This is a genomic window from Lentzea sp. NPDC037011, from assembly GCF_055607425.1.
In genome coordinates, this window is record NZ_JBVJRT010000008.1 from 1 (window position 1) to 424255 (window position 424255).

The 424255-nt window shown below is 70.4% G+C and carries 414 protein-coding genes, 3 tRNA genes, 2 pseudogenes and 1 riboswitch; of the genes and pseudogenes, 245 read left to right on the forward strand and 174 right to left on the reverse strand.

Annotated elements, in window-relative coordinates:
* The 7 genes from ACZ7CH_RS24695 to ACZ7CH_RS24725 form a co-directional block, all read right to left on the reverse strand.
* Nucleotides 1-3921, reverse strand: a 3921-nt coding sequence (locus ACZ7CH_RS24695) for an NACHT and WD40 repeat domain-containing protein (protein ID WP_470375010.1), incomplete at its 3' end; no start/stop codon positions are given.
* A complete protein-coding gene (locus ACZ7CH_RS24700; protein ID WP_470375011.1) occupies nucleotides 3918-4382 on the reverse strand; it encodes a hypothetical protein in 465 nt (154 codons plus the stop codon). The genes ACZ7CH_RS24695 and ACZ7CH_RS24700, both read right to left, overlap by 4 nt.
* Nucleotides 4383-4521: 139 nt before the next feature.
* Nucleotides 4522-4875, reverse strand: coding sequence for a hypothetical protein (locus tag ACZ7CH_RS24705; protein ID WP_458430300.1), 354 nt, complete (start codon nucleotides 4873-4875; stop codon nucleotides 4522-4524).
* A 69-nt stretch (nucleotides 4876-4944) separates the two neighbouring features.
* On the reverse strand, nucleotides 4945-5535 hold the full coding sequence (locus ACZ7CH_RS24710; RefSeq protein ID WP_470375012.1) for a hypothetical protein: 591 nt from the start codon (nucleotides 5533-5535) through the stop codon (nucleotides 4945-4947).
* Nucleotides 5536-5600: 65 nt separating this feature from the next.
* Nucleotides 5601-6338 (reverse strand): GntR family transcriptional regulator, encoded by a 738-nt coding sequence (locus ACZ7CH_RS24715; protein WP_470375013.1) that lies wholly within the window; start codon nucleotides 6336-6338, stop codon nucleotides 5601-5603.
* A 23-nt stretch (nucleotides 6339-6361) separates the two neighbouring features.
* Nucleotides 6362-6838 carry an SRPBCC family protein gene (locus ACZ7CH_RS24720; RefSeq protein WP_470375014.1) on the reverse strand — a complete coding sequence of 159 codons (477 nt, stop codon included), beginning with the start codon at nucleotides 6836-6838 and terminating at the stop codon, nucleotides 6362-6364.
* Entirely contained in the window at nucleotides 6835-7161 is a 327-nt protein-coding gene (locus ACZ7CH_RS24725; protein ID WP_360394942.1) for an ArsR/SmtB family transcription factor, read from the reverse strand. The genes ACZ7CH_RS24720 and ACZ7CH_RS24725 overlap by 4 nt, the downstream gene beginning before the upstream one ends.
* A gap of 104 nt (nucleotides 7162-7265) precedes the next feature.
* On the opposite strand from ACZ7CH_RS24725, the gene ACZ7CH_RS24730 reads away from it, so the two are divergent.
* Together ACZ7CH_RS24730 and ACZ7CH_RS24735 are read left to right on the forward strand one after the other, a co-directional pair.
* The gene (locus ACZ7CH_RS24730; RefSeq protein WP_470375015.1) at nucleotides 7266-8003 is read left to right on the forward strand and encodes an META domain-containing protein; all 738 of its coding nucleotides are present in this window, start codon (nucleotides 7266-7268) and stop codon (nucleotides 8001-8003) included.
* A 97-nt stretch (nucleotides 8004-8100) separates the two neighbouring features.
* Entirely contained in the window at nucleotides 8101-8517 is a 417-nt protein-coding gene (locus ACZ7CH_RS24735) for a DoxX family protein (RefSeq protein ID WP_458430305.1), read from the forward strand.
* Here ACZ7CH_RS24735 and ACZ7CH_RS24740 read toward each other — a convergent pair.
* The 3 genes from ACZ7CH_RS24740 to ACZ7CH_RS24750 all read right to left on the reverse strand — a co-directional run bounded on the left by ACZ7CH_RS24740 (nucleotide 8498) and on the right by ACZ7CH_RS24750 (nucleotide 12039).
* Nucleotides 8498-9193 carry a TIGR03089 family protein gene (locus ACZ7CH_RS24740; RefSeq protein ID WP_470375016.1) on the reverse strand — a complete coding sequence of 232 codons (696 nt, stop codon included), beginning with the start codon at nucleotides 9191-9193 and terminating at the stop codon, nucleotides 8498-8500. The two genes, ACZ7CH_RS24735 and ACZ7CH_RS24740, sit on opposite strands and share 20 nt — an antisense overlap.
* Nucleotides 9194-9203: 10 nt before the next feature.
* Entirely contained in the window at nucleotides 9204-10421 is a 1218-nt protein-coding gene (locus ACZ7CH_RS24745; RefSeq protein ID WP_470375017.1) for an LCP family protein, read from the reverse strand.
* A gap of 70 nt (nucleotides 10422-10491) precedes the next feature.
* Nucleotides 10492-12039, reverse strand: a complete 1548-nt coding sequence (locus ACZ7CH_RS24750) for an LCP family protein (protein ID WP_360394955.1) — start codon at nucleotides 12037-12039, stop codon at nucleotides 10492-10494.
* A 128-nt stretch (nucleotides 12040-12167) separates the two neighbouring features.
* Between ACZ7CH_RS24750 and rfbB the strand changes: the two genes are divergently transcribed.
* Together rfbB and rfbD are read left to right on the forward strand one after the other, a co-directional pair.
* Complete coding sequence (rfbB, locus tag ACZ7CH_RS24755) at nucleotides 12168-13154, forward strand: dTDP-glucose 4,6-dehydratase (RefSeq protein WP_360394958.1); 987 nt, start codon at nucleotides 12168-12170, stop codon at nucleotides 13152-13154.
* 6 nt (nucleotides 13155-13160) lie between these two features.
* Entirely contained in the window at nucleotides 13161-13991 is an 831-nt protein-coding gene (gene rfbD, locus ACZ7CH_RS24760; RefSeq protein WP_458430309.1) for a dTDP-4-dehydrorhamnose reductase, read from the forward strand.
* Between the two features lie 270 nt (nucleotides 13992-14261).
* Here rfbD and ACZ7CH_RS24765 read toward each other — a convergent pair whose 3' ends face one another.
* From ACZ7CH_RS24765 to ACZ7CH_RS24785, 5 genes are read right to left on the reverse strand one after another with little or no spacing between them, the layout of a single operon-like run.
* Nucleotides 14262-15347 carry a glycosyltransferase family 4 protein gene (locus tag ACZ7CH_RS24765; protein WP_470370137.1) on the reverse strand — a complete coding sequence of 362 codons (1086 nt, stop codon included), beginning with the start codon at nucleotides 15345-15347 and terminating at the stop codon, nucleotides 14262-14264.
* Nucleotides 15347-17833 carry a glycosyltransferase gene (locus ACZ7CH_RS24770; RefSeq protein WP_360394967.1) on the reverse strand — a complete coding sequence of 829 codons (2487 nt, stop codon included), beginning with the start codon at nucleotides 17831-17833 and terminating at the stop codon, nucleotides 15347-15349. Before ACZ7CH_RS24770 ends, ACZ7CH_RS24765 begins: the two co-directional genes overlap by 1 nt.
* A gap of 3 nt (nucleotides 17834-17836) precedes the next feature.
* Complete coding sequence (locus tag ACZ7CH_RS24775; protein ID WP_360394970.1) at nucleotides 17837-18388, reverse strand: hypothetical protein; 552 nt, start codon at nucleotides 18386-18388, stop codon at nucleotides 17837-17839.
* Entirely contained in the window at nucleotides 18385-19017 is a 633-nt protein-coding gene (locus tag ACZ7CH_RS24780; protein ID WP_470375018.1) for a hypothetical protein, read from the reverse strand. Before ACZ7CH_RS24780 ends, ACZ7CH_RS24775 begins: the two co-directional genes overlap by 4 nt.
* Nucleotides 19017-19919 (reverse strand): glycosyltransferase family 2 protein, encoded by a 903-nt coding sequence (locus ACZ7CH_RS24785; protein WP_470375019.1) that lies wholly within the window; start codon nucleotides 19917-19919, stop codon nucleotides 19017-19019. The genes ACZ7CH_RS24780 and ACZ7CH_RS24785 overlap by 1 nt, the downstream gene beginning before the upstream one ends.
* A gap of 20 nt (nucleotides 19920-19939) precedes the next feature.
* On the opposite strand from ACZ7CH_RS24785, the gene ACZ7CH_RS24790 reads away from it, so the two are divergent.
* From ACZ7CH_RS24790 to ACZ7CH_RS24800, 3 genes are all read left to right on the forward strand, one after another.
* Entirely contained in the window at nucleotides 19940-20914 is a 975-nt protein-coding gene (locus ACZ7CH_RS24790; RefSeq protein ID WP_470375020.1) for a glycosyltransferase family 4 protein, read from the forward strand.
* A gap of 79 nt (nucleotides 20915-20993) precedes the next feature.
* Complete coding sequence (locus ACZ7CH_RS24795; protein WP_360395659.1) at nucleotides 20994-22121, forward strand: glycosyltransferase family 4 protein; 1128 nt, start codon at nucleotides 20994-20996, stop codon at nucleotides 22119-22121.
* A 46-nt stretch (nucleotides 22122-22167) separates the two neighbouring features.
* Nucleotides 22168-23013 (forward strand): glycosyltransferase family 2 protein, encoded by an 846-nt coding sequence (locus ACZ7CH_RS24800; RefSeq protein ID WP_360394981.1) that lies wholly within the window; start codon nucleotides 22168-22170, stop codon nucleotides 23011-23013.
* 66 nt (nucleotides 23014-23079) lie between these two features.
* Here the strand turns inward: ACZ7CH_RS24800 and ACZ7CH_RS24805 are convergent, their stop codons facing one another.
* Nucleotides 23080-23490: a hypothetical protein gene (locus tag ACZ7CH_RS24805; protein WP_360394983.1), complete on the reverse strand. Its 411-nt coding sequence runs from the start codon at nucleotides 23488-23490 to the stop codon at nucleotides 23080-23082.
* 118 nt (nucleotides 23491-23608) lie between these two features.
* Between ACZ7CH_RS24805 and manB the strand changes: the two genes are divergently transcribed.
* Both manB and ACZ7CH_RS24815 read left to right on the forward strand, forming a co-directional pair.
* Entirely contained in the window at nucleotides 23609-24676 is a 1068-nt protein-coding gene (gene manB / locus ACZ7CH_RS24810; protein WP_360394987.1) for a mannose-1-phosphate guanylyltransferase, read from the forward strand.
* Nucleotides 24669-25550, forward strand: a complete 882-nt coding sequence (locus ACZ7CH_RS24815) for a DNA-3-methyladenine glycosylase family protein (protein WP_360394989.1) — start codon at nucleotides 24669-24671, stop codon at nucleotides 25548-25550. Before manB ends, ACZ7CH_RS24815 begins: the two co-directional genes overlap by 8 nt.
* Here the strand turns inward: ACZ7CH_RS24815 and ACZ7CH_RS24820 are convergent.
* From ACZ7CH_RS24820 to ACZ7CH_RS24835, 4 genes are read right to left on the reverse strand one after another with little or no spacing between them, the layout of a single operon-like run.
* Nucleotides 25547-26074: an NUDIX hydrolase gene (locus ACZ7CH_RS24820; protein ID WP_470375021.1), complete on the reverse strand. Its 528-nt coding sequence runs from the start codon at nucleotides 26072-26074 to the stop codon at nucleotides 25547-25549. The two genes, ACZ7CH_RS24815 and ACZ7CH_RS24820, sit on opposite strands and share 4 nt — an antisense overlap.
* Nucleotides 26071-27393 carry a coenzyme F420-0:L-glutamate ligase gene (locus ACZ7CH_RS24825; RefSeq protein WP_470375022.1) on the reverse strand — a complete coding sequence of 441 codons (1323 nt, stop codon included), beginning with the start codon at nucleotides 27391-27393 and terminating at the stop codon, nucleotides 26071-26073. Before ACZ7CH_RS24825 ends, ACZ7CH_RS24820 begins: the two co-directional genes overlap by 4 nt.
* Nucleotides 27386-28339: a 2-phospho-L-lactate transferase gene (gene cofD / locus ACZ7CH_RS24830; RefSeq protein ID WP_458430316.1), complete on the reverse strand. Its 954-nt coding sequence runs from the start codon at nucleotides 28337-28339 to the stop codon at nucleotides 27386-27388. The genes ACZ7CH_RS24825 and cofD overlap by 8 nt, the downstream gene beginning before the upstream one ends.
* Before the next feature lie 39 nt (nucleotides 28340-28378).
* On the reverse strand, nucleotides 28379-29113 hold the full coding sequence (locus ACZ7CH_RS24835) for a site-2 protease family protein (RefSeq protein WP_360395661.1): 735 nt from the start codon (nucleotides 29111-29113) through the stop codon (nucleotides 28379-28381).
* 260 nt (nucleotides 29114-29373) lie between these two features.
* Here ACZ7CH_RS24835 and ACZ7CH_RS24840 point away from each other — a divergent pair, with 260 nt between their 5' ends.
* Both ACZ7CH_RS24840 and ACZ7CH_RS24845 read left to right on the forward strand, forming a co-directional pair.
* Nucleotides 29374-29670, forward strand: coding sequence for a WhiB family transcriptional regulator (locus tag ACZ7CH_RS24840; protein ID WP_045315329.1), 297 nt, complete (start codon nucleotides 29374-29376; stop codon nucleotides 29668-29670).
* Nucleotides 29671-29710: 40 nt separating this feature from the next.
* Entirely contained in the window at nucleotides 29711-32863 is a 3153-nt protein-coding gene (locus ACZ7CH_RS24845) for a glycosyltransferase (RefSeq protein ID WP_470375023.1), read from the forward strand.
* A gap of 233 nt (nucleotides 32864-33096) precedes the next feature.
* Here ACZ7CH_RS24845 and ACZ7CH_RS24850 read toward each other — a convergent pair whose 3' ends face one another.
* Entirely contained in the window at nucleotides 33097-33540 is a 444-nt protein-coding gene (locus tag ACZ7CH_RS24850) for a metallopeptidase family protein (protein WP_360395004.1), read from the reverse strand.
* Between the two features lie 93 nt (nucleotides 33541-33633).
* On the opposite strand from ACZ7CH_RS24850, the gene ACZ7CH_RS24855 reads away from it, so the two are divergent.
* The 8 genes from ACZ7CH_RS24855 (at nucleotide 33634) to ACZ7CH_RS24890 (ending at nucleotide 41561) form a co-directional block, all read left to right on the forward strand.
* On the forward strand, nucleotides 33634-33993 hold the full coding sequence (locus ACZ7CH_RS24855; protein WP_197288925.1) for a DUF3499 domain-containing protein: 360 nt from the start codon (nucleotides 33634-33636) through the stop codon (nucleotides 33991-33993).
* 94 nt (nucleotides 33994-34087) lie between these two features.
* Nucleotides 34088-35440 (forward strand): phosphomannomutase/phosphoglucomutase, encoded by a 1353-nt coding sequence (locus ACZ7CH_RS24860; RefSeq protein ID WP_360395007.1) that lies wholly within the window; start codon nucleotides 34088-34090, stop codon nucleotides 35438-35440.
* A gap of 13 nt (nucleotides 35441-35453) precedes the next feature.
* Entirely contained in the window at nucleotides 35454-35654 is a 201-nt protein-coding gene (locus tag ACZ7CH_RS24865; protein ID WP_360395010.1) for a Trm112 family protein, read from the forward strand.
* Between the two features lie 5 nt (nucleotides 35655-35659).
* Nucleotides 35660-36724, forward strand: coding sequence for a hypothetical protein (locus tag ACZ7CH_RS24870; RefSeq protein ID WP_360395013.1), 1065 nt, complete (start codon nucleotides 35660-35662; stop codon nucleotides 36722-36724).
* A gap of 21 nt (nucleotides 36725-36745) precedes the next feature.
* Complete coding sequence (manA, locus tag ACZ7CH_RS24875) at nucleotides 36746-37960, forward strand: mannose-6-phosphate isomerase, class I (protein WP_360395014.1); 1215 nt, start codon at nucleotides 36746-36748, stop codon at nucleotides 37958-37960.
* 58 nt (nucleotides 37961-38018) lie between these two features.
* Nucleotides 38019-38942, forward strand: coding sequence for a cation diffusion facilitator family transporter (locus ACZ7CH_RS24880; protein WP_360395017.1), 924 nt, complete (start codon nucleotides 38019-38021; stop codon nucleotides 38940-38942).
* A 653-nt stretch (nucleotides 38943-39595) separates the two neighbouring features.
* A complete protein-coding gene (locus ACZ7CH_RS24885; RefSeq protein WP_360395020.1) occupies nucleotides 39596-41095 on the forward strand; it encodes an amino acid permease in 1500 nt (499 codons plus the stop codon).
* A 10-nt stretch (nucleotides 41096-41105) separates the two neighbouring features.
* Complete coding sequence (locus ACZ7CH_RS24890; RefSeq protein ID WP_458430323.1) at nucleotides 41106-41561, forward strand: MarR family winged helix-turn-helix transcriptional regulator; 456 nt, start codon at nucleotides 41106-41108, stop codon at nucleotides 41559-41561.
* 90 nt (nucleotides 41562-41651) lie between these two features.
* Here the strand turns inward: ACZ7CH_RS24890 and ACZ7CH_RS24895 are convergent, their stop codons facing one another.
* Complete coding sequence (locus ACZ7CH_RS24895; protein ID WP_360395025.1) at nucleotides 41652-41777, reverse strand: hypothetical protein; 126 nt, start codon at nucleotides 41775-41777, stop codon at nucleotides 41652-41654.
* An 18-nt stretch (nucleotides 41778-41795) separates the two neighbouring features.
* Here ACZ7CH_RS24895 and ACZ7CH_RS24900 point away from each other — a divergent pair, with 18 nt between their 5' ends.
* A complete protein-coding gene (locus tag ACZ7CH_RS24900; protein WP_470375024.1) occupies nucleotides 41796-43031 on the forward strand; it encodes a glutamate mutase L in 1236 nt (411 codons plus the stop codon).
* Here the strand turns inward: ACZ7CH_RS24900 and ACZ7CH_RS24905 are convergent.
* Together ACZ7CH_RS24905 and ACZ7CH_RS24910 are read right to left on the reverse strand one after the other, a co-directional pair.
* Complete coding sequence (locus ACZ7CH_RS24905) at nucleotides 43024-43251, reverse strand: helix-turn-helix domain-containing protein (protein WP_065916239.1); 228 nt, start codon at nucleotides 43249-43251, stop codon at nucleotides 43024-43026. The two genes, ACZ7CH_RS24900 and ACZ7CH_RS24905, sit on opposite strands and share 8 nt — an antisense overlap.
* Nucleotides 43251-43730 carry a DUF2975 domain-containing protein gene (locus tag ACZ7CH_RS24910; RefSeq protein WP_360395030.1) on the reverse strand — a complete coding sequence of 160 codons (480 nt, stop codon included), beginning with the start codon at nucleotides 43728-43730 and terminating at the stop codon, nucleotides 43251-43253. The genes ACZ7CH_RS24905 and ACZ7CH_RS24910 overlap by 1 nt, the downstream gene beginning before the upstream one ends.
* A 98-nt stretch (nucleotides 43731-43828) precedes the next feature.
* Between ACZ7CH_RS24910 and ACZ7CH_RS24915 the strand changes: the two genes are divergently transcribed.
* Entirely contained in the window at nucleotides 43829-44407 is a 579-nt protein-coding gene (locus tag ACZ7CH_RS24915) for a TetR/AcrR family transcriptional regulator (RefSeq protein ID WP_470375025.1), read from the forward strand.
* On the opposite strand, the gene ACZ7CH_RS24920 is transcribed toward ACZ7CH_RS24915, so the two are convergent.
* Nucleotides 44400-44924 (reverse strand): GNAT family N-acetyltransferase, encoded by a 525-nt coding sequence (locus ACZ7CH_RS24920; protein WP_360395035.1) that lies wholly within the window; start codon nucleotides 44922-44924, stop codon nucleotides 44400-44402. The genes ACZ7CH_RS24915 and ACZ7CH_RS24920 overlap by 8 nt on opposite strands.
* 10 nt (nucleotides 44925-44934) lie before the next feature.
* The gene (locus ACZ7CH_RS24925; RefSeq protein ID WP_458430327.1) at nucleotides 44935-47340 is read right to left on the reverse strand and encodes a hypothetical protein; all 2406 of its coding nucleotides are present in this window, start codon (nucleotides 47338-47340) and stop codon (nucleotides 44935-44937) included.
* A gap of 98 nt (nucleotides 47341-47438) precedes the next feature.
* On the opposite strand from ACZ7CH_RS24925, the gene ahcY reads away from it, so the two are divergent.
* From ahcY to ACZ7CH_RS24945, 4 genes are read left to right on the forward strand one after another with little or no spacing between them, the layout of a single operon-like run.
* A complete protein-coding gene (ahcY, locus tag ACZ7CH_RS24930; RefSeq protein WP_458430328.1) occupies nucleotides 47439-48902 on the forward strand; it encodes an adenosylhomocysteinase in 1464 nt (487 codons plus the stop codon).
* A 51-nt stretch (nucleotides 48903-48953) separates the two neighbouring features.
* Entirely contained in the window at nucleotides 48954-49400 is a 447-nt protein-coding gene (locus tag ACZ7CH_RS24935; protein WP_470370156.1) for a hypothetical protein, read from the forward strand.
* A gap of 9 nt (nucleotides 49401-49409) precedes the next feature.
* Entirely contained in the window at nucleotides 49410-50096 is a 687-nt protein-coding gene (locus ACZ7CH_RS24940; RefSeq protein ID WP_470375026.1) for a DddA-like double-stranded DNA deaminase toxin, read from the forward strand.
* The gene (locus ACZ7CH_RS24945) at nucleotides 50093-50512 is read left to right on the forward strand and encodes an Imm1 family immunity protein (RefSeq protein ID WP_470375027.1); all 420 of its coding nucleotides are present in this window, start codon (nucleotides 50093-50095) and stop codon (nucleotides 50510-50512) included. Before ACZ7CH_RS24940 ends, ACZ7CH_RS24945 begins: the two co-directional genes overlap by 4 nt.
* On the opposite strand, the gene ACZ7CH_RS24950 is transcribed toward ACZ7CH_RS24945, so the two are convergent.
* Nucleotides 50509-50691: a DUF397 domain-containing protein gene (locus ACZ7CH_RS24950; RefSeq protein WP_470375028.1), complete on the reverse strand. Its 183-nt coding sequence runs from the start codon at nucleotides 50689-50691 to the stop codon at nucleotides 50509-50511. The two genes, ACZ7CH_RS24945 and ACZ7CH_RS24950, sit on opposite strands and share 4 nt — an antisense overlap.
* Entirely contained in the window at nucleotides 50666-51520 is an 855-nt protein-coding gene (locus ACZ7CH_RS24955) for a helix-turn-helix domain-containing protein (protein ID WP_470375029.1), read from the reverse strand. The genes ACZ7CH_RS24950 and ACZ7CH_RS24955 overlap by 26 nt, the downstream gene beginning before the upstream one ends.
* A 76-nt stretch (nucleotides 51521-51596) precedes the next feature.
* Here ACZ7CH_RS24955 and ACZ7CH_RS24960 point away from each other — a divergent pair, with 76 nt between their 5' ends.
* Nucleotides 51597-53684: a TerD family protein gene (locus ACZ7CH_RS24960; protein WP_470375030.1), complete on the forward strand. Its 2088-nt coding sequence runs from the start codon at nucleotides 51597-51599 to the stop codon at nucleotides 53682-53684.
* Nucleotides 53685-53744: 60 nt separating this feature from the next.
* Here ACZ7CH_RS24960 and ACZ7CH_RS24965 read toward each other — a convergent pair whose 3' ends face one another.
* Nucleotides 53745-54713, reverse strand: coding sequence for a helix-turn-helix domain-containing protein (locus ACZ7CH_RS24965; RefSeq protein WP_360395055.1), 969 nt, complete (start codon nucleotides 54711-54713; stop codon nucleotides 53745-53747).
* 143 nt (nucleotides 54714-54856) lie between these two features.
* Between ACZ7CH_RS24965 and ACZ7CH_RS24970 the strand changes: the two genes are divergently transcribed.
* From ACZ7CH_RS24970 to secA, 8 genes are all read left to right on the forward strand, one after another.
* Nucleotides 54857-55501 carry a dTMP kinase gene (locus ACZ7CH_RS24970; protein ID WP_470375031.1) on the forward strand — a complete coding sequence of 215 codons (645 nt, stop codon included), beginning with the start codon at nucleotides 54857-54859 and terminating at the stop codon, nucleotides 55499-55501.
* 75 nt (nucleotides 55502-55576) lie between these two features.
* Nucleotides 55577-56407, forward strand: coding sequence for an SAM-dependent methyltransferase (locus tag ACZ7CH_RS24975; RefSeq protein ID WP_360395061.1), 831 nt, complete (start codon nucleotides 55577-55579; stop codon nucleotides 56405-56407).
* A gap of 185 nt (nucleotides 56408-56592) precedes the next feature.
* Nucleotides 56593-57270: an MtrAB system response regulator MtrA gene (mtrA, locus tag ACZ7CH_RS24980; RefSeq protein WP_030471262.1), complete on the forward strand. Its 678-nt coding sequence runs from the start codon at nucleotides 56593-56595 to the stop codon at nucleotides 57268-57270.
* A 10-nt stretch (nucleotides 57271-57280) separates the two neighbouring features.
* On the forward strand, nucleotides 57281-59023 hold the full coding sequence (gene mtrB / locus ACZ7CH_RS24985; protein WP_360395064.1) for an MtrAB system histidine kinase MtrB: 1743 nt from the start codon (nucleotides 57281-57283) through the stop codon (nucleotides 59021-59023).
* On the forward strand, nucleotides 59020-60759 hold the full coding sequence (locus ACZ7CH_RS24990; protein WP_360395067.1) for an LpqB family beta-propeller domain-containing protein: 1740 nt from the start codon (nucleotides 59020-59022) through the stop codon (nucleotides 60757-60759). The genes mtrB and ACZ7CH_RS24990 overlap by 4 nt, the downstream gene beginning before the upstream one ends.
* A gap of 158 nt (nucleotides 60760-60917) precedes the next feature.
* The gene (locus ACZ7CH_RS24995; RefSeq protein ID WP_360395070.1) at nucleotides 60918-61523 is read left to right on the forward strand and encodes a ComF family protein; all 606 of its coding nucleotides are present in this window, start codon (nucleotides 60918-60920) and stop codon (nucleotides 61521-61523) included.
* A gap of 975 nt (nucleotides 61524-62498) precedes the next feature.
* Nucleotides 62499-63179 carry a ribosome hibernation-promoting factor, HPF/YfiA family gene (gene hpf, locus ACZ7CH_RS25000; protein WP_360395073.1) on the forward strand — a complete coding sequence of 227 codons (681 nt, stop codon included), beginning with the start codon at nucleotides 62499-62501 and terminating at the stop codon, nucleotides 63177-63179.
* 391 nt (nucleotides 63180-63570) lie between these two features.
* The gene (secA, locus tag ACZ7CH_RS25005) at nucleotides 63571-66438 is read left to right on the forward strand and encodes a preprotein translocase subunit SecA (protein ID WP_470370164.1); all 2868 of its coding nucleotides are present in this window, start codon (nucleotides 63571-63573) and stop codon (nucleotides 66436-66438) included.
* Between the two features lie 221 nt (nucleotides 66439-66659).
* Here the strand turns inward: secA and ACZ7CH_RS25010 are convergent, their stop codons facing one another.
* Nucleotides 66660-67064, reverse strand: coding sequence for an Rv3235 family protein (locus ACZ7CH_RS25010; protein ID WP_470375032.1), 405 nt, complete (start codon nucleotides 67062-67064; stop codon nucleotides 66660-66662).
* Between the two features lie 72 nt (nucleotides 67065-67136).
* On the opposite strand from ACZ7CH_RS25010, the gene ACZ7CH_RS25015 reads away from it, so the two are divergent.
* Together ACZ7CH_RS25015 and ACZ7CH_RS25020 are read left to right on the forward strand one after the other, a co-directional pair.
* Entirely contained in the window at nucleotides 67137-67547 is a 411-nt protein-coding gene (locus ACZ7CH_RS25015) for an HAD-IA family hydrolase (protein WP_360395081.1), read from the forward strand.
* 87 nt (nucleotides 67548-67634) lie between these two features.
* A complete protein-coding gene (locus ACZ7CH_RS25020) occupies nucleotides 67635-67937 on the forward strand; it encodes a hypothetical protein (protein WP_360395084.1) in 303 nt (100 codons plus the stop codon).
* 4 nt (nucleotides 67938-67941) lie between these two features.
* Here ACZ7CH_RS25020 and ACZ7CH_RS25025 read toward each other — a convergent pair whose 3' ends face one another.
* Nucleotides 67942-68691 (reverse strand): TrmH family RNA methyltransferase, encoded by a 750-nt coding sequence (locus ACZ7CH_RS25025; protein ID WP_360395087.1) that lies wholly within the window; start codon nucleotides 68689-68691, stop codon nucleotides 67942-67944.
* A 118-nt stretch (nucleotides 68692-68809) separates the two neighbouring features.
* Between ACZ7CH_RS25025 and ACZ7CH_RS25030 the strand changes: the two genes are divergently transcribed.
* The 4 genes from ACZ7CH_RS25030 to ACZ7CH_RS25045 all read left to right on the forward strand — a co-directional run bounded on the left by ACZ7CH_RS25030 (nucleotide 68810) and on the right by ACZ7CH_RS25045 (nucleotide 71945).
* Nucleotides 68810-69475, forward strand: coding sequence for a phosphotransferase (locus ACZ7CH_RS25030; protein WP_360395089.1), 666 nt, complete (start codon nucleotides 68810-68812; stop codon nucleotides 69473-69475).
* Between the two features lie 10 nt (nucleotides 69476-69485).
* Complete coding sequence (locus tag ACZ7CH_RS25035; protein ID WP_360395091.1) at nucleotides 69486-70877, forward strand: WS/DGAT/MGAT family O-acyltransferase; 1392 nt, start codon at nucleotides 69486-69488, stop codon at nucleotides 70875-70877.
* Nucleotides 70877-71368, forward strand: coding sequence for a DUF6912 family protein (locus ACZ7CH_RS25040; RefSeq protein ID WP_360395094.1), 492 nt, complete (start codon nucleotides 70877-70879; stop codon nucleotides 71366-71368). The genes ACZ7CH_RS25035 and ACZ7CH_RS25040 overlap by 1 nt, the downstream gene beginning before the upstream one ends.
* Nucleotides 71369-71450: 82 nt before the next feature.
* Nucleotides 71451-71945 (forward strand): pyridoxamine 5'-phosphate oxidase family protein, encoded by a 495-nt coding sequence (locus ACZ7CH_RS25045; RefSeq protein ID WP_458430340.1) that lies wholly within the window; start codon nucleotides 71451-71453, stop codon nucleotides 71943-71945.
* 19 nt (nucleotides 71946-71964) lie between these two features.
* On the opposite strand, the gene ACZ7CH_RS25050 is transcribed toward ACZ7CH_RS25045, so the two are convergent.
* Nucleotides 71965-72351, reverse strand: coding sequence for a VOC family protein (locus ACZ7CH_RS25050; RefSeq protein WP_360395099.1), 387 nt, complete (start codon nucleotides 72349-72351; stop codon nucleotides 71965-71967).
* A gap of 36 nt (nucleotides 72352-72387) precedes the next feature.
* Between ACZ7CH_RS25050 and pruA the strand changes: the two genes are divergently transcribed.
* Entirely contained in the window at nucleotides 72388-74016 is a 1629-nt protein-coding gene (gene pruA / locus ACZ7CH_RS25055; protein WP_470370166.1) for an L-glutamate gamma-semialdehyde dehydrogenase, read from the forward strand.
* On the opposite strand, the gene ACZ7CH_RS25060 is transcribed toward pruA, so the two are convergent.
* From ACZ7CH_RS25060 to aroA, 4 genes are all read right to left on the reverse strand, one after another.
* Nucleotides 74013-74744: an NAD-dependent epimerase/dehydratase family protein gene (locus ACZ7CH_RS25060; protein WP_470375033.1), complete on the reverse strand. Its 732-nt coding sequence runs from the start codon at nucleotides 74742-74744 to the stop codon at nucleotides 74013-74015. The two genes, pruA and ACZ7CH_RS25060, sit on opposite strands and share 4 nt — an antisense overlap.
* A gap of 67 nt (nucleotides 74745-74811) precedes the next feature.
* Nucleotides 74812-75246 (reverse strand): hypothetical protein, encoded by a 435-nt coding sequence (locus tag ACZ7CH_RS25065; RefSeq protein WP_360395108.1) that lies wholly within the window; start codon nucleotides 75244-75246, stop codon nucleotides 74812-74814.
* Between the two features lie 35 nt (nucleotides 75247-75281).
* Nucleotides 75282-76280 (reverse strand): ribosome small subunit-dependent GTPase A, encoded by a 999-nt coding sequence (rsgA, locus tag ACZ7CH_RS25070; protein WP_360395111.1) that lies wholly within the window; start codon nucleotides 76278-76280, stop codon nucleotides 75282-75284.
* Nucleotides 76281-76282: 2 nt separating this feature from the next.
* On the reverse strand, nucleotides 76283-77551 hold the full coding sequence (gene aroA, locus ACZ7CH_RS25075; protein ID WP_470370169.1) for a 3-phosphoshikimate 1-carboxyvinyltransferase: 1269 nt from the start codon (nucleotides 77549-77551) through the stop codon (nucleotides 76283-76285).
* Nucleotides 77552-77637: 86 nt separating this feature from the next.
* Here aroA and ACZ7CH_RS25080 point away from each other — a divergent pair, with 86 nt between their 5' ends.
* The 4 genes from ACZ7CH_RS25080 to ACZ7CH_RS25095 all read left to right on the forward strand — a co-directional run bounded on the left by ACZ7CH_RS25080 (nucleotide 77638) and on the right by ACZ7CH_RS25095 (nucleotide 80111).
* Nucleotides 77638-78366 carry an SOS response-associated peptidase gene (locus ACZ7CH_RS25080; RefSeq protein ID WP_470375034.1) on the forward strand — a complete coding sequence of 243 codons (729 nt, stop codon included), beginning with the start codon at nucleotides 77638-77640 and terminating at the stop codon, nucleotides 78364-78366.
* The gene (locus tag ACZ7CH_RS25085; RefSeq protein WP_470375035.1) at nucleotides 78363-78974 is read left to right on the forward strand and encodes an alpha/beta hydrolase family protein; all 612 of its coding nucleotides are present in this window, start codon (nucleotides 78363-78365) and stop codon (nucleotides 78972-78974) included. The genes ACZ7CH_RS25080 and ACZ7CH_RS25085 overlap by 4 nt, the downstream gene beginning before the upstream one ends.
* A 42-nt stretch (nucleotides 78975-79016) precedes the next feature.
* The gene (locus tag ACZ7CH_RS25090; RefSeq protein ID WP_360395123.1) at nucleotides 79017-79562 is read left to right on the forward strand and encodes a DinB family protein; all 546 of its coding nucleotides are present in this window, start codon (nucleotides 79017-79019) and stop codon (nucleotides 79560-79562) included.
* Between the two features lie 66 nt (nucleotides 79563-79628).
* Nucleotides 79629-80111: a hypothetical protein gene (locus tag ACZ7CH_RS25095; RefSeq protein ID WP_458430348.1), complete on the forward strand. Its 483-nt coding sequence runs from the start codon at nucleotides 79629-79631 to the stop codon at nucleotides 80109-80111.
* Between the two features lie 22 nt (nucleotides 80112-80133).
* Here the strand turns inward: ACZ7CH_RS25095 and ybaK are convergent, their stop codons facing one another.
* Nucleotides 80134-80610 carry a Cys-tRNA(Pro) deacylase gene (ybaK, locus tag ACZ7CH_RS25100; protein ID WP_470370172.1) on the reverse strand — a complete coding sequence of 159 codons (477 nt, stop codon included), beginning with the start codon at nucleotides 80608-80610 and terminating at the stop codon, nucleotides 80134-80136.
* Nucleotides 80611-80719: 109 nt separating this feature from the next.
* On the opposite strand from ybaK, the gene ACZ7CH_RS25105 reads away from it, so the two are divergent.
* Nucleotides 80720-81334, forward strand: coding sequence for a sigma-70 family RNA polymerase sigma factor (locus ACZ7CH_RS25105; protein ID WP_458430349.1), 615 nt, complete (start codon nucleotides 80720-80722; stop codon nucleotides 81332-81334).
* The gene (gene rsrA / locus ACZ7CH_RS25110; RefSeq protein WP_360395132.1) at nucleotides 81331-81591 is read left to right on the forward strand and encodes a mycothiol system anti-sigma-R factor; all 261 of its coding nucleotides are present in this window, start codon (nucleotides 81331-81333) and stop codon (nucleotides 81589-81591) included. Before ACZ7CH_RS25105 ends, rsrA begins: the two co-directional genes overlap by 4 nt.
* 73 nt (nucleotides 81592-81664) lie before the next feature.
* Here rsrA and ACZ7CH_RS25115 read toward each other — a convergent pair whose 3' ends face one another.
* Nucleotides 81665-81739 (reverse strand): 50S ribosomal protein bL37, encoded by a 75-nt coding sequence (locus ACZ7CH_RS25115; protein ID WP_369809028.1) that lies wholly within the window; start codon nucleotides 81737-81739, stop codon nucleotides 81665-81667.
* Between the two features lie 54 nt (nucleotides 81740-81793).
* Between ACZ7CH_RS25115 and ACZ7CH_RS25120 the strand changes: the two genes are divergently transcribed.
* The gene (locus ACZ7CH_RS25120) at nucleotides 81794-83272 is read left to right on the forward strand and encodes a sensor histidine kinase (protein WP_360395662.1); all 1479 of its coding nucleotides are present in this window, start codon (nucleotides 81794-81796) and stop codon (nucleotides 83270-83272) included.
* 141 nt (nucleotides 83273-83413) lie between these two features.
* Here ACZ7CH_RS25120 and ACZ7CH_RS25125 read toward each other — a convergent pair whose 3' ends face one another.
* Nucleotides 83414-83668, reverse strand: coding sequence for a WhiB family transcriptional regulator (locus ACZ7CH_RS25125; RefSeq protein WP_015104912.1), 255 nt, complete (start codon nucleotides 83666-83668; stop codon nucleotides 83414-83416).
* 252 nt (nucleotides 83669-83920) lie between these two features.
* Nucleotides 83921-84859 (reverse strand): diacylglycerol/lipid kinase family protein, encoded by a 939-nt coding sequence (locus ACZ7CH_RS25130; RefSeq protein WP_360395135.1) that lies wholly within the window; start codon nucleotides 84857-84859, stop codon nucleotides 83921-83923.
* Between the two features lie 251 nt (nucleotides 84860-85110).
* Between ACZ7CH_RS25130 and ACZ7CH_RS25135 the strand changes: the two genes are divergently transcribed.
* From ACZ7CH_RS25135 to ACZ7CH_RS25145, 3 genes are all read left to right on the forward strand, one after another.
* Entirely contained in the window at nucleotides 85111-85527 is a 417-nt protein-coding gene (locus ACZ7CH_RS25135; RefSeq protein ID WP_360395138.1) for a hypothetical protein, read from the forward strand.
* Nucleotides 85528-85609: 82 nt separating this feature from the next.
* A complete protein-coding gene (locus ACZ7CH_RS25140) occupies nucleotides 85610-86326 on the forward strand; it encodes a S1 family peptidase (protein ID WP_360395140.1) in 717 nt (238 codons plus the stop codon).
* A gap of 168 nt (nucleotides 86327-86494) precedes the next feature.
* A complete protein-coding gene (locus ACZ7CH_RS25145; protein ID WP_470375036.1) occupies nucleotides 86495-87313 on the forward strand; it encodes an SAM-dependent methyltransferase in 819 nt (272 codons plus the stop codon).
* Between the two features lie 113 nt (nucleotides 87314-87426).
* On the opposite strand, the gene ACZ7CH_RS25150 is transcribed toward ACZ7CH_RS25145, so the two are convergent.
* The 3 genes from ACZ7CH_RS25150 to ACZ7CH_RS25160 form a co-directional block, all read right to left on the reverse strand.
* A complete protein-coding gene (locus ACZ7CH_RS25150; RefSeq protein WP_360395144.1) occupies nucleotides 87427-87807 on the reverse strand; it encodes a DUF5684 domain-containing protein in 381 nt (126 codons plus the stop codon).
* 115 nt (nucleotides 87808-87922) lie between these two features.
* Nucleotides 87923-88396 (reverse strand): GNAT family N-acetyltransferase, encoded by a 474-nt coding sequence (locus ACZ7CH_RS25155; protein WP_470375037.1) that lies wholly within the window; start codon nucleotides 88394-88396, stop codon nucleotides 87923-87925.
* Nucleotides 88396-88992: a histidine phosphatase family protein gene (locus ACZ7CH_RS25160; protein ID WP_360395150.1), complete on the reverse strand. Its 597-nt coding sequence runs from the start codon at nucleotides 88990-88992 to the stop codon at nucleotides 88396-88398. Before ACZ7CH_RS25160 ends, ACZ7CH_RS25155 begins: the two co-directional genes overlap by 1 nt.
* 68 nt (nucleotides 88993-89060) lie before the next feature.
* Between ACZ7CH_RS25160 and ACZ7CH_RS25165 the strand changes: the two genes are divergently transcribed.
* Nucleotides 89061-89222 (forward strand): hypothetical protein, encoded by a 162-nt coding sequence (locus ACZ7CH_RS25165; protein ID WP_360395152.1) that lies wholly within the window; start codon nucleotides 89061-89063, stop codon nucleotides 89220-89222.
* Between the two features lie 113 nt (nucleotides 89223-89335).
* Here the strand turns inward: ACZ7CH_RS25165 and sodN are convergent, their stop codons facing one another.
* The gene (gene sodN / locus ACZ7CH_RS25170; RefSeq protein WP_065916284.1) at nucleotides 89336-89743 is read right to left on the reverse strand and encodes a superoxide dismutase, Ni; all 408 of its coding nucleotides are present in this window, start codon (nucleotides 89741-89743) and stop codon (nucleotides 89336-89338) included.
* A gap of 94 nt (nucleotides 89744-89837) precedes the next feature.
* Here sodN and ACZ7CH_RS25175 point away from each other — a divergent pair, with 94 nt between their 5' ends.
* Nucleotides 89838-90119 carry a S24 family peptidase gene (locus tag ACZ7CH_RS25175; RefSeq protein WP_470375191.1) on the forward strand — a complete coding sequence of 94 codons (282 nt, stop codon included), beginning with the start codon at nucleotides 89838-89840 and terminating at the stop codon, nucleotides 90117-90119.
* Here the strand turns inward: ACZ7CH_RS25175 and ACZ7CH_RS25180 are convergent.
* Nucleotides 90109-90708, reverse strand: a complete 600-nt coding sequence (locus ACZ7CH_RS25180) for a dTDP-4-dehydrorhamnose 3,5-epimerase family protein (RefSeq protein ID WP_360395155.1) — start codon at nucleotides 90706-90708, stop codon at nucleotides 90109-90111. The genes ACZ7CH_RS25175 and ACZ7CH_RS25180 overlap by 11 nt on opposite strands.
* Nucleotides 90709-91094: 386 nt before the next feature.
* Here ACZ7CH_RS25180 and ACZ7CH_RS25185 point away from each other — a divergent pair, with 386 nt between their 5' ends.
* The 4 genes from ACZ7CH_RS25185 to ACZ7CH_RS25200 all read left to right on the forward strand — a co-directional run bounded on the left by ACZ7CH_RS25185 (nucleotide 91095) and on the right by ACZ7CH_RS25200 (nucleotide 97230).
* Nucleotides 91095-92243 (forward strand): NAD(P)-dependent malic enzyme, encoded by a 1149-nt coding sequence (locus tag ACZ7CH_RS25185; protein ID WP_360395666.1) that lies wholly within the window; start codon nucleotides 91095-91097, stop codon nucleotides 92241-92243.
* 246 nt (nucleotides 92244-92489) lie between these two features.
* Nucleotides 92490-95666, forward strand: a complete 3177-nt coding sequence (locus tag ACZ7CH_RS25190) for a sensor domain-containing protein (protein WP_470375038.1) — start codon at nucleotides 92490-92492, stop codon at nucleotides 95664-95666.
* A gap of 73 nt (nucleotides 95667-95739) precedes the next feature.
* Nucleotides 95740-96441, forward strand: a complete 702-nt coding sequence (locus ACZ7CH_RS25195; protein ID WP_470375039.1) for a helix-turn-helix domain-containing protein — start codon at nucleotides 95740-95742, stop codon at nucleotides 96439-96441.
* 9 nt (nucleotides 96442-96450) lie between these two features.
* Nucleotides 96451-97230: a hypothetical protein gene (locus ACZ7CH_RS25200; protein ID WP_470375040.1), complete on the forward strand. Its 780-nt coding sequence runs from the start codon at nucleotides 96451-96453 to the stop codon at nucleotides 97228-97230.
* On the opposite strand, the gene ACZ7CH_RS25205 is transcribed toward ACZ7CH_RS25200, so the two are convergent.
* Nucleotides 97227-98777 carry a bis-aminopropyl spermidine synthase family protein gene (locus tag ACZ7CH_RS25205; protein WP_360395166.1) on the reverse strand — a complete coding sequence of 517 codons (1551 nt, stop codon included), beginning with the start codon at nucleotides 98775-98777 and terminating at the stop codon, nucleotides 97227-97229. The two genes, ACZ7CH_RS25200 and ACZ7CH_RS25205, sit on opposite strands and share 4 nt — an antisense overlap.
* 133 nt (nucleotides 98778-98910) lie before the next feature.
* Here ACZ7CH_RS25205 and ACZ7CH_RS25210 point away from each other — a divergent pair, with 133 nt between their 5' ends.
* Genes ACZ7CH_RS25210 through ACZ7CH_RS25225 form a run of 4 tightly spaced genes read left to right on the forward strand, consistent with a single transcriptional unit; the run spans nucleotide 98911 to nucleotide 102195 of the window.
* Nucleotides 98911-99993: an ABC transporter ATP-binding protein gene (locus tag ACZ7CH_RS25210; RefSeq protein ID WP_360395169.1), complete on the forward strand. Its 1083-nt coding sequence runs from the start codon at nucleotides 98911-98913 to the stop codon at nucleotides 99991-99993.
* Nucleotides 99990-100628, forward strand: a complete 639-nt coding sequence (locus ACZ7CH_RS25215) for an ABC transporter permease (RefSeq protein ID WP_360395171.1) — start codon at nucleotides 99990-99992, stop codon at nucleotides 100626-100628. Before ACZ7CH_RS25210 ends, ACZ7CH_RS25215 begins: the two co-directional genes overlap by 4 nt.
* 8 nt (nucleotides 100629-100636) lie before the next feature.
* The gene (locus ACZ7CH_RS25220; protein ID WP_360395174.1) at nucleotides 100637-101299 is read left to right on the forward strand and encodes an ABC transporter permease; all 663 of its coding nucleotides are present in this window, start codon (nucleotides 100637-100639) and stop codon (nucleotides 101297-101299) included.
* Nucleotides 101296-102195 carry an ABC transporter substrate-binding protein gene (locus ACZ7CH_RS25225; RefSeq protein WP_360395177.1) on the forward strand — a complete coding sequence of 300 codons (900 nt, stop codon included), beginning with the start codon at nucleotides 101296-101298 and terminating at the stop codon, nucleotides 102193-102195. The genes ACZ7CH_RS25220 and ACZ7CH_RS25225 overlap by 4 nt, the downstream gene beginning before the upstream one ends.
* A gap of 67 nt (nucleotides 102196-102262) precedes the next feature.
* On the opposite strand, the gene ACZ7CH_RS25230 is transcribed toward ACZ7CH_RS25225, so the two are convergent.
* Entirely contained in the window at nucleotides 102263-103048 is a 786-nt protein-coding gene (locus ACZ7CH_RS25230) for an IclR family transcriptional regulator (RefSeq protein WP_360395180.1), read from the reverse strand.
* A 113-nt stretch (nucleotides 103049-103161) separates the two neighbouring features.
* Between ACZ7CH_RS25230 and ACZ7CH_RS25235 the strand changes: the two genes are divergently transcribed.
* The 8 genes from ACZ7CH_RS25235 (at nucleotide 103162) to ACZ7CH_RS25270 (ending at nucleotide 112360) form a co-directional block, all read left to right on the forward strand.
* Nucleotides 103162-103689 (forward strand): SigE family RNA polymerase sigma factor, encoded by a 528-nt coding sequence (locus tag ACZ7CH_RS25235; protein ID WP_360395183.1) that lies wholly within the window; start codon nucleotides 103162-103164, stop codon nucleotides 103687-103689.
* Nucleotides 103686-104594 (forward strand): hypothetical protein, encoded by a 909-nt coding sequence (locus tag ACZ7CH_RS25240; RefSeq protein ID WP_360395186.1) that lies wholly within the window; start codon nucleotides 103686-103688, stop codon nucleotides 104592-104594. Before ACZ7CH_RS25235 ends, ACZ7CH_RS25240 begins: the two co-directional genes overlap by 4 nt.
* A gap of 72 nt (nucleotides 104595-104666) precedes the next feature.
* Entirely contained in the window at nucleotides 104667-106172 is a 1506-nt protein-coding gene (gene hutH, locus ACZ7CH_RS25245; protein WP_470375041.1) for a histidine ammonia-lyase, read from the forward strand.
* Nucleotides 106169-107830 (forward strand): urocanate hydratase, encoded by a 1662-nt coding sequence (gene hutU / locus ACZ7CH_RS25250; protein WP_360395191.1) that lies wholly within the window; start codon nucleotides 106169-106171, stop codon nucleotides 107828-107830. Before hutH ends, hutU begins: the two co-directional genes overlap by 4 nt.
* Nucleotides 107830-108999, forward strand: coding sequence for an allantoate amidohydrolase (locus tag ACZ7CH_RS25255; RefSeq protein WP_470375042.1), 1170 nt, complete (start codon nucleotides 107830-107832; stop codon nucleotides 108997-108999). The genes hutU and ACZ7CH_RS25255 overlap by 1 nt, the downstream gene beginning before the upstream one ends.
* On the forward strand, nucleotides 108996-110270 hold the full coding sequence (locus tag ACZ7CH_RS25260; protein ID WP_470375043.1) for a formimidoylglutamate deiminase: 1275 nt from the start codon (nucleotides 108996-108998) through the stop codon (nucleotides 110268-110270). The genes ACZ7CH_RS25255 and ACZ7CH_RS25260 overlap by 4 nt, the downstream gene beginning before the upstream one ends.
* Nucleotides 110267-111400 (forward strand): imidazolonepropionase, encoded by a 1134-nt coding sequence (gene hutI, locus ACZ7CH_RS25265; protein ID WP_470375044.1) that lies wholly within the window; start codon nucleotides 110267-110269, stop codon nucleotides 111398-111400. Before ACZ7CH_RS25260 ends, hutI begins: the two co-directional genes overlap by 4 nt.
* 78 nt (nucleotides 111401-111478) lie before the next feature.
* Nucleotides 111479-112360, forward strand: a complete 882-nt coding sequence (locus ACZ7CH_RS25270; RefSeq protein WP_360395203.1) for a hypothetical protein — start codon at nucleotides 111479-111481, stop codon at nucleotides 112358-112360.
* Between the two features lie 123 nt (nucleotides 112361-112483).
* Here the strand turns inward: ACZ7CH_RS25270 and ACZ7CH_RS25275 are convergent, their stop codons facing one another.
* Nucleotides 112484-113659, reverse strand: a complete 1176-nt coding sequence (locus tag ACZ7CH_RS25275) for a S8 family peptidase (protein ID WP_470375045.1) — start codon at nucleotides 113657-113659, stop codon at nucleotides 112484-112486.
* A 199-nt stretch (nucleotides 113660-113858) separates the two neighbouring features.
* On the opposite strand from ACZ7CH_RS25275, the gene ACZ7CH_RS25280 reads away from it, so the two are divergent.
* Nucleotides 113859-114851, forward strand: coding sequence for an aldo/keto reductase (locus ACZ7CH_RS25280; protein WP_360395209.1), 993 nt, complete (start codon nucleotides 113859-113861; stop codon nucleotides 114849-114851).
* 91 nt (nucleotides 114852-114942) lie between these two features.
* Here the strand turns inward: ACZ7CH_RS25280 and ACZ7CH_RS25285 are convergent, their stop codons facing one another.
* From ACZ7CH_RS25285 to ACZ7CH_RS25320, 8 genes are all read right to left on the reverse strand, one after another.
* On the reverse strand, nucleotides 114943-115122 hold the full coding sequence (locus tag ACZ7CH_RS25285) for a DUF6104 family protein (protein WP_030471325.1): 180 nt from the start codon (nucleotides 115120-115122) through the stop codon (nucleotides 114943-114945).
* Between the two features lie 80 nt (nucleotides 115123-115202).
* Nucleotides 115203-118934, reverse strand: a complete 3732-nt coding sequence (locus tag ACZ7CH_RS25290; RefSeq protein WP_470370184.1) for a multifunctional oxoglutarate decarboxylase/oxoglutarate dehydrogenase thiamine pyrophosphate-binding subunit/dihydrolipoyllysine-residue succinyltransferase subunit — start codon at nucleotides 118932-118934, stop codon at nucleotides 115203-115205.
* Nucleotides 118935-119234: 300 nt separating this feature from the next.
* Entirely contained in the window at nucleotides 119235-120059 is an 825-nt protein-coding gene (locus tag ACZ7CH_RS25295; RefSeq protein WP_470375046.1) for a hypothetical protein, read from the reverse strand.
* 699 nt (nucleotides 120060-120758) lie between these two features.
* On the reverse strand, nucleotides 120759-124457 hold the full coding sequence (locus ACZ7CH_RS25300) for an ABC transporter ATP-binding protein (protein ID WP_470375047.1): 3699 nt from the start codon (nucleotides 124455-124457) through the stop codon (nucleotides 120759-120761).
* Nucleotides 124458-124503: 46 nt separating this feature from the next.
* The gene (locus ACZ7CH_RS25305; RefSeq protein ID WP_360395221.1) at nucleotides 124504-125376 is read right to left on the reverse strand and encodes an ABC-2 transporter permease; all 873 of its coding nucleotides are present in this window, start codon (nucleotides 125374-125376) and stop codon (nucleotides 124504-124506) included.
* On the reverse strand, nucleotides 125376-126338 hold the full coding sequence (locus ACZ7CH_RS25310) for an ABC transporter ATP-binding protein (RefSeq protein WP_470375048.1): 963 nt from the start codon (nucleotides 126336-126338) through the stop codon (nucleotides 125376-125378). Before ACZ7CH_RS25310 ends, ACZ7CH_RS25305 begins: the two co-directional genes overlap by 1 nt.
* Before the next feature lie 21 nt (nucleotides 126339-126359).
* Nucleotides 126360-126803, reverse strand: a complete 444-nt coding sequence (locus tag ACZ7CH_RS25315) for a hypothetical protein (protein WP_360395227.1) — start codon at nucleotides 126801-126803, stop codon at nucleotides 126360-126362.
* Nucleotides 126803-126985 (reverse strand): hypothetical protein, encoded by a 183-nt coding sequence (locus ACZ7CH_RS25320; RefSeq protein ID WP_360395230.1) that lies wholly within the window; start codon nucleotides 126983-126985, stop codon nucleotides 126803-126805. Before ACZ7CH_RS25320 ends, ACZ7CH_RS25315 begins: the two co-directional genes overlap by 1 nt.
* Before the next feature lie 341 nt (nucleotides 126986-127326).
* Between ACZ7CH_RS25320 and ACZ7CH_RS25325 the strand changes: the two genes are divergently transcribed.
* Nucleotides 127327-128778, forward strand: a complete 1452-nt coding sequence (locus tag ACZ7CH_RS25325; protein WP_470375049.1) for an MFS transporter — start codon at nucleotides 127327-127329, stop codon at nucleotides 128776-128778.
* A gap of 9 nt (nucleotides 128779-128787) precedes the next feature.
* Nucleotides 128788-129468 (forward strand): TetR/AcrR family transcriptional regulator C-terminal domain-containing protein, encoded by a 681-nt coding sequence (locus ACZ7CH_RS25330; RefSeq protein WP_360395235.1) that lies wholly within the window; start codon nucleotides 128788-128790, stop codon nucleotides 129466-129468.
* Nucleotides 129469-129546: 78 nt separating this feature from the next.
* On the opposite strand, the gene ald is transcribed toward ACZ7CH_RS25330, so the two are convergent.
* A complete protein-coding gene (gene ald, locus ACZ7CH_RS25335; protein ID WP_360395237.1) occupies nucleotides 129547-130659 on the reverse strand; it encodes an alanine dehydrogenase in 1113 nt (370 codons plus the stop codon).
* 221 nt (nucleotides 130660-130880) lie between these two features.
* A riboswitch (glycine riboswitch) is annotated at nucleotides 130881-130973 on the forward strand.
* 61 nt (nucleotides 130974-131034) lie between these two features.
* Here ald and gcvH point away from each other — a divergent pair.
* Together gcvH and ACZ7CH_RS25345 are read left to right on the forward strand one after the other, a co-directional pair.
* On the forward strand, nucleotides 131035-131415 hold the full coding sequence (gene gcvH, locus ACZ7CH_RS25340) for a glycine cleavage system protein GcvH (protein ID WP_360395239.1): 381 nt from the start codon (nucleotides 131035-131037) through the stop codon (nucleotides 131413-131415).
* A gap of 31 nt (nucleotides 131416-131446) precedes the next feature.
* Nucleotides 131447-132811, forward strand: a complete 1365-nt coding sequence (locus tag ACZ7CH_RS25345) for an L-serine ammonia-lyase (RefSeq protein ID WP_360395241.1) — start codon at nucleotides 131447-131449, stop codon at nucleotides 132809-132811.
* Nucleotides 132812-132817: 6 nt separating this feature from the next.
* Here the strand turns inward: ACZ7CH_RS25345 and ACZ7CH_RS25350 are convergent, their stop codons facing one another.
* The 6 genes from ACZ7CH_RS25350 to ACZ7CH_RS25375 all read right to left on the reverse strand — a co-directional run bounded on the left by ACZ7CH_RS25350 (nucleotide 132818) and on the right by ACZ7CH_RS25375 (nucleotide 139277).
* Entirely contained in the window at nucleotides 132818-133174 is a 357-nt protein-coding gene (locus ACZ7CH_RS25350) for a winged helix-turn-helix transcriptional regulator (RefSeq protein WP_360395243.1), read from the reverse strand.
* Nucleotides 133175-133263: 89 nt separating this feature from the next.
* Nucleotides 133264-134847, reverse strand: coding sequence for a vWA domain-containing protein (locus ACZ7CH_RS25355; RefSeq protein WP_470375050.1), 1584 nt, complete (start codon nucleotides 134845-134847; stop codon nucleotides 133264-133266).
* A 328-nt stretch (nucleotides 134848-135175) separates the two neighbouring features.
* Nucleotides 135176-135823, reverse strand: a complete 648-nt coding sequence (locus ACZ7CH_RS25360) for a TVP38/TMEM64 family protein (protein WP_360395247.1) — start codon at nucleotides 135821-135823, stop codon at nucleotides 135176-135178.
* Between the two features lie 144 nt (nucleotides 135824-135967).
* On the reverse strand, nucleotides 135968-137848 hold the full coding sequence (locus ACZ7CH_RS25365) for an ABC1 kinase family protein (protein WP_470375051.1): 1881 nt from the start codon (nucleotides 137846-137848) through the stop codon (nucleotides 135968-135970).
* An 88-nt stretch (nucleotides 137849-137936) separates the two neighbouring features.
* A complete protein-coding gene (locus ACZ7CH_RS25370; protein WP_360395251.1) occupies nucleotides 137937-138320 on the reverse strand; it encodes an SSI family serine proteinase inhibitor in 384 nt (127 codons plus the stop codon).
* 87 nt (nucleotides 138321-138407) lie between these two features.
* Entirely contained in the window at nucleotides 138408-139277 is an 870-nt protein-coding gene (locus ACZ7CH_RS25375) for an SGNH/GDSL hydrolase family protein (protein WP_470370190.1), read from the reverse strand.
* Between the two features lie 179 nt (nucleotides 139278-139456).
* On the opposite strand from ACZ7CH_RS25375, the gene ACZ7CH_RS25380 reads away from it, so the two are divergent.
* On the forward strand, nucleotides 139457-141013 hold the full coding sequence (locus ACZ7CH_RS25380) for a recombinase family protein (protein WP_470375052.1): 1557 nt from the start codon (nucleotides 139457-139459) through the stop codon (nucleotides 141011-141013).
* A gap of 325 nt (nucleotides 141014-141338) precedes the next feature.
* On the opposite strand, the gene ACZ7CH_RS25385 is transcribed toward ACZ7CH_RS25380, so the two are convergent.
* Nucleotides 141339-141569: a hypothetical protein gene (locus tag ACZ7CH_RS25385; protein ID WP_470375053.1), complete on the reverse strand. Its 231-nt coding sequence runs from the start codon at nucleotides 141567-141569 to the stop codon at nucleotides 141339-141341.
* 210 nt (nucleotides 141570-141779) lie between these two features.
* Here ACZ7CH_RS25385 and ACZ7CH_RS25390 point away from each other — a divergent pair, with 210 nt between their 5' ends.
* From ACZ7CH_RS25390 to ACZ7CH_RS25645, 52 genes and pseudogenes are all read left to right on the forward strand, one after another.
* Nucleotides 141780-142109: an HNH endonuclease signature motif containing protein gene (locus ACZ7CH_RS25390; protein WP_470375054.1), complete on the forward strand. Its 330-nt coding sequence runs from the start codon at nucleotides 141780-141782 to the stop codon at nucleotides 142107-142109.
* 343 nt (nucleotides 142110-142452) lie between these two features.
* A complete protein-coding gene (locus tag ACZ7CH_RS25395) occupies nucleotides 142453-143622 on the forward strand; it encodes a hypothetical protein (RefSeq protein ID WP_470375055.1) in 1170 nt (389 codons plus the stop codon).
* 210 nt (nucleotides 143623-143832) lie between these two features.
* Nucleotides 143833-143904 (forward strand) — tRNA-Asn (locus tag ACZ7CH_RS25400).
* Between the two features lie 96 nt (nucleotides 143905-144000).
* Nucleotides 144001-144088, forward strand: a pseudogene (locus ACZ7CH_RS25405).
* A 58-nt stretch (nucleotides 144089-144146) separates the two neighbouring features.
* Nucleotides 144147-144602, forward strand: coding sequence for a phage terminase small subunit P27 family (locus tag ACZ7CH_RS25410; RefSeq protein ID WP_470375056.1), 456 nt, complete (start codon nucleotides 144147-144149; stop codon nucleotides 144600-144602).
* 117 nt (nucleotides 144603-144719) lie between these two features.
* Nucleotides 144720-146105, forward strand: a complete 1386-nt coding sequence (locus ACZ7CH_RS25415; protein WP_470375057.1) for a terminase large subunit domain-containing protein — start codon at nucleotides 144720-144722, stop codon at nucleotides 146103-146105.
* A gap of 19 nt (nucleotides 146106-146124) precedes the next feature.
* On the forward strand, nucleotides 146125-146370 hold the full coding sequence (locus tag ACZ7CH_RS25420) for a hypothetical protein (protein ID WP_470375058.1): 246 nt from the start codon (nucleotides 146125-146127) through the stop codon (nucleotides 146368-146370).
* Nucleotides 146370-147665, forward strand: coding sequence for a phage portal protein (locus ACZ7CH_RS25425; RefSeq protein WP_470375059.1), 1296 nt, complete (start codon nucleotides 146370-146372; stop codon nucleotides 147663-147665). Before ACZ7CH_RS25420 ends, ACZ7CH_RS25425 begins: the two co-directional genes overlap by 1 nt.
* A complete protein-coding gene (locus tag ACZ7CH_RS25430; RefSeq protein WP_470375060.1) occupies nucleotides 147655-149424 on the forward strand; it encodes a phage major capsid protein in 1770 nt (589 codons plus the stop codon). Before ACZ7CH_RS25425 ends, ACZ7CH_RS25430 begins: the two co-directional genes overlap by 11 nt.
* 81 nt (nucleotides 149425-149505) lie before the next feature.
* Nucleotides 149506-149865, forward strand: coding sequence for a hypothetical protein (locus tag ACZ7CH_RS25435; protein ID WP_470375061.1), 360 nt, complete (start codon nucleotides 149506-149508; stop codon nucleotides 149863-149865).
* Between the two features lie 18 nt (nucleotides 149866-149883).
* Nucleotides 149884-150336 (forward strand): hypothetical protein, encoded by a 453-nt coding sequence (locus tag ACZ7CH_RS25440; RefSeq protein ID WP_470375062.1) that lies wholly within the window; start codon nucleotides 149884-149886, stop codon nucleotides 150334-150336.
* 11 nt (nucleotides 150337-150347) lie between these two features.
* On the forward strand, nucleotides 150348-151346 hold the full coding sequence (locus ACZ7CH_RS25445) for a phage tail tube protein (RefSeq protein WP_470375063.1): 999 nt from the start codon (nucleotides 150348-150350) through the stop codon (nucleotides 151344-151346).
* A gap of 70 nt (nucleotides 151347-151416) precedes the next feature.
* Nucleotides 151417-151806, forward strand: a complete 390-nt coding sequence (locus ACZ7CH_RS25450; RefSeq protein ID WP_470375064.1) for a hypothetical protein — start codon at nucleotides 151417-151419, stop codon at nucleotides 151804-151806.
* Nucleotides 151807-151824: 18 nt separating this feature from the next.
* A complete protein-coding gene (locus ACZ7CH_RS25455) occupies nucleotides 151825-152154 on the forward strand; it encodes a hypothetical protein (protein ID WP_470375065.1) in 330 nt (109 codons plus the stop codon).
* A gap of 168 nt (nucleotides 152155-152322) precedes the next feature.
* A complete protein-coding gene (locus tag ACZ7CH_RS25460; RefSeq protein ID WP_470375066.1) occupies nucleotides 152323-154899 on the forward strand; it encodes a phage tail tape measure protein in 2577 nt (858 codons plus the stop codon).
* A 4-nt stretch (nucleotides 154900-154903) separates the two neighbouring features.
* The gene (locus ACZ7CH_RS25465; RefSeq protein ID WP_470375067.1) at nucleotides 154904-155824 is read left to right on the forward strand and encodes a phage tail family protein; all 921 of its coding nucleotides are present in this window, start codon (nucleotides 154904-154906) and stop codon (nucleotides 155822-155824) included.
* A gap of 36 nt (nucleotides 155825-155860) precedes the next feature.
* Nucleotides 155861-157036: a hypothetical protein gene (locus ACZ7CH_RS25470; RefSeq protein WP_470375068.1), complete on the forward strand. Its 1176-nt coding sequence runs from the start codon at nucleotides 155861-155863 to the stop codon at nucleotides 157034-157036.
* A 19-nt stretch (nucleotides 157037-157055) separates the two neighbouring features.
* Nucleotides 157056-158132, forward strand: a complete 1077-nt coding sequence (locus ACZ7CH_RS25475; protein WP_470375069.1) for a hypothetical protein — start codon at nucleotides 157056-157058, stop codon at nucleotides 158130-158132.
* 19 nt (nucleotides 158133-158151) lie between these two features.
* Nucleotides 158152-158904 (forward strand): hypothetical protein, encoded by a 753-nt coding sequence (locus tag ACZ7CH_RS25480; RefSeq protein WP_470375070.1) that lies wholly within the window; start codon nucleotides 158152-158154, stop codon nucleotides 158902-158904.
* Nucleotides 158905-158916: 12 nt separating this feature from the next.
* On the forward strand, nucleotides 158917-159237 hold the full coding sequence (locus ACZ7CH_RS25485) for a hypothetical protein (RefSeq protein WP_470375071.1): 321 nt from the start codon (nucleotides 158917-158919) through the stop codon (nucleotides 159235-159237).
* A 4-nt stretch (nucleotides 159238-159241) separates the two neighbouring features.
* Nucleotides 159242-160129, forward strand: coding sequence for a peptidoglycan recognition protein family protein (locus ACZ7CH_RS25490; protein WP_470375072.1), 888 nt, complete (start codon nucleotides 159242-159244; stop codon nucleotides 160127-160129).
* A gap of 42 nt (nucleotides 160130-160171) precedes the next feature.
* Entirely contained in the window at nucleotides 160172-160825 is a 654-nt protein-coding gene (locus ACZ7CH_RS25495) for a deoxynucleotide monophosphate kinase family protein (RefSeq protein WP_470375073.1), read from the forward strand.
* Nucleotides 160822-161061 carry a hypothetical protein gene (locus tag ACZ7CH_RS25500; RefSeq protein ID WP_470375074.1) on the forward strand — a complete coding sequence of 80 codons (240 nt, stop codon included), beginning with the start codon at nucleotides 160822-160824 and terminating at the stop codon, nucleotides 161059-161061. The genes ACZ7CH_RS25495 and ACZ7CH_RS25500 overlap by 4 nt, the downstream gene beginning before the upstream one ends.
* Before the next feature lie 117 nt (nucleotides 161062-161178).
* Nucleotides 161179-161823, forward strand: a complete 645-nt coding sequence (locus tag ACZ7CH_RS25505) for a hypothetical protein (RefSeq protein WP_470375075.1) — start codon at nucleotides 161179-161181, stop codon at nucleotides 161821-161823.
* A gap of 165 nt (nucleotides 161824-161988) precedes the next feature.
* Nucleotides 161989-162804 (forward strand): hypothetical protein, encoded by an 816-nt coding sequence (locus tag ACZ7CH_RS25510; RefSeq protein WP_470375076.1) that lies wholly within the window; start codon nucleotides 161989-161991, stop codon nucleotides 162802-162804.
* Nucleotides 162805-162828: 24 nt separating this feature from the next.
* Entirely contained in the window at nucleotides 162829-163296 is a 468-nt protein-coding gene (locus ACZ7CH_RS25515; RefSeq protein ID WP_470375077.1) for a hypothetical protein, read from the forward strand.
* Between the two features lie 60 nt (nucleotides 163297-163356).
* Nucleotides 163357-164028 (forward strand): recombination directionality factor, encoded by a 672-nt coding sequence (locus ACZ7CH_RS25520; protein ID WP_470375078.1) that lies wholly within the window; start codon nucleotides 163357-163359, stop codon nucleotides 164026-164028.
* 52 nt (nucleotides 164029-164080) lie between these two features.
* Nucleotides 164081-164149, forward strand: a tRNA-Phe gene (locus tag ACZ7CH_RS25525).
* A 40-nt stretch (nucleotides 164150-164189) separates the two neighbouring features.
* Nucleotides 164190-164444 (forward strand): hypothetical protein, encoded by a 255-nt coding sequence (locus ACZ7CH_RS25530; RefSeq protein WP_470375079.1) that lies wholly within the window; start codon nucleotides 164190-164192, stop codon nucleotides 164442-164444.
* A gap of 111 nt (nucleotides 164445-164555) precedes the next feature.
* Entirely contained in the window at nucleotides 164556-165524 is a 969-nt protein-coding gene (locus ACZ7CH_RS25535) for a DNA cytosine methyltransferase (protein WP_470375080.1), read from the forward strand.
* Between the two features lie 59 nt (nucleotides 165525-165583).
* Nucleotides 165584-166183: a DNA cytosine methyltransferase gene (locus ACZ7CH_RS25540; protein ID WP_470375081.1), complete on the forward strand. Its 600-nt coding sequence runs from the start codon at nucleotides 165584-165586 to the stop codon at nucleotides 166181-166183.
* A gap of 23 nt (nucleotides 166184-166206) precedes the next feature.
* Nucleotides 166207-168579, forward strand: coding sequence for a phage/plasmid primase, P4 family (locus tag ACZ7CH_RS25545; RefSeq protein WP_470375082.1), 2373 nt, complete (start codon nucleotides 166207-166209; stop codon nucleotides 168577-168579).
* Between the two features lie 75 nt (nucleotides 168580-168654).
* Nucleotides 168655-170532, forward strand: coding sequence for a DNA polymerase (locus tag ACZ7CH_RS25550; RefSeq protein WP_470375083.1), 1878 nt, complete (start codon nucleotides 168655-168657; stop codon nucleotides 170530-170532).
* 23 nt (nucleotides 170533-170555) lie between these two features.
* A complete protein-coding gene (locus ACZ7CH_RS25555) occupies nucleotides 170556-170882 on the forward strand; it encodes a hypothetical protein (RefSeq protein ID WP_470375084.1) in 327 nt (108 codons plus the stop codon).
* A complete protein-coding gene (locus tag ACZ7CH_RS25560) occupies nucleotides 170879-171592 on the forward strand; it encodes an HNH endonuclease (RefSeq protein WP_470375085.1) in 714 nt (237 codons plus the stop codon). Before ACZ7CH_RS25555 ends, ACZ7CH_RS25560 begins: the two co-directional genes overlap by 4 nt.
* Nucleotides 171576-172043, forward strand: a complete 468-nt coding sequence (locus ACZ7CH_RS25565) for an endonuclease VII domain-containing protein (protein ID WP_470375086.1) — start codon at nucleotides 171576-171578, stop codon at nucleotides 172041-172043. Before ACZ7CH_RS25560 ends, ACZ7CH_RS25565 begins: the two co-directional genes overlap by 17 nt.
* Nucleotides 172044-172055: 12 nt before the next feature.
* On the forward strand, nucleotides 172056-172349 hold the full coding sequence (locus ACZ7CH_RS25570; protein ID WP_470375087.1) for a hypothetical protein: 294 nt from the start codon (nucleotides 172056-172058) through the stop codon (nucleotides 172347-172349).
* A 382-nt stretch (nucleotides 172350-172731) separates the two neighbouring features.
* Nucleotides 172732-173529, forward strand: a complete 798-nt coding sequence (locus tag ACZ7CH_RS25575) for a sigma-70 family RNA polymerase sigma factor (protein WP_470375088.1) — start codon at nucleotides 172732-172734, stop codon at nucleotides 173527-173529.
* A gap of 44 nt (nucleotides 173530-173573) precedes the next feature.
* Nucleotides 173574-174107, forward strand: a complete 534-nt coding sequence (locus ACZ7CH_RS25580; protein WP_470375089.1) for a hypothetical protein — start codon at nucleotides 173574-173576, stop codon at nucleotides 174105-174107.
* Nucleotides 174108-174109: 2 nt separating this feature from the next.
* Nucleotides 174110-174502 carry a hypothetical protein gene (locus tag ACZ7CH_RS25585; RefSeq protein WP_470375090.1) on the forward strand — a complete coding sequence of 131 codons (393 nt, stop codon included), beginning with the start codon at nucleotides 174110-174112 and terminating at the stop codon, nucleotides 174500-174502.
* Nucleotides 174503-174611: 109 nt separating this feature from the next.
* On the forward strand, nucleotides 174612-174818 hold the full coding sequence (locus ACZ7CH_RS25590; RefSeq protein WP_470375091.1) for a hypothetical protein: 207 nt from the start codon (nucleotides 174612-174614) through the stop codon (nucleotides 174816-174818).
* A complete protein-coding gene (locus tag ACZ7CH_RS25595) occupies nucleotides 174815-175057 on the forward strand; it encodes a hypothetical protein (RefSeq protein ID WP_470375092.1) in 243 nt (80 codons plus the stop codon). Before ACZ7CH_RS25590 ends, ACZ7CH_RS25595 begins: the two co-directional genes overlap by 4 nt.
* Nucleotides 175057-175503 (forward strand): hypothetical protein, encoded by a 447-nt coding sequence (locus ACZ7CH_RS25600; RefSeq protein WP_470375093.1) that lies wholly within the window; start codon nucleotides 175057-175059, stop codon nucleotides 175501-175503. The genes ACZ7CH_RS25595 and ACZ7CH_RS25600 overlap by 1 nt, the downstream gene beginning before the upstream one ends.
* Nucleotides 175500-175697: a hypothetical protein gene (locus ACZ7CH_RS25605; RefSeq protein ID WP_470375094.1), complete on the forward strand. Its 198-nt coding sequence runs from the start codon at nucleotides 175500-175502 to the stop codon at nucleotides 175695-175697. The genes ACZ7CH_RS25600 and ACZ7CH_RS25605 overlap by 4 nt, the downstream gene beginning before the upstream one ends.
* A 6-nt stretch (nucleotides 175698-175703) precedes the next feature.
* Nucleotides 175704-176069: a hypothetical protein gene (locus tag ACZ7CH_RS25610; protein ID WP_470375095.1), complete on the forward strand. Its 366-nt coding sequence runs from the start codon at nucleotides 175704-175706 to the stop codon at nucleotides 176067-176069.
* Between the two features lie 163 nt (nucleotides 176070-176232).
* Nucleotides 176233-176562 carry a hypothetical protein gene (locus ACZ7CH_RS25615; protein WP_470375096.1) on the forward strand — a complete coding sequence of 110 codons (330 nt, stop codon included), beginning with the start codon at nucleotides 176233-176235 and terminating at the stop codon, nucleotides 176560-176562.
* Nucleotides 176563-176745: 183 nt separating this feature from the next.
* Nucleotides 176746-177219 carry a hypothetical protein gene (locus tag ACZ7CH_RS25620; protein WP_470375097.1) on the forward strand — a complete coding sequence of 158 codons (474 nt, stop codon included), beginning with the start codon at nucleotides 176746-176748 and terminating at the stop codon, nucleotides 177217-177219.
* Between the two features lie 31 nt (nucleotides 177220-177250).
* On the forward strand, nucleotides 177251-177385 hold the full coding sequence (locus tag ACZ7CH_RS25625; RefSeq protein ID WP_470375098.1) for a hypothetical protein: 135 nt from the start codon (nucleotides 177251-177253) through the stop codon (nucleotides 177383-177385).
* Between the two features lie 80 nt (nucleotides 177386-177465).
* On the forward strand, nucleotides 177466-178158 hold the full coding sequence (locus ACZ7CH_RS25630) for a hypothetical protein (RefSeq protein WP_470375099.1): 693 nt from the start codon (nucleotides 177466-177468) through the stop codon (nucleotides 178156-178158).
* 10 nt (nucleotides 178159-178168) lie between these two features.
* On the forward strand, nucleotides 178169-178366 hold the full coding sequence (locus tag ACZ7CH_RS25635; protein WP_470375100.1) for a hypothetical protein: 198 nt from the start codon (nucleotides 178169-178171) through the stop codon (nucleotides 178364-178366).
* A 258-nt stretch (nucleotides 178367-178624) separates the two neighbouring features.
* Nucleotides 178625-178876, forward strand: coding sequence for a hypothetical protein (locus ACZ7CH_RS25640; protein ID WP_470375101.1), 252 nt, complete (start codon nucleotides 178625-178627; stop codon nucleotides 178874-178876).
* Between the two features lie 167 nt (nucleotides 178877-179043).
* On the forward strand, nucleotides 179044-179391 hold the full coding sequence (locus ACZ7CH_RS25645) for a DUF732 domain-containing protein (protein ID WP_470375102.1): 348 nt from the start codon (nucleotides 179044-179046) through the stop codon (nucleotides 179389-179391).
* Between the two features lie 66 nt (nucleotides 179392-179457).
* Here ACZ7CH_RS25645 and ACZ7CH_RS25650 read toward each other — a convergent pair whose 3' ends face one another.
* Both ACZ7CH_RS25650 and ACZ7CH_RS25655 read right to left on the reverse strand, forming a co-directional pair.
* Nucleotides 179458-179829, reverse strand: coding sequence for a hypothetical protein (locus ACZ7CH_RS25650; RefSeq protein WP_470375103.1), 372 nt, complete (start codon nucleotides 179827-179829; stop codon nucleotides 179458-179460).
* Nucleotides 179826-180314 carry a hypothetical protein gene (locus ACZ7CH_RS25655; protein WP_470375104.1) on the reverse strand — a complete coding sequence of 163 codons (489 nt, stop codon included), beginning with the start codon at nucleotides 180312-180314 and terminating at the stop codon, nucleotides 179826-179828. The genes ACZ7CH_RS25650 and ACZ7CH_RS25655 overlap by 4 nt, the downstream gene beginning before the upstream one ends.
* A gap of 381 nt (nucleotides 180315-180695) precedes the next feature.
* Here ACZ7CH_RS25655 and ACZ7CH_RS25660 point away from each other — a divergent pair, with 381 nt between their 5' ends.
* The 3 genes from ACZ7CH_RS25660 (at nucleotide 180696) to ACZ7CH_RS25670 (ending at nucleotide 183102) form a co-directional block, all read left to right on the forward strand.
* The gene (locus ACZ7CH_RS25660) at nucleotides 180696-181532 is read left to right on the forward strand and encodes a DUF5753 domain-containing protein (RefSeq protein WP_470375105.1); all 837 of its coding nucleotides are present in this window, start codon (nucleotides 180696-180698) and stop codon (nucleotides 181530-181532) included.
* 12 nt (nucleotides 181533-181544) lie between these two features.
* A complete protein-coding gene (locus ACZ7CH_RS25665; protein WP_470375106.1) occupies nucleotides 181545-181763 on the forward strand; it encodes a DUF397 domain-containing protein in 219 nt (72 codons plus the stop codon).
* A 130-nt stretch (nucleotides 181764-181893) separates the two neighbouring features.
* A complete protein-coding gene (locus ACZ7CH_RS25670) occupies nucleotides 181894-183102 on the forward strand; it encodes an MFS transporter (RefSeq protein ID WP_470375107.1) in 1209 nt (402 codons plus the stop codon).
* Here the strand turns inward: ACZ7CH_RS25670 and ACZ7CH_RS25675 are convergent.
* Together ACZ7CH_RS25675 and ACZ7CH_RS25680 are read right to left on the reverse strand one after the other, a co-directional pair.
* A complete protein-coding gene (locus ACZ7CH_RS25675) occupies nucleotides 183034-183885 on the reverse strand; it encodes an NAD(+)/NADH kinase (RefSeq protein WP_470375108.1) in 852 nt (283 codons plus the stop codon). The genes ACZ7CH_RS25670 and ACZ7CH_RS25675 overlap by 69 nt on opposite strands.
* A complete protein-coding gene (locus tag ACZ7CH_RS25680; protein WP_470370192.1) occupies nucleotides 183882-184829 on the reverse strand; it encodes an SPFH domain-containing protein in 948 nt (315 codons plus the stop codon). The genes ACZ7CH_RS25675 and ACZ7CH_RS25680 overlap by 4 nt, the downstream gene beginning before the upstream one ends.
* A 37-nt stretch (nucleotides 184830-184866) precedes the next feature.
* Here ACZ7CH_RS25680 and ACZ7CH_RS25685 point away from each other — a divergent pair, with 37 nt between their 5' ends.
* On the forward strand, nucleotides 184867-185556 hold the full coding sequence (locus ACZ7CH_RS25685; protein WP_360395260.1) for an NUDIX hydrolase: 690 nt from the start codon (nucleotides 184867-184869) through the stop codon (nucleotides 185554-185556).
* A 44-nt stretch (nucleotides 185557-185600) separates the two neighbouring features.
* Here ACZ7CH_RS25685 and ACZ7CH_RS25690 read toward each other — a convergent pair whose 3' ends face one another.
* Nucleotides 185601-186608 (reverse strand): Gfo/Idh/MocA family protein, encoded by a 1008-nt coding sequence (locus ACZ7CH_RS25690; RefSeq protein WP_360395261.1) that lies wholly within the window; start codon nucleotides 186606-186608, stop codon nucleotides 185601-185603.
* Nucleotides 186609-186796: 188 nt separating this feature from the next.
* Between ACZ7CH_RS25690 and ACZ7CH_RS25695 the strand changes: the two genes are divergently transcribed.
* Together ACZ7CH_RS25695 and metX are read left to right on the forward strand one after the other, a co-directional pair.
* The gene (locus ACZ7CH_RS25695) at nucleotides 186797-188083 is read left to right on the forward strand and encodes a bifunctional o-acetylhomoserine/o-acetylserine sulfhydrylase (protein WP_360395262.1); all 1287 of its coding nucleotides are present in this window, start codon (nucleotides 186797-186799) and stop codon (nucleotides 188081-188083) included.
* Nucleotides 188083-189093, forward strand: a complete 1011-nt coding sequence (gene metX, locus ACZ7CH_RS25700; protein WP_360395264.1) for a homoserine O-acetyltransferase MetX — start codon at nucleotides 188083-188085, stop codon at nucleotides 189091-189093. The genes ACZ7CH_RS25695 and metX overlap by 1 nt, the downstream gene beginning before the upstream one ends.
* Here the strand turns inward: metX and ACZ7CH_RS25705 are convergent.
* Nucleotides 189056-189742, reverse strand: coding sequence for a TioE family transcriptional regulator (locus tag ACZ7CH_RS25705; protein WP_360395265.1), 687 nt, complete (start codon nucleotides 189740-189742; stop codon nucleotides 189056-189058). The two genes, metX and ACZ7CH_RS25705, sit on opposite strands and share 38 nt — an antisense overlap.
* 79 nt (nucleotides 189743-189821) lie before the next feature.
* Between ACZ7CH_RS25705 and ACZ7CH_RS25710 the strand changes: the two genes are divergently transcribed.
* A complete protein-coding gene (locus ACZ7CH_RS25710; protein WP_470375109.1) occupies nucleotides 189822-190928 on the forward strand; it encodes an erythromycin esterase family protein in 1107 nt (368 codons plus the stop codon).
* On the opposite strand, the gene ACZ7CH_RS25715 is transcribed toward ACZ7CH_RS25710, so the two are convergent.
* A complete protein-coding gene (locus tag ACZ7CH_RS25715) occupies nucleotides 190900-191406 on the reverse strand; it encodes a hypothetical protein (protein WP_360395269.1) in 507 nt (168 codons plus the stop codon). The genes ACZ7CH_RS25710 and ACZ7CH_RS25715 overlap by 29 nt on opposite strands.
* 119 nt (nucleotides 191407-191525) lie before the next feature.
* On the opposite strand from ACZ7CH_RS25715, the gene ACZ7CH_RS25720 reads away from it, so the two are divergent.
* The 3 genes from ACZ7CH_RS25720 to ACZ7CH_RS25730 all read left to right on the forward strand — a co-directional run bounded on the left by ACZ7CH_RS25720 (nucleotide 191526) and on the right by ACZ7CH_RS25730 (nucleotide 194061).
* On the forward strand, nucleotides 191526-192644 hold the full coding sequence (locus tag ACZ7CH_RS25720) for a sensor histidine kinase (protein ID WP_360395270.1): 1119 nt from the start codon (nucleotides 191526-191528) through the stop codon (nucleotides 192642-192644).
* The gene (locus ACZ7CH_RS25725) at nucleotides 192641-193294 is read left to right on the forward strand and encodes a response regulator transcription factor (RefSeq protein WP_360395272.1); all 654 of its coding nucleotides are present in this window, start codon (nucleotides 192641-192643) and stop codon (nucleotides 193292-193294) included. Before ACZ7CH_RS25720 ends, ACZ7CH_RS25725 begins: the two co-directional genes overlap by 4 nt.
* A 62-nt stretch (nucleotides 193295-193356) precedes the next feature.
* Nucleotides 193357-194061: an alpha/beta hydrolase gene (locus ACZ7CH_RS25730; protein ID WP_360395274.1), complete on the forward strand. Its 705-nt coding sequence runs from the start codon at nucleotides 193357-193359 to the stop codon at nucleotides 194059-194061.
* A 438-nt stretch (nucleotides 194062-194499) separates the two neighbouring features.
* On the opposite strand, the gene ACZ7CH_RS25735 is transcribed toward ACZ7CH_RS25730, so the two are convergent.
* Both ACZ7CH_RS25735 and ACZ7CH_RS25740 read right to left on the reverse strand, forming a co-directional pair.
* Nucleotides 194500-196506: a phospholipase A2 gene (locus ACZ7CH_RS25735; RefSeq protein ID WP_470375110.1), complete on the reverse strand. Its 2007-nt coding sequence runs from the start codon at nucleotides 196504-196506 to the stop codon at nucleotides 194500-194502.
* 190 nt (nucleotides 196507-196696) lie between these two features.
* Nucleotides 196697-197269: an SACE_7040 family transcriptional regulator gene (locus tag ACZ7CH_RS25740; RefSeq protein ID WP_360395277.1), complete on the reverse strand. Its 573-nt coding sequence runs from the start codon at nucleotides 197267-197269 to the stop codon at nucleotides 196697-196699.
* A 162-nt stretch (nucleotides 197270-197431) separates the two neighbouring features.
* Between ACZ7CH_RS25740 and ACZ7CH_RS25745 the strand changes: the two genes are divergently transcribed.
* The 4 genes from ACZ7CH_RS25745 to ACZ7CH_RS25760 all read left to right on the forward strand — a co-directional run bounded on the left by ACZ7CH_RS25745 (nucleotide 197432) and on the right by ACZ7CH_RS25760 (nucleotide 203022).
* Entirely contained in the window at nucleotides 197432-198217 is a 786-nt protein-coding gene (locus tag ACZ7CH_RS25745) for an SGNH/GDSL hydrolase family protein (RefSeq protein ID WP_360395279.1), read from the forward strand.
* A gap of 139 nt (nucleotides 198218-198356) precedes the next feature.
* On the forward strand, nucleotides 198357-199949 hold the full coding sequence (locus ACZ7CH_RS25750; RefSeq protein ID WP_458430405.1) for a carboxyl transferase domain-containing protein: 1593 nt from the start codon (nucleotides 198357-198359) through the stop codon (nucleotides 199947-199949).
* 2 nt (nucleotides 199950-199951) lie between these two features.
* The gene (locus ACZ7CH_RS25755) at nucleotides 199952-201865 is read left to right on the forward strand and encodes an acetyl/propionyl/methylcrotonyl-CoA carboxylase subunit alpha (protein WP_470375111.1); all 1914 of its coding nucleotides are present in this window, start codon (nucleotides 199952-199954) and stop codon (nucleotides 201863-201865) included.
* Nucleotides 201866-201870: 5 nt separating this feature from the next.
* Nucleotides 201871-203022, forward strand: coding sequence for an acyl-CoA dehydrogenase family protein (locus ACZ7CH_RS25760; protein WP_470375112.1), 1152 nt, complete (start codon nucleotides 201871-201873; stop codon nucleotides 203020-203022).
* 70 nt (nucleotides 203023-203092) lie between these two features.
* On the opposite strand, the gene ACZ7CH_RS25765 is transcribed toward ACZ7CH_RS25760, so the two are convergent.
* Nucleotides 203093-204628, reverse strand: a complete 1536-nt coding sequence (locus ACZ7CH_RS25765; protein WP_470370201.1) for an acyl-CoA dehydrogenase family protein — start codon at nucleotides 204626-204628, stop codon at nucleotides 203093-203095.
* Between the two features lie 169 nt (nucleotides 204629-204797).
* Between ACZ7CH_RS25765 and ACZ7CH_RS25770 the strand changes: the two genes are divergently transcribed.
* Both ACZ7CH_RS25770 and ACZ7CH_RS25775 read left to right on the forward strand, forming a co-directional pair.
* A complete protein-coding gene (locus ACZ7CH_RS25770; protein WP_360395667.1) occupies nucleotides 204798-206048 on the forward strand; it encodes an FAD-binding oxidoreductase in 1251 nt (416 codons plus the stop codon).
* The gene (locus ACZ7CH_RS25775) at nucleotides 206049-207281 is read left to right on the forward strand and encodes a class I SAM-dependent methyltransferase (RefSeq protein ID WP_470370202.1); all 1233 of its coding nucleotides are present in this window, start codon (nucleotides 206049-206051) and stop codon (nucleotides 207279-207281) included. It begins immediately after the preceding gene.
* A gap of 52 nt (nucleotides 207282-207333) precedes the next feature.
* On the opposite strand, the gene ACZ7CH_RS25780 is transcribed toward ACZ7CH_RS25775, so the two are convergent.
* The 5 genes from ACZ7CH_RS25780 to ACZ7CH_RS25800 form a co-directional block, all read right to left on the reverse strand.
* Nucleotides 207334-208167 (reverse strand): S1C family serine protease, encoded by an 834-nt coding sequence (locus ACZ7CH_RS25780; RefSeq protein ID WP_470375113.1) that lies wholly within the window; start codon nucleotides 208165-208167, stop codon nucleotides 207334-207336.
* A 66-nt stretch (nucleotides 208168-208233) separates the two neighbouring features.
* Nucleotides 208234-210270 (reverse strand): putative bifunctional diguanylate cyclase/phosphodiesterase, encoded by a 2037-nt coding sequence (locus tag ACZ7CH_RS25785; protein ID WP_470370204.1) that lies wholly within the window; start codon nucleotides 210268-210270, stop codon nucleotides 208234-208236.
* 384 nt (nucleotides 210271-210654) lie between these two features.
* The gene (locus tag ACZ7CH_RS25790) at nucleotides 210655-211536 is read right to left on the reverse strand and encodes an ABC transporter substrate-binding protein (protein WP_470375114.1); all 882 of its coding nucleotides are present in this window, start codon (nucleotides 211534-211536) and stop codon (nucleotides 210655-210657) included.
* Between the two features lie 2 nt (nucleotides 211537-211538).
* Complete coding sequence (locus tag ACZ7CH_RS25795) at nucleotides 211539-212006, reverse strand: GNAT family N-acetyltransferase (RefSeq protein WP_470375115.1); 468 nt, start codon at nucleotides 212004-212006, stop codon at nucleotides 211539-211541.
* Nucleotides 212003-213100, reverse strand: coding sequence for an LLM class flavin-dependent oxidoreductase (locus ACZ7CH_RS25800; protein ID WP_360395296.1), 1098 nt, complete (start codon nucleotides 213098-213100; stop codon nucleotides 212003-212005). The genes ACZ7CH_RS25795 and ACZ7CH_RS25800 overlap by 4 nt, the downstream gene beginning before the upstream one ends.
* Before the next feature lie 197 nt (nucleotides 213101-213297).
* On the opposite strand from ACZ7CH_RS25800, the gene ACZ7CH_RS25805 reads away from it, so the two are divergent.
* From ACZ7CH_RS25805 to ACZ7CH_RS25815, 3 genes are read left to right on the forward strand one after another with little or no spacing between them, the layout of a single operon-like run.
* A complete protein-coding gene (locus ACZ7CH_RS25805) occupies nucleotides 213298-214080 on the forward strand; it encodes an amino acid ABC transporter permease (protein WP_360395298.1) in 783 nt (260 codons plus the stop codon).
* Nucleotides 214077-214829: an amino acid ABC transporter ATP-binding protein gene (locus ACZ7CH_RS25810; protein ID WP_470375116.1), complete on the forward strand. Its 753-nt coding sequence runs from the start codon at nucleotides 214077-214079 to the stop codon at nucleotides 214827-214829. Before ACZ7CH_RS25805 ends, ACZ7CH_RS25810 begins: the two co-directional genes overlap by 4 nt.
* Nucleotides 214819-216534: an FAD/NAD(P)-binding protein gene (locus ACZ7CH_RS25815; protein ID WP_470375117.1), complete on the forward strand. Its 1716-nt coding sequence runs from the start codon at nucleotides 214819-214821 to the stop codon at nucleotides 216532-216534. The genes ACZ7CH_RS25810 and ACZ7CH_RS25815 overlap by 11 nt, the downstream gene beginning before the upstream one ends.
* Here the strand turns inward: ACZ7CH_RS25815 and ACZ7CH_RS25820 are convergent.
* From ACZ7CH_RS25820 to ACZ7CH_RS25830, 3 genes are all read right to left on the reverse strand, one after another.
* Entirely contained in the window at nucleotides 216523-216990 is a 468-nt protein-coding gene (locus ACZ7CH_RS25820) for a flavin reductase family protein (protein ID WP_360395304.1), read from the reverse strand. The genes ACZ7CH_RS25815 and ACZ7CH_RS25820 overlap by 12 nt on opposite strands.
* Nucleotides 216987-217475 carry an NADPH-dependent FMN reductase gene (locus ACZ7CH_RS25825; protein ID WP_360395306.1) on the reverse strand — a complete coding sequence of 163 codons (489 nt, stop codon included), beginning with the start codon at nucleotides 217473-217475 and terminating at the stop codon, nucleotides 216987-216989. The genes ACZ7CH_RS25820 and ACZ7CH_RS25825 overlap by 4 nt, the downstream gene beginning before the upstream one ends.
* A gap of 69 nt (nucleotides 217476-217544) precedes the next feature.
* Complete coding sequence (locus tag ACZ7CH_RS25830; protein WP_458430418.1) at nucleotides 217545-219200, reverse strand: FAD-binding dehydrogenase; 1656 nt, start codon at nucleotides 219198-219200, stop codon at nucleotides 217545-217547.
* A 413-nt stretch (nucleotides 219201-219613) separates the two neighbouring features.
* On the opposite strand from ACZ7CH_RS25830, the gene ACZ7CH_RS25835 reads away from it, so the two are divergent.
* Entirely contained in the window at nucleotides 219614-220102 is a 489-nt protein-coding gene (locus ACZ7CH_RS25835) for a DUF6098 family protein (protein WP_360395310.1), read from the forward strand.
* Here the strand turns inward: ACZ7CH_RS25835 and ACZ7CH_RS25840 are convergent.
* On the reverse strand, nucleotides 220041-220730 hold the full coding sequence (locus ACZ7CH_RS25840) for a hypothetical protein (RefSeq protein ID WP_470375118.1): 690 nt from the start codon (nucleotides 220728-220730) through the stop codon (nucleotides 220041-220043). The genes ACZ7CH_RS25835 and ACZ7CH_RS25840 overlap by 62 nt on opposite strands.
* A gap of 94 nt (nucleotides 220731-220824) precedes the next feature.
* Here ACZ7CH_RS25840 and ACZ7CH_RS25845 point away from each other — a divergent pair, with 94 nt between their 5' ends.
* Both ACZ7CH_RS25845 and ACZ7CH_RS25850 read left to right on the forward strand, forming a co-directional pair.
* Nucleotides 220825-221331, forward strand: coding sequence for a hypothetical protein (locus ACZ7CH_RS25845; RefSeq protein WP_470375119.1), 507 nt, complete (start codon nucleotides 220825-220827; stop codon nucleotides 221329-221331).
* Nucleotides 221332-221596: 265 nt separating this feature from the next.
* On the forward strand, nucleotides 221597-224833 hold the full coding sequence (locus tag ACZ7CH_RS25850) for a S8 family serine peptidase (RefSeq protein WP_458430419.1): 3237 nt from the start codon (nucleotides 221597-221599) through the stop codon (nucleotides 224831-224833).
* 60 nt (nucleotides 224834-224893) lie between these two features.
* Here ACZ7CH_RS25850 and ACZ7CH_RS25855 read toward each other — a convergent pair whose 3' ends face one another.
* The 3 genes from ACZ7CH_RS25855 to ACZ7CH_RS25865 all read right to left on the reverse strand — a co-directional run bounded on the left by ACZ7CH_RS25855 (nucleotide 224894) and on the right by ACZ7CH_RS25865 (nucleotide 227781).
* The gene (locus ACZ7CH_RS25855; RefSeq protein ID WP_470375120.1) at nucleotides 224894-225169 is read right to left on the reverse strand and encodes a hypothetical protein; all 276 of its coding nucleotides are present in this window, start codon (nucleotides 225167-225169) and stop codon (nucleotides 224894-224896) included.
* 118 nt (nucleotides 225170-225287) lie between these two features.
* Nucleotides 225288-226634: an MFS transporter gene (locus ACZ7CH_RS25860; protein WP_360395320.1), complete on the reverse strand. Its 1347-nt coding sequence runs from the start codon at nucleotides 226632-226634 to the stop codon at nucleotides 225288-225290.
* Nucleotides 226635-226701: 67 nt separating this feature from the next.
* The gene (locus ACZ7CH_RS25865; protein WP_360395322.1) at nucleotides 226702-227781 is read right to left on the reverse strand and encodes a mechanosensitive ion channel family protein; all 1080 of its coding nucleotides are present in this window, start codon (nucleotides 227779-227781) and stop codon (nucleotides 226702-226704) included.
* Nucleotides 227782-227929: 148 nt separating this feature from the next.
* On the opposite strand from ACZ7CH_RS25865, the gene ACZ7CH_RS25870 reads away from it, so the two are divergent.
* The 4 genes from ACZ7CH_RS25870 to ACZ7CH_RS25885 are packed head-to-tail and all read left to right on the forward strand — an operon-like array spanning nucleotide 227930 to nucleotide 231708.
* Nucleotides 227930-228937, forward strand: coding sequence for a protein kinase family protein (locus ACZ7CH_RS25870; protein ID WP_470375121.1), 1008 nt, complete (start codon nucleotides 227930-227932; stop codon nucleotides 228935-228937).
* Between the two features lie 2 nt (nucleotides 228938-228939).
* Nucleotides 228940-229920, forward strand: coding sequence for a hypothetical protein (locus ACZ7CH_RS25875; protein WP_458430422.1), 981 nt, complete (start codon nucleotides 228940-228942; stop codon nucleotides 229918-229920).
* Entirely contained in the window at nucleotides 229917-231191 is a 1275-nt protein-coding gene (locus ACZ7CH_RS25880; RefSeq protein ID WP_470375122.1) for an adenylosuccinate synthetase, read from the forward strand. The genes ACZ7CH_RS25875 and ACZ7CH_RS25880 overlap by 4 nt, the downstream gene beginning before the upstream one ends.
* Nucleotides 231079-231708, forward strand: a complete 630-nt coding sequence (locus tag ACZ7CH_RS25885; protein WP_458430424.1) for an NUDIX hydrolase — start codon at nucleotides 231079-231081, stop codon at nucleotides 231706-231708. Before ACZ7CH_RS25880 ends, ACZ7CH_RS25885 begins: the two co-directional genes overlap by 113 nt.
* An 84-nt stretch (nucleotides 231709-231792) precedes the next feature.
* Here ACZ7CH_RS25885 and ACZ7CH_RS25890 read toward each other — a convergent pair whose 3' ends face one another.
* The 5 genes from ACZ7CH_RS25890 to ACZ7CH_RS25910 all read right to left on the reverse strand — a co-directional run bounded on the left by ACZ7CH_RS25890 (nucleotide 231793) and on the right by ACZ7CH_RS25910 (nucleotide 240558).
* A complete protein-coding gene (locus tag ACZ7CH_RS25890) occupies nucleotides 231793-232992 on the reverse strand; it encodes a M1 family metallopeptidase (protein ID WP_458430425.1) in 1200 nt (399 codons plus the stop codon).
* Nucleotides 232989-236726 (reverse strand): Pls/PosA family non-ribosomal peptide synthetase, encoded by a 3738-nt coding sequence (locus tag ACZ7CH_RS25895; RefSeq protein WP_470375123.1) that lies wholly within the window; start codon nucleotides 236724-236726, stop codon nucleotides 232989-232991. The genes ACZ7CH_RS25890 and ACZ7CH_RS25895 overlap by 4 nt, the downstream gene beginning before the upstream one ends.
* Nucleotides 236727-236825: 99 nt before the next feature.
* On the reverse strand, nucleotides 236826-238196 hold the full coding sequence (locus ACZ7CH_RS25900) for a DUF4153 domain-containing protein (protein WP_470375124.1): 1371 nt from the start codon (nucleotides 238194-238196) through the stop codon (nucleotides 236826-236828).
* Between the two features lie 692 nt (nucleotides 238197-238888).
* A complete protein-coding gene (locus ACZ7CH_RS25905) occupies nucleotides 238889-239887 on the reverse strand; it encodes a HAMP domain-containing sensor histidine kinase (protein WP_470375125.1) in 999 nt (332 codons plus the stop codon).
* Nucleotides 239884-240558, reverse strand: coding sequence for a response regulator transcription factor (locus ACZ7CH_RS25910; protein ID WP_360395340.1), 675 nt, complete (start codon nucleotides 240556-240558; stop codon nucleotides 239884-239886). Before ACZ7CH_RS25910 ends, ACZ7CH_RS25905 begins: the two co-directional genes overlap by 4 nt.
* Before the next feature lie 81 nt (nucleotides 240559-240639).
* On the opposite strand from ACZ7CH_RS25910, the gene recD2 reads away from it, so the two are divergent.
* The gene (gene recD2 / locus ACZ7CH_RS25915; protein ID WP_458430428.1) at nucleotides 240640-242802 is read left to right on the forward strand and encodes an SF1B family DNA helicase RecD2; all 2163 of its coding nucleotides are present in this window, start codon (nucleotides 240640-240642) and stop codon (nucleotides 242800-242802) included.
* Between the two features lie 20 nt (nucleotides 242803-242822).
* Here the strand turns inward: recD2 and ACZ7CH_RS25920 are convergent, their stop codons facing one another.
* Nucleotides 242823-242963 carry a hypothetical protein gene (locus ACZ7CH_RS25920; protein WP_360395344.1) on the reverse strand — a complete coding sequence of 47 codons (141 nt, stop codon included), beginning with the start codon at nucleotides 242961-242963 and terminating at the stop codon, nucleotides 242823-242825.
* Between the two features lie 225 nt (nucleotides 242964-243188).
* Here ACZ7CH_RS25920 and ACZ7CH_RS25925 point away from each other — a divergent pair, with 225 nt between their 5' ends.
* Together ACZ7CH_RS25925 and ACZ7CH_RS25930 are read left to right on the forward strand one after the other, a co-directional pair.
* Entirely contained in the window at nucleotides 243189-244466 is a 1278-nt protein-coding gene (locus tag ACZ7CH_RS25925; RefSeq protein ID WP_470375126.1) for a M14 family zinc carboxypeptidase, read from the forward strand.
* A 205-nt stretch (nucleotides 244467-244671) separates the two neighbouring features.
* Entirely contained in the window at nucleotides 244672-245793 is a 1122-nt protein-coding gene (locus ACZ7CH_RS25930; protein ID WP_470375127.1) for a serine hydrolase domain-containing protein, read from the forward strand.
* Nucleotides 245794-245862: 69 nt separating this feature from the next.
* Here ACZ7CH_RS25930 and ACZ7CH_RS25935 read toward each other — a convergent pair whose 3' ends face one another.
* Complete coding sequence (locus ACZ7CH_RS25935; protein WP_470375128.1) at nucleotides 245863-247488, reverse strand: glycosyl hydrolase family 18 protein; 1626 nt, start codon at nucleotides 247486-247488, stop codon at nucleotides 245863-245865.
* A 178-nt stretch (nucleotides 247489-247666) separates the two neighbouring features.
* Nucleotides 247667-250072, reverse strand: coding sequence for an ATP-binding protein (locus ACZ7CH_RS25940; protein ID WP_470375129.1), 2406 nt, complete (start codon nucleotides 250070-250072; stop codon nucleotides 247667-247669).
* 204 nt (nucleotides 250073-250276) lie between these two features.
* On the opposite strand from ACZ7CH_RS25940, the gene ACZ7CH_RS25945 reads away from it, so the two are divergent.
* The gene (locus ACZ7CH_RS25945) at nucleotides 250277-250990 is read left to right on the forward strand and encodes a response regulator transcription factor (RefSeq protein WP_360395354.1); all 714 of its coding nucleotides are present in this window, start codon (nucleotides 250277-250279) and stop codon (nucleotides 250988-250990) included.
* Between the two features lie 141 nt (nucleotides 250991-251131).
* Complete coding sequence (locus tag ACZ7CH_RS25950) at nucleotides 251132-252211, forward strand: DNA-3-methyladenine glycosylase family protein (RefSeq protein WP_470375130.1); 1080 nt, start codon at nucleotides 251132-251134, stop codon at nucleotides 252209-252211.
* Nucleotides 252212-252451: 240 nt separating this feature from the next.
* On the opposite strand, the gene ACZ7CH_RS25955 is transcribed toward ACZ7CH_RS25950, so the two are convergent.
* Nucleotides 252452-253372, reverse strand: a complete 921-nt coding sequence (locus ACZ7CH_RS25955; protein ID WP_470375131.1) for a serine/threonine-protein kinase — start codon at nucleotides 253370-253372, stop codon at nucleotides 252452-252454.
* Nucleotides 253373-253535: 163 nt separating this feature from the next.
* The gene (locus ACZ7CH_RS25960) at nucleotides 253536-254948 is read right to left on the reverse strand and encodes an HsdM family class I SAM-dependent methyltransferase (protein WP_470375132.1); all 1413 of its coding nucleotides are present in this window, start codon (nucleotides 254946-254948) and stop codon (nucleotides 253536-253538) included.
* 52 nt (nucleotides 254949-255000) lie between these two features.
* On the opposite strand from ACZ7CH_RS25960, the gene ACZ7CH_RS25965 reads away from it, so the two are divergent.
* Nucleotides 255001-255696, forward strand: coding sequence for a PP2C family protein-serine/threonine phosphatase (locus tag ACZ7CH_RS25965; protein ID WP_360395362.1), 696 nt, complete (start codon nucleotides 255001-255003; stop codon nucleotides 255694-255696).
* Between the two features lie 85 nt (nucleotides 255697-255781).
* Here ACZ7CH_RS25965 and ACZ7CH_RS25970 read toward each other — a convergent pair whose 3' ends face one another.
* From ACZ7CH_RS25970 to ACZ7CH_RS25980, 3 genes are all read right to left on the reverse strand, one after another.
* Entirely contained in the window at nucleotides 255782-257542 is a 1761-nt protein-coding gene (locus tag ACZ7CH_RS25970; protein WP_360395364.1) for an alpha/beta hydrolase, read from the reverse strand.
* Between the two features lie 176 nt (nucleotides 257543-257718).
* Complete coding sequence (locus ACZ7CH_RS25975; protein ID WP_458430434.1) at nucleotides 257719-258609, reverse strand: helix-turn-helix transcriptional regulator; 891 nt, start codon at nucleotides 258607-258609, stop codon at nucleotides 257719-257721.
* Between the two features lie 39 nt (nucleotides 258610-258648).
* Nucleotides 258649-259467, reverse strand: a complete 819-nt coding sequence (locus ACZ7CH_RS25980; RefSeq protein ID WP_360395368.1) for an oxidoreductase — start codon at nucleotides 259465-259467, stop codon at nucleotides 258649-258651.
* Nucleotides 259468-259558: 91 nt separating this feature from the next.
* On the opposite strand from ACZ7CH_RS25980, the gene ACZ7CH_RS25985 reads away from it, so the two are divergent.
* Nucleotides 259559-260086 carry a TetR/AcrR family transcriptional regulator gene (locus ACZ7CH_RS25985; RefSeq protein ID WP_470375133.1) on the forward strand — a complete coding sequence of 176 codons (528 nt, stop codon included), beginning with the start codon at nucleotides 259559-259561 and terminating at the stop codon, nucleotides 260084-260086.
* On the opposite strand, the gene cobF is transcribed toward ACZ7CH_RS25985, so the two are convergent.
* The 3 genes from cobF to ACZ7CH_RS26000 form a co-directional block, all read right to left on the reverse strand.
* A complete protein-coding gene (cobF, locus tag ACZ7CH_RS25990; RefSeq protein WP_360395372.1) occupies nucleotides 260083-260826 on the reverse strand; it encodes a precorrin-6A synthase (deacetylating) in 744 nt (247 codons plus the stop codon). The genes ACZ7CH_RS25985 and cobF overlap by 4 nt on opposite strands.
* A gap of 26 nt (nucleotides 260827-260852) precedes the next feature.
* Nucleotides 260853-261197 carry a hypothetical protein gene (locus ACZ7CH_RS25995; protein WP_360395374.1) on the reverse strand — a complete coding sequence of 115 codons (345 nt, stop codon included), beginning with the start codon at nucleotides 261195-261197 and terminating at the stop codon, nucleotides 260853-260855.
* 172 nt (nucleotides 261198-261369) lie between these two features.
* A complete protein-coding gene (locus tag ACZ7CH_RS26000; protein ID WP_470375134.1) occupies nucleotides 261370-262002 on the reverse strand; it encodes a peptidylprolyl isomerase in 633 nt (210 codons plus the stop codon).
* A 695-nt stretch (nucleotides 262003-262697) separates the two neighbouring features.
* Here ACZ7CH_RS26000 and ACZ7CH_RS26005 point away from each other — a divergent pair.
* The gene (locus ACZ7CH_RS26005) at nucleotides 262698-264827 is read left to right on the forward strand and encodes a diguanylate cyclase (protein ID WP_360395378.1); all 2130 of its coding nucleotides are present in this window, start codon (nucleotides 262698-262700) and stop codon (nucleotides 264825-264827) included.
* A gap of 119 nt (nucleotides 264828-264946) precedes the next feature.
* The gene (locus tag ACZ7CH_RS26010; protein WP_470375135.1) at nucleotides 264947-266497 is read left to right on the forward strand and encodes a tannase/feruloyl esterase family alpha/beta hydrolase; all 1551 of its coding nucleotides are present in this window, start codon (nucleotides 264947-264949) and stop codon (nucleotides 266495-266497) included.
* Here the strand turns inward: ACZ7CH_RS26010 and pip (ACZ7CH_RS26015) are convergent.
* From pip (ACZ7CH_RS26015) to ACZ7CH_RS26030, 4 genes are all read right to left on the reverse strand, one after another.
* Entirely contained in the window at nucleotides 266470-267480 is a 1011-nt protein-coding gene (pip, locus tag ACZ7CH_RS26015; protein WP_470375136.1) for a prolyl aminopeptidase, read from the reverse strand. The genes ACZ7CH_RS26010 and pip (ACZ7CH_RS26015) overlap by 28 nt on opposite strands.
* Nucleotides 267477-268427 (reverse strand): prolyl aminopeptidase, encoded by a 951-nt coding sequence (gene pip / locus ACZ7CH_RS26020; RefSeq protein ID WP_470375137.1) that lies wholly within the window; start codon nucleotides 268425-268427, stop codon nucleotides 267477-267479. Before pip (ACZ7CH_RS26020) ends, pip (ACZ7CH_RS26015) begins: the two co-directional genes overlap by 4 nt.
* A gap of 116 nt (nucleotides 268428-268543) precedes the next feature.
* Complete coding sequence (locus tag ACZ7CH_RS26025) at nucleotides 268544-269086, reverse strand: DUF305 domain-containing protein (protein WP_360395386.1); 543 nt, start codon at nucleotides 269084-269086, stop codon at nucleotides 268544-268546.
* A 56-nt stretch (nucleotides 269087-269142) separates the two neighbouring features.
* Complete coding sequence (locus ACZ7CH_RS26030; RefSeq protein WP_360395387.1) at nucleotides 269143-269550, reverse strand: hypothetical protein; 408 nt, start codon at nucleotides 269548-269550, stop codon at nucleotides 269143-269145.
* A gap of 324 nt (nucleotides 269551-269874) precedes the next feature.
* Here ACZ7CH_RS26030 and ACZ7CH_RS26035 point away from each other — a divergent pair, with 324 nt between their 5' ends.
* The 3 genes from ACZ7CH_RS26035 to ACZ7CH_RS26045 are packed head-to-tail and all read left to right on the forward strand — an operon-like array spanning nucleotide 269875 to nucleotide 272309.
* Nucleotides 269875-270624, forward strand: a complete 750-nt coding sequence (locus ACZ7CH_RS26035; protein ID WP_470375138.1) for a lytic polysaccharide monooxygenase — start codon at nucleotides 269875-269877, stop codon at nucleotides 270622-270624.
* A gap of 4 nt (nucleotides 270625-270628) precedes the next feature.
* Entirely contained in the window at nucleotides 270629-271243 is a 615-nt protein-coding gene (locus tag ACZ7CH_RS26040; RefSeq protein ID WP_360395391.1) for a DUF305 domain-containing protein, read from the forward strand.
* Nucleotides 271244-271286: 43 nt separating this feature from the next.
* A complete protein-coding gene (locus ACZ7CH_RS26045) occupies nucleotides 271287-272309 on the forward strand; it encodes an FAD-dependent monooxygenase (RefSeq protein ID WP_470375139.1) in 1023 nt (340 codons plus the stop codon).
* On the opposite strand, the gene ACZ7CH_RS26050 is transcribed toward ACZ7CH_RS26045, so the two are convergent.
* Both ACZ7CH_RS26050 and ACZ7CH_RS26055 read right to left on the reverse strand, forming a co-directional pair.
* Nucleotides 272278-274878, reverse strand: coding sequence for an AfsR/SARP family transcriptional regulator (locus ACZ7CH_RS26050; RefSeq protein WP_470375140.1), 2601 nt, complete (start codon nucleotides 274876-274878; stop codon nucleotides 272278-272280). The genes ACZ7CH_RS26045 and ACZ7CH_RS26050 overlap by 32 nt on opposite strands.
* A 12-nt stretch (nucleotides 274879-274890) precedes the next feature.
* Nucleotides 274891-275652 (reverse strand): AraC family transcriptional regulator, encoded by a 762-nt coding sequence (locus ACZ7CH_RS26055; protein ID WP_470370228.1) that lies wholly within the window; start codon nucleotides 275650-275652, stop codon nucleotides 274891-274893.
* A gap of 50 nt (nucleotides 275653-275702) precedes the next feature.
* On the opposite strand from ACZ7CH_RS26055, the gene ACZ7CH_RS26060 reads away from it, so the two are divergent.
* Both ACZ7CH_RS26060 and ACZ7CH_RS26065 read left to right on the forward strand, forming a co-directional pair.
* Complete coding sequence (locus ACZ7CH_RS26060) at nucleotides 275703-276101, forward strand: DUF2000 family protein (RefSeq protein ID WP_470375141.1); 399 nt, start codon at nucleotides 275703-275705, stop codon at nucleotides 276099-276101.
* A gap of 76 nt (nucleotides 276102-276177) precedes the next feature.
* Nucleotides 276178-277383: an MFS transporter gene (locus ACZ7CH_RS26065; RefSeq protein WP_470375142.1), complete on the forward strand. Its 1206-nt coding sequence runs from the start codon at nucleotides 276178-276180 to the stop codon at nucleotides 277381-277383.
* Here ACZ7CH_RS26065 and ACZ7CH_RS26070 read toward each other — a convergent pair.
* The gene (locus tag ACZ7CH_RS26070; protein ID WP_470375143.1) at nucleotides 277293-278117 is read right to left on the reverse strand and encodes an alpha/beta fold hydrolase; all 825 of its coding nucleotides are present in this window, start codon (nucleotides 278115-278117) and stop codon (nucleotides 277293-277295) included. The genes ACZ7CH_RS26065 and ACZ7CH_RS26070 overlap by 91 nt on opposite strands.
* On the reverse strand, nucleotides 278114-278797 hold the full coding sequence (locus ACZ7CH_RS26075; RefSeq protein WP_470375144.1) for an SRPBCC family protein: 684 nt from the start codon (nucleotides 278795-278797) through the stop codon (nucleotides 278114-278116). Before ACZ7CH_RS26075 ends, ACZ7CH_RS26070 begins: the two co-directional genes overlap by 4 nt.
* A 108-nt stretch (nucleotides 278798-278905) precedes the next feature.
* On the opposite strand from ACZ7CH_RS26075, the gene ACZ7CH_RS26080 reads away from it, so the two are divergent.
* Nucleotides 278906-279085 carry a hypothetical protein gene (locus ACZ7CH_RS26080; protein WP_360395404.1) on the forward strand — a complete coding sequence of 60 codons (180 nt, stop codon included), beginning with the start codon at nucleotides 278906-278908 and terminating at the stop codon, nucleotides 279083-279085.
* Here the strand turns inward: ACZ7CH_RS26080 and ACZ7CH_RS26085 are convergent.
* Nucleotides 279064-279297, reverse strand: coding sequence for a zinc-ribbon domain-containing protein (locus tag ACZ7CH_RS26085; RefSeq protein WP_470370232.1), 234 nt, complete (start codon nucleotides 279295-279297; stop codon nucleotides 279064-279066). The genes ACZ7CH_RS26080 and ACZ7CH_RS26085 overlap by 22 nt on opposite strands.
* A 91-nt stretch (nucleotides 279298-279388) precedes the next feature.
* Here ACZ7CH_RS26085 and ACZ7CH_RS26090 point away from each other — a divergent pair, with 91 nt between their 5' ends.
* The 7 genes from ACZ7CH_RS26090 (at nucleotide 279389) to ACZ7CH_RS26120 (ending at nucleotide 284926) form a co-directional block, all read left to right on the forward strand.
* Entirely contained in the window at nucleotides 279389-279895 is a 507-nt protein-coding gene (locus ACZ7CH_RS26090) for a GNAT family N-acetyltransferase (protein WP_470375145.1), read from the forward strand.
* 35 nt (nucleotides 279896-279930) lie between these two features.
* Nucleotides 279931-280521: a nucleotidyltransferase family protein gene (locus ACZ7CH_RS26095; RefSeq protein WP_360395409.1), complete on the forward strand. Its 591-nt coding sequence runs from the start codon at nucleotides 279931-279933 to the stop codon at nucleotides 280519-280521.
* On the forward strand, nucleotides 280484-280732 hold the full coding sequence (locus tag ACZ7CH_RS26100) for a BON domain-containing protein (RefSeq protein WP_360395410.1): 249 nt from the start codon (nucleotides 280484-280486) through the stop codon (nucleotides 280730-280732). Before ACZ7CH_RS26095 ends, ACZ7CH_RS26100 begins: the two co-directional genes overlap by 38 nt.
* Nucleotides 280729-281451, forward strand: coding sequence for a metallophosphoesterase family protein (locus tag ACZ7CH_RS26105; RefSeq protein WP_470375146.1), 723 nt, complete (start codon nucleotides 280729-280731; stop codon nucleotides 281449-281451). The genes ACZ7CH_RS26100 and ACZ7CH_RS26105 overlap by 4 nt, the downstream gene beginning before the upstream one ends.
* A complete protein-coding gene (locus tag ACZ7CH_RS26110; protein WP_470375147.1) occupies nucleotides 281448-283205 on the forward strand; it encodes a thiamine pyrophosphate-requiring protein in 1758 nt (585 codons plus the stop codon). The genes ACZ7CH_RS26105 and ACZ7CH_RS26110 overlap by 4 nt, the downstream gene beginning before the upstream one ends.
* On the forward strand, nucleotides 283202-284152 hold the full coding sequence (locus ACZ7CH_RS26115) for a TIGR03557 family F420-dependent LLM class oxidoreductase (RefSeq protein WP_360395416.1): 951 nt from the start codon (nucleotides 283202-283204) through the stop codon (nucleotides 284150-284152). Before ACZ7CH_RS26110 ends, ACZ7CH_RS26115 begins: the two co-directional genes overlap by 4 nt.
* 108 nt (nucleotides 284153-284260) lie before the next feature.
* A complete protein-coding gene (locus tag ACZ7CH_RS26120) occupies nucleotides 284261-284926 on the forward strand; it encodes a DUF6766 family protein (protein ID WP_470375148.1) in 666 nt (221 codons plus the stop codon).
* A gap of 140 nt (nucleotides 284927-285066) precedes the next feature.
* Here the strand turns inward: ACZ7CH_RS26120 and tuf are convergent, their stop codons facing one another.
* Both tuf and ACZ7CH_RS26130 read right to left on the reverse strand, forming a co-directional pair.
* Nucleotides 285067-286248 (reverse strand): elongation factor Tu, encoded by a 1182-nt coding sequence (gene tuf, locus ACZ7CH_RS26125; RefSeq protein ID WP_470375149.1) that lies wholly within the window; start codon nucleotides 286246-286248, stop codon nucleotides 285067-285069.
* Between the two features lie 200 nt (nucleotides 286249-286448).
* Nucleotides 286449-287321 carry a LysR family transcriptional regulator gene (locus ACZ7CH_RS26130; RefSeq protein ID WP_360395421.1) on the reverse strand — a complete coding sequence of 291 codons (873 nt, stop codon included), beginning with the start codon at nucleotides 287319-287321 and terminating at the stop codon, nucleotides 286449-286451.
* A gap of 70 nt (nucleotides 287322-287391) precedes the next feature.
* Here ACZ7CH_RS26130 and ACZ7CH_RS26135 point away from each other — a divergent pair, with 70 nt between their 5' ends.
* The 4 genes and pseudogenes from ACZ7CH_RS26135 (at nucleotide 287392) to ACZ7CH_RS26150 (ending at nucleotide 289531) form a co-directional block, all read left to right on the forward strand.
* Nucleotides 287392-288429: an FAD-binding oxidoreductase gene (locus tag ACZ7CH_RS26135; protein ID WP_470375150.1), complete on the forward strand. Its 1038-nt coding sequence runs from the start codon at nucleotides 287392-287394 to the stop codon at nucleotides 288427-288429.
* A gap of 102 nt (nucleotides 288430-288531) precedes the next feature.
* Nucleotides 288532-288627: pseudogene (locus ACZ7CH_RS26140) on the forward strand (hypothetical protein); the annotation flags it as partial.
* Between the two features lie 154 nt (nucleotides 288628-288781).
* Nucleotides 288782-288982: a hypothetical protein gene (locus ACZ7CH_RS26145; RefSeq protein ID WP_470375195.1), complete on the forward strand. Its 201-nt coding sequence runs from the start codon at nucleotides 288782-288784 to the stop codon at nucleotides 288980-288982.
* Between the two features lie 165 nt (nucleotides 288983-289147).
* Nucleotides 289148-289531 (forward strand): STAS domain-containing protein, encoded by a 384-nt coding sequence (locus ACZ7CH_RS26150; protein WP_360395424.1) that lies wholly within the window; start codon nucleotides 289148-289150, stop codon nucleotides 289529-289531.
* 22 nt (nucleotides 289532-289553) lie between these two features.
* Here the strand turns inward: ACZ7CH_RS26150 and ACZ7CH_RS26155 are convergent, their stop codons facing one another.
* From ACZ7CH_RS26155 to ACZ7CH_RS26190, 8 genes are all read right to left on the reverse strand, one after another.
* Nucleotides 289554-290699, reverse strand: a complete 1146-nt coding sequence (locus tag ACZ7CH_RS26155; protein WP_470370239.1) for a glycosyltransferase — start codon at nucleotides 290697-290699, stop codon at nucleotides 289554-289556.
* 54 nt (nucleotides 290700-290753) lie between these two features.
* Nucleotides 290754-291827, reverse strand: a complete 1074-nt coding sequence (locus ACZ7CH_RS26160) for a nucleotide disphospho-sugar-binding domain-containing protein (protein ID WP_470375151.1) — start codon at nucleotides 291825-291827, stop codon at nucleotides 290754-290756.
* 91 nt (nucleotides 291828-291918) lie between these two features.
* Nucleotides 291919-292842 carry a hypothetical protein gene (locus ACZ7CH_RS26165; RefSeq protein ID WP_458430455.1) on the reverse strand — a complete coding sequence of 308 codons (924 nt, stop codon included), beginning with the start codon at nucleotides 292840-292842 and terminating at the stop codon, nucleotides 291919-291921.
* A 143-nt stretch (nucleotides 292843-292985) separates the two neighbouring features.
* Nucleotides 292986-295745 (reverse strand): helix-turn-helix transcriptional regulator, encoded by a 2760-nt coding sequence (locus ACZ7CH_RS26170; RefSeq protein ID WP_470375152.1) that lies wholly within the window; start codon nucleotides 295743-295745, stop codon nucleotides 292986-292988.
* Between the two features lie 253 nt (nucleotides 295746-295998).
* Nucleotides 295999-296427, reverse strand: a complete 429-nt coding sequence (locus ACZ7CH_RS26175) for a very short patch repair endonuclease (RefSeq protein ID WP_360395434.1) — start codon at nucleotides 296425-296427, stop codon at nucleotides 295999-296001.
* A gap of 16 nt (nucleotides 296428-296443) precedes the next feature.
* The gene (locus tag ACZ7CH_RS26180; protein ID WP_360395436.1) at nucleotides 296444-297247 is read right to left on the reverse strand and encodes an SAM-dependent methyltransferase; all 804 of its coding nucleotides are present in this window, start codon (nucleotides 297245-297247) and stop codon (nucleotides 296444-296446) included.
* Between the two features lie 57 nt (nucleotides 297248-297304).
* The gene (locus ACZ7CH_RS26185) at nucleotides 297305-298060 is read right to left on the reverse strand and encodes a toll/interleukin-1 receptor domain-containing protein (protein ID WP_360395437.1); all 756 of its coding nucleotides are present in this window, start codon (nucleotides 298058-298060) and stop codon (nucleotides 297305-297307) included.
* Nucleotides 298061-298153: 93 nt separating this feature from the next.
* Nucleotides 298154-299128: a helix-turn-helix transcriptional regulator gene (locus ACZ7CH_RS26190; protein ID WP_470375153.1), complete on the reverse strand. Its 975-nt coding sequence runs from the start codon at nucleotides 299126-299128 to the stop codon at nucleotides 298154-298156.
* Between the two features lie 61 nt (nucleotides 299129-299189).
* On the opposite strand from ACZ7CH_RS26190, the gene ACZ7CH_RS26195 reads away from it, so the two are divergent.
* The gene (locus ACZ7CH_RS26195; RefSeq protein ID WP_470375154.1) at nucleotides 299190-299663 is read left to right on the forward strand and encodes a VOC family protein; all 474 of its coding nucleotides are present in this window, start codon (nucleotides 299190-299192) and stop codon (nucleotides 299661-299663) included.
* Here ACZ7CH_RS26195 and ACZ7CH_RS26200 read toward each other — a convergent pair.
* Genes ACZ7CH_RS26200 through ACZ7CH_RS26215 form a run of 4 tightly spaced genes read right to left on the reverse strand, consistent with a single transcriptional unit; the run spans nucleotide 299647 to nucleotide 303537 of the window.
* Complete coding sequence (locus ACZ7CH_RS26200; protein ID WP_470375155.1) at nucleotides 299647-301020, reverse strand: NAD(P)/FAD-dependent oxidoreductase; 1374 nt, start codon at nucleotides 301018-301020, stop codon at nucleotides 299647-299649. The two genes, ACZ7CH_RS26195 and ACZ7CH_RS26200, sit on opposite strands and share 17 nt — an antisense overlap.
* On the reverse strand, nucleotides 301021-302238 hold the full coding sequence (locus ACZ7CH_RS26205; RefSeq protein ID WP_360395443.1) for an MAB_1171c family putative transporter: 1218 nt from the start codon (nucleotides 302236-302238) through the stop codon (nucleotides 301021-301023).
* Complete coding sequence (locus ACZ7CH_RS26210) at nucleotides 302225-302782, reverse strand: hypothetical protein (RefSeq protein ID WP_360395444.1); 558 nt, start codon at nucleotides 302780-302782, stop codon at nucleotides 302225-302227. Before ACZ7CH_RS26210 ends, ACZ7CH_RS26205 begins: the two co-directional genes overlap by 14 nt.
* A 47-nt stretch (nucleotides 302783-302829) precedes the next feature.
* Nucleotides 302830-303537, reverse strand: coding sequence for a hypothetical protein (locus tag ACZ7CH_RS26215; RefSeq protein ID WP_458430462.1), 708 nt, complete (start codon nucleotides 303535-303537; stop codon nucleotides 302830-302832).
* Nucleotides 303538-303767: 230 nt separating this feature from the next.
* Between ACZ7CH_RS26215 and ACZ7CH_RS26220 the strand changes: the two genes are divergently transcribed.
* Nucleotides 303768-304688 carry a GGDEF domain-containing protein gene (locus ACZ7CH_RS26220; RefSeq protein ID WP_470375156.1) on the forward strand — a complete coding sequence of 307 codons (921 nt, stop codon included), beginning with the start codon at nucleotides 303768-303770 and terminating at the stop codon, nucleotides 304686-304688.
* Between the two features lie 50 nt (nucleotides 304689-304738).
* Here the strand turns inward: ACZ7CH_RS26220 and ACZ7CH_RS26225 are convergent, their stop codons facing one another.
* Together ACZ7CH_RS26225 and ACZ7CH_RS26230 are read right to left on the reverse strand one after the other, a co-directional pair.
* A complete protein-coding gene (locus ACZ7CH_RS26225) occupies nucleotides 304739-305371 on the reverse strand; it encodes a DsbA family protein (protein ID WP_458430463.1) in 633 nt (210 codons plus the stop codon).
* Nucleotides 305372-305405: 34 nt separating this feature from the next.
* Nucleotides 305406-306659, reverse strand: coding sequence for a DUF2252 domain-containing protein (locus ACZ7CH_RS26230; protein ID WP_470375192.1), 1254 nt, complete (start codon nucleotides 306657-306659; stop codon nucleotides 305406-305408).
* Nucleotides 306660-306909: 250 nt separating this feature from the next.
* Here ACZ7CH_RS26230 and ACZ7CH_RS26235 point away from each other — a divergent pair, with 250 nt between their 5' ends.
* On the forward strand, nucleotides 306910-307062 hold the full coding sequence (locus ACZ7CH_RS26235) for a hypothetical protein (protein WP_458430464.1): 153 nt from the start codon (nucleotides 306910-306912) through the stop codon (nucleotides 307060-307062).
* Here ACZ7CH_RS26235 and ACZ7CH_RS26240 read toward each other — a convergent pair.
* Together ACZ7CH_RS26240 and ACZ7CH_RS26245 are read right to left on the reverse strand one after the other, a co-directional pair.
* On the reverse strand, nucleotides 307017-309068 hold the full coding sequence (locus ACZ7CH_RS26240; RefSeq protein WP_470375157.1) for an ArnT family glycosyltransferase: 2052 nt from the start codon (nucleotides 309066-309068) through the stop codon (nucleotides 307017-307019). The genes ACZ7CH_RS26235 and ACZ7CH_RS26240 overlap by 46 nt on opposite strands.
* Nucleotides 309065-310309 (reverse strand): glycosyltransferase, encoded by a 1245-nt coding sequence (locus tag ACZ7CH_RS26245; protein WP_360395459.1) that lies wholly within the window; start codon nucleotides 310307-310309, stop codon nucleotides 309065-309067. The genes ACZ7CH_RS26240 and ACZ7CH_RS26245 overlap by 4 nt, the downstream gene beginning before the upstream one ends.
* A gap of 152 nt (nucleotides 310310-310461) precedes the next feature.
* Here ACZ7CH_RS26245 and ACZ7CH_RS26250 point away from each other — a divergent pair, with 152 nt between their 5' ends.
* A complete protein-coding gene (locus tag ACZ7CH_RS26250; RefSeq protein WP_360395461.1) occupies nucleotides 310462-311127 on the forward strand; it encodes a response regulator transcription factor in 666 nt (221 codons plus the stop codon).
* Nucleotides 311128-311135: 8 nt separating this feature from the next.
* Nucleotides 311136-312470, forward strand: a complete 1335-nt coding sequence (locus ACZ7CH_RS26255; RefSeq protein ID WP_470375158.1) for a sensor histidine kinase — start codon at nucleotides 311136-311138, stop codon at nucleotides 312468-312470.
* Between the two features lie 614 nt (nucleotides 312471-313084).
* Here the strand turns inward: ACZ7CH_RS26255 and ACZ7CH_RS26260 are convergent.
* Complete coding sequence (locus ACZ7CH_RS26260; RefSeq protein ID WP_470375159.1) at nucleotides 313085-313339, reverse strand: hypothetical protein; 255 nt, start codon at nucleotides 313337-313339, stop codon at nucleotides 313085-313087.
* 484 nt (nucleotides 313340-313823) lie between these two features.
* Here ACZ7CH_RS26260 and ACZ7CH_RS26265 point away from each other — a divergent pair, with 484 nt between their 5' ends.
* Nucleotides 313824-315884, forward strand: coding sequence for a tetratricopeptide repeat protein (locus tag ACZ7CH_RS26265; protein ID WP_470375160.1), 2061 nt, complete (start codon nucleotides 313824-313826; stop codon nucleotides 315882-315884).
* On the opposite strand, the gene ACZ7CH_RS26270 is transcribed toward ACZ7CH_RS26265, so the two are convergent.
* Nucleotides 315861-316100 (reverse strand): hypothetical protein, encoded by a 240-nt coding sequence (locus ACZ7CH_RS26270; RefSeq protein ID WP_470375161.1) that lies wholly within the window; start codon nucleotides 316098-316100, stop codon nucleotides 315861-315863. The genes ACZ7CH_RS26265 and ACZ7CH_RS26270 overlap by 24 nt on opposite strands.
* The gene (locus ACZ7CH_RS26275) at nucleotides 316100-317290 is read right to left on the reverse strand and encodes a hypothetical protein (RefSeq protein ID WP_470375162.1); all 1191 of its coding nucleotides are present in this window, start codon (nucleotides 317288-317290) and stop codon (nucleotides 316100-316102) included. Before ACZ7CH_RS26275 ends, ACZ7CH_RS26270 begins: the two co-directional genes overlap by 1 nt.
* Before the next feature lie 215 nt (nucleotides 317291-317505).
* Here ACZ7CH_RS26275 and ACZ7CH_RS26280 point away from each other — a divergent pair, with 215 nt between their 5' ends.
* Both ACZ7CH_RS26280 and ACZ7CH_RS26285 read left to right on the forward strand, forming a co-directional pair.
* A complete protein-coding gene (locus ACZ7CH_RS26280) occupies nucleotides 317506-320487 on the forward strand; it encodes an AfsR/SARP family transcriptional regulator (protein ID WP_470375163.1) in 2982 nt (993 codons plus the stop codon).
* Between the two features lie 113 nt (nucleotides 320488-320600).
* The gene (locus ACZ7CH_RS26285; protein WP_470375164.1) at nucleotides 320601-320744 is read left to right on the forward strand and encodes a hypothetical protein; all 144 of its coding nucleotides are present in this window, start codon (nucleotides 320601-320603) and stop codon (nucleotides 320742-320744) included.
* A gap of 485 nt (nucleotides 320745-321229) precedes the next feature.
* Here ACZ7CH_RS26285 and ACZ7CH_RS26290 read toward each other — a convergent pair whose 3' ends face one another.
* The gene (locus ACZ7CH_RS26290) at nucleotides 321230-322021 is read right to left on the reverse strand and encodes a hypothetical protein (RefSeq protein ID WP_458430472.1); all 792 of its coding nucleotides are present in this window, start codon (nucleotides 322019-322021) and stop codon (nucleotides 321230-321232) included.
* A gap of 328 nt (nucleotides 322022-322349) precedes the next feature.
* Here ACZ7CH_RS26290 and ACZ7CH_RS26295 point away from each other — a divergent pair, with 328 nt between their 5' ends.
* A complete protein-coding gene (locus tag ACZ7CH_RS26295; RefSeq protein ID WP_360395483.1) occupies nucleotides 322350-322763 on the forward strand; it encodes a DUF6292 family protein in 414 nt (137 codons plus the stop codon).
* Nucleotides 322764-323040: 277 nt separating this feature from the next.
* Here ACZ7CH_RS26295 and ACZ7CH_RS26300 read toward each other — a convergent pair whose 3' ends face one another.
* Both ACZ7CH_RS26300 and ACZ7CH_RS26305 read right to left on the reverse strand, forming a co-directional pair.
* On the reverse strand, nucleotides 323041-323271 hold the full coding sequence (locus ACZ7CH_RS26300; protein ID WP_360395485.1) for a hypothetical protein: 231 nt from the start codon (nucleotides 323269-323271) through the stop codon (nucleotides 323041-323043).
* A gap of 160 nt (nucleotides 323272-323431) precedes the next feature.
* A tRNA-Arg gene (locus tag ACZ7CH_RS26305) sits at nucleotides 323432-323506 on the reverse strand.
* A gap of 150 nt (nucleotides 323507-323656) precedes the next feature.
* Between ACZ7CH_RS26305 and ACZ7CH_RS26310 the strand changes: the two genes are divergently transcribed.
* The gene (locus ACZ7CH_RS26310; RefSeq protein WP_360395487.1) at nucleotides 323657-324565 is read left to right on the forward strand and encodes a cation diffusion facilitator family transporter; all 909 of its coding nucleotides are present in this window, start codon (nucleotides 323657-323659) and stop codon (nucleotides 324563-324565) included.
* 251 nt (nucleotides 324566-324816) lie between these two features.
* On the opposite strand, the gene ACZ7CH_RS26315 is transcribed toward ACZ7CH_RS26310, so the two are convergent.
* The 5 genes from ACZ7CH_RS26315 to ACZ7CH_RS26335 form a co-directional block, all read right to left on the reverse strand.
* The gene (locus tag ACZ7CH_RS26315; protein WP_470375165.1) at nucleotides 324817-329049 is read right to left on the reverse strand and encodes a GH92 family glycosyl hydrolase; all 4233 of its coding nucleotides are present in this window, start codon (nucleotides 329047-329049) and stop codon (nucleotides 324817-324819) included.
* Nucleotides 329050-329546: 497 nt separating this feature from the next.
* A complete protein-coding gene (locus tag ACZ7CH_RS26320; RefSeq protein WP_470375166.1) occupies nucleotides 329547-331421 on the reverse strand; it encodes an acyl-CoA dehydrogenase family protein in 1875 nt (624 codons plus the stop codon).
* 81 nt (nucleotides 331422-331502) lie between these two features.
* Nucleotides 331503-331793 carry a hypothetical protein gene (locus ACZ7CH_RS26325; RefSeq protein WP_470375167.1) on the reverse strand — a complete coding sequence of 97 codons (291 nt, stop codon included), beginning with the start codon at nucleotides 331791-331793 and terminating at the stop codon, nucleotides 331503-331505.
* 191 nt (nucleotides 331794-331984) lie between these two features.
* Nucleotides 331985-332686, reverse strand: coding sequence for a DUF305 domain-containing protein (locus ACZ7CH_RS26330; RefSeq protein WP_360395493.1), 702 nt, complete (start codon nucleotides 332684-332686; stop codon nucleotides 331985-331987).
* Nucleotides 332686-333507: a DUF3105 domain-containing protein gene (locus tag ACZ7CH_RS26335; RefSeq protein ID WP_470370289.1), complete on the reverse strand. Its 822-nt coding sequence runs from the start codon at nucleotides 333505-333507 to the stop codon at nucleotides 332686-332688. Before ACZ7CH_RS26335 ends, ACZ7CH_RS26330 begins: the two co-directional genes overlap by 1 nt.
* A gap of 169 nt (nucleotides 333508-333676) precedes the next feature.
* Here ACZ7CH_RS26335 and argS point away from each other — a divergent pair, with 169 nt between their 5' ends.
* The 6 genes from argS (at nucleotide 333677) to rho (ending at nucleotide 342259) form a co-directional block, all read left to right on the forward strand.
* Nucleotides 333677-335305 carry an arginine--tRNA ligase gene (gene argS / locus ACZ7CH_RS26340; protein ID WP_458430475.1) on the forward strand — a complete coding sequence of 543 codons (1629 nt, stop codon included), beginning with the start codon at nucleotides 333677-333679 and terminating at the stop codon, nucleotides 335303-335305.
* Nucleotides 335305-336723 (forward strand): diaminopimelate decarboxylase, encoded by a 1419-nt coding sequence (gene lysA, locus ACZ7CH_RS26345; protein WP_470375168.1) that lies wholly within the window; start codon nucleotides 335305-335307, stop codon nucleotides 336721-336723. Before argS ends, lysA begins: the two co-directional genes overlap by 1 nt.
* Before the next feature lie 3 nt (nucleotides 336724-336726).
* Nucleotides 336727-338028 (forward strand): homoserine dehydrogenase, encoded by a 1302-nt coding sequence (locus ACZ7CH_RS26350; protein WP_360395498.1) that lies wholly within the window; start codon nucleotides 336727-336729, stop codon nucleotides 338026-338028.
* Nucleotides 338025-339074: a threonine synthase gene (gene thrC, locus ACZ7CH_RS26355; RefSeq protein ID WP_470375169.1), complete on the forward strand. Its 1050-nt coding sequence runs from the start codon at nucleotides 338025-338027 to the stop codon at nucleotides 339072-339074. The genes ACZ7CH_RS26350 and thrC overlap by 4 nt, the downstream gene beginning before the upstream one ends.
* Nucleotides 339071-339916: a homoserine kinase gene (thrB, locus tag ACZ7CH_RS26360; protein ID WP_360395502.1), complete on the forward strand. Its 846-nt coding sequence runs from the start codon at nucleotides 339071-339073 to the stop codon at nucleotides 339914-339916. Before thrC ends, thrB begins: the two co-directional genes overlap by 4 nt.
* Before the next feature lie 321 nt (nucleotides 339917-340237).
* Nucleotides 340238-342259 carry a transcription termination factor Rho gene (gene rho, locus ACZ7CH_RS26365; protein ID WP_470375170.1) on the forward strand — a complete coding sequence of 674 codons (2022 nt, stop codon included), beginning with the start codon at nucleotides 340238-340240 and terminating at the stop codon, nucleotides 342257-342259.
* A gap of 96 nt (nucleotides 342260-342355) precedes the next feature.
* On the opposite strand, the gene ACZ7CH_RS26370 is transcribed toward rho, so the two are convergent.
* Entirely contained in the window at nucleotides 342356-342742 is a 387-nt protein-coding gene (locus tag ACZ7CH_RS26370; RefSeq protein ID WP_458430478.1) for a hypothetical protein, read from the reverse strand.
* Between the two features lie 255 nt (nucleotides 342743-342997).
* Between ACZ7CH_RS26370 and rpmE the strand changes: the two genes are divergently transcribed.
* The 5 genes from rpmE to prmC all read left to right on the forward strand — a co-directional run bounded on the left by rpmE (nucleotide 342998) and on the right by prmC (nucleotide 347945).
* On the forward strand, nucleotides 342998-343210 hold the full coding sequence (gene rpmE, locus ACZ7CH_RS26375; RefSeq protein WP_065916458.1) for a 50S ribosomal protein L31: 213 nt from the start codon (nucleotides 342998-343000) through the stop codon (nucleotides 343208-343210).
* 87 nt (nucleotides 343211-343297) lie between these two features.
* A complete protein-coding gene (gene prfA / locus ACZ7CH_RS26380) occupies nucleotides 343298-344362 on the forward strand; it encodes a peptide chain release factor 1 (RefSeq protein ID WP_360395506.1) in 1065 nt (354 codons plus the stop codon).
* 22 nt (nucleotides 344363-344384) lie between these two features.
* The gene (locus ACZ7CH_RS26385) at nucleotides 344385-345593 is read left to right on the forward strand and encodes an acyl-CoA thioesterase/bile acid-CoA:amino acid N-acyltransferase family protein (protein ID WP_470375171.1); all 1209 of its coding nucleotides are present in this window, start codon (nucleotides 344385-344387) and stop codon (nucleotides 345591-345593) included.
* Between the two features lie 9 nt (nucleotides 345594-345602).
* Nucleotides 345603-346988 carry a dihydrolipoyl dehydrogenase gene (gene lpdA, locus ACZ7CH_RS26390; protein WP_236216559.1) on the forward strand — a complete coding sequence of 462 codons (1386 nt, stop codon included), beginning with the start codon at nucleotides 345603-345605 and terminating at the stop codon, nucleotides 346986-346988.
* Between the two features lie 27 nt (nucleotides 346989-347015).
* Nucleotides 347016-347945, forward strand: coding sequence for a peptide chain release factor N(5)-glutamine methyltransferase (gene prmC, locus ACZ7CH_RS26395; protein WP_470375193.1), 930 nt, complete (start codon nucleotides 347016-347018; stop codon nucleotides 347943-347945).
* A 97-nt stretch (nucleotides 347946-348042) separates the two neighbouring features.
* Here the strand turns inward: prmC and ACZ7CH_RS26400 are convergent, their stop codons facing one another.
* The 6 genes from ACZ7CH_RS26400 to ACZ7CH_RS26425 form a co-directional block, all read right to left on the reverse strand.
* Nucleotides 348043-348543, reverse strand: a complete 501-nt coding sequence (locus ACZ7CH_RS26400; RefSeq protein ID WP_470375172.1) for a hypothetical protein — start codon at nucleotides 348541-348543, stop codon at nucleotides 348043-348045.
* Nucleotides 348540-349106, reverse strand: coding sequence for a hypothetical protein (locus tag ACZ7CH_RS26405; protein WP_470375173.1), 567 nt, complete (start codon nucleotides 349104-349106; stop codon nucleotides 348540-348542). Before ACZ7CH_RS26405 ends, ACZ7CH_RS26400 begins: the two co-directional genes overlap by 4 nt.
* 25 nt (nucleotides 349107-349131) lie before the next feature.
* A complete protein-coding gene (locus ACZ7CH_RS26410; protein ID WP_360395521.1) occupies nucleotides 349132-349887 on the reverse strand; it encodes an ESX secretion-associated protein EspG in 756 nt (251 codons plus the stop codon).
* Nucleotides 349884-351077, reverse strand: a complete 1194-nt coding sequence (locus ACZ7CH_RS26415) for a WXG100 family type VII secretion target (RefSeq protein WP_470375174.1) — start codon at nucleotides 351075-351077, stop codon at nucleotides 349884-349886. Before ACZ7CH_RS26415 ends, ACZ7CH_RS26410 begins: the two co-directional genes overlap by 4 nt.
* Nucleotides 351078-351167: 90 nt before the next feature.
* Entirely contained in the window at nucleotides 351168-351701 is a 534-nt protein-coding gene (locus tag ACZ7CH_RS26420; protein ID WP_360395525.1) for a DUF3558 domain-containing protein, read from the reverse strand.
* A complete protein-coding gene (locus tag ACZ7CH_RS26425) occupies nucleotides 351698-352153 on the reverse strand; it encodes a hypothetical protein (protein WP_360395527.1) in 456 nt (151 codons plus the stop codon). The genes ACZ7CH_RS26420 and ACZ7CH_RS26425 overlap by 4 nt, the downstream gene beginning before the upstream one ends.
* 255 nt (nucleotides 352154-352408) lie before the next feature.
* Here ACZ7CH_RS26425 and ACZ7CH_RS26430 point away from each other — a divergent pair, with 255 nt between their 5' ends.
* The 13 genes from ACZ7CH_RS26430 (at nucleotide 352409) to ACZ7CH_RS26490 (ending at nucleotide 363866) form a co-directional block, all read left to right on the forward strand.
* Nucleotides 352409-353059: an L-threonylcarbamoyladenylate synthase gene (locus ACZ7CH_RS26430; RefSeq protein ID WP_360395529.1), complete on the forward strand. Its 651-nt coding sequence runs from the start codon at nucleotides 352409-352411 to the stop codon at nucleotides 353057-353059.
* Between the two features lie 96 nt (nucleotides 353060-353155).
* The gene (locus ACZ7CH_RS26435) at nucleotides 353156-354292 is read left to right on the forward strand and encodes a glycosyltransferase family 4 protein (RefSeq protein ID WP_360395531.1); all 1137 of its coding nucleotides are present in this window, start codon (nucleotides 353156-353158) and stop codon (nucleotides 354290-354292) included.
* A 58-nt stretch (nucleotides 354293-354350) separates the two neighbouring features.
* Entirely contained in the window at nucleotides 354351-354797 is a 447-nt protein-coding gene (locus tag ACZ7CH_RS26440; protein WP_458430488.1) for a hypothetical protein, read from the forward strand.
* A gap of 149 nt (nucleotides 354798-354946) precedes the next feature.
* Nucleotides 354947-355723, forward strand: a complete 777-nt coding sequence (gene atpB / locus ACZ7CH_RS26445; protein ID WP_360395535.1) for a F0F1 ATP synthase subunit A — start codon at nucleotides 354947-354949, stop codon at nucleotides 355721-355723.
* A gap of 64 nt (nucleotides 355724-355787) precedes the next feature.
* Nucleotides 355788-356039 (forward strand): ATP synthase subunit c family protein, encoded by a 252-nt coding sequence (locus tag ACZ7CH_RS26450; RefSeq protein ID WP_360395537.1) that lies wholly within the window; start codon nucleotides 355788-355790, stop codon nucleotides 356037-356039.
* A gap of 41 nt (nucleotides 356040-356080) precedes the next feature.
* A complete protein-coding gene (locus ACZ7CH_RS26455; RefSeq protein ID WP_360395675.1) occupies nucleotides 356081-356623 on the forward strand; it encodes a F0F1 ATP synthase subunit B in 543 nt (180 codons plus the stop codon).
* Between the two features lie 9 nt (nucleotides 356624-356632).
* Nucleotides 356633-357457 (forward strand): F0F1 ATP synthase subunit delta, encoded by an 825-nt coding sequence (locus tag ACZ7CH_RS26460; RefSeq protein WP_470370270.1) that lies wholly within the window; start codon nucleotides 356633-356635, stop codon nucleotides 357455-357457.
* A gap of 46 nt (nucleotides 357458-357503) precedes the next feature.
* Nucleotides 357504-359150, forward strand: coding sequence for a F0F1 ATP synthase subunit alpha (atpA, locus tag ACZ7CH_RS26465; protein WP_360395541.1), 1647 nt, complete (start codon nucleotides 357504-357506; stop codon nucleotides 359148-359150).
* An 8-nt stretch (nucleotides 359151-359158) separates the two neighbouring features.
* Nucleotides 359159-360073: a F0F1 ATP synthase subunit gamma gene (locus ACZ7CH_RS26470; RefSeq protein WP_360395542.1), complete on the forward strand. Its 915-nt coding sequence runs from the start codon at nucleotides 359159-359161 to the stop codon at nucleotides 360071-360073.
* Nucleotides 360066-361502, forward strand: coding sequence for a F0F1 ATP synthase subunit beta (gene atpD / locus ACZ7CH_RS26475; protein WP_090095970.1), 1437 nt, complete (start codon nucleotides 360066-360068; stop codon nucleotides 361500-361502). The genes ACZ7CH_RS26470 and atpD overlap by 8 nt, the downstream gene beginning before the upstream one ends.
* 165 nt (nucleotides 361503-361667) lie before the next feature.
* The gene (locus ACZ7CH_RS26480; protein ID WP_458430490.1) at nucleotides 361668-362834 is read left to right on the forward strand and encodes an MFS transporter; all 1167 of its coding nucleotides are present in this window, start codon (nucleotides 361668-361670) and stop codon (nucleotides 362832-362834) included.
* A gap of 212 nt (nucleotides 362835-363046) precedes the next feature.
* On the forward strand, nucleotides 363047-363412 hold the full coding sequence (locus ACZ7CH_RS26485) for a F0F1 ATP synthase subunit epsilon (RefSeq protein WP_360395547.1): 366 nt from the start codon (nucleotides 363047-363049) through the stop codon (nucleotides 363410-363412).
* A gap of 61 nt (nucleotides 363413-363473) precedes the next feature.
* Nucleotides 363474-363866 carry a DUF2550 domain-containing protein gene (locus ACZ7CH_RS26490; RefSeq protein WP_470370271.1) on the forward strand — a complete coding sequence of 131 codons (393 nt, stop codon included), beginning with the start codon at nucleotides 363474-363476 and terminating at the stop codon, nucleotides 363864-363866.
* 55 nt (nucleotides 363867-363921) lie between these two features.
* On the opposite strand, the gene ACZ7CH_RS26495 is transcribed toward ACZ7CH_RS26490, so the two are convergent.
* A complete protein-coding gene (locus tag ACZ7CH_RS26495) occupies nucleotides 363922-364494 on the reverse strand; it encodes a cob(I)yrinic acid a,c-diamide adenosyltransferase (protein ID WP_360395550.1) in 573 nt (190 codons plus the stop codon).
* 35 nt (nucleotides 364495-364529) lie between these two features.
* On the opposite strand from ACZ7CH_RS26495, the gene murA reads away from it, so the two are divergent.
* Complete coding sequence (murA, locus tag ACZ7CH_RS26500) at nucleotides 364530-365795, forward strand: UDP-N-acetylglucosamine 1-carboxyvinyltransferase (RefSeq protein ID WP_360395552.1); 1266 nt, start codon at nucleotides 364530-364532, stop codon at nucleotides 365793-365795.
* A 7-nt stretch (nucleotides 365796-365802) separates the two neighbouring features.
* On the opposite strand, the gene ACZ7CH_RS26505 is transcribed toward murA, so the two are convergent.
* Entirely contained in the window at nucleotides 365803-366090 is a 288-nt protein-coding gene (locus ACZ7CH_RS26505) for a hypothetical protein (RefSeq protein WP_360395553.1), read from the reverse strand.
* A gap of 102 nt (nucleotides 366091-366192) precedes the next feature.
* On the opposite strand from ACZ7CH_RS26505, the gene ACZ7CH_RS26510 reads away from it, so the two are divergent.
* Together ACZ7CH_RS26510 and ACZ7CH_RS26515 are read left to right on the forward strand one after the other, a co-directional pair.
* Nucleotides 366193-368187, forward strand: a complete 1995-nt coding sequence (locus ACZ7CH_RS26510) for a protein meaA (protein ID WP_360395555.1) — start codon at nucleotides 366193-366195, stop codon at nucleotides 368185-368187.
* Between the two features lie 17 nt (nucleotides 368188-368204).
* Nucleotides 368205-368963 (forward strand): enoyl-CoA hydratase-related protein, encoded by a 759-nt coding sequence (locus ACZ7CH_RS26515; RefSeq protein ID WP_360395557.1) that lies wholly within the window; start codon nucleotides 368205-368207, stop codon nucleotides 368961-368963.
* On the opposite strand, the gene ACZ7CH_RS26520 is transcribed toward ACZ7CH_RS26515, so the two are convergent.
* Nucleotides 368878-369732 (reverse strand): helix-turn-helix transcriptional regulator, encoded by an 855-nt coding sequence (locus tag ACZ7CH_RS26520; RefSeq protein WP_360395559.1) that lies wholly within the window; start codon nucleotides 369730-369732, stop codon nucleotides 368878-368880. The two genes, ACZ7CH_RS26515 and ACZ7CH_RS26520, sit on opposite strands and share 86 nt — an antisense overlap.
* Nucleotides 369733-369834: 102 nt before the next feature.
* Between ACZ7CH_RS26520 and ACZ7CH_RS26525 the strand changes: the two genes are divergently transcribed.
* Entirely contained in the window at nucleotides 369835-370533 is a 699-nt protein-coding gene (locus tag ACZ7CH_RS26525) for an SDR family oxidoreductase (protein WP_360395561.1), read from the forward strand.
* Here ACZ7CH_RS26525 and ACZ7CH_RS26530 read toward each other — a convergent pair.
* Entirely contained in the window at nucleotides 370530-370937 is a 408-nt protein-coding gene (locus tag ACZ7CH_RS26530) for a hypothetical protein (RefSeq protein WP_360395563.1), read from the reverse strand. The genes ACZ7CH_RS26525 and ACZ7CH_RS26530 overlap by 4 nt on opposite strands.
* Nucleotides 370934-371524 (reverse strand): DJ-1/PfpI family protein, encoded by a 591-nt coding sequence (locus tag ACZ7CH_RS26535; RefSeq protein ID WP_470370273.1) that lies wholly within the window; start codon nucleotides 371522-371524, stop codon nucleotides 370934-370936. Before ACZ7CH_RS26535 ends, ACZ7CH_RS26530 begins: the two co-directional genes overlap by 4 nt.
* Before the next feature lie 110 nt (nucleotides 371525-371634).
* On the opposite strand from ACZ7CH_RS26535, the gene ACZ7CH_RS26540 reads away from it, so the two are divergent.
* The gene (locus ACZ7CH_RS26540) at nucleotides 371635-372552 is read left to right on the forward strand and encodes a GlxA family transcriptional regulator (RefSeq protein ID WP_458430496.1); all 918 of its coding nucleotides are present in this window, start codon (nucleotides 371635-371637) and stop codon (nucleotides 372550-372552) included.
* Here ACZ7CH_RS26540 and ACZ7CH_RS26545 read toward each other — a convergent pair.
* Nucleotides 372543-373079, reverse strand: coding sequence for an NUDIX domain-containing protein (locus ACZ7CH_RS26545; protein ID WP_470375175.1), 537 nt, complete (start codon nucleotides 373077-373079; stop codon nucleotides 372543-372545). The two genes, ACZ7CH_RS26540 and ACZ7CH_RS26545, sit on opposite strands and share 10 nt — an antisense overlap.
* Before the next feature lie 54 nt (nucleotides 373080-373133).
* Between ACZ7CH_RS26545 and nucS the strand changes: the two genes are divergently transcribed.
* The 5 genes from nucS (at nucleotide 373134) to ACZ7CH_RS26570 (ending at nucleotide 378797) form a co-directional block, all read left to right on the forward strand.
* The gene (gene nucS / locus ACZ7CH_RS26550; protein ID WP_360395571.1) at nucleotides 373134-373793 is read left to right on the forward strand and encodes an endonuclease NucS; all 660 of its coding nucleotides are present in this window, start codon (nucleotides 373134-373136) and stop codon (nucleotides 373791-373793) included.
* Nucleotides 373794-373998: 205 nt separating this feature from the next.
* Nucleotides 373999-375690, forward strand: coding sequence for a sodium:solute symporter family protein (locus ACZ7CH_RS26555; protein ID WP_360395573.1), 1692 nt, complete (start codon nucleotides 373999-374001; stop codon nucleotides 375688-375690).
* Between the two features lie 11 nt (nucleotides 375691-375701).
* The gene (locus tag ACZ7CH_RS26560; protein WP_360395575.1) at nucleotides 375702-375938 is read left to right on the forward strand and encodes a hypothetical protein; all 237 of its coding nucleotides are present in this window, start codon (nucleotides 375702-375704) and stop codon (nucleotides 375936-375938) included.
* A 240-nt stretch (nucleotides 375939-376178) separates the two neighbouring features.
* Nucleotides 376179-377189, forward strand: coding sequence for a DUF3558 family protein (locus tag ACZ7CH_RS26565; protein ID WP_458430500.1), 1011 nt, complete (start codon nucleotides 376179-376181; stop codon nucleotides 377187-377189).
* A 102-nt stretch (nucleotides 377190-377291) separates the two neighbouring features.
* On the forward strand, nucleotides 377292-378797 hold the full coding sequence (locus ACZ7CH_RS26570; protein WP_470375176.1) for an aldehyde dehydrogenase family protein: 1506 nt from the start codon (nucleotides 377292-377294) through the stop codon (nucleotides 378795-378797).
* A 22-nt stretch (nucleotides 378798-378819) separates the two neighbouring features.
* Here the strand turns inward: ACZ7CH_RS26570 and ACZ7CH_RS26575 are convergent, their stop codons facing one another.
* Nucleotides 378820-379815 carry an ABC transporter substrate-binding protein gene (locus ACZ7CH_RS26575; RefSeq protein WP_458430502.1) on the reverse strand — a complete coding sequence of 332 codons (996 nt, stop codon included), beginning with the start codon at nucleotides 379813-379815 and terminating at the stop codon, nucleotides 378820-378822.
* 143 nt (nucleotides 379816-379958) lie between these two features.
* Between ACZ7CH_RS26575 and dhaK the strand changes: the two genes are divergently transcribed.
* The 5 genes from dhaK (at nucleotide 379959) to ACZ7CH_RS26600 (ending at nucleotide 384109) form a co-directional block, all read left to right on the forward strand.
* On the forward strand, nucleotides 379959-380951 hold the full coding sequence (gene dhaK / locus ACZ7CH_RS26580; RefSeq protein WP_470375177.1) for a dihydroxyacetone kinase subunit DhaK: 993 nt from the start codon (nucleotides 379959-379961) through the stop codon (nucleotides 380949-380951).
* Nucleotide 380952: 1 nt separating this feature from the next.
* Nucleotides 380953-381582 carry a dihydroxyacetone kinase subunit DhaL gene (gene dhaL, locus ACZ7CH_RS26585; protein WP_470375178.1) on the forward strand — a complete coding sequence of 210 codons (630 nt, stop codon included), beginning with the start codon at nucleotides 380953-380955 and terminating at the stop codon, nucleotides 381580-381582.
* Nucleotides 381583-381632: 50 nt separating this feature from the next.
* Nucleotides 381633-382283, forward strand: coding sequence for a dihydroxyacetone kinase phosphoryl donor subunit DhaM (dhaM, locus tag ACZ7CH_RS26590; protein ID WP_470375194.1), 651 nt, complete (start codon nucleotides 381633-381635; stop codon nucleotides 382281-382283).
* Nucleotides 382284-382881: 598 nt separating this feature from the next.
* Complete coding sequence (locus ACZ7CH_RS26595) at nucleotides 382882-383430, forward strand: GNAT family N-acetyltransferase (protein WP_360395589.1); 549 nt, start codon at nucleotides 382882-382884, stop codon at nucleotides 383428-383430.
* Complete coding sequence (locus ACZ7CH_RS26600; protein WP_360395591.1) at nucleotides 383423-384109, forward strand: alpha/beta fold hydrolase; 687 nt, start codon at nucleotides 383423-383425, stop codon at nucleotides 384107-384109. Before ACZ7CH_RS26595 ends, ACZ7CH_RS26600 begins: the two co-directional genes overlap by 8 nt.
* Here the strand turns inward: ACZ7CH_RS26600 and ACZ7CH_RS26605 are convergent.
* Nucleotides 384106-384402: a hypothetical protein gene (locus ACZ7CH_RS26605; protein ID WP_360395593.1), complete on the reverse strand. Its 297-nt coding sequence runs from the start codon at nucleotides 384400-384402 to the stop codon at nucleotides 384106-384108. The two genes, ACZ7CH_RS26600 and ACZ7CH_RS26605, sit on opposite strands and share 4 nt — an antisense overlap.
* Nucleotides 384403-384434: 32 nt before the next feature.
* On the opposite strand from ACZ7CH_RS26605, the gene ACZ7CH_RS26610 reads away from it, so the two are divergent.
* Nucleotides 384435-384638: an FmdB family zinc ribbon protein gene (locus ACZ7CH_RS26610; protein ID WP_458430506.1), complete on the forward strand. Its 204-nt coding sequence runs from the start codon at nucleotides 384435-384437 to the stop codon at nucleotides 384636-384638.
* Here the strand turns inward: ACZ7CH_RS26610 and ACZ7CH_RS26615 are convergent.
* The 5 genes from ACZ7CH_RS26615 to mce form a co-directional block, all read right to left on the reverse strand.
* The gene (locus ACZ7CH_RS26615; protein ID WP_360395597.1) at nucleotides 384635-385255 is read right to left on the reverse strand and encodes a DUF3558 family protein; all 621 of its coding nucleotides are present in this window, start codon (nucleotides 385253-385255) and stop codon (nucleotides 384635-384637) included. The two genes, ACZ7CH_RS26610 and ACZ7CH_RS26615, sit on opposite strands and share 4 nt — an antisense overlap.
* 50 nt (nucleotides 385256-385305) lie before the next feature.
* Nucleotides 385306-387081, reverse strand: coding sequence for a 3-hydroxyacyl-CoA dehydrogenase family protein (locus tag ACZ7CH_RS26620; protein ID WP_470375179.1), 1776 nt, complete (start codon nucleotides 387079-387081; stop codon nucleotides 385306-385308).
* Nucleotides 387082-387313: 232 nt separating this feature from the next.
* The gene (locus tag ACZ7CH_RS26625; RefSeq protein WP_470375180.1) at nucleotides 387314-388795 is read right to left on the reverse strand and encodes a chromosome segregation protein; all 1482 of its coding nucleotides are present in this window, start codon (nucleotides 388793-388795) and stop codon (nucleotides 387314-387316) included.
* Nucleotides 388796-388831: 36 nt separating this feature from the next.
* Nucleotides 388832-390145, reverse strand: a complete 1314-nt coding sequence (gene ccrA, locus ACZ7CH_RS26630) for a crotonyl-CoA carboxylase/reductase (protein ID WP_360395601.1) — start codon at nucleotides 390143-390145, stop codon at nucleotides 388832-388834.
* Between the two features lie 120 nt (nucleotides 390146-390265).
* Nucleotides 390266-390706, reverse strand: coding sequence for a methylmalonyl-CoA epimerase (mce, locus tag ACZ7CH_RS26635; protein ID WP_360395603.1), 441 nt, complete (start codon nucleotides 390704-390706; stop codon nucleotides 390266-390268).
* A gap of 124 nt (nucleotides 390707-390830) precedes the next feature.
* Here mce and ACZ7CH_RS26640 point away from each other — a divergent pair, with 124 nt between their 5' ends.
* The 5 genes from ACZ7CH_RS26640 (at nucleotide 390831) to ACZ7CH_RS26660 (ending at nucleotide 395888) form a co-directional block, all read left to right on the forward strand.
* The gene (locus ACZ7CH_RS26640; protein ID WP_458430512.1) at nucleotides 390831-392021 is read left to right on the forward strand and encodes an acetyl-CoA C-acetyltransferase; all 1191 of its coding nucleotides are present in this window, start codon (nucleotides 390831-390833) and stop codon (nucleotides 392019-392021) included.
* An 11-nt stretch (nucleotides 392022-392032) separates the two neighbouring features.
* A complete protein-coding gene (gene meaB, locus ACZ7CH_RS26645) occupies nucleotides 392033-392983 on the forward strand; it encodes a methylmalonyl Co-A mutase-associated GTPase MeaB (protein WP_470375181.1) in 951 nt (316 codons plus the stop codon).
* Nucleotides 392980-393588: a hypothetical protein gene (locus tag ACZ7CH_RS26650; protein ID WP_470375182.1), complete on the forward strand. Its 609-nt coding sequence runs from the start codon at nucleotides 392980-392982 to the stop codon at nucleotides 393586-393588. The genes meaB and ACZ7CH_RS26650 overlap by 4 nt, the downstream gene beginning before the upstream one ends.
* A 147-nt stretch (nucleotides 393589-393735) precedes the next feature.
* Entirely contained in the window at nucleotides 393736-395244 is a 1509-nt protein-coding gene (locus ACZ7CH_RS26655) for a GAF domain-containing sensor histidine kinase (RefSeq protein ID WP_470375183.1), read from the forward strand.
* Complete coding sequence (locus ACZ7CH_RS26660) at nucleotides 395235-395888, forward strand: response regulator (RefSeq protein ID WP_470375184.1); 654 nt, start codon at nucleotides 395235-395237, stop codon at nucleotides 395886-395888. The genes ACZ7CH_RS26655 and ACZ7CH_RS26660 overlap by 10 nt, the downstream gene beginning before the upstream one ends.
* Nucleotides 395889-396007: 119 nt before the next feature.
* Here the strand turns inward: ACZ7CH_RS26660 and ACZ7CH_RS26665 are convergent, their stop codons facing one another.
* The 6 genes from ACZ7CH_RS26665 to ACZ7CH_RS26690 all read right to left on the reverse strand — a co-directional run bounded on the left by ACZ7CH_RS26665 (nucleotide 396008) and on the right by ACZ7CH_RS26690 (nucleotide 402550).
* Nucleotides 396008-397534 (reverse strand): alpha/beta hydrolase, encoded by a 1527-nt coding sequence (locus tag ACZ7CH_RS26665; RefSeq protein ID WP_470375185.1) that lies wholly within the window; start codon nucleotides 397532-397534, stop codon nucleotides 396008-396010.
* 217 nt (nucleotides 397535-397751) lie between these two features.
* Nucleotides 397752-398726 (reverse strand): ABC transporter substrate-binding protein, encoded by a 975-nt coding sequence (locus tag ACZ7CH_RS26670; protein ID WP_360395615.1) that lies wholly within the window; start codon nucleotides 398724-398726, stop codon nucleotides 397752-397754.
* A gap of 17 nt (nucleotides 398727-398743) precedes the next feature.
* Nucleotides 398744-399778: an ABC transporter permease gene (locus ACZ7CH_RS26675; RefSeq protein WP_360395617.1), complete on the reverse strand. Its 1035-nt coding sequence runs from the start codon at nucleotides 399776-399778 to the stop codon at nucleotides 398744-398746.
* Nucleotides 399778-400542, reverse strand: a complete 765-nt coding sequence (locus ACZ7CH_RS26680) for an ATP-binding cassette domain-containing protein (protein ID WP_360395619.1) — start codon at nucleotides 400540-400542, stop codon at nucleotides 399778-399780. The genes ACZ7CH_RS26675 and ACZ7CH_RS26680 overlap by 1 nt, the downstream gene beginning before the upstream one ends.
* Nucleotides 400539-401570 (reverse strand): class I mannose-6-phosphate isomerase, encoded by a 1032-nt coding sequence (locus tag ACZ7CH_RS26685; RefSeq protein WP_470375186.1) that lies wholly within the window; start codon nucleotides 401568-401570, stop codon nucleotides 400539-400541. The genes ACZ7CH_RS26680 and ACZ7CH_RS26685 overlap by 4 nt, the downstream gene beginning before the upstream one ends.
* A complete protein-coding gene (locus tag ACZ7CH_RS26690; RefSeq protein ID WP_360395677.1) occupies nucleotides 401567-402550 on the reverse strand; it encodes a LacI family DNA-binding transcriptional regulator in 984 nt (327 codons plus the stop codon). The genes ACZ7CH_RS26685 and ACZ7CH_RS26690 overlap by 4 nt, the downstream gene beginning before the upstream one ends.
* A gap of 244 nt (nucleotides 402551-402794) precedes the next feature.
* On the opposite strand from ACZ7CH_RS26690, the gene ACZ7CH_RS26695 reads away from it, so the two are divergent.
* The 6 genes from ACZ7CH_RS26695 to ACZ7CH_RS26720 all read left to right on the forward strand — a co-directional run bounded on the left by ACZ7CH_RS26695 (nucleotide 402795) and on the right by ACZ7CH_RS26720 (nucleotide 410575).
* Entirely contained in the window at nucleotides 402795-405002 is a 2208-nt protein-coding gene (locus ACZ7CH_RS26695) for a GH92 family glycosyl hydrolase (RefSeq protein ID WP_360395623.1), read from the forward strand.
* Between the two features lie 28 nt (nucleotides 405003-405030).
* Nucleotides 405031-407286, forward strand: a complete 2256-nt coding sequence (locus ACZ7CH_RS26700; protein WP_470375187.1) for a helix-turn-helix transcriptional regulator — start codon at nucleotides 405031-405033, stop codon at nucleotides 407284-407286.
* A 54-nt stretch (nucleotides 407287-407340) separates the two neighbouring features.
* Nucleotides 407341-408159, forward strand: coding sequence for a hypothetical protein (locus ACZ7CH_RS26705; protein WP_360395625.1), 819 nt, complete (start codon nucleotides 407341-407343; stop codon nucleotides 408157-408159).
* A 77-nt stretch (nucleotides 408160-408236) separates the two neighbouring features.
* On the forward strand, nucleotides 408237-409148 hold the full coding sequence (locus ACZ7CH_RS26710) for an ABC transporter ATP-binding protein (RefSeq protein ID WP_360395627.1): 912 nt from the start codon (nucleotides 408237-408239) through the stop codon (nucleotides 409146-409148).
* Nucleotides 409145-410188: an ABC transporter permease gene (locus ACZ7CH_RS26715; RefSeq protein WP_360395629.1), complete on the forward strand. Its 1044-nt coding sequence runs from the start codon at nucleotides 409145-409147 to the stop codon at nucleotides 410186-410188. Before ACZ7CH_RS26710 ends, ACZ7CH_RS26715 begins: the two co-directional genes overlap by 4 nt.
* A 60-nt stretch (nucleotides 410189-410248) precedes the next feature.
* Nucleotides 410249-410575 (forward strand): DUF3817 domain-containing protein, encoded by a 327-nt coding sequence (locus ACZ7CH_RS26720; RefSeq protein WP_360395631.1) that lies wholly within the window; start codon nucleotides 410249-410251, stop codon nucleotides 410573-410575.
* Here ACZ7CH_RS26720 and ACZ7CH_RS26725 read toward each other — a convergent pair.
* Entirely contained in the window at nucleotides 410544-411599 is a 1056-nt protein-coding gene (locus ACZ7CH_RS26725) for a phosphotransferase family protein (RefSeq protein ID WP_470375188.1), read from the reverse strand. The genes ACZ7CH_RS26720 and ACZ7CH_RS26725 overlap by 32 nt on opposite strands.
* 40 nt (nucleotides 411600-411639) lie before the next feature.
* A complete protein-coding gene (locus ACZ7CH_RS26730) occupies nucleotides 411640-412137 on the reverse strand; it encodes a MarR family winged helix-turn-helix transcriptional regulator (protein WP_360395634.1) in 498 nt (165 codons plus the stop codon).
* A gap of 51 nt (nucleotides 412138-412188) precedes the next feature.
* Here ACZ7CH_RS26730 and ACZ7CH_RS26735 point away from each other — a divergent pair, with 51 nt between their 5' ends.
* From ACZ7CH_RS26735 to ACZ7CH_RS26745, 3 genes are all read left to right on the forward strand, one after another.
* The gene (locus ACZ7CH_RS26735; RefSeq protein ID WP_360395636.1) at nucleotides 412189-412494 is read left to right on the forward strand and encodes a thiamine-binding protein; all 306 of its coding nucleotides are present in this window, start codon (nucleotides 412189-412191) and stop codon (nucleotides 412492-412494) included.
* 98 nt (nucleotides 412495-412592) lie between these two features.
* Nucleotides 412593-413414 (forward strand): SCO6745 family protein, encoded by an 822-nt coding sequence (locus ACZ7CH_RS26740; protein ID WP_470375189.1) that lies wholly within the window; start codon nucleotides 412593-412595, stop codon nucleotides 413412-413414.
* On the forward strand, nucleotides 413411-414382 hold the full coding sequence (locus ACZ7CH_RS26745; protein ID WP_360395639.1) for a tetratricopeptide repeat protein: 972 nt from the start codon (nucleotides 413411-413413) through the stop codon (nucleotides 414380-414382). The genes ACZ7CH_RS26740 and ACZ7CH_RS26745 overlap by 4 nt, the downstream gene beginning before the upstream one ends.
* A gap of 153 nt (nucleotides 414383-414535) precedes the next feature.
* Here ACZ7CH_RS26745 and ACZ7CH_RS26750 read toward each other — a convergent pair whose 3' ends face one another.
* Nucleotides 414536-415330, reverse strand: coding sequence for a helix-turn-helix domain-containing GNAT family N-acetyltransferase (locus tag ACZ7CH_RS26750; RefSeq protein ID WP_360395641.1), 795 nt, complete (start codon nucleotides 415328-415330; stop codon nucleotides 414536-414538).
* 32 nt (nucleotides 415331-415362) lie between these two features.
* Nucleotides 415363-416805 carry a neutral zinc metallopeptidase gene (locus ACZ7CH_RS26755; RefSeq protein WP_360395643.1) on the reverse strand — a complete coding sequence of 481 codons (1443 nt, stop codon included), beginning with the start codon at nucleotides 416803-416805 and terminating at the stop codon, nucleotides 415363-415365.
* Nucleotides 416806-416985: 180 nt separating this feature from the next.
* Here ACZ7CH_RS26755 and ACZ7CH_RS26760 point away from each other — a divergent pair, with 180 nt between their 5' ends.
* Both ACZ7CH_RS26760 and ACZ7CH_RS26765 read left to right on the forward strand, forming a co-directional pair.
* Nucleotides 416986-417576: a DUF6230 family protein gene (locus ACZ7CH_RS26760; RefSeq protein WP_360395645.1), complete on the forward strand. Its 591-nt coding sequence runs from the start codon at nucleotides 416986-416988 to the stop codon at nucleotides 417574-417576.
* Nucleotides 417567-418709: a DUF6114 domain-containing protein gene (locus ACZ7CH_RS26765; RefSeq protein ID WP_470375190.1), complete on the forward strand. Its 1143-nt coding sequence runs from the start codon at nucleotides 417567-417569 to the stop codon at nucleotides 418707-418709. Before ACZ7CH_RS26760 ends, ACZ7CH_RS26765 begins: the two co-directional genes overlap by 10 nt.
* A gap of 68 nt (nucleotides 418710-418777) precedes the next feature.
* Here ACZ7CH_RS26765 and ACZ7CH_RS26770 read toward each other — a convergent pair whose 3' ends face one another.
* From ACZ7CH_RS26770 to ACZ7CH_RS26785, 4 genes are all read right to left on the reverse strand, one after another.
* A complete protein-coding gene (locus ACZ7CH_RS26770) occupies nucleotides 418778-420151 on the reverse strand; it encodes a neutral zinc metallopeptidase (protein WP_360395649.1) in 1374 nt (457 codons plus the stop codon).
* A gap of 156 nt (nucleotides 420152-420307) precedes the next feature.
* Nucleotides 420308-422470 carry a 1,4-alpha-glucan branching protein GlgB gene (gene glgB, locus ACZ7CH_RS26775; RefSeq protein WP_458430526.1) on the reverse strand — a complete coding sequence of 721 codons (2163 nt, stop codon included), beginning with the start codon at nucleotides 422468-422470 and terminating at the stop codon, nucleotides 420308-420310.
* Nucleotides 422471-422473: 3 nt separating this feature from the next.
* A complete protein-coding gene (locus tag ACZ7CH_RS26780; protein ID WP_360395653.1) occupies nucleotides 422474-423784 on the reverse strand; it encodes a maltokinase N-terminal cap-like domain-containing protein in 1311 nt (436 codons plus the stop codon).
* 7 nt (nucleotides 423785-423791) lie between these two features.
* On the reverse strand, nucleotides 423792-424255 hold a 464-nt coding region (locus ACZ7CH_RS26785), incomplete at its 5' end, for an alpha-glucosidase C-terminal domain-containing protein (RefSeq protein ID WP_360395655.1).

The window sequence follows — 424255 nt, forward strand, 5'->3', positions numbered from 1 at the left end:
GCTGCCGGTGAGGATGCGGGTGCTGTCGGGGGACCAGGCCACGGCCTGAATCCACTCGGTGTGTTTGGTGAGTGTGTGGAGTGTTTGTCCGGTGGTGAGGTCCCAGATGCGTGCGGTGTTGTCGTCGCTGCTGCCGGTGAGGACGCGGGTGCCGTCGGGGGACCAGGCCACGACACTTCCTGCAGGTGCGTCGAGATTAAGCCGTCTGAGAGGCTTCTTGGTTGTGGCATTCCAGAAGCGAGGGCCCTTATAGCTGGTGAGGATGCGGGTGCTGTCGGGGGACCAGGCCACGGCCTGAATCCACTCGGTGTGTTTGGCGAGTGTGTGGAGTGTTTGTCCGGTGGTGGCGTCCCAGATGCGTGCGGTGCGGTCGCTGCCGCTGGTGAGGATGCGGGTGCCGTCGGGGGACCAGGCCACAGCCCGGATCCACCCGGTGTGTTTGGTGATTTTGTGGAGTGTTTGTCCGGTGGTGGCGTCCCAGATGTATGCGGTGTTGTCGCTGCTGCTGGTGAGGATGCGGGTGCTGTCGGGGGACCAGGCCACGGCCCGGATTGCGTTGGTGTGTTTGGTGAGTGTGTGGAGTGTTTGTCCGGTGGTGGCGTCCCAGATGCGTGCGGTGCGGTCGCCACTGCCGGTGAGGATGCGGGTGCCGTCGGGGGACCAGGCCACGGAGTTGACCGGGCCGGTGTGTTTGGTGAGTGTGTGGAGTGTTTGTCCGGTGGTGGCGTCCCAGATGCGTGCGGTGTTGTCGTCGCTGCCGGTGAGGATGCGGGTGCCGTCGGGGGACCAGGCTGCGGAGTTAACGGGGCTGGTCTGTTTGGTGAGTGTGTGGAGTGTTTGTCCGGTGGTGGCGTCCCAGATGCGTGCGGTGTTGTCGTTGCTGCCGGTGAGGATGCGGGTGCTGTCGGGGGACCAGGCCACGGCCTGAATCCACTCGGTGTGTTTGGTGAGTGTATGGAGTGTTTGTCCGGTGGTGGCGTCCCAGATGCGTGCGGTGCGGTCGCCACTGCCGGTGAGGATGCGGGTGCCGTCGGGGGACCAGGCTACGGCCCGGATTGCGTTGGTGTGTTTGGTGAGTGTGTGGAGTGTTTGTCCGGTGGTGGCGTCCCAGATGTATGCGGTTCCGTCGTCGCTGCCGGTGAGGATGCGGGTGCCGTCGGGAGACCAGGCCACTGCAAAGACCAGGCCCATGTACTGGGCGAAATACCGTAGCTTTCGCCATTCAGGACTGGCGGCAACAGGCGCGGTGAGGAGACCGGGTGCTGGCTGGGCCGGCGGAGTGCAGAGCAGCAGTTGTGTTCGGTAGACCTTTGTATCGCTGAGATCAACATCGTGGATGGTGCAGCGGCGAAGCACCATGCCCACCGCGTTGGCGCCGCTCCACGACGACCCGGTGAGCACCGACTCATGGAACTCGGCAAGGCTGACGTCGGCTTCGACAAAGTCCGCTCCGGCGAGGTTCACGTTGTGGAACCTGGAACCGCGCAGGTTTGCCCCGGTGAAGGTCGCGCCGTTCATGGCGAGCAGACCTGCCTGGTCCTTCTGCCCGAAAGTCCACTCCGCCAGCGCTGCTCCAGCGAGATCGACTCCGACCAGCGACTGCGAGGGGTAGGCGTGCTGCTGAGCGTGGAGCGCATACGCCAGCGCAAGTTCTGATGCCTGCGGCTGGTAGCGGCGTCCGATCGCGTGCAGAGCAGCGACCACATCGTCCGGCTCAGCGGCGATCGACTGACCGAGGAAGTCCAGCGTCTCCGGGCTCGGCACCGGCATCGCGACCGCGTCGGCGCCACGACCGCCGTGGATCTCGCCCAGGGTGCGGAACAGGTACCGCGCCAGGAAGTACTCGAAGAGCGACCGGTGGGCGAACCGGAAGGCGTCCTCCTCGCGCTTGAGGAAGGTCGCCGTCCGGAAGTCCGCGGTCCAGAGGTCGGGGAGATACTCGCGGTAGTGGTGCAACAGGGTCGGTCGCTGGTTGAGCGCCCCCAAGAGCCAGTCGTCGACCTCGGCGGGGGTCCACTCGTTCTTGCCGGAACGCCACAGGCCGGCCGCGATCTCCTCCATCAGCAGGCGTTTGTGGTCGGGCCGCAGGGTGTGCTTGCCCTCGTCCCGTGCGATCCAGCGGTCCACGACCTCGGAGTAGATGTCGACGGACCGCAGCGTCCGGCCTTCCAGCTTGGCCTTCTCGATGAACTCGACCTGGTCGGCGATCAGTCGCAGGGTGATGGGGCGCTGGGAGAGCTCGGTCAGGTTGTGGACGGCGCCGATGGTTTCCAGGAACCGGTCCACCCACTCGTCGTCCCGGCCGAGGTTGCCCTTCAGGTACTCCCGCACCTGCTCCTCGCGGAACGGGAGCATCAGCAGCGCCAAGTAGTCGCTGCCACGCAACCCCTTCCGGGTCTCGCCGGTGAAGAAGTTGACCTCGTCGCGGATCGTGCGGAAGTACTGAGTCCGGCACGTCAGCATCATCTTGGCCGAAGAGCCGGCTGGCAGCGCCCGCCACAGCTGGCGGGTGAACAGCTGCCGGTCATGCGGGTTCAGGTGCACGAGTACTTCGTCCAAGCCATCGAACACGATCACCGCGTTCCCCTGGTCGAGCTGGTGTCGCACCACGGACGCGTTGAGCCGCTCGGGGGCCACGTCGCGGCGTCGGGTCGCGTCGAGCATGTTGTCCAGGATGTGGTCCAGCGTCAGTGCGTCGCTGAGCCCGGTGATGCGCACGTCGCGCAGGTCGAACAGGATCGGCATCGGCGAAGACGAGTTTTTTTGGTGCAGGTCGAGCAGTTTCTGCGTGAACAGCTTCGCGGTCGTGGTCTTGCCCATGCCGACGTCGCCCAGCAGCGCGCACAGCCTCGGCGAACCTTCGCGGTCGTCGGTGGCCCACTGGATCAGCCGGTTGACAGCTCGCAGCGGGATACCGCCGTCGCCCTGGTTGCGGTCTCCGAGCGACGAGTCCTGGAGTGAGGTCTCTTTCAGGTCCGCGTGCACCAGGTAGACGCTCTCCCCACGCGACTGCTTCTTGACGTGATCGACGAGCGCGGACACGTCCGGCTCCGAGCGTCGCTTGTCGGCGAACGCCGTCTGCTGGACGAGGCGCGTCAGTTCGTTGATGAAGTCGGTGCGTTGGGAGGAGGTCTTGAGCTGGTCCCAGGGCTTGCCCAGCGAAGAGATCTCGTGGTGCTTCAACGGTTCCAGCTTGACCGGGCTGCTGAGCGGCAGAGCGCTCAGGGTGGTCGCCACCAGCTTGTGCCGCAGGCCGAACACCCGCTGGCGTTCCGGGGAGTCGTTCAGGTAGTTCGGACTGATCAGGACAACGCAGACGTCCGCCTCGGTGCAGAGCCGTTCGTGGGCTTCGGCGACGTTCTCGCCCACGCCGACCGAACGGGAGTGCTTGACCTCCCACCCCGGCCCCTCAAGCGTGCGCAGCGCCGCGTCCAGCTTCTCGATCAGTGAGCCCGCGCTGCGGGCCGTGCCGCCGGTCGTCGGGTAGAAGCTGACGTACAGCCGCAGCCGCCGCGACTTCCCGAGTTCGGTGACCTCGGGTGCCACCGGGCTGACGATGCCGATGTCGTCCGCCGCGTCCTTGGAGAACGCGACAAGCCCCTTGTCGATCGGGTTGCCCGCGAACCACCCGTGCCGGTGGTCGGGCGAGGTCTTGTGCGAGTCGAGCTCCAGCACCAGGTCCACGCCGGCCTCGGCGGCCAGCTTGTTGACCTTGTTGCGGAAGTCGCGGAACGCGTCCTGCGCCTGGGTGTCGGTGCCGGTGAAGCCGCCCTCGTCGAGGGCGGCGCGGAACGGGAACCGGTTGTCCTCGCCCACCAGGTCGCGGATCGTCGTCAGGCGTGCCGTCTGCATCGTCGTGAGCGACGGCTTGAGAGCGTTGATCCGGTCGGTGATCTCGGCGGGCTGCAGGGGAGTCGTCACGCTGCGGTGTATCCGTTCTGGCCGAGGGCGCGCCGACGGATTTCCGTGGCGAGGGTGACGGCGAACTCCGCGCGCCGCGGACCGGTGACAGCGCTGTAGCTCTTGCCGTCGCGCGAGAAGATGTTCAGCTTGTCCAGGCCGCAGAAGTCGGCCCCGTCACCGAACGGCGGCAGGACGCCGAGCATCACCGGCAGCGCGCCCTTGTCGGCCTCCGGGCCCGCGAACCTCGGCAGCTCGTGCTCCAGGATGTATGGACTGACCAGGTAGTGCGTGGACATCAGGAGCAGCCCGAAGTCACACTCGTCGATCCGGTCGACGATCGCGGGCGTGAACTCCTCGCCGACCATCAGCCGGTCGTCGCCCCACCACTCGACGTCGAGGTCGGTGAAGAGCCGCAGCGCAGGGCGGAGGTCGTGCAGCAGGGCCTCCTTGGCCGCCTTGTCCCGCCTGCACCAACTCAAGAAGATCCGAACCTTCAAGGGCGTCATAAGACAACGATAGCTCCGGATCACTCCGGATCAAGCTCCGGATCAACCCAGGGCATCACCAAAGTGGATAAGGCCTGTTCAACAGCCCCTTTGTCATTCCAGGCCGGGTGGATCAGGCGGGCACGCACGTCCCCAGCGCGTCACCGATCGCCGCCTTCGCCCCCACCACGCACTCCGCATCGGCTGTCACCGACTTGTCCGATTCCTGCTGCGCGAGCGCGATGACGATGTTCATCAACCGCACCGCGTCGTTGCTCCCCGCTGCCTCCTGTACCGCCGCGTTGCGGGCGTCCTCCGTTGTGCAGCTGAGGTCCGTGCCGACCGTGTCCACGCGCGGCAGCCAGAGCGCCTTCTGGCCGGCGGGGCACGGCTCGACCTGCCAGTGGCCTGACGGCTCGGCGTCGGCGTGGGGAGTCAACAGTGCGGTGCTCGCCGAGAGGGCGAGCGCTACGAGGAAACGGCCCATGCGGCGAACGTAACGCGCCTGACCTGCCACGACAGGGGGAATCGAGGTCACGGTCGGGTGCCGCGGAAGCTACCCAGCGAGATCAATGGCGACCGTGCAGCCGCGCAGTTCGCGGATCAGTGCGGAGGCCAGCACGCGGTGCACGAAGGGGTCGTCGTAGGCGAAGTCACCGGCGCGGACGGCGACCGGGGCGAGGGTGCCGGGGCGGTACAACGAGCCGCGCACGCCGGCGATCGGGTGGTGGCGGACGCGCACGGCCACGACGCCCTTGCGCAGGGACGGGCACAGGCGGCGGGAGAGCGGGACGCACGGGCGGCACACCGGTGGTTCCGTCGACGCCATGCCCTCCGGCCAGTTCGGCCAGTCGCCGCGGAAGTCGCGCAGCAACCAGAGGACGCCGGTCTCGTCCTGGTCGGCGGGGTTGCCGCACACCTGGCACAGCAGCCGTTCCATCGCCCGCCGTTGCCGTTGCGGGTGGACGCGGGCGAACTCGGGGCGGCCGTCACCACGGCGCGAAACGGTCTGGGTCCACAGGACGCCGTGCCGGTCGCGGTCGGTGAGGAGTTCGGTCGCGTAGCCGAGGCGGTGGTCGGGGCGGTCCACCAGCACGCACGGGAGGTCGTGCTCGGAACTCCAAGCGGTGACGTATGGCGCGATCATCGAACTCGCGTTCTCTAGAGAACCACGCGACGTGGAGTCAACCGTAGTTCCCTAGAGAACGCAAGTCAGTCGTTCGAGGAGAAGCGGTATTCCAGCAGGTAGGAGGCGGAGTCGAGAGCCATCTCGTTGATCTCGACGGGGCGGCCGTCCGCAGTGCGGGCGGTGCGCGTGATCAGGATGATCGGCGTGCCCTGGGCGAGGTCGAGAGCTTCTCGCTCGGACTCGCGCGGCATGCGGACGCGGAGCTCTTCGGTGAAGCGCGTCGGCTCAGCGCCCAGTTCGGCCAGCCGGGCGTAGACGCCACCTGAGCCCGTGTCGATCCGCGTGATCGCGGTTCCCGCCACGAGCGACTCCGGGAAGTAGGACGTCGCCAGTTGGACGGGCTTGTCCTCGACCACGTACCGGCGCCGGCGGACCACCACGCGGTCACCGTCGCCGAGGTCCAGCGCCTCGGCGACCTTCGACGAAGGCTGCTCCACGTCTACGGTGACGTTCTCCGTGCGCGGCCTGGATCCCAGGTCTGCGTCCCAGATGGACTGACCTGCCCGCAGCCGGTTCGGGGAGACGCGCCTGATCGGCTTGAACTCGCGCACGAAGGTCCCCGAGCCGCGCCGAGCGACGATCAGGCCCTCGTTCTTCAGCACTTCGAGGGCCTGTCGTGCGGTCGGGCGTTCGACGTCGTAGCGCGACATCAGGTCGTTCTCGCCGGGGACCCGGCTGCCGGGTGCCAGCTCGCCCGAGTCGATGCGCTGCCGCAGTTCGTCGGCGATGTCGCGATATCCGACCCGTCCGTTCTCGGCCATGCGGCCAAGTTACCCGCCTGCCGTCAGAACGTCGGCAGCAGCTCGGACAGGCGCTCGTAGCTGCGTCCGGCCCCGTCCGCCATCCCCGTCGCCAGCACCGCGTCCCGCGCGTCCTGCGACCCCAGCTCCATCGTCGACACCATCGTCGTCCGCCCGTCCTCCTCGGTGAACGTCGTGGTCACGGTCGCCGGCGGGTTGTCCTCGAACTGCTCGGTGTGCACGATCCGGGTGTGCGGCTCCAGCTCCACGTACGAGCCGTGGATCTCGAACGCCTCGGAGCCGTCGGGCTGGGCCCAGCCGTAGCGCCACCTGCCGCCGACGGCCAGGTCGATCTCGCAGATCGGCATCTCCCAGCCGTCGGGGCCGAGGAGCCACTGGCGGACCAGCGCGGGGGTGGTGAACGCCTTCCACACCAGCGCGGCCGGCGCGTCGAACGAGCGGGTCATGGTGATGGTGCTGGCGGTCGGGGTGGTGACGGCGGTGCCGTAGGTGGTGGTCATTCCTCGTTCTCCTTCATCTCGGTCAACAGCGCGTCCAGGCGGGCGTAGCTCGCGTCCCAGAAGCGGCGGTAGTTCTCGGCCCACACGGCGACCTCCTGCAACGGTGTCGCGTCGAGCTGGCAGGGGCGCCACTGGGCCTCCCTGCCGCGGGTGATCAGGCCTGCCTTCTCCAGCACGCGCAGGTGCTTGGAGATCGCCGGGCCGCTGATGTCGAACGGCTCGGAGAGCTCCTTCACCGTCGCGGGGCCCTCGGTGAGCCGCGCGAGGATCGCGCGGCGCGTCGGGTCCGCCAGTGCGGCGAAGGTGGCGCTCAGCTGGTCCATCTCGTACCTAACCGATTGGTTATCTAACCTCTGGGTTAAGTACGCCAGATCGTCGTCCGGATGTCAAGGGCAACCGCGCCTGCACTCCGTTCCGTCCTGGGGGCATGAGACTTGTGCCGGTTGTCGTCGTCCTGCTCGCGGTCGCCGGGTGCGGTGGGGCGGCGGGGAATGCGGACTCGTTGCGCGGCAAGGTGTTCGTGTCGACGTCGGTCAGTGACCGGCAGCTCGTCGAGGGCACGTCGGTGGAGCTGCGGTTCACCGACGACGGGCGGTTGGTCGCGCGGGCGGGGTGCAACATGATGCAGGGCCCGGTGGACCTCGGCGGGGGCAAGCTGGAGGTCGCCGACCTCTCCAGCACGGCGATGGGGTGCCCGAAGCCCGAGCTGCACGAGCAGGACGAGTGGTTGTCGAAGCTGCTCGGCGCCACACCGGACTGGCGGCTCCAGAACGAGAACCTGGTGGTCACCGGCGCGGGCGGCGAGATCGTGCTCGCACCGGAGGCGCCGGCCCGGCTCGAAGGCGGGGAGTGGCGGGTCGACACGCTCGTCTCCGCCGACGCCGCCTCGTCGGTGCCGGGGGCGGTGCCGGCCACGCTCAAGTTCGAGAACGGCCGGGTCGAGGTGTTCACCGGCTGCAACTCAGGTTCGGCGTCCTACCGGGTGGACGGGAGGGCCATCACGTTCGAGGGGCTCGTGCACACCGACAAGGCGTGCGGCCCGGACGAGGCGCTGGTCGAGAAGGCTGTGGTGGGGGCGTTGCAGGGGGAGGTCAACTACGAGGTCGAGCGCAGCTCGCTCTCCCTGACGAACACGCAGGGTGACGGCATCCAACTTAAGAAGTAGCTGTTGGAATCCTGTCGAAATCGTGAGGTTGTTCAAACCTGCACTAGTTTTGGTTCGAAGTTGAACAGCTGAACGACAGGATCGGGGAGCACCAACCATGGTCAAGGACGTCACCGCGCTGATCGGCCGGATCGGCATCGGCACCGTCTTCATCGCGCACGGCTGGCAGAAGTTCACCCAGTACGGGCTGGACGGCACCGCCGCGAGCTTCGAGAAGATGGGGGTGCCGGCGCCCACCCTGTCGGCGTGGTTCGCCGCGATCGTCGAGCTCGTCGGTGGCGTCGCGCTCATCGCCGGTGTCGCGCTGCCGGTCGTCGGGGTCCTGCTGGCGCTCAACATGCTCGGCGCGTGGCTGATCGTCCACCTGCCCAACGGCCTCATCGGCGAGGGCGGTGCCGAGCTCGTGGTCGCCCTGGGTGCGGCGGCGCTCGCGCTCGGCTTCAACGGCGGCGCCTACGCGCTGGACCGCGTGCTGTTCAAGAACAACAGGGTGCTCAACCCAGCGGCAGCGTGACGCTGACCCTCTCGACGTCCCGGCGCGCGGCCAACTGGCCCGCGTCGGGGTTCGTCACCTGCACCAGCGAGCCACCGGCCGCGAGCACGGCGAGAAACCCTTCCAGCACATCGGAAGGCGAGCTCCACTCCAGAGTGGACAGCACGCGCGGCTGGTCGCCCAGCGCCTCGCCGAGCTCGCGCGCCCGCGCCACCAGCTCGTCCACAGTGGACTCATCGAGGGCCGGGGCGGAGCCGTCGACCGCGTCCCACGGCGCGAAGTCGTCGCCGTGCACGCGCACGTCGTCGTTGTAGTCGACCGCCGCGCCCGACCCCAGGCCCATGGGGTGCAACGAGGCCACGGCCACCACGTCGGCCTCGGCAGAACCACCCGGCGGCACCACGGCCACCTTCACGTCCGCGGCGTCCGCGCTCATCACCACGTGCGCCCCGCACCACCAGGCGCCCAGCAGCACGCCCGTGGTCTGCCAGTGCGCGGGCAGCAGCACCGCCACCCGGTCGCCCGGCTCGACGTCGTGCTCGTCGCGCAGCCAGTTCGCCGTCTTCGCCGCCCAGTTCGCCACCGTCGCGCGGGACAGCTCGACCCTGGTGCCCGCCGCGTCGTCGTAGTGCGTGATCAGCGGACGGCCGGAGTCGGCCTTCAGCAGCGGCGTGAAGAGGATCTCGGTCACGCTCACGGGCGCACTCCTAGTCGACGCAGGGCACAGACGGTTGCTGCGCTGTCACGGCACGGGCGCCGTCCAGCGACAGCAGCCTCTCACCGCCGAACCGCGACGGCGTGCTCGGGGTGGTGGACCCGGTGGGGGCGGCGGAGGTCGTCGACGGCACCGGTGCCGTCGTCTCACCGATCAGCTGGCGCACCCACGCCTTCACGGCCTCGCGGTCCACCGTCACGACGCTCTGGCCGCGTTCGTTGCGGAAGTCGATGTTCGTGACCGGGATCGTGGCGAACTCCACGTTGCCCGTCGCGAGGCCCTGCGCCTGCGTCGCCAGCGTCGCGATGTCGAGCTTCTGGTCCACGACCACGGACTTCGACACGGCGTCGAGCAGGCCGTTCAGCTTGGCCGGGTCGGTGAACGTGCCCGCGGACAGCAGCTGCTTCATCGCCTGCGACATGAACACCTGCTGGCGCGCGATGCGGCCCAGGTCACCGCCGGGCATGTTCCGCTGCCGCACGAACGACAGCGCGTCACCGCCGGAGACCGTCTGCTCGCCCGCGCGGAAGTTCGCACCGGAGTTGGGGTCCGACGTGCCGGCCTTCAGGCACACCCGGACGCCGCCGATGACTTCGGTCAGCAGGTAGAAGCCGTAGAGGTTGATCTCGGCGTAGTGGTCGACGCGCATGCCGGTCAGCTCCTGCACGGCCTGCACCAGCGCCTTGCGCCCCGCCTCGTCCGACCGGCGCTCGCGCTCGGCCTGGTCGCTCACGCCCTCGGCCTGCAATCGTTCCGCCGTCAGGTACTTCACCGCGCCGTACGCCGAGTTGATCTTGTCCTCGCGGTAGCCGGCGATCGGCACGTACGTGTCACGGGGAATCGAGATCGCGCTCGCCTTGCCGCCGTTGCGCGGCACCCGCAGCACGATGACGGTGTCGGTGTTCACGCCGTCGGTGCTCTCGGTGCGCAGCTTGCGCAGCACGTCCGCGGGCAACGGCCGGCCCTGCGCGTCCGTGCGGCTGTCGCTGCCCACGAGCAGGATGTCGACGGCGCCGTCTTCGACCGGCGGCGAGTTCGGGACGTCCTCCAGCACCTCGAGGATCTGCGTGGTGTTGGTGTTCTGCTTGACCAGCCGCAGTGCCGTCCAGAAGTACCCGGAGAACACCAGTGTTGCCACCGCGACCAACGCGACCACCGTGCGTCCGGTGACCAGGAACGCCTTCCTGGCGCGCGATGCAGCGCTCAACACGGGTTCCTTCCAGTACGGGTTTCGAATGCACAGCGTAACCGCCGAGAACCGGTACCGCAGGGATTTCCGGTCAGTTGACGCAGACGAGACCACCCGCGGTGATCGGTGGTGTGCTGCTCGTCGCGGTCGACGGGGTGCCGGAGGCGTTCTGCGCCTCGACGTCCTCGCCGTCCCCCTCGTCACCGTTCGAAGTCACGTAGTCGGTGCCGACGTGCACCTGCACCTGTCCTCTTCGGACCGACTTCTCCTCGGCGACGGTCACGTTCGGCCCGAGCTCGGCGGCGACCTTGCGCGCCGCCCCCTCCTCGCCGGCCGCGTAGTACACGACGGTGGAGTCGCTGGCCGGCCCCGAGAGCGCCTGCCCGCGGGCGAAGCCCTTGGCGACCAACGCGTTCAGCACCTCGCCCGCAAGACCCTGCCTGTTGGTCGCGTTGTACACCTGCACGGTGATCGCGGAGTTCGGCGGCGCTGGCAGCGTGGTCGTGGGCGTCGGCGGGGTGCTCGACGGCTTGTCGCCGGCCAGGCCGGTGATGAACTTCTTCACCTGGGCCGGGTTCACCGGCAGGACGTTGCCGTCACCGTAGGTGTCCATCGGGTCGCCGACCGGGATCGTGCGGAACTCGATGTTGCCGCCCACCAGGCCCTGCATCTGCTCGGCGAACGTGGTGATGTCCCAGCCGTCGCTGAGGATCACGGACTTCTGGATGGCGGCGATGAGCGCGGAGAGCTTGCCCGAGTCGGTCAGCGTGCCAGTCGAGAGGACCTTCTTCGCGAGCGCCCCGATGAACACCTGCTGGCGCACGATCCGGTCCAGGTCCCCGCCGGGCAGGTTCTGGCGCTGCCGCACGAACGACAGCGCCGAGCGGCCCTCGATGAGCTGCGGGCCCGCCGCGAAGTCGGCGCCGGAGTCGCGGTCGCTGGTCGGTTCCCTCAGGCACACCTCGACGCCGCCGATGGCCTTCGTGACCTCGTAGAAGCTCGCGAGGTTGACCTCGGCGTACCGGTCGATGCGCACCGAGCCGCCGGTCATGCCCTCGATGGTCTTGATCAACGTCTTGCGGCCGGCGGCCATCGACTCGTCGCGGATCAGCTTCTCGTCGGTGACGCCCTTGTTGCGCAGCTCCTGGTCGACGGTGTTGCGCTGGCGCGCGAACGCCGAGTTGAGCTTGTGCTTGCCGAACCCGTCGGCCATCTCCACGTAGGCGTCGCGCGGGAACGAGATCGCCACCGCACGCGTGCCGTCCACCGGGATGTGCACGAGGATCATGGTGTCGGTGTTCTGCTCGCCGTCCGGGATGCCGCCGTTGAGCAGGGCGAGCGCCTCCTGGGACAGCGGGTTGCCCTGCGCGTCCGTGCGGCTGTCCATGCCGACCAGCAGGATGTCGACGGCGCCGTCGAGCGGCTTGCGCCCGGCGTCCTTCGCGATCTCCTGGTCGATCACGTCCGTCTTGGTGATGCCGTCGTTGGCGCTCTTGTACTGCGCCCAGCCCACCGACGTGACGAGCAGCACACCCGCTGAGACGAGTGCGACGAAGATGCGCCCCGTGACCAGGAACGCGCGGAAAGCGGGCGACGGGCGGGTGACCGTGACCCGTACCGGCAGACCTCTGCCTTCCACTGCTGGTTCCTCCCCCACCACACGGAGTTTAGTCGTTTATAAGACAAACGACGTGACATTGCTGTGGGTTGCACCGATGGACCCCATGACAGACTGCAAGTGGTGGAACACCACGAGAGGAAATGAGCATGCGCGTACTGGTGACAGGTGGGGCCGGGTTCATCGGCTCGCACTACGTGCGGGAGTTGGTGAGCGGCTCGTACCCGGCCTTCGCGGGTGCCGACGTGGTGGTGCTCGACAAGCTCACCTACGCGGGCAGTGAGACCAACCTGGCCCCGGTCGCCGGCCGGTTCGAGTTCGTGCGCGGCGACATCTGCGACCCCGTCGTGGTCGCCGAGCAGATGCGCGGCGTCGACGTGGTCGTCCACTTCGCCGCTGAATCGCACGTGGACCGCTCCATCACCGGCTCGGCGGACTTCGTGCTGACGAACGTCCTCGGCACGCAGACCCTGTTGCAGGCCGCGCTCAACGCGGGCGTGGGCCGGTTCGTGCACGTGTCGACCGACGAGGTCTACGGCTCGATCGAGTCGGGTTCGTGGGACGAGGCGCACGCGCTGGAGCCGAACTCGCCGTACTCGGCCTCGAAGGCCTCCTCCGACCTGCTCGCGCGGGCGTTCCACCGCACCCACGGGCTGCCGGTCAGCATCACCCGGTGTTCGAACAACTACGGCCCGTACCAGTTCCCGGAGAAGGTGATCCCGCTCTTCGTCACCAACCTCATCGACGGCAAGAAGGTGCCGCTGTACGGCGACGGCCTCAACGTGCGCGACTGGCTGCACGTCGACGACCACTGCCGCGGCATCCAGCTCGTCGCCGAGGGCGGCCGGCCGGGCGAGGTCTACAACATCGGCGGCGGCACCGAGCTCACCAACCGCGAGCTCACCGAGCGCCTGCTCGCCGCCACGGGCCGTGACTGGTCGTCCGTCGAGCCGGTGGAGGACCGCAAGGGGCACGACCGGCGCTACTCGGTCGACATCTCGAAGATCGCCGCGGAGCTGGGGTACAAGCCGCAGGTCGACTTCACGACCGGTCTCGCGGAGACCGTCGAGTGGTACCGCGCGCACCGCGAGTGGTGGGAGCCGCTCAAGGAGCGCGCGGCGCTGGCGAAGGGCTGAGCCGGCGTGATCCTCGTTCCCGGAGGTCGTGGTCAGCTCGGCCACGACCTCGCCGCGCTCTCCGCCGACGTCCACGCGGCGTCGTCGGCGGAGCTCGACGTGACCGCGGTGACCGCCGACGACGTCCGCGGGTACTCGGCGGTGATCAACTGCGCCGCCTACACCGCGGTCGACGCGGCCGAGACCGACGAGGACCGCGCGTTCGCGGTGAACGCCGTCGGTCCCGGTCTGCTGGCGCGCGCGTGCGCCACGGCCGGCATCCCGTTGATCCACGTGTCGACGGACTACGTCTTCCCCGGCGACGGCACGCGCCCGTACGAGCCCACGGACGACGTCGGCCCGAAGAGCGCCTACGGCCGCACGAAGCTCGAAGGCGAACGCCGGGTGCTCGAAGAGGGCGGCTGGGTCGTGCGCACCTCGTGGGTGTACGGCGCGAACGGCTCCAACTTCGTGAAGACCATGGCGGCACTGGAGTCCTCGCGCCCGTCGGTGTCCGTTGTGGACGATCAACGCGGTGCGCCGACGTGGTCGCACGACCTCGCCGCCGGTCTCCTCGAACTGGCGGCCGTGCTGCCGTCCACGCGCTTGCTGCACGCGGCCGGCGGCGGCGAGACGACGTGGTTCGGCCTCGCCCAGGCCGTTTTCGAGGAACTGGGTGCCGACCCCGCGCGCGTCACGCCGTGCACCACCGCGGACTTCCCGCGGCCGGCGCCCAGGCCCGCCTACTCGGTGCTGTCGGGTGCGGCGTGGGCAGCAGCGGGACTGCGCCCGTTGCCGCACTGGCGCAGCGCCCTAACGGCTGCATTCCGGGCGGGTGTGGTCGCTCCGCGTGCCTGAGCTGGTCCATTGGGGTGACCGGTCTGGTCTGGCCGTGGGCGATGCGGGAGCCTGTTCGGCATGGTCGATTCCGGGCGCAAACCCCAGCGTCCCGCGACAACGGATTCCGACAGGCAGCGCTTCCTGCGCTGCGTTGCCGTGGTGACGGGCTCCCGACAGGCGTCGCAGAGCCAGCTCGACAGGTACGCACCGGGGCCGCATTCCCGGTGACGTGGACGACGTGGTGGGGCGTCAGGACTTCCTGACGCCCTCACGCAACAGCACAGGACGTCAGGCCTTGCTGCGCCGGTACGCGCCCAGCGTCAGCTCCGCGCACCGCCGCCACGTGAACCCCGCCGCGTGCGCCCGCCGTTCCGCCTGGGCCGCCGGGGTCGCCGGTGCCGCAACGGCTTGCGCCAGCCCGGCCGCCAGCGCCTCGACGTCACCGACCGGCACGTGCAACGCGTGTCCGCCGGCCACCTCGCGCAGCGCCGGCACGTCCGAGCACACCACGGGGACGTTGCACGCCAGCGCTTCCAGCACCGGCAGCCCGAAGCCCTCGTCGCGCGACGGCAGCACCAGCGCGGTCGCGCCCGCCACCACCGAACGCAGGTGCACGTCCGACAGGTACCCGGTCCGCAGCACCCGTCCGTCCACACCGGACCGGCCGGGGCCGACGATCACCAGCGGCGGCAGCGACGGATCGGACGCGTGCGCCTTCGCCAGGTGGTCGAGGCCCTTGCGCGGGCCGTCGGCGCCGACGAACAGCAGGTACTCCGACGGCAGCCCCAGCCGGCCGCGCAGCGTCGTGGTCGGGGGACGGGAGGCGAACCACGCCGGGTCGACGCCCAGCGGGGTCACGACGACCTTGTCCAGCGGCACCGAGAACCGGTCGGCGACGACGTCGGCGACGGCAGCGGTCGGCGTGCAGATCACGTCCGCGCGCTGGGCCGAGAGCCGCACGAGCTCCGGCAGCCGGGCGTCGGAGGCCGGCAGGTCGCCGGGGCTGTCCAGGAACGCGAGGTCGTGGATCGTGACGACCCCGCGGGCCCTGATCGTGGGCGGCAGCACGAAGTTCGTGGCGTGCATGACGTCGGAGAACCCGGCCAGCAGCTCCACCGGCGGGAACGGCGCGCGCAGCCACAGCTGCCGCAGCGCCCGCGCCGCGACGGGCAGGCCGCGGGCCGTGACGTCGTGCGGCAGCACCGTCCGCAACGCGCGCCAGCCGCGCAGGGTGAACGCCACCGCACGGACGTCGGCCTCGTCCGGCATCGACGCCAGCTCCTCGGCCAGCGCCGCCGTGTAGCGGCCGATGCCGGTCCGGTGTCCGAGCAGGGGAGTGCCGTCGAGCAGCACCGAAAGGGGTTTGCGAGCCATCAGCCACCGCCACGCGCGATCTTGCGCAGACGCCCCGTCGCCCGCTTGGCCAACTCCGTCGGGCCACCCGCGTCCAGGTACTCGCGCACCAGCCGCAGGTCCCGCTTCACCTTGTCCGCCTTGCTCAGCTCCGGCGTGCGCACCAGCGGCGCCGAGCCGGGCAGGCGGTCCGCGGCGGGCCTGGGGTTGCGGCAGAACTCGGCCAGCGGCGCGAGTGCCGTCTCCCAGGTGTACCGCTCGCGGACGACGGCGATGCGTTCACGGCACCCGGCCGCGAACTCCTCGTCGTAGAGCACCGTCTCCAACGCGTCGGCCAGCGCCTCCGGGTTCTCCGGCGGCACCACGACGCCCAGTCCCTCCCGCGCCACCAGGTCCGCGAACGAGTCGCCGGACGTGGTGACGATCGGCAGCCCCGACCACAGGTAGTCGAGCACGCGCGTGCGGAACGCGAACGTGGTCTCCACGTGCTCGTAGTGCGTGGTGACGCCGCAGTCCGCGTCGAGCAGCCAGTTCTGCCGCTCGGTGTAGGGCACCCACCCGTCGTTGAAGAACACGTGCTCGCCGGTCAGCCCCAGCGACGCGGCCAGGCCGCGCGTCTGTCCGGCGATGTCCATGTCCGGCACCTCGGGGTTCGGGTGCTTCATGCCGAGGAAGTACAGCTTGGCGTTCGACCGCCGCTTGCGCAGGTGGTCCATGGCCTCGACGAGCGTCAGCGGGTCGAACCAGCTGTAGACGCCGCCCGCCCAGATCACGACCTTGTCCGCGTCGGTCACGCCCGGCACGACGCCCTTGATCGCCGGTGCGGTGCGCTGCGGCGGCTTGCCCGACAGTCCGAACGGGACGATGCCGAGCAGCGACTGGGTCGTGGGGTCGTTGTCGTACAACGTGGGCGTGAGCCGGCCCAGCGACGCCAGGTGACCCAGCCAGAAGTGCCGCTGGCGTTCCGACGCGCACAGGAAGAAGTCGCCGCGTTCGAGCTGGGTGTTCAGCACGCGCGTGACCGTCTTCAGGTCCAGCGCGCGCTTCTCGTCCGTGTCGTCCTTGCCCTGTTCCAGCAGTTCCAGGTGCATCGGGTCGTACATGTCGCAGACCACGATCTTGGTCGACGACTTGCGCTTGAGCTCCTGCACCATCTCCAGCGCGTGGCCCTGCAACACGACCACGTCCGCCCACGCCACGTGCGGCGGCAGCTCCTTCGGCCGTGCCCGCTCGACGGCGAACGGTGCGTCCGGCGGCGCGCACAGCGGGTTCGTGGTGACCAGCCGCACCTGGTGCTCGCCGGACAGCACGTCCGCCATGTGCCACGCGCGGATCGCCGGGCCCGCCATCCGGTCCGAGATCGCGTCACCGGTGATCACCAGGACCTTGCGCGGCTTGCCGAACACGTCGTCCAGGCCCAGTACCTCGACGAGCACGTCGTGTGCCGCCAGGTAGCGCGGCAACGGGTACGCGGGCTCCAGCGCCTTGCGCATCAACGGCACCAGGTCGGTGTCGGAGAGCCGGCGCTTGGCCTGCTCCACCTTCCGCGACTCGGCCAGCGACGGCATCAGCTCGACGAACTGGTCGATTGCGAGGAACCCGGCGAGCGCCTGCCGCGACACCCCGACCGGTTCCCGGTCGAGCGCCGGGTCCGCCGGCCTGCGGGTGATCTCCAGCTGGGTGGGGTCGATCTCGCCGCGCGCGGTCGCCCTGCGCACGCACAGCGCGAGCGCCGCGGGCAGCACCTTCGCGAGCGTCTCGTCGGAGAAGTTCTTGTAGAGCGCCGCCAGGGCGTTGCGCTCCAGCAGGTACAGCTCGCGGCTGTGGTCGATCGAGCTCATCGACGCGTGGTGGCGGTGGAACGTGAGCGACGCGGGCTCGTAGCGCACCCGCCAGCCGCGCAGGTTCATCCGCCAGCCGAGGTCGACGTCCTCGTAGAACATGAAGAACCGCTCGTCGAACCCGCCGAGCTCGCGGTAGACCTCGGCCCGCACGAACAGCGCGGACCCGGTGCCGAACAGCACGTCCCGCGGGCCGTCGTGGCTGCCGTCGTCGGGCTGGCCCGCGTGCCGCTTGTAGCCCATGCCGAACCAGGTCAGCCCGCCGTCGACGAAGTCGATGTTCGCGCCGTCCCAGTCGAGCACCTTGCTCGCGACCGCGCCGACCGCCGGTTCGGAGTGGAAGACCCTGATCGCGGCCTTCACCCAGTTCCTGTCGGCACGCGCGTCGTTGTTCAGGAACGCCAGCACGCTGCCCGTGGCGTGTTCGACGCCGAGGTTGCACCCGCCGGCGAACCCGAGGTTCTGCTGCGAGGTGACGATCCGCGCGCCCGGCAGCTCCCGCGTGAGCCGCTCGGTGTCGTGCGCCTCGTTGTCGACGACGACCACCTGCAGCAACTCGGCCGGGTAGTCGAGCTCGGCGAGACCGCGGACGCAGGTGATGGTGTCGTCCGCGCCCCGGTAGTTGACGACGACCACCGAGACGACGGGCAGAGAGGCTCGATCCACGCGCTAAGCCTGCCTCATCACTCTGCGCGCCCGCAGGCTGGTCGCACAGATCAGCAGGAGCAGGACCGCGACCGGCACGCCGGCCACCCAGCCCACCGACCAGTCGTTGCGGTCGGCGAGCAGCGGCCGCATCCACTCGTGCCGCAGCACGGTCGCCGGTCCCGGCGGCAGCCGCTTGTCGGCGTCGCCCTGCACGACGATCGTGAGCCGCGCCCCGTCCGGGCACAGGACCCGGTGCGCGTGGGCGGGGTTGTCCTGGCCGGCGACCTCGTCGACCCGTTCGACGACGCACGTGTCGCGGTGCGCGAACACGTCCATCAACGCGCGGTGACCGTCACCGGCCAGCACCGCCGTGCCCGGCACCAGCACCATCAACGCGGGCAGCACCAGCCACGGGTCGCTCAGCTCGCCGATCCCCCACGCGAACGCGCACGCGAGCAGGCAGCCGGGGACCATCACCGCGAGCCGGTGTTCGTCGGGCACGACGGCACCCAGGACGGCGGCCGCGGCGATGCCGAGCACGCCGGCCACGATCAGCGGGACGGGCCGGCTCATGGCCGTTTCCTGAGGGCCCTGGCCAGTGGCACTAATGCGATCATCACCAGGGGGACGCCCGTGACCACCCAGAGGTTCCACCCGCCCGGCCCCGCGAACACCGGCCGCGCCGGCGGACCGATCCTGACCTGGGCCTCGTGCCCGCGGAGGCGGTCGGGCCAGTCGCGGCTCAGCTCGACCTCGCCGCTGGGACAGGTCAGCACGTAGTCGACCGACGGGTACTTGGTCCGTGGGTGCTCGACGGCCTCGGTGACCGCGCATTGCTCCGTGTGGCCGATCTCGTCCATCACCACGCTGTGCCCGCCGAACGTGAGGACGAACGGCGCCGCGAGCCCGACGGCGAACGCGGGCAGCGCGACGGCCTTGCGCTCGCCCAGGGCGCTGACGCCGAGCGCGAAGGCGAGCCCGCCGAGCAGGCCGACGAGCAGGAAGCCGACGTCGACGGTGATGCCGAGAGCGGACCCGGCCAGGACGGCCGCGCCGCCACCCGCGACCAGCCACCGGGCGAGGCGCTGCTGCACCGCGTCGAGCGCGCGCCGGTGCGCCGGTTCCTCGGGGTCGTGGACGGCGCGTGGCTCGCGGCTCGGGCCGTTCCTCGTGCGGACCGGTCTGCGCTTGCGCCGGGACATCACCGGCCGGCCCATTCCCGCCAGACGCGCCGGCGGCCGGCCGTCGTCGTGATCCGCGCCCGCTGCCACAGCGACGCCGGCAGCCGCACCACCACCTCCGCGAGCACCCGGACGCGCAACCCGACCCGGAAGTTGGCCGCGTCCGGCACGTTCTCCCGCAACGGCAGCAGCGCCGTGAGCGCGGCGAACCGCCCGAGCTGGGAGAGCGCGACCGGCAGGGGTGCGCAGCGCAGCAGCATCAGCAGGCGGTTGCGCTCGTTCCAGCGGTGGAACAGCACCGAGCCTGGCCTGGTCGACGCGCCGTGCCGGTGCCGCACCCGCGCCGGCCCGACCGAGATCACCCGGTGCCCGGCCAGCCGCAGCCGCCAGGCCGTGTCGGTGTCCTCGTAGTAGCAGAAGAAGCTCGCCGGCACCCCGCCCACGGCCCGCAGCACGCCGGTCCGCAACAGCGCCGCCCCGCCGCAGAACCCGAACACCTCGCGCCCGGCCAGCACCACGTCCCGGCCGTACCCGTCGGCGGTCAGCGCGACGCCCACCGACTGCGTCGAGCCGTCGGTCAGCTGGATCGACGAGGTGGCCGCGGCGGCGCCGGGATCACCCTCCAGCGCCCGCTCCAGCTCGGCCAGCCACGACGGGTCGGGCACGGCGTCGTCGTTCAGCCAGGCGACGTACGGCGTCTCGACCATGGCCAGCACCGCGGCGAGACCACCGGCGTAGCCGCGGTTCGACGGCAGGCGCACGACCTCGTGCCCGCTGATCAGCGCTGCCGTGCCGTCGTCGGAGGCGTTGTCGACGACGATCGTCCTGTGTGGACTCTTCTGGGCGGAGAGGGCGTCCAGGCAGGCCGTGACGTGGTCACGGCCGCGCCACGTCACGACCACCACGGTGCTGAGCGGCGACACGGCGTGAGACGGTACGCGACGTGCCCGAGCTGGTAGTGCTGACCGAGCAACTCAACGCGCCCGTCCCCGGCGGGACCGGCCGGTACACCGCGGAGCTGCTCCGCGCCCTCCGCGCGACCGCGCCCGGCGGGTGGGGCGTGACCACCGCCGCCACGGCCGGCGCCGACCGGAACCTGCGGGTGCCGCGGCGGGTGCTGGTGGCGCTGTGGGAGCGCGGTCTTCCCCCGCACCTCGGGCCGCACGTGCACGCGCCGACACCGCTCGCACCGCGCGCGGGGGCCGTCGTGACGGTGCACGACGTCGTGCCGTGGACGCACCCCGAGACGCTCACGCCGCGCGGGGTCGCCTGGCACCGCAAGGTGATCACGCGCGCGGCCAGGGAGGCCAAGGCGCTGGTCGTGCCGACGAGGGCGGTCGCCGACCAGCTCGCCGAGCACGTCCCGGTCGAGGTCCCGGTCCACGTCGTCCCGAACGGCGTCACGAACCTCCAGGCGACCGGCAGGCCGGCGGACCTCCCCGACACCTACGTGCTCGCGATCGGCACGATCGAGCCGCGCAAGGGGTTCGACCTCCTCGTGCGGGCCACCGAACGGCTGCGCGTGCCGCTCGTGGTCGTCGGGCCGCAGGGCTGGGGCGGTGTCGACCTGCGCGCGCCGCACGTCCGGCTGCTCGGCGGCGTCAGCGACGAACGGCTGGCATCGGTGCTGGCCGGGGCCACCGCGCTGGCCGCGCCGAGCCTCGCGGAGGGGTTCGGACTGCCGGTGCTGGAGGCCATGGCGGCGGGCGTGCCGGTGGTCCACTCCGACGACCCGGCGCTCGTAGAGGTGGCGGGCGGAGCGGGCACCGCGGTGCGGCGCGGCGACCTCGCGTCGCTGACGGAGGGACTGCGGGCGGTGCTGGCCGACCCGGACCACACCAAAGAGGCCGGGATCACTCGCGCGAGTGAGTTCACCTGGGAAAAGACTGCGCGCGGTGTCTGGGCAACCCACATGTAACCACGTAGTTGATGCATTCGGTGTAAGTGGGTTTCGCGATGACCGTACGCTGCTGACCGTGCCGATCGTCGAACCCAGCGTGCTGATCGACGCCACCGCCGTGCCCGCGGACCGAGGTGGCGTCGGGCGTTACGTGGATTCGCTCGTCGCGGCGCTCGACGCGGACGGCGCCAAGCTCTCCGTCGTCTGCCAGCCGCGTGACGAGGACCTCTTCACCAAGATCGCCCCGAACGCCCGCGTGCTCCGCGCCGCCGACGCCGTCGCGACCAGGACAGCCCGCCTGACCTGGGAACAGACGACGCTGCCGCGGCTGGTGCGCACACTGGGGGTCGACGTGCTGCACTCGCCGCACTACACGCTGCCGATCGCGAGCAAGGCCGCGTCGGTCGTGACGCTGCACGACGCGACGTTCTTCACCGACCCCGTGCTGCACTCGTCGGTCAAAGCGCGCTTCTTCCGCGCGTGGACGCGTGCGTCGCTCAAGCGCGCCGACCTGTGCGTGGTGCCCTCGCAGGCCACCGCGGACGAGCTGGTGCGCGTCGCCGGCGCCGACCGCAGGGCGTTGCACATCGCCCAGCACGGCGTCGACACCGAGCGCTTCCACCCGCCGTCGCCCGACGAGGTCCTGAACGTGCGGACCGCGCTGTCGCTGGGGGAGACGCCCTACGTGGCGTTCCTCGGCGCACTCGAACCCCGCAAGAACGTGCCGGCGCTGATCCGCGGCTTCGCCCAGGCCGTCGCCGGCCGCCCGAACCCGCCCGCGCTGGTGCTCGCCGGCCAGCCCGGCTGGGACAGCCAGGTCGAACGCGCGCTCGACTCGGTCCCGCACCGCATCCGCGTGATCCGCGCCGGCTACCTGCCGTTCGAACAGCTCGCCGGCTTCCTCGGCGGCGCGCAGCTCGTCGCCTACCCGTCGCTCGGCGAGGGCTTCGGCCTGCCGGTGCTCGAAGCGATGGCGTGCGGCGCCTGCGTGCTCACCACCCGAAGACTGTCGCTCCCGGAGGTGGGTGGCGAGGCGGTCGCGTACTGCGGTGTCGGAGCGGGTGACATCGCGGCGGCGATCGCCGAGTTGTTGGACGACCCGGCCCGCCGATCGTCGCTGGCCACGTCCGGTCAGCAACGCGCGAAGGACTTCTCGTGGGCCGTCAGCGCCGAACGCCACCGGCTCGCCTACGAGCGCGCATCGCTCATCCGCCACCGCCGCTGACGGTGCACGCGTTTTCGCGCAACACCGAACCACTATCGTGTCGCGCGTGAACTACGGCGACGGACTAGGTGTCGTGACGGTCACGTACTCGCCGGGCGAGACGCTGGCACCGTTCGTGGACACCCTCGCGAAGGCGACAACGCGCGACATCAGGGTGATCCTCGCCGACAACGGCTCCACCGACGGCGTGCCCCAGCAGGTGGCCGCCGAACGCGAGCACGTCACCTTCGTGCCCACCGGGGGCAACCTCGGCTACGGCGGCGGAGCGAACCGCGGCGTCGCGGCACTGCCCGCCGACGTCGGCTGGATCCTGATCTCCAACCCCGACATCGAGTTCTCCCCCGGCAGCGTCGACACGCTGATCGACGCGGCGGCCCGCTGGCCCCGCGGCGGCATGTTCGGCCCCCTGATCCGCGAACCCAGCGGTGAGGTCTACCCGTCCGCGCGGCTCCTGCCGTCCGTCGGGCGGGGCATCGGCCACGCCCTGTTCGCGGTGGTGTGGCCGGGCAACCCGTGGACGCGCGCCTACCGGCAGGAGCAGGAACCCGTCGAACGCGTCGCCGAATGGCTGTCCGGGTCGTGCTTCCTGATGCGCCGGGAGGCGTTCGACGCGGTCGGCGGGTTCGACGAGAGGTACTTCATGTACTTCGAGGACGTCGACCTCGGCGACCGGGTGGCGCGGGCCGGGTGGGTCAACGTGTACGTGCCCGACGCGGAGGTCGTGCACATCGGCGGCCACTCGACGGCGCGGGCGTCGGACCGGATGCTGGCCGAGCACCACCGGTCTGCCTACCGGTACCTGGCGGACCGGCACCGCGGGGTGCTGTGGGCGCCGTTCCGGTGGGCGGTGCGGGCGGGGCTGGGGGTGCGGGTCCGGATGCTCACCCGGTGACGTTCGCGGACTGACCGCGGGTGATCCCGCTCACCCAGGAACCGGGCTCACGCGCGGGCGCGCAGGTCACATGTCGCCGCTCAACCGCTGCGAGAGCGAGGAGCGGGTCGTCTGGTGGTGGGAGACGGTCGGGATCATGCCCGGTTGCACGACCTGCGTGATCTCCGCGTCGTCGGCCGCGGCGGCGGGGGACGGCAGCGGCTGGGCCGGCACCGGGTGCTGCTGCGGGCGGTGCTGCTGCGGGCGGTGGGCCTGACCGGGGCGGGGCACGGCCGCCTGGCCCGCTGCCTGGGCGGCCGAGAGGACCATCGTCGAGTCCGGGTCGAGGCGCGGGTCCACCGCGTTGACCAGGCTGCGCGGGATCTGCAGGGTGGCCGAGGAGTCCATGGGGGACGTCATGTTGTCCGGCGTCACGATGTTCCGCCCACGTGCGCGGGCGCGGGCGAGCAAGGCGTCGGCCCGGTCGCGGGGGTCCATGTCGGATTCAGCTCCTTGCCGGGACCAGATCCCTGGCGGGACCAGACTCCATCTGACGATCTGCTTCGTGTCAGAGTATTCCGTCGAACGGCTTGCTGTAACGCGGAGGAGGAAAAAGGTGCACGGCGTTGAAGCTGTGGTGCTGGTCGGGGGTAAAGGCACCCGTCTTCGCCCGCTTACCCTGTCCGCTCCCAAGCCCATGCTCCCGACCGCGGGGGTGCCGTTCCTGACGCACCTGCTGTCGCGGATCAAGGAGGTCGGGATCACCCACGTGGTGCTCGGCACCTCCTACAAGGCCGAGGTCTTCGAGGAGTACTTCGGGGACGGGTCGAGGCTCGGGCTGGAACTGGAGTACGTGGTCGAGGAGGTGCCGCTGGACACGGCGGGCGCCATCAGGAACGTGGCCGACAAGCTGCGCGAGCCGGACGTGATGGTCTTCAACGGCGACATCCTGTCCGGCGTCGACCTGGCCGGGATCGTGGACACGCACCGGCAGCACGCGGCGGACGTCACGCTGCACCTGGTGAAGGTGGCTGACCCGCGGGCGTTCGGGTGCGTGCCCACCGACGAGCAGGGGCGCGTCCAGGCGTTCCTGGAGAAGACCGAGAACCCGCCGACCGACCAGATCAACGCGGGTTGCTACGTGTTCAAGCGCGAGGTCATCGACGCCATCCCGGCGGGCCGGCCGGTGTCGGTGGAGCGGGAGACGTTCCCGGGGCTGCTGGAGGCCGGCCGGCGGCTGCAGGGGCACGTGGACGCCACCTACTGGCTGGACCTGGGCAAGCCGGAGGCGTTCGTGCAGGGGTCGGCCGACCTCGTGCGCGGTGTCGCGCCGTCGGCCGCGGTCGCCCAGGCCGGTGACTTCCTCGTGCTCGACGGGGCGAACGTGCACGGGGGTGCGACGGTCCGCGGCGGCAGCACGGTCGGTGCGAACTGCACGGTGGCCGAGGGCGCGGTGCTCGACGGCGCGATCCTGTTCGACGGGGCCGTGGTCGGCGAGGGCGCGGTGGTCGAGCGGTCGATCGTCGGCGCCGGTGCGCTGGTGCAGGCCGGTGCGGTGCTGCGGGACGCGGTCGTGGGCGACTCGGCGGTGATCGGGGCGCGGTGCGAGCTGATCGGTGGGGCGCGCGTGTGGCCCGGCGTGGTGTTGCCGGAGGCCGGTGTGCGCTTTTCGACGGATGCCTGAGAGGAGCTGGACACCACCGTTCCCACTGGACCTGGGAGCGGTGCTCGGGCCGTTGCGCCGCGGGCCGGGTGACCCGTCCTTCAGCACGGAGGGCGGCATCTGGTTCGCGGCGAACACCCCGTGCGGGCCCGGCACCCTGCACGTCACCAGGGTCGGCGACGAGGTGCGCGCGCGGGCGTGGGGTGATGGCGGGCTGTGGCTGCTCGACGGCCTGCCCGCCCTGCTCGGCGCGGACGACCCGGTGGACGAGTTCGTCGCGCACCACGACGTCGTCGCCGAGGCGCGCCGGCGGCGGCCGGGACTGCGGCTGGGCAGCACGGGCCGGGTGTGGGACCTGCTGTTCGCCTCGATCCTGGAGCAGAAGGTCACGGGCACGGAGGCGTTCCGGACGTGGCGCGAGCTCGGCCGCCGGTTCGGCGAACCCGCGCCGGGACCGTTGCCGCTCAAGGTCCCGCCGACGCCGCAGCGGTTGCTGGGCCTGCGGGACTGGGAGTGGCACCAGTGCGGCCTCGACGGCGCGCGGCGGCGCACGCTGGTCAACGCCGCCCAGGTCGCGCACCGGCTGGAGAAGGCGGCGGAGATGCGCAGCCGTGAGCTGCTGGAGAAGGTGCCCGGCATCGGCGTGTGGACCTCCGCCGAGGTGGCGCAGCGGTCCTGGGGCGACCCGGACGCCGTGAGCGTCGGCGACTTCCACGTCGCCAAGAACGTCACGTGGGCGTTGACCGGCACGCCGGGCGACGACGACGGAATGATGGAACTCCTCGCGCCCTACACGCCACAACGGCACCGCGCGGTCTGCTACCTCCAGGCCGCGGGCCTGCACCGCCCACGGCGAGCCCCGCGGTTCTCGCCGCGCGACTACCGCAAGTTCTAGCGCAGGCGGGCCAGCGCCGACTCGATCAACGGGTGCAGGTCGTCCACGTCGGCCGGCAGCGAGTCCAGCGGCCACCACTGCAGGTCCACCGACTCGGCCGAGCGCACCGGCTGCGCGCCGACCGGGGCGCGCACCAGGAACCGCACGTCGAAGTGCCGGGTCGGCACGCCCAGCGAGCACGTGATCGGGTGCACGTCGAGGTGGATCGGGGTCGGTTCGATCCGCAGCCCGCGCATGCCGGACTCCTCGGTGGCCTCGCGCAACGCGGCCGCGGCCAGCGAGACGTCCTCCGGCTCGCAGTGACCGCCGAGCTGCAGCCACCGGCCGACGCGCGGGTGCAGCGTCAGCAGCACGTGCTCGGCCGTCGCGTCCAGCACCAGTGCCGAGGCCGTGAGGTGCCCCGGCTCGCACGACCGCTGACAGGCGTCCTCGCGTGCGGCCAGGAAGCCCAGGTAGGCCTCCTTCAACGCGTCCTGCCCCGAGAACGCCTGCAGGGTCGCGACGGCGTCGGCGTGCAGTGTCACAGCTCGATCAGTCCTTCCAGCGGTGCGCGGGGGACCAGCGGCTCCAGCGGGTGGCCCACGGCCACCGCGCCCAGCGGCTCCCAGTCCCGCGGCACGTCCAGCACGGAACGCACGACGTCCGCGCAGAAGATCGTCGACGACACCCAGCACGAACCGAGGCCCTCGGCGGCCAGCGCCACCAGCAGCCCCTGCACGGCGGCGCCGCCGGCGATCGTGAACATCGTCTTCTCGGCGTCGGCCCGCCGCGCGTCGGGGTAGGTGTGCGCGCCTTCGCGGACGAGGAACGACACCACCACCTCCGGCGCCTCCACCAGCAGGTCGCCCCGGCGCACCCGGCGCGCGACCTGCTCGTCGGTGAACCCGTCGCCGCGCAGGTCGCGTTCCCACTGCTCGCGCATCGCCGCCAGCAGCGCGGCCCGCTTCTCCCGCACCAGCACGAACCGCACCGGCCCCGTGTGGTGCGGAGCGGGTGCGGTCAGCGCCGCCCCGACCGCGCGCCGCAGCACCGCGAGGTCCACCGGCTCGTCCGAGTAGAACCGCACGGACCTGCGCAGCAGCACGGCCTCCGCGCGGCCCTGGGCCAGCGCCTCCTCCGTGCCGAGGCGGAACAGGTCGAACTCGGTCGGCCGGGTCAGCTCCCGCGCGCTCGACCCGTCGTCGACCACCTCGTACCCGCGCAGCACCGCCACCGGCACCGCGCCGAGCTTGCCCTTGACCAGGTCGGCCGCCGCCGCGATCTCGTCGGCCACCGCGACCTGCGTGACGAACAGCTCGTTGCCGTGCCGGTCGACCGAGCCCGCGTAGTCGTGCAGCACGCGCAGACCGGACGCGCCGATCGCGGCATCGGTCTGACCGACTCGCCACGCACGGCCCATCGTGTCGGTGACGACCACGGCCACGTCCACGCCGAGCAGGGACTTCACCGCGGCGCGCAACGCCGCCGCCGACCCGTCCGGGTCCAGCGGCAGCAGCGCGATCTCGTCACCGGCGACGTTCGAGGCGTCGACACCGGACGCGGCCTGCACGATGCCCAGCCGGTTCTCGGTGATCAGCGTCCTGCCCTTGCGGGCCAGCACCCGCACCGACTCCGCGGTCACGTGCTCGCGGCGGACGCGGTCGCGCTCCTCGGGGTCGGCGGGCACGGTGACCAGCCTGCCCTCCACTTTGGACAGCACCTTGGAGGTCACGACGAGCACGTCGCCGTCGCGCAGCCAGGGCGCGGCGGTCGTGATCGCACGGGCCAGGTCGTCGCCCGGCCGGAACTCCGGCAGGCCGGGCACCGGCAGCAGCTCCAGCGCGGCCGCGGCGTGGTCAGCCAACGTCGACCCCGGCGAGGTCGAGCGCGGCGCGCGCCATCTGCGCCGTCGCGTCCACATCGGACATCAGCAGCGGCACCGCGCGCACCGCGACCCCCGGCACGTCGGCGCGGTCACCGGTGTTGACCAGCCACGCGTCCAGGATGCCGTCCTCGGAGCACTTGCGGGAACCGTAGAGCCGCCCGACCCCCTCGGCGGAGGTCTCGACACCGATCGCGTCCAAACAAGCGTCCGCCATGCCGCGCAACGGTTTGCCGCCGATGATCGGCGACAGGCCGACGACACCGGCGTCCGTCTTGCGCAGCGCGTCCCGCACACCCGGCACGTTCAGGATCGTGCCGATGCTCACGACGGGGTTCGACGGGGCCAGCACCACGGCGTCGGCCTCGGCGATCGCGTCGAGCACCCCGGGACCGGCGGTGGCGGTCTCGGCACCGACGAACGCGAACGACTTCGCGGGCACGGCCGCGCGGTGCTTGACCCACCACTCCTGGAAGTGGATGGCCTTCGTCTCGCCGTCGAGCTCGACGACGACGTGCGTCTCCACCCGGTCGTCCGACATCGGCAGCAGCTTCACGCCCGGCTGCCAGCGGGTGCACAGCGCCTCGGTGACCGCGGACAGCGGGTAGCCGGCGCGCTGCATCCGGGTGCGGACGAGGTGCGTGGCGATGTCCCGGTCGCCGAGCCCGAACCAGCTGGGCTCGGCGCCGTAGGCCATCAGCTCTTCCTTGACGGTCCACGACTCGTCCGCACGGCCCCAGCCGCGCTCGGAGTCGATGCCGCCGCCCAGCGTGTACATGCAGGTGTCGAGGTCGGGGCAGATGCGCAGTCCGTGCATCCACACGTCATCGCCGGTGTTGACCACCGCGGTGACGTCGGCTCCCAGGTGCTTGAGCCCTTGCAGGAACCTCGCGCCGCCGACCCCGCCGACCAGTGCTACGACCTTCACGCCGGGCCATGCTTCCACAGCGCCCCGAGGCGCCCGGAGTCAGCGCCAGAACATGAAGTTGGCGTAGCCGTAGAACGCGCCGACGGAGTTGCCGCCGATGAGCTCGAACACCCACGTCGAGACCTGGAACAGCAGCCGGCTGACCTCGGAGAAGGTGAACAGGACGGCGAACAGCACCAGCGGCGCCCACGGCCGGACCTTGGCGCCGAAGCGCTGGGCCTCGTACGACATGAACGGCTCCCACACGCCCCAGCCGTCCAGGCCGGGGATGGGCAGGATGTTCAGCACGAAGGCGAGCACCTGCAACAGTGCCAGGTACGAAATGGCCGCCGTGAGCGCTCCCGGCGGGTCGAACAGCGCCACGACCGCGACCAGCAGTGCACCGACCGCCAGGTTGGTGGCCGGGCCCGCCAGCGAGACCATCGACTCGACCTTCTTGGAGCGCAGCGCGTGGTGGTTGATCCACACGGCACCACCCGGAAGGGGGATCCCGCCGAGCGCGAGCAGGACGAGCGGCAGGACGATGCTGAGCACCGGGTCGGTGTAGCGGCGGATGTCGAGGGTCAGGTATCCCTTGTCGCGCACCGAGAAGTCGCCACCCCGGTAGGCGACGGCCGCGTGCCCGAACTCGTGCAGGCACAACGTCACCGCCCAGCCGGCGAGCACGAACAGGACGGTGCCGGCGATGACGGCCACATCGCCTTCGAACAGGGTGAGGACGGCTCCGGCGGCGGTCGCCGCGAGCAGACCGAGGAACAGTGGACTGGGGCGCACCGCTGATCGCTTCACCCCACCAGTGTGGCGTGTCGGCTGGCGCGGTGGGCCGTTCGGGGACGGGTTGCGGTACGTGGATCACCGTCTGTGCTGCACGTCAAGGTTTCAACGGCCATCTGCGCGAATATCCCCCGACGTGTGGACTCGGCTTGACCCCCCGCTGTGACGCAGGTGTAATCACATCGGTGTCATTCGTCGTTGTGGGAACGGCGTCTGGCGTCCGCCAACCGGGGAGAGCGGAAGGCGAGGAGGCGGACGAAATGCAGGAATTCGAAGAAGATCACGTCGCGCAGCCGGTCGTACAGGGCGAACTGTCGTACCTGTTCGACCCAGCCGACGAGCAGGACTGGCAGGAACGCGCCCTGTGCGCGCAGACGGATCCCGAGGCGTTCTTCCCCGAAAAGGGTGGTTCGACGCGGGAGGCCAAGCGCATCTGTCTGGGTTGCGAGGTGCGTTCGGAGTGCCTTGAGTACGCGCTCCAGCACGACGAACGCTTCGGCATCTGGGGCGGTCTCTCGGAGAGAGAACGCCGCAAGCTGAAGAAGCGAGCCGTCTGAGACGTCTGGAAGTGCGATCTTTTTGCCTTAACTTGAGGGAGTGACAAGCCCTCACCCGAGGCTCCGGACCGCGCCGGTGCTGTGCGTCCTGGTCTGCCACGACGGCGACCAGTGGCTCAGCACGGCGCTGTCCGCTTTGCGGCGTCAGCGAATTCGTCCCCGCCACGTGATCGCGGTCGACACCGGATCCCACGATCGCACCGCGAAAGTACTGGCGGAGGCCGAAGATCTGCTCGACGGCGTGCTGTCGCTGCCGCGCGGTACCGGTTTCGGCACCGCGCTGCGGCTGGCGGTCGAGCACGCCGTCGACCGCTGGGGAGACCCCGGCAAGTGGCTGTGGCTGCTGCACGACGACAGCGCACCCGAACCGGACTGCCTGGCCGCACTGCTGACCGCGGCCGAGGTCTCGCCCTCCGCCGCGGTGCTCGGCCCGCTCTGCCTCGACTGGGAGGCCCCCCGGCTCGTCGTGGAGGCGGGTCTCTCGACCGACGCCTCCGGCCACCGGCAGACCGGGCTCTCGTCCACCGAGCACAGCGCGCTGTTCCAGCAGAGCGCCGAGGTGCTCGCGGTGTCGTCGGCGGGGTCGCTCATCCGCCGCGAGGTCTGGCACGCGCTCGGCGGGTACGACGAGGCGATGCCGTTGCTGCGCGACGACGTCGACTTCGGCTGGCGGGTCAACCGCGCGGGCCACCTGGTGCTCTGCGTCCCGGTCGCCCGGATGCGGCACGCCCGTGCGGCGACGAAGGGCCTGCGCCTGCTGGACGCGGCCGTCGCACGACCCGGTCCGTCGGTCCGCGGCGTCGACCGCGCGCACGGGATGCGCACGTTCCTTGTCAACACCTCGGGTCCCTCGTTCCTCATCGGACTCCCGCGCCTGCTGTTGTTGTCCCTGCTGCGGGCGCTGGGCTTCCTGCTGCTCCGACGTCTCGCCGACGCGCACGCGGAGGTGGGTGCCGCCCGGTACCTGCTGACCCGCGGCCGGTTGCTGGAGGGACGCAGGGCGCGGCGCGGTTCCGCGGTCGTGCCCGGCCTCTTCACGAGCAGGCTGACCCGGTTCCGCAACGCCCTGCGCGCCGGGGCCGCGTTCCTGATCCGCCGCCGCGTCGAGGCCGACGCCGCACTGGGTCGTTTGCCCGCAACCGATTCCGGGTCCGCGTGGCTGGAGCCGTCCGAAGTGGACTCGCCGCGGCCGGTCGGACCGTCCGCGCTGCCGGCCGGCGCACGGGGCCGGCCGCGGGTCGCGGGCCTGCGCCGCCCGCCCGTCGTGGTCACGGTCGACGCGGCGCTGCCGGGTGCGCTGCGGCCGTCGCCCAAGCCGCGGCCGTCACCGGGACCGCGCCGCGACATGGTGTTCGTCGAGGTCGACCAGGGCCGGGTGCTGCGGTCGCTGGTGCTGGCACCACCGGTGTTGCTGCTGCTGGGGCTGTCGGCGCTGGCGGTGGTGGCGAACTGGTCGCGGCTCGGCCTGGACCTCGCGGGCGGCCGGCTGCTGCCGGTCGGGTCGCTCGGCGAGGTGTGGTCGGCGTACCTGGCGTCGTGGCACCCGGTGGCCGGCGGAACAGCGGCCCCGGCTCCTGCGGCGCTGGCGTTCCTCGGCCTGGTGCCGGGCGGGCCCCGGTTCGCGGTAGCGATGCTGCTCCTGGGTGACATCCCGTTGGCGGCCTTGTCGGCGTACATCGCTTCCCGTGGCATGCGCGTACGGCGTTCCGTGCGCGCGGTGGTCGCCGCGTTCTACGGCTTGCTGCCGGTGTCGACGACCGCCGTTGCCGAAGGGCGCCTGGACGTCGTCGTCGTGCACATCGTCACGCCGTTGGTGTTCGCCGGCGTGTACGCGGTCTTGCGCGCGTCATCCACGCACGCATGGCTCGCCATGGCCTCGGGAACGGCCGTCGGCGTCGCCGTGCTCGGCGCGTTCTCGCCGCTGAGCCACGTGGTGGCGCTGGTGGGGGCCCTGGTCGGCTTCGTGGCGGTGTCGGGCGGTGCCCGCCGGATCGCCGCTCTGTTCGCGATCGTCCTGCTGCCGATGGCGCTGCTGCTGCCGTGGCCCGCCGTCCTGCTGCAACACCCCGAGATGGTCCTGAACGGCCTCGGCGCCGCCTACTCGTCACCGCCGCCGAACCTGATCGTGTGCTCGGTCTTCGCGGCCGCCGCGTTCGCCGCCGCGGTCCTGCGCCCGAACGCGGCGATGCTGCCCGGCCTGTTCGTGGTCGTGCTGGCGATCGGCGCGCTGGCCGCGGTCACCGCCTTCCACGCCTGGCCGGGAACACCGCTGGTGATCCTCGCCTGGGGCCTCGTCTGGGTGGTGCTGGCCGGGTGCCGGCGCGGTGTCACGCCGGGCGTCGCCGGTCGGCTGCGGGTGCGGCGCGCGGTGTACGCCGTGGGCGTGGTGACGCTGGCCAGCCTGGGTGTCGCGGGGGTGCTCGACCTGCGGACCGGTCCGCTGCGCGCCGACGGTGGCGAGCAGCTGAGCGCGTCGCTGACAGCCGAGCTGGGCCGCTCGGGCCGGTCGGTGCTGGTCCTCGGCACCCCGACCCGCCAGGTGGCCGGCCGCATGCCCGCCTTCGGCGACGACGACCTCGTGCCGACCACGTCCTCACCCGCACGCCTGCGCCGGTGGACCACGTCCCTGCTCGACGGGTCGTCCTCCGCCGTGGGGGTGGCGCTGGCTCAAGCGGCGTCGTCCGGCGTGTCGTTCGTGGTGCTGCCCACCGCCGCGGACGCCGATCGCGTGCGTGCCGCGGCGGGGGAGCTGGTGTCGGTGGCGGCACCGACGACCGCGGGCCGTCCCGTGCTGCGCATCCGGCTGGTGTCCGACACCGGCGTGCTGCTGCCGCCGGAACTGGCCCGCCGCGCGCGCACCGGCGGCGACCCGCCCGCGGAACCGGCAGCGGAGGTGGCGCCGGTGAACGTGACGCTGCCGGACGTGGCGGTGCGGGTCTCGCCGGGCTCCGACGGGCGGGTGCTGGTGCTCGCGGCTGAGGACGAACCGGGCTGGGAGGTGTTCGTCGACGGTCAGCAGGTGCCGGTCGTGCGGTCCTGGGGCCACCTCGTCGGCGTGCCGCTGCCGGGGGCGGGGGCCGAGGTGAGGGTGACGATGAGCACAACCCTGCGGGACCTGCTGCTGCTCGCGCAGGCCGCGGTGGCGTTGTTCACGGTGCTGACGGCGATCCCCACGCGGCGGCGCCAGACGTGAGCGGGCCGCTGTAGGTGCCGTGGGTGCGCGGGCCGCAGTAGGTGCCGTGCGTGGGCGGGCCGCCGTGGGTGTCGTGCGGGTGCGGGCTGCCACAGGTGCCATGCGTGGGCGGGCCGCTGTAGGTGCCGTGCGTGAGCGGGCCGCCACAGGTGCCGTGCGTGTTTCCACACACACGACGGCGCCGGGATCCCCCGATTTTGATTCTAGTCGCGGGGTCCGACAGTCGGCGGGGGTCAGCCCTCGTCGATCACGTCCGGGTCCAGCCCGAGGTAGTTCGCCACCTGCTCCACCAGCACCTCGTGCACCAGGTCCGCGAGGTCCGCGCCGTCCTTCGCGCGGGCCTCCAGCGGCCGGCGGTACAGCACGATGCGGGCGCGCTGGTCCGAACCCGCGGGCAGCAGGCGCGCGAGCGGCACGTTGCCGTCCTCGACGACCCCGTCCTCGCCCTCCACCTGCACGTCGGGCACGTCGTCGACGGCCACGTCGAGCTGGGTGAGCTCGGTGCGCCAGCGGGCCTCGATGGGCTCCAGCGCCTCGATCACCAGAGCGTCGAAGCGCTCCGCCCGTGAGCGGGCCGCGGGCAGGGTGGCCGGGTAGAGCGGACCGCGCAGGCCCCTGCCGTGCCGGTCGCGACTGCGCCGACGCGGCGAATCCTGCCGCCGTGAACCCCGTGCCATCACCACAACCCAGCAGCCTAGTTGCTGTCCCGCGGGAGCAAACACAGCGTGCCTCACACACAGCCCCGCGTGGACGCGCTATCGTCCCGGATCGTGCGGAGCGTGAGACGGTGCTCGCGAACCGGGTGTGCTAACCCGGCTGTCGCCACGCTCACCTACGCCTATGCGGACTCCACCGCAGTCGTCGGACCGCTCGCCACGTACTCCGAACCGCACAGCTACGACCTGTGCGAGGAGCACGCGATGCGGCTCACGGCGCCGCGCGGCTGGGAGGTCGTGAGGCATCAGGGTGAGTTCGCGGCCCCCGAGCCGAGCGTGGACGACCTGACGGCGCTTGCCGAGGCCGTGCGCGAGGCCGGACGAGCAGATGTGACCCCGAAGCTGCCCGAGGTCCCGGCGGGGACCCAGCGGCGCGGTCACCTGCGCGTTCTTCCGGATCCGCACGAGGACTGAGCCACTCAACCCACGACCACACGCGTCGCTGATCTGCTCGCCGGTAGGCTGCCCTGGCAGTGGCCGTCAAGAGCGAGTTTCGGGAGTGTGCGGCGTGCGTGACCTGTCCGGCATCGTCAAGGCGTACGACATCCGCGGGGTGGTCGGCGAACAGCTGGACGCCGGTGTGGTTCGCGACTTCGGGGCGGCCTTCGCCCGCCTGGTCGGCGGACCCGCGATCGTGATCGGGCACGACATGCGCGACTCCTCGCCCGAGCTGTCCAGGGCGTTCGCCGAGGGCGCGCAGGCGCAGGGCGTCAACGTGATCAGCATCGGTCTCGCCAGCACCGACATGCTGTACTTCGCCTCCGGCAAGCTCGACCTGCCCGGCGCGATGTTCACCGCGAGCCACAACCCGGCGCAGTACAACGGCATCAAGCTCTGCCGCGCGGGCGCGAGCCCGGTCGGCCAGGACACCGGTCTCGCGCAGATCCGCCAGGACGCGGAGAACCAGGTGCCCGACGCCGAGGGCGTCGAGCCGGGCACGTTCGAGGAGCGGAACATGCTCGTCGAGTACGCGGCCTACCTGAACCAGCTGGTCGACCTGAAGACCATCCGCCCGCTCAAGATCGTCGTGGACGCGGGCAACGGCATGGGCGGCTACACGGTGCCGCAGGTGTTCGAGGGCCTGCCCGTCGAGGTCGTCCCCATGTACTTCGAGCTCGACGGCAGCTTCCCCAACCACGAGGCGAACCCGCTCGACCCGAAGAACATCGTCGACCTCCAGGAGCGCACCAAGGCCGAGGGCGCGGACGCCGGTGTGGCGTTCGACGGCGACGCCGACCGCTGCTTCGTCGTCGACGAGAACGGCGATCCGGTCAGCCCGTCCGCGATCACCGCGCTCGTGGCCGTGCGCGAGCTGGCCAAGGACCCCGGCGGCACGGTCATCCACAACCTGATCACCTCGCACGCCGTCCCGGAGATCGTCACCGAGCACGGCGGCAAGCCCGTGCGCACGCGCGTCGGCCACTCGTTCATCAAGGAGGAGATGGCCAAGACCGGTGCCATCTTCGGTGGCGAGCACTCCGCGCACTACTACTTCCGCGACTTCTGGCGTGCCGACACCGGCATGCTGGCCGCGCTGCACGTGCTGGCCGCGCTGGGCGAGCAGGACGGCCCCCTCTCCGCGCTGACCAGCGCGTACGAGCGCTACTCCGCTTCCGGTGAGATCAACTCCACGGTCACCGACCAGGCCGGTCGCATCGCCGCCATCAAGGAGGCGTTCGGCTCGCGGGACGGCGTCGCGCTGGACGAGCTCGACGGTCTCACCGTGCAGCTGCCGGACGGCGCGTGGTTCAACCTGCGGGCCTCGAACACCGAGCCGCTGCTGCGCCTGAACGTCGAAGCCGCCAACGCCGAGGCCGTCGCCGCATTGCGCGACGAGGTCCTGGCGATCGTGCGGGGCTGAGGAGAGAACAGAAGTGGCCGTCAAGCTCGAAGAGCAGTTGCTGGACATCCTGGCCTGCCCGTGCCCCGAGCACGCCCCGTTGCGGCTCGGGACGCCGGACGACCCGGAGGCGGACTTCCTCACGTGCACCGCGTGCGGCCGTTCGTTCCCGGTGCGCGACGGCATCCCGGTCCTGCTGCTCGACGAGGCGGTCGAGCCGCCGTCGGCTGGGTGACGTAGGTGCTCGACGACACGCTGCTCGACGACTCGAGCCGCCTCGCCGACGCCGACACGGGCGGCTGGCTGCGTGCCGCCGCACGGGCCGGCGCCCAGGTGCGCGCCACTGCGGAGGCCGCGGCCGAGGCGGGGGTGGACCGGGTCTTCGCCGAACGCCCCCGCGCGGTCGTCCTGGTCACCCGGCCCGGTCACGCCGTCGCGGTGGCGGGCGTCGTCGTGGCGTTGCTCGGTCCGGGGTGCTCGGTGCCGGTCGTGGTGTCCGACGAGGTGCCGCCGTGGGTCGGCGCGCTCGACGTCGTGCTCGCGCACACCGAGGACCCCGGTGACCGGGTGCTCGCCGAGTCGATCGACCGCGCCGCCCGCAGGGGCGCGCGGACCCTGGTGACCGCGCCGGACTCCGGCCCGGTCGCCGCCGCGGCCGCGGGCAGGGCGGTGCTGCTGCCGCCGCGCGTGGACGTGCCGCCGGGCTTCAGCTTCCACCGCGCGCTCACCGCGTGGCTCACGGTGCTGGGCTCGCTCGGCCTGCTGAAGGTGGACGTCGACCTGATCGCCGACGAGCTCGACCGCGAGGCCGAGCGCAACCACCCGGTGCACGAGTCGTTCGTGAACCCGGCGAAGTCGCTGGCCCTGCGTGTGGCCGACCGCACGCCGCTGCTGTGGGGCCTCGACGACGTCGCCACGTCCGTCGGGGTGCACGGCGCGGGCGTGCTGGCCGCGTTCGCCGGGGTTGCCTCCGACGTCGCCGGGTATCCGCAGGCACTGACCCGCCCGGTGCTGCACCGGCGGGCCGTGCAGGGAACTTCCGGCGCGGACCTGTTCGCCGACCCGGACGACGAGACCGGTGGACTCGTCCGCGTGCTGTTGCTGGCCGTGCGCCAGGGCCCCGTGGCCGAGGCGCTGCGGCGCGCCGCCGAGGACGCGCTGCCCGGTGCCGACGTGCTCGAACCGGCGGTCGAGGTGGTGGCGGGAGGCGACGCGGTCAGCGCCGCGCTGCTCGCGCTCCGCTTCGAGCTCGCCGCGTTGTACCTCGGGCTGGCCGCCGGAACGCTCGGCGGCAACCCGTACTGAGTTTGGGGAGCTGAACGAGAAGTGGACCTGCTGCACAACGCGGTGAGGCCGTACGCGTGGGGATCACGCACGGCCATCGCAGAGCTGCTCGGGAAGGAGGTGCCCGCACCTCATCCCGAAGCCGAGCTGTGGATGGGCGCCCACCCCGGCGACCCGTCCCGCGTGGTCGGCGCCGACGGCACCGAGCACTCGCTGCTCGACCTGCTGACAGCGGACCCCGACGCCCAGCTCGGACGGCGCCTGACCGACCGGTGGGGCAGCCGGCTGCCGTTCCTGCTCAAGGTGCTCGCCGCCGAGGAGGCGCTGAGCCTGCAGGCGCACCCGTCCGCCGCGCAGGCCGCCGAGGGCTTCGCCGCCGAGGAGGCCGCGGGCGTGCCGCGCGACGCCGCGGTGCGCAACTACAAGGACCCGGCCGCGAAGCCGGAGCTGATCTGCGCGCTGACCGAGTTCCACGCCCTCGCGGGTTTCCGGGCGCCCGACCGCACGGCGGCGCTGCTGCGGTCGCTCGACGCACCCGACCTCGCGCCGTACACCGAGATGCTCGTCGCCCAGCCCGACTCGTCGGGCCTGCGCGCGTTGTTCACGATGCTGATCACGCTGCCGCAGACGTCGCTCTCGTCGCTGCTGCCGCAGGTGCTCGACGCGTGCGTGCTGCACGTGAAGGAGCGCGGCGAGTTCGACCTGGAGTGCCGCACGATCCTGGAGCTGGGCGAGTCCTACCCCGGTGACGCGGGGGTGCTGGCCGCGCTGCTGCTGAACCGCATCGTGCTGCAGCCGGGCGAGGCGATCCACCTGCCCGCCGGCAACCTGCACGCCTACCTGCGCGGCACCGCCATCGAGATCCTGGCCAACTCGGACAACGTGCTGCGCTGCGGTCTCACGCCGAAGCACGTCGACGTGCCGGAGCTGCTGCGCGTGCTCGACTTCGCCTGCGGCGACATGCCCGTGTCGACCGGCGAGGAGGTCGCGCCCGGCGTGCGGGTCTACCGGACGCCCGCGCCGGAGTTCGAGCTGTCCCGCCTGGACCTCACCGGCGAGACCCGGCTCGACCACGACGGCCCGCAGATCATGATCTGCACGGACGGCGCCGCGGTGCTGTCCAACTCCCGCGGCGAGGAGCTGACCCTGACCCGCGGCCAGTCCGTGTGGCTGCCCGCGTCGGACCCGGCGGTGCTCGTTCGACCGGATGGTGTTGAATCCGCTCAACTTTTCCGCGCCACGGCGGGAACGGACTAAGGTTCACGACCGGACAAAGCGGACCGGCTCCGGCCGGGACAGGTGCGAGGAGACAGGCGTGTCAGCAGGGGGCGGAACCAAGGCCATCGTCGCAGCGCTACTGGCGAACGCCGGTATCGCGGTGGCCAAGTTCACCGGATTCTTGATCACCGGCTCGTCGTCGATGCTCGCCGAGTCGGTGCACTCGCTCGCGGACACGTCGAACCAGGGCCTGCTGCTGCTCGGGCAGAAGACGGCCCAGCGCAGGGCCACGAGGCTGCACCCGTTCGGCTACGGCCGCGACCGGTACTTCTGGTCGTTCGTGGTGGCGCTGATGCTCTTCACCCTCGGCTCGGTCTTCGCGCTGTACGAGGGCATCCACAAGCTGCAGCACCCGGAGGGCCTCACCAGCCCGCTCGTGGCGGTCGGCATCCTCGTCGTCGCGATCGGCCTGGAGTCCTACAGCTTCGTCACCGCGATCAACGAGTCGAAGAAGATCAAGGGCGACGCCTCCTGGTGGGGCTTCATCCGCAACTCCCGCACCCCGGAGCTCCCGGTCGTGCTGCTGGAGGACCTCGGCGCACTCATCGGCCTGGTGCTGGCACTGCTCGGCGTCGGCCTCACCATGGTCACCGGCAACCCGGTCTTCGACGCGCTCGGCACCATCGCGATCGGCGTGCTGCTCGGCATCATCGCCGTGATCCTCATCATCGAGATGAAGTCGCTGCTGATCGGCGAGGGCGCCTCCGACTCCGACCTCGACGTGATCTGCGACGAGCTCGCCGCGGGCAAGGTGCAGCGCGTCATCCACATCAAGACCCAGTACATCGGCCCCGAGGAGCTGCTGGTCGCGGCGAAGATCGCGCTGGAGCCGCAGCTGCCGCTCGACGAGGTCGCGCAGGCCATCAACGACGCGGAGCAGCGGGTGCGGGGCAAGGTGCCGCACGCGCGGCTCATCTACCTGGAGCCGGACCTGGACCGGACGACGGTCACCAGCGCCTGACGGTTGTGCAGTCGAAGCCCGTCCCGGTCTCGGCCGGGGCGGGCTTCGCCGTTCCTGGGGCTCCGCCCCAGACCCCGACACTCCCAAAGAAGCCGCCGGCGCCGTTCGTGGGTTGATGGCACGCCTGTTGTATAGGGCGGCTGCCGGTTGCGTGGGTGGTTGCGTTGAGGTGGGCGTCTGCCTCGCCTAGCGCTTCGGAGCGCGCCAGACCTGGGCAGGACGATCGGAGCGCTAGACGGGGAAGCCACCCACCGCGGAACCGCCCGAGGAAAGCCCTTCACGCCTCGCCTTCGGCTCGAAGCCCGTCCCGGTCTCGACCGGGGCGGGCTTCGCCGTGAGCGGGCCTTGTGCGGTCGCACTGCGAACCAGGCCGGAGAAGGGGAGCCAACCGGGCAAGAAGCGTGCCTGGGTGACTCCCCTTCTCCGCCCAGGCAGACGATCGCGGCGTTCGGCGGGGAAGCTGCTCACCGCGGAACCGCCCGAGAAAACCTCGAACACCTCCGGAACCCGTCTCGCTTCGCCGCGGCGGGTTTCGCCGCGTTCGGGATCGGGAAGCACGGAAGTCCTGACAACGTCCGAACACAGCTGCGGGCATCTCACCTGGTGATACCTCTAGGGTGGGCCGAACGCGTTCCATTGAGGAGGTATCGATCGTGCCGGGCAACGGGTTGTGGCGCACGAAGTCCATCGAGCAGTCGATCGCGGACACGGACGAGCCGGACACCAAGCTCCGCAAGGAGCTCACCGCCTGGGACCTGACCGTCTTCGGTGTCGCGGTCGTGATCGGTGCCGGCATCTTCACGCTCACCGCGAGCACCGCGGGCAACCTGGCGGGGCCGTCGGTGTCGCTGGCGTTCGTGCTGGCGGCGATCGCGTGTGCGCTGGCGGCGTTGTGCTACGCGGAGTTCGCGTCCACGGTGCCGGTGGCGGGGAGCGCGTACACGTTCTCGTACGCCACGTTCGGCGAGTTCGCGGCGTGGATCATCGGCTGGGACCTGGTGCTGGAGTTCGCGCTCGGGTCCGCCGCGGTGGCCAAGGGCTGGTCGATCTACCTGCAGACGGTGCTGGCGCAGCTCGGTGTCCAGGTCAAGACGACGGTCGCGCTCGGGCCGCTGCAGTTCGACTGGGGCGCGGTGGTGCTGATCGGTGCGCTGTCGGCGTTGCTGGTGGTGGGCACGAAGCTCAGCTCGCGGGTCAGCACCGTCATCACGACGGTCAAGGTGGCCGTGGTGCTGCTGGTGATCATCCTGGGCGTCCAGTACATCAAGGCGGAGAACTACACGCCGTTCATCCCTCCCGCGGAGACCGGTGGCGGTGCGCACAGCGGGGTCGACCAGTCGCTGCTGAGCGCGATCACCGGCTTCGGCGGCAGCTCGTACGGCACGCTGGGACTGCTCGCGGCCGCGAGCCTCGTGTTCTTCGCGTTCATCGGGTTCGACGTCGTGGCGACCACGGCGGAGGAGACCAAGAACCCGCAGAAGGCCGTGCCGCGCGGCATCCTCGGCTCGCTCGCCATCGTCACCGTGCTGTACGTGGCGGTGTCGCTGGTGATCACGGGCATGGTGCCCTACGAGAAGCTCAAGACCCAGGCCGACGGGTCGCGTGCGACGCTCGCCAGTGCGTTCGCCGAGAACGGGGTCACGTGGGCGGCGACCGTCATCTCGGTCGGTGCGCTCGCGGGTCTGACCACCGTCGTCATGGTGCTGATGCTCGGCCAGAGCCGGGTGCTGTTCGCGATGTCGCGCGACGGGCTGCTGCCGCGCGGGCTCGCGAAGACCGGCAAGCACGGCACGCCGACGCGGATCACGGTCATCATCGGGATCGTCGTCGCCATCGCGGCCGGCTTCACCTCGATCGGCACGCTCGAAGAGATGGTCAACGTGGGCACGCTGTTCGCGTTCATCCTCGTGTCCGCCGGTGTGCTGGTGCTCCGCAAGACCCGGCCGGACCTGCCGCGCGGGTTCAAGGTGCCGCTCGTGCCGCTGGTGCCGATCCTCGCGATCCTCGCCTGCCTGTGGCTGATGCTGAACCTGACCGTGTTCACCTGGATCCGGTTCCTCGTGTGGATGGCGCTCGGTGTCGGTGCCTACTTCATCTACAGCCGGCGGAACTCGCTGCTCGCCAAGGGCAACCAGAAGACGCCCACCAACTAATCTGCGAGCCATGGCGAACCCGCGGTGGTTGTCCGAGGAGGAGACGTACGCCTGGCACCACTTCGTCCAGGCGTACCACCTCCTCGAACGGCAGATCGAACAGCAGTTGCAGCGCGACGCGGGGCTCTCGCACGCGCAGTACAACGTGCTGGTCGTGCTGTCCGAACAGCCCGGCAACCGCATGCGGATGACCGAGCTGGCCCGGCGGGTGGTCGTGTCGAAGAGCTCACTGACCTACCAGATCGGCAAGCTGGAGAAGAGCGGGCTCGTGCGGCGCGAACCGCACGAGTCCGACGAGCGCGGCATCGTCGCCGTCCTCACCGAGGCCGGGCGGGAGCTGCTCACGACCACCGCGCCCGGTCACGTGGAGACCGTGCGCGAGTACCTCGTCGACCTCTTCACGCCGGACCAGCTCGCGCAGCTCGGCGAGCTCATGGAGGTCGTGCACGAGAAGGCCGACAACTGAGCACGTCGCCAGACGTTGTGCCTCCGACGCCCCAAGCCTGGAAGGCCGTTGTGGACAGGTGGAACCGGTCGACGATCCACGAGCAGCAGCTCAGCGGTGAGTGGTAGCGGTACTTCCGGTGACCGACGAGGCGGGGTGTTCGTTGAGCGCGTCGGCCGGGTCCGTCTTGCCGGTCAGACGGGTGCCTTCGAGGATCGCCTTGGGCGCGAGCTTCATGGTGCGTTAGCTTGCCTCGTGATCCTGTGCCTCGACGTCGGTTCCACCTGGACCAAGGCCGCTCTCGTCACCGAGGAGGGCGAGCTGGTCCGCACGGGACAGCACCCGACCACCCCGCCCGAGGTGCTGCGGGGCGTCGACGCACTGCGCGCGAGCGTGGGCGACGGTGAGGTCCTCGCGTGCTCGTCGGCCGGTGGCGGGCTGCGGCTGGCGGTCGTCGGTCAGGAACGCGTGGTCAGCGCCGAGGCCGGATACCGGGTGGCGCTGAGCGCGGGCGCCAAGGTCGTGCACGTCAGCGCGGGGCCGGTGGACGTGAAGGCGTTGCGTGCGAGTGCACCCGACCTGGTGCTGCTGGTCGGCGGCACGGACGGCGGTGACCAGTCGGTGTTGCTGCACAACGCGGGCAAGCTCGCCCGCGTGGCCGTGCCGATCGTGCTGGCCGGCAACGTCGAGGCGCAGCCGGAAGCGGTGCGGCTGCTGCACAACCGGACCGTCGTCGCCTGCCCGAACGTGCTGCCCGACGTCGGCAGGCTCGCCCCCGAACCCGCTCGCCGGGCGATCCGGGAGGCGTTCCTGCAGCACGTCATCGGCGGCAAGGGCCTGTCGAGGGGCCCGCGGTTCCGGCGGCTGGTGCGGGCCGTCACCCCCGACGCGGTGCTGGGGGGCGTGTCCCGGCTGGCCGCGCAGGACCGCGAGGGAGCGGTGCTCGTGGTCGACGTCGGCGGTGCCACGACGGACGTCTACTCCGCGGTGTCCACAGCGGACAGCGAGGGCGTGGAGCGGACCGTCGCCCTGCCACCGGACCGCCGCACCGTCGAGGGCGACCTCGGCATGCGCTGGTCCGCTCCGGGAGTGGTCAAGGAGGCGCACGCGGAACGCCTCACCACCGAGGACCTGACCGCGGAGGCGCAGCGACGGGCCGAGGACGTCGGCTGGCTGCCGGAGGACCCGGCCGTGGACACGAAGCTGGCGTCGTTCGCCGCGATCCTGGCCGTCCGCAGGCACCTGCGGCAGGTCGACGGCCAGCTCGGCCCGCACGGCGCGGGCCTGCTCGTGCTGTCCGGCGGTGTGTTCCGGCACATGGCCGACATCACGCCGGTCGAGGAGGCGCTGCGCGGCGACCCGGTGCTGCGACCCGTGCTGCGGACCGCGGAGATCACCGTGGACCGCGACTACGTGCTGGCACCGGTGGGCCTGCTCGCCGAGTCGGGGCGGCACGAGGCCGCCGACCGACTGGCGAAGCGGCTCAGCTGAGGAGCTCCTCGGCGTCCTCGTCCACGAACTCCAGGAGGTCGCCGGGCTGGCACTCCAGCACCCGGCACATGGCTTCGAGCGTGCTGAACCGCACGGCCTTGGCGCGGCCGTTCTTCAGCACCGCGACGTTGGCCGGTGTCAGCCCGACCTTCTCCGCGAACTCGCCGACGCTCATCTTGCGCTTGGCCAGCTCGACGTCGATGCGCACGACGATGGCCATCAGATCACCGCTTCCATGTCGGTGCGCAACGTCGTCGCCCGCCGCAGCAGTGCCCGCATCACGACCATCACGAGCCCCACCACCGTGACGCCGGTCGTCAGCAGGAACAGCAACATCGGCAGGCCGGGGTCGTCGGCGTTGAAACCGACCCACAGGAACACCGACACCAGCACCACCCAGCCCGCCGTGATCGCCCAGATCATCACGTCGACCCACTTGAGCGCGGCCTCCGTGAAGATCAGATCTTTGCGCACCAGCGTGAGCAGTTTCCACGTGGCGACCACCACGACCTGCACGCACACCACCCAGAACACCGTGATGATCGTCGCGGGCCACCTCAGGTGCGCGTCGTTCGGACTCGTCTCCGCCATGTGCCGGAACTGGCCCGGCAACGACATCGTCTCGAACACGACCAGGATCCCGAACAGGACCACGAGGAAGACCCGCAGGGCGGTCACCGCCCAACGCTCAGCAATCATGCATCGAGTATCGGTAGTCATCTATCGAAAGTCAATCGGTAGTGATCGTGTTGCAACAGGTGTCCCCGATGGCCCGGCAGGTCTCTACAGTGATCGCCGTGGGACTGCGTGAGCGCAAGAAGACCGAGACCCGGGCGGCGCTGGCGGCCGCCGCACTGCGCCTGGCCCTGGACAAGGGCGTCGACAACGTGCGGGTCGACGAGATCGCCGAGGCGGCGAACGTCTCACCGCGCACCTACAACAACTACTTCCCGAGCCGCGACCACGCGATCGTCGCGGGCATCACGGCGACGCGCGCGTTGCAGGTCACCGCGGCCCTGCGGGAACGGCCCGCCGACGAACCGCTGGTCGACTCGATCGTCGCCGCGTTCGCCGCCCAGTACCGGGAGCCGCCGTCGGAGGCGCTCGCGCTGGTCACCTCGACGCCGTCGCTGCGGGAGGCCTACCTCGACTCGGTCACCGCGGTGGAACCACCGATCGCCGAGGTGATCGAGCAGCGGCTGGGCAAGGACCCGCTCGGGGCGGCCGTGCTGGCGGCCGCGGTGTCGGCGGCGGCCAGGCTGGCGGTGCGGCGGTGGGTGGACGTGCGGCCGTCCGGCCTGGTCGTGGTGCCGGCGGCGACCGTGGAGGAGCACCTGCGCGAGGCGATCGGCCACCTCGCGCCCGCCCTCACGTGAGCTCGTCGCGCAGCACGCACATCAGCAACGAGTCGTGCCACTCGCCGTCGCGGTAGAACGACTGCCGCAACCGCCCGTCGACCTGGAAGCCGACCTTCTTGTAGGACTTGACGGCACGCTCGTTCGCCTCGACCACGCCGAGCTCGATCGAGTGCAGCCGCATGGTGTCGAACCCGTACCGGCAGATCGCGCGCAGCGCGTCCGTGCCGTAGCCGCCGCCCCAGTACTCCTTCTCGCCGATGTAGATGTCGACCTCGGCCCGCGCGTTGACCGGGTCCGCGTCGCGCAGCGCGACCACGCCGATGAGCCGGCCCTCGTCGAGCGTCTCGATGCACAGGGTGACCTTGTCGTGCCGGTTCTCCTGGCGGTCGGCGAAGCGCTTGCGGATGGCCGCCAGCGACTCGTGGAAGTAGCTCTGCAACCAGCGCATGACGTCCTCGTCGTTGTGCCAGCGGTAGAACGCGTCGGCGTCCTCCGGCTCGACGGGACGCAGGCGCACGAGATCCCCGGTCAGCATGACCGCGACACTAGGAGCCGCCGAGGGTGTCCCGCGACCCGATATTCGGCTTGCGCGCGAAGGGCAGCGACGGCGCCTCCGGCGTGTCCACCCGCATCAGCCCCGCCGCGATGGCCACGGCCCGGTCCCACTCCGGGTCCGAGGTGTAGTCGGAGTGCGCCGACACGCCCGACCGCCAGCGCCGGCCGGGGAACGGCCCCCGCTGCGGGTCCGGCAGCCAGTGGTCGCCGCCCAGCACCAGCGCTCCCGTCGGCCCGCGCAACGCCGGTGCCAGCGCGCCCTCCGACCCGTCCTCGCGGTAACCGGCGCCGAGCAGCATGCCGTCGAACACCTGCCGCCGCCACGTCGTCACCGCACCGCCCAGCGGGTCCGTGCCCCGGCACAACGCGCGCCAGCGGCCGTCGAGCCCACCGGCTAGCCGCGCCAGCGACGCGTGCGGCACCACCGCCGGGAACGCCCGCGGGTAGGCCCACTGCAGCTGCGAACCCGCGGTGACGAGCCCGATCCGCTCCCGGTCCTGCGGTGGCAACGACTCCAGCAACCGCGCGGCCGCGACGGCGACGAGCAGCGAGCCCTGCGAGTGTCCACACAGGACCACGCGCGTGCCGGGGTCGCGCAGGTGGTCCTCGACCCGCGACACCAGCTCCGGCACGACCTTCAGCGCGTAGCAGGGCGGCACGATCGGGTGCGCCTCCCGCGGCCAGAACTGCGCGATGTCCGCGATGATCCCGAGCCGCCGCCCGGACTCCGGCTGCCGCGCGGCCAGGTAGACCGCCCGCAGCAGCGACACGGCGAGCAGGCCGAGCACGCCCACGCCGAACGCCGAGAACGGCCGCGTCCACGCCGCCAGCGGCACGTCCCGCACCCGCAGGACGGTCGCGATCACGGCACCGGTGACCAGCACGAACGCCACGATCATCATCAGGTGGTGGCCGTGGTTGCGCTCCCAGCGCGCCCACCACCACGCCCGCGTCGCGGCCCGCAGGTCGCGCATCCGGCCGGAGTGCAGCAACGACGCCTCACGCGCCCACAGCTTGCCCTTGCGGAACGCCCGCCAGCGCACCGCGCCGGTGAACGACGCCACCGCGAACGTGCTCAGCAACGCCAACGCGCCCGCCACACCCCACAGCAGCGTGATGTAGCCGTACCCGACCGGCAGGTGCAGCTCCTCGCCGAGCGCCTTGCGCACCGGCAGCGCGATCCCGGCACCGAACCCGCCACCCAGCAGCCCCGCGACCGCGAGCACCGGCGCGGCGAACCAGCCACCGGCCCACGGCCGCAGCTCGCGCGGCAGGTCCTTCCACGTCCCGCGGGCCAGCACCGCCGCGGGCACCAGCACCAGCCCGAACAGCACGAGCACGAACGCCATCAGCAGCGCGATCACCTGCACGGTCACGTCGGCGCCCGGCACCCGGTCCGGCAGCTGTTCCTGCAAACCCAGCGTGACCAGCACCAGCACCGCCGCCAGCGCGAGGAACACCCGGCGCGGCCTGCGCGACAACGCCGCCCGCAGCCACCGCCCACCGCGGTGGGGTGCGCCGCCCGTCGGGTCGTCCAGCAGCAACGCGCTGACCAGGCACAACCCGATGAACACCAGCGACGCGACCCACGCCGCGGTGATCGCGACCCCCATCGGCCCCGAGGCCGTGAGCTGCTGCAACGGCCCACCCAGCGCGATCAGCGCGGCCGTCGCCAGGCCCATCACGACGTGCAGCGAGCGCAGCGCCGGCGTGTCCGGGTCGGTCGCCACGTGCGCGCCGGGCAGGCCGGAGGACGGCTGCCGCTCCTCCTTCTCCGCCTCGGCGATCTCGCGGCGCTCGATCCGCCACTCGACGTGCGAGATCCGGCGCATGACGACCAGCAACGCGATGATTGGGAAAAGTCCTAGGAACGCCCGGAACCAGGGGAAGGTGCGCGCCTCGGCCGGAATGCTGGTCAGGCAGCCGGTGCCGGGACGCAGGCACTGCGCGGCGAGCAGGTCGAGGCTCACCACCGAGACCTGCGCGATCAGCAGTGCCGTGAGCAGCAGCGCGAACACCCGCAGCAACGACCGCAGACCGAGCCCCAGCAGGTGCGCCGGCAGGTTCCGATCGGGAACGGGGGGCAGCATCCAGTGGGCGACGTTGGCGATGCTGAACGGGAAGAGCAGCGCCCACGTGGCCTTGGCCACACCACCGGACGTCATCCCGCCCCACAGGTAGCCCTCGACGACGCGGGGCACGGACCGGCTCTCCGTCTGGAGCACGGGACCGGGCGCGGGCCTGCGGAGTCTGTCGGCGGGGCGCACGATGCGCCCCAGCCCGTCTCCGGCGACGTCCACGGCCGCTACGGCGTCGACCAGCGTCTGCGGCGTCGTCCCCTGCACACCGTGCACCCGCAGTTCGACCACCCGTGTGTCGGGGCCCGCAATGAACACCCCAGACCTCCCTCACCCGACGTGAGGTCATAGTGGTGCATCGTGAGGGCGGTATGGTCGCACGACACCCTCTCCGAAGTGCCTTGGAGGACTTCGCAATGACCGCGGACCGCTTGCAGACCCGCAACGGCATCGACTTCGCTGTGGCCGACCTGTCACTCCACGAGTTCGGCCGCAAGGAAATCCGTCTGGCGGAGCACGAGATGCCCGGCCTCATGGCGCTCCGTCGCGAGTACTCCGGTGCACACCCCCTCAAGGGCGCCCGCATCTCGGGCTCCCTGCACATGACCATCCAGACGGCCGTGCTCATCGAGACGCTGGTCGACCTGGGCGCCGAGGTCCGCTGGGCCTCCTGCAACATCTTCTCGACCCAGGACCACGCGGCCGCGGCCGTCGTCGTCGGCCCGCACGGCACCGAGGAGGAGCCCAAGGGCGTCTCCTGCTTCGCCTGGAAGGGCGAGACGCTGCCGGAGTACTGGTGGACCTGCGAGCAGATGCTCACCTGGCCCGACGGCAAGGGCCCGAACATGATCCTGGACGACGGCGGCGACGCGACGCTGCTGGTCCACAAGGGTGTGCAGTACGAGGCGGCCGGTGTCGTCCCGTCGGCCTCGGAGGACGACTCCGAGGAGTGGGGCATCGTCCTGGACACGCTGCGCGCGTCGCTGGAGCGCGACGGCAAGAAGTGGACGAACATCGCCGAGGGCATCCGCGGCGTCACCGAGGAGACCACGACGGGCGTCATGCGCCTGTACCAGCTGGCCGCCGCCGGTGACCTGCTGTTCCCCGCGATCAACGTCAACGACGCGGTCACCAAGTCGAAGTTCGACAACCGCTACGGCATCCGCCACTCGCTGGTCGACGGTCTCAACCGCGGCACCGACGTCCTGATCGGCGGCAAGGTCGCGGTCGTCTGCGGCTACGGCGACGTCGGCAAGGGCTCCGCGGAGTCGCTGCGCGCCCAGGGCGCCCGCGTCATCGTCACCGAGATCGACCCGATCTGCGCCCTGCAGGCCGCCATGGACGGCTACCAGGTCGCGCGCCTGGAGACGGTCCTGCCGATCGCCGACATCGTGATCACGACGACCGGCAACAAGGACGTCGTCACCGTCGAGCACATGGCCCAGATGAAGCACCAGGCGATCCTGGGCAACGTCGGCCACTTCGACAACGAGCTCGACATGGCCGGCCTGCAGCGCTACCCCGGCATCCGCAAGACCAACATCAAGCCCCAGGTCGACGAGTGGACCTTCCCGTCGGGCCGCACGATCATCGTGCTGTCCGAGGGCCGCCTGATGAACCTGGGCAACGCCACCGGCCACCCCTCGTTCGTCATGTCGAACTCCTTCTCCAACCAGGTGATCGCGCAGATCGAGCTGTTCACCAAGTTCAAGGAGTACGACAACGAGGTCTACCGCCTCCCGAAGGTGCTCGACGAGAAGGTCGCGCGCATCCACCTGGAGGCGCTCGGCGGAGAGCTGACCAAGCTCACCAAGGAGCAGGCCGAGTACATCGACGTGGACGTCGAGGGCCCGTTCAAGCCGGAGCACTACCGCTACTGATCTGCCCTGACAGGGGCCTCCCGCGCAGGGTCGCGGGAGGCCCCTGTTTTCATGTCCGTCGTGGGATTCTTCGGCACCTATGCCTACGAGAACGGCTCCTGGACCACGTTGTCCGAGGGCGAACTGCCGCCGCTGACCGAGCCGTGGCTGTGGATCGACATCCACGACAGCGACATCACCTCGGTCGTCTACGCGCCCGCTGGGCCTGGCACCGGTGTCGCCTACCTGGGCCTGACGCCGCGCACGTACTTCGAGAACCCCGGCGCGTCCGACCCCACGGATGTCTCGCGTGAGGCTGCCGGGTTGGCCGCGTGGGCTGGGCAGGTGTCGGCCGAGGAGATCCGCGGGTTCCTGGCCGAGGACGAGGACCCGGACTCCTTTTCGTGGGACGAAGGGGAGGACGTGGACGCGTTCGACGGTGCCGAGGTGTTCGTCGAGGTCAAGACGGCGCGGTTCCTGGCGGCGATGGGGTTGCCGGTGCCGTACGAGCTCAGCTGACGAACGCGCGTGGCAACGCTCGGAGACGTCATCGCCGCGTTGCGCGCAAGCCTGGAACGGCTGCCCTTCGCCGAACTCGCCAACGCACTTGACGCCGCCGAGGAAGCGCACGTTCTCATCGAACGGGCGGCTGCCGGAAGCGGCCAAGCCGACATCCACCAGGTGCTCGACACGTTCGCGCAGGTGATCGCGGGCATCGACGCGTTGCAGCGCAGGTTGACCACCATCCACGCTGGTGTGACGGCTGTGGCGAACAGGCTGGAGGGCAGCGGTCGAGCCGACGAACCGTTGCCAGCAGCACCTGTTCCTGCGCCCGGCGCGACGTTGCTCGCCAAGCTCCCCGCTCGGGAGAACGGCAAGACGTCGGGGATCTGGGTCGGTGAGGACGGTGTGGAGCGTCCGCTCGTCAGCGGCGAGCACGACTGGCAGCAGGCACGCGGCGTGCTGGCGGAGCTGGGGATCGGCCCGGCCAGGGGCACCCTGTGGGTCGCTTCGCACGTCGAGGTCAAGCTCGCCGCGGCTCTCCGCAGCTTGTCCGCCATGCGCGTTACGCTCGCCGTCAACAACGCGCCCTGCGATGAGGGCCGGTGGTCGTGCGACCGCCTCCTGCCGAGGATTCTCAAGCCAGGCCAGACGGTGACGATCCACTGGCCGGGCGGCCGGCAGACCTACCGAGGAAAGGAAGCCCAGGGATGAGCTACGTCTTGGAGGCTTCGTACAAGCACGGTGCCGGCGTGCGGCTGCTGCGCACTGATGACGACATCGACGGCTTCCTCGCGGAACTGCTGAACGCTGGGCCGGACTACCAGTCAGCGACCATCTACGCCGTGGACGACGCCGCAGACGAGGACCCCGCGCACGAACTGGTGGTCGGCGTGGACGAGGCGACCGCGCTCGGTGCCGTCCGCTACGCCGGTGATGACGGCGAATGGTTCAGCCGAGGCGAGAACGTCAACCCGCACGGCGTGCGCTTCCTGTACTACGGCACCGCGCACGAGTACCCCGCCGACTCGGAGGTACCATTCGACCTCGTGCGGCAGGCCCTGCGGGAACTGCTCGCGAACGAGGGCAAGCGGCCCGAGTGCGTGACGTGGCAGGCGGCTGGCGACTAGCGCTCGTCGCCGCTGACGAACGCCCGCCAGGCCTCAGCGCTGAACTCCAGCTCGGGGCCAGCGGTGTTCTTGGAGTCACGCACGCGCACGACCTCGGCGAATGCCACTTCGACGCAGTTGCTGTCGACGGAGTCGCCGCCGCTGTAGCTGCTCTTACGCCAGGTGCAGTCTCCGGCCACTGAGGTCCTCCCGCGATCGGCTGGCGAGGTCCGCCACCATCGTTCGCGATTGTTCCTCACTGAGGGCGAGCGCATCCAGCCGTCCGAAGAGCGACTTGCAGCGCTTCGTCCCGATCTGGTCCTGGACGAAGACCTGGGCGATGTCGCATTCCGAGAAGGCGACATCGCTGCGCTTCTCGTACTGCCACAGGATGTAGTTGGCCGTCAGGACGCCGGCGGGACCACTCGTCGCGGGCACGATCCGGAGAACGTGCGTGTGGAACAACAGCCTCATCAGCTGGTCTTCCATGACCGCATCCGTGCCGACTTTGAGCCGCAGGGCGTTCTCGTGGATGTAGAAAGTGCATGAGGGCCGGTCGTGTCGCTGCAGCAGCGACTGCCGTTCCATCCGGAAGCGGACCGCCGCCGCGATCAGTTCGGGTGTGAGCACTTCACGAGCCTCGAACAGCGCCAGCGCGTACTCCTCGGTCTGCAGCAAGCCCGGAATGTACGTCAGGTCGTAAGTAGTGATTGCCTGCGCGGCGGACTCGGCCATCACCATGGTGCGCAGGTTGGTCGGCGCTTGGACGAAGTACGGGTCGAAGGCGCGGCGATACCGGTCCAGAAACCCCTCGATGAACTCCAGCGACCGCCCACACCGCCCCAGGTACTGCACGATGTCGATCTCGCTCGCCCGCACCTTCCCGTGCTCGATGTTCGACACCTTCGCGGGGTCCCACCCGAGCATCCGCGCGATCCTGCGCCCGCGGAACGTCGTGCACTGCTCGCGGATCTGGCGCAGCTCGTCACCGAGGTCACGGCTGTACGGGGTGGACGGGTCACCGTTCATGGAACTCGAAGGTAGGCGTTGTGCGAAGAACAACATCGGCCCCGAACGGGTGCACTTACTCGGTTGACGTGCGAGGTTGACTGAGCGGGTGCTCATGACCCTCATCGGCCGGACCTTGCGCGTGCCCACCTCGACCGGGGCCGCCGGTGACGGCCGGGCCGAAGCCAGGCGGTTGGACGCGGCGCTGGTGCAGGTGGGGTTCAAGGCGTCGAAGGAGCTCGTGGAGCACGTGGCGGGTCTGCGGAACCCGGCCGCGTACACCCGGACGGTCGTGGACGCCGTCCGCAGGCTCGTCGGGGACGACGTGCGGCACAACCCCTACTTCAAGGACTTCCCGCACGGCGTGCCGGACACCGTCGAGTTCTGGGCGCACTGCCTGCGCGACGCGCTGCTCAAGAACGTGCCTGCCGACGAGCTCGCGGCGAACGGCGTGCTCAACCTGCTCGCGTTGCCGGAGTACGGCACCCGCCGGCACACCTACGAGGAGCTCCTCCAGGCGCACGACGCGCTGATCCCGTCCGTCAAGGACCGCGTCACCGTCCTGCACCTCGGCGGGACCGAGGCGGAGGAGACCCGCCGCCTCTACCTGGAGCTGGCCGGCAGCCCGACGCCGCTGGGCGAGGCCGACCTGCACCTGCTCGCCGAGCTGGCCGAGCAGACCGACGAGCTGCCGGAGGCCGTGCCGGTCAGGGAGAACCGCGCGGTGGTCAACGCCGCCCGGCTGGCCCGTGGTGCCGTGCCGTCCGTCGACACCGTCACGGACGTGCTGCGGCTGGCGTGCCAGGCGTCGGGCGGGGACGTGACACTGCGGACGCCCACCCGGTTCCGGTCGTTCCGGCGGCCGGAGCGCCGGGTCCTGCTGGCGGCGCTGGACGAGACCGTGCGGAGCAACCCCGGCAAGCTCGGTGACGTGCCGCGGCACCGTGAAGCGTGGAAGCGGCTCGGGGAACGGCTGCACCCGCACGAGTACGAGCTGCTGCCGTGCGCGCAGGACGTGTTCGCGGTGGCACGCAGGGAGAAGGTCGTCAGGTCGTTCGCAGGACGGGTGGAGCTGGCGTTCCAGGAGGGCGACCTCCGCACGGCCGTCGGTGTCCTCGGCGCGGCACCGGGGATGCTGCTGCGCCAGCTCGACCGGCTGCTGCGGTACGGCGCGGACCAGGACCTGGTCGTGGACGCCGTGCGCGCCGCCGCGCCCGAGGTGTCCGGCCGCGTGCTCTGCTCGGTGCTCGAACACCTCCAGAACCGCGAGAAGCCGGACGCCGCGAGGGTCTTCGCCAACCGGAACGGCCGGGCGTGGGTCACGGACGACGTCCGGCCGCCGCTCGCGAGCCCCGTCGTCGGTGCCCTGGTCGACGTGCTGGAGGACGAGCTCGTCCGCAGGCTGCCCGGTGTCTCGGAGCTGCGCGTGGCGCCCGAGGCGCTCGACGTCGTGCTCCCGTTGTCCGGCAAGGCCTCCGAAGAGGGGTTCAACGTGCTGCCGCGCGGGTCGAAGGCGTGGCTGGAGGGCGACCTCCTGCGGTTCTTCGCGTACTGGCGGCAGAAGGGGCAGCGCACCGACTACGACCTGTCCGCGGTGCTGCTCAACGCCGCCTTCGACTTCAAGGGGCAGGTGTCGTGGACCAGCCACCACGGCGACGGCGCCTACTACTCGGGTGACCTCACCGAGGCGCCGGACGGTGCCACGGAGTTCATCGACGTGCCCCACTCCGCCATCACCGCGAAGTACGTGGTGCCGCAGGTGAACATCTACGACGGCGAGGGCTTCAACGAGGTCGCCGAGTCGATGTTCGGGTTCACGACCCGGGAGCCCGGCCAGCGCGGCAAGCCGTTCGAGCCGAGCACCGTGCGGGCGCGCAGTGCCATGCGCGGCAACGGCCGGGTCGCGCTGCCGGTCGTCTTCGAGCGCTGCGAGGGCGGCTGGCTCGCCACGTGGCTGCACCTGTACCTGCGCGGCGCCTCGTGGGGGAACCGGGTCGAGGGCAACCGCGGCATCGTGCGCGAGACCGTGGCGGCTGTACTGGGGCGCAAGCACTTCACCGTCTGGCACCTGGCCGACGTGGTGCGCCGCAAGTCCACTCCGGACGGAAGTCCGCTCACCGCGACCGTCGAGCAGCTGGACAAAGTCCTGGACAGGACTGCTAGCGTGGACGACGCGAGGCCATGAGAGGGCTTCCTTCTCACACTCCTGTAAAGATAGCCCTCTCGCTTTCCTCGCCCTCGCTTCTCAGCTCCACTCGACCGCGATGCCCGCGATCCCCGGCCCGACGTCGCTGAAGTAGGCGCTCACGACGCCGCCGAGCCCGCACACCAGCTCCTCGACGTCGACCGGGGTGGCCTCGGCCGACGCGCGGAACTGCTTCGTGCACCGCGCCGGCATCGCCCGCCGGTGGAACGACAGCTGCACCAGGTAGGAGCCGCAGACGTCGCGGAACGTGCGGTGGTTGCCGGGCGTCGCGCCGCCGGTGTCGTCGACGACGGTGTAGCTGAAGACGTGCTCCTCACCGGCCGAGAGCCTGCGGTCGAAGAGCATCTCCACGGCCAGGTTCCGGGAAGCGCCCTCCCTGCGCAGCCGCCCCTGCCGGCAGCCCTCACCCGCGCGCACGAGCGCGTTGTCGATCACCGCGCCGTCGTCGCCCTGGTGGACGGCAAGGTAGCGGTCCGGGCCCTGGCGCACCGCGCGCACGACCAGCCGTGTGGTGATGGAGCGCTGCTCGCGGTGCATGCCGATCTGCACGGTGTCGTGCACGGAGAGCACTTCGAGGTCGGCGTTGCTGCGCGCGGCCTCGGGCACCGAGTCGAACGAGGCGAGCAACGGCGCCGAGTCCGGGCACGTCGGCACCGGGCGCGGCAGGTAGGTGTTGGCGGTGCGTGGACCGATGAGGTCCAGCAGGGACGATGGCGGCAACCGCAGGACGGACTCCAACGCGCGCACGGTGCTGATCGCACGCGGGACCTCCGGGTGGCGCAGGCCGCGTTGCCAGTACGAGAGCGTCGACTGGCCCACCTGGACACCGAGTTGTTCGAGGTGGGCGCGCAGCCGTGCGAGCGAGAGGCCCCGGTGGGCGATCGCCTCGCGCAGAGCGCGGTGGAACGGCCCGTAGCGCAGCGTCTCGGCGAGCGGGGTCGGCAGACCCCCGGTCGGGTTACCGATCGGTTCGTCGACCGACTCGGCGTGCCCGGATTCCGCGGCCACCGCGGCACCTACCCTTCACACACGCGCCGTGTGACTGTTCACCGTAGTCACTCGATCTGGTGATCGAAAGATCGGATTTCGCCCGTGTGGGGGACGGGTTGCGGCCGTGTGAGTGGCCGGTACCGGTCCCGTAGGGTGCTGGCGTGGGAAAGCTCGTAGTGATCGAGGGCCTCGACGGGGCCGGCAAGCGCACCTTGGCCAACGGTCTGATCGCCGCTCTTGAAGCCGAGGGCAGGACCGTGACCAGCCACGCTTTCCCCCGCTACGGGATCAGCGTGCACGCGGACCTGGTCCGCGACGCCCTCTACGGCAACATCGGCGACCTCAGCGACTCCGTCTACGGCATGGCCGTGCTGTACGCGCTGGACCGGCGCGGCGCCGCCGACGAGATCCGCGCGGACCTCGAACGGCACGACGTCGTGCTGCTCGACCGGTACGTCGCCTCCAGCGCCGCCTACAGCGCCGCGCGGCTGCACCAGGACGAGCACGGGGAGTTCGTGCGGTGGGTCCGCGAGCTGGAGGTCGAGCGGTTCGGGCTGCCCGTTCCGGACCTGCACCTGCTGCTGCGCGTGCCCGTCGAGGTCGCCGCGGAACGTGCCGCGAAACGGGAGCGGGAAGACGGGTCTCGTGCGCGAGACATTTATGAATCCGATGGCGGCCTGCAAGCCCGTTGCGGTGCTGTTTACGACGGATTGGCGAACATCGGCTGGCTCGCGCCGTGGCAATTGGTCGACGGCCGGTCAAACGTGAACTTCCGTTCGCTTTTGGGACCGCTCTTCACTCCTTGAGTGGTCGCTCACGTGCGTACCCATTGACACGATCGAGTGTCGGTACGTCACTGTGAGTTAATAGGAGTGCCCAATTTGAAGCGCGTATTGCAGCGCACCCCGGTCGGGGTCGCCCGGACGGCGGTCCTGATCGCCGCCGCCCGTGCCACCGAGCAACGCCAACTCGACCGCCTCTTCGACGACCCGCTGGCCGAGGGGCTGGTGACGGCCGCAGGCTCCGCGAGCGACCTCAACGGCGTGCGCAACCTCGCCGGTGACCACTTCGTCCTGCGCACCCGCTACTTCGACGACCAGCTCCTCGACGCGGCGCGACCCCAGGTCGTGCTGATGGCGGCCGGGCTCGACACAAGAGCGTTCCGGTTGAACTGGCCGCCGGGCACGACCGTGTTCGAGCTCGACTTACCGGAGCTGCTCGACTTCAAGGAGCAGGCCCTCGGCGACCTGGGGGCACGTCCGTCCTGCGACCGGGTCGTCGTCCCCTGCGACCTGCGCGACGACTGGGCGACCTCGCTGATCCACGCGGGGTACGACCCGAGGAGGCCCACGGCGTGGTTGCTGGAGGGCCTCTTCATGTTCCTGCCCCCCGAGGCCGGCGAGCGGATCATGCACTGGGTCGGCGCGCTGTCGGCCCGCGGCAGCACGCTCGCGCTCGAACACGTCAACCGCGCGTTCCGGGAGCTGCCGCAGATGAGGGCGGTGCAGCAGCGGTTCGACTCGATGGACGCCGGCTGGTGCTCCGACGTGGAGGACCCGGTGGCGTGGCTGGCAGGGCACGGCTGGCGCGGCACCGTGACGCACCAGGTCGACCTGGCCGCGCGGCACGAACGCCCGGTACCCGCCATCACCGACCCGCGGAAGGTGGGTGACGCGCGCATCTGGCTGGCCTCGGCCGTCCGCACGGCCTGACACCACCGGGTAACGAATGGTGACCGTCGCACGACGATGCACGCGACGATCAGGCCGAATCAGGCGAGGTGGGGCACGTGGAACGAGGGTTCCGGCCGGTTACCGAACGAGCGCGCTCCGCCACCAGCGGCGATGGAACGTGGGTGGTGCGCGAACGCGCGACCGGCAGTGCAACGATGTTGGGCATGAAGGCACGCGTGCTCGTCGTCGATGACGACCCCGCCCTGGCGGAGATGCTGACGATCGTGTTGCGCGGGGAGGGCTTCGACACCGCGGTGGTCGCCGACGGTGCCCGTGCCCTGCCCGCGCTGCGCGAGCTCAAGCCCGACCTCGTGCTGCTCGACCTGATGCTGCCCGGCATGAACGGCATCGACGTCTGCAAGGCGATCAGGTCCGAGTCGGGCGTGCCGATCGTGATGCTCACCGCGAAGAGCGACACGGTCGACGTGGTGCTGGGTCTTGAGTCCGGTGCCGACGACTACGTCGTCAAGCCGTTCAAGCCGAAGGAGCTGGTCGCCCGCATCCGGGCGCGCCTGCGGCGCACCGAGGCCGAGCCGTCCGAGGTGCTGCAGATCGGCGACCTGACGATCGACGTGCCCGGTCACGAGGTGCTGCGCGAGGGCCGTCCGATCCAGCTGACGCCGCTGGAGTTCGACCTGCTGGTCGCGCTCGCCCGCAAGCCGCGCCAGGTGTTCACCCGCGAGGTGCTGCTCGAACAGGTGTGGGGCTACCGGCACGCCGCCGACACCCGCCTGGTGAACGTCCACGTGCAGCGGCTGCGGTCCAAGGTGGAACGGGACCCGGAGCACCCCGAGGTGGTGTTGACCGTTCGCGGTGTCGGGTACAAGGCCGGCCCTCCGTGACAGGTGGCGTATGAAGTTCGTTCGGCCGCTCGCCGCGAAGGCGCAGTTCCTCGTCGAGGAGGCGCGCAAGCGGTGGGCCGCGTTCGGTGATCTGTGGCGGCGTTCGCTGCAGCTGCGGGTCGTGGTGTCCACGCTCGCGCTGTCGTCCGCCGTGGTCTTCGTGCTGGGCATGGTCCTGCAGATGCAGATCACCAACCAGCTGCTGGCCACCAAGGAGGAGGCGGCGGTCCGCCAGGCGAAGGCCTCGCAGACGCTGATCCAGTCCGACCTCGTGGGCCTCAACCCCGGTCCGGACAGCGTGCAGACGCGGTTCACCAGCGCGATCAACAAGCTCGCGGTGGGCAGCGCCGGCACCGACGCCACGGCGGCCGGCGCCGGCGCGTTCGAACCCGTGCTGGCCGACGGGCTCGCGTCCAACAGCGCCCGCGTGCCGTCCGTCGGGCCGCTCGACGACGTGCCGCCCGGCCTGCGCGAGATGGTCGAGAACGGCGGCGAGGGCACCCAGATCCACACCGTGCAGCGCGGCGGGCAACCGACCACGCTGTACGTCGTCGGCCTGCCGATGAGCACCACGGCCCGGTCGATGCAGCTCTACCTGATCTTCCCGCTGGCCTCCGAGCAGCGCACCGCCGAGGTCGTGCAGTCGACGCTCGTGGTCGGTGGCGTCGTGCTGCTGATGCTGCTCGCGCTGATCGCGAACCTGGTGACCCGGCAGGTCGTGCGGCCGGTGCGGCAGGCGGCCGAGGTCGCGGAGCGGTTCGCGGACGGCGTGCTGCACGAACGCATGCACGTCGTCGGCGAGGACGACGTGGCGCGGCTGGCCGAGTCGTTCAACGAGATGGCCGAGTCCATCCAGGCCCAGTTCAAGCAGCTGGAGGAGTTCGGCCAGCTGCAGCGCCGGTTCACCTCGGACGTCTCGCACGAGCTGCGCACGCCGCTGACGACCGTGCGCATGGCCGCGGACGTCCTGCACGCCTCGCGCGAGCAGTTCCCCGCCGGGCTCGCCCGCTCCACCGAGCTGCTGGTCGACGAGCTCGACCGGTTCGAGTCGCTGCTGGGCGACCTGCTGGAGATCTCCCGCCTGGACGCCGGTGTCGAGGAGCTGACCGCCGAACAGGTGGACATCCGCGTGCTGGCCCGCCGGGCGCACGACTCGGTGCGCGCGCTGTCGACGACGGCGAACTCCCCGGTGGTGCTGGACCTCCCGGACGAGGAGCTCACCGCCGAGCTGGACTCCCGCCGCGTGGAGCGCATCCTGCGCAACCTGCTGGCGAACGCGATCGACCACGGCGAGGGCCAGCCGGTCGAGCTGACCATGCGCGGCAACGCCGACGCGGTCGCGATCACCGTGCGGGACCACGGCGTCGGGCTGCGGCCGGGCGAGGCGGACCTGGTGTTCAGCCGGTTCTGGCGCGCCGACCCGTCGCGCAACCGGCGCACCGGCGGCACCGGCCTCGGCCTGTCGATCTCGCTGGAGGACGCGCGGCTGCACGGCGGCTGGCTGGAGGCATGGGGAGAACCGGGCCACGGCGCGGTGTTCCGCCTGACGCTGCCGCGCACGCACGGCGAGGAGCTGCGCGAGAGCCCGTTGCCGCTGGCGCCCGCCATCGCGGCCGGCGCGGTCGCCGCCGTCGCGGAGACGCCGGTGGCGGAGGAACCGGAGGAGGTCGAGCTGACCCCCGAGGAGATCACCTGGCAGCCGGCCGAACCGGTCGACGGCGTGCCCGACGAGGTTTCGGAGGAAGTGCGGTGAAGCGGCTGACCCTGGTGCTCCTCGTGCTCGTGACGATCACGGGCTGTGCCGCGATCCCGACGAACACCCAGCCGAAACCCATCGGCACCAAGGACAACAAGGCCTCGAACACGAACCAGGCGCCCGAGCCGCGGCGCGACCTCGACCCGTTCGAGCTGGTTCGCGACTTCATCGGCGCGACGTCCAACCCGGACCACAACTACGCGGCGGCGCGGGCGTACCTGACGCCGGAGGCCGACAAGAAGTGGGACACCAAGAGCCCCACGATCATCGAGACGTCGTTCTCGACCGTGCCGACCTCGCAGGCGCAGGCCGAGAAGACGCAGACCGTGTTGCTGCAGGGCAAGAACGTCGGCCGCCTGGGCGCCAACGACAACGCGTTCGTGCCGCAGCTCGGCGACTTCTCGACGCCGGTGAAGCTGGAGCGCAACAACGAGAACCAGTGGCGCATCTCCGAGCCGCCGCTGGGCGTCTACATGCCGCAGAACGTGTTCAACAACAGCTACCGCCGCGTCGTGCTCTGGTTCTACAACCCGGAGTTCAGCGTGCTGGTGCCGGACCCGCGGTTCGTGGTCGTGCCGCCCGCCACCGACATCCCGACCCGCGTGACCGAGCTGCTGATCAAGGGCCCCAGTGACGCGCTGCGCGACACGCTGGTCTCCGCGCTGGGCCCGGACACCGACAAGTTCTCGAACACCAAGGAAGCCGACGACGGCGCGCTCGAGGTCAACCTCACCAAGGTCGGCAACGACCGCACGCCGGAGAAGAACAAGCAGATCGTCGCGCAGGTCGTGAAGTCGTTCCAGGGCGTCACGTCCTCGCGCATCCGCGTCCTCGTCGACGGCCAGCAGATCCTGGCCGAGCAACGCGACTACCGCCCGTCCGACGTGTCGGCGACCGCGGGTGAGGCGTTGCTGGCCTCGAACGTGAACCTGCCCGGCATGCTGGTCGTGGACGGCCGCCTGCGCTCGCTGAACGACGGCGTCGCCGTCAAGGGCCCGGCCGGCGACGGCACCTACACCGTGGCGAGCGCGGCCCAGTCGCTGGACGGCTCGCGCCTGGCGGTGGTGACCCGCGACGGCGCGGCGATGCGCCTGCGGGTGGGGGAGAACGAGCAGCCGCTGTCCGAGGTGGACCTGCCGGCCACCTCGCTGACCAGACCGACGTGGCTGCTGTCGAGCGGTCCGAAGGAGCCGAGCAAGGAGGTCTGGACCGTCGCCGACGGGAGCTCGGTCACGCGCGTCACCCGTGCGGACAACGGCAACTGGACCGCGAAGAGCGTCAACACCACCGACCTGGCCGCGTTCGGCGGCATCACCGAGCTCCGCCTCTCCCGCGACGGCACGCGCGCCGCCCTGGTCATCGCCGGGAAGCTCTACGTGGCCTCCGTGGTCCGCAACCAGCAGGACGTGGCGCTGCGCTCCCCGCGGGCCGTTCAGCCGTCCCTGCTGGGCTCCTCGGTGCTGTCGGTGGACTGGCTGTCGCAGGACATCGTGGTCGTGTCGTCGTCCGTGGCCGCGCTGCCGGTCAGCAAGGTGTACATCGACGGGGCCAAGCTCGACCGGTACAGCCAGTCGAACCTCACCGGGCTCGTCGGGTCGGTGGCCGCGGGCCCGTCGCGGTCGGTGCAGGTGATCGACAGCTCCGGGCTGTGGATCGCCACGGACATCACCGACGTGTGGCGTCCGAGCCCGATCCGCACGTCAACCGGTTCACAGGTCTTCTACCCGGGCTGACCCCCTGCTCCTACCGGCGTCTGCAAGTACTGCCAACTCAAGATCAGCGAGCACTTTTCCGCTGCCAACCGCCCTTCCGGCCGCCTGCGCACCCATCGCTGGTTCGGCGGTGTGCGGGACCGCGGAAAATGTCAGACCCCGTCGTCACCCTGGTCCACATGCCCCTTGAGCTGATCGTGCCCGTCCGCTGCTCCGGCTGCGGGCGGCCCGGCCCCGCCTGCTGCTCGTCCTGCCTCGGTGCGTTCGGGCCGCCGGCTCGCCTGTCCGTGCCCGGTGTCGGGCCGCCGGTGTGGGCGCTGGCGGCGTACGACGGCGTGGTGCGGGAGCTCGTGCTCGCGTTCAAGGAACGGGGTGCGCGGGCGTTGGCTGCGTGGTTCGGCGCCGTGGTGGCCGCGGCGCTCGTGTCGGTCGGGCCCGCGCCGTGGGTGCTGGTGCCGGCGCCGTCACGGGCCGGGGCGGCCAAGGAACGCGGGGGCGACCACATGGTGAGAATCGCGCGGGCCGTGGAGATCGCCGCCGTGGCACCGGTCCTGTCGTTCACGGCGGGCGTGGCCGACTCCGTGGGGCTGGGTCCGGGAGCGCGCAGGAGGAACGTGGACGGGCGCGTGCGCGTTTGCGGCAGACCCCCACCGGGAACCGTTGTGCTGCTGGACGACGTGGTCACGACGGGTGCGACGGCTGGTGAATGTGCCCGCGCGTTGCGATCGTCCGGTGTTCGCGCGCAGGCCGTGCTGGCGCTTTCGTCAGCGCGTTCGTGGGGTTGACGGTTCGACCGGGACTTTCGGCACCGCCCACAAGGGTGAAGTTGGTGCCGGCCAGTGGATCACCGGTTCGTCCCGGTTGGACGGGAATCCCCAGGTCGTCGTCGCGAGCCCCGTCCTGTCCGAAGATCCGGAACTGCGGAGTGGCACGTTTGGACCCGACGTTGGACAGACCCGTGTTTCGTCGCCGTGTCGTGCGCCGCCGCAGAGCGCTGCCCCTGGGCGTGGAGCGCCAGGGCTGGTCGCGCGGTCCTGCGCGGTGGTCCCCGCAGGCGGTGCGTTTGGCACCGCCCGATGCCGGGTGTCTGCTCGGTGCTCCGGTTAACGCCTATTCACTTGTAGAGCTGACCAGCGGTTATCAGAGGAATCGCGTGGTTCGCCGGACAGTGGTGGAGATCGCCGGGCTCGTACGCGAATGGGCGAAAACCGCTGGCGCGCCGGGCGTGACACGCTCGTGATCGGTCAGCGAAACGGAACGGTTCAGTTGGAGAAAGCGCGGTTCCGTCGCATCTGGACCGGAGTCGGAGGCATCGGAATCGATCTCTTCGAAGTTTCGGGAACATGACGCGGTGGTCACCCGTTGGCTGGGTATGAGGCCGCGCTGGGAACCGTTCGACGCAGTGGTGCTGCGGTCGAGTGGTGGCCACGCGCTGCGCCTTACGGGTGAGCGAGATGCCGGAGAGCGGTGCTCGTGCCACGCTGGGAACACGTGCTGTGGCAGGGAGTTGTCGCGCTGCGTAGTCGCCGAAAAATCTGCCGGTTCGCCCGGCAAGGGGGCTTACGCGACGGTGAATCCCAAGCTAACGTGCACCGCTATCAGCGTTCCCGGCCCGCGGGGAGGAGGCGAACAGCCCATGACCCAGGCGCCGTGAGACCTGCCGAGGACGACCCTCTGCGACACATCTGCGATCCAAGATCGCCACGGCGCTCGATAAATCAGTCCAGCCAAAGCTCGCAGCAAAGCGAGGGAGGTCGTGTATGGACATCGTCGTCAAGGGCCGCAACGTCGAGGTGCCCGATCACTACAGGGTGCACGTCGCCGAAAAGCTGGCCCGGCTTGAGCGTTACGACCGCAAGGTCATCCGCTTCGACGTGGAACTCTTCCACGAGCCGAACCGCCGCCAGTCGAAGAACTGCCAGCGGGTCGAAATCACCGGCAAGGGACGTGGACCGGTGGTCCGTTCCGAAGCCTGCGCGGGTGACTTCTACGCCGCGTTGGACGCTGCGGTCGCGAAGCTCGAGAACCGCCTGCGCCGGTCGCACGACCGCAGGCGCGTCCACCACGGGGCCCGCGCCCCGATCTCGGTGGCGGAAGCGACAAGCGGGCTGGGGGACACCTCCCCCGCTGCTGACCAGAACGGTCAGGTCATGACGTCGCGCCGCGCGAAGACCGCGGTGCTCGACGCACCTGAGGCCGACTACGAGGGCATGGCGGAAGTGCCCGCGCAGCGGTGGGACGACGGCCTCGAGGACAAGTTGCCCGGACGCGTGGTGCGCGAGAAGGAGCACGCCGCCAAACCCATGACGGTCGACCAGGCCCTCTACGAGATGGAACTGGTCGGACACGACTTCTACCTGTTCGCCGACTCCGACAGCGGTCGCCCGAGCGTCGTCTACCGCCGGAAGGGATTCGACTACGGCGTGATCAGGCTGGCCTGATCCGGTAAACCACACACCTTCGACCACCGCCGCCCTTCGCGCCCCTCGCGCGTGAGGGCGGCGGTGTGCGTTCACCGGCCACCCGCCGACGGCGCAAACGGGACCAAACGGGCTTGTCAACCGCGGTTCGTTCACCGTCAAGGTGAACTTCGCGCTGCCAGGAACCTTCACACGGGCCTCATGCGTTCTCCACACCAGTAGCCGAGATGGGGGCACCGGCGGCAGGTGGTCTGCGGAAGATCGCAGAACGGCCTGCCTGACCTGCCCATACCAGGTCAGGCGCGGCAATCCGCCTGTGTCTGTGCACACATCTTGGCGACTTGCCTACGATGGGCAGGGGAAAGGCGTCCGACGTGGGCGCGCCGCGATACAGGTGATGAGGTCTATCCAGATGGTGCTGTCCCGACTGCTCCGCGCCGGCGAGGGCAAGATGCTCAAGCGCCTCCGCAACATCGCAGCACACATCAACCACCTCGAAGACGACGTGGTCGACCTTTCCGACGCCGAGCTGCGTGCGAAGACGGAGGAGTTCAAGAAGCGCCACGCCGAGGGCGAGTCGCTCGACGAACTGCTGCCGGAGGCGTTCGCCGTGGCCCGCGAGGCCGCGAAGCGCACCCTCGGCCAGCGCCCGTACGACGTGCAGCTCATGGGCGGCGCGGCGCTGCACCTCGGGCAGATCTCCGAGATGCGCACCGGTGAGGGCAAGACGCTGACCTCCGTCATGCCGGTCTACCTCAACGCGCTGGCCGGCCGCGGCGTGCACGTCATCACCACGAACGACTACCTCGCCAAGCGCGACGCGGACTGGATGGGCCGTGTCCACCGGTTCCTCGGGCTCACGGTCGGGGCGATCCTGTCCGAGATGACGCCGGAGCAGCGGCGTGCGGCGTACAACGCGGACATCACCTACGGCACGAACAACGAGTTCGGCTTCGACTACCTGCGCGACAACATGGCGTGGAGCCTGGACGAGTGCGTGCAGCGCGGGCACTACTACGCGATCGTCGACGAGGTCGACTCGATCCTGATCGACGAGGCGCGCACGCCGTTGATCATCAGTGGTCCCGCGGAGCAGAGCGCCCGGTGGTACGTCGAGTTCGCGCGGCTGAGCCCGCTCATGAAGCGCGACACGCACTACGAGGTCGACGAGCGCAAGCGCACGGTCGGCGTGTCCGAGCAGGGCGTCTCGTTCATCGAGGACCAGCTGGGCATCGAGAACCTGTACGAGGCGGCGAACACCCCGCTGGTGGGCTACCTGAACAACGCCCTCAAGGCGAAGGAGCTCTACACCAAGGACAAGGACTACATCGTCCGCAACGGCGAGGTCATGATCGTCGACGAGTTCACGGGTCGTGTGCTCGCCGGGCGGCGCTACAACGAGGGCATGCACCAGGCCATCGAGGCCAAGGAAGGTGTGGAGATCAAGGCGGAGAACCAGACGCTCGCCACGATCACCCTCCAGAACTACTTCCGCCTGTACGAGAAGCTCGGCGGCATGACCGGTACCGCGGAGACCGAGGCGGCCGAGTTCCACCAGACCTACAAGCTGGGCGTCGTGCCGATCCCGACGAACCGCCCGCCGCAGCGCAAGGACCAGCCCGACCTCGTCTACAAGAGCGAGGAGGCGAAGTTCGAGGCGGTCGCGGAGGACATCGCGGAGAAGCACGCCAAGGGCCAGCCGGTCCTGATCGGCACGACGAGCGTCGAGCGCTCCGAGTACCTGTCGAAGCTGTTGGTGCGCAAGGGCATCCCGCACGAGGTGCTGAACGCGAAGCACCACGACCGCGAGGCGCTGATCATCGCGAAGGCCGGCCGCAAGGGCGCCGTCACGGTCGCGACGAACATGGCCGGTCGCGGTACGGACATCGTGCTGGGCGGCAACCCGGACATCATCGCCGACCACGAGCTGCGCGACCGCGGCCTCGACCCGGTGACCACGCCGGAGGAGTACGAGGCCGAGTGGGCCAAGGTCGTCGAGGAGCTCACGACCCAGGGCAAGGCCGAGGCCGACGAGGTGCGCGAGGCCGGTGGTCTCTACGTGCTCGGCACCGAGCGCCACGAGTCGCGCCGCATCGACAACCAGCTCCGCGGCCGCACCGGCCGTCAGGGCGACCCCGGTGAGTCGCGGTTCTACCTGTCGCTGCAGGACGAGCTGATGCGCCGGTTCAACGCGTCCATGGTCGAGATGGTCATGACGCGCCTGAACGTGCCGGACGACGTGCCGATCGAGCACAAGATGGTCACCCGCGCCATCCGCAGCGCGCAGACCCAGGTCGAGCAGCAGAACTTCGAGATCCGCAAGAACGTCCTCAAGTACGACGAGGTCATGAACCGCCAGCGCACGGTGATCTACGCCGAGCGCCGCCGCGTCCTCGAGGGTGAAGACCTGAAGGACCAGGTCGAGCACATGATCGAGAGCGTGGTCGAGGAGTACGTCAACGGCGCGACCGCCGACGGCTACGCCGAGGACTGGGACTTCGACAAGCTGTGGACGGCGCTCAAGACGCTGTACCCGGTGAGCGTCGACCCGGACAAGCTGCTGGAGTCCGACGAGGACGTCAGCCGCGAGTACCTGCGCGAGGTGCTCGTCGAGGACGCGCTGAAGGCCTACCGCGAGCGCGAGGCCGAGATCGACGGCCGCGTCGGCGAGGGCGCCATGCGCGAGCTGGAGCGCCGCGTGCTGCTGTCGGTCCTCGACCGCAAGTGGCGCGAGCACCTCTACGAGATGGACTACTTGAAGGAGGGCATCGGTCTGCGCGCCATGGCGCAGCGCGACCCCCTCATCGAGTACCAGCGCGAGGGCTTCGACATGTTCAACGCGATGCTCGACGCGTTGAAGGAGGAGATCGTCGGCTTCCTGTTCAACCTGCAGGTCGAGGCTGCGGAGCCGGAGCCCCAGCCGGAGCCGGAGGTCCCGGTCCTGCTGAGCCAGACCCCGCAGCCGCTGCCCGCGACGGGGGCCCGTGCCCGCGCCCGTGCCGCGGCGGCCGCCCAGCAGCAGGCGCAGCAGCAGCCGGCTGCCCCGGCGGGTCCGGCGATGGCGCAGCTCGCCACCGGCAACGCGATCCCGCCCGCCCTGCGCGGCAAGGGTCTCGGTGGCCCCGGTGAGCAGCATCTGAGCTACAGCGGCCCGGCCGAGGACGGCGGCGTCGAGCAGCACAGCGACGAGAACAACGGCGGTGGCGCCCAGAGCGGCACCCGCAAGGAGCGGCGTGAGGCGGCCCGCCAGGCCGCGAAGGGCAACCGCCGCAAGCGCTAGCAGCAACCGGCCACGCAGGGGCCCCGCGCTTCCCCCAGGGGAACGCGGGGCCCCTGCGTGTACCTGGAAGGGCACGCGGGGTCCCCGCGTGCCCTCTGGAGGGAACGCGGGGCCCCCGCGTGACTTCCGGCATGCGGAATTGGGGGAGCGCACGCGGGGAGCTTTCGTACTGCAGGAGAGTACGAAAGGTCCCCGCGTGCGCTCCGCGGAAGCGGGGAGGGTTACTCCAGCACTGTGAACGTCGTCAGCAGCCAGCGGCCGTCGTGGTGCTCGGCGCGTGCGGCCACGGCGAGCACGCGCTCGTCGCGGCGCACAGTGGCGGCGATCTCGGCGGCGAACCGGGTTGGGTGGCAGACACGAGGAGGCCGCAGCAGGCGGGTGGTCCGCACGCGCACCGACCGGCCCAGCCGGGCGGCCAGCGCGGGCAGGGCGAGCTGTTGCAGCAAACGGCCGGGGCGACGGCCGTCCACCACCTCCAGGACGGCTGTGAGCAGCCGGGCCGCGTCGAGCGGCGGCGGCGGTGGCTCCGGTGCGGGCAGCCACGACCCGCGTGCGCGGGGGCGTGGCACGAAAGCCGCCCCGGCGGGCGGCTCGTAGGTGGGCAGGCGGCGAACGACTGGGGGCATGCCGAAACCGGCGGCGCAGCGCGCCGATCAGGACACCCACCACCCGAAGGAGTGGGTAGTACGGTCCTGACCATGCTGAAGGCCCTCGTGCTGGACTACGGCGGCGTCCTGACCGACCCCGGTGAGGACAACCCGCCGGAACCGCCGCTGCTCACCGCGGTGCGCAAGGCGCGGCAGCAGGGGTTCAAGACCGCGCTGCTGTCCAACGCGGACGGCTGGTGGCAGCCGCCGGCGCACTGGCACGGGCTGTTCGACGCGGCGGTCATCTCCGGCGAGGTCGGGCTGGCGAAGCCGGATGCCGGCATCTACCTGCTCACGGCCGCGAAGCTCGGTCTCGAACCGGGCGAGTGCGTGTTCGTCGACGACCTCGCGGTGAACGTCCGCGGCGCCGCCGAGGCGGGCATGGTCGGCGTCCACCATCGGTCGACGCGGACCACCCTCGAGGAACTGGAGATCCTGCTAGCGACAGCGCTGCGCGGTTGAGGGTTCACCCCGAGGCGTAATTGCCGGTCATTCCGCTCCCCGGATAACTTCGACGCGGCCTGGTTCCGCTGATCCTCAGGAGAGCGAATGCGAAGAATTGCCGCTTGTGCCGCGATCGTCATCGCCGTCGGTTCGGCGGTCGCGGCTCCTGCGCGGGCGCAGGAGCGCGGCTGCCGCGAGGAGTTCCCGCGGGACGGGCGCAGCGTCGAGGTCTTCTGCGACGACGGCTGGCCGGGCAACTTCCGCGCCGTCGCCCACTGCCGGACCACGCTGTCGAGCTGGGACGAGCACGGCACGATCGGGCACGTGCGCGCGAGGTCGTCGATCGCCGGGTGCGACGGCCTGGTCGGCCCGGTGTGGGTCGAGGGCTACCACGTCGACTGGCTGTAGGCGGTCAGCCCTGGGCGCGCCGCACGAGCTCGAAGCAGAGCACGGCCGCCGCTGAGGCGACGTTGAGCGATTCCACGCCCGCCGCCATCGGGATCGAAAGCCACGAGGTGATGTGCGGGCGCACGTCCTCGGTGATCCCGAACGTCTCACTGCCGAGCACGAATGCCGACCGTTCCGCGAATTCAGCGGAATAGATCGTGTCGGACGCGTGGGAATCGAGCGCGTGGAGCGGATATCCGGACGCGCGCAGGAGGGCGGAGGCCTCCGCCGCGGTGCCGCAGCGCAGGACGGGCGCGCGGAAAGCCACCCCGGCGGAGGCCTTCACCACGAGCGGGTCGATCGAGGCGACGCCGCGGCGCGGCACCACGATGCCGTCGATGCCCGCGGCCGTCGCGGTCCGCAGGATCATGCCCACGTTCGCCGGCGTGGTGATGCCGTCCAGCACCAGCACGGACCGCAGGTCGTCCTCCTCCAGCGCGAGCGCCAGCGGCTTCATCCGCGGCGCCACGACGTCGGCGAGCACGCCCTGGTCCTGCTTGCCGTTGCCCGCCAGCACCTTCACCCGCTGCGCGGTCGCCCGCTGCACCTGCACGCCCCGCGACCGGGCCGCGTCCAGGATCTCGCGCGCCGCAGGACCGCGTGCGGTGTCGGCGAGCACCACCTTGTCCACCGACAGCGCCGGGTCGTCCAGCGCCTCCAGCACGGGCTTGCGGCCGTAGACGGTGACGAAGCGGTCCTTGGGCGAGATCTCCACGCCGAAGAGGGTGCCAGACGGCCCGGCACGCCCCCGCACGCCCGGCTCGAACGGGTGAAGAGCACGAGTAGAGCCGTTCGGCCCTTGTGCTTTGGATCATATGCATGATGATCGTCACATGACGTCAGGTGTGCGCAGCGTCGCGCAACGTCAACACCTCGCGAGCGGCCAGGACTCGGACGTGTTCATCCGGTCCGACGGGTTGCTCGTCAAACGCACGCGCACAGGCCGTGACCTGCGGCGCGAGGCCGAGATGATGCTGTACCTGAGCGGTCACGGCATCCCCGTGCCGCGGGTGCACGACGCGACGGCGGACGAGCTCGTCATGCAGTACGTGCCCGGCCCGCGGATGTCCGAGGAGATCGGCCGCAAGCCGTGGCTCGCCGGTCAGCTCGGCCGCGAGCTCGCCGACCTGCACCACCGCCTGGACGCGGTGCGGGCCCCCGACTTCCTCACCGGCGACGGCGACCTGCTGCACCTCGACCTGCACCCCGGCAACGTCGTGCTCGGCCCGGAGGGGCCGGTCGTGCTCGACTGGGCCTGCGCGATGAGGGGCGACCGGCGGCTCGACGTGGCGCTGTCCTGGGTGTCGCTGGCGGTCGCGCGGCTGACGACGGCCCGCCGGTTGACGCGGTGGAACTTCCTCAGGTCGTTCATGGCCAACGTGGACCCGCGGGCGCGGGAGGCGATTCCGGAAGCCGCGCGCATCCGGCTGGAGCGGCACGACCGCGATCCGCGGGAACGGGCGGCGCTGGAAAAGCTCATGGACGCGAAACGGCACTAGTCTGGCGGGCATGCCGGACCGACTGTCAGCGCTGGACGCCTCGTTCCTGTACCTGGAGGGCTCCACGACGCCGATGCACGTCGGTGGCGTGGCGGTGTTCCGCAGGCCCAAGGCGGGGTTCGACTACGACAAGCTCGTCGACCTCATCGAGCAGCGGCTGAGCCTCGTGCCGCGCTACCGGCAGAAGGTCGTGCACGTCCCCGGCCGCATCGCGCGGCCCGTGTGGGTGGACGACCCTGACTTCGACGTCACCTACCACGTGCGGCGCTCCGCCCTGCCCAAGCCGGGCAACGAGAAGCAGCTGCACGACCTGGTGGCGCGGCTGATGTCGCGGCCGCTCGACCACTCGCGGCCGCTGTGGGAGAGCTACCTCGTGGAGGGGCTGGCGAAGAACCAGCTCGCCGTGATCACCAAGACCCACCAGGCCATGGTCGACGGCATCGCGTCGCTGGAGATCGGCCAGGTCATGCTGGACGTGTCGCCGTCGCCGCGCACGAACGTCGAGAACCTCTGGATGCCGCAGCCGGAGCCCAGCTCGTTGCAGCTGGTGAGCGACGCCGTCACGGACATCGTGCACCGGCCGGGCGAGCTCGTGGAGAACGTGCGCAGCGCCGCGATGGACACCGTCGCCACGGTCGGCAAGGTCGTCAACGCCGTGGGTGCGGTCGCCGCCGCCATCCACACCGCCGCGAGCCCGGCGCCCGGCAGCCCGCTGAACGTCCGGATCACCTCGCCGCAGCGCCGGTTCGCCGTGGCGCGCGCCCAGCTCGACGACCTGCGCGCCATCCGCAAGGCCCACGGCGGCACGGTGAACGACGTGGTGCTGGCGGCGCTGGCCGGTGCGATCCGCAACTGGTTGCTCAGCCGCGGTGAGAACGTCACCGGCAGCACCACGATCCGCGCGATGACGCCGATGTCGGTGCGCGACACCGACCCCGACTCGGGCAACAACGTCTCCGCCTACCTGGTGGACCTGCCGGTCGGCGAGCCGAACCCGGTGGTGCGGCTGCACCACGTGAGCCACGCGACCCGCGCCCACCTGGAGTCCGGCCAGTCGGTGGCCGCCGATGCGCTGGTCAAGGTCTCCGGCTTCGCGCCGCCGACCCTGCACGCGCTGGGCGCGCGGGCGGCCAGCTCGTTCAGCCGCCGGCTGTTCAACGTGATCGTCACCAACGTGCCCGGCCCGCAGGTGCCGCTGTACGCGGCGGGCGCGAGAATGACCGAGATCTTCCCGGTCGTGCCGCTCGCCAAGAACCAGGCGCTGGCGATCGGGGTGACGTCGTACGACGGCGGTGTGTACTTCGGGCTGAACGGCGACCGCGACGCCATGTCCGATGTGGACGTTCTCGCGAGCATGGTCGAGGAGTCGGTGGAGGAACTGATGGGGACGGCGAGCGCGTGATGAGGGTCTACATCCCGGCCACGGTGGCCATGCTGCGCAGCTTCGTCGACAGCGGCGAGCTCACACCGGTGGGCGGCACGGCGTTCGCGCTGACGCCGGCGCTGCGCGAGTCCTACGCCGCCGGCGACACCGAGGAGCTGGAGTACGCCGCGATGCTCGACGCGGCCCGCGCGTCGCTGCGGCTGCTGGCCGGTGACGAGAAGTCGGAACCGCGCCGTGCGGTCGTCGCGGTGGACGCGGACGACGTGACGTTGCGCCCGGACCTGGACTTCTCGGTGGTGAAGGTCGTGGGCCCGTTCACGTTGAAGGACGTCGCGTCCGTGCACCTGGACACGGCCGAGGCCGAGGACGACGTGCGCGCCGCCGCCGAGGTCGTGGACGCGGCGGACCTGGGCGACCCGGATGCCGAGTTCGCGCTGGGCAGCGCCGAGGACCACGAGCTGGCCTGGTACGCGGCGCAGGAGCTGGCGTTCGTGCTGGAGCTGATGTGACTCAGGTCACGTCGAACTGAGGTAGAGGTGCCGTGAGCGGCTCCGTCCCCGAGGTGTCCGACACCGGAGAGACGGAGCCGCCATGAACCAGCACGACGTCGACGAGGTCCTGAACCGCCCGCTGAGCCAGGAGCTGCTCGGCCGCGACATCGCCCGGCTGGCGTTCGTCGCGCAGGACGGCACGCCCCGCAACCTCCCGGTCGGGTTCTGCTGGAACGGCAGCGAGATCGTCATCTGCACGTCGAAGAACGCCCGCAAGCTCGCGATGCTGGCCGCGAACCCGGCCGTCGCGCTCACGATCGACACCGAGGCGTTCCCGCCGCGGATCCTGTCCGTGCGCGGCAGGGCCGAGCTCGACCCCGTGGACGACATCCCGGCCGAGTACCTCCAGGTGACCAAGTCCATGACGCCGGAGCAGCGTGCCGAGTGGGAGGCCGACGTCCGTTCGCTCTACACCGACGGCATGGTCCGGATCGTCATCAGGCCGGCCTGGGCGAAGCTGACCGACTTCGAGACCACGTTGCCGGACAACGTCGCCGAGCTCGTGCGGCGCCAAGCCGCGGCGCGGCAGGCCTGAGCACGGCGGAAACCGCCACTCACATGCCCTCGGCGGGCTCCCACAGCTCGATCCGGTTGCCCTCGGGGTCGACGCACCAGCCGAACCGGCCGAACTCCGAGTCCTCGGTTTCCGGCAGCACCTCGACGCCGCGGCCGCGCAGCTTCACCATCAACGACTCCAGGTCGTCGACCCGCAGGTTCAGCATGGTGCGCTGGTGCGGTTCGCCGATGTACTCGGTGTCCTGCGCGAACAACGCCATCGTCGTCGTGCCGGGGCGGTCCGACGTCGCGGTGTCGAGCCAGTGGAAGGTGACGGTGCCGCGTTCGCTCATCGGCACACCGAGGTTCTCGCGGTACCAGGCCGCCAGCCGCACGGGATCCCGGGAACGCAGGAAGACCCCGCCGATGCCAGTCACCCGCGCCACCCGACGGACCCTACTACCGCGTGCCACGATGGGGGAATGGACGCCGTGACGGCTGCACCCGAACCGGTCAACGAACCCGTGCGCACCTACGCTCCCGGCAGCGCGGAACGCGCCTCCCTGCAGGCCCGCATCGCGGAGCTGGAGGGCACCACCCACGAGCTGACGATGACGATCGGCGGCGAACAGCGGATGGGCGGCGGTGACCGCGTCGACGTGGTCCAGCCGCACGACCACCGGCACGTGCTCGGGGTGACCGCGCAGGCCACCGGCTCCGACGTCGCGGCGGCGATGAGGGCCGCGCAGCACGCCGCACCGGGGTGGCAGGAGCTGCCGTACGACGAACGGGCCGCGGTGCTGCTGCGAGCGGCGGACCTGCTGTCCGGCCCGTGGCGCGACACGCTGAACGCCGCCACGGTCCTCGGGCAGTCGAAGTCCGTGCAGCAGGCCGAGATCGACGCCGCCTGCGAGCTGATCGACTTCCTGCGGTTCAACGTCCACTTCGGCCGCCGGGTCCTGGAGGAGCAGCCGGCGTCCAGCCCCGGCGTGTGGAACCGGATGGACCACCGGCCGCTCGACGGGTTCGTCGTCGCGATCACGCCGTTCAACTTCACCGCCATCGCCGGCAACCTGCCGCTGGCACCGGCGCTGATGGGCAACACGGTGGTGTGGAAGCCGTCGCCGACGCAGCAGCTCGCCGCGCACTGCACCATGCGGCTGCTGGAGGAGGCCGGCCTGCCGCCGGGCGTGGTCAACCTCGTCACCGGCGACGGCAAGGCGCTGGGTGAGGTGGCGCTGCGGGACCGGTTCTTCGCCGGACTGCACTTCACCGGGTCCACCCGCACGTTCAAGGCGCTGTGGCAGACCATGGCGAGCAACCTCGACCACTACCGCGCCTACCCGCGGGTGGTCGGCGAGACCGGCGGCAAGGACTTCGTGCTGGCCCACGCCTCCGCCGACCCCGCGGCCCTCGTCACGGGCCTGGTGCGCGGTGCTTTCGAGTACCAGGGCCAGAAGTGCTCGGCCGCGTCCCGCGCGTACATCCCGCGGTCGTTGTGGGACAACGGTGTGCGCGACCAGCTCGTCGACGTCACGAAGTCGTTGGCGTACGGCGACGTCAGGGACCTGTCGGTGTTCGGCGGCGCCGTGATCGACCACCGCGCGTTCGCCAAGCACAAAGACGCACTGCTGATGGCGTCCGCGTCCACCTCCGTCGACGTGCTGGCCGGCGGCACCTGCGACGACTCGGTCGGCTACTTCGTGGACCCGACGGTGCTGCTGGGGACCGACCCGCACCACGACATCTTCACCTCGGAGTACTTCGGCCCGATCCTCGCCGTGCACGTCTACGACGACGCGGACTACGAGGACATCATGGGCGTCATCGACACCTCCACGCCGTACGCGCTCACCGGTGCCGTGTTCGCGCGTGACCGCGTTGCGGTGGAACAGGCCCACCGCGCGTTGCGGTTCGCGGCGGGCAACTTCTACGTCAACGACAAGCCGACCGGTGCGGTCGTGGGACAGCAGCCGTTCGGCGGGTCGCGCGGGTCCGGCACGAACGACAAGGCGGGGTCGATCTACAACCTGCAGCGGTGGACGTCACCGCGTGCCATCAAGGAGACGCTGGTGCCGCCCACGCACCACGGCTACCCGCACATGGGTTAGCGGGCCCGCGGTGCCCAGCCCGTCGCCGCGGTGAGCTTGGTGCTCACGACCCGTTGCGAACGCCCGAACACCGCCAACGACGCCGCGAGCCTCCCGAACGCGCGCGGCAGCCGCGTGATCCCCAGGTCCCGCTTCAGGACCGGCGTGCCGACGTTGTAGACGCCCGCGGGCGCGCCGAGCACGGCGACGGCGGCGGCCGCCGCGTCGCCGGGGTGCACGACCGACGTCCAGCCGTCGCCGACGAGCACGGGCGGCGACTGGGCAGCGCCGCCCATCAGCATCCCGAAGCGCAGGAAGACGCCGCCGGGGTGGCGCAGGACGTTGTGCTGCGCCGTCACCGAGCTGGCGATGTGACCGACGGGCTCGATGGGAGCGTTCTCGTCCAGCTCCCGCTCACCGCTGTCGGCGTACACGAACGAGATGCCCTCCTGCACCACGCGGCCCACGCCCGCCCGCAACGCCGCCTCGGCCACCGCCGCGCTGCCCTCCGTGCGGATGCGGTCGTTCTCGGCCCAGGCACCGGGCAGCACGGCCCTGGCGCTCAACGGGATGCGGGTGGCGAGGTTGAGGACGGCGTCGTAGCCGCTCAGCGCGGCCGTCAGCCGGCCGGCGTCGAACATCGAGGTGGTGTGCCGGTCGAGCACCCCGACCTCGTGGCCCGCCTCCCGCAGCCGCGGCAGAGCTTCCCGCCCGAGCACACCCGTCGCACCGATCACGAAGACCTTCATGACCGGTGGACGGGACAGGCTGCCGATTCGTGACAGCCCGGTTCATGACAGCTCAGCCCGTGGCAGCTCAGCCCGTGGCAGGCAGCCGTTCCAACGCCTTCAGCGCCAGTCCCTGCGTGGTCTGCCCGAGCACGTTGTCGTCCTCGCCCTGCTTGGTCACGGTCAGCCCGAGCAGCTCACCCTCGCGGACCTGCACCACGGCCTCGCACGCCGACGACGCGCACCGGCGGGTCATCGGCCGGTCCTCGACCACCGCGCCGTAGCCGCCGTTCGCCTGCAGCCGCGCCGACTCCTGCTCGAACTTCGCCTCCAGCAGCTTCAGCGTCACCGTTGCCGAGCCGAACGAGAACGTGCACTCGCGCTCACCCTTCGCGGTACCGGACAACGAGCCCAGGTCACCGTCCCGCAGCAGCGTGCACGGGTCGGTGTCGGTGAACTTCGGGGGAGCGGGGTCGCCACCGCAGGCGCTCAGCAGCAGCACCAGGGCCAGAACTCGCTTCATCCACTTCCTCTGCAGTCGGTCACGGGGGTCGGAGCTCAGTCCGTGTGGTCGTCCAGCCCGGCCCGGGAGGCGAGCAGGCGGCGCAACGACGTCAACCGGCCCGGCGCGTCCGGCACGAGCTCGTCGAGCATGCAGCCGGGGTCCTCGGGGGCACCCAGGTGGCCGCAGCCGGGCGGGCACTCCTCGGCGGCCTCCGCGAAGTCGGGGAAGGCCTTCACGATGTCGTCCGGCGTGATGTGCGCGAGGCCGAACGAGCGGATGCCGGGGGTGTCGACCACCCAGCCGCCGCCGGGCAGCCGCAGCGCGACGGCCTGGGTCGAGGTGTGCCTGCCCTTGCCGACGCCGGAGACGACGCCGACCGCGCGGTTCGCGTCCGGGACGAGCTTGTTGACCAGGGTGGACTTGCCGACACCTGAGTGGCCGATCAGGCAGGACACCGTGTCCCGCAGGCGTTCGCGCAGCTCGGCCGGTTCCTCGTCGGACCGGGTCACGAGCACCGGCACGTCCAGCTCGGTGTAGAGCGCGAGCAGGTCGTCGGCCGACGCGAGGTCGGACTTCGTCAGGCACAGCACCGGTTCCAGGCCACCGGCGTACGCGGCGACCAGGCACCGGTCGATGAAACCGGTGCGCGGCGGAGGATCGGCCAGCGCGACGACCATGATGAGCTGGGAGGCGTTCGCGACGACGACGCGTTCGAACGGGTCCGTGTCGTCGGCGGTCCTGCGCAGCACCGAGGTCCGCTCCTCGACGCGCACGATGCGGGCCAGCGTGTCCGGCTGGCCGGAGGTGTCACCGACGATGCCGACCTGGTCGCCGACCACCACGGGCGTGCGGCCGAGCTCACGCGCACGCATCGCCGTGACGACCACACCGGACTCCAACGCGCACGTCCAGCGGCCGCGGTCGACGCCGATCACCATCGCGATCTCGGCGTCGGCGTGTTCCGGCCTGATCTTGCTGCGCGGCCGCGTCCCCTTGCCGGGGCGCACCCGCACGTCCGACTCGTCGAGCTTGCGCCAGTCCCGCTTGCCCACTGCTACGCGCCTCCGCCGAGCATCGCGTCCCACATCCCCGGGAAGTCGGGGATCGTCTTGGTCGTCGACCCGATGTCGTCGACCGAGACGCCCGGCACCACCAGCCCGATGATCGCGCCCGCGGTGGCCATCCGGTGGTCGGCGTAGGCCTTCCACACCCCGCCGTGCAGCGGTGCCGGCTCGATCACGAGCCCGTCCTCGGTCTCGGAGGCGTTGCCGCCCAGCGCGTTGATCTCGTTCACCAGCGCGGCGATGCGGTCCGTCTCGTGGCCGCGGATGTGCGCGACACCGCGGATCTGCGTGCGGCCGCGCGCCACCGTCGCGAGCGCCGCCACCGTCGGCGTCAGCTCGCTCTCGTCGCGCAGGTCGATGTCCACTCCGGACAGCTCAGCCGGTCCGCGCACGGTGAGCCCCTCCTCCGACACCTCGACCGCACAGCCCATGCGTTCCAGGATGCCGCGCACCGCGTCACCGGGCTGGGTGGTCCGCGCGGGCCAGTGCGGGATCGTGACCTGGCCCCCGGTCACCGCGGCGGCCGCGAGGAACACCGTCGCGTTCGACAGGTCCGGCTCCACGTGCCACGTCCGCGCCGCGATCGGGCCCGGCTCGACGTGCCACGCGCTGCTGCCGTCGGTCTCCACCGCGACCCCGACCGAGCGCAGCGTCTGCACCGTCATGTCGATGTGCGGCAACGAGGGCACCGGCCGGCCCGAGTGCCGCACCGTCACGCCCTTGTCGTAGCGCGCCGCCGACAGCAGCAGCCCGGACACGAACTGCGACGAGCCCGACGCGTCGATCGTGACCTCGCCACCGGCCAGCGAACCGCTGCCGCGCAACGTGAACGGCAGCGCGTCACCCTCGACGTCCGCACCGAGCGCGCGCAACGCGTCCAGCACCGTGCTCATCGGGCGCACCCGCGCGTGCGGGTCGCCGTCGAACCTGATCTCGCCCTCGGCCAGCGCGGCGGCCGGCGGCAGGAACCGCATGACCGTGCCCGCGAGCCCGCAGTCGACGTCGGCCGGTCCGCGCAACGCGCCCGGCGTGACGTCCCAGCCGCCGTCCTCCCGGTCGGTGATCCCGACGCCCAGCGACGTGAGCGCCTTCACCATCAACACGGTGTCGCGGCTGCGCAACGGCGCGTGCACCGCGGACGGCCCGTCGGCCAGTGCCGCGAGCACCAGGACGCGGTTCGTGATCGACTTCGAGCCGGGCACCGGCACCGTGGAGTGGACTGGGCCGGACGCGCTGGGGGCTGACCAGTGCTGAGTCATGCCCGGAATGATCCCGCACGGCGTCGAGGGCGGCTCGCACAGGTGTTCCCGACGTGCGACGATTGCGACTTCGGAGGTGATCGGTTTTGTGTGGTAGGTACGCCTCCACCAAGGACCCGGCGCTGCTCGCGGCCGAGTTCGAAGCGGTGGACGCCACCGGCGACGAGGCGCCGGGGACGGACTACAACATCGCTCCCACCAAGCACGTCATGGCGGTGGTCGAGCGCAAGCCGGAGGACGAGGACCTGGAGCGCAGCATCCGCGTGATGCGCTGGGGCCTCGTCCCGCACTGGGCCAAGGACCTCTCCGGCGCGGCGAAGATGATCAACGCCCGCGCGGAGACCGTGCTGTCCAAGCCCGCGTACAAGCAGTCGGCGATGAAGCGCCGGTGCATCATCCCGGCCACCGGCTGGTACGAGTGGCAGCCGGGCGAGGGCCGCAAGCAGCCGTACTTCATGACGCTCGGGGACGACTCGTCCCTCGCGCTGGCGGGCATCTGGTCCGTGTGGTGGAAGGACGACGTCCCGACCGTGACGTGCGCGGTGCTGACGACGGACGCCATCGGCGCGCTGACCGAGGTGCACCACCGGATGCCGTTGCTGCTGCCGCCCGACCGCTGGTCGGCGTGGCTCGACCCGTCCTCGCTCGACCCGAGCGGGCTGCTCGCGCCGGACCCGTCGATCGTCGACGCGCTGGAGCTGCGCCCGGTCTCCACCGCGGTGAACAGCGTGAAGAACAACAACCCGTCGTTGCTGGACCGCGTCTCGCTCACCGAGGACGGGACGCCCGCACCCACCGCGGTCGAGCTGTCGTGACGACGCTGTCGGTGGACACGCCGCACGGCCCCGCACGGGCCTCCCTGCACTGCGCCCACGAACCGCGGGCCGCGCTGCTGCTCGGCCACGGCGCCGGCGGCGGCGTCGAGGCACCCGACCTGGTGGCCGCGTGCCACGCCGCGAACTCCGTCGGCGTGCACGTGGCCCTGGTCGAACAGCCCTACCGCGTGGCCGGCCGCCGTGCCCCCGCGCCGGCGGGCCAGCTCGACACGGCGTGGCTCGCGGTGGTCGAAGACCTGGGCGAACGCTGGTTCGACGGCCTGCCGCTGGTGTTCGGCGGCCGGTCGTCGGGCGCCCGCGTGGCCTGCCGGACGAGCGTCGAGGGCCAGGCCGTGGCGGTGCTGTGCCTGGCGTTCCCGGTGCACCCGCCGGGCAAGCCGGAGAGGTCCCGGATGGCCGAGCTGGACGGCGTCGAGGTCGCCACCCTGGTCGTGCAGGGCGAGAACGACCCGTTCGGCCGCCCGGTGCGCGCCCCGCACCGCGAGGTCGTGCTGCTGAACGGCGACCACTCGCTGAAGGCCTCCATCGCGGACGTGGGCCGGTGCGTGGGCGAGTGGCTTGACCGCGTGCTGCGGCCGCTCGACTGAATCACCTGCTGGGACGGGGTCGCGCCGTTACTGTCCCGCCCCATGACCGTTCTCGACGAGCAGGGCAGACCAGAACCTCCGACCGACGGCGACGAGCTCGCCACCCTGACCGGGTTCCTCGACTTCCAGCGCGCCACCCTCGCGTGGAAGACCGAGGGCCTCACCGCCCAGCAGCTGGCCATGACCACCGCCAAGTCCGAGATGACCCTCGGCGGCCTGGTCAAGCACCTCGCGTACGTCGAGCAGCAGTGGTTCCACGTCGTGCTGCACGACCGCGAGCCGCTGGAGCCGTGGAAGAGCGTGGACTGGAAGGCCGACCACGACTGGGACTGGCACTCGGCCGCCGACCACGCACCGGAGGAGCTCCTCGCGCTGTGGCAGGACGAGGTCGGCCGCTCCCGCGAGGCCGTCGAGGAGGCGCTGGCGACCGGCGACCTCGGCCAGGCGGCCAAGCGCAAACCGTGGCGCGGCGATGACCGCACGGTGAGCCTGCGCTGGATCCTCACGCACATGGTCGAGGAGTACAGCCGCCACAACGGCCACGCCGACCTGTTGCGCGAGGCGGTCGACGGCCGAACGGGCGAATGACAACCGATCGGGGCTCCGCGGCGTTCACCTGGAAGTAGACGAACGCCACATGATCGGGGAGAACTCGTGAACAAGATCCGTCCGACCGCCGTCGCACTGGCCGGTGCCGCCCTCCTGGCCGCCGCGGGCACTCCCGCGCAGGCCGAGACGCCGTGGTGCACCGGCGACGACCTGGTGATCACCGCCCACGACATGCGTCCGACGACGAGCCCGAACAAGGGGCACGTCATCAGGTTCGCGGCCGTCGAGGGCGTCACCTGCACGATCGGCGGCAGCCTGAGCAACGTGCGGTTCCTCGACGCCGAGGGCCGGGACCTCAACGTCCCGCTGACCGGCGGCCAGGGCCCGTACACCGAGGCGACGGTCCACGGCATCTTCAGCGCCGTGGCCTACGTCGGCTCGCCGAAGAAGAGCGACACCGTGACGCCGGCGTTCATCCGGTTCGACCTGCCGGGCAAGGGCAGCCTCGGTGCCAGGGTCACCACGGCGTGGCCGTCGTGGGTCGGCACGCCCGTGCAGTTCACGAACATCGGCTGGCCGGTGAGCTGACCGTTGCCGAGACCGGAACGTGCTAGGCGCTGATCGAGGCCACCACGGCACCGGTGAGCCGCACCAGCTCGGCCGGCGCGATCTCCACCTCGAGCCCGCGCCGGCCCGCGCTGCAGAACACCGTCTCGAACTCCAGCGCGGAGGCGTCCACCACGACCGGGAGGCGCTTCTTCTGCCCGAGCGGCGAGATCCCGCCCGCGACGTACCCGGTGGCGCGCTCGGCGTCGGCGACCACGGCCATCTTCGCCTTCTTGCCCTTCAACGCTGCCGCCAGCGCCTTGAGGTCGAGCTGCACAGTCACCGGCACGACGCCGACCGCGAGCTTGCCGTCGACCTCGGCGACCAGGGTCTTGAGCACGCGGCCCGGCACCAGGCCGAGCGCCTCCGCGGCCTCCAGCCCGTACGACTCGTGGCGGGGGTCGTGCTCGTACGAGTGCAAGGTGTGCGCCACCCGCTGCTTGTCCAGCAGCGCTGTGGCGGGGGTCCCACGTCCGGCCATGCGGAATTACTACCAGCACGTCCGTGTTGGTCAGGACGTGGCTACGAACACGCTCGAGCGGCCCCGCGTAGAGTCAGCACCGACCCAGGACCTGTGGGAAGGGAGCGCGGTGCCCGCCACCGGCACGACGGAGACGACGGCGGAGCGCGCCGCGCGTTTCGAGCGCGATGCAATGCCGATGCTCGACCAGCTGTACTCGGCGGCGTTGCGCATGACCCGCAACCCGGCGGATGCCGAGGACCTCGTCCAGGAGACCTACCTCAAGGCCTACTCGGCGTTCGCGTCCTTCTCGGAGGGCACGAACCTCAAGGCCTGGTTGTACCGGATCCTGACGAACACCTACATCAACGGCTACCGCAAGAAGCAGCGCCAGCCGATCCAGCAGCCGACCGAGGAGATCACGGACTGGCAGCTGGCGCAGGCGGAGAGCCACACCTCGGCCGGGCTGCGCAGCGCGGAGGTCGAGGCACTCGACAACCTGCCTGACAGCGACGTGAAGGAAGCATTGCAGCGGTTGCCGGAGGAGTTCCGGATCGCGGTCTACCTCGCCGATGTCGAAGGCTTCGCGTACAAGGAGATCGCAGACATCATGGGCACCCCGATCGGCACGGTGATGTCCCGGTTGCACCGGGGCCGTCGCCAGCTCCGCGACCTGCTCGCGGACACCGCACGCGAGCGCGGCTTCCTCCGCGGTGGCAACGGTGGCAACGGAGACGCGTCATGAACTGCGGCGAACCCCACGAGACCGACTGCTCCGAGGTCCTGTCCGAGGTCTGGCTGTTCCTCGACCAGGAGTGCGACCAGGGTCGTCGCGCGGCACTGCAGACCCACCTCGACGAGTGCCACCCGTGCCTGGAGCAGTTCGGGCTGGAGGAGCACCTCAAGGCGCTGCTCGCGCGCAAGTGTGGCGGCGATTACGCCCCCGCCGACCTGAAGGCGCGCATCCGGGCCACGATCGTGGAGATCCGCACCGAGGACTGAGCGCCTCGAACACCGCCCCAGAACAACGAAAAGGCCTGGTCACCGTCGTGGTGGCCAGGCCTTTTCGCAGCACTCAGGCGTTGGGGCGCTTGCCTCGGTTGGCGCCGCCCTTTTTGCGGTCGCGGCGCTTGCGAGCACGCTTCGACATGGGTGTCTCCTAGGATCAGAACTGCTTCACCGACCAGTTTCTCATGGAGGAGTTCTGTCTACTCTCACGGACCTGCTGGCCGAGCACACCAAGCTCTCCGGCGCCGCCGCCGACCACCTCCAGCTGGTGGTGGCGGAGTGGCAGCTCCTCTCCGACCTCTCGTTCGCGGACTTCCTGCTGTGGGTGCCGCTGGACGACGACGTCTTCCTGTGCGTGGCCCAGGCCCGGCCCACGACGGCGCCCACCGCCCACCCCGAGGACGTGGTCGGCAGCGAGGTGCGCTCGGACGAGCACCCGCAGCTGCGCCGGGCGATGGACGAGTCGCGGATCTGCCGCGAGGAGGACCCCCGCTGGCACCTGGGCGTGCCGGTGCGGCGCGAGACCATCCCGGTGCGGCTGGGCACGCAGGTCATCGCGGTGCTGAGCCGCAGCACGAACCTGGCCGTGCCGCGGGTGCCGTCGCCGTTGGAGATCTCCTACCTGGGCAGCGCGGCCGACCTGTGCCAGATGATCGCGGACGGCACGTTCCCCGCGCCCGAACCGTCGCCGGACGTGCACACCAGCCCGCGCGTCGGTGACGGCCTGATCCGGCTCGACCCGTCCGGTGCGGTGGTGTTCGCCTCGCCGAACGCGCTGTCGGCCTACCACCGCATGGGGCACGCGTCCGACCTGGTCGGCGTGCACCTGGCGCCGCTGACCCGCAGCCTGATCGGTGACCCGTTCGACGCGACCGAGGTCGCCCAGCGCATCCGGCAGGCGCTCGACGGGCAGCCGTCGATGCGCATGGAGGCCGAGTCGCGCCGCGGTGCCGCGGTCCTCTTCCGGTCGTTGCCCCTCCGGCCACGGGGTCAGGCGGCGGGCGCGATCGTGCTGTGCCGCGACGTCACCGAGGTCCGCCGCCGCGACCGCGCGCTGATGTCGAAGGACGCGACGATCCGCGAGATCCACCACCGGGTCAAGAACAACCTGCAGACCGTGGCGGCGCTGCTGCGGCTGCAGTCGCGCCGGCTGTCGAACCCGGAGGCCAAGGAGGCGCTCGCCGAGTCGGTGCGCCGGGTCACCTCGATCGCGCTCGTGCACGAGACGCTGTCGATGTCCGTCGACGAACGCGTCGACCTCGACGACGTCATCGACAAGGTCATCCCGATGATGGGCGACGTCGCCGTCACCGAGACCCAGGTGAAGGTGCGCCGCGAGGGCGGGTTCGGCATCGTCTCCTCGGAGATCGCGACCCCGCTCGTCATGGTGCTGACCGAGCTCGTGCAGAACGCGTTCGAGCACGCCTACGCCCCTGGCCAGCGCGGGGAGGTCGTCGTGCACAGCGAGCGCTCGGCGAAGTGGCTCGACGTGACGATCTCCGACGACGGCAAGGGCCTGCCGCCCGGTTTCTCCCTGGAACGCACGGATCGTCTCGGTCTGCAGATCGTGCGGACCCTCGTCGACTCCGAACTGAGGGGCTCGTTGAGCTTGCGACGGAGGCCCCGAGGCGGTACAGAGGCGGTCCTGCGCGTGCCGCTGCGGGGGCGGCGCTAAACTGGCCTCGTGCACACGTGACGACCAGCCTCAGCGGTCTCACGTGGTCATGCGGGAGGGTGTGCAAACAAGAAAAGAACCCGACACCTGGCACGGTGTCGGGTTCTTCTCTATGTGTGCTTGTCGCGGCGAACAGCCTGCTCAGGCGTTGCTGCGGGCGCGCGTGCGAGCGTTGCGGCGCTTGAGAGCGCGACGCTCGTCTTCGCTCATCCCGCCCCAGACGCCGGCGTCCTGGCCGCTCTCCAGTGCCCACGCGAGGCAGTCGGAGACGACGGGGCAACGGCGGCAGACGGTCTTCGCCTCGGCGATCTGAAGCAGCGCGGGACCACTGTTCCCAACGGGGAAGAACAGCTCGGGGTCCTCGTCGCGGCAGATCGCGCGGTGGCGCCAGTCCATTGGAACTACTCCTCAGCCTTGGCGCGCACAAAGGCACGCCGGTTGTCAGCGGTCGTTTTGGGGTGCTTGTGAATGCTTTCACGAACGGCTGGGATGTCAAGGGGTTGGCACCAACCCGGTGAGTGAACTCACCCAAAAGATCGACAGCGTTCACCTGGGGTTTCACGCTCTGCTGTCACTCGATTGCTCTACATCCCGGATGGGTAGCGAGACGGTTACAGAACGATCACGGACCGTCGAGTTCGCCCTGCGTCACACAGCTACGGTCAACGCCTGGGGAACCGCTCGGAACTCCACCTGGGTCGTCGTGCCGAGGAAGTCGCCGTCCACCTGCAGGTTGGCGGGTTCCTCGCTCTTCACTTTGACATATTCGACGTCATCGCGCCGCACGAGTTTCGGGCTCTTCGGGTTCCCGGTGGCCAGCACCTGTGTGATGTAGCGCGCAACGGTCGGCGGTCGCAATGTCGTGAGCGCCGACAGGCCCAGCCCGTTGTCGAACGAGGTGCTCGGGTTCAGGTGGATGTCGTTGTCCCCGAAGTACGTCCACGGGTCCGTGTTGGACACGAACACCATGCCGACGTCGAACTGCGGCTCGTCCGGCACCTCGACGGTGAAGCGCTCCGGCGTGCGCACGAGCCTCGCGTACGCCTTGAGCGCCACCGCCAGGTAGAGCGCCGGGCTCGCGTTGCGGCCGCGGGCGCGCTTGGCCTCGACACCGGCCACGACGTCGGCGTCCAGGCCGATGCCCGCGTTGAAGGTGAACCAGCGGCCCTCGTCACGTCCGATGACGTCGGAGAAGACCTGGCCGAGGCCGATGCGGCGGGTCGTGCCGTTCTCGATGGCCTGCAGCAGGACGTGCGTGGCCTCGACGGGGTCGCGCGGGATGCCCAGCGCGCCCGCGAAGACGTTCGCGGAACCGCCGGGGACGACGCCCAGCATCGGGGTGTCGGGGCGGGGGCCGTGCAGCAGGATGCCGTTGACGACCTCGTTGACCGTGCCGTCGCCGCCGTGGGCGATGACCAGGTCGAACCCGTCCTTGACCGCCTGGGCGGCCGCGTCGAGCGCGTGGCCGCGGTAGGAGGTCTGGACGATCTCCAGCTTCACGTCGGAGGCGAGTGCGTGCGCCAGCACGTCGCGACCCGCCGGCGTCGTTGTAGTCGCCTGGGGGTTCACCACGAGAAGAGCGCGCACCACTTGAGGGTAGGACAATGCGTGACCGCTCGCGGTTCGCATGTCCTCCCTCGGAGCGACTCCAGCCTCACGAAAGTGGCGTAGATCTCCCTCCGCTCGCACCGCGCCGAGCCCGCAGGCGAGTGCACCCCGGACGACCGCCGGCTCGCTGAAGGCCCCTTGATCTTCCCCCCTCCCGGCGGGCTCGCAGAGCCCTCCAACCGGGTGGCCTACGATCCGTGACCAGTACAGAACGTGAGGAAAGGTCGCCTGTGACTACCGGTACCCCGGCCCCGCCGCGCGCGGTGCGGACCGCCGCCGCACTCACCTTCGTCCAGGGGCTCGGCGGCATCGCGCTGGCCGGCGCGCTCGTCCTGCGGGTGCTGCAGGGCGCTCCCTCCGCAGGTCCGGTGCTCGGAGCCGCCGGTGTGCTCGTGCTGTGGTTCGGCGGGGTGATCTTCGCCTGCGTGATGCTGTTCCGCGGCCGGCACGGCGCCCGCACGCCCGTGATCGTCACGCAGCTGCTGCTCCTGGGCTGCGCCTGGTACGCCTACGGCCCGTCCGAACAGCCGCTCATCGGATCTCTGGGCGGCATCTACTGCGTCGTGGTGCTCGTCCTGCTCTTCACCCGCGACGGCCGGGAGTGGGCGCTCGGTTTGCCGAGCGTCGAAGAAGACAAAGCCGACTAACGGAGGGTGGTCACGGTCACGCAGTCGGGTGAAGCTGTCGGTGGTTGCTTAACCACTCCCTGCACTCACGAGGTGACCAACCATGCGTTTCAAGACCGCGATCGCGAGCGCTTTCCTGGCGGCGCTTTCCCTCGCACCCATGACGGCGACGGCCACGGCCGCGCCGGAAGAGCCGAGCATGTCGCCGATGATCATCGGCGGCAGCTACGCGCAGAACTTCCCGTACGCCGCCCGCCTGTTCTTCAACGGGCGGGAGAACTGCTCCGCCACGAAGATCGCACCTCAGTGGATCCTGACCGCTGAGCACTGCGTCTCGGGCAGCGGCACGTACACGTTCCGCGCGGGCAGCCTGGACCAGACGTCCGGTGGCCAGCTGGTCACCGCGACCCAGATCATCAAGCACCCGTCGGCCGACCTCGCGCTCGCGCGGGTCGGCACGTCGATGTCGGCGCCGTTCGCGCCGCTCGGCACGACGTCGGACGTGGCCAACGGCAACACCGTGCAGCTCTACGGCTGGGGTGCCACCTGCACCAACCAGCCGGAGATCAACTGCCAGTCGCGCTACCTCAAGGTCGCGAACACCCGCGTGACGTCGGTCAACGGTCGTGACTACCGCGGTGGCACCGCGGTGGCCGTGACCCGCGTCGACGGCATCGCCGCCGGCGGTGACTCGGGTGGCCCGATGTTCTCCAACGGCAAGCAGGTCGGTGTCGCCTCGACGTCGGACCGCTCGACGCGGTCCAACTACACCCACGTCGGCGTGTACCGCTCCTGGATCCGCCAGTACGCGGGCGTCTGATCCCGAAGTAACGCGGGGGCTCCGCGTTCCTCTCAGGGGAACGCGGGGCTCCCGCGTGTCACGTGGAAGCACGTGCGTATGTCACCGAGCGTGTTCACGAATGGTGGATGGACACGAACGGAGTAGCCAGCTACCGTGCTGCCAGCGTTCGCGCCGCTCGGGAGCAGGGTGAGGTGCGCAGTGCAGGACGGCCCGCAGCGGGTGACGACAGGCAGCAGTTCCGAACGACCCAACGAGGCGCGCCTCTTCGACTACTACCTCGGCGGCGCCCACAACTTCGCGGTTGACCGGGCTCTCGCCGAGGAGACGATCAAGCAGTTCCCCATCGCCGAGATGGCCCGCACGATCAGGTCGTTCTCCCGCCGGGTGGTGCGCTTCTGCGCCGAGGACCTCGGCATCCGCCAGTTCCTCGACCTCGGCAGCGGCATCCCGACCGTCGGCAACGTCCACGAGGTGGCCCAGGCCGTCGACCCCGCGTGCCACGTCGTGTACGTGGACCGCGACCCGGTCGCCGTCGCCCACTCCCGCACGATGCTGCGCGAGAACCTCAACGCCGCCATCGTCCAGGCCGACATCTGCGACGTCGGCGCCGTGCTGCGCGACCGGGAGACCCGCCGCCTGCTCGACTTCGAGAAGCCGGTGGCCGTCCTGATGATCGGCATCCTCCCGTACGTCCACGAGGACCCCACCGGTGTCGTCGCGCGCTACCGGGCCGCGGTGAGCGGGGGGAGCGTGCTGGCGCTGACCCACCTGACCCGCGATGTGGAACCCGAGCTCGTCGACAAGCTCGTGACCCTGGCGGACGGCCTGCAGACGCCCCTCGTGCCGCGCACGAAGCAGGACGTCGAGGAGTTCGTCTGCGGCCTGGAACTGCTCGAACCGGGCCTCGTGCTCGCCGCGCACTGGCGGGCCGACGGTGAGCTGCCCGGCGGTTCGGCGGCGGCCGACGCGTCGACCTACGGTGCCGTCGCGCTCATCCGGGACTGACGAGCAGGTAGCGCTCGACCCAGAAGCTCGTCACGGCGCGCGGCTCCTCCTCCGGCGGGAACGGCGAAGGCCGGGCCCCAGAGGTGGGCCCGGCCTGGTCGTTTGCTGCCGCGTCAGCCCCGGTAGGCGCCGCCGGCCGCGGCCGGGCCCTGGTACTGCGCGCTGCCGAAGCCGAGCATCGGGTAGCCGATGAAGCCGAACAGCCACAGCCCGAAGAACCCGAACACGCCGCTCTTGCCGAACGACTTCGCGATGTCGAGCGACACGATGATCGAGATCACGAGGTTGACGAGCGGGATGATCATCAGGATCAGCCACCAGCCCGGACGGCCGGCGACCTTCAGCCAGACGTAGATGTTGTAGATCGGGATGATGGCGGCCCAGCCGGGCTTGCCGGCCTTGCTGAACGTCGCCCACATGCCGGCGATGACGAGCACCGCGAACACGAGGCTGAAGATCAGGGAGCCGGTGCTCGAGCCGGAGTCTTCGTACACGGTAGGTCCTTCCAGGATTTGCCGGGGATCGGCGACGCGGGACGCTGCCAGCACCGAGCACCGGTCCTCAGTGGAATTCCCGTTTCGTGAGCCTTTCGAGACCTTCCGTCAACCTTCAGCGTGCAGCGCCGAGCTCCCGCAGCGCGTGATCGGCCACCCGCATCACCGTCCACTCGTCCATCGGGACGGCACCCAGCGACTTGTAGAACCCGATCGACGGCTCGTTCCAGTTGAGCACCCACCACTGCAGCCGGGTGTACCCGCGCTCGACGCATTCCCGCGCGAGCACCTCCAGCAGCTGCTTGCCGAAGCCCTTGCCGCGCTGCTCCGGCGTGACGTAGAGGTCTTCGAGGTAGATGCCGTGAACGCCGTCCCACGTCGAGAAGTTGAGGAACCACAACGCCATGCCGACGACCTGACCGTCCACTTCGGCCACGTGCCCGAACAGCGCGGGGTGCTCGCCGAACAGCGCCGTCCGCAGCTGCTCGGCCGTGAGGTGGCACTGCTCCGGCGCCCGTTCGTAGAGCGCGAGCTCGTGCACCAGCCGCACGACCGCGTCGACGTCGCGCGCTTCCACCCTGCGGATCATCACACCTCCCAGGCAGGCACGTTGAGCCTGCGCACCTGCGGGTCGCCCCGCTCGTCGCCCAGCTGGCAGGTGCCGGCCGGGTCCAGTCCGAAGTGGACGCCCTGGTCGGGCGCCAGCCCCAGCCACGCGGCGATCAGCACGCGGCTGAAGTGGCCGTGGCCGACCAGCACCACGTCACCACCGGGCAGGACGCGGCGCACCTCGGCGAGCACCTTGCGGGCCCGCTCCTGCACCTCCGCGTGCGTCTCGCCGCCGGGCATCGGGTGCGTCCACACGGTCCAGCCCGGCACGCGCTCGCGGATCTGCGGCGTGGTGATGCCCTCGTAGTCGCCGTAGTCCCACTCGGCCAGGTCCTCGGTCGTCGCCGTGATCTCCAGTCCGGCCAGCTCCGCCGTCCTGGTGGCGCGTTGCCGCGGGCTCGTCAGCACGAGCGCGGGCGCCTGGTCCGTCGCTCTGAGCCGGGCGAGCGTGGCGCCCGCCCTGCGTGCCTGCTGCTCGCCCTCGGGCGTCAGCTCGATGTCGGTGCGTCCCGTGTGCCTGCCGCTCTCGGACCACTCGGTCTGGCCGTGGCGCAGCAGGTAGAGGTGGGTGCTCACCTGTTCGATCCTAAGGAGTGGCCGCGACCACGTTTGGGGGAGTCTCCGTTCGAGGTACCCCGCTCGCCATGACCTCCGAGCCCCACGACCACGGCGAGCCCGACGAGGTGGATGCCCGGGAGATCCGCGAGGCCTTCGGGGTGCGCGTCGCGCGCATCCGGGCCGAGCTCACGTCGACGTGGAACAAGCTGCGGCAGAACGAACGCGACGCCGACAACAGGGGAGAATGACCTCCTGGCGCTCGGCTCTGGGGCGCATAGGTCGTTGAACAACCCGCAGACGCAAAACGACGCTGGCCCGCGAACGAATTCGCAGGCCAGCGTCGTTCACAAGGCTGAGGGAATCAGCCCTGCTTGGTCTCCCAGAAGATCTTGTCGATCTGCGCGATCAGGTCCAGCAGCTGCTGCCCCGTCGCCGGGTCCATCGAGCCCTTGGTGCCCGACGCACCCGCCGCCTTGGTGGCGCGGTTGAAGAGGTCGTGCAGCTCGGGGTACTTCTCGAAGTGCGGCGGCTTGAAGTAGTCCGTCCACAGCACCCACAGGTGGTGCTTGACGAGCTCGCTGCGCTGCTCCTTGATCAGGACGGCGCGCTCCCGGAACTCCGGGTCCTCGTTGGCCTGGTACTTCTCCTGGACCGCCTTGACGGACTCGGCCTCGATGCGGGCCTGCGCGGGGTCGTAGACGCCGCAGGGCAGGTCGCAGTGCGCGGTGGCTTCGACGCGCGGGCGGAGAATGCGCGACACGAGTCGCATCGTTCCTCCCAGAGTGAAAACAGTGGATGCTCCGACAAGTAGGACCCTACTCCGGCTGACCGAAGGGTGATCGTTGAGACCGCGCCTTTCCACCGTGCTCGTCCGCGGACCGTCGATGGCACCAGCGCTGCGCAGTGAGGACGTCGTGCTGGTCAGCTGGGGTGCGCGGCCCAGGGCCGGCGACGTCGTGCTGGTCAGGTGGGCGCAGCGGCCCGGTCAGCTGTCGGTCAAGCGCGCCTCCCACCTGGTGGACGGCGGGTGGCACGTGGTGGGGGACAACCCGTTCGCCAGCACGGACTCCGGGCAGCTCGGGCCGGCCGAGGTGCTCGGGGTCGTCAGGGCGCGGTTGTGGCCGCGGCCGCGGTTCAGGCTTTGAGGGACGCGTACAGGGCCACGCAGTCCTCGTAGCGGGGGAGGACGCCGGCCTCGTAGGCCTCGGCCAGGGTCGGGGCGGCGGTGTCCTTCTCCGAGAGCAGGAACTCGATCTCGCGCGGCCACGGCAGGTCGAGGGCCGGGTCGAGCGGGGTGAGGCCGTGTTCGCCGGAGGGGTTGTACGGGGTGGAGCACAGGTAGTTCATGGTCGTGTCGTCCTCCAGCGCGATCATCGCGTGGCCGAGGCCCTCCGCCAGGTAGACGGCGTTGCACTTCTGCGCCGTCACCAGCACCGCGTCGAACTGGGCGAACGTCGGCGAGCCCACCCGGATGTCGACGACCACGTCGATGAACGAGCCGCGCGGGCAGAACACGTACTTCGCCTGGGAGGGCGGGACGTCCGCGTAGTGGATGCCGCGGATCGTCCCGGCGCGCGAGACGCTGTGGTTGGTCTGGGCGACCCGCAGCGGGTGGCCGACCGCCTCGACGAACGCCGCCTCCTGGTACGGCGAGACGAACACGCCGCGGTCGTCGGGGAAGGTCCGGGGCGTGAACTCGAAAGCGCCGTCGATTTTCAGCGAACTCGCCTGCATGCCGTCACTCTAAGGCGTCATGTTTTCTTGACCGATCGGGTGCTTCCTGCCTGCATAAACCGACCGGTCGGTGCAGAAAACCGGACGGACGTCTTGCTACATGCCCTCTGACCTGCGGAAAAAGTGTGATCCCCGCCGCAGACAGGTCGGTCCGGTCCTGCCACACTTCGCTCCACCCGCAGCACTCGGACTGTTCCCGGACGCAACTCGTCGGAGGACGTCGACCGAGTTTCCAGGCCCCGTGTACCCGGTGTGACAACGCTGGGCCGGTGCGCCGTTTGGTGATGAGCCCACAGCTAGAGGGGCCACTACGCCGCCCGCACCGCAGGAGGGACGCCGTGACAGCAGTGAACGAAGCCCGTACCGAGAACTCCGATCTGACGCAGCTGACGGACGAGGAGATCTTCACCGCGCACCTGGGCGGGAAGCTCGAGGTGGGCGCGACCGCCTCGCTCGCTGACCCCAAAGCGCTGTCCATCGCGTACACCCCCGGTGTCGCTCGGGTGAGCAGGGCGATCGCGCAGGACGCGAGCCTCGCCGCCCGGTACACCTGGGCGCACCGGCTGGTCGTCGTCGTGAGCGACGGCACCGCCGTGCTCGGCCTCGGCGACATCGGCCCCAGCGCGTCGCTGCCCGTCATGGAGGGCAAGTCGGCGCTGTTCAAGACCTTCGGCGGCCTCGACTCCATCCCGCTCGTGCTCAACACGACCGACGTGGACGAGATCGTCGAGACGCTCGTGCGACTGCGCCCGTCGTTCGGCGCGGTCAACCTGGAGGACGTCTCCGCACCGCGCTGCTTCGAGCTGGAGCGGAAGCTGGTCGAGGCGCTCGACTGCCCGGTCATGCACGACGACCAGCACGGCACCGCCGTGGTGTCGCTGGCCGCGCTCAACGGCGCGAACGAGGTCCTCGGCAAGGGCATCGGCGACCAACGGGTGGTCATCTCCGGTGCGGGTGCCGCCGGCATCGCCATCGCCAAGATCCTCATCGCCGCCGGCGCCGGTGACATCACGCTGCTCGACTCGCGCGGCATCGTCCGCACGGGCAGGGCCGGTCTCAACCCCGTCAAGGAGGAGATCGCGGCGCTCACCAACACCTCCGGCCTCGACGGCGGCATCGACGTGGCCCTGCGCGGCGCGGACGTCTTCATCGGCGTCTCGTCGTCGAAGGTGCCGGAGGACCTGATCGCGAGCATGGCGAGCGGCTCGATCGTGTTCGCGCTCTCCAACCCGGACCCCGAGGTGCACCCGGAGGTCGCCGCACGGCACGCCGCGATCGTCGCGACCGGCCGCAGCGACTTCCCCAACCAGATCAACAACGTGCTCGCGTTCCCCGGCATCTTCCGCGGCGCATTGGACGCGGGCGCGCGCCGGATCACCGAGGGCATGAAACTCGCCGCGGCCGACGCCATTCTGGCGGTCGCGAAAGATGATTTGGGCCCAGACCGAATTGTTCCGTCCGCGCTCGACCCGCGGGTCGGTCCCGAGGTCGCCGCGGCCGTCGCGGTGGCCGCGAAGGCCGACGGCGTGGTCTGATCTCGGCGAACACCACCGCGGAGCGGCGCGCGTATTTGCCACCTTTGTGCATCACGCGGTTGAGCGGAACCACGAACGTGGCTTTTCGTTAACCCGTGCAGGGGTGGGCGATGACGCTCCGAAGCGCTACCGTCCCTCTCCTCGGGTGTTCACCCGGGGAGAGGGTTCGTGTTTGCCGCCGTTCGGGTGCCGTTGTCGTGCCCACCCGAATTGCCGCGGGCGGCTAATGCGGGAGAGGGTGGGCCGGTGCCCAAGTGGGTGGGACGCGCGACGGTGGTGAACGGCCGTGCCAGATCGGCGGCTGCTCAGGAGGCGGAGAAGCCGCCGGTGACGCTGGACGGGCTGACCCTGCCCGACGCGCCGTCGTTGCTGGTCGACACCAAGGGCGTCGTCATACGGGCGAACCCGGCCGCCGTCGGGCTGGCCGGCGCGCAGGGGGCCGACGACCTCGTCGGGCACCCGCTGGGCGAACTGCTGCTGGGCAACTCCTCCGACCTCCGGCTGTCCCGCGCGGACGGCACGCTGCTGCCCGTGCGGGTGGCCCGGCACGCGGTTCCCGGCACCGGGCTGCAGGCCGTCCTCCTGATCGACGTGTCCGACCTCTCCGCGGCGGCGGACGCGCTGCGTGACGAACAGCGGCGGCTGCGCAAGGTCCAGCGGGTCGCCCAGCTCGGGTCGTGGGAGTACGACCCCGAGACCGGTCTGACGGTGTGGTCGGACACCCACTACGAGCTGCTCGGCATCACCCGCGGCAAGGTCGTCCCCGGCGCGCAGGCCGTGCTCGACGTCGTGCACCCCGACGACTACGACATGGTCGAGTCGTACTGGCACGGCCGCGAGATCACCGGCGACCCGATAGACATCGAGTACCGGATCGTCCGCCCGGACGGCCAGCTGCGGTGGATCCGCGGCGTGGCCGAGGCGCGGCTCACCGACGGCAGGCTCGACAAGATCACCGGCTACATCCGCGACATCACCGAGTCGAAGCGCGCGGCCACCGATCTCGCCCAGGAACGCGCACGGCTGCTGGAGGCCCAGCGCATCGCCAGGATCGGCAGCTGGGCCTACGAGACCGGCACCCGCGCCGTGCACCGCAGCGAGGTGCTGCTGGAGATGTACGCCGAGCTGGGCATGACACCGGACGACGACCTGCTCTGCGGCGTGCACCCGGACGACCGCCAGGCCGTCACCGACCTGCGCCACCGGCTGCTGCACGCGCAGGACAACGACCCGGTGGAGGTCGAGGTCCGCAGCGAGTCCGGCGACCGCGTCTACATCTGCCGCGCTCGCGCGGAGATCTCCTCGTTCGGCCGGATCGAGCGCTTCCACGGCACCATCCAGGACGTCACCGAGGCCCGCGCGCTGGAACGCCAGCTGCGCGACGACCGCCGAAGATTGGCCGATGCCCAGCAGGCGGCACGGCTGGGCACGTGGGAGTGGAACCCGGCCACCGACGAGACGGTGTGGTCGGACATGCTGCGCGAGCTCTACGGCCTGCCCGAGGACGCCAGCAGCCGTTACGAGACCTACCTCGACCTGATCCACCCGGAGGACCGCGGCTGGGTCGACGACCTGTGGCGCCAGCTCGCCCGCGACGAGGTGCCCGTCCAGTGCGAGCACCGGCTCGTGCGCCACGACGGCCAGACCCGCGTCTTCCGCTGCCACGGCATGATCGTCCGCGACAACCACGGCCAGCAGCTCGCCGTCGGCACCGCCCAGGACGTCACCGAGCAGCGTGCCGCCGAGGCGCGCATGAAGCGTTCCTCGCAGCGCTTCACCGACCTCGTGTCCGTGACGCCGGTGGGCATCGGCCTGTTCGACGAGGGCGAACGGCTCGTGGACGCCAACGACGCGTTGTGCGACCTGCTCGGCATGGAGCTGGAACAGCTGCGCGGCATGACCGCGGAGCAGCTCACGCACCCCGAGGACACCTCGCCCGGCCTGCAGTGGGCCGCCGAGCGCACGCAGAAGATCCCGCAGCGCATCCTCGTCCGCCCCGACGGCGAGAAGGTGTACTGCGAGCTGCACATCGCGTTGTCCGTGCAGGACGACGGCCGCCGCTTCTGGCTGATCGTGTTCCTCGACATCACCGAACGCCGCCGCGCCGCCGAGGCCCTGCGCCACCAGGCCACCCACGACGAGCTGACCGGCCTGCCGAACCGCGCGCTGGTGAAGGAGATCCTCGGCCGGCTCCTGGACGGCCCCGGCCGGTCGAAGGTCGCCGTCTTCTTCTGCGACATCGACAACTTCAAGCGCGTCAACGACTCCCTCGGCCACGACGCCGGCGACGAGCTGCTGGTCGCCTTGGCGCGCAGGCTGGAGGGCGGCCTTCCGGACGGGTGCACGGCCGCGCGGTTGTCCGGCGACGAGTACGTGATCATCTGTGAGGACATCGACGCCGTGGGCGGTGTCGACGCACTGGCGACCCGCGTGGCGTCCCTGTTGCGGACCGCGGTCCCCGTGCACGGCCAGCTCGTCCGCGTGTCCGCCTCCATCGGCGCCGCGGTGCCGAACGGTTCCCGCGCGAACGGCGCGGACCTGCTGCGTTTCGCGGACGCGGCGATGTTCGAGGCCAAGCGCAACGGCGCCGGTCGCGTGTCCCTCGCCTCCGCCGCGCTGATCGCCTCCGCCGACCGCCAGGTGCACCTGGAGGGCCAGCTGCGCGAGGCACTGCAGCACGACGGCCTCGCACTGCACTACCAGCCGGTCGTCGGCGTCGACGGCTCGGTCCTGACCGCCGAGGCCCTCGTCCGCTGGCCGCACCCCGACCGCGGCCTGCTGCCACCCGACGTGTTCCTGCCGGTCGCCGAACAGGGCGACCTGATGCGCGAGCTCGACCGCTGGGTGCTCCGCACCGCGCTGAAGGAGGCCGCGACCTGGCCCGCACCCGACGGCCGCCCGGTGTCGGTGGCCGTGAACCTCGCCGGCCTGGTGCCCGGTGACCCCGAGTTCGTCGACATCGTGTCGACCGCGATCCTCGAGTCCGGCGTGCCGTGGGACCGGGTCGTGCTGGAACTGGTCGAGACCGCACTGGTCGACCTGCCCTCGCGGGTCCGCCAGTCGATGGACGAGCTGGTGCAGCGCGGCGTCCAGTTCGCGGTGGACGACTTCGGCACCGGCTACTCGTCGCTGGCACGCCTGAAGGACCTGCCGGCCCAGATCATCAAGGTGGACCGCCGCTTCGTCTCCGGCGTGGGCAACGACTCCTCCGACTTCGCCGTCGCACGCGCGGTCGTCGACATGGCGCGGGCGATGGGGCGCAAGTGCGTGGCCGAGGGCGTGGAGACGGCGACGCAGTTCCACGTGCTGCGCGGGGTCGGGGTGGACGCGTACCAGGGGTGGCTGTTCTCCCGGCCGGTGCCGCCGAAGGAGTTCAGGGCGATACTGGCCCTCGGGCCCCTGCACATCCCCCGTGCGGGGTGAGCAGTTCCCTCACCTGCGTTTTTACAGTAACCCCCACCTAATGCGGGGTATACTGTAAATCGGAGGACAGCGGATGAGCTTGGTCGGATGGCTTTCGGTCGCCGAAGCGGCCCAACGGCTCGGGGTGTCCGCTGCGCAGGTCCGGGACCTGGTGGCAGCAGGACGGCTGAACGCCGTCAAACCCGGGCGCGACCTGCTGGTCGACGCTGACGCGGTCCACCGGCGGCTGTACGTCGAGAAGCCGCAGCGCGGACAACCGTGGTCGCCGCGGATCGCTTGGGCCGTGCTCGCTCACGCGTCAGGTGCGCACGTGGACTGGCTGTCCCCTTCGGAACTGGTTCGCGTGAAGCGCTATGCGCAGCGACCCCTGAGCGACTGGCCCCGATTGCTGGCCAGGCGTGCGGACGTCCGCTGTGCGCGCATGCTGGCGAACGTTCTTCGTCGTGCCGAGGAGTTGCCGGGCGTCGCGATCGGCGGCGTCCGAGCCGCGAACCACCACGGGGCCGCGCTGGTCTCGGCGGACGAGCCGCACGCGGAGCTGCTGACCTCTGTCGAGGCGTTCGACGCGCTTGCGCGCATGAGGGGCAGCAGTTGGGATTCGCCGAAGCCGAATGTGACTGTGCGTGTCCTTCCTGGAGGGCTGCCCCGGTCTGTCGAGGAGATGGTGTTCGGCGCGCCGTACGTGCCGAAATCCGTTGCCGCGGCGGATTTGCTGGACTTGGGCGACGAACGGTCACGTGGAGCTGCTCAGGAGCTGCTCACCCACATTCGGTAACGTTGCGCGATGATCTTCGCGCGTTGGCCTGATCTGCACGTCGCGGGAACGGCCGTGCTGCCCGAACTCGGCGACTCGACGCTGTGGCCGAGCCTGCTCGATCTGAGCGAGGCGCTGCCGGCGGACCACGTGATCATCGGCGGGGTGATGGTCTACCTGCACGGTGCAGTCCTGGGGCGTCAACCTGTCAGGGTCACCCGGGACGTGGACGTGCTCTTCGACGTGCAGTTGGTCCCGTCATGCCTGCGCGATGCCGTCGAGGTGTTGCAAGGCCTGGGATACCGGGTCGATCCGGCGAGCCCGGACGCCTCGACGCACAGGTACATCGGTGCGAACGACGAACGCGTCGACGTTCTCGCGCCGGCCGGGGTCCGGCCACCACCCGACCTGACCACGACGCCGCCGGGGCGGACGATCGAGGTGTACGGCGGCCTTGCCGCGCTGCGCAACCGTGTCGCCGTGCGTGCCGAGTACCGAGGGCGGACGGGCGCCGTTGTGCTTCCGGACCTGGCCCGAGCCCTCTGTCTCAAGGTCGTCGCCTACGCGGGCGAGGCGCACCGGTCGCCCGCTGCGGCCTTCGGCTCCCGGCATCTGGAGGACCTGGCGTTCCTCACCTCGCTGGTGGACGACGCCGACGTGCTGCTGGAGCAGTTGGGTCCGCCTCCGGCGAACGGCCGTTTCGCACAGGCCTCCGTGTTGGACGAACCGGAGCACCACGCATGGCGTGCCGTGGGCGACGACGCCGAGGACGCTCGGCTGACCTGGGACCTCCTGCGCCACGGTGACTAGCCCTCCGGCCGCTCCACGTACCGCGCGCTGGCCGACACCTCCGGCAGCAACGCCGCGATCCGGTGCTTCGGCAGGTCGATCAACCGCAGCTCCAGATCCTCCGAGTCCGCCGCGGCGTTGTCCACGACCTCGGCCGCCTGCCGCTTGGTCAGCAGGCCCTGCGAGGCCGTGATCAGCGCCTCGCGCCAGACGTTGCGCAGCTTGCCGTGCGCCTTCATCAGCACCTCGCGCACGACCCGGTCGCCGAGGGACAGCGAGCCGTGCAGAACCTGGTCGGCGACCACGATCGTGGTCTTGCCGTCCGGCTTGTTGCGCAGGAACTTGAGCGTGAAGCGGGTGCGCACGAGCGACTGCAGCTCCTGCTGGCCCGCCGCCGACGACACGGCCGGGTGGTTGTTCGGCACCAGGCAGGCCAGGCGGGCGGGGGAGGACGCCAGCAGCGTCCGCAGCAGCCACGGGCCGGGGTCCGCGGACAGGTCGACGGCCAGGGACGCCGCGCCCTTGCCGACCGGTTCGGCCCACCCGGCCGCGCGCGGCTTCGGGGGTGGGGAGGACTCGGGGCGGGGGGCCAGTTCGGACAGGGCGGCGAGGGCCTCGCGGGACGGGCCGGTGGACTCCACGGACTGCGCGCCGTGGGTGTAGATGCGGGTGCCGCCGGTCACCGCGCGGCGGCCCGTCGGGCGGCAGACGTACAGGTCGGCGGCCGAGCCGATGGCCTGGGCGCCGTCGAAGCGGTGGAACGCGGGCAGGATCGCCTCGAAGACGAGGCCGAGCTTCTGCAGTTCCTGCTGCACCTTCAGGCCCAGTGCCGGGGTGCGGTCAGAGAAGCCGTAGGCGAGCAGCACGCGGCCCGAAGCGATGTCGGACAAGGCCTCCACCGCGCGGCCGGCGAACAGGGCCATGCCCTCCGGCGTGTACGGCGGGTCGGAGAACACGAGGTCCGCCGACTCCAGCACGGACGCGGGCAGGCCGAAACGCATGTCGCAGTGCAAGGTTCTGATGGTGAGGCCGCGGTCGCGGGCGCGCGAGTCGATGAACTCCAGCAGGCGCTCGTCGAGGTCCACGACGGTGATGGACACCGCGGGGTTCACCGCGGCGACCGCCAGCGAGGTCAGGTCGTGGTCGCCCAGGCACAGCAGGTGCTTGCCCGCGAGGTCGTAGACCGAGTTCAGGTGCACGGCGCGGTGGAGTGCGGTCTCCGCGGTGGCCTGCACGTGGTCCAACGAGGACAACGGCGGTGGCACGTCGGCGATGTCGACGAGGATCTGGCGCAGCACGTCGGTGTGGTCGCGCACGCCGGCGACGGCGAACGCCTCGCGGTAGGCGGGGACCAGCTTCGGCGCGATGCGGTAACGATCACCTGAAGATTCGGCGTCGTCGCCGAGGGCTTTCAGCAGGTCCTGGACCGTGCGGCGGGGGACAGCGGGCAGGCGCACCAGCTCCGCCAGCGGGTGCCAGTCCTGGCTGAGCAGGGACAACACCTCGCGGAGCTTGCGCGCGTGCACGCCGCGGTCGGACAGCAGCGTGCGCACCTGGTCGATCGTCACAAGCGGTAAACCATACGGGCTGTCACATTCTGGAACGCTGTGCCGGGGTACGCCGAACGAGTTAAGGTCTCAGGGATCTGCATCCAGGGCGGTCCGAACCGGGGAGACCGTCACGACCGGAGGGATCCGAAGGGTGATCGAGTTCCGGGCCGTCACCAAGCGGTTCGAGGACGGGACCATCGCTGTCGATCAGCTCGACCTCGTGGTCGAGGCGGGCACCATCACGGTGTTCGTCGGTCCTTCCGGATGTGGCAAGACGACGTCGCTGCGCATGGTCAACCGCATGATCGACCCCACCTCGGGCACGATCCTGGTCGACGGCGAGGACGTGCTCGAGGTCGACCCGCCCACGTTGCGGCGCGGCATCGGCTACGTCATCCAGCAGGCCGGGCTGTTCCCGCACCGCACCGTCCTCGACAACGTCGCCACGGTGCCGCTGCTGTCCGGTTGGGACAGACGCAAGGCCCGCACGCGCGCCGCGGAGCTGCTGGAGATCGTCGGGCTGGACCCGAGCTTCGGCAAGCGGTACCCGGCGCAGCTCTCCGGCGGCCAGCAGCAGCGCGTCGGCGTCGCCCGCGCGCTCGCCGCCGACCCGCCGGTGCTGCTGATGGACGAGCCGTTCAGCGCCGTCGACCCGGTCGTGCGCGAGGACCTGCAGAACGAGCTGCTGCGGTTGCAGGCCGAGCTCGACAAGACCATCGTGTTCGTCACCCACGACATCGACGAGGCGCTCAAGCTCGGCGAACGGGTCGCCGTGTTCCAGACCGGCGGCCACCTGGCGCAGTACGCGCGGCCGGCCGAGCTGCTGAGCGCGCCCGCCAACGACTTCGTGGCGTCGTTCGTCGGCAGGGACCGCGGCTACCGCACCCTGACGTTCCTGCACGCGGACGTGCCCGTGCACCCCGTCGCCACCGCCAGGATCGGCGAACGCGTCACCGTCACCGACTGGACGCTCGCCGTCGACGAACAGAACAGGCCGAAGGGCTGGCTGTCCGGAGTGGACGGTGAGGTGCTGGTCAGCGAGGACCACCTCGTCTCCGGCGGGTCCCTCTACGACGGCGGCTCGTTGCGCGGCGCGCTCGACGCGGCGCTCAGCTCGCCGTCCGCGCTCGGCGTCACCGTCGACGGCTCCGGCGCGGTGATCGGCGTCGTGCGGGCCGACGACGTGATCAAGGCCCTCGCGAAGGCCCGCGCGGCGGGTGAGGTCCCCAAGTGAACTGGATTTTCGAGAACTGGGAGAAGTTCTGGGAAGTCACGGAGGTTCACGTCCGGCTCGCCCTCCTGCCGGTGGTGATCGGGTTCGTGCTCTCGATCCCGCTCGGGTGGTGGGCCAGCCGGTCGCAGCCGGCGCGCGCGGTGCTGTTCCCGCTCTCCAACATCCTGTTCACGATCCCGTCCATCGCGCTGATCGTGATCACGCCGGTGCTGCTCGGCGTGCAGATCCTCGACGAGATCAACGTCATCGTGCCGCTGGTGGTCTACACGGTGGCGCTGATGGTGCGCTCGGTCGCCGACGCGCTCGCCGCGGTGCCCGGCAACGTGGTGGCGGCGGCGAACGCGATGGGCTACCGGCCGTTGCGCCGGTTCCTCACCGTCGAGTTCCCGCTGGCGCTGCCGGTCACGGTGGCGGGCCTGCGGGTCGCGACGGTGTCGAACATCAGCATGGTCAGCGTCGGCGCGCTCGTCGGCCTCGGCGGGTACGGCCAGCTCTTCACCGAGGGCTACCAGAACGACCACACCGAGAAGGTCGTCGCGGGCCTCATCGGCACGGTGGTGCTGGCGGTGCTCGCGGACGGGGTGCTGCTGCTGGCCGGACGGCTGCTCACGCCGTGGGCACGGGTGGGGAGGTGAGCTGAGCGATGGGCTGGCTCTTCGACCCCGCGCACTGGAGCGGTGAGACCGGGATTCCGGTGCGGCTGCTGGAACACCTCGGGTTCACGTTCTTCACGCTGCTGATCGCGGCCGTGATCGCCGTGCCGCTCGGTGCGTTCGTCGGCCACACCGGCCGTGGCGGGTTCGTCGTCGTCGGGCTGTCGAACGCGCTGCGGGCGTTGCCGACGACGGCGGTGCTGATCCTCGTCGTGCTGTGGGCGGGGCTGGGCGACTTCCCCGTGTACGTCGCGCTGGTGCTGCTGGCGATCCCGCCGATCATGGCGGGCGCGTACGCGGGCATCCGCGCGGTGGACCCGGCGATCGTCGACGCCGCGCGCGGTGTCGGCATGCGCGAGTCGGGCGTGCTGCTGAAGGTGGAGATTCCGAACGCTCTTCCCCTGATCTACGGCGGTTTCCGGGGCGCCGCGCTCCAGGTCGTCGCCACGGCCACCATCGCCGCCTACACCGGCGCGGGTGGTCTGGGCAGGTTCGTCTTCGACGGCCTCGCCCTCCAGGAATTCGGTCAGATGCTCGCCGGCGCGGTGCTCGTCGCACTGCTCGCCGTCCTCGTCGACCTGGCGTTCGCCGGCCTGCAACGGCTGACGGTCTCGCCAGGGCTGCGTCCAGTGGGAACCGGAGGAAAGAAATGAAGCGCATCGCCACGGCTGTTGCTGCGGTCGTGCTCCTGTCGGCGTGCGGTGGTGACCCGTTGTCCGGCGGAGGTGGCAACAACCCGGCCCCGACGGACACGATCGTCGTGGGCTCCGGCAACTTCCCGGAGTCCCGCCTGCTCGCCGAGATCTACGCGGAAGCCCTGTCCGCCAAGGGCGTCAAGGTCTCCAAGAAGCTCAACATCGGCAACCGGGAGCTGTACTTCAAGGGCGTCCAGGACGGTTCCATCGACCTGATCCCCGAGTACACCGGCGTGTTGCTCAAGCACGTCAACAAGAACGCGACCGAGGTGGCCGCGGAAGAGGTCTACACGGCGCTGAAGAAGTCGCTGCCGCAGGGCCTGACCGTGCTGGACAAGTCCGCGGCCGAGGACAAGGACGCGGTCGTCGTCACCAAGCAGACCGCTGCCCAGTACAGCCTCAAGTCGATCGAGGACCTCGTCCCGTACTGCAAGGAGATGGTCTTCGGCGGCCCGCCGGAGTTCCAGACCCGTCCCGACGGCCTGCCCGGCCTGAAGGAGAAGTACAACTGCGAGTTCAAGTCCTTCAAGGCGCTCGACGTCGGCGGCCCGGTCACCGTCGCGGGCCTGAAGGACGGCACGGTGCAGGCCGCCGACCTCTTCACCACCGACACCGCCATCTCGGCCAACGAGTTCGTGGCGCTGGAGGACCCGAAGAGCGTGTTCGCGGCGCAGAACGTGCTGCCGCTGATCAACGAGAAGAAGGCGTCGGAGCAGGTCCGCGGGATTCTCAACGGCATCTCGAAGAAGCTCGACACGAAGACGCTGCTCGACCTGAACGCCAAGCTGGCGGCGCCGGACAAGCCGGAGCCGGACAAGGTCGCGAAGGACTGGCTGGCCTCGGTCGGTCTCTGACGCTCTGCCTCTCGGGCGTCTGCAAGTACTACCAACACGCTGTTGGTGGTACTTGCAGACGCCCTTGTCACGTGTGCGCCGCGTGACCGCCGATCCGCAGCGTCAGCTCCTCGGCGGCCTTGCGGACCTCCTTCGCCAGGTCCGGCCACGTCTGACCGCACGGCGTGTCGCACAGGTGGCGGAACGTCAGCGTGATCGCCGCGATCGGGCGCTCGCCGTGGTCGAACACCGGGGCCGCCACGGAGGCGAAGCCGGCTGTCACGAACCCGTCCTCGACGGCCCAGCCCTGCCGTCGTTCTACGGTCAGCAGCCGCCGCAGCGCCGGGAGGTTGTGCGGGCCGCGGCCGGTGCGGTCGACGAATGCCGCCACCGACGGGAACACCGCCCTGACCTGCGCCGGGGGCAGGTGGGCGAGCATCGCGCGGCCGGAGGCGGTCAGGTGGGCGGGCAGGCGGACGCCGACGTCGGAGACGATCGACTGGGGTTGCCGAGGCTGTTCGCGGACCAGGTACAGCGCCTCCGAGCCGTGCAGGACGCCCAGGTGGGCGACCTTCTCCATCCGGTCGGCGAGCTTGCGCAGCAACGGGCGCGCGAGCCGTTCCAGCGGGTCGTGGCGCAGGTAGGCGGAGCCGAGCTCGAACGACGCGACGCCCAGGCCGTACCGCTTCTCCTCGGGGAAGTGCGTCGCGAAACCGGCCTCGGTCAGCTCCGAGAGCAGGTGGTAGGTCGTTGACCTGGGCAGGTTGAGCTCACGCGCCACCGACGCCGCGGAGACCGGGCCCGGACGGCCGGCCAGCAGGCGCAGGACCGCGAGCCCTCGCCGCAACGCGGGAACATCACTGCTGCTGCCCACACCGGTGATTTTCCCACGTGATCCAGCCCACGCCGATCCGCCGTCAGTGCACACTCAACAGAACGGGCCGCGGGTGCGTTGGAGTGGTGTGACGGTTTTGAAGGGGGTCGGGATTGACACCGAGTTTCGATGACTTCGTGGCAGAACAGGTGACCCCGTTGCTGCGCTACGCCACCGTGCTCACGTGCGACCCACACCTGGCCCAGGACGTGGTCCAGGAAGTCCTGCTGCGCGCGCAGCAGAAGTGGGACCGCATCGGTTCAGTCGACCTCCCTCACGCCTACGTCAAGCGCATGGTGACCAACGAGTACCTCTCGTGGCGCAGACGCAGGGCCGCCAAGGACGTCGCCCTCTGCACGACCACCCTGGAGTCCGTCACACCGCCGGTCGGGGACACGACGCACCACTACGACGAGCGGGAAGCCATGTTGCAGCGGATCGCCAGGCTGCCCCGCAAACAGCGGGCGGCCGTGGTGCTCCGCTACTACGAGAACTACGAGGACTCGGAGATCGCACAGATGCTCGGTTGTGCCGAGGGAACCGTGCGCAGCCACATCTCACGTGCGCTGGCCACACTCCGGATGGACCACACGCCGCAGCCCGCTGGTGTCGGGTTGCGGCTCGGGGAGGGCCTGTCGTGAACGACACCGAACAGCTGATCAAGGAGGCGCTCGGCCAGCTCGCCGAACGCACCCCGCACCCCGGACCTACGTTGAACGCGCTGCGCCGCAAGCGCAAAAGGCAGCGCAACGTCTTCCTCATCGCCACCGCCGGAGTCGCCGCCGTCGCCGTCCTGATCTTCACGGGACTCGTCGCGAGCGAGCGGTACACCCCGCCGAACCCGAACGACGCCGCCGCGGCGCTCGCGCAGGACGCCGGCAAGGGCGTTCCGTTCAAGTACGCACCGCACTGGCTGCCGGCCGGGTTCGTCGAGAGCCTCCGCGCCACGAACGCGGGGCCCACCAGGGTGTGGGGTCCCGCGGGCGCCGCGCCCTACGGCAACCCGGGCCTCGTGCTCAGGGTGCACGGCGAGATGCCGGACGTCCGCGGGTGGGACCTGACCCGTGTTCGCGGCCTGGAGGCCAGGGTGCAGGTCAGGGGTGACGCCGCCACCGTCGTCTGGCAGGCGCAGGACGTCCTGGACGTGTCCGTGACCGGGGTGGGCGACGCGCGGGAGATCGCCCTGCGCGTGGCCGAGTCGGTGCGGGCCGACGCCAAGATCACGCACGCGCCGCCGTTCAAGCTCGACGGCAGGTACGCCGAGGTCGTGCGCGGCACCGCGCCGGACAGGTGGCACTCGTCGCTGGGCAGGAACTCGGTGTCCGTGCAGGTGGCGACGGACAAGCCGGAGCTGCCCGCGCCGAACGAACCGCTGACCGTGCGCGGCAAGCAGGGCGTGCGCAACGGCAACACCGTGGCGGTCCAGGACGGCGGCCTGTGGATCTCGGCGACGGCCGGCTCCTGGTCCGACGAGCTGGTCGAGCTGGTCAACGAGGTCGAGGTCGTCGAGCAGCCGGACACGGCCTGGATCGGCCGCGGCCTGTAGGCGTCTGGAGTCCCAGACACGATCGAGCGCTCCGGGGTCGCTGAGGCGGTCCCGGAGCGCTGTGATGTCTGCATGACACAACCGGTGGAGCTGGGTCCGAAGCCGCTGACCCTGGAGGACGTCCACGCCGTCGCCCGCGACGGTGCGCCGGTGGCGATCACCGAGGCGGCCCGCGAGGCGGTCAGCACGGCCCGCGGCCACATCGAGCAGCTCGCCACGGCCGAACGCCCCACCTACGGCGTCTCGACCGGGTTCGGCGCGCTCGCCGTCCGGCACATCCCGCCGGACCGCCGCGCCCAGCTGCAGCGTTCGCTGATCCGCTCGCACGCGGCCGGCTCCGGCCCCGAGGTGGAGCGCGAGGTCGTGCGGGCGCTGATGCTGCTGCGGCTGCGCACCCTCGCGACCGGCCACACCGGTGTCCGGCTGTCCACCGTCGACGCGATGGCCGGGATGCTGAACGCCGGCATCACGCCGGTGGTGCACGAGTTCGGCTCGCTGGGCTGCTCCGGCGACCTGGCGCCGCTGTCGGCCAGCGCGCTCGCGCTGATGGGCGAGGGCACGGTCCGCACCGCGGCCGGCGAGCTCGTCCCGGCCGCCGACGCGCTCAGGGCCGCGGGCATCGAGCCGGTGCAGCTGGCCGAGAAGGAAGGCCTCGCGCTCATCAACGGCACCGACGGCATGCTCGGCATGCTGTCGCTCGCGATCGCCGACCTGACCAGGCTGCTCGACGTCGCCGACCTCACCGCCGCGATGAGCGTCGAGGCCCTGCTCGGCACCGACCGCGTCTTCGAGCCGGAGCTGCACGCGCTGCGCCCGCACCCCGGTCAGAACCTCTCGGCGGCCAGGATGCTCGCGTTCCTGCGGGACTCCGAGATCGTCGCCTCGCACCGCGGCCCCGACTGCACCCGCGTGCAGGACGCGTACTCGCTGCGCTGCTCCCCGCAGGTGCACGGCGCCGCCCGCGACACCGTGGCGTACGCGGCGACGGTGGCCGACCGCGAGCTGTCGTCGGTCGTCGACAACCCGGTGGTGCTGGCCGACGGCCGGGTCGAGTCCAACGGCAACTTCCACGGCGCGCCCGTCGCGTACGTGCTGGACTTCCTCGCCATCCCGGTCGCGGACGTGGCCTCGATCGCCGAGCGCCGCACCGACCGCATGCTCGACGTCTCCCGCTCGCACGGCCTGCCGCCGTTCCTCGCAGACGACCCCGGTGTCGACTCGGGCCACATGATCGCCCAGTACACCCAGGCGGCGATCGTGTCCGAGCTCAAGCGCCTGGCCGTGCCCGCCTCCGTCGACTCCATCCCGTCGTCGGCGATGCAGGAGGACCACGTGTCGATGGGCTGGTCCGCCGCGCGCAAGCTGCGCAAGGCCGTGGACGGGCTCACGACCGTGCTGGCCGTCGAACTGCTCACCGCCGCGCGGGCCCTCGACCTGCGCGCGCCCCTCAAGCCCGCCCCCGCGACCGCCGCCGCCGTGGCGAAGCTGCGCGAGACCGTCCAGGGCCCCGGCCCCGACCGCCACCTCGCGCCCGAGATCGCCGCCGCCGAGGCCCTGATTCGAAGTGGAGCTCTGTGATGACCACCGTTCGCGCCGACCGCGGCACCGAACTGACCGCGAAGAGCTGGCCGACCGAGGCCGCACTGCGGATGTTCCACAACAACCTCGACCCCGACGTCGCCGAGCGCCCCGAGGACCTCGTGGTCTACGGCGGCACCGGCAAGGCGGCGCGCGACTGGCCGTCGTTCGAGGCGATCTCGCGTGAGCTGAGGAACCTGGAGGCCGACGAGACGCTGCTCGTGCAGTCCGGCCGCCCGGTCGGCGTCATGCGCACGCACGAGTGGGCGCCGCGGGTGCTCATCGCGAACTCGAACCTCGTGCCGGACTGGGCGAACTGGCCCGAGTTCCGCCGCCTGGAGGCCGAGGGCCTCACGATGTACGGGCAGATGACCGCCGGGTCGTGGATCTACATCGGCACCCAGGGCATCCTGCAGGGCACGTTCGAGACGTTCGCCGCCGTCGCCACCAAGCGCTTCAACGGCACGCTCAAGGGCACGCTGACCGTCACCGCGGGCCTCGGCGGCATGGGTGGCGCGCAGCCGCTCGCCGTGACGATGAACGAGGGCGTCGCGCTGTGCGTCGAGGTCGACCCGCACCGCGCCCAGCGCCGCCTGGAGACCCGCTACCTCGACGAGATCGCGGACGACCTGGACTCGGCGATCGAACGGGTGCTGGCCGCGAAGGCCGCCGGTGAGGCCGTGTCCGTCGGCGTCGTGGGCAACGCGGCGGAGGTCCTGCCCGAGCTGCTGCGCCGCGAGGTCCCCGTCGACATCGTCACGGACCAGACCTCGGCGCACGACCCGCTGGCGTACCTGCCGGTCGGCGTCCCGCTCGACGAGTGGCAGGACTACGCGGCGGCGAAGCCGGACGAGTTCACCGACCGCGCGCGCAAGTCGATGGCCGACCACGTCGAGGCCATGGTCGGGTTCCTCGACCGCGGCGCCGAGGTGTTCGACTACGGCAACTCGATCCGCGGTGAGGCGCAGCTCGGCGGCTACGACCGGGCGTTCGCGTTCCCCGGCTTCGTGCCCGCCTACATCCGGCCGCTGTTCTGCGAGGGCAAGGGCCCGTTCCGCTGGGCCGCGCTGTCCGGCGACCCGGCCGACATCGCGAAGACCGACAGGGCGATCCTGGAGCTGTTCCCGGAGAACGAGCAGCTGCACCGCTGGATCAAGATGGCCGGTGAGCGGGTCGAGTTCCAGGGCCTGCCCGCCCGCATCTGCTGGCTCGGCTACGGCGAACGGCACCTGGCGGGCCTCAAGTTCAACGAGATGGTCGCCTCCGGTGAGCTGTCCGCGCCGATCGTCATCGGCCGCGACCACCTCGACTGCGGCTCGGTCGCCTCGCCGTACCGCGAGACCGAGGCGATGGCCGACGGCTCCGACGCGATCGCCGACTGGCCGCTGCTGAACGCCCTGGTCAACACGGCCTCGGGTGCGACGTGGGTGTCGCTGCACCACGGTGGTGGCGTGGGCATCGGGCGGTCCATCCACGCCGGCCAGGTCACCGTCGCCGACGGCACCGAGCTGGCCGCGCAGAAGATCGAGCGCGTGCTGACCAACGACCCCGGCATGGGCGTCATCCGGCACGTGGACGCCGGGTACGACGAGGCGAAGACCGTGGCCGCGGACAAGGGCGTCCGCATCCCGATGATGCACAGTCCGGTGGAGGGTTGATGCTCGACCAGATCGCGGACGTCGGCAGGGACTCGAAGCGCGGCGGCTACTCGCGGCACGGGTACGACAAGCCCGAGCTGGAGCTGCGGCACTGGTTCGTGGAGCAGGCGGTCCGGCGCGGTCTCGGCGTGGAGACCGACCGGAACGGCAACCTGTGGGCGTGGTGGGGCGAGCCCGGCGACGACGCGCTCGTCACCGGCAGCCACCTCGACTCCGTGCCCGGTGGCGGCGCGTTCGACGGCCCGCTCGGCGTCACGTCGGCGCTGGAGGCCGTTGACCTGTTGCAGGCCAAGGGCTTCCAGCCCGCACGACCGTTCGCGATCGCGGTCTTCGCCGAGGAGGAGGGCGGCCGGTTCGGCGTCGCCTGCCTCGGCAGCAGGCTCCTGACCGGGGCCATCCCGCCCGGGAAGGCGCTGGCGCTCAAGGACCCGGACGGCGTCACGCTGGCCGAGGCCATGAAGGCGGCCGGCCACGACCCGGACCTGGTCGGGCGCGACGAACGGGCGTTGCGGCGCATCGGCCGGTTCGTCGAGCTGCACGTCGAACAGGGTCGCGGCCTCACCGTGCCGGTGGGCGTGGCCAGCAGCATCCTCGCGCACGGCCGGTGGCGCTTCACGTTCTCCGGCGAGGGCAACCACGCCGGGGCGACGTTGATCGAGGACCGCCGCGACCCGATGCTCCCCGCGTCCCGGCTCGTCCTCGCCGCCAGGAAGGCGGCCAGGGGTGGCGGCCGTGCCACCGTGGGAAGGCTCGTCCCCAACCCCGGTGGCACCAACGTCATCGCGTCCACCGTGGACGTCTGGCTCGACGCGCGGGACAGCGACGACGCACGCACCCGCGCGATGGTCGCGGAGATCTCCGAGGCAGCCCGCCAGGCGGCCGAGGAGGAGGGCTGCGAGCTGCGGATCACCGAGGAGTCGTACGGCGACACGGTGCACTTCGACAGCGCGCTGCGGGACGACATCGCGGGTGCGCTCGGCGGCGTTCCGGCGTTGCCGACGGGGGCGGGCCACGACGCCGGCATCCTCGCCGCCCACGTGCCGACGGCGATGCTGTTCGTGCGCAACCCGACCGGCGTGAGCCACGCGCCGGAGGAGTTCGCCGAGCAGGCCGACGTCGACGAGGGCGTGCGCGCCCTCGCCGCCACGATCGAACACCTCGGGTCATGAACTTCTGGTGCGAGCGGGCCTGGTTGCCCGACGGCCTCGCGGACCGGGTGCTGATCAGGGTCGAGGACGGGAAGATCGCGAGTGTGTCCACCGTGGACACGATCCCGCTGGGCGTGCGCCGGTTGTACGGCGTCGTCGTGCCGGGCTTCGCGAACGCCCACTCGCACGCGTTCCACCGCGCGCTCCGCGGCCGTACGCACGACGGCGGCGGCACGTTCTGGACGTGGCGCGAGGGCATGTACGCCCTCGCGTCCAAGCTGACGCCGCAGTCCTACTACCGCCTGGCCCGCGCGGTCTACGCGGAGATGGCGCTCGCCGGGGTCTCGGCCGTCGGCGAGTTCCACTACGTGCACGACCGCTCGAACGAGTTCGGGTACGCGCTGCGGGAGGCCGCGGCGGACGCGGGCATCCGGCTCACCCTGCTCGACACCTGCTACCTCGCCGGCGGCATCGACCAGCCGGTCAACGAGGTGCAGCAGCGGTTCTCCGACGGCACCGCCGAGGCGTGGGCGAACCGCGTCGCGGAGCTGAAGGCCGACGACGTGATGCTGGTCGGTGCCGCGATCCACTCCGTGCGGGCCGTCCCGCGCGCGGAACTCTCCGTGGTGGCACAGGCGTTCCCGGACGCGCCGCTGCACGTGCACCTCTCCGAGCAGCCCGCGGAGAACGAGGCCTGCCTCGCCGCCTACGGCCTGACGCCGACCGCGTTGCTGGCCGAGGCGGGGGCGCTGGGCCCGCGCACCACCGCCGTGCACGCCACCCATCTCACGGCAGAGGACATCGCCACCCTGGGCGGCACCGGCACCGGCGCGTGCTTCTGCCCGACCACCGAGGCCGACCTGGCGGACGGCATCGGACCGGCCCGCGAGCTCGCCGACGCGGGCAGCCCGCTGTCGCTGGGCAGCGACCAGCACGCCGTCGTCGACCCGCTGCTCGAAACGCGGGCGCTGGAGCACGGCGAACGCCTCCGCACCGGGCAGCGCGGCCGGTTCTCGCCGGTCGAGCTGCGCGCCGCCGCCACCCGGCACTCGGCGCTCGGCCGCGACGGCGGGCGGATCGAACCGGGCGCGCCCTGCGACCTGGTGGCGATCAGCTGCTCGACCCCGCGCACCGCCGGGTCGTTGCCGGAGCAGGTGTTCCTGTCCGCGACGGCGTCCGACGTGGACACCGTGGTGGTCGGCGGCCGGGTGGTGGCCTCCGGTGGCGTGCACGAGACCCTGGGAGACGTCGGCCGGCTGCTGGCGTCCGCGATCGAGGAGCTGTGGGCATGAGCGTGTTGATCACCGGCATCGGTGAGCTCACCACGAACACCGACGACACCGGGGACGCGCTGGTCGTCGACGGCGACCGGATCGCGTGGGTCGGGTCCGCCGCGCACGCCCCCGCCGCCGACGTGAAGGTCGACGTCGAGGGCCGGGCGGTGCTGCCCGGCTGGGTCGACTCGCACACCCACCTGGTCTTCGCGGGCGACCGCACCGCCGAGTTCGGCGCGCGCATGGCCGGCCAGCCCTACACCGCGGGCGGCATCGCGGTCACCGTCGGCGCGACCCGCGGGGCGTCGGACCAGGAGCTGTCCGAGGGGGTGCGCCGGCACGTCGCCGAGGCGTTGCGGCAGGGCACCACGTTCCTGGAGACCAAGACCGGCTACGGCCTGAACGTCCGCGACGAGGTGCGGTCGGCCCGCATCGCCGCCGAGCACGTCGAGGAGGTCACGTTCCTCGGCGCCCACCTCGTCCCGCCCGGCGAGGACGCCGACACCTACGTCGACCTGGTGCGCGGCGAGATGCTCGACGCCGTGGCGCCGCTGGTGCGCTGGGCCGACGTGTTCTGCGAGAAGGGCGCGTTCGACCACGACCAGTCCAGGGCGGTGCTGCTCGCGGCACGGGAGAAGGGCCTCGGCCTGCGCGTGCACGGCAACCAGCTCGGCGAGGGCCCCGGCGTCCGGCTGGCCGTCGAGCTCGGCGCCGCCTCCGTCGACCACTGCACCTACCTCTCGGCCGCCGACGTCGACGCACTGGCGTCGTCGGACACGGTCGCCACGCTGCTGCCGGCCTGCGACCTGTCCACCCGCCAGCCGCTGCCCCCGGCACGAGCCCTGCTCGACGCGGGCGCGACCGTGGCGTTGGCCAGCAACTGCAACCCCGGCTCGTCCTACACCTCGTCGATGGCGTTCTGCGTGACGACCGCGGTGCTGCAGATGTTCCTGAGCGTCGAGGAGGCCGTCCGCGCCGCCACGCTCGGCGGTGCGCTGGCCCTGCGCCGCGACGACGTCGGCGTGATCCGCGCCGGTGCCCGCGCCGACCTGCACGTGCTGGACGCGCCGTCGATCACCCACCTCGCCTACCGGCCCGGCGTGCCGCTCACGCACGCCGTCTGGAAGAACGGCGAACAGGTGATCTGACACCGAACGAGGTAGCGATCTTGTAACCCTCCGGGTGGGCCTACTGGCGCAGGGCCCGGCGGCCGTATGGTTCCACCCGTGGCGGATTTCGCGGACGCGCTGACCAGGGCCGTCGACGACAGCGGGCTCAGCCTCGAACGGATCCAGCACCACCTGGCCGCCCGCGGCATGCAGGTGAGCGTGTCGACGCTCAGCTACTGGCGCCGCGGCCGCAGCCGCCCGGAACGCCCCGAGTCGCTGAAGGTCGTCACGGCGCTGGAGGAGCTCCTCGGGCTTGCGGAGGGCCACCTCACCGACCGCCTCGGCGACAAGCGCCCCCGCGGCCGCTGGGTCGGGCAGGCGATGTCGCTGGAGGACATGTGGGACTCGCGGGCCACCGACCTCGGTGAGGTCATGGCGCGGATCGACCGCCTGCAACCCACCGCGTCGACCTACCTGACCGTGCGCGACCGGCAGGTGATCGGGCCGGACCGGCGTGAGGTCGAGATGCACTGCACCGGTGTCGTGCAGGCACTGGAGGACGGGGTCGACCGGTTCCTCGCGATCCAGCTGGCCGACGCCACCGACCTCGGTGTCGCGACGGTCGAGGCGGGTCCGCCGTGCCGGCTCGGGCGCGTGCGCAGCGACGACACCACCGGGTTCCTCGTCGCGGAGATCCTGTTCGACCGGATGCTGCGGGCGGGGGAGACCGCCCTGGTCGACTACACGGCCAAGATGCGGCCCGGCGCGGAGAGCGAGGTCTGCGACCGGCGGTTCCTGCGGCCGGTGGGCGACTACGTGCTGCAGATCGACTTCCACCCCGACGCCGTGCCCGCGCGGTGCTTCGAGTTCACCCGGCCCTCGCTGCACGAACCGGAGACCGCGGTGTCGGACCTGTGGATCGGGACCACCGCGTCCACCCACATCCACGTGCGCAACGCGAAGCCGGGCATCTACGGAGTGCGGTGGGAGTGGGACTAGTACCCACTCCCACCGCGAGGCGCCCCCGGTGGATCGACGCTCACGGCCGAGCCGCATTCGGCCGGAGCATCAAGGGCGCAGGATGGCCGTCGCCGGTGCAGGGAGTGACGACGACGGCATGTCTCACACCTTCAGCAGCAGGTTCGGCGAACCGGTCCTGGTGTCGGTGAGCTTGTTCGGCGTCGCCGCGCCGACCAGTGCGTTGCGCACCTGGGCGGGCGTCGCCGACGGGTTGGCGCTCAGGTACAGCGCCGCGGCACCCGCCACGTGCGGGGAGGCCATCGACGTGCCGCCCATCGAGCGCGTGCCGGTGTCGCTGCTGTGCGACGCGGACACGATCTCGCTGCCCGGCGCCCAGATGTCCAGGCACCGGCCGTAGTTCGACGAGCCCGCCGACCAGATCGACCGCCGGTCGTTGCGGTCCGACGCACCCACGGTGATCGCCTCGGGGGTGCGGGCGGGGGTGAAGCTGCACGCGTCCTGGCCGCTGTTGCCGCCGGCGAGCACGTAGGTGGTGCCGGAGCTGATCGAGCGCCGCACCGCGTTCTCCAACGAGCTGTTCGTGCCGCTGCCACCGAGGCTCATGTTCACCACGGCCGGCTTCTTCGCGTTCTGCGTGACCCAGTCGATCGCGCGGATGATGCCGTCCCACGGGCCGCTGCCCGCGCAGTCGAGCACCCGCACGCCGACGAGCTTCACCTGCTTGGCAACGCCGTAGGACTTACCGCCGACGGTGCCCGCGACATGTGTTCCGTGGCCGTTGCAGTCCTGCGCCACTGAATCGTTGTCGATGAAGTCGTAACCGTCCGAGGCGCGGTTCTCGAAATCGACGTGCGTTTTGCGGATGCCGGTGTCGAGAATGTACGCCGTCACGTTCCCGGCGGTGTTCGGGTAGGTGTAGGAGCGGTTCAGCGGCAGGCTCGCCTGGTCGATCCGGTCGAGTCCCCAGGTCGGGTTGGCCTGGGTGCCCTGGATCGTCGCGAACGTGTTGCGCTCGACGAAGTCGACGGCGGGGTCGGCCGCCAGCCTGCGGGCCTGCTGCTCGGACAGACCGGCCACGGAGAAGCCGTTCAGCGCGGTCGTGAAGGTGTGCCGGACCGTGCCGCGGTAGCGGGAGGCCAGCGTCGCGGCAGGGGTGTGCGCGCCGTCCTTCAGCACCACGATGTAGCTGCCCTCGACGGCCTTCTCGCCGGCACCGGGCAGCACGGCCTGCTCAGCGACCGCGGTGGGCGCCCAGATCGCCGTGGAAGCGATGCCGAGTGCCGCCGCAACCGCCACACGACCTCGTTGTCGTGCCATTGGTTCCTCCTGGCAGGGAATGAACTTGGGGAACGTGACGAACTTAACCGCACCAACGGGTGAAATGGGAGGTTCGAAAATTCAGCCGGCAATACTGTCAAAACTGTGGCCGAGCTGTGGCGGCTGTGAAAGGCCGCAGCGGGCGCACCTGGAGCAGCTCCACGTGGCCAAGCACTGCCGGGAGGGGCAGGGTTGAGCCATGGACTACACGAACCTCGGCCGCAGCGGCCTCTCTGTCTCCCGCCTGTGCCTCGGCACCATGAACTTCGGCCCCGAGACGACCGAGGCCGACAGCCACGCGATCATGGACCGCGCCCACGAGCACGGCTTGAACTTCTTCGACACCGCCAACGTCTACGGCTGGAAGATGGGCGAGGGCGTCACCGAGCAGATCATCGGCCGGTGGTTCGCGCAGGGCGGTGGCCGGCGCGAGAAGACCGTCATCGCCACCAAGCTCTACGGCAGCATGGGCGAGTGGCCGAACGAGACGAAGCTGTCGGCGTTGAACATCCGCCGCGCCGCCGACGCCTCGTTGAAGCGCCTGCAGACCGACTACATCGACCTGTACCAGATGCACCACGTCGACCGGGACACGCCGTGGGACGAGATCTGGGAGGCCTTCTCGGTCCTGCGCCAGCAGGGCAAGGTCATCTACTTCGGCTCGTCGAACTTCGCCGGCTGGCACCTCGCCCAGGCGCAGGAAGCCGCGCGCACCCGCGGGTTCCTCGGCCTGGTGTCCGAGCAGTCGATCTACAACCTGATGACCCGCTGGATCGAGCTGGAGGTGCTGCCGGCCGCGCGCCACTACGGCCTCGGCGTCATCCCGTGGTCACCGCTGCACGGCGGCCTGCTCGGCGGCGTGCTGCGCAAGCAGCGCGAGGGCGGCGCCTCCCGCAGCGCCTCCGGCCGTTCCTCGGACGCGCTGGAGAAGCACCGCGACGCCATCGACGCCTACGAGAAGCTCTGCGCGGAGATCGGTGAGGACCCGGCGAACGTCGGTCTCGCGTGGCTGCTGCACCAGGAGGGCGTGACCGCGCCGATCATCGGCCCGCGCACCGGCGAGCAGCTCGACAGCTCACTGCGAGCGGCGGAGCTGAAGCTCGACGCGGACGTTCTCTCGAAGCTCGACGAACTCTTCCCGGCCCCCGCTCCCAACGGCTCCAAGCCGGCCCCAGAGGCCTACGCCTGGTAGCCACCCCCTGCTTGCTGAACGCACGCGGGGACCTTTCGTACTCTCTGAGGGTACGAAAGGTCCCCGCGTGCGTTCGCGGGAAGCGCGGGGACTAGTCCTCGAAGTCGTCGTCGTCGCGCGCCAGGAACGTGGCGAAGCGCTCGATCGGCGTCTCGAAGTCGGGGTTGGCGTCGACGAACTCCCGCAGCTTGTCGGCGAGCCACGCGAACGTGACCTCCTCCTCGCCGCGCCGCTTCTCGAGCTCCTCGATGCCGCGATCGGTGTGGTACATGGCCTGAACTCCTGTGAGGGCTGGAAAAACGAGCCGCCGGACCCAGTCGGATCCGGCGGCTCGTTCGGGCGTACCCGGGTTTACTCGAACGCGCGGTTGATGATCTCGCGCTGCTCGACCTCGTGCACCTTGCTCGAACCGGCCGACGGCGCGGCCATCGGGCGGCGCGACACCCGCTTCACACCGGACAGGTGCGCGGGCAGCAGCTCCGGCAGGGCGAGACCGTAGAACGGCCACGCACCCTGGTTCGCCGGCTCCTCCTGCACCCAGCGGATGTCCTTCGCGTTCGGGTAGCTCTCCAGGGTCTCGGTCAGCTTGCGGGCCGGAACCGGGTAGAGCTGCTCGACGCGCACGATCGCCACGTCGCTCGCCGCGCGCTTCTCCCGCTCCGAGTGGAGCTCGTAGGAGATCTTGCCGCTGCACAGCAGGACCTTCGTGACCGCGTTGCGGTCCTTGACGGTCGGGTCGTCCATCACCGACTGGAAGCGGTCGTTGATGAACTCGTCCGTGCCGCTGACGGCCGCCTTGAGGCGCAGCATCGACTTCGGCGTGAAGACGATCAGCGGCCGGTCGACGCCGTCGAGGGCGTGGCGGCGCAGCAGGTGGAAGTAGTTCGCCGGCGTCGAGGGCACCGCGACGGTCATGGAGCCCTCGGCGCACAGCTGCAGCCAGCGCTCGATGCGGCCCGACGTGTGGTCGGGGCCCTGGCCCTCGTGGCCGTGCGGCAGCAGGATCACGACGTCGGAACGCTGACCCCACTTGGCCTCACCGGACGAGATGAACTCGTCGATGATCGGCTGCGCGCCGTTGACGAAGTCGCCGAACTGCGCCTCCCACAGCACCAGCGCCTGCGGGTTCGCCACCGAGTAGCCGTACTCGAAGCCGACCGCCGCGAACTCCGACAGCACCGAGTCGTAGACCATGAACTTGCCCTGGTCCGGCGACAGGTTCTGCAGCGGCGTGTACTCCTCGCCGGTCTTGCGGTCGATCAGGGTCGCGTGGCGCTGCACGAACGTGCCGCGGCGCGAGTCCTGGCCCGCCAGGCGGACCTTGCGGCCCTCCAGCGCGAGCGAGCCGAACGCGAGCAGCTCCGCGAACGCCCAGTCGATGCCGCCCTCGCGCGCCATCTTGGCGCGGCGGTCGAGCACCGGCTTGACGCGGGCGTGCGGCGTGAAGCCCTCCGGGAGGTTCACGTGCGCGTCGGCGATGTGCTCCAGCACCTCACGGGTGATGCCCGTGGGCAGCTTCGCCGGGACCTGCTGCTCGGACTCGACCGACGGGCTCGCGACGATCGGGTGCTTCTCGAGCTCGCGGACCTCGTTGAAGACGTGCTCCAGCTGGCTGGAGAAGTCCTGCAGCGCCTTCTCGGCCTCCTCGACCGTGATGTCGCCGCGGCCGATCAGGGACTCGGTGTAGGTCTTGCGCACCGAGCGCTTCTGGTCGATCACGTCGTACATCGCCGGCTGGGTCATCGAGGGGTCGTCGCCCTCGTTGTGACCGCGGCGGCGGTAGCAGACCATGTCGATCACGACGTCCTTGCGGAACCGCTGGCGGTAGTCGACAGCGAGCTTCGCGACCCAGTAGCAGGCCTCGGGGTCGTCACCGTTCACGTGGAAGATCGGCGAGCCGATCATCTTCGCGACGTCGGTCGAGTACTTCGACGACCGCGAGTGCTCCGGCGCGGTGGTGAAGCCGACCTGGTTGTTCACGACGATGTGGACCGTGCCACCGGTGCGGTAACCGCGCACCAGGGCCAGGTTCAGCGTCTCGGCCACGACGCCCTGACCGGCGAACGCCGCGTCACCGTGCATGGCGACCGGCAGCACCGGGAAGGTGTCGCCGCCGATGCCGATGAGGTCCTGCTTGGCGCGCACGATGCCCTCGAGCACCGGGTCGACCGCCTCCAGGTGCGACGGGTTCGCCGTCAGCGACACCTTGGTCTCGCCGTCGCCGAACATCCGGAAGTACTTGCCCTCGGCACCGAGGTGGTACTTCACGTCGCCGGAGCCGTGCGCCTGACCGGGGTCGAGGTTGCCCTCGAACTCGCGGAAGATCTGCGAGATCGGCTTGCCGACGATGTTCGCGAGGACGTTCAGGCGGCCGCGGTGCGGCATCGCGATGACGACCTCGTCGAGCTCGTGCTCGGCTGCCTTGTCCAGCACCGCGTCGAGCAGCGGGATGACGGTCTCGCCGCCCTCCAGCGAGAAGCGCTTCTGCCCGACGTACTTGGTCTGCAGGAACGTCTCGAACGCCTCAGCCGCGTTGAGCTTGCTGAGGATGTACTTCTGCACGGTGGCCGGGGGCTTCTCGTGCGGGACCTCGACGCGCTCCTGGATCCACTGCCGCTCCTCCGGCTCCAGGATGTGCATGTACTCGACGCCGACCGTGCGGCAGTACGAGTTGCGCAGCACACCGAGGATGTCGCGGAGCTTCATCCGCTCCTGACCGGCGAACCCGCCGACCGGGAACTCCCGGTCGAGGTCCCACAGCGTCAGGCCGTGGCTCAGGACGTCGAGGTCCTGGTGGCTGCGCTGGCGGTAGTTCAACGGGTCCGTGTCGGCCATCAGGTGGCCGCGGGTGCGGAACGCGTCGATCAGCTCGATCACGCGGGCGGTCTTGTCGACGGCGCCCTCGGGGATGTCGGCGACCCAGCGGATGGGCTCGTACGGCAGCCGCAGCGACGCGAAGATGTCGTCGTAGAAGCCGTCCTCGCCGAGCAGCAGCTGGTGGATCCGCTTGAGGAACTCACCGGACTCCGCACCCTGGATGATGCGGTGGTCGTAGGTGCTGGTCAGCGTGATGATCTTGCTGACGCCCATGTCGGTGAGCGCCTGCTCGCTGGTGCCCTGGAAGTGCGCGGGGTACTCCATCGCGCCGACGCCGACGATCGTGCCCTGACCCGCGGTCAGCCGCGGCACCGAGTGGTTCGTGCCGATCGTGCCGGGGTTGGTCAGCGAGATCGTGGTGCCGGAGAAGTCCTCCGACGTGAGCGACCCACCGCGGGCCTTGCGGATCAGGTCCTCGTAGGCCTGCCAGAACTGCGTGAACGTCATGTTCTCGCAGCCCTTGACCGAGGCGACGACCAGCGTGCGCTGCCCGTCCTTGCCGGGCAGGTCGATCGCCAGGCCGAAGTTCACGTGCTCCGGCGTGACGACGAACGGCTTGCCGTCCACCTCGGCGTAGTGGCGGTTCATGTTCGGGAACGCCTGCAGCGCCCGCACGACCGCGTAGCCGATGACGTGGGTGAAGGAGACCTTCCCGCCACGCGTCCGCTTCAGGTGGTTGTTGATGACGATGCGGTTGTCGGCCAGCAGCTTGGCGGGCACGGCACGCACGCTGGTCGCGGTCGGAACGGTGAGCGACAGCTCCATGTTCTTCGCGATGGCGGCGGCGGCACCGCGCAGCTGCTTCTGCTCGGGCTGCGCGCTCGGCGTGACCGGGGCGGCCTTCGCGGCCTGCTGCGGCGCCGGCTTGGCAGCCGCGGGCTTGGCGGCGGCGGCGGGCTTCGCGGCGGCGGGCTTGGCGGCCGCCGGCTTCGCGGCCGCGGGCTGCGGCGCGGCCTTGACCTCGGCCTTGGGGGCGGCCTGGGCTTTGCCGGTGTCAGCGGCAGGTGGCGTCACGGTCGTGGTGGTCGTCGTGCCACCCGCGCTCGCCGAGGCGGCGTTCCCGTTCCCGCCCGATCGCTTGTAGTCGGCAAAGAAGTCATGCCATGCCGGGTCTACGGATGACGGGTCCGCGAGGAACTGCTCGTACATCTCCTCGACGAGCCACTCGTTCGGCCCGAACTGTGACGCAGGACTGCTGCTGGACACGGCTGGCGCTCGCCTCTATCCATCTCGCTCTTGGTGGTGACTCATGCGGTAGTCAGGTTAGTCCCCTCAGCGTGGCCCTTCACACGCTGGAGGCACCTGGCAAGGAGTGCTCTGTCACAGGATCGATCAGGACGGCCTTCACGTCACCCGCAGTTGAGCATCCCTTGAGGTGGAACTCGCTGTGAAGCATCCCATCGTGCTTTTCCGCCGCGCTCCCGGACCGGGACGGACACCGAACGCAGTGATCAGATCACGACGGGTACGACGACTTCGCTCAGAGGAATGATCCCGCTCTTCCGGTCAGCCGGCCGAACCGGTGATCGACTTGACCACGGCCTCGACGAACCGGTCCCTCGTCCGCTCAGGCACTCGGTCCAGCGACAGGTACGGGTTGAGGTCCTCCAGCTCGACCAGCAACAGCTCCCCGTCCCGCGTCCGGCACGCGTCGACCCGCTGGATGCCGTGCTCCAGCCCGTTCCACTCGACGAACCTCTCCGCGAACGCGAGGTCCGCACCGGTAGGCCGGTACTCGACCAGCTCCCAGCGCTGAGTGGGATCGGGTGCGTTCAACGCGTACTGGAACTCGCGGTCGACGTAGTAGAACGACACCTCGTATTCGAAGTCGACCTTCGGCTGGACCAGCATGTCGCTCTCGTCCCGGATTTTCTCGCGCGGGACGATTTCCAGCCCGTGAGAATCCGCTCCCGCTTTCGGCTTCACGACGTACAGCTCCGCCTCCGGCAACCGCCCGACGTCCGCGACCCGCTCCACCGTGGGAATGACCGGGAACCCCAGCGCGGTCAGGTCGACCAGGTACTGCTTGCCCGCCATGTCGCCCTTGCCGGTGAGCGGGTTGTAGACGGTGATGCCACTCGCCAGTGCCGCCTCCCTGAACTCCCGATACGCCTCCGGGTAGTCGATCACCGGCCCGCTGTTGCGCACGACCACGACGTCGAACCCGCCACCGCCGCGGATGAACGCGGCGGCGTCCCGGGGGTTGCACAGCGCGATGTCGAAGTGCTCGCGCAGGCGGGACGTCAGGTGGATGTCCTCGTCGCAGTACCGGCGGCCGCGGGCGGGGTAGGAGAGGTCGGTGACGTAGAGGACCTTGAGGCGACCGGGCACGGCGAGCTCCTGGGGTGAGGGTGTTCGCTTTGTACGTGAGGACGGGGCTGATCACGAGGGTTTCGTGGGGGGCGCCACGGGCGGGGTTGGTGTCGTGGGGCGGGTGGCGGTCGGGGCGGAGGTTGCCGCGGAGCGGCGATGGGCCCCGAACGCATGGTCCGTGGCTGTTCGACTTGGGTGCCGATGTGGTGGGCGATGTGCCTGGCCCGCATGCCGACGTGGCGGGTGACGTGGCCGACCGCTGTGCCGACGTGACAGGCAACGTGCCCAGCCCGCGTGCCGGCACAGCGGTCGACGTGGCCGACCGCTGTGCCGACGTGACAGAGAACGTGCCTGGCCCCTGGCGCCAAGACTGTGGGCGACGTGCCCATTCGCGGTGCGAAGGCGCAAGCGAGCGCCTTGCGCGACCACCCCTTCCGAGGTGACCGGCAGCGTGCTCGCCTCAACCCGGTGTCGCCCGCATCCGGCGCGCGTCTACCTCACCGCGGTGCGAGGCGCAGGTGAACGCTTTGCGTGACCACCCCTCCCGAGGTGACCGGCAGCGTGTCCGGCTCAACCCGGTGCTGACCGCAAACGGCACGCGCCCGCCTACCGCGGTGCGAAGGCGCGGGCGAGTGCCTGCGCGGCCGACCTCGCGGGCGGGCGGCAGCGTGTTCGCGTTGGCCGCCTGCGGCGGGCGGCGGGAGCAGGGGCGAGGGGTCAGGGGGTTGAGGTGCCGTGTCGCCAGAGGCGGGCGTAGGCGCCGTTGGCGGCCAGGAGGGTGTCGTGTGTGCCGACTTCGGCGACGCGGCCTGCTTCCAGCACCACGATGCGGTCCGCGCGGGCCGCGGTGGCCAGGCGGTGGGCGACCACGAAGGTCGTGCGGGAGCCGGCCAGGTGGTCGCTGGCCGCGAGGACCGCGGACTCGGTGGCCGGGTCGAGGGCTGCGGTTGCCTCGTCCAGGAGCAGGAGGTCGGGGTGCACGAGCTCGGCGCGGGCGAGGGCGACCAGTTGGCGTTGGCCGGCGGACAGGCGGTTGCCGCGTTCGCCGACGGGCTGGTGGAAGCCCGAGGGGAGGGTGGCGACCATCGGCAAGGCGCCGACCGAGGTCACGGCCTGCTCGATCTCGTCGTGGGTGGCGGTCGGGCGGCCGTAGGCCACGTTCTCCGCCACGTCGCCGCCGAACAGGTGGGCTTCCTGCGGGACGACGCCGAGGCGTTGGCGGTAGGCCTGGAGGTCGTAGGCGCGGATGTCGACGCCGTCGACCAGGACGGTGCCCGCGGTGGCGTCGTAGAAGCGGGCCACCAGCTTGACGAGGGTCGACTTGCCGGCGCCGGTCTCGCCGACCAGTGCCACGGTCTCGCCGGGGCGGACGTGCAGGGAGACGTCGGCGAGGGCCGGCTGGTCGGTGCCGGGGTAGGCGAAGGAGACGCCGCGCAGCTCCACCTCGCCGCGCAGGTGCGCCGGGACCGGCACCGGGGACGCCGGTGGGGAGACGGTGGTCGGGGTGCGCAGCAGGTCGCCGATGCGGCGCAGGCCCACGCGGGCCTGCTGGTAGCCGTCGAAGACACCGGACAGCTGCTGCAACGGGCTGAAGAACATGCCGAGGTACAGCAGGAACGCCAGCAGCACGCCGGGGCTGAGGCTGCCCGTGGCGACGCGGTGGGCGCCGGCGGCGAGGGCGATGGCCTGGGCCACGCCGGACAGCATGGCGACGAACGGGAAGTACGTCGCGATGTACCGCTGCGCGCGCAGGCGGGTGCGGCGGTAGGCGTCGCTGCGTTCGGCGAAGGCCTCCGCGGAACGGCGTTCGCGGGTGTAGGCCTGGGCGACGCGCAGGCCGGAGACGTTCTCCTGCAGGTCGGCGTTGACGGCGCTCACGCGTTCGCGGGCCTCCGCGTAGGCCGCCGAGGACAGGCGCTGGAAGACGATCGTCGCGACCACCAGCAGCGGCAGCACGGCCAGCGCGATCAGGGCCAGCGACGGGTCGGTCACCACCAGGGCGACGGTCACGCCGACGACGGTCAGCAGGCTGATCACGGCGGTGACCAGGCCGGTCTGCAGGAACGTCGACAGGGCGTCCACGTCCGTCGTCATCCTGGTCATGATCCGGCCGGCCATCTCGCGCTCGTAGTAGTCGAGCCCGAGCCGCTGCAGGTGGGCGTAGCTGCGGACGCGCAGCAGGTACAGCAGCCGCTCGCCGAGCCGGGCGGCGAGCACGGTGCTGCCGGCCGTCGTCAGCCAGCCGGCCACCACGAGCCCCACGCCCAGTGCGACCGCGAGCCACAGCGACGACGTCTCGCCGCCCACCACACCGCCGTCCACGCCGAGCCGGACCAGCGCGGGCAGACCCATGCCGACCAGCGCGTCCAGGACCACCAGCGCGCCCACGCCGAACAACGCCCACCGCACCGGCCGCACCAGGCGGGCCAGCCGGAAGCCGGGGTCGGGTGTGGTCGGGTCCTCGGTCAGCACCGGCTCCTCCGTCGCGGGCGGCAACGCGCGCACCTGTGCCAGCAGCTCCGGCGTCGGCGGGCCACCGGCCAGCGCGGACGCGGCGCCCCCGCCACCACCGCGGCGACCGGACAGCGCGGCGGCACCGGAGCCACCGGCCGGCCGGGCGTCCTCGACGAGGCGCTGGTCGAGCTCCTCCTGCGACACCTCCGGCCACAGGTCACCGGTGGGTGCCGGGGCCGCCGACTCGATCGCCTCGCCGGGACCGGCCAGCAGGTCGCGGTACAGCGCGCACCGCTCGGTCAGCTCCTCGTGCGTGCCCACGTCGACCACCCGGCCCGCGTCCAGCACGGCGATCCGGTCGGCCAGCGAGAGCGTGGAACGGCGGTGCGCCACCAGCAACGTCGTGCGGGAGGCCGTGACCGACGCCAGCGTCGCGTGGATCGCGGCCTCGGTCGCGTTGTCCACCGCCGACGTCGCGTCGTCCAGCACCAGGATCCGCGGGTCCGACAGCAGCGCCCGCGCCAGCGCCACCCGCTGGCGCTGACCACCGGACAACGTCAGCCCGCGCTCGCCGACCACCGTGTCGTACCCGTCCGGCAGCGCCTGGATGAAGTCGTGCGCCTCCGCGGCCTTCGCCGCCCGCTCGACCTCCTCGCGCGAGGCGTCGGGACTGCCGTAGGCGATGTTCGAGAACACGCTGGAGGAGAACAGGAAGGCCTCCTCGAACACCACGCCCACCGCGCCGCGCAACGACTCCAGCCGCAACGTCCGCACGTCCGCGCCGCCCACCGCGACCGCACCCGAGTGCACGTCGTAGAACCGGGGCAGCAGCAGCGACACCGTCGACTTGCCCGATCCGGCGGTGCCGACCAGCGCCAGCGTCTCGCCCGGCTCCACCGAGATCGAGAAGTCCGTCAGCACCGGCTCACTGCGCGTGTAGCCGAACGTGACGCCCGAGAACGACACCCCGAGCGGACCCGGCGGCACCTCGTCGGGCCCGTCGGTGACGTCCGGCTGCGAGTCGATCAGCTCGTAGACCCGCTCCACGCCGGCCCGCGCGAGCTGCGCGGACACCACCAGGCTCGACAGCAGCCTGGTCGGTCCGACCAGGTTCGCCACGTACGCCGAGAACGCCAGGAACGTGCCCAGCGTGACCTGCCCGTGCAACGCGAGCCAGCCGCCCAGCCCGAGCACGCCGACCTGCCCCAGCAGCGGCAGCGCCGTGACGGTCGCCAGTGGCCGCGACGACAGCTTCGCGGCCCGCATCCGCTCGGCGAACAGCCACCGCGCGTGCTTCTCCAGCCGGGCGACCTCGCGCGCCTCCTGGCCGAAGCCCTTCACGACGCGCACGCCGGTGACGGTCTCCTCGACGTGCTGCGCGAGGTCGGCTGCGCGCTGCTGGGCCGACCAGGTGGCCGGGAACAGCGTGAGCCGGGTCCGCCCGGCCAGCCACGCCACCAGCGGCAGCACGACCAGCGCGACGATCGTGAGCGGCACCGACAGGTAGAGCATCGCGGCGAGCGCGGCCAGCGCGAACACGACGGTGCCCACCGCCAGCGGCACCATCATCAGCAGCGACTGCACCAGCTGCAGGTCGGTGATCGACCGGGACACGATCTGCCCGGTGCGCAGCTCGTCCTGCTTCGCGCCGTCCAGCCGCTGCACCGAGGAGAACACCGACCGCCGCAGGTCGTGCTGCACGTCGAGCGCCAGCCGTCCGCCGACGTAGCGCCGCACGAAGGCCGACGCGAACGTCAGCACCTCCAGCACGACCAGGGCGACGACCAGCATCACCAACCGGTCCGTGCGCCCCGCCGTCGAGTCGTCGACCGCGACCTTGAGCAGCAACGGCCCGGCCGCCTGCAGACCCACGCCGAGGACGGCGGCGACCACTGACAGCACCACCAGCCGCGGGTGCTGCCAACACGCCGCCACCAGTCGGCGGACCCAGCCCTGTTTCACACGGATGAGGCTACGGACCGGGTCTGACAATCGTGATAACCGCAGGTCAGGTGATGTCCTTGGACTGGGTCGCCGCCCAGCCGCCCGCGAAGACCACGCCGGCCCACGCCACGAACACCAGTCCCGACCACCACCAGTCGAGCGCGCCGGACGCACCCGCGATGGCGCGCAGCACGTCCTCGATCTCCGGCGGCACGACACCGGCCGTGGACAGGAAGAGGTCGACCGCGACCGACCCGGTCAACCCGTTGATCGACCCGTTCGGCAGGAACCCGATCACCGACGGCACCTCGAGGTAGGCGAGCACGAAGTGCAGCACGTTCTCGATCACCAGGAAGTACAGGATCAGGATCACGACCGAGCCCGCGACGTTCGGGATCAACGCCCCGACGCCGACGCCGAACATCGTCATCAGGATCGACGACAGCACGCAGACCAGCGTGAGCATCGCCCAGCCACCCGCGTCCGGCAGCTGTCCGGAGTTCGAGGTGAGCACCACGCCCAGCGCGATGAAGGCCATGATCGCGAGGCCGTAGATCGCGCCCCACAAGATGTAGACCAGCATCTTGGCCAGCATCGCCTGCATCCGCGAAGGCGCGGTCAGGAACGTCGTGGTGATCGTCCGCCGCTGGATCTCACCGGACACGGCCAGCGCACCGAAGATCAACGGGAAGATCGTCGACACGTTGATCGCCCGCGCGATGCCGAAGAGCGAGATCTTCCACTGGTCCGGCGTCACGCCGAGGAAGTCCGACACCTCGTCCACGTCCGACGACGACGCGAGGTCGACGAAGAACTGCCCGAGCAGACCGGTCGCGAGCCCCCAGCCCAGCGCCAGCACGGCGGTCGGGATCAGCAGCCCCCACCACAGCCCGGTCGTGGTCGTCTTGCGGAGCTCCGCCTGTACGAGGTTGCCCATCAGGCCCAACCACCCTGTTGCTGTTGCTGCTGCTGCTGGTACGGCGCCGGCGCGTACCCGGCGTACTGGCCACTGGTGAGCTGGAAGAACAGCTGTTCGAGGTCGACCTGCTCCTCCTGGATGCCGTAGATCGACACGTTCGCCTGCAACGCCGTGTCCGCCACGTACTTGGCGTCCACACCGGACACCGCGAGCCGCCCGTCCGGCAGCTGCTCGACGTGCACGCCGGCCGTGCGCAGGGCGGTCGCCAGCGAGTTGACGTCCGACGGCTGCACGAGGACGCGCTTGCGCTGCGACTGCCGCAGCTGGTCCAGCGGGCCGTAGAACATCGTCTGCCCGCGCGAGATGATCACCACCTGGTCGACGGTCTGCTCGACCTCCGCCAGCAGGTGGCTGGAGATCAGCACCGTGCGCCCCATGCGCGCGTAGGACTGCAGGAACGTCCGCAGCCACGCGATGCCCTCGGGGTCCAGGCCGTTCGCGGGTTCGTCGAGCACGAGCACCTGCGGGTCGCCGAGCAGCGCGGTGGCCAGTGCCAGCCGCTGCTTCATGCCCAGCGAGAACCCGCCGACGTTGCGGTCCGCCGCGGACGCGAGGCCGACGAGTCCGAGGACCTGGTCGGCCTGCGCGTCCGGCACGCCGATCGCCGCCGCGTACACGCGCAGGTGGTTGCGGGCCGTGCGCGCCGGGTGGAAGCCCTGCGCCTCCAGCACCGCGCCCACCACGCGGCCGGGCTGGCCGAGCTGGTGGAACGGCCTGCCGTTGATCGTCGCGATGCCACTGGTCGGCTTCACCAGTCCCAGCAACATGCGCAGGGTCGTCGTCTTCCCCGCGCCGTTCGGGCCGAGGAAGCCCGTCACGCTGCCGGGTGACACGGTGAAGCTCAGGTTCTGCACCGCGGCGACCGAACCGAACTGCTTGGTCAGGTTCTGCACCGCGATGAGGCCGCTGCCGTCATGCATGCGGCCCATCCTGCCTGATGGTCAGTCGGGCAACGCGTGCTTTGGCCGCGACACGACCGGCGCGCGGTGCACCACCTGCGGTGCGTCGGTCAAGATCGGCAGCTCGGGCGTGGGCTCGGCGGGGGTCCGCGGGGGCACTTCGGCGATCGCACCGGATCGGGTGAACGGGTTGCGCAGCGGCCCGCGGCGTTCCCGGTGCGGCAGCCCCTCTCCGATCAGGTGCCGGTGTGCCGTGTTCCAGACCTGGCACGGCCAGCGCCGCCTCCACCGCAGCCGGCTCGGGCACGTCCGGCACCGGCCGTCCTCGTCGGGCTGGTGCAGCGTGAGCAGCAACCGCCAGCCGTCCGCCAGGCGGTGGATCTCGGTGCGGGCCAACGGGACCAGCGCCTCGGCCGCGCCCTGCTCGGCCACCTCCTCCAGCAGCGCCAACCGGTGCAGCACCGCGTCGCGCAGGACCTCGTCCATCACATCTTCGCCGAGGCCTGGTCGAGCAGGGAGCCGAGCCGGCGCGTCTGGGTGGCGGACATCACAGCGGCCTCGCCCGGTGGTGCGACCAGCAGAACCCGGTCGTTCTCCACCAGAACGGTCATCGACCTGTCTCGACCGAACGGGTCGTGGCAGTGGATCCAGCCCTGTGGTTCAGCCATGGAATCTCCCTTCGAGGGACACCCGACTCCTGCTTCATCGGCCGTCGGCCCTGCTCGGCGCACCGGCAGCGGGGGATTTCACTCGTTTGCCGGATGAGCGGGACACGGCGGTGGTCTGGGCGAGGCAACTTTTGGGTCGCGTTTCGGCGGGGGTGCTGGGCGCCACCGCCGAAGAGCCGCTATATTTGGTCCCGGCGGCCCCGCTCCCAGTGACCCCCAGGCTGGTTGAGCGCGGCCGCCCTTTATTTTTCCCACTTCTTCCCTCTTGTTCAGAAAATCCCCTTGCGCCCTGCGGTCTCGTACGCTGTAAGTTGCTCGTACACCGTAAGGGGGAGGTTTTCATGAGTGCGACCACGACAGAAACCGTCGGCGTGCAGCCACATCCGCAGCGCTGGGCCGTGCTCGGCGTGCTCTGCCTGTCCGTGATGGTCGTGGTGCTGGACAACACCGTGCTGAACGTGGCGATCCCGTCCATCTCCACCGGTCTGGGCGCGAGCACCGCCGACATCCAGTGGATGATCAACGCCTACTCGCTGGCGCTGGCGGGCCTGCTGCTCACGACCGGCTCGCTGAGCGACCGGTTCGGCCGCAAGCGGGCGTTGCTGGGAGGGCTGGCGCTGTTCGGCGCGGGCAGTGCCGTGGCGGCCTGCGCGGGCTCGTCCGAGGCGCTGATCGCAGCGCGGGGGTTCATGGGCGTCGGGGCGGCGTTGCTGATGCCCGGCACGCTGGCCGTGCTGATGCAGCTGTTCGACGAGGAGGAACGCCCGAAGGCCATCGGCATCTGGGCAGCGGTCACCAGCCTCGGCTTCGCGGCCGGTCCGGTGATCGGCGGCGCGCTGATCAAGCACTTCTGGTGGGGCTCGGTGTTCCTGATCAACGTGCCGGTGGCGCTGCTCGCGATCGCGGCGGTGGCGTTCCTCGTGCCGGAGTCCAAGGACCCGGCCGTGCGCAAGCCGGACGTGCTCGGCTCGGTCCTGTCGATCATCGGCATGGTCTCGCTGGTGTACGCGGTGATCTCGGTGCCGGAGAACGGGTTCGGCTCGCCGCGGTTCGGCGTGCCGCTCGCACTGGGGCTGGTCGCGATGGCCGTGTTCGCGTGGTGGGAGCGGCGCACCACCGACCCGATGCTCGACCTCGGGTTCTTCGCCGACCGCCGGTTCACCGGTGCCGTGGCGTCGGGCGTGCTGGCGGCGTTCGGCATGGCCGGCTCGCTCTTCCTGCTGACGCAACACCTCCAGGGCGTGCTCGGCTACAGCCCGCTGGAGGCGGGCCTGCGCGTCGCGCCGATGGCGATCGCGTTGCTCGTCACCAGCAACACCCTCGGTCAGCTCGTGCTGAAACTGGGTGCCGCCAAGGCGATGCTGCTCGGCATGACGGTCGTCGCGGGCGGCGTGGTGCTGCTCTCGATCGGCACCACCTACCCGCCGACGCTGGCCGGGCTGGTGCTGATCGGCGTCGGTGTCGGTGTGGCACAACCGGTTGCCGTCAACGCGCTGATGGGCGCGATCCCGCCGGAACGCGCCGGCATCGCCTCCGGCCTGTCGTCCACGCTGACCGAGCTGGGCTCGTCGTTCGGCATCGCGATCCTCGGCGCGCTGCTGTCCGCGCGGTTCGTCGCCGCGCTGCCCGACGGAGTGCCGGGACGGTCGCTGTCGGAGGCGCTGCACAGCGGCGCGGACCTGACCGTGGTGCGCGAGGCGTTCTCGTCGGGCATGAGCGTCAGCCTGGTGGCCGGCGCCGTGTCCGTGTTCCTGGGAGGTGTTGTGGCGAGCGTGCTGCTGCGGCGTGCCTAGTATCGAGCCGTGGACAGCGTGTGGTTCGGCAAACCCAGGCCGGCGAGCGGCCAGCACCTCGGCCTGAGCCGGGAGGCCATCGTCCGCAAGGCGATGGAGGTGCTGGACGAGCACGGCCTGGCGAAGCTGTCCATGCGCAAGCTCGCCGCCGAGCTGGGCGCGGCCCCGATGTCGCTGTACTGGCACGTGCCCACCAAGGACGCGCTCATCGAGCTGTGCCTCGACGAGATCTACGGCGAGTTCCCGCGCCCGGCCCCCGGCGCCGCGTGGGAACCCGCGCTGCGCGAGATGATGCACGCGTTCCGCCGTCTTGCGCTCGCACACCCGTGGTGGGTGCGCGGCATCGGCGAGTTCACCACCATCGGTCCCAACGCCGTCGCCATGGCCGACGCGATGCTCGAACCCATGCGGGCGGCCGGCCTGACGATGGTCCAGGCGTCGCAGGCGATGTCGGCGGTGTCGAGCTTCGTCGTCGGGTACACGACGGCGGAGGCGAACTTCCGCAGCCGCGGCGGCCACGACGAACCGCCACCGGACCTCGGCCGGATCGCGGACCTGTACCGGGAGAAGCACCCCCGCTACGTCGAGATGCTGGACCAGCAGGAGCTGTGGTCGCTGGAGGGGCAGTTCGAGTTCGGGCTGGACTGCGTGATCGACGGGGTCAAGGCGCGGGTGGCCGCGCTGCGGTGACCGCGAGGAGGCGCGCCCGTGAAGGCGAAACCCCCGCAGCGTGCTCCGCGTGCGGGGGCTCCTCCATCCGACTGGCTCTCAGACCACGGACTCCAGCGGCGTGTGCACCAGGCCGGTCGCCTCGGCCACCGGGCCGTTGGTCAGCTGACCGGCGTGCGCGTTGAGGCCCAGGGCGAGCGAACGGTCGTCCTTCAGCGCCTTCTCCCAGCCCTTGCCGGCCAGCGCGACCGCGTAGGGCAGCGTCACGTTGGTGAGCGCGTAGGTGGAGGTGCGGGGGACGGCGCCGGGCATGTTGGCGACGCAGTAGAACACCGAGTTGTGGACCTCGTAGGTCGGCTCGGCGTGCGTGGTGGCGCGCGAGTCCTCGAAGCAGCCGCCCTGGTCGATGGCGATGTCGACGAGCACCGAACCCGGCTTCATCTCCGCGACCAGCGCGTTCGAGACGAGCTTCGGGGCCGCGGCACCCGGCACCAGGACGGCGCCGATGACCAGGTCGGCCTCGCGGACGGCCTGCTCGATCGCGAACGAGTTGGACGCGAGCGTGCGCAGGCGGCCCTGGAACTGGGCGTCGATCTGGCGCAGGCGGTCGACGTTGGTGTCGAGGATCTGCACGTCGGCGCCCATGCCGACGGCGATGGTGGCGGCGTTGACACCGGCCACACCGCCGCCGATCACGACAACGCGGGCCGGGGCGACACCGGGGACGCCGCCGGGCAGCACGCCGCGGCCACCGGAGGGCTTCATCAGGCTGAACGCGCCCACCTGCGGGGCGAGGCGGCCCGCGACCTCGGACATCGGGGCGAGCAGCGGCAGCGAGCGGTTCGGCAGCTGCACCGTCTCGTAGGCGATGGCCGTGGTGCCGGAGGCCAGCAGGGCCTCGGTCAGCGGCTTGTCGGCGGCGAGGTGCAGGTAGGTGAAGAGGGTCTGGCCGGAGCGCAGGCGGGGGTACTCCTCCGCGATCGGCTCCTTGACCTTGAGGACCAGGTCGCCCTCGGCCCAGACGTCGTCGGCGGTCGGGAGGACCTTCGCACCCGCGGCGAGGTACTCCTCGTCGGTGATCGCGGAGCCCAGACCGGCGCCCTGCTCGACGTACACGTCGTGGCCCCGGCTGGTCAGCTCGTGGGCCCCGGCCGGCGTGAGGGCGACGCGGTACTCGTGGTTCTTGATCTCGCGAGGAACGGCGATCCGCACGATGACTCCTCCGTTTCGGCTGGCTGCTATCTCACAATGTGGGGCAGCCGGGAGGTCATGTCACTGTGCGGGTTGCACTGTTCGGGACCAGGCCGGTTGTGCTGCTGGGACAAAGCGACCTGCGCCACGCCTGTACCGGTCCCGCGTTGACACCCGGTGGCGGGCCCACATAGCGTTCCCACCGGAACTGAATAACGGCCGCGGTGCCCCTGACGGGCACCAGAACCCGGGTGGGAGAGACCTCGACGAGCTGGTCGGGGCGCCGAAGGGGCAAGCTCCCGCACACTCTCAGGCAGCAAGACCACTCGGGGTAGGCAACTCTGCACGGCGGAGGGGGCGCACGTTTCCTGCCCGTCATCTGCCAGAGGAGTCGCCGTGGAGTTCCCCGAGAACCTGCTCTACACCGCCGAACACGAGTGGGTCGACTGGACGCCGGGCACCCAGGACCCGTTGACCTGCGGGATCACCGAGTACGCCGCGGACGCGCTGGGTGACATCGTCTTCGTCCAGCTCCCCGAGGTCGGGGCCGAGGTCGTCTCCAACCAGGTCTGCGGCGAGCTGGAGTCCACCAAGTCCGTCAGCGACCTGTTCTCCCCGGTCACCGGCGAGGTCCTCGAGGTCAACACCGCCGTCGTCGACGACCCGGCGATCATCAACACCGACCCGTACGGCGCCGGCTGGCTGTTCAAGGTGCGCGTGGACTCCGCGGAGGACCTGCTCACCGCGGCCAAGTACGCCGAGCTCACCTCAGACTGACCCGCTCGCACCCACCACGAAGGACTGATCAGTGGCGATCAGCGTTTTCGACCTGTTCTCCGTCGGCATCGGGCCGTCCAGCTCGCACACCGTCGGCCCGATGCGCGCCGCCGCCATGTTCGTCGAGAAGCTCGGTGCCCGCGCGTCCGAAGTGGACCGCGTGCACGTCGAGCTGTTCGGCTCGCTCGGCGCCACCGGGCACGGCCACGGCAGCCCCAAGGCCGTGTTCCTCGGCCTGGAGGGCAACCTCCCGGAGGAGGTGGACCCCGCGGCCGCCGCCCACCGCGTCGAGGAGATCGTCGCGAGTGGACGGCTGCGGCTCGGCGGCACGCACGAGATCGGCTTCGCGCACGACCGCGACCTCGTCATGCACCGCCGCAAGTCGCTCCCGTTGCACCCCAACGGCATGAGCTTCGAGGCGTTCCGCGGTGACGAGCCGGTCGAGCACGCCGTCTACTACTCGATCGGCGGCGGCTTCGTCGTCGACGAGAACGCGTCCGGCAGCGACCGCATCAAACCCGACTCGACCCCGCTGCCGCACCCGTTCCTGACCGGCGACGAGCTGCTCGCGCGCTGCCGCGAGACCGGCCTGTCGATCAGCGAGATCATGATGGCCAACGAGCTGTCGTGGCGCTCGGAGGAGGAGGTGCGGGCCGGGCTCCTGCACATCTGGCACGTGATGCAGGAGTGCGTCGAACGCGGCTGCACCGAGCAGGGCATCCTGCCCGGCGGTCTCAAGGTCCGCCGCCGCGCCGCCGAGATGCGCAAACGGCTGGAGGGCGAGCACTTCGTCACCGACCCGCTGCGCGTCATGGACTGGGTCACGCTCTTCGCGCTCGCCGTCAACGAGGAGAACGCGGCAGGCGGCCGGGTCGTCACCGCACCGACGAACGGCGCGGCCGGCATCGTGCCCGCGGTCCTGCACTACTACACCAGGTTCGTGCCCGGTGCGAACGACGACGGCGTGGTGAGGTTCCTGCTCACCGCGGGCGCCATCGGCGTGCTGTTCAAGGAGAACGCCTCGATCTCCGGCGCCGAGGTCGGCTGCCAGGGCGAGGTCGGCTCCGCGTGCTCGATGGCCGCCGGTGGTCTCGCCGAGGTCCTCGGCGGCACCCCGGAGCAGGTCGAGAACGCCGCCGAGATCGCCATGGAGCACAACCTCGGCCTCACCTGCGACCCGATCGGCGGCCTGGTGCAGATCCCGTGCATCGAACGCAACGCCGTCGCGTCCGTCAAGGCGATCACCGCGGTGCGCATGGCGTTGCGCGGCGACGGCTCGCACTTCGTGTCGCTGGACAAGGTCATCAAGACCATGCGGGACACCGGCAAGGACATGTCGGTGAAGTACAAGGAGACGGCGCGCGGCGGTCTCGCCGTCAACGTCATCGAGTGCTGAGGCCGGTCAGGGCCTGGCGTCGTACCGGCGCTGGGCCTCGATCACGTCCGGCATCCGCGACTCCAGCAGCACGATCAACGCCATCAGCTTCTCCGCCGTCTCGCGCCCGAGCGGCGTGAGGCTGTAGTCGACCCGCGGCGGGTTCGTCGGCTGCGCGTCGCGGTGCACGAGCCCGTCGCGCTCCAGCGCGTGCAACGTCTGGGACAGCATCTTCTCGCTGACGCCGTCGACCCGGCGGCGCAGCTCGTTGAACCGCAGCGACCCGTCGACCAGCGCGCTCAGCGTCAGGCTGCCCCACCGGCCGGTGACGTGCTCCAGCGTGGGACGTGACGGGCACGCCTTCGCGAACACGGTGAACTCCATGTCCGCGAGGGTACCCCATCGCACTTACGAAAAGTTAGTGCTCGCTCGAACGGCAGGCCCGCACACAGCGCGTGTGCGGGCCTGCCTGCTCAGAACGGCCAGTCGGCGTCGCGCCCCGCCTCGATCAGCGGAACCGCGCGGAACGTCGCGTCCGTCAGGCCGCCGAACTCGTGCCGGTTCCCCGTGCCCGACGCGAACGCCCCCTGTCGGTACCCGCCCAGGTTGAACCCGTAGACCGGCACGTGCCGCGGCACGACGTCGTCGACCCCGGCACCGCCCGGCCCGGCGACCGTCTGCATGTCCGAGATGATGAACACCCGGTCGTGCCCTCGGTACGAGCTCTTCAGCGCACCGATGACGTCGGTGCCGTGCCCGACCTCACCGACCCTGCCCAGGAACCGGTCGACCTCGCTGATGACCGACGCCCCTCGCCGCAGCTCGTGGCGGAACACGCCGGTCGCGAACCCGTGGACGTCGACCTGCTCGCCCTTGGCCCCGAGCGCCACGCCGAACACGGCCGCGGCCTTGGCCGGCGTGACCTTCGAACGCGCCGAGTAGCCCGTGCAGGTCATCGACCCCGAGGTGTCGATCAGCACGAGCGACCGGCCCGGCAGCGCCGGCAGGTTGCCCAGCGACGCCTGCAGCGCCCGGTCGAGCGCGTGGCCCCAGCGCAGGCTCGGCGCCGCCTCGTACGCCGAGAGGAAGCGGAACGGGAACTGCCGCGACCGCGCCACCTGGCCGGGGTCGGCCAGCCGGGCCGCGACCTGCGCCGCGACCTCGTCCGACACGCCCGCCTCGTCAAAATTCCTGAGGTTGCGGATCGCGGCCATGAAACCCATCGACGGTGCCAGTGCCTCCCACACCCGCGCCGTCATCGGACCCTGCAACCACCCGGCCACCGACTCCCACGTCATCCCGGCCCGCCGCAGCGCGTCCGCCGCGTCCGGTCGCCCGAACAACGCCCGGCGCTGCTCGACCGGCCACGCCATCAGCTCCCGCCGTGCCGCGACGGTCCGCAGCGACTCGGGAACGGTGACGTCCGGGTCGCGGCGGCGGTCGAGCACGTACTGGAACAGGTCGCCCTGCCAGGCCGTGCTCGGCGACGGGTGCACGAGGTTCAGCACGTCGGCCACGCGGAAACCACGCGCCTCGCTGTCCCACTTGAGCACCGACCGCTCGTCGTAGAGCCGCCGCACCGCGTCCGCGATGCCGCGTTTGACGGGCTTCGGCACGGTCCGGCCGTGGACCGCGGTCCAGTAGGCCAGCAGCTCGCCCGGCTCGTCCGCGCGCTGCAGCACCGACGCCACGACCGCGCGGTTCGTCACGCCCGCGTCGGCACCGGCCTCGAGCCGCGCCTTCACGAACTCGGCGGCGCCGACCAGTGCCGCGGTCCGCATGTTCGCCTCGCCGCGCAGCCACGCCAGCATCCGCGCCGTCCACTCGGGATCCTGCAACGCCGCCGTGCGCACCAACTGCGCGTAGCGCTCGTCGCGGGTGCCGCCGCTCTCGTAGAACGTCTGCTCGCCGCCCATGTTCGACACGGCCAGCAGGAACAGCTCGCCCAGCGCGGTGCGTTCGTAGCCGGCGCCGCCCTCGTGGGTGCGGCCGGACCGCTTCGACCCGATGGGGCTCTTCCCGAACGGACGCGCCTTCAGGACGTTGAACTTCGACATGGCTCTTCCCCCTCGGGAGGCGAGACGGGGGAGCGCACAGCGGACAGGAATCCGGCTGACGGGATTCGAACCCGCGACCGCCCCATTTGCGGTGAAAGGTTTCGCACCGGGTGCACGTGCAGACAACCACGCCACGCCACCGAATTGTTCTCAGGAACTCGGTGGCGTGGCAGAAGGGTGGCCCGAGGTCAAGGCGCAGAAGGTGACTGCCCACCGGGGTGGGCGAAGAGCCGGACTGGCCGGCCTTCAGGAGTCGAACCTGAGATACCGAAGTAACCCTCTGCCGCGCACCGGGCCTGACTACAGGAAACCACACCGCGCAAGCGGTTTACGGTGTTTTCACGAAACGCCGCAGGAGGTAGAACAACCCGGCGGTGGCCAGGAAACCGAATGCGCTGATCATGACGATCTGCTCGACGGTGTCCGCCCGCGACCCGGCGAAGACGTAGGCCGCGCAGATCGGGACGGTTCCCAGCAGGGTGGACGTCATGAAGGTCCCGAACGACACCCGCGACACCCCGGCCGACACGGACACCGTCTCCGCCATCATCGGGATTCCGCGTGCGACCCCGAAGAACCAGGGCCCGAACTGCCGTCCCCACCGCCGCATCTCCCGCAGCTCCTCGATGGTCACGACGCGCCGCACCAGCCACGGGCGTGCGAAGCGGCCCAGTGCGTAGCCCGCCGCGGAGGAGCCCAGGGAGCCCACGACCGCGAGCACCAGGCCGAACGGCAGGCCCAACGCGGTTCCGGCGAGGACGATGAGCGGAGTGGACGGCACGGGCAGGAGGACGTCGACGACGAGCAGGGCGAAGATCACGGCCGCGGCCCACACGGGGTCGATGCCGCGCACCCAGGTGACGACCCCCTCGAAGTCGATCAGGTTCAGCGCCTCGAACACGATCCAGCTCAGCAGCACGAAGCCGAGCACGACGAACGGTATCCACTTCCACCGCACGCCCGTCTCACAACTCATCGGGTGATGGTCGCCCACCGCGGTGCGCCGGACAATCCGCCAGTGGCGCGGGTTCAGCGACTGGAACCCGAACGTGTGTCGTCTCGACGCACCGGTGCCCGCTCCGGTGCTCAGCGCTCACACCGCGGCCCGTGCACAAAGGACCTAGGCGCGGCGCGGGCGGAACACGGCCACGACGACGCGCAGGCCCAGCAGCACCGAGATGATCAGCAGGTTGTAGCCGAGCACCTGGTGCAGGCCCAGGTCCGGCACGACCTGCGGGCCGCCGTCGGCGCCGAGCAGCAGCACGGCCATCACGCCCGCGGTCGCGCCGAGGACGGTCAGCATCACCTGGTGCAGCAGGCCGGTCACGTAGGCGCGGTCGCGTTCGTCGGCGAACAGGCGCATCGACATGCTCAGGCGGCCCTGTTCCACGGCGCCGGTGATGCGGTCGACGCGCCGCGGCAGCCTGCGCAGCACGGGCAGGACGGCCTGCAGCTCCTCGGTGAGGGTGCGCTGGACCGACTCGGGGGTGAGGCGTTCGGAGATCTGCTCGGCGGCGAACGCGCGTGACTCCACGACGATGTCGAAACCGGGGGAGAGCACGCCGAGGGTGCCCTCCAGGGTCGCCAGGGCGCGGAACACGGCAGCGACCTCCGGCGGGATGCTCAGGCCGAAGCGGGACACGATCAGGAACAGGTCGCCGAACATCTCCACGTCCGGGCGCATGCCGGCGCCGAGGTGGCGGGCCATGAACTGGCCGAGCGAGCGTTCCAGGCGCTGCTCGTCGATGTCCTCGGGGCGGGAGGTCAGCTCCAGCACCGCGTCGGTGAGGCCGGCCGGGTCACCGCGGTCGATGGCGAGCAGCAGCCGTTGCAGCGCCGAGCGCAGCGCCGAGTCGATGCGGCCGACCGAGCCGAAGTCGAGCAGGCCCAGGCGGCCGTCGGCGAGCAGCAGGACGTTGCCGGGGTGCGGGTCCGCGTGGAAGACGCCGTCGAGCACGACTTGGCGCAGCACGAACCGCAGCAGCGTGCGCGCGAGGCCCTCGTCCGCCGCGGCACGGCGGACCGGCACGCCGTCGAGGCGGTCCATCACCAGCACGCGCTCGGTCGACAGGTGCACGTGCGGCAGGCCGACGGAGGCGTCCGCGACGGCGGAGACGGCCGCGATGTTGCGCGCCTCCACCCGGAAGTCCAGCTCCTCGCGCAACGCCGCCGCGAACCCGTTCGCGAGGTCCCGCACGCCCAGCGCCGCACCCCACCGCGTGCGCTGCAACGTCTCGGCCAGCCGGCCCACGATGTCCAGGTCGCCCTCGGCGACCGCCCGCACGTCCGGGCGCTGCACCTTCACCACGACCTCGGCACCGGTCCTCAGCACCGCCCGGTGCACCTGCGCGATGGACGCCGCCGCCAGCGGTTCGGGATCGACCGAGGTGAACGCGTCCACGCCCACCTCGGCGTCGAGCACCGCGCGCACCGACTCCCAGGACGCGGCGGACACCTCGTCCTGCAGCAGGCTGAGCTCGGCGACGAAGTCGGCGGGCAGCAGGTCGGAGCGGGTCGACAGCACCTGGCCGAGCTTCACGAACGTCACCCCGGCGTCCTGCAGCGCGAGCCGCAGCGACCGGGCGAGGCCGGTGTCGGTGCGTTCCCGGCCGCGCAGGTAGGGGCCGAGGCCGTGGCGGAACGCGATGGCGGTGATGCGCGAGTACCGGCGGGTGCGGGCGATCCGGCGGCGGAGCAGGCCCCACCACTCGGTGACCGGCGGGATCGAGCCGGTCGGCACCAGCACCTCGGCGAGCGCCAGCAGCCCGATCACGACGAGCAGCGACAGTCCGAGCTGGACGCTCACCAGCGCGGGCGAGGGCTCCGCGGTGGTGGTGCCGAAGAGGCCGGAGGCGATCGACATGGCCAGCAGGCACATGAGCGCGGTGCGGACCAGGCCGACGCGCAGGCCGAGGATGCGGCGCGCGGCCAGCGCCATTCCCAGCACCAGCAGCAGGAAGGTGGCCGGGAAGCCGACCGCGTAGACCAGGAAGTCCCCCATGGCCGCAGCCTAGGCGGAGCGAGCTGAACGCCACCGGTGCTCCAGCACGACGGCGGTGCGCTGGAACACCGGTGGCGCGGTCAGGGGGTCAGAAGTCGAAGACCTTGCCGGTGTGGGCGCGCACGGCGCACGGGTTCGAGTACACCTGCTGGAAGTCGATCCTCTTGCCGCGCCACTTGCCGCGCAGCATCGCCTTCGTCGGGTTCAGCTCCATCGTGCACATCGCGCCGGTGTCCTCCAGCCTGCGGAAGTCGCCGTCGACCGGCGTGAGCTGGTCGCACGCCTGCTGGGCGTGCTTGTGCAGCCCGCCGGCGGGGTCGCACTGCAGCTGCGTGGTGCTGAGGGCGCCCATCTCCGGCTGCACCGTCAGCACCAGGCCGGATGCGGGGAGGAAGGGCGCTGCCTGTGCGGTCGCGGGAACCAGGGGAACGGCGAGCGCGAGGCAGGCGAGCAGAAGTCGGGTCCTTGCCATGCCACCACCATGGCGTGGCGAGGACCCGGAACTCCATTCAACTCAGCGGTAACACCGGATCGTGTAAACCGCCCTCACGGCGTGCAACTAGACGCCCGCGAGCTCCGTCCCGGCGAGCGCGCCGGCGACCTGGTCACCGACCGCCGCCATGCCCTTGGCGTTCGGGTGAACGGGGAACGCGATGCTCGTCGGGATGATGCCCTCGACCCACTTGTCCCACGGAGCGGCGCACGTGTCGCGGCCCGCGCTGATGTCGTAGGGGTTCACGAACGTGGCACCGGCGGCCTGGGCCTGCGCGCCGAGCATGGCGTTGAGCTGCTGCTGCACGCCGTCGAGGTACGGCACGTCGCCGCGCGAGATCGGCACGACCGGCCAGCAGCCGCCGGAGGACGGCAGGATGCGCAGGTAGCCGACCACGACGACCTTCGCGGCGGGCGAGCGCTGCTTGATCCCGGCGAGCACGGCGGCCACCTCGGGGGCGGTCGCGGCGACGCGCTGGGCGAGCTGGTCGCCGTAGGTCGCCTTGCAGGGCGCGCCGTTCGGGTCGAGCACGCTCTTCGCGGCGCACGTGAGGATGATGTCGGAGAAGCCGATGTCGTTGCCGCCGATGGACACCGTGACGAGGTCGGTGGTGGCCTTGAGCGCGGAGAACTGCGGCACGGACTGGCCGGGGACGCCGGACTGCACGCCCAGCATGTCCTTGGTCTGCGCGCCACCGCAGGAGATGTCGGTGAAGCTCGCGACGTTCAGCCGCCGGGCCAGCACCGACGGATAGTTCTGCGTGGACTTGAAGCAGCTGAGCGGGTCGAGCCGTTGCAGCGGGATGAACGGTCCGGAGACGAACGAGTCGCCCAGCGAGACGTACTCGCGGTACTGCGGCGCGGCGGAGGCCGCGGGCGCCAGGAACGCGGCGACCAGGGCGGTGAGCACGGAGACAACAGTCACTCGGCGCGTCATTGCTACCTCGTTACTGAACAGTAGGAACGTAGGACGAAGGGTGACCGGGCCATTGCGCACTGTCAATCCCTCCACCAGGCTGGAACGATGACGGGGGTACGCAGGGCAGCGTTCGCATCGGCGGTCGGCAACACGATCGAGCTGTGGAAAGTACCGGATTACCTATGTATGATGGGCGCATGGCAGGCTCTGAAACCGCAGGTCAGGCGCCTTTGCGGGCTGTAGTGGCCGCTCGGCTCTCCAGGAAGCGTGAAGGCAGCACCGGTGACATCACGCAGGGAATCGACGGGTACGCGTACGCGACCCAACGGGGCTGGACCGTTGTTGGAGAACCGTCCGATATGGACGTATCCGCAATCAAGACTAGCCCCTGGGAACGCAAGGAACTCGGGCATTGGCTCCGGCACCCCGAGCTGTACGACGCGCTGATCTTCCGGTCAATCGACCGCATGGCCAGACGTCCGCACGACTTCCCCGCGCTCATGAAGTGGTCCACAGAGAACGGCGTCCGGCTGGTCTGTCTCCAGCTCGGCGGGGACGTGATCGACTTCGGGACCCCGGTTGGGCGCATCGTCGGCTCCGTGCTCGCGGAAGTCGCGGTGATGGAGGGCGAGTTGATCCAGAGCCGGATTCTGCGTGCACGGAAGCACATGCGCACTGTCGGCCGTTGGGGGGCCGGTCGCGTGCCGTACGGCTATCAGCTCGCCACGCACCCAAGCGGCGAGGGGTTCGCCCTTGAGCCGCATCCTGAGCAGTCGCTGATCGTGGACGAAATGGTGACTCGCGTTCTCAACGGCGAGTCCCGGACGTCGATCGCGGACGACCTGAACAAGCGCGGAGTCCCGTCTCCGCTCGGCGAGCGGCTTACGGACACCAAGCGAGCGGAGAGGGCCGCGCCTAGGTGGAGTCAACGGGGGGTCTCGTACATCCTCCGCTCCGAGAGCCTCCGCGGAAGGGCGGTGCACGCGGGGAAGCTCGTTCGCGGCTCGGACGGTGTTCCGATCACCTACGGCGAGCCTCTGATCGACACGTGGACGTGGGAGCGTCTACAGGCGCGGCTGAAAGAGGTGACGCCGAGCCGGACTCAGCGGGCGAAGGACGCAGCGCTGCTCTTGGGGATCGTCTTCTGTGGGCGGTGCGGGTACCGCCTGTACCGAAGCCTCTTGGCGCGGGCGAGCGCTGTCGTGTTCGTCTACCGGTGCATCTCCAAGCGCACACACGGAACGGACTGTCCGGGGCTGTCCATCACGGGGCCGGGTGTCGAGAGCTGGACCGAGGAGCAGTTCCTCAAGCGTGTAGGCGACCGCTTCACGGTCGTGCGCGAGGTCGATCCCGGCTCGGACAACCGCGCGGAGCTTGCAGAGGTTGAGGAAGCGCTCGCAGACCTCCGCGAGGACCGGAAAGCCGGCCTGTACCGAGGCGACCGCGGCAACCGCGAGTTCCGCGAGATGTACGCAGCCCTGGAGGAGCGGCGAGAAGCCCTTGAAGCGCAGCCGTTCCGTCCGCCGTCCACGCGGCTTGTGGAGACCGGTATCACCTACCGGCATGAGTGGGAGGTGTCCGACGACATGCACAAGTCCGCGCTGCTGCTGGATGCCGGAGTCCGGGTCACCGTAGCCCCCGCGGCTCGCCGGGGTGACCCGAACTGGGCCGCGCGGCTCAGCTTCGACATGGGCGAGCCGGCCGACCCCTCCGCGGGGCACGACGAGACGGACCCCGAGGAGCACTGGGGTTAACGCGGGTGCGGAGCCCCAGTGACGGAAGTGACGGAATCACCTAGTTTTCAGAATCTCTTATAGAGCAGAGAGAGCTATAGGGTTTCTGGAAACGAGCCGATTCCGTCACTTCCGACACTTTCGCAGGTCAGAGGGGGTGTAGCGGTGATGGAAGCCTCCCAGGCCAACCACCTACGGGCAGGGTCCTGCCCTGCCCGCTCGACCCCCGCCCTGCCCCCGGCGTTACTGCTGATCTTGTGACCGCCCTCCGAGCACGCGAAAGGCACCGGCCGAGTAGCTAGCCGGTGCCTCTTGACGCAGGCGGTTGAGTGAGGAACTCAACGCATCAGGGGGTGGGGGTGCGGGGGATGCGCTTGGGGAGCGTGCGGGGGACGAGGTTGTTCCGGTGGAGGGTGTCCAGTCGGTTTATGATCTCGGCTTGGATCGTCTCAGGCGACGCGTCTTCCCCTAGGATCTGGTGAATCAGGTCGACGGTCAGCGCGAGCCACTGCCCTTTGCCGATGAGGCGTTCGAGTTCGCCGACCACGGCGTTGTAGGGGTAGTCCGCGTCTGCCATGTGTGTACCTCCGGCGATCCTAGTGCGCGAGGAACCTATCGTAACAACCACGTGCAGGTGCGCGGGACGTGATCGCTCCGCGTGCGGGTAACAGGTGAGTAACGGATATTTGGACCGGCTGGGACGGGTACGTAACCGCAGGTCAGGGCGCTGCGCAGGGGGAGGGGGTGAATAGCGCAGGGGGAGTACTGGTTAGAGGGGGTGGGGGTCATGACCCAACGGGCCTGCCGCACCTGCCCCGGTACCGCCGTGCCCCGATCGAGTCAGTGCGCCCGTTGTGGTGCTGGCACTCGACAGCCGGGACGCGAGCGTGCACGCATCGCACTACGGCGCCAGGTCAACAAGACCGGCGCTGGTCGGTGCGCGGCCTGCCGCGTGGTCTTCCCCGCGTCGCTCATCCGCGTTGACCACGTCATCGCTCTGGCCGATGGTGGCTGCGATGAGGCAGCCAACTTGCAGCTACTCTGCGTCACCTGTCACGGGGGCAAGGGGGCTGACGAGGATGCACATAGAGTGATGAGGCGGCACCGTCCACTGTAGACAGACTAGCGTTGCAAGTGGACGGACAAAACCCCTGGTCAGGGGCTAGGGTGGGGAAAAAGTTCGGCCGGACAGGCCCTCTAGAACACCCCGGCTCCTTTCTGCACTCCCCCTGAGTGCGGTTCCGATTTTTGATGATCTTCACACCCGGTCTGACCTGCGCAAACGTGCTGATGACGTGGTGTAGCGGCCCCGAAAACGAGGCTCGTAACAGGCAGTAAACGCCGCTTAAGCGGCCCTAAAGCCCCGGTTCGGGCGGGTTGAGCCCTGCAATGACGCGTCCCTCTCTCCGTGTCGCAGGTGCGTTCCCCGCTCGGACCGGGCTCCAACGGAAGGGGGACACATGGCGCTCCCGACCGGCACCCCAACGGGCACCTTCCACGGCCGGTGGTGGAACCGCGACGGCTCCGACCCGGCCGGCCTGGTCGTGCTCGCCGCGGTCGCGCTGCTCGTGCTCCCGGAGGGCGCAGTCCTCCCGGACCCCGTCACGGTCGAGGTGACCGCCGGCGCGTTCTCCAAGACGCTCCCCGCCGGCACCTACCGCGTGTTGGTCCGGCTCCCCGAGTACACCGCGTCCAAGACGCTCACGGTCCCCGCATCCGGCTCGGTCAACGTGGCGACCGCGATCACCGAGGAGCCGGTGCCGGGTACCTACGTTCCGGTGCGCACGGTCGCCGGTGTGAAGCCGGACGAGCACGGTGACGTCCCGCTCACCGCGGAGGCCCTCGGGTTCGAGGGCGGCACCGTGACGGCCGAGTCGCTCGGCGCGCTGACGCAGGACCAGGCGGACGCACGTTACGTCCGGCCGTCCGCGCTCGCGGGCTACGCGACTGACGACGAGCTAGCCGCGGCCCTCGCACCCGTCGTGACGGAGGCTGAACTCGCTTCTGCGGTTGCGCCTCTCGCGTCCTCCGCGTCGGTCGCTGCTGCGGTCGCAGGGCTCGCGTCCACGGCCTACGTGGACGAGGCGGTCGACAGGCTCGGCGACCTCGACCTGTACCCGCCTTCCGCGGCCGGGTTCGCGGAGTGGACGGTGGACCCTCAGCTCTGCTCGACCGACTTCCCGCACAACGCCGGGACGCTGCTCATGATCCGGTTCCGCTACCGCGGCTCGGCGAGCGTGGTTTCCGAGATCGGGTTCCACGTCACGTCGGCCGCGAGCGGCCCCGGTGCTTTCTCCGGTGTGGCGCTCTACGCGGACGGTGCCGGCTCGGTCGCGCTGCTCGGGCAGAGCGCGAACGCGGGTGCACAGTGGACGGCTCCCGGCATCAAGTCGGTACCGCTCTCCGCTCCGGTCTCGGTGGTTCGTGGTGCGTTCTACCGCGTCGCGCTGTTGTGGAACGGTTCGGGTGCGGGCCGGATCGCGGGTGCTCCGCTGACCACGTCACCGGCCTTGATGAATGCAGGCGCCGCACGGTCGACGTACCTCGCTGGTCAGGGCTCGTTCCCTGCGTCGGTCAACGTCGCCGCGATGACGCTTAACAACGCCTCCTACTTCATGTGCATGAAGTAGCGACCGCACTTCCGCGCGCACTCACCGCGTAGTCGTCCCCGTCCTTCCACTGATCGGCGGGGCGTAGCGCGTGCGGTACCAAGACCTGCACCACTAGTACCACCCACGGCGGACGTGAAGCCTGCGTGCGAGTGGTACTAGCGGCTGCACTGACCGGCGTGCGTACCTCGAAATCCGACCCGGTGACAGACCGGGGTACGTACGTCTCAATCCTCCGTAGCTCAATGGCAGAGCACCGCACTGTTAATGCGGTGGTTGCTGGTTCGAGTCCAGCCGGGGGAGCAATCGCGCACGTCCCGAGTGGGGACGCCTGCGGAGCGGTCCGGTGGTGCTACGTGCGCCGCTGCCCGACCGCTGTTTAGGGGCGTGCGCGTCAAAGGGGAAATGGTGTAGTGGCAGCACGCAGAGCGGCCCGTACGGGTGCGCTGGACCAACTGCGGCCGAGGTTCGATTCCTCGTCTCCCCGCTTACTCGCTCGACGAGCGGGTTTCCTTGTGCTGCAACCGCGTTGGAGGGGGTGCCGCATGTCTCGCGCGAAAGCCGACCCGTCCGGTAACCCTCGCTCTGCCGATGTTGCCGCGGCCCCGACCGTTCACACCGGCCGAGCCCCCCGCGTCCCCGCGAAGCTCGGCGACACCGGCCGCGAGGTCTGGCGCGAGGTGTGGAAGGCGGGAGCCGGCGCGTACAACCCGAGCACGGACCGGTTCGTCGTTCAGCGCTACTGCGAGCTGCACGATCGCCGCGCGGAGCTGCTCGACGAGCTGCGGCGTGACGGGCTCACGACGCTCGGGAGCATGGGGCAGACGGTCGTTCACCCTCTTCTGCGCTACGTCGAGTCGACGGAGCGGGAACTCCGCTCGATCGAATCGTCGCTCGGCCTGAACTTGGAGTCCCGACTACGGCTCGGCCTCGCTGCTGCCGCGCTCCCCGGCAAGTCCCTTGAGGACATTCTGGGCGGTGACGACGACGACTGGGGGTGACGTCGCGTGAATCTGCGCACTCTCCCCAAGCCGAAGTGCCGCACTGAGGGCCGCCGCGTTGCGCGGTTCATCCAGCACCTGACGCTCGGCGGCTCGTACCTCGGTCGTCCGTTCCGGTTGCTGCCGTGGCAGGTCAAGGTTCTTGACGAGATTTACACCGTCCGGGCGGACGGCAAGCGGAAGCACCGCACGGCCGTGTTGGGTATCGCGCGGAAGAACGGCAAGACACAGTTGGCCGCGGCCTTGGCGCTGTACCACCTGTGTGCCGACACCCGCGACGCGTCGCCCGAGGTCGTGTGCGCCGCGAACACCCGCGACCAGGCGCGCATCCTGTTCCGCGAGGCGCGGCGGATGGTGCTCGCGTCGCCGGTGCTGCGCGAGATGTGCACGGTGCAGCGGGACAAGATCCTGTGCAACCACAACAACGGGATGTTCACGACCGTCAGCGCGGACGCTGGGCTCCAGCAGGGTCTCAACCCCACGTTCGTGGTGGTCGACGAGTACGCGCAAGCCAAGACGTCTGACTTGTTCGACGCGCTGACGCTCGGCTCCGCGCAGCGTAACGAGCCGCTGTTCCTCGTGATCTCGACGGCCGGCCCCCACCCGGACGGTCCGTTCGCGGAGCTGGTGGACCACGGTCACCGCGTCCGGTCGGGCGAGGTCGACGACCCCTCGTTCTGGTCGCATTGGTTCGGTGTGCAGCCGGGTGAGGTCGTGGACCACACGGACCCGGCGGTGTGGAAGCGCTGCAACCCCTCGTGGTCGATCATGAATCACGAGGACTTCGCCGCCTCCGTGAAGCGCACGCCGGAAGCGAACTTCCGGATGTACCGGTTGAACATGTTCGTCCGCGGCGGCGCGACCTGGTTGCCCCACAACGCGTGGGCGGACCGGAAGGACGCGGAACGCAGCTTCGCCGCTGGTGACGTGATCGTGGTCGCGGCCGATGCCGCGTGGCGTAACGACTCCACGGCGATTGTCGGTGTCCGACTCTCGGATCTCCACGTGCAGAAGCTCGGGCACTGGGAGGCACCTCGCGATGACCCGCATTGGCGGACGCCCATCTACGAGGTGATGCAGCGCGTACGCGAGGTCTGCAAGACCTACACCGTCCGCGAGGTCGCGTACGACCCCGCGTGGTTCAGCGTGCAAGCGCAGATGCTCGCGGACGACGGCCTTCCGATGGTCGAGTTTCCGAACAGCGTGGCACGCATGGTGCCGGCCACTCAGCAGGGATACGCGGCCATTGTGGACGGTCTGGTCACGCACGATGGCGACCCCGCGCTAGCTCGGCACATCGGCAACGCGGTGATCAAGCAGGACGCGCGCGGCGAGCGGATCACCAAGGAGTCGCCGACGTCCCGGCGGCACATTGACCTCGCGGTCGCCTTCCTCATGGCACTCAACCGCGCGCAGCTCTACCGCGACAGCGAGAAGTCCTCGGACGGGTTCCTTGTGGACGCGACCCCGGATTGGGACGACGAAGACGACGACATGTGGTGATCAACCGGAAGGGGGCTACATGCCTGAGTTCTTGCGGCGGCTCCGTGGCCCCGCTTCCGCCGCGGGGACGTGGTTCTGCACCGCGTGGGACACGCTGGTCGGGTTCGTGCGTCGGAACTGTCTTGAGCTGCTTGCCATTGCCGGCGGCTACATGATCGTCCGTGGCGTGGGCGACATCAACGCGCCTGCGGGCGACATCGTGATGGGCCTGCTGTTCCTCGCGCTCGCCTACTGCATCGCCCGCTCGCGGGGGGTGCGTAGGTAGTGGGGTTCCTCGACTTCGTGGGCGCTGAGTCGCGCTCGCAGACCGTGAACGCAACCGAGGTGACCGACACGTCCGGCCTCATGGGCTGGGTCACCGACTCCACACCGGGCCAGAGCGTGACGCCGGAGGGCGCGCTTGCTGTGTCCGCGGTGTACGCCTGCGTCCGGCTGCTGACCGACGCGCTCAGTACAACGCCGCTCGACTCCTACCAGCGGCAGGGCGGGCGCCGTAAGGGCTTCCCACGACCGTCGTGGTTGGTCAAGCCGAGTCCGGACATGCGTCGCATCCCGTTCATGTCGCAGGTGTTGACGTCGCTGCTCCTTGAGGGCAACGCGTACATCCTGATCACCCGGGCGGGTGGCCGCGTGCGGTGGCTCGACGTGATCCCCGCGTCGATGGTGACGCCGAAGTACGTCGGCTCGGGCGCTCGGCGGAAGCTCGTCTACGAGCTGGCCGTGAGCGGTGAGGACGGCGCTGTCGACGTCGTGGGGGCGCTGCCGGCGAAGGACATCCTGCACATTCCGGGGATCATCCTCGCGGGCTCGCTGATCGGTGTCTCGCCGATCAAGGCCGCTCAGGTGACGATCGGGCTCAGCCTCGCGGCTCAGGAGTTCGGCGCCGAGTTCTTCGCGAACGGCGCTCAGCCGCGCCACGTGATCAGCGTCCCCGGCACCATGTCGGACAAGGGGCTCAAGGCGGCTCGCGCTACGTGGCGTGGCATCCACGCGGGCAAGGGCAACCGGTTCGGGCTCGGCATCCTCATGGAGGACGCGAAGCTCACGCAGCTCAGCGTGACGCCGGACGAGGCGCAGTTCCTCCAGACGCGGCAGTTCCAGGTGCCGGACATCGCGCGAATCTTCGGCGTTCCGCCGCACCTGATCGCGGACGCCTCGAACTCCACCTCGTGGGGCTCGGGTCTGTCCGAACAGGACACCGCGTTCGTCAAGTACGCCGTTCGCGCGTGGGCCGAGCGGATCGAGGAGGCTCTCACGGAGCTGCTCGTGTCCGATGACCCTGCGGCTGCTGCCGCGTTCGTCAAGTTCAACCTTGACTCGCTGACCCGCGGCTCACTCGCCGACCGCCTCGACGCGTACGGCAAGGGCCTGAACAACGGCGTCTACAACCGCGACGAGGTCCGCTCGTGGGAAGACCTCGGACCGGACCCCACCGGTTACGGCGCGTACTTCACGCTGCCGTCCAACCTCGCGCTCATCACGAAGGACGGCCCTGTGCCGCTGTCCGCGGGTGGCTCCAGCGCGCCCACCGCAAAGGAGGTACCCGGTAATGACGAATGAGCGCCGGGACTACGCGACGGAGGTCGAGGTCCGGACCAAGCCGGACGGTAGCGGGAAATTCATCCGCGGGTACGCCTACGTCTTCAACAAGCTGTCTCACGATCTCGGGGGCTTCCGGGAGCGCGTCGAACCGGGCGCAGGTCTGGAGTCGTTGCGCAACAACGACATCATCGCGACCTTCAACCACAACTTCGGCGCCCCGCTCGCGCGGTCCGGTGCCGGACTCAGCGTGGGGGAGGACGAGATCGGGGGTTGGTACGAGATCGATCTCCCGGACACCGCGACTGGCCGTGACGTGGATGAGCTGGTGGGACGGAAGATCCTCCGCGGATCGTCGTTCATGTTCACCATCCCGGACAGCGAAGCTGACCAGGCCTGGTCACGTACCGACGACGGTGAACTGATCCGCTCGCTCAAGCGGTTCGACGTGCACGAACTTGGTCCGGTTGTGAACCCGGCCTACCCGGACACCACGGTCGCCAAGCGATCTATTCCACGTGACCTAGTTACGACAGGAACTCAACGCATCTCAGGGGAGCCCGCGGGGGCGGCCCCTTCCGCAGAAGTGAAGGAGGGCAACGCCCCTATGACCACCACCGCCAAGCAGACCGCCGAGGAGCGCGCCAAGGTCGAGCACGCACTCCAGGGTGCGGCCGACGCAGGCCGCTCGGACCTGGAGGTCCGGCTCCTCGACGTGCTGTCCAAGCTGGACGATCGGCTCGACGCGCAGGAGACCGAGGAGCGCGCGCTGCGCACCGCGGAGGAGTCCCGCGCGGCTCTCCTGGAGATCCTGGGCCAGCACAACGTCCCTGGCTTCGCGCCGAAGGGCGACGACGCGGCGACCCTGCGCTCCCTGATCCACGACGGTCAGTCCGCGGAGTTCCGCGCCACGTTGGGCGTCACGGTCGACGCGACCAACAAGCAGGAGGGCAAGGTCCGCCCGATGCGGACCCTCTACACCGCGCTCATGGAGCAGATCGGCGAGCGCAGCACGTTCATCACGGCCGGTGCGAACTCGATCACGACCAAGACCGGTGAGACGATCGACTTCCCGATCGTCAAGCCGGCGCCGTCCACCGGCCGACCGGTCGAGGGTGGTCAGATCCCGGAGAACTACCCGACCACGAGCACGGTCGAGCTGGGCACCGGGCGCTACGGTCACCTGTCCTGGGTCTCCCAGGACTTGGTGGACGAGGACAGCGTGGGCCTGATCGACTTCCTCGCGCGTGACGCCGGCCCGAACATCGCGGACCAGATGAACCGCGACTTCACCACGGCGCTGCTGGACCCGGTGCTTGGCATCCACCCGTCCCTCCGGTTCGCCCCCGCGTCCCTGGAGGACGAGGCCGCGATCCTCGACGCGATCACGGACGTGTACTACGAGCTGCCGGACGTGCTCGCTGCCCGCGCGACCTGGTTCGCCGGTCGCAGCACGATCAAGCGCCTCCGCAAGATCAAGGACGCGGACGGCCGCTACCTGCTGAAGTCCATCGCGGACGGTGGCGCGCTGACCATGTACGACCGGCCGGTCAAGACGGACACCGCGATGAACGGCGCGAACGCGAACAAGATCGCGTTCACCGACCTGAGCGGCTTCACCGTCCGGTACGTGTCCAGCTTCCGCGTGGCGCGCTCGGTCGACGCCCGGTTCTCGGAAGACCTGGTCGGCTTCAAGTTCACCAGGCGTGCTGGTGGTGCGCTGCTGGACAAGACGGGTTCGGTCCTGCTGACCCTGCCGGCCACCTCGGGTGGCGCCTGATCTAAGCGCCTTTAGGTGTGAGCGGGCTGCGTGAGGAACTCAACGTAGCCCGCTCATGCTTGGGCTGGAAGGGGGTTCGTCGTGGAGTGGTTCGCCACGATTCCCGAGCTGCGCCGGCTCGACGGGCTCGGCGACGAGAACCAGTTCCCGGACACCGACCTTGCGGAAGCGCGCGAGTTCGCCGCGTCGCGGGTCCAGGACTACACGGGCGTTCTGTGGGACGCGGCCAACCCGCCTCCGGTGTCGATCCGCTGGGCGGTAAGGACGATCGCGCGTCAGTTGCTGGTGGATCGCGACTCGCGCATCCCGGACCGGGCGCTGTCGATCAACACCGAGTTCGGGCAAGCAAACCTCGCGGTCGCGGGCGGCCCCTGGCGGCCGACGTCACTGCCCGAGGTGAACGCGATCTTGAACCAGTTTCGCGAGCGGCCCCCGTTCTGACCCCGGAGGTGATGCACGGTGGCTGACGTCCTGTTCGCGACGAAGGACGCGCTGTTCGAGGCGCTCCGCGCGCACTTCGCCGCGCTGCAACCGCGAACTCAGGTCGCGTGGGCGGACCCCGGCAAGCTCGCGCAGACGCGGGGCGTCTGGTTCACGGAGACGGTCGAGCCCGAGATCGAGCCGGCCGGGATGGTCGGCGGTCGACGCAAGCCGAGCAACCTCACCGCGGAGTTGACGATCCGCGCCGTTGTGTCGGCACCCGGCGACCCGCGCAACGCGGAGCTAGCCGTCTCGCAGATTCGCACGGAGCTTGACGCGGCCGTGCTCGACAACTTCAACCCGCGTTCCGTTCCGGGCCTGTCCGACGTCCGTCCACTGCGGACGGTCATCACGAACGGCGAGAACGGAAGCGGGCAAACCGCCGCGCAACTGGACTACACGGTCCGCATCCGCGCACGGATCAACTCTTAGGAGGTATGCACATGGCGTCCGATGGCGCTATCTCGATCGGCGCGGAGGCGGCTTACGGAACCGCGGCTACGGCGACGAAGGGCTACGAGGGCAAGTCGGACTCGTGGAAGGTCACCCGCGAGTTCATCGTGAGCAAGGGCTTCCGCACCGGTCAGCAGGCCGAGCGCTCCGACCGCCGGCGCATCGTGAACATGGGTGGCGAGGGTGAGATCGAGGTCGACCTCCTCGACTCCGGCGCCGGTCCGCTGCTCCGCGCGTGCTTCGACGCCATCACCGTCACGGCCCCGCCGGAGGCTGGTGATCCGTCCATCCTCGTGTTCAAGACGGCGAAGGACCCGGCGAACCCGAGCTTCACGGCGCAGATGATCCGGCCGAAGGCGGATGGCGGCACGGTCCCGTACGTCCACAAGGGATGCACGGTGACCGAGTGGGAGTTCTCGCAGGAGCTGGAAGGCGCGCTCACCCTCAAGGCGTCGTTCGACTTCCAGGACGTCTCGCACACCGGTCCGGCGCTGCCGATCGAGTACCCGGCCGAGAGCTTCGCGTACGACTGGACCGTTGGCGCGGTCTACCTCACCCGTGGCGGCGTGGAGACCCTGGTCCCGGTGAACAAGTGGTCGCTCAAGGGCTCGCGCGGCCTCAAGACCGACCGGCGCTCGATCCGCGCGAACTCGCTCAAGCGGCAGCCCGCGCGCAAGGAGCTGCCCAGCTACGAGGGTGAGATCGAGGTCGAGTTCGACTCGGCCACGCTCCCGCTCTACGAAGCGTTCCTCGCGGGCGAGGTGCTCGGCCTGCGGGTCGAGTACACCGGCGTGACCGAGTCCACGAGCGGTGACGCGGCCTCACTTGAGGTCGAGGTCCCCGCGATCCAGTTCACCGGCGAGAGCCCCGCGGCCTCGCTGGACGAGCTGACCACGATGACGCTCCCGTTCGTCGGGCTGCACAACGGCGCGCAGGACGTGGTGACCGTGACCTACGTCGAACCGGCCGGCACCGACCCGACCGCCTGACCCGGTCGCTGATCGAGCGGGACCCCTGCCACAAGCGGGGCGTCCCGCTCCACCTCGGGAGGTGGCCAGGATGCTCCGGTTCCCCGTCCGCGTGAGCGGCCACAAGGAGCTTCGCCAAGCGCTCAAGGGTCTTGAGGACACCGGCGTAATCAAGGAGCTGAAAGAGGCGCACAAGGCGACGGCCGCTGTCGTGGTCCCAACCGCCTCCCGCCTCACCCCGCGTCGCTCCGGTGCGCTCTCCGCGAGCGTCGCCCCGAGCGCCACGCAGAAGGGCGCCGTGGTCCGCATGGGCCGCGGGCGCTCCGCGCTGTACGCCGCGGTCGTCCACTTCGGGTGGCCCAAGCGAGGCATCAAGCCTCAGCCGTCTGTCTTCCGGGCGGCGGGGCAGAAGCGCGACGAGTACACCGCGATCTTCCAAGAGCGCATGACTGCGCTGATCAACCGCGTCATCGGCTCGTAGCCGAGAGAGGAACGACCCATGAGCGAGCACAAGACCCTGAACTTGGACAGCCTCGACGAACTCACCGTTGGTGAGGTCGACGAGATTGAGGACATCCTCGACGCCCCGATCGACTCCGTTGCGCAGCCCGGCGCCCGCCGGGGCAAGTTCCTCGTGGCGGTCGCGTACGTCCTGATGAAGCGCGAGGACCCCACGTTCACCGTCGAGCAGGCGCGGAACCTGCGCGTCTCGATGCCGAAGGACGCCAAGGGAAACCCTACGGTGCCGGCCGTCGCGCCGGTCGCCCCCAATCGGGCCGCGCGTCGCGCGCAGTCGCGAAAGCCCGCATCGTCCGCTACTTCGGGCTGACCTGGTCCGACGTCTGCGGGCTGCGGCTCGACGAGTTCCGGGCGCTGATCGACGCCGTTCAGGCGGACAACAAGGCGCAGCAACGCCAGAACGGCGGGGGTGCTGCGCGCAGCTCGGACGGTGTTCGCCGCGAGCCGGTCATGAGGTGATGTAAGGGGGTGCCGCCGTATGGCTAAGCCCGTCAAGGTGACGATCCTCGGCGACGTCAACGATTTGACCAAGTCCCTCGGGGACGGCGAAAACGCGCTCGCCGGGTTCGGCGTGAAGGTCCAGGGCATGGCCTCGAACATCGCGGCCACCGCAATGAAGTTCGCGGCCCCGTTCGCCGCCGCAGGTGGCATCGGTGAGGCCATGTCTGCCGCACTCGACAAGAGCCGGCTAGACGCGAAGCTCGCCGCGCAGCTCGGGGCCGGCGCCGAGATGGCCGCGAGCTTTGGCGCCATCGCGGGGCACGTCTACGCGGACGCGTACGGAGAAAGCCTCGAAGAGGTGCAAGCCGCACTCGCCGCGGTGTGGAAGAACGGCCTTGTCCCCGAGGACGCAGCGGACGCGGACATTGAGCGCATCACCAAGAAGGCGCTCGGCTTCGCGACCGCGATGGGCGAGGACGTCACCGAGTCCGCCCGAGCAGCCGCAAAGATGATCAAAACAGGGCTCGCGAAGGACGCTGACGAGGCGTTCGACCTGATGACCCGCGGCTACCAACAGAACTTGAACGAGGCGGGGGACCTCCTCGACACCCTGTCGGAGTACAGCACGCAGTTCCGCAACATGGGGCTGGACGGTCAGACCTCGCTCGGCCTGATCTCCCAGGGGCTCAAGGCTGGTGCCCGTGACGCGGACGTGGTCGCGGACACGATCAAGGAATTCAGCATCGAGGCGGTTGCCGGTGCTGACCGCGTGCGCAAGGGGTATGACCACCTCGGGCTCAACGCGGACAAGATGTTCAAGGCGATCAGCAAGGGCGGCCCGGACGCGGCTACCGCGCTGGATCAGACCCTGGACAAGCTGCGCGCGGTCGAGGACCCCGTTAAGCGCAACGCCATCGCGGTGGAGCTGTTCGGCACCAAGGCGGAGGACATGGGGCAGGCGCTCTACGCGCTCGACCCGTCGTCCGCGGTGGACGCGCTCGGGCAGGTCGCTGGCGCGTCGGATCAGCTCGGAAAGACGTTGCACGACAACGCCTCGACCCGGCTCACCGCGTTCTGGCGCTCGCTCACTGAGGGCGCCGTGACGGTTGTCGGTGGCTACGTCATCCCCGCCGTAGAGCGGCTGGTGGCGTTCCTCGGGCCGCTGCTGGGACCCGCGTTCGAGATGATCGGGTCCGTCCTTTCCGGACACGTAATTCCCGCGCTGTCCTCGCTGTCCTCGTGGATCGCGGACAACCACACGTGGCTGACCGTGGTCGCCGGGGTCATCACGGCCCTGTTCCTTCCGGCCATGATCCAGGCAGGCGTGACATCCGTCATCGCGTGGACGCAGGCGAAGTGGGCCGCGATCACGAGCGCACTCGCACAGTCCGCCGCGGCGGTTCGCACGGTCGCCGGCTGGGTCATGATGGCCGCTTCCGCGACCGTCAACGCGGCGTACCTCGCTGCGGCGTACGCGTTCATCGGTGCGTCTGCGGTCGCATCGGCGGCTCGCACTGTGGCCGCATGGGTTGCTGCGCGCGTCCAGAGCGCGATCACGTTCGCCGCGATGGTCGCGTCAACGCTCGCCTCCGCAGCCTCCGTGGTTGCCGGCTGGGCCTTGATGGGTGCGCAGGCGCTCATCCGCGGTGCGCAGATGGCCGCGGCTTGGGTGCTCGCCATGGGGCCGGTCGGCTGGGTGATCGCGGCTGTCGTGGGGCTGGTCGCGTTGATCATCGCGTACTGGGACGAGATCGTTGCAGCCACCTCGGCGGCGTGGCGGTGGCTGTCCGACGTCGTCTCGGGTGCGGTCGACTGGGTCGTTGCGTTTGTCCGCGACAACTGGCAGCTCTTGATCTCGATCGTCCTCGGGCCGCTCGGCGTGATCATCGCGTTGGTGGTCACGTACTGGGACCAGATCGTTGCGGCGGTGCGCGCCGGCGTTCGCTGGGTGCTCGACGCGGTGGCGTGGCTGAACGCGCTTCCTGGTCGAGCGGCTGAGTGGTTCGGCGGTCTGCTCTCGTCCGCGGTCGGCAAGCTCAACGAGTTGGTGTCGTGGGTCCGTGGCATTCCCGGAATGGTGCTGTCCGCGCTCGGGGATCTGGGCTCGTTGCTCTATAACTCGGGCGCCTCGATGCTCCGCGGATTGATCGACGGCTTCATGAGCATGGTTTCCAGCGTCAAAGCGAAGGTGTCGGGCGCGTTGACCGACATTCGTAATCTGTTCCCGTTCTCACCCGCGAAGGAAGGCCCTTTTGCCGGTCGCGGTTGGGTTCTCTACTCGGGTCAGAGCATCGCGGCTGCGTTCGCTGCCGGTATCGCCGAGCGAGCAGCGGTAGCGGTGCGGTCCGCGCGTGAGCTTGCCGAGTCCGTCTCGGGAGTGATCGGCGGTACTGACGTGGCGTTCGGGGACCCGTTCCGGCAGGTCGAGCGCCCGTCGTTTGGTACCGGCTCTGGTACTGGAGCGTTCTTCGGCACGGCTCCGGCCGAGCAGCCGCGTACGCCACAGAACCCGACCGGGCGCGGCGGTGACGTGATCGTGAACGTGACCACCAACGCGGACCCGTACCGCATCGGAAACGAGGTCGCGTGGGCAACTCGCAACTCCGGGAGGTGAGTCGGTGACGACTGCGTTTGGTATCTCGACTCTCTCGGAGAGCTGGACGGCGGAATACCGGGGACTCGCGATCGGGTCCCCGGACTCCCCGCTTTCGTTCACGGAAATTGCCGGACTGATCGACGCTCCGGCGGTTCGTACCGCGGACCGAAAGTCGATCAGCAGGCACGGCGAACAAAGCCAGCCGGACATGATCGGCGCACGCGTGATCACGCTCGTGATCGAGGTAAACGGGGCGACTGAGGCCGAGTTCGCCGACGCGCTGACAGCGGTTCAGTCCGCGTTCGCGGTGGGGCAGGAACTCGCCCCGCTCGTGTTCCGGTTCCCCGGCATCGCCGGCGGGGGTACGCGCTACGTGATGGCGAAGGTGCGGAAGCGCGCTGCGCCGATCGATGACGCGTACGCGCACAACCTCGCCACGGTGGCGGTTGAGCTGTACTGCCCGAGCCCCCTCATCCTCGACCCCGTCACGCAGTTGGCGACCGCGGCACTGCCTCCGGTCGTCGCGGTGGGAGGCGGGAAGCGGTTCCCCCTTCGGTTCCCGTTCCGATTCGAGCCGCCCAAGGGGCCGACAACCGCACTGGCGACGAACGCGGGGAGCTTTGAGGCGCCGCTCGTGTTCCGCGTGTACGGACCGATCGACACGCCTCGGATCGTCAACCTGTCGACTGGCGCGCAGATCGAGTTGCAGTACGTACTTCTCGCGGGGCAGTGGCTTGAGGTCAACACGGACACGCGCGACGTCCTGTTCAACGGCTCGGCTCCGCGCTTCCTCACACCCGGCACCCGGAACACCTGGCTGACCGTCCCCGCGGCATCGCTTACCGGTCCGGGGGTCGCTCGGTTCGGCCTGTTCGGCTCGCGCATCCCCGGTGCCCCGGAGGAGCCGCGCCTCGAATGCGAGTGGCGCTCCACGTGGGTCTAGCCACAGATCGGAGGTAATCCCTTGGCAGCTCAGCAAATGCCCTTGCCGCCCGTGTTCGTCGCGGGTGTCGACTTCGATGCGGACCCTGTGCGACGGGCGCTGTCCGCGTTGGTCGGTGACACCGCCGGTTGGTTCACGTCCGACGCTTTCCAGTCCGCAGTGAACCCGGACTACACCGTCACCGTCGCGCCGGGACGCGCAGCACTTCCGAGCCCGACCTCCGGCGTGTCGGGCGTGTTCCTCGCGGAGTCCGTGGCATCCACGGTGCTCACGATCGCGCCTCCGCACGCGACACAAACTCGGATCGACCGGCTGATCGCGTACGCCGTGCCGGCCGCTGACGCAATGGACTTCGGCCGGTGGTACTTGGAGGTCAAGCAGGGCACTCCGGCAGCTAGTCCGGTCGCCCCGACCTACTCGGGTGCGCTGCTCCTCCGAGAGATGATCGTCAAGTCGGAGGCTTCCGGGCTCCCGGTCGAGTCGTACGACTACCGGTTCGCCGCGGGACAGCAGCTCATCACGGGCCTGAACCTCTACGGCCTCGCGCGTCCGACCGCAGCCCGTCCGGGGACCATCTGGACGGACTCGACGACCGGCCGAGCCGAGTTGTGGAACGGCACCGGTTGGCGACCGCTCGGCGTCGGCATCTACGCCTCGACCGCGGAGCGCGACGCGAAGTTCACCGCACCGGTGAACGGTGACCTGGCGATCACCACGGACACCTACACGCGGTGGCTGCGCCGCTCGGGCGCGTGGGTTGCGGACCCGGACGTCCCGATGTTCCAGGGACGACAGACCGTCGCGCAGAACCTCGTGGTGTCGGGGACGTACTACGACCTCACGTTCACGACCGAGGACAAGGACACCCACAACGGGCACGCGGCCACTCCGAACCCGGAGCGGTACGTCATCCCCAAGACCGGTACGTACTTGCTGATGGGCGCGGGCGGGTTCGCCTACAGCGCGTCCGGCGGGAGGCGGTTCCTCTCGTGGACGAAGAACGGCACGGCGATTCCCGGCGGGGACGTCACCGAGACGGCTGCGCTCGCGGACACCGTGACCCGCATGGCCGCTCGGCCGATCCTCGCGAGCCTCACCGCCGGCGATGCCGTGACGCTGCAAGCGATGCAGGACACCGGGGGCGCGCTGAGCACGTTCGTCGGTGTGGCGTCCGCGCAGTCGACCATGACCGTTTTGTACGTCGGTCCCTGACGCTGAGGAGGTGGCGGGCGTGTACCGCGTGATCTTCCAAAGCGTCTTGACCGGCTACATCCACGGCGAACTACCCGTGGAGTCCCTGTCCTACCGACGCGTTCGGAACGCGCCGGGGTCCGCGCAGCTTGTCGTTGCGCTCGACCCCGGCGTCTCCCGCGTCACCTTGTCCACACTCGTGCCCGGTGGAGCGACCGCCGTGTACATCGAGCGCGCCGGCCGGTTCGTGTGGTCGGGCCTGTACTGGGACGTGTCCGGCGTGGACTACGCCGCGGGGACGATGACGCTAGAGTGCGAGGGTTGGCTCTCGTACTTCCGGCGCAGGCACATCCTCGCGACGTTGCAGTACGACCAGGTGGACCAGGCGGAGATTGCGCGGAGCCTGGTGCAGCACGCAGGCACGTACGGGCCGGGCTCGCGACTGGGGATGATCGTCTACGGGACCGAGCTGACGGGGCAGCTCCGCGACCGCACGTACAAGCAGCACGAGCGCAAGTCGATCGGCGAGGCGCTGTCACAGCTCGCGGACGTGCAAGGCGGGTTCGACTTCACGTTCACCGCGGCGTGGACCGGTGTCTACGAGGATGACCTTACCGTCACGTTCGGAGTGGACTATCCGGTCGGCTCGCGCGTGAAGCCGTTCGTCTTCACGGACGGGCACAACTGCGACATCGTCTCGGCGTCGGTGAGCGGCAAGACGGTGAGCACGCTCGCGCTCGCTGCGGGAGCCGGCGATGGGCCGGAACAACTCTGGTCCGTGGCGTCCGTCGTGCCGACGCAGTACCCGCGGCTTGAGGTGGTCGAGTCCTACACCGACGTCAAGGAAACCACCACGCTGCAAGCGAAAGCGGATCAGCTCCTCGCGCTCAGCTCCGCGCCCGTCGTGCTGCCGACCGTCGTGCCGTACATCGGCACCGCGCCCGGCCTCGACGCGCTCGACGTCGGGGACGTGGTCGAGGTGTCCGGCGGCTACGGCCTGGTGCCGATCCAGGGCCAGTACGTGGTGACTGAAATCGCCGTGACTGTGGATGACGCAGGCGGCGAGGACGCAGCGATCACGCTCGCCCCGTTGGAGGTGCTGAACAGCGATGCATAACCCAACGCTCCCGCCATCCTTGGCGGCACAGTTCCGCGAGCTGCAAAATCGGCTCGCTGCGCTCGAACGGGGGGAGCGCAGCCTCTCCTACCGGCAGGCGCTGCCGACTCACGACTCCGTGAACGCGCGGGAGTGCTACATGGAGCGCACCGGCCCCGGCGTGTACGTGCCGAAAGATCACCTCGTGTACGCCGCGGCCGTGGTCAACCCGAAGTACCCCGTATTGGTCGCCCGGTTCTCCGTGCTTCTGCTGGGCGCAGCGTCCTGCGAGGTGTACCTCAGCACGCACATCACGGGCAGCGCCCGGAGTACGCAGAAGTGGACCGTCACCGGTGACCCCGCGCCGGGGTGGCGACTTCACCAGTTCGAAATGGCGTGGCTTCACGGGATGCAGCTCGGACAGTGGGACGACACGACGACGCAGACGATCGTCCGCCGCGGCAATGTCGAGTTCCACCTCAACGTGACTGCGCAACACTTCGTCAACGCGCGCAACGAGGACTACGACGCCGACGCGGCGGCGAAGGGCTTCACGGCGACTCAGCGCGAGTTCCTCAACGCGTGGTACGCGCGCACGGACAATCGCGCGCCGGTGTTCTTCCGCGAGCCCGAGTTCGTGTTCCTCGCACCTGCGGACGCCTACCCGAACGCGACGGACTCAGGCGTGCTGCTCACCGGGTCGAGCGTGCAGAGCTACCCGACCGTGAGCCCCGGCACGGCGACCAACCCTCTGTGGCCCAACCAATCCGGTGTGTGGCCGCTCCCGAACTGAGAGGCAATCATCATGATCAGCGACGCGGTTCTCATCGCGCTGATCGCATTCGGCGGAACCGCGATCACGGCCGGGCCGGCTTACCTCGGGCAGCGCAAGACGCGTCGAGCGGTCGCAGCGCAGGGCGAGGCGAACCAGGCCGCGGTGTCGAGCGCGATCAAGGAGGCGCTCGCCCCCGTGGAGAAGCGGCTCGACGACGTGGCCGGCGACATTGCCGACATCCGCGAGGACGTAGGGGACATCCGCATCCGCGTGGCGGTGCACGACGACCGATGGGCGCGTGTGCCGGGGCTCCGGATCGTGGAGTCCCGCGCGGCCAACGAAGGGAAGTGATCACGTGGGAGCTGTTCGGCGGCTTGTCGAGGAGCTGCGCCGCAGGGGCGTAGTCGTCCACGAGTGGGCAGGCTGGGACGGTCGCGGCAACGGCGGTGTCGCGCAGATCGACCCCAAGGGTGGCGTCATCCACCACACGGGTTCGAACTACGGTGCCGCGTACCCCGAGTTGGTGTCCAGCTCGCAGGCCTGGGCCGGCGGCGGCGCACTCTGCAACTTCAGCGGCAACGCTGACGGTTCCGTGACGGTCATCGCGTCCGGGCTCGCGTACCACGCCGGCGGAGGCGCTGGACCGTCACTCGGGCCGCTGCACCCGTACCGCCACAACATGAACTACTACACGGTTGGTCTGGAAATCGTGTACCCCGGCGACAAGCCGATGACCGACGCGCAGTACCGAACCGCGCAGGTGTGGGCCAAGGCCGTAGCGGACCTGTTCGGCGGGGGCAACATCGAGTGCGTTCGCGCGCACGCGGAGACCAACGGCGCCGGCGGGGACGGCAAGTGGGACCCCGGCTACGCGTCGGGCAAGACAGTCGATATGGCCGCGTTCCGTCGTGGAGCTGCTGCGGCCTCAAGGAAGGATGACGACGTGGCATTCACCGACCGCATCAAGGTGGCCGCCCCCGGCAACCGCAAGTACGTCGAGGAGGCCGAGGCCGCGCAGTTCATCGGAGACGCCTACTACTACGCGGCGGCGACCTACAAGGAGGTGCTCCCGCGGATGGAGGCGCAGCTCGCCGCGCTGGTCGCTGCGGTTGCCGCATCCACGAAGGACCCGCGCATCACGGTCGAGTCGCTGCGCGCGGTCGTGGTCGAGGCCGTGAAGGCGCACGTCAAGAGCACGGTCACGGTCGAGGTCAAGACGGACGGCACCGCTCCTTCCGCGTGACCAGGTTGCGTTGAGTTCCTCGCGTGCCTACGGTGTAGGTGCGTGAGGAACCTACCGCACGTCATCCAGATTGAGGGGAGAGGCGCAGTGCTGCCGAACATCGGGATTGTGGGCCGGAAGCGCACCGGCAAGGATACGGCCGCGCAGTACCTCGTGGACGCGTACGGCTACGTCCGCGTGGGGCTCGCCGACGCGGTCAAGGAACAGGCGCTGATCCTGAACCCGGTCGTGGACTTCGCGTTGGTCGACGCTTGCGGGTGCGGCTGTGTGGCGGACGCCGTGGAGCCCGTTCGACTCGCCGAGCTGATCAACGAGTTCGGTTGGGAGCGCGCGAAGGACGAATACCCCGAGGTGCGCCGCATCTTGCAGGCGTTCGGAACGGATGTCGTCCGCGAGCAGTTCGGGCGGGACGTGTGGGTGAATCTCGCCGCCGCACGTATCGCGGAGTTGAACTCTGTGGGAATTCCCGTGGTCGTCCCGGATGTCCGATTCCCCAACGAGGCGGATCTCTTCCGAACCACGCGCGGATTCCTCTTCCGCGTCTCGCGGCCTGGCTCCGACACCTCGGACACCCACGACTCCGAGCGTCACGCGGACACCATCCCCGTGGACTTCGAGGTCGAAAACGGCGACACGATCACCGACCTGCACGCCGCGGTTCGGGGCATCATCGAAAACAGAAGGGTTTTCACGTGAAGTACCTCCGTAAGACCGCTGACTGGGCGCTTTCCGTTGCGCGCACCGTCGTGGCGAAGTACCCCGCGCTCGTGCTCTCGGGCATCGCGGCGGTAGCCACGTTCGCCGTGCGCTACGTGCCGGGAGTCCCGCACGCGGTGTGGGTCGACGTCCTCTCGGCCGTGGTCGTCGGCGCCACCGGTGTGGAGTTGCACCGCCGCGTGAAGCCGGTCGACGAGTTCGAGCGCGGGCTCTAGCCCGAGTTGCCCCGTTCGCCCGCTTGGGTGGGCGGGGCCGTTCGTTTGCCCACTAAGGCGTCCCGTTGGTAATGCTACCCTTCCGTGCGGAACCTATCGCACCCAGAGAGGCGCGTCATGAGTACGCCAGACGTCACCCTGGCGACCGACGAGGTAGCGCGACGACATAGCGCAGCCCTGTCCGCCGCAAAGCTCCTTGCCATTCGAGGCACTGCCGAGAACAGGCGCAGCCTCGCTGCCGCGCTGGTGGACCTCCGCGAGGCTTACCGGGACACCGCCGGCCGCCCGGACTACAACGGGCAGACGTACGAGTACCGGCAGGCTGTCGGCGCCATATACGACGAGGCGCAGCTACCTGAGTCGGCGCAACCGTCCATCCGGTACCACCTGGGCAAGGTGCTGCGCGAGCGCTTCCGAGTCATCTCCGGGGACGACGTCGGGGAGTACATGGCCCTCTGCCGCGAGTACGGGTTGAAACCGCTGTCGCGGGACGACGCGCGGAAGGACGAGCTAGCCGCGGAGCGCCGCGAACGGGGTGTTGCCGCGCAGCCCTTGACCGACGCGGACAGGACGCTGTCGTTCATCCGCGACGCGCGACTCCGTGTGGAAGCGCTCGCGGCTCAGTGGCAGGACGGCGGCACCATGCCCGGTATGACTCCGGAGATCGCCGCCGAGATACGCGACCACGTAGAGGCGATCGTTGCGCGCCTCGCGCCCGGAGTGGACAGGCTGACCGCTTACATCGAGCGCGCGCAGCGCTAGCCCGCGTGACCCCGGAGCCCCGTCATCCCGTACAGGATGACGGGGCTTTCGCGTGAGCGAGGTGCGTTAAGTTCCTTTCGTGACCTGGGTCACACTATGAATGGCGGGGCGTTCTGCGGGGGGAGTGGTCAGTGACAGCAACGAACCCCAACGAAAGAGCACCGAATGAGCGGACCCAAGACGATCAAGCGAGCGGGCTCACGCTTCTACGTGCACCCCGAGTCCCGCGAGAAGTACCCCGGCGTCACGAGCGTGATTGACATGCTCCCCAAGCCGTTCCTCACGTTCTGGTCCGCGAAGCTCGCGGCCGAGTGGGCAGCGGACAACATCGGCTCCGTGGTGCAGCTCATGTTGAGCGGTCAGCGTGACGTCGCGGTCGAGAGCATCAAGAAGGCGCCGCAGCGCTTCACCGGTGCTGCCGCGGACATCGGCACCGAGGTGCACGACCTGTTCGAAACCATGGCGCGCGGCAACAAGGTCGGGCGCTTGCATCCGGAGATCGAGGTCTTCCGCAGGCACATCGGCGAGTTCCTCGACCGCTTCCAGCCGCGGTTCCGGTTCCTGGAAGACACCGTGTGGTCCCCCAGTCACAAGTACGCGGGGTCGTTCGACTGGATCGGCGAGATCGAGATCGACGGCGAGACCGAAGTCATCATGGGTGACACCAAGAGCACACGGTCGGGTGTGCACGCGTCCGTCGCGCTGCAACTGTCCGCGTACCGGTTCGCTGACTACATCGAGACGCAGTCGGGTGAGCACGTCGACATCCCCGCGATCAGTGGCGCCGGCGTGTTCCACGTCCGCCCGGAGGGCTGGAAGCTCGTCCCGGTCCGCGCGGACAAGGAGGTGTTCTCGTACTTCCTGTACCTGCGCAGGGTGTTCGACTGGGTCAAGGAAGTCGAGCACACCGTGATCGGTGACCCGCTGTTCGACTCGACCGTCACCGCGTCCACCGGCTCCCAGCGTCGTTCGTCCAAGTAGGACATTCCGGAGAGGGGAATTCCTTTGGCCACCTACGAAGTCAACTACAAGGTCACCGGCGACAAGCCGACCGACCTCCCGGAAGGCGCGACCGTCAAACAGGTCTCGCCGCTGCCGCACCGCGTCGAGGTCAACGGCGCCGAGCTGCTGCTCCGCGAGCGGAAGCGCTACGGCGGGCGGCCGACGATCGCCGAGCTGTCGATCGACGCGGGCCGCGGGTTCGAGAAGCGCACGTTCGGGCTCGACGTCGACCAGGCGGAGGCGCTCGGTACCGCGCTCATCGAGGCGGCCAAGGCGGAGCGCGAGGCAGCGGCCAAGCTCGAACAGGCGCGCAAGGCGAACGACGCGCTGTTCTCGCGCGGTCCCCTCGACGATGTGCGCCTGCTCGGCGGCTACGTGGACGAGCTGTACGGCCGCAACCCCGCGCCGCACCCGCTCGGCGTCGCGCACCACGCCGTGATCAACCACTACCGCGGCAACCGCGTCGTCTGATCTTCCCGTACCCGAGGTACGACAGGAACTCAACGCACCACGTCTGAAAGGACACCCACCTTGGCTCTGCGCATCTTCGAAACCGACCCCGACAGCAAACCTCGCCCGAAGAACCCGTTCCTCAACGACCTCGTGGGCCGCTTCCGCGCGGGTGAGTTGCTCGGCCGGCGCCCCGTCTCCCTGTCGGAGTGGCGCGTCACGACCGACGATCAGGACGTTGCCGACCGGATCGCGGACCTGTTCGGCGGTGAACCCGCCGAGTGGAGCACGGAGAAGTCCGACAACATCGAGGTGAAGACCGACACCGCGCAGGTGGAGATCATCATCGAGAACGCGGACGCTCTCCAGACCCGCATGGCGCTCTACGGCAACGCCGGCCCGATCCACCTGTGCGACGGCATGTACTCGCTCGACGAGGAGGACAAGGGTCAGCCGTGCGGCTGCCCGCGTTCGTTGCAGGAGCGCAAGGAACGCGCCAAGGCGGGCAAGGGTCCCAAGCCGGACATCCGCCTCCGCTTCCGCCTCGCGCAGGATGAGGAGCTGGGCTACTTCCTGTTCTCCACCGGTTCCTGGTCGCTCGTGAACGACCTGCCGGAGATCGAGGACAAGCTCACCGCGGCGGACGGTCCGGTCCGGGCCTCGCTCGGAATCGAGCTGGTCGAGTACACGACCAAGGCGGGGCGCGACGTCTCGTACTACCGGTCGGTGATCAAGATCCTCGGCCCCGCCTAGCAACACCCCTTGAGCGCCCCGACTGTCCACCTCGGACGGTCGGGGCCTCTTCGCGTCCGTAGCTCAACAGGAGAGAGCCCCTACGAAATGGGAGACCTGGGTTCGAGTCCCGGCGGACGCACGCAATCACGGCACATGTCCCGAGAGGGGATGGATTCTCTATGACCACCAACACGACGACGCTGGAGCGCGTGCTCGCTGACGCCGACTCGCTCGGCTCCCGCTTCTACTGGTTCGAGCTGACGCCGGGTCTGTTCACGTACGCGGAGTCCTGGGAAGACGCGGCCGAGGTCGAGGGGCGTTCGGAGCACCCGATCCGCTCGTGCGTGAACTGGTCCTACGACTTCTTGTGCGCGCACGTCCCGAGTATCCACGACGTCACCGAGCAGTTCCCGCCCGCCGGGACCGAGTTCTGATGCGGCGAGCGCTGGTTGAGGTGGCCGTCACGGTCGCCGTGATCTTCGCCGCTGCGGCGGTGTTCCTCGTGTTCGCGATGTTGCTCGCCGTCTAGGGGAGGAGGCTCACTCATGAAGGACACCGTCACTGTTGGCTCGCTTTGCTCGGGATACGGCGGGCTCGACATGGCCGCGAACGCAGTGCTCGGCGGCACCACCGCGTGGTTCTCGGACATCGAGGACGCGGCTATCAAGGTGCACGCGCATCACTGGCCGGGACTCCCGAACCTGGGGGACATCAAGACTGTCGACTGGGCTGCGGTGCAGCCGGTCGACGTGCTCACGGCCGGCTACCCCTGTCAGCCGTTCTCGCTCGCCGGACAACGGAAGGGTACCGATGACCCGCGCCACCTCTGGCCCTTCGTCGCGAAGGCCATTCGCGCAGTACGACCCGGACTCGTCATCCTGGAGAACGTTCCAGGGCACCGGAGCAAGGGATTCGGCACCGTACTCGCGGACCTGGCCGCGATGGGGTATCGCGTCGCGTGGGGAAGCCCACGAGCTTCCGACATTGGCGCCCCCCACAAGCGCGAACGAGTCTTCATCGTTGCTGCCGACTCCCGACACGGGAGTGTCCCCGAATGGGCACGGGATCAGAGGCGGACGTTGGGGGAACGGACGGCAGAGCGGGTCGACGCTGTTCGCCGCGGCGAAGTACTTGGGGGAGTCTCGCTCTTGCCCACTCCCACCGCGCGCGACTGGCGGTCCGGCAGGTCCAACCTCGTAGGTACAAACTCGCGCCCGCTGAATGAGGTCGCAGTGATGGCCTCGCCGGATGACTGGCGCGAATTCGAGCCGGCCGTGCGTCATTGGGAGCGCATCCTCGGCAGGGCAGCACCACGCCCGACCGTGGCGGGACAGCGTGCGGCTCGCGTTCTGAACCCGGAGCTTCCCGAGTGGATGATGGGCCTCGACGAGGGCCACGTAACCGGGATCAACGGTCTGACGCGTACGGACATGCTGAAGCTCACGGGAAACGGAGTGGTGCCGCAGCAGGCTGCGTATGCGATCCGAGTCCTCTGCGAGGTGCTCTCGCGATGACCACGAGACAGGGCGCACCTCGTTTGCTGGACCTCTTCTGCTGTCAAGGTGGAGCCGGCATGGGTTACCGTGCCGCCGGGTTTGAGGTGGTCGGTGTCGACATCGACCCGCAACCGCGATACCCGTTCGAGTTCCACCAGAGCGACGCGGTTGCCTTCCTCCGCGACCACGGGCACGAGTTCGACGCGATCCACGCATCACCGCCGTGTCAAGCCTTCACGCTCGCGCAGCGAATTCAGGGCAACGAGCACCCGGACCTGGTCGAGCCGATTCGGGAGCTGCTGCTCGAACTCGGTAAGCCCTGGGTCATCGAGAACGTGCCGGGTGCGCCGCTCAACAATCCGGTGTTGTTGTGTGGGGCAATGTTCGGTCTCCACACCTACAGGCATCGGCTGTTCGAGCTGGGAGACGTGACGGTCACTGCACCGCCGCACCCCGAGCACACGACGCCGACAACCAAGATGGGACGCCGTCCCAAGCCCGGTGAGTTCATGCACGTAGTCGGGAACTTCAGCGGCGTTGCGCAGGCACGTGAGGTCATGGGGATGCCGTGGGCTTCGCGGGACGGGTTGCGCGAAGCGATCCCGCCCGCCTACTCCGAGTTCATCGGGTCGGCACTCATGGCCGCAGTCGACGCCAACCGGGAACGCGCGGCGTAGCGCCGAGCGGAAAGGAGGTACCCGTGCACATTGATCAGCTCTTGGGCAAGCTCGGCACCGGCGTAGTGCTTGACGAGTCCGGCGGCGTGCTCGTCTCTTGCCCCGCACACGGGGACGGCCGCCCGTCGCTGTTCGTCTCGCTCAAGGCGGACGGCCGCGCGCTGCTGTTCTGCCGCGCCGGGTGCTCCACGCGAGACGTGCTGGGCGCGGCCGAGCTGAGCGAGGCGGACCTCTTCGGCGTCACCGGCGAGCCGACGCTCAGCGCCGCACCACCTCAGCCGCTCGACGTGGCTGCAATCGGCGCGCTCGGGCGGTACGTGGCGCTCGCTGCCGCGCGGTTCGCCGGCTCGCCCGCGGCGGAGTACGCGCTGCGTCGGTTCGGCATCACGGCGGACATGGCCGCGGCTCTCCGGCTCGGGTTCGATGACGGGACGATCGATGTCAAGCCCGCGAAGGACTTCCGGTCGGAGAGCTTCGCGGCGTACCCACGGCTGATTGTCCCGTTCCTCGACTGGGACGGCGTCCCTCGCGGGTTGCAGGGTCGCGACCTCTCCGGCGAGTGTCCGGGTAGGTGGCTCAACCTCAAGAGCCCCAACGGCGCTCAATGGGACGCAACGGGCGTGTTCGCGTTGCCGGACAGCTACAGCACGGTGGTTGTCGCGGAGGGGCCGAGCGACGGGCTGACGTCCGTGGCGACCGGCTACCGGACGGCGTTCATCCGCGGAGCTGGCACGGCGCGGGCCGAGCGTGCAGCGCGGGAGCTGATGGCCGGAGCGGACGGCGGGGACATCGTGCTCGCCGGGGACGACGACCGAGCTGGCCGGGAGTTCAACGCCGCACTCGGCGCGAACCTGACCGCGCTCGGGCTGCACCCCCGCGTGATGCGCGTCGCCGCGAACGACATCACGGCATGGCGCGAGGCGGACCCGGCCGAGTTCGCCCGTGTCTACCACGCGGCCGTGTCCGACGCGGAACCGTGGCAGCCCGCGAAGGTCGCCGTCCAAGGAGGGTTCGAGCGCAAGGAGGTGAAGCCCATGCAGGGGACTGACATCGAGAACGCCCGGAAGGCGTTGGAGATCGTCGGCTCGGACACCGCGCACGTGGACGGCGTCGGCTTCCTCACGTGGAACGGCCGTGTGTGGGCGCAGATGAGCGCGACGCGGGAACGCGCGATCGGGCACACCGTTGCGGACGCGATGGTTGCGCAGCTCAAGGTGGTTGCGGACGAACACGGCGTTGAGTCCAAGGCGTACGAGGCCGCGCTCAAGAACACGCGTCGGCTTCACATGGACTCGGGCATCCGCGCCACGCTCGACCACCTGCGCACGATCACCGCGCGGGAGGTGTGGGAGTTCGACGCGCGCCACCACCTGTTGACCGTCCGAAACGGGACGATCGACCTGCGCACGGGCAGGCTCCGCGAGCACCGGCGGGACGACATGCTGACGCGGTTCGTGGACCTCGACTACGAGCCGGCCGCCAAGGCTCCGCGGTGGGAGGCGTTCCTCTCCGAGGTGTTCCCGGATGACCCCGAGATGCCCGCATTCATCCGGCGCCTCATCGGCTACGGCATCACGGGTGAGACGCGCGAGCACGTGTTCGCCCTGATGTACGGGCACGGGAGCAACGGCAAGTCCGTGTTGCTGAACACGCTCTCCGAGGTGTTCCGCGGTATCACGGGGCACGTCAGCCAAGCAGCGATTGCGTACCAACGCAATTTCGATCCGGGCGCGGCCAACCCGGCGCTTGCGGCACTGCGCGGGCTGCGGCTCGCGATGCTCTCCGAGCTGTCGGACGGGCTCCGGCTGAACGAGGCGCTGCTCAAGCAGTTGACCGCAGGCGACCCGGTGACCGCGCGGGAGCTGTACAAGGGGCAATTCACTTTCACCCCAACGGCTCTCATGCTCATGGCCACGAATTACAAGCCGGACGTCAGGGGCCAAGATGATGGTTTCTGGCGTCGGACGAGGCTGATCCCGTTCGCCCGCGAGTTCAGTGGCAAGGAGAAGGACCCGCGGCTTCCCGGCAAGCTCCTCGCGGAGGCGCCCGGAATCCTCGCGTGGGCGGTGCGCGGTGCGGTCGAGTGGTACGAGCACGGGCTCAGCGAGCCGGCTTCCATGCAGGCCGCGGTGAACGAGTACCGGCGCAGCTCGGACGTGCTGGACGGTTTCCTGCCCGGTGCGCTCGTTCGCGACCCGGCCGGCTCGATCCTGCTCAAGGAGGCGTTCAACCTCTTCCTGGACTGGCGCGACCTCGAACAGGTCCAGCAGGTCATGAGGTGGGGACCGCGGGACTTCCAACGCAACATGGAGTCCCGCAAGGTCACGGCCGCGCGCACGAACAAGGGTAAGGAACTCCGGGGCGTTCGCCGCGCCACCGCTGAGGAGCTGAGCTAGCCACACCGCAACACGAGCCCCCACCCACACCGGGTGGGGGCCTTTCGTGCTGCTCCAACGAAGGGAGGTGAGCACGTGCGCGTACAGACTCACCGCGTCGCCGGTGAAGAGGTGCGGATCTACTACGTTGAGACCCGCGAGGATCTCGAAGCGTTCCGTAGGTGGGTCCAGCGGAACCGGGCGAGCGTCATCGCGTACGACACAGAGACGACGGGGCTCGACTTCGCGGGCTCTAACTTCCGCGTGCGGCTCGCACAGCTCGGCAACGAGTACGAGGCATGGGTGATCCCGGTCGACTCGATCGGCGTACCGCTCGAACTCGCTGCGCTCGGCCGGCTGATGGTCGCGTGGGCTCTCGGCTTCCTGCCGCGAATCACGATCCACAATGCGACGTTCGACGCGATCGTGTCCGTTCTGCACTTCGCTGACTTGGAGCTTGACCTCGAAGCGCTCTGGGCCAAGATCACGGACACGTCCATCCTCGTGCACCTCAACGACCCGCGCGGCCCCGAGGACGGCGGGGCAGGTCTCCGGCTCAAGGAGAACTCACGTCGGCACGTCTGCCCGGACGCGGTCGACACGGCGGACGGGCTGACGGTCGAGTTCCGCCGGCTCGGGTTCACCAAGGAGACCGGTTGGGCGTTGATCCCGATCGACAACCCGGTTTACACGCTGTACGCCGGACTTGACGTGATCTACGGCGCCCGCCTGTACCGCGTGATGTGGGCACTGGTCGAGTCCCGCGGGTTCGCGAGGCTCTGCGAGTTCGAGCACGCCGTTTCCCTGGTATGCGCCAAGATGGAACGCCGGGGCATGAAGGTGGACCCCGAGTACCTGACGAACCTCCGCGAGGATCTGCTCCGCGACGCGGAGAAGTGGAGCGACGTCGCCAAGCAGTTCGGCGTCCGGTCGGTCAACGCGCCGGCTCAGGTGTCCGGCGCGCTGGTCGGTATGGGCGAGGTACTTACCGAGACGACCGACGCGGGAAACCTCAAGGTCGACAAAGAGATCCTGATGGTGTTCGCGGACCTCAACCGCGACTGGGAACGCATCGGCGCCCGCGACCCGAACCCGTTGGCGGACGCCGTGCTGCGCGCGAAGCGCTCGGGAAAGTGGGCCACCTCGTACGCCGGGGCGATGCTCGACCTCCGCGACCCGGACGACCGGATTCACGCGTCGATCGCGTCCCTCAAGGCGCGTACCGCTCGCATGTCGATCAGCCGTCCTGCGTTGCAACAGCTCCCGTCCAAGGAGTGGCGCATCCGGCGCGGCATGGTCGCCGACTACCCGGACTGGGTCACGGGCTCGGTCGACTACCAGGCCGTGGAGATGCGCGTCATTGCCGCGCTCTCGGGTGACCCCGTCATGATCCAAGCCATTTTGGACGGTGAAGACCTTCACGCGTTCACGGCAAGGCTCGTGTACGGCGACGGCTTCACGCAGAAGCAGCGCGACCTGATGAAAGGGGTGGGTTTCGGAAAGTTGTTCGGCGGCGGCCCCGACACGTTGTCGCGCCAGACGGGCGCACCGCTCGCTCAGGTCAAGGGCGCGATCCGCGAGTACGACCGGGTCTATCGCGGCATCAAGCGGTACTCGCGCCGGCTGGTCGAGCGCGCCGAGTACGGGCGCAAGGAGGTCGTCACCCCGGCCGGTCGCGTGATCCCGCTCGACCGCAAACGGCTCTACGCCGCGGTGAACTACATCGTCCAGAGCACCGCGCGGGACATCTTGGCGGAGGCGCTGCTCCGGCTCGACGAGGCGGGGCTCACGGAGTACATGCGGCTCCCCGTACATGACGAGGTGGTGTTCTGCGCTCCGCGGGACATCGCTCACGAGGTGGGCCGCTCGATCGCAGAACACATGGCGCTCCCGGACTTCATGGGGGTGCCGATCGCGACGGATCTTGAAGTCGGTCAGTGGTCGTGGGGTTCGCTCTACGGCGCTGCCGCGTGACGAGGAAGGACGGAGGTAGAGGCGTGGGACTCAAGGATCGGATGCACCGAGTAGCGATGGTCGCACTCGCCGCCGGAGTCGAACCGGTGGACATCGCGGAGGCGCTTGCTATCCCGCTGAACACGGTACTCCAGTGGCGCGAGCTTGCGCGGATCGACCGGCAGGGCGTGTACCGCGTGGTCGACACGACGACGCGTAGGGCCGCGTCCCGCGAGATCACGGAGTACCGCACGACCGCGTATGCGACCGCCGACCGGCTCAACCAGCGCACGGCCGAGTTCAGCCCCGCGTCCACCGCGAGGTACGCGGCACAGCGCGGATACGTCGTGTGGGGGGAGGTGGTCGAGTGACCCCCAAGGCTCGACGGCGGTACACCCCGCCCTGCGCCCGGTGCGGCACCACGGACGGCGTGCGGGTCATCCTGACCACGTACCCGAACAAGGTGGCGCTGTGCCGGGTGCACCAGGTCGAGTTCTACAAGGGCAAGCGGCGGGCCGAGTGCGCCGCGATGCTCAAGGTCTACGAGGACGTTGACCGGTGCATCCGGCGTGCGCGAGCGCACTACATGGTGTTGCGATTCGTCGTTCTCGTGGGCGGCTTCACGAGCCTGCGAGGTGATGTGGCAGGCGCAGCGCACGCGCTGATCGGCGCGCTGGAAGCGCGGAGCGTGCGGTACTTCGCGGAGTTCGAGGACCAGGCCTACCGGGTGTTCCCGAGCTACCGCGACCGGCAGCGTGCCCGCGGGCACAAGGTCCGAGCAGAGGAACGCGGAGCACACGCACTGCCTGTGGACGTGCCGTACCTCCGGCGCCTCTACGGCGACCGGTGCGTGTACTGCGCTGCGAAGTCCGAGCACATCGACCACCTGTGGCCGCTCAAGGACGGCGGGGATGACGCCCCGTGGAACCTCGCGCCGGCCTGCGCGGGCTGCAACCTGAGCAAGGGCGGTAAGTCGCTCGCCGAGTGGCTGCCGGGTCACCTGGAGTCGCTCTCGGAGGAGCAGCTCCACGCGGTGTGGGTGTTGTGGCTGAAGTGGAGCCCCGTTGAAGACGTGCCGTAAGTGCGGCACGGAGCGGGCGCTCGCCGAGTTCAACGCGGACAAGTCGCGTTCGGACGGGCTGCACCCGTACTGCAAGCCGTGTCGCCAAGCGATCCACGCGGCGAACCGGGAGCTGGCGCTCGTCCGGATGCGACTCCGCGACCTCGCGAACCGGGACGCCGACCGGGACCGCCGGTACCAGACGAGGTACGGCATCACCGCGGCCGACGTGGATGCGATGCGGAAGCAACAGGGCTACCGCTGTGCCATCTGCGGCAGGCACGAGGACCAGCTTCCGCGCGGGCTTTTCGTTGACCACGACCACGTGAGCGGCCTCGTCCGTGCGCTGCTGTGCCCCGCGTGCAACACGGGCATCGGTCACTTCGGCGACTGCCCCGAGACGCTCCGGGCCGCCATCGCCTACCTGCAAATGGCTGACGAGCTTGCCGCCGTCGCCGCTGACGAACAGTGAGGACACACCACCATGAGCAACCAGAGCTTCACCCACCTCGCCGCGCAGCTCCGTGCCGCTGCCGCGTTCTTCGACAAGTGGGCGATCATCGCGGACGAGGTCGACAACCAGCCCCCGCGCAACGTGCAGCAGGAAGTCGTCAAGGGCGTCTCGCGTCCGGTTGAGGCGGTCGTTCTTGCGCGTGAGGAGCAGGGCATCACGTCCGCGTTGAACACCGCGCGGTCACAGGCGCGAGTCGCGATCATCCGCACGTGGTCCGCGATCGACAACGTGAAGACCGCCGAGCGGCGGTTCTCGGGACGTTAGTCCCTGTTTTAATCGTGACATGCATCACACTGCCGTATCTAACGGTAGTTCACCCGTTTGCCGTACTTGACCCTTCAACTACGTAACCAAACGTGTTAGTCCACGCGGGGCAGACCAGCGCAAACGCCGCGATAGGAACTGGACACGTATCTGTTACATGTTTGACAGCGCAGCATGTCTGAGCCCGTGTTTTCCAAACGGTCAAGGATTGTTTGCGTTGAGTTCCTGTCGTACGGTCCCGCTACCTTGAACGCCAAGCGTGCTGAACGTGGGGGAGTGAAGCTCAGCCATGAAGACCAACATCGTTACGCCGGAAGCGCACACCGACACTCTGAGTGACGTAGTCCGAAAGGGCGTGCCGGCGTCCGCCGCACTCCCGAAGATGCTCAAGGCGCTCTCGACCAACACCGTCGCTGCCGCGGCGTACGACGACCCGCGCTCGGTCGACGAGCTGCTCGACGCGGTTGCCGCGGGCGACCGTGCCGCAGAGGAACCGCTCTACGTCCGGGTGGCCGCAGACCTCGACGCGGTGGCCGCGCGCTCGGTCGGGTCCTCCGCAATGGACCGTGAAGACCTTCACCAGGTCGCCGCCGAACGGCTCCTTGTCGACGCCCGTGCGGGCCGGGTGGGCAACGGCTCCGGCCGGAGCGCCGGGACCTACCTCGGTCGCGTGATCCGCGAGCACCTGCTCAACGTGGCGAGTACGCAGACCCCCGGCAAGCCGACTGACACTGGCCGCGTGACGCAGAAGCTCCGCGAGGGGCTGCGCAAGACGGCCGATGAGGACGGGCAGTACAACCTGATCGCAGCCGCGGCGTACCTCCGCAAGCACTACGGCTGGACGCTCTCCACGTTCTGGGAGGTCCACGGCCTGATGTTCGCGGGGACGGCTGACCTGTACTCGCGGGCCGACGAGGAGCGCCCCGTCTCGGAGGTCGTGGCGGACGACGCCACGGAGGACCGGCTCGCGCAGTTCGAGGCGCGGGAGACCGTCCGCTCCTTGATGCGCTCGACGGCCCTCACGGCGCAGGAGCGGGACGTTCTCACCCTCCTGTTCGGACTCGACGGTCCGATCCTCACGGAGGACCAGGCGGCGACGGTGCTCGGCGTGAGCCAGCCGACCGTCAACCGCGTGAAGCGTAGGGCACTCGACAACCTGCGCCCGCTGGTTGCGGACTAGCCCGCGCCTGTTTTCCCTTGATCAACAAGCGAGAGGAACTCAACGTGAACGTCTACACCTGCGCACTGAACCCCACTGACCACGCCGGTATCTCGCAGCACGGGGAGAACGTCCTCCTGGTCGTCCGCGAGGCCGCGGAGGACAAGCACGCCGAGCTGCTGCTCACGAGAGCAGACGCACGCCGCATCGCGGAGTCCGTCGTCGCGCTCGCCAACGGTGGTGACGAGGAGGTCTCCACCGGCCCCGTGTGGGTCAAGCCCTCCGCGGACTTCGAGGGTGAGGGGGCCGTGCTCCTCAGCGCGGACGTCACCGGCGGAGACGACTTCCGGTCGATCGTCCTCTCCCCGGATGCCGCACGCGAGTTCGCCTCCGCGCTCTACGCCTGTGTGTCGGACGCGGAGATGTACGCCATGCGCGACCGCCACGACGCCCGTCAGCCGGCCGAGGAGGAGGAGCGCACGGCACGCATGACCACGGCGGCTCTCGCGCTCACCCTCGCGTGGAAGGCGACCGGGGAGCAGCCGGTTGACGTCGTGGCCGCGGCCGAGTGGCTCCACTCCAACGGCGGTGCCGCGTGAGCGTGGAACTACAAGCGGCGCTGGACGCAGTGCACCGCGCCGTGTACGAGGAGAACGCGCGAGGTGGCGAAGCTCGTGATGCCGTGCGGCAGATTGGGCAGCTCCTCGGGGCGTGGCCTAAGGCGGGCGGCCCGGTTCCCGGCGGAAGCGTCTGGAGCCGCGAGAACATGCGCCGCGTGGTCGACGCCGTGCGGGCGCTGGTCGAGGAGCGCGACCGTCCCAAGTGGGCGCCGGGTGACCCGGTCGAAATCACGTGGCCCATCCACGAGTGGCGCACGGGTCGCGTCGAGGCGGTCGACGCGGTGACCGAGCGCGCGCACATCGTGGTCGGGGAGGGCATGACGGTCACGCGGCCGTTCGCCGAGATGCGGACCCCGATGGGGGTGCGGAGGTGATCACGATCGTGCGCATGTGCGGCGGCCCGTGCTGGGCGCTCCCGCTGGTCCGCCGCGTCCCTCGCGGGTTCGTCGTGGACGTGCTCGGGCTCGGGGTCTGGTGGTCGCGATGAGTCGGCGCATCGGCGGTCAGTGGCTCACCACGACGCACCGCTGTGACCGCCCGTCCGCGCAGGTGGTCGAGGGGCTCGGGCACGGCCCCGGCTCCCGCTGGAAGTGCCACGAGTGCGGGGCCGTTCACCGCGTCGTGGACGTTGGTGTCGAGGTGTTCGCGCACGGCGCGGAAACCGTCGTGCGATGGGAGGTTGAGGGATGAGCGGCTACGCGAGGCAGTACAAGGGAGACGTCCTCTACCGCGGAGTGGTCGAGTGGCTGAACGACGACGGCACCGTGAGGCACACGGCCTACTACGGCCCGTACGACACACCAGGTAAGGCGCAAGCGCGCGTGACGGGCTCGTTCCGCTACGCCGCTGGACCGATGCGCGGATGGGTCGAGGGTGCCCGTCCGGTGTGGGAGCGGATCGACACGGCGAAGCGGGGAGGTACCTCCTAATGGCCTGGGTCAACATCATCCACGACTGCAAGACGCCGAACGCTCGCGAGGTCGAGGCCGCAGAGGCGCAGGTTGGCTCCACGTGGGCGTGCGACAAGGAAGGGTGCGGCTCGCACTGGCGGCTCCGGCAGAAGCGGGAGAACGGCCGCGGGCTGTCCGCGCCGAAGTGGGAGCGGTACGACGCGAAGCGGGTCGAGATGGACCGGGCGCTCATCGCCCGTGCGTTCGACCTGCCGGAGGAGCTGCTCGGCGCGACCCGCGTTCCGCGGCAGTGGGTGCGGGACGACCCTCAGCCGGACGACACCCCCTGCGTGCGCGACGCGCAGGGGGACGTGTGGACGTACCGGCCGGATTCCGGCGACTGGGTCACACCGAGGGTCGTACCGGCCGTCTGGGACTACCTCGTCAGGCGATGGGGGCCACTCACGGAGGTGATCGACGGATGACCTCCGCATCCTCCCGCCGTGACCTCGTGACGCTCCACGTCACCAGCCCGTGTGAGCACGGGAAGCACCACGAGATCAAGGAACTCCACGAGGGTGCCGAGTTCAGCACCTTCCGCTGCACCACCGCGAAGGGCGTCCCGCGCTACCACAAGGTGACGCTCGCGAAGTACCCGAACACCGTGACGAGGAGGTGATCCACAGTGGACACGAACGGTCGGAAGACGTGCGGGATCGTCTGGCACGACAGCAGCGCCACACCCCACGTGTGCACGCAGCTCACGCACGGCCACCACCCCGAGGTGCATTGGTGCCGGTGCTCCTCGTGGTTCGAGTACCCGGCGTGGTGCCGGTACACGCACGTTGTCGTGGGCCGGAACTACAGCCACGTCCGGGACGCGGTCCGCGGCCTTCGCGGCATCCCGGCGCGGCAGATCATCACGGCCACGTGGGACGCCGTTGACCGCCGGTTCCGCGGTCTCCAGCTCCCGCGCTCGGTCCGCCTGGTCGGGATCAGCCCCGAGGACCCCGAGATCGCATGGGCGTTCATCCGGGCGGGTGCCGCGTGAGCCGCCTGGTCCGCGTCCTAAAGGGCAAGAGCGGTTGGTACTGGACGTGCCGCCGGTGCCGCAGGGCGTCGGAAGGGACGTTCACCGCGCAGCCCGCGGCGTTCGCGGAGGCGTTGCAGCACAACGAGGTTCACACCACGTTCGGACTGGGAGGGGTAGCGGCATGACGGAGCCGATCGAGGCCGAGATCGAGTACGCGTACCGGCCGGTGCGCCGGCCGAAGGGCGCGAGCGACGACGCGTGGGAGGTGATCACCACCAACCGCGCCGGTGGGCGCGCGTACCTCACACCCGGCGGGGCGCGTGCAGTCTGCACGCGGCAGAGGCGCGAAGACGAGTGGACCGCGCTCCACGCCCGGTCCTACCTCCACCGGTACCGGGAGGGGATGAGCGCGGAGTACCAGATGCACTACGAGCGCTGCGCCGCGACCGAGTTCGAGTACAAGATCCAGCGCAGGCCGCTCGGGGTCTGGGAAGAGATGCCCGAGAGCTAGCACGCTCACCACGCAGTACGGCCCGGTCGCTCCAGTTCACCGCGGAGTGACCGGGCCTACTTGCGTGAGGAACTCAACGCATTACGGTCAAGTAACGATGGGTTCCTACCGCTACGTGCGTGAGGAACTCAACGCTTAGTGTGGACCACGCACCGAACGGAACGCGCAAGGGAGATGGGCAGCATGGTCACGAACACCCGGTACAAGATCACCGTCACCCCCAAGGGCGGTAAGCCGGCGACGCAGGTTGTCGACGGCCGCGAGGCGCTCCGTGACGCGCTGATCCGCGCGGGCATCCGTGTGACCGGCTCCATGATCGCGCAGGCGAACCGCGAACCCGTCATGGAGGTCTCGCACAGCGTCGGCTCGTACGGCACCCGCGCCCGGTTCGTCGCGCTCGGCCTGTCGATCCGCGGGCACGGCGGTACCCGGTCCCAGATCCTGACCCGCGTCGCTCGCCGCGTGAAGCCGATCGAGACGCCCGCCGAGTTCCGCCACACCGCGGACGGCTCGACCACCTACACCGCGTTGGACGGCTCCGAGCGTCGCGCGTCGTTCTGGGCCGCGGGTCCGCTGAACGGCTCCGTGTGGGCCGTGGACGTCGCCGAGCGTCGGTACGTGCTCCTCAACGCGGGCCGCCGCGAGATCAAGCTCTGACACCCCTACCGACTTGAAAGGAGGCTCCACCGTGTTCAAGGCCGTTGCCCGCTTGCTCTTCTACGTCGTCGTCCCGGCGGTGGTCCTCGTGTACGTCCTGTCCGCCGTGCTGCCGCTCGTGGCGCCCGTCCTCGCGCAGTACGCGCCGATCGTGGGTGCGCAGTGAACCAGAGCGACACCCTGACGCAGCTTGAGGCGGACCGGAAGGCGGTTCTGCCTTGGCTCTGGACCGCGACCGTCGCCGTGATGCTGGCCTCCCTGATCAGCGGTACCAGCCTCATGGTCGCCCTCGGCTCGACCGCGGGCGTGGCGCTGCTGTTCCCACTGTCCACGGACGTGGGCCTGATCGCGTCCCTCCGTGGTGGCGGCAAGCTCGCGCACCACGGCCTCCGCACGCGGGCGACGGCAGTCCTGCGGTGGACGTCGTTTGCGTTCTGCCTCGCGCTCAACACCGGTGAGCCGATCATGCACGGCCAGTACGTGGCCGCCGGGTTTCACGCGATCATGCCCGTGCTGATGATGGTGCTCGCCGCGTTCGAGGACGCGTACAACTCCCTCATCGCGGCAGAGATGCTCCGGTTGCAGCGCGCCGAGCAGGAGCAGCGCGACGCGGAGCGCAGGCGCCGAGAGACCGAGCGCGCCACGCGTGAGCCGGTGGCGGGGACGAACTACATGGTTCAGTCGCTGCGCGCTGCGGAGATCATGAACGCGCCCGAGAAGCGCAAGCCCGTGCCCGCCAAGGCCAAGCGTGCCCCACGTCGCCCTGACGAGGAGCTGCTCCCGATCGTCAAGGCGCTCGTCCAGAACTCGCCCAAGCCGGTCACGCGCCGGGACGTCGAGAAGGCGTGCGGCGTTGGCCCCGACCGTGCCGGCCGTCTGCTCAAGGCCGTGACCGCACCGACCACGACGGACGCGACCGCCGCGACCGCCTACCTGTGAGGAGCCTGCCGTGACCGTGACCGTCATCCTTGAGCCCGAAGGGTTCGACACGTTCGCCGTTCGCACCGCCGCAACCGGGAAGCTCCTCGGGTTCATCGGGTGGGCCGCGGTGCACAAGCGCTGGCACGCGTTCGACAAGGCGGGGACGTTCCTCGACGCGGAGACCTCGCGGAGCCGCGCGGCCGAACTGGTCGGGAGCCACGCGTGAAGCCGGCGTGCCGGTACCGGCTGGGCGAGGGTGAGGACGAGCACGGCACGACGCGGTGGCGGTGGCTTTGCGGTTGCGGATCGCGCGGGCGCTGGACCTACCAGTCCCCGGACTGCGCCGAATACGCATGGCGCGACCACGTCGCACGTGCGAAAGGAACTCAACGTATTTCAGTTCGGTAACGACCGGCAGGCTGGACTATGTGCGTGAGGAACTCAACGCTTATGGTGGTGTCACAACGCGAGAGAGGAACTCGAAATGACCACCACCGCCAGCGCGCAGCCCGTTCGGATCAGCGTCCGCGACCTCCGCGAAACCGACGTCATCGTGATGAACCCGGCAGCGCGACCGGTGTTCGAGATCCGCGAAGAGCAACTTCAGATCACGCGCCAGAAGTACGGCATCACGTACACCGCGCTTGAGGTCGTGGACGGCGAGCCGAACGGGCGCATCCGCCGCGCGGACCTCTACACGAACACCGTGTGGGTGGAGCGGGTGGCGGCCGAGTGAGCTACCCTTGAGCTAGTCGTGAGGACGGACGCAAAGCCGGTCCCTTGCGACACGAGAGCCCGTCACCCTTGTGGTGGCGGGCTTTTCGTGTTTCTGGAGCCGTGTAACGCCGCCCCCGCGTGGAGCGATCCCACGAAAGGAACTTGTCGTAGAGGGGGACTGGACTCTTGCGCTCCACCATTACCGCCGTACTGCTCGCCGCCGTGCTCGCCGGTTGCAGCTCGGCGCCCGCACCGGCCCCGACCGGCTCGACGTCCGGGCCGTCACCGGAAGCTCGGGCCGCGTTCGTCGACGCGCTGAACGCGATCAACCCCGCGATCGTGGACGGCAAGGAGGACCGGGCCGTGAGCCGCGGACGCGACCAGTGTTCGAGCATCGCGGAGAGCCCGAACGACCGGGCGAAGCTTGTCGCGCTCGCCGAGAAGCGGTTCACGTCCGCGGACCACCCGGACGGGTTCGGCCCTGAGACGGCCGGCCGGATCGTGGACGCGGCGAAGCAGCACCTGTGCCCGTGACGGTGACGTAGACACACGAGAGCCCCACCGGGAGATCCTTCCCGGTGGGGCTCTTTCTGTTTGCGGTCAGCGGATGGCTTGGTCCAGCTTGAACGCGGCGGCTATCGCGTCGTCTGCTCGGCGGCGTACCGCGTCGGTGAGGCCACGCTCCCGTGCGCCGGCGATCAGTTCGGGTGACCGGTGCTCGACCACCCACCGCGCGCACTCGATGATGCCGGGCCGCGTGAGCCGGACGCGCACGCTCCGCGGGTACACGCGCTGCGGGATCTTGACCAGGTGGTAGCTCAGGTGCAGCAGGCTGATCGCGCGATACACGGCCTTGCGGTTGACCCGGAGCCGCTCCCGTATCTCCGCAGGCGACCATAAGCGCGTCGGCTCCGACAGCAGAAGCGTCACGACCGCGAACCGGGACGCCGACACGGCGTACTGCGCGCTCATCGTGGCTTCCGTGAGCCGTGGTGGTAGATGTGTGCTGCGTCTTCCGCCGTGTACTGCACCGGCGGCTGGTCCGGGTAGACCACGACGGGGTGCCCGAACTTCGCCACGCGACCCGGCCACACCTCGCACATCGGAGGTGGCGCGAACGGCGCTCGCGGGGCGTCGGCGTGGTCGGGGTGCGGCAGCGTGAGCACCGCCTCGATCGTCCGGTCGAGCGCGCCGGAGTACGTCCAGAACACCACGCTCGGCATGAACGGGTCCTCGACCGTATCTGCTGCGGTGCGGTACGCGAACGACTCGTCCGCGCCGGGACCGTAAATCTGCACCACGTCCACCACGGGGCCGCGCCTGATCAGCGCCGCGATAGCCCGCGGCTGCTCCTTGGTCGGCAAGAAGTACCGCGTCCACCTGCGGTATCGCAACTCGCTCAGCCAGTCGTCGAGGGTCAGTTGCGCGCGAGGCTTGGGCGGTGTTTCGCCGCTCATAGCGGGCTGCGCAGCACGCGCGTCTGCCATCCGGCGTACCAACGTCGACACCGCGTCTGCGTGCTCGGCACTGCCGCACCATTCGTGAGCCACAACTCGGGACCTCCTCACCGGGGATGGGCCAGCGAGGAGGGCGGCGTGAAGGAGAGCCGGCGCGGAGTGGAGTGGAACCTACCGCTGCCGCGCCGTCGCCGACCCTGCCTCGCTGGCTGCGTACCCCGGTGGCCTGACTAGGATCACCGACCTGCCAGGGTCGCTCTCTGAGAATAAAACAGAGTTGCAAACAGCGGAGTGCGCAAACGGGTGAATGTTTGCAACTCAAATAAGCCTCGCTGAGTGGGCGGGGCTGCGCCGACGGCGAGGTACGGCAGACTTCCGCGTATGCAGACTGACGACCTCGACCCGGTAACCGCGCGCTTGCTGTTCGGCGGGCAGGCTGCCGACCTCCGCATAGCGGCAGGGATCGGCCAGTCCGTAGCAGCCGGCGAGATCGACGCGTACGCGGGGATGCTCTCCAAGATCGAGAACGGCGAGATCGGCCCCGCTGCGTCCGTCGTCGAGTGGATGATCGAGCGCTATCGGCCTACTGCCGCTCAGGCAGCCGAGCTGCACGAGCTTGCCCTTGTGGCTCGCCGCAGGAGCCCATCAACCGCGGTCGGCGGCAGCTCGCGGAAGTACGTCGCGCTGGAGCGCCGCGCAGACAAGCTCTACATGGCGTTCAACGAGATCCCCGGCGTCTTGCAGACCGTTGCGTTCGCAGAGGCGGCCCTCGACCGCCCGCTCACCGTCGCCAAGGCGGACATCCCGGCTCTTGCACGCGAGCGCCACGAACGCGACCTCGCAGTCATCCGCGAGGGCGGCCCGGAGGTGCGCGTTGTACTTGGCGAAGCCGCAATCATGACCGAGGTCGGCGGCAGGGACGTGCTCCGCGATCAGTTGGTGTACCTGCGTGACCGCGTCCGGGAGGTACCTAACCTCTCACTGCGCATCGTGCGGTTCTCGGCCGGCGCCGTACCCGCGCTGAGCTGTCCGTTCACCCTGCTGTACCGCGGCCAGACAATCCGCCTGGTCTACGTGGCCTCACTGACCCGCACGGACTACATCAAGGCCATTGAGCCGTACGAGGCCGAGTTCGAACAGGCGTGGCGGCTCGCGGAGACCGAGGACGAGTCGTTAGCGATACTGGAGGGCAGGATCACCGACCTCACGACTGATTAGGAGTGCACAGCGATGAGCGAGACTGCTACCGGGCCTTCCAGGCTGCGGTGGCGCAAGAGCAGCCGCTCCAACGGCGGACAGGACGCGCAGTGCGTCGAAGCGGCCCACTCTGGGGCCGCCGGCGCTGTTCGGGACAGCAAGAACCCCTCGGGGGACGTCTTGTGGTTCTCGGCCTCCGCGTTCGGCGCGTTCGTGGCCGCGGCAGCTCGTAACGAGTGGGACGAGCGCTAAGCGTCACCGTAGCGGGGCATCCTGGGAAACCGGGGTGCCCCCGTTCGCGCGTTTCCGCTGCTCACGGCGGTATGCGCAGGGCGGCACGTCACATAGGTAATCCGGGTAGATCGAGCTGTACGACTTCCTCTTGTACGGCACGGCTTCCGCGCTCGTGTTCGACAAGATCTTCTTCCCGCAGTTCGACCCGCGCATCGGCGTGCTGCTCGCCTTCGCCACGTTCGGCGCGGGCTTCCTCGCCCGGCCGCTGGGCGGCGCGGTGATCGGGCACCTCGGTGACCGCGTCGGGCGACGCTCGATGCTCGTGGTCACCCTCTCGGTGACAGGACTGTCGACGGCGTTGATCGGGCTGTTGCCGACCTACGCGCAGGTGGGCATTCTCGCGCCGTTGCTGCTCGTGCTGCTGCGGCTCGTGCAGGGCTTCTTCATGGGCGGTGAACAGGGCGGCGCGTCGCTGATGGCGGTCGAACACGCGCCGCCGGGCCGGTGGGGCTGGTACGGCAGCTGGGTGTTCATCGGGTCGCCTGCGGGTGTGCTGCTGGCGAACCTCGCGATGTACGCGTCGTCGAAGGCGTCCGGGACGGCGTTTCTGGAGTGGGGCTGGCGGTTGCCGTTCCTGTTCTCGGTCGTGCTGGTCGGGATCGGCCTGTACATCCGGCTGCGGGTGGCGGAGAGCCCGCGGTTCGAGCGCGCGGAGAAGTCGCGGCTGCCGATCGCCGAGGTGCTGCGGACGCGGTGGCGGGTCGTGCTGCTGGGCGCGGGCGTCAACCTGGGCTTCACGATCTTCATCTACCTGCTGAGCGTGTTCATGATCGGCTACGGCCGCACGGCGCTGAAGATCACGGCGGACGACCTGCTGGTGGCGACCGTGATCGGGTCGCTCGCGCAGGTGGTCGCGGTGCCGGCGTTCGCGCTGCTGTCGGACCGGATCGGCCGGCTGCCGGTGATGTTCGGCGGCGCGGTCTTCCAGGCCGCGTTCGCGTTCCCGCTGTTCTGGCTCACGGACGCGGGCTGGTTCACCTTCGCGATGGTGCTCGGGTTCATCGGCTCGGCGGCGTTGTTCGGCCCGTCGGCCGCCTACTTCGCCGAGCTGTTCCACACCCGCGTGCGCTACAGCGGTGTGGCGTTGAGCTTCCAGCTCGGTGCCGTGCTGGGCGGTGGTCTCGCGCCGCTGGTCGCGCAGTCGTTGCTGCGCACCGGGACCTGGGCGATCTCGCTCTACCTGGTCGCGGGCGCGGTGCTGTCCGGGGTGTGCCTGCTGGTGATCGGCTCAGCGCACGAGGCGGAGCCGGCGGGCGGCGAGACCGACGGAAAGCCGCTGGCCCCAGCCGAGGCGTAGCGCGTCGCTCTCGATGCCGTCGCCGAACGCCACCAGCCCGTCGGACTCGACGTCGACGTGCAGCGGCCCGTCGGTGATCTCGCCCTCGGTGTGCTCGACACCGGTGCCCGGCGACGGCCACGCCTTGCGCACGAACCACACGAGCCTGCGTTCGGTGGGGGTGGGGAGGGTGAGGGTGCTCCCGCGTTCGCGGTGGGCGGAGGAGCACCAGCCCGTGGCACCGGTGCCGCTGCCGACGAGGATGCCCGACGAGGCCTGACGTTCGCCGTGCACGCGGTAGCGGCTGGTCTGGTGGCCCGGGTGGCCGACGTAGACCTCGTTGAGCGCCAACAGGACCTGGCCGTCGTCCGACCGCGCCTCGACCATCGTGCGGTCCTCGGTGTTCCCGGTGCCGCGCAGGAGCTCCGCGGCGTCCTTCGGGGCGTGCGTGGCGAGCACGCCCCTGTCGGGGTTGATGCCGATCACGGGCTGGCCGTCGAGGTACTTCGCGACGTTCGCGACCAGCCCGTCCTGCCCGACGATGACGACTACGTCCTCGGGCGCGAACAGGAACCGCGACAGGTCTTCCCTCTCGACCACGCCGCGGCGCCAGTCCAGCGGGATCGCGGCGCCGACCTCTCCCAGCGCCCGCCGGGTCTGCTGGTCACGATCCACCACCTCGTCCAGGGTTCGGTTGCGGGACTTCAGGAAGAACTCGACCTGGCCCCGTGTGCCGTGTCGTGCCAGCAACTCTGTCAGCTCGGTGCGCCGGTGCACCACCACAATTCGGGGAGCGAGGCTCATCGCGCGAGCCGCTGCAGGATCGGCTGGACCAGGTCGGGGGTGAGGGTGATGCTGCCGATCTCGGGCAGGTTGCCGGCCAACTCCTTGGCGGCCAACGCGAACAGCGTCTCCTGCGGCACGTCGCGGTAGGCCTCCAGCCGCGCCTTCTCACCGGCGGCCTCCGCCTCGGCGAGCTTGCGGATGCCCTCGGCCTTGACGTCGTCGGCGATCCGGGCGGCCCGCGCGTTGTCCTCCGCCTTCTTCAGCGCGTTGGCACCGCGCTGCACGACGAGCAGCTCCTCCCGCTTCGCGAGCTCGATCTGGTTCTGCAGCTCGTTCTCGCTGATCGCGCGCTCGCGCTCGACGGCCACCGCACGGCGCTGGTAGGTCGCCTTGTCCGCCTCCTGCTGCACCTGCTCGCGGACGGTGGTCTGCAGCGCCTTCTCCATGTCCGCGTCCGGCCGGATCGCCACGACGCGCACGTCGATGACCTCCAGGCCGATGTGGGCGGCGGTCAGGTTGGCGGCCACGGCCTGCTTGACGCGCTCCACGCCGGTGCGGATCGCGGTCTGCAGGTCGAGCGTGCCGAGGATCTTCAGCGCGTGCTGCTGGGTGCTCTCGGTGAGGGTGTTCGCGATCTGGCTCAACGGGTCCTGCCGCCAGGTGCCGGTGTCCGGGTCGATCGAGAAGTCGATGCGCGCGGTCGCCGTCTCCGGGTCGGTGCAGCGGTACGTGACGGTCAGCTGCACGGTCACGTCCTGGTAGTCCTGCGTGCGGGCGTGGAAGAGCATCGGCAGCTCGCGGTCGTCGACCGGGACCTCGCTCAGCACGGCGGTCCTGGGCCGGAACCAGAAGCTCAGCCCGGTGCCGTCGTGGACCAGCTCGCCGTTGCGGACGTGTCTGATGTGGACCGTCGGGGTGCCGCGCAGGTGGCGGAGTCCGGGGTAGCGGCTGATGTCGGCCATGGGTTCGTCTCCTTGTCGTCAATCTGACGATAACCCTATGCTCGCTGTCGTGTACACGCCAAGTGATTTCCCTCCCTTCGCCGTCACGGTCGACCTGGTGGTGCTGACCGTGCGGTCGGACGCGCTGTGCGCCCTGCTGGTGCGGCGGGGAGAGGCGCCGTTCCGGGGGCGGTGGGCGTTGCCGGGCGGGTTCGTGCGCGTGGCGGAGTCGGTGGACGCGGCGGCCGCGCGGGAGCTGCGGGAGGAGACCGGGGTGTCCGGGCTGCACCTGGAGCAGCTCGCGACCTACGGGGAACCCCGGCGAGATCCGCGGATGCGGGTGGTGTCCGTCGCCTACCTGGCACTCGCACCGGACCTGCCGGTGCCCGTCGCGGGAACGGACGCCGCCGCCGCGTCCTGGGTGCCGGTGGCGGAGGTGTCGTCGCTGGCGTTCGACCACGCGCGGATCTTGGGCGACGGGGTGGAACGGGCGCGGGCCAAGCTGGAGTACACGCCGCTGGGGACCGCGTTCTGCCCGGCCGAGTTCACGGTCGCCGAGCTGCGGCGGGTGTACGAGATCGTGTGGGGGGTGACGTTGGACCCGCGGAACTTCCACCGGAAGGTGACCGGGGTCCAGGGGATGCTGGAGGCGACGGGGGAGAGCACCGGGCGGGACGGGGGGCGGCCTGCGGCGTTGTTCCGGCGTGGGGTGGCGGAGGTGTTGTACCCGCCGTTGGTGCGGGGGTGAGCCGCGTCTTCGGCCGGGGGAACGGCTCGGCCTCCGCCCCCGGCTCAGAGGCGGACCGAGGTGCCCGTCGCCGCCGACTGCTTTGCGGCCTCGATGACCTCCAGGCCCGTCACGGCGTCCAGCGGCGACACGGGAGCGGTGCCGGCTGCGACGGCCGCGTAGAAGTCCTGGTACGCGCCGGGCTCCGTGCGGTGCGGGGTGCCGCCGAGCGTGCCCCACGCGGACTCCGGTTCCTCGCCCCAGCCGGGGCCGCCGGGGGTCTCGCCCGCCTTCAGGCGGTCCTCCTGGGGGTCCATGCCGTGCTTCACGTACGCGGCGTCGTGGCCGAGGACGCGGAAGCGCGGGCCGAGGTCCGCGGCGAGTGCGCTCATCCAGAGGTGCGAGTGGACGCCGCCCTCGTGGGTCAGTGCGAGGAACACGTCGTCGTCGGTGCGCGCGCCGGGGCGGACGGTCGCGATCTCCGCGTGGACCGAGGACGGGCGGCCGAACAGGGCCACGGACTGGTCGATCAGGTGGGTGCCCAGGTCGAAGAGGATGGAGCCGAGGTCGGCGGGGTCGCCAGACTCCTTCCAGGACGACTTGACCTCCGGGCGGTAGCGCTCGAAGCGCGACTCGAAGCGGTGCACCTTGCCGAGGGCGTCGGTGGCCAGCAGGGACTGGACGGTGCGGAAGTCGCCGTCCCAGCGGCGGTTGTGGAACGGGACCAGCAGCAGGCCGCGGGCCGCCGCGATGGAGGCCAGGGCGCGGGCCTCTGCCGCCGAGGCGGCGAAGGGCTTGTCGACGACCACGTTCAGGCCGTGGTCGAGGACCTGGCGGGCGTGGGTCGCGTGGAAGCGGTTCGGGGTGGTGATGACGACCAGGTCGAAGCCGCCGGACCACACCTCGTCGAGGGAGGACAGCACGCGGGTGGAGGGGTAGCGGGAGCGCACCTCGGACTGGCGGCGGGGGTTGGCGGTGACCACGGCCGAGAGCTCGAGACCGGGGGTCGTCGAGATGAACGGGGCGTGGAAGGCGGCCCCACCGAGTCCGTAGCCGACCAGAGCTGTGCGCATGTGATCAGAGTAAGCGGTCCCACCTGGTGGACGGGGTGTCCCTGCGGCTGTTCGGCCCCCTACGGTTTGCAACCATGACCGTGCTGCTCGTGAGCCGACGCCACGTGGACTACGTGCGCGTCACCAGCATGGCCTGTCGCAGCTCCCGTTGATCCCGACCCCCGTCAACACTCTTTCGGAGCACAGCCATGTCCTGGTCCTTTGAGACGACGCAGATCCACGCGGGCGCAGCGCCCGACCCGGCGACCGGTGCGCGCGCCACGCCGATCTACCAGACCACCTCCTACGTCTTCCGGGACACGCAGCACGGGGCGGACCTGTTCGCACTCGCTGAGCCCGGCAACATCTACACGCGCATCAACAACCCCACGCAGGACGTGCTGGAGCAGCGCGTCGCCGCGCTCGAAGGCGGGGTCGCGGCCGTCGCGTTCGCCTCGGGGCAGGCCGCGGAGACCGCCGCCATCCTCAACCTCGCCAAGGCCGGCGACCACCTCGTGTCCAGCGCGTCGCTCTACGGCGGCACGTACAACCTGTTCCGCTACACGCTGCCCAAGCTGGGCATCGAGGTGTCGTTCGTGCAGGACCCGGACGACCTCGACGAGTGGCGGGCGAAGGTCCAGCCGAACACCAAGCTGCTGTTCGGCGAGTCGCTGGCCAACCCGCGCAGCCACGTGCTCGACATCGAGGGCGTCGCCGCGGTCGCGCACGAGAACGGCATCCCGCTCGTCGTCGACAACACGGTGCCCACGCCGTACCTGCTCAAGCCGCTGGAGCACGGCGCCGACATCGTCGTCCACTCCGCGACCAAGTACCTGGGCGGGCACGGCACGGCCATCGCCGGCGTCGTGGTCGACGGCGGGAAGTTCGAGTACGGGCCGGAGAAGTTCCCCGACTTCCACGAGCCGGACCCCAGCTACCACGGTCTGCGGTACTGGCCGGCGCTCGGGCACGGCGCGTTCGCGGCGAAGCTGCGGGTGCAGGGGCTGCGCGACACCGGAGCGGCCATCGCCCCGCTGACGAGCTTCCTGGTGATCCAGGGAATCGAGACGCTGTCGCTGCGGGTCGAGCGGCACGTCCAGAACGCGCAAGCGCTTGCCGAGTGGCTGGAGGGGCGCGACGAGGTGGCGAAGGTTCACTACGCGGGCCTGCCGTCGTCGCCGTTCCACGCCAACGCGCAGAAGTACCTGCCCGGGGGTGCCGGTGCGGTGGTGAGCTTCGAGCTGCGCGGCGGCGTCGAGGCGGGCCGGGCGTTCGTGGACGGGACGTCGTTGTTCAGCCAGCTGGTCAACATCGGTGACGTGCGGTCGCTGATCGTGCACCCGGCCTCCACGACGCACAGCCAGCTCACGCCGGAGGAGCAGCTCGTCGCGGGCGTCACGCCGGGGCTGGTGCGGCTGAGCGTCGGCCTGGAGGGCCTGGAGGACCTCAAGGCCGACCTGGAGGCGGGCTTCACCGCGGCGAAGTCCGAGTTGTAGTGGGCGGCTGGCGCTTCGGCGACCCGAACGGGCGGCGGAAGTGGTTCAGCCACACCGAACCGTTCGCCGGGTTGCCGGGTTTCCAGCTCGCGTACGAGACGTGGGGGACCTTGAACGCGGAGGCCTCCAACGCGGTGCTCGTGCTCCACGCCCTCACCGGTGACAGCCACGTCGCCGGGGGCGTGGAGCCGGGTCACCCCACGCCGGGCTGGTGGGACGCGCTCGTCGGTCCCGGGCCGCTGGACGGGTGCTTCGTGGTGGCGCCCAACGTGCTCGGCGGGTGCCAGGGCAGCACCGGGCCGTGGCAGCACCCGGTGTTCCCCTCGCTCACCATCCGCGACCAGGTCGCGGCGGAGGTGCTCCTGGCCGACGACCTGGGCATCGAGCGGTGGGCCGCGGTGCTCGGCGGGTCGATGGGCGGCATGCGGGCGGTCGAGTGGGCCGTGAGCGAGCCGGAGCGGGTGGAGTCGCTGCTCCTGCTGGCCACGACGGCGGCCGCGTCCGCGGAGCAGATCGCGCTCGCGTCGGCGCAGCTGCACGCGATCAGGGCCGACCCGCTGGAAGGTCTCGGTGTGGCACGGCGGATCGCGCACATCAGCTACCGCAGCGAGCAGGAGCTGCAGGCGCGGTTCGGCCGGCAGGTGCAGGAGGACGGCCGGTTCGAGGTCGAGTCCTATTTGGACCACCACGCGGCCAAGCTCGCCCGGCGGTTCGACGCCGCCAGCTACGTCACGCTCACCGAGGCGATGAACTCGCACGACGTGGGCCGCGACCGCGGTGGTGTGCGGGCCGCGCTGCGCAGGGTGACGGCGCGGACGCTGGTGGCCGGAGTGGACTCCGACCGGCTGTACCCGTTGGGGCAGCAGCAGGAGCTGGCGGCGGGCATCCCCGGCGCCGACGACCTGCGGGTGATCACCTCGCCGTACGGGCACGACGCGTTCCTGATCGAGAGCGAGCAGGTCGGGGCGCTGGTCAGCGAGCTGCTGCCCGCGCACTCAGGTAGTCGTTGAGCCGCGCGGAGGCGGCGAGCACCGCCAGCCCCCGCGCGGTCAGCCTGCGCCGCCAGTCGGCCAGCGCGGCGGTCAGCGTCTCGGTGCCGCCCGCCGTGCGGACCTGCTGCACCACCACCGCGATCCGCGCCAGCGGGTAGCCGCCGCGGCGCAGCAGGTGCGCCAGCTCGGCGTCGCGGACGTCGGCGGCGGAGAACACCCGGTAGCCGGTCGCCGCGCGTTCGGGTGCGAGGACACCCGCCTCCTCCCACGCCCGCAGCGTCGCCGGGGTGACGCCGAGCCGGCGCGCGAGCTCGCCAATCGAGTGCGGCACCACGACCGGTTCCACCTCGGTCAGGTCGGCGACCGCGCGGCTCACCGAGTCGAGCGTCTCGCGGTCGCGCAGCAGCCGGTGGTGGCCGCGGTCGATGGTCACCAGCATGTCTTCGACGGACCCGGCGTGCACCGCGTTCATGATCTGCCCCGCCACCGCGTGCCCGAACGCGGGTATCAGCGCGATGAACGCCCTCAACGCCGACGCGTGCACCTCGGTGTAGACGCGGTAACCGGACTCGGTGCGGTCGGCGGCCGGGATGAACCCGTCCCGCTCGTAGTTGCGCACTGCCTGCGTCGACAGGCCGTGTTCACGTGCTAGGTCGGCTGGACGCACGGTTGAGACTTTAACGCCTGCCTACAGCGACTATGGCGGAAAAGTCTCAACGGAGGTTTCAAAGATACGATTGAGCCACATGAGCCAGGACATCCGCGAGTTCCTCCACCCCTTCACCGAGCTCCTCGCCTTCGGCGAACCGACCCACCTCGAACACGCCCACACGTGGATCCGCAACGAGCTGTTCGAGCAGCTGGCCGCCGCGGGCTTCCACTCGATCGCGCTGGAGACCTGCCGGGTCAGGGGCCTGCTGGTCGACGACTACGTCAAGGGCGGCCCCGGTGACCTCGACACGGTGCTGGAGGAGGGCTTCAGCCACCGCTTCGGCCAGTGGCCCGCCAACCGCGAGCTGGTCGCCTGGATGCGCGAGTACAACCGGGACCGGCCGGCCGCCGAGCAGCTCGCGTTCCACGGCGCCGACTTCCAGACCGAGACCACCAGCGCGCCCAGCCCGCGCCCGTACCTCGAACACGCCCGCGACTACCTCGGCCTCGACGTCGACCTGAGCACCGACGACGAGAAGTGGAGCCGCGACGAGGCCGTCCTGGACGTGACGAAGTCACCCGGACAGTCCGAAGAGGCCGTCCGGTTCCGCGCGATCGGGCAGGAGATGCTTGCGCGGTTGCACGCCCGGCCGCGCGACGAGAGCTGGGAGCGGGCGGAGACCCACCTGAGCGCCGCGCTGAGCCTCCTGCGCTACCACCGGGAGTGCGCGGAGCCGAACCCGCTCGGCGTGCGCCTGAACCGCCTCTGCCAGCTGCGCGACGGCGTGATGGCCCGCAACCTGCTGGAGATCCGCCGGATCGAGGCGAGCCGCGGGCCGACGTTCGTGTTCATGCACAACGCCCACCTGCAACGCACGAACAGCTCGATGGAGATGGGCGGCGAGCGCATCGAGTGGTCCTCCGCCGGCGCGCTCGTCGCCCCGATCCTCGGCGACCAGTACACGGTCATCGCGGGCACCCTCGGCCGCAACGACAGCTTCGGGCTCGGTGAACCGGACGAAGGCACCTTCGAAGGGTCTCTGCAGGACCGTTTCACCACCTGGGGGCTCGCTGAGAAGCCGACCGGGACCGTGCGCACCGACACGAAGCTGGAGATGGGCTACTTCCCCGTCGACCAGCACCTGCTCGACGGGGTGGACGCCGTGCTGCACGTCAGGGCTGGTCGTCCAGTGACGCGGTGATCCAGGTCGCGACGGGCAGGTCGCGCGTCTCGCACTCGATCGCCAGCTTCAACGTCCACCGCAGGGCTTGCAGCACCACGGTCGCGAGCTCCTGCGGCTGGCCGTTGGCCAGGGCGATCTCGATCTGCTCGGAGGCCGCGTCCTGGTCGCCGTGCACCTCGGCCAGCAACGCGCGGATGGCCGTGCGGACCGGCGGGTCGGCGTCGTCGATCTGGACCTCACGGCCCTCCTCGTCGAAGACCTGCATCTTCACCGGTGTCGCGCCGCCGGAGCCGAGCGAACCGACCATCGAGCTGCACTCGGCGAACAGCAGCAGCACGAGCTCGCGGATCTCCTCGTTGCCCTCGGGCGACCCGCTGAGATAGCCGGTCACGAGGTCCACCGCCACAGCGTCCTCACCGGCCCTGGCAGCCGCCAGCGCCTCGCCGGCCACGGCGGTCAGCCGCGCCCAGCGATCCGGGTCCTGTGGTGGTCTCACAGGTACTGCCTACCGGCGGCTCAACACAATCGCAATGCCCCATCTTGATCAGAGTGCTACCGGGGTATGTCACTCCGCAGGTCAATGTGCGGATGAGGGCGTGCACCTAGTCTCGGGTGGTGTTCCGCACGTTGTACTGGACCCTGCTGGGCGTCGACCGCACCCGCGTGCTCGAACGGGCACTGGGGCGGTTCCGCAAGCCGTTCCACGCCGCGCTGCTGGTCTACGCGCTGGTGTTCGCCATCGTCGGCTCCGCCCGGTTCGTCTCGCTGCAAGATCCGGACGGCTGGTGGCCGGCCCTGTTCGCGTCGGTGTTCCTGCCGTACGTGCTGCTGATCTGGTCGCCGCTCTACGCCTGGCGGGTGGCCGCCCTCGCGCTGTACCCGGTCGCCTCGCTGATCAGCTGGACCGGTGTCGCGGACTTCCAGTACTGGACCCTGCTGCCGCTGGTGGCGGGCGTGGCCGCGTTCTACTCGGGCGGGGTCACCCTGACCGCCACCGTGCTCACCATGGCGGTGGTCGGCTTCTCCGAGTCGCAGCACCACGACGCGATCATGGCCGTGCCGGTCATCACCGGCGTGATCTACCTGTTCGGCGCGCGCGGCCGGGTCGAGCGCGAGCTGGAGGAACAACGCGGCGAGAAGGCGGCGCTGGAGGAACGCGCGCGCATCGCGAGGGAGATGCACGACGTCGTGGCGCACCACATGTCGATGGTGGTCGTCCGGTGCGAGACCGCGCCCTACCGCCTGCCGGGGCTGAACGAGGCCGCGCAGAAGGAGTTCGAGGAGGTCGGGCAGGCCGCGCGGGAGGCCATCACCGACATGCAACGGCTGCTGGGCGTGCTCAGGGCGAACGGCGAGACGCCGGCGAAGGAGCCGCAGCCGGGCATCAGCCGCATCCCCGAGCTGGCACGGCCCGGTGACGAGGCCGAGGTCGACGTGGACGACGTGCCGGAGGCGGTCGGGCTGACCGCGTACCGGATCGTGCAGGAGGCGCTCACGAACGCGACCAGGCACGCGCCCGGTTCGAAGGCGTCCGTGCACGTCCACAAGAGAGATGGCCAGCTGGACGTGCTGGTGCGCAACACCGCGGGTGGACCGTCCAGGGGCGGTGGCAGCGGTCAGGGCCTGATAGGCATGCACGAGCGTGTGGCGGTGCATGGCGGCACGTTGACCGTGAAGTCGACCGAGGACGGCGGCTTCCTGGTTCGGGCGCGGATTCCGTTGGGGGACAAGTGATCAGGGTGGTCGTGGTGGACGACCAGGAGATGGTGCGCGAGGGGTTCTCCGCGCTGCTCGACGCTCAGGAGGACATCGAGGTGATCGGCTCGGCGGGCAACGGCGTGGAGGGCGTCGCGCTGGCCCGCCGCACGGAACCGGACGTCGTGCTGATGGACATCCGCATGCCCGAGATGGACGGTCTGCACGCCACCCGGCTCCTGATCGACGGCGGCAGCGAGTCCAAAGTGCTCGTGCTGACCACGTTCGACCTCGACGACTACGTGTACGAGGCGTTGCAGTCCGGTGCGAGCGGGTTCCTGCTCAAGCACGCGCCCGCCCGTGAGCTGCTGAACGCCGTGCGCGTCGTGGCCGCCGGTGAGGCGCTGCTGGCGCCCTCGATCACGAAACGCCTGATCGAGGACTTCGTGAAGGCCCGCCGCAGCGAACGCGTCCGGCCTGCGCAGCTCGCGGCGCTCACCGAGCGCGAGACCGAGATCCTCGTGCTGGTCGCGCAGGGCCTGTCCAACGCCGAGATCGCCGCGAACCTCGTGCTGGCCGAGCAGACGGTCAAGACGCACGTGAGCCGGGTGCTCACGAAACTCGGTCTGCGCGACCGGGCGCAGGCGGTCATCGCGGCCTACGAGAGCGGGCTCGTGGTACCGGGGTAGCACCGGAGAACAGCACGTCAGCGTGATGATCACGGGCGGGTCGCCTCCCTAGCTTTCCGGTCATGCGCCGAACCCTGCTGGTCCTCGTGCTGATCGTGCTGCCGTCCGTCGCGCCGTCGATGGGCGAGTGGCGCTCCGACGCCGCACGCCGGGTCGCCGTCGTCGGCGACCTGAGCACCGCCCGCGACGTCGTGGTCATCGTTCCGGGGTCCGACGTGGACGTCGACCGGTTCGACCGAACCGTCGGCAAGAACGCCACCGACCTGTACGAGGCCGTGGGCCGCGACGACCTCGCGGTGATCGCCTGGCTCGGCTACGCGACGCCGCAGGGCCTCGGCGTGGACGCGGCGACCGGCCGGCTCGCCAGAGCGGGTGCGGCGGCACTCGTCGACTTCGTGCGCGCGTTGCAGACCAACGCGCGCATCCGCATCTTCGGCCACAGCTACGGCTCGGTGGTCGTCGCACTCGCGGCACCCGAGCTCGACGTCGCCGACATCGTGTTCAACGGCAGCCCCGGCGTGCGGGCGGCGTCGGTCGCCGACCTGCGGACGAAGGCCAAGGTGTGGGCGCTGCGCAACGCCGGTGACTGGGCGCGGTTCATCCCCGGCCTGCGGCTGTTCGACCTCGGGCACGGCACCGACCCGGTGTCGGCCCGCTTCGGCGCCACCGTGCTGCGGTTCCCCGGCGGCACCCACGCGAGCTACTACGAACCGGGCACCGACACGCTGGCCGCGCTGGCCCGCATCGCCGTGGGGGAGCAGCCGTGACCAGGAACGTCCTCGTGGGCACCGCGTTGTGCGCGGTCGTGGCGGGCCATTGGCTCACGACCACCCTGGTCGACACGCCGGCCGGGATGGTGCCGGGCCCGCAGCGGCCGTTCTGGTTCGGCCTGGTGCTGAACGCCTTGGTGCTGCCGGTGGTCGTGGCCGGTGCGGCCGTGCCGGTGCGGCGGCTGGTGGGGCAGGTGCTGGTGCTGCTCGGCTGCTGGGCGGCCGTCCTCTTCGGACTCGTGCTGCGCGGGGTCGACCAGGGCACCGCCTGCAACGTCGCCGTCCTGGTGGTGGAGCCGCTGTGGTTCGTCGGTGCCTACCTGGTCGTGAAACCGTTGCTGCGCAGGCAGGTTCCGCGTGATGACTGGCTGAGCCGCACCGCGCTCGGCGTCCTGCTGGTGCACCAGAGCGCGCTCGTCACGGTGTCGCTGGTGTTCAGCGCGTGGGGGCCGCTGCCGGGACTGCAGCAGGAACCAGGTCCGGGCTGGGTGTGGCAGCGGCTGCTGTGGCTGCCGGTGTGCGCGGCCGTGACCTGGGGATGGCTGCGAGCACTGCGCACCCGATCGCCACGGCGTGCAGCACCACGACCTGCGGCGCCGGCTGCAACGCCAGCAGTGGTGGCACACACGCCAGTGCCGTGAGCAGCCACGGCAACCGGGTGTCGCAGCTGCCGGTGCGGGCGGTGTAGATCAGGTACCAGCCGAGCAGCAGGTGCAGGACGTTCTGCAGCGGGTCGACCGGCAGCAGCACCAGCACCCCGGCGCCGAGGAACCCGGCCACGACGAACCCGAGCACCCCGAGTGTCCCGAAGCTCACGCCCAGCGCCGTGGCGAGCCGGGTCCGGTGCGACTCGTGCGCGAGCCGCGGGAACCGGACCCCCTTGCGCTCGAACCGGTGGAACAGCAACGTCAGCGGCAGCAACAGCCCCGCGAACCAGCTCGGCGCCGCCGTGAGGCCGAGCAGTCCCACGACCGCGCCGACCCCGGCCAGGTACGCCAGGTAGACGGTCATCGGCGCCCGCCGCGCGAAGCTCACGACGTGCCAGGCCCGGCCCTCGAGCCACGCCGACACGTGCCCGCGGGCCAGCAGCGCGAGGCAGACCTGCGCGACCCCGAGCACCAGCGTCGACCGCGGGTAGTCGCTGAAGAACACCAGCGCCGGCAGGGTGACCGCGCCCAGCGCCGCGAGCACCTTGCGCGGGATGCGCTGCACCGTGCCGTCGGCGTAGAAGAACCCGGCCTGCTGCATCAGCAGCGCGCCGACGACCAGGTTCGCGTACCCGCCGGTCCGCCAGTCCGTGGACGTGCGCGCGACCTCGACCGCCAGCGTGAGCAGCGCGAGGACGACCGGCGTGGCGCGGCGGTGGTGGCGGTGCAGCCAGGCCGCGGCCGGTGTCGCCGCCACCGCGAGCAGGTAGACCCCGAGGAACCACAACGGGTGCGTGATCAGCCGGCTGTACGCGTCGACCCGGACGTCCAGCAGGTTCAGCGCGGTGAACAGCACCACCCACAGCAGCACGAACCCGAGCACCGGCCGCAGCAGCCACGACGTCCGGCTCGACACCCAGCACCCGAACCCGCCCTGGTGGGCCTGCCAGCTGCGCAGGTTCGCGTGCCCGCCCGCGAAGAAGAACAACGGCACCGCCTGCAACGCCCACAGCCACGACGTGCCGGAACCGCGCAGATGTGCCACCGTGGCAACGGTTTCGCCGAGCACCAGCAACGCGAGGCTGAACAACCGCAGGAACGTCGCGTACCGGTCCTGCTCGACGCGGGTGGTGACCGCGACCTCCTCGCGGCGTGGCCGGTGCAGCCGGGCCAGCAGCAGGAACACCACGACCGCGCTGCCGAACGCCCACGCCACGACCGGTTCGTGCCCCGGTGGTCCCCAGCGCTGCCGCCACGAGTTGAACTGCAGCCCCAGCGCGTAGGTCTCGGCGACCGCGTGGCAGGTGTGCCGGGCCCCGCGCGGGTTCAGCTCGCACTGCAGGTGCAGGTCCGCCGCGAGCCGGTCGTCGAGCCCCCTGCGGGCCTGCGGTCCCAGCGCGTGGCCCTTGCGTTCGGCGTACCGCAGCAGGTCGTAGCCCATGTCGTGCGCACGGCAGGCGACGCTGAAGTCCCACTCCGTGTCACCGGCCGGCCCGGAGCACCCGCCGACGACGTCGACCACGCGCAACGTCCCGTCCGGCGCCCGCACGGTCTTGGGGTCGCGCACGATCTCCGCCGCGAAGTCGGCGGGCAGGTCGAGCTGCGGGTCGTGGGTCGCCGACGGCGTGGTGAACGCCTGCACCGCCTTGGCCGCCGCCAGCACGTCACCGCTGGGTGTGCCGTTGTCGCCGGTCGCGGGGCGTGACGCGACCACCCCCACGACGAACACGGCGAGGGTGATCACCGTGAACCGGAACCAGACCGGGAGGCGGAGGAGGAGCTGACGGGCACCCATGGTCGCGCCAGGTTACGGAACGGTCTCGGCTGATCGCCAGTCCGCCACCCACCGACAACTAGCCGTCTTCACCCACACGTGCCCCACCAGCCTCACTTTTGCGCACGCGGGGAGCTTTCGTACTCCAGGAAAGGACGAAAGGCCCCCGCGTGCGGAAAGCAAGGGGGTGGGGGTGACTCTCGGTGAGGGGTCAGGAGGAGACCGCGGCTGGGGTGAGCGAGGCGAGGGCCATGCGCGTCAGCAGGGCCGCCATCTGGTCGCGGTCGAGGTGAGCGCTGTGCGGCGTCGAGTTGATCAGCCCGAACACCGCGTGCGCCGCGGCTCGCGCGGTCGGTTCGTCGAACTCCGGCACGGTTCGGCGGATCGTCTCCACCCACACCTCGACGTAGCGGCGCTGCAGGGCGCGCACCCGCCGGCGGTCCGGGTCGGTGAGGTTGGCGAGGTTGCGCATCTGCACGGTGATGAGCGCCGGGTCGTCGAGCGCGAAGTCGACGTGCCAGCCGACCAGCTCGCGCAACGCCTCGTCGGCGTCCGACGCCGCGTCGACCCGCGATTGACCGCCGTCGAGCAGGCGTTCCGAGATCGACGTCAGCATCTCGCCGAGCATCGCGTCCTTGCTGCGGAAGTGCCGGTACAGCGCGGGCCCGGAGATGCCGACCGCCGCGCCGATGTCGTCGATGCCCACGCCGTGGAAGCCGTGCCGCGCGAACAGTTCCGCGGCGGCGGTGAGGATCTGGTCCCGACGTGAGGGTTTCTCGGCCACGCCGGAAGGTTAGCAGTCGTTCACTTTCAGCCTGATGGGTGAAATTTTCGCAGCCGCAAGTCCCAGTCGTTGACTATTGACCAATGCTTCACACGGGTCTTACTCGTAAGTAACCATGGCCGTGCACTGCATCACACCCTGCGGCCCCTTCGGGAGTCTTCGATGCGTCCTGCTCACCTCATCGCCTCGGTGGTCACCGCCGCCGCGGCAGTCATCGCGCTCGCGAACCCCGCGAGCGCCGCCGCCGTCAACTACGTGGCGCTCGGCGACTCCTACGCCTCCGGCCTCGGCACCGGCAGCTACGACGGCACGAGCGGCAGCTGCAAGCGCGGCCCGCTCGCCTATCCGGCACTGTGGGCCGCCGCGACAGCACCGGCGTCGTTCCGCTCGGTGGCCTGCTCCGGCGCCCGGACGGGCGACGTCATCACCCAGGCGGCGGCCGTCACCTCGGCCACCAACCTGGTCACCGTGCAGGTCGGCGGCAACGACGCCGGCTTCACCGATGTCATCACCACCTGCACGTTCGGCTCCGACAACGACTGCATCAACCGGGTGAACACGGCCAAGGCCTACGCCGCGAACACGCTTCCCGGCCTGCTCACCAACGTCTACGGCACCATCCGCTCGAAGTCCCCGTCCGCGCGCGTCGTCGTCCTCGGCTACCCGCGCATGTACAAGGTGCCCGGCACCTGCAACGTCGGCCTGAGCGACACCAAGCGCGCCGCCATCAACTCCGGTTCCGACGCGCTGCACGCGACGATCAGCGCACGGGCCGCCGCGGCCGGGTTCAGCTACGTCGACGTGCGCGGGGCGTTCACCGGGCACGAGATCTGCTCGTCGAGCTGGTGGCTCAACAGCCTGAGCTGGCCGGTCGAGGAGTCCTACCACCCGAACCGGGCCGGTCACGCGAGCGGATACCTGCCCGCTCTGCGGTCGGTCATCGGCTGACGGAGTTCCGGTGCGTGGGAGTGTCGTAAGAGCACCTTGACCTGCGACCTGGGTGCTCTCGAGCGGCACTGGTGGACCGCCAGGTGAGCGGGCGTTAACATGGCCTTGTTAACGCCCGCTAACCTGAGGTCTGGGGAGCATGGACGCACCGGTCCTGCGCAGCGCAGCCGAGCCATCGGACCGCTACGCCAAGGAGCACACCGCGCTCGTCGAGGAGCTGCGGAGCAAGCTGGCCACCGCCGCGCGAGGCGGGCCCGAGAAGGCGCGGCAGCGCCACGTCGACCGCGGCAAGCTGTTGCCGCGCGAGCGCGTGGACACGCTGGTCGACCCCGGCTCGCCGTTCCTGGAGCTGTCGCCGCTGGCCGCGAACGGCATGTACGGCGACGAGGCCCCGGCCGCGGGCATCATCACCGGCGTCGGGCGGGTGTCCGGGCGCGAGTGCGTGATCGTCGCCAACGACGCCACGGTCAAGGGCGGCACCTACTACCCGGTCACGGTCAAGAAGCACCTGCGCGCGCAGGAAGTCGCGCTGCAGAACAACCTGCCGTGCATCTACCTGGTCGACTCCGGCGGCGCGTTCCTGCCGAAGCAGGACGACGTGTTCCCCGACCGCGAGCACTTCGGCCGCATCTTCTACAACCAGGCCACGATGTCCGCGAAGGGCATCCCGCAGGTCGCCGCGGTCCTGGGCTCGTGCACCGCCGGTGGCGCGTACGTGCCGGCGATGTCCGACGAGGCGGTCATCGTCCGCAACCAGGGCACGATCTTCCTCGGTGGCCCGCCGCTGGTGAAGGCCGCGACCGGTGAGGTCGTGAGCGCCGAGGACCTCGGCGGCGGCGACCTGCACTCGCGCACGTCCGGCGTCACCGACCACCTGGCCGAGAACGACGCGCACGCGCTGCGGATGGTCCGCTCGATCATCTCCACGCTCGGCCCGCGCGCCCGACGGCCCTGGGACGTCGCCCAGGTCGAAGCGCCGAAGGTCAACCCGGACGACCTGTACGGCGTCGTGCCGACCGACTCCCGGACGCCCTACGACGTTCGCGAGGTGATCGCGCGGATCGTCGACGGGTCGAAGTTCCAGGAGTTCAAGAAGGAGTACGGCGCCACGCTCGTCACCGGGTTCGCGCGCATCCACGGCCACCCGGTCGGCATCGTCGCGAACAACGGCATCCTGTTCGGCGAGTCCGCCGTCAAGGGCGCGCACTTCATCCAGCTGTGCGACAAGCGGTCCATCCCGCTGGTGTTCCTGCAGAACATCACCGGGTTCATGGTCGGCCGCGAGTACGAGGCCGGCGGCATCGCCAAGCACGGCGCCAAGATGGTGACCGCGGTGGCGTGCGCGCGGGTCCCGAAGTTCACCGTGATCATCGGTGGCTCGTTCGGCGCCGGCAACTACTCGATGTGCGGCCGGGCGTACTCGCCGCGGTTCCTGTGGATGTGGCCGAACGCGCGGATCTCCGTGATGGGCGGTGAACAGGCGGCCTCGGTGCTCGCGACCGTCCGGCGCGACCAGCTCGGTGACGAGTGGTCCGCCGAGGACGAGGAGGCGTTCAAGGCGCCGATCCGCCAGCAGTACGAGGACCAGGGCAACCCGTACTACTCGACCGCGCGGCTGTGGGACGACGGCGTGATCGACCCGCGGGACACCCGCACGGTGCTCGGCCTCGCGTTGTCCAGCGCGGCCAACGCCCCCATCGACGATGTTTCCTACGGCGTCTTCCGGATGTGATCATGTTCGACAGCGTTCTGGTGGCGAACCGCGGGGAGATCGCGGTCAGGGTGATCCGTGCGCTCAAGGCGCTCGGAATCCGTTCCGTCGCCGTCTACTCCGACGCGGACGCCGACGCGTTGCACGTCCGCCTGGCCGACGAGGCCGTGCGGATCGGGCCCGCGGCGGCCCGCGAGAGCTACCTGTCCATCGAGAAGATCGTCCAGGCCGCCGGGTCCACCGGCGCGCAGGCGATCCACCCCGGCTACGGCTTCCTCGCCGAGAACACGGCGTTCGCGAAAGCCTGCGACGACGCCGGAATCGTGTTCGTCGGTCCGCCCGCGGCGGCCATCGACGCGATGGGCGACAAGATCCGCGCGAAGCTCACGGTGTCGGCGGCGGGGGTTCCCGTCGTGCCGGGCCACACCCGTGAGGGCATGTCGGACGACGAGATCGTCGACGCGGCGGTGGAGATCGGTTTCCCGGTGCTGCTCAAGCCCTCCGCGGGCGGTGGCGGCAAGGGCATGCGGCTCGTGCACGAGGAGTCCGCGCTGCGCGAGGCGATCGAGTCGGCCCGGCGGGAGGCGCGCGGGTCGTTCGGCGACGACACGCTGCTGATCGAGCGGTTCGTCACGAACCCGCGGCACATCGAGATCCAGGTCCTCGCCGACACGCACGGCAACGTGATCCACCTCGGTGAGCGCGAGTGCAGCCTCCAGCGGCGGCACCAGAAGATCATCGAGGAGGCGCCGTCACCGTTCCTCACACCCGAGGTGCGCGAGGCGATGGGGGCCGCGGCGGTCGACGCGGCGAAGTCCTGCGGTTACGTCGGCGCGGGCACCGTCGAGTTCATCGTGGACGGTGCGACCGGCGACTACTTCTTCATGGAGATGAACACCCGGCTGCAGGTCGAGCACCCGGTGACCGAGGAGGTCACGGGCGTCGACCTGGTCGAGTGGCAGCTCCGGGTCGCCTCCGGTGAGGTGCTGGACCTCGACGTCACGATGCGCGGCCACTCGGTCGAAGCGCGCGTCTACGCGGAGGACCCGGCGCGCGGCTTCCTGCCGACCGGTGGCCGGGTGCTGGCGTTGCGCGAACCCACGTCCGTGCGCGTGGACTCCGGGCTGTACGAGGGACTTGTCGTCGGCTCGGACTACGACCCGATGCTCGCCAAGGTGATCGCGCACGGCCGCACGCGCGAAGAGGCGTTGCGGCGCCTGGACCACGCGCTGGGGCAGGTGGTGCTGCTCGGCGTCACGACGAACATCCCGTTCCTGCGGGCACTGCTGCGTGATCCCGACGTCCGTTCCGGCGCGCTGGACACCGGCCTGGTCGAACGCAAGCTGGACGCGTTGACGTCGCAGGACGTCCCGGACGACGTGTACGTGGCGGCCGGCCTGGAGCGCTCGCTCGACCCGCGTGGCGACGACCCGTGGGACCAGCTGTCCGGCTGGCGCGTCGGTGAGCACGCGTGGACGACGTGGCGGATCAACGACGTCGAGGTGCGGGTGCGCGGTGACGAGGTCGTCGTGGGCGCCGGAGAACCGGTCAGGGCCCGTGCTCGCCGGGAGGGCGGCGACCTGCTCGTCGGGTCGCGCCGGTACGCGGTCGCCCGTGACGGCGACGTGCTGTGGCTGGGCCACGACGGCGCGTCCTGGGCGTTGACCGAGGCCGAGTTCCTGGTCGGCGCGTCCGGTGGCGCGGCGGCCTCCGGGGGTCCGGTGAAGTCGCCGATGCCCGGCACCGTGCTGGTGGTCCGCGCGCAGCAGGGCGAGGACGTGACCGCCGGTCAAGCGTTGTTCGTGGTCGAGGCCATGAAGATGGAGCACACCGTCACCGCACCGGTCGACGGCGTGCTCGCCGAGGTGAACGTGCAAGCAGGTCAGCAGGTCGCACTCGACCAGGTGCTGGCCACCGTCGTCTCTCACGAGGAGTGACAGCAATGTTGGACTTCAGGCTCCCGAACGAGTACGAGGACCTGCGCAAGACCGTCGAGGAGTTCGCGCGCGACGAGGTCGCCCCGGTCATCGGCGACTACTACGAGCGCGGCGAGTTCCCGTACCCGGTCGTCGCGAAGATGGGGCAGATGGGCCTGCTCGGCCTGCCGTTCCCCGAGGAGCACGGCGGCATGGGCGGCGACTACTTCGCCCTGTGCCTGACGCTGGAGGAGCTCGCCCGCGTCGACTCGTCCGTCGCGATCACGGTCGAGGCGGCCACGTCGCTGGGCGCCATGCCGATCTACCGGTTCGGCACCGACGAGCAGAAGGCGGAGTGGCTGCCGTCACTGACCTCCGGCCGGAAGCTGGGCGCGTTCGGTCTCACCGAACCCGGTTCCGGGTCCGACGCGGGGGCGCTGGCGACCACCGCGCGCCTCGACGGTGACGAGTGGGTCATCAACGGCACCAAGGCGTTCATCACGAACTCCGGCACGGACATCACCGGCCTGGTGACGGTCGCCGCCGTGACGGGCACGCTGCCCGACGGCCGCAAGGAGATCTCGTCGATCATCGTCCCGTCCGGCACGCCGGGCTTCACGGTGTCGAAGAAGTACTCGAAGGTCGGCTGGTGCGCCTCGGACACCCGCGAGCTGTCGTTCGCCGACTGCCGGGTGCCCGCCGCGAACCTGCTGGGGGAGCGTGGCCGCGGCTTCGCCCAGTTCCTGCGGACGCTCGACGAGGGCCGTGTGGCCATCGCCGCGCTGTCGGTGGGCTTGGCGCAGGGCTGTGTCGACGAGTCGGTGCGCTACGCCCACGAGCGTGAGACGTTCGGTGCGAAGATCGGCACCTACCAGGCGATCCAGTTCAAGATCGCCGAGATGGAGGCGCGCGTGCACACGGCGCGGCTGGCCTACTACGAGGCGGCGTCGCGGATGTTGCGCGGTGAGCCGTTCAAGAAGCAGGCGGCCATCGCGAAGCTCGTGTCGTCGGAGGCGGCGATGGACAACGCCCGTGACGCCACGCAGATCTTCGGCGGCTACGGGTTCATGAACGAGTACCCGGTGGGCCGGTTCTACCGCGACGCCAAGATCCTGGAGATCGGCGAGGGCACCTCCGAGGTGCAGAAGATGCTGATCGCCCGCGAACTGGGCCTCTGACCCCTGCTCTTCCGGCATCTGCAAGTACTGCCAACCGGCCGGTTGGCAGTACTTGCAGATGCGCCGACAGTCAGGGCTTGGGGACGGCGCGGGCGATGATGGTCGCGAAGTCGGTGGACCTGGGGAGCGTGCCGAAAGCGACGCCCCAGTCCCCGCCGAGCCGGGAGGCCACGAACGCGTCGGCGACCGCGGGGTGTCCGTGCTTGACCAGCAGGGCGCCCTGCAGCACCAGGGCCATCCGCTCGACGACCCGGCGGGCCTGCGACTGGTCCACATCGGACAACGTGCCGCCCAGCTCGTTCAGCGCCTTGTCGATGCGCGGGTCCACCCCGCTCACGACGCCCAGGAACTCCTGCACCGACTCGGGTTCCTTCGCCATCGCGCGCAGCACGTCGAGCGCGGCGACGTTGCCGGAACCCTCCCAGATCGACATCAGCGGCGACTCCCTGAACAGCCGCGGCATCCCGCTGTCCTCGATGTAACCGTTGCCGCCCAGGCACTCCAGTGCTTCCGCCGCGTGCACCGGCCCGCGCTTGCACACCCAGTACTTGGTCACCGCGAGCCCGAGCCGCGACCGGTGCTCCGCGAGCCACATGGCCGCCGTGGTCGCCGCCTCCGACTCGACCGCGAGGTCCGCCAGCACGTTGCGCATCGCCGGCTGGTCGACGAGGTACTGCCCGAACGCCTTGCGGTGCGCCGCGTGGTGCGCCGCCTGCCGCAACCCGGCCCGCATCCCGGCCGCCGACCCGAGCACGCAGTCCAGGCGGGTCGTGTTGACCATCTCGATGATCGTCCGCACGCCCCGGCCCTCGTCGCCGACGCGCACCGCGAACGCCTCGTCGTACTCGACCTCCGCCGACGCGTTGGACCTGTTGCCCAGCTTGTCCTTGAGCCGCTGGAGGAAGAACCGGTTGCGCGTGCCGTCCGGCAGCACCCGCGGCACCAGGAAGCACGTCAGCCCGCCCGGTGCCTGCGCGAGCGTCAGGAACACGTCCGACATCGGCGCCGACGTGAACCACTTGTGCCCGGTGAGCACGTACCCGTCGTCCACCGGCCGCGCGACCGTGGTGTTGGCGCGGACGTCCGAGCCGCCCTGCTTCTCGGTCATCGACATGCCGGCGATCAGGCCGCGCTTGGTGAGCGGTGCCCGCAGCCCGAAGTCGTACTCACGGGCGGTGAGCAGCGGTTCGTACTCGGCCACCAATTCGGGTGACACACGCAAAGCGGGCACAGCGGAGTACGTCATCGAGATCGGGCAGCCGTGGCCGGCCTCGACCTGCGACCAGACGTAGAACTTGGCCGCACGCTCCAAGTGCTCACCGTCGACATAAGCGTGCAATCCGTGCGAAACAGCCACATTCATCAGTTCGTGCCACGCCGGGTGGAACTCGACCTCGTCGATCCGGTGGCCGAACCGGTCGTGGGTGTGCAGCACGGGCGGGTGGGCGTTCGCCAGGCGACCGCGCTCCTGCCACTCGTGGCTGCCGGCGAGGCGGCCGAGCTCGTGCAGCTCCGCGGTGTCTGCCCAGCTGAGCAGTGCCGGGTCGGCGGCCAAGTCGTGACCGGCAAGTGGCGGAACCTGGTTGGTCACCTCGTGCGTAGCCATGCCCAGCACGCTACTACTCGGTAGTAACTTTCGGCAGGGTTCGTTGCGGACATCCGGCCCATTGGTGAAATTGGGCGTGCCAACGGCGCTGACGAGGAATAACGTCGCTCTCGTGAGTGACCATGGGCACAGCTCGGCCGTGGCTGCGCTGACCGCGCAGTACGCCGCGATGCGCGAAGGTGCGCCGGTGCGGCTCGCGAAGAAGACGTCGAACCTGTTCCGGTTCCGCGCGGAGCAGTCCGGTGGGCTGGACGTCGGCAGGTTCGACCGGGTGCTGTCGGTGGACCCGGTCGGACGCACCGCACAGGTGCAGGGCATGACCACCTACGAGAACCTCGTCGCCGCGACCCTGCGGCACGGCCTGATGCCGCTGGTCGTGCCGCAGCTCAAGACCATCACGATCGGCGGGGCCGTGGCGGGCCTCGGCATCGAGTCCACGTCCTTCCGCAACGGGCTGCCGCACGAGTCCGTGCGGGAGCTGGAGATCCTCACCGGTGACGGCGAGGTCGTGGTCGCGAAACCGGACGACGACCTGTTCCGGGCGTTCCCGAACTCCTACGGCACGCTCGGGTACGCGTTGCGGCTGGAGGTCGAGCTCGAACCGGTGCGGCAGTACGTGCGGCTGCGGCACGTGCCGTTCGGGTCGTTCGAGGAGTGCGCGGCGGTCATCGAGGAGGTCTGCGCGGACGGCTCGGCGGACTTCGTCGACGGCACCGTGTTCTCGCGCGGCGAGATGTACCTGACGCTGGGGCACTTCGCCGACATCGCGCCCTACACCTCGGACTACACCGGCAACCGGATCTACTACCGCTCCATCCAGCAGCGGCGCACCGACCACCTGACTATCCACGACTACCTGTGGCGCTGGGACACCGACTGGTTCTGGTGCTCGCGGGCGTTCGGCGCGCAGAACCCGGTGGTGCGGCGGCTGTGGCCGAAGCGGTACCTGCGGTCGGACGTGTACCGCAGGCTGGTGGCCAAGCACCGGCAGCTGCGGCCGCGCACGGACGTGGAACCGGTGATCCAGGACGTGGAGATCCCGGTGTCCACGCTGCCGCAGTTCCTCGACTTCTTCGACCGGGAGATCGGCATCTCGCCGGTCTGGCTGTGCCCGGTGCGCCTGCGCGACACCACGGGCTGGCCGCTGTACCCGATGGACCCGGACGTGCTGTACGTCAACGTCGGGTTCTGGTCGGAGGTCCCGGTCCGGCCGGGAGAACGGATGGGTGACCGCAACCGGCTCATCGAGCGCGAGGTGGCGCGGCTGGGCGGCCACAAGTCGCTGTACTCCGACTCCTACTACGAGGAGGACGAGTTCTGGCGGCACTACAACGGTTCGCACTACCGGTCCGTTAAGGCACGGTACGACCAGACGAACCGCCTGCCTGATCTGTACGCCAAGTGTGTCAGGGGACGATGAATGCGGTTGGCCTCTCTCTTTCAGCGCATCACCGGTGGCAACGACGTCCGCTTCCAGGCCTACGACGGCAGCACCGCCGGCCCGGCGTCCGCCCCGGTGTCCATCGACGTGAAAACCCCGGAAGCCCTGTCCTACCTGGCTTCCGCGCCGGGTGAGCTCGGTCTGGCCCGCGCCTACGTGACCGGTCACCTGGAGATACTCGGCGACGTGCACGCGGGTCTGTCGCAGCTCTCGGAGCTCTCGCTGCGGGAGGTCCCCTGGTTGCAGCGCGTCGAGCTGCTGAGGCTGCTCGGCCGCGTCCGGCTGAACCACCGGGTGGTTCCGCCGCCGCAGGAGACCCGGCTGCACGGGCTGCGCCACTCCAAGGCCCGCGACCAGCAGGCCATCGCCCACCACTACGACGTCTCGAACCAGTTCTACGAGTGGATCCTCGGCCCGTCGATGGCCTACACCTGCGCCGTCTACCCGACGGCCGAGTCCACTGTGGAGGAAGCGCAGTTCGCCAAGCACGACCTGGTGGCCCGCAAGCTGGGCCTGAAGCCGGGCATGCGGCTGCTCGACGTCGGCTGCGGCTGGGGCGGCATGGTCATGCACGCCGCCCGCGAGTACGGCGTGCGCGCCATCGGTGTGACGCTGTCGCGCAACCAGGCCGAGTGGGCGCAGAAGGCCATCGTCGAGGCCGGTCTGTCCGACCTGGCCGAGGTGCGCCACCTCGACTACCGCGACGTGCGCGAGTCCGGTTTCGACGCGGTGTCGTCGATCGGCCTGACCGAGCACATCGGCAAGGCCAAGCTGCCCGCCTACTTCGAGTCGCTGTACCGCAAGCTCCGGCCGGGCGGCCGGCTGCTGAACCACTGCATCACCCGGCCGGACAACAAGCAGCGCGCCCTGTCCGGGCCGTTCATCAACCGGTACGTGTTCCCCGACGGCGAGCTGGTCGGGCCGGGTCACCTCGTGTCGCTCATGCACGACACCGGCTTCGAGGTGCGCCACGAGGAGAACCTGCGCGAGCACTACGCGCTGACGCTCGCCGCTTGGAGCCGCAACCTCGACGAGCACTGGGCCGAGGCCGTGGACGAGGTGGGCGAGGCCCGCGCACGGGTGTGGCGGCTGTACCTGGCGGCGTCACGGCTGGGGTTCGACCGGAACAACATCCAGCTGCACCAGGTGCTCGGGGTGAAGCTGGACGGGACGACCTCGCACATGCCGTTGCGCCCCGACTGGCTGTCCTGACCGTCAGGAGGCCGCGGGAGCACTGTTCCCGCGGCCCTGGGGGTTTTGTTCGTCAGCTCAGCTTGTCCACGATCGTCTTGGCCGTGTTCGACGGGATCGCGAACCCGATGCCGACGCTGCCCGCCTCACCGCTGCTCGACGCCGGTGAGTAGATCGCCGAGTTGATGCCGACCAGCTCACCGGCGGCGTTCACCAGCGCACCACCGGAGTTGCCGGGGTTGATCGACGCGTCGGTCTGGATCGCCTGGTACGACACGGAAGCCGAACGCCGGGTCTCGCCGGGGACGGTCACCTTGCGGTCCAGCGCGGACACGATGCCGGTGGTCACGGTGCCCTGCAGACCCGAGGGCGAGCCGATGGCCATCACACCGTCACCGATCTTCACGTCGTCCGAGTTCGCCCACGTGATCGGCGTCAGGCCGGACACCCCGGAGGCCTGCAGCACGGCGAGGTCGGAGGACGGGTCGGTCGAGACCACGGTGGCGGGCACCTCGCGGCCGTCGTTCAGCGTCACCGTGACCGAGCCGCCGGCGGAGGCGACGACGTGGTTGTTGGTGAGGATCCGGCCGTCGGCGGAGAGGACCACGCCGGAGCCGAGGCCGTTGCCGACGTTGACCTGCACGACGGACGGCAGGACCTTCGCGGCCACGGAGCTCCAGTCCGTCGTGGACTGGTTGGAGACCGTCTGCGCCACGACGGAGGATGTCGACCGCGCGCCGTCCGGGGAGGCGATCACCGCTCCGGTGACACCTCCGAACAACCCGGCGACGAGTGCCGCCGCGGTCAGCACCGGAGCCGTGCGGCGCCAGAACTTCGGCGCGGGCGCAACGGCTGGCTGCGGTGGAACCAGTGTCCCGCTCATCGCGGGGAAGCTCTGCTCGCTCATGGACCAAGGATGGGCCGCGTTCATGTGAGCAACCTGTGCGGGAAGCCGTGCAATCCCTGATAAGAATCACGTGAGAAGGAGCCGGTCCACCTCGTCCGCGGTCAGCACGGCACCGAAGTGCGGCCCCTGCCCGCCGGTCACGCCCAGCGCCGCCAGCCGCTCCGCCTGCACCGCCGTGCGCACCCCGTCGGCGTGCAGCGGCACCCGCAGGATCGACGCCCAGCGCAGCAGCGTCACGGCAGCGCTCTCCTCGACCCGGTTCGCGCCCTCTGCCAGGCCCTGCACCACCGAGCCGGTGAACTTCACGCCGCTCAACGGGAGCAGCCGCAGCCGGTCGACGCCGACGTTGCCGCCGTTCACCTGGTCGAGCACCAGCCCGATGCCGCGTTCGGCGAGGATGGTCAGCTCCTCCAGCTGCACATCGGTCAGCGACGCGTACATGCGCTCGTTCAGCTCGAACCGCAGCCGCGTCGCGGGCAGGCCGGTGCGCTCCAGCACCCGCGCGACCTCGGCCACGAGCTCCGGTTCCTGGCACAGCCGCAGCGGCAGGTCGATCGACAGCACCGGGGCCGCGTCGCCGAGCTCGGCGTACCACCGGCCGGCCTGACCGCAGGCCTCCTCCAGCGCCCAGCGCACGAGCCGCACGACCATGCCGTTCGCGGAGCTCTGGTCGAGGAACGCGTCCGGGCACAGCACGCCGTGCACCGGGTGGTCCCAGACGATCTTCGCCTCCAGCGCGGGCACGGAGGAGTCGGTGAGCGAGTGGACCGGCAGGTAGCCGACCCGGAACTGCCCCTCCTCCAGCGCGCCGGGGATGGACGCGGCCAGCGCGTAGCTCTCCCGGTCGCGCAGGTCGCGCTCCCGGTCGTACAGCGCCCACTGCGCCTTGCCGTCGCGCTTGGCCCACCCGACGGTCACGTCCGCCGCGCGCAGCAGGTCGCCCGCGTCACCGCCGCGGGCCGCCCGTGCCACCACGCCGGCGCTGCACGTGACGCCGACGCCGTTGCCGCCGATCCAGGTCGGTTCCTCCAGCCGCCGGGAGAACTCCTCGACCAGCGCGACCACGCCCGCCACGTCCCGCGGGTCCTTGATCAGCACGCCGAACTCGTCCTCGCCGATCCTGGCGACCTTGCCGACCCCGTCGAACACCGCCCGCAGGTGGCCGGCGACGCCCATCAGCACCCGGTTGCCCACCTCGTGGCCGAACGCGTCGTTCACACCGCGGAACCCGTCGACGTCGACCTGCACGAGCGCGAGCGCCTCCGGGCCCTTCGTGCCGACCGCACCCTCCAGCCAGCCGAGGAACTGCGCCCGGTTGGGCAGTCCGGTCTGCATGTCGTTGAGGCTCTGCCGCACGAGCTGCGTCTGCAACGCGCGCATCTCGTTCATGTTCTCGATCATGGTGACGAAGTACGGCGGCGACTCGTCGTCCTCGCGCACCAGCGAGATGGCCATGTGCGTCTGAATGGTCTCGCCGTCGCTGCGGACCATCCGCTTCTCGACCACCACGTGGTCGAGGTCGGAGTGGATCAGCCGCTCGCCGATCTCGCGCAGCGCGGCGCGGTCGTCGGGGTGTGCGAGGTCGCGGCCGGCCATCCCGACCAGCTCGTCGCGCCGGTAGCCGAGCATCGTCTGCGCGGCCTCGTTCACGTCCGCGACGAGGCCGTCGAGACCCACCACCACGATCGGGAACGCGGAGCCCTGGAAGATCGCGCGGAACTTCGCCTCGCTCGCCCGCACCGCGTTCTCCGCGCGGCGCATCGCGTTGATCGCGGCCGTGCGGCTGAGCTCCTGCTGGTCGAGGGTGCGGTCGCGCAGGCCCTCCGCGAAGCCGGCCGCGAGCGCGCCGAGCTGGGCCGCGCTGACCGGCGCGTGCTCGCCGAGGTGGGTGAGGGTCAGCTCCAGCGTGGCCGAGGAGATGAGGTCGTGCGCGACCATGGACCGGCCGACCCGGCGGGCCTCGTCGACGTCACCGGTGAGCAACCGCTCGACGTAGCCGCCGAGCAGCTGTTCGAGCTTCTCGCGGGTGAGGTTGGCGAGGAGGGTGGTGGAGATCGCCGCCGCCCAGCGGACGGCGGGCTCTCTGCTGTCGACCGTGTTCATTCGGCTCAGGTGGCCATTCGTGGGGACCGGTGTGATCTGGTGATCGATCGTCGGGCGCCAATCGATACGCCCCGCAACCCACTTCCGCCAGATTCGGTCGAACGGGTGACAGCTCCGTTCCGCACCACCACCGGGCGTGGGTCCAACGCTCAAGCTTACTGATCACTTGGAACCTGTCCAACCGAACCGGGAGATTCGGTCCGAGCGCCACAATTTCACTCTTCCGGGCTGTTGAAAATCGGCTGCTGTGCATTTCGGACCGCACGCGGGGCCCTTTCGTGCGCTCCTGGCGCACGAAAGCTCCCCGCGTGCACTTCAAGCGCGTCCGGGTCCTACCGCCGCGCCGCCGCTGTCCGTGTCCACCGCCGATCCGCCATCGCCCGATCAGGTGTGTTCGGCGGGATTGAGCTCTGACCGCGGGATCGCCGACGGCTCGACGCCCCACCGCCGCAGGATGCGCTGGTAGGTGCCGTCGGAGATCAGCCGGTCGACCGCCTGCCGCAACGCGGGCGCCAGGTCGGAGCCCTTGGGCAGCGCGAAACCGACGTCGAGCCTGCGGAACTCGCCGAGGAACCGGAAGTCCGGCTGGTTCGCGGTGAGGTGGCGCAGCCCGTTGATGGTGCTCATGATCACGTCCACGTGGCCCTGCTTGAGCGCGAGCTGCGTGGCGCCGGTGTCGGAGAACACCTGCACCTCGTAGGCGGGCTTGCCGGCGTCCGCGCAGACCTTCCTGTTGCGCTCCAGGGTGGTCTGGAACGTCGTGCCGGTGCCGGTGCCGATCTTCAGCCCGCACAGCTGGTCGAGCTTCTTTACGTCCTGCAGCGCACTGTCCTTGCGCGCCGCGAAGCCCTGCCCGTCGTTGACGTAGGTGACGAAGTCGATCGTCTTCTTGCGCTCCTCGGTCACGCCGAAGTTGCCGGTGCCCGCGTCGTACTTGCCGCTGGTCAGCGCGGGCAGGATCGCCTCGAACGACGCGGCCTGGCGCTCGACCTCCAGGCCGAGCAGCTTCGCGGCGGCGTCGGCGACGTCGATGTCCACGCCCTGCGCGGTCTTGCCGTCATCGGCGTAGAACGCGCTGGGCGGCGTGCCGCCGATGCTGGAGGCGATCCGCAGCTTGCCGTTGAGGCGTTGCGGCACGAGCTTCGCGAGCTCGGCGTCCTTCGCCACCCCGCTCGCGATGCCGGGCTCCGGTGCCGCCTGCGGTTGCCCGCACGCGGCGGTCAGCGCGAGCAGACCGGTGAGCAGGACGAGTCTTGAGCGGTGCACGGTCACCCCAGGTGTTTCTCGAAAGCCAGGTGGTCGAGGGTCAGCGGGTCGGCGGTCACGTCGAAGAGCGGCGTGTACCCCGTCGCCAGGTAGAGGTGCTTGGCCTCGGGCTGCCGCGGCCCGGTGGTCAGGAAGATGCGCCGGTAGCCGAACGCCACCGCCTCGCCCTCCAGCTCCACCAGCACCCGCCGCGCGAGCCCGCGCCTGCGGTGCAGCGCGTGCGTCCAGATGCGCTTGAGCTCGGCGGTCTCGTCGTCGAACCGCATGAACGCACCACCCGCCACCGCCTCACCTGCCTCGACGAGCAGCAGGAACTGCCCGTGCGGCGGCTCGAAGACGTGCGCGGCCCGTTTCATCTCACGCGCACCGGAGTCGCCGTAGCGGGTCGTGTACTCCTCGGTGAGGCCGGCCACCAACGGCGCCGCGTCCGCGTCCCACTGCCGGACGCGGCGCACTTCGAGGGTGGTCATGCGGCGCGGGCCCGGTCCCGCTTGGCGACCTCCTCCCGCACCAGCGGGATCACGTACCGGCCGAAGTCGATGGCGTCGTCGAGCAGGTCGTAGCCGCGGGCGGACAGGATGTCCACGCCCAGGTCGTAGTAGTCCAGCAGCGCCTGCGCCACCGTCTCCGGCGTGCCGACCAGCGCGTTGGAGTTGCCCGCTCCGCCGGTCGCCCGCGCCGTGGGTGTCCACAGTGCACGGTCGAAGCGCTCACCGCGGTCCGCCACCGCCAGGAGCCGTTGCGAGCCGGTGTTCTCCGGGCTGGTCAGCGAGTGCCTGCGGCTGAGCGGGCCGGTGGCCTTGCGCGCCTCGATCCGGTCGACCGTGCGGTGCGCCTTCTCCCAGGCCAGCTCCTCGGTCGGGGCGATGATCGGCCGGAACGCGACCTGGATGCGCGGCACGTCGGTGCGGCCCGCCTCCTTCGCCGCCTGCTTGACCGCCTCGATCTGCTGCGCGGTGTCGGCGAGCGGCTCGCCCCACAGGCAGAAGATGTCCGCCTCCGCGCCACCGGCGGCGTACGCGGCGGGGGAGGAGCCGCCGAACGAGACGTTCGGACGTGGTTGCTGCACCGGGAAGACGTCGCTCACGAAGTCCGCGAACCGGTAGTGCTCCCCCTCGTGGTCGAACGCCTCGCGGGACGTCCAGGCCTTCTTCACGATCTGGATGTACTCCCGGGTGCGGCCGTAGCGCTCGTCCTTGGTCAGGTAGTCGCCCTCGCGCTGCTGCTCGTGGTCGGTGCCGCCGGTGATGAAGTGCACGGTCAGCCGGCCGTCGCTGATCTGGTCGAGCGTCGCGAACGTCTTGGCGGCGAACGTCGGGTACGACACGTTCGGCCGGTGCGCCAGCAGGATCTCCAGCCGGTCGAGCTTGCTCGCCAGGTACGCGGCGGCGGACGCGGGTTCCGGGGCACCGGAGCCGTAGGCGAACAGCACCCGGTCCCAGCCGTGGTCCTCGTGCGCGCGAGCGAGCCTGATCGTGTAGTCCTTGTCGAACGCACCGCCGGACCGCGGCGTCGTCTCCGAGCCGTTGTTGGTCGCGGCGATCCCGAGAAACTCGACTGGCATGGCGGATCCCCAGATCGTGGTGGGTGGGTGGCGGAAGCGCGTTGAGGGGAACGCCTTTCGAGTGCAACACCGGCGGCAGGAGCGGTCAACGACGTCCACAGAGCGGGATCTGCTTGCACACGCGGGGTACCGTGGTGGTGTTCGCGTTGAGGGGCGCGGCTTGCTTCCTGTTGCCCTTCAACGGAAAGACTCCGCCCATGAGCGTCCTGGGGGACGTGCGCACGCGTCCCGTTGCTGAGATCGTCCCCGCGCGCAAGCCGGGCCGGGTGGTCACCGCGGTGCTCGCGCTGGCCGCGGTCGGCTGGCTCGTGCACGCCGCCGCCACCGGCCTCGACTGGGGTGTCGTCGCGCGCTACTTCACCGCGACCGCCGTGGTCGACGGTCTGGTCACCACGCTGTGGCTGACCGCGGTCACGCTGGTGCTCGGCTTCCTGCTCGGTGTCGTGCTGGCGACGTTCCGGCTGTCCGGCAACCCGGTGCTGTCCGCGCTGGGGTGGGGGTACGTCTGGCTCTTCCGGTCCGTGCCGCTGATCGTGCAGCTGCTGTTCTGGTTCAACTTCGGCGCCGGGATCAGCCCGCTGCTCGCCGCGGTGATCGGCCTCACGCTGCACGAGGCGGCCTACGCGGCGGAGATCGTGCGCGGCGGCATCCTGTCGGTCGACGCCGGTCAGGTCGAGGCCGCGCGGGCGCTGGGCTTCGGCCGGGTCCGCGTCCTGCGCAGGATCGTGCTGCCGCAGGCGATGCGCGCCATCGTGCCGGCCGCGGGCAACCTGCTGATCGGCACGCTGAAGGGCACGTCGATCGTGTCCGTGCTGGCCGTGCAGGACCTGCTGCACTCGGTGCAGCTGATCTACGCCCGCACCTACGAGGTCATCCCGCTGCTCGTCGTCGCCACGGTCTGGTACGTGATCGTCACCAGCCTGCTCAGCCTCGCGCAGCACCACGTCGAGCGGTACTTCGCGCGAGGAGTGCGGTCGTGATCGAGATCAGGGACGTGCGCAAGTCGTTCGGCACCACCGAGGTGCTGCGCGGGGTCGACCTGTCGGTGCCCGCCGGGTCCGTGACGTGCGTGATCGGGCCGTCCGGGTCGGGCAAGTCCACGTTGCTGCGGGTGCTGAACCACCTGGAGCGGCTCGACGCGGGCGAGGTGGAGATCGACGGCGAGCTGATCGGCTACCGGCGCCACCGCGGCAAGCTGCACGAGCTGCCGGACCGGGTGGTGCAGCGGCAGCGCGCCGCGATCGGGTTCGTGTTCCAGAACTTCAACCTGTTCGGCCACCTGACGGCGCTGGAGAACGTGGCCGAGGCGCCGATCGGGGTGCTCGGCGTGCCGAAGGACGTTGCGCTGCAACGGGGTCGCGCGCTGATCGCCCGCGTCGGCCTGGCCGGGCGCGAGGGCGCGTACCCGTCGGAGCTGTCCGGCGGGCAGCAGCAGCGGATCGCCATCGCCCGCGCCCTCGCGATGGAGCCCAAGGTCCTGCTCTTCGACGAACCGACCTCCGCGCTCGACCCGGAGCTGGTCGGCGAGGTGCTGGACGTGCTGCGCGACCTCGCCGCGGCCGGTCAGACGATGGTCGTGGTGACGCACGAGATCGGCTTCGCCCGCGAGGTCGCCGACACCGTGGTGTTCCTGGACGCGGGGCAGGTCGTCGAGTCGGGCCCGCCGTCGACCGTGCTGGTGGCACCGTCGCACCCGCGCACGAGGGAGTTCCTGGCCCGTGTCCTCTGACCTCGTCGTCATCGGCGGCGGCCCGCGCGCGGCCGGGCTGCTGGAACGCATCGCCGCGCTGGCACCGGCGCTGGACCTGGTCGTGCACGTCGTCGACCCGTTCCCCGCCGGCGCCGGCCGGGTGTGGCGGCACGCGCAGTCACCGTTGCTGCGCATGAACTCCATGGCCGAGGACGTCACGGTGTTCACCGACTCCAGCTTCACCGGTCTCGGCCCGGTGCGCGAAGGCCCGTCGCTGGCGCAGTGGGGTGACGTCGACCCGACGTCGTTCCCGTCGCGGCAGGTGCAGAGCGGGTACCTGGAGTGGTTCTTCGAGCACGTCGTCTCCTCGATGCCGCCGAACGTCACCGTGCGGGTGCACCGGGCGCGCGCGGTGAAGGCCGTCGGCAACCGGGTGCACCTCGACGACGGCACCTCGCTGGTCGCCGACGTGCTGGTGCTGGCCCTCGGCCACCTCGACGCCGAACCGGAGCCGGAACACCGCAAGCTCGCCGACCACGCCGCCGCGCACGGCCTGGTCTACGTGCCGCCGCTCTACTCGGCGGACGCGGACCTCTCGCAGGTGACCGGCGACGTGGTGCTGCGCGGCTTCGGGCTGGCGTTCATCGACCTGATGGTGCTGCTGACCCAGGGCCGCGGCGGCCGGTTCGAAGGCTCCGGTGCCGACATGCGTTACGTGCCATCGGGTTCCGAGCCGCGGCTGTTCGTCGGTTCGCGGCGCGGGGTGCCGTACCACTCGAAGACCGGCTACCGGTTGCAGGGCGAACGCCCGGTGCTGCCGCGCTTCTTCACCGCGGAGGCCCTGCGGGGCCACCGCTGGGACTTCCGCGCCGACGTGTGGCCGTTGATCGTCAAGGAGGTCGCCTGGGGCCACTACCACGAGCTGTTCACCGGCCACCCCGACCGGGTGCGGGTGCCGTTCGCCGAGTTCACCGCCGCGTTCGCCGCGGTGCCCTGGTACAGCGGGGAGATGCGCGCGCTGGAAGCCCGCGCCGTTCCCGACCCGGCCGACCGCATCGACTTCGAACGCCTGGACCGCCCGCTGGACGGCCGCACGTTCGAGACCGGCGAGGAGTTCCAGGAGCACCTGCGCGCGTACATAGCCGCCGACGTCGCCCGCCGGTCGGACCCGCGGCACAGCGCCGACCTGGGCGCGTTCCTCGCACTGCTGTCGGTCTACGGCCAGCTGCCGGAGGTGCGGCTGCGCGAGACCGACGGCTGGTGGCACGGCTACTTCAGCTACCTCGCGTCCGGTCCGCCACCGGACCGCCTGGAGGAGCTGCTCGCCCTGTCGCGGGCGGGGGTCGTGCGCTTCCTCGGCGCGGACATGTGGGTCGAGGCGGTCGACGGCGCGTTCCTCGCGGGCAGCGCCACCACCCCGGAGGTCGTGCGCGCCAACGGGTTGGTCGAGGCCCGCCTGCCCGCGCACGTCCTGTCGCGCACGGCGGACCCGGTGCTGAAGTCGTTGCGGGCGGTCGGCGACGTCTCCGAGGACACGGCCGGGCAGGTGCGCGTGTCAGCGGAGGGCCGGTTGGTCAACGAGCGCGGCGAGGAGGACCCGGTCCGCTTCGCCGTCGGCCCGTACACGACCGGGAAGGCGTTCGCCGCGTTCTCCCGGCCGCAGACGAACGCCCCGGCCTTCCGCCAGAACGACGCGATGGCCAGGGCGGTCCTGCGGCAGCTGGGCGAGGGGTCAGGCCACTGAGGTGTAGCGCCCCTGGTGCCTCACCAGGGGCGCCGCGAGGTCGGAGTGCGTGATGTCCAGCGGTTCCCCGACCAGCGCGACGTGGTCGCCGACCGCGATCCGCCGCACCGTCCGGCACCGCAGCCGCACCGGCGCGTCCAGCAGGTGCGGCACCCCGTCGGCGTCGGACTCCCAGCGGGTGCCGGCGCCGAACCGGTCGACCCCCTTGGTGGCGAACAGGTCCGCGAGGCCCGTCTGCGCCGTGCCCAGCAGGTGCACGGCGAACAGCGGTGCCGTCCGCAGCACCGGCCACACCGACGCGCCCTCGCCGATCCACACCACCACGAGCGGTGGTTCGAAGGACACCGAGGTGAACGAGCTGACGGTCGTGCCCACCGGGCCGTCCTGGCCGGTGGCGGTGACGATGGTGACGGCCTGGGCGTGGTGGCGCAGGGCGGTGCGCAGCTGGTCCTTCACCGGACCAGCGCCTTCAGGACACCGGCGTGCAGCGCGAAGTCGGTGGCGTGTGCGGGGAGCGCGCTCTCGTTCAGGAACAACGCCTGCGGCACCACGGCCCCGAGCTCGGTCAGCACCGGCCGCAGGTGCACCTCCACGGCCAGCGCGTGCTTGTCCGCGGCCGCGATCTGCAGCGGCACCACGACCTTGCCGCTCAACCACCCCGGTGGTGCCTGGTCCAGCACCGCTTTCAGCAGGCCGGTGTAGGCGGCCTTGTAGGTCGGGGTCGCCACCACGAGCACCTCGGCCGCACCCAGCGCCGCCAGCGCCGCCTTGACGGTCTCCGGCCGGGTGAACACGTCGGCGGCGATCGTCGCCGCGTCCACCACCGGCCCGTCGCCGGGCACGCCCAGTGCCGCCGCGATGGCCTCGCGCAGGGCGAGCGCCGCCTGCAGGGTGCGCGAGGCGGGCCGCGGGTTGCCGACCAGAACACCGATCTGCGTCATGCCTCCAGCACAGCCGCAAGCCGGGGGACCGTCAACCCGCGTCCACCACGCGGGAGCCCCTTGCCCTTCCTAGGAAACCGCGTCAGCGGCGGCGCGTCCGGCGACCCGCCCGGAGAACAGGCAGCCGCCGAGGAACGTGCCCTCCAGCGCCCGGTACCCGTGCACGCCACCACCGCCGAACCCGGCCGCCTCGCCCGCCGCGTACAGGCCGGGCAACGGCCGGCCGTCGTTGTCGAGCACCCGCGAGGACAGGTCGGTGTGCAGGCCGCCCAGCGTCTTGCGGGTGATCACCGACAGCCGCACGGCGATCAGCGGGCCCGCCTTCGGGTCCAGCAGCCGGTGCGGTTCGACGACGCGGATCAGCTTGTCGGTCAGGAAGTGCCGGGACTCGCGGATCGCGTTGACCTGCATGTCCTTGCCCAGGCCCGAGGTGACCTGCCGGTCGCGCTCGACGATGATCTTCTCCAGCGCCGCCGCGTCGATGCGCGTGTCGCCGGTGAGCGCGTTCATGCCGCGGGCGAGGTCCGCGACCGTGCGGGCCTGGATGAACTCCTTGGAGCGCTTGGCGAACTCCTCGACCGGCGCCACCGCACCCGGCAGCGCGCGCTTGAGCACGGCGCGGGTGTCCTTGCCGGTGAGGTCGGGGTTCTGCTCGGAGCCCGAGAGCGCGAACTCCTTGCCGATGATCCTCTTGTTCAGCACGAACCACGAGTGCCCGTGGCCGTTCGAGGTGATGTGCTGCAACGCACCCAGCGCGTCGAAACCGGGGAACAGCGGGATCGGCAACCGGTTGCCGTCCGCGTCGAGCCACAGCGGCGACGGGCCGGGCAGGATGCGGATGCCGTGGTTCGACCACACCGGGGCGTAGTTCGCGATGCCCTCGGGGTAGTGCCACATGCGGTCGGCGTTGATGATCGCGCCGCCGGCCTTCTGGGTGATCTCCAGCATGTGCCCGTCCACGAAGTCCGGCACACCCGCGAGCATGAACTCCGGCGGCGTGCCCATCCGCTCGGGCCAGTTGCGGCGCACCAGGTCGTGGTTGCCGCCGATGCCGCCGGACGTGACGACGACGGCCTGGGCGCTCAGCGAGAAGTCTCCGGCGACCGTCCGCGACGACGGCTGGGAGCGCTCCACCGACGACGGCTCCAGCACCTCGCCGGACACGCCGTCGCACACGCCGTTCGTGACGTTGAGCGCGGTGACCCGGTGCCGGAACCGGAGCGTCACGAGCCCCTTGGCGACACCCTCGCGCACCCGGCGCTCGAACGGCTCCACCACGCCCGGCCCGGTGCCCCACGTCACGTGGAAGCGCGGCACCGAGTTGCCGTGCCCGTTCGCCAGGTAGCCGCCGCGTTCGGCCCACTGCACGAACGGGAACCAGCGCACCCCCATGTTGTGCAGCCACGGGCGCTTCTCGCCGGCGGCGAAGTCCACATAGGCCTGCGCCCACAGCCGCGGCCAGTGGTCGCTGTCCCGGTCGAACGCCGCAGAGCCCATCCAGTCCTGCAGTGCGAGGTCGTACGAGTCCTTGACCCGCAACCGGCGCTGCTCGGGCGTGTCCACCAGGAACAACCCGCCGAACGACCACCACGCCTGACCGCCGATCGACGCCTCCGGCTCCTGGTCGAGCAGGATGACCCTGCGCCCCGCGTCGGCGAGCTCCGCTGTCGCGACGAGACCTGCGAGGCCCGCGCCGACGACGATGACATCCGCGTCATGTGCCATCGGGTGAGTCTAGATCCACCGCTGGTGGGCCACGAGACCTGAATCAAGTTCACTTTCTGCGGAGGGGCTGCGACCGCATCGGCGAGTTTGTGAAGTGCGGTGCCCTGGGGGGAATGGGCACCGCACTTTCCGGTGCCGCCGACCGCCACCACCGGTGAGGGGGGTTTCCGGTGTGCCGGTCGACGGCGGGTTGACCGCGGCGCGAGTGCACAACGCCTGCGGAAGGGCTTTTCCGGCCTGGGGGTGCCGGATCGCCCTGGCGCGGACTCGAGCGTCCGCGGCCAACCACATTGTTGAACGTACAACCGGCGGCCCGTGTTCCGGTCGGCTTTCGATGTGACCGGGCTCAAATCCTTCAGGTTCTCTTCAGGAACGCACGCCTAGGTCGGCTTTTCCCGGGTACGTGAGCAGGTGTGACCGATGAGCTTCCGACGATCACGGAACTCGCCGAGCTGGTCGCCCTGCTCGGCGACGACGTCTACGTGCGCTGGTCGAAGGGACCGGCCGCCGACTCCGCAGCCACGTCCCGCGACTCGCTGACCGGCGTGGAGCTGCCCGGCCTGTCCGCGAGCCCGCTGCACGTCGAACCCTGGTGGGACGACCGCTCGCGCGAGCTGTGGGTGGCCCGCCGCCTGTACGACTACCGCCACCTGCGCGACCTGCGCGGGCCCGACGTGCGCGCCTGGGTGCTGCGCGGCGAGGAGGTGGGCCGGGGTCCCGACAACGAGCCGCTGGTCCGCTGCGTGACACCGCTGGCGTGGGTCGACGACGACCTGCTGAACACCTGCGAGGACCTCGTCGCGGCCCAGCGCTCCCCGGAGTGGGGCCCGCTGGACCGCTCTACGACAGGTCACCCAGGCGCTTCTCCGCCGCCTTCCGCGCCTTCTCCGCCGCCGCCGTGACCCGTTTGGCGTCCTCCAGCCGCTCGGCGGCCCGGTCGAACGCCCGCTGGGCCGCCAGCTGGTCGGCCTGCGCCTCCCCGAGCGCCTGCTCCGCCTCGTCCAACGCCTGCTGCGCCTCGGCCCGCTTGCGCTCCTGCCGTTCCCGCCGCTTGCGGGCCAGCGCGTCCTCACCGTCGTCCCCGGCGGGTTCGGGCACCGGCGGGGCGAACCCGAACCCCGAGTACTCCAGGCCCCTGGTCAGGTGCCCCGCGCGCACCAGCTCCGCCGACTCGGGGTCCGACATCGCCGCGGTCAGCGTGTTGCGCACCTGCGTGACCGCGTCGTCGGTGATCGGCCCGGTCAGCTCCAGCGTGCGGTAGACCAGCGCCTCCAGGAGCTCCTTGCGCTTGTGCCCCAGCTCCCGCATGGTCAGCTGGGCCGTGGACAGCCCCAGCGCCTCTTGAAGGCCCGGCGGCGCGTCCCGCACGAGCCGGTTGACCGCCCACGCGCCCACCGTCGGCTTGCGCAGCTCGGAGATGGCCTTGGCCAGGTCCTGGTCGTCCGCCTGCTTGGCCGCGGCGTTCCTCGCCGCGGTGAACTCCTTCGGGGTCAGCCCGTAGAGCTCGTCGGCGACCGGCGTGAGGTCCATGGGCGCAAGGTAGCGCCTGATCAGCCGTCAGTCGTGTCGAACGACCCGGTCGCGTTCGTCGGAACGGGACGAATCCGGTACACCTGGAGGGGAGATGCACACCAGGTGGAGATGGGTTCTCTTCGGGCTCGGCGCCGCGGTCGCCGCTGCCGGACCGGTCGCGGCCGCGGGTGGCCCCTGGTACGGCTACCTCTTCGGCGGCCTGTGGTTCCTGATGGGCGCGACCGTCGCGTGGCGCAGCTTCCGGCTGGGCACGAAGCTCACCCCCGACGCCATCGAGTCGACCAGCCTCGACCACACCGGCGCCATCCAGTGGTGCGACGTGCGGGCCATCGAGCCCGACCGCAGGCGCAGCCTGATCGTGTTCCACGCCATCGCGCCGGCCGTGCACGCGGCGGGCAGGAAGCGGCCGCTGACCGAGCTCTCGCTGCTCTCGGTCAAGAAGGACGTCGTGCCCGCGCGGACCCTGAAGCAGGTCGCCGAGCTCCAGCAGGCGTTGGCGCAGCACCGGGAAACCTGCACCGCGTGCGGCGCGCAGCCGAAAGCGCAAAAACAGGCGCGGCTGTGGACCCGGCTGCGCCGCGCGATTTCTCGGAAATAACATCGCTCTGGACGGGGATGCCGTTACGCCGCAAGCACGTTCACCGTTGACACACCTCTTGACATTCCCCTCCATCAGCCCTTGACTGGAAGGCGCCTGCTCGTTCCACTGCGAAGAAGAAACGCGCAGCACTTCAAGCGCGCCTTTTCAAGCGGCTGAACAGTCCAATGTGGAACTCGGCAATGCTCCGTTGAACCTATTGCCACTCGTCGTGGGAAGAGATGTGCTTCCACACACTCTTTACCCCACGAAGGGCACACGCGCCGTGAAGAACTGGAGACGCCGCACCGGAACGGTCTTGTTGACCGCGGTGCTGGGCACTGCCGGGCTCGGCTTCGCCGCCACCCCCGCTGCCACCGCGCAGCAGCAGAACCCCGCGAACGAGGCTCCCAAGCAGCTCGACAAGGTCGACCGCGAGCTGGTCGACAAGGCAGCCGCCGAAGGCAAGGCCACCGTCGACCTGCTGGTCGCGGCCGAGAAGGGCAAGACCGACGCCGCGGTCAACGACCTGAAGGCGCTCGGCGCCACGGTCCAGAAGACCGAGAAGGACGTCGACTACGTCAAGGTCACCATCCCGCGTGACAACGCGGCGAAGGCCGCCAAGCTCGCCTCCGTCAGCACGGTGGACGTCGACGGGCTGATCCAGCTCGACGACCCGCGTCCGCAGGGCATGGAGCAGCCGGCCCCGCAGAAGGCGCCGGACGCGAAGACCCCGCGCACCAACCCGTACATGCCGACGCAGGACACGCAGGCGGCGCAGTTCGCCACCGCGCACCCGAAGTGGGACGGCCGCGGCACCACGATCGCCGTGATCGACTCCGGCATCGACCTGGAGAACCCGGCGCTGCAGACCACCAGCACCGGTGAGCGCAAGATCATCGACTGGTACAACGCGAACGCCACCAACTCCGGTGACGGCACCTGGGTCGCCATGACCAAGACCGGCCGCGTCGGCAAGTTCACCGAGGGCGGCCGCGAGTGGACCGCTCCGGCGACCGGTGGCCCCTACTCGTTCGGCCTCTTCAGCGAGACCGCGGGCGACCTCTCCCTGAGCAACAGCGAGACCGGCGGTGACATCAACCGCGACGGCGACCGCGTCGACTCGTTCGGTGTCATCCAGGACATCACCACGAAGGAAGTCTTCGTCGACACCGACGGCGACGGCAACTTCACCAACAACGCCCGCATGATCGACTACAAGGTCAAGAAGGACGTCGGCTTCTTCGGCACCGACAACCCCGCGACCGACGTCGTCGACCGCGTCGCGTTCGTCGTGCAGACCGACCGCTCGGTCTACGACAACCAGGGCACGCCGTACGTGAACCTGGGCATCGCGGGCGCCGCGCACGGCACCCACGTCGCCGGCATCACCGCGGCGCACAAGATGTTCGACGGCAAGATGGCCGGTGCCGCACCCGGTGCGAAGCTGATGGCCATCAAGGCCTGCCTGTCCACGCCGTCCTGCACCAGCTCCGGCCTGATCGACGGTGTCCTCTACGCCGCGCGCAACGGCGCCGACGTCGTGAACATCTCCATCGGTGGCCTCCCGGCGCTCAACGACGGCAACAACGCCCGCGCCGAGCTCTACAACCGCACCATCAACGAGTACAACGTCCAGCTGTTCATCTCGGCGGGCAACTCGGGTGCGGGTGCGAACACGGTCGGCGACCCGTCGGTCGCGACGGACGCGGTCAGCGTCGGTTCGTACATCACCAAGGAGACCTGGCTCTCCAACTACGGCTCGAAGACCGAGCAGAAGCAGAGCCTGCACGGCTTCTCGTCGCGCGGTCCCGCCGAGGACGGCGGCTTCAAGCCGAACATCATCGCGCCCGGCTCGGCGATCTCCACCACGCCGCGCTGGCAGGCCCCCGGTCCCGTGGCGGGCACCTACGCCCTCCCGCCCGGCTACGCCATGTTCAACGGCACCTCGATGGCCGCCCCGCAGGCGACCGGTGCCGCCGCGCTGCTCGTGAGCGCGTACAAGGCCGAGCACAACGGTGAGCGTCCGACCAGCGCCGAGCTGCGGTACGCGATCCAGCGCAGCGCGAACTACGTGAAGACCCTCGGTGCCTACGAGCAGGGCGCCGGTCTGTTCAACACGAACGCCGCGTGGTCGCTGCTGGACAAGCACGCCAAGCCGAACAAGCTGAACGTCTCGGTCCCGGTCAACACGGTCCTGAGCGGCCTGCTGGCCACCCCGAACGTCGGTGTCGGCATCCACGACCGCGAGGGCGTGACCGTGGGCCAGGAGTACACCCGCGTGTACACCCTGACCCGCACCACCGGTGAGGACCACGTCGAGGGCTGGCGGGTCACCTGGAAGGGCGACGACGGCACGTTCCGCGCCGACGGCTGGGTCTTCCTGCCGCTGAACACCCCGGTCCAGTTCCCGGTCACGGTCAAGGCGAAGACGCCCGGCGTGCACAGCGCCGTGCTGCAGCTCGACGACGTCGAGACCCCCGGTGTCGACGTGCAGACCCTGAACACCGTGTTCGCGGCGCAGAAGTTCACCGCCGCCAACAAGTTCTCGGTCACCAAGTCGGGCACCATCGCGCGCAACCAGTCGACCAGCCTCTTCGTGGACGTCCCCAAGGGCACGACCGCGCTGAAGGTCGACATGGCCGCCGGTGGCGCCGAGGCCGGCAAGGGCCAGGTCCGCTTCCTGCGCTACACCCCGCAGGGCGTCGGTGCCGACTCGAACACCTCGACCAACTGCTACAACCCGGACGCGGGCGCCGGCTGTGCCGGTGGTACCCCGACCAGCCGCACGGTCACCAACCCGATGGCCGGTGTCTGGGAGATCGTCGTCGAGGCGCGCCGCACCTCCGACGCCGACGTGGCGCCGTACTCGGTGACCGCCTCGGTGCTCGGCACCTCGATCAGCCCGAACCCGGACGTCATCGCCTCGGCGGCGGCGGGCACCCCGGTGGAGCGCAGCTACACCGTCACGAACACGCAGGCCGCGTTCACCGGCCGGCTCGCGGCGGGTGCGGTCGGCAGCGCCAAGACGGCCCGCCCGACGATCGAGAACCTCGCGTCGCAGCAGTACCAGGTCGTCGTCGGTGCCGGCGCGTCGAAGCTGACCGCCACGATCGGCAACACCGCCGACCAGGCTGCCGACCTCGACCTGTCCGTCTACAACTGCACGACGGGCAGCTGCGTCCTCGCCGGTCAGTCGGCCGACGCGGACTCCGAGGAGTCGGTGACGATCGCCAACCCGGCCGCCGGTACGTGGATCGTCCTGGTCGACGGCTACGCGGTGCCCGCGGGCACCACCGCCTACGACTACTTCGACGTCTACACCTCGGCCGCGCTGGGCACGCTCAGCGTGACCGACGCCAACGCCGACCGCGCCGCCGGTGCGTCGTGGAACGCCACGGGCGTCATCACCCCGCTGGGCCAGCCGGGTGCCGGCCGCGTCCTGCGCGGTGAGCTCGAGGTGCGCACGGCGGACGAGAACGTCGTCGGCCGCGGCGCGGTGATCGTCCAGGCAGTCAGCTAGTCAGGACAGCACCAGCCAGAAACCGCAGAAGCCCCGGGGTCCACGTGATCCCGGGGCTTCTCACGGTTCCGGGAGCCGGTTGTGCAGCGGCTCGTCCACATCCACTTTGGACACACCGGTGACCCGGCAGGCGTCCTCCACCTTGTCGACCGGCATCTCGGCCCGCAGGTAACCGATCCTGGGATCGCGCGCCTCGACGGCCGCGCCCAGCGCCACCAGCGCCCGCTCGACCTCCTCGTCGCGTCCCGGCTGCACGGAGATCATCAGTGGCACGGTGGGGTGGCCGTCGCGCTTCGCCTGCTCGATCCGGTTCTGGTCCGGCTTCGCTGAGGACACGGTCGGCACCTCCGCCATCGGAACGGCTGGAGCCCCGTTCGCACCACAGCTGCTGAGCGCCAGCGCGCAAAACGCGACGGCGAGCGGTCTTCTCCCAAGCCGCAGTCTTCTCATGAACCTAGGACGGAACGGCCTCCGCGAGCGGTTGCATCCGCGTTTCGGGCACCACGAACATCATCACGACCACGGCCGCCACCACCAGTGCGCCGATGACCGCGAAAGTCCAGGCCAGGCCCAGCACCGGCCACAGCAGCGCTCCGAACAGGACGGGCACGAAACCCGCCCCGACCCGGCTGACCGTGGACGCCCAGCCGAACCCGCTGGCCCGCAGGTGCGTCGGGTAGAGCTCCGGCGCGAACGCGTACAGCGCGGGGATCGTGACCTGGATCAGCACCCCGTACACGGTGATCCACGTCTTCGCGGCACCGCCGACGTCGAGCTGCACCGCGAACAGCACCAGCGCCACCGCCGCGAGGGGCGCGCTGATCGCGATGACCCACTTGCGCCCGAACACGTCCACGAGCCATGCGCTGACCAGCGCGCTCACGATGCCCACCGCCACCGTGAGCGTCGTGACCATGAACGCCGCGTACGTGCCGTACCCCTGCGCCTTCAGGATGCTCGGCAGCCACGTGACGGCGCCGTAGTACAGCAGGAACACCGCGAGGAACAGCACCCACAGCGCCGCCGTGCGCCGCGGGTCGTACCGCCAGATGTCCTTGAGCTGCGCGAACATCACCCTGGGGGAGAGGCGTTGCAGCTGCTGCGGCGCGGGCAGCCGCCAGTCCTCGTGCGGTGCGCCGGTCTTGGCGACCAGGTCGTCGATGACCTTCTTGGCCTCGTGCGTGCGTCCCTTCGCGACCAGGAACATCGGTGACTCGGGCACCGAGCGCCGGATCCAGAACAGCAGCAGCGCCGGCAGCACCATCGTGAGCATCAGCAGCCGCCAGCTGCCCAGGCCGGCCAGGTGGGCGGCGGTCAGCCCGCACAGCGTCGCCCCGAGCGGCCAGAACGCGTCCATCGCCGCCAGCACCCGCCCGCGCACCTTCGCCGGCGTGAACTCGCCGACCAGCGCGTAGTCGACCGGGATGCACCCGCCGAGCCCCACGCCGGCCAGGAACCGGAACACGCAGAACGTGACGAAGTCCGGTGACGCCGCGCCCGCGACCGTGAACACCGAGAACATCAGGATCGTGAGGCTGAACGCCTTCTTGCGCCCGATGGTGTCCGCGATCGCGCCCCACGCGAACGCCCCGACCGCCATGCCGATCAGGTTCGCCGTGCCGACCCAGCCGCGCTGGCCGAGGCTCAGCCCCCACTCGGCGCCGACCAGCGGGATCAGGAACGCGTTGAGCGTGACGTCCCACGCGTCGAACAGGAACCCGAGCCCGCCGATGACGAAGATCGTGCCCTGCGCACGCCACCGCCACGGCAGGCCCTGCACGACCTGGTCACCGGTTCTCATGGGTCTAGTGTGGTGGATCGACCCTCCCGCGGTCGCGGTGAGCAGCACGTGGTTCGCGACATGCGCTCTACTTGGGCCCCGCAAACGCTTGCTCGCGCTGCGCCCCGTCCGCGCTCTCGCCGAACACCCGCGCGTCGGTGTGCTGGTCGGTCTGCGGCTGCACCCGCCTGACGGTGCTGACCGCGCGCGTCCTGATCTGCGGCAACGCGCCGTCGTGCTGGCGCTGCACCCAGTCGACCAGGTGCTCGCGCACGAGACACCGCAGGTCCCACAGCTTGCCGGCGTCCGCCGCGCTGACCAGTGCCCTGACCCGCACGAACCCCTGCGTCGCCTGCGTCACCTGCAGCACGGACACCCGCCCGTCCCACAGGTCGCTGCCCTCCAGCATGGACCGCAGCTCGTGCCGCATCGCCTCGACCGGCACCGTCCAGTCCAGGTCCAGCTCCACCGTGCCGAGCAGCGCCGACTGCGTGCGCGTCCAGTTCTCGAACGGCGTCTTCAGGAAGTACGAGGTCGGCAGCACCAGCCGCCGGTCGTCCCACAGGTGCAGCACCACGTACGTCAGCGTGATGTCCTCGACCCGGCCCCACTCGCCCTCGACGACCACGACGTCGTCGAGCCGCACCGCGTCGCTGAACGCGATCTGCAGCCCCGAGATCAGGTTGCCCAGCAACGACTGCGCCGAGAACGCCGCGACCGCACCGATCACCGCCGCCGAGGCGAGCACCGTCGACCCGACCGCCCGCGCACCGGGGAACGTCATCAGGATCGCGCCGACCGCCAGCACGCCGATGACCACCAGCACCAGCCGCCGCACCAGCGTGACCTGCGTGTGCACCCGCCGCGCGTGCCGGTTGTCCGTGACGTCCGTGCGGATGCGCGCCAGTGACACGTCCACGAGCGTGCTGATGAGCGCGGCCAGCAACCACGCTCCGGCGAGGATCAGCGCTATGCCGAGGACGTGCTGCGTGACCGGCGCGTCGACCGGGTACACGCTGAGGCTTATCTGAGTGGCCAGCACCGCCGCGAACGCCTGCCCGGGACGGTACATCCGCCCGCTGTGGGTGAAGCGCCGCACCAGCCGGTGCACCACCTCCACCACCAGCAACGAGAAGACCACCGAACACCCGAGCACCACGAACAGCACCTGTTTCCTCCTTCCGTTCCGGACCGGTTACCCGTGGTCCCGACGGCGGGACACCATGAGCCGCCTCACTCGTACAGGGGAAGGTCGTCCGGATCACACCGGTCACCCGGCCGTTGCAATCCGAGTTTGAGTCTCTTAGACTCAAACCATGCTCACGACGACCGAGGCCCTGGACCAGGTGGAAGGTGCCGCGACCCCCGAAGCCCTCTTCGGCCCGCGGACCACCGACCCGGCCGGCCGCAGGCAGGCCAAGCGCCGTTACCACGCCCTGGCCTCGGTCCTGCACCCCGACGTGGTGGGCCCGCACCACCCGCGGGCCCACGCCGCGGCGGCGAAGCTGACCGGCCTGCACCACGACTGGGCGCACGGCACCCGCGTCGAGCTCAGGACCAGGACGGGCCTCTACCGCATCGGGGAGCCGTTCGCGCGGGGCAGCATCGCCAACCTGTACGAGTCGGACGGCCCGCACGTGGTGAAGGTCGTGCGCAACCCGGCGCTCAACCCGCTGCTGCACGGCGAGTGGCAGGCGCTGCGGCGGCTGGAGCGGTTCACCGACCACAACCAGTGGCTGCGGCCGTTCTACCCGCGGCTGCTCGACACCTCCGGCGACGTCGCCAAGGGGTCGCGCGCCTTCACCGTGCTCGACCCGCTGCGGGACGGGTTCGTGACGCTCGCCGAGGTCAGGAAGGCCTTCCCGGCGGGCCTCGACGGCCGCGACTACGCGTGGATGCACCGCAGGCTGCTCAAAGCGCTGGCCGGCGCGCACCAGGCCGGTCTCGTGCACGGCGCCGTCACCGCGGACAACGTCCTGGTCCACCCGCGGCAGCACGGCATCGTGCTGGCCGGCTGGTCGTTCGCCGTCGAGGAGGGCCAGCGGCTCCTCGCCACCAGCCGCACGACCACCTACCCGCCGGAGATCGGCCTGGGCCACCCGGCCACGGCGGCCACCGACGTCCACATGGCGCACCTGCTGATGCGGGAGGTGCTGCGGCCGGACGAGGAACGCCAGCTCGCGTTCGCCGGCGGGTGCCTGCAGGACCAGCCGCAGCGCCGCCCGGACGCCGTCGACCTGCTCGGCGAGTACGACGACCTGCTCGAAGACCTCTACGGGCCACGGGTGTTCCGCCCGTTCGCCCTCCCCGAGACTGGAGAATGACCATGGGACACGGCAAGTGGGACGACAACGCCTACGCGGCGGCCAAGACCTTCCGCGCCGCCAAGGGGATCGCCGACTTCGGCTACACCGCGTCGGTCCGGTCGCGGCCGCGGGACGACTGGAAGGCCGCACCCGCGCTCGATCCGTTCAAGGTCGCGTTCCGCGAGTGCCGCGACTCGCCCGACCACGCCGACTCGACACCCATCGCGGTGCTGTTCGACGTGACCGGGTCGATGGGCAGCGTGCCGCGGATCATGCAGGGCAAGCTCGGCAAGCTGCACGGGTTGTTGCAGCGCAAGGGGTACCTCACCGACCCGCAGCTGATGTTCGGCGGCATCGGCGACGCCGACAGCGACCGGGTCCCGCTGCAGGTCGGGCAGTTCGAGTCGGACAACCGCATGGACGAGCAGCTGCGTGACATCTTCCTCGAAGGCAACGGCGGCGGGCAGAAGAGCGAGTCGTACGAGCTGGCCGCGTACTTCATCGCGCGGCACGTGGTCACCGACGCCTGGCAGAAGCGCGGCCGCAAGGGCTACCTGTTCATCATCGGCGACGAGCTGAACAAGCGGCGGTTGAAGGCCAAGCACATCCGCCGGGTCATCGGCGACGACGTCGACCAGGACATCGACCCCGTGTCGGTGTACCGGGAGCTCGCCCGCAGGTGGAACGTCTACTTCATCCTGCCCAACCAGTCGTCGTACTTCAACGACGACAGCATCGCCGAGCACTGGCGGTCGATCCTCGGGCAGAACTTCCTCAAGCTCGACGACCCCGGCGCGGTGTGCGAGCTGATCGCCGCCACGATCGGCATGGAGGAGCAGGTCGTCGACCTCGACCAGGCGCTCGTCGACCTCGCTGAGATCGGGTCGGTCGCCGAGAGCAGGTCGGTCGGCAAGGCGCTGGTCGCCGTCGGTGCCACCGCCCGCCCGGTCACCGCCGCGCCGCTCGCCATCGACGGCCCCGACGACGTGACGCTGACGTGACCGGCCACGTGGTCGTCGTCGGGCTCGGGTTCGGCGACGAGGGCAAGGGCGCCGTGGTCGACGCCCTGTGCGCGGACGGGTCGGTGTCGAAGGTCGTGCGGTTCAACGGGGGAGCGCAGGCCGCGCACAACGTCGTCGTCGGCGACCGGCACCACACGTTCAGCCAGTTCGGGTCGGGCACGCTCGCGGGCGTGCCGACCTGGCTGTCGCGCCACGTGCTCGTCGAGCCGATCGCGCTCGCCACCGAGTCGCGCGAGCTGGAAGCCATCGGTGTCGCGGACCCGCTGTCGCTGATGTCGGTCGACGCGCGGGCACTGCTCACCACGCCGGTCCACGTCGCCGCGAACCGGGCCAGGGAGAGGGCCAGGGGCGCCGACCGGCACGGCTCGTGCGGCAAGGGCATCGGCGAGACCGCCTGGTACGGGCTGCTCGCCGGGAGGAACGCGGGGGAGGTGGTCGAGGGGCAGCGGGTGCTCGGCGAACCGGGCCCCGCCCCCACCGTCGGCGACTGCCTGGACCCGAGGGCGTTGCGGCACAAGCTGGACGCGCTCGCCCGGTTCTACGAGCCGCTGACCGGCGCCACCGCCGACGTCGACGGGCTCGTCGCGCTCTACCGGTCCTTCGCCGACGCCGTGCGCATCACGACCGGTGACGAGCTCGACGGTGCCGGCCGGGTCGTCTTCGAAGGCGCCCAAGGCGTTCTGCTCGACGAGACCCACGGGTTCCACCCGCACACGACGTGGTCGACCGTGACGCCGCGCAACGCCAGGGAGCTGCTGAACGGCCGCCCGGCCCGGGTGATCGGCGTGACCAGGACCTACCAGACCAGGCACGGCGCCGGCCCGCTGCCGACGGAGGACCCGGCCGTTCTCGCCCGGTTCCCGGAGCGGCACAACGGCACGGGGGAGTTCCAGGGCGCCTGGCGGGCCGGTCACCTCGACGCCCGGCTGCTCCAGTACTCGGTGCGGTGCTGCGGTGGCGTCGACGGGCTGGCCGTGACGCACCTGGACGCCGACGGTCTCCAGGTCGCCACCCACGAGGGCCTGGAGGAGATGCCGGACCCGGTGGCGTACCTGGAACACCTGCTCGGCGTCGAGGTGCTGGTCACCGGGGCGGGCCCGGCCAGGGCGGACTACGCGGTGCGGGAGAATCCACGCCATGATCGAGTCGACGCTGGTGTCGGTGGACGTGATCGCACTCCGGTTCGACCCGGACGCGCGCGCGGTGCTCCTGGGGGTGGCACCGCGGGCGCACGACCCGTTCGCCGGTGAGCTCGCCCTGCCCGGTGTGCTGCTGGGCAAGGGCGAACGCCTGCGGGACGCGACCACCAGGGCCGTCACCGGGAAGCTGGGCCTGGCCGAGGAGTCCGTGACCGCCACCGGCCAGCTCGCGATGTTCGACGAGCCGTCCCGCGACCCGCGCGGCCCGACGCTGTCGATCGCGCTGTGGGCCACGCTCACCCGCCCCGGCCGGAACGACCTGACCTGGACCACGCTGGACGCCGTGCCCGCGCTGGCCTTCGACCACAACCGGATCGTCGCCGACTGCCGCCCGCTGCTCGCCGACAAGCTCTGGCGCGACGTGGCGTTCACCGCGGGCCTGCTCGGACCGGAGTTCACGACGGCACAGGCGCTCGACGTGACCGAGTCGCTGACCGGCGACCGCCCCTACCCGGCCAACCTGGGCCGCACGATGGACCGCGTACCCGGTCTGGAACGCACCACCCAGCACGCGTCGGCACTGCCCAAGGGCGGCCGTCCACCGCTGGTGTGGCGCTTCACCGCCTGATCCCCCTGCTTCCCGGGCATCTGCAAGTACCACCAACTCAACATCAACAAGCACTTTTCCACTACCAACTGCGGCACCGAGGTCTCAGCGCGGTAGCTCCGGCTTGAACAACCACCGGGTCAGCAGGTCCCGGTGCCCGGCCAGCGCCAGGAAGTCCTCCGTCGTCACCACGCCGTGCCGGTGACGCGCGCACCACTCGCGCAGCAACGCGAAGAACGAGTCGTCGCCCATCTCCCGGCGCAGCGCGTGCAACGTCAACGCCCCGCGCTTGTAGACCCGGTCGTCAAACCAGTCGGCCCGGTCCGGCCGGCCGATCACGACGTCCTGCGGCAGCCGTCGCAGCAGGTCACGGGCACCGGTTGCGCACGCGTCCGCCGACCGGCCGCCCGAGGCCTCCGACCACAGCCACTCCGAGTAGCAGGCGAAGCCCTCGTTCAGCCAGATGTGCTCCCACTCCGCGACACCCACGGAGTTGCCGAACCACTGGTGCGCCAGCTCGTGCGCCACCAGCCGTTCCGAGCCGCGGCGGCCGTCCACGTGGTTCGCACCGAACGTCGACAACCCCTGCGCCTCAACGGGAACGTCCAGCGCGTCATCGGTCACCACGACCGCGTACCGCGCGAACGGGTACGGCCCGAACAACGACGAGAACAGCTCGACCATCTGGTTCTGCCGCCCGAAGTCGTGTGCCACCAGGCGCTTCAGCCGCGCCGGTGCCCACACACCGGGCAGCGCCTCCACGTACTGTCCGATCTGGACGGTCGCGAGGTAGGTGGCCATCGGCGCGGCCATCGAGTAGGTCCACTTCGTCGTGCTGCCGGAGACCTTGCCGTCCACCAGCACCCCGTTGCACACCACGGTGTACGGCGAGGGCGCGGTGACCTCCAGGTGGTAGGAGGCCTTGGACGAGGGGTGGTCGAGGCACGGGAACCACGACGGCGCCCCGATCGGCTGCGAGGCCACGATCGAGCCGTCGGTGAGCTCGTCCCAGCCGAGGTCGCCCCACTCCGGTGTCGAGATCGGCGTCGGCGTGCCCGAGTAGCGGACCTCGACCGAGAACGACCCGCGCACGGCGGTGCGCACGTTCAACACCCCGCCGGCGTGCCCGTAGCGCGCCGGCCTGCCGTTCACCAGGACCTTCGAGATCCGCAGCGAGCCGAAGGACAGCGAGAACGACGACAGCGGCGACGCGCAGGAAGCCTGCAGCACCGCGCGCCCGGACAGGCGCGCGGAGTGCGGCTTGTAGTCAAGCTCCAGTGCGTAATGGTGTACGGAGAAGGTCATGTCCACGCGGAGATCGGGTTGCCCAGCCAACGGGTTCCCGACGGTACATCTTCTCCGCGCATGACCAGCGAGGCGGGTCCGATCGTCGTGTGGTCGCCCACGGACGCGCCGGGCAGCACGATCCCGTGCGGGCCCAGGGTGGACCCGGCGCCCAGCTCCACGCGGTCCATCCGCAGGATGCGGTCGTGGAACAGGTGCGTCTGCACGACGCAGCCGCGGTTCACGGTGGCACCGGCGCCCAGCGACACCAGGTCCGCCTCGGGCAGCCAGTACGACTCGCACCACACGCCCCTGCCCACCGACGCGCCCAGCGAGCGCAGCCAGAGGTTCATGACCGGCGTGCCACCGGAGAACCCGATGAGCCACGGCACCGCGAGCACCTCGACGAACGTGTCCGCCAGCTCGTTGCGCCACACGAACGCCGACCACAGCGGGTACTCGCGGACCTTGAACCGCCCGACCAGCACCCACTTCGCGACCGCGGCCACCACGCACGCGGCGACACCGGCGGCGAGCAGCACCACACCGGCCCACCACAGGCCGAACGCCTTCAGCGCGAAGAACACCAGCACGACCAGCGCGACGTTCAGCATCACCGGCACGAACCGGAACAGCTCCACGACGGCCCGCGCCCACAGCAGGTGCGCCGGCGGGTCGTAGGTGCGCGAGTCGTCCGACGCGGCCGCGGTGCGCGGCAGCTTCATCGGCGGCATGCCCAGGTACGACGAACCGGCCTTGGCCCGCTTCGGCGCCGCGGACAGCACGCCGACGAGCCCGCCCTTGGGCACCGCGCGGCCGGGTGCGGTCATGCCCGAGTTGCCCAGGAACGCCCGCTTGCCCACACGGGCCGTGGCGATCCGCAGCCAGCCGCCGCCGAGCTCGTAGGAGGCGACCATCGTGTCGTCGGCCAGGAACGCGCCGTCACCGACCCGCGTCATCTTCGGCAGCGCCACGACCGTGGACGCCTCGACCCGGCGCCCGACCTTCATGCCGAGCAGCCGCAGCCACACCGGCGTGAACAGCGACGCGTACAGCGGGAACAGCGCCGAGCGGGCGTTGTTCATCAGCCGCTCGGTCGTCCACGCCTGCCAGGCCACGCGGCTGTGCACGGGGTAGTGGCCCTCGCGCATGCCGATGCCCAGCAACCGCACGGCCACGAGCACCAGCAGGGCGTAGGAGCCGAACCAGATCGCCGCGGCCACCGGCACGTCCCACAGCGCCGACGTGAGCGTCACCGGGCGGCGCAGCACGTACAGCACCGCCGGGGCCGCCGCGAGCAGCGGCAGCGCGCCCAGCAGACCGGACGAGACGCCGTACATGAGGTTCCAGAACCGCGACCGCTCCGGCCGGCGCGACGGGAACGAGCGCGCCGCCTTGCCCTCGCGGATCGCGGGCACACCGGCCCAGCGCTGACCGGTCGGCACCGAGCCACGGACACCCGAACCGGGCGCCACCTCGGCCTTCTTGCCGATCCGCGCACCGGGGAAGAGCGTGCTGCGGGCACCGACGGTCGCGCCGGCGCCGATCCGGATGCGGCCGATGCGCAGCCGGTCGCCGTCGAGCCACCAGCCGGACAGGTCCACCTCGGGTTCGACGGCGGCACCGCGCCCGACCTTCAGCATGCCCGTGACCGGCGGCAACGAGTGCAGGTCGACACCGGGGCCGATCTTCGCGCCGAGCGCCCGCGCGTAGTGCGTGACCCAGGAGCCGGACAGCTCGGTGGCACGTGACTGCTGAGCCAGCATCTCGGCGGTCCACAGCCGCAGGTGGACGGACCCGCCGCGCGGGTACTCGCCGGGCTTCACGCCGCGCAGCAGCAGCCGGGCACCGCCCGCGGAGATCGCGAGCCGTCCGGCGGGGCTCAGGAACACCACGAACCCCGCGGCGACCCACCACCACGACACGGAGGTCCAGCCCAGGACGTTCGACAGCGCCGTCAGGGCCACGACCCAGCGCGCGCCGGCGACGGTGAGCAGCGGAATCATCAGCAGCGTCTGCACGACACCGGTCCAGCGCGGCGTCGGCGCGACCTCGCGCACCTCGGCCGTCTGACCGTAGGACTCCAGGCGCCGCGCGAGCTTGTAGAGCGTCGGGTGCTGGTAGACGTCCTGCACGGACGTGCTCGGGTAGCGCGTGCGGATCAGGGAGACCAGCTGTGCGGCGCCCAGCGAGCTGCCGCCGGAGGTGAAGAAGTTCGCGCCCTCGGAGGCGGGACCGGACCCGAGGACGGCGGCCCACTGCTCCGCGAGCCAGCCTTCGAGACCGGAGAACACGACACCCGCGGTGTCCATCGACTCCAGCGGCCACGGCAGCGCGGCCCGGTCGACCTTGCCGGACGTGCGCGTCGGCAGCGTGTCGACCACCGCGACCAGCGGCACCAGCGCCGCGGGCAGCTCGGTGCGCAGCTGCTCGACCGAGGCCTCCTGGTCGAACCCGTCGTCGACGACGACGTAGCCGACGAGGACCTGGTTGCCACCGCGCGTGGTGCGCACGGCGGCGGCGGCACCGGCGACACCGGGCAGCGCCGCGAGCGCCGCGTCGACCTCGCCGAGCTCGATCCGGCGGCCGCCGAGCTTGATCTGCTCGTCCGCGCGGCCGAGGAAGACGAGGCCCTCCGGTTCGGCGCGGACCACGTCACCGCTGCGGTAGGCGCGGTCCCAGCCCATCGACGGCAGCGGCGCGTACTTCTGCGCGTCCTTCTCGACGTCGAGGTAGCGGGCCAGGCCGACGCCGCCGATGACCAGCTCGCCGGACTCGCCCATCGGCACGACCTCGCCCCGCTGGTCGACGACGACGAGCTCCCAGCCGTCCAGCGGCAGGCCGATGCGGACGGGGCCCTGGCCGGTCAGCTGGGCGGCGCAGGCGACGACGGTCGCCTCCGTCGGCCCGTAGGTGTTCCACACCTCGCGGCCGGGCACGGCGAGCCGCTCGGCCAGCTCCGGCGGGCACGCCTCGCCGCCGAAGATCAGCAGCCGCACGTCGTCCAGCGCCTCGACCGGCCACAGCGCGGCCAGCGTCGGCACCGTGGACACGACGGTGATCTCCTGCTCGACCAGCCACGGGCCGAGGTCCATGCCGGTGCGCACCAACGACCGCGGTGCCGGCACCAGGCAGGCGCCGTAGCGCCACGCGAGCCACATCTCCTCGCAGGAGGCGTCGAACGCGACCGACAGCCCCGCGAGCACGCGGTCGTCCGGCCCGATCGGCTCGTCCCGCAGGAACAGCCGCGCCTCGGCGTCCACGAACGCGGCAGCGCTGCGGTGGGTGACCGCGACGCCCTTGGGCTTGCCGGTGGAACCGGATGTGAAGATGATCCACGCGTCATTGTCGAGACCGGGCTCGCCGGGCACGCCCAGCGGAGTTCCGCGCAGCGCAACGGATCGGCCTTCACCGAGCACCGCACTCACTTGCGCCTCACCGAAAACGAGCTCGGCGCGCTCGTCCGGGTCCTCGAAGTCGACCGGCACGTAGGCGGCGCCGGCCGCGAGGGTGGCGAGGATCGACACGTAGAGGTCGACGGTGCCGGACGGCACGCGGATGCCGACCCGGTCGCCGACCCCGATGCCCTCGGCGGCCAGCTTCTCCTTCAACTCGAAGACTTCCGCGAGCAGCGCGCGGTACGTGAGCGCGGTGGTGCCGTCGTCGACGGCCGGCGCGTCCGGGTGCTGTTCGGCACTCGCGCGCAGGATGTCCAGCAGTGTGCGCGGTGCGGGCGCATCCCCTGCCGTGAACATCGATCGAAGGACAACGGGTTCGGCCGCAAGCGTCACGACAGCGTCACTTCTCACCCTCTCGGCAACTGGTGGACCCGCAACTTTACCTCCGCCCAACAACTACCGTTCGGTGTAGTAAGGCGACTCACAGATGCGTTCGCTCACCTTCACGCCTTCGAGTGACTCACGAGCGTTGTGGCGCGCCAGGTTCCACTCCCGCCAATCGGCCTCGGCACCCGGCATCCGCAGGCGCAGCAGGGCGCAGTCCCGTTTGTCCGCGGGAAGTCGCAGCAACGCGGGCACCGCGTCCTCCGACAGCGTCGACAGGTAGTACGTGTCGATCTTCTGCGTGGCCTCGAACCTCGTCACGTTGTACTCGGCCACCACGCGTTCCGGGTCCGCCACCGCGACGGCGAGCAGGAACGCCGCGCCCGTCCCGGCCACGGCCCGCGGCAACCAGTTGGCGCGCAACGTGATCCCGCTCGCGATCACCATCAGGTACACCACGCCGAGCCAGATCTCGCACGACGCGACGAGCAGCCGCAGCACCGTCCACCCGTACGCCTGCTGGTAGAACCACATGCGGCTCAACGCACTCGACACGATCACCAGCGTCAGCACCGCCAGCGCCCCGAGCAGGACGCGCAGCCACAGCTGGTCCCGCGCGGTCTGCTTCGCCGCGAACCGCGCCACCCCGGCGATGACCGCGAGCGTCAGGATCGTCACCCACAGCAGCTGCCAGAACCCGGACCGCGCGTACTCGGCGAACGTGACCCCCGCCGTCCGCATCACGTAGGCCTCACCCCCGAACAGCACCGCGACCTGCGTCGCCACGAATCCCGCGAACAGCACCACGAGCGCCCCGACCGGCAGCCCGTAGTCCTTGAGCCGCAACGTCCCCGGCTTGGTCTCCGCGCCCTCGTCGATCTGCGCGGGCGCCGCGACCAGGTAGCACGCACCGACCGCGCCGAACGCCGCCACGGCCCCGTAGAACCCCATGCGCACGTACTCGCCGACCTCCCAGTCCGGCACCAGGCCTTCGAGGAAGTCGTTGAACGCCTTGTCCGCACCCGCGAGCAGTGACCCGAAGACCAGCAACAGCACCAACGCCACACCGGCCGAGATGAACGGCCGCAGGCTCTTCGGCCCGCGCCGGCTCAGGCTCCGCGCCACCCACGGGATCGACCGGAACCCGGCCAGCCCGACCCCGAGCACGCCGAACACCAGTCCCCGCACCGTCTTCCCGCCTGCCATGGCGATCGAACCGCACACCATCGACGCGAGAACGGCCATCGGGAACAACCACTCGGCGGCCCGCAGGAACCCCATGGCGAGGAACGCGAGCGCCGCGGCGAGCCACAACGCCCGTTCGACGGTCGGCTTGCCCGCGTGGAACACCACGGCGCCGACGCCGAACACCCCGGCGAGGAACCAGCCGACGCCGTTGTTCGGCGGGACGAGCAGGGCGGCGGCGAGACCAGCGACCGCCATGACGCCGAGCACCTTCGCCGGTGCCGCGTCGGTGGGCGGGCGCCACCACGGGAGGACCGGGTTGGGGGAGGGGACGATGACCGGGCCCGCGAGGCGGGGCGCGGGTGGGCCGCCCCAGGGGGACGGTGGCGGCAGGGTGGCGGCCGGAGGCTGTTCGACCTGCGGCTTCTCGCTCGGCTCCGGATCTTGTCGGACCTCGTGAGTACGTTGAAACGCAGGGGTTCCCGGTTCGGGGGTACCCCTGCGCGAGCCTGCGTCGGGGCTCTCCGCGGCGGATTTCGGAGCCGGTTTCTCCGCAGCTCGCTCCTCCGCAGCGGTTTCCGCAGCCCGTTCCTCCGCTGCGGGTTTCGGAGCCGGTTCCGCCGCAGTGGGTTCCGCAGCCCGTTCCTCTGCAGCGGGTTTCGAAGTCGATTCCTCCGCAGCCCGTTCCTCCGCAGCAGGTTCCGGAGTCGGTTCCGCCGCAGCAGCTTCCGCAGCCCGTTCCTCCGCCGCGCGAACCCGCGGCCGGTAGGCCGCCTTGCGCAGGTGCCGGTACCGCGGCCCGGCACCCCCCGGCTTCTCCGAAGGCTCCAACGGCTCAGAAGAACCGGGCGAACGCGTCGAGTCAGTCATATCCCTCTCCAAGCCCAGAAAAAGGGCGCACTCCACCGGCGCACCGGCCAGCGGTGCGCACGAAAGCCAGAAAAAGTGGTTCAGCTGGGCAACGTCACCCGGATGCACGACCCGGGGTCGACCACGGCGATGGTGCCGCCGTGCAGGTCCACCACCCACCGGGCGATGGCGAGACCGAGCCCGGTCCCACCACCGCCCGCGCGTTCCCCGCGGGTGAACCGCTCGAAGATCCGCGACCGGTCGGCCAGGGCGATCCCCGGCCCCTCGTCGCGCACCTCCAGCACCACCGACCCGCCGGACGCGTGCCCGGACACGGTCACCAACCCCCCGGTGGGACCGTGCCGGGCCGCGTTGTCCACCAGGTTCACCAGCACCTGGTGCAGCCGCTCCCCGTCGGCCAAGACCGTCAGCCCGTCGGCGACCGACACCTCGAAGGACGCCGTGGGGGCGGCGACCGACGCCTCCGCCACCACGTCCGCCACCAGCGCCGCCACCGACAGCGGTTCCCGGTTCAGCGACAGCACCCCGGCGTCGATCTTCGACAGGTCCAGCAGCTCCGTGACCAGCCGGCCCAGCCGTTCGGTCTGGGCCAGCGCGGTCCGCATCGTCGCCGCGTCGGGCTGGGCGACGCCGTCGACGACGTTCTCCAGCACGGCCTGCAACGCCGAGATCGGCGTCCGCAGCTCGTGCGACACGTTGGCGATGAGCTCGCGCCGCTGCTGGTCGGCGGCGGCCAGGTCCGAGGCCATCACCGAGAACGCCTCCGCGAGCTGCCCGACCTCGTCGACCGAGGTCGCGCGCACCCGCAGCGAGTAGTCGCCGGAGGCCATCGACCGGGCCGCCGAGGTCATCTCCCGCAACGGCGAGGTCATGCCGTGCGCCAGCAGCTGCGAGGTGATGAGCCCCAGCACCAGCGCCATCAGCGTGGTGCGCGGCGGCAGCCACCCGGTCGCGTACCGGAAGTAGGCGAACGACACGCACCCGGACACCACGATCACGATCCCGAGCTTCAGCTTGATGGACCGCACCGAGTCCAGCGGACGCGGCAGCAGGTCCAGCAGAGCCAGGACCCTCCTCACCGGGGCACCTCCAGCGCGTACCCGATGCCGTGCACGGTGCGGATGAGGTCGGCCCCGAGCTTGCGCCGCAACGCCTTCACGTGGCTGTCCACCGTCCGCGACGACGCGCCGTCGTGCCACCCGCACGCCTCGGACAGCAACCGGTCGCGGCCCTGCACCGCGGACGGCCGTTCGGCCAGGAACACCAGCAGGTCGTACTCGGTCGGCGTCAGGTGCGCCTCGGTGCCGCCCCGGTGCACGCGCCGTGCCGCGAGGTCGATCGACAGGTCCCCCAGCTCCAGCGTGCGCGACACCGCCGCCCGCGAGACCCGCCGCAGCAGCACGTGCACCCGAGCGGCCAGCTCGCGCATCGAGAACGGCTTGGTCAGGTAGTCGTCCGCCCCCACGGCGAGCCCGACCAGCAGGTCCGTCTCGTCCCCGCGAGCAGTCAGCATCAGCACCGGCACCGTGCGCGCCGCCTGGATGCGGCGGCACACCTCCAGCCCGTCGAACCCCGGCAGCATCACGTCCAGGACCACCAGGTCCGGGACGAACGACGCCGCGGCGGCCACCCCCGACGGACCGTCGTGGGCCACGGACACCTCGAAGCCCTCCGCCCGCAGCCGCGCGGCCACGGACTCGGCGATCGTGATGTCGTCCTCGACCACGAGCACCCGGCGCTGACCTGTCATGACGGCGACTTTAAGACCCGCTCGTGGAGGACGCCGGGACAAGTTGTGAAGATCGTGTGCAGAGCGCTGTAGGTTCACGTCATGAACGTCCTCGAAGCGGTCCTGGAGAGGATCACCTACGCCAACGAGGACAACGGCTACACCGTCGCGAAGGTCGACACCGGCCGCGGTGACCTGGTCACGGTCGTCGGCGCGCTGCTCGGCGCCCAGCCCGGCGAGTCGATCAGGATGCGCGGCCGCTGGGGTTCGCACCCGCAGTACGGCAAGCAGTTCCACGTCGACGACTACACGACCGTCCTGCCCGCCACGATCCAGGGCATCCGCCGCTACCTGGGCTCCGGGCTGATCAAGGGCATCGGCCCGGTCCTCGCCGACAAGATCGTCACGCACTTCGGCGTCGACGCGCTCGACGTCATCGAGCACACGCCCGAGCGCCTCATCGAGGTGCCGAAGCTCGGCCCCAAGCGCACGAAGGCCATCGCGGACGCCTGGGAGGAGCAGAAGGCCATCAAGGAGGTCATGGTCTTCCTCCAAGGGGTCGGCGTCTCCACGTCGCTGGCCGTCCGCATCTACAAGCAGTACACCGACAAGGCCGTCGACGTCGTGCGCGAGGAGCCGTACCGGCTGGCGAGCGACGTGTGGGGCATCGGCTTCAAGACCGCCGACGTGATCGCCAAGGCCGTCGGCATCCCGCACGACAGCCCGCAGCGGGTCAAGGCCGGTCTGCAGTTCACGCTCTCCGAGGCCACCACCGACGGCAACTGCTACCTGCCGGAGCAGGCGCTCATCGCGGAGGCCATCAAGATCCTCCAGGTCGACACCGGGCTCGTCATCGACTGCCTCGCCGAGCTCGTCGAGGAGGAGGGCGTGGTCCGCGAGGAGCTGCCCGACGACGAGATCGCGATCTACCTGGTGCCGTTCCACCGCGCGGAGATCTCACTGGCGGCCCAGCTCAGGCGCCTGCTGCACAGCGACACCGACCGCATGCCGAGCTTCCAGGGCGTGAACTGGGACAGGGCGCTCGCCTGGCTCGGCACCGAGCTGGAGCAGCACCAGCGGGAGGCCGTGCAGCTCGCCCTCACCCGCAAGGTCGCGGTGCTCACCGGCGGACCGGGCTGTGGCAAGAGCTTCACCGTGCGCTCGATCGTCCGGCTGGCGCTGGCCAAGCGCGCGAAGGTCGTCCTGGCCGCCCCGACCGGCCGCGCCGCGAAGCGCCTCACCGAGCTGACCGGCCACGAGGCCCGCACCGTGCACCGGTTGCTGGAGCTCAAGCCCGGCGGTGACGCCGCCTACGACCGCGACCACCCGCTCGACGCCGACCTGGTCGTGGTGGACGAGGCGTCGATGCTGGACCTGCTGCTCGCCAACAAGCTCGTGAAGGCCGTGCCGCCGGGCGCGCACCTGCTGCTGGTGGGTGACGTCGACCAGCTGCCGTCCGTCGGGGCGGGCGAGGTGCTCAGGGACGTGCTGGCCCACGGCAGTCCGGTCCCGAACGTCCGGCTCACGCACATCTTCCGGCAGGCGCAGGAGTCGGGCGTCGTCACGAACGCCCACCGCATCAACAGCGGCGAGTACCCGGTGGTGCAGGGCCTGCCGGACTTCTTCCTCTTCGCCGCCGACGAGGCCGAGGACGCCGCGACCCTCACGGTCGACGTCGTGGCGAACCGCATCCCGCGCAGGTTCCGGCTCGACCCGCGCAAGGACATCCAGGTGCTCGCTCCCATGCACCGCGGCCCTGCCGGTGCCGGCTCGCTGAACGCGGTGCTGCAGGAGGCGCTGACCCCGTCGCGGGAGAACCTGCCGGAGAAGCGCTTCGGCGGCCGGGTGTTCAAGGTGGGGGACAAGGTCACCCAGATCCGCAACAACTACGACAAGGGCCGCAACGGCGTCTTCAACGGCACCCTGGGCGTCGTCACCGCGCTGGACCCGGTCGAGCAGAAGCTCACCATCCGCACCGACGAGGACGAGGACGTCGACTACGAGTTCTCCGAGCTGGACGAGCTCAGCCACGCCTACGCCATGACCATCCACCGGTCGCAGGGCAGCGAGTACCCGTGCGTGGTCATCCCGATCACGACCAGCGCGTGGATGATGTTGCAGCGCAACCTGCTCTACACCGCCGTCACGCGCGCGAAGAAGCTCGTCGTCCTCGTGGGCTCGAAACGCGCCATCGGCCAGGCCGTGCGCACCGTGGGGGCCGGCCGCCGCCACACCGCGCTGGCCCACCGCCTGCGCACCGGCTGACCCGCCCGATCCCGGCGAGCTCAGTCCAGGCTGCGGACGATCGTGGGCTCCAGCCCCTCGTCGTCGTCGGTGAGGGAGCCGCGCCAGGGGAAGTACAGGTGGTCCGGCAAGCCGAGGTAGGAGATCTCAGCGACGTTGGTGTCGAGGTGGAGATGATCCATGGCTGACGCTCCCGTTGGGTTCCCGTGGGCTGTGTGCGGACCTCGCTGTCGTCGAGTCGGTTTCGGCGTGGAGCACAATAACCGCTGCGATGCTGGGACCGATCTTATTGATTTTCGTCACAGCTCGCCAAGCGGCAGTTTGCGGGTCCCACTGACCGGACGGTAGTCATCCGTCCGGTCGAACGGACTGGCGCGGCTCACCCGGACGGCCGATCATCGGTGGTCATGCGGACCGCCCTCGCCCTGCTCGCCGGCCTGACCCTGCTGCTCAGCCCGGCACCGGCGCCGGCGGACGGTCCACAGGCGACGTACGTGCTGCGGGTCCCGGCCCCGCTGGGGGAATCGGCCGAACGGCTGCTCGGCCTCGGCTATGACGTCGCGGAACACCGCGACGGCGCGGACCTCTTCGTCATCGGGGGCGCGCACACCGCCGACGACCTCCGCGCCGACGGTTTCCAGTCCACTGTCGAGTCGGCGCTGCCCGCGTCTCAACAGGTGCCGCGGTCGCCCGACGCCACGACCTACTACGGCGGCTACCGCACGGTCACCGCGCACCTCGCCCACCTCGACGAGGTCGCCGCACAGCACCCGGACCTCGCGACCGTCGTCGACTACGGCGACTCCTGGCGCAAGACCCAGGGCGACGGCGGCCACGACCTGAAAGCCGTCTGCATCACCAGGATGGCGCCCGGCGACTGCGCGCTGACGCCGGCCGCGCCGAAGCCGCGGCTGTTCGTGATGGGGCAGCTGCACGCCCGCGAGATCACCACCGGTGACCTGGCGTGGCGGTTCGTCGACGACCTGGTCGGCTCCGACCTGACCGCGCTGCTCGACGACCTGGAGGTCTGGGTCGTGCCGATCGCGAACCCCGACGGCGTGGACATCGTCGAGTCCGGCGGCGACACCCCCGTGCCGCACCGCAAGAACGCGCAGGGCACCTGCTCCAGCGGTCCGCGCGGCGTCGACCTCAACCGCAACGCCGGCTCGCACTGGGGTGAGGTCGGCAGCTCCGCGAACAGGTGCAGCGAGGTCTACCGCGGCCCGCGCGCCGACTCCGAGGTGGAGACCCAGGCGCTGCAAGCGTTGTGGCGCAGCCTCTACCGCGACACCCGCGCGCCCGGTGACACCGCGGCGGCCACACCGGACACGACCGGTGCCGTGATCTCCATGCACAGCTACGGCAACTACGTGCTCTTCCCGTGGGGCTGGAGCACGCAGAAGTCCGGCAACGACGAGGCGCTGCGCAGGATCGCGAACGAGATGGCCGCGCTGTCCGGGTTCCGCGCGGGCCAGCCGGGCGAGCTGCTCTACAACGCCTCCGGTGCCACCGACGACTGGGTGTACGACGACCTGGGCGTGCCGAGTTTCGTCTGGGAGATCGGTGCCTCGTCGGGCACCTGCAGCGGGTTCCTGCCGCCTTTCTCCTGTCAGCAGGACGTGCATTGGCCGAAAGTGCGCGCAATGCTCGTCTCGGCCATGAAAGCGGCGCACAAGCCCTATTGATCCGGCCCGATCAGCCGTCGTTCGCCCCCAAGGGCAGATCACGCCACCTGGAACCGCCGATCTCCGCCCGGTCGGTGACGGCCGATCTCGTTGCCGTGCAAGCGATTCCACACCAGGGCGCCCTCCGGGTCAGGGTCACCCCTAGGGAGGCCCGTCCGCCTTGAGGTGGATGCGGCGGTCCCCGCGCCTCGACAAGGTGGTGGACATGGGGATTCGACTGAGAGTTCGACTCGTGGCCGGCATCACGACGGCCGGACTGCTCGCCGCCACCACCGGCACCGCGCTCGCGGCCGACACCACGGCCGACGCCACCGGCGGTGCGATCGACCGCGGGGTCGTGCAGGGAGCGCTCGACCAGATCACGGCGAGCGGGGGAGCGCTCGGCGTCCAGGTCAGGGTGACCGACGGGCGCCACCGCCTCACCGCACGGTCCGGCAAGGCCGAGCTCGACCGCAACCGCCCGGTGCCGGAGAACGGCCGGTTCCGCATCGGCAGCATCACCAAGACGTTCGTGTCGACGGTGCTGCTGCAGCTCGCCGGCGAGGGCAAGCTCGACCTGGACGCGCCCGTCGTGCGCTACCTGCCCGGTTCGATCGACACCCGCATCACCGTGCGGCAGGTGTTGCAGCACACCAGCGGGCTCTACGACTACACCAGCGCGCTGCCGCTCGACCCGGACGGCTTCGAGCAGATCCGCTACAAGCACTGGTCACCGCAGGAGATGCTCAAGATCTCCACGGACCGGCCGCTCGACTTCGAGCCCGGCGCGCGGTGGAGCTACTCCAACACCAACTACGTCGTTGCCGGCCTGCTGGTCGAGAAGATCACCGGCCGCCCGTACGAGAAGGCCGTCGAGCAGCGCATCCTCAAGCCGCTGCGGCTGGCCGACACCGAGGTGCCCGGCGACGACCTCGACATCAGGGGCCCGCACGCGCACGGCTACTCGACCGTGAAGGGCAAGCCGACCGACGTCACCCGCCTCAACCCGTCGGTCGCGTGGGCCGCCGGTGAGATGATCTCCACGACGAAGGACCTCGACACGTTCGTCGTCGCGCTGGCGAGCGGCAAGCTGCTCAAGCCCGCGCAGCAGCAGGAGATCAGCAGGACGACCGCGGTCAGTCCCGACTACGGCCTGGGCCTGCAGGTGCAGACCCTGCCGTGCGGCACGAAGGTGTGGGGCCACGGCGGCGGCATCCCCGGCTACTCCTCGGAGCTGCTGACCACGCCGGACACCCGGAAGCGCCTGGAGCTGTCGGCGACCAGCGCGCCGACCAGCGGCAACCCCACCGACGCCTACCTGAAGCTGCTCACCGAAGCGTTCTGCTGACCCGGCTGTTTCCGGGCAAACGAAAGGGGAGCTGGGCTGACCAGCTCCCCTCCCGGCGTTGTCGAAGGACTACCCGAGGGCGTTCTTCATCGCAGTGATCAACTCTCCGTTCGCGGTGTCACCCGTGAGCTCCCAGAAGAACGCGCCGCCCAGACCCTGGCCGCGTGCCCACTGGATCTTGCTGGTGATCGTCTGCGGGGTGTCGTAGCTCCACCACTGGCCGTTGCAGAACGCGTAGGCCGTGCCGGCGATCGTGCCGGTGGTGGGGCACTTGGTCTTCAGGACCTTGTAGTCCTCGATGCCCGCCTCGAACGTGCCGGGAGCCGGGCCGGTCGCCGTGCCACCGGGGGTGGCCTGCGTGACGCCCGTCCAGCCGCGGCCGTAGAAGCCGATGCCGAGCAGGAGCTTGCTGGCCGGAACGCCCTTCGAGCGCAGCTTCGAGATCGCGGCCTCGGAGTTGAACCCGGCGGTCGGGATGCCGTTGTACGACGTGAGCGGGGAGTGCGGAGCCGTCGGGCCCTGGGCCGCCCACGCACCGAAGTAGTCGTACGTCATGACGTTGTACCAGTTCAGGTACTGCGCCGCGCCGCCGTAGTCGGCCGCGTCGATCTTGCCGCCGGCGGAGCCGTCAGCCGTGATCGCAGCGGTCACCAGGAAGTTCTGGCCGAACTTGGTGCGCAGCGCCTGCGACATGTTCTTGAACGCCGCCGCACCGCTCGTGTCGCACGACAGGCCACACGCGTTCGGGTACTCCCAGTCGATGTCGATGCCGTCGAACAGACCGGCCCAGCGCGGGTCCTTCAGCAGGTTGTAGCAGGAGTCGACGAACGCGGGCAGGTTCCGCGACGCCTCACCGAAGCCGCCGGACCAGGTCCAGCCGCCGAACGAGTACAGCACCTTGAGGTGCGGGTACTTCTTCTTCAGCTTCATCAGCTGGTTGAAGTTGCCGCGCACCGGCTGGTCCCACGTGTCGGCCACGCCGTCGACGGCTTCCGCCGCGGTCATCGCCTTCTCGATCGCGGGGAAGGCCTCACCGATGGTGCACTTGCCGCCGACCACGTTGCCGAACGAGTAGTTGATGTGCGTGAGCTTCGACGCCGAACCCGAGGTGTCGATGTTCTTCACCTGGTAGTTGCGGGCCGGGTACACACCCCACTCCGTGAAGTAGCCCAGGTTGATCTTCCCGGGAGGCGGCGGCGGACCGGTGGTCGTCGTCGTGGTGGTCGTGGTGGTGGTCGTCGTGCTCGTCGTGGTGCTGGTCGTGGTCGTGGTCGTCGGGTTCGTCCCGCCCGCCTCGCACGAGCCTCCGTTGAGCTTGCAGTTCGTCGGCGCACCGAACGTGCCGGTGTACGAGCCGTTGAAGCCGAAGCTCACCGACCCGCCGGCACCGATGCTGCCGTTCCAGGTGTTCTTGACCGTGACGTTCTGACCGCTCGTCGTGTACGAGCCGTCCCACAGCGAGGTCACGCGGTGGTTGGCCGGGAGCGTGAACTCCACGGTCCACGACGTCAGGGCCGCCGCGCTGTTGTTCGTGATCGTGTACTTGCCCTCGAAGCCCGTTCCCCAGTCCGAACCCTTGGAGAACGTGGCGGAAACGCCACCGGCACCGCTCGCGGCGGGCACGACGACGATTCCGAGGACCATCGCGGCTACTGCCGCGAAGAGAGCAGCTAGATGCCATCGGAACTTGGACATCGGTCTCCTCAGTCGCAGGGGGTGCCTGAACGATGTGGTTTAGACCACTTGAAGGTCAAGGTCTAGACCTCTGCCGTCACTCGAACGGACTAGTGCTGATGCGGTTCAGAAGCCTTTTCCGCCGCCACGCCCTACTGTCGGTCGATGCGCGCAAACCTTTGCGCAACCCGGTGGCCGGTCAGCCGATGGCGCGTTCCGCGCCCCACGCCGCGATGTCCTCGCGGCTGCTCAGCCCGAGCTTGTCCCGCAGGCGCTGCAACCGGGCCGCCACGGTGCGGACGGACACGTTGAGCCGGTTCGCGATCTGCTGGTTCGTCAGTCCGGCCGACAGCAGCGCGACGACACGCCGTTCGTGGTCGTCCAGCTCGCCGTGCGCGGCCTCCGTGCGGTCGAGCCACACCTCGTCCTGGATGAACGCCTCGATCTCGGTCGGGGTCAAAGGGGTTGCGGCCTCATCGGCCCGCTGGGTGGGCAGCATCAGCCGCGCGGTGTTCATCGCACCGGCGACCTTCTCCGCCCAGAACGGGTCCGGCACAACGCCGACCGACCGGCGCATCGCACGCCCGGTCGCTTCCAACCGCAGCGCGCGCTCAGCCTGACCGCGCAGCATCGCCGCTATGGCGAGGCCTTCCAACGCGTCCGGGGCGCTCAGCGGGTTCACGCCGTCCATCCGCAACGCCTCCCGGAAGGCGTGCGCCGCCTCGTCCAGATCGCCCTGCACCAACGCCACGGCACCCCGCGTGGTGAGGGCACCGGCGATGCGCGCGGGCACACCCGACGTGCGCGAGATCGGCAACGCCTTCATGACCGCCTTCTCGGCGCGTTCGTGCTTGCCCAGCGACAACGCCGTGCGCGCCAGGTCGACCAGGCACGTCGCGCGCGCAAGGGGTTCACCGAGCAGCTCCGCGACGCGCAGGCACTCGGTGTTGTTCTCGTCCGACGCCTCCCAGTCGCCGCTCGACTGCTGCACCGCCGCGAGCGTGCTGCGGCAGCTCATCACCAGCGCCGGGTGACCGATGCCGCGCACCAGCCGCGACGCCTCACCGGACAGCTCGACGGCCTCCTCGCGGTCACCCTGCTCGGCGGCGAACCTGGCCGCGTGGTTGAGCGCCACACACCGGTAGTCGTCCCTTGTGGACGGTCGCCGCAGCGCGTCCCGCAGCAGCGCCCTGGCCTGGCCGAGCCGCCCCCGCCGGGCAGCGCAGTCGGCGAGCGCCGCGGTGAGCAGCAACAACCGCTCGTCAGCGCGGTCCGCGGCCCACTCGACGGTGCCGAGCAGGCTGTCGACGTGGTTGTCGAGCCGGTCCTGCACCTCCGCCGGCATCGACAGCGGCGCCGTGATCAGCACGTCCGACAGGTCGGTGAACCACCGCGCCAGCGCCTCGAACGCGACGTCCAGCTCACCCGCCACGGCCAGCTTCTCCCTGGCGTGCAGGCGAACCGGCTCCAGCTGCCGGAACCGCGTCGTGCCCGGCACCGCGGTCAGCAACGACTTGGCCTGCAACCGGGACAGCACGTCCAGCACCGGTTCCGCCGACCGTTCCGTCGAACACACCTCGGTGGCCGCCGCCAGGTCGAACCCGCCGTCGAACACGCTCAGCCTGCGCAGCACGAACTGCTCGTCCGGCTGCAGCAACCGGTAGCTCCAGTCGATCGCCTCCCGCAACGACCGCTGCCGCGCGGGCGACTTGCGGCAGCCCAGCGTCAGCAGCTCCAGCGGCTCGTCCACGCGGTCGCAGATGTCCGCCACCGGCAGCAGCTGCACCCAGCGCGCGGCCAGCTCGATCGCCAGCGGCATGCCCTCCAGCCGCGCGCACAGCAGCGCGACCGCCGCCGTGTTCTCCGGCGTGAGGCGGAAGTCCGGCTTGCGCTCGCGTGCGCGTTCGACGAACAGCTTCACCGCCTCCGACCGCGGCGCCGCCGTCGTGACCAGGTCGCGGTCCGTCGACGGCACCGGCAGGCCCTCCACGTGGAAGCTCACCTCACCGCTGATCCACAGCGCCTCCCGGCTCGTCGCGAGCACCCGCACACCGGGACAGCGGTTCAGCAGCAGGTCGGCCAGCTCCGCGCACGTGTCGAGCAGGTGCTCGCAGTTGTCGAGGACGACGACCACCCTCATGTTCACGAGCGTTTCCAGCACCGTGTCCCGCAACGGCTCGTCCGACTGCTCGACCCCCAGGGCGTGCGCGACGGCCGGCAGCACGGCACCACCGTCGGTCACCTGACCCAGCTCGACCAGCAGCACCCGGTCCGTGCGCCCGCGCCGCAACCGCCCCGCCGCCTCCAGCGCGAGCCGCGTCTTGCCCGCACCCGCACTGCCCACGAGCGTAACGAGACGGTGCCGGCGCAGGAGCTGGTCGAGCTTCGTCAGCTCCTGCTGCCGCCCGACGAACGCGTCCCTCGCCGCGGGCAGGTTCGCCAGCACCCGCGGCTTCTGCCTGGTGGCGGGCGCCCGCACGGCCGAGCTCACCCGCCGCCGGTAAGCCCGTTGGCGGCAGGCGTTGGAGCAGTAGGACCTGCGCTGCTCCGAGGTCGAGGGAGGCAGCGCGCCGGCGCACAGGGCACACCGTCCGGTGCTGGTCATGAGCGCCTCTCCTCCAGCCGTAACGGCAGCCCGGTGCCGTCTCGCGGCGGTGTTCCCGCAGGTGGCGGTGGTTGTTCGAGTGCATGCACCCCGTTACGCCCCGGCCTGCGCGAGACGGTGCGCACCGCGCTCGTTATGCCTGCCTTCCCCCGACCCTCGTTCGGCAACAAACTGGTGGCTGGTCCGGTCTGACGGGGAGAACGCATGACGGTGACGACGAGTGCTTCGCGGACGAACGGCGGGCTGCAACTGGTGAACAAGCCGCGCACGACCACCGTCGGCATCGCCGACGACGAGGTGCTGATCCGCACCGGCGTCCGCGGCGTGCTGGAACGCTCCGGCACCATCGCCGTGGTCGGCGAGGCGAGCGACGGCACCGGCGCACTCGAACTGGCCCGCCGCCACCGCCCGCAGGTCCTGCTGCTGGACGCCGCCCTGCCCGGCATGGAGGGCCTGACCGCCGTCCGCATGATCCGCAGGCACGCCCCCGGCACCCAGGTGATCATGCTCTGCACCCCGCCCACCGAGGAGCTGCTGTTCCCCGCACTGCGCGCCGGAGCAGCGGGCTTCCTGCCCAGGAACGGCGACCCCGACACCCTCGTGACCGCCGTCCGCGCCGTGGCCGCGGGCGAAGCCGTCCTCTCCCCGTCCGCCACCCGCGCCCTCGTGGACCACTTCACCGGCGCCGACTCGGACCGCCGCGACGCCGCCCGCAGCCGCATCGGCCTGCTCACCCGCCGCGAACAGGAGGTGCTGGTGTACCTGGCCCAGGGCATGGCCAACGCCCGCATCGCCCGGCTGATGTACCTGTCGGAAGGGGCGATCAAGGCCCACGTCAGCCGACTGCTGACGAAACTCCGCTGCGACAACCGCGTCCAAGCCGCCCTCATCGCACGCGACGCCGCCCTTCCCTGCTGAAGTCCACCCCTGTCGCAACGGCGCGACAACCAGCCTATCCAGGCCTGATCGCATCGCGAAGCAGGTCACCCGGTTGGCCCCGTCGCGGTGATGTCCCTTTCCCGCCAGCATTCGACGGCGCACACGGGCACTATTGAGGACATGCACCACTCCGCGCCCTCGGCCCGCGCGTCCATCGTCGAGCGCGCAACACTTCTGCTCGCCGACGGTTTCGTCGACCGCTCCGGCGTCCGCGCACTGGCGTCCCACCTGGGTTGCACCACAAGCCATCTGCGCACCCAACTGGTCGACTCCCTGGGCGCCGACGCCCGAACCCTCTCCGCCGCGTTCGCCGCCGGCCGCACCCTGCCCGCCATCACCGCACTCCCGCACCAGATCCCGCTCCGCCTGCCGTTCCACACCCCGCTGTTCCCCGACAACCTCTTCGGACACCTCATCGCCACCGCCGTCCCCGGCGTGGAGGAGTGGCGCGACAACACCTACCGCCGCACCCTCCGCCTCCCGCACGGCCCGGGAATCGCCGCACTCAGCCCCCGCCCCGACCACGTGGCAGCGGTGTTCGCCCTGACCGACGTCCGCGACCTGCCCGCAGCGGTGGCCCTGTGCCGCTTCCTGCTGGACCTCGACGCCGACCCGTCCGCCATCGACACCGCACTGGCCGCGGACCCGGTCCTCGAACCGTTGGTGCACAAGGCCCCCGGCCGCCGCGTCCCCCGCACCGTCGACGGCGCCGAGTTCGCCGTCCGAGCCGTCCTCGGCCAACAGGTCTCCACCGCCGCGGCCCGCACCCACGCCGCCCGCCTGGTCCAGCGCTTCGGCACCCCGGTCGCCGACCTCCACCTGTTCCCCCTGTCGTTCGACCCGGCGACCCTGGCCGTGCCGACCTCCCGCCGCACGACCATGGCCGCGCTGCTCGGTGCCCTGGAGTCCGGTTTGGACCTGTCGATGTCCGCGGACCCCACCGTCGTCCGGGAGGCTCTGCACGCTTTGCCCGGCTTCGGGCCGTGGACCGTGGAGTCCATCGCGATGCGCGCCCTGGGAGACCCGGACGCCTTCTTGCCGACCGATCTCGGGATCAAGCTGGCGGCTGCGTCACTCGGGTTGCCGGTGACTCCGGCGGCGTTGAGCCGGCGGGCTGCGGAGTGGCGGCCTTGGCGGTCCTATGCGGTGCAGCACCTGTGGGCCACCGGGGAGCACGAGGTGAACCGCATCCCGTCGTGATCCGGCCACGGCTCGCACCGCCGGAGTGCGGCTTCCGCGCGCACGTCCTGGTTTTCGCCGCTCACGGCGCGGTTCCCGCTACCCATGCCTCGGCCCCTGCCGCACACGGCCCGTTTCCCGCCCCACCACGTGCCCGCTCCACCGCGCACCCCACCGCGCGCCCGCCCCACCGCGTGCCCACCGCGTGCCCGCTTCGCCGCGTGCCCACCGCCTAGCAGGCCCACGGCCTTGCGTAGCCGCCTACTGCCTGACCCCCGCCACCCGAGGCGCGCCCCCGCCGTCCACCGCACGGTTCCCGTACCGCCGCTGCACGTTGGCGTACATCGTCCCCGTCGACCCCTCCGCCACGAACCCCGGCAACGCCGGCACGTCCCCCGAAACCCCTTGCAGCGCCTCGAAAACCTCCCGCGCCGACCCCGGCCGCCCGTCCGGTTCCTTGGCCAGCAACCGCTGCACCACCCCGTTGAGCCCGCCCGCGACGGCTCGCGGCACCTCGCGCACGTGCCGTTCGAACACCGCGTACGCCGTCGGGCCGGTGAACAGCTGCTCGCCGGTCAGCATCTCGTGCAGCACGCACCCCAGCGCGTACAGGTCGCTGCGCGGCTCGGCGACTCCGCGCTGGATCTGCTCGGGCGCCATGTACGAGGGGGTGCCCAGGATCTGGCCGGCGCGGCTGAACGGGGCCACGTCGCTCTCCCGCAGCAGGGCCAGGCCGAAGTCGAGGACCTTCACGGCGCCGTCGGGGCAGAGCATCAGGTTCGTGGGCTTGAGGTCGCGGTGGCAGATGCCGCGGTCGTGGGCCGCGGCCAGCACGGCGGCGGTCTGGGCGGCGATGTTGGCGGCCCACGGTTCGGGCAGGGGGCCGAACTCGTCGACCAGGTCGGCGATGGTGACGCCGTCAACGAACTGCATCACCTGGAACAGGCGCTGGTCATACGTGCCGAAGTCGTAGAGCACCGGGACGCCGGGGTGTTCGAGCTTCGCCACGATGCGCGCTTCGCGTGCGAAGCGCTGCTGGACCTCCTCGTCGCTCCCGGGCAGTTGCAGGAGCTTGACCGCCACGCGGCGATCCAGGCGCAGGTCGCGGCCGCGGTGCACGGCGCCCATGCCTCCCCGGCCCAGCGGCAGGTCGTCGATCTCGTAGCGGTCGGCGATCAGCACCGGCGCAGCCTAACCGCCGCCGGCGACGGGCTGTTCCGGTTCGCGTGCGGGTCCCGGTCGCCTGTCCCGCGCGCTTCCTCGTCAGCGAGGCGGGCGAGACCGCGAATCCGGACATCTCGATCGGGTGAATTGAGGTCACGGTGCGTGCTCATCGCCGTGCGCCCTACGCAGGTCCGATCTGGCCGCCGAGCAACCCGTTGTATCCCAAACGGACCAGCTCCGCAGCGCCCTCCAGGCTGTCCTCCAGGTCCCTGAGCTGCACGAACGCGCGGCCATAGCGTCGTTGTTCGTCCAGCGGCAGCGACGGGACCTGGGTGCGGCGGACGTCCAGGCGCGTCGAGCCGGTGGGGGTGCGGGCGAGCGCGGCGCGGAGCAGGCCGGTCAGGTAGTCCGGGTCGAGGCGGGCCGGGTCGATCTCGTAGGTCGCGCCGGTCGGGGACGTGACGACGTGCGGGCCGGGGGCTGCCCGGAGCAGGTCGCCGATGGTCGTCATCGGCGGCAGGACGCGGTCGTGCAGTTCCGGCGGCTCGGGCATCGAGTACTTCGCGCGGGTCTCCACGTAGGCGCGGCCGTGCTGGCCCCGCAGGCGGCCGGGGCTCAGGTCGACGTCGTCGTCGAGGAGGTCGAGCACGCGCGTGTTCGGATCGAGCGACTCCGGGCGGTCGACCGAGTCGGGGGAGTCGAGCAGCGTCACGTGCTCGGGTGCGCGGTCGCTCGGGTGCGGGTGGCGCAGCAGCCACAGGTCGCGGCCCGGCTGGACGGTGATCACCGCGGTCACGGCGCCGGCGCGCAGGAGGTTGCCGCGCACGCGTTTGCCGGCCCGGCGGGAAGCCGCGGCGGACGGCATCAGGATCGCGACGGGCGCGCCCGGCCTGGCCAGCGACAGGCAGTGCTGCGCCCAGGCCAGCTCGGGTTCACCGCGCGGCGGCTGGCCGTGCGTCCAGCGCGGGTCGCCGATCAGCTCCTCGTGACCCCACGCGCGGTCGTGCCACGGCGGGTCGCACAGCACGGCATCCGCCTTCTCGACGATCCCGTTGTGGCGCAACGAGTCGCCGTCCACGACGTAGGCGTCCGGCAGGCGGCGGCGCGCGATCGCGGCCAGCACCGGGTCGAGCTCCTGGCCCACCTTGCGGCGCGCACCGGCCAGCTTCAGCAACGAACCGGTGCCGCACGCCGGGTCGGTCACCGTGCCGTCGTGGGCCTCGGTCAGCGAGACCATCAGCCGCGCGATCTCCGGCGGCGTCGGGTTCAGCAGGCGGGAGTGGGCGGCCGCGTACCGCTCGTGCAGGTACTCGAACGTCGCCGCGTCCGCCTCCACGGCCAGCAGCGCCGAACCGAGCTTCAGGTCGTCGACGGTGCGCAGCTGGGTCCAGAGGCGCTCGGCAGGGGAGACGCGGAACGGCTTGCCGTTGCGCCGCAACCATGCCTCCACGTCGCGCAGCAGGTACAACGGACTGGAGGCCGTACCACCGACCGGCACCGGGAAGTCGTCGAACCGGCGCCGCCAGTTCGACACGGCCGCGCGGCCCACGTCTGCCAGACGCGCGATGTCACCGGCGTTGACCGTCTCATCCATGTTCACAACCGTATTGCTTGTGAAGTGACTTCACAAGTGATCTACTGGTGGCATGACACACGAGCTGCGCATCGCCGTGGCCACCGATCCGGGGCTGGTCCGTGAGCAGAACGAGGACTCGGTGTACGTCCGCGCGGACCTGCAGGCGGTGGCCGACGGGATGGGCGGCCACGAGCACGGCGAGCTCGCCAGTGCAATCGCGGTGGACGTCCTGGCGCACTGGCAGGGCGACCTCGGCCCGGCCGTCAGCGAGATCGCGCGCCGGCTCGACGAGGAGGCCCCGCAGGGCACCGGCACCACGCTGACGGCGATCCGCTGGGAGGGCTTGGCGTTCCAGCTGGCCCACATCGGCGACTCCCGCGCGTACGTGCTGAGGGAGGGCGAGCTGCGCCAGCTCTCCCACGACCACACCATGGTGCAGGCCCTCGTCGACGCCGGCCGGCTGACGCCGGAGGAGGCCGCCGGGCACCCGCGCCGCGCGTTCGTGCTGCGGGCCCTGCAATCCGGCAACTCGCACGACCCGGACCTGTCCTGGCACCAGGCGCACCTCGACGACCGCTACCTGCTGTGCAGCGACGGTCTCACCGACTACACCGACCTGGGCGACGTGCACGAGATCCTGCAGTCCACAGAGGACGGCACGGAGGCCGCCTGGCAGCTCGTCGCGCTGGCCAACGGCAACGGCGGCCCGGACAACATCTCGTGCGTCATCGTCGACGTCGTCCGCAAGAAGTGGTGGCAGCGCTAGAAAGCAAGCGCCGAGAACCAAGCATCGCAAAGCAGAAGTGGCCCCCGGGAAGCTTTCCCGGGGGCCACGACCGCAGCTCAGACCGTCAGAGGTTCGACGGCATGCCCGACTCGTCCGCCTGCGCGGTGGACGACGAGCTCAGCAGGTCCTTCACGATCTTGTTGGCCTTCTTCACGGCCGGCGTGATCATCTTGATCTTCACCTTGCCGTTGGAGAGCGTGCCGCCCACCTGGAACGTCTCGGTCTCCCCCGGCAGCGGCAGCGCCTGGCAGCCCGTGAACTGCTTGCGCGGCGTGGCACCGGTCTGGAAGTAGAACGTGATCGGGTCGTCGACGCAGTCCGTGTTGTACGGGAACAGGCCGTGCGAGCCCTCGTTGTCGACGCTGATCAGCTTCGCGCCCGGCAGCGCCTTCGTGGTGGACACGCCACCCTCGTACGGCGTCGCCGCGTCCAGCTCGCTCTGCGCCAGCAGCACGCGCGGGAAGGTCTTCTTGTCCGGCGCGGGCTTCGAGTTCTTGGTCTGCCAGTACGCGCACAGCGGCGTGCTCATGAACGGCGCGATGAACGGCGCGTTCACGGTCAGGTCGGCCTTCCAGTAGTTCCAGTACTGCAGGTTCTGGTTCCACTGGCCGTCCTGGCAGCGGATCGCCTCGAACGTCGCGTCCCAGGTCTCGACCTCGGCGGCGGCCGTCGTGGACTTGACCGCGACGCGCTCCTTCTTCTCGATGGCCGCGAGCGCGTTCGCCTTGGCCTTCGCGATGAACTCGGCGTTCTCCGGCGACAGACCCGGACGCGCCAGCATCTTCGCGACGAGCGCCTCGACGCGCTGGGCGGTGGTGCCCTCGGTCACCGTGCCGGCCACGGTCGCCACCGCGGAGGCCGCGACCTCGTACTGGCTGGTGTCGTACATCGCCGGGATGATGAACCAGGCGGTGAACAGCTGGCCGAGGAAGTCGCGCGTGCCGCCCGCCTTCTCCCAGTTCTTGCGGATCTCGAACGGGTCGGTGCCCGCCTCGTAGATCGCGTTGTTGCGCGCCACGTACGGCAGCAGCGCCTCCTGGAACTGCCGGTCACGGCTGCGCGGCTGCAGGTCCCACGTCTTCTCGAGCGTGGTCTGCGAGGCGTCGACGGCCGAGTCGAGCAGGAAGCGGTGCACCTTGCCCGGGAACACCGTGGCGTACCAGGTGCCCAGCCACGTGCCGTAGGAGTAGCCGATGTACGAGGTCTTCTTCTCACCGAGCAGCACCCGGATGAAGTCCATGTCGTACGCGGTCTGCTCGGTGGTGATGAACTGCGTGAGCGGGTTCTCCAGGCAGCCGGCGACCTTCGCGCGGTTCAGCACGTCCTCGTCGGTCGAGCTCGGGACCGTGTAGGAGCACTTGAGCGGCGTGGACAGGCCGACGCCGCGCGGGTCGAACCCGATGAAGTCGTACTGGCTCGCCAGAACCGGTGCACGCAGGGCCATCGCCGCACCCCACGGCAGGCCGGAGCCGCCGGGGCCACCGGGGTTGACCAGCGCGATGCCCTGGCGGGCGGTGCCCTTGTAGGCGGTCTCGGTCTTCGAGACCCTCAGGTCGATCGTGTTGCCGTCCTGCGGGTTGTGCCAGTCGCGCGGCACCTTGACCGTGGCGCACGCGAGCCCCTTGACGGTCTTGAACCGCGCGACCGTCTCCTCCGCGACGCCGGGGAAGGTGCACTCCTCCCACTTGATCGTCTGGGTGGTCAGCGCGCCCGCGAGCGCCGCCGTGTCCGGGTCCGCCTTCGGTGCGGCCTGCGCCCCCGGTGAGAGCGCGAGGCTCGAGACGGCGAGCGCCCCGGCCAACGCGACTCTGAGAGTCTTCGTCACTGTCGATCCCTTCCTGCCCCCGCACGGCCTGATGAGCCCGTGCCTTCAGAGGAGGAGAAAGGTTTTCAACGCCGTTTAACACGTCTGGGTGATGGCAGAAAGTCGCCATGTCTGGAATCCGTCACCAAAGAGTGCCACAGAGTGATGAACGACTGCCGCACGCTAACCCGTTGTGATCAAAGCCAGCCGCGCCGTGACGCCTGCACCCCGAGCTGGAATCGCGTCTGCGCCCCCAGCAACTGCTGAAGCCGGCTCACGCGCCGGTGCACCGTCCGGTCGCTGACGCCGAGCTCCCGCGCGATCGACTCGTCCGTCAGGCCCGCGCTGAGCAGTGACAACAACCGGTGCGTCGCCAGCGTCGGCTCGCCACCGACGCTGTCCTGCCCGCCGGCCGTGATCGGCACGCCCATCCGCCAGAACGCCTCGAACAGCTCGATCAGCGCGCTCAGCAGCACGGACGGGTGAATGAGCAGGGCGACGACGTTCGTGCCCGTCACCGTCGGCACGGCGATCAACGCCCGGTCCGAGTCCGCCACGACGAGCTTCAACGGCACCCCGGGGAACGCCCGCGCCTGCTCGCCGACCGCGATGCTCTCCTGCACCGACGCGAACCCCTGCGGGTCCTGCAAGAGCGACGAGTCGTAGACCACCCGGTAGGAGACCCCGCGGGCCAGCGCCGGCGGCTGCGCGGGACTCGCCTCCGGCTGCGGGCTCAGGTACGAACCGGGGTCGAGCGCCCGCACCTCGGTCTTGGCCTGGCTCTGCATCTCCTCGAACGCGGTGATCACCTCGTCCGCGTCCCTGAGCACCTCGACGAAGTCCGCGTCCAGCCCGCCCCGCCCGGCGTAGGCCCGCGCCAGCACCTCCGCGGTCTCCCTGGCCCGCTGGGCGGCGACCTCGTGCTCGGAGGCGATCGCCGTCAACGCCGACCGCGGCGGCCGCACGTGCCCACCGCGGGTGAGCCCGAGCCGTTCGAGCTCCTCCAGCGCCGCACCGGGATCCGCCCTGCCTCCGCGCAACAACGCCAGGTACAGCCGTTCGGCCTCCGCCGACAAACCCCCGCGCACACCGCTCCCTCCGGTCTGAACCGAAGGTACCTGCTGCGATCAGGCGGCGGCCCGGTTCAGCGCACCGAGGAAGAGCGCGTCGAACGCCCGGTCGGGCAACACCCTGCGGGCGAACAGGATCGGCCGCGCACCGAACCCCGCCGCGTACCGGGTCCTGGGCCTGCGCGCCCGAGCGGCCCTGACGATGACGTCCGCGATCACCTCCGGTTCCGACCCGCGTTCGACCTGTGAGAAGAACGCCGCGAGCGCCTCGGCCTGCTTGCGGTAGGCCCCCTGCCCGGACGTCCTGCGGAGGTTGTCCACCGCGATGCCGCCCCACTCTGTCTTGATCGCACCCGGCTGGATCACCACGACGTCGATCCCGAACGGCTTGAGCTCCAGCCGCAGCGAGTCGCTCAACCCCTCCACCGCGAACTTCGTCGAGTGGTACCACCCGCCCAGTGGCTCGTAGATCCGCCCGCCGATCGACGACACGTTCACGATCCGCCCGCTGCCCGCCTCCCGCATGTGCGGCACGACCAGCTGCACCAACCGCGCCAGCCCGAACACGTTGACCTCGAACTGGTACCGCCCCTCGGCGAGCGGCACGTCCTCGAACGCCCCGTACGACCCGTAGCCGGCGTTGTTGACGAGCAGGTCGATCCGCCCGGTCTCCGCGACCACCCGCTCGACCCCGGCGACCATCGACGCGTCCTCGGTGACGTCCATCCGCACCACCTCGATGCCGCGCTCGGCAAGCCCGTCCATCCGCTCGACCCGTCGTGCCGCGGCGTAAACCGCGTAGCCCGCCTCGTGCAATGCCAGCGCCGTCGCCTCGCCGATGCCCGACGACGCGCCCGTGACCAGTGCGACCTTCATGTCCGCGCTCCTAACTAACCGGTTGGTTGCTAACTCCAGGCAACCACGGTCGCGGTCGACTGTCAACCAACTGGTTGGTTAGAATCGGTCCGTGGTGAGGGACAGGGAAGCAACCAAGGCGAAGCTGCTGGCGGCGGCGCTGACCGAGTTCGCGGCGCACGGCATCGCCGGCGCGCGCGTCGACCGCATCGCCGCCGGTGCCGGGTGCAACAAGGCGATGATCTACGCCTACTTCGGCAGCAAGGAGGACCTGTTCGAGGAGGTCCTGAAGATCCAGATCGCGGCCGTGGTCGAGGCCGTCCCCATCACGCCGGACGACCTGCCGGGGTACGCGGGGCGGTTGTTCGAGACGTACGCGCGTCAGCCCGAGCTGCTCAGCCTCGCCGGGTACCACCGGCTGGAGAACGGGTTCGAGGCGATCTCCCGGGCGGAGGGAGAGGCGCACGTGGCCAAGGTGGCGGCGATCGCCGAGGCGCAGGAGCGCGGGGTGCTGCCGGGGGAGTTCGAGGCCGAGGAGCTGCTCGCGCTGACCGTGCACATGTCGATCCTGGCGTTCTCCACGCCGGTGGCGAGCAGGGAGCTGGTCGAGCGGGCGGTCGCGAAGCTGATCGCCGGCTAGCCCCTGCGCAGCAGGTAGGTGTCCATGATCCACCCCTTGCGCGCACGGGCCTCCTCCCGCACCGCGCGGATCTCGGCGGCCACGTCCCCGACCCGCCCGGACACCAGGACCTCGTCGGGCATCCCCAGGTACGCCCCCCAGTAGATCCACGTGTCGGGGTCGACGCCCTCGAAGGAGTACTTCGCGTCCAGCATCACGGCCACGTCGTCGACGTCGGCGGGCCAGCCCTCGGACAGGCGGCGGCCGGTGGTGATCTGCACGGGGCGGCCGACCTGGTTCAGCGCCACGCGGTGGCCGGCGGTCAGCGCGGCCACGGAGGTGACGCCGGGGACGACCTCGACGGTGAACTCCAGGCCGCGGGCCAGGAGGTCGTCGAGGATCGCGAGGGTCGAGTCGTACAGGGAGGGGTCGCCCCACACGAGGAACGCGCCGACCTCGTCGTCGCCGAGCTGGTCGAGGAGGGCGGCGCAGACGTCGGCGCGGTCGCGGCGCCAGGCCTCGATCGTCTGCACGTAGTTGTCGGGGGTGCGGTCGCGGTCGGGGTCGCGGCCTTCGAGGACGCGGTAGGGGCCCGTCGCGTGTTCGGCCACAATGGACTGGCGGAGGTCGACCAGCTCCTGTTTGACGGCGCCCTTGTCGAGCACGAAGAACACGTCGACCGTCCGCAGGGCCTTCACGGCCTGCAGGGTGAGGTGGTCGGGGTTGCCCGCGCCGATGCCGATGACCAGGATCTTTCGCACCACGACACCCTAGACCAGAGGTGGGATCATCCGCGCCGGTCGACGACCGCGACGAGTTTGCCGCGGGTGCGGGTGAAGTCGGCCAGGCCGACGTTCTCCACGCGCACGGTGAGCGGGCGGTCCTGTTCCACGGCGGCCGCCACCTCTGCGTAGCGGGCGAGCAGGGTGCGCCGGCTCGTGGCCGGGTCGGGTGCGCGGCCCTCTTCCAGGCGCACCACCAGTTTCTCGCCTGACGCGGACTCGTCGAGCACGAGCTGCAGTGCGCCGGAGTAGCCGAGCTCGTCCTCGACGATCATCAGGAAACGGCGGTAGTCCAACGTCTGCGCGGCGGTGCGGAACGCGTCACCGGTGCGGTCGAACTCGGTGAGCACTCCGCGGCTCCTCCGTTGCTGGGCGAATGGTTGTACCAATCGGACGTTACTGATCGGTACAACCGCCGTTCAGTCGAGCGAACGGGCCCAGCAGGGATTTTCGGTCCGCGGGGCGACCGGGATCACAGGCAGGGGAACGAGGTTGACCGTTGACCCCGATCGCGAAACGCGGTCAGGCGGCCACGTGGATGATCCGCACCGGCTTCTTCGGTGCGCCGTCGAGCGTTCCGTCCGGCTGCGGCACGATCCCGGCCGCCACGATCCGGTCCAGGGTGTCCATGCCGGACACGACGTGGCCCAGAACCGTGTAGACCGGCTTGATGTTCGCGAACGAGTGCACGACGAAGAACTCGCTGCCGTTGGTGCCCGGCCCCTGGTTGCCGTACGCGATGGTGCCGCGCGGGTAGGTCTCCGCACCGCTGACCTCGTCGGCGAACCGGTAGCCGGGACCGCCCTCCTCCGCCCGGTGGATGTCACCGCACTGCAGCACGCCCAGCCGCGCGGTGTCCGTCAGCCGCCAGCACTGCGTCATCGTGTAGAACCAGCTCCGCGCCAGGTGCGCGAAGTTCGCCACCCCGCACGGCGCGGTGGCGCGGTCCAGCTTCGCGACCACGACGCCGTAGTTCGTCACGATGGTGACCTTCACGGTGCCGCGGGCCGGGACCGTCGACGGCGGTGGCTGCACCGGGCGGGCGGCCGGGTTCTCCGGCGTGGGGATGAACTCGCAGCGCGCGGTCGGCGGTGCCGCGTGTGCGGTGGCGGGGGCGAGGACGACCATCATCAGGACGGCGAGCAGTAGCCTCATGGCCGCCGACCGTAGTCCCGGCTCCACGCCTTGTCAGCACCTCGACGGCGCCTCGGGCAGCTCCCGCGGCACCGCTGCCCGGTGCGTCCATAGCACTGTTGCGAGCCGCTCCCCGCACGCACTGGCCGAAGAGGCAGAAACCCGGAGCCGTGCAGGTGAAGGGCTGCCCCGATAACGATATCGCGCTACTGCCGCGGTAACCGGATTTCAAAACCCAGCAACGGTCAACGACGAAGGTTCCGGAACTCGCGCGAAACGCCGTGCGTCAAGTCAGGTGGAAAGTCGTGACGGCACCGGGCACGGGAGACCCCCGTTGCGCCCCTCGGGTGTCCGCCAACAGGTGGAGGGCACGGGCACAGCGCGTGGTCGAACGGGGAAAGGTGCCCGAATCCCCGCCGAGCAGCCAAAAGTCGTGCGAAAATCGGCGCGGTCCACCCGTGGGCGGGAACCGGCGACGGACCGGAACCGCCGTCGTCACGCTGTCGGACGAACTCGTGGGGCGGATTGGGTGAGCCGGCTCGCCGGCTGCCGCGACGGTGCTGGGATTTCATTCGCGCGGAAAACAGAACAGTGATTTGCGGTAACGTCGGACTCGTATTGGTTGGTCACCTCATCGGAGTAACGGCGGTGCCGCGGTCATGAGGAGTCGGGCATCATCACCTGGCCCGACCAAGTCGCAGAACGAGGGGTCTCGTGTGACCATCTTCCGTGCCGGCCGGACCGGAGCGTGGTGGATGTACCTGGTGGCAGGTCACCTGCTGCTGGGGGTCTACTACCTCATCCCGGTGAGCCCGGCTGGCACAACGGGGCAGACGGTGCGCGTGGTGCTGTACTGCACGATCTCCGCCTCGGCCGCGATCGCCATGTTCGCCGGCGTCCGCCGCAACCGGCCGCAGTGGCGGCGCCCGTGGGTGCTCCTCGCACTGAGCCAGGTCGTCTACGCGCTGGCCGACCTCACGTTCTACGCCTCGCACTACATCTTCCGGTACACGCTCTACCCGTCGTACGCGGACGTCCTCTACCTGGGCCACTACCCGCTGATGGTGGCCGGCGTGATCATGCTGATCCGTCGCCGCACACCGGGGCTGGACCTGCCGAGCCTGCTCGACGCCGCCGTGCTCGCCGTGGTGGCCGGCATGGCGTCCTGGCTCTACGTCATCGGCCCGCAGGCCCGGCTCACCTCGCCGGCGCTGGTCAAGCTCGCCTCGCTCGGCTACCCGATGATGGACCTCGCGCTGTTCGTCGTGGCCCTGCGGCTGATCTTCGGTGCCGGACCGCGGCCGCGCGCGTTCGTGCTGCTGACGGCGAACCTGCTGGGCATCCTCACCGCGGACACGATCTACGTGCTGCAACGCCTCGACGGCAGCTACCACGCGGGCAACTTCCTCGACGCCATCTGGCTCTCGGCGAACCTGTGCATCGGTGCCGCCGCTCTGCACCCGACGATGGCGCGGCTCGTGGACCGCGCGCACATGAAGGACGTCGGCCTGAGCCGCGGCCGGATCATCGCGCTGTCGTCGGCCGCGCTGGCCGCGCCGGTGCTGATGCTGGTGCACGACGTCGGCGAGTCGTCGCAGGACGTGGTGGTGATCGCGGCGGGCAGCGCGCTGCTGTCGCTGCTGATCATCGCGCGGCTCGCGGGCCTGGTCGCCGACCAGCGCAAGCTCGCGATCACCGACAGCCTCACCGGCCTGCACACCCGCCGGTTCTTCGAGGCGCAGCTGCCGCTGGAGATCTCGCGGGCACGTCGCAACGACGGGTCGGTCGCGGTGTTCATCATCGACGTCGACCGGTTCAAGTCGATCAACGACAACTACGGCCACCCGGCCGGCGACGACGTGCTGATGGAGGTCGCCGCCCGGTTGCGCGCGGCGTCGAGGTCGGGGGAGGTGCTCGCGCGCTACGGCGGTGAGGAGTTCGCCCTGCTCGTCCCGGACGCGGGCCCCAACCGGCTCTCGGTGATCGCGAACCGGCTGCGCGAACGCGTTGCGGAGAAACCCATCCCGGTCAACGCGGGCAACGACGACATCCCGCTGTCGGTCACGGTGTCGGTGGGCTCGGCGAGCTTCCCGACGCACGGCGACGGCCCCGACGACATCGTGGTGATCGCCGACCGCGCGCTGTACGCGGCGAAGGCCGCAGGCCGCAACCGGATCGCGGTCGGCCCCGAGCCGCTGCCCGCCGTCGACCCGGACACCGACGGCGCGATGGCGGAGTTCCTCTGCCAGGTCGCCGACCGCGTGGACGGCTGGCTGCACCGCTACGACCACAGCCGGTCCGTGTCGCGCTGGGCCGGGGTGGCCGCCGGGGAGTTCGGCCTCGACGCACCCACGACCAGGGTCGCCCAGCTGGCCGGCCGGCTGCACGACATCGGCAAGATCATCATTCCGGAGGTCGTGCTGACCAAGCCGGGCGCGTTGTCGGAGGAGGAGTGGCGGCTGCTGCGCCAGCACCCGGACTTCGGCTACCGGCTCGCGCGGATGGTGCCGGGGTTCGCGGGCGTCGCGCACGTGATCCGCCAGCAGCACGAGCGCTACGACGGCACCGGCTACCCCGACGGCCTGAAGGGCGCGGACATCCGGGCCGAGGCGCGCATCCTCTCGGTGTGCGTCGCCTGGGCCGCAATGCGGTCGAACCGTCCACACCAGACCGCGCTGGACGAGAACCGTGCGCGGCGGGAACTCTGGGCAGGGCGCGGCGAACAGTTCGACCCGGACGTCGTGGACATGTTCCTCGACCTGCACACGCAGGGCAGCATCGGAACGCTGCGCCCCTCCGGTCTGTCCGTGCAGGAGGCCGGCTTCCCCGCCGACTTCCGGCCCTGACCCGCGGCGGTTCGTGCGCGAGATCATCCGTTCGGCCGAGCCGGATCCTGCCCAACACCTCCGGAACCACACCGGACAGGTGCGAGACTTCACCTGGTTCGAACCAGGGGGAAGATCGCATGGTCCGCAAGTCGCTGGCGGCACTCGTCGCCGTGCTCACGGTCGTGGCGGGAACGATGCCCGCCGCCTCGTCGTCGGGCGGACCGACCCGGCCGGTGCGGTCGTGCGCGGCGCTGGTGCGCTCGTACCCGGTGCCGGACGCGCGGACGCGGGTCGAGTCGGCCGTGGTCGTCCCGGCCGCGGGCAGGGTGCCGGAGTTCTGCGACGTGCGGGGCACGATCGAGCCGGACGTCCGGTTCCAGCTGAAGCTGCCCACCCGGACCTACCGCGGCCGGTACGTCCAGTACGGGTGCGGCGGGTTCTGCGGGTTCCTGGAGCCGGCGAAGTTCCCCCAGTGCGGTCCGGCGTTCGGCGACGCGGCGGTCGCGACCACCGACGCGGGCCACCGGACGCCGCCGGAGGACCCCACGGACACGACGTGGGCGCGGTCGGACCAGCAGGCGCGCGACGACTTCTTCTTCCGCGCACCGCACGTGCTGGCACGGGTGTCGAAGGTGCTCGTGCGGAGCTTCTACGGCGTCGCACCGGCGAAGTCGTACTTCACCGGCTGCTCGAACGGCGGCCGCCAGGCGTTGCAGCTCGCCCAGCGCTACCCGCACGACTTCGACGGCATCGTGGCCGGCGCGCCGGCCGGTTACTTCGGGGCGCTCGTGGGCTACCAGGCGTGGATCACCCGTAACGCCATCCCGAACGACAAGATCGACCTGCTGCACGCCGCCGTGCTGCGCGCGTGCGACGGTCTCGACGGGCTGGTGGACGGCCAGCTCGACGAGCCGCGGCTGTGCCGCTTCGACCCGGCCGTGCTCGCCGGTCAGCTGACCGACGACGAGATCGCCCGCGCCCGCCGGCTCTACGCGGGCCCGTCCGACGGCGGTGTCCGGCTCTACCCCGGTGGTCAGTCGTACGGCTCGGAGCTGGGCTGGAAGTACTGGACCAACCCGGTCGACGGCCACTCGATCTCCGGTCAGCTCGCCGACGACGCGCTGAAGAACCTCGTCTACCCCATCGGACAGCCACACTCCTCTGTGGACTCGTTCGAGTTCACCGTGCGCGAGCTGCACCGCGTGGCACGGGAGGCGGTGAAGGCGAACGCGATGTCGCTGGACCTGCGGGAGTTCCGGCGTGCGGGCGGCAAGCTGGTCGTCTGGCACGGTGCCGCAGACCCCGGCATCCCGGTGCAGGGCACGCTGGACTACTGGCAGCGGCTGACCGGCGGCCGGACGCAGGACTGGGCCCGCCTGTTCGTCGTGCCCTCGCTGCACCACTGCGCGCGCGGTGACGAGCTGACCGACTTCGACCCGTTCCCCGCGCTGGTGCGGTGGGTGGAGGGCGGTGCGGCACCGGCGAAGGTGGTCGCGGAGGGACGGGACGGCTCCGGTGCCGTGACCCGCACCCGTCCCGTGTTCCCCTACCCGGTCCGCGCCGTGTACGACGGCACCGGCAGCACCGACGACGCCGCGAACTTCGTGCCGGCGCCGGGCCCCGTGCTGCGCGACCGCATCCTGTGGGCCGGCGAGGGCCTCTACCGCTCCGGCCCCGTCGCCCCCTGACCCCCGCTGCTGGCAAGGCATCTGCAAGTACCACCAACTTGCAGATGCCGGCGGAAGCAGGGTTGGAGGAACTTTGCGATGGCCGCCGTCAAAGCGGCGTCCGTGCTGCGCGTGGACTGGTGGCCCGCGTCGCCGACGAACACGAGCTCGGCGTCGGGCCACCGCTGGGCGACCTCCCAGGCGTTCTCCGGCGGGCCGCCGAAGTCGTACCGGCCGTGGATGAGCACGCCCGGGATGCCGTGCAGGCGATGGAGGTTGTCCAGGACGTGGTCCGGTTCGAGGAACGCCTCGTTGCCCCAGTAGTGCGTGATGATCCGGGCGAGCGTGTACGACGTCAGCGGGTCCTCGTACCGCGTGCCGGCGAAGTCCGTCGCACCACCGGCCATGAGCGCGAGGTCCCACCTGTTCCAGTCGTGGGCGGCTTTCGCGCGGGTATCGGGATCGTCGGAGTTGAGGAGCCTGTTGTAGGCGACGGCCAGGTTGCCGTCCCGTTCCTCCTCCGGCACCCCGCGCTGGAACTCCGCGAACAGGTCGGGGAAGAACAACCGGGCCCCGCGGGTGAGCCACGCGTGCTCCTGCGGCCGGGACGTGGTGACCGCGCTGATGATGAGCTCGCTGACCCGGTGCGGGTGCTGGATCGCGTACGCCAGCGCGAGCGTCGACCCCCAGGAGGCCCCGGCGATCAGCCACTTGTCGATGCCGAGGTGTTCGCGGAGCTTCTCGGCGTCGTCGATGAGGTGCTGGGTGGTGTTGTGCTCCATGCTCGTGGCGGGGTCACCGGCGTGCGGGGTGCTCTTGCCGCAGCCCCGCTGGTCCCACAGCACCAGCAGCCAGTGCTCGGGGTCGAAGTCCTCGCGCCACCGCCGGTTCAGCCCGCTGCCGGGACCGCCGTGGAACACGACCGCGGGCTTGCCCGCCGGGTTTCCGCTGACCTCGTAGTGGATCCGCTGCCCGTCACCGACGTCCAGCCAGTCCCCGGTCACCGGAACTTCCCGACGGCCGCGGCGATCGCCTCGCTCATGCTGCCGCCCTCCTTCGCCTGGTGCCCGGCGTCACCGAGGACCACCAGCTCGGCGTCCGGCCACCTCTTCGCCACCTCCCACGCGGTCCACAGCGGCCCGCCGAGGTCGTTGCGGCCGTGGATGAGCACGCCGGGGATGCCGTGCAGGCGGTGGAGGTTGTCCAGGACGTGGTCCGGTTCGAGGAACGCCTCGTTGCCCCAGTAGTGCGTGACCACCCGTGCCGTCGTGTAGCGGAAGAGCGGGTCCTCGTAGGGCGTGCCGGTGAAGTCGTTGTCGCCGCCGGTGACCGTGGCGAGGTCCCACTTGCTCCAGTCGTGGGCGGCTTTCGCGCGGGTATCGGGGTCGTCGGAGTTGAGCAGCCTGTTGTAGGCGAGGGCGAGGTTGCCGTCGCGGTCCTCCTCGGGGACGCCGTCGAGGAACCGCTCGAAGTGGTCGGGGAAGAACAGGCTGAGGCCACGGGTGATCCACGCGTGCTCCTGCGGCCGGGACGTGGTGACCGCGGCGATGACCAGCTCGCTGACCCGCTCGGGGTGCTGCTCGGCGTAGGCGAGTGCCAGCGTGGAACCCCAGGAACCGCCGATGATCAGCCACCTGTCGATGCCGAGGTGGTCGCGGAGCTTCTCGGCGTCGTCGATGAGGTGCTGGGTGGTGTTGTGCTCCATGCTCGTGGCGGGGTCGCCGGCGTGCGGGGTGCTGTTGCCGCAGCCGCGCTGGTGCCAGATGACGAGCTTCCAGTGCTCCGGGTCGAAGTCGCGGCGCCAGCGGGCGCTGTTCCCGGGGGCACCGGGGCCGCCGTGGAAGACCACGGCGGGTTTGCCGTCCGGGTTTCCGCTGATCTCCCAGTGGACGCGGTTGCCGTCGCCCACGTCGAGGAGGCCCTGGTCGTAGGGCTCTGGATGGGGGTGCATGCGGTCAGGCTATTGCCGGGAACGGGGGAGGGCCCGTGGTTTTCCGCCGCCCCGCGCACGACGCGGTGGCGGGTCCGCCGCCCTTCGAGAGGGGACCCGCCACCGGTGCGGCCACGTCAGGACTTCTGCCGGGCGCCGATCTGGTCCAGCACCTCGGTCTGCGACACGATGATCTTGCCGGCCAACGCCTTCGAGCCCACGTGCACGCCCTTCGCCTGGGCGTCCTTCGCCATGTCCACGCCGCTGCGCAGGTGGCGGGACAACGTGGCCAGGTAGAGCGTGTCGAACTGGGTGCCCTGCGCGGTCTTGAGCGCCTCGACGTCCTTGGCGGTCATCATGCCCGCCATCTTGTGCGTCTCGTGGGGGGCGTCGCCGGGGACCTGGATGTTCCACGTGCGCAGGTAGGTCGACATCTGCTCGATCTCACCCGCCTCCGCGGCGGCGATCCGGTCGGCCACGTCGACGACGAAGGAGTCCTTGGAGCGTTCGACGGCGAGCTTCGAGATCTCGATCGTCTGCCGGTGGTGGGGGATCATGCGCAACGAGAACGTCGCATCCGCCTCGTTGGCCGCCGGTTCGCCGGAGCCGCCCCCGCCGAACGCCGAACAGCCCGTCAGTGCCAGCAGCCCCAGCACCACGATGAGCAGACGCGCACGCATGAAGCCTCCCGTCCTCGGTTCCCTGCCGAGGCATACGGAGGGGCGTTCTGCCCGGTTCAGAAGTTCCGCTGGCCGAGCTGCTCGGTCACCGCGGACACCACGTCGGGGTGGCCGAGGGGCAGCGGTGCGGGGATGCGGTCGTCGGCGCTGTCGTCGCTGCGCGCGATGACGCGGGCGAACGGCGCGGTGACCTCGGTCTCCGGGTCCACCAGCAGGACCGAGTTCACGAGGTGCTCGTGCCGGCCCACCAGGTCGACGACGTCGGCGGCGAGGGGTCCGCTGCACACCACGTCGAGGCGCACCGGCGCGTCGTCGTCGTGGTGGGCGGCGAGCACCTTGTCCACTGTGGACTTCCACTCGGGTGCGGCGGGGACGCGCAGCCACACCACGCGCAGGGTGTCGGTGAACGGGCGCCAGGTGGCGGGGATGCCCTCGTGCGGGGCCTCGCCTGCTGGATCGATCACGAGGACCGTTGGGGCACCTGCGGGTCCGTCGACGACGACGCCGGGGCCACTGGCTCGGGAGGGCTGGTCGAAATCACGCATGACGCGGGGATTCCCCGTCCGGAGGCGACTTACTCGGCTGACAGGACCAGTTGTCCCGGTGGACCGGCTGGTGCGGAACTCGTCGAACTTCGCTCCGGGTGACTCCTTGACCACTTTCGAAACGTCGGTTTATGGTCTAGACCACACCGATACTTGATCGGCGAGCGATCAGAAACGCCGTCGGTTCCCGCCCCTGCAACGGGGGTCCACCCCGCCTGGGAACGATCCAAGGAGTTCGGAAGAATGAAACTCACCAGGAAAGCGGCGCTCGTCATGGCCGCGGTCCCCGCAATCGTGCTCGTCACGCCCGTCGGTTCGGCCAGTGCGCACGGGTACGTGTCGTCACCGCCGAGCCGGTCGGCGCAGTGTGCGCAGAAGACCGTTCCCTGCGGTGCGCCCACGTACGAGCCGCAGAGCGCAGAAGGCCCCAAGGGCCTGATGAACTGCAACGGAGCGCGCGGCGACTTCGACGAGCTCAACGACGACAGCAAGGGCTGGCGGGCCACCAGCACCGGCACCAGCCTGACGGTGAGCTGGACGTTCACCGCCCGCCACCGCACGCGCGACTACGAGTACTACATCAACGGCTCGCGCGTCGGGTACGTCAACGGCAACAACGCGGCTCCGACCGACCCGGTGCGGCACACGATCAACCTGAGCGGCTTCTCCGGCCGCCAGAAGATCTTCGCCATCTGGAACATCGCCGACACCGGCGCCGCGTTCTACTCCTGCATCGACGTCAACGTGAACGGTGGCGGCACCCCGCCGCCCACCACCACGCCGCCGACGACGCAGCCGCCGACGACCACCCCGCCCACCACGACCCCGCCGACCACGCAGCCGCCCGCGGGTGGCACGTGGGCCGCGAACACGTCCTACGCCGCGGGTGCCCAGGTCACCTACGGCGGCTCGACGTACCGCTGCCGGCAGGCGCACACCGCGCTGACCGGCTGGGAGCCGCCGAACGCGGTCGCGTTGTGGGAGAAGATCTGATCCGATGAGGCGCCTGGTGATCGCGGTCGCGGTCCTGGCGCTGGCGGGGTGCGGTGGAGGTGCCGCCGTGCCGGAGGCCCAGCAGCAACACCAGCAGGGCCACGGGCACGGTGCGGCGACCTCCACCGCACCACCTCCCGCTGCCACCGCGAGGTTCAACGACGCGGACGTCATGTTCGCGCAGATGATGGTCGCCCACCTGCAACAGGGCATCGACCTCGCGGTGGTGGCGAAGGCCATGGCCACCGCGCCGAAGGTCAAGGAGCTCGCCGGCGCGGTCGACGTGACCCAGCGCGAGGAGCTGGAGATGCTCAAGGGCTGGCTGAAGCTCTGGGGCAAGCCGGAGCAGCCGTCGAGCGACCCGAACGTGCACGCCGCCCACGGCGGCATGCCGCTGCTCGACGCCAAGGTCATCGCCGAGGTCAAGGACAGGAGCAAGGAGGAGTTCGACCTCGCCTACCTCAACCTGATGACCGGCCACCAGGGCGGCGCCGTCGAGATGGCGCAGACGGAGCTGAAGGACGGCTCCAACCCGGAGACCACCGCCTACGCCCAGCGCGTGCGGGACTCGCGGTCCGGTCAGATCCAGCAGATGCTGACGTTGATCAACGGGCAGTAGCCGGTCAGCGTCCGGTCAGCGGCCCGGTGTTGCCTGCCGGGCCATGGACGTGTTGATCTCGGGGGCCGGCGTGGCCGGCCCCGCACTGGCCTTCTGGTTGTCCCGCTTCGGGATCTCGGCCACGGTCGTCGAACGCGCGCCCTCGCTGCGGACCGGCGGCCAGGCCGTCGACTTCCGCGGCGAGGCGCACCTGTCCGTGCTGCGGCGGATGGGTCTGCTCGACGCCGTCCGCGCCGCCGCGACGACCCCGCGCGACATGGTGTTCCGCGGTGTCGACGGACGGGAGCGCGCCCGGCTGCCCGCGTCGTTCACCGCGGGTGAGGTCGAGGTCCTCCGAGGGGACCTGTCCCGCCTGCTGCACGACGCGAGCGCCTCGGACGCGGAGTACGTGTTCGGCGACTGGGTCACGGCGCTGCACGACGACGGCGCCGGCGTGGACGTGGAGTTCGCCCGCGGCCGGCCGCGGCGGTTCGACTTCGTCGTCGGCGCGGACGGGATGCGCTCCGGCGTGCGGCGGCTCACCTTCCCGGACTACCGGCCGCGGTTCCAGGGCTACTACTTCGCCCTCTGGCCCGCCGACGGCGACGACCGGGACCTGACCTGCGCGCCGGGGGTGCTCAGCGCACCGGGCTGGGTGCTGTTCAAGTCGCCGGTGCCGCCGGAGCTGCTGCCCGACGAGCTGATCGCGCCCGACGTCTACTTCGACTCGATCAGCCAGGTGCGGATGCCGGCCGTCAGCTCGGGGCGGGTCACCCTGCTCGGTGACGCCGGGTACGGCTCGACGCTGGGCGGCATGGGCACCGGGCTCGCGGTCGTGAGCGCGTACGTGCTGGCCGGGGAGCTGGCCGCGGGCGGTGACGCGTTCGCCCGCTACGAGGCCCTGGTCGGCCCGTACGCCCGTGGCTGCCAGGGCAACCCGGGACCGTTCCTCGCGCCGGGCACGCGGCTCGGCATGTGGGTGCGCGACCGGGTGTTCGGGTTCCTGGGCAAGGCGCCGGTGTTCGCGCGCATGGACCTCAGGGCCGCGACCGCGATCAAGCTCCCCGAGTACGCGCGAGTGCGCTGAGCGCCGCCTCCACCTGCTGCTTGGCGTTCGCGTGCATCCACCCGAACCCGAGCTCCCGGTCGGCGGCCAGCAGCAACCGCTCCGCCTCCGCCGGGTCGTCCCGGCGGCGGGCGATCTCCGCGAGACCCACGTGGGCCAGTGCCCTGGTCGCGGCGAGACCCGCGCGGGTCGCCAGGTCCAGCGCCTCGCGGTAGTCGCGTTCGGCGGCGTCCTGGTCGAGGTCGAGCAACCGGTCGGCGCGGCGGCCGCGCAGCTCGGCCAGCTCCTCGGTGGCACCCAGCTCACCGACGGCGCGCAGGGCCTCGTCGGTGAGGGCCAGCGCCTCGTGCGGGTCGTCGGTCAGGGTGGCGAGCACGTCGAGGACCTGGGCCGCGCCCCAGCGCTCACCGAGGTCCTGAAACCGGCGCAGAGCCTCCCGGGACCGTTCGACGGCCAGCGCGCGGTCGCCGTTCACCGCCCACTCGGTGTAGGCGGTGCTGAACGCGATCAGGCCCCGCACCCACGGGTCGGTGCTGTTCTCCACCGCCTCCTGCAACGGGGTGCGCGGGCGGTCGCGGTCGGGCGGCCCGGCCAGCATGGCCCACGCGATCAGCACGAACGGCTGGCGCACCGGGCCGCGCAGCTGCTCCAGGACACCGCGGACGCGTTCGGGTGCCGCCAGTGCCAGCAGGATCGCGTACTCCTCGCTCACCTGCTCGGGCACCACGCCGAGCAGGGTGCGCGCGATCGGCTCGACCTCGGTGCGGCTGCCCTTCACGTACAGGTACCAGGACAGGTCCGCGAGCAGGCGCAGAGCGGCCGCCGGCTCGTGGGCGGTGGTCCAGGTCAGCGCCTGCAGCAGGTTGGCGTGCTCCGCGCTCATCGCGGCGAGCCAGTGCAGCTGGCCGGGGCCGCGCAGCTCGGGGTCGGCGCGGCGGGCCAGTGCGCTGTAGAACGCGGCGTGCCCGGCGTCGGCGCGACCGTGCCGCGCGCAGAACTCGCGGATCGTCTCCAGCATGCGGTAACGGCCGTCGGCGGCTTCGACCAGCGACTTGTCCACCAGCGCTGCCAGCACCTCCAGGTCGTGCCCGCCCACCTCCTCCACGGCGTCGAGGGTGGCGCCACCGCTGAACGTCGCGACCGCGGTGGCGAGGTCGCGTTCGTCGGGCGTGAGCAGGTCCCAGCTCCACCCCACGACCGCGCTCAACGTCTGGTGGCGGGGTGCCGCGGCCCGGTTCCCCTTGGACAGCAGGCGGAACCGGTCGCCCAGCCGCCGCGCGATGTCCTCGGTGGTGAGGGTGCGGACGCGGGCGGCGGCCAGCTCGATGGCGAGGGGGAGGCCGTCGAGCTCGCGGCAGATGCGGTCGGTGTGCTCGTCGCGGGTGAACGACGGCCGCACGGCCCTGGCGCGCTGGACGAACAGCGCCACGCTCTGCTCGGGGTCGAGCGGCGGCACCGGGCACAGCGTCTCGCCGGTGATGCCCAGCGCCTCCCGGCTGGTCGCGAGGACCCGCAGCTGCGGGCACGTGCTGAGCAGGTGCTGGACCAGCCGCGCCGCCTGCTCGACGACGTGCTCGCAGTTGTCGAGGACGAGCTGGACCGCGCGGTCCTTCAGCGCGAGCGTCAGCCGTTCCTCCGGTGGCAGCACGGTTTCCTTGAGCCCCAACGCCTGCAGCGTCGCCGCGGCCACGTCGTGCACCGGTGCCAGGTCCACGAACACGGCGTCGTCGGCCGCCGCCCGCAGCGCGAGCCGGGTCTTGCCCGCCCCGCCCGGACCGGTGAGCGTGACCAGCCGGGCCTCGGTCAGTCCCGCGAGCCGCTCCAGCTCCGCCTGCCTGCCCACGAAACCGGTGAGCTGGGTGGGCAGCTCCCGCGGTGCCTGACCGCGCAGCAGCTGCACGTGGATCGCGCGCAGCTCGGCGGACGGGTCGGTGCCGAGCTCCTCGGCCAGCACGGCGCGGGCGTCCTCGAAGGCCTGCAACGCCTCGGCCGGCCGGCCCTGCTGGTGCAGCGCCTGCATCAGGAAACCGCGCAGCCGTTCGTCCAGCGGGTGCTGCCGCACGAGGTCCTGGATCTCCTGCACGTCCGCCCTGTGCAACCGGACTCGCGCGGCGATCAACCCGTGCGCGGCGCTCCGGCGTTGCCGTTCGAGGCGGTCGGCGTGCCCGGTCGCGGTCGTGCCGCCCAGTGCGGGCCCGCGCCACAACGCCAGCGCGTCGGCCAGCAGTGCCTCCGCCGCCTGCGGGTCACCCCGGTCGAGCGCCTGCTGCCCGGCCGCCGCCAGCGCCGCGAACCGGTGCGCGTCAACGGTGTCCGGGTCGAGCGCGAGGCGGTACCCGGCCGGGTGCAGCTCGACCAGCTCGGCCGCCCCGAGCGCCCGGCGCAGCCGCGACACCTGGCCCTGCAACGCGTTCGCCGCGTCGGACGGCGGTGCCTCGCCGTACAGCTCGTCGATCAGCCGGTCGACGGGCACGACCTCACCGGCCCGCAGCGCCAGCAACGCGAGCAGGGTGCGCGGCCGCGGACCGCCCACCGCGACCTTGCCCGCTGCGGTGCGGGCCTCCACCGGACCGAGGACGTCGACGTGCACCGGCTGATTCTGTCAGCGCGCGAACCGTCCCGGGCTGGTACCGAGCACGCGCCGGAAGTGCCGGGTCAGGTGCGACTGGTCGTGGAACCCGGCCAGCACCGCCGCCTCGGCCGCTGGCCGCCCCTCCAGCAGGTGCCGGCGGGCCAGGTCGACCCGCCGCCCGGTCAGGTAGCGGTGCGGCGGCAACCCGAACCGCCGGCTGAACGCGCGCACCAGGTGCGTGGGGCTGCTCTGCAGCTCGGCCGCCGCCTCCGCCAGCGTGAGACCTGCGGGCAGCGACGCGTCGAGCAGCTCCCGCAGCCGGTCGGCCAGCGTCGGGTCGGCGAACACCTGCGGTGCGGTCCCGGCGAAGTGGTGCGTGATCCGCTCGGTGATCAGCGCCAGCCGGCTCTGCGCCTCCAGCGGCTCGTCCAGCACCAGGTGCAGCTGGTCCACCCGCCTGCGCAACAAGGGGTCGACGAGCATGGGGGTGTCGACGGACTTGCCGACGAGCCCGGCGGGCAGCACGTCGCCGTCGAGGTACAGCACCCGTTTGCGGAAGCCCGACTCGTGCGCGGACCGGCCGTCGTGCGGCACGTGCGGCGGCAGCAGCGTCACCCCGTCGACCAGCGCGCCGTGTTCGTGCCGGTCCAGCTCGTAGCGCACCGCACCCGTGTCTATCAGCAACAACGTCCACGCGTCGTGCGTGTGCGCCGGGTAGACGTGGGTGGTGAACTCGGCGTGGAAGACCTCCCGGATGCCGTCCACCGCCGGGCGCCAGGCGGTGCTGCTCATGTCAGGAACGTACAAGACCGGCGGCGGCCCCACCCGCGATGGTGGACGCCATGTTCGACACCAAGATCGCTGTGCTGCTGCGGGACGACCTGGCCTCCTGGCAGGCGCTGAACGTCACCGCCTTCCTCGTCAGCGGCCTCCCGCAGGAGCTGCGCGGTGAGCCGTACACCGACGCCGACGACGTCACCTACCTGCCGATGTTCGGCCAGCCCGTCGTGGTCCTGCAAGGTGACCGGGACGTGCTCACGAAGGCCCACCAGCGCGCGCTGACCCGCGACCAGGCCATGTCGATCTTCACGGCCGACCTGTTCTCGACCGGCAACGACGCCGACAACCGCGCCGCCGTGCGCAAGGTGCACACCCGGGACCTCGACCTGGTCGGCCTCGCGGTGCACGGTCAGAAGAACGCGGTCGACAAGATCCTCAAGGGCGCGCGGATGCACCCCTGACCGATCCGAATTGGCCCAGAGAAGCAGTGCGTTCTTGTCCCAAGGTCAGGGCCAATCAGCGTCCTACGGTCGTTCCATGACCCGGCGACTCGCGTACGCGCAGCTGACCAACTCGATCGGTGACGGCGGCTTCCTCGTCTGCTCGGCCCTCTACTTCACGCTCGTGGCCGGCCTGAGCCCGGCGCAGGTCGGCCTCGGCCTCACCGTCGCGTGGGGCGTTGGCGCGGCGGCCGGTGTCGCACTCGGCTCGCTCGCCGACCGGTGGGGGCCGCGCACCACCGCGGTCGTGCTGGCGGCGCTGACCGCGGCGAGCATCGGCGTTCTGCTCGTCGCACGGGGCCACCTGGCGTTCGTGCTGGTCATGTGCCTGTACGCGAGCTTCCAGAGCGGGTTGCAGGCGGCCAGGCAGGCGTTGCTCGCGGGACTGACGACGCCCGAGGAGCGCACGCGGGTGCGGGCGCGGATCCAGTCGACGGCCAACGCGGGCATCGCGATCGGCGCGGCGGCGGGCGGGTTCGCGCTGCACCTCGGCACGGAGCTCGCCTACACGGCGGTGTTCGCGCTGGACGCCCTGAGCTTCCTCGCCGCCGCGGCGATCCTCGCGACATTGCCGGAGACCGCGACGACCCGTGCACCCGGCCGGTTCGAAGTGCTCAGGGACCGGCCATACGCGCTGGTCACGCTGGTCAATGCGGTGATGCTGCTGTACATGCCGCTGCTCAGCCTGGTCATCCCGCTGTGGATCGTGCAGCGCACCGAGGCGCCGACGTGGCTCGCGGCCGCGCTGCTGGTCCTCAACACCGCGGCCGTCGTCCTGTTCCAGGTCCGCATCGCCCGCCGGGCCACCGGGCTCACGCGGGCCGCGAGGCTGGTGCGGCACGCCGGGCTGGTGCTGGGCGCGTCCTGCGTGGTCTTCGCGGCCACGGCGTTCGGCATCGGGGCGTGGCCCGCGGCGGCGCTGCTGGTCGCGGCCGCCGCGCTGCAGGTGCTCGGCGAGATGATGCTCGCCTCCGGGGCCTGGGAGATCGGCTTCTCCCTCGCGCCCGCCGACCGCCAGGGCCAGTACCAGGGCTTCTTCGGCACCGGCACGGCGGTCGCGCGCATGGTCGGTCCGGCGCTGCTCACGACCGTCGTGCTCGGGTGGGGGAGCCTCGGCTGGCTGCTGGTCGGCGGGCTGTTCGTGCTGGCCGGCTACGCGATGGGACCGGCGGTGCGCTGGGCCCGCGAGAAGAACTCGACCAGCTCCGGCGCCATCACCGACGACCTGTACATGTGCGTCTGACCGGCCAGCGTGCGGTGCTCGGCGCCCTTGACGACCTCCGCGACGTTCTTCATCGCGTTGCGGAGGTACACGGGCGACTTGCCGCCGTCCATCGCGAGCGTCGGCACCTCGACGTGCCAGCGGTCAGCCGGCAGCGGCTCGCCACGGCCGTCGTCGCCGAGGATGCGCAGGTCCCACGGCAGCGTGTGCGCCACGGCCTTGAGCTTCTTCCACACCGGCGTCAGCTTCATGACCGCGACGGCGAAACCGGGCGTGCCGACGAGCTTCATGAACGACGACAGCGCGCCGGACCGGTCGCCGCGCGCGATGAGGTCGTCCACCGTCCGCACGTAGTCGGCGGGACGGGCCGGGTGGGTGTCGTCCACGACGAACGGCGCCTCGTAGACCGCGAGCCGGGTGATCGACGGCAGCCTCGACGCGGCTTCGAGCGCCAGCACCGCGCCGGAGGAGACGCCGAAGACGAACGCGGACCCGCCGGCCTCCCCGATGACGGCCTCGATGTCCTCCACCTCGCGCTCCAGCGACCACGGCGTGGCGCCGTCCCCGGTCTCGCCCCGGCCGCGGCGGTCGTAGGTGTGGACGGTGAAGTCCTTGTCCAGCACGGACGCGAGCTCCGTGCTGGGCCCGAACCTCCGATGGCACAGTGCGCCGTCGACGAGCAGCAGCGCGGGACCGGAGCCGGTGGTCGAGCAGGCGACCTGCGTGCCGTCGGCCGAGGTGGTGAAGCGGGTCATTTCTGCTCTCCCAGGGTGTTCTCGAACCAGAGCTGCCAGTCCTGTTCGGACTCGTCGCCCGTGAAGACGTGGTGCGCGGCGATCATCGGGCCGTGGAAGCCGCGCAGGAAGCGGTACATGCCGTTCTCGGTGCGCAGCCCGAGGGTGTGCGAGTTGCGGTGGTACTCCACGGCACCGGGGAGCTTCGCCTCGATCGCGTCGTCGAGCCTGCGCCACGCCTCGTCCCAGTCGGTGACCGCGGGCCCGAAGACGGTCAACGGCTGCGCGGTGCGGCCGGCGAAGTGGCCCAGGTACTCGACCAGCGTGCGCCAGAACAGCGCGCCGCCCAGCCGCATCGCCTCGAACTCGTCGGCCCAGTCGTCGCCGGGCAGGAAACCGCTCGTGACCATCCGCAGCACCGTGCTGCCGTGGTCACGGCCCTCGACCAGGAACTCGTAGGCGATGAACCGGCCGTCCCCGGCCTTGCCGCTGTCGTGCGCGAAGTGCTTCGGCGGGTCCCACGCGGTGACCTCCGAAGTCGGCCGGTAGGCGCCGAAGGCCATCGTGACCTGGCCGTTCCGCACCTCGTTGCGGCCCATGTACCACGAGTCGATGCCCGGCCCGGTGGCGATCGCCTCCCAGACCTCGTCGACCGAGGCCGGTACCTCGGCGCTGTCGGTCGCTTCGAACGCGTGGCCCATCAGCTGCTCTCCCTCTCCTGCGGCATGGTGTCATCCTGCCGCCGAAGAAACTTGTCGTCAAGAAGAAAAAATTTGTCGGCTAAGGGAGTGCAGGCGTAGGCTCGGAGGATGGCTGACGGTGATGACCGTCCCGGTCCGCTCGGTCGCGACGAGCGGCTGGCCGTGGACCTCGGCGACGCCGGTTCGAGTGCGTGCTTCCTCGACCTGGTCTGCCCCGAGTGCGGGCGCGTCACCACCGACGCGGACGCGCCCGGCTGCGCCGCCTGTCAGACGCCCGCGCCCAGCTGATGCGCGTGGGTGGAGCTGATGTCGTAGGCGACACCGCAGAACGTGCACTGCATCCCGTACTTGCGGCTGATCGTGAACAGCGGGATGAAGAAGACCGTGGGCTTCGTGACCCGGCGCGTGAGGCTGTGCGCCGCCTGGTGACCGCAGTGACCGCACACCAGCGTCAGCATGACGAGCTGCTGGACCGTCGTTCGCCAGCCGAAGATGACCATCCGCGTGCTCCCTGGGGGTTGGGGTTGTCCCTATGACGTCCCGCGGGCCCGCTGAGTTGCAGCCGGTCCGCCATCTTCAGAAGGTGGACAGGTGGACGACCTGTTGCGACCCTGGCGGCCCGACGACGCCCCCGTGCTCCTCGCCGCCGCCCGCGAATCCCTGATGGACCGCCAGTTCACCACCGAGATCACCTCCCTGGAGGACGCCGTCTCGTGGATCGACCTGCTCGCCGTGCGGCGCGTGGACGACGTGGCCTACACCTTCGCCGTGCTCCTGGACGGCGAACCGGCCGGGAACATCGCCGTGTCGAGTGTGGAACGACGCCACCAGACCGGCTGGGTGTCGTACTGGGTGCGCGAGCACGCACGCGGCAGAGGACTCGCGACCCGCGCCTGCCGCGCGGTCAGCGACTGGGCGTTCACGGAGCTCGGGCTGTTCCGCCTGGAGCTCGCCCACCGGGTGGACAACCCCGCCTCCTGTCGCGTGGCCACCCGCGCCGGCTACGCGGTGGAAGGCGTCGAACGGGGCCGGCTCCTGCACGACGGGCAGCGGTTCGACGCGGAACGGCACGCCCGGCTCGCCACTGATCGGGTGTGAGGTTCACCGCGCGGGCAACGCGGGTAACCGCTGACATGAGCGACGTGCAGGACGAGTTGCTGCGGACGCTGACCAAAGTCGCGAACGCGTTACGCAGCGAAGGGATTCCATTCGCCCTGACCGGAGGGTGCGCCGGCTACGCGCGCGGCGGCCCGACGAGCGAGCACGACGTCGACCTGCTCGTGCGCGAGCAGGACGCGACGGAAGCCGTGCGGGTGCTGGTCGCGCGCGGGCTGAGGGCCGCGGAACCGCCGGAGGACTGGCTGCTGAAGGTCTACGACGGCGACTCGCTGGTGGACCTGCTGTTCCGGCCCAACGAGCGGCCCGTGACCGACGACCTCCTCGCGATGGCCGAGGAGATGCCGGTCGGTTCGGTCATGCTGCCGGTGATGCCGGCGACGTACGTGCTGATCAGCAAGCTGCTGGTGCTCGACGGGCACCGCTGCGACTTCAGCGAGCTGCTGCCGTTCGCCCGCGCGCTCAGAGAGCAGATCGACTGGCAGCAGGTGCGCGACGAGACCAAGAACTCGCCGTACGCGGAGGCGTTCCTGGTGCTCATCGAACGCCTGGACATCATCGGGAGGGACCATGGGCTCCGAGCAGTACCTCGCGGCGAATCTGCGTAGGGCGGTCGCGGAGGACCCGAGAACGGCCGAGCTCGGTGTGCGCGTCACCGTGCGCGGCGACAACGTGATGCTCTCCGGCGACGTCGCGTGCGCGGACCGCAAGGCCGCGTTGGAGGAGGTGCTGCACGAGGCAGCGCCCGAGCTGACGATCCTCAACGACGTGCGCGTGACACCGGCCGGTGAACCGGAGGGTGAGGAGGACCTGCGATGATCCGGATCGCCGCCGTCGGCGACGTCCACCTGGGCGAGGACATGCGCGGCCACCTGCGGCCCGCGCTGGAGAAGGTCGGCGAGCACGCCGACGTGCTGCTGCTGGCCGGTGACCTGACCCGGCACGGCACGGTCGCCGAGGCCGAGGTCGTCGCCGACGAGTTCGCGGACCTCCCGGTGCCCGTCATCGCCGTGCTCGGCAACCACGACCACCAGGACGACAAACCGCTCGAAGTCACCAAGACGTTGCAGGACAAGGGCATCCACGTCCTGGAGGGCACGACCTTCGAAACGCGCATCAACGGCTGCACCCTCGGTGTCGCCGGGGTGAAGGGCTTCGGCGGCGGGTTCGCCGGCAAGTGCGGCAGCGCGTTCGGTGAACGCGAGATGAAGGCGTTCATCCAGCACACCTGCGACATCGCCGGGACGCTGGAAAGCGCACTGTCCGAACTGGACACCGACATCAAGGTGGCGCTCACGCACTACGCGCCGGTGCCCGACACGTTGCGCGGCGAGCCACCGGAGATCTACCCGTTCCTCGGCTCGTACCTGCTCGGCGAGGCGATCGACAAGACCGGCACGCACCTCGCGATCCACGGGCACGCGCACTTCGGCACCGAACAGGGCATGACCCCCGGCGGCGTACGGGTCCGCAACGTCGCCCAGCCGATCATCCGCTCCGCCTACGCGGTGTACGTGCTCGAAGGGGCGTCGGCATGACCGTCGGAGACTTCATCGTGCAACGCCTGCGCGACTGGAAGGTCGCGCAGGTGTTCGCCTACCCCGGTGACGGCATCAACGGCATCGTGGCCGCGTTCGGCAAAGCGGACAACGACCCGAAGTTCATCCAGACCCGGCACGAGGAGATGGCCGCGTTCGCCGCCGTCGGCTACGCCAAGTTCAGCGGCGACGTCGGCGTGTGCCTCGCGACCTCGGGACCGGGCGCGATCCACCTGCTCAACGGCCTGTACGACGCGAAGCTCGACCACGTGCCGGTCGTCGCGATCGTCGGCCAGACCGCGCGCACCGCGCAGGGCGGCAGCTTCCAGCAGGAGGTCGACCTGCACGCGCTGTTCCGCGACGTCGCCTCGTTCCTGATCGACGTCACGGTGCCCGAGCAGCTGCCGAACGCCCTCGACCGGGCGTTCCGCACCGCCGCCACCGAACGCGCGCCTGCCGTGGTGATCATCCCGAACGACGTGCAGGAACAGGAGTACGAACCTCCCAAGCACGAGTTCAAGCACATCCCGTCCAGCCCGCCGTCCCGGCCGTCGTCCGTCGTCGTGCCTGCCGACGACGAGGTGCGCCGCGCCGCCGAGGTCCTGAACAGCGGCTCGAAGGTCGCCATCCTGATCGGTCAGGGCGCGCGCGGTGCCGCCGCCGAGGTCGGCGAGGTCGCGGAACTGCTCGGCGCCGGCGTCGCGAAGGCGTTGCTGGGCAAGGACGTCCTGTCCGACGACCTGCCGTACGTGACCGGGTCCATCGGCCTGCTCGGAACACGACCGAGCTACGAGCTGATGCGCGACTGCGACCGGCTGCTGATCGTCGGGTCGAACTTCCCCTACTCGCAGTTCCTGCCGAAACCCGGTGCCGCGCGGGGAGTGCAGGTCGACGCCGACGGCAGCACCATCGGCATGCGCTACCCGACCGAGGTCAACCTCGTCGGTGACGCCCGCGCGACGCTGCGCGCCCTCATCCCGTTGCTCGAACGGAAGACCGACCGCTCGTGGCGCGAGACGATCGAGAAGAACGTCGAACGCTGGTGGGAGGTCCTGGAACGGCAGGCGCTCGTCCCGGCCGACCCGGTCAACCCCATGCGGATCGTGCACGAGCTGTCCCAGCGCCTGCCGCACAACGCGATCGTCACCGCCGACTCCGGTTCCGCGACCAACTGGTACGCGCGCCTGCTGAAGATCCGCGGCGACGTGCGGTCCTCGCTGTCCGGCACGCTGGCCACCATGGGCTGCGCCGTGCCGTACGCCCTCGGCGCCGCGTTCGCCCAGCCGAACCGGCCGCTCATCGCACTCGTCGGCGACGGCGCGATGCAGATGAACGGCATGGCCGAACTCCTCACGCTGCGGCACCACAACATCCGCTGCGTCGTGTGCGTGTTCCACAACAACGACCTCAACCAGGTCACCTGGGAACTGCGCGCCATGGGCGGCGCCCCGAAGTTCGAGCCGTCCCAGGACCTCCCGGACCTCTCGTACGCGCAGTTCGCCCGGTCCATCGGCCTGCAGGGCATCGAGGTCGACGACCCCGACCAGCTCGGCCCCGCCTGGGACACCGCACTCGCCCACGAGGGCACCACCGTCCTCGACGTGCGCTGCGACCCGGACGTGCCACCGATCCCGCCACACGCCACGTTCGAGCAGATCAAGGACATGACCGAAGCAGTGCTGCGCGGCGACCCCGACGCCTGGGGCCTCATCACGCGCGGCCTGCGCACCAAGATCCAGGAGTTGCTGCCGTGAAGCTCGGTTACTTCCTCTCCTCAGAAGAACACGGCCCGCGCGAGCTGGTCCGCAACGCCCGCCTGGCCGACCAGCACGGCTTCGAGGCCCTGTGGATCTCCGACCACTACCACCCGTGGAACGACGAACAGGGCCAGTCCCCGTTCGTCTGGGGCACCATCGGCGCCCTCTCCGAAGCCGTGTCCATCCCGATCACCACCGCGGTGACCTGCCCGACCGTCCGCATCCACCCGGCCGTCATCGCCCAGGCCGCCGCCACCGCCGCGGTCCAGTGCGAAGGCCGCTTCGTGCTCGGCGTCGGCAGCGGCGAGGCCCTGAACGAACACGTCCTCGGCGACCACTGGCCGTCCGCCGACGTGCGCCTGGAGATGCTGGAGGAGGCCATCGGCATCATCCGCACCCTCCACCAGGGCGAGGAGCTCACCCACCACGGCAAGCACTACACCGTCGAGAACGCCCGCATCTACACCCTCCCCGACCGCCCGGTCCCGATCTACGTCTCCGCCTTCGGCCCGAAAGCCGTCCGCCTCGCCGCCCGCGCCGGCGACGGCTACATGTGCGTCGGCCCCTCCGGCGACCTCCTGGAGAAGTACCGCGCCGAAGGTGGCCGCGGCCCCTCCCAGAGTGCGCTCAAGGTCTGCTACGCACCGTCCGAAGAGGACGCCGTCACCACCGCGCACCGCCTGTGGCCCAACGACGGCCTGCCCGGTGAGCTCGCCCAGGTCCTCCCGACCCCGCGCCACTTCGAACAGGCCTCCCAGCTCGTGACCCCCGACATGATCCGCGAGTCGATCCCGTGCGGCCCCGACCCCGAGCGCTACGCCGAGAAGGTCAAGGAGTTCGTCGACGCCGGGTTCGACGAGCTGTACGTCCAGCAGATCGGGCCCGACCAGGAGGCGTTCTTCGAGTTCTGGGCCAAGGAGGTCGTGCCGCTCCTCGAGGTGTGAGCGGGCTGCTTTCGCGGTTGGTGCCGCCCTTCGAAGTCGGAGCCGGTCCACGAAGTGTGGGCCGGCTCCTCGAAGTTTGAACGGTCCACCGCCGGGAACACGGGTCCCATGAGGAGGTTCTGGCGCGAGCACAGCCTGACGCTCGTCTTCGGCGGGCTCTTCCTCGCCGCACTGGTCGGTCAGCTCCTCGCGGGCCACGCCGACCACAACGACCGCCAGGCCGCGCTCGGCCAGCCCCTCCTGACCCTCGGCTCCTACCTGGTCTCCGCGGACTTCCTCGTCGACGTCGTCGAGAACTGGCAGTCCGAGTACCTCCAGTTCTTCCTCTACGTGTGGGCCACCGTCTGGCTCGTGCAACGCGGCTCCCCGGAGTCCAAACCCGCCGACAAGACGGGCCCGGGGTCCGACGAGGACCAGCAACTCGGCGCCCACACCACCGAGTCGTCCCCGCGCTGGGCCCGTGCCGGCGGCTGGCGCACCTCCCTCTACTCGAAGTCGCTCGGTCTCGCGATGCTGACGCTGTTCCTCTTCTCGTGGACCATGCAGTGGGTCGCCGGGTGGTTCGCCAACAACTCCGACCCGCTGGCCACCCGGATGGGACTGTTCGAGTACTTCCTGAGCTCGGACTTCTGGAGCCGGTCGTTGCAGAACTTGCAGTCGGAGTTCCTGGCGATTGCCTCCATGGCTTTCTTGAGCGTCTACCTGCGGCAGCGCGGATCACCGGAGTCGAAGCCCGTCGGGGCGCCGCACTCGGTGAGCGACCGGTCGGGGTGAGGGCACGGCGGGTCAAGTCCGCCGGGCGCAAGAACCCCCCAGCCACCTGCCAAAACAGGCGGGCGTGACGAGAGCCGGAAGCCCTCGTCACGCCCTCCTGCCAGGCAGCGCGACCACCTTCTCGGGCCGTCGCCGCCGCCTTAGGCGAGGATCTCGCCGACCGTGCCCGCGCCCACGGTCTTGCCGCCCTCGCGGATCGCGAACCCGAGACCGGTGTCCATCGCCACCGCCTTGCCGAGCTCCACGGTGACCTCGACGGTGTCACCGGGCAGGGCCGGCGCGTCGAGGTGCACCACGCCCACCACGTCGCCGGTGCGGAAGTGGAACTGCGGGCGGTAGTTCGTGGCGATGCCGGTGTGCCGGCCGCCCTCCTCGTGCGACAGCAGGTACACCGACGCGCGGAAGCGGGTGTGCGGGGCGACGGTGCCGGGCCGGGCCAGGACCTGGCCGCGGCGGACGTCGCCGCGGCGGACGCCGCGCAGCAGGACCGCCGCGTTGTCGCCCGCCTGGGCCTGGTGCATCGGCTTGCCGAAGGTCTCGATGCCGGTGGCGACGGACGTCACCGCGGCGCCGAGGCCGATCACCTCCACCTGGTCGCCCAGGCCGAGCACGCCGCGTTCCACCGCGCCGGTCACGACGGTGCCGCGGCCGCTGATGGTCAGGACGTTCTCGACCGGCATCAGGAACGGGCTCGTCACGTCCCGCTCCGGCACGGGGACGTGGGTGTCCACGGCCTCCAGCAGCGCCAGCACCGACCGCGTCCACACCGGGTCGCCCTGCAGCGCCCGCAGGCCCGAGACGCGCACCACCGGGGTGGCGTGGCCGTCGAAACCGTAGCGGGACAACAGGTCGCGGATCTCCAGCTCCACCAGGTCGAGCAGCTCGGGGTCGGTGACCGCGTCGGCCTTGTTCAGCGCCACCACCACGTGCGGCACGCCCACGCGCCGCGCCAGCACCACGTGCTCGCGGGTTTGCGGCATGGAGCCGTCCTCGGCGGAGACCACCAGGATCGCGCCGTCGAGCTGCGCCGCACCCGTGATCATGTTCTTCACGTAGTCGGCGTGGCCGGGCATGTCGACGTGGGCGTAGTGCCGCGTCGGCGTCTCGTACTCGACGTGCGCGATGTTGATGGTGATGCCGCGGGCCAGCTCCTCCGGGGCGCGGTCGATGCGGTCGAACGCGGTGAAGGACGTGGCCGACGGGTCCACTTCGGACAGGACCTTGGTGATGGCGGCGGTCAGGGTGGTCTTGCCGTGGTCGACGTGACCCATCGTGCCGATGTTGAGGTGCGGCTTGGCGCGCACGAACTCCTGCTTCATCATTCCCTCGAGAACACAGCCGGGTTGCCCAGAACCGATCGACCACCACGACCCTCCCCCAGCGGTCCTGGAGGAACGGACTGGAGAAGGGTCAGAGTCGGGCGCCGACCGGCTGTGCCGAGGCGACGGCGAGCGCGCCCGCAGGAACACCTGCGTGCATCGCGTTCTCAGCCGTCACGAACATGCCGCAGATCGTGGCAGACTCACAGATCCGCTGTCACCCGGTTTTCCGCGAGCCTGATCAACGCCCGCGCGGCCGGGCTGTGCGGGCCGCCGGTCCGCCACGCCAGCGCCAACCGGCTGTGCGGCACCGGGTCCGTGATCCGCACCGGGTGCAGACCGGACACCATCGAGCCCGCCAGGATCGCCGGCCCGAGACCGCGCTGCGCCAGCGTGATCACCATCGGCGGCGCCGAGGCCTCGAACGCGATCCGCGGCCGCCGCGCGCCGCAGGCCGCGTCCAACGCCCCGCGCAGGCCCGTCCCGACCGGCAGGCTGATCAACCCGCGTTCCAGCAGCTCGTCCAACGGCACCGATTCCCTGCCGTACCAGGGATCTGACTCCGACACCGCCGCCACGAGCGGCTCGTCGGCCAGCACCCGCACCGACAACCCGGCCGGCGTCCCTCCCGCGTACCCGACGAGCGCGAGGTCGAGCCGTCCCTCCACAAGAGACTCGACCAGCTCGTCGGAGTTGGCCTCCGCCAACGTGATCTCCACGCCCGGATGCGCCGAGTGGAACGCCGACAGCAGCTCCGGCAGGTCCTCGATCCCGCACGACACCACCATCCCCACCCGCACGGTCCCGCGCACCAGCCCGGCCAGCTCCTCCACGGTCCGCCGCGCCGACTCCACCGACCGCAACGCCGCCCGCGCCAGCGGCAGCACCGCCGCGCCCACGTCGGTCACCGTCACCGACCGCCCCGACCGGTCCAGCAGGTCGTGCCCGAGCTCGCGCTCCAGCCGCCGGATCTGCGCGCTCACCCCGGGCTGCGCGACGTGCACCCGTTCCGCGGCCCGCGTGAACGACCCCTCCTCGACGACCGCGACGAAGTACTCAAGCTGCCGAAGCTCCATAACGAATGATTCTAGTCATGAGCACAACCAGCTCTTGGACATATAACCGCAGCTCAACAACGATGAGATCATGCACATCCTGCACCCAGGAGACGCCGGCTACGACGACGAGCGCAGCGGCTTCCAGACCGGCCTGCGCCACGAACCGCAGGTCGTCTTCGCCGTGGAGACCGTCGACGACGTCGAGAAGGCGGTCGAGTACGCCGACACCAACGGCCTGCCGTGCGCGGTGCAGGCCACCGGCCACGGCCTCACGACCCCCACCACCGGCGTCCTCATCTCCACCAGGCGGATGAACGCCGTCCACGTCGACCCGGACCGCCGCACCGCTACCGTCGAGGCCGGCGCGGTCTGGCAGCAGGTGCTCGACGCCGCCGCCCCGCACGGCCTCGCCCCGCTCAGCGGTGACGCGGCCGGCGTCGGCGTCGTCGGCTACACCCTCGGCGGCGGGTACGGGCTGCTCGCCCGCGAGTTCGGCCTGGCAGCGGACCGTGTCCTGGGCACGACCGAGGTCGGCGATGTTGTGACGACGATGGAGTTCGAGCTTCTGCCTGTGAACCGGGTTCACAGCGGTGAGATGTACTTCGACGCGACACACGCGGAAGCGGTGTTCGACGCGTTCCACGGCTGGGACCTGCCCGACCACGTCACACCGCAGCTCGCCACCATCGCGTTCCCCGACCTGCCGATGCTCCCGCCACCGCTCCGGGGCAGGAACACCGTGCGCATCACCTTCGCGAGCACGCGGCCGTTCGACGTCGAGGGCCTGAAGGTCGCGCCACGCCTCACCGAGGACTTCGGTGTGAAGCCGTTTCACAAGGCGCTCGGCGCACAACTGCCGCCACACACCTACCAGGGCGACAACGTGCTGCTCGGCGAACTGCCCGCGGAGACGTTGCACAGCGTCCGCGTGAAAGCCGCCACCGCCGACGTCCCGATCTTCCTCGGCCTCCTCCCGCTCGGCGCCGGCATCGGCGGGCCCGCCTCCCACCTGCTCAAGCTGATCTCACCGAGGCTGGGCGCCGAACGGGCGCACGCCGAGGTGTTCGACCTGGTCCGGCCCTTCGTCGTCGGCCGGTCGCGCAACTTCCGCTTCGCCGTGCGCTGACGACCATGACGCCCTCGCCGACGTCCGGCGCACGGCACCCGACCGCAGGAGCAGGAACGCAGGCGGATCGCCTGGGACGTCCACGACGACACCCTCCAGGTCATGATCGCCGTCGGCCTGCGGCTCCAGCTACTCGCCCGCACGCTCCCCGACGAGCACCGCCACACCGCCGAACAGCTCGACGACGACGTGCGCGAGGCCGTCGTGCGCGAGGCCGTCGACCGGCTGCGCGACCTGGTCCTCCAGGTCCGCCCGCCCGGCATCGAACGCGGCCATCACCGCCCTCCGCATCTGCCAGGAGGCGCTCACCGACGTCCGCAAGCACGCGCGGGCCGCGGCGGTGCTCGTGGACATGTCCACTGTGGACCTGGGCTTCCTCGTGCGGGTGACCGGCGACGGCGTCGGACTGCCCGCCGGCGCCCAGGTAGCCGGGCACTTCGGGCTGGTCGAGACGCGCGAACACGCCGAGGCGGCCGGTGGCCGGTGCACCGTCGTGCGACCGCCCGACGGAGGGACCCTCGTGGAGTTCTGGCTGCCGGATGTGCGACCGTGATCTCCGAGCGCCGACCGGGGAGGCAGGGCGGTCGCCGCCGTTCGACGGAGGGGTTTGCAATAGGTTGTGGTCCGAAAGCAACAGCCGTAACGTCGATGACGCAGCCGGGTTCAGCAGCGTGCTCGGAGTCAGGGTCATACGCGCTTCGGCCACCGGGGAGTGCTGGTGAACGAAGATCAGTTCAATGAGTCGCCGCTGCTGACCGTGCGAGCGGACGAGGTCGCCGGGGTGGTGGTCGTCGCGGTGGAGGGTGAGATCGACGTCGACACCGCGGACGTCGTGCTGGACGCGCTGCGCCTGGGCTTCGAGACGAGCGGGTCGGCCCTGGTCGCCGACCTGACCGAGGTCAGCTTCTTCGGGTCGACCGGCATCTCGACCCTGATCACCGCCCACGAGCTCGCCGACGAGCACGGCAAGGACCTCCGCGTCGTGGCACCGCACCGGGCTGTGCGCAGGCCGTTGCAGGTCACCGGGGTCGCGGACGTCCTCCTGCTGCACGACTCGGTGCCGGAGGCCCTCACCGCGCTGAAGCCGGTGCCCAGCGAGTGACCCCCGCCGGGCACCCGCGCGCCTAACCGGCCAGGTCGACCAGCCTGGGCACCACGTCCGCGGGCGACGGCATCGCCGCGATCTCCAGCCGGATGCGCTCCACGGCGTCGTGCACGGCCGCGTCGTTCAGCAGCTTCGCCGCCGTCTCGTGCACGGCGTCGGCGGTGAACTGGTCGTCGACCAGGTGGGAACCGAGGTTCTCCGCCGCCACCAGCTCGCCGTTGCGGAACTGGTCGGCGCCCTGCGGCAGCACGAGCTGCGGCACCCCGGCCGTCATGGCGCTCACCGTGGTGCCGCTGCCGCCGTGGTGCACGACGAGATCCGCGTGCGCGAGCAGATCCGCCTGGGGCACCCACGACAGGACGTGCACGTTGTCCGGCACGCCGTCGACCAGCGACGCCTCCACCAGCGGTCCGGTGGCGACGAGGACCTCGGCGTCCAACCGGGACAGCCCGGCGATCGCGCGCTGGATCAGCTCAAGACCCGCGAACGCCGTGCCGAACGTCAGGTACACCAGCGGCCTGCGGTGTTCGAGCACCCAGTCCGGCAGCGGCTGCGGCTCGGCGAACGGCACCGGCCGCACCGGGATGCGCTCGACGCCCCTCAGGTGGTCGAGGTCCTGCAACGACGGCGGGAAGATGTCGAGATAAGGCGAACCGAGACCGAAGTTCTGCCCATTCGGCAGCGTTATGCCGAGTTCCGCGAGGTACGCCAGCAACGGGTCCACCATGGTCGCCGGGATCATCTGGTCGTCGACCTTGCCGAATCCGTGGCACACGGTCGGAATTCCCGCCTGCATGGCCGCGATGCCCGCACCGGGGTTGATGATCTCGAAGACGACGAGGTCCGGCTTGTCCCTTTCCATGACCGGCGCCAGGTCCTGGGCGTAGGCGCGGGGGAGCACCGAACCGAAGGCGTCCGAGGCGGTCTGCCGCAGCATGTCGCGGGTGAACCGGTCGGTGCCGTGCAGGCTGTTGGCCTGGTGGAACGCGTCGAAGATGCTCAGGCCCGCATCGACGACCGTGAACCCCAGCGGCGCCAGCGGGGCGTGGAAACCGGAGTCCACGGCGTAGAGGACGTCATGTCCCTGCTCGCGGGCGGCGACCGCGAGCGGGAGCAACGGATAGGTGTGTCCGTGCGAGCCCAGGCTCGAGAAGAGAATGCGCACGCGATCACAGTAGGTGCTGCCCCGTGGAACCGGGTGCGGTTCAGCTTGCTCGATCTAGGTGATGATGTTTTCCCATTCGGCGGCAATATTGGCGGGTGAAGGCATCTTCGCGAGTTCGGTGCTCACCTCCAGCGCGGCCGCCTGCAGAGCCGGGGCGGTGATCAGCGCGGTCAGCAGTTCCGGGGTGACGTCACCGGCCGCCGCCTTCAGCCCGGCGCCGCGCTCGGCGACCGCGGTGGCGTGCACCGTCCGGTCGCCGGGGCCGGGCTCGACCAGCTGCGGGACGCCCGCGGCCAGCGCCGCCAGCAGCGTGCCCGCGCCGCCGTGGTGGACGATGCCGTCGCAGAACGGCAGCACCGCCGGGACGGGCACCCAGCCGGTGGTGCGCACGTTGTCCGGCAGCCCGCCGGTGCGGTCCGGGCGGACCAGCACGAACTCGGCGTCGACGTGAGCGGCGGCCCGCACCACCGCGGCCATCATCGCTCCGGCACCGGGACCCGGCGCGGTGCTGCGGCTGACGAGGATGCGCGGCGTGCCGGACGGTTCGGCGAGCCAGCCCGGCACGTCCCCCGCGCCGCTGTGCGGCACGAACCGCATCGGCCGGCCACCGGGGAACTCCGCGAGACTCGCGGGAGCGGTGCGCAGAACCGTTGCGGGAGAACGGGTCTCGGCGTCCATACGAGCGCTGACGGCGGCGGTGAGCCGCAGCCCGTCGAACAGCGAGACGTCCTGCACGACCGACGGCACGCCCAGCGCCGAACCCGCGGCGGCCAGCGGTTCGTGCAGCACCACGTCCGGGCGCCAGCGTGCGGCGAGCTCCCGCAACGGTGCCGTCATCGCGTTGCCGACGGCGCCGAAGAGGCGGGAGACGAACCCCAGCTCACCGCTGCCCCGCAGCTCCCTGCGCGCCACCAGCGGGTGCGTGACCACGATCCGGGCCGCGATCCGGCCGAAGTGGACCCCGGCCGGGACGACGTCCTCGACCGGCAGGCCCGACTCCGCGGCCTTCAGCGCCTCACCACCGGTGGCGACGACCACCTCGTGACCGGCCTCGCGCAGCGCCAGCGCCAGCGGCACCAGCGGGAAGACGTGCCCGAGCAGAGGGGCCGACACCACGAGAACACGCATATGGCCAGGTTAGACGCGTTGGGTGAGAGCAGTCTGAGAACAACGCCGCGAGGGCCGTGCCCCTGGGGAGCACGGCCCTCGCGGTCCGGTGTCACTTGGCCATGTCGAACCAGTTGAAGGCCTCGACCATCGGACGGGTGGTGCCGACGTAGCGCGGACCGGTCAGCTCCCAGCGGGTCACCGTGCGGTACGTGCCGGGCTGCAGCGACTCGTCCACCTCGGTGTTCTCGTCGTCCGCGACCGCGACGTACTGCTTGATCGACTTCTTGGTCAGCGTCACGTCGAGCGCCTCGTAGGCGGACTGGGTCTTCAGGTAGTCGCCCTCGCCGTGGTCCCCCGCACGGCCCGGGTCGGCCAGCTTCAGCTGGACCGTGTTGCCGCCGAAGGAACCCGTGGCGGACACGACGGTCACGATGTGACCACCGCTGCGCTGCAGGGACCCGGTCGTCGGGCCCTCCTTGTAGCGGCCGTAGACGAGCTGCAGCGGGCCCTCGTTGAGCTTCTTGGCGAGCTCACCGGCGAAGTCAGGGGAGTTCTTGGTGTCGACCGCGCCCGTCGTGGTGGTCCAGCCGGCGTCACGGGCCGGCTTGGTGGCGATGGTCCACGCCGTGCGCAGGTTCGTGAGGTTGGTGCTGCCGTTGTACTTCGCGTCGACGCCGATCCGGCCGATCGAGTTGGTGATCACGCCGTAGTCGGCCTGGTCCTTCGGGTTCAGGTTGGCGACCTTGGTGGTGATCCAGCCGACCGGGGCGTCCTTCTCGTGAGCCCAGTAGTGCAGGACGTTGTAGAGCGAGGTGGGGCCGCAGTAGGCGCCGCCGTTGTTCTCCAGCCCGGCGCGGAACTGGTCCACGTCGCTCACACCGCACTTGCGGATGGTGAAGTCCGGTCCGGCCAGGTCGGAGGCGCTCACACACGGCGGCGGCGTGCCGATGACCGGGTCGGCCGACGCCATCGGGGCGAAGACGGAGGCGATGGTGGCGGTCGCGGCAGTGACGATCAGAGCGTTGCGGATCATGTCGGTGTCCCCTTCGAGTTCCTGTGTTCCCCTGCGGTGGCACAAGATTCGCCGAGGCGGACCCCCAAGGGCATGAGGGGAGAACCCTCAACCCTCCAGCGCGGAAGTTGGGTGTATCAGGGACACCCCCACGTGCATCTGCTTCAGGCGAGAACGCGGGAGAGGTCCCTGCGACCCGCGATCCCGAGCTTCGTGTAGATGCGGCCGAGGTGGTTCTCCACCGTCTTCGGCGTCACGAACAGCTCCTGCGCGATCTCCCGGTTCGCCCGCCCCGCCGCGGCCAGGTCGGCCACCCGGCGTTCCGAGGCGGTCAACGCCTCCGCACCCACCACGACCTGCCGGCGCGGCCGGTCGCCGAGCGCCTCCAAGGCCTCGGTGGCGCGCGTCCGGAGCACCGCGGAGCCGCACTCACCGGCCAGCTCGATCGCCTTGTGCAGCGGTTCGCGCCCGTCGGAGCGCTTGCGGGCCACCCGCAGCGCCTCGCCGAGGTCGACCAGCGACCGGGCCAGCTCCAGACGGGCGGGGGAGCCCTCCAGAACCTCGACGGACTCCGTCAGCAGGTCCAGGCGCGCGGTGGCGTCGGCGTGGGCGAGCAGCCGCAACGCGGCCCCCACCTCGGTGGCGGCCCCCCACGCGCGGGCGACCTCCAGCTGTTCGGTGGCGAGCTCCACCGCCAGCTCGTGCTCACCCAGCAGCAGCGCGGCCCTCGTCGCCGGTGCGCGCCACGGGATCGTGGGCGGGTCGACGTGCACCTCGTGCATCGCGTCGCGTTGGCGGTAGGCCTCGAACATCGCCTTGCGCGGGTCGTTCTCCGCCAACGCGATGAGCGCGCGCACCTCGTGCAACCAGATCGTCGGCATAGTTGGGCGTGCGTGGGCGTGTGCCCGGTCGAAGGCGTCGATGAGCGACGCTGCTGCTGTCGTGTCGCCACGTTCCAGTGCGGCGTACACGGCGAAGTGGGTGGAGGTCGCGCGCAGGCTGATCACCGTGGACGTGGGGTCCTCCTGGGCGACGGCGGCCAGCGCGGCCTCGGCCTCCGCCTCGACCGCGCGCATGGTGCCTTTGCGCCAGCTCAGGAACGAGGTCGCGTTCGCCACCATCGCGAACTCGATCGGTGAACCGTGGGTGCGCACCTTGAGCCGTGCGCGTTCGATCTCCCGTTGCGCCGTGTCGACCCCGTCCGCGGCCATCAGCGCGAGGAGCGCCACGAGCCACGCGACCATCTCGTCGGTGCTTCCGGTCGCGTCGTCCAGATATGCGCCGTTGGCCAACGCACGCGTCGCGGTCGCGGCCACCTCGTCGTGCGGCCACACCTCGTAGCGGCCCATCTGCGCGAGAAGACCCAGCAGCGTGCGTTCGTCAGGGGTGCCTCCGGCGAGGTGCTGGTAGCTGCTCAGGTGCGCGGACGCGGTCTGGCGCTGGTCCGGCAGGAACGAGCGGAACACCGCGAGCCGTGCCTCCAGGTGCAGCCGCGACTCGCCGACCGGCCGCTGGGCGATGGCCTCGGTGAGCTCCGCTATCGCCGCCGCAGGCCCCTCGACCACCGCCGTCGCGGAAGCAGCGGCGGCCACCAGCTCGGCGTCCGGGAGCCCCGCCGCGGCGGCCTTCAGGTGGCGGTGGGCGTTGACCGCGTCACCGGTGCGCAGCAACGCCCGGCCGAGCTCCGCGCGCAACGCGGCGTCGTCGGGCCGTTCGTCCACGGCCCGTGCGAGGTGTGCGGCGGCCGTACGTGCGTCACCGGCGGCCATCAGCGCCGACGCAGCCTTCCTGAGCACGTCGGCGGCGTTCGGCAGCGTGCCCTTCGGAGCGTGGACGAGGTGCGCGGCGATCCGGTCTGCCGGTGCGTGGGCTTCGGCCAACGCCGTCGCAGCGCGCGCGTGCAACGACCCGCGCGCAATCGGGCCGAGACTGCTCAACACCGCCTCACGCACCACGGGGTGCACGAACTCCAGGTGGTCGCCGGGGACGATCACGTTCGCCGCCACCAACGCCTCGACCGCGGCCGTCAGGTCCTCGGTCCGCGCGAGTGCCGCGGCCTGCCACGGATCTGCGTGCGTGCCGAGAACCGCGACCGCACCCGCGAGAGAGACGGCGTCCGCCGGCAGACGACCGAGCGTGGCGCGGAAGACCGTGCTGGGCCCCAGCCCACCGACCTCCGCCGCCGTGTCCGGGTCGTCGATCGGCAACCCGAGCGCCGCCAGCTCGTCGACCAGCACCCCGGCCAGGAACGGGTTGCCGCCGCTGGCCGCGTGCACGGCCTTCACCACCTCGGCGTGCCCACCGACCAGCCTGCCGATCGCGTCCGGGGTGAGCGGCCGCGGCAGCAACCGGTCGGCCGACATGCTGAGCTGCGCGAGCGGGCCCGCGTTGTCCGCGGGCGGCCGGGTGGCCACGACCAGCGCGATCGGCAGGTCGGAGATCCGGCGCGCCAGGTAGCCGAGGAACCGCAGCGACGACAGGTCGGCCCAGTGCGCGTCGTCCACGGTGATCAGCAGCGGCCGGGTGGAGGAGAGGTCCACCGCCACCCACCACAGCGAGTGCAACGTGCGCGCGAGCTCGGCCTCGCTCGGGTCGAGCGCCGCGTCGTCGAGGGCCCTGAGCGCGGCCCCCGACGGCCCGGCGAGGATCTTCTCCCTCACCTCACCCGAGTAGCGCGAGATCGACCGCTCGACCAGCTGCCGCACGACCCCCCACGCCATGGCGCTCTCCAGGGCGTCGCCGACCGCCTGCAACCGCCCGAACCCGCGCTCCTTGGCCAGCTCACGGCACTCGTGCACGAGCCGCGTCTTGCCGATGCCCGCACGCCCCTCGATGACGACGACACGACCCTCACCACGGGTGGCTGCGTCCAGGGCTTCGCGGATGTGCGCGATCTCGTCATCTCGTTCAAGCGGTTCGCGCACGCAGTGATCGTAGCGGCCCTCCGGCGGGCTACACGCTGGTCATCGGCGTCGCGGACGAGCGACTTGATGCTCCATCGGGGTGAACGCGCATCAGTACACGCAGTCGTCCGCCGACGGCCGCCGCGGGACCGGCCGACAGCATGATCATCTGATTCGGTCTGCCCGCCGCACGACCCGCCCGCCCCCCCATACCGCTTCGGCAGATCACGCCACGACAACCAGGTCTTGGAGGAGGGAAAAGCGCCCGGCTCGATCAGCGCGGTCGCCTGCTCAGCACCACCTCGTGCACGCGGGCGGCCGCGGCTGCGGCGTCCTCATGTTCCCACACGCGCACCGCCAGCCAGCCGGCATCGGTGAGCTTCGCGTCCGTGTCGAGGTCACGGCGGCGGTTGGTCTCGATCTTCGTCCGCCAGAACTCGGCGTTGTTCCTGGGCCACGTGGCGTGCTCGGGGCAGCCGTGCCAGAAGCACCCGTCGACGAAGACCGCGACCTTCGCGCCGGTGAAGACGATGTCGGCCTCCCTGCGCACGCTCTTCAGGGGCCGGCGGTGCACGCGGTAGCGCAGGCCCGCGGCGAACAGCGCCCTGCGCAGCTCGATCTCGATCTGCGTGTCGCGGGACTTCTGCTTGCTCATCCGTGCCCGCACACCCGGCGCGGTCTCGAGCGGCTCCACGGAGGCCATTCTCCCGTGGTGGTGCTCAGCGCTTGCGGGCGAGTCCCACGTAGACGTCCTCGGGGCCGCCTTCTCCGGCGGGGCCGAGCTCGGGGTGCCAGTGCGGTGCCGCGACGACGCCCGGTTCCAGGACCTCCATGCCCTCGAACATGGGGAGGAACTCGTCGCGCGAGCGGAAGTACATGGGGTCGCGGCTGTGCTGCATGGCCTCGACGACGGACCCCATCTCCTGCGGCTTGAAGTCGGCCGTGAGGTGCGATAAAGCGATGAGGCTGCCCTGCGGCATGGCGTCGCGATAACGCGCGACGACGTCGGCGGGACCCTTCTCGTCGGGCACGAAGTGCAGCACGGCCACCATCAGCAGGCCGACGGGCCGGGACAGGTCGATGAGGTCCTCCACGACCGGGTCGGACAGCACGTCCCGCGGGGAGCACATGTCGGCCTGCACGACGCCGGCGTTCGGGTTGCCCTCCAGGATCAGCTGGCTGTGCGAGACGGCGACCTCGTCGTAGTCGACGTAGACGACGCGCGCGTCCGGGTTCTCCTGCTGCACGATCTCGTGCACGTTGCCGACCGTCGGGATGCCCGAGCCCAGGTCCAGGAACTGCGTGATGCCCTGCTGCATCATCATCAGCACGGCCCGGCGCATGAACGACCGGTTCGACGCGGCGATGGCCCGGCCGTCGCGCAGCACGCCGAGGACCTTCTCGCCGACCACGCGGTCGGAGGCGAAGTTGTGGCCACCTCCCAGCAGGAAGTCGTAGACGCGCGCCGCGCTGGGCACGTCGGTGTTGATTCCTGCGGGCACCCACGAGAACGGCTCGGACATGACGGTCAACCTACCGGGTTGCATGCACGCGTGTGTGACCCCGGAACGGGTGAACCGCTACGGGAGCAAATGGCGGAACGCGGCGATGAGCAGCAGCCGTTGCTGGTCGACGTCGAGCGCGTCCTCGGGGCCCAGCCACTCGACCCTGATGCCGAGGTCGACCGCTGTCAGGTCCACTGTGGACTCATCCCGCGCGATCGGGCTGTCCTGGTGCAACAGCTGGTAGGAGAACCGGATCGCGACCGTGCCGTCGAAGCTGACCTGCTCCTCCGGCAGCCGCAAGGCGGTGTGCACGGCCCCGTGCAGGGCCTCGCCGGTCAGGTGCAGCGGCGCCATCACCACGTGCGTGATGCCGAGGTCGTGGCTGCGCACCGACACCGCGACCGTGGGCCCGTCCGCGACCGGTGGCCGCGGCTGCGGGAACACCGGCAACGCCGACTTGCGGTCCGACCGCCACGCCGTGACCAGCCGCTCGACCGCGTCCACCAGGTCCACGTGCTTGCGCGGCGTCAGCAACGGCAGCGGTTCCTCGTCCACGCGCACGATGAACAGGAACGCGCGGCGGCGGGTCAGCTCCGCCGCGAAGTCGGCGATCCAGGTGTCCGTGGCCCACTCGCGCGACGGCGTGTGGGACGACCACAGCAGGACGTAGTAGTCCGACGACGCGATCGCGTCGGGCACCGGTGCGTCGGTCAGCTCGGTGAGGGAGGTGGTGACGTTGCGGGCTTCCAGGCCGGCTTGCAGGGCGTCGGCGTGCTGGCGGTCCTTGTGGGCGTACGCCAGGAACACCTTCGGGTGGATGTCTAAGGGCACGGGAGTCACCGTTCTTCCGCTGTGCCTTGGGGGGTCTGCGGACAGTTGCCGTGGGTCGCAGGTTAACGATCCAGGTGCGGTTCAGATCGTTTGTCATGTTTCTGTCCTTGAACCGGCGCCTATCGAGTGGGTGATGCGGGCCGCCACCCTGCGCAGGTGGTCGACCAGCGCCCCCGGTCCGTGCACCGTGAAGTCGCAGTCCAGCAACGTCAACCGGAACGCCAGGTACTCGACGGTGTCCTCCCCGCTCTCCCACCGGCACGACGCCGCGTCGAGCGCCCGCAGCTCCCCGGCGGCGTCACCGAGGCGGGCCCGCGCCACCTCCACCGGCAACCGCAGCGTCGCGGAAGCCCGGTGCACCGGCACCGAGTCGTACATCCGTTGTGCCACGTACTCCACGGCGTCGCCGCCGGGTGCGGTGCGCGGGGTGGAACGGGCGCCGGTCGCGAGGGCCGACGTGATCCGGTCCAGGCGGAAGACGCGCCAGTCGGCGCGGTCGAGGTCGTGGGCGAGCAGGTACCAGCGGCGGCCGAGTGCGACGAGGCGGGTGGGTTCCACGTGGCGTTTCGAAGTCACGCCCTCGGTGGAGACGTAGGAGAAGCGCAGGCGTTCGCAGGCGTGTGCGGCGGCGGCGACCACGGTCAGCTGGGCGGGGTCGACCAGTGCGGTCGCGGCAACCGGCGAGGACGAGGTCGTGGCGGTCAGGGTCGCCACGCGGCGGGCCAGGCGCGGGGGCAGGACCTGGCGCAGTTTCGCGAGGGCGCGCAGGGAGGCGTCGGCGATGCCGGACACGGGCTGGCGGGCCGCGGTGTGCAGGCCCAGGGTGATGGCGACGGCCTCCTCGTCGTCGAGGAGCAGCGGGGGCATGGCCTGGCCGGCGACCAGGCGGTAGCCGCCGAGGGTGCCGAGGGTCGCCTCCACCGGGTAGCCGAGGTCGCGCAGGCGGTCGACGTCGCGGCGGATCGTGCGGCCGGTGACGCCGAGGCGGGTGGCGAGCTCGCTGCCCGGCCACTCGCGCGGGGTTTGCAGCAGGGACAACAGGCGCAGGAGCCGGGCGGCGTCGCTCATGCCGGAAACCTAGGCCAGAAGTAGGACCGATGTCGTCCTACATCGGCCATACGGTCGGGCCATGAACGTTGTGCCGGAGGGCTACCACACCGTCACGCCGTGGCTGATCACGCGCGGCCGCACGGTGGAGCTGATCGAGTTCGTCGTCGAGGTGTTCGGGGCGGTGGAGCTGGGGCGCGTCGGGCAGACCGGGGCGATCGGCCACGCCGAGGTGCGGATCGGGGACTCGGTGGTGATGATGTTCGACCATCCGGACTGGCCGGCCACACCGGGGTTCCTGCGGTTGTACGTCGCCGACGACGCGGCCGTTCTCCTGCGGGCGGTGGAGAACGGCGCGCGGGTGCTCACCGAGCCGACCGAGCTGTTCTGGGGCGACCGGGTGAGCAGGTTCGCCGACCCGTTCGGCAACCTGTGGTGGGTGCACCAGCGGGTCGCCGAACCGGCCCCGGACGAGCTGGACGCCAGGATGCGCGACCCGGAGTTCAGCAGGGCGATGGAGTACGTGCAGAGCCTGGACTTCACGCCGAGCCGGTGACGCGGGCGCGTTCCTCCGCGGTCAGCGTCGGGGCGGGGGCAGCGGTGCGCGGGCCGCGGAGGGTCGCCAGGAACACCCTGGGGCTCATCAGGTTCGTCATCGGGCCGGAGAGGGTGAACGCGTCGATGAACGCGCGGGTCACCGCCGGTTCGGAGGTCGCGGTGCGGACCAGGCGGTCGACGTAGCGCTGCAGGACGCGGCCCGCCAGCGGCAGCGGCTTGCCGATCGCGTCGGGGTAGAGGATGTCCTGGTTGGTGGCCATGGCCCAGGCGCCGTCGACGACCTTCGCGATGGCGCGCTGCACCTGCTGCGCGGTGGCACCGGAGCGCAGGCCCGCGTCGAGGGCCAGCGCGCTCTGCGCGGCGATCGACATGCCGTGGCCGTACACCGGGTTGTAGGTGGCGACCGAGTCGCCGAGCGCGAGCACGCCCGTGGGCCAGGACTTCAGGCGTTCGAAGAACAGGCGGCGGTTCGCGGTGCCGTGGGCGCCGTAGACCGGGGTCAGCGGCTCGGCGTCGGCGATGAGGTCGCCGACGACCGGGTTGCGGACCGAGCGGGCGAAGTCGACGAACCGCGACTCGTCGGTGGTGGGCTCGCCGCCGCGGGTGCCGGAGAGCGTCACGAGCCAGCGCCCGCCCTCGATCGGCAGCAGTGTCGCCGTGCAACCGGGGTGCGGGTCGCGCGGGTTGGCCTGCACGTTGACGATCGGGAAGTCCGTCGCGGCCGAGGCGGGGGCGCGGAACACGCGCGTGGCGTAGGCGAGACCGGAGTCGACCGTCTCCTGCGGCACCTCGGGCAGCCCGAAGTCCGCGAGCCACCGCGCGAGCTTCGAGGCGCGGCCGGTGGCGTCGAGGACGAGGTTCGCCTCCAGCGAGACGCGCTCGCGGGAGACGCGGTCCTCCACCAGCACCCCGGTCACGGCGTCGCCGTCACCCAGCAACGACACCGGTTCCGTGCCGGTCAGCACCGAGATCTTGTTGTCCCGCAACGCCTGGCTGCGCACGACCCAGTCGAGCAGGCTGCGGCTGCACGAGACGATGTACTGCATCTCCGGGAACCGCGGCACCCAGCCCTGCGCGCTCAGCGACACCAGCGCGTTGGGCACGCCGATGCGGTGCGCGCCGGCGGCGAGGAGCTCGTCCAGCGTGCCGGGCAGCAGCTCCTCGATCGCGCGGGCACCACCGGACATCAGCAGGTGTGCGTGCCGGGCCTGCGGCACGCCGGTGCGCGGCTCGGGGCCGTCCGGCAGCTGGTCCCGCTCGACCACGGTGACCTCGTCGTAGTGCTTGACGAGGACGGTCGCGGCGAGCATCCCGGCGAGTCCTCCGCCGAGGACCACGGCGTGTGTCGGTGCCATCTAGTCGTTTCCCCCTGCTGCGTGCACGCGGGCGGCGTCGGCCACCGCGGCGTCGACGATGGGCGAGTGCTGGAACGCGCGCGAGATGCGCACCCACCGGTCGTGTTCGGTCGAGAGGTCCGTCCCGTCGACGATCTCGGCGGCGGGACGGCGCTGAGGTGGCCTGCGACGGGCCTCGGTGGTGCCGGCGGCGCGCAGCTGGGCGGCCTCGACCACGGCGGCCAGCTCGTCGGCGGGCAGCTCGGCCGCGCGGGCCAGGGTGGTGGCCGACTCGCCCACGGACAGGTCGTAGTACGGCGTCAGCGCCCAGCGCCAGTCGTTCAGCTCGATGATCTGCCTGCGCACCCGGTGGTGCGGGTTCAGGAACTTGCCCGGCGCGACCAGCACGATGTGCGGGTTCACGTGCGCCAGCGACCGGTGCAGCGGCCGCAGCAGGAAGTACGTCCGCCACCGGCGCAGCCACAGCCGCGGCGACGGGCGGCGCGGCCCGAACACCGGCAACGCCATCGCGATCACCAGCGGGACGATGCTGAGCGCCGCCACCAGCGGTGCGGCCGTGCTCAGCACATCGAAGCTGCGCTCACCGGCCCAGTTCATCAGCAGCACGAACAGCTTGACCACAGCGAACGCCACCGGCCCCAGACCGGTGAGCGCGTACCAGCGCAGCCCCCGCGCGAGCCACGGCCGCGCCGAGATCGCCTCGTCACGCGCACCCTGCCAGCAGTGGTAGGCCTGCCCGCCGCAGCCGACCGCCGTGGCCACGAAGTAGATGAACAGGAACACCGCCACCGTCGGCTGCGTGGCGTAGAACGTGTCGAAGTCGACCTGGCGCTCGTCGCCGACCTCGGACTTGAAGAACAGCACCACCATCGCCGCGATGATCGTGCCGTAGCCGATGAGGATCAGCCGGACCCGTTGCCACGCCTGGACCGGTGGGCAACGCCAGTACAGCACCAACGCGAACGACGAGCCGGAGAACCCGACCACGAGCGAGTACACCAGCAGCGCCGCGAAGTTCGGCACGCCCGACACCCAGTTGATCCAGGTGATGTTCGCGGGCGCGGCGAAGAACACGGCGAACGCGGAGAACGACACCGTCGAGATCAGCGCGACGACCCTGGGGCTGCCCCAGTTCGAGCGCAGCGCCCGGATCTTGTAGGCGAGCAGGAGCAGACCGGTCAGACCGCTGGAGAGGTAGGCCAGGTCAAAGATCGCCACGACGCACCCAGCGGGATCGCCCCTCGAGCGACTCGGCGATCCGCCGCACGTGCGGAGCGGTGTCGGTGCCCGCCGTGTCCGCCCACACGTGGTGCTCGGTCAGGCGCTCCAGCAGGTGGTCGGCGAGGTTCTCGGCCTGGCGCTCCTCGTCCTCGGTGAGCGTGGTGCGCCCGGCGATGATCTGCGCCATCCGCGGCAGCAGGTTCGGGGCGAGCTTGCGCATGCCCTCGGCCTTGGTCAGCGCCACCGGCTCGTGCCGCAGCAACGCGTGCGCGAACTCGTGCAGCAGCACGTGCAGGCGGTGGTACCACGACGGCGAGTCGGCGCAGAGCACGAGGTACGTGCCGTTCTCCAGCAACGCCGTCGCGCCGCTCAGGCACGTCGTCCCGGTGATCTGCGCGAAGCGCACCTCGACCGGGCTCCCGAGCCGTTCGCCCATGAGCTCGCAGACCCGGCGGCTCGCGTCCCGGTGCGTCGCGTCAGGCGGCAGGTCGAGGTCGCGGGTGACCTCGTCGACGAGCTCGCGCAGCTTCCTGCGGTTCACCCGGCGCCTCCTCTCGTCCTCGGCAGCAGCGGTCCAGATTGCGATCTTCACGCGTTCTCGGGCGGGGTGCGGCGGCCCTTCATCGGGAACGTCCAGCCCTCGCCGACCTCCAGCGCCTGCCGGAACCCTTCTACCGCAGCGGCTCTGGCCTGCGGGGAGAGTTCACCCGTCCGCTCGGCCAGGCGGGTGACGAACTCGACCACGCCGAGCTCGCGCAACGCCAGGAAGTCGGTCAGCTCCGAGTCGACCTTCGCCGCGACGTCGTCGTCGAAGAAGTACGCGGGATCGGCGCCGAAGTGGTCGGCGAGCCCGAGGATGTGCTTGAGCCGCGGGTTCGCGCTGGCCTGGCTGAGCAGCTCGCGGATGTAGCTCGCGGAGATGCTGCCGTAGTGGCCGGCGCTGCTGATCGACGCCGCGACCTCCTCCGGCGACCACGGGCCGCGGTCGGGCGGGTGCACCGCCTCGAACAGCGTGCTCAGCGCGGTGGCGCGCCAGCCGGGGCGTTCACCGCGGTAGAGCTCGCGCCGTCCGCCCAGGAACACGGCGGGGTGCACGCCGAGCGCGCCGGCGAGGTCGACGACGGCCTGGCAGGTCGGGTTGTCCTTGACGCCGAGCCGCAGCTGCGAGATGTAGCCGTGCCCGATGTCCCCGCCGCGTTCCCTGACCGCCGCCGCGAGCGCCACGTTGGTCATCTTGCCGGGGTGGTTGGGCGGGTTGTTGCACAGCTCGTTGAGGACCTCGGCGAACGGCCTCACGCCACACCTCCGCTGGAGCGACCCTACGGCCGGCAATCATTCCACTGCTGTGGAACCTCGCGAGCATATGGCATCACAAGGGTTGAATCCAGCAGTGCGTAGCCCTATGCTCACAGTCCGCCGCTTCCACTGCTGTGTCGCGTTTGATCCGAACGACGTCACTTCAGTTGAACGTGGCAGCTGAGGCCAGTCAGGGCTGACGTCTGGGGGGACTGATGACGACGGCGCGGATGGGGCTGACTGTGAACGACGGTGCTGCTCGTTCCCTTGTCCTGCACGACGAGAGCGCTCCCTCGCGGTGCGGTTCCTGCGCTCAGCCGCTCGGTGCCTGGGCCACGGACCGCCTCACCGGCCTGCTCGGCCGCTGGGGCTGGGACGACCAGGCGCCCGCGTTGTACCGCAGGGCGCAGCGCCGCTGGGAGCAGGTCGCGCTGCTCATGATCGACCTCGACCGGTTCAAGAAGATCAACGACGACTACGGCCACCCGGCCGGAGACGTGGTGCTGAGCGACGTGGCGGGCGTGCTGACGACGCACACCCGCTCCGCGGACCTGGTCTGCCGGTACGGCGGCGACGAGTTCCTGGTCCTGCTGCCGCGCACCACACCGGGCGAGGCCGCCGTGGTCGCCGAGCGGATCCTGCGCGGCATCAGGGCGTTGCGGACCGACATCACCACGAACGACGGCTACGGCCTCACGCTGACCGGCCAGACCGCCTCGATCGGCGTCGGCGCGCACGTCCCCGACCCCGGTGCCACGGTGGTCGACCTGGTCCGCGAGGCCGACGCCGCACTGCAGCTCGCCAAGCGCGGCGGCCGGGCGCGCGTCCAGGTGCACGACCCCGGCTCGTTCGCGGAACGCCGCACGGACACCGCGGCGCTGCACCACCTGCTCGCGTTGCAGGAGCTGATGGGCAGCGACCTGCTGCCGCACGTGCTCGTGGAGCTGTCAGAGGGTCCGAAGGCGTTCGAGGAGCTCGTCGCCACGGCGGGGCCGACCGTGCACCGGACGTTGGAACGCCTGCAGGACAACGGTTTCGTGATCCGCCGGGCGGCGAGGTACGAGCTGACGGCCGCGGCACGCGAGTGGATGACCGACGTGCTGCCGGTCGTGGGGGCCTGGGCCGGGCGCCACCACGTGCACGTGAGCTGAACCGCCGCGCGAACCTCGGGGCGTCGAAGGCACAACATCTGGCACCCTGCTCAGCGGATGGCCGCGAGCCGTTCCTCGACCTCCTCGGCCGTCGCGTGCCCGCGGGCGAGCGCGTACCCGTTCGTCCCGTCGAGCGCGATCAGCGTCGGGTAGCCGCTGACGCCGAACCGCGCCGCGCGCACGAAGTCCGCCTCCGGCTGTGCGCTGTGGAACGCCGCGACCACCGCGTCGCCGTCGAGCCCGAAGTCGGTGGCGATCCCGCGGAACGTCTCCGGGTCGGACAGGCTCCTGCCGTCGTGGAAGAACGCCTGCTGCACCGCGATGGCCAGCTCAGCGGCCCGCTCCGGCGCGGCTTCGCGCACCGCGGCCACCCCGCGGGCGGCACCCTCGGAGTCCATCACGAACTCGCCCTCGTCGAGCAGCCGGTTGAACGCGTCGCCGAACCGCGCGCCCGTACGTGCGGTGACCTCCACGTTCGCGTCCTTGATGAACCCGAACTCGCGGATCGGCACGCGCCGCGACCCGGTGAACAGCCCACCGGAGACGACCTCCACCGGCAGGTCGGGGTGGCGTTCGGTGAGGGCGCGCAGCGTGCCGGAGAAGGCGTGCGACCAGCCGCAGTAGGCGTCGAAGACGTAGACGAGCTTCACGACCGGGTACAAGCGCCGGTCCGGCCAGGACATTCCCGCCGGACCTGTCGGCTCCGCACGGGACGGGTCAGGCGGTCGAGCCGACTCCCTTGATCCGGCCGTCCCGGAACGCGTCCACGAACAGCCGGTGGTCCTCCCGGGTCTGCTGCGCGTAGTCCAGCGCGAACGTCACGATCGACTCGGTGAGCTCGCGCTCGCGCGACCCGATGACCTCGGCGATGGCCTCCTCGCACTGGAAGTCCACCAGGGTCTGCTCGGAGTCCTCGTCGGCGACGCAGTGCATCTTGGCGGTGGCGCGGCCGAGGTAGTCGAGGACGGGCAGCATGTCGGCGGGCTCGGTGAGGTCGGACCAGTCGAGGTCGGCCTCGTACGGGGAGAGCTCGGCGACGACGTAGCCGACGCCGTCGATCTCGGTGTGGCCGAGCCACGGGTCGGCGTGGGCCTGCAGTGCGCGTTGGGAGACGGCGGTGCGGTGGCCGTGGTCGGTGAAGTACGCGCGGATGCGGTCGTCGGGGACGATGCGGCTCGGGGCGGCGACGTTGGCCTGCTTCATCGACAGCACCACGTCGTTCTCCAGCGCCTGGGTGCGGCCCTCGACGAGGATGTTGTAGGCGTGCAGGCCGGCGGAGCCGATGCCGAAACCGCTGCGGCCCACCACGTCCTTCACGGTGTAGGTGCGGCTGCTGGCGCGTTTGCCCTGCGGGATCGTGTCGAGGTAGGCGGCGTAGGCCTGTTCGACGGCGGCGCGGACCTCGTCGGACAGTTCGTGGGTGCCTTCGCGGTCACGGCGGAACGTCCGCTCGTAGTCGCGGATCGTGGTCTTCTCGCGCAGCAGGTCGATGCGGGTGGCGAGGCGGGCGCGCTGCAGGACGCGGTGCAGGGCGCCCTCCGTGCTGTCGAGGCCGAGGCTGAACAGCTCGTCGCCGGGTTTCTCGGCGAACGTGCGGACCTGCGTCACGTAGGCGGCCACGTAGGTGCCGATCAGCTCGGTGATCGCGCTGTCGGGCAACGCCTTGCGCCAGCCGAGCAACGCCATGGAGGCGGCGAAGCGGCGCAGGTCCCACGTGAACGAGCCGAGGTAGGCCTCGTCGAAGTCGTTGACGTCGAAGACGAGCGTGCCCTCGGAGTCCATGTAGGTGCCGAAGTTCTGCGCGTGCAGGTCGCCCTGGATCCAGATGCGGCCGGTGCGGTCGTCGGCCCACTCGTCCGGCAGCTCCGCCATGTCCGCGTAGAACAGGCAGGCGCTGCCGCGGTAGAACGCGAACGGTTCCGCCGCCATCTTGCGGAACTTGTGCCGGAACGCGGCCGGGTCGGCCGTCATCAGGTCGGTGAACGCCTCTTCGAGCACGCTCACGATGCGGTCGCCACGATCGGTCACGGCGGCACCCCCTTGTCTCCCGGCCGGCCGTGTCTCCCGTCCGGCAGGACGCACAGCCCACCACGCCGGTGCCCTCCGCGCACGGTGCGCGTGCAAATTTCGCCGGCCGTTCCACCGGAGTTGCCCCGAGCCGGGACGAACCGGGCAGGAATCGAGAAGCCGACGGCCCGCGCCGCCCCCTAGCGTCGCGGGCATGTGCTTCATGTTCGGTGCCAGCCAGGAGCAGATCCGGCACGCGCTCGGCCTCGCGGAGGCGGGCCCCGGCGAGGCCGAGCGGGACGAACCGGACGAAGGGACGGGCTACGCCTTGCACTCCAGCAACGTCTGCGCGGAGCTGCCGCCGTAGAGCGACGGATCGACGGCGGAGCAGTGCTGCGTGATCCACTCCTGGCGGCCGTTGTCCGTGCCGCCGGGACCGCGCATGCCCATGCCGCCCCCGTTGCCGAGCACGAACTTCAGCCTGCCCCCGCTCACCCAGGCCTGGAGCTGGTCGACCGACGGCGCGTCGTCCGAACCGGAGAACCCGCCCATGCCGATCACCACCTCGTCGGAGCCCATGATGAACGGCGCCGCCGCCTGCGCCGAGCCCGCGACGGCCAGGGTGATCGCGGCGCCACTGCTGTTCTCCTTGGCATAGGCCAGGATCTTGCGCTGTTCCTCGGTGAGCTCACGACTGCCGGGGCCGGGGCCGCGCATCTGCTGGCCGCGGTCAGCACGACCGTCAGGCGCCTGCCGGGTCCCGTTCGGCGGCATCTGGCCAGGCGTCTGCCCACCCGGCAGCTGGCCGGGAGCCTGCCCACCTGGCACCGGCCCGTCGCGGAAGAACTGCCCACCACCGTCAGCCGGTCCGGCCGCGGGCATCACCCCGTTGTCCGTCGCGGTCGCCGCCGTCGCGGTGGACCACACGGCCGGCACCAGCAGCACCGCCACCACCGCCGCGACCAGCCCGGCCCGGCGCAGTCCTGCCAGCAGCACGACGACCGCCACCGCGGCCACCCCGACGACCGCCCAGCGCGCCCACCCGTGCCACGACGTGTCCCGCGAGACCACCACGAACGCCCAGGCCGCCGTGAGCACGACCGAGACCGGCAGCAGGAACCGCACGACGCTCCTGGCCCGCCAGAACATCACCAGCCCCGCGGCGCTGATCGCGGCGACGGCCGGTGCCAGCATCGTCGTGTAGTACGGGTGGAAGATGCCCTGCGCGAAGCTGAACACCGCCATCGTCACGAGCAGCCAGCTGCCCCACAGGAACCAGCCCGCGCGCTCGGCCGCGTCACCCGGCACCTCGCGCCGCCGCCGCAGCACCCCGCCGGCGGCGACCGCGACCAGCACGAGCAGGCTCAACGGCAGCAGCCACGAGATCTGCCCGCCGACCGCGTTGTCGAACATGCGGGTGACGCCCGCCTGACCGCCGAACATCGCGCCGCCATCGGGACCGGCGACCTCCACCGCCGCCGGCGGCGTCCCGATCATCCGCTCGCCACCGCCACCGCCACCGCGGTTGCCGGAGCCGCCGAACACCCGGCCCAGGCCGTTGTAGCCGATGATCAGGTCCCACGCGCCGCCGTCGGTGGACCCGCCGATGTACGGCTTGGACCCCGGCCAGAACGCGTGCAGCGCCACCCACCAGAACGACGACACGACCAGCACCACCCCGGCGCCCAGGAGGTCGGCGACCCGCCGCTTCAGCGGTGAGCCCGTCGCCACCAGGTACGCCAGCGCGAAGCCCGGCACCACGATCCACGCCTGCAGCATCTTCGTCAGGAACCCGCAGCCGATGAAGAAGGCGCACCACAGCAACCACGTCGTTCGCACCCGGCTCTCGCCGGCCTGCACCGACCGCGTGAGCGCGTAGGCCGCCGCGACGAGCGTCAGCACCAGCAGCGTGTCCGGGTTGTTGTCGCGGTTGATCGCCACGGTGATCGGCGTCAGCGCGAAGATCAACGCCGCGAGCAGCGCCACGTGCTCGCCCGCCCACCGCCGGACCGTCCGGTGCAGCAGGAACACCGCCGCGACGCCCTCGACGACCTGCGGCAGCAGCACCGCCCAGCCGTGGAACCCGAAGAGCCACACGGAGACCGCCTGCGGCCACAGCGCCATCGGCGGCTTGTCGACGGTCACCACGCCGGCCGGGTCGAACGAGCCGAACAGGAAGTTCGTGAACGACGTCGACATCGACTTGGCTGCGGCCGCGTAGTAGGAGTTGCCCACCTGGCCCGCGCCGATCCGCCACGCGTACAGCGCACCGGCGGCCGCGCAGATCGCCGCGAGCGCCCAAGCAGGCCAGCGCGCCGGACGGGGGTCCGCGGGCGTGGCGGCGGGTGCGGCCACCTCGGCAGTGGCGGTCATGCTGGTTCCTTTCGGTCGTCCCGGCGGAACACCCAGCTCCGCAGCAGGAAGAAGCGTCCCGCCGTGCCGAGCGCCGACGAGCCGAGCAGCACCGCCAGCTCCAGCAGCCGGGACGGGTCGGGGGTGGCCGCGTGCAGCACGAGCAGCGCGGCCGACGTGAACGCGTAGTACAGGCCGAACACCACGAGGCCCTGCAGGTGCGTCCGGCCGCGGGCGGTGTTGCGGGCGGTGAACGTGAAGCGCCGGTTGGCCTCCGTGTTGACCAGGGTGGTGATCACGAGCGCCAGCAGGTTCGCCGTCAGCACCGGCCACCACGTGCGGAAGACGCCGTACAGCGCCAGGTTCGCGAGCGTGGAGACCACGCCGATCACCGCGAACGACAGCACCTGCCAGGACAGCCCGCCCTCGCTGCGGCTGAGCACCGCGTCGGGGTGGATCGCCCGCGGCTCCGGGCGCCGCGGCAGGTCCGGCACGCGCGCGGTGCCGTTGGCCTTGGCCCTCGCCACCCGGATGAGCCCCTTCACGTCGTCGAGCGCGGTGCCGAGCACGTCGACCCGGCTGTCCACGTCCTCGACCCAGTCCACCGGCACCTCGTGCACCCGCAAACCGTTGTGCTCGGCCAGGAGCAGCAGCTCGGTGTCGAAGAACCACGCGTCGTCGCCGGCCCGTTCGAGCAACGGCCGGACCACCTCCAGCCGTGCCGCCTTGAACCCGCACTGGGCGTCGCTGAACCGGGCGCCGTGCGTGAGCCGCACCAACGCGTTGTAGCCGCGCGACACGATCTCGCGCCGCGGCCCGCGCACGGTGCGCGAACCCGGTGCCAGCCGTGAGCCGATCGCGAGGTCGGAGTGGCCGTTGACCAGCGGCGCGACCAGCGGCAGCAGCCCGTCGAGACCGGTGGACAGGTCGACGTCCATGTAGACGACGACGGCCGCCTCACTCGCTCCCCACGCCTCCTTCAGCGCGCGTCCCCGGCCCTTGCGGTCGAGGTGGTGCACGCGCACCCGGTCGAACCGCGCGGCCAGGTCGTGCGCCGTGGCCAGGGTCGCGTCGGTGCTCGCGTTGTCGACGACCACGATCGACCAGTCGAACGGGAACTGCTCGCGCAGGAACCCGTGCAGCACCTCGACGCACCCCGGCAGCGCGCGTTCCTCGTTGTGGACGGGGATCATGATGTCCACGGTCGTCGTGGTCCTGTCGTCACGGCGCCGCACCGCGGCTGGCGCCCCGCTGACCGCCATCTGCTCTCCGTTCCACTGTGGACACGTTGCGTCGTTCCCGTTCCAGGGTTCTGGTGCGGTCGTGAGAACGTCCTTGGCTTCTGCTGAGAGGTTCGTGAGAGCCCGCGTGCTCACACAGCGGGCTCACAGGTCGCGGCCCTACCGTCACCGCCATGCGACTGCTGGTGGTGGACGACGACCCGGACGTGCGGGACAGCCTGCGGCGCAGCCTGGAGTTCGAGGGCTACGACGTCACCACGGCCGCGGACGGGGCGGAGGCGCTGCGCCGGCTGAGCGGGATCGACCTGGCGATCCTCGACCTGATGATGCCGAACGTCGACGGCTCGGAGGCGTGCCGCCGGTTGCGCGCGGCCGGCGAGCGGCTGCCGGTGCTGATGCTGACCGCACGTGACGCGTTGGGGGACAAGGTGACCGGGTTGGACGCCGGTGCCGACGACTACCTCGTCAAGCCGTTCGCGCTGGAGGAGCTGCTGGCCCGCGTGCGTGCGTTGCTCAAGCAGAACCGCCACCGCGCGGAGCCGTCGCTGCTGCAGTTCGCCGACCTGCGGATGGACCCGGTCGAACGCGCGGTCTGCCGCGGCGGCACCCGGCTCGACCTGACGCCGACCGAGTTCGACCTGCTCGCGGTGTTCCTCGCCGATCCGGGGCGGCTGCTCACCAAGCAGCACCTCAAGCACGCGGTGTGGGGCCACGACCAGGGCACCAACAACCTCGACGTGTACATCGGCTACCTGCGCCGCAAGACGGAGGCCGGTGGCCGGTCGCGGCTGCTGCACACCGTGCGCGGCCTGGGTTTCATCCTGCGCGAGTCGCTGTGAGGGGCCCGGTGCTGCTGCGGAGCCAGCTCGCGGTCATCACCGCGTGCGTGGTCGCGGTCGCGATAGCGGGCATCAGCGTCGTCACGTGGGTGGTCACCGAGCACAACCTGCGCTCCGAGCTCGACAAGTCGCTGGTGGCGAGCCTGCCGCCACCGGTGCGGCTCCCGCAGCGGCCGGGCGAGGTCCGGTTCTTCAAGCTGCGCTGCGACGAGGGCGTACCGGGCGAGGGGTTGCAGCAGGTGCTCCAGGGCATCCAGGAGCTCCGCCCGGACGGCACGAGCTGCGCACCGCCCGGCGTCGACCCGGTCGTCACGACCGCCGCCGACCTCCAGGCGCTGTCCACGACGTTCCGCGACGGCGTGACCCGGTCCGGCACGGCGGCGCGGGTGCTGCTGCAACCGCTGGACAACGGCACCGTCCTGGTGCTCAGCCGGAGCCTCGCCGAGATCGACAGCACCCTCACCACCCTGGCCGGTGTGCTTGCGAGCGTCGCCGTACTCGGTGCGTTGCTGGTCGCCGCAGGCGGTCTGTGGCTCACGAGGCGCGCGCTCGCACCGATGGAACGCCTCACGGAGACGGCCGAGCACATAGCCCGCACCGAGGACCTGACCACGCCGGTCACCGTCTCCGGCCAGGACGAGGTGGGCCGCCTGGGCCGGGCGTTCACCGCGATGACCACGGCGCTCGCCGAGTCCCGCCGCCGCCAGCGCGACCTGGTCAACGACGCCGCGCACGAGCTGCGCACGCCGTTGACGAGCCTGCGCACCAACATCGACCTGCTGGTCCGCGCCGAGCGCACCGGCCGCGAGCTGCCCGGCCGCGCTGAGGTGCTGGACCGGGTGCAGGCGCAGAGCCGCGAGTTCGGCGACCTGGTCAACGAGCTGGTGGTGCTCGCCCGCGACGAACGCGAGCTGGCGCGCGAACCGGTCGAGGTCTCCGGCGTCGTCGACCGGGCGGTCCGGCGCGCCCGCAGCCGGGCCCACGAGCACGTCTTCGACGTCGAACGCGCGGAGTGGTCGGTGCTCGGCGACGCGGCCGCGCTGGAGCGCAGCGTGCTGAACCTGCTGGACAACGCGGTGAAGTTCGCACCGGCCGGGTCCATGATCACCGTGCGGTCGCGGCCGGGCTGGCTCACGGTCACCGACGAGGGCCCCGGCCTGCCCGTGGAGCACCGGTCCGTCGCGTTCGAACGGTTCTGGCGCGCGCCCGACGCCCGGCGCCTGCCCGGTTCCGGCCTGGGACTCGCGATCGTGGCGGACATCGTCGCCGTGCACGGCGGATCGGTCCGGTTCGTGCCCAACGGCCGTGGCGCCTCGGTCCGCGTCGAGCTGCCGCCGTACTGACCGGTTGCGGTTGCACGGGCCCTGAAGTCAACATCACGAAGCACACCAGCACCAGGATCGCTCCGCACGCCACCCATGTCAGCGTTCTGATCCAGGTCACCGGCGCGAGCGCCCCGACGCCGAACACCGGCAACGGCAGCCCAGCGCGTAGCAGACCGCCGTCGCGAACGGCCGCCCCGCGCCGCTGAGCAGCAACGGCACCGCGGCGAGCGCCGTCAGCACGGTGAAGCCGAGTAGCCGTAGGTCAACCCGGCGTGCAACGCGGCGGTGATGTCCGCACCGTCCTTCGCACGCACGGCAAGGTCGGTCTCGTCCACGGTTTTGAGACCGACCACGGCCCGTGTACCTGCCGCAGCAGCAGTGGCCACCAACGACCAGCCCAGCAACCGTGCGCATCCACGCGTTTCCTGATGTCCACGCAGTCCAGTTTGTTGCCGCTACGGCGCGACGTGTGCGCGCAGGTGCACTCGGTCGGGTGTCAGTGCTGGTACGGGATCCGCACCATGGGCTCCACGGGCTCGCATTCCTCGTAGGGCAGGTGGGACAGCAGCATGTTCGTTAGCACGTCGACAGCCCGGGAGCGTCGTCCACGCCGTCGTTGTCGACCACCACTCCTACCAGCCGCCGCAGCGGCCACGACCCGACGACGGCCAGTTCCTTCGGCTGTCGTACGCCACGGCGCCGTCAACTTGAAGCGCCGGCAACAGGTCCTCGACCAACGTCTTGGACACCACCGGTTTCGAAGCGCCCGCGGTGACCGGCGTCAAGCGGCCGATGTCCGCCCGGTCGACCTTCTTCACCTGCGCCGCGTCGCCGCGCTGGTTGTCCCGGTCCAGCGCTGGCAACGTGTGGTCGTCGAGCGCCGCCACCTCCCGACAGACCGGTCCACGCTCCGGCCTGTCGGGTGTCGAGCGGACAGGCGGCGAAGGCCTACTCGCCGGTTGTCGGGATGTAGCGGGCAGGAGCAGCCTGATCGGGCTTGTCGGCCCTCCACTCACGTTGCACGGCAAGCCACACCTGTTCGGATCTGGCGGCGCCCACCGCTATCACGCCCTCGATCCCGTTGTCGGTCGTGGACGAGGCTTCGGCGAGTCGATGTTGGTCGGAGTGCACCACCGGGCGCCCGTTCGCTCAATCGGCCGAGTAACACCACTACCGGGCACCTGCGGCGGCTTGGACGTGGACCAACGGTGCAGGAATCCGGTGTGCTGTTGGTCATGCCGGGTGATTTTGCACAGCTTTGGGTGCAAAACGCCGTACGGTCGTCTTGTTGCACAGAGGCGAGTGCACAGCGGGGGTGCAATGGGCGCGGGCGTGCACAACGACGTGTCGGGTTCGGTTCATGGTGCCTCGGTGCAGGCGGGTGCTGTGCACGGCGACATCCACATCCACTCGGACTCTGCGGTGCCCGTCCCGCAGCAGCTGCTCCCGGCACCGGCCCACTTCACCGACCGCGCGTCAGACCTGGCTGAGCTCGACTCGATGCTGGTGCCGGGTCAGCGGATGCTCGCGGTGCTCGCTGGACCGGGCGGCATCGGCAAGACCGCGCTCGCGCTCCAGTGGGCGCACCGGGTGCACGACCGGTTCCCCGACGGGCAGATCTACGTGGACCTCGGTGGGTTCAGCGGCGAAGCTCCGATGCGCTCGGAAGAGGCACTCGGGTTGTTCCTGCGCAGCCTCGGTGTCGCACCGCAACGCGTCCCCGCCGAACTCGCCGAGCAGGCAGCGCTGTACCGCTCGCTCACGGCGGGCCAGTCGCTCCTGGTGGTTCTGGACAACGCTCTCGCCGCGACGCAGGTGCGCCCACTGCTGCCGAACTCGTCGTCCAGCGCCGTCGTGGTGACGAGCCGCACCCGCCTGACCGACCTGGTCGTCGACGGAGGCCGGTTGCTGGACATCCGCCCGCTGGCGGCGTCGTCGGCGGTGACGTTGCTGGCGAAGACGTTGGGCGGCAACCGGATCGCTGAGGAACAGGACCGCGCGGAGGCGTTGGTCGACCTGTGTGGCGGTCTGCCGATCGCGGTGCGGGTAGCAGCGGCACGCCTCGTCGCGCGGCCGAAGTGGCCGGTGGGGCGCGTCGTCTCCGAACTGGCCGATGAACAACTGCGGCTGGCCGTGCTGTCACCGTCACAGGAGCTCTCCGTGCAGACGACGTTCGACCTGTCCTACCGCGCCCTGGGCGAGCAGACCGCCGTCGTCTACCGCCGGCTCGCGTTGCACCCCGGCCAGACGTTCTGCCCGGCCGTCGCGGCGTCTTTGCTCGGTGAGGGACTTGCCGAGGCCCGCCACCTCATCGAGGAACTGGTCGACAGCAGCCTGCTTGAAGAGGTCGCAGAGGACCGCTACCGGTTCCACGACCTGTTGAAGCTCCACGCCAGGCAACAGGCCGACAAGCAGGATGACCAGGAGACCAGGGACTCCGCGCTGCGGCACATGCTCGAGTGGTACCTGGCGGGTGCGATGGCCGCCGATGAGGTCGTGACGCCGCACCGGCGCCGGCTCGACTACGCCTTTCGCACCGACCCGACCGAGCAGCCCCGTTTCGCGGATCGCGAAGAAGCTCTCTCCTGGCTGGATCTGGAACGCGCGAACCTCATCACCGCGGGGCAGGCGAGCCTGGCCAGGGAGTGGCCGGACCTCGCCTGGCACCTTTCGGACGTCATGTGGCCGCTCTTGTTGCACCGCAAGCACTACCACGACAGGGTCGAGATCGACCTGCGCGGTGTGGAGGCGGCTCGCCGGTGGGGGAACGCGTTCGCCGAGGCGGACATGCTGAAGCGGCTCGGCCGCGTCTGCACGACGCTCGGCAGGCACGACGAGGCGGAGGAGCACCTGCGCGCTTCGGCGGAGCTGGCGGCTGCCAGTGACGACCGGCGGGGCGTTGCCGATGCGCGCGAGGGATTGGCGTTGCTCTACGCGGACACCGGCCGAGTGGCCGAAGCAGTCGCGGAGTTCACGGAACTGGTGGAGCTCAACCGCACGTTGAACGCGGACCGGAGCCTCGCGCTGAGCTTGATCCACCTCGGTACGGCGCTGAGCCGCGTCGATCGCAACGCCGAGGCGCTCAAGCACCTGTACGAGGCCAAGGCCATCTTCGACCAGCTGTCCGAGCCCGACCCGTACAACGGCGCGCGTGCGCTCGTGGCACAGGCGTCGGTGCACTGCCGCGGGCAGGACTTCGTGCGCGCGGGTGAAGTCGCCGAAGAGGCGCTGGCGATGATGCGCCACGTCGGTTCGCACGACGGGCTCGCCCACGCACACGAGGTGATCGCGGAAGTCGCGCGGCACCGTGGTGACCACGCCGGGGCGGTGGACCACCTGCGACAGGCGGTCCACCTGCTCACCTCCCTCGGCTCCTCCAGGGCGAGGACCGTGTCCGACCGCCTGCGTTCATGGGTCGGCGACGACTCGTAACCGACCGCACGGCGTTTCCGCCGCGGCGCAGCGGTGTCGCACGCACCACACCGGCAAACCGTTGCGGACGAGCAAGTTCAGGTTGAGGCCGGAGGTGCACCACGTGTGCAGCGAGATCGTCACCGACTCGACGAGCTCGTCCCACGTCAGGCAGTCCGACAGCGGTTCGTCGAGGGACAAGTCCAGAGCCCGGCCGTCTCCGGCCACCGCCGTCATCACCGGTACTCCTCAGGGGTGGCCGTCACCGGCGTCGGCGCGCGGTGCCTGCCCGGCACCGGAACGCCCAAGAGCCGGTACATGGCCTCTCTGATCAGTGCGGTCGAGCGGCCCGGCTGCGACGTCAACCTTTCCACGACCCCGTACCGCAGCCGCTCCGACCGCACCCGCGCCTCGCCGAACATGGTGAGCAGCGACGACTCGTGGTCGTAGATCACGGCGTCGCGCCGCAGGAAGTCCTGCGGCGATCCACTCGCGGTCACGGACTGGAGTCCCGGATCGACCAAGACGACCGGCGTCCCGATCGCCGAGGCGTACACGGCGACCGAACCGTGGTCGCCGATGACGACGTCGGCGGCCACGACAGCGGCCCGCCAGTCGACGTCCGGGCCGATCACGACGAGCCCGGCGTCCACGCAGTCGGCGAGCCAGGACCTGATCTGGCGTGGCGCGTGACCGAACCACACGGCCGGGTGCATGAGCGCGGCGATGCGGTACCGCGACGGCAGTTCCTCCACCAAGCGGGGAAACAGGTCAGGAGACCGCCCGAACAGGGACTGCCCTCCCCAGGTCGAGCTGACCATGACGAGGTGCTGCTCCGCCCGGACGCCGAGGTCCACCCGGTAGCGGTCGCGCTGCGGCAGACTGGCGACCATCCGGTCGTAACCTGGATCGCCCGCAACGACAGCGGCGCCGACGGCCGGCGGGCACTGGTCGCGAAGCACCTCCACCTGGTTCTCGTGCGACAGCACGATGGCGTCGGCCAGAACCCTGCCGTTGTGGAGCAGCCGCTGGGCGTCCAAGCCGTAGACGGCGGACGTACCCGAGTGTGTCTTGCCGAAGCCCGCACCGTGCGCCACAACGAGCAGCGGCGCGTGCAGCTGCGGGAGCCCTCCGTATCCGGCGGCGACGGCGAGGTCGAACCGTTCGCGGACCACCTGCTCCCACGGCAGCACAAGCCCGCCGGTGCTGCGCAGGAAGTCGTCGACACCGTTGCTGAACACGTCCGGTGCCTGCGTGAAGACCACCTGCACCCTGGCATCCCGCTCCACCAGTTCCACCACCTCCAGCAACCTCTGCCCGCTGGTGACCGTGTGCACGACCACCAGCACGTTCAACAGGTCGCGCCGCGTCACCCACTGGGGCGCGTCGAGCCCGACCGGCACCCGTAACCACTCCGCACGTGTCACGAAATTCCCCCTTGGCCAGCAACCATCCCCATGGCACCAAGGATGCGGGCCGCCCTTGTTCACCGACTTGCTGTGAACTTGCCTCCTCCATATGCCTGGTTCACGCCTCACCGATTCGGAGCAATTGAGAACATTCGGCCTGCTGAAAATGCTGTGCAAAGGGCACACTGGAACCCTGGTGTGCAAGAAGGGGACCAGCGAAGGGTGAGACGCTGGTGGAATTCAAGATCCTCGGGAAGACGTCCTTGCTGACGGACGATGGCAGCGTCCACCTCGGCACGGCGAAACAACGCGGTGTTTTGGCTTTGCTCCTCTACGACGTTGGGCGCCCGGTGTCCATAGATTTGATCATCAGTGAACTGTGGCGTGGGGAGACCCTGGAAGTCTCAAAAGGACGGCTGTACCCGATCATAAGCAGGCTCCGCAAAGTTCTCGCTGAGTCCGGCTCCGGAGCCGTGCTGCGCAAGGAAGGCGCTGCATATCAGCTGGAGGTCGATCCGGCGCTGGTCGACCTGCATCGCTTCCGGCAGTTGGTGACAAAAGCTAGACAGGCTTCCGGAGACGATGACCACATTTTGGCCAGGAACTTGGCGCAAGAAGCGCTGTCATTGTGGCGGGGAAAACCGCTCAACGACCTCTCCGGAACCTGGTCGGACCACTGCCGTGCACAGATGGAGCAATTTGATCGGCTACCCGCCTACTACCTGTTGTTCGACAGCCAGCTGCAGTTGGGTCAGTACGGCGAAGTGATGAGTGCTGTCGGTCGTCTGGTCGACGAGCACGACACCGAGGAGATGTTCGCCCGGCACTACATGCAATCTCTGGACGGCATGGGCAAGTACTCGAAAGCCTTGGAGTTCTACACCGAGTTCTGCTCTCGGCTGGAATACGCGATCGGCGCCGAGCCGGGTCCCGAAATCCGAACGCTCTACCAGACCGTCCTCCAGAAACAGGCGGGCACCGCCATCGTCGCCAAGGCCGACCCGGAACCGCCGCACCAGCTGGAACGGGACATCCACAACTTCACTGGTCGCAAGGCGCTGCTCATCCGGCTGGACGCCCTCCTCTCCGCCGCGCAAGGGCAGGTCGTCGCACTGCACGGCATGCCGGCCGCGGGCAAGACGAGTCTCGCGACCCGATGGGCGCATCAGCGCAAGTCACGCTTCCCCGACGGCCAGCTGTTCGTCAACCTGTGCGGCTACGGTCCGACGGCGCCGATGGCGCCGGACGACGCGATAGCCATCCTGCTGGCGTCGCTGGGCGTTGCGCTGGACCGGCTCACCGTCGACGAGCGGCGCGTCCGGCTGAGGAGATCGTTGAGCGGCAAGAAGATTGTGCTGATACTCGACAACGCTCGCGACAGCACCCAAGTCCGCCCGATCCTCGCCGCGGCTGCCGACTGCTGCTGCATCGTGACCAGCCGGAACGAGCTCAGAGGCCTCACGATTCGCGACGGCGTGCGCACGGTGGAGGTGCCGCCACTGACACCGGACGAGGCCACCGGCCTGCTGCTGGCCGACCTGGAGGGGCGAGGCCGCTCGCGCGAGGACGAAGGACTGGCCGCGCTCGTGGAACTCGCCCAAGGCGTTCCTCTCTGTCTGCGGATCATCGCGCAGCTCGCCGTCGACCGGCCCTACACCTCGCTGCTGGACCTCGCACACGAACTGCGACAGCACGACGGCCTGGGTCTGCTGGATTCCGCGGACAGCGATGACGACTACACGACGCTGTCGACCGCGTTCTCCTGGTCCTACCGGGCGTTGCCCGCCGAGGTCGCGCTGAGCTTCCGCCGCCTTGGCTTGCACCCATGCCCCGAGTTCGACATCTCGGCCGCGTGCGTCCTCCTCGGGCGGGACGAATCGGTGGTCGTCGAGCACCTGCGGATCCTGGCGCGAGCGAACCTGATCCGGCAGGTCACGGCAACCCGCTACCGGCTGCACGACCTGCTCTACGGATACGCCGTCGATCTGGCTCGTCACGAGGAAACCCCTGGGCAACGAGAATTGGTTCTACGCCGACTCTTTGATTGGTACCTCGCGTCAACGTGGAACGCCGCCCAACGGGTAAGCCCTGGGCGATCCCGTGTTCCCACGCTGGACGGAATGTCCTGGCAAGGTGCCGAGGAGTTCGACACCGCAGGCGCTGCTCTTGATTGGTTTGCCAAGGAGCAGACCAATTTGGCTTCCGTTGTCTCGCATGCGGCCAGAGAACGATTCCATGATCACGCGTGGCGCCTGGCCGCTAACATGAACGAATCCTATGCTCGCTTCGGGTTCTACCCTGATCTGAGGCTGAGTCACGAGATTGCGTTGTCTTCAGCTCGTGAGGTCGGTCACAAAGAGGGTGAATGCGGCACGCTCAACAACCTCGGTGTCGTCTTGCACGGGATGGGCCGATACGACGAAGCGCGTCAGGTGCTCTCCGACGCCGTGGCGCTCGCCGATGAACTGGGCCATCGGGAGCTGAGCGCGGTCAGCAGGCAGAACCTGGGAAGTGTGCACCTCAAGGCCGGGCAGGCTCGCGTCGCAGTCGCAATCTACCGGGAAGTACTCGACCTACTCGGCGGAATGGGTGCTCGGATAATCGAAGCATGCGCCTTGGATCAGCTCGCCAACGCACATCATGACATGGAGCTCGACGACATCGCTCTTGACTACCACGAGCAAGCGCTCGCAATTCGGGAAGAAGTAGATGATGTTCGCGGGCAAGGCGCCACGCTGACTGAGCTGGCAAAAATATATCATGAGCGCGGAGAGAGCGATAAAGCGTTGGTGTGCAGTGAGCGGGCGCTCGGCGCATATGTGCACAGCGGTGACAAGCCGGGCATGGGCGAAGCTTTTCTCGTGATGTCCGAGACCCTTTTTGACTTGGGTTTGTTCGCGCAATCGGCCGAGGCGGCTGAAAAGGCGATTCGGCATTGCAGGAACCCGCTGGGGCAAGCACGCGGATGGCACGTGCTCGGCCACGTCCGCGCTGTCGTCGATGATCCTGCATCGGCGCACAGCTGCTGGGACCAGGCAGTGGACCTGCTGCTCAGTGCGCCCGGATCGGGCAGTGACCACCTGCTGACGCACATCCGCGAACACGGTGAGGCGGGGCGATCCATTCCTGGCCCACGCGTCGAGGGTGCAACTACTGGGCGCGAGTCCGAATTGGCTGTGCGTGATCGAGTCAACGGTGCTCACTCTGTTGAGTGACGGTGCGATGCCCGGGTAGTGTTACGGATGCAGACGGATCATAGGCTTGATCGACGAACTTCGCCTTGGAGCCCCCGCATTGATTACCGTCCATCGAGTGCTAGTGTCCGCCCATGTCGAAGATCATCACGGCGGTTACGCTGGCACTGGCACTGGCACTCGCTCCGGCGCCAGCCATGGTGTCGTTGCTCCCTGACTGGGGCGGCATCATTTATGAAACGCCTTCTGCTGCCATCTCGCAGACACTGGGCGCCTGAGGCGCCGATCGCAAACTCGCCGGCAGGCTGAGCTGCTCGACTTAAGCGCATCACGCCGCACGAGAACGCTTCTCGTTCATTGAAGCAAAACACGTACGGACCCGAATGAGACGCTGAACCCGAGAGGCGCACTGGCTTCGGCCGGTGCGCCTCTTGTCTGTGTTCCCGGCAAGGCGCCACACCTGCTCAGCACTTCGTCTCAGTGCTTGACCGGCTCGAGGCCAGCTTCGTAGTGGACGACCCGCAGTGTGGACGATGAACAGCCGGGTCTTGCGTAGCACAGGCGGTCAGGTCGTCCACACGGTCACGGCGATCATGGCCGCGGTCGAGGGATGACCTTCTTGTTCGGGTTCGGCACCGTGTTGCGACTGGGCTTTGACCAGGCGCACAGGTTTGATGGCACCGCTGGTCGCTCCAGTGCAGATCTCTCGATCCTCGGACCGACCACCTCACCTGATCCCAGGCCCCGTCCCGGTCGTGCGGCGCTACGCCGGGTTTTCCGCGACGGCGAGGTAGTCCGTGTAGATCTGCGGCGAGCCCGAGAACGAGGCCAGCTGCTTCCACTCCTCGTACATCTGCTTGGTGTCGCGGTGGGCGGCCGCGAACTCCGCGGCCTCACCGGTGGCGATGTCGGGCTCGGGGTAGAAGACGTCCAGCGCGTCGAGGCTCGCGATCTCCATCATCATCACGTACTGGTCGAGGCGGTTGCCCCGCTCGCCCTTGAGCACGTGGAACCGCCAGTCCGGGTAGTCGTCGATCCGGTGGTGGTTCTCGGCGATGAAGCGGTCGAACACCTCCTCGGTCACGCCGGCGCGCAAGGCCAGGTTGTGAATCCCGATGACCCTGGCGACGGGCTCCTCGCCGGGGCGGTCGCGGTAGCGGGGGCCGGGCGTGACGGTGCTCCGCGGGTTGTCGGCCAGCAGCCGGTAGTCGGTGAACAACGTCGGCAGCTCGCCGTACGTGCCCAGCCGCCGCCACCGCGCCAGCACGGCCTCCGCCTCGGGGTGCCGCGCCCAGAACTGCCGCGCCTGCTCGGTCTGCTCACCCCTGGCCGTGACGTAGCGGTCGCGCTGCTCGGCGCTCTCGATCTCGTACAACATCAGGTACTGCCCGGTCCGCTCCCCGCGCAACCCGCGCAGCAGCGTCCACCGCCACCCCGGGTACAGGGGCAGGTGAACGCCCTCAGCACGCACGAAGGCCTCGAACTCCTCCGGCGTGACACCGGCCTCCGTGTCGATGGCGATGTACTGGAACGTGAACACCGACGAGCGTGTCATTGCGTCCAATCCTCGGGCCGGCAAGGGGAACGCGCGTCCGACGAGCACGACTCCCCGCACCACATCCTGCCAGTTCCCAGGCGACGGGAGGCGGTGCTGAGCCGCGGAGATGTGCTTGAGGCCAGCATCATCACGGCGGCAGCCACTGCCGTCCACGGTTCGGGCGTCAGCATGGTGCACCGGTCCGGGCAGCGCCTGCTCGGTTTTGCCTCGGCTACAGTGTGGGTGCAGGGTCGTTGATCGGCCTGTCCACTCGCTTCGTCACCTCCGCGGTCTGCATGCGCTCGGTCGCGGCTCCGCAGCGATCTGAGGAAGAAGACGGGTCAGCATGGTGGTCACCACGTCAGAGGGTACGCATTTGCTGTCCGGAGCCCTTGAGCGTTACGTGTTCAAGGTCGCCGAGGTGCTCTCCGTGCCGCGCGACGGTGTCAGCTTCGAGGTCACCGACACCGCCACGGCCTACATCGCGCTGGGCTGCCGTGCGGTGGCACATCCGAACCGCGATGTCATGCTCGTCTGGAGTGCGACGCAGGGATGGGCGGTGTCGATCGAGACCGGTCCCACGGAGCCGTTGATCGTGCTCGCCCGGCTTGCCGGCGACGTCGTGCAGGCTCCCGAGGCGGTGGCCGGGCTGGTGGCCGAGTCCATGACGCGGCCCGGTGGCGGTCGGTTGCCGGTGCCGGCAGCTCGGCCGCTGGGCTGGTCGGACCTCGCCGAGTGCATGGCGCGCTACGCGCCCTGACGCTGCACGACTGCGACCCGGAGTTCGCGCCGAATGGTGGGTCACGGTTTTGGGAACAAACCACTGTTTTCAGTCGATCACACCGGATCGCCGTCGCCGACCCGCTTCACGACGACGTGGTGGGTGAATCCACTGTGGACTTCGTGGAGGCCGGTGCGCTGAACCCGCGCCATCGCCACACCCGCGTCGTGCCGCCCGCCGATCTGTCCGCACTGCACTGGAGCGTGCTGGGCGACGATCGCGGTGACACTCCACCAGGACGACGTCGTCGGTGTGCTCAGCGGTTCGAGGACGGGAAGCGGCCGTCCGGGCTGCCGAGCCCGACCAGGTCCGTGTACTGGTCCTGCCACGACCGTTCGGTCGCCAGCAAATCGGCGAGCCGCTGCACCCAGTTGTCGTCCACGGTCCGAGGGGCACCCGTCGCCAGGTGGCCGGCCGTCTCCTTGCGTGCCTTGAGCCATTCGGACAACGTGGGTTCCAGCGCGGGGCCGCCTTGTTCTTCCGGCATGGCTCACGACACTGCGCGTGATGCGTGCCCGTGTCCGGGTTCGTTCGGCCGGTCCTCGCTCGCTGCGCCATCGCTCGACAATGCTCAGCAGCGCCGTGACCAGCGCGAACAAAAATGGGAACAAGATCGCCAGCTACGGCTGACCTTGTTCCCGTCTTCGTGGTGCCCCCGGCAGGATTCGAACCTGCGCACCCGCCTCCGGAGGGCGGTGCTCTATCCCCTGAGCTACGGGGGCGCTACCAACACGGAAGATCCTAGCGCACGCCCGCACCACCCCCGCACACCCACCCCCCATGAACTCCCGTCGGGTGGTGTCCGTCACGTCCGTCCCAGGTCAGGAATACGCCGGATTGCACTCATGCGCATGTCGCTATATGTTCCGAACATGGGTCACGGGCATGGGCACGGATCGGCGTCCGCGAGTGGGCGGCACGCCGGCAGGCTGTGGGTCGCGTTCGGGATCGGCGCGGTCTTCATGGTGGTGGAGTTCGTCGTGGGGTTCGCGACGTCCTCGCTGGCGCTCATCTCCGATGCCGCCCACATGCTCACCGACGTGCTCGGGGTCGGGATGGCGCTCGCGGCGATCATGGTGGCGCGCAGGGCCAAGGCGGGGAAGAACCGCACGTTCGGGTTCTACCGGGCCGAGGTGCTCGCGGCGCTGGCCAACGCGGTGCTGCTGTTCGGCGTGGCCGGGTACGTGATCTACGAGGCCGTGGGGCGGTTCCAGGACCCGCCGGCGGTGGCGGGGTGGCCGGTGCTCATCGCGGCGAGCCTCGGTCTTGCGGCCAACCTCGTGTCCTTCAGCGTGCTCAGGGAGGGCGCGAAGGAGAGCATCAACGTCCGGGGCGCCTACCTGGAGGTGCTGGCGGACCTCATCGGGTCGGTCGGTGTGCTGGTCAGCGCGCTGGTCACCATCACGACCGGGTGGAGGTACGCCGACCCGATCATGGGCGTGCTGATCGGCGTGTGGGTGCTGCCGCGGACGTACTCGCTGGCCAAGAACGCGCTGCACATCCTGTTCCAGCACGCGCCGGAGCGGTTGGACGTCACCGAGGTGCAGGCGGCGCTGGCCCAGTTGCCCGGGGTGGTCGAGGCGCACGACCTGCACGTGTGGACGCTCACCAGCGGCATGGAGGTGGCCTCGGCGCACCTCACGACGGCCGAGGACGCGGATCACGAGGACGTCCTCAAGGCCGCGCAGGTGCTCCTCAAGACCGAGTACCACATCGAGCACGCCACGCTGCAGGTCGAGGGCGGCTCGTCAGCGCAGCGGTGCCGCGAGCTTTCCTGGTGAGCTGACCGGCAGGGAGCGCACGAAGTCCTTCGTCGATGCGATGCCGGTTCGTGACGGAACGGGCCTGCGCTGTTCGGGTACCGAAACCCACGTCCTGCCTTGGGCGAACGGCACCACAGCGACCTCCCCAGTAACACCAACGGTTTGCCAAGATCCCACCGGACAACCTACCGCACCGGAAAGATCCGTTCAGGTGAACGGGAAAGGCCGCGCTCCGTGACGGAACGCGGCCTTTCCCGATCAGTTGGGCGTTACAGCCCAGCGCACTGTCCTGCCTTCGGCCCCTTGACGTCGTTCGGGAAGCCGTTGTTGACCGGCACCGGGGTGTTGCCCGTGCAGGACAACGGTCCGCCGACGGTCGAGAACGCCACCACGGAGCCCGCCCTGTTGCCCGTCAGCGACACCGGGCCGCCGACCGCCGTGTTCTCGACGGCCACCTCGGCCGAGGAGCCGTTCACCGAGACCGGGCCGCTGACCCTGGTGCCCACCAGGACCACGGACGCGGCGTCCGCGGCCGACAGCGGGCCCTTGATCTCGCCGCCGAACACGTACAGCGTGGCGCCGCGGGCGACGGTCACCGGGCCGCTGATCGTCGCTCCGTCCACCTGGGTCACACCGCTGACCTGCAGCGGGCCGCTGACCGTGCCGGTCACCGTGGTGGTGGCGGCCCGCAGCGGCTTCGACAGCAGCTCGAACTCCGCCAGCGCCACGTCGCCGCTGAACTCCAGGCGGTAGAACGCGTACCGGCCCGGTGAGGCGATCTTGAACGACCGGGTGTACTGCTGCCACTGGAAGTTCTCACCGCTGCGCTTGTCGACGGTCGCCCAGGTCTTGCCGTCGTAGGAGGCCTTCAGCTCCCACGACGAGGGCGAGGCGCCGGTCTTCGCGTTGGTCAGCGTGTAGAACTCCGCCTTCTCCTTGGCGTCGGCGGGCTTGAAGTCGACCGTGCGGACCGTCGTGGAGGTCGCGGAGTTGTTGTCCGACAACGCGGCCACCGACAGGCCGGTGGAGACGTCGCGCAGCGGCGTGGCGACCTCGGTGCCCTTGGTGATCGACTCGGGTGCGTCGTCGGCGCCCGTGCCCCACTTCGACGGGGCGGGGCCCATGTCGAAGTCGATCGTCGCGCCGGCCGCGAGGACGTCGTGCGGCAGGGAGGTCTTGTTCCACGGCTTGCCGTTGACCTTGACGCCCTGCACGTAGATGTTCTTCGCGCTGTTCTTGGGCGCGTTGACCACCAGCTTCTTGCCGTTCTCCAGGTTCACCGTCGCCTTGGTGAACTGCGGCGAGCCGATCGCGTACGCCGGCTTGCCCATCTGCAGCGGGTAGAAGCCCAGCGCGGAGAACAGGTACCACGCGGACATCTCGCCGTTGTCCTCGTCTCCGGCGTAGCCCTGGCCCTCCTGGCTGCCGACGTACAGGCGCGCCATGATCTCGCGCACCTTCTCCGCCGTCCGCGCGGGCTGACCGGCGTAGTCGTACATGTAGGCGATGTGGTGCGAGGGCTGGTTGGAGTGGCCGTACTGGCCCATCCGCACGTCCCGCGCCTCGATCATCTCGTGGATGACGCCGCCGTAGCCGCCGGGGAACTTCGCGGTCTCCGGCAGGGTGAAGAACTGGTCGAGCTTCTTCGCCAGCGCGTCCCGCCCGCCGTACAGGTTCGCGAGACCCTGCCCGTCGTGCGGCACCGTGAACGCCATGTTCCAGCCGTTCGTCTCGGTGTAGTCATAGCGCCAGTCCTGCGGGTTGTACTTCGCCGGGTCCTCGACGCGCCACGACCCGTCGACGTTGCGGCCCTGGAAGAAGTCGATCCTCTTGTCGAACGTCAGCACGTAGTTGAGGGAGCGGTTGAGGAAGTACTCGTGCTCCTCCAGATACCGCTTCTCACCGGTCTTCTCGTGCAGCGCCTTCGCCATCTGCGCGATGCCGTAGTCGTTGAGGTAGCCCTCGATCGCCCACGACCACGCCTCGTGCAGCTGGTCGTTGCCGGTCCAGCCGAGGAAGATCGACCGGTCCATGCCCTTGCGGCCGACGCCGCTGCTCGGCGGCACCACCGACGCGTTCTTCACCGCGGCCTCGTAGGCGGCCTTGGCGTCGAAGTTGCCCACGCCCTTGAGGTAGGCGTCCGCGAACGCCACGTCGGAGCTCGTGCCGGTCATCAGGTCGGCGTAGCCGGGGGAGGACCAGCGCGAGATCCAGCCGCCGTCCTTGTACTGCTGGACGAAGCCCTCGGCCATCTCACCCGCCTTGGACGGCGTGAAGAGGCTGTAGGCGGGCCAGGTCGTGCGGTAGGTGTCCCAGAAGCCGTTGTTGACGTAGATCTTGCCGTCCACGATCTTCGCGCCGGTCCGCGTCGGCGTCGAGGGACCGGTCGCGGGCGCCACCGGGGACGCGTACTGGACCTTGTCGCCGACCTTCTCGAAGCCCGAGTTCGGGTAGAGGTAGAGCCGGTACATGTTGGAGTACGTGGTGATCAGCTGGTCCTCGGACGCGCCCTCGACGCTGAGGATGCCGAGCACCTCGTCCCACGCGTTCTGCGCGCGGTCCCGGACCGACTCGAACGTGTCGGAGCCGCCGACCTCCTGTCGCAGGTTCGACTTCGCCTGGTCGACGGAGATCAGCGACGTGGCGATGCGCAGCTGCACGGTCTTGTCGGCGAACGAGAAGTAGCCGCCGACCGCGTCCCTGCCGGCGCCGGTGAGCTTCCCGCTCGCCGTCACGGCCTTGTCGACCTCGCCGTAGACGAACAGGCGCGAGGCGCCCGTGGAGAGGCCGCTCTTGACGTCCGAGAAGCCCGTGACGACGCCGTTGGCCGGGTCGAGGGTCAGGCCGCCGAGGTTGTTCACGTTGTCGAACACGAGGTTCTTCTCGCCCTGGTCCGGGAACGTGAACCGGAAGACCGCCGCGTGGTCGGTCGGCGCGATCTCGGCCTTCAGGCCGTTCTCGAAGGTCACGCCGTAGTAGTGCGCCTTCGCGACCTCGTTGTCGTGCTTGAACGGCAGCGCCCGCAGCGCGCGGTCCTGCGTCGGCGCCTTGTCCGACGGCATGACCTGGAACGTCTGCCGGTCACCCATCCACGGGCTCGGCTCGTGCGAGGCCGTGAACGCCTGCAGCGTCGGCAGGTTCTGCGCGTTGTTGCGCTGCTGGTACTCGTACAGCCACGACGTGGAGCCCGCGTTGGTCATCGGGGTCCAGAAGTTGAAGCCGTGCGGCACCGCGGTGGCCGGGAAGTTGTTGCCGCGCGAGAACGAGCCGTTCGAGTTCGTGCCGCGCGTGGTCAGCACGTAGTCCGACGGCTTCGCGTACTGCTTCTCGACGACGTCGCCGATGCGGATGTCGTCGACCCAGGCGCCGAACTCCGTCGGGCCCTTCGGACCGTCGTAGGCGACCAGCACCCGCTTGATCGTCTTGCCGGCCGCGACCGCGCCGATCGTCGAGGCGACCTTGTTCCACTGGTTGGTGTAGAGGAACTTGCCCGCGCCCTGGCCCTGCGGCGACAGCACCGCGCCGTGCCGGTCCACCGCCCCCAGGTCGCTCAGGTAGGTGCCGTCGGAGAACGCCAGGTCCACCGACGAGTACGTGCTCGGGTAGCTCAGGTTGTCCGTCACGAAGTCCGGGAAGATCATGTACGACAGCTCGGTCCGCGGCTCGACCTTCACGTCGACGTCGAAGACCTTGTTGTAGCTGTACGCCCGGCCCTCGGCGGTGTGACGACCCTGAAAGCGGAACGACTTCACGCCCGTCCAGCCGACCCGCGCCTTGGCCGCGTAGCCGCCCGTGGGGCCGTTGCCGACCACGCTGCGCATGTTCGGCGGCGGCGGGGTAGTGGAACCGTCGGAGAGCTGCACCTCGGCGAGCTGCACGATGTTCGTGGAGCCGTTGTTCAGCGTGATGTCGAGCTTGTAGTGCGTGAACGCCTTGGGTGCCGCGATGTCGTAGGTCTTGGTCTGGAAGCGCTCGGCGAACGCCTCACCGGTGCGGGTGTCGACGACGGTCCAGTCGGTGCCGTTGTCCGACCCCTGCAGGGTCCAGTTCTTCGGGTCGCGCTCGGGGGAGTCGTTGGCCGACGAGAGCGCGTACCTGCGGATCGTCTGCGCCTCGGCGAAGCGGAACGACGCCCAGCCGGTGGTGGCGAAGACCAGCCACTTGGTGTTGACGCTGCCGTCGACGAGGTTCTCCTTCACCTCGCCCGAGTCCGCGTTCTCACCGTTGGCCTTGACCTCCAGCACCTCGTCGGAGACGTTGCCGGGGATGCCCGAGCCGTCGGAACCGATCACGCCGGACGCCTTGGGATTGCCCGCCGCGTCGGTCTCGACCGCGTTCGCCCACGCTGGTTGCGGTTGACCGTCCTCAAAGGACGACGAAAAGCCCACTCCCGACTCCTCTGGTGCGGCGGCCGCGTAGCCGTTGGTGACGCCGCACACCAGTGTCGCAGTGATCGCGACGCTCAACAGAGTGGTTGTCCGTCTCTTCCCCAGTTGCCTCATTGCAACCCTTCCCGCCGCCGCCTTGCCTGCCCCGTTCGCGAGGCAGCGTTTCTGCACCTGACATCGTTGTCAAGGCGCGGGGCGGAACTTGTCCTCGAACCTGTCCTCTCCCGCGCGACACGGTGACCGAACCGGCGGCCCACGCAGCGACCGGTGCTGGGATCGCTCTCACGGTGTGCGGGGCGGACGGTTCGAACGGGCCGCGGTGGCGTTCGTGGTCGCGACGGGACCGAGGACCGCTCATGGATTGGTCTTCGAAGTTACTCTCTGAGAGTAGTTGAGGGTGCCTCACCTGGTAATTCACTCATTTGCCGTATCCGTGAACTGCCGTTTGTGGCTTAGCGTTACCAGGACCTCCTCCTGGAGGGTGTTGTGTCCTTCCGTTGCAAGGGGAGCCGGTAGGGGGATGCGGGGGACGTAGCCCCCTACCGGCCGTGCACGGGGCAGGTGCCGCGCCCGCACCACCAACCTGCCCCGTGCAGCAACGGACGGACGGCTCAGCGCGGAGTCGGGCGGTGGACGTTCTCCGCCGTCGACTCCCGGTGCGCCGAGTCCGCGATCCAGCTGCCGGGGGTGGACGGGTCGACGACGCCGTCCTCCAGCCAGGTGAACCGGCCGTTCATGACCTGGGTGGCCAGCGCCACGTCGGTGTCGTCGGTGTTCTTCCACAGCCGCTCGAACAGCTCGTCCACGCGCACCCGCGCCTGCTTGCAGAACGCGTCGGCCAGCAGCTGGGCGTCCGGGTTCTGGTCCTGCACCGCCCGCACGCACGTCGCGCTGATCGCGAACAGCTCGGCCCCGATGTCCACGACCCGGCTGAGGAACCGCTGCTTGCGCTCCATCTTCCCCTGCCACCGCGACATCGCGTAGAACGTCTGCCGCGCCAGCTTGCGCGCCGCCCGCTCCACGAACCGCAGGTGCCTGGCCAGCGGCCCGAACTCCGCGTAGCCCGCCGGGCTCTGCCCCTTGCCGACGACCAGCGTCGGGAACCACTTCGCGTAGAACCCGCCGGCCTTGGCCGCGGCCTTCACCTTGGCCTGCCGGTCGGCGTCGGGGTCGATGATGTCGCCGGCCACGCTGAGGTGCGCGTCCACGGCCTCACGCGCGATCAGCAGGTGCATGATCTCGGTGGAGCCCTCGAAGATCCGGTTGATCCGCAGGTCCCGCAGCACCTGCTCGGCCGCGACGCCCCGTTCCCCGCGCGCCGCCTGGCTCTCCGCCGTCTCGTACCCGCGCCCGCCCCGCACCTGCACCAGCTCGTCCGCCACCAGCCACGCCTTCTCCGACGCGTAGAGCTTCGCCAGCGCGGCCTCGATGCGGATGTCGTGGCTGCCCGCGTCCGCGAGCTCGGAACTGAGGTCCAGCACCGCTTCCAGCGCGTAGGCCGTGGCCGCGATGTAGGCGATCTTGCCCGCGATGGCCTCGTGCCTGCCGACCGGCAACCCCCACTGCACCCGCTCGGTGCTCCACTCGCGCGCGATCTTGAGGCACCACTTGGCGCTGCCCGCGCAGAGGGCGGGCAGGCTGAGCCGGCCGGTGTTGAGGGTGGCGAGCGCGATCTTGAGCCCCGCGCCCTCCTTGCCGATGACGTTCTTCTTGGGCACCTTCACGTCGTGGAACCGCGTGACGCCGTTCTCCAGCCCCCGCAACCCCATGAACGCGTTGCGGTTCTCCACGGTGATGCCCTCGGCGTCCGCCTCGACGACGAACGCGGTGATGCCCTTGCCGGGCACCTGCGCCATGACGACCAGGAGGTCGGCGACAACACCGTTGGTGGTCCACAGCTTCACGCCGTTGAGCACGTAGTCGTCGCCCTCGGGCACAGCGGTGGTGCCGAGCCGGGCGGGGTCGGAGCCGACGTCCGGCTCGGTGAGCAGGAACGCGGTGATCTCGCCCTTGGCGCACCGCGGCAGGAACTCCCGCTTCTGCTCCTCGTTGCCGAACATGGCCACCGGCTGCGGCACGCCGATGGACTGGTGCGCGCTCAGCATGGCGCCGATCGCCGGGTTGGCGCTGCCGACGAGCATCAGCGCCTTGTTGTAGTAGACCTGCGTGAGGCCGACGCCGCCGTACTCCGGCTTGATCTTCATGCCGAACGCGCCGAGGTCCTTCAACCCCTTGAGCACGTCGTCGGGAATCCGCGCGTCCCGCTCGATGACGGCGTTGTCGACGTGCGCCTCGGTGAACTCCCGGAGCTTCGCGAGGAACGCCTCACCGCGCTCCCGGTCCTCCCGGCTGCCTTGCGGGTGGGGGTGGATGAGGTCGACGCGGAAGTGGCCGAGGAAGAGCTCTTTGCCGAAGCTCGGTCGCTGCCAGCGGGTTTCTCGGGCTTGCTCGGCGACCTGTCTGGCCGCGCGCTCGTCGACGGTCATGGTTACCTCCGAGTAGGGGTGTGACCCACGTTACTCAGGGGTAGGCGGATGTCCACCGGTCCGGAGGATGAAAGCCGGTCCTCAACGGCTCGTCCTCCTCGACCGGCTCACCGAGAGGACCCTGACCAGCAGGACCGCGACCGCCACGCCCAGCACCAGCCACGACAGGACCAGCACGAGCTCCGGCACCCCGTCCTGCGCGCGGGCCACCGAGAAGCGCGGCACACCCGTGCGCGGGCTCTTGCCGGTCATCGTCATGGCGACCTCGCCGCCCACGTCGTCCGGTCCGATCGAGTGGCGGAACTCGCGGGCGTAGGTGTTGCCCTCGTACGGGATGGCCGCTGTGCAGTCGTGGACCAGGCCGAGGTGCAACCAGCTGCGCGAGCACGTGATGTCCGTGGCGGTGGCGTTCGCCTCGGTTGAGCTCTTGGGTCCGGGCCACCGAGTGCTTCGAGCCGGCACGGGCGTTGCGCGGCGCGGTGCAGGACCAGGGACGTCACCTGGAACAGCAAAAGACCGCCCCCTCCCGCGAAGGAGGGGACGGCCTGGAGGGACGACCAGGGCTACGGCAGCGGTGCGGCTCCGCGCTTCGCCAGGTAGTCCTTCATCAGCTCGGTCTCCGAGGACTGCGACTTCAACATGTTCTCCGCGAGCGTGCGCACCGCCGGCTGGCCCGCGCGGGTCGAGGCGTACTCGGCCATCGGGGCGCCGCCGACGTGGTGGCGGAGCATCAGCTGCAGGAAGTACACGTCGAGGTCGCGGCCGGTCAGGGAGCGGAGCTTGGCGAGCTCCTCGGTGGTGGCCATGCCCGGCATGGCGGGCTTGCCCGGCTCGGCGGTGGTGGCGCCGTGGCCGTGGATGCCGGCGTCGTTCATCCAGGTCATGTAGACGCCCGAGATGTTCTGCTCGTGTTCGTTCCACATCATCAGCCAGCCCTTCATGCGGCCCACCTGTTCGAGCTGGGTGGAGGCGATGTCGAAGGCGAGCTGGCGGACGTCGGGGTCCGTGGAGCGGTCGCGGGCGATGTTGGCCATCTGGATGCCCTGCAGGTGGTGCATGGCCATGTCCTGGCAGAAGCCGACGTCGACCGAGCCCGAGGCCGGGGCGCTGCCGGTGGACGAGGAGCCGGGGAGCTTCACCAGCAGGCCGACGGCCGCGCCGAGCAGGAGCACGGCGAGGACGGCTGCGGTGATGACGAGGGTCCGGGCGACGCCTGAGGGACGCCCGGAGCCCACGACCACGACCTCGTCGGAGGTGTCCGGCATCAGCTGGACGGCGGCGTCGAGACCGAGCCCGACGGCGGCGTGCTGGCGTTCGGCTGGCCCTCGGTGGCGGAGTCGTCCTTGCCGCCGTCCATCGGGACGGCGTCGGCGCCCGGCTTCTCGGCCACGAACGGGGCCGGGTTCGACAGGAACGCCGTGTTCTCGCAGGACGCGCCGACCTCGGGGTAGGTGTTGGCGTTGCGCAGCAGCGAGGAGATGAACTGGTCGATGCGCTCGTCGTCGGCGGTGTCGACCTTCAGCTGGTGGCCCCAGGCCTGCAGCGAGATCGGCTTGTCGAGACCGGGGTACGGCGACATCATCATGTACGGGATGCCCTCGACCTTGGGCTTGAGCTTGCCCAGGACGTCGTCCTTGACCTGGTCCGGGTTGTACGCGATCCACACGGCGCCGTGTTCGAGGCCGTGGACCATGTTCTCGGTGCGGACGGCCTTGTCGTAGACGACACCGGTGCAGTCGGCCCACTGGCCGTCGTGCGGGCCGCCGAACGCGGGGGTCTGGTCGTAGGCGACGCGCTGGGTCGCCTCGACGTGGCGGGAGCCCTTGTACTCCTTCACGACGATGCCCGCGAGCTGCGTCGACGGGTCCTTGTTCGTGTCGGAGGGCTTCCACTTGGCCAGGGCGGCCTCTTTGACGTTCTGCTCGTGGATCTGCGAGTACGCGTAGCCGAAGACGCCGCCGGCGAGGCCCAGCACGGCGACTACCGCGATGATCGTGCCCCACGGCTTGGGCTTCTTCCCCACCACCGAGGAACGGGCTGCGGCCACGCTGTTGCGTGTGGCCTTCGTCTTCTTGCCGCTGGTCATGTCCGCCTCAGATGTCGTCCTGGTCAACCGGCGCCAGTGTAGGGACAACGTGTCTGGTCACTGTCAGGGCAGTGCGATACCACGTGCGCGTTAACACTTGCCGTCTCACCCTCCGAGACCCGGTAACCCGGTCGAGACCTGCGACAACGCTTCTCTAGACTCATCGTCCGTGACCCCTGACGCGCTCGCCGATCTGGTTCGGACCACGGTTGCCCGGCTGCTCTCCGAACGAGGCCTGGACACCGCCGCCGCGCCCGCACAGGTCACGGTCGAGCGACCCCGCAACCCCGAGCACGGCGACTACGCCACGAACGTGGCGCTGCAACTGGCCAAGAAGGTCGGCGTGAACCCGCGCGACCTCGCCACGTGGCTCGCCGAGGCCCTGCGCACCCAGTCCGCCATCGCGCGGGCCGACGTCGCCGGACCGGGTTTCCTGAACCTCACCATCGCCACCGAGGCGCAGGGCGCGATCGTCGAGGACGCGCTGCGCGACGGCTACGGCACCGGCGACGAGCTCAAGGGCAAGCGGATCAACCTGGAGTTCGTCTCCGCGAACCCGACCGGCCCCATCCACCTGGGTGGCGCGCGCTGGGCGGCCGTGGGCGACGCGCTCGGCCGGATCCTGCGGGCCCGCGGCGGCGAGGTCACCCGCGAGTACTACTTCAACGACGCCGGCGCGCAGATCGACCGGTTCGTCCGGTCGCTGATCGCCGCCGCGAAGGGCGAGCCCGCGCCCGAGGACGGCTACGCGGGCACGTACGTGAGCGACATCGCCGCCGAGGTGCTGCGCCGCGAGCCGGGTGCGCTCACCGACCCCGAGACGGTGCGCGAGGTCGGCGTCGGGCTCATGTTCGACGAGATCAAGCGCAGCCTGCACGAGTTCGGCACCGACTTCGACGTCTACTTCCACGAGGACTCGCTGCACCGGAGCGGTCGCGTGGACGAGGCGGTCGCGAAGCTCAAGGCCACCGGCTCGCTGTACGAGGAGGACGGCGCCTGGTGGCTGCGCTCCACCGACTTCGGCGACGACAAGGACCGCGTCGTCATCAAGAGCGACGGCAACCCGGCCTACATCGCCGGTGACATCGCCTACCTCGTCGACAAGCGCGGCCGGGGCTTCGACCTGTGCATCTACATGCTCGGCGCCGACCACCACGGCTACGTCGCGCGCCTCAAGGCCGCGGCGGCCGCCCTGGGTGACGACCCGGACAGCGTCGAGGTGCTGATCGGCCAGCTCGTGAACCTCGTCAGCGAGGGCCAGCCGGTGCGCATGAGCAAGCGCGCGGGCACCGTCATCACGATGGAGGACCTGGTCGACGCGGTCGGCGTGGACGCCGCGCGGTACGCCATGGTCCGCTCGTCGGTCGACTCCGGCCTCGACATCGACCTCGACCTGCTGCGCAAGCACAGCAACGAGAACCCGGTCTACTACGTGCAGTACGCCCACGCGCGCACGTCGTCGATCCTGCGCAACGCCGGCGACCTCGGCATCACCCCCGGTGGGGACTTCGCGCTGCTCACCCACGAGCGCGAGGGTGACCTCATCCGCACCATCGGCGAGTTCCCGCGAGTGGTGGCCACCGCCGCCGAGCTGCGCGAACCGCACCGCGTCGCCCGCTACCTCGAAGAGCTCGCGGGCACGTACCACCGCTTCCAGCAGGACTGCCGCGTGCTCCCGCGCGGCGATGAGGAGACGACTCCGTTGCACCAGGTCAGGCTTCAGCTCGTCAACGCGACCAGGCGCGTGTTCGCCGCAGGCCTCGGCCTGCTCGGCGTGACCGCCCCGGAGCGCATGTGATGCGCGCGCACCCGGCCGGTCCCCGGCACGCCGACGTCCTCGTCCCCGGCAGCACCGCCGGCGACCGCCCCTCCACCGCCGACCAGCTCGACCACCTTCACCCGAACGTGTGGCCGCGCAACGCCGCCCGCAACGCCGACGGCGTCGTGGAGCTGGCGGGCGTGGACGTGCGCGGGCTCGCCGAGCAGTACGGCACCCCGCTGTTCGTCATGGACGAGCAGGACTTCCGCGCGCGCTGCCGCGAACACGCGGAGGCGTTCGGCGACCCGACGCTCGTGCACTACGCCTCCAAGGCGTTCCTGAGCGTGCAGATCGCGAAGTGGGTGGCCGAGGAAGGCCTCTCCATCGACGTCTGCAGCGGCGGCGAGCTCGCCATCGCGCTGCGGGCGGAGTTCCCGGCCGAGCGCATCGCGTTGCACGGCAACAACAAGAGCGTCGCCGAGCTGGTCGCCGCCGTCGAGGCGGGCGTCGGCGGGATCGTCGTCGACTCCTACCACGAGATCGCGCGCCTGGACCAGATCGCACGCGACCGCGGTGTGGTGCAGCCGGTGCTGATCCGCGTCACGGTCGGCGTCGAGGCGCACACCCACGAGTTCATCGCGACCGCCCACGAGGACCAGAAGTTCGGCTTCTCGCTGTCCTCCGGCGACGCCGCCGAGGCCGTGCGCCGGGTGCTGAAGGCGAGCGGGCTCACGCTCGTCGGCCTGCACAGCCACATCGGCTCGCAGATCTTCGACGCCTCCGGCTTCGAGGTCGCCGCCCGCCGCGTCATCGGCCTGCTCGCGGAGATCCGCTCCGAGCACGGCGAGATCGGCTCGCTGACCACCGTCGACCTCGGCGGTGGCCTCGGCATCGCCTACACCCCGGACGACGACCCGCCCCCGCCGGCGGAGCTCGCGCGGCAGCTGCACAACATCGTGCAGAAGGAGTGCGAGCACAGCGGCCTGGAGATGCCCCGCATCGCGGTCGAGCCCGGCCGCGCGATCGTCGGCCCCGGCACGGTCACCGTGTACGAGGTCGGCACGATCAAGGACGTCGAGCTCGACGGTGGCGCGCGCCGCCGGTACGTGAGCGTCGACGGCGGCATGAGCGACAACATCCGCACCGCCCTGTACGACGCGGTCTACGACTGCAAGCTCGTGTCCAGGACCGCAGAGCCCGACGCGCGCGCCGTGCTCTGCCGCGTCGTGGGCAAGCACTGCGAGGCCGGCGACATCGTCGTGCGCGACTGCTGGCTGCCCGAGGACCTCGCGCCGGGCGACCTGGTGGCCGTCGCTGCGACGGGGGCCTACTGCTACTCGATGGCGAGCGGGTACAACCGACTCCCGAGGCCCGCGCTCGCCGCGGTGACCGACGGGGAGGCGCGGCTGCTGCTGCGCCGCGAGACCGAGGACGACCTGTTCCGTCTGGAGGTATGAACGGTGCCGGAAGCGAAACCCATCCGGGTCGCCTTGCTGGGATGTGGCACGGTGGGCACGGAAGTGGTCCGGCTGCTGACGGACCAGGCCGGCGACCTCGCCGCCCGCATCGGCGCGCCGATCGAGCTCGCCGGGATCGCGGTGCGCAGGCCGAACAAGCACCGCGAGGTGCCGGAGCACCTGCTCACGACGGACGCGTCCGCGCTGGTGAAGTCGGACGACGTGGACGTGGTCGTCGAGGTCATCGGCGGCATCGACCCCACCCGCGGGCTGCTGCTGGAGGCGCTGCACAACGGCAAGTCCGTCGTGACGGCGAACAAGGCGCTGCTGGCCGAGCACGGCTCCGACCTGTTCGAGGCCGCCGACGGCTCGGGCGCCGACCTGTACTTCGAGGCGGCCGTCGCGGGCGCGATCCCGTTGCTGCGCCCGTTGCGGGAGTCCCTGGCGGGTGACCGGATCACGCGCGTGATGGGCATCGTCAACGGCACGACGAACTTCATCCTGTCCGCGATGGACGCCACGGGCGCCGGCTACGCCGAGACGCTCGAGGAGGCCTCGCGGCTGGGCTACGCCGAGGCCGACCCGACCGCCGACGTCGACGGGTTCGACGCCGCCTCCAAGGCCGCGATCCTCGCGTCGCTGGCGTTCCACACGCGCGTGACGGCCGCGGACGTGTACCGGGAGGGCATCCGCCAGGTCAGCGCCGCCGACATCGCGGCGGCCAAGGGCCTGGGCCGCACGGTGAAGCTGCTCGCGATCTGCGAGCGCGTCGTCTCGCCGTCCGGTCAGGAGTCAGTCGCGGTTCGAGTGCACCCGGCCATGATCCCCAGGACGCACCCGCTGGCCTCGGTCAACGGCGCGTTCAACGCGGTGTTCGTCGAGGCCGACGCGGCGGGGGAGATGATGTTCTACGGGCAGGGCGCCGGTGGCGCCCCGACGGCGAGCGCGGTGCTCGGCGACCTGGTCGCCGTGGCGCGCAACAAGGTCGCGAGCGGACGCGGTCCGCGCGAGTCGGCCTACGCGGCGCTGCCGGCGCAGCCCATGGGCAACACGCCCACCCGCTACCACATCAGCCTCGACGTGGCGGACAAGGCGGGTGTCCTCTCGCAGGTCGCCGCCGTGTTCGCCGAGCACGACGTGAGCATCGCCGCGGTGCGCCAGGAGGGCCGGACAGAGGACGCCAGCCTGGTGATCGTCACGCACGCGGCGACCGACGCCGCGCTGCGGTCCACTGTGGACAAAGTCGGTGGCCTCCCCGTGGTGCGGGACGTCGTCAGCGTCATGAGGGTGGAGGGCGAAGAGTGAGCGCTAGAGCTGGCTGGCCCGGTCTCATCAACGCCTACCGGGACCGCATCGAGATCCCGGAGGGCGCGGAGGTCGTCACGCTGCACGAGGGCGGCACGCCGCTGGTGCACGCGCAGCGGCTGTCCGCGGCCACGGGCTGCGACGTGTGGGTGAAGGTCGAGGGCGCGAACCCGACCGGCTCGTTCAAGGACCGCGGCATGACCGTGGCCATGACGTACGCGCTGGCGTCCGGCCTGAAGGCCGTGATCTGCGCCTCCACCGGCAACACCTCGGCGTCCGCCGCGGCCTACGCGGCCAAGGCTGGCCTGACGGCGGCCGTGCTGGTGCCCAGCGGCAAGATCGCGATGGGCAAGCTCGCCCAAGCCGTGATGCACGGCGCGCGGATCCTGCAGATCGACGGCAACTTCGACGACTGCCTGGAGCTCGCCTCCAAGACCGCGGCCGAGTACCCGGTCACGCTGGTGAACTCGGTCAACCCGGTGCGCCTCGTCGGGCAGCAGACCGCCGCGTGGGAGGTCTGCGACGTGCTCGGCCAGGCCCCGGACGTGCACTGCCTGCCGGTCGGCAACGCGGGCAACATCACCGCGTACTGGAAGGGCTACACGTCCTACGACCGGGGCCTGCCGAAGATGTTCGGCTTCCAGGCCGCCGGTGCCGCGCCGCTCGTGAGCGGTGCGCCGGTGCCGAACCCGGAGACCATCGCGACCGCCATCCGGATCGGGTCGCCGGCCTCCTGGACCGGCGCGGTCAACGCCCGTGACGAGTCGGGCGGCCTCATCGACGCGGTCACCGACGAGCAGATCCTCTCCGCCTACCGGCTGCTGGCCTCGTCCGAGGGCATCTTCGTGGAGCCCGCATCGGCGGCGTCCATCGCCGGTCTGCTGAAGACCGCCGAGGACGGCCAGCTGCCGAAGGGCTCGACGGTTGTGTGCACCGTCACGGGACACGGCCTGAAGGACCCCGACACCGCGTTGCTCGGCACCACCGAGGTCGAGCCGGTCCCGGTCGACCCCGGTGCCGTGGCGCACGCGTTGGAGCTGGCGTGAGGTTCGTCGTCACCGTCCCCGCGTCGACCGCGAACCTCGGTTCGGGGTTCGACGCGCTGGGCATGGCCCTCGGCCTGTACGACGAGGTCGAGGTCACGGTCGCCGAGGGTCTCTCGGTGGTCGTGGAGGGCGCTGGATCGGGTGACGTCCCGCTCGACGAGTCGCACCTCGTCGTGCGGGCCGTCCGCGCCGCCGGCTACTCCGGTGGCCTTGCCCTGAAGTGCCACAACGTGATTCCGCACGCACGCGGGCTGGGCTCTTCGGCTGCCGCGATCGTGGCGGGTGTCGCAGCCGGCTTCACCCTGACGGGTCGCGAGCTGGACGCGGACGCGTTGCAGATCGCCGCCGAGTTCGAGGGGCACGCGGACAACGTCGCCGCCTCGCTCTACGGCGGTGTCGTCATCGCGTGGTCGGAGGGCGAGCGCTACCGTGCGGTCCGGGCGGACGCCGACGCACGGGTGCGGCCGGTCGTGCTGGTCCCGTCGCAGGAGTCGTCCACCAAGACCACCCGCGGCCTGCTTCCGGCCGAGGTGCCGCACGCTGACGCCGCGCACGCAGCGGGGCGGGCCGCCCTGGCGGTGCACGCGCTGACCTCGGACCCCTCGGTTCTCCTTGCCGCTACTGAGGATCGCCTCCACCAGAACTACCGCGAGCCCGCGTGGCCCGACACCGTTCGAGTGATCAACGATCTCCGCAAGCTCGGGGTTCCCGCCTGCGTGTCCGGTGCGGGACCCACCGTGATCGCGTTCGGGGACGTTCCGGACGAGGTCGACGTGCACGGCTTCGACGTGCGCAGACTCGACGTCGACGCCTCTGGCGTGCGCGTTCGTCCATTGGACTGACACGCCCGACCCCGGTTGTTGCACAGCGGAGGACCGGCGTCTACCCTCGGGGGCGATCAGTCACCGCGCGCACGGGCGCCGGTGTCGCGCCCGGACACTCGTTCCGGGTCGCAATCCTTTTGTGTTCTGGCTCTGTGCCGTGCGGGCGGGGCGGACGCAAAAGAGGCACCCGATCGCCGTGTGACCTGACAAAAGTCCCGTGCTTGCCGGAAGCGGTGTGTGCTTCCGTCTGCATCGGACTGACCGCCGTTCCCCAGTTGAAGCGGGAGGGCGGGTCCGCTGGGCCGCGTAGGAGGCGGGGCCTGGTCAGGAAGGACATGTGTGAGCAACACCGATTTGCTGAGCAGCGATGTCGCAGCTGCTTCTGGTTCTGGAGCCGAGGAGACCGCTCTGTCCACCCCTTCGAACGGCACGACGCCGCGCCGCCGCGCGGGTCTGTCCGGCATGGTGCTCGCCGAGCTGCGTGAGCTCGCCGGCCAGCTGGGCATCACCGGAACCGCTGGTCTGCGCAAGGGCGACCTGATCGCGGCCATCAAGGAGAAGCAGGGCTCCGGTGCCCCGGCCGCGAAAGCCGAGAAGCCGGCGCGGGCCCCCAAGCAGGCCGCTGAGAAGCCGGCTCCCGTCGCGGAGCAGCCGGTGGCCGAGAAGCCTGCCGAAAAGCCTGTTCAGCAGCAGCTCGAGGTAGCCGCGGAGAAGCCTGCCGCCGCTGCCGTCGACGCCGGAGCCGAGGACGGGGGCCGTTCCTCCGAGGAGGGCGGTCGCCGTGGCAACCGCCGCCGCCGTTCCGGCCGCGGTGGGGGCGGCGAGGTGGCCGAGGGCCAGCAGCAGCCGCAGGAGCAGCGCCAGGAGCGCGCTGAGCGCCCTGACCGGGGCGAACGCGCCGAGCGTTCCGACCGCGCTGAGCGTTCCGAGCGTTCTGACCGCGGCGAGCGTTCTGAGCGTTCCGACCGCGGTGAGCGTTCCGAGCGCCAGGACCGTGGCGACCGCGGTGAGCGCGGCGACCGGGGCGGCCGTGACCGCAACCGCGACCGCGGTGAGCGCGGCGACCGCGGTGACCGGGGCGACCGCAACGACCGCCAGGGCGGTGGCCAGCAGGACGACGACGGCGACGGCCGTCGTGGCCGCTTCCGCGACCGCCGCCGCCGCGGTGGCCGTGGCGAGGGCGTCGAGCGTCCTGACCGCGAGACCGAGGTGCGCGACGACGACGTCCTGCTGCCGGTCGCGGGCATCCTGGACGTGCTGGAGAACTACGCGTTCGTCCGCACGTCGGGCTACCTGGCCGGCTCGAACGACGTCTACGTCTCGCTGTCGCTGGTCCGCAAGTACGGCCTGCGCCGCGGTGACGCCATCACCGGCGCCGTCCGCCAGCCGCGCGACGGCGAGCAGCAGCGCCAGAAGTTCAACCCGCTGGTCCGCGTCGACAAGATCAACGGCCTGGACCCGGACGAGGCGCGCAACCGCCCGGACTTCACCAAGCTGACGCCGCTCTACCCGAACGAGCGCCTGCGCCTGGAGACCGAGCCGCACATCCTCACCACCCGCGTCATCGACCTGGTGATGCCGATCGGCAAGGGCCAGCGCGCCCTGATCGTGTCGCCGCCGAAGGCCGGCAAGACCTCGGTGCTCCAGTCGATCGCGAACGCGATCACGAAGAACAACCCCGAGTGCCACCTGATGGTCGTCCTCGTCGACGAGCGTCCGGAAGAGGTCACCGACATGCAGCGCTCGGTGAAGGGCGAGGTCATCGCCTCGACCTTCGACCGCCCGCCGTCGGACCACACCACCATCTCCGAGCTCGCCATCGAGCGTGCGAAGCGACTGGTGGAGATGGGCCACGACGTGGTCGTGCTGCTCGACTCGATCACCCGCCTGGGCCGCGCCTACAACCTGGCTGCCCCGGCCTCCGGCCGCATCCTGTCCGGTGGTGTCGACTCGACGGCGCTGTACCCGCCGAAGCGGTTCCTCGGCGCTGCCCGCAACATCGAGGGCGGCGGCTCGCTGACCGTCATCGCGACGGCGCTGGTCGAGACCGGCTCCGCCGGTGACTCGGTCATCTTCGAGGAGTTCAAGGGCACCGGCAACGCCGAGCTCAAGCTCGACCGCAAGATCGCCGACAAGCGCACCTTCCCGGCCGTCGACGTCGACAGCTCGGGCACGCGCAAGGAAGAGCTGCTGCTCTCCCCGGACGAGATGGCGGTCACGCACAAGCTCCGCCGCGTGCTGCACGCCCTGGACGGCCAGCAGGCCATCGACCTGCTGCTCGACCGGCTCCGCAAGTCCCGCACCAACATCGAGTTCCTGATGCAGGTGGCGAAGACGACGCCGGGCGCCGAGCAGGACTGATCCGCGCGAGTTTCACGTGAAAAGGCCCCCGGTGCTGGTCACCGGGGGCCTTTCCGCGTCTGTTCACTCGAATGCCGAACCACGTGCCGTCCGTGCTCAACGGCAGTTGGACGCGGCCGTTCCCTCGTCCTGCCGCAGCAGGCACTGCACGACCAGCCCCAGCAGCACCGGCACGCCGACGACCGCGGCACCCAGGGCCGAGACCTCGACGCCGCCCACGCCCACACCACCGGCGAGCACCGCGGCGAGCCAGGGCCACCGCACCCAGGTCCGCTGCCACCGGGACGCCCACCGCACCCCGCGGGACACGGCAGCCGCGACCGCCACGCCGGCACCCCACACCACGGAGGACAGCGGCACGGTCCCGAAGGACGCGGTGACCAGCCCTGCCGACCCCATCAGGCCGAACACGGCTGCGGCGAACAGGAACGGCACGGCCAGCCACAGGCGCCAGCTCAGCTGCCGATCGACGGTGCAGAACACGGCACACAGTCTGATGGAATACGTCCAACAACGTGGAGCCGTATCCAGCCCAACGGCCACACCTTGCGCCGAACGGCGTACCAGTGAGGTTGAGCGGTTGTGACCTCAGGCACCCCGGGCCTGTCGTGGCCGTCGCGGGAACAACCGCGTTTTTGCACGTGTTGAACGGTCTGGCAAACTAAACGGTCGAGTCCGGCTCCGGTTCACCCGTTCACAAACTGGGACCCGGCGGCCATCCTTGAAAGGGACAAGATCTTGAAGACTGGCATCCACCCCGAGTACACGGTCACCGAGGTGACCTGCAGCTGCGGTAACAGCTTCACCACGCGCAGCACCACCGCGGCGTCCGAGGTTCGCGTCGAGATGTGCTCGAACTGCCACCCGTTCTACACGGGCAAGCAGCGCATCCTGGACACCGGCGGTCGCGTCGCGCGCTTCGAGGCGCGTTACGGCAAGCGCAACAAGTAGCTGCTTTCACGGCGCCTGACCTCGGCCATCCGGCCGGGGCGGGCGCCGTCGCCGTTTCCAGGCCACCCTGAACCGAAAGCAGGAGACGTGTCGCAGTCGCTGGACAGCTTGCTCGCCGAGTACGACGAGCTGGAGAAGAAGCTCGCCGATCCCTCCGTGCACGCTGACCAGGCGGGGGCGCGCAAGCTCGGCAAGCGCTACGCCGCGCTCGGGCCGATCGTGAAGGCGGCCAGGGAGATCGACCAGGCGAAGAGCGACCTGGAGGCGGCCAAGGAGCTCGCGAGCGAGGACCAGGCGTTCGCCGACGAGGCCAAGCAGATCGAGGAGCAGCTCCCCAAGATGGAGGAGAAGCTCACCGAGCTGCTGCTGCCGCGCGACCCGCACGACGCCGACGACGTGCTGCTGGAGATCAAGTCCGGTGAGGGCGGCGAGGAGAGCGCGCTGTTCGCGGGCGACCTGCTGCGCATGTACACGCGGTACGCCGAGCGCCAGGGCTGGAAGGTCGAGATGCTCGACGGCACCGACTCCGACCTGGGCGGGTTCAAGGACGTCACGGTGGCCATCAAGGCGAAGGCCACGACCCCCGACGGCGTCTGGAGCCGGCTCAAGTGGGAGGGCGGCGTGCACCGGGTGCAGCGCGTGCCCGTCACCGAGTCGCAGGGCCGCATCCACACCTCCGCCGCCGGCGTCCTGGTCTTCCCGGAGACCGAGGAGACCGCCGAGGTCGAGATCGACGAGAAGGACCTGCGCATCGACGTCTACCGGTCGAGCGGCAAGGGCGGCCAGTCGGTCAACACCACCGACTCCGCGGTGCGCATCACGCACCTGCCGAGCGGCATCGTCGTCTCCTGCCAGAACGAGCGCAGCCAGCTGCAGAACAAGGCGCGCGCCATGCAGGTCCTGCAGTCGCGCCTCGCCGCGCTCGCCGAGGAGCAGAAGGCGCAGGAGCAGAGCGACGCCCGCCGCACCCAGATCAGGACCGTCGACCGCAGCGAGCGGGTCCGGACCTACAACTTCCCCGAATCGCGCATCTCCGATCACCGGGTTGGGTACAAAGCGCATAACCTGGACCAGGTGCTCGACGGAGACCTGGACGCGGTGGTGGACGCACTCGCCGCCGCTGACCGGGCAGAACGGCTCGCAGGCGGGTAATCCGACGTGAGAGGGGCGCGGTGTGGCCGAGATCCTGGTGGACCCCGAGGCGGCGCCCCTCGACCAGCCGGTCGGCATCGTCGTCACGGGACTGCCGCCCGACGCCGAGGTCACCGTGCAGCTGTCCACGGGTGACCGCGCGTCCCACGGCGTCTTCCGCGCCGACGAACGCGGTGTCGTGGACCTGGCCCGGCACGCCCCGGTCGAGGGCACCTACACCGGTGTCGACGCGATGGGCCTGTTCTGGTCCCTCGAACGCACCGGCGGCAAGCCCGGTCCCACGTGCCTGTCCGTGGACGGCGCCGGCGAGGTCGAGCTGCGGCGGCTGGAGGTGCCCGAGGGCGTCGAACGCGTCGAGGTCCGCGAGAACGGTCTCGTGGGCACGCTGTTCGCTCCTGAGGCCGACGGTGGCGAGCTCCCCGGCGTGCTCGTGCTGGGCGGCTCCGAGGGCGGCCTGCACGAGACCGACGCGGCTCTCCTGGCCGCACACGGGTTCGTGACGTTCGCCCTCGGCTACTTCGGCGTGAAGGGCCTGCCGGACCACCTCGTCGACATCCCGCTGGAGTACTTCGGCAAGGCGATCGAGCACCTGGGCGAGCGCGCCGGTGCGGTCGGCGTCGTCGGCGGTTCCCGCGGTGGCGAGCTCGCGTTGCTGCTCGGCGCGACGTTCCCGCAGGTCAAGGCGGTCGTGAGCGTGGTGGGCAGCGGTGTGGTGACCCAGGGCATCGGTCCGGGCGCGAACCTGCTGCAGAAGCTGTCGCACGAGGCGGCGTCGTGGACGCACAGGGGTGAGCCGCTGCCGTACCTGCCCTACGACATCGGCGAGGAGCTGCGCGCCCGGATCGTCAACGACGAACCGGTGCCGCTCAGGCTCGCCTTCGACACCACCGACGGCGTGCCGGAGGACGCGGAGATCCGCGTCGAGGACATCGCCGGGGGTGTGTTGCTCATCTCGTCCGGCCACGACGACTCGTGGCCGTCGGCCGAGCTGAGCGAGGTCGCGCTGCGGCGGCTGAAGGACCACGACCACCCGTTCCCGTACGAGCACGTCGTGTATCCCGAGGCAGGACACCTGATCGCGGGCCCGCCGCACCGTCCCGCCACCGACGTGACCTATCCGGGACCCGGCGTCACCTTCTCGGGTGGTGGCGTTCCGCAGGCCACCGCGCACGCGCGGCGGGACGCGTGGAAACGGACCGTCGAGTTCTTGCAGGAGCAGCTCGGGACCTAGGGTGTGCTCATGAGCGCACACTTTGATGTCGTCGTCGTGGGTGCGGGTCCCGGCGGGTACGTCGCCGCGATCCGTGCGGCTCAGCTCGGGCTGAAGACCGCCATCGTCGAGGAGAAGTACTGGGGCGGCGTCTGCCTGAACGTCGGCTGCATCCCGTCGAAGGCGCTGCTGCGCAACGCCGAGCTGGCGCACCTCTTCACGCACGAGCAGAAGACGTTCGGCATCAAGGTCGACGGCACCGTCAGCTTCGACTACAGCGCGGCGTGGCAGCGCAGCCGCAAGGTCGCGGACGGGCGCGTCAAGGGCGTGCACTTCCTCATGAAGAAGAACGGCATCACCGAGTACAACGGGTGGGCCGACTTCACCGACGACCACACCCTGACCGTCGGGGACGAGACGATCACCTTCGGCCACGCGATCATCGCCGTGGGCGCCACGACCCGGATGCTGCCGAACACGCAGAAGTCCGACCGCGTCGTGACCTACGAAGAGCAGATCATGACCGAGGACCTGCCCGAGTCGATCATCATCGCCGGCGCGGGCGCCATCGGCGTCGAGTTCGCGTACGTCATGCACAACTACGGCGTGAAGGTCACCATCGTCGAGTTCCTCGACCGGATGGTGCCGCTCGAGGACGAAGAGGTGTCCGCCGAGCTGCTCAAGCGCTACAAGAAGCTGGGCGTCGACGTGCGCGTCGGCACGCGGGTCGAGTCGATCGACGAGTCGGGCGAGAAGGTCCGCGTCACCGTGTCGAAGAACGGTGCCGAGGAGGTCCTGGAAGCCGACAAGGTCATGCAGGCCATCGGGTTCGTGCCGCGCGTCGAGGGCTACGGCCTCGAGAAGACCGGTGTGAAGCTGACCGAACGCGGCGCGATCGACATCGACGGCCGCGGCCGCACCAACGTGCCGCACATCTTCGCCATCGGCGACGTGACCGCGAAGCTGATGCTCGCGCACACCGCCGAGTCGATGGGCATCATCGCCGCCGAGACCATCGCGGGTGCCGAGACGATGGAGCTCGACTACGTGATGATCCCGCGGGCGACGTTCTGCCAGCCGCAGATCGCCTCCTTCGGCTACACCGAGAAGCAGGCCCGCGAGAAGGGCTTCGACGTCCAGGTCGCGAAGTTCCCGTTCACCGCGAACGGCAAGGCGCACGGCCTCGCCGAGCCCGGTGGCTTCGTGAAGCTGATCAGCGACGGCAAGCACGGCGAGCTGCTCGGCGGCCACATCATCGGCCCCGAGGCCACCGAGCTGCTGCCCGAGCTCACGCTGGCCCAGCAGTGGGACCTCACCGTCCACGAGGTCGCGCGCAACGTCCACGCGCACCCGACCCTCTCGGAAGCCGTCAAGGAAGCGGTGCACGGCCTGGCCGGGCACATGATCAACTTCTGAGGTAGCTTCTCCTCGATGTCCTCGACGATGAACCGGCAGCCGCTCCGCCTCGCGATCTCCGAGGCGGCCGAGGTCTTGGCCGAGGCGGGGGTGGACAGCCCCCGCGTCGACGCGGAGCACCTGGCCGCGCACGTGCTCGGGGTGGAGCGCGGGCGGCTGCCGCTCATCCCGCTGGTCGACCCGTCGGTGGTCGACCAGCTGCACAAGCTCGTCCGAACCCGCGCCGAGCGCATCCCGTTGCAGCACATCCTCGGCTGGGCGCCGATGGGCGCCATCTCCGTCGAGGTCGGGCCCGGGGTGTTCGTGCCGCGGCCGGAGACCGAGCTGCTGATGGAGTGGGCCCTGAAGACCGTGGCGGGAGTGCCCACCCCGGTGGTCATGGACCTCTGCACGGGCACGGGCGCCCTGGCGCTGTCGATCGCCGCAGCCCGCCCGGACGCCGTGGTGCACGCGGTGGAACTGGACCCGCAAGCGCTTGCGTGGACCCGCCGCAACGCCGACGCGCGGGCGGCAGCAGGCGACACCCCGATCCGGCTGCACCACGGCGACGCGACCGACCCGTCGCTGCTGCCCGACCTGGACGGCACGGTCGACCTGGTGGTGTGCAACCCGCCCTACGTCCCCGAGGGAACGCCGGTGCAACCCGAGGTGGGCGTGCACGACCCGCACCACGCGGTGTTCTCCGGCGCGGACGGCCTGGACGTGATCCGCCACGTCGTCTCGGCGGCCGCGCGGTGGCTGCGCCCCGGCGGTTCCGTCGGCATCGAGCACGACGACACGCAGGGCGAGTCGGTGCCGGCACTGCTGTCGGCACGCCGGGTGCTGACCGACGTCGCCGACCACACCGACCTGGCGGGCCGGCCTCGCTTCGCGACCGCTCGCAGGGTTTCCCAGGGCCTGCCCGCTTCCGGCGCGGGCGTGTCTTCTCCGGGTTGCCAAATGTTGGCCAATAAGTAGCCGTTCGCTCTTGCCGGGGTTGAACGGTCGTATGTTTTCCCGTGGGGAGGGCACACGGTCACGCGCTGGAGCGATCTCGCGCGTGACCGTGTCTTAGCTACAGGAAGTCGTTGCGGATCTCTTGCTTGTTGGGTGCTCGCGGTTCTCTTCGGGGCCAGCGCAGCACCATCAGGACGAACGCGACCGCGGTCGTTGCGGCGGTCGGCACACCTGGCTGGTTGACCTTGCCGCTCGACGGTGTGTGCACCTCGACCCGGTGAGCGCCGCACGCGAGGCTGTTGCTGTAGCTGGTCGGCGAGCGGCGCCCCACGTGCGTGTTGACCGCGGTGACCGCCCAGCTCGCTTTCTCGCCGAAGACCGTGAGCCACAGGGAATGCCCGCCGGTGCCGCTGAGCGCGGCGACGACGAGAACCGCGATCGGCGCCGCCAGCACGGCCGTGGTGCCCGGCCTGGCCTTCGCCATCAGGTAGCCGGACAGCGGCAGGCTCAGGACCACGATGAGCACCGCGAAGAGCGCTTCGGGGACCGGGAGGGCGATCACGAAACCCGCGATGACGACGCCGAGCAGGACGACGCACAACGCGACGACGGGTTTCACGGTTCGCGGACGGGGCGCCGGGCCACGAAGGCGATGAACGCGGCGTTGACGAGCAGCCCCAGCGGGAACAGCAGGGAGTGGCCCAGGTTCACCTTGGCCACTTCGAGGTTGCTGACGAACCCGGTCCTGTCCACCACGACGCTGAGCCGCGCGCCCACGTCCGCTACCTCGTGGCCCGTGGTGGGCCGGTAGGACAGCTGCCGGCCGCCGCAGTCGAGCGTGTTGCTGTAGGTGGTGGGGCTTCGGGTGTGCTTGTGGCTCTGCACCTCGACGACGTTGCACCGCACCGTTTCGCCGAACGCGCTGAGCCACAGCGAGTGGCCGCCGATGTTGCCGAGTACGAGGCTGGCGAAGAAGAGCGCCATCGCGGGGACGACCACCCACCGCCCGCCGTTCGGCCGGTAGCTCGCCAGGGACCAGACGTAGCCGAAGAAGGCCGCGATGCCGAGGACCACCAGCGGGATCGCCCAGAGACCGCCCGCGTTGGCGGTGAAGCTCAGAACCATGAGCGCCGTGATGCTGAGTGCTGCGAGAAGGACCTTCTTCGGCTGGATCGTCGTCACTCGCTCAGTGATCCGTGTCGTTGCATCACCGGTCGCTCGTCATCGCGAGGACCTGACCGAGGTGACGGGCGAGGCCCATGTTGTCCGCGGGTGAGATCGTGAACCACCCGGTGCGCAGCTGCACGTTGGCGTAGCGGCCGTTCTGGGTGTCGATCCAGGTGACCGGTGGGAAGTCGCGCTTGGTGCGGCCCTGGTCCAGCTGGACGAGGAAGTGGCCGTTGCCGAGTGCCGGACCGGCCAGCATCTGCTTGGCGAGGCGGACGTCCTCGTTCTCGGTCGCGCGGACGGCCTGGCGGAAGCCCTCCTGGTGCTGCTGCGGCTGGTTTTCGAAGGCCTGTGCCGGGACGGTGACCAGCTTGCCCTGGCCGGGGCGGCCCTGCGGCACAACGCCCGCGAGGCTCGTCGCGATCTCGTTGGGCTGCACCTGGTTCAGCGTCATCGTGGTGTCCTCTTGGGACACCAGCACGGCGTACCCGCCGCGCGCGACCACGCACGCCCGCACGAGCTTCTCCCGGCTCATGTCCGGCATGCACAGGGCGATGACGCGGAGCTCGGGACGCGCCAGCAGCCGCAGCGCGTCGTCGAGGTCCGGCTCCGGGCGGCCGCGGCGGGCGAGGCCGCGGCGTTCGAGGTCCTGGTGCACGGCCTTCTTGATGCGCTCGCGTTCGTCGAGCGTGTCGCCGTGCGACGGGATGTCGAAGGGGTAGGGCAGGCTCCCCGCCCGCAGGTCCTCCCAGAGGACCTCGAACGCGGGCAGGGAGAGCTGCGCGATCTGCCTCATCCGCCGATCACCGGCGGCGCGACCATGCGGTCGTCGTCGAAGAACTCGTCGGTCGGGACGAGGTAGTTCGACTTGTGCTCCTTGTCCTCCGCACCCTGGCCCGCACCGGCACCCGCGCCACCGCCGGCACCCATGCCCGCAGCGCCGGCCGCGCCACCACGTCCCGCGGCACCGGTACCCGCACCGCCGCCCATGACCCCTGCGCCGCCGCCGGGGTTGGCCGGGCCGAAGCTGCCCATGCCGCGGCCCGCACCGGCACCCACGCCGCTGCCGGGTCCGCCGATGCCGCCGGGACCCGTGCCGCGGCCACCACCGGCGCCGCCACCGAGGCCGCCGGGACCGCCTGGGCGCATGCCGGGACCGCCGCGCAGGGGCGGGCGGCCGGTCTGGTTGCCTCCGGGAGGCCGCACGCCGGGCGGGAGGATGCCGGGCGGGGTGCCGATCGGCGGGCGGTTCTGGTTGTTGCCGCCGTTCTGGTTCTGGTTGTTGTTGTTGTTGTTCGGCAGGTTCGGGTCGTTGACCTGCGGGGCCACCCACGACGCGTTGGTCGTGCCGTTGCCCGTGGAGGACGACGACGGCATGCCGGGCATGCCCGTGGTGGCGGGCGGGCGGTACGCGGGGGTGTTGCCGAGGGTGTGCGACGGGGTGCTGGAGCTCGGTTGGGTGATGCCCTGGTCCTGGGTGACGACCGGCGGGGCGTCCATCGTCGGCATCGACATCGCCGCGGCCATCATCGTGTTGTCCCGCGTCTGCATGACCTGGACGGCCTCGGCCTTGGCGTCCTGCTGGGCGTTGTAGGTCGAGATCATCTCGATGGGCGCGCCGGCCATCATGATCGGGTTGATGAAGCCGCCCTTGTTGGTGAACCAGTCGCCCGCGATCTTGAGCGGGTTGAAGTCGACCGGCTGCGGCATGCTGTGATTGGCCTGCACCGCCGCTTCGCGCTGCTGCTCGATCGCCGTGGACGTCTTGTGGAAGGTCTCACTGGTCTGTTCCACGAACGTCCCGACCTTGTTCAGCGCCTTTCGCACGCCCTCGGCCGCCTGGCCCGTCCACGCGCTCTGCGACCCGTTGACGAGAACGGTGAAGTCGGTCGCCAGGTCGCGGAACGATTCGCTGAACGACTTCCAGATGTCAGCCGTGCCGGTGGCGGTCTCCGGCACGTAGTTGTCCTTGACCAGAGACTGCATGTGTTCATGCTTCTGGCCGGCGTAGTTGTCGTTCGGCGTTGGAACATCAGCCTTGATGGGCGCCATGGTCCTCTCCCCCCTCGGGCGTCGCTACGGCAGCTTCGCAGCGATCAGTTCAGCGGCCTTGCCCGCGCGTTCGCATGCCAGCGCGGTGTCACCGGACGCGATGGCAGCGGTACCCAGCACGGCCACGGCGGAGGCATCGCTCGCAGCGATCACCACGGTGCAGCTGTCCTTGGAACCGTCCTGGGCCTCCACCTTGGTCGCCGAGTACTTGCCGACCTTGGTCTCGGAGACCTTCTCGCCCTGCAGGTTCAGGTCCTTGACGCCCGTGCTCGCGTAGATGCCAGCGCTCAACCCGCCCTTGCCGGGGATCTTCCAGTCGCACGTGTCACCCGCGCCGATCTTCATGGGCTCACCGGGCAACTCGATGCCGAAGCCGGCTGCTTCCGAGTCGGTCAGCAGCTCGCACGGCTTCATGGATTTCAGGTCGGAGGCGTTGCTGTCGCTCGGCGGGGTGCTGTTGGCCGTCGTGGGACCAGGGGTCGGGTTGCCCGCGGTACCCGTACAAGCAGCCGTGAGTGCGGACAGACCGACCAGGCCCGCGAGGAGAATGCGCTTCATGACTTCCCGTTGATCTTCCGGAACGAGTCGGAGCCGGCCTGGTCCACGTTCGTGTAGGAGGCGCGGCTCTTCTCGATCTGCGTGATGAGTGACTCGATGGCTTTTGCGACGTCCTCGATCTGCTTGACCGCCGCGGTCCCGAAGGTCGTGTTCGCCTTCGAGATCTCCATGGCGTATCCGCCGCCGATCTTCATCTGGAGGCTGAGGTGGGTCCGCTGGCGCATCAGCCTGGCCAACTCGTCCTGCATCCCCTTCAGCTTCTTGATCATCGCGTCGACCAGGTGCGGGTCGACGGAGAGCTGCTGGGTCTCGACGGCGACCGCGACCGCCTTGCTGGCCGCCATCACCGCCGCGAGTCCACCGCCGAGAACGGCGCCCCAGGAGGCGGTGGCTGCGGCTTGTGCGGCAATGCTCGTGCCGACAACGCCGCTGGTGCTGAGTGGTTCTGACACAGGAGCTCGACCCTCCCCGATTGCGCTCTGTGGTCGGTCAATGACCATACAGCGGTGCCACCATTCGGTGGATGAGTTGAACTACTTACACCCGTTTGGGGCAAAACCGTGCCTGGTCAAAGCCGGTATGAGCGCTTCAAGTGAGAACAGCAGCGCAGCTTCGGTGGCATAAAGCGAGAAATGCGCGGTGCCACTGTCGGTGGTCGGTGGAGGGGGTCCGGCGGCGGGGTGGCTCACCTGGCTAGGCTCAGCCGGGTGAGCACGGTCTACGACTGCAGCGAACCTGACAACCGCGCGGCGGGGCTTGCCGCTGCCGCCGGCGCGGTGCGGAGTGGGCGGCTGGTCGTCATGCCGACCGACACCGTCTACGGGATCGGGTGTGACGCCTTCGACGCGGAGGCGGTCCGGGGGCTCTTGCAGGCCAAGGGGCGGGGGCCGGACATGCCGGTGCCGGTGCTGGTCGGGTCGTGGACGACGATCGACGGGCTGGTGCTGAGCGTGCCGCGGCAGGCGCGGGCGCTCATCGAGGCGTTCTGGCCGGGTGGGCTGAGCATCGTGTTGCCGCACGCGCCGAGCTTGGCGTGGGACCTGGGGCAGGCGCGGGGGACGGTCATGTTGCGGATGCCGTTGCACCCGGTGGCGTTGGAGCTGTTGCGGGACGTCGGGCCGATGGCGGTGTCCAGTGCCAACAAGTCCGGGTACGCGCCGGCGTCCAGTGCGCAGGAGGCGCGGGACCAGTTCGGGGACTCGGTGCCGGTCTTCCTCGACGGCGGGTTGAGCGGGGAGAACATCGCCTCCACCATCATCGACCTCACGGGGCCCGACGCGGTGATCCTGCGCGAGGGCGCGGTCTCCAAGGCCGACGTCGACGAGGTGCTCGGCGTCGAGGTCGAAGTCGCGCGCTGAGCGGCGGCTGACAGAATTGATCATGGCGCCGCGGGTACCGTGGCGGCCACCCCGAAGAAGACCCCTGAAGAAGACCCCGACCTGATTGGTAGGCCCGTGGGGCCCGCATCCTCGTTCGTATTGCCGGTGCGCGAGTACCTGCTCGTCGCGTTGACGGCTGCCATCGTGACGTTCTTGCTCGTCGGCCTGGTGCGCGCGCTTGCGTTCCGGGTTGGTGCGGTGGCGTATCCGCGTAAGCGCGATGTGCACGTGCAGCCGATGCCGCGCATGGGTGGCGTCGCCATCTACGGCGGTGTGCTCGGTGGCATGTTCCTCGCGCACCAGCTGCCGGTGCTTCGGGCGGCGTTCGACTTCTCCAACGACCCGTGGGGTGTCATCGTCGCGGGTGGTGTCATCGTGCTCGTGGGTGCGATCGACGACCGGTTCGAGCTCGACTCGCTGACCAAGCTCGCCGGTCAGGTCACGGCCGCGGGCATCCTCGTGCTCTTCGGCCTGCAGTGGATGCTCGCGTGGGTGCCGGGGCTCGGGGCCACGGTGTCCCTGGACCAGAACCAGGGCGCGCTGCTCACCGTGCTGCTCACCGTCACGATGATCAACGCGATGAACTTCGTCGACGGCCTGGACGGGCTCGCCGCCGGCATCGGGCTCATCGCGGCCGCCGCCACGTGCGTGTTCTCGGTCGGCATCCTCGTCGAGCGCGAAGGGGCCGTGGAGGCCTACCCGCCGGCGCTGATCGCCGCCGTGCTGGCAGGGGCGTGCCTGGGATTCCTGCCGCACAACTTCAACCCCGCGCGCATCTTCATGGGCGACTCCGGCTCGATGCTCATCGGCCTCATGCTCGCCGCCGCGACCACCAGCGCCTCCGGCAAGATCAACCCGTCCACCCGCAGCGCCGCCGACCTGCTCGGTCTGCTGTCGCCGCTGATCGTCGTCGCGGCCGTGCTGTTCGTGCCGGTGCTCGACCTGCTGATGGCCATCATCCGGCGCACGCGACGGGGCGAGAGCCCGTTCTCCCCGGACAAGATGCACCTGCACCACCGGTTGCTGGAGATCGGCCACTCACAACGGCGCGCGGTGCTGCTCATCTATTTGTGGGCGGGCGTGCTCGCGTTTGGGGCCGTAGCTCTGACGCTCTTCGACCCGGTCATCGTGGCGACCTGCTTCGTCATCGGGCTGGTCGTGACGTTCGTGGTCTCCGTCATTCCCCGGCTGCGCGAGGCCCGCAAGTCCTGAGGGATTGTCGAGGGGGCTGCCTGCACGTGCTGAAAAGCGGGTTCCTACACTTCGGGACATGAGCGACGCGGACAAGGCCGTCACGCACGAGCTGGTCGTCCAGCGGCTCGCCGGGGAAATGTTCCGCGCGGCCGCCTGGGCCGCGCTCGGCACCTTTCTCCTCGGCGTCGTCGTGTCAACTGTGATCTGGGGGACCGCGGGTCTCCACGGGTCGTTGATCGGCGGCGCGATCGCCATCCTCTCGAGCCTCGCGACGTTGTTGTTGATGCGCAAGACCGCCGCGCTCGATCCGATGTTCGTGATGGTCGCCGCACTCGGCGGATTCACGGGCAAGCTGATGGTGCTGCTGCTCGCGGTCATCCTGCTGCGCAACCAGGACTGGCTCGAACCCAAGGCACTCGGAATCACCCTGGTGGCGACGGTCCTGGTGACGTCGTACCTGGAGGCCAGGGCGTCCAAGCGCAGCCGCAGCCAGATGGTGGTCCCCGCCTCCGAAGGCGCCTAGACCTGCTGATATGGTCCGCGCAGGCCAGGGACACCCGATCGCAGGGGTGCCTCTGGTAGTCGCTTGCGAACCGTAAGGTACGTTAAGTCCAGATCGTGACGATTCCCCCGGCGGAGTGAACGCCGGCCGGGAGAACCGGAAGGAACACAGTGACCAAGTTGCTGGCTTCGGGGGGCGAGTTCGTCGCTCCCGGTGTGAAGGACTTCTTCCTCCCGCCGATCTTCGGCTCGGTCACGAAGCCGATGGTCCTGCTGGTGCTGTCGATCGTGATCATCGGCGTGTTCTTCGTCGCCGCGACGCGCAACATGAAGCTCGTTCCCGGCAAGTTCCAGTTCGCCGCCGAGTCGGTTTACGACTTCGGGCGCAACAACATCGCCAGGGAGCAGATCGGCGCGAAGGACTTCAAGCCCTTCATCCCGCTGATCCTCACGATCTTCACCTTCGTCCTGGTGAACAACCTGTTCGGGCTCATCCCGATCATCCAGTTCCCGACGATGTCGCACATCGGTTTCCCGCTCGCCGTTTCGTTGCTCGTCGTTTACCCGGTGTACCACTTCGTCGGGTTCAAGCGGCACGGCTTCGTGGGTTACTTGAAGCACCAGACGATTCCGCCGGGCGCGCCGTGGTTCGTGCTGCCGCTGCTGATCCCGATCGAGTTCTTCCAGAAGTTCATCCTGAACCCGCTCACGCTGGCGATCCGAGTTTTCGCGGCCATGTTCGCGGGTCACCTCCTGCTGCTGGTGTTCACCCTGGCCGGTGAGTTCCTGCTGCTCAATGGCGGGCTGACCGTCATCGTGGCGCCGGTGTCCTTCGCCTTCGCCATCGCGCTGACCTTCCTGGAGGCACTGATCATGTGCCTGCAGGCCTACATCTTCGCGCTGCTGTCTGCCAGCTACATCGGCATGGCGCTGGCAGAAGAGCACTGAGAAACAGCACAAAGCCTCCGATCCGCGAACACTCGCGGACCGAGTTGGAAAGGGAACAGCAACAGTGAGCGCTCTCCAGATCGCCCAGGACGCCGTCAACATCAACCCGGGTCTTGCGGCCATCGGTTACGGCCTCGCCGCCATCGGCCCCGGCATCGGCGTCGGTCTGATCTTCTCCTCGGTCATCAGCGGCACCGCCCGCCAGCCCGAGGCCCGCGGCGTGCTGCTCAGCCTCGCGTGGACCACCTTCGCCATCGTCGAGGTCCTCGCGCTGATCGGCTTCGTCGTGTACTTCATCGCGACCGCCGGCGCCTGACCTAACCCTTCGACGCGTTAGGAGACGCCGTGTTCCACGCTTTGATCTTGGCCGCGGAGGACCCTGCGAAGGTCAACCCGGTCCTTCCGCACACCGCGGAGATCATCCTCGGGCTCGTCGCCTTCCTGCTCCTCCTCTTCGTCATCAAGAAGTTCGTGTCGCCGCGCTTCGAGGCGCTGTACGCGGAGCGGACGGCCAAGATCGAGGGTGGCATCGAGAAGGCGGAGCAGGCGCAGGCCAAGGCTCAGCAGATGCTCGAGCAGTACAAGGAGCAGCTGGCCGAGGCTCGCGCCGAGGCCGCTCGCATCCGCGACGACGCCAGGGCCGAGGGCCTGCAGATCGTCGAGGAGCTGCGTGAGCAGGCGCAGGCCGAGTCCGCCCGCATCGTGGCGCAGGGCCAGCACCAGCTGGACGCGCAGCGCGCCCAGATCGTCGCCGAGCTGCGCGCCGACCTCGGCCGCACCGCCGTCGAGCTGGCGAGCAAGGTCGTGGGCGAGTCCCTCGAGGACGAGACCCGCCGCCGCGGCACCGTCGACCGCTTCCTCAACGAGCTGGACGCCGTCGCGGCGCCCGCGGGCAAGTAGAGGCAGCCGATGACGTTGCATGCCGCAAGTCGTGAAGCTCTGGCAGCCGCGGAACTGCGGCTGCTGGAGCTCGCCGACGCTGCGTCCTCCCAGGAGCAGGCCAAGCTGGGCGAGGAGCTCTTCGCCGTGCTCGGCCTGCTGGTCGAGCAGCCGGCGTTGCGCCGCGCGCTCGCCGACGCCTCGTCCGAGCCCGGTGGCCGTGAGCAGCTCGTCCGCGGCCTGTTCGCGGGCAAGGTGGGCGACGGGACGCTGCAGGTGCTCGCCGCCGTCGTGACCGCGCGCTGGTCCAGCCCGCGCGAGCTCGTCGAGGGCGTCGAGTCGCTCGCCCGCACCGCACTGCTCGTGCGTGCGGAGGGTGACGGCCAGCTCGACTCGGTGGAGGACGAGCTGTTCCGGCTCGGCCGCATCGTGGCGGGTTCGCACGAGCTCGAGCTCCTGCTGGCGGACCCCGCGGGTACCGCCGACACCAAGGTCGCACTGGTCGGCTCCCTGATCGAGGGCAAGGTCGGCTCCGTCACCAAGACGCTGGTGGACCAGCTGGTCCGCAACCCGCGCGGGGTGCGCGTGGCGGACGGGCTCGCCGAGCTCGCCGACCTGGCGGCCAAGCGCCGTCAGCGTTCCGTGGCCCACGTGCGGTCCGCCGTGGAGCTGACCGCGGCACAGGTCGACCGCTTGACCGCGACGCTGACCACGATCTACTCGCGCCCGATCGCGCTGCACGTGGAGGTCGACCCCTCGCTGGGCGGCGGTCTCCAGATCAAGATCGGCGACGAGGTCATCGACGGAAGCGTCGCCGGCCGGTTGGCGGCACTGCGCCGCAATCTCGCCAGCTAGCCCCTGAGCCCTTTCCCAAGAACGAAGAAGTGAGAGCAGGAACGACATGGCGGAGCTGACGATCTCGTCGGACGAGATCCGCAGTGCGATCGAGAAGTACGTCTCGAGCTACTCCCCGGAGGTCAGCCGGGAAGAGGTTGGTGTCGTCTCCGAGACCTACGACGGCATCGCCATCGTCGAGGGCCTTCCGGGCACGATGACCAACGAGCTGCTCGAGTTCCCCGGCGGCGTCCTCGGCGTCGCACTGAACCTCGAGGTCCGCAACATCGGTGCGGTCATCCTCGGTGACTTCGACAAGATCGAAGAGGGCCAGGAGGTCCGCCGGACGGGCAAGGTCCTGTCCGTGCCGGTCGGCGACGGCTTCCTCGGTCGCGTCGTCAACCCGCTGGGCCAGCCGATCGACGGCCTCGGTGACATCGTCGCCGACGACACCCGCGCCCTGGAGCTGCAGGCGGCCTCCGTGCTGGAGCGCCAGCCGGTGTCCGAGCCGATGCAGACCGGCATCAAGGCCATCGACGCGATGACCCCGATCGGCCGCGGCCAGCGCCAGCTGATCATCGGTGACCGCAAGACCGGCAAGACCGCGGTCTGCATCGACACGATCATCAACCAGAAGAAGGCCTGGGAGTCGGGCGACCCCAAGCAGCAGGTCCGCTGCGTGTACGTCGCCATCGGCCAGAAGGGCTCCACCATCGCGGGCGTCAAGACCGCGCTGGAGGAGGCGGGCGCACTCGAGTACACGACGATCGTCGCCGCCCCCGCTTCTGACTCGGCCGGCTTCAAGTGGCTGGCGCCGTACACCGGTTCCTCCATCGGCCAGCACTGGATGTACCAGGGCAAGCACGTCCTGATCATCTTCGACGACCTGACCAAGCAGGCCGAGGCGTACCGCGCCATCTCGCTGCTGCTGCGCCGCCCGCCGGGCCGCGAGGCCTACCCCGGCGACGTCTTCTACTTGCACTCGCGCCTCCTCGAGCGTTGCGCGAAGCTCTCGGACGAGCTCGGTGGCGGCTCGATGACGGGTCTCCCGATCATCGAGACCAAGGCGAACGACGTGTCGGCGTACATCCCGACCAACGTCATCTCGATCACCGACGGTCAGTGCTTCCTCGAGTCCGACCTGTTCAACGCCGGTGTCCGCCCGGCCGTCAACGTGGGTATCTCCGTCTCCCGCGTCGGTGGTGCCGCGCAGATCAAGGCGATGAAGGACGTCGCGGGCTCGCTGCGCCTCGACCTGTCGCAGTTCCGCGAGCTGGAGGCCTTCTCCGCGTTCGCGTCCGACCTCGACGCCGCGTCGCGCGCCCAGCTGGACCGCGGTGCCCGTCTGGTCGAGCTGCTCAAGCAGGGCCAGTACTCCCCGGTCCCCGTCGAGGAGCAGGTCGTCGAGATCTTCGCCGCGACCAAGGGCCACCTGGACGACGTGCCCGTCGCCGACATCCGCCGCTTCGTCGCGGACTTCAAGGACTCGCTGCGCCGCAACCACGCGGACCTGCTCAGCAGCATCATCGAGACCAAGAAGTTCCCCGAGGACTCGCAGAAGCGCGTTGCCGACGCCGTGGCGGAGTTCAAGAAGCAGTTCACCGCTTCCGACGGCACGACCATCGTCAACGAGGCGCCCGAGAAGGCCATGGACGCCGACAAGGTCGCGCAGGAGTCGGTGAAGGTCAACAAGCCCGAGCCGACCAAGAAGTGATCTGAGCCATGGGCGCACAGATTCGGGAGCTCCGCCAGCGGATCCGAACGGTCAACTCGACCAAGAAGATCACGAAGGCCTACGAGCTCATCGCCACGTCTCGCCTCGCCAAGGCGCAGACCAGGGTCGCGGCCTCGCGCCCCTACGCGGACGAGATCACGAACGTGCTCTCCGCGTTGGCCGAGGCCTCGGCGAACCTCGACCACCCGCTGCTGACGGAACGCAAGAACCCGAAGCGCGCTGCCGTCCTCGTCGTCACCAGCGACAAGGGCATGTGCGGTGGCTACAACGCCAACGTGCTGAAGGCCGCTGAGCAGCTGATCGAGCTGCTCAAGTCCGAGGGCAAGGAGCCGGTGCTGTACGCGACCGGCCGCAAGGCGATCGGGTACTACAACTTCCGCCGCCGCGAGGTCACCGCCTCGTGGAGCGGGTTCTCCCAGACTCCGCACTACGTCAACGCCGTCGAGGCGGGCAACGCGCTGGTGGAGGCGTTCCTGGAGGGCACGGAGAACGGTGCGCAGGGCGTGGACGAGATCCACGTCGTGTACACCGAGTTCAAGTCCATGCTGAGCCAGACGCCCACCGCCAGGCGGATCGCGCCGATGGACGTCGAGTACACCGGCGAGACCCCCAAGGGGCCGCGTGCGGTGTACGACTTCGAGCCCAGTGCGGAAGCGCTGCTCGGTGCGATGCTGCCCAAGTACGTGAAGACCCGGCTGTTCTCCGCCTTGCTGGAAGCGGCGGCATCGGAGTCTGCGGCACGCCGCACGGCCATGAAGGCCGCGACGGACAACGCGACGGAGCTCGTCCGGAACCTCAGCCGGGCGGCGAACTCGGCCCGTCAGGCCCAGATCACCCAGGAGATCAGCGAGATCGTCGGTGGCGCCTCCGCGCTTACCGGTGGCGCAGGAAGTGATGACTGACATGAGTGTTACTGCCACCACCACCCGCACCGGCCGTGTGGTCCGGGTGATCGGTGCGGTCGTCGACGTGGAGTTCCCGCGCGACGCCGTGCCCGAGCTGTTCAACGCCTGCCACGCCGAGATCACCTTCGAGGCGGTCGCCAAGACGCTGACCCTCGAGGTCGCGCAGCACCTGGGCGACAACCTGGTCCGCTGCATCTCGATGCAGCCGACCGACGGTCTCGTCCGCGGTACGACCGTGACCGACACCGGTGCCGCGATCTCGGTGCCCGTCGGCGACGTCGTCAAGGGCCACGTCTTCAACGCCCTCGGTGACTGCCTCGACCAGCCCGGCCTCGGCCGCGACGGCGAGCAGTGGGGCATCCACCGCAAGGCGCCCGCCTTCGACCAGCTCGAGGGCAAGACCGAGATCCTCGAGACCGGCATCAAGGTCATCGACCTGCTCACCCCGTACGTCAAGGGTGGCAAGATCGGCCTGTTCGGCGGCGCGGGTGTCGGCAAGACCGTGCTCATCCAGGAGATGATCACGCGTATCGCGCGTGAGTTCTCCGGCACGTCGGTGTTCGCCGGCGTCGGTGAGCGCACCCGTGAGGGCACCGACCTCCTCCTCGAGATGGAGGAGATGGGCGTTCTCGGCGACACCGCCCTGGTGTTCGGTCAGATGGACGAGCCGCCCGGCACGCGCATGCGCGTCGCGCTGTCCGCTCTCACGATGGCGGAGTACTTCCGCGACGTGCAGAACCAGGACGTGCTGCTCTTCATCGACAACATCTTCCGCTTCACCCAGGCCGGTTCCGAGGTGTCGACCCTGCTGGGCCGCATGCCTTCCGCCGTGGGTTACCAGCCGACGCTGGCCGACGAGATGGGTGAGCTCCAGGAGCGCATCACCTCGACGCGCGGTAAGTCGATCACCTCGCTGCAGGCCATCTACGTGCCCGCGGACGACTACACCGACCCCGCCCCGGCGACCACCTTCGCCCACCTGGACGCGACGACGGAGCTTTCCCGTCCGATCTCCCAGAAGGGCATCTACCCGGCTGTCGACCCGCTGTCGTCGTCGTCTCGAATCCTCGAGCCGTCGATCGTCGGCGAGGAGCACTACCGGGTCGCCCAGGAGGTGAAGAGAATCCTGCAGAAGTACAAGGAGCTGCAGGACATCATCGCCATCCTCGGCATGGACGAGCTCTCCGAGGAGGACAAGGTCCTCGTCGGTCGCGCGCGTCGTCTCGAGCGCTTCCTCGGCCAGAACTTCATCGTGGCCGAGAAGTTCACCGGTCAGCCCGGCTCCTTCGTGCCGATCAAGGACACGATCGAGGCGTTCGACCGCGTGTGCAAGGGCGAGTTCGACCACTACCCGGAGCAGGCGTTCTTCTCCTGCGGCGGGTTGGACGACGTCGAGGCCAACGCGAAGAAGCTCGCCGGCAACTGAGGCAGGCTGACGTGACGAAGGGCCGTTCCTCCTTTGTGGAGGGACGGCCCTTCGCCTTTTCGGACGACATGACATTTCCGTTCACCGGAAACAGCTCTCCCGCCTGCGGGTCCCGGGCCGCACGATGCTCGGCATCACCAGGGCCCCTCAGCGAGGAGAGAGCGCGTGAACAAATGGGTGTTGCCGTTGTGCTGGACGGCGGTCCTGCTCGACGGCTTTGACCTCGTCGTGCTCGGCACGGTGATCCCGACCCTGTTGCAGGAGCAGGTGCTCACGACGGCGTCGGCCAGTGCGGTGTCCACGGCCGGTCTCGTCGGGATGATGTTCGGCGCGCTCGTCATCGGGACCGTCACCGACGTCATCGGGCGGCGGAAGGTGATGATCTACGCCGTCGCCGGGTTCTCCGTGTTCACCCTGGCCTGCGCGCTGGCGCAGGACGCCACCACGTTCGGCGTCTTCCGCTTCCTCGCCGGGCTGGGGCTCGGCGGGTGTCTGCCCACGGCCATCGCGCTGGTGAACGAGGCACGGCCGCAGCAGGGCGGACGGGCCACCACGCTCATCATGACCGGGTACCACGTGGGTGCGGTCATCACGGCGTTGCTGGGCATCCTGCTCATCCCGCGGCTCGGGTGGCAGGCGCTGTTCGTCGCCGGTGCGGTGCCGGCGCTGGTGCTGATCCCGCTGATGCTCCGGTACCTGCCGGAGACGGTGGTGCGGAAGGCTCCGGCCGGTGAGGCGGTCGGGTCGTTGTTCAAGCCGGGGTTGCGCAAGGCGACCGTGGCGTTCTGGGTGGCGTCGTTCATGGGGCTGCTGCTGGTCTACGGGCTGAACACGTGGCTGCCGCAGATCATGCGCAGTGCGGGCTACGAGCTGGGGACCGCGCTCGCGTTGCTGCTGACGCTCAACATCGGTGCGGTGGTGGGACTTCTGATCGCGGGCGCGGTCGCGGACAGGGTCGGTGTCCGGCCGGCGGCGATCGGCTGGTTCGCCGGGGCCGTGGTGTTCCTGGCGTTGCTGAGCATCAGGTTGCCGGGGATCGGCGTGTACGTGGCCGTGTTGCTGGCCGGGTGCTTCGTGTTCAGCGCGCAGGTGCTCGTGTACGCCTACGCGGGGCGGGTCTACGAGGAGAACCGGGCCACCGGCATCGGGTGGGCCGCGGGCATCGGGCGGCTCGGGGCGATCAGCGGGCCGCTGCTCGGTGGGGCGCTGCTGACGGCCGGTCTGGCGCACCCGTGGGGGTTCTACGTGTTCGCCGTGGTCGCGGCGCTGGGGGCGGCCGGGGTGGCCGCCGTCGGGGTGCGGGCGGAAGCGGTCGTGCCCGGCGTGCGGTGATGCCGGCGCGGATCTCGCCGCCGGTGGCCGCGGTGGTGCTGCCGGTGGTGCGGGTGCTGGATCCCGTGCAGGCACAACAACTCGCGCTCGCACCGGGTGGCACCTGTGCGGCTCTGCGGCGGTCCTCGGACCCCGCTACACCGGGCGGCCCGGCGAGGCTGTCAGGCGACCGTTTAGACTCAGTTCGACTCCAGACGACGAGGGAGATGCGCGTGGCCGAGATGACCGTTGAACTGGTCGCCGTTGAACGCCGCCTGTGGTCCGGTACGGCCACTTCCGTTTCGGCGCAGACGACCGAGGGCGAGATCGGCATCCTGCCCGGTCACGAGCCCGTTCTCGGTCAGCTGGTCGAGGGTGGTGTGGTGCGGATCCGCACGACGGACGGTGCACTGGTCACCGCCGCCGTGCACGGGGGCTTCCTGTCCGTGACCGGCACCGGCGTGTCGATCCTCGCCGAGGACGCCGAGCTCGCGGGCGAGATCGACGTGAACGCGGCGCGGTCGGCGCTGCAGGACGCGGACGACGCCGAGCGCGCACGTGCGGCAGCGCGCGTGCGGGCCGTGGAACAGTCGGCCTGAGACCGGGCGCGAGGGCTCAGTCGTGGGGATCACCGAGATTGCCGGGTTGATCCTTCTCGGGGTGGCCGTCGTCATCGTGTGCCTCGCGTGGCGCCGGGTCCGGCTGCTGCGCGAGGGCGGTGTGCACGTCGCCCTGCGCAGCCGGTTCGACGACCGTGGCCGGGGCTGGCACCTGGGAGTGGGGCACTACCGGGGCGACAAGTTCGCCTGGTTCCGGGTGCTCTCGCTCGGGTCAGGCCCCGACCAGATGATCTCCAGAGACGGCCTCGAGATCGATGCGCGGCGGGAGCCCACGGGCCCCGAGGCGTACGCGATGCCGGTGGGGGCGACGGTGCTGCGGTGCCGGTCCGCCGCCGGTGAGGTCGAGATCGCGATGGGCCCGGACGCGCTGACAGGATTCCTGTCCTGGTTGGAGTCAGCGCCTCCGGGCCGGTCCATTCCCTGGGCCAGTTGACGAACGTGAGAAGGGCGCCTCCCGCAACGGGAGGCGCCCTTCTCGTGTTTCTCGATCAGGCGTTGCCGCCGGGCTGCCAGAGCACGTCACCGTCCGGGTTCGCCACCCGCGCCAGGATGAACAGCAGGTCCGACAGCCGGTTCAGGTACTTCGCCGTCAGCACGTTGGTCTGCTCCCGCTCGGCCTCGACCAGCGCCCACGCCCGGCGTTCCGCGCGGCGGGCGATGGTGCGGGCCTGGTGCAGCAGGGCCGCGCCGGGGGTGCCGCCGTTGAGGATGAACGAGTCGAGCTTGCCCAGGTTCTCGTTGAACGTGTCGCAGTAGCCCTCCAGGCGGTCCACGTACGCCTGGGTGACCCGCAGCGGCGGGTACTCCGGGTCCGGCACGATCGGCGTGCACAGGTCCGCTCCGACGTCGAAGAGGTCGTTCTGCACCTTGCGCACGACCTCGTGCACGTCAGGGGCCAGCTGACCCAGCGCCAGGGCCACGCCGAGGGCCGCGTTCGTCTCGTCCACGTCGGCGTAGGCCTCGATGCGGGGTGAGGTCTTGGGAACGCGCGAGAAGTCGCCGAGACCGGTCGTGCCGTCGTCGCCCACGCGCGTGTAGATCTTGGTGAGATGCACCGCCATAACGGGCACTGTAAGGCCGTACGTAGGATTGCCGCGTGAGCGAGCATTTCCGGGTACACGGCGGCGCGCGTCTGGTCGGCGAGGTCGAGGTCGTCGGCGCCAAGAACAGCGTCCTGAAGCTGATGGCGGCTGCCCTGCTGGCCGAGGGGACCACAACCCTCACCAACTGCCCGGACATCCTGGACGTACCGCTGATGGCGGACGCGCTGCGCAGCCTCGGGTGCGAGGTCGAGCTCGAAGGCGACGTGGCGAGGATCACCACGCCGTCCGAGCTCAGCTACCACGCCGACTCCGAGGCGATGGGCAAGCTGCGCGCCAGCATCTGCGTGCTCGGGCCGCTCGTCGGCCGGTGCAAGCGCGCCGTCGTGGCGCTGCCGGGCGGGGACGCGATCGGGTCGCGGCCGCTCGACATGCACCAGAGCGGGCTGGAGAAGCTCGGCGCCACGACGTGGATCGAGCACGGCTGCATCGTCGCCGAGGCCGAGGGGCTGCACGGCGCGCAGATCTGGCTCGACTTCCCCAGCATGGGGGCCACCGAGAACATCCTGATGGCGGCGGTGCTCGCGAACGGCACCACGGTCATCGACAACGCCGCGCGCGAGCCGGAGATCGTCGACCTCTGCCTGATGCTCACGCAGATGGGCGCGAAGATCGAGGGCGCCGGCACGTCCACGCTGACCGTGCACGGGGTGTCCGAGCTCAAGCCGACCGAGCACCGCGTCATCGGCGACCGGATCGTCGGTGCCACGTGGGGGTTCGCCGCCGCCATGACGCGCGGTGACGTGCGGGTGCGCGGCGTGAACCCGCACCACCTGGACCTGGTGCTGGAGAAGCTGCGGATGGCGGGCGCCGAGGTGACCGTCTACGAGGGCGAGGACGAGGGCTTCCGGGTGGTCATGGAGGGGCGGCCGAAGGCGGTCGACTTCGTGACGCTGCCCTACCCCGGCTTCGCCACGGACAACCAGCCGTTCGCCATCGCGTTGTCGGCGGTGTCCGAGGGCACGTCGATGATCACGGAGAACCTGTTCGAGGCGCGGTTCCGGTTCATCGACGAGATGATCCGGCTCGGCGCCGACGCGCGCACCGACGGGCACCACGCGGTCATCCGCGGGGTCGAGAAGCTGTCCAGCGCGCCGGTGTGGGCCTCCGACATCCGGGCCGGTGCGGGGCTGGTGCTGGCCGGTCTGTGCGCGGACGGTGCCACCGAGGTCTACGAGATCTTCCACATCGAGCGCGGCTACCCCGGGTTCGTGGAGAACCTGCGCAAGCTCGGCGCCGACGTGGAGCGGGTCAGCGGCTGACCGCCGGTCACGACTTCAGGACGAGCCGCGCGTTCGCGACGTCCGCGGGCCACACCATGACCCGGTAGGGCGCGTTCCGCGAGCGCGTGGCCTTCACGCCGTTGCGCCGGAGCTTCTGCACGAGCACCTTCGCGGCCTCCTCGGTGGGTACGACGGCGACCTCGCTGAGCAACCCGAAGTCCGTGCCGTCCAGGTCCGGCACCGGCCGCCTGTCGTTGCCCACGAAGTAGCGCAGCAGCACCGCGAGCAGGCCGAGCGCCGCGAAGACGACCACGGTCTGGTAGATCCCCGTCACCCCTCCATCATGCTCTTTTTGGTCACGATTCAGTGAGCAAGCGCACGCGCAGCTCTGGTTACCGGCCAGTACGCTCCGGACAACGACGTTGTGGGAGGTGCTGTGCCGTACCCAGCTGACCGTGAACGCGACCGCCCCTGGGTGATGCGCACGTACGCGGGTCACTCCTCGGCCGCGGCGTCCAACGCCCTCTACCGGCGGAACCTCGCGAAGGGGCAGACCGGCCTGTCGGTCGCGTTCGACCTGCCCACGCAGACCGGCTACGACCCCGACGACGAGCTCGCGAAGGGCGAGGTCGGCAAGGTCGGCGTGCCCGTCAGCCACATCGGCGACATGCGGCAGCTCTTCGACCAGATCCCGCTCGGCGGCGCCAACACGTCGATGACGATCAACGCGACGGCCATGTGGCTGCTCGCGCTCTACGTCACCGTGGCCGAGGAGCAGGGCGCGGACCCGGCCGCGCTGGCCGGCACGACGCAGAACGACATCATCAAGGAGTACCTGTCCCGCGGTACGTACGTGTTCCCGCCCGGACCGTCGCTGCGGCTGATCACCGACATGGTCGCGTGGACCGTGTCGAACGTGCCCAGGTGGAACCCGATCAACATCTGCAGCTACCACCTCCAGGAGGTCGGCGCGACGCCGGCGCAGGAGGTCGCGTACGCGATGTGCACGGCGATCGCGGTCCTCGACTCCGTGCGCGACTCCGGTCAGGTGCCGCAGGAGAAGTTCGGTGACGTCGTCGCCCGCATCTCCTTCTTCGTGAACGCCGGTGTGCGGTTCATCGAGGAGATGTGCAAGATGCGCGCGTTCGCCCAGCTCTGGGACGAGATCACGCTGGAGCGCTACGGCGTGCAGAACCCCAAGCACCGCCGGTTCCGCTACGGCGTGCAGGTCAACTCGCTCGGGCTCACCGAGGCGCAGCCGGAGAACAACGTCCAGCGCATCGTGCTGGAGATGCTCGCGGTGTCGTTGTCCCGCAACGCCCGCGCCCGCGCGATCCAGCTGCCGGCGTGGAACGAGGCACTGGGCCTGCCGCGGCCGTGGGACCAGCAGTGGGCGTTGCGCATGCAGCAGGTCCTCGCCTACGAGACGGACCTGCTGGAGTACGAGGACATCTTCGACGGCTCGCCCGTCATCGAGGCGAAGGTGGACGAGATCCTCGCCGGTGCGCGCGAGGAGATCGACCGCGTGCAGGCGATGGGCGGTGCCGTCGCGGCCGTCGAGTCCGGCTACATGAAGTCGCAGCTCGTGTCGTCGCTCGCCGACCGGCGCCGGCGCGTCGAGTCCGGCGAGGAGGTCGTCGTCGGCGTCAACAGGTTCGACACGACCGAGCCGTCGCCGCTTCAGGCCGAGGGCGCGAACGCCATCGAGACCATCGACCCGGTCGTCGAGATGCACGCCGTCGAGGCGGTCCGGCAGTGGCGTGCTTCCCGTGACAACACCGCGGTCGAGGCGGCGCTGGACGCGTTGCGCGAAGCGGCGAAGACCGACCGGAACCTCGTCGAGGTGACGCTGGCCTGTGCGCGCGCCGGGGTGACGACCGGCGAGTGGTCGCAGGCGCTGCGGGAGACGTTCGGCGAGTACCGGGCGCCCACGGGTGTCTCCGCCGCCTCCGCCTCCGGTGAGGCGGGCTCGGAGATCGCACGGGTGCGCGACCGGGTGCGGTCGACCGGCGAGGAGGTCGGCGAGCGGCTGCGCATGCTGGTCGGCAAGCCGGGTCTCGACGGGCACTCCAACGGTGCCGAGCAGGTCGCCGTGCGCGCCCGCGACGTCGGCTTCGAGGTCGTCTACCAGGGCATCCGCCTGACGCCTGCGCAGATCGTGGCGGCCGCGGTGCAGGAGGACGTGCACGTCGTGGGCCTGTCGATCCTGTCCGGGTCGCACCTGGAGGTCGTGCCCGCGGTGGTCGACGGGCTGCGCGCGGCCGGTGCCGGGGACATCCCGGTGATCGTCGGCGGCATCATCCCGCCCGACGACGCGGCCAAGCTGCACGAGCGCGGCGTGGCACGGGTGTTCACGCCGAAGGACTACGAGCTGACCGAGATCATGGACGAGATCGTCACCGTGATCCGCGAGGTGCACTCGCTGGCCTAGGGCCTTAGATTCGCTGGATGGTCGACGTTGCGCGCGATGGGTCGGTAGTCCGGATCACGATGAACCGCGCGGCCAAGCGCAACGCGCTGTCCGCCGAGCACCTGACCGAGCTGCTGGAGGCGTTCCGCGAGGCCGGTGCGTCCGACGCGGCCGGCATCGTGCTGGCGGCCGAGGGGCCCGTGTTCTCGGCGGGTCACGACTTCGCGGACGTGCACGCGCGTGACGAAGAGGGCGTGCGGCTGCTGCTGGAGCTGTGCACGGTGCTGATGAAGACCATCCAGGCCGTGCCGCAGGTGGTGATCGCACGCGTGCAGGGACTGGCGACCGCGGCCGGGTGCCAGCTGGTGGCGTCGTGCGACCTCGCGGTCGCGGCGGACACGGCCGGGTTCTCGCTGCCCGGTGGCAAGGCCGGCTGGTTCTGCCACACGCCCGCGGTGCCGGTGGCGCGGTCGATCGGGCGCAAGCGGTTGATGGAGCTGGTGCTCACCGGCGACGTGGTGGACGCGGCCACCGCCGCGGAGTGGGGCCTGGTCAACCGCGCGGTGCCGGCCGACGCGCTCGACGCCGAGGTCGACGACCTGCTGGCGCGGGCGACGCGGGGCAGCCGCGCGTCGAAGGCCGTGGGCAAGCGGACCGTCTACGCGCAGCTGGACCGGCCGGAGGCCGACGCCTACGAGATCGCGCTGGCGGTCATGGCCGAGACGTCGCAGTCCCCGTCGGCCACGGAGGGGCGGGCGTCGTTCCTGGAGAAGCGGCAGCCCGTGTGGCCCGACTAGTCGCGAGCAGCCTCAGCGCGTCCGCGTTCGGGCCCGGTTCCGCCTGGTAGATCACGAGGAACTGGCCGGGGGCCTCGCGGACGTCGAACGAGTGGTAGGTCAGCCGGAGCGGACCGACCGCCGGGTGCACGAAGTCCTTGGCGTCCTGGGTCTTCCCGCGCACCTCGTGGTGCTCCCAGAGCTCCTCGAACACCGGGTTGCGGCGCAGCGCCGCAACCATCCGCGCCAGCCGCGCGGACTTCGGGTCCGCCGTCAGCCGCAGGTTGCCGACCGTGCTCTGCGCGACCCAGTTCCAGCGCGGGTAGAAGCTCGGGGCGGCCGGGTCGAGGAACGCCATCCTGGCCAGGTTGTCGGCGGGGGTGAACGGCTCGTACAGGGCGTCGGCCAGGGCGTTCGTCGCGAGGATGTCGAGGTAGGAGCTCATCACGAACGCCGGCATGTCGTGCATGCCGCTGATGAGCTGCCGCAGCTCGGGGCTGACCTTGTCGGTCGAGTGCCCCTCGTCCGCGACGACACCGGCCAGGCGGTGCAGGTGGGAACGGGCGTCCGGGTCGAGCCGCAGCGCACGGCTCAGGGCGTCGAGGACCTGCGCCGAGGGGTTGGTCTCACGGCCCTGTTCGAGCCGGGCGTAGTAGTCGGCGCTCACCCCGGCGAGCACCGCGACCTCCTCGCGGCGCAGGCCCTTGACCTTGCGCTGGGTGTGCGAGGGCAGGCCCGCGTCCTCCGGGTTGACGCGGGCGCGATGGGCTTTCAGGAACTCACCGAGCACGTCTGCGAGGTTAGTGCGGGCCTGGAGCTGTTGCCTGGGTGTGGCACTCCTGGGGAGACGGTGTCCTGGCCGGCTCGGCTCCTCCAGCCGATCGTGGTGGCCATGAGCAAAGTTGTGGTGATCAGTGGAGCGTCCAGCGGCATCGGCGAGGCGACGGCCCGCGTCCTGGCCAAGGCCGGGCACCGGGTGTTCCTCGGTGCCCGGCGGGTCGACCGGCTGGCCGCGCTGGCCGAGGAGACCGGTGGCGGCTACCGGGAGCTGGACGTGACGTCGCGGGAGTCGTTCCAGTCCTTCGTGGACGCGGCGGTCGAGCGGTACGGGCGGGTCGACGTCCTCGTGAACAACGCGGGCGTGATGCCGTTGTCGCTCATGGACTCCCTGAAGGTCGACGAGTGGGACCGCATGGTCGACGTGAACGTCAAGGGCGTGCTGAACGGCATCGCGGCCGTGCTGCCCCGGTTCACCGGCGGCGGTCACGTCGTGAACGTGGCCTCGATCGGCGCGCACATGGTCATGCCGACCGCCGCCGTGTACTGCGCGACGAAGCACGCGGTGTGGGCGTTGTCCGAGGGGCTGCGGCAGGAGCGCGACGACCTGCGGGTCACCGTGATCTCGCCCGGTGTCACCGAGTCCGAGCTCGCGGACACCATCACCGAGCAGTACGCGGCGGACCTGATGCAGGACTACCGGGCGGGCGCGCTGCCCCCGTCGGCGATCGGTGAGGCCATCGCCTACGCCGTCGCGCAGCCCGACTCCGTCGACGTCAACGAGATCGTGGTGCGGCCGGTGGCGTCGCGCTAGGCACCGGTGGTGGAACCGGGGCGCAGGACCATGAGCACGGTGACGGTCGCCCACAGCAGGTTGAAGATCCCGGTGTACATGGCCAGGTGCTCGGCGTCCCCGGTCCGGAGCGCCTGTTCCTGACCGGGGATCACCTTCAGCGCCAGCACGAACGCGGCGGCGGTGGTGAGCGCGATCGACACGACCACCCAGGGGTGGCCGGTCACGCCCATCACGCCCGCCGTCGCGAACCCGAGGGCCGGCACCGAGATGCCGACCAGCGCGTAGACGCGGCAGATCCGGTGCAGCAGCGCGGCGTTGCCACTCGTGGTGACGGCCCTGGGGAACATGCTGGCGGCCACGGTGACCGGGCCGATCGCGACGATGGCCGCGAGGACGTGCAGCGAGAGGAACAGCTTGCTCATGCCGCGCTCCACACCGTGCCGCGGCGCTCGTGGGCGAAGAGGGTCTCCAGCTCGACGGCCTTGCGCGCGCCGATCTCGCGTTCGACCAGGTAGAGGCCGAGGTCGACGCCCGAGGTGACGCCGGCGGCGGTGACCAGGTCGCCGTCGTCGACGAGGCGGGTGCGGACCGCGTGCACGCCCATCGACTCCAGCGCGTGCAGGCCGAGGTGGTTGGTCGTGGCGGTGCGGCCGGTGATCAGACCGGCCATCGCGAGCACCAGCGAACCGCCGCACACGGTCGCCACCGTCAGGCCCTCGCGGTCGAGGGCCCGCTGGAGCGGTGCTTTCAGCGTCGCGGCGGCCTTGCCCAGCAACGCGAGGATCTCGTCCTCGGTGCCGGCCGCTGCACCGGGGACGACGACGAGATCGGTGTCCTCCGGGTCCAGCCGGGCGGTCGCCGCGAGGGACGGGCGCAGGCCGCTCGGCACCTCGCGCGGGCCTTCCGCGGACACCAGCTCGACGTCCACCCCGCCGGCGTTCAGCGTCTCGTACGGGCCGATCGCGTCCAACGGGTCGAAACCGTCGAACAACACCACTTGCGCTTTCACTCCACCGCTCCTCACTGGTCCGTTGACCGGAACCGTAGGAGCGGGACGGGTGGCGGGGGAGTGGCTGGAATGCCATGTTCCAACGGATTCTCGCCAGCTACGGTGGGGGCATGCACGAGGTGGCCGTACTGGTGATGGACAGCGTCATCCCGTTCGACTTCGCGGTGCCGGTCGAGGCGTTCAGCCGGACCGGGCACTACCGGGTGCGGCTCTGCGGTCCGAAGAGGACGGTTCGCTCCGAGCTGTTCGAGCTGAAGGTGCCGCACGGCCTGGAGCTGCTGTCCGAAGTGGACACGATCATCCTCCCAGGGCACGCGGCGGACCTGGTGGTGCCGCACGGGGTGGTGCGGGCGGTGCGGGCGGCGGCCGCTCGCGGCACCCGGATCGCGTCGATCTGCTCCGGTGCGTTCGTGTTCGCGGCGACCGGTCTGCTGGACGGGTTGCGCGCCACCACGCACTGGCTCGCCGCCGACGAGCTGGCGGCGCGGTTCCCCGCCGTGGACGTCGACCCGGACGTGCTCTACGTCGACAACGGGCAGTTCCTGACCTCCGCGGGCGCCGCGGCGGGGCTCGACCTGTGCCTGCACCTGATCCGGCGCGACCACGGGTCCGCGGCGGCGGCCGACGCGGCACGGCTGTCCGTGATGCCGCTGGAACGCGAGGGCGGGCAGGCGCAGTTCATCGTGACGCCACCGGCGGCGCCGCGGGGTGCCGAGCTCGAACCGCTGCTGCGGTGGCTGGAGACCAACGCCGAGCCCGACCTGACCCTGGCCGGCATCGCGGACCACGCCGGGATGAGCACGCGCACGTTGAACCGGCGGTTCCGCGAGCAGACCGGCACGACGCCGCTGCAGTGGCTGCACCGGGCCCGGATCCGCAGGGCGCAGCACCTGCTGGAGACGACGAGGCACCCGGTGGAGCTGATCGCGAGCCGGGTGGGCTTCGGGTCGGCCACGGCGTTCCGCGACCGCTTCAAACGGGTCGCCGGCACCTCACCGAACGCCTACCGCGCGGCCTTTCAGGGCTGAGCGTGCTCGTGCAGCAGCAGGAGCGTGTAGGCGGCGATCGACTGCGCGTCGGTGATCTCGCCCCTGGTGATCATCTTCTCGAAGTCCGCGCGGGCGAACCACGCCGAGCGCATGTCCTGCTCCTCGGGCTCGCGCTCGTGGAACCCCTCGACCAGGTCCGTTGCCAGGAACACCCGGCCGCGTTGCGACGACATGCCCGGCGCCACGTCCAGCAGCCCGAGCGCGACGAGCTTCCCGGCCCGCAGCCCGGTCTCCTCCCGCAGCTCCCGCGCGGCGAGCGCGAGCGGGTCGGTGTCGGCCCGGTCGGGGGCGGTGCCCTGCGGGAACTCCCACCGCCGCAGCCCGATCGGGTAGCGGTACTGCTCGACGAGCCGCACGCGTTCCCCGTCGAGGGGGATGACCAGCGCGAAGTCCGGCTTGTCGACCACGCCGTAGATGCCCTGTGTGCCGTCCGCGCGCCGGATCGCGTCCTCGCGAACGGTCATCCACGGGTTTGCGTACACCTGACGGGTGCCGAGGCTTTCCACGGCACGGACCGTACCTAACGACCCGTCCGCGGCCGCACCCCGTAGCCTGTCGCGGTGCGTCTCGTCATCGCTCGCTGCAAGGTCGACTACGTCGGACGACTCACCGCTCATCTGCCGATGGCCCAGCGACTGCTGCTCATCAAGGCCGACGGCTCGGTGTCGATCCACTCCGACGACCGCGCCTACAAGCCGTTGAACTGGATGAGCCCGCCGTGCTGGCTCATCGAGGACCCGGACATCTGGACCGTGCAGAACAAGGCGGGGGAGAAGCTGATCATCACCCTCGAAGAGGTGCTGCACGACTCCAAGCACGAGCTCGGCCCGGAGCCCGGCCTGCAGAAGGACGGCGTCGAGGCCGACCTGCAGAAGCTGCTCGCCGAGCACGTCACCACCCTCGGCGAGGGCTACTCGCTGGTGCGCCGCGAGTTCCCGACCGCCATCGGCCCGGTGGACCTGATGTGCCGCGACGGCGCCGGCGCGTCCGTGGCCGTGGAGATCAAGCGCCGCGGCGACATCGACGGCGTCGAGCAGCTGACCCGGTACCTGGAGCTGCTCAACCGCGACCCGCTGCTCGCGCCCGTGCGGGGCGTGTTCGCCGCGCAGCAGATCAAGCCGCAGGCGCGGGTGCTGGCCGAGGACCGCGGCATCCGGTGCGTGGTGCTGGACTACGACGCGCTGCGCGGGATCGAACCGGACGAGTTCCGCCTGTTCTGACCGGCCCGGACGGCGCGAACCCCGCCTCGTCAGGGTGCGGGGTTCGTTTTTTGTCCGGTTCCTCCGGTCCGATCGGCTTCGGCGAGCGTTGTGGATCACCACGTGGTTTGGTGTCCACGTACGCGGGGTAAGACGTCGCGCACCTGGAGTGCTGTCCTCTCCTGGTCGTTGATGTTCGACTTTGTCGAAGTTTGGGAGGTGGACGGTGTCGGTGATGGCCGAGGCGGACCTGCGGCTCGACGCGGGACCGATCGACTACGCGTTGCTCGTCATCTACTTCGTCGTCGTGCTCGGCATCGGCCTGATGGCCCGCCGGTCCGTCTCCTCCAGCCTCGACTTCCTGCTGTCCGGGCGGTCGCTGCCGGCGTGGGTCACCGGGCTCGCGTTCATCAGCGCGAACCTCGGTGCCCTTGAGTTGATGGGCATGACCGCCAACGGTGCGCAGTACGGCATGGCGACCGTGCACTACTACTGGATCGGCGCCATCCCCGCGATGGTGTTCCTCGGTCTGGTGATGATGCCGTTCTACTACGGCTCGAAGGTGCGCAGCGTTCCCGAGTTCATGCGCCGCCGGTTCGGCAAGCCCGCGCACCTCGTGAACGCCATCAGCTTCGCCGTCGCGCAGGTCCTGATCGCGGGCATCAACCTGTTCGCCCTCGCGGTGATCGTCGAGGCGCTGCTCGGGTGGCCGTTGCCGGTCTCGATCTGCGTCGCGGCGCTCGTGGTGCTGGCGTACACGACGCTGGGCGGGCTCAGCGCCGCCATCTACAACGAGGTGCTGCAGTTCTTCGTGATCGTGGCCGCGCTCGCGCCGATCACGATCCTCGGCCTCATCAAGGTCGGCGGCTGGCAGGGGCTGGTCGACAAGGTGACCGACCAGGAGCAGCTGTCCGCGTGGCCCGCCACGGAGCTGACCGGCATCAACAGTCCCGTGTGGAGTGTCATCGGGCTCGTGTTCGGTCTTGGGTTCGTGTTGTCGTTCGGCTACTGGACGACGAACTTCGCCGAGGTGCAGCGCGCGATGAGCGCGAAGTCGATGTCGGCGGCCAAGCGCACGCCGATCATCGGTGCGTACCCGAAGGCGCTCATCCCCGCGATCATCATCATCCCCGGCATCATCGCCGCGGTGGTCGTGCCGGAGATGGCGCAGCTCAAGGCCGGCGACACGAGCAGTGGCGTGGTCTACAACAACGTGCTGCCGCTGCTGATGCGCGACCTGCTGCCCAACGGCATCCTCGGTGTCGCGATCACGGGTCTGCTGGCCAGCTTCATGGCCGGTGTCGCGGCGAACGTCAGCTCGTTCAACACGGTCTTCACCTACGACCTGTGGCAGGACTACGTCAAGAAGGACCGGCCGGACGAGTACTACCTGCGGATCGGGCGGCTCGCCACGGTCGGGGCGTGCGTGCTCGCGATCGGCACGGCGTTCATCGCGGCCGCGCTCGGCGGGTCCAACATCATGGACTACATCCAGGCGCTGTTCTCGTTCTTCAACGCGCCGCTGTTCGCGACGTTCATCCTCGGCATGTTCTGGAAGCGGATGACGCCGACCGCCGGCTGGGTCGGTCTGCTCGCCGGCACGTTCACGGCGATCTTCATCTACGTGGTCTCGGAGCCGTCGTTCGGCATCGAGCTGCTGGAGCTGCCGGGCCAGGGCTCGAGCTTCCTCGGCGCGGGTCTCGCGTTCGTCGTCGACATCGTCGTGAGCGTCGCGGTCACGACGGTCACGCGGCCGAAGCCGGACAGCGAGCTGGTCGGGCTGGTCTACAGCCTCACGCCCAAGGAGGACCGCGCGCACGCCACCACCGGCGAGGACGCGGGCTGGTACCGCTCGCCCGCCCTGCTCGGCGGTGGGGTGCTGGCGCTGACGGCCGTTCTCTACATCGTCTTCGGCTGAGGGAGGCCGTCATGAGGTTGTTCGACCTGCGACTCATCATCGCGTTCCTCTTCGGCCTGTACGGCGTCGTACTGGTCGTCATGGGCCTCGCGTTCACCACGGACGCGGACCTGCAGAAGGCCGAAGGGGTCAACATCAACCTGTGGGCCGGCATCGCCATGGTGGTGATCTCGGCGTTGTTCGCCGTGTGGGCGATGCTGCGGCCTCAGTTCGCGGACACGGACAAGCAGCCGCTCAAGGAGCTATGAGCGGGGACGACCGGGGTACACGGGGTTGAAGGCCTCGATCGTCCACGCGTCGATCCAGGTGACTGCGCGGCGAATTCGGTTGAGCACGTCTCTCCTCTTGGTCGGGGTCTTCACCAAGTACATCGCACAGAGCTTCTGAATCGTTCCCGAAGCGGACGGTGACCTCGGCCACGGTCTCGGCCGGGCGGCAACGCGGGGTACTCGCCACGAACCCGGGGAAAGGTCGCTAACGTGCACGTCGTGCTTCGTTCTCGTGCCACGGCGCTGCTCGCCGCCACCGCGCTGCTGCTGGCCGGGTGCGCCACCGGTCCCGGGCTCGCGAAGTCCCAGTCGCCGCGCCGCACCGTCCAGGCCGCGGCGGAGACGAACGCGCCCGACCCGTCGACCCGGTCGTCGGTCCCGCCGGACAAGCCGGCCGATCCGGCGTTCGCGGCCGAGCGGCTGCGGCTGGTCGACCCGTGCGCGGTGATCGGCAAGGACGTGCTGGAGACGGTCGGCACGCCGTCGCGCTACTCCAGCAGCTCGTACACCCGCTGCTCGAACTACATGAAGGACAAGTCGGGCAAGACGCTCAACGTCACCCTCGACATCGGCTACACCCTGCTCTCCACCGAGGTGAAGAAGGCGACCAAGCAGGTCGCCGGCCTGAAGAGCGTCGAGCAGAAGCTGAACAGCTCGGCGTGCTTCATCTCCGTCATCACGCAGGAGAACCCGCCACAGGCCGTGCGCGTGCAGATCGGCACGGGCAACGACGGCGCGGAGCCGTGCGAGCCCGGCCGCAAGATCGCCGAGGGCGCGATCCGCAAGCTCAAGGGCAACCCGCAGCGCTACACCCCGCCGAAGGGCTCGCCGGTCGAGGTCGACGCCTGCTCGGTCGTCGAGAAGGCCGACCTGGCGACCCCGCTGGGCGCCTCGCCGCGGTCGCAGCCGTTCGGGCTGCACTCGTGCACGTGGAGCGGTCAGAGCGCGCAGGTGCAGCTGGAGTTCAAGACGACGCGCGTGCCCGCGGACTTCAAGTTCAACGACAAGCAGACCGAGGTCGACCTCGGTGGCGTGAAGGGCTACGCGGTCTTCAAGGACGGCCCGTTCCCGACCTGCGACCTGACCGTCGTGCGCACCAGGGACTCCGGTAGCGGCAACGGCGAGATCGCGCTGTTCAGCGCGGCGGGGGTCAAGGACAAGGAGTTCGACCGCTGCCAGGTCGCCGCCGCGATCGCCAAGGCGGTGCTCCCCAAGCTGCCCAGGGCGTGACGCGCACCACTACCGTTGCGGGACCTGACACCGCCCGGCGGGGGCTGAAAGTTCTCCTGGATCGCGTTAGGGTCAGGTTACTGGCGAGTATCGGAGGGCCCCATGACGCAGACCGCTTCGGACAGCGCACTGTCGGCCGATGGTGAGCAGCGGCGGTTCGCCTCACTGGACCCGCGCACCGGCGAGGTCGTGGCGCACCACCCGATCCACACCGCGGCCGAGGTCGAGGACGCCGTGTCCTCCGCCCGCGAGGCCGCCGCGTGGTGGGCCGGTCTGGGCTTCGAGGGCCGCAAGACCAAGCTCGACGCCTGGCGCAAGATCCTCTCGCAGCGCTCGGACGAGTTCATCTCGCTGATCAGCGCGGAGACCGGCAAGCCCGCCGACGACTCGCGCCTGGAGATCACGCTGGTCATGGACCACCTGCACTGGGCGGCCCGGCACGCGGGCCGGGTGCTGGGCAGGCGCAGGGTCTCGTCGGGCCTGCTGATGTTCAACCACACCGCGTCGCTGGAGTACCGGCCGCTGGGCGTGATCGGCGTGATCGGGCCGTGGAACTACCCGGCGCACACGCCGATGGGCTCCATCTCGTACGCGCTCGCCGCGGGCAACGCCGTGGTGTTCAAGCCGTCGGAGTTCACGCCGGGCGTGGGCACGTTCCTCGCCTCGACGTTCACCGAGGCGGTACCGGAGTTCCCGGTGTTCCAGGTGGTCACGGGCTTCGGTGAGACCGGTGCGGCGCTGTGCGCCGCCGGGGTCGACAAGATCGCCTTCACCGGGTCCACGCGCACGGGCAAGAAGGTCATGGCCGCGTGCGCCACGACGCTGACGCCGGTGCTGGTCGAGTGCGGCGGCAAGGACGCGCTGATCGTCGACGTCGACGCCGACCTGCACGCGGCGGCCGAGGCGGCGATCTGGGGCGCGGTGTCCAACGCCGGCCAGACCTGCGCGGGCGTCGAGCGGGTCTACGTGGCCGAGGAGGTCGCCGACGAGTTCGTCGAGATCGCCGTGAAGCGGGCGCGCAAGCTCAAGCCCGGCGGTGAGCCGAACGCGAACCTCGGCCCGATCACGATGCCGTCGCAGGTGGAGATCATCCGCGAGCACGTGCGGGACGCGCTCGACCGCGGTGGCAAAGCCCTGGTGGGCGGGCCGGAGTCGATCCGGCCGCCGTACGTCGAGCCGGTGGTGCTCGCCGACGTGCCGGAGGACTCGCTGGCGGTCACCGAGGAGACGTTCGGGCCGACCGTCGTGATCAACCGGGTGCCGAACGCGCTGGAGGGCGTGCGGCTCGCGAACCAGTCGCGGTACGGGCTGGGCGCGGCGGTGTTCTCCAAGGCGCGCGGCGAGGAGCTGGCGCGGGAGCTGCGGGTCGGCATGGTGTCGGTCAACGCGGTGCTGACCTACGCGGCGGTGCCGGGGCTGCCGTTCGGCGGTGTCGGCGACTCCGGGTTCGGGCGCATCCACGGCGAGGACGGGCTGCGCGAGTTCGCCTACGCCAAGGCCGTGACGAAGCAGCGGTTCAAGGCCGTGCTCACCATGACGACGTTCGACCGGTCCTCGCTGGCGGGCAAGCAGATGCTGCGCCTCGCGCGGATGCTCTTCGGCCGGTAGAGCACCCGCGCGAGGGGAGCTCCTAGGCGCCGGCCTGCTTCTTGAGGTCGTCGAGGACCACGTTCGCGGCCAGCACGCCGAGGCCGAGGAAGTAGGTCTCGTCGGCGACCGGCTTGGCCTTGCCGCCCTTGACCGCGTTCAGGCCGCTCCACAGCGGGCCGCCGAGCACGTCGCCCTGCGCGGTCTTGGCCGCGTCGCCGTAGGTGGAGTAGAGGAGCAGGTCCGCGTCGGCCTTGCTGATCTGCTCCGCGCTCACCTCGGCGGCGAGGTCGTCCACCTGCGACGGCGACGGCTGCGGGAGCTTGGCGTCGATCAGGATCGTGCCGATGAACGACTTCTTGGCGTACAGGCGGATCTTGCCCGGCATGAAGCGCAGCGCCGTCACCGTCGGGCGCACGCCGAGCTTCTGCTCGATCGCGGTGCCGGTCTCGGTGGCCTTGTTCGTGTAGTCCTCCAGCATCTTCGCGGCGTCCGCCTGGCGGTCGAGCGCGGCCGCGTTGAGGAGGAAGTTCTCCTTCCACACGTAGCCGGGGCGCACCGCGAAGACGGTGGGGGCGATGGCGGAGAGCTTCGGGTACAGCGCCTCCGCGCGCAGCTTCGAGCCCAGGATCAGGTCCGGGTTCAGCTTCGTGATCGCTTCGAGGTTGAGGTTGTTGATCGTGCCGACGTTCTCCGGCGTGCCGCCCTTCTCGCCGATGTAGGACGGCATGGTGGGCGAGCCGTCGGTGTAGGCGATGCCGACCGGCTTGATGCCGAGCGCGGCGACGTTGTCGAGCTCGCCGGTGTCGAGGACGACGACCCGCTCCGGCTTCTTCTCGATCTTCGTCTCGCCCATGGCGTGCTTGACCGTCCTGGGGAACTCGCCGGGCTTCGCCGTGGTGCCGAAGCCGTCGCTCAGCTGGGTCGCCTTGCCGAAGTCGGTGCCCCCCTGGGCCACGGACGGCTGGTCGGGCGTGCTGGAGCTGCAGCCGGTGACTGCGAGGGCCACTGCGACGAGCAGCGCTGCTCTCTTCGACACGACGTTGTTCCTCCACTACGGGCAGTGACGCTGACCTGCGGGAATTAGGGCAACCTAACGTACATCGGGACGGTATCCCGTTCCGAGTGTCAGACCCTCGGAGTAAGAAGGAACACGGTCACCGCCGATCGGGAGGGTGTGGGATGAAGAAGATCATCGATGATCCGGAGACCGTGGTGCGGGACGCACTGCGGGGGATGCGGGCCGCCCATCCCGGGCTGTTGTCGGTCCAGTACGACCCGGCCGTCATCACGCGGGCGGACGCGCCCGTGCGGGGCAAGGTCGCGATCATCTCCGGAGGCGGGTCGGGCCACGAGCCGCTGCACGGCGGGTTCGTCGGGCGCGGGATGCTCGACGCGGCCTGTCCGGGCGCCGTCTTCACGTCCCCGACGCCCGACCAGGTCGCCGCGGCGGTCGCGGCGACCGACGGCGGTGCCGGGGCGTTGCTGCTGGTGAAGAACTACACCGGCGACGTCATGAACTTCGAGATGGCCGGCGAGCTGGCCGAGTCCGAGGTGCGGTCGGTGGTGGTCGACGACGACGTGGCGGTGCAGGACTCGCTCTACACGGCGGGACGGCGCGGTGTCGGCGGGACCGTGCTGCTGGAGAAGATCGTCGGGGCGGCGGCCGAGCGCGGCGACGACCTGGCCGCGTGCGAGGCGCTGGCGCGGCGGGTGATCGGGTCGGTGCGGTCGATGGGGCTCGCGCTGACCTCGTGCACGGTGCCGCACGTCGGCACGCCGAGCTTCGAGCTGGCCGACGACGAGATGGAGATCGGCATCGGCATCCACGGCGAGCCAGGCCGACGGCGGGTGCCGGTCGGCTCGGCCACCGAGATGGTGGCCGCGCTGCTCGACCCGATCGTGGCCGACCTGCCGTTCGGCTCCGGCGACCGGGTCCTGCTGTTCACGAACGGCATGGGCGGCACGCCGTTGATCGAGCTGTACCTGGCGCACGGCATCGCGGAGCAGTCGTTGGCGGACAGGGGGATCACGGTGGAACGCAGCCTCGTCGGCCCGTACATCACCAGTCTGGAGATGCAGGGCATGAGCCTCACGCTGCTCAAGCTCGACGACGAGCTGGTGGAGCTGTGGGACGCGCCCGTGCACACCGCTGCGCTGCGGTGGGGGGTCTGACATGGGGTGCACGGCCTCGGACGTGGTGGCGGCGCTGCGCCTGGCCGCCGCCGTCGTGCAGGAGCACCGCGACGAGCTGGTGCGGCTGGACCAGGCGATCGGCGACGCCGACCACGGCGAGAACATGCGCCGCGGGTTCACCGCGCTGGTGTCCAAGCTGGAGGCGGACCCGCCCGCGACACCGGGCAAGGTCCTGAAGCTGGCCGCCACCACGCTGATCTCGACGGTGGGCGGCGCGGCCGGCCCCCTGTACGGCACGGCGTTCCTGCGCGCCTCCACCGCGGTGGGGGAGGCCGAGGAGCTGGACGGCGAGCTGCTGGCGCGGGCGTTGCAGGGCGCGCTGGACGGCGTGCTCGCCCGCGGCAAGGCGGCGGTGGGCGACAAGACGATGGTCGACGCGCTGACCCCCGCTGTCACCGCGGCGGCCACGGCCGGCAGCGGGTCGGTCGCGGCGGTGCTGAGCGCGGCCGCCGACGCCGCCGAGGCGGGAGCCGAGTCGACGGTGCCGCTGGTGGCGCGCAAGGGCCGCGCGTCCTACCTGGGCGAGCGCAGCGCCGGGCACCTCGACCCCGGTGCCCGTTCGACGGCGCTGCTGCTGCGCGCCTTCGCGGACGCGGCGGCCAAGTCGTGACGGCGGCCTCGGTGGCGCGGGTCGGACTCGTGGTCGTCTCGCACAGCGACATGCTGGCGAACGGCGTGGTGGAGCTGGCCGCGCAGATGGCGCCGGACGTGGCGGTGGTGCCCGTGGGCGGCACGGAGGAGGGCGGCCTGGGCACCGACTACGGCGCGGTGGTCGAGGCACTGTCCGACGCGGACTCCGGCTCGGGCGTGGTGGTGCTGTACGACCTGGGCAGCGCCAAGATGACCGCCGAGATGGCCGTGGAGTCCGCCGACGACCCGAGCCGCTACGCGGTGGTGGACGCACCCCTGGTGGAGGGAGCGGTCGCGGCGGCGGTCACGGCCCAGGGCGGCGCCTCCCTGGCGGACGTCGCCGCCTCGGCCGAGGGCGCCTCCGGCGACACCCCCGCCGCAACCCCGTCCCGCCCGGCACTGCACCTGGTGTCCGACGAGGTGTCGGCCGACGTGCTGCTGACGAACGAGGTCGGCCTGCACGCCCGCCCGGCCGCCCTGCTGTCGCGCACGGTCGCGGAGCTCGACGCCGACGTGGTCGTGCGCCACGGCGGCGAGGAGGCGAACGCGGCCAGCGTGCTGGGGCTGATGGGCCTGAGCGCGCCGGGCGGCTCGTCGATCACGGTGGTGGCGACGGGGAAGGACGCGCGGGAGGCGGTGCGGCGGATCGAGGAGCTGGCGGAGAGGGGCTTCGACGACTGAGGGACGAGGGACGGCGGGGGACGACTCGGGACGGCTGTGGGCGGCTTGGGACGGTTGCGGGCGGGCTCGGGACGGCTGTGGGCGGCTCGGGCCAGGTGAGGCTGGCGCGTCGCGAGGTGGGGTGGGGCTGGCGGGACGGCGACGCTGCGGTCGGCTGCAGTCGGCTCGGGCCGGGTAGGGCTGGCGGGGGCGGGGAGGGCTGCGGTCGGCTGAGGCGAGCAAGGGCGGTCGGAGGCGAACGAGGCCGGCTGGCGACGGTCCCCGTCGCCGCGTTCGGTCCGGGGACGGTTGGCGGCTGCGGTTTGCTGCGCAGGCCGAGCTCGCCGCGCTCGGCCCAACGCACCGTGCCGCGCTGACGTGCCGCCGTGCCCTGACGTGCCGCCGTGCCCTGACGTGCCGCCGTGCCCTGACGTGCCGCTGTGCCGTGCCGTTCCGCCGAGCCGTGCCGCGCCGCCGCGCCCTGCCGTGCCGGAGGCGCCGTGCTTGGCGCGTGCCGCTCCTGCCACCCGCCGCACAGCTCGCCGCCGAACCGCCCTGCCGCCACCCACCCGCGAGGTACCGTCCCCCGCAGACTGATCTTGACACTGGGGAGACGGGGATGTTCAGCAGGTCACTGGGCGACGACGGCGCCGAGCTGCGGCCGTTGGAGCCGTGGCACGCGCCGGAGTTCTTCGCGAACATCGAGCGCGGGCGTGAGTTCATCGGGCGGTACATCGCGCTGCCCGACGCCGTGCCGGACGTGGAGGCGGCGCGGGGTTACCTGACCGGGTACGCGGAGAAGGCGAAGACCGACTCCGGTCGCATCTACGGCATCTGGCTCGACGGGCAGCTGGTCGGCGGGGTGTTGTTCCGGGTCATGGACCTGCGGCAGGGCACCGCCGAGGCCGGGTGCTGGCTGGAGCCGTCGGCCGCGGGCAGGGGGCTGGTCACGCGGGCCGCGCGGCTGGTGGTCGACTGGGCGATTCGCGAGCGGGGTGTGCATCGGGTTGAGTGGTTGGTGTCGTCGGCCAACGCGCCGAGCATCGCGGTGGCGCGGCGGCTGGGCATGAGGAGGGACGGCGTGCTGCGGGAGCACTACCTCTACCGCGGTGTGCGTCACGACATGGAGGTGTGGTCGGTGCTGGCTCCGGAGTGGATCGATGGATGACCTCGTGCTGTTGCACGCCTTTCCGCTCGACGCGCGCATGTGGGACGTGCCGGGGGCGCGGACGCCGTCGTTGCGCGGGGCCGGTGAGCCGGACCTGACGACGCTCGCCGAGGGGGTGCTCGCCGGGCTCGACGACCTCGACCGGTTCCTGCTCGGCGGGTGCTCGATGGGCGGGTACGTGGCGATGGCGTTGCTGCGGATCGCGCCGGAACGGGTCAAGGGCCTGGTCTTCGTCGACACCAAGCACACCGCGGACACCGAGGAGGCGGCCGCGAACCGGTACGCGATGGCCGAGCGGGTCGAACGGGAGGGCGTCGGCGACTGGCTCGCCGACGCGATGCTGCCGAACCTGCTCGGGCCGGGCGCGTCGGCCGAGGCGAAGGCGCTGACCAGGGCCATGGTCCTCGACCAGAGCGCGGAGGACGTGGCCTGGTGGCAGCGCGCGATGGCGCAGCGGCCGGACTCGACCGAGGTGCTGGAGTCGCTGGACGTGCCGTCGCTGGTGCTGGTCGGTGAGCACGACCGGCTCACGCCGCCGGACGTCGCCGCGAAGCTCGCGGTCACGTTGAAGCGCAGCACCAGCGAACGGATCGAGGACGCAGGGCACCTGCCGCCGGTCGAGCAGCCGGACGAGTTCCGCGCGCGGCTGGAGCGGTGGCGGGTCCAGGTCGGGCTCTAGAAGCGGCGCGTGGTCGGTCCGCGCCGGCCGCGCGAGTCCCAGCAGCCCTGGTGCCAGTGGCGGCGTTCCTCCGCGGAGCCCGCCTCGTGCGCGGGCCACGCCACCACGTGCGGGGTGCCGGGGCGGATCTCGTGGTCGCAGCCGGGGCAGCGGTAGGTCTTCTGGGCCTGGGTGCCGGAGATGGCGCGCACCAGGTAGTCCTCGCCGTCGGGACCCCGTTCGGAGCGCGCCCAGCCGACACCGCCGCCCAGCGGACGGTGCTCTTCTGGCTTGGGGCTGTTGCGACGCGGCACGGCCACACGGTAACCGCTCGTAGAATCGGGTCGTGCCGACCTACGAGTTCCGCTGCCGAACGTGCGACGACACCTTCGAGCTGAAGCGCCCCATGAGCGAGTCGTCAGCGCCCGCGAGCTGTCCCGGTGGTCACGCGGACACGGTGAAGCTGCTGTCCATGGCCGGGATCGGCGGCACCGCCCGGCAACCGGGCGGCGGTGGCGGCGGGTGCTGCGGCGGAGGCTGCTGCGGCTAGGACGGCGACCGGGACAGCATGATCTCGGCGATCTTGCGGCCCTGGTCGCAGACACCGCCGAACTTGCCGGTCGAGTCGATCACGATGATCCCGAGCCCGCCGCCGTCGTACGGGGCGACCAGCACGCACGTCGGCTGCACCTCGGGGTCGTCGGACCGGTCGAGGTAGGGCACCTTCTTGCCGCCGACCTCGTACTCGCCGGTGGTGCGCTCGATCGTGATCTGCTTGCCCTCGCGGAACCGCAGCGAGACGCCCACCTCGGCGTTGTCGACCTTCGTGGTCCAGCGGCACGACTGGTCGAACGTCGAGTCGTAGTTCATCTGCGTCGGCGGGGTCTCCGCCTTGGCGCCGGGGTAGGGCAGGTCCGTCCACTTCAGCACGGCGCACACGCCCTGCACCTCGCCGTCGATCGGCGTGGTGTCCGGCTCCTCGGAGGGGTCGCCGGACGGGTCGGGGTCGCCGGACGGGTCCGGGTCTTCGGAGGGCGGTGCCTCCTGGTCGAACGGCGAGGCCGCGTCGATCGCGTCCTGCGCCTTCGGACTGCCCTCGACCGTCGTCTTCCCGGCACAGCCGGCGACGAGCACGAGGACAGCCAACAGGAGCACCAGTCGACGCATGGCACCACCATGCCACGTCCGGCGTGGTGCCCCTGTCAGCGGTACAGCGCTCACGTGTAGTCGCGGAAGCCCTTGCCCGTCTTGCGGCCCAGGCGACCCGCTGTGACCAGGTGTTCCAGCAGCGGCGCCGGAGCGAAACCGGGCTCGCGGAACTCCAGGTACAGGGTGCGCTCGATGGCCAGCGACACGTCCAGGCCCACGACGTCCAGCAGCGCGAACGGGCCCATCGGCAGGCCGCAGCCGACCTTCATCGCGTTGTCGATGTCGTCGGCCTCCGCGTAGTGCGCCTCCAGCATCTTCACCGCGTCGTTCAGGTACGGGAAGAGCAGCGCGTTCACGATGAAGCCCGCGACGTCACCGCAGTGCACCGGGTGCTTGCCGAGGTCCAGGCAGACCTTGCGGGCCGTCGCCACGACGTCCGCGCTCGTGGAGATCGTCTCGACGACCTCCACCAGCTTCATGACCTGCGCCGGGTTGAAGAAGTGCAGGCCCACGACGTCGGCGGGGCGGGACGTGGCCGCGGCGACCTCGATGACCGGCAGGGAGGACGTGGTCGTCGCGAGCACGGCGCCGGGCTTGCACACCTCGTCGAGCGCCGCGAAGACCTCCTTCTTGACGCCGATCTCCTCGGCGACCGCCTCGACCACCAGGTCGCAGTCGGCGAGGTCCACGAACTCCACGGCCGGCGTGACGCGGGCCAGCGCCGCGTCCCGGTCAGCTTCGCTGAGCTTGCCCTTCGACACGGCGCGCTCCAGCGACCTGCCCACCGTCCCGATCGCCTTCTCGGCCTTGTCGAGGCTGCGTGCCCGCAGGACCACGTCGTAGCCGCGCTTGGCGAACACCTCGGCGATGCCGGTCGCCATCGTGCCGGTGCCGATGACACCGACCCGCTGCACCTCGCGCACCGGCACCGAGCTGTCCACAGTGGACGGCGTCAGCGCGTCGGCCACCACGGTCGGCGAGTCGGGGCCGTCGTAGGTGTAGAAGCCGCGCCCCGACTTGCGGCCCAGCAGCCCCGCCGTGATCATCTGCTTGAGCAGCGGCGCCGGCGCGTGCAGGCGGTTGCGCGACTGGTGGTACATCGTGTCGAGGATCTCGTAGGCGGTGTCCAGGCCGATGAGGTCCAGCAACGCCAGCGGGCCCATCGGGTAGCCGCAGCCGTAGCGCATCGCGGCGTCGAGGTCCTCGCGCGTCGCGTACTTCGACTCCAGCATCTTCACCGCGTGGTTGAGGTACGGGAAGAGCAGCGCGTTCGCGATGAACCCTGCGCGGTCGCCGATCACGACCGGCGACTTGCCCAGCCGTTCCACGAACGCCACGACGTCGGCGACCACGTCCGCCTCGGTGACGACCGTGCGCACGACCTCGACGAGCTTCAGCACCTGCGTGGGGTTGAAGAAGTGCAGGCCGACGACCTTGCCTGGCCGCCCGGTGTGCACGCCGATCTCGGTGATCGACAGCGACGAGGTGTTCGAGGCGATCACGGCCTCGGGCTTCAGGACCTGGTCGAGCTCGCGGAAGATGCCCGCCTTGAGCTCGATGCTCTCCGGCACCGCCTCGACGACCAGGTCGCAGTCGGCGAGGTCCGCGAGCCGCAGCGAGGTCGTGATCCGGCCGTGCAGCGCCGTCTTCTCGTCCTCGGTCAGCTTGCCGCCCTGCACCGCCCGCGCGGTCGAGTGCTCCAGGTGCCCGAGGCCGCGTTCGAGACCGGCCGCGTCGACGTCCACCGCCCGCACCGCGAGCCCGGTGCGTGCGAGCACCTCCGCGATGCCCGCGCCCATGGTTCCGAAACCGACGACTCCGACGGTGTTGATCTCGCGCGCCACTGCAGACCTCCCTGCGGGACAAAGCGTGGGCTACCAAGGAGTAACTTGCGGGCGACTATGCCACTCCCCGGTGGGACGAGCGCCGTGAGCTTCGCCATCGGGATCGAAACAGTGAACGGTCCAGCGGCACGTCACGAACGGGAAAACCCCAGATGGCGCAACGGTTGCGTGCCGCTGAACGAGCAACGGCCGCGACTCCGGTGGAGTCGCGGCCGCTGTGACTGCGGTGCTGTCAGGACTTCTTGGCCGGCTGCGGGCGCGTGAGCTTCTTCGTCGGGCCGTCCACCGCGGCGGGTGCCTGCTGCGCGGGCTTGGCGGGAGCCGCCGGGGCCTGCTGCGGGGCCGGTGCGGGCGTGGCGGGCGGCTGCGGAACGGCCTGCGGAGCCGCGGCCCTGGTCGGTGCCGCCGGTGCCTTGGCCGGTGCTGACTGGGTCTGCGCTGCCTTGGTCGGCGCGGCGGGAACTGGAGCAGGGGCCTGCGGGGCCTGGGCCTGCGGGTTCTGCGCCTGCGGGGCCTGCTGCGGAGCGGGCGCGGCCTTCTGCGCCTCGGCGGCGGGCTGGGCAGGCGGCTGCTGCTGGGCGGGCGCCTGCTGAGTGGGCTGCTGCTGAGTGGGCTGCTGCTGGGCGGGCGCCTGCTGAACCGGCTGCTGGACCGGCTGGACGACCTGCTGGGCTGCCTTCGGCTCGGCCGGTTCCGGCGCGGTCGCTTCCGGCTGCTCCTCGATCGGGTCGAGCAGCGGCACGACGTCCTGCAGCGCCGCACGCACGCCGTGCAGCTGGTGCGACAGGCGGTTGCGCAGGGTGCGGAGCTGGTCGACGCGCTGCGTGGCGGCGGTGGTGCGGCGGTTGGCCTCCTCGGTGGCCTCGCGGACCCGGCGGTTCGCCTCGTCCGTGGCCTCCTGGATGCGCGCGGTCGCCTCGGTCACCGAGTCGTGGCGGCGGCGGTTGGCCTCCTCCGTCGCCTCGCGGACGCGGCGTTCGGCCTCAGTCTTCGAGGTGGCCTGCTCCTGCGCCACGGCGGCGCGGATGCGCGCCGCCTCCTCGGAGGCCTCCCGCAGCCGGCGGTCGGCCTCGGCCTTGGAGTTGGCCTCCTGCGTGGCCAGCGTCGCCATCGCCTCCGACCGGCGGGCCGCCATCGCGATCTCGAAGTCCTCCTCGACGGTCACCCGGCGCTGCTCGGAGTCGTCGGCGATCTTGCGGGCCGCGGCCTCCGCCTCGGAGACGATCTTCTCGGCCTCGCCGCGCGCCGTCTCCAGCACGCCCCTGTGCTCGGTCTCCATGGCCGCGCGGCGCTCGTCGAGCTCCTGGATCAGCTTCTCGTAGCGCTGGCGGAGCACCCCCGCGTCGGCTTCCGCCTTGGCGCGGATGTGCCCGCTCTCCGCCTCGGCACGGGCCTTGATCTCGTTGGCCTCGTCCTGCGCCAGCCGCAGCATGCGCTGGAGGCGCTCGGAGAGCCCCTCCAGCGTCGTCGGCGGCAGCGACAGGCGCTCCACCTGGTTGCGCAGCTCGGTGATCTCCGAGCGTGCGGCCTCCAGCTGGCGCGCCAGGTCGGACGTCTGGGACACGGCGGCGTCGCGGTCCGCGGCCAGCAGCCGCAGGTCCGAGTCGAGGCGTTCGAGGTGGTCCTCGACCTGGGCGCGGTCGTAACCGCGCTTGACGATGTCGAATCCGGATCCCAGAGGGACGAGGTCACGGTCGTCGGCGAGGGGGCCCATGCCCCTCACGCTACCCGTTCGAGTGTCTTCAGAAGGTCACACACCCCGGAATCGGTTGATGGCCGTGAGGTGCTTCGCACGCAGTTCGTGGTCAAGCACACCCAGACCCTCTTCCGGTGCAAGGCACAGCACGCCGACCTTGCCCTGGTGCGCGTTGCGGTGGACGTCGTGCGCGGCCTGGCCCGTTTCGTCCATTGAGTACACCTTGGACACCGTTGGGTGGATCTTTCCCTTGGCGATCAACCGGTTCGCCTCCCACGCCTCGCGGTAGTTCGCGAAGTGGGACGAGAGGATGTGCTTGAGGTTCATCCAGAGGTAGCGGTTGTCGTACTGGTGCATGTACCCGGAGGTCGACGCGCACGTGACGATCTTGCCGCCCTTGCGCGCGACGAACACCGACGCGCCGAACGTCTCACGGCCGGGGTGCTCGAACACGATGTCCGGGTCCTCGCCGCCGGTCAGCTCGCGGATCTTCGCGCCGAACCGCTTCCACTCCCGCGGGTCCTGCTCGTGCTCGTTCTTCCAGAACTTGTAGCCCTCCGCCGAACGGTCGATGATCAGTTCGGCGCCCATCGAACGGACGATCTCCGCCTTCTCCGGCGAGGAGACGACGCACACGGGCGTCGCGCCGCCGTTCAACGCGAACTGCGTGGCGTAGGAACCCAGGCCGCCGGACGCGCCCCAGATCAGGACCGTGTCGCCCTGCTTCATGTTCGCGCCGTTGGTCGACACCAGCTGCCGGTAGGCGGTGGAGTTCACCAGGCCCGGCGACGCCGCCTCCTCCCACGTGAGGTGCTTCGGCATCGGCATCAGCTGGTTCGACTTCACCAGCGCGAGGTCCGCGAGACCACCGAAGTTCGTCTCGAAGCCCCAGATCCGCTGCTGGGGGTCGAGCATCGTGTCGTTGTGCCCGTCCGGCGCCTCCAGCGGCACGTCCAGGCAGTGCGCGACCACCCGGTCACCCGGCTTCCACGCGGTGACGCCGGGGCCGACCCGCACGACGACGCCGGCCAGGTCCGATCCCACGACGTGGTACGGCAGGTCGTGGCGGCCGCCCAGCTTCCGGAGGAACCCGAACGTGGACACCGGCTCGAAGATCGAGGTCCAGACGGTGTTGTAGTTGATCGCGGAGGCCATGACGGCCACCAGCGCCTCACCCGGCCCGAGCTCCGGCGTGGCGACCTCGTCGACGTGCAGCGACTTGCGCGGGTCCTTGTCCCGCGTCTCGAGGCCCGCGAACATGTCGGCCTCGTCCGCGTGCACGGTCACGCCCCGATAGCTCTCCGGAACGTCCAGCGAACCGATCGCGTCCAGCTCGTCGGCCAGGATCGCGTCAAGGATCTTCTGCACGGCGGCATTCCTTCCCGGTTGAGGGATAGTCGCAGGTTGCCGGAGGTTACTCAGCAGTAACCGATTCAGAGTCGCACCTGTGAGGGATGCCACGCGCATTCACCGGACCGGGTCCTCCGGTCAGTGCTCTGCGGGCTCGACCAGCTCGATGAGCACGCCGCCGGCGTCCTTCGGGTGCACGAAGTTGACCCGGCTGTTCGCCGTGCCGCGCTTGGCGGCGGCGTAGAGCAGCCGCAGGCCCTTCGCCCGCAGCGCGTCCGCCGCGACGTCCACATCGGACACCCGGTAGGCGAGCTGCTGCAGGCCGGGGCCGCTGCGGCCGATGAACTTGGCAATCGTCGAGTCCTCGTTCAGCGGCGCGAGCAGCTGGATCGCGGTGCCGTCGTGGTCGCCGGGCGCGTGCAGCATCGCCTCGCGCACGCCCTGCTCCTCGTTGACCTCCTCGTGGGCGACCTCGAGGCCGAAGTTGTCGCGGTAGAACGCGATCGCGACGTCGAGATCGGGCACCGCGATGCCCACGTGGTCGATCGCGGTCACGAATCGAGCGAGTTCTGCGTTCATGAGAGCGAAGGGTATCGACTCGATCGGTGCAGGCGCCCCTGTGCGAGGTCTCACAGCGTTACCGCCGAGTAGCCGCGGGTATGGTGCTCAGTTAACGACCGTTCGCTCTTCCATGGAGGCAGCTGTGTCCGGTTCCGTCATCGTCGCCGGGGCGCGCACCCCGATGGGTCGACTGCTCGGATCGCTCAAGGACTTCTCGGGTGCCCAACTGGGCGGCGTCGCGATCAAGGCGGCACTGGAGCGCGCGGGCGTCGCCCCCGAGCAGGTCCAGTACGTGATCATGGGTCAGGTGCTGACCGCGGGTGCCGGCCAGATCCCCGCCCGCCAGGCCGCCGCCGCCGCGGGCATCCCGATGAGCGTGCCCGCGCTGACCATCAACAAGGTGTGCCTGTCCGGCATCGACGCGATCGCGCTGGCCGACCAGCTGATCCGCGCCGGCGAGTTCGACGTGGTCGTGGCCGGTGGCCAGGAGTCGATGACGCAGGCGCCGCACCTGCTGCCGAAGTCGCGCGGCGGGTTCAAGTACGGCGACGTGCAGATGCAGGACCACATGGCCCACGACGGTCTGTTCTGCGCGTTCGACCAGGTCGCGATGGGCTCGTCGACCGAGAAGTACAACGGCCGCTACGGCGTCACGCGCGAGGAGCAGGACGCGTTCTCCGCGCGCTCGCACCAGCTCGCCGCCAAGGCCGCCGGGAACGGCGTGTTCGAGGCCGAGATCGCCCCGGTGTCGATCCCGCAGCGCAAGGGCGACCCGGTCCTGTTCAGCACGGACGAGGGCGTGCGCGCCGACACGACCGCCGAGTCGCTCGGCAAGCTGCGTCCCGCGTTCGCCGCGGACGGCACGATCACCGCGGGCTCGGCGTCGCAGATCTCCGACGGCGCGGCCGCCGTCGTGGTGATGAGCAAGGCCAAGGCCGAGGAGCTGGGCCTGGAGTGGATCGCGGAGATCGGCGCGCACGGCGTGGTCGCCGGCCCCGACGCCTCGCTGCACGAGCAGCCCTCCAACGCCATCAAGGCCGCGTGCGCCAAGGAGGGCATCTCGCCCGCCGACCTCGACCTGGTCGAGATCAACGAGGCGTTCGCGGCGGTCGGCATCGTGTCGACCCGTCAGCTCGGGATCTCCGAGGACAAGGTCAACGTCAACGGCGGGGCCATCGCACTGGGCCACCCGATCGGCATGTCCGGCGCGCGCATCGCCCTGCACCTCGCTCTCGAGCTGCAGCGGCGCGGCGGCGGCGTGGGTGCCGCGGCGCTGTGCGGTGGCGGCGGGCAGGGCGACGCCCTGATCCTCCGCGTGCCGGCGAAGGCCTAGGGACCGCGTTTGTGGCCAAGGCCGTTGACGTAGCAGAACTGGTCGGCCGCGCGCGTGACGGCGAGCCGCGCGCGGTCGCCAGGCTGATCTCCCTGGTGGAACAGGGCAGCGACGAGCTGCCCCTGGTGGCCGCGGCGCTCATCCCGTTCACCGGGCACGCCCAGGTCGTCGGCATCACCGGCGCCCCCGGCGTCGGCAAGTCGACCTCCACCAACGCCCTCGTGCGCGCCTTCCGCGCCGCGGGCAAGCGGGTGGCCGTGATCGCGGTCGACCCGTCCAGCCCGTTCTCCGGCGGCGCCCTCCTGGGTGACCGGGTCCGGATGGGCGACCACGCGACCGACTCGGGCGTTTTCATCCGTTCGATGGCCACGCGCGGCCACCTCGGTGGCCTGTCCTGGGCCACCCCGCAGGCGCTGCGCGTGCTCGACGCGGCCGGGTTCGACGTCGTGCTCGTGGAGACCGTGGGCGTCGGCCAGTCCGAGATCGAGGTCGTGGCCCTCGCCGACACCACCCTCGTGCTCCTCGCGCCGGGCATGGGCGACGGCGTCCAGGCCGCCAAGGCGGGCATCCTGGAGATCGCCGACGTGTTCGTCGTGAACAAGGCCGACCGCGACGGCGCCGACCAGACCGCCCGCGACCTCAAGCACATGATCTCCCTGGGTCGCCGCGACCGCACCGGCCCGGTGTGGCGCCCGCCCGTGGTGAAGACGGTGGCCGCCCGCTCGGAGGGCCTCGACTCCGTCGTGGCGGCCATCGACGCCCACCAGCGGTGGATGGCCGAGCACGGCGAGCTCGCCGAACGCCGCCTGCGCCGCGCGGCCGCCGAGGTCGAGGCCATCGCCGTCGACCGCGTCCGCACCCGCCTCGGTCCCGCCGACGGGCTCGCGCGGCGCGTGGTGGCGGGCGAGCTGGACCCGTTCACGGCCGCGGAGCAGTTGATCAGCGGTAACCTGCGGGCATGACCGCTTGGGGAGCGCCCGCACCTGTCGTCCTCGACCTGGGCAAGAGCGACACCCGCAAGGTCCTGCTCGGCGGCTCGCTGGCCGGTGGTCTCGGCATCCTCGCGCTGATCGGCGCCGTGACCGCGTTCCTCGACGGCGAACCGGTCGGCGGCTCCATCGCCGGTGTCATCGGCCTCGCGTTCACCTCCATCGGCGTGATGGCCCTGGTGAAGTTCAAGACCATCTCCCGGCCCCGCAAGCTGGTCATCGAGCAGCAGGGCATCCGCCTCGACGACCCGCAGGGCGCACCGTGGGCCGTCGCCTGGCAGGACCTCGGCGCCGTCTCGATCTCCCGCACCCGTGAACGGGCCGTCGAGCTCGCCGACGCCCTGGTCCGCCGCACGCTGGTCCGCGTCGACCTCCACCCCCTCGACCCGCCGCGCTTCCGCGCCGCCCACCCGGCCATGGAACCCCTGTGGGAGTTCCACCGCGTGCAGAACGGGTACCGGCTGGCCCTCGGCGACTCGGCGTCGATGATCGCGCCGATCGACGCCGGGCTGCGGACGTTCGCCCCGCAGATCTACCGCGGCGTGATCGACGAGGGGTTCACCGTCGGGCTGCACTGAACCCGCCGGGCAACTCGACCGACCCTCTACTCTGAGTAACCTCAGTTTTCACCATTTCCGGTGATGGTCTCCCCTCTGACTACGCAGGGGAGTTACCCTCAGTCGTTCGTGCGGTGTCACTTCTCTCCCTGGCAAGAGGTGAAGCCCGTGGGCGGCGGCAACTTGAGCACCGATCAGCGCCTTCTCGACGTGGTGTTGTCGCTCGCTGACAGCCGCTCGTTGCCCGACCTCCTTCACCTGGTCGTGGAGTCCGCCTGCAACCTGGTCGACGCCCCTTACGGCGCACTGGCGGTCGTGAACGGCCACCGGGAGCTCGTCGAGTGGTCAGGGCAGCACCCCGGCCACATCACCGCGGGGGACCCGCGCTCGATCGACGACACGCACTTCATCGGGGCGGCGATCCAGGTCGGCGGGGAGGACTTCGGCAACCTCCACCTCGCGGGCAAACCGGTGTTCGGCGACGACGACCGGGAGCGGGTGGCCACTTTGGCGGCAGCCGCCGGGGTGGCGATCGAGAAGCAGCGCGACCACGACCGGCTGCGCAAGCGGGAGACGTGGCTGACGGCGGCGGCCGAGGTCACCACCGCCCTGCTCACCGGCACGACCGGGCGCGACGCGCTCTACCTCGTCGCGCAACGGGCGCGGGTCGCGGCGAACGCGAACTTCAGCGCGCTGGTGCTGCCGGACCACGCCGGTGAGCTGGTCATCGAGGTCACCGACGGCGGGACCTACGACGCGGAGGGCATGCGGGTGCCGCGCGACGGCACGGTCAGCTACCGGGTCTACGAGACCGGGCGGGCGGAGTGCCACGAGGCCGGGCAGGTCGACCTGGTGCCGGGGCCGCTGGTGGTCGTGCCGATGTCGGCGGGGGAGCGGACGCTCGGCGTGCTCATCGTGGCGCGCACCCGCAGCCAGCCGCCGTTCGAGGACCTGGAGCTGGTGCAGGCGTTCGCCGCGCAGGCGGCGCTGGTGCTGGAGTTCACCGAGGCGCAGGGGGACACCGAGCGGATCGCGGTGCTGGAGGACCGCGACCGGATCGCCAGGGACCTGCACGACCTGGTCATCCAGCGGCTGTTCGGGCTGGGGCTCGGGTTGCAGGGGCTGACCGGGATGGCCGCGAAGCCGCAGCTCACCGAGCGGATCACCGGCTTGGTGGAGGAGGTCGACCACACGATCCGCGAGATCCGCAGGACCATCTTCTCGTTGCAGGAGCCGCTGACCAGCTCCACGAGCCTGCGCGGGCAGCTGCTGCGGGCGGTGCACGACTCGGCGCAGCTGCTGGGGTTCGAGCCGGACGTGTCGCTGGAGGGGCCCCTCGACTCGGTGGTGCCCGACGAGCTGCGACCGGACCTCGTGGCCACGTTGAGGGAAGCGCTCACCAACGTCGCACGGCACGCACGGGCGACCCGCGTGAAGGTCGCGATCGGCGTCGACCGGGAGCTGACCGGACTGGAGCTGACCGTCCAGGACGACGGTCGCGGCTTGCCGTCGGCTGACGATCCGGGCGGGGAGGCCCAGCACGCCGGAGGACTGGCGAACATGGCGGCACGGGCGCGGCGGCACCACGGGAACTGCGCGGTGGACTCCGTTCCCGGTGCCGGTGTGCGGATCACCTGGTCCGTCCCGTTGGTGCTGCAGGAGGCGAGATGGCGATAGCGGTGCTGCTGGTGGACGACCACGAGATCGTGCGGCGGGGGCTCGTGCAGCTCCTGGCGCAGGCCGACGACATAGCCGTGGTCGGCCAGGCCGACAGCGCCACCTCCGCGATCACGCAGGCGCCGCGGTTGCGCCCCGACGTCGCCATCATCGACGTGCGGCTGCCCGACGGTGACGGCGTGACGGTGTGCCGGGAGATCAGGAGCCTGGTGCAGCCACCGCCGGCCTGTCTGATGCTCACGTCCTACTCGGACGACGAGGCGCTGTTCGGCGCGATCATGGCCGGTGCGTCCGGGTACATGCTGAAGGAGGTGTCCGGGAACGACCTCGTGGCCGCGGTGCGCACCCTCGCCTCCGGTGGCAGCCTGCTGCACGCCGGCGTCACGGCCACTGTGCTGCAACGGCTGCGCGGCGGCCCGGAGGAGGACCCGCGCTACGCCGCGCTGAGCCCGCAGGAGAAGCGGATCCTCGACCTGATCGCCGAGGGCATGACGAACCGGCAGATCGCGAACCGCCTGTTCCTGGCCGAGAAGACCGTGAAGAACTACGTGTCGAGCCTGCTGCACAAGCTCGGCTTCGACCGCAGGACCGAGGCGGGCGTCTACGCGGCGCGGCGCAGACGCCTCCACCCCGGCGCGTTCTGACCGGGTTACCGGGGTCGCCGCCCGCGACTGGTTCGACGGGCGGCGAACAGGTTGGTGGTAGTTGGCGACGGTTTGATCAAAGGTTGGTGGTACTTGCAGACGCCATCAGGAGATGCGGGTCACCAGCCGAGAGCGGTGGCCAGCTGACGTGCCTTCGTGAGCGGGTTCTGCACGGTCTCGCCGGGAGCGGGCAGCGGAACGCCGGGGCACGTCAGGTCCTTCGCGGGCGTGACACCGTCGACGAGGTAGCGCTCGACGACGTCGTTGACGCACGCGTTGCCGAAGCCGTAGATGCCGTGGTCACCCTCGTCCTCCACGGTGAGCATCACCGAGTTCCGGAAACCCCGGTGCGCGCGCTGGGCGCCTTCGAGCGGCGTCGCGGGGTCGCGGACCGACTGCACCATCAACGTCGGCACGACGCCCTTGCCCGTGGGCTGCTTCAGGGTGACGTTCGGGCGGTCCCAGAACGCGCACGGCCCGGCGAGCTGGTAGTAGCCGAAGAACGGCCACCGGGCGCCGTCGCGCACGGCGTCGCGCTCCAGGTGCGCGCGCCCGCCGCGGAACGGCGTGTCGTTGCACAGGACCGAGAACAGCGTGCCGATCGAGGCGTCCGGGTAGGTGGCCTGCGCGCTCATCCGCCGCGGTGCCGCACCGGCCAGCTCGGCGATCTTGGTCGCGGTGCCGTCGAACGCGCCCTTCTGGTAGAGCCCGGCGCGCGTCACGAAGTCGAGCAGCACACCGTTGTAGACGCCCTCGGGCAACGTCACCGGCTGCTCGTTGAGCTTCCTGCGGGTGCGTTCGTAGGTCTGCCACACCTCGTCGGCGGTCTTGCCGAGGTGGTAGACGCTGTCGTACTTCGCCACCCACGGCAGGAAGTCGACGCGCAGCCGCCGTTCGAAGCCCATGCCCCAGTCGCCGAACACCGCCTGCCACGGCGCGGTGAACTCGGCGTTGGAGTCGAGCACGACCTTGTCGAGCGTCTTCGGGAAGTACGTGGCGTAGTAGGCGCCCAGCCAGCTGCCGCCGGAGTAGCCGAGCCAGCTGACCTTCTTCCTGCCCAGGAGCTGGCGCAGGAGGTCGAGGTCCTTCACGGTCTGGTCGGTGGTGATGTAGCGGCCCAGCTCACCGGACTTGGTCTGGCAGAACTTCGCCTGCAACGCCATGCCGTCGTAGAGCAGGTCGAGGTTCGCCCTGCTGCGGTCGCGCGGGTCGGTCGAGGGGAGCGTGAAGTAGTCGCCGCACGTGACGTTGCTGCTCGCCCCCGTGCCGCGCACGTCGATGCCGATGATCTCGGCGTTGTCCGCCAGCTTCTGCCGTTCGGCGAACAGCAGCGGCATCGTGCGCCCCTCGCCGCCCGGCCCGCCGGGGTTGGTGAAGACGGTCGACTTCGCCTTGCCGTCCTTCGGCGTGAGCCGGCTGACGGCGATCGTGACGGTCTTGCCGTTGTTCGGGTGGTTCCAGTCCATCGGCGCGGTGAACGTGCCGCATTCCAGCCGTTCGGCACCGGGCGGCGCTCCCGGCGGGACCTCGCTGAAGCAGGCGCGCCAGGCGATGGTCTGCGCGGGCGCGGCCGAAGCCTGTGGTGCGACGAGAAGTGATGTTGCCGTGGCGACGGCCAGTGCGGCCGCTAACTGCTTTCGGCGCATCGGTGGTTCCCCCTTCGGTTGTGCCCCAAGCCCACCGCCTTCCGGCGCGCGGGACAACGGCTGAAGGGTGATCCCCCGGTACACCTCTGGTCTTAGCCCAACCCGGCCATGCGGCCATGACGGTTGTCATTTTTCCCTGGCAGGTCTCGGGGTCGTGACATGGCGCAGGGCCGCTCCCACCGCGGTGGAACGGCCCTGCGCCAGACTTGCGGGAAGCTCAGCACTTCTCCCTGTAGAAGTACTTCGAGTTCGCCGAGGCGTCGTCCTTCGTGATCGCCACCAGGTCGGTCTCGATGTCGCGCTCGTTCTGCTTGCCCTCGATCGCCGCCAGCGCCTGCTCGACGCCCTGCTTGCCGATCGTGGCCGGGTCCTGTGCGATCAGCGCCTGCACGGTGCCCGCCTGGAGGTCCTGCACCTGCTTCGGTGAGGCGTCGAACCCGACCAGGTTGACCGCGCCCGTCTTGCCCGCGTTGCGCAGGCCCGTCGCCGCGCCCTCGCCGGTGTTGAGGTTCGTGGCGAACACGCCGATCAGGTCCGGGTTCGCGGCCAGGGTCGCGGTGACCTTCGAGGCGGCGGTGGCCGGCTCGTTGTCGGTGTACTGCTGGCCGATGTAGCGGAGGTTCGGGTAGGCCTTGACCGCCTCCTCGAAGCCCTTGGCGCGGGCGTCCGTGGTCGAGGTGCCGGCCTTGGTGTTGAGCACCAGGACCGAGCCGGACTTCCCGGCGGCCAGCTTGTTCAGGGTCTCCGCGGCGAGCTTGCCGCCCTGCTCGTTGTTCGAGGAGATGGAGGACGCGGCGATCGAGGTGTCCTGGAGCTTGGTGTCGACCTCGACGACCTTGATGCCCGCGTCCTTGAGCTGCTTCATCGGGCCCGCCATGGCCCTGTCGTCGGTCGGCGCGATCAGGACGGCGGCGGGCTTGGAGGCGAGGACACCGGTGACGATCGGGGTCTGCTGGGCCGCGTCGAACTTGGCGGGCGCCTGCGTGTCGAACTCGTAGCCCGCGGCCTTGGCGGCCTCCTCGAACCCGCACCGCATCGAGATGTAGAACGGCTCTGCGGTGATGCCGGGGATCAGCACGAGCTTCTTGTTCGCGGCGGTGCCGCCCGTGTTCGAGTCGCCGATCTGGCCACCTCCACCGCACGCGGCGAGCAGGAACGCGGCCGAGACGGCCACTGCGGAGCGGATCTTCATTGGTCCAGCACCCCTTCTCAACGTTGGTTGCGCGCCCGCCGCCGCGTCTGGTCCAGCCACACGGCGGCCACCAGCACGACCGCGACCGCGATCGGCTGCCAGAACTCCCTGACCCCGATGATCACGAGGCCCTTCTCCAGCACCGCCGGGATGAACACGCCGAAGACCGTGCCCACCACCGAACCCGTCCCGCCGAAGATGCTCGTGCCGCCCAGCACGACGGCGGCGATCGCGTTGAGGTTGTCCGTCTCGTGGCCGGTGACGACCGCGACGCGGAAGAACGCGTTGCCCAGGAACCCCGCGAGGCCCGCGAGCGTGCCGGCCAGCAGGTAGACCTTCGTCAGGTGGCCGCGCACCGAGATGCCGACGCGCCGCGCCGCCTCCTCGTTCGACCCGACGGCGTAGGTGTAGCGGCCGAACCGGGTGGTGGACAACAGGAGCGCGCCCAGCGCGGTGACGACGGCGGCCACGATCACGATGTTCGGGATGCCCAGGTACGTGCCGGAACCGAACGTGCGGCTCAGCCTGTCCGGGACACCGGCGACGTTGGAACCGTTGTTCAGCAACAGGGCCGCGCCCTGCGCCGCGCCGAACGAGCCCAGGGTGACGATCAGCGGCGGGATCTTCGCCCGCGAGATCAGCAGGCCGTTCAGCAGGCCCCAGACCGCGCCGCTGACGAGTGCGACCAGCAACCCGAGCCCGATCACGCCCCAGCCCGCGTTCGTCGCGTCACCGCCGGACAGGGCGTTCATCGCCAGCGCGGACGTGACCGAGGCGAACACCAGCACCGACCCCACGGACAGGTCGATGCCGGACGTGATGATCACGAACGTCATGCCGACCGACAGCACCAGCAGCACGGCGGTCTCCGCGAGCAGGAACTGCAACGTCGTCACCTGGAACACGGCGTCCGGCCGGATCGCGCCGAACACTGCGACCAGCACCAGCAGCACCAGGCCGATCCACAGCGTGTTCGCACCGGCGAGCCGCTTCAGCAACGGCGTGCGCCGGTCGTCCGATGAGGCTGACAACGTTGTCTTCTCCTCGGTCATCAGGCCGCGTCCTCCTGGGTCAGCGCACCCGTCATCGCGCCGACGAGCTCCTCGACACTGGTCTCGGACGCCGTGAAGCGCGCCACCCGGCGACCGAGGCGCAGCACCTCGACCCGGTCGGACACCGACAGCACCTCGGGCATGTTGTGGCTGATCAGCACCACCGCGACGCCCTCGTCGCGGACCCGCTTGATCACGTCGAGCACGCGTTCGCGCTGCACCACGCCGAGTGCCGCGGTCGGCTCGTCCATGAACACGAGCTTCGACGCCCACGCCACCGACCGCGCGACCGCCACGGACTGCCGCTGACCACCGGACAGCGCCGCGATCGGCACGTCGATGCTCTGCAGCGCCGCGCCGAAGCGGGTGAAGTGCTCGGTGGCCTGCCTGCGCATCGCCTTCTTGTCGAGCACGCCGAGGAACCCGAGCAGACCCGGCTTGAGGATCTCCCTGCCCAGGAACATGTTCGCGGCCGGGTCGAGGTCCGGCGCGACCGCGAGGTCCTGGAACACCGTCTCGATGCCGCGGTCGCGGGCGTCGTTGGGGGAGCCCAGCACGAGCGGCTCCCCCTCGAACAGCAGCGTTCCGCCGGTCGGCTGCTCCACCCCGGACAGGCACTTCACCAGGGTGGACTTGCCGGCGCCGTTGTCGCCGATCAGCGACACGACCTCGCCCGCGCAGGCGGTGAACGACGCACCGCGGAGTGCTTCCACGGTGCCGTAGCTCTTCGTGAGATCACGCGCCTCCAGCAGCGGCCGGCTCATCGCGATGCGCCCTCCAGGGTGGACAGGACGGGTGGACGGCAGCGGACCGCCACCAGGTCACCGGTCAGCCCCAGCTCACCGGCCGCGTGCGGCACGACGACGGTGCTGCCCTTGTGCACGTCCAGCGCGCCGAGCCGGCCGGAGCCCTCCAGCACGACGAGCACGGCGAACGACGGCTCCAGGGTGGAGGAGCCCTCCACGTGCAGGCGGTCGGCCTGGAAGAACGGGTCGGCGGCGCGGCCCAGCAGGTCCACCGACGGCGCCCACTTCTCCGACGTCTGGTGTACGAGCTCCGCCAGCGAGGAGCCCCAGCCCTGCCGGTCGACGCAGTCCAGCGCCAGGTCGTAGCCGAGCCCGAGGTGGCCGGCGTCGGCGTCGGCGAGGAACCCCTGCCACTCCAGCGTCACCGAGAAGTCGGTCGGCTGCTGCAGCTCGACGATGAACACGCCCTCGCCGATCGCGTGCGGCACACCGGCGGGCACGAACACCGTGTCACCGGGCCGCACGCACACCGGGTTGAGCGCGTCGAGCATCGCCGTCGTGTTCTGCGTGGCGACCCAGCCGGCGACGACGTCGGCGGGCACCTCGTCCTTGAATCCGATGTAGACGGTCGGGCTCGCGCCGGTCGTGCCGATCACGATCCACGCCTCCGTCTTGCCGTGCCGGCAGTTCAGGTGCGTGGCGGCGAAGGCGTTGGAGGGGTGGCAGTGCACCGGCAGCCGCTGCCCGGCGTCGAGCAGCTTCACGAGCAGCGCCGTGTCCGCGCCGAACTCGGCCACGTGGTCGGCGCCGAGCCACCCCGTCGGGTCCGCGGCGACGGCGTCCCGCAGCAGGACGCCGTCCGGCAACGTCGTCAGCCCCGCGTCGCTGCGGCCGAAGAGCGTCGTCGTCGACGCCACCCAGTCCTCCGGCCCGAAGTCGGCGGCGGCGCCACCCCGCAACGCGGCGATCGCCTCACCGCCGCGGTAGAACTGCTTCGGCTGGTTCGCCGGCAGGTTGACCGGCTGGTGGAGCAAGCCAGAACTCACGCGTGGACCTCCCCGGATCCTCGTGGCACCAAGCGCACCGGCAGCACGACGCGGCGCGGTGGTGAGTTGTCGCCGTCCAGTCGGGCGAACAACAAATCGGTGGCCGCCTTGCCGAGCGCGCTCGCGTCGTGCGCGATCACGGTCACCGGCGGCGACAGCAGGTCGGCGAGCTCGAAGTCGTCGAAGCCCACCAGGGCGGGCTTGTCCGCGACCCCGGCGAGCGCGCGCAGGACGGAGACGGTGATGCGGTTGTTGCCCGCCACGACCGCCGTCGCCGGCTCCCGCATGGTCCGCAACCGCTGCAACGCCGTCACGACGCTGGCCTCGTCGTGCGGTCCCATCGCCACGAGCTCCTCGTGGTACCCGATCCCGGCCCGCACGCAGCCCTCGCGGTACCCGCGCAGCCGCTCGTTGGCGGTGAAGATGTCCGGCGCGTCCCCGAGGAACGCGATCCGCCGGTGCCCGTGCGAGGCCAGGTGCATCACCGCCTCGACGGTCCCGCCGATGTTGTCGACCAGCACGGTGTCCGCCACGACGTCCCCGGCCGGCCGGTCCAGGAACACCACCGGCGTCCCCGCGCGCATCTCCGGCACCAGGTAGCTGTGCTGCAGGCCCGCGGGCACGATGAGCAGCCCGTCGACCCTGCGGCTGCAGAACTCCAGCGCGAGCTCGCGCTCCCGGCCGGGGTCCTCGTCGGACGATCCGGAGATCACCTGTCTGCCCCGCAGCCGCGCGATCTCCTCGACAGCGCGGGTCACCCCGGAGTAGAACGGGTTGCCGACGTCCTCCAGCACCAGCCCGATCGTGCCGGTGGACGACCCCCTGCGCAGGTTGCGCGCGCTGAGGTTCCGCCGGAACCCGAGCTGGTCGATGGCCGCCAGCACGCGCTCCGCGGTGGACGGGTGCACACCCGGCTCGTCGTTGACCACGCGCGAGACGGTCTTGATGCTCACGCCCGCCAGCCGTGCGACGTCATTCATCGTCGCGCGGCGGACCTTGCGCTGGCCGGCAGCCTGGCCGCTGGGGGACAACGTTGTCATAGTGGCCGTATCTCACCCCGGCTCCACGCCCTTGTCAACCGTTCGGCACCGGTCAAGCGGGGTCGGGTGGCGGGCAGTCGCCAGCGGTGTCCACTGTGGAGGATCAACCGCGTTCCGCCGGTGCTCGCGGAACCACTCCTCCGCACCACTGCCCGCGCCCGGAATCCCGTCTAGGGTGGGCCTCGTGGACGCACTGGACCCCATCGAGTCGGTCAACACCTTCATCGGCACGAAGGACGAGGGCAACACCTTCCCGGGCGCCTCCATGCCGTTCGGCAAGGCCCACTCCAGCCCGATCGGCTCGCACTACGCCGGCTACCGCTACGACGACCAGGTCATCCGCGGCTTCGGCCACTTCTTCCTCTCCGGCGCCGGCTGCTGGGAGCAGGGCGGGCTGGTCTCGATCCTGCCGATCTCGGGCCCGTTGCCGGCGAGCTTCGACCACCGGCGCTACGGCGCGAAGTACACCCACGACGGCGAGATCGGGAAGCCCGGCTACTACAAGGTCAGGCTGGACCGGGACATCACCGTCGAGTGCACCGCCACCACGCGCGTCGGCGTCGAGCGGTTCACGTGGCCGGGTGGCGTGGGCGGCACGGTGCTCGTCAACGTCGGCCAGGCCAACGACAAGGAACCCGTCTCGGCCAGCAGCGTGGTGGTCCTGGACGACCGCACCATCGCCGGAACCGTGGAGACGCAGGCGTTCTGCGGCGGCCGGCCGTACGTCTCCCACTTCACCACCCGGTTCGACCGGCCGTTCCGGGAGTTCGGCACCTGGGGTCCGAACGGGGCGAAGCCGGGGCAGCGCGAGTCGCGGGGCGGTGCCGGGCTGCGGGGCGCGTGGGTCACCTTCGAGCCCGGGCCGGTCACGGCGAAGACCGCACTGTCGCAAGTGGACGCCGACGGGGCGACCGGGAACCTCGGCGAGGCCGGGGAGAAGAGCTTCGACGAGCTCCGCAACGAGGCGCAGCAGGCGTGGCGCGACGAATTGGCGTGCATCGAGGTCGAGACGGACGACTGGGACGAGCGCGCGGTCTTCTACACCGCGCTGTACCACGTGTTGTTGCAGCCGCTGACCGGCAGCGACCTCGACGGCCGGTACCGCGGGTTCGACGGGCAGGTCCACCGCGCCGACGGCTGGACCTACTACGAGTACTTCAGCCTGTGGGACACCTATCGCGCGCACAACCAGCTGCTGGCGCTGCTGAGGACCAAGCGCAGCAAGGACATCGCCCGCAGCGTGCTCGCCGTCCACGAGCAGGGCGGGTGGCTGCCGCGGTGGGCGTTCGCCAACCAGGAGACCAACTGCATGACCGGCGACCCGGTCACGCCGTTCCTGGTCGACCTGTGGCGGTTCGGGCACCTGGAGGGCTTCGAGGAGCAGGCGTACCGGGCACTGCTGCAGAACGCCGACGGCGTGCCGCCGGAGAGCTCCCGGTTCCAGGGCCGGTCGGGCAACCCGAGCTACCTCGCGAACGGGTTCGTCCAGTACGACAAGCACTTCCCGAAGAAGGGGCAGGACACCGACCCGCACCACGGCGCGTCCGCCACGCTGGAGTACGCGCTCGCCGACGCCACGCTCGCGGTCATGGCCGAGGCGCTGGGGCACCGGGAGGACGCGGAACGGCTGCGGCAGCGAGGCCTCAACCACCGCGCCCTGTGGGACCGGGGCGTGAGCGACCGCGGCTTCACCGGGTTCCCGCGCCCGAAGCTGCGGGACGGCTCCTGGCTCGACCCGTACACGCCGCAGGGCTCGGAGGGGTTCCACGAGGGCACGGCCTGGCAGTACCAGTGGTTGTGCCGGCACGACATCCCCGGCCTGCTCACCGCAGTCGGCGGCGCGGCGGCGGCCGAGGCGCGGCTCGACGACTTCTTCGCCTACCCGGACCTGCTGACCGACCCGAGGCGCACGGTGCGGGAGAAGTGGGTCGTCGGGCCCTACGACTACTACAACCAGTTCCGGTACAACCCGAACAACGAACCCGACCTGCACGCGCCGTGGATGTACGCGCTGATCGGCAAGCCGGAGAAGACCTCGGTCGTCGTCAGGGCCGCGCAGACGCTGTTCGTCAACGGCCCGGCCGGAGTCACCGGCAACGACGACCTCGGCACGATGTCGGCCTGGTACGTGTTCAGCGCGCTCGGCATGTACCCGGCGGTGCCCGGCACCGGCGAGTTCGTGCCGCACGCGCCGAAGTTCACCAGGGCCGTGGTGCACCTGGAGAACGGCAGGGACGTCGTGATCAGGGCCGAGGGCGCCGACCTCGCGAAGACGCAGGTGGTGCGGCGGGTCCGGGGCGGGTGGCTCGCCAGGACCAGGGACCGGATCGAGGTCGCCGAGCTGCGGTCTGGCGCCGTGCTGGACGTCGAACTGGGCACACTTCCCAATTGAGACACCGAATCGGCCGTAAACTCACGCGATGGGCACCTGTGCGACGTGCGGCACGCACTTCGCGCCCCGGCCGTCGAGGGCGCGGTACTGCTCGAACGCGTGCCGTCAGCGGGCCTACCGGCGGCGCACCGCGGGTACGTCCACTGTGGTCACCGAGGTGCCCGCCCACGCCGACGCGTTCGTCGGGCGCACCGTCGAGCTCGCCGAGCTGCAGGTGTTGCTGCGCAAGCACAGGATGCTCACGCTCGTGGGTGCGGCCGGTGTCGGCAAGACGCGGCTCGCGGCGGAGCTCGCCGGCCGGCTGAAGCGGGTGGAGGTGCGCACGGTCGAGCTGGGCCGGGTCGGCGCGGCCGACCAGGTGGTGCCGGCGTTCGCCCACGCCGTCGGGGTCCACCGGCACGCGGGGGCCGGGTTGCACGGCACCCTGCTCGCGGAGCTGGCCGGACGCAGGGTGGTGCTGCTGGTCGACAACTGCGAGCACCTCGTCGAGGAGTGCTGTGCCGTCGTGGACGCGCTGCTGGCGCGCTGTCCCGGGGTGCAGGTGCTGGCCACGAGCCGGGAGGCGTTGCGCGCCTTCGGGGAGGCGGTCTACCCGGTGCGGGGCATGGCGGCCGACGCCGTCCGGTTGTTCACCGACCGGGCCGGGATCAGCGCCACGCCGGAGCACGAGGCCGAGATCGCCGCCGTGTGCGCGCGGCTGGACGGCGTCCCGCTCGCGGTGGAGCTGGCAGCGAAGCTCATCCGGTCGGTGCCGCTGTGCGAGCTGGCCGACCGGCTCGACGAACGGCTCGACCTGCTCGCCGACGCGGACGGGCAGAGCAGGCACCGCAGCCTGCGCGCCGCCATCGCGTGGAGCCACGACCTGCTGACCGGGCAGGAGGAGGCGCTGTTCCGCAGGCTCGCGCTGCTGCCAGGCGGGTTCGGGCTGGGCATCGCCGAGGTCGTGCACGGCGGGCCGGTGGTCGAGCCGCTCGCCGCGTTGCAGGCGAAGTCGTTGGTGGTGCGGGAGAACGACGGCCGCTTCCGGATGCTGGAGTCGGTGCGCCTCTACGCGGAGGAACAGCTGCGCAGCCGCGACGAGTACGCCGAGACCGCGCGCCGGATCGTCGACTGGTTGTGCGGGATGGGCGAATCCGGTGTCACGTCGTCGGTCCTCACGCCCGAGCAGGTCGAGGTGCAGCACCAGGAGTACGACAACGTGGCGTACGCGTTCGCCCGTCTGGTGCAGCCGTGGGACGAACGCCGGCTGATGCTCGCCACGATCCTGCTGCGGGTCTGCTCGGACCGCGGTTGCTTCGCCGAAGCGGGCACCGTGCTGATGCAGGTGCTGGACCGAACGGCGGCCGATGCGCGCTACCGCGTCCTCGCGCTGGAGTACGCGTCACTGCTGGCGAGCCACGAGGGACGGCACGACGACGCGGTGCGGTACGCGCTGGAGGCGGTCGAGACCGCAGAGGCGGGTGGCCAGCAGCTCGTCGTGTGCCGCCTCTACCGCACGGTCGCGGGCGCTTACGACGGCATGGCCGACCTGCCGAACACGGCGCGGGCCCTGCGCCGGTCGATCGAGTGGGGTGTGCGCAACGGCGACGACGTGAGCGTCGCCGTGTCGAGCCGGAACCTCGGCCGGGTGCGGCTGGAGCTGGGCGACGTCGACGGCGCCGACGAGCTGGTGTCCGCGGCCCTGCCCGTGCTGGCGGACCTGGGGCGCCCCGACATCGCGGCCACCGCCCTGCACACCTCCGGCTGCGTCGCGCTGGAACGCGGCGACCTGGGCAGGGCGGGCGCGCGGTTCGCCGAGAGCACGCGGATGTCGGCGGCGGCGCCGCGGGCGGTGCTGGAGGCGGTCGAGGGCTGCGCCCTGGTCGCCGTGCTGTCCGGGCGGCACGAGCTCGGGGTGCGGTTGCTGGCCGCCTGCCGGCAGATGCGCGCGGTGTGGGACGTCCCGCCGGGACCGTGGTGGCGGCGGAAGATCGCCGCCGTTCGCGACGTCGCACGGGAAGCCTTGCCCCGCGCGGCTTTCAGCCGGGCCGAGCGGGCCGGTCGCGCGATGGACCTCCGCTACGCCGTGGAGACCGCGCTGGACGAGGCGGCCGCGCGCGACGCGGTGCTGAGCGACCGGCAGCGGATGGTCGCCGACCTGGTGGCGCAGGGCCTCACGAACGCGCAGATCGCGGCCAGCCTGGGGATCTCGCACCGCACCGTCGAGTCGCACGTGCACAACGTGAAGACCGTGCTCGACCTGTCGACCCGCGCGCAGCTCGCGGCCTGGGTGCAGTCCAACTGAGACGTAACGCAGCGGCCCATCCGGATGACTTCCCGCCGCCCGCAGGTCATTGTGATGACAACCAACGGAGGGGACGACGTGGAACCGTTCCGCCTGCTGCACCCCGACCTCGTGCCGCGGCACCGCGAGTCGGTGCGGCACGCGGCGTCCGTGCTCGCCCGGATGGGGCTGGACGACACGGTGCTCTCCGCCTCGCCCGTGCACCAGCGGCTGGCCCGCGTGGTGCTGGCGAGCAGCGACGTCATCGGGTGGGAGCCCGGCCCGTGCGACGGCCACCTCGCCGACGACCGGCGGCTGGGCATCACCAGGGCCGGCGGCGACAGCGGCGCCGTGTTCCTGTCCGGCGTCCTCACCGCCTACCTCGACGTCCTCGGCAACGCCACCCGCATGGGCACCTCGCTGGGCGGGGACGCCTGGCGCACCCTGGTGTGGGCGCCCACCGCCCTCTTCGACCACGTCCTGCGCCGGCCCCAGGTCGGCATGACCGTCGTGATGCCCGGCACCGGTTCCGAGGACCTGTCGCACCAGCGCGTCCTGGCCGGCCAGCGCCTGCACCTCGCGCTGATGCAGGTCGTCCGGTTCGCCGTCGGCGGGGTCGTGCGCCCCGGTGGTGACGGCCCGCTCGTCGAGGACTGCGTGACCCTCGCGACCGCGTGCCTGCGGGCGGCGACCGTCGCGCTCGCGTTCGCCGGGGACGTCATGGGCGGTCCGGTGCCGCGGCTCGCCGAGACCGCGGAGCACCGCCTCGCGTGGCAGGCGCTGGGCGAGGTCCGCACGGCCGTGCCGCGGGCGCGGTTCGAGCAGTTCGCCGCCGCGCTGCGCAGGTCGGCCGACGTCCACACCGAACGCCCGCTGCTGGTCGCGGGCGGCTGACGGCTTTCGTCTCGACTTCGCGACGACTTTGGTCGATCCGCGGCGTGCGGGACCTGCCGCTGACCTACCGTCGCGCCATGACGCAGGAACGGTCGGCGGTCGTGGTGCGGGACGTCCGCAAGAGCTACGGCGAGCTGAAAGCGGTGGACGGGGTCTCGTTCACCGTGGCCGAGGGCGAGTTCTTCGGCATTCTGGGGCCCAACGGCGCCGGTAAGACGACGACGCTGGAAATCGTCGAAGGCCTGCGCGAGCCCGACAGCGGTGAGGTGTCGCTGCTCGGCGAGAGCCCGTGGCCGCGCAACACGAAGTTGTTGCCGCGCATCGGTGTGCAGCTGCAGGCGTCGTCGTTCTTCGAGAAGCTGACGGCGAAGGAGCAGTTGCAGACGTTCGGCTCGCTCTACGGCGTGAGCCCCGGCACCGCCGCGGACATGCTGGAGCTCGTCGGCCTCGCCGACAAGGCGAACGAGCAGGAGAACAAGCTCTCCGGTGGGCAGCGGCAACGGCTCTCCATCGCGTGCGCGCTCGTGCACGACCCGGACATCGTGTTCCTGGACGAGCCCACGGCCGCGCTCGACCCGCAGGCCCGGCGCAACCTCTGGGACGTGCTGCGGGCCATCCGGGAGCGCGGCAAGACCATCGTCTACACCACGCACTACCTCGACGAGGCCGAGATCCTCTGCGACCGCGTCGCCATCATGGACAGGGGCAGGGTGCTCGCTCTCGACCCGCCGGCGGTGCTCGTGCGCGGCCTGGACGCACCGACCCACGTGACGCTGCAGAAGGGCCTGCTGTCCGTCGTGGACGCCACCGCGCTCGACGGTGTCGAGGAGGCGCACGAGGACGAGGTCTCGCTGACGATCTCCACCCGCCGCCCCGCGCCGGTGCTGTCCGCGCTCGCCGACCGCGGTGCGCTCGACGGCCTCCAGGTCCGCACGGCCACCCTCGAAGACGTCTTCCTCGACCTGACCGGGCGGGAGTACCGCGCATGACCGCGTTCAGAACGCTTTCGCTCGCGATGTTCAAGGGGTTCGTCCGGGACAGGGTGACGCTGTTCTTCACCTTCCTGTTCCCGCTGATGTTCCTGGTGATCTTCGGTCTGCTCCTGCGGGACGTGGGCACGGACAAGACGAAGATCGCGGTGGTCGGCGACGGCCCGGTGGTCAGCTCGCTCAGGGACAGCGGTGTGCTGGAGCTGGAGGCGTTCGACGACGAGAACGCCGCCTTGCAGAAGGTGAAGGACGGCGACCTGCCGGCCGCGCTGATCGTGCGCGGCCAGACGCTCGACGTCCGCTACGCGCAGAGCGACCAGGTCCAGTCGGCGACCGTCCTCGGGATCGTGAACGGGTTCGTGGACAAGACCAACCTCGCCGCCACGGGCCAGCCGCCGCGGTTCACCTTCGCCGCCGAGAAGGTCGAGGACGCCTCGCTCAAGCCGATCCAGTACCTGACGCCGGGCATCCTGTCGTGGGGCGTGGCGGTGTCGGCGGTGTTCGGCTCCGCGCTGACGCTGGTGTCGTGGCGGCGCAAGCAGGTGCTGCGGCGGATCAGGCTCGCGCCGGTGTCCACGACCGCGGTGCTGTCGTCGCGGGTGCTCGTCAGCGCGGGCGTCGCGCTGGTGCAGGGCGCGATCTTCGTCGGCATCGCGATGCTGCCGGTGTTCGGGCTGCGGCTCTCGGGGCACTGGTGGCTGGCGATTCCGTTGCTGCTGCTGGGGACGGTCGCGTTCTTCGCGCTCGGCATGCTCGTCGGCGCGTTCGCGAAGACCGAGGAGTCCGCGTCGGCCGCGGCGAACATCGTGGTGCTGCCGATGGCGTTCCTGTCCGGCACGTTCTTCCCGGTCGACCAGGCGCCGGGGTGGCTGCAGGCGGTGTCGAAGGTGTTCCCGTTGCGGCACATGAACGACGGCATGCTCGACGTGCTGGTGCGCGGCAAGGGGGTCGAGGCGCTGGTGGTGCCGGCCGCTGTCCTCACCGGGTTCGCGCTCGTGGTCGGGTTCCTCGCCTCCCGCGTCTTCAAATGGGAGGAATAGGACATAAATAGACAACCCCGGTGGCGTTGTGCTCCCCATCACGGTTCATGATGGGGAGCCATGACGTTCTCCAGCGCGGCCGGACGGTTCCGCATCCTCGCCCTCGCCGAGGCGATCTCCTGGGCGGGGCTGCTGCTCGGGATGTTCTTCAAGTACGTCGTGGTGCAGAACGAGATCGGCGTCAAGGTCTTCGGCCCGATCCACGGCTTCGTCTTCGTCGCCTTCATCCTCGTCACGCTCATGGCGAAGGAGCCGCTGCGGTGGGACGCCCGCACGCTGCTGCTGGGCCTGCTCTCCAGCATCCCGCCGTTCGGCACGGTGATCTTCGAGCGCTGGGCCGCGAAGACCGGCCGCCTCACCGAACGGGCAGCTCCCGAACAGCTCTGAGCTCGGCCTCCTGGTCGCCCTCGTGGTAGATCCGCTCGGACGCCTCGATGTTGTCCAGGAACTCCTGGTACTTCACCGCGTTGTGCAGCCGTGAGGCACGACGGGCGACGGCGAGCGCCTTCAGCGGCTCGCTGTCCGGGCGGTGCCGCAGCCAGGCCTCGCTCCACACCCGGCTGATCACGTCGCTCAGGTGCGGGGTGAACTCCGCAAGCCGGCACGCGTCGAGCGCCGGGTGGCCCCAGCACGCGTCGGACCAGTCGATCACGACGCCGCTGTTGCGCCAGTTGCCGGGGTGGAAGTCGCCGTGCACGAGGGTGTCCGGCAGCCCGAACGACGGCATCGGCACGACCGACGGCGGCAGCTGCGGCTCGCCGGCCAGCGCGTGCTGCACGGCGACCCAGCGCGGCACGACCCGCTCGACCAGCTCCGGCGTGAGGTCCCAGCAGTTGCCGCCCTCCGCCTGACTCAGCAGCACCCGGCCCGGCGCGGACGCGAGCACCGCCGGCACGAGCGTCGGGTCGTGCGCCGCGACCGTCTTGAGCACGGCGCCCTCGTCGCAGAAGAACGGCGGCACGGCCTTGAGCCACACCGGGCCGCCCGCGGTGGGCAGCCGGTGCACGCTCGACAGGTTCCACGTCCTGACCTGCACGGCAGGGCCGGTGCGGGTGACCGCGGTGTCGGCCCACGCCACCAGCTCCGCGGGACCGCCGAGCCGCGCCCACGGCAACCGGTGCTCGGCGTCGGGCTCCGGCTCCTCCGCGGGCCGCAGCTCCGTGCGGTCCGGCTCGCCGTGCGCCTCCACGTGGTAGGTGACCGTGCCGCCCCATGGCACCTGGCCGCCCTCGACCGACACCAGCCGCAGCACGCTCGTCTCGACACCCAGCAGCTCCCGCAGCACGGCGTTGACCGGCTCGACGTGGTTCCACTCCGGGGTCGGCACCGGCAGGACACCGGTGCGCCCGGCGAACCCGCTCGGGGTGCTGACGAGGGCGACGATCGAGCGGTCAGGGCGGTTTCGGATCACCCGCCCATGACGCCACAGCTCCGGTCGCGTGCCAACCGAATTAGTCCTCGAAGTCGCCGCTGGCCCTGCGCACCTTGGCGAGCAGGTCGGTGAGCTGCTCGGTCTGCCGGTCGGTGAGTCCCTTGAGCCCGAGGTTGACCCGCACGACCGCCTCGGTCGCCGCCTCCCGGCGCTGCAGACCGGCCTCGGTGATCTCCACCAGCGTCGTGCGGCGGTCGGTCGGGTGCGGCGTGCGGCGGACCAGGCCGTCGCTCTCCAGCCGGTCGACGATGTTCGTGACCGACGTCGGGTGCAGCTGCAGGCGCTCGCCCATGACCCGCATCGGCAGCGCGCCCTTGCGGGAGAAGAACAGCAGCACCAGCGCCTCGTAGCGGGCGAACGTGAGCCCGTGCGGCTTGAGGGCTGCGTCCACCGCGGACTGGATGATTTGCTGGACACGCATGACGCTCGTGACGGCGGCCATCGACGTGGCCGAACCGACGCGCTCGTCCCACAGTTCGGCCGCGCGGGCGATCGGATCGAACGGCAGCGGTGTCATGTGCACGGAAGCTACCAGTCAGTACACGCAGAGATCACCAGGGAGGCACGTGTGCTTGTCGCGTTCAGCGTTGCTCCGTCCGCATCGGACTCGTCGGGAAGTGTGGCCGCGGCCGTCGCCGAGGCCGTGCGGATCGTGCGGGAGTCGGGACTGCCCAACGAGACGAACTCGATGTTCACCTTGGTCGAGGGGGAGTGGGACGAGGTGATGGACGTCGTGAAGCGCGCGACGGAGGCGGTGCAGGCCGCGGCACCGCGGGTCTCGCTCGTGCTCAAGGCCGACATCCGGCCGGGCCACACCGGGCAGCTGAAGGCCAAGGTGCAGCGGATCGAGGACCACCTCGCCGACACCCCGTGACCCGTGTGGAGCAACGGTCCGCACGAACGGCCGAGGGCTCTACGCCGCACCGGTGAGCGGGTCCGTGCGGCGGCGTCCGCTGGGTTAGCGTGTCGGGCGTGGATGTGAGGCAGCTGTGGCTGCGGTTCGAGCCGTACCACGACGTCACCTACTTCACGCCCGAGTCCCGCGCTGCGACCGACGCGCTGGGCTGCAAGGGCGGCTGGATGGGCTACTTCGGCCTGCGCGCCGCACCGCTGGGCGCCGCCTCCCGCGAGCTGGTGACGGCCGTCTTCTACAACTTCGCCCCGCGCAAGGTCGCACGGGCGCTGCCCGACGCGTGGGAGGTCGCCTCGCCGGCGGAGTTCCTGCGGGCCCGGCTGGAGGGCGTCGACGGCGCCCTGCGGCGGTTGCTCGGCGCGGTGGACACCCCCGAGATCACCGAGCTGGCCGTGCTCGCGCGGGACGCCGCCGAGGCCGCTCCGATCGCGGGCCGCCCGCTGGCCGCGGCGAACCGCGCGCTGCCGTGGCCCGACGAGCCGCACCTGGCGCTGTGGCACGCGTGCACGATCTTGCGCGAGTCGCGTGGAGATGGGCATGTGGCTGCGCTCGTGGCCCACGGTGTGGGACCGTGCCAAGCGCTTGCGCTCTACGCGCGTGAGCATTCCCTCGATCCGGCGTACATGCGGGCGGCGAGGGGGTGGACGGAGGAAGAATGGGAAGCCGCCGACCTGCCCGGTGACCTCGCCGCGGTGGAACGGGCGACCGACGAGGCCGCCCGCGCGCCGTGGGAAGCGCTGGGAGGACAGCGGACCGAGCGGTTCGTCGACCTGATGACACCGCTTGCACTACGCATCGCTTCGGGCAACGAGGCGATGCGCGTCAACCCGATGGCCCTGGACCCGGTCCGGGAACTAGCCGTGCCAGGATGGAACACGTGACAAGGCCTGATCCTCGCAAGACCGCCGCACTGTCCGCCGCGCTCTCGGGCGCCGTCGACCTGGGTGCCCTGAAGGCGCGCGCCGACGCCGCCCGCCAGGCGGCCGCGTCGCCCGCTCCCGCCGCCGGTCCCGCCGGAGCTCCGAACGGGTCCGCGCCGTGGATCGTGGACGTCACAGAGGCGTCGTTCCAGGCGGTGGTCGAGCAGTCCCTGCAGGTGCCCGTCGTGGTGCTGCTGGGTGCCTCCTACAGCCCGGAGTCGCAGCAGTTGGCCGCGTCGCTCACGCGGCTCGCCCAGCCGTCGGGCGGCTCGTGGATCCTCGCGCGGGTCGACCTGGAGCAGGCCCCGCGCATCGGCCAGGCGTTCGGCGTGCAGTCCGTGCCGACGACCGTGGCCGTCGCCGGCGGGCAGCCGATCGACGCGTTCGCCGGCCCGCTCGCTGACGCCGAGCTGCAGCAGTGGATCGCGCGGCTGCTGGACGCGCTGCGCGACCGGCTGCCGGGCATCCGCGCCGGCGAGGCCAACGCCACCGCGCCGGCCGAGCCGGAAGAGCTTCCAGAGGACCCGCGGTTCGTCGCCGCCGAGGAGGCCTTCGAGCGGGGCGACTACGCCGCCGCGCAGGCCGCCTACCAGCACATCCTCGACGCCGAACCGTCCAACGAGCTTGCGAAGGAAGGTCTCGCGCAGGCGCGGTTCGCCGAGCGGGCCGAAGCCGTCGACCCGGCGGTGATCGCGAAGGCGGACGGTGCACCGGACGACGTCGACGCGCAGCTCGCCGCCGCCGACGCGCAGGTGGCGTCGCAGCAGGTGGAGGAGGCGTTCAAGCGCCTCGTCGACACCGTGCGGCGGGTGTACGGGGACGACCGCGACCGCGTGCGCCAGCACCTGGTCGGCCTGTTCGAGCTGTTCCCCGCGGACGACCCGCGCGTGGCCGCAGCCCGCCGCAACCTCGCTTCCGCCCTCTACTGACCGGCACGCGGGCCCCCCACGTTCCCCTCTGAGGCACGCGGGGCCTTTACGTTCCCTTTTGAGGCACGCGGGGCCCCTACGTTCCCTTCTGAGGGCACGCGGGGTCCCTGCGTTCCCTTCTGGGGTACGCGGGGACCCCGCGTACCCTCTGAATTAGGGGCGGCGGCGTTCGAGGAGTACGGTGTCGCGCCATTTGCCGTGGTGCTGGGCGATCCGTTCGCGGAGTCCGACCGTGCGGAACCCCGCCCGGTGGTGCAGTGCGATGCTGGCGCGGTTCTCCGGGAAGATCACGGCCTGCAACGTCCACAGGCCGTCGGCATCGGCGGCCGAGACCTGGTGGTGCAGCAGGGTTTTGCCCACGCCGCGGCCCTGGAACGCGTCGCTCACGTAGATCGAGGTCTCGGCCACGCCCGCGTAGCACTCGCGCGGTGAGACCGGGGCGGCCGAGGCCCAGCCCGCCACGGAACCGTCCACCACCGCGATCCAGCGGTGGTCCGGGAGCCACTTCGGCTCCAGCGTGCGGCGGGACGGGACCTCGGTTTCGAACGTCGCGTTGCCCGAGGCGATGCCCTCGCCGTAGATGCGGCGGACATCGGGCCAGTCGGCCGCGGTCATCGCGCGCACGGCGACACCGGCGACCGGCCGGACCGAACCGGTGGTCAGCGCGCCCATCACCGCGTCGGCGGCGTGCGGCAGACCGGTGCAGCACGACGGGTTCACCGACACCATCGTCGCCGTGCCCTCGCGCCGCACGCGCAGGAAGCCGACCTCGGAGAGCTTGCGGACGTGGTGCGAGCAGGTGGACTGGCTGATGCCGAGCGACGTCGTCAGCTCGCCCACCGTGACCTCGCCGGGCGCGGACGCGACCTGGTGGAGCAGGCGCACGCGCGTGGGGTCGGACAGGCTCGCGAACCACGAGGCGTACGTGGTGGCTTCATCGGTCAGCACCGGAAAAGTATCGACCGGCGTCGATCAAAGGGTCAAACCGAGTACTTCTTCACGCACAGCGCGGAACCGCGGAAGAACCCGTCGGCGAAGGCCTCCACCCGTGCGAACCCGGAGGGCACCGCCTTGCCGTTCACGTCGGCCGCGATGAGGCTGTCGTCGGCGAGCAGCTCGGCCACGGCCTCGTCGAGGTCGCCGGGGGACAGCCGCAGACCCGCGGCGGGGTCGGGGCGGTTGGTGAGCCCCGCCCACGCCCCGGTGAGGCACGCCGTGCGCTGGCCCGCCGCGTCGTCGTCGAGCCTGAAGCCCGTGGCGCTCTGGATGGACAGCGAGAAGCGGGACGCCACGACGGCGAACGCGGCGAAGTCGCCGATGCCGCCCTTCTGCCCGCGCTTGGGCGGGGTGCCGATCTTGACCAGCGACGGCAGGTCGAGCTGGACCTGGTTCGTGGCGGGGCAGTAGGACGCGGGCGAGGTCGTCTGGGCGTCGGCGCAGGACCTGATGCCGCCCTTGTCGAGGGCGGGGAAGGCCGCGCCGCTGGACCTGTAGGCGTCGCGCAGCGACTCCTCCAGCGCCTTGAGGTACTTGTCCTGGTCGATGCGGGCGTTGCCGCGGCCCTGGCCCTGGTCGGTGTCCTGCAACGAGAACGGGCGTTCGGTGATGCGCTTGTCGATCTCGGCCTCGTTGATCTCGGCGCAGCGGGCGGCACCGCGCACGAACCCGAACTGGAAGGCGGAGACGCGGTCGAACGCGCTGCCGTGGGCGCCCTGCTTCTCGAACGAGGTGCCGGCGGAGTCGCGGATGAAGAACATGGTCTGCAGCACCTGGTTGAGGCCCTCGCCGGTGGACAGCTCGAAGTGCTTGGACCTGTTCTCGGCGATCCAGCGCATGAACACGCCGGTGTAGCAGTCGGCCTGCTGCTCCTTGACGATCGACTGGGTGTTCGGCCCGATGCCGGACGCGGCACCGAGCTTGTACTGCACGGCGTGGCCCATCTCGTGCGCGAGAACGGTGACGACGGCCATCGGGCCGAACGCGTCCTTGAGCATCGGCAGCAGCTCGCCGCGGTCCCAGGTGATGCTGTCGTCGACCGCGCAGTAGAACGCGTTGGCGATGCCGGTGGTGTTGAGGCGGCAGACCTCGACGCCCTTGCCGTTGGAGTCGTAGGAGATGAACCGCTTCACCGGCTCGAACGCCTTGCCGCCGAACGCCTTCGGCATCTCGTCCTTCCAGAACTCCTGGACGTCGGCGAGCGTGTTGATCGCGAGCTGGTCCATCTCGCCGCCGTCGCCGTTCTCGACGGACAGGTCGGCGTTCGGCACGCCGGGCTTGGCGCCGGACGGGCCGTTGGTGATCGCGAGGCCCGCGACCTTCGTGGGGTCGGGCCGCTCGCCCTTCGGTGCTCCCTCGACCACGGAGGAGCATCCCGCCAGCGCGACGACGGTGGTGAGCGCTGCGGCCAGGCGTCCGATCCCCATGGTCAGAGGCTACTCAGTGCCCTCTGGGCCTGGTGAGGGAACCACCAGCGGCCAAACGTGAAACTCCCTCACCCCCTGGGGTGATTTCAAGACTGCACGGACTCGTTTCCTTGTCCCGCCGATGTTCCGGAGCGCACAGTCCCCCCACGCAAGCCTTCGGCGTGGAAGGAGTTTGGCGGTATGGGAAGAACGCGCTGGGCACGGTTCGTCGGGGTGCTCGGCATCGGTGCCGTGGGCGCCGGTGTGCTCCTCTTCGGCATGTCCCAAGGAGCGCTGGCCGCCTCGTTCTCGGTGTCCGGCAGCAGTTTCAAGGTGTCCGCTGACGGCTTGACGGGCCAGGGGTACGTCCAGTTCGGCGGGGTGGACGCCGGGTCCGGTCAGGTGCACCCGGTCGCGGTGAACGGCTTCAAGTCGGCATCGCTCGACAAGTTCTGCCAGTCGGTCTTCGTCCCCGACATGCCGGTCGTCGGCGACCTCACGATGCGCATCGAGGCCGGCGGCAAGGGCGGCATGGAGGCGACCAACCTGGTCGTCGGGCTCACCGACATCAGCGGTGACCTGACGCTGGGCAACCCGCAGATCGGCATCGACGCCGGCACGCTGTCCAAGGGCCCGGAGGGCCTGAAGGGCCTGCCGGGGTCGTTCGGCATGCAGGCCGACACCGTCAACATCGCGGCGCTGCGGCAGGTCGCGTGGAGCACGACGGCCCAGTCCATCAAGTTCAAGGGAATGAACCTGAGCTTGAAGCAGGGGCAGAACGAGTGCTTCTGAGGCTCTGGCGCAGCTTCACCGCGTGGCGGCGTGGCCGGCCCTTCTGGGCCGGCCTGTTCGTCATCGCCGGTGCGATGGTCATCCTGTTCCCGCCGTTCGTCGGCGTGAAGCTCGGCGACATGATCATCTCGATCAAGACGATCGGCGGCGTCTCCGCGCTGCTGATCGGCACGTTGCTGATCATCTGCGGTCTGTCGCTGTGGATCGCGCCGGGGTTCCGGCTCGCCTCCGGCATCGTCACCGTGCTGCTGTCGCTGGTGGCGCTGGTGACGACGAACCTCGGCGGCTTCCTGCTCGGCACCGTCCTCAGCCTGCTCGGCGGCGCGCTCGCCGTGGCGTGGACCGACGTGCCGAAGGAACCGAAGGCACCGGGGGAGAAGCGCCGGAGGAAGGGCCGGTCGGAGCTCTCCCTGGAGAACCCGGCACCGCCGATGGCCGCCGTGGCCCTGATCGCGCTGCTCGCCGTCCAGCAACCGTCCGCCGACCCCGCCGACCCGTCGGTACCGCCGCCCGTGAGCACCACCCAGGCCCCCACGAGCAGCTCCGTCGCACCGCCGTCGAGCAGTACGCCACCGGGCACCCCGCCGGGCAGCTCCACCCCGCCGCCGGCGCCGTCGTCCGTGCCGGCCCCACCGCCGAGCACGGTGCCGCCGTCGACGCCGGCCACCCCGCCACCGGCCCCTGCCCCGGTGGCGGGCGGCAGGGAGTGGACCCTCACCGCCTCCCGGCTCGACCTGGTCGGCCTGAACTTCGCGGGCGTCGTCGACTCGGTGCTGAACGGCCAGGTCGTGAAGGTCCTCAAGTTCACGGCCACCGACATGAAGATCCGCGACCTGGTGCAGACCGGCGAGGTCTCACCCGGCGTGCAGCTCGTGACGAGGGCCGCGCCTGGCAGCACGTCCACGGTCTCGGTCCCGTTCGGCTCACCGGCCAGGATCGAGCTGTTCACCGTGCAGCTCAAGGGGAACCTGGACATCCTCGGCATCAAGATCCCGGTTGACTACACCGCGGCCCACCCGCCGCCGCTGAACGTGCCGATCGCGTCGTTCACCGAGGTCACGGTGCGCAACGCGGACCTGGCCGGCGGCACCCTGAAGATCCCCGGCGCGAAGATCTCGCTCCAGTCGAGCTGACCGCCCCCGGCACAGTGAAGCCCGCAGCGGAACGGTCCGCTGCGGGCTTTCGGCTGCCGGGCGCAAGATCAGTTCAGCCCGCACTTCTTCGGACCCTCGAACACCCCTTCGCGGAACCGGGCCACCCGCTCGAAGCCGGGGTCCACCGCGTCACCGCCGGTCGCGTCGCGGGCCGCGTAGTCGAACCGCAGCAGCACCGTCACCGCCTCGTCGAAGTCGCCCGGCGACAGCCCGAACCCGTCCTGCCGCTGGAACACCGCGCCGGTGTACGCGCCGGCCAGGCACAGCGCGGCCTTCGAGGCCTCCTCGCCCTCGGTCGGCTTGCCGAGGACGGCCAGCTCGGCCAGTGCGTACCGGGTGGCGATCAGCGTGCCGGTGGCGTAGTCGCCGAGCTCCTTGTGCAGCGCGGGCAGCTCGTCCTTGGTGTCGATCTTGATGGTCTTGTCCGACGGGCAGTAGGCGACCGGGCCCTGGTCACCGGAGCAGTCCGGCTCGCTGGACGCGGCCTCGGCGCGCACAGTCGGCCAGGTCTTGCTCTGGGTCGTGGCCAGCGTCTTGAAGTACGTGTCGAGGTCGGGGGTGACCGACTCCAGCATCTCGTCGAACGGCAGGTTGCCGCCGTTCGCGCGGTCGCGGGTGCTCGTGAAGGCGCGCTGGGTGAACGTGCGGTTCTGCACGGACATGGCGGCGCAGAACTTGGGGCCCTGCTCGAAGCCGTCCTGGAAGGCGGCCACGCGGTCGAACGCGCTGCCGTGCGCCTGCTCGTCCTCCGGTGAGGTGCCGACCGGGTCGCGGAACGTGATCAGCGCGCCCAGCGCCTTGTCCAGCGCGTCGGTGCCGATGTCGAGGTACTCGGAGTCGCCGTCGGTGACGTGCCGGACGAACGAGCCCGCGAAGCAGTCGGCCTGCGCCTCGGTGAGGATCGTCGGGTACTTGTCCGGCTCACGGCGCTCCGCCTCCGGCGTGATGCCCATGCGGTTCTGCACGGCGTGGCCGACCTCGTGGGCCAGCACGACGACCACGGCGGCCTCGCCGAAGCGGTCCTCCAGCACGGGCAGCAGCGACGAGCGGTCCCAGGCGATGGCGTCGGCCGAGGGGCAGTAGAACGCGTTGCCCTCCACGTCGGCGGCCTTCTGCGTGCACGGCGGCGGCTTGGCGGCCGAGTCCGCGGTGTCGACGGAGTAGTAGCCGCCGCTCAGCTTCTTCCACGGCTTGCCGAACGTCTTCGGGAACGAGTCGGTCCAGAAGACCTCGATGTCCGTGAGCGCCGTCGCCGCGAGCTGGTCGATGCGGCCGTTGTCGCTGCCGCGGACCTGGATCGTCGGGTTGGCGGGTTGTTGCTTGACCACCTTGGCGGCACGGGGACGGCCGGGTATCCCGGCGGTGCACCCCGTGGCGAGCAGGGCGGTGACGACCATCAGCGCGATGCTCCAGTGCCGCATCACACCATTGTGCCTGCCGCCCGGCTCGACGGAGGCCCTACTCGGCGAACTCAGGCGCATGTGAGGGTCAACGTGTGCCGGGCCGATCGGGTTCACCCGGCGAGATCACCGCCGGTGACCGGGGCGCGACCGGCTGCGGCCGCACCCCGGCCGGCGTCACAGCTCGTCGGCGGGGTCCGGCACGAGCCACAGCACGCCCGAGGGCGGCAGCTGCAGGACCGCCGACGCGGGTCGCCCGTGCCACGGCTTGGCCTCGGCGACGACACCGCCCATGTTGCCCACGCCCGACCCGCCGTAGTGCGCCGCGTCGGTGTTCATGAGCTCCTTCCACCGCCCGGTCGACGGCAGGCCGACCCGGTAGTCGTGGTGCGGCGAACCGGAGAAGTTCGCGACGCAGGCGAGCGTCGAGCCGTCCTCACCGACCCGCAGGAACGACAGGACGTTGCCGCCCGAGTCGTTCGCGTCGATCCACTGGAAGCCCTCCGGCGTCACGTCGTGCGAGAACAGCGCCGCGGCGGTCTTGTAGACCGAGTTCAGGTCGCGCAGCAACGACTGGATGCCCTGGTGCAGCGGCTCCTGCTCGACCAGGTGCCAGTCGAGCGACCGCGACTCCGACCACTCCTGCCGCTGCCCGAACTCGCCGCCCATGAACAGCAGCTGCTTGCCGGGGTGCGCCCACATGAACGCGAGCAGCGACCGCACGCCCGCCGCCTTGTTCCAGTCGTCGCCGGGCATCCGGGTCCACAGCGAGCCCTTGCCGTGCACCACCTCGTCGTGCGAGAGCGGCAGCACGAAGTTCTCGCTCCACGCGTAGACCAGCGAGAACGTCATCTCGTTGTGGTGGAACGAGCGGTGGACCGGCTCACGCGACAGGTAGTGCAGCGTGTCGTGCATCCAGCCCATGTTCCACTTGAAGCCGAACCCGAGACCGCCCAGGTGCGTCGGCCGCGTCACGCCCGGCCACGCCGTCGACTCCTCGGCGATCATCACGATGCCGGGGTGCCGCTTGTAGACCGTCGCGTTCAGCTCCTGCAGGAACCGGACCGCCTCCAGGTTCTCCCGGCCGCCGTGCTCGTTGGGCAGCCACTGGCCCTCCGGCCGCGAGTAGTCGAGGTAGAGCATCGACGCCACGGCGTCCACGCGCAGCCCGTCGAGGTGGAACTCCTCGATCCAGAACAGCGCGTTCGCCACGAGGAAGTTGCGCACCTCGTTGCGGCCGAAGTCGAAGACGTACGTGCCCCAGTCGAGCTGCTCACCGCGACGCGGGTCGGCGTGCTCGTAGAGCGGGGTGCCGTCGAACTTCGCGAGCGCCCAGCTGTCCTTGGGGAAGTGCGCGGGCACCCAGTCGACCAGCACGCCGATGCCGCGCTGGTGCAGGGCGTCGACGAAGAACCGGAAGTCGTCCGGGGTGCCGAACCGCGAGGTCGGCGCGTAGTAGGAGGTGACCTGGTAGCCCCACGAACCGCCGAACGGGTGCTCGGCCACGGGCAACAGCTCGACGTGCGTGAAGCCCATGTCCTCGCAGTAGTCGGCGAGCTCGGTCGCGAGCTGCCGGTAGCTCAGGCCGGGCTTCCACGACCCGAGGTGCACCTCGTAGATCGACATCGGCGCGTTCGCCCACTGCGTCGCCGCACGCCGCGCCGTCCACTCGGCGTCCTGCCACTCGTGCTCCGACCGCGTGACCACCGACGCCGTCTGCGGCGGCACCTCCGTGGCGAACGCCATCGGGTCGGCCTTCTCGTGCCACACGCCGTCGGCGCCGAGGATGCGGAACTTGTACCGCGAGCCCACCGGCACGTTCGGGAGGAACACCTCCCACACGCCGGAGGACCCCATGGACCGCAACGGGTTCGCGCGCCCGTCCCAGCCGTCGAAGTCACCCGTCACGCGCACACCGCGCGCGTTCGGCGCCCAGACGGCGAACGACACACCGGTGACGTCACCGGTGACCGTCTCGTAGCACCGCACGTGCGCGCCGAGCACGTCCCACAGCCGTTCGTGGCGGCCCTCGCCGATCAGGTGCAGGTCCAGCTCGCCGACGGTGGGCAGCCACCGGTACGGGTCGTCGACCTCGATCGTGCGGTCGCCGTAGGACACGAGCAGCCGGTAGTCGCCGGGCGCCTCCGGCAGCTCGCCCTCGAAGAGGCCGTCGGCGATGCGCGGCAGCTCGACCTGCTTGTCACCCCACGCCACGGCGACCGAGGTCGCGCCGGGCCGCAGGGCCCGCGCGACCACCTGGTCGCCGACGGTGTGCACACCCAGCACCGAGTGCGGGTCGTGGTGCGCACCGGACAGGAGTCGGTCCAGGTCGGCCTTCACGGCTTACTCTCCTCCAGAAGTCATCCGGGCGATCGACGACAGCGGCACCGTCAACCACTCCGGCCTGTTGGCGTGCTCGTAAGCGACCTCGTAGACCGCCTTGTCCAGCTCGAACGCGCGCAGCAGGTGCGCGTTGTCCCGCGGGTCGGCCGCCACCTCGGCGTAGCCGTCGCAGAACGCGGCCCGGTTGCGCTTCGTCCACTCCATCGCGCGGTAGGCGAGCTGGTCGTCGTCGGGCTGGCCGACGAGCAGCTGCCTGGCCGCGTAGTCGAACGACCTCAGCATCCCCGCCACGTCGCGCAACGGCGACCGCAGCGCGTTGCGCTCCTCGACACCGGCGGCCGGCTCGCCCTCGAAGTCGATCAGCAGCCAGCCGTGCACGGTCCGCAGCACCTGGCCCAGGTGCAGGTCGCCGTGGACGTGCTGGATCGGGATCGCCCCGACGTGCCTGCGGGCCTCGTCGAACGACGCGCGCAGCGCGCTCTCGTAGCGGCCCAGCTCCGGCACCGCCTCCAGGACGGTGTCCAGGCGCCGCTGCATGCCCGCGATGGCGCGGGTGACCGCGTCGTCGTCGGCCATGCGGGTGCCCAGCGCCTCCGCGAGGTCGGCGTGCACCTTGGCCACCGCGTGCCCGAGCCGCTGCGCCTCGCCGGCGAAGTCGCCGCCCACCTCGAACGCGTGCAGGTCGGCCTCGGCCATCAGGTCGCGCACCGAGGTCTTGGCCATGTCCCAGCCCTCGACCGCGTCCGGCAGGAACTCCTGCAGCATCGCGAGCGTGACCGGCTCACCGTCGAGCGTCGTCGAGATCGAGCCGAGCGGGCGGGCGATGTGCTCGCAGCCCACCGACTGCAGCGCCCGGTGCATGACCAGGTCGCGGTTCTCGCCGCGGGCGAGCTTGCGGAAGATCTTCAGGATGTACTGCTGGCCGTAGATCAGCGACGTGTTCGACTGCTCGACGCCGATCGGGCGGCCGCGCAGCGCCGTGCGCAGCTCGACGCCCGGCTCGTGCGCGAACTCGATGCCGTTGACCCGATCGCCGGCGGCGATCTTCTCCAGCAGCAGGCCGTTGCGCTCCGGGTCGGCCGTCGCGTCGAAGCCGTCCGAGTGCTCGCTGATCACGAGCTGGTAGGCCTCGGTGCGGCCGGGTTGCTCCACCTCGACGACGCAGTGCACCAGGTCGTCGGTGAGCGGGGTCGTCCGCAGTGGACGGACGGCGGTGATCGCGCGGTCCTTGCCGCCGAACCACCGCAGCGTCGGCAGGACGTCGGGCAGGGTGCCGACCAGCTTGTCGGCGAGCTCGTCCGGGTCGATCATGCGCGCCTCACCTCATCTCGCTGTCGTCGCCCGCCTCTACCAGCTGGAACCAGTAGAAACCGTGACCGGGAAGGGTCAACAGGTAGGGGAGTTCCCCGATCGAGGGGAATTTGACACCTCCGGTCAGTTCCACCGGCGTGTAGTCGCGGTGCTCGGAGAGGTCCAGCTCGACCGGCTGCGGGAAGCGGGAGAGGTTGTTCACGCACAGGACGATGTCCTCGCGCCCGTCGGGGCGCTTCCACATCCGCTTGTAGGCCAGGACGCTCGGGTTCGAGCCGCCCAGCTCGGTGAAGTCGCCCTCGGCGAACGCGTGGTGCTGCTTGCGCACCTCGATCATGTGCCGCGTCCAGTTGAGCAGCGACGAGGAGTTGTTGAGCTGCGCCTCGACGTTGAGGCCCTGGTAGCCGTAGACCGGGTCCATGATCACCGGCAGGTAGATCCGGCCCGGGTCGCAGGAGGAGAACCCCGCGT

Excerpts from the sequence above, each read along its gene's own strand:
- ACZ7CH_RS24705 (WP_458430300.1), bottom strand. The coding sequence starts at position 4,875 with ATGGGCCGTTTCCTCGTAGCGCTCGCCCTCTCGGCGAGCACCGCACTG.
- ACZ7CH_RS24710 (WP_470375012.1), bottom strand. The coding sequence starts at position 5,535 with ATGATCGCGCCATACGTCACCGCTTGGAGTTCCGAGCACGACCTCCCG.
- ACZ7CH_RS24715 (WP_470375013.1), bottom strand. The coding sequence starts at position 6,338 with ATGGCCGAGAACGGACGGGTCGGATATCGCGACATCGCCGACGAACTG.
- ACZ7CH_RS24720 (WP_470375014.1), bottom strand. The coding sequence starts at position 6,838 with ATGACCACCACCTACGGCACCGCCGTCACCACCCCGACCGCCAGCACC.
- ACZ7CH_RS24725 (WP_360394942.1), bottom strand. The coding sequence starts at position 7,161 with ATGGACCAGCTGAGCGCCACCTTCGCCGCACTGGCGGACCCGACGCGC.
- ACZ7CH_RS24730 (WP_470375015.1), top strand. The coding sequence starts at position 7,266 with ATGAGACTTGTGCCGGTTGTCGTCGTCCTGCTCGCGGTCGCCGGGTGC.
- ACZ7CH_RS24735 (WP_458430305.1), top strand. The coding sequence starts at position 8,101 with ATGGTCAAGGACGTCACCGCGCTGATCGGCCGGATCGGCATCGGCACC.
- rfbB (WP_360394958.1), top strand. The coding sequence starts at position 12,168 with ATGCGCGTACTGGTGACAGGTGGGGCCGGGTTCATCGGCTCGCACTAC.
- ACZ7CH_RS24765 (WP_470370137.1), bottom strand. The coding sequence starts at position 15,347 with ATGGCTCGCAAACCCCTTTCGGTGCTGCTCGACGGCACTCCCCTGCTC.
- ACZ7CH_RS24775 (WP_360394970.1), bottom strand. The coding sequence starts at position 18,388 with ATGAGCCGGCCCGTCCCGCTGATCGTGGCCGGCGTGCTCGGCATCGCC.
- ACZ7CH_RS24780 (WP_470375018.1), bottom strand. The coding sequence starts at position 19,017 with ATGTCCCGGCGCAAGCGCAGACCGGTCCGCACGAGGAACGGCCCGAGC.
- ACZ7CH_RS24805 (WP_360394983.1), bottom strand. The coding sequence starts at position 23,490 with ATGGACCCCCGCGACCGGGCCGACGCCTTGCTCGCCCGCGCCCGCGCA.
- ACZ7CH_RS24815 (WP_360394989.1), top strand. The coding sequence starts at position 24,669 with ATGCCTGAGAGGAGCTGGACACCACCGTTCCCACTGGACCTGGGAGCG.
- ACZ7CH_RS24840 (WP_045315329.1), top strand. The coding sequence starts at position 29,374 with ATGCAGGAATTCGAAGAAGATCACGTCGCGCAGCCGGTCGTACAGGGC.
- ACZ7CH_RS24850 (WP_360395004.1), bottom strand. The coding sequence starts at position 33,540 with ATGGCACGGGGTTCACGGCGGCAGGATTCGCCGCGTCGGCGCAGTCGC.
- ACZ7CH_RS24890 (WP_458430323.1), top strand. The coding sequence starts at position 41,106 with ATGGCGAACCCGCGGTGGTTGTCCGAGGAGGAGACGTACGCCTGGCAC.
- ACZ7CH_RS24895 (WP_360395025.1), bottom strand. The coding sequence starts at position 41,777 with ATGAAGCTCGCGCCCAAGGCGATCCTCGAAGGCACCCGTCTGACCGGC.
- ACZ7CH_RS24905 (WP_065916239.1), bottom strand. The coding sequence starts at position 43,251 with ATGGCCATCGTCGTGCGCATCGACGTCGAGCTGGCCAAGCGCAAGATG.
- ACZ7CH_RS24910 (WP_360395030.1), bottom strand. The coding sequence starts at position 43,730 with ATGATTGCTGAGCGTTGGGCGGTGACCGCCCTGCGGGTCTTCCTCGTG.
- ACZ7CH_RS24920 (WP_360395035.1), bottom strand. The coding sequence starts at position 44,924 with ATGCTGACCGGGGATCTCGTGCGCCTGCGTCCCGTCGAGCCGGAGGAC.
- ahcY (WP_458430328.1), top strand. The coding sequence starts at position 47,439 with ATGACCGCGGACCGCTTGCAGACCCGCAACGGCATCGACTTCGCTGTG.
- ACZ7CH_RS24935 (WP_470370156.1), top strand. The coding sequence starts at position 48,954 with ATGTCCGTCGTGGGATTCTTCGGCACCTATGCCTACGAGAACGGCTCC.
- ACZ7CH_RS24945 (WP_470375027.1), top strand. The coding sequence starts at position 50,093 with ATGAGCTACGTCTTGGAGGCTTCGTACAAGCACGGTGCCGGCGTGCGG.
- ACZ7CH_RS24955 (WP_470375029.1), bottom strand. The coding sequence starts at position 51,520 with ATGAACGGTGACCCGTCCACCCCGTACAGCCGTGACCTCGGTGACGAG.
- mtrA (WP_030471262.1), top strand. The coding sequence starts at position 56,593 with ATGAAGGCACGCGTGCTCGTCGTCGATGACGACCCCGCCCTGGCGGAG.
- mtrB (WP_360395064.1), top strand. The coding sequence starts at position 57,281 with ATGAAGTTCGTTCGGCCGCTCGCCGCGAAGGCGCAGTTCCTCGTCGAG.
- ACZ7CH_RS24995 (WP_360395070.1), top strand. The coding sequence starts at position 60,918 with ATGCCCCTTGAGCTGATCGTGCCCGTCCGCTGCTCCGGCTGCGGGCGG.
- hpf (WP_360395073.1), top strand. The coding sequence starts at position 62,499 with ATGGACATCGTCGTCAAGGGCCGCAACGTCGAGGTGCCCGATCACTAC.
- secA (WP_470370164.1), top strand. The coding sequence starts at position 63,571 with ATGGTGCTGTCCCGACTGCTCCGCGCCGGCGAGGGCAAGATGCTCAAG.
- ACZ7CH_RS25010 (WP_470375032.1), bottom strand. The coding sequence starts at position 67,064 with ATGCCCCCAGTCGTTCGCCGCCTGCCCACCTACGAGCCGCCCGCCGGG.
- ACZ7CH_RS25015 (WP_360395081.1), top strand. The coding sequence starts at position 67,137 with ATGCTGAAGGCCCTCGTGCTGGACTACGGCGGCGTCCTGACCGACCCC.
- ACZ7CH_RS25020 (WP_360395084.1), top strand. The coding sequence starts at position 67,635 with ATGCGAAGAATTGCCGCTTGTGCCGCGATCGTCATCGCCGTCGGTTCG.
- ACZ7CH_RS25030 (WP_360395089.1), top strand. The coding sequence starts at position 68,810 with ATGACGTCAGGTGTGCGCAGCGTCGCGCAACGTCAACACCTCGCGAGC.
- ACZ7CH_RS25035 (WP_360395091.1), top strand. The coding sequence starts at position 69,486 with ATGCCGGACCGACTGTCAGCGCTGGACGCCTCGTTCCTGTACCTGGAG.
- ACZ7CH_RS25040 (WP_360395094.1), top strand. The coding sequence starts at position 70,877 with ATGAGGGTCTACATCCCGGCCACGGTGGCCATGCTGCGCAGCTTCGTC.
- ACZ7CH_RS25045 (WP_458430340.1), top strand. The coding sequence starts at position 71,451 with ATGAACCAGCACGACGTCGACGAGGTCCTGAACCGCCCGCTGAGCCAG.
- pruA (WP_470370166.1), top strand. The coding sequence starts at position 72,388 with ATGGACGCCGTGACGGCTGCACCCGAACCGGTCAACGAACCCGTGCGC.
- ACZ7CH_RS25060 (WP_470375033.1), bottom strand. The coding sequence starts at position 74,744 with ATGAAGGTCTTCGTGATCGGTGCGACGGGTGTGCTCGGGCGGGAAGCT.
- ACZ7CH_RS25065 (WP_360395108.1), bottom strand. The coding sequence starts at position 75,246 with ATGAAGCGAGTTCTGGCCCTGGTGCTGCTGCTGAGCGCCTGCGGTGGC.
- aroA (WP_470370169.1), bottom strand. The coding sequence starts at position 77,551 with ATGACTCAGCACTGGTCAGCCCCCAGCGCGTCCGGCCCAGTCCACTCC.
- ACZ7CH_RS25090 (WP_360395123.1), top strand. The coding sequence starts at position 79,017 with ATGACCGTTCTCGACGAGCAGGGCAGACCAGAACCTCCGACCGACGGC.
- ybaK (WP_470370172.1), bottom strand. The coding sequence starts at position 80,610 with ATGGCCGGACGTGGGACCCCCGCCACAGCGCTGCTGGACAAGCAGCGG.
- rsrA (WP_360395132.1), top strand. The coding sequence starts at position 81,331 with ATGAACTGCGGCGAACCCCACGAGACCGACTGCTCCGAGGTCCTGTCC.
- ACZ7CH_RS25125 (WP_015104912.1), bottom strand. The coding sequence starts at position 83,668 with ATGGACTGGCGCCACCGCGCGATCTGCCGCGACGAGGACCCCGAGCTG.
- ACZ7CH_RS25140 (WP_360395140.1), top strand. The coding sequence starts at position 85,610 with ATGCGTTTCAAGACCGCGATCGCGAGCGCTTTCCTGGCGGCGCTTTCC.
- ACZ7CH_RS25155 (WP_470375037.1), bottom strand. The coding sequence starts at position 88,396 with ATGATCCGCAGGGTGGAAGCGCGCGACGTCGACGCGGTCGTGCGGCTG.
- ACZ7CH_RS25165 (WP_360395152.1), top strand. The coding sequence starts at position 89,061 with ATGACCTCCGAGCCCCACGACCACGGCGAGCCCGACGAGGTGGATGCC.
- sodN (WP_065916284.1), bottom strand. The coding sequence starts at position 89,743 with ATGCGACTCGTGTCGCGCATTCTCCGCCCGCGCGTCGAAGCCACCGCG.
- ACZ7CH_RS25180 (WP_360395155.1), bottom strand. The coding sequence starts at position 90,708 with ATGCAGGCGAGTTCGCTGAAAATCGACGGCGCTTTCGAGTTCACGCCC.
- ACZ7CH_RS25195 (WP_470375039.1), top strand. The coding sequence starts at position 95,740 with ATGAGCTTGGTCGGATGGCTTTCGGTCGCCGAAGCGGCCCAACGGCTC.
- ACZ7CH_RS25200 (WP_470375040.1), top strand. The coding sequence starts at position 96,451 with ATGATCTTCGCGCGTTGGCCTGATCTGCACGTCGCGGGAACGGCCGTG.
- ACZ7CH_RS25220 (WP_360395174.1), top strand. The coding sequence starts at position 100,637 with ATGGGCTGGCTCTTCGACCCCGCGCACTGGAGCGGTGAGACCGGGATT.
- ACZ7CH_RS25225 (WP_360395177.1), top strand. The coding sequence starts at position 101,296 with ATGAAGCGCATCGCCACGGCTGTTGCTGCGGTCGTGCTCCTGTCGGCG.
- hutH (WP_470375041.1), top strand. The coding sequence starts at position 104,667 with ATGACACAACCGGTGGAGCTGGGTCCGAAGCCGCTGACCCTGGAGGAC.
- ACZ7CH_RS25255 (WP_470375042.1), top strand. The coding sequence starts at position 107,830 with ATGCTCGACCAGATCGCGGACGTCGGCAGGGACTCGAAGCGCGGCGGC.
- ACZ7CH_RS25260 (WP_470375043.1), top strand. The coding sequence starts at position 108,996 with ATGAACTTCTGGTGCGAGCGGGCCTGGTTGCCCGACGGCCTCGCGGAC.
- hutI (WP_470375044.1), top strand. The coding sequence starts at position 110,267 with ATGAGCGTGTTGATCACCGGCATCGGTGAGCTCACCACGAACACCGAC.
- ACZ7CH_RS25275 (WP_470375045.1), bottom strand. The coding sequence starts at position 113,659 with ATGGCACGACAACGAGGTCGTGTGGCGGTTGCGGCGGCACTCGGCATC.
- ACZ7CH_RS25280 (WP_360395209.1), top strand. The coding sequence starts at position 113,859 with ATGGACTACACGAACCTCGGCCGCAGCGGCCTCTCTGTCTCCCGCCTG.
- ACZ7CH_RS25285 (WP_030471325.1), bottom strand. The coding sequence starts at position 115,122 with ATGTACCACACCGATCGCGGCATCGAGGAGCTCGAGAAGCGGCGCGGC.
- ACZ7CH_RS25305 (WP_360395221.1), bottom strand. The coding sequence starts at position 125,376 with ATGGGCAACCTCGTACAGGCGGAGCTCCGCAAGACGACCACGACCGGG.
- ACZ7CH_RS25310 (WP_470375048.1), bottom strand. The coding sequence starts at position 126,338 with ATGCATGACGGCAGCGGCCTCATCGCGGTGCAGAACCTGACCAAGCAG.
- ACZ7CH_RS25315 (WP_360395227.1), bottom strand. The coding sequence starts at position 126,803 with ATGGACGAGGTCCTGCGCGACGCGGTGCTGCACCGGTTGGCGCTGCTG.
- ACZ7CH_RS25320 (WP_360395230.1), bottom strand. The coding sequence starts at position 126,985 with ATGGCTGAACCACAGGGCTGGATCCACTGCCACGACCCGTTCGGTCGA.
- ACZ7CH_RS25325 (WP_470375049.1), top strand. The coding sequence starts at position 127,327 with ATGAGTGCGACCACGACAGAAACCGTCGGCGTGCAGCCACATCCGCAG.
- ACZ7CH_RS25350 (WP_360395243.1), bottom strand. The coding sequence starts at position 133,174 with ATGGAGTTCACCGTGTTCGCGAAGGCGTGCCCGTCACGTCCCACGCTG.
- ACZ7CH_RS25355 (WP_470375050.1), bottom strand. The coding sequence starts at position 134,847 with ATGTCGAAGTTCAACGTCCTGAAGGCGCGTCCGTTCGGGAAGAGCCCC.
- ACZ7CH_RS25360 (WP_360395247.1), bottom strand. The coding sequence starts at position 135,823 with ATGAGTTGTGAGACGGGCGTGCGGTGGAAGTGGATACCGTTCGTCGTG.
- ACZ7CH_RS25365 (WP_470375051.1), bottom strand. The coding sequence starts at position 137,848 with ATGGGGGACTTCCTGGTCTACGCGGTCGGCTTCCCGGCCACCTTCCTG.
- ACZ7CH_RS25370 (WP_360395251.1), bottom strand. The coding sequence starts at position 138,320 with ATGGCAAGGACCCGACTTCTGCTCGCCTGCCTCGCGCTCGCCGTTCCC.
- ACZ7CH_RS25375 (WP_470370190.1), bottom strand. The coding sequence starts at position 139,277 with ATGACGCGCCGAGTGACTGTTGTCTCCGTGCTCACCGCCCTGGTCGCC.
- ACZ7CH_RS25380 (WP_470375052.1), top strand. The coding sequence starts at position 139,457 with ATGGCAGGCTCTGAAACCGCAGGTCAGGCGCCTTTGCGGGCTGTAGTG.
- ACZ7CH_RS25385 (WP_470375053.1), bottom strand. The coding sequence starts at position 141,569 with ATGGCAGACGCGGACTACCCCTACAACGCCGTGGTCGGCGAACTCGAA.
- ACZ7CH_RS25390 (WP_470375054.1), top strand. The coding sequence starts at position 141,780 with ATGACCCAACGGGCCTGCCGCACCTGCCCCGGTACCGCCGTGCCCCGA.
- ACZ7CH_RS25395 (WP_470375055.1), top strand. The coding sequence starts at position 142,453 with ATGGCGCTCCCGACCGGCACCCCAACGGGCACCTTCCACGGCCGGTGG.
- ACZ7CH_RS25410 (WP_470375056.1), top strand. The coding sequence starts at position 144,147 with ATGTCTCGCGCGAAAGCCGACCCGTCCGGTAACCCTCGCTCTGCCGAT.
- ACZ7CH_RS25420 (WP_470375058.1), top strand. The coding sequence starts at position 146,125 with ATGCCTGAGTTCTTGCGGCGGCTCCGTGGCCCCGCTTCCGCCGCGGGG.
- ACZ7CH_RS25430 (WP_470375060.1), top strand. The coding sequence starts at position 147,655 with ATGACGAATGAGCGCCGGGACTACGCGACGGAGGTCGAGGTCCGGACC.
- ACZ7CH_RS25445 (WP_470375063.1), top strand. The coding sequence starts at position 150,348 with ATGGCGTCCGATGGCGCTATCTCGATCGGCGCGGAGGCGGCTTACGGA.
- ACZ7CH_RS25450 (WP_470375064.1), top strand. The coding sequence starts at position 151,417 with ATGCTCCGGTTCCCCGTCCGCGTGAGCGGCCACAAGGAGCTTCGCCAA.
- ACZ7CH_RS25455 (WP_470375065.1), top strand. The coding sequence starts at position 151,825 with ATGAGCGAGCACAAGACCCTGAACTTGGACAGCCTCGACGAACTCACC.
- ACZ7CH_RS25460 (WP_470375066.1), top strand. The coding sequence starts at position 152,323 with ATGGCTAAGCCCGTCAAGGTGACGATCCTCGGCGACGTCAACGATTTG.
- ACZ7CH_RS25470 (WP_470375068.1), top strand. The coding sequence starts at position 155,861 with ATGCCCTTGCCGCCCGTGTTCGTCGCGGGTGTCGACTTCGATGCGGAC.
- ACZ7CH_RS25485 (WP_470375071.1), top strand. The coding sequence starts at position 158,917 with ATGATCAGCGACGCGGTTCTCATCGCGCTGATCGCATTCGGCGGAACC.
- ACZ7CH_RS25505 (WP_470375075.1), top strand. The coding sequence starts at position 161,179 with ATGAGTACGCCAGACGTCACCCTGGCGACCGACGAGGTAGCGCGACGA.
- ACZ7CH_RS25510 (WP_470375076.1), top strand. The coding sequence starts at position 161,989 with ATGAGCGGACCCAAGACGATCAAGCGAGCGGGCTCACGCTTCTACGTG.
- ACZ7CH_RS25530 (WP_470375079.1), top strand. The coding sequence starts at position 164,190 with ATGACCACCAACACGACGACGCTGGAGCGCGTGCTCGCTGACGCCGAC.
- ACZ7CH_RS25535 (WP_470375080.1), top strand. The coding sequence starts at position 164,556 with ATGAAGGACACCGTCACTGTTGGCTCGCTTTGCTCGGGATACGGCGGG.
- ACZ7CH_RS25540 (WP_470375081.1), top strand. The coding sequence starts at position 165,584 with ATGGGTTACCGTGCCGCCGGGTTTGAGGTGGTCGGTGTCGACATCGAC.
- ACZ7CH_RS25570 (WP_470375087.1), top strand. The coding sequence starts at position 172,056 with ATGAGCAACCAGAGCTTCACCCACCTCGCCGCGCAGCTCCGTGCCGCT.
- ACZ7CH_RS25575 (WP_470375088.1), top strand. The coding sequence starts at position 172,732 with ATGCTCAAGGCGCTCTCGACCAACACCGTCGCTGCCGCGGCGTACGAC.
- ACZ7CH_RS25590 (WP_470375091.1), top strand. The coding sequence starts at position 174,612 with ATGAGTCGGCGCATCGGCGGTCAGTGGCTCACCACGACGCACCGCTGT.
- ACZ7CH_RS25595 (WP_470375092.1), top strand. The coding sequence starts at position 174,815 with ATGAGCGGCTACGCGAGGCAGTACAAGGGAGACGTCCTCTACCGCGGA.
- ACZ7CH_RS25600 (WP_470375093.1), top strand. The coding sequence starts at position 175,057 with ATGGCCTGGGTCAACATCATCCACGACTGCAAGACGCCGAACGCTCGC.
- ACZ7CH_RS25605 (WP_470375094.1), top strand. The coding sequence starts at position 175,500 with ATGACCTCCGCATCCTCCCGCCGTGACCTCGTGACGCTCCACGTCACC.
- ACZ7CH_RS25615 (WP_470375096.1), top strand. The coding sequence starts at position 176,233 with ATGACGGAGCCGATCGAGGCCGAGATCGAGTACGCGTACCGGCCGGTG.
- ACZ7CH_RS25620 (WP_470375097.1), top strand. The coding sequence starts at position 176,746 with ATGGTCACGAACACCCGGTACAAGATCACCGTCACCCCCAAGGGCGGT.
- ACZ7CH_RS25630 (WP_470375099.1), top strand. The coding sequence starts at position 177,466 with ATGCTGGCCTCCCTGATCAGCGGTACCAGCCTCATGGTCGCCCTCGGC.
- ACZ7CH_RS25640 (WP_470375101.1), top strand. The coding sequence starts at position 178,625 with ATGACCACCACCGCCAGCGCGCAGCCCGTTCGGATCAGCGTCCGCGAC.
- ACZ7CH_RS25650 (WP_470375103.1), bottom strand. The coding sequence starts at position 179,829 with ATGAGCGCGCAGTACGCCGTGTCGGCGTCCCGGTTCGCGGTCGTGACG.
- ACZ7CH_RS25655 (WP_470375104.1), bottom strand. The coding sequence starts at position 180,314 with ATGAGCGGCGAAACACCGCCCAAGCCTCGCGCGCAACTGACCCTCGAC.
- ACZ7CH_RS25660 (WP_470375105.1), top strand. The coding sequence starts at position 180,696 with ATGCAGACTGACGACCTCGACCCGGTAACCGCGCGCTTGCTGTTCGGC.
- ACZ7CH_RS25665 (WP_470375106.1), top strand. The coding sequence starts at position 181,545 with ATGAGCGAGACTGCTACCGGGCCTTCCAGGCTGCGGTGGCGCAAGAGC.
- ACZ7CH_RS25675 (WP_470375108.1), bottom strand. The coding sequence starts at position 183,885 with ATGAGCCTCGCTCCCCGAATTGTGGTGGTGCACCGGCGCACCGAGCTG.
- ACZ7CH_RS25680 (WP_470370192.1), bottom strand. The coding sequence starts at position 184,829 with ATGGCCGACATCAGCCGCTACCCCGGACTCCGCCACCTGCGCGGCACC.
- ACZ7CH_RS25685 (WP_360395260.1), top strand. The coding sequence starts at position 184,867 with ATGCTCGCTGTCGTGTACACGCCAAGTGATTTCCCTCCCTTCGCCGTC.
- ACZ7CH_RS25690 (WP_360395261.1), bottom strand. The coding sequence starts at position 186,608 with ATGCGCACAGCTCTGGTCGGCTACGGACTCGGTGGGGCCGCCTTCCAC.
- ACZ7CH_RS25695 (WP_360395262.1), top strand. The coding sequence starts at position 186,797 with ATGTCCTGGTCCTTTGAGACGACGCAGATCCACGCGGGCGCAGCGCCC.
- ACZ7CH_RS25710 (WP_470375109.1), top strand. The coding sequence starts at position 189,822 with ATGAGCCAGGACATCCGCGAGTTCCTCCACCCCTTCACCGAGCTCCTC.
- ACZ7CH_RS25730 (WP_360395274.1), top strand. The coding sequence starts at position 193,357 with ATGCGCCGAACCCTGCTGGTCCTCGTGCTGATCGTGCTGCCGTCCGTC.
- ACZ7CH_RS25735 (WP_470375110.1), bottom strand. The coding sequence starts at position 196,506 with ATGGGTGCCCGTCAGCTCCTCCTCCGCCTCCCGGTCTGGTTCCGGTTC.
- ACZ7CH_RS25745 (WP_360395279.1), top strand. The coding sequence starts at position 197,432 with ATGCGTCCTGCTCACCTCATCGCCTCGGTGGTCACCGCCGCCGCGGCA.
- ACZ7CH_RS25750 (WP_458430405.1), top strand. The coding sequence starts at position 198,357 with ATGGACGCACCGGTCCTGCGCAGCGCAGCCGAGCCATCGGACCGCTAC.
- ACZ7CH_RS25755 (WP_470375111.1), top strand. The coding sequence starts at position 199,952 with ATGTTCGACAGCGTTCTGGTGGCGAACCGCGGGGAGATCGCGGTCAGG.
- ACZ7CH_RS25760 (WP_470375112.1), top strand. The coding sequence starts at position 201,871 with ATGTTGGACTTCAGGCTCCCGAACGAGTACGAGGACCTGCGCAAGACC.
- ACZ7CH_RS25765 (WP_470370201.1), bottom strand. The coding sequence starts at position 204,628 with ATGGCTACGCACGAGGTGACCAACCAGGTTCCGCCACTTGCCGGTCAC.
- ACZ7CH_RS25770 (WP_360395667.1), top strand. The coding sequence starts at position 204,798 with ATGCGCGAAGGTGCGCCGGTGCGGCTCGCGAAGAAGACGTCGAACCTG.
- ACZ7CH_RS25775 (WP_470370202.1), top strand. The coding sequence starts at position 206,049 with ATGCGGTTGGCCTCTCTCTTTCAGCGCATCACCGGTGGCAACGACGTC.
- ACZ7CH_RS25780 (WP_470375113.1), bottom strand. The coding sequence starts at position 208,167 with ATGAGCGAGCAGAGCTTCCCCGCGATGAGCGGGACACTGGTTCCACCG.
- ACZ7CH_RS25785 (WP_470370204.1), bottom strand. The coding sequence starts at position 210,270 with ATGAACACGGTCGACAGCAGAGAGCCCGCCGTCCGCTGGGCGGCGGCG.
- ACZ7CH_RS25795 (WP_470375115.1), bottom strand. The coding sequence starts at position 212,006 with ATGACCACCCTCGAAGTGCGCCGCGTCCGGCAGTGGGACGCGGACGCG.
- ACZ7CH_RS25800 (WP_360395296.1), bottom strand. The coding sequence starts at position 213,100 with ATGCCAGTCGAGTTTCTCGGGATCGCCGCGACCAACAACGGCTCGGAG.
- ACZ7CH_RS25805 (WP_360395298.1), top strand. The coding sequence starts at position 213,298 with ATGAGCGTCCTGGGGGACGTGCGCACGCGTCCCGTTGCTGAGATCGTC.
- ACZ7CH_RS25825 (WP_360395306.1), bottom strand. The coding sequence starts at position 217,475 with ATGACGCAGATCGGTGTTCTGGTCGGCAACCCGCGGCCCGCCTCGCGC.
- ACZ7CH_RS25830 (WP_458430418.1), bottom strand. The coding sequence starts at position 219,200 with ATGGCACATGACGCGGATGTCATCGTCGTCGGCGCGGGCCTCGCAGGT.
- ACZ7CH_RS25840 (WP_470375118.1), bottom strand. The coding sequence starts at position 220,730 with ATGGACCTCACGCCGGTCGCCGACGAGCTCTACGGGCTGACCCCGAAG.
- ACZ7CH_RS25845 (WP_470375119.1), top strand. The coding sequence starts at position 220,825 with ATGCACACCAGGTGGAGATGGGTTCTCTTCGGGCTCGGCGCCGCGGTC.
- ACZ7CH_RS25860 (WP_360395320.1), bottom strand. The coding sequence starts at position 226,634 with ATGAGAACCGGTGACCAGGTCGTGCAGGGCCTGCCGTGGCGGTGGCGT.
- ACZ7CH_RS25870 (WP_470375121.1), top strand. The coding sequence starts at position 227,930 with ATGCTCACGACGACCGAGGCCCTGGACCAGGTGGAAGGTGCCGCGACC.
- ACZ7CH_RS25875 (WP_458430422.1), top strand. The coding sequence starts at position 228,940 with ATGGGACACGGCAAGTGGGACGACAACGCCTACGCGGCGGCCAAGACC.
- ACZ7CH_RS25885 (WP_458430424.1), top strand. The coding sequence starts at position 231,079 with ATGATCGAGTCGACGCTGGTGTCGGTGGACGTGATCGCACTCCGGTTC.
- ACZ7CH_RS25890 (WP_458430425.1), bottom strand. The coding sequence starts at position 232,992 with ATGACCTTCTCCGTACACCATTACGCACTGGAGCTTGACTACAAGCCG.
- ACZ7CH_RS25895 (WP_470375123.1), bottom strand. The coding sequence starts at position 236,726 with ATGTTCACGGCAGGGGATGCGCCCGCACCGCGCACACTGCTGGACATC.
- ACZ7CH_RS25900 (WP_470375124.1), bottom strand. The coding sequence starts at position 238,196 with ATGGCGGTCGCTGGTCTCGCCGCCGCCCTGCTCGTCCCGCCGAACAAC.
- ACZ7CH_RS25910 (WP_360395340.1), bottom strand. The coding sequence starts at position 240,558 with ATGACAGGTCAGCGCCGGGTGCTCGTGGTCGAGGACGACATCACGATC.
- recD2 (WP_458430428.1), top strand. The coding sequence starts at position 240,640 with ATGAACGTCCTCGAAGCGGTCCTGGAGAGGATCACCTACGCCAACGAG.
- ACZ7CH_RS25920 (WP_360395344.1), bottom strand. The coding sequence starts at position 242,963 with ATGGATCATCTCCACCTCGACACCAACGTCGCTGAGATCTCCTACCTC.
- ACZ7CH_RS25925 (WP_470375126.1), top strand. The coding sequence starts at position 243,189 with ATGCGGACCGCCCTCGCCCTGCTCGCCGGCCTGACCCTGCTGCTCAGC.
- ACZ7CH_RS25930 (WP_470375127.1), top strand. The coding sequence starts at position 244,672 with ATGGGGATTCGACTGAGAGTTCGACTCGTGGCCGGCATCACGACGGCC.
- ACZ7CH_RS25935 (WP_470375128.1), bottom strand. The coding sequence starts at position 247,488 with ATGTCCAAGTTCCGATGGCATCTAGCTGCTCTCTTCGCGGCAGTAGCC.
- ACZ7CH_RS25940 (WP_470375129.1), bottom strand. The coding sequence starts at position 250,072 with ATGACCAGCACCGGACGGTGTGCCCTGTGCGCCGGCGCGCTGCCTCCC.
- ACZ7CH_RS25945 (WP_360395354.1), top strand. The coding sequence starts at position 250,277 with ATGACGGTGACGACGAGTGCTTCGCGGACGAACGGCGGGCTGCAACTG.
- ACZ7CH_RS25950 (WP_470375130.1), top strand. The coding sequence starts at position 251,132 with ATGCACCACTCCGCGCCCTCGGCCCGCGCGTCCATCGTCGAGCGCGCA.
- ACZ7CH_RS25960 (WP_470375132.1), bottom strand. The coding sequence starts at position 254,948 with ATGGATGAGACGGTCAACGCCGGTGACATCGCGCGTCTGGCAGACGTG.
- ACZ7CH_RS25965 (WP_360395362.1), top strand. The coding sequence starts at position 255,001 with ATGACACACGAGCTGCGCATCGCCGTGGCCACCGATCCGGGGCTGGTC.
- ACZ7CH_RS25980 (WP_360395368.1), bottom strand. The coding sequence starts at position 259,467 with ATGAAGGTCGCACTGGTCACGGGCGCGTCGTCGGGCATCGGCGAGGCG.
- ACZ7CH_RS26000 (WP_470375134.1), bottom strand. The coding sequence starts at position 262,002 with ATGAGGCTACTGCTCGCCGTCCTGATGATGGTCGTCCTCGCCCCCGCC.
- ACZ7CH_RS26010 (WP_470375135.1), top strand. The coding sequence starts at position 264,947 with ATGGTCCGCAAGTCGCTGGCGGCACTCGTCGCCGTGCTCACGGTCGTG.
- pip (WP_470375137.1), bottom strand. The coding sequence starts at position 268,427 with ATGCACCCCCATCCAGAGCCCTACGACCAGGGCCTCCTCGACGTGGGC.
- ACZ7CH_RS26025 (WP_360395386.1), bottom strand. The coding sequence starts at position 269,086 with ATGCGTGCGCGTCTGCTCATCGTGGTGCTGGGGCTGCTGGCACTGACG.
- ACZ7CH_RS26035 (WP_470375138.1), top strand. The coding sequence starts at position 269,875 with ATGAAACTCACCAGGAAAGCGGCGCTCGTCATGGCCGCGGTCCCCGCA.
- ACZ7CH_RS26040 (WP_360395391.1), top strand. The coding sequence starts at position 270,629 with ATGAGGCGCCTGGTGATCGCGGTCGCGGTCCTGGCGCTGGCGGGGTGC.
- ACZ7CH_RS26045 (WP_470375139.1), top strand. The coding sequence starts at position 271,287 with ATGGACGTGTTGATCTCGGGGGCCGGCGTGGCCGGCCCCGCACTGGCC.
- ACZ7CH_RS26055 (WP_470370228.1), bottom strand. The coding sequence starts at position 275,652 with ATGAGCAGCACCGCCTGGCGCCCGGCGGTGGACGGCATCCGGGAGGTC.
- ACZ7CH_RS26060 (WP_470375141.1), top strand. The coding sequence starts at position 275,703 with ATGTTCGACACCAAGATCGCTGTGCTGCTGCGGGACGACCTGGCCTCC.
- ACZ7CH_RS26065 (WP_470375142.1), top strand. The coding sequence starts at position 276,178 with ATGACCCGGCGACTCGCGTACGCGCAGCTGACCAACTCGATCGGTGAC.
- ACZ7CH_RS26070 (WP_470375143.1), bottom strand. The coding sequence starts at position 278,117 with ATGACCCGCTTCACCACCTCGGCCGACGGCACGCAGGTCGCCTGCTCG.
- ACZ7CH_RS26075 (WP_470375144.1), bottom strand. The coding sequence starts at position 278,797 with ATGGGCCACGCGTTCGAAGCGACCGACAGCGCCGAGGTACCGGCCTCG.
- ACZ7CH_RS26080 (WP_360395404.1), top strand. The coding sequence starts at position 278,906 with ATGGCTGACGGTGATGACCGTCCCGGTCCGCTCGGTCGCGACGAGCGG.
- ACZ7CH_RS26085 (WP_470370232.1), bottom strand. The coding sequence starts at position 279,297 with ATGGTCATCTTCGGCTGGCGAACGACGGTCCAGCAGCTCGTCATGCTG.
- ACZ7CH_RS26095 (WP_360395409.1), top strand. The coding sequence starts at position 279,931 with ATGAGCGACGTGCAGGACGAGTTGCTGCGGACGCTGACCAAAGTCGCG.
- ACZ7CH_RS26100 (WP_360395410.1), top strand. The coding sequence starts at position 280,484 with ATGGGCTCCGAGCAGTACCTCGCGGCGAATCTGCGTAGGGCGGTCGCG.
- ACZ7CH_RS26105 (WP_470375146.1), top strand. The coding sequence starts at position 280,729 with ATGATCCGGATCGCCGCCGTCGGCGACGTCCACCTGGGCGAGGACATG.
- ACZ7CH_RS26110 (WP_470375147.1), top strand. The coding sequence starts at position 281,448 with ATGACCGTCGGAGACTTCATCGTGCAACGCCTGCGCGACTGGAAGGTC.
- ACZ7CH_RS26120 (WP_470375148.1), top strand. The coding sequence starts at position 284,261 with ATGAGGAGGTTCTGGCGCGAGCACAGCCTGACGCTCGTCTTCGGCGGG.
- tuf (WP_470375149.1), bottom strand. The coding sequence starts at position 286,248 with ATGATGAAGCAGGAGTTCGTGCGCGCCAAGCCGCACCTCAACATCGGC.
- ACZ7CH_RS26130 (WP_360395421.1), bottom strand. The coding sequence starts at position 287,321 with ATGGAGCTTCGGCAGCTTGAGTACTTCGTCGCGGTCGTCGAGGAGGGG.
- ACZ7CH_RS26135 (WP_470375150.1), top strand. The coding sequence starts at position 287,392 with ATGCACATCCTGCACCCAGGAGACGCCGGCTACGACGACGAGCGCAGC.
- ACZ7CH_RS26145 (WP_470375195.1), top strand. The coding sequence starts at position 288,782 with ATGTCCACTGTGGACCTGGGCTTCCTCGTGCGGGTGACCGGCGACGGC.
- ACZ7CH_RS26160 (WP_470375151.1), bottom strand. The coding sequence starts at position 291,827 with ATGCGTGTTCTCGTGGTGTCGGCCCCTCTGCTCGGGCACGTCTTCCCG.
- ACZ7CH_RS26165 (WP_458430455.1), bottom strand. The coding sequence starts at position 292,842 with ATGATCCGCAACGCTCTGATCGTCACTGCCGCGACCGCCACCATCGCC.
- ACZ7CH_RS26175 (WP_360395434.1), bottom strand. The coding sequence starts at position 296,427 with ATGGCCTCCGTGGAGCCGCTCGAGACCGCGCCGGGTGTGCGGGCACGG.
- ACZ7CH_RS26180 (WP_360395436.1), bottom strand. The coding sequence starts at position 297,247 with ATGTCCGAGCCGTTCTCGTGGGTGCCCGCAGGAATCAACACCGACGTG.
- ACZ7CH_RS26190 (WP_470375153.1), bottom strand. The coding sequence starts at position 299,128 with ATGAGCGACGCCGCCCGGCTCCTGCGCCTGTTGTCCCTGCTGCAAACC.
- ACZ7CH_RS26195 (WP_470375154.1), top strand. The coding sequence starts at position 299,190 with ATGAACGTTGTGCCGGAGGGCTACCACACCGTCACGCCGTGGCTGATC.
- ACZ7CH_RS26200 (WP_470375155.1), bottom strand. The coding sequence starts at position 301,020 with ATGGCACCGACACACGCCGTGGTCCTCGGCGGAGGACTCGCCGGGATG.
- ACZ7CH_RS26220 (WP_470375156.1), top strand. The coding sequence starts at position 303,768 with ATGGGGCTGACTGTGAACGACGGTGCTGCTCGTTCCCTTGTCCTGCAC.
- ACZ7CH_RS26225 (WP_458430463.1), bottom strand. The coding sequence starts at position 305,371 with ATGTCCTGGCCGGACCGGCGCTTGTACCCGGTCGTGAAGCTCGTCTAC.
- ACZ7CH_RS26230 (WP_470375192.1), bottom strand. The coding sequence starts at position 306,659 with ATGACGGCCGACCCGGCCGCGTTCCGGCACAAGTTCCGCAAGATGGCG.
- ACZ7CH_RS26235 (WP_458430464.1), top strand. The coding sequence starts at position 306,910 with ATGTGCTTCATGTTCGGTGCCAGCCAGGAGCAGATCCGGCACGCGCTC.
- ACZ7CH_RS26240 (WP_470375157.1), bottom strand. The coding sequence starts at position 309,068 with ATGACCGCCACTGCCGAGGTGGCCGCACCCGCCGCCACGCCCGCGGAC.
- ACZ7CH_RS26245 (WP_360395459.1), bottom strand. The coding sequence starts at position 310,309 with ATGGCGGTCAGCGGGGCGCCAGCCGCGGTGCGGCGCCGTGACGACAGG.
- ACZ7CH_RS26250 (WP_360395461.1), top strand. The coding sequence starts at position 310,462 with ATGCGACTGCTGGTGGTGGACGACGACCCGGACGTGCGGGACAGCCTG.
- ACZ7CH_RS26270 (WP_470375161.1), bottom strand. The coding sequence starts at position 316,100 with ATGACGGCGGTGGCCGGAGACGGCCGGGCTCTGGACTTGTCCCTCGAC.
- ACZ7CH_RS26285 (WP_470375164.1), top strand. The coding sequence starts at position 320,601 with ATGTCGAAGATCATCACGGCGGTTACGCTGGCACTGGCACTGGCACTC.
- ACZ7CH_RS26290 (WP_458430472.1), bottom strand. The coding sequence starts at position 322,021 with ATGACACGCTCGTCGGTGTTCACGTTCCAGTACATCGCCATCGACACG.
- ACZ7CH_RS26295 (WP_360395483.1), top strand. The coding sequence starts at position 322,350 with ATGGTGGTCACCACGTCAGAGGGTACGCATTTGCTGTCCGGAGCCCTT.
- ACZ7CH_RS26300 (WP_360395485.1), bottom strand. The coding sequence starts at position 323,271 with ATGCCGGAAGAACAAGGCGGCCCCGCGCTGGAACCCACGTTGTCCGAA.
- ACZ7CH_RS26310 (WP_360395487.1), top strand. The coding sequence starts at position 323,657 with ATGGGTCACGGGCATGGGCACGGATCGGCGTCCGCGAGTGGGCGGCAC.
- ACZ7CH_RS26315 (WP_470375165.1), bottom strand. The coding sequence starts at position 329,049 with ATGAGGCAACTGGGGAAGAGACGGACAACCACTCTGTTGAGCGTCGCG.
- ACZ7CH_RS26320 (WP_470375166.1), bottom strand. The coding sequence starts at position 331,421 with ATGACCGTCGACGAGCGCGCGGCCAGACAGGTCGCCGAGCAAGCCCGA.
- ACZ7CH_RS26330 (WP_360395493.1), bottom strand. The coding sequence starts at position 332,686 with ATGCCGGACACCTCCGACGAGGTCGTGGTCGTGGGCTCCGGGCGTCCC.
- ACZ7CH_RS26335 (WP_470370289.1), bottom strand. The coding sequence starts at position 333,507 with ATGACCAGCGGCAAGAAGACGAAGGCCACACGCAACAGCGTGGCCGCA.
- lysA (WP_470375168.1), top strand. The coding sequence starts at position 335,305 with ATGCGCGCGCACCCGGCCGGTCCCCGGCACGCCGACGTCCTCGTCCCC.
- lpdA (WP_236216559.1), top strand. The coding sequence starts at position 345,603 with ATGAGCGCACACTTTGATGTCGTCGTCGTGGGTGCGGGTCCCGGCGGG.
- prmC (WP_470375193.1), top strand. The coding sequence starts at position 347,016 with ATGAACCGGCAGCCGCTCCGCCTCGCGATCTCCGAGGCGGCCGAGGTC.
- ACZ7CH_RS26410 (WP_360395521.1), bottom strand. The coding sequence starts at position 349,887 with ATGAGGCAGATCGCGCAGCTCTCCCTGCCCGCGTTCGAGGTCCTCTGG.
- ACZ7CH_RS26415 (WP_470375174.1), bottom strand. The coding sequence starts at position 351,077 with ATGCAGTCTCTGGTCAAGGACAACTACGTGCCGGAGACCGCCACCGGC.
- ACZ7CH_RS26420 (WP_360395525.1), bottom strand. The coding sequence starts at position 351,701 with ATGAAGCGCATTCTCCTCGCGGGCCTGGTCGGTCTGTCCGCACTCACG.
- ACZ7CH_RS26440 (WP_458430488.1), top strand. The coding sequence starts at position 354,351 with ATGAGCGACGCGGACAAGGCCGTCACGCACGAGCTGGTCGTCCAGCGG.
- ACZ7CH_RS26460 (WP_470370270.1), top strand. The coding sequence starts at position 356,633 with ATGACGTTGCATGCCGCAAGTCGTGAAGCTCTGGCAGCCGCGGAACTG.
- atpA (WP_360395541.1), top strand. The coding sequence starts at position 357,504 with ATGGCGGAGCTGACGATCTCGTCGGACGAGATCCGCAGTGCGATCGAG.
- ACZ7CH_RS26470 (WP_360395542.1), top strand. The coding sequence starts at position 359,159 with ATGGGCGCACAGATTCGGGAGCTCCGCCAGCGGATCCGAACGGTCAAC.
- atpD (WP_090095970.1), top strand. The coding sequence starts at position 360,066 with ATGACTGACATGAGTGTTACTGCCACCACCACCCGCACCGGCCGTGTG.
- ACZ7CH_RS26495 (WP_360395550.1), bottom strand. The coding sequence starts at position 364,494 with ATGGCGGTGCATCTCACCAAGATCTACACGCGCGTGGGCGACGACGGC.
- ACZ7CH_RS26515 (WP_360395557.1), top strand. The coding sequence starts at position 368,205 with ATGGTCGACGTTGCGCGCGATGGGTCGGTAGTCCGGATCACGATGAAC.
- ACZ7CH_RS26525 (WP_360395561.1), top strand. The coding sequence starts at position 369,835 with ATGAGCAAAGTTGTGGTGATCAGTGGAGCGTCCAGCGGCATCGGCGAG.
- ACZ7CH_RS26530 (WP_360395563.1), bottom strand. The coding sequence starts at position 370,937 with ATGAGCAAGCTGTTCCTCTCGCTGCACGTCCTCGCGGCCATCGTCGCG.
- ACZ7CH_RS26540 (WP_458430496.1), top strand. The coding sequence starts at position 371,635 with ATGCACGAGGTGGCCGTACTGGTGATGGACAGCGTCATCCCGTTCGAC.
- ACZ7CH_RS26560 (WP_360395575.1), top strand. The coding sequence starts at position 375,702 with ATGAGGTTGTTCGACCTGCGACTCATCATCGCGTTCCTCTTCGGCCTG.
- ACZ7CH_RS26570 (WP_470375176.1), top strand. The coding sequence starts at position 377,292 with ATGACGCAGACCGCTTCGGACAGCGCACTGTCGGCCGATGGTGAGCAG.
- dhaK (WP_470375177.1), top strand. The coding sequence starts at position 379,959 with ATGAAGAAGATCATCGATGATCCGGAGACCGTGGTGCGGGACGCACTG.
- dhaL (WP_470375178.1), top strand. The coding sequence starts at position 380,953 with ATGGGGTGCACGGCCTCGGACGTGGTGGCGGCGCTGCGCCTGGCCGCC.
- dhaM (WP_470375194.1), top strand. The coding sequence starts at position 381,633 with ATGCTGGCGAACGGCGTGGTGGAGCTGGCCGCGCAGATGGCGCCGGAC.
- ACZ7CH_RS26595 (WP_360395589.1), top strand. The coding sequence starts at position 382,882 with ATGTTCAGCAGGTCACTGGGCGACGACGGCGCCGAGCTGCGGCCGTTG.
- ACZ7CH_RS26600 (WP_360395591.1), top strand. The coding sequence starts at position 383,423 with ATGGATGACCTCGTGCTGTTGCACGCCTTTCCGCTCGACGCGCGCATG.
- ACZ7CH_RS26615 (WP_360395597.1), bottom strand. The coding sequence starts at position 385,255 with ATGCGTCGACTGGTGCTCCTGTTGGCTGTCCTCGTGCTCGTCGCCGGC.
- ACZ7CH_RS26625 (WP_470375180.1), bottom strand. The coding sequence starts at position 388,795 with ATGGGCCCCCTCGCCGACGACCGTGACCTCGTCCCTCTGGGATCCGGA.
- mce (WP_360395603.1), bottom strand. The coding sequence starts at position 390,706 with ATGAACGCAGAACTCGCTCGATTCGTGACCGCGATCGACCACGTGGGC.
- ACZ7CH_RS26650 (WP_470375182.1), top strand. The coding sequence starts at position 392,980 with ATGACCGCTTGGGGAGCGCCCGCACCTGTCGTCCTCGACCTGGGCAAG.
- ACZ7CH_RS26660 (WP_470375184.1), top strand. The coding sequence starts at position 395,235 with ATGGCGATAGCGGTGCTGCTGGTGGACGACCACGAGATCGTGCGGCGG.
- ACZ7CH_RS26665 (WP_470375185.1), bottom strand. The coding sequence starts at position 397,534 with ATGCGCCGAAAGCAGTTAGCGGCCGCACTGGCCGTCGCCACGGCAACA.
- ACZ7CH_RS26670 (WP_360395615.1), bottom strand. The coding sequence starts at position 398,726 with ATGAAGATCCGCTCCGCAGTGGCCGTCTCGGCCGCGTTCCTGCTCGCC.
- ACZ7CH_RS26675 (WP_360395617.1), bottom strand. The coding sequence starts at position 399,778 with ATGACCGAGGAGAAGACAACGTTGTCAGCCTCATCGGACGACCGGCGC.
- ACZ7CH_RS26680 (WP_360395619.1), bottom strand. The coding sequence starts at position 400,542 with ATGAGCCGGCCGCTGCTGGAGGCGCGTGATCTCACGAAGAGCTACGGC.
- ACZ7CH_RS26690 (WP_360395677.1), bottom strand. The coding sequence starts at position 402,550 with ATGAATGACGTCGCACGGCTGGCGGGCGTGAGCATCAAGACCGTCTCG.
- ACZ7CH_RS26700 (WP_470375187.1), top strand. The coding sequence starts at position 405,031 with ATGGGCACCTGTGCGACGTGCGGCACGCACTTCGCGCCCCGGCCGTCG.
- ACZ7CH_RS26705 (WP_360395625.1), top strand. The coding sequence starts at position 407,341 with ATGACAACCAACGGAGGGGACGACGTGGAACCGTTCCGCCTGCTGCAC.
- ACZ7CH_RS26710 (WP_360395627.1), top strand. The coding sequence starts at position 408,237 with ATGACGCAGGAACGGTCGGCGGTCGTGGTGCGGGACGTCCGCAAGAGC.
- ACZ7CH_RS26715 (WP_360395629.1), top strand. The coding sequence starts at position 409,145 with ATGACCGCGTTCAGAACGCTTTCGCTCGCGATGTTCAAGGGGTTCGTC.
- ACZ7CH_RS26720 (WP_360395631.1), top strand. The coding sequence starts at position 410,249 with ATGACGTTCTCCAGCGCGGCCGGACGGTTCCGCATCCTCGCCCTCGCC.
- ACZ7CH_RS26730 (WP_360395634.1), bottom strand. The coding sequence starts at position 412,137 with ATGACACCGCTGCCGTTCGATCCGATCGCCCGCGCGGCCGAACTGTGG.
- ACZ7CH_RS26755 (WP_360395643.1), bottom strand. The coding sequence starts at position 416,805 with ATGGGGATCGGACGCCTGGCCGCAGCGCTCACCACCGTCGTCGCGCTG.
- ACZ7CH_RS26760 (WP_360395645.1), top strand. The coding sequence starts at position 416,986 with ATGGGAAGAACGCGCTGGGCACGGTTCGTCGGGGTGCTCGGCATCGGT.
- ACZ7CH_RS26770 (WP_360395649.1), bottom strand. The coding sequence starts at position 420,151 with ATGCGGCACTGGAGCATCGCGCTGATGGTCGTCACCGCCCTGCTCGCC.
- ACZ7CH_RS26780 (WP_360395653.1), bottom strand. The coding sequence starts at position 423,784 with ATGATCGACCCGGACGAGCTCGCCGACAAGCTGGTCGGCACCCTGCCC.